The sequence below is a fragment of the Methanosarcina sp. Kolksee genome, from assembly GCF_000969945.1.
Classification (GTDB): domain Archaea; phylum Halobacteriota; class Methanosarcinia; order Methanosarcinales; family Methanosarcinaceae; genus Methanosarcina; species Methanosarcina vacuolata.
Genome location: NZ_CP009524.1, coordinates 2,479,873 through 2,941,245 on the forward strand (window position 1 = coordinate 2,479,873; position 461,373 = coordinate 2,941,245).

The window sequence follows — 461,373 nt, forward strand, 5'->3', positions numbered from 1 at the left end:
ACGACTCCACCAAGCACTCTTACGCCAACAACTGCTGGTTTACTCTGACGGAATATGCAACCTGGAAGGATTTTGAATTTTCCCGGACGGATTATTGTTTCAAAAATCTTCTTTTCAGCCTGTTCCTGCTGCTCTTTTACATATTTTTGGTAATCTTCAACCAGACGATAAATCACGTCACTCGTGAATACCTTCACAGTGCTTTCCTGCAGGAAATCTCTGGCGTCAGGGTGAACTTTGACATTGAAACCTATAACCACGGAATAGAGAGGATCTTCAACCGTCGAAGCCTCAATTGCATCCCGGTGTGAAATATCTCCTACTTCGGCTTTCCTGATAGGCACATCATCTTTCTGGAACTCATGGACAAGGGCTTCAAGGGAGCCAAGTGTATCGGCTTTGATCATAATCCCGACTGAACCAGTATCAATCCTGACCTCATCGATCTCGGATTTTACCTGGGCTGCAATCTCGTCAAGAGTCTCTTCGGTAGCAACCCTTATTGGAGAGCCTGCAAGTGCACCTTCAAGGCCGGGAGCCGAAATCTTTACTCCAGCCGCAGCAGTAACCTTATTCACCTGCTTGAACTTGCTCTCATAACGCATCTCAGAAAGTTCCCTTGGCTTTAAGAGAGCCCGGACCTTTGTCTGAATTGGTTTTCCCAGGCTTCCAATAACAACCGTATCGCCCTTTTTCAGAGTGCCGTCATAGAGAATAACATCAAGCGTTGCACCAAGTCCTTTTTCTTCCTTGACCTCAAGCACAGTGCCAACTCCAGGACCTTTTGCACTGTAATGCAGGTTTGCTTCAAGGAATTTCTGGGCCAGACCAAGAAGCACCATCAGGACATCAGGAATTCCTTCGCCTGTCATAGCACTTACAGGAACTACACCCAAGGTTTTCTGGAAATTTGTAACCCTGTCATACCGTTCTGCTGCAAAGCCCTGGTTGTATAATTCACCAATTACCTCGTAGAGCTTTGTTTCAAGCCGGGCCTGGACGTCTTCGGACTGTTTTTTGAAAGTGGCCGCAAAAGGCAGATCTTTTTGTGAGACCCAGCCGCCAATCCTGTCAATCTTATTCGCAACAACAACAAAAGGAGTTTTGAACCGCTTTAAGATCTGCAGGCTTTCGTAGGTCTGGGGTTTGAAGCCTTCGTTTATGTCCACTACAACGATTGCAAGATCTGCAAGAGCGCCTCCCCTGCTCCTAAGAGTTGTAAAGGCATGATGTCCAGGTGTATCGATAAAGAGCAGTCCTGGCACTATGAACCTATCCCGAAGCCTTGGGTCCCCAAGCTTGTTGATAATTACATCTATTGGGACTTCAGTTGCCCCGATATGCTGGGTGATGGCACCGGCTTCTCCACTGACAATTGCAGTACCCCTGATCTTGTCCAGGAGAGTCGTTTTCCCGTGGTCGACGTGCCCCATCACGCAGACTATAGGAGTCCTCAAATTTTTCTTGTCGGCCATATGCAAAACCTCTCTCATTCCCGCGTCTTATTTGCTGCAGGTCCAGAAGGGTCCGGGTTTACCCTGACGGACCCATATTGCAGGTCGGATGAACAAAGGCCTTGAATCGTGCCCTGAAGTTTCAGGAACGAGAAAAGGCTTTGATGCACCTGCTTTATTCGTACAAACAGACCTCGTCGATCCTGGAATAATTCCCGATTTCGGAGTCCTTAAAGTGAATTGCAATTTCCCTTGCAGCAGCTTCTGGGGAATCGGAAGCATGAACTACATTTCTGCCTACATCCAGAGCAAAATCCCCACGGATTGTACCGGGAGCCGCATCTACAGGATTTGTAGCCCCGTTTATAGCCCTCATGACCCGAATTGAATCTTTTCCTTCAACTACCATTGAAACTGAAGGTCCCGACGTTATGAATCCGACAAGGCCGGGGAAGAAAGGCTTGGCTGCATGTTCACTGTAATGCTCTTTTGCAGTAGCTTCACTGATAACGTTCATCCTGAGGGCAACGATCTTCAGACCTCGCTTCTCGATTCTGGAAATTATCTCTCCTACCAGCCCGCGCTGGACTCCGTCAGGCTTTACCATAACGTATGTCTGTTCCATATGAACACCTTAATTATCCGAACAAATAAACTGACAATTCTTATGCTTTCTTCAACTGGATTTTGCCTTTCTCAGTCCATTCGGTACGCCTTGGAAGCCTACCCAGGTTGAAGTTATTCATACACTTGGAAGAGTGCATGTAATAGGTAGAACCGTCTTTCTTGACGTAGAGCTTGCCGGTTCCGGGCTCCAGCATTTTCCCGCAGAAATAGCATTTTCTCTGTTCCATTATCTCACCGCTTTCTTATCTGGTGGTCAGTTTCTTTGCTTCTCTTGAGGTTTCAAGAAGCATCAGGATGTCACCTACGCGGACAGGGCCAACGCAGTTTCTTGTAATAACACGGCCCTTATCCCTGCCTTCCAGAACCCTACACTGGATCTGGCTGGCTTCACCATGCATACCTGTATTCCCGATAACGTCAATAACCTCAGCAGCAAAGCCGCCGGTTGTGCTTTCATCAGCCATAATTAGCACCTCATGTTATCAGGATTATTTAAGGGCTTCAAGTTTCTGGGCAATGTCCTGGATCATTTCACCTGCTTTTCCTGCATCTACGATTGCGACAGTTGCGCAGGACACACCAAGCCCACTGGCTGCACCAAGTTCTTTCTGGTTTTTGATGAAGATGTAAGGTGCTTTCTTTTCCTCGGAAAGTGGAGCGATGTGAGCAACAATTTCGGCAGGCTCGATATCTTCTGCGATCAGAACGAGCTTTGCATTTCCTCTTTCGATTGCTTTTGTGGCTTCATTGGTGCCCTTTTTAATCTTTCCAGTATCTCTGGCAAGCTCCAGAGCTTCAAGTGCTTTGTTTGTAAGTTCTTCTGGAACGTCGAATTTAGCTAATTGTGCCATATAATATTCTCCTTCGAAATTGCGAGTATCGCAATTTTTCATCAATCATAGGTTTTTAACACACATCTGTCAACATTGAAATCAAATCTTAAATCGAAACCGTATAGACTTCAATGCGGAGAGTAAATGAGTTGAAATATAGATACTGCTAGCTAAATGCTGCAGATCGAACCTTACAAGTACATGATCACCTATAAACTTTCTGCTTGAAAACATGAGTCATAGACCAAAAGCAGAAGTAGATCGATAAGAAATTCATATATATAAGGCTATTTTCAATTCCAGGATAAAAAATGAACTAATACGTCATGGTTATAAGGAATGTAAGAAATTTTGATCTCATGGACACAATTTACTATGAAGCTCATAAAAATCTCTATATTAATCTTACAAACCGCTGCAGTGCAGACTGCGTCTTTTGTATCCGTAATTTTGCAGACGGGGTTTACGGATATGACCTGAGGCTTTCAAGAGAACCGACAACAGAGGAAGTTATAGGAGCCCTTGAAGGACTGGACCTTTCAAAATACAGAGAAATCGTATTCACAGGCCTTGGAGAGCCAACAATCAGGTTTGATGTAGTGCTGGCAGTAACCCGCTGGCTGAAAAGCCGGAATATTCGAGTAAGGCTAGATACTAATGGACAGGCAGCCCTTATAAATCCGGGAAGATATGTGGTCTCAGAACTGAAAACCGCAGGTCTAGACTCTGTTTCCGTAAGTTTGAATGCCGAGTCCGAAGATAAGTATAACAAACTCTGCAGACCGATTCATAAAAATGCTTATTCTGCAGTACTTGATTTTGTTAAGGAAGCAAAGAAGGCAGGAATCAGTACAAGGGTTACAGTAGTTAATGTGCCCGAAGTTGACCTGGAAAAATGTAGAAAGCTTGCAGAGGAGCTGGATACAAGCTTCCACATAAGGACTTTATCCGAAGCTGCAAGCAAAGAAATCTGAAAACTGTTAAAAGTTAAAATACTTAAGAAATAACGACTTAAGAAGTATAACTTGAAAAGTATAACTTGAAAAGTATAACTTAAAAAGTATAACTTAAAAAGTATAACTTAAAAAGTCTGACTTAAAAAGTATAACTTGAAAAGTTTAACTTAAAAAGTATAACTTGAAAAGTATAACTTGAAAAGTTTAACTTAAAAAGTATAACTTGAAAAGTTTAACTTAAAAAGTCTAACTTAAAAAGTCTAACTTAAGAAGCCCAGATACTTAAGATTCGAGAAAGATTGATCCGCTCTATAGTTGAAAGTTGATAGATTTGGGAAATTACATAACTGAATTATAAAATTGAAATTAAATAACTGAAATTCATTTATGTTCGATTAATATACGAAATGTATAGTCACGAGGCTAAATAATGCAACTGCCCAATGAGGTACAATGAAGTTTTTTGTTGCAAAAATTACAGGCGTGACTATAAGTGATGTATTATTTTGTAGTGATTTATGTACTTAGAACCACGAAATCTACATCCTTTGTAAATTTGAGTAGCCATTTTGAAGTTAACCTCTTCTTTAACCGAACACAAAGAAAGAAGAACCTGAAACTATGAAGAGAATCTTGACATCTGAATCTGAAAGTTCCGTGTAGATACAAATTTGAGGGTATAGCATGGATAGAACAACAGGTAAAGAGCAAATCTTCCGCCTATTGCCCAAGTATGATATGGAGCACGCATTGAGGACAGCCTGGGATAAAAAGGCGTCAATCTTCAGCAAAGGATTGGTAAGTTTAATCTCGCGCCCTAAACCAGAAGAAATTAAAATCACGGATCAAAATTACTTATATGAGCCTTTCTGGCATATCAAATGCAATGTGCACTACGAGTATGATCGCACACGCGATTATAACTTTTCGATCCTCGATCCCGAAGTTAAGAGTGTGACGATCGATGGTAAGGATTACTCAGTAGCGACCACATCGCGACAGTTCACTATTATGGGGATTGAACACTGTATAACAGAAGGCAGTAAAGAAGTTATATTCGATGCTGTGAGCAGACAAGAAAAACAGGATTGGGAGAAATATTTGCTCTTTGAGAAAGAGTCAGTGAGTGATGTACCCGAGCTTTCCACTGATGGAAGCACCTATGTGTCGCCAGAAATGCTTCCAAAAGCTGCGGTACAGCAAGTATTCTCCTCTTTACCTCAACCAATCAGGCCTGATACAACTCCTGAAGAAAAAAAGGATGTCAGCATAGTGAATCTTTATTTTCGGCCAGTCTACGTCTTCGAATATAAGTGGGAGAGAAATGGCAAAACAGCAGTTGCTGAATTCGATGGCTTAACTGGGGAGATGACCTTCGTTGGGGACATTACATTGCGCCAGAAGATCGAGAAGGTAATGACCCGCGATCTTTTCTTTGATATAAGTACAGAAGCAGCTAACCTGGTTATCCCTGGTAGTGGTATTGCAGTTAGGGTTATTAAGGAAGTGGCAAAAAAATAATGAATAAAGGTTGTCTCAAAACTTTTCCTGGTTGTACATTTGGGTCATAAAAATCACCAATATTGATCTTCCTTAAACGTAGTATTACATAATACATAAGAACTAGTATCTATTCAGCGTAGGAAAAACAATCTCAATAGGCATCTTCTTAAATATAAAATGGACAAAATTCTATTGCCTAATTTTTCATAACTGTTGCTATTGATCGTGCTTTTCGGTTTTATACAGTTGGTAATTCTATGCTTATGAAACCTTAAAATCAATATCATTCGGCCTATTTTTTGTACGCTGAATAGATACAAGAACTATAGTTATAAAGAAAATCAATTACAGTGTTTCTTATGTTCAAAAAGAATGAGCCACTTCAGGAAAAACACTTTACGGCTCTTCTTTATTTTATAGAGGCAGTTTGAAATTTAACTTTCCTAATTTCAGATAAATCATTGTGATAATGAAATTATGGATAAATTCCTGAACTGCAAATTTGAAATTATATTTTTATCATTCCTAAATATATTTTTACGACGCTCTCACTATAAAGGAGTCATTTAAGGAGTTATCTGAGCAAGAATTTTTTACTGTTATGAAAATATTACCGCAATAATATATTAGAATATCAATATATTATTAAGAGAAAAAACATATTAAAATGTAATGTTTAATATTTTTAAACAGACAATAGTAAATAATTAATTAAGAACAGATTAACTGTTCGTGATGCATCCATCCAATCGGCTGGAGATCTAACCCTTCCAAAATTAAGTCCTGTTTTTTTCCTGCCCATTTGCCAGAATACTGATATATTTAAATCTAAGAAACCATGTACCATTATTATTCATACCAGTCTTCTCTTTTTTCATCCAATATTATTAAAATAAAACATATAAATATATAAATCAGCCGGTAAAGCCTCACTAAAATTGAAAGCCGGATGAAAAAACATCCAGTATCCGGAATAATTTCAGATTTAACGTTTGAGGATTTGGAATGAAATCGAATAAGATATGTATGAAGTTGCTAGTACAGAAACAATTATTCCTACAAATATATATATGATTGTAAAATAATAGCTCCGGGACATATTAATCAAAACATAGAAATATTCTTGACATAACATCAACATAACACGAAAAATAAATAAGTCGACATAAATCTAAAGGGAGTGGGAAATTAATGAGACAAATTACGGCATTAATCATGGCACTGGCATTATGTATTATTGCGATGCCTGCTATAGGGGGAGCAGCGTCCCTAGGAGATGATGACGACATCTGGATTGCTATCTCTCCTACGGAGAGCCATCCGGCTCTTGTTGACAGACCGGCAGCTGTATTACCGTCAATAGGTTCATACCGTATTAGGGTGGCAGTGTACAGCAATCCTTACCAGGAAGTTACATATGACGGCACTAATCCTTTCGATGTTACTTTACTAGATGAAGATACGGTGAGGCTTCAAATCCCAGGCGGTACAAGTGTAAAGCCTTATACAGTGCATAAGGAGAGCACCGAGAAATATACATACATATTCATGGTACGTGATTTCAAGGGAGCACTTAATTCAGACGTCACTAAACTGATCTTCACTGCAACAGAAATAGATGGAGTTACTACCCATCAGGGAAGTGGCGCAGTGAAAATAACTGATGCAGCAAAGGGCAACGGTGGCAATGGCGGCAACGGTGGTAATGGCGGTAACGGTGGTAATGGCGGCAACGGTGGTAGAAAATAAAATCCCTTTGTTTCTGGAATAATTCCGGAATGCCCCCATAAAAGGTTGCAAAACACTGAAGCATTTTAATATAAATTTTGAGCTAAAAAATAGAACCGAAAATATACAAAAAATGATTAATGTGAGATATATAAGGGGAATAACAGATCATAAAAATTTGCAGGTTATCCTTGAATATATTCCACTGTTTATATTTATATAATGTATGGAAATAAACTAACTGATAATCCTATTTTCGAAAAATGTCATTTAAAGTCGCAGACCTCATCTTAATATGGCAAAGATTTTTTCAGGCAGCTCATCACGGTTTTCCTCATTAACTATAAAAACCTCGAATTCTTTCCTTATCCTCTGAGCCAGCTGGTGACTGCTTGACCGATGCAGCACTGCAAGAACCGGTTTATCGGATTCCAGGACTATCTCAACTGCCGAAACGAAAGCTCCGGATTTTAGCTCCATCGGCCCGACCTCATCGATAACTATAAGGTCACATTCCAGGGCACTCCCGAGAGCATTTGCCCCGATATTTTCAAGGTCTTCCAGGTTGACGTGATATTTTCCAACTCTCGGCCCACTTCCTCTGACGCTGCCCAGAATTCCGGTTTTTCCTGTAGCAAGGTCCCTGATCGAAAAACCTTCTCTCTTTCCTTCTTTCCGGATTTCGGAAGTCTGGACGCCGCCTATTTTGAAGCCAGGCTGGTCGGCAAGTTTTTCAGCAGCTTTTGCCACAACTGTTGATTTTCCAATACCCGGACTGCCGGTTACTGCGATTCTCAACATGATATTTTTCGTCCCCCTTGTTATCCCATTATCCAGAAAAATAGAACTTGATTTTACTTAAATTAGCCAGCAGTGAGGTTTTACGTTGACTATAAAATGATTGCAGGATATACTGGAATATACATCAAAAACTTCAATTAAGCTAAATTTAGTAAATATATATGGAGTTGAAATTATGACCACAGACCAGGAGATTCTTGCCAGACTACAGGAGATAGAGAAGAGAATGGAAAAGATGGAAGCTTCACTCGAAAATATTAACAACATCCTGAAAAAGGTCGAGCAAAATACCTATTTTGGGTGCTATATGCCGGAGGAGAAGCCGGAGTGAAGAGATAAAGAGGAATAAATTTTTAGATTTTACGGATGATTTTACAGATGATTTTACAGATAATTTTACAGATGATTTTACATATTTTACTTTTTTCGACGCTCCTCTGTTAATCATTTGATGTTATTCTGAGGCAACAAAAAAGGCGTATCAAGGTTTATTGTTTCTCACCGAGGCGCGGCTGGAACTAATTGGCTTTGATCGAATGAAAACTGAAATCTCTCTCGCTATGAAAGAATTGAGGTAAAATCTCAATTTTTTAGCAGTTGGCGGCCTTTTTTTCGATTTTAGCATGAACTCATTTTTTCATTATGAGCTCTATTAATTCTACATTTTCGTAAAAAATACTTTTTTTTATATTTATAGTCACTTCTTTTATAGTCACTTCTGACAATAAAAACAAAACTATAAATTTGATAGTTTCTAATTTTTGTTACTGAGAAGGTGTTTTTTGTGGACTATTATTCCCTGGACCTGCGAGTATCAAAAGGACCTGAAGGTTCCTACAACAACCAGTATACAGCTTCAATTCTTGAAAATGGAGATACGAAAGCCACCCAGAACTTTGAACTCCGGCGCGATCTGAAACTTATTCAGATGCTGGACCAGATTGAAGAAAAAGTTATTATTCCCAAACCGCAGCCTGAAGAGACAACTCATATCGAATTTGGAAAAATGCTGTACGATACTGTATTTTCAGGTGAACTGGGAGAGTACTTCAACAAACGTCTTAACGAAGGCCAGGACAAAAATTGCGGACTCAGGATTTCAATGCAGTTTGCTGAAGATATTCCTGAAATTGCAGCTTTGCCCTGGGAATACCTGCACAACGGAGAAGACTTTTTAATCACCAGAAGGAGCATTTTGCTCTCAAGGCTTCCACCTGAAGTAAAGAAAAACGAATCTCAACCTCTTGATCCCATTCTCCGAATGCTGGTAGTAATCTCAAGTCCAGATGGTCCCGGAATTTCACCATTAAACACTGAAAAAGAGCAGGAAATTATTCTGGAAGCCCTGGACAAACTCCAGAAAGACCAAAAAATTAAGGTAGATTTTACAGAAGACGCCACTTTTGAAAACGTCCAGGGTTACCTGAATGAGCAAAACTATCACATTGTTCATTTCACAGGGCACGGAGTAAGCAGAAACGGCAAAGGACACCTTGTATTTGAATCCGAAGATCGAACAGCCAGACTCATAGATAATAAAATCCTTGCAGACCTTTTTACAGACATGGGCATAAAGCTTGTTGTGCTCAGCTCCTGTGAATCAGCCAAAGGCTCGAACAAAGAAGCTTTCGGTGACCTTGCCAGTATGCTTTCGAAGCAAAGAATCCCGGCTGTAGTAGCCATGCAGTATTCGGTACTTGATGACGTGGCAATCCAGTTTGCATACACTTTTTACAGGACGATTGCAATCGGAAAATCGGTTGATGTTGCACTCAAAGAAGCCAGAATTGCGATGAAGGATTCGGAAAAGAGCAATGGATTTGACTTCGCAACTCCTGTTCTGTATCTTTCAGACTGCAACTGCGTCCAGACAGGAAAAATAAAACCGGAACCTTCTGAATTTGAAGTCAAACCCACGAAACTGTCAGATTTGCTGGATTTACCTGTGATGAATAAAGGCTTCGTTGCCAGGAAAAAAGAGCTTCGAATTATGGAAAAAGGCTTTAGATCCGATGTAAAGCGTGCTGCTATTATTCATGGCTTTGGCGGCATGGGAAAAACCGTTCTTGCAACCCGACTTGCGCTAAAAATGAATGAATATTTTGACGGGACTTTTGGGATGAAATGCACTTCAACCACCCGCCCCGAAGATATCCTGAACAAAATTAATAGCTTCTTAATGATGAACGGAAGATCTGAATTTAACCAGGTTCTTAATCAGCCTGAACAACTTGAAGTTAAAACCTCCAGACTGGTAAACATACTCAACCAGTTTCGTTTCCTGATAATCCTTGATAATTTTGAAGATTGCCTGGACGAAGACAGAAAAGAAATTGAAAACCCAGAACTCAAAGCATTCATCCGGCATCTTCTGAACAACACGATTAGTAATACAAAATTCACCATAACAACCCGTTACGATTTTGATCCCCTCGAAGGCAGGCTTCCTGAAAGCATTGAACATATTTCCCTTCCTGAACTCCATTTTCCGCAGACCAACTGGTTGATGAATAACTATACGGAACTGGCAGACCTGGATATTCCGAAAAAAAGGCAGATATATGATATAATAGGGGGACATCCCTGGACGATAGGGAAGTTCGCAAAACTTTCTTTTGTTCAGGGCGTGGACAGCTTAATGCTGGACTTGAAGCCCTTGAAAAAGGAACTTATGGAGTTTACCCTGCTGGAGAAATCTTTCTCAAAACTTGACTCAGATGCTAAAAAACTTCTTCTTTATGCTTCTATTTACGGAGAAGCCGTTCCTGAAGAAGCATTATCGTGGATTATAGGAGACGAAAAAGACGAAAGCTCCTCTATCGTAGAGCCCCTGCAAAAACTAATCCAGTGGGGTTTGATCTCAAAAGAAAAATATGACCAGACTGTCTACATGGAACATACAATAGTCAGAAATTTCGCTCAAGATAAGCTGAAACAAGATAAGCTGAAACAAGATAAGCTGAAACAAGAAGGACTGGACAAAAAGAAGCTTCTCATCAGGGCTGCCAAATATTACGAAAATCTGGTATCTCAAACTGGAAGTCTCTGGGATTATCTGAAAGCACGAGACTACTACTTCGAAGCAGAAGATTGGAAAAGGGCAAACGAAATTGTAGAAAATGTCTCAGACCTTATGATCTGCTGGGGACACATTGAACTTGCAATGAATCTGTTAAATGATTCTATCAACACGACATCAGGAGAAACAAAAACAAATGCTGAGTATATTCTTGCGACGATTTACTACCGCCTCGGAGACCTAAATACAACATTAAAAATATATAATAACATAAAATATAAATAGGAGGAAAGGGGGGATAATAGGGGGGTTGCAGTTGTACTTCATGCAATTGGAATGATTCATTACCTTCAGGGCAACTACGAAGAAGCAGTGAAAAAGTATAACCAGTCCCTGAAAATGAAAGAAGAGCTGGGAAACAAAAGCGGAATTGCAATAACATTAGGGCAGATGGGAAGGGTACTCGAAGAAAAAGGAGAGTATGAACTTGCCCTAAAGGATTACTATACTGCGCTTGAAATATTCGAAGAACTCAAATCTCCGAACAGGGAACTTGTTCGAAAATGGATTGCAGGATTAGAGGGAAAAAGAGAGAAGAGGAGTTTAAAAACCATAATTGGAAAAATTTGGGGTAAAAGATGACTATTGAACTTATTAAATGCCCTCATTGCGGGTACAAATATAAGACTGATGTAGAAAAAGTTGTTAAAGATGGAGAAACAGTTGTAGTGCTCGTGGGGTTTTCTGATACAAAGGATAAACTCAGGAGAAAAACTGCTAAAAGCTTATTTATAGATCTCACTTGCCCCAATTGCAAGAAAGAATTTGAATGTGAAGTGAAAACATGAATAGTGAGGATTCCGGAGGAAAAGGTGCTGAAGAGGAAGCTCCTGTAAGGGAAGCGGAACCGAACCCTTTCTGGAAGCAGAATGCCGAAAAACTTGTTGGGGAATCCATTTCCAGCGTGGAAGACACTGCAAAACAGTTTGTTATCATTACAGGGCTGCTAGAAGGAATTTATTTCCATGCCATAACGTTTTCTGATGTAAAGAGCATGGAAGGAGGTTCAGTCCTGATGTACGCGGCTCCGCTTGTTTTGTGGCTCATAAGCCTGATTTTTGCGGTGATGGTGCTGGTCAGGAAAAAATATGGCATAAACATAAATTCAAGCCGGGATTCTAAGGAAAAATTTGAAAATATTTTGGAAGGGAAATATAAGCTTATACGGATATCCGGTTTGTTTTTGATCCTCAGCTTTGTAGCACTTACTATTGTTCTCCTGCATTACCTGGGGATTATTTCGTACCACACATTTTGAGATGTGGCAGAATTCTTCAGTGTAATTGTTCCATAAATAATTATTTCTTCTTTTAGGTTTGCGTCTTCTTAGTCTTTTTTCTCAGTCTTTTTTTCGGAAAAGCCGGTCGCTTGCGACCGGTGAGAGTCCGGGGTTAAGAAAAAGCAATGACCTGATGGCCCGCGAAAAGTAAATTCAGCAATTCTCAATTGTTTTTCCTGTTATGAGTAATTTCACAGCTTCCATTTCCTCTGACTGTGCAGTCCCTGACAAGCTTTTCTCCTGGGACAAGATTCAGTTTTTCCGGCATCCTGGCGGATCTTTTATTCTTCATCCATTTTACAGGCCCTGAGGAAATTTTCAGCTTTTTCGGAAAAATGGAGGTCCATCTTCTTCGCCTGCCGGGATTAACTTTTCAACATATATCGCTGGCTTTTCAAATAAGCTCCAAGTCACAACAATTCTGAAAACTGAAAAAGACTTTATCCTATAAATCCAGAATACGGAATGAATATTATTTCACGAATATTATAATAGTGGAGGGGGAGTAAAATGAGTAATATGAGTAAATCTGTAGAAGTTCCTTATATTGCATCAAATCTCGAAAGATGTATGTGTTCGCAGTGTCCTGTGCAATCTGAGAGTGCATGCGCATTGGAAAAAATGGGAAACTTCAAAAGTGAAGCGAAAAATTTAGGAGAAGGTAAATCTCCATCGCCGAAAAGTGTTCCTGGAGTCTACTGTTCGGCAGGTGAAGCTGCCTGTAAAGACTTAAATCCTAACAAAGACTGCATTTGTTATACCTGCGCTGTCTGGAAAGAGAACAATCTAGAGAATGCAAACGTAGTTAAGTATTACTGCAATAACGGGAGGGCCTGATTCCCTTATTTTATCTTTTTAGGACTTATGCAGCTGAACTGAAAAATCAATAGCTATTAAATCTTTTAACTATTTAAAACGCAAATTAAAACCATAGCGTTTACTGTAATTGATTTTAATGTGATTGATTTTAATGTGATTGATTTTAATGTGATTGATTTTAATGTGATTGATTTTAATGTGATTGATTTTAATGTGATTGATTTTACTGTAATTGATTTTACTGTAATTGATCTTGAACCCCGGTGCGTAATTTTTAACTGCATTAAATTCTTTAACTATTTATCTCGCTTATTTTTCGTACAGGATTTTTTCTACTGTGGCCACAAAATTTTCAAAGTTTTTCTGCCATTCCGTGTCATGTTCAAGCATTTCCAGGACAACTGTGCCCTTATCTTCCATTTCTGCGACTTTTGGTTCTATAGGAAGTCTGGCAAGGATAGGGATATTGAAATCTTTTGAAGCTTTTTCCACGCCTCCATTCCTGAACACTTCTATCGGCTTGCCGCAGTGTGGGCAGACCAACCCATGCATGTTGTCGACAATACCTATGATAGGGACATTGAGGTTTTTAGAAAAACCGATTGATTTACGGACGCTGACGAGAGCTACGTCCTGAGGAGTTGTTACAAGTATTGAACCGTCAATATTGGGGATCAACTGGGCCAGGCTCAAGGGTTCATCACCTGTGCCCGGAGGCAGATCTATAATCAGAAAGTCAAGTTCTCCCCATACGACGTCTTCCAGTAACTTTTCGATAATCCCCATTTTTAATGGTCCTCTCCATATGATGGGAGAGTCTTTATCTTCGAGTAGAAAACCTATAGACATCAACGAAAGATTGGGAAGAACCTCAACTGGCATTATGCCTTCTTCGCTAACTTCTGGCTTCATAGATTCCATGCCGAAAATCGTGGGAATGGTCGGGCCGTGAATATCGCAATCCAGAAGTCCCACTCTATATCCATGCAGAGCCAGTCCGATAGCCAGGTTTGCTGCAACTGTGCTTTTCCCAACTCCGCCTTTTCCACTCATAATCAGGATCTTACGCTTGATGCGTCTGAGGTTGACTATCATTTTGGGTTCAGTGGACTTTTTTGATAAGCTTACCAGTGGTTGAACCGGATCTGTCATTTTGATCTCCTGTTTAAATTTCCCCTTTTCCCGTTAGTTATCTCTTTAAAGGAAAGCATCTTCACTAATAAAGGAAAGCATCTTCACTAATAAAGGAAAGCATCTTCACTAATAAAGGAAAGCATCTTCACTAATAAAGGAAAGCATCTTCACTAATAAAGGAAAGCATCTTCACTAATAAAGGAAAGCGTCTTCACTAATAAAGAAAAGCGTCTTCACTAATTAGTTGAAAGAAATTCCATGCCAACTTTCATACCAACTTTCATGCCAAATAGTTACAATAAATGATATATTTCCAGTTTTGTATTGCATTAGTCAACATTTCTTATTGTTTTTCAGGTTTGGCGATATTATAAATTTTAAGATAGCATTTAAATTTAATAAATGATATATTTTTTTAAACTAAAGAAGATACTCAAGCTTGTGAGTGGTCGTAACAATATAGTAAAGTTAGGCCATCAAATAGAGGAGCTTGAGGGGGGATTATGGCAATAGACCTGGAGCTATTTCCGTCAACAAATCCGAATCCTGTACTCAGTGTGACAAATGATTGCACTGTCCTTTACTCAAATAAAGCTGGTGAGACCTTATTACATGAATGGGGTGTGGCAGTAGGAGAGAAACTGCCGTCCTATATCGAAGGTGTCGTAAAGAATGTAGTTTCCCTAAATAAACCTGAAAAAATAAAAGTTGAAACGGGAAAAGGAGTATATCTTGTTGGGTTTTACCCGGTACCTGAAGAAAAACGCGTAAACATTTATGGATTCGATATAAGTGACTGGAGAGAATTTGAAGAAAAACTTCCGGAAAGTGAAGCTGGTGAAGTGGCAAACCTTGATCTGACTGATATTATTGATGTTCCAGCGATCCAGGCTCTCATGGATAATTTCTATAGGCTTGTTCACATTCCCGTGGGCCTGATCGATCTGAAAGGCAATATTCTTGCAGGCGTCGCATGGCAGGATATCTGCACAAAATTTCATAGAATCAACCCCGAAACCTGCAAAAATTGTGTAGAAAGCGACATAAAGCTATCCGTGGGCGTTCCTCCTGGAAAGTTTAAGCTTTACATGTGCAAGAACAACATGTGGGATGTAGCGACCCCAGTCATGGTAGGCGGTAAGCACGTTGCCAATATTTTCTCAGGACAGTTCTTTTTTGAAGACGAACCTGTGGACTATGAACTTTTCAGATCCCAGGCTCGAAAATACGGTTTCAACGAGGAGGAATACATAGCAGCTTTTGAAAAAGTTCCACGGTTAAGTAAGGAATCTGTGAACAAAAAAATGGCATTCTTCGTGAAACTTGCCAGCATACTATCACAACTAAGCTACAGTAACTTCAAGCTTTCCCAGTCGCTTGCAAAAAGCGATATCCTTGTGGATAAGCTAGAGAAAAACAGGGCAGATTTCGATCGTGCTCAAGCCGTGGGAAATATCGGCAGCTGGCGTCTGGATGTGCGCAAAAACGAACTAACCTGGTCTGATGAAAATCACCACATATTCGGTGTCCAAAAAGGTATCCCTTTAACCTATGAAACTTTTCTTTCAAAAGTTCATCCGGATGACAGGGAATATGTTGATAGGAAATGGAAGATAGGATTAGAGGGCGAACCATACGACATTGAACACCGAATTATCGTAGACGGTAAGATCAAATGGGTGCGTGAAAAAGCATATATTGAATTTGACAAAGACGGGATGGTGACCGGCGGCTTTGGTATAACGCAGGATATAACTGAGCGCAAAAAAGCAGAAGAAGCCCTTAAAAGAGCACACGATAGTTTAGAAGCAAAAGTTAAAGAACGTACATCAGAGCTTGAAAAGGCTTATGAATCACTGATGGAGGAAGAGAGAAGACTATCTGAAGCCCAAAAATTATCTCATATTGGAAATTGGGATTGGAATCTTGCAACTGATGAAATGTACTGGTCTGATGAGATGTGTCGTATCTTTGGGTGCGTTCCCCAAAAGCTGTTTCATACATATCGTGAGCTCTTAAACTTTACACATCCCGAAGATCGAAGCTATGTGGATAATTCCATTAAGAGTGCTTTAACTGGAAAGTCCTTTAGCATTGATCACAGGATTATCTCAGTTGATGGAGAAGAACGTATAGTCCACGCGCAGGGCAAAGTTGTTTTTGATGAGACAGAAAGTCCAATTCGACTGAGGGGAACAATTCAGGACATTACAGATCGCAAGAAAGCAGAGGAGAAGATCAGAATATTAGCGGATGCTGTGGAATCATCAAATGATGCTATTGTAACAGAGTATTTTGATGGTACTATTACCAGCTGGAACAAAACGGCAGAACATATTTACGGTTATTCTGCTGAAGAAATTCTGGGTAAAAATGTCTCAATACTGGAACCGGATAATCTTAAAGGGGAAATAAAAAAGATAATTGAAAAAGTTAAACATGGAGAAAAAGTCCATCATTACAGAACTTTACGGCTAAAAAAAGATGGCACAATGACAAATGTTTCAATAACTTATTCTCCAGTTTTTGACGCTTCTGGAAAGTTGATTGCTATCTCAGCTATTGCAAGAGATATTACTGAGCAAATCAATGCGGAAAGACTACTTGTAAAAGCTGAAGAAGCCAGAAAAAAAGAAATCCATCACAGAATTAAAAATAATCTGCAAGTGATCTCTTCCCTTCTTGACCTGCAGGCTGAAAAGTTCAGAAGCCGAAAATATGCTAAGGATGTGGAAGTTCTTAACGCTTTCAAAGAGAGTCAGGACAGAGTAATGTCAATTGCCCTTATCCACAAAGAGCTCCATGAAGGCAAAAGAACAGATACATTAAACTTCTCGGCATACCTCGAAAGGCTTGTTGAAAATCTGTTCCAGACTTATAGAGTTGGAAATGTCAATACGAGCCTAAACATCGAGCTGGAAGAAAACATTTTCTTTGATATGGATGTCGCTGTTCCACTTGGAATAATCATTAATGAACTTGTTTCAAATTCCCTGAAGTACGCATTTTTAGGCAGAGATAATGGGAAAATTCAAATCAAACTTCGCAAAGAAAACTCTGTAAAGCACGCAGATAAAGAGCAGGGAAGAACAAAAGAAAATTATAACGTCACTGATTTTACTTTAATAGTCTCGGATAACGGGACTGGTATTTCTGAGGAGTTTAATATAGAAGATTCCAGTTCTCTTGGCTTGCAGTTAGTGGAAGTCCTGGTAGACCAGTTAGGGGGCAAAATTGAACTCAAAAGAGGTTCTGGGACTGAATTTGTTATAAGGTTCAAGGTGCCAGTGCAAAATTGAAAAAATAGTAAAATCGAATTCTCGTACAATGATCAGTTGACGAGAATTCATATTATTGTTTGTTCGCTATGCTATTGCATTTAAACATCAGAGGCAAGTAATATATAATTAACTTGGATTAAATTTCAATCGTGTAGATATATCAATTGAGATTGAATTTTTTAATGAGATTTATTATTTTAACCTCAAATAATCGAAGCAGTTAATTGCAAGCCGATCATCAAAGTGTAAGAGAAAAAGTATTTTGTAGATAGGCAGCCCCGGATTTTTGTGGAGCCGATAGAATAGCAGCAATATCGTCAGCACTGCAACAAGGCTATATTATACAGGCATACACAACCTATCTGCCCTTCACCCGGACCACCTGCAAGAGAAACAGGAATTACGGAGAATATCATGTCCGTTTGCTATATGTCTCCTTAGTTCTGGCTGTCTTTAAGTTCTGGTTGTCGCTCATGCTCCCTTCTTAAACACACATGATATTCTTCGAATAAATGTGTCGTACCTGTAAACTGAACTTCAAGAGGAGATACACAAGATGTTACATCAGCATCAAAAGTTGCTGCCGGTTTTCGGGTTAGTCTACAAGGTTGCATAAATAGATATCATTATCATCCGCACTATCAACATAGTTCTTGTCTATTCCCCATACAACAATGTTATCGTATATTTCTGGCGTCGTATAAACGTCTTCAGGATACTTATATACTAGTGTACTTTGTCCTGTTGATATGTTATACACATATACTCCAGGTTTGCCTTCATAATCATCAACGCATTTATTGTATACAATTTTCTCATCCTGTATGTCAATGTGTGTCCCTGTACTGGCACCGTATTCATTCCCAGATGGATCGGTGTCAAGTTGATGTGTGACATCTACGGTTTTCTTTGTTGAGATATCATACATCGCAATATATCCCTGGTGATTATATACGTCAGCCCAGATGACTTTATTACCCCATATACGTGGTATATTTGGATCTCCAGATGAAGTGACAGTTATTTTTTTCTTCGTATTAATATCATACATTCTAATAACCATATCCGCGTTTGGATCTTCCGAATAAGAATAATAAACCACTTTTGTATCGTAGATATCGGGATTACTACCGCTTCCGATTTTAGTCTGTTTGGATTTAGATATATCCCTCAGATACACACTTTCATTTGCACTCCAGACAACTCTGTTGCCGTAAATAGCAGGTTTGCTATATTGGTCTACATTCCGTGTGATGTAACTTTTTGTGGCTGTTGGTATATCGTACACAGCAAGTCTTGGTCTTCCACTGCTTTCATCACGCCACACTAATTTGTTGTCATAAATATCAGGACATGATGCTCCAGAAGAGCTAACCGTAGTGTCTGTTTTGTTGGTCAGATCGTATAGATGAATAACAACTCCATTTGTCCATACTACCTTGTTACCATAAACAGCAGGATCGTATCCAGTACCAATTTTCGTAACTTGAGCCGCTGAAGCTGCAGCTGAGATTAAAATCAAAAAAACAAAAATCAGGAATACTGAAGCTAAAGCTATTGAACATAGCCTCCCCTTATTTTTCATTTATTTTCCCCCAAATAGCTTTATTTTTAAAGTTAATGTACAGTTTGTAATTAAGATCTTTTCAGGTTATGTAATAATATCTGAATCATCTATTACTAAAGTCACATTAATCCAAACCTGGATTATTTACCCAGCCAATTATGTGATAAATCAGTAAAGAGACTAAGTAGATATTATATAATTTTACGAATAAAAGATTATCTAATCTTTATTGCATCAATTTTTTTATGAACTAATATGAGTTCAGACCTGAAAATTTCAGACCTTACTGTTTTAAGTTCTCAGTTCCATTGGAACATAAGGTTTAACAGCAACATGAGTTAATGAACTATTTATGGGGGATAGGGAAAAAAATGTAGGGTTTGCTGCGGCTTTGAACATACTCTTCACATTCATAGAACTGATTGGAGGATTCTTAACAAACAGCCTGGCACTGATAGCTGATGCATTGCATGATTTTGCGGACAGTTTTGCGTTAATAATAGCCTGGTACGCGGAAATAAAAGCAAAAAAACCTGCAACAAGTAAAATGACTTTTGGATATCGAAGGTTATCTCTCTTATCTGCAACGTTTACTATTATTGTACTTGTAGCCGGATCGTTGTTTGTACTTACTCAGGCCGTCCCGCGTCTGATCAGTCCGGAACCTGTAAACGCCGAAGGAATGGTTTTAATTGCAGTCATTGGAATTACCATAAATGGCCTGGGATATTTTCGATTAAAGAAAGGGATAAGCCAGAGTGAGAAAGTATTATCCTGGCATCTTCTGGAAGACATTTTGGGATGGATAGTCCTGCTTATCGGGTCGATAATTATACGGTTCTGGGACAAACCAGTTATTGATCCTATAATGACAATCGGATTCACTGTTTTTGTATTATGGGGAGTTTCTAAAAACGCAAAAGAAATATTTAACCTTCTTCTAGAAGGAGTCCCTGAGTATATCGACATTGATGAGATTAAGAAATCTATCTTATCGGTTGAAGGAGTGAAGATGGTTCATGATCTCCATATATGGTCTCTGGAAGGAGAAACCGTTCTTTTAACAGCTCATGTAGTTGTGGAAGACAAATATCTACAAACACCGGATAAAATGAGGCAATCTATTAAAAGCAATTTAGAGGGACATCACATAGAGCATTCAACCCTTGAACTGGAAGGTGAAGGACTTTGTTCTGCAACAGAATGTCTTTTTGAATCGAAGAAATAATGCACAAAGGATGGTAGCAAAAAGGAATGAAATTACATAGAAGATCTAACAAATTTTTAAAAATTTAAACGAATTGTCAAGCTCAATTAGACCAAAAAGAAGGAAAATATTCAGTATCAATTAGGGAATGCTGTCAAACTAAGTTCTAAACCAAAAAACGATATCATTCAATTTTCACCAGGCGCTATCATGAGCCATAATTACTTGAATATGTTCCAAAAACTTTAGCATGGAAAATATTAGTTTTTGTAAAAATACTGCCGAATGTGGGTATTATTAAAAAATAAGGAATTTTGAGGAATCTAGCAAATCATCAATCAATTCGTGAGTTTACTATATTCCTCAATTAATTCATGAGTTTACTATATTCCTCAATTAATTCGTGAGTTTACTATATTCCTCAATTAATTCATGAGTTTACTATATTCCTCAATTAATTCGTGAGTTTACTATATTCCTCAATTAATTCATGAGTTTACTATATTCCTCAATTAATTCGTGAGTTTACTATATTCCTCAATTAATTCGTGAGTTTACTGGTTTATTTACTGGACTTTAATATATCCGGAAATAGTTTTAGTGCTACTGCCTTTAGCATTCTTTACTGTTAAGCTTACAGTATATTTTCCGGCTTTACTGTATTTATGCGCAGGGTTCTTGGATGTTGAAGTTTTTCCATCTCCAAAGCTCCATTTCCATGAAGTTGGACTATTGGCGCTCTTGTCAGTAAACTGCACATTTAGCGGGGCTTTTCCGGAGGTCGGTTTTGCAGAAAAAGCGGCAACCGGAGCTTTCAGCGCGTTTACAACAATATAGTTCTTTATTGTTTTCGTACTGCTTCCTGCAGCATTCTTTACTGTTAAACTGACAGTATATTTTCCTGCTTTACTGTAGGTATATGTAGGACTCTTCGATGTTGAAGTTTTTCCATCTCCAAAATTCCATTTCCATGAAGTTGGACTATTGGCACTTTTGTCAGTGAATTTTACTTTCAGTGGTGCATATCCTGAAGTTGGGGATGCAGAGAATGCAGCAACAGGTTTTACAGGAGCTGTTTTTACAGTTATATAGTTCTTTATTGTTTTCGTGTTTGTTCCAGCTGCATTCTTTACTGTTAGACTGACAGTGTATTTTCCGGCTTTAGCGTACGTGTGTGCAGGATTCCTGGATGTTGAAGTTTTTCCATCTCCAAAATTCCATTTCCATGAGGTTGGTGACCCTGTGCTCTTATCAGAAAATTGAACCTTAAGGGGCAAATTTCCAGAAGTTGGAGATGCAGAAAAAGCAGCTACAGGGAGGTCTGAACCGAGAGTAGCCATGTAGATGTCGCCGGTTACATAACGGTCACTATATTGCCATACTATATTATTACCGTAAATAGCAGGATAGTATGCCGATTCTTTGGCGCTAATTTTCATTTCCTGTTTAGTGGAAATATCATACATGTAGATACCATGATTTGTATTACCATCATCTCCACTATCATCCTCCCACACTATCTTATTGCCATAGATAACAGGACACGCCTGAACACCTGAAATGTTAGTTATCTGAGTTTCTTTTTTAGTAGAAAGATCATACATGTAGATATCATCATACATGTTATCCGACCAATTGAAATCTGCACTATAAACTATCTTGCCGTCGTAAATTTCAGGCACACCAATCTGGCCTTTACCCCAGTAGGCTTTAGCGATTTGAGTTCGGGTTTTTGTGGAAAGGTCATACATGCAGATATAGTAGTCTCCACCGTTGAATGTGTCAAAGTCCAACCACACTATCTTATCACCATAAATGGAAGGACCGTTTGCTGATCTTAACGTTGGTATTTGAGTTTCCTTTTTTGTGGAAAGATCATACATGTAGAGGTCATACCAACTTTCCCTCTCATTAAAAGCCTGCTTGACATACACTATCTTGTTTCCATAGATGTCAGGCGTCGATGCTGCACCGCTTGTAGGAATCCGAGTTTGTTTTTTTGTAGAGAGGTCTTCCATATAAATGTCATGACCTCCGTTGCGCCCATCCTCCCAAACTACCAGATTTCCATAAATAGAAGGAGTTATCTGATCTGTTGTATTGGTAGTGTGAATTTCTTTTTTAGTTGAGAGATCAAATATATATATATCCCAGTTTCCATTGCGGTTATCCTGCCACACTATATTGTTTCCATAGATATCTGGATTGGCTGCCGTTCCATGGTTGGTTATCCGAGTTTCAGTGATTGCAGACGATGAAGCTGCTGATGCCGTAGATGGAATCAGAATTAAAAATAAAATCAGAACTGTTAATACTGAGGTTACTGAATATAATTTTTTGTTAATTTTCATTATCCTACTCCTTTTTTTTATAGATTTACCATATAAAAATGTTAATATTTTTAAGTTGTTTAGATTCTTAAACTTTTTTATTAAAATCCTAAATTTGTAAAAATCAGGTAATTGTAAAAAATTCTAGAAAGGTTTGTCAAGGAATAAGAATAGAAGAGAAACAAATCTGCAAAGAAATATCTGGCTGCACTGGTGCAAAGAAGTAGGAGGAGAATTTTGAAAATCTTAAACAAGCTGAAAATAAATTAATAAACTGGATTATGAGAGTTAGTTACTGAAAATTGTAAAAAAAGGTAATTCTCAAGTCTGACTAAAAGAATACTTTTGCTTTTTTAGTAAGACTTGCTCGATGACTCTCACTGTCCTTTATCCTTTACTTTTTTACTGTTTTTAATTTAGGGAATTCATTATTTACTGAACTTTAATATATCCAGAAATAGTTTTAGTATTACTGCCTTTAGTATTCTTTACTGTCAAACTAACGGTATACTTCCCTACATTTGAATAGTTATAAGCTGGACTTTTGGCTGTTGAGTTTGTCTCGTCTCCAAAAATCCATTACCATGAAGTTGGTAAACCTGTACTTCTGTCATAAAACTGTACCTTAAGTGGGGCTTTTCATGGATTTGGAGATTCCAAAAAAGCAGCAACAGAAAATATCGGGCCTTCGATTATCTTGTTTCCGCTGATTTCGGGGTTTTGAACATTTTTGACTGTGACTCCGGAGGATGAATTTGAGGTATTCACATTTTTTAAGATATTATTTTGTATTTTCACAGCACCATTTTTCAAGGAATTCCCATCGATATATATTCCTTCCCGGCCCAGGTTTTCAAAAGTGTTTTTAGAAATATCTGAGTTTGCCCCGTTTATTAGAAACTTCTGATACACTCCCTGATGAGATAGATTGCTAAAAGTGTTCTCATTTATTACTATATCCTTGAAACCTCCGTAAAATGGGAAAATAATTCCACGCGTCCCATTGTTTTGAATATTATTCCTTATTATAAGCGTCTCATCCGTTCCATTTCCTCCTTCATACATATTACCCAACATATCATTAAATGTGTTATTTTCGTAAACGTGTACTCCGTTACCTACAGCGCCGCGTGCAAATATCCCTCCATATCCGCCAAAAACTTCATTGTTAGAGAAAGTAGACTGTTGTGTGCCATCTGAAAATGCAAAATAGAATGAAAGCTCTTGCGGTGACCGGTATTCCAGAAATGTACAATAGTACAGGGTTTCAGATGTTATTTGCGGGTATATCTTGTTTCTAGTTACTACAAAATTAATAGTATCAGCGTGAGCATCAACAACATTAGAGCCGGTGATATTTGCTCCTATTAGAGTATTATCGGCAATAAAAACATCTCGATTTAAAGACTTGAGTTCAGCTGAATTGCCTGTTATAGCATGCCTGCAATTCTCTATGTGATTATGTTCGATATTGACAAAAGCCGTACCGCTAGCTACGTTTACACCGTATCCAGAATTAGGGAGAGTTGAATTGTAAATCTCATTGTTATTAACACTCACATTAAAACAGGAGTACAGACAAATAGCACCGAAACCACATTCATTAAACCAGGAGTCAGTGACAGAACTATCCTTGCAATATTGCATAGCCAGTCCATGATGAGACATAGCCTCACCTGTATCCTCTAGCCTTATATTTTTTATATGTATTTGAACAGGTCTGTACACCTCGACATTTACAGTCTCGGATAATTTGTAGTCTCTAAGAAGTGGTTGATTTAAAGTGACAACATTTCCTGTTACACTTTTAACAGCATAAATTTCTCCTGTCATTTGATCAGGATAATTATCAGGATAATTTGAAGGGCACCAAGGAACATTTTTCCAGATTTTAATTAAGTCATTCTTGCTAACCTTGGAAGCATCAGTTAAGACCACTTGAGATGAGTCTTTCCTGGCATCAGTACTCAGGGTTCCGCTTGTGATCTGTGATCCACCGAAATAAATATCGTTATATTCTGTATTAGAAGTTTGAATGTGAAGAGTTACGTTTCCTTCTCCTATTATATTCAGGTTTTTATTTTTTTGATATATTCCTTTTGTGATATAATAGTCCCCTTTGCGGATAGTTATTGTATCCCCACTTTTTGAGTAATCCAGTGCCGCTTGAATACAAGCTGCGTCGTTTGCATAATTAGGTGTATGAAAAAAACCTGGTTCAGCGGGTCCAGTTTCTTTGTCAATCACGCTATTTGCCGCCAAAGCTGCAGGGCTAATTAACACAAGACAAAAAAGAGTAAGGATAAATATTGTTGTAAAACCTTTAAAATTTTTCATTGAAGATTCCTCATAAACCTGTTTAACTTAGAACCTATTTGAAAAGTGTTGTGATCACTGACTTTTACAACTAGTATATCGAGTTTCAAATATATATATAATAAGGAAATAAATACAGTTTATGACGCAAATATTATTTTAAAGTCACATGGAATTTTGTAACAAGGAAAATGCAGCCGGTCGCATAGTGATTAGATCTGGATATTACAACCACGGAAAACACGGAAGAAACACGCCTTTACTACTGATTTCCGTTTCTTCCGTGCTTTAAGTGGTTTTCAAAAAATCCATTTCTGACATACTTTGGAATCGATGCACTAGCATATTCAGAACTGGAGTGTGCACTCAATATTAGAGGTCGGTTCTAACTTAATATGCCGGTGTTGGCCTTTCAGAAGACTCTAAGAGGATTTCAACAAGATAAGGTTAAAAAATTTCGTATCCTCTTTACATTTCGACCCTCTCTCAAAAAAAGGTGATTTTTGCAACAACTAAACAAACTTATTGAATCAGATATGGGCACATGCTCAACAAAATCAATGATTTCAACTTGAATCCAAAAGCATTCAAAAAACTTGATAAATGTTAGGAAAATCGGTGCAATTTGTCACGATTTCTCACTTAACCGAAGACGCATGAATTTTAGTTTACAGTTTTTAGTCTTCCTTCCTACCATATCCCCCGCCGCCTGGGGTTTCGATCACAAAAAGTTCTCCTGACTTCAGCTCAACTTCGGCCTGACCTCCAATGTCGAGAACACTACCGTCCCTGCGGACAATTGCGTTTCTTCCGCATTTTGCAGGCATTCCACCTTTGAGCCCGAAAGGCGGGAATTTCCTGTGGCTTGAAAGAATGGCAGCATTCATATCTTTCAGGAACCTGAGCTTTCGGACAACCCCGTTTCCACCTCTGAACTTGCCGTCTCCACCGCTTCCTTCCCGGATGGAAAATTCCTCAAGCAAAACAGGAAACCTTGTTTCAAGTATTTCAGGGTCGGTAATTCTGGAATTGGTCATGTGCGTATGCACAGCATCAGTTCCTGAAAAACCCGGACCTGCCCCGGAACCTCCACAAATGGTCTCATAGTACTGAAAATCATCATTCCCGAAGGTGAAATTATTCATTGTACCCTGGGAAGCCGCAAGCGTGCCAAGAGCTCCGAAAAGGGCATCAACAATGTACTGCGAGGTTTCAACGTTTCCTGCAACAACAGCAGCCGGCGGCTCGGGCCTTAGCAGGGAACCCTCAGGAATAATAATCTCAAGCGGCCTCAGGCAGCCTGCATTCAGGGGAATATCACTTTTTACAAGCGTCCTGAAGGCATAAAGTACAGCAGCTATGCAAACCGATGCGGGAGCATTGAAATTATTTGAGAGCTGGGGAGAAGTGCCTGTAAAATCAATTATAGCACCCCTACGCCTGCGGTCAATTGTGACCTTCACTTTAATTGCATTCCCGTCGTCAAGTGGATACGTGAATTTCCCGTTTGCAAGCCTGTCAATAACTCTTCTGACCTCTTCCTCGGCATTATCCTGAACATGGCCCATGTAAGCTTCAACTGTTTCAAGGGAAAATTCTTCGACCATCCTGAGCAGTTCGGAAAGTCCCTTTTCATTTGCTGCGATCTGAGCGCGGATATCGGCAATATTCTGGTCAGGGTTTCTTGCAGGGTATTTTCCCGAGCCCAGCCAGGCCTTTAGCCTTTCTTCACAGAAATGGCTCTGTTTTACGATTTTCATGCCCTCGCTCAGCACCCCTTCTTCGGCAATGGTCCTGCTACCCGGAGGCATAGACCCTGGGCTGATCCCTCCGACATCGGCATGATGGCCTCTGGAAGCCAGGTAGAAAAGAATTTCTCTAGAGTTTCCAAACATCGGGGTAACAACCGTGAAATCAGGAAGATGGGTTCCTCCGTGGTAAGGGGAGTTGATCAAATATATGTCTCCTGCATTCATTTCCTGCAATTGCGTCCTGATAAGTGCTTTTACACACTCCCCCATTGAACCCAGATGTACAGGGATATGAGGGGCATTTGCTACCAGGTTTCCCTGACTGTCAAAAAGTGCACAGGAAAAATCCAGCCTCTCCTTTATGTTTACCGAATGGGCCGTGTTCTGCAGGGTAAAACCCATCTGCTCGGCAACTGACATGAATCTGTTATTAAAAATCTCAAGCATCACAGGATCAACATTAGTTCCAATGGCTGTATGGGTTGGAAGCGGAATTTCTCGTTTAAGGAAAAGGTGGTTGCGTTCAGTAATCGTGCCTTCCCAGCCGGGTTCGAGCACAATGGTTGTGTTTTTCTCTATGAGCACTGCCGGGCCACTCACATGGGTTCCGGGATTGAGTTCATCCCTCTGAAAAACCGGGGTATCATGAAACTCACCATTGCTGTACATCAGCACTGTAGCGACAGGAGAGAAAACAGGATTCTCTTCCCTTTCCAGCACAGGGTCCAGGACCCTCTCATTAATTCCGATGGTCTCTACGGAAACTGCTTCAACAACCATGGCTTTGCCATCCATTACAAACCCGAAGCGCTTCCTGTGGGCGTCCTCAAAATCCTTCCGTAGACCAGCCGTATCCGCAAAATCGATGACAAGCTGAGTATCCGAACCTGCATAACGCATATGCACCTTATAAAGTGCAGTAATTTTTGCTTCCTGCACGCCCTGTTCGAGCATGAGCAGGCGACCTTCATTCTCAAGCTCGGAAAACACTGTTTTCAAACTCTCTACCAGCGTGTCCGAGAGCTCGCTGCCTATATAGCGCTCTTTAATAAGCCTCTGGTCTGCAAGTCCCATGCCATATGCCGAAAGCACACCTGCATACGGATGAATGAAAATGCTTTTGATCCCAAGGCTATCTGCAACCCTGCAGGCGTGCTGGGCAGCAGCTCCTCCGAAACAGCAGAGGGCATATTCTTTTATGTTGTATCCCCTCTGGACAGAGATTTTCTTGATAGCATTTGCCATATTCTCAACTGCAACCGAAAGGAAGCCTTCAGCTACCTGCTCAGGTGTCCGGATATTGCCGTCATTTTTGCCTTTGCTTGAAACCGTTTCTGCAAGTTCTTCGAATTTCCCGCGCACAAGCTCGGAGTCAAGGGGCTGGTCAGCATTGGGCCCAAAGATTCTGGGAAAAAACTCAGGCTGCAGTTTTCCAAGCATGACATTACAGTCAGTGACCGTAAGCGGCCCTCCTTTTCGATAACAAGCCGGCCCAGGGTCCGAACCTGCCGAATCCGGGCCTACCCTGAATCTTCCTCCCTCGTAGTGAAGTATGGAACCTCCGCCTGCTGCAACCGTATGAATACGCATCATAGGCGAACGCAGGCGTACTCCTGCAATCTCGGTTTCAAGACTGCGCTCGTATTCTCCGCTGTACTGAGCTACATCCGTAGATGTGCCACCCATATCGAAAGTGATTATTTTTCTTGCCCCTGCCATTTCCGAAGTTGCAACTGCTCCAACGATCCCGCCTGCAGGACCGGAAAGGATACAGTCCTTGCCCTGAAAAGTTTCCGCATCCGTAAGCCCTCCACTGGACTGCATGAACATGAGCCTGGGACTTCTCTTAACTTCGTTCTCTTTTCCGTCCCCGCTATTTTTTTCTGTCCCATCTTCACTTTTCGCGCTATCATTTTCTTCCCTCTCCCCGTTTTCTTTTTCTCCTTTTCCTTCTTCCCCTTTTTCTTCTTCCAGGGATTCCTGTACCATATTAACGTACCTGCGGAGCACAGGAGAGAGATACGCATCCACTACGGTTGTTTCCCCTCTACTTACGAGTTTAATTAACGGGCTTGCCTGATGGGAGAGGGACACCTGTGTAAAACCAATTTCTCTGGCAAGCCTGCCGAGTTTGAGTTCATGCTCAGGACACCTGTACGCATGCATAAGTACGATTGCAGCCGAACGAATCCCGGCTTCGAAAGCCGCTTCAAGTGATTTTTTTGCGTTTTCGAGGTCAAGGGGCAAAAGCTCTTTTCCATCGGCTCCGACCCTTCCGGAAACCTCAATGATCCTTTCGTAAAGCTGTTCCGGAAGTTCGATTTTCTGAGCAAAAATATCTGGACGGTTCTGGTACCCGATTCTTAAAGCGTCCCCAAACCCCCTGTTTATAACAAGTACAGTCCGTTCCCCTTTCCGTTCAAGAAGAGCATTTGTGCCGACTGTTGTTCCCATTTTCACGGATTCTATAATTTCAGCAGGTAGAGGTGCGTTTCCGGGAAGCCCGAGAATCTGCCGGATCCCGTACATAGCTGCATCTTTATAGTGACACGGATCGTCGGAAAGAAGCTTGTGCGTAATCAGTTTTCCATCAGGGCTGCGGGCTACGATATCAGTAAACGTGCCTCCGCGGTCTATCCAGAACTGCCATCCGGCTTTGGGGGACATGAAGAGAATAATGTAGAGGTGGTATTAATTATTATTCGGGATTGAGGTTAGAGCTTGATTTTCAAGGAGTCTGGAACTTGATCTTCAAAATGACTGGAGAATTTTGTTTTATGATAAAAATATTTGAATAAAAAGAAAAAGCTTTTAGAGTTAAAGTGTAAAGGAGAAGTAAAAAAATTGAAACTTTTTTATGGCTTATATGTAAATGAGGTAAATCAATGACAAATGAAAGGGTGATGCAGCTTATTAGAGAAGCTTATGAAAGAAACCTTACAGAACTTAACTTATCTGGGAACCAGCTGACACAACTGCCACCCGAAATTACAGAACTGAAAAACCTCACAAAACTTAACTTATCCTTTAACCATTTTACACAACTTCCTTTTGAAATTACGAAACTTGAAAACCTCACAACACTTGACTTATGTAAGAACCATTTTACACAACTTTCACCCAAAATTGCAAAACTGAAAAGCCTCACAACACTTGACTTATGTGAAAACTATCTCACACAACTACCATCAGAAATTATAGAACTGATAACTATCACAACACTTGACTTATCTTTTAACTATTTAACACAACTTCCCTCCGAAATTACAAAACTGAAAAACCTCACAGAACTTAATTTATCTGGGAACAAGCTGACACAACTGCTCCCTGAAGTTACAGAACTTAAAAACCTCACAACACTAGACTTATCTGAGAATTGTCTTACACAATTACCACCAGAAATTATAAAACTGAAAAACCTCACAGAACTTAATTTATCTGGGAACAAGCTGAAGCAACTGCCCCCAGAAATTGCAGAGCTTGAAAACCTCACAGAACTTAACTTATATGGAACACATCTAACACACCTGCCTTCAGAAATTACAAAACTAAAAAATCTCACAGAACTTAACTTAGCTAGGAACCAGTTGACAGAACTGCCTTCAGAAATTATAAAACTTAAAACACTTACAACACTTTACTTATTTGGGAACCAGCTGACACAATTGCCCCCAGAAATTGGAGAGCTTGAAAAACTAACGGAACTTGAATTATCTGAGAACCAGCTGACACAATTGCCCCCAGAAATTACAAAACTTAAAAACCTCACAAGACTTTACTTATCAAAAAATTCTCTAATTTCACCTCCCACAGAAATTGCTTCAATGGGAGTAAAAGCAATTTTCAACTATCTGAAACAACCAAAAAATTCCGGACATAATGAAGCTAAACTAATACTGGTTGGCGATGGGGAAGTTGGGAAAACATGTCTTGCTAACAGATTGATTAATGATATATTTTTGGAAGATCAAATCGACTCAGTACCAAAATCTAGTGATGAATGTAAAATTCAAAATCACTAGATTTTGTAATTGGTCACAATCCTTGTAATACAACTTAGGGATTGACGTCTTTAGATACCGAATATTGATTTTAGTGAAAACCGAATTTTTCTTGCTAATTCAGATTTTCAATCAAAAAATGCAAAAATCACTGGATTTTGGACCAGAGTCATCAAATCACCAAGGGAATAAAGAGATCTGAATGGAGTATTCCTGCTCCTGGATCTGGAAATAGTTCAATCAAGTTAAATATCTGGGATTTTGGAGGGCAGGAAATTTACCATGCAACTCATCAGTTTTTCCTGACAAAACGATCGGTTTATTTGCTTGTCTGGAATGCACGAAAAACAAAGGACTACGACAATATATACTATTGGTTGCACACGATTGAAGCTTTTGGAGAAGATAGTCCGATAATCCTTGTAATGAGCAAGATGAACGAAAATGATGATGATCTGGACTTAAAAGATCTAAAAAGCAAATTTCATATTGTTGATTATTTAAAAATTGATAGTAAAGATGGAAGAGGAATCCATAGGTTAAAAGAAAGTATTAGTGAAGCTGCATGGGATCTTCCGCTAATGAGGGTTAAGTGGGTGGATTCGTGGTATCAGGTGAGGAAAAGGCTGGACGAAATCAGGGAAAATAGTATTACATACAAAGAATTTTACGAGATATGTAAGTCTAAAGGGTTAGACGACGAAAATATCAATATACTGGACGGATATTTAAACGATATAGGGGTAACTCTTCATTTTAAAGACAGGATTGCGCTAAGGAATATAGTGATTTTAAAACCTGAGTGGGCTACTGGAGCATTTTACAAAATTTTGTCTGCAAAATCTGTCCTCCATAATGAAGGTGTGTTATTACAAAATGAATTAGACCAGATATGGGACAAAGAAACATATCCATCAGATGTTCATCCACAATTAATGGAGCTAATGAATAAATTCGAACTTTCGTATGAATTCCAAGATAAAAATAGCTATCTTATTCCCGAACTATTACCCAAAAGTTCTCCAGATTTTGATTGGAACGATGAAGAAAACTTGTATTTCTATTATTCTTACGACTCTTTTCTGCCTTCTTGTATAATTACCCGCTTTATTGTGCGTATGCATCAGGACATCGAGAAAAAAGAAAATGGCATGCCTCTCTGCTGGAGAGAAGGAGCAGTACTGGATCTTCAAAACTCTCGTGCTTTAGTAAAAATGAAGCCTGATGAGAAGCAAATCGAAATCAGTATAACAGGTGACAATAAAAGAGGAGCTCTTGGTGCAATATGTGACCAGCTAGATCAAATAAATGCTTCTATAAAAAAGATAAATGTCAGTAAACAAATACCCTGCAATTGTTCTAAAAATTGTCCTGAAAGATATTCATACGATAAGTTATTAAAAGCTGAAAAAAACAACATAGAAATTATCCAATGCCATGAGAGCTACGAGAGCATATCTATTTCATCATTATTAGATGGTTACAAAAAAAGAGAAGAAAGGCTTAGAAATCTAGGAGAAACTGATAATTTGTTTGAATATGATGTATTCATATGCCATTCTTCTAAAGATAAACCTATTGTTGACTCTCTAATTAAGGATTTGAAAAAGAAGAGTGTAACTTATTGGGTTGATAAAGAACAAATCAATTTTGGTGATCCAGTTACTCAAAAGATCGAAGAAGGTTTAAAAAACAGCAAGTATGTAGTTCCATGCCTGAGCAAGAATTTTACTATATCAGGTTGGACAAGAGCAGAGTATGGTTCAATTCTCAATAGAGAATTTAGCAGTAAATCCAAAAGAATCATTATACCATTAAAGTTAGATAATTGTGAAGATGATGATATACCAAATTTATTGTACGATAAGAAAAGAGTAACCTATTCGAATAAGACCGAATTTAATGAATTTATTGAATTTTTAAAGAATTGAAGGGTAGCGGTTTACTGACGATATTACTGGTTAAACATAAAAAATAAGTTAAATCGTCTTCTCGTAAAACTGGTGATCTAAAACTCAGAATACAACAAACTCATTAAATGAACCGAAAAAGGCATAGAACTTGCACAAAAGCTTGGCAGAACTTATAATAAATTTGCCCAATGGCTTGCAATGCCTCAGGTTCCAGACTTGTTCCTTGGAAAATAATTTTGGTTCTATTTTTACAGGTCAACATTAGAAACCTTCACCACAACTCGAAAGTCGTGACCCCGTAAACCTTTTCAAGGTTTATATCAGGCTCTTCCCGGCTGAGGCTTAGAGTCTTCTTTTCTCCCACAAATTTCAAAAACTAATAACTGTTTGACATCAGCTTATTGATGGTCAATTTGTATCCGATTGGTATTATATATTTTAACATCATATGTTTATATTATAAGAAAAAGAAGTCCAAAACCACAATTCTTTTACGTTGCTTGTCTGACCAAAACCTGCAAGATCTATAAAATTTATAATTATTGGCATAATAATTTTCTTATTCACTCCGGGCTAAATAATTAACTGGTGTCAAGAAAACTTAGTTATTGATTATCCAGTAAACTTTGAATCGTTGTATGCTGATGAGAAGGTACCAAGGATTATGCCCAATAATTAACTTGCCATAACAATAGGGTTTAACTTTACAGCTTAGCTTTAGAACATTGCCTCCTTAGAATATTGACTTTGCTTTGAATTTCCGTAGTTTGACTGATATCTAATGGATAACGGACAAAAGCCTTAACATCGTTAGTTCGACCTTATTACCAGAGTTTTACCAATTGATTTATAGTTTGAGAACTTAATTCGTAATCTAGAAACCAGTTTCAAACGGACAATTCAAGAAAAATCATAATGACAAATTGGTTATATGGGCGCTAGTGGGATGAAATTGGTTATATGGGCATGAGTGAAAAAAATTGGTTATACCGCCTTTAATCCATTAATTCCTGCAGGACAAGATATTCTATAAATAGCTTTAACAAAATTAGAGTAATAAGTTACAATTGAAATTGACGCTAAACACTCAGGTTATTCCTATTAAGTGTTTCATACAACTTAAAAGTCTTCAGTATACTTATTCTAGTATACTTTATCCTGTTCCATAAATGGCTCACGTAGATTCACATATGATCCACATATGATCCACATATTCTTCTCATCGAGGTTCAGGATTGCTTCAATTTAAAGCGAAGGAGTTCTCTGTATGGCTGATCATAATGAATTAAAACAGAAAATGTATGAATGGACTCAGAAATATGCAGACAAAGCAGGTTACAGGCTTAACCCTGATAAGGAAGCTCTTGACTATGTGCTTGATGGACTTACAGTTAAGCTTGAAAAATTTGGACGGCGTTATTGCCCCTGCAGAATAGTTACCGGAGATGAAAAGGAAGATCGAAAGATTGTATGTCCCTGTATATATCATAAAGAAGAAGTAGAACGGGACGGAAACTGTCACTGCGAACTTTTCTTCAAAGCGAATTAAATTGAATTCAGCGTATTCGGTTTGCCTGCAAAGAGGCTTCATCAATTTGTTTCCAGAAATTAGGAAAATTTATTTGTGAGATCTTCTAACCCCGAAGGTCCGGAAAGAAAAGCCTGCTTACCTAAGTGCATCAAACTCTTAAGGCTTTCCCGCAACCCTTTTTAAAAAAGGCTTGACCGCAACCCTTTTCAAAAAAGGCTTGACCGAAAACCCCAAGAACCGTGTGAGTTTGATAACCTTATCCCCAAACCCTATCGGCGTGATCAACCGGCGCAACGGTTGCAGCACAACCCGTTTTTAAAAAAGGCTTGATTGCAAACTTTTTGAGAAAATATTTGATAGAAAATGTCGCAATGACGTGATAAATCGGAGAAGCAGTTTACAAAAGCTTTTTTAAAAAAGCTTAAGTGAAGACAGTTTTTAAAAAAGCTTGAGTGAAGACAGTTTATAAGTGCTTGTGAAGAATTTTTACTTCAATTTAAAAGTAACACCGAAAACAAAAAAGCGAGAGTTTAAGGCAGAGTACTTAGATATATTTAATTAAAGGTTATTTAATATACATTTTCAGTGGCACGCTTAATCTTGCTTTTTAATTATACTTCTTAACTTTCATACTATTTAATTAAAAACTGACACAAAAAATTCGACTCAAGGGTGACCTGTAATGACAAATGCAATGGAACTCTATCAGATGCTTCCAAAGACTAACTGCAAAAAGTGCGGAAAAACCTCCTGTATGGCGTTTGCAGTAGCTCTCATGGCCCACGAGCTCACACCTGAGGATTGCCCGCCTCTTAAAGATGAACCCAAGTACAGAGAAAGCTATGAAAAGATAAGTGAAACCTTCAAACCTTCCGAAGGCGTAACCGAAACCGGGCTTATAGTGCATGAAGACTTGTGTTTTGGCTGTGGAAACTGTGTGGTTGCCTGTCCTCCTAACGTAGCCAATGATCCACACGGAGTAGGCTCGGGAAATGCCCCTACTAATCCTAATAAACTGGTCCTGAGCGTAGAAAACGGCATTGTAAAAGCCCAGAATTTAGAGGAATGTCGACGTTTCGGAAAGAACAAAATTCTATGTAATGGCTGTATAGTAACCTGCCCTGTAGAGGCAATCGAGTTTGTGTGAGGAAGCGGATATGGAGAAAAACTATCATGTATGCACAGGCTGCGGCCTCCTTTGTGACGACATTGAGGTTGAGTCCGAAAATAACACTGTAACTAAAGTTTATACAGCCTGCAGAGTAGGGGTTGCCCATATGAAGGAGGCAAGAAAGGGTGAAGCAGATTTTCTGGTTGACAATAAGCCTGTAGATGAATCTACTGCTATCAGTGAAGCTGCCTCGATCCTTAAAAATGCCAGAAATCCTCTGATCTTCGGGCTTGGGACTTCTACCAGTGAAACCCAAAAAATAGCAATCGAGCTTGCAAAGAAAATCAATGCTACTCTTGATGATACCTCCTCTTTCTGCCTGGGCCCTCTAGCTGAGGCTCTTATTCAGGATAAGCTTAAATCCTGTACTCTTGACGATGTAAGGAATAAAGCTGATGTCATTGTATACTGGGGAACAGATCCATCGGACTCTCATCCTCGCCAGCTTTCTAAGCATTCCTATTTTCCAAGAGGAATCGAAAAGCAGAGGGGCTGGGAAGAAGAAAGGACAGCCATCGCAATCGATGTCCGAAAGTCACATACTGCAAAAATCTGCGGGAATTATTTCTTCCAGATTCCCCAAAAAGGAGATGCAGAATTTATCGATGCTCTAATTGCAGGGATTTCAGGAAAGCTTCCCAAGACCTCCTACAATTACCCGCCTAAAAAAATCCTTGAGCTGGCAAATATCCTTAAAGGAGCAAAGTTCGGAGTGATTTTTGCAGGACGCGGGCTCATTTACTCGCTTGAAAACCTCGAACCCCTTTTCAAGCTTATGAAAATCCTGAATGAAAAAGCAAATTTCCACCTCATACCAATGATAAGCAGCTATAACACAATGGGCTTTAACGAAAACCTCTTTGCAGAAACCGGATACGTGAACAGTGTAAAGTTCGAAAACGGGGCTGTAAAGCATGGGCCTGAGTACTCAGTTGTTGAGTCTCTTAAGGCAAAAACTGTGGATGCAGCCCTTATAATAGGTTCGGACCCGCTTTTAATCCTTCCAGGATCTATTGCAAAGAACATGCTGGAGATTCCTGTTATCTCTATGGACCATTGTGAAACCCTGACTTCAAAGCATGCAAAGATCTACATGAATACCGCAATAAACGGAGTAGAAGCAGGGGGAAGTGCTACACGCATGGATAGGGTTAAAGTTAGCTTTGAGCCTGCTATTGAGACAAAGCACCCGTCTGAGGAAGTAATTCTCAAGAAAATAATGGAGGCACTCTGATGGATTTCGGATCTTTTCTTGCAGCTCCCGAAGTAAAAGTCAAAGTCATAACTTACAGGGACATCTTTCAGGATAAGGCTATGCTCGAAAACCGCTTTGGGAACGAATACAAAGACCTGTCGGCGGTAATAAAGCTGGACCATGCAGATCTCAAACAGCTGGATGTGAAAAAAGGCGATACAGTAATTTTAAAAAATTCCTTTGGAAGAGTTGTGGTAAAGGCTATGGAATCTGGATACGAAACTCCTCACAAAGGCATCGCATATATGCCTAAAAGCCCCTGGTCCAACATGCTGGTATCAGATGAAACCGGAGGTACAGGAGTACCCAAATTCAAGGATATATCCGTAACTGTTTCCAGTGCAAAAGGGGAAAAAGTAACTGAACTCATGCTTTAAGTGCTTTCCCTGGTAAGATTAACAAATCCCTCAAAAATTGCCGTAAAAGCGGCAAAATTATTTTCTATTCCTTTTTCATAACTTGGTTAGCTGCAGATTGGATGAAAGCATGGTTGATGTACTTTTAAAATTTACAAAAATCTTGAAAAACGGAACTACTTTTTATCACTTTGAAGGTTTTGAAAATGTGGACTCAAGGTGGGAACTGCCCTGTGAGTATCTTTCAGGCCCTCATTTTGCAGCCTGGAATGGCGTTTTTCTATATTCTGGCGGAAATAAGATAAAAACTCTCTGCCCAGGTAACTTGATTTCCTTGAGTGAGTATCAGGAATTGATGAAAATTATTCAAGTAGGAAAACAAAGGCTAAAAGAGATAAAACATAAAATGAATAATTAAAGATCAATTGATATTTATATTTTGTGGTTATTATAATTAAACTTCATATTTTTATATTACGAGAAAAAGAGATCAAAACCCACAATTTTTTTACGTTGCCTGTCCGAACAAAAACTGAAAGCTCTATGGTCTTATTAACCAGGGCAATATTACTGGTAATGGAATTTACATAAGTCGTGGGAAAAACCAGAGATATCTTACACCGGTGCGGTAAAATATTCAATGACCACACCGGCACTTTTTATCACGATCTTCGCAAAGATGAGCAAACTATTGATTTATCTCCAAAAATGTCTATGAAAGGCATGAGCATTGAAGCCATTGCCGATGTTTTAGAGGTATATCTGCCAGTGTAAAGCGATAGCTCGTGAAGCTGAACCCATGGTATCCCCTTCAAATTATATGGGTAAAAGTAAATTTCATGTATGTACTGAAATTGTAAAAATTTAACCAAATCTGAAAAACAACCTCAAGCGATGCATTAAAACTTTGTAACCGTATGATAAAATTGTTGCATATTTTTTGAGTTGGAAAATTCCCCATTGAATTTGAAGAGGATACAAAAAGAAATTACTTAAAGGTTTTATCCTTCTGTCTCTGGATTTCTGAAAGGATTTGCACCTTTATCTCAAGCGCAGGAGCGAAGCCAGGTTGCAATTCCAGGGCTCGATTACAGTTTTCAAGTGCTTCTTTCTGTTTACCCATTTCCAAAAGGACAAAACCCCTTATCGCCCAGAGGCGTGGCTCTTCAGGGGCGAGATGAAGCGCCTTATCGTAAACCTTCAGGGCCTCCTCGTACCTGCCTAGCCTGGAAAACAAACTTCCGGTCGAAGTAAGGGCCTCAAGGTATTCAGGCCTTATCTGAAGAGCTGAACTGTAAGCTTCAAGGGCTTCGTCTTCTCTGCCGAGGGCCGAAAGTATGGAGCCTTTTCCTGCCCAGGCTTCAGCATATTCTGGATATCTCCGAAGAATTTTATCGTAGGTTTCTAGGGCTTCTTCAAACCTGCCAAGCCTTGCAAGCACAACTCCTTTGTTGTCCCAGGCAATTTCAAAAGACGGTTCAAGCTCAATTGTCCTGTCATAAGCCGCAATTGCTTCTTCGAGCAGGCCCAGTTCCGAGAGAATGACGCCTTTGTTATACCAGACCCTGTGGTCTTCAGGAATAATTTTCAGCACCTTTGCGTTAAGCTGCAGGGCAGTTTCAAACCGCCTGGCCTTATACATGAGCACGGCCTTCTGAAAGAGAGCTGTAGCATCCTGGGGATCCTTCTCAAGCTGCTCAGCGCAGGCATCAAGTTCTTCGAAAAGGGGCAAGGAGCCATAAAGGTCTCTTACAGCCAGGAAAAGAGGCAGGATTTTATAGGTGTTTCCATGATAGGTAAGTTCCTTTGCTTCAGTGTTATATAGAAAAGAGGCCGATTTTCCTTGATCGAGATCTTCTTCCAATAAGCCTTGCTTTTTTTTGTTCCTGAAAGCCTTTTCAATTTCTGGACTATTTTCTATTTCTCCAGCTTTTTTTATTTCTTCATTATTTTCTATATCCTCAGATTTTTCTGTTCTGTCGGTATTCTCTATTCCTTCAGTATTCTCTATTCCTTCAGTATTCTCTATTCCTTCAGTATTCTCTATTCCTTCAGTTTTTCCTACTCCTTCTGTCTTCTCTTTCTCTATTCCTTTAATCGCTGCTTTCATCCCGGAAAATGCTGCTGGAGAAAGAGGGGAACTATTAGAGACTGAAATCACAGATCTGAGGTATTTCCCGAGTTTTCTATCATTTTTGTCCCATAAGACCATTGAAGCGCCCTGGCATTCGTGGAGGAATTTTTCCAGGCAGAGCCTCTGGGATGCATGACTCCCGGAATGCTCAAGCGCAGAAAAGGCTGAAATTGCTGCCCTGCAATGTTTCCGAAGTTCGTTCAGGGAAATATTTATTCTGGAAGAGTAAGCCTCCGTTTTAATCCCTCCTTTTCCTTGTTTAGCTACGGTCGGAAAAAGCGTCGCACAGTGAGGTTCGATCAAGTGGTAAAAGCTTGCCTTTTACCGCAACTACAAGTTTTACAGATGATCCTGCCGGAGACTGGGTTCCTGGTTTCGGTTCCTGCCTGAGGATCTCTCCTGCCGTAACCCCTATGGGAAGAATTCCTTTTTGCTCAACAATCTCTCCCGCGGTAAGCCCTGCTTCTTCCAGAACTTTAATAGCTTTTTCAAGGGGCTGTCTTATAACATTTGGAACTTCCACGTTTCCTATGACAGTTCCGGGCCCTGCCCTGGTTTCTGGCACTTCCGCACTTTCTTTTTCTTCGAGCACCTCTTCGAGCAAGTCAATTGCCCCGCTAATACGAAGGAGAGTCTCTTTCAGATTTTTTTTCCGGTCTTCAAGTTCTGAAAGCTTTAATTCGATGTCTTTGAGGATCTTCTGTCCGGATTCGTATTCTGCCCTGAGTTCAGTTAAACGCTGTTCAAGTTTTACTGCCATATTTCTGGATACCCCTTCTGGCTATTTATTTCAATTTTATTCGATCTTTTCCGCTTTATTCAAAATTATTCACTTTATTAAAAATATATTCTAATTAAAAATTTTCTTTATTATTTGGAACTTTCTTTCTATTTGGACTCGACCTATTTTACTTCAAAAAAGCCGCAATTGACTATTTTTACATTATTTTTTGTATTATAAATTATATTTTTGTATTTATTGTCTGATTTTACCTTTTTAGTTTTATTGATTGTTTTATTGATTGCTTTATTGATTGTTTTATTGATTGCTTTATTGATTGCTTTATTGATTGTTTTATTGATTGTTTTATTGTTTGTTTTATTATTATTTTCTTCTTTATATCAGATGCTTTTTAGCTCTCTGTACATTTCCAGCCCAATACATTTTAAGTTTTATATTTTTACACGCCATCGGATTGAAAAAGAACTATTGACCTGGATTCATATATCCTAAATTTGGAAGGTTAACGCAACTAGAGATATATATTTTCATATTCCTCTTCCATGAAACTCAATATTTTCCAGTGAATTTCTTCCATATTCAGTATTTCTGACTTTTTTTTCCCTTTTTCAGAGTTACAACTCACGTTTCAAAAATAGAATAAAAACGATATAAATAGACCGCACAATCACTAATTATGTCTAAAATTAGTCCTAATAATAACGATTATGGATAACTTATATCAATTGTTGAATTTTGATATTGATATTGATATTGATATTGATATGAGTAAAGCCCACACGACATACTAATACTTTGAAGTTGGTACTATGTTTCATGTTCAAGCCTATGGTATTTTTGTAATAATTTATCACATATTCTGGCAAATTAGTGAAGTTATCTACCACTAAATCCATAAAAATTCGGTCTTCGTTACCATTTCTAAAGATTCTCTTCTCTCTAGAGTCTTAAAGACAGTTTTTCAATGTGGGGATTGCTGCACCATTTCCAATAGTTTTCGGTTTTTTTAGCCGGGAATCTAACATCCCCACAAGCCGGTACTCAGTTAAAAATTATTGAATATCTTATATAGTTGCCGTTAAATAATATGCGAGCCATAGGATACTTATAGGAGTATTAAATTCATTGCTCCCCTTTCCGGACGAAATTGCAAGGGGCTATCCGGCAAGGGAAAAATTGAGGGGGTGCAATATTGAAATATGTAAACAAATACGGTAAGCTATTGCTCAGTGCATATATAATGAAGAAAATGAAGTCAGTCAAGTCTCCAGGGAAAAAAGGAATATTACGTAAATATGCTAAGCTGGCCCTTGGCGCATATCTTCTGAATAAACTCCGGTCAGAAAGGCTTGAAAAAGAAGTAGAAGCCGAATTTGAGCCGGAAGAAATAATGCTTAGTGAAGCAGAAAAAGCGGAAAAAGGTAAGGGGAGGCCTTCAATGAAAATGGGCAAAATAATTCTTGGTGTTCTGGCAGGTACAACACTCTTATACGCTGTTAAAAGGCATGCTGCTAAAAAAAGAAAGCATAGAATCGAAGTGGAATGAGCCTGGAGGAGGGTAGACCTGCACAAAATAAATAAATGGTGTAAAATCCTGATGGGGGTACTTGCAGGAGCTGCCATTATACATGCCGTTAAAAAACATATGTGCTGCAACAGAGTTATTCCAGGAGCTTTTAAATCTTTTTCCACTTCTTTCAAGCACAGACAAATTCCTCCAAAGGTAAAATCCATCTATCCTGACAGACAAACCTTTGCTTTCAGGCATGACCACCCTATCTGGGTCGAGTTCGATAAGCCTATGAACAATGCAACCATTACGAAAGAAACCGTAATAGTTAGAAGTTCTGCATCAAACGAGCCTGTGGACGGATTACTGGACATAGGGTCCAGAATGCTAATGTTCCGCCCTTATGGGGAATATCCTATGGACGAATCAGGTGCCAAAATAACAATTACTTTACTTGGGAGCGAAACCGGATCAGGATTCATAATGGATGAGCGTGGTATTGCTCTGGATGGAGATGAAGACGGAAAGCCTGGCGGAAACTATGAATATACTTACAAGATTATAAGATAAAATTGAGAGACTTTTTATTGTTTTCTGGTCTCTTCAGATTTCCACTTTAAATCGTGCAAAACAATAAAATTTTAATTTTATAAAAATAAATTATTTTTTATAATAAAAGGACCTAGATTCAGCAGGTCGCCATAAGGAATTTAAATCTATTTCTTGCTATCGTTTTAGAACATCTGATAAATTTGCATTATATTTAAGACTGGTTAACTTGTAGCTTAACTCCCATGAAATATATAAACACTGAACTGCATTCATTCCATAAATCTAACCTGAGAAATCAAGTATCTCTATAAAGTCCGGCTGTCAGACTGGGTTGAGTTAATCTTTCTTCTTGGATCAATAATTTTTACTGTTTTGAAATGGATTTCCCGAAACCAAAAACATAATGAAATCAGTATCAGTGCGATCAGTGTACCTATTGTGGATGACAGAAAAAAGCTATAGCGCACCTTAATCCTCAACCTCTCTGGTTAAGTTTCAAGCTAAAGATCGAATTGTCAGTACATCCTTTGGAATTATTTCCTTTTCATCGTCTTATTCAAGATATTATTGGATTCTAAGTTATATTTCTTTAGTTATTATATGTCAACAGTAATAATTTATTTATGACACCCAGAGGCTTTTTCCTGATTTATGAGTCTTTGCTTAATAACAGTAGGTGCCAGTGAAATCAATGTTATAGAAAGGGGGTAATTAAACACGCACGAAGGAATGATGGGGCAAAGTCATATGCATCATTGCGGCTCGATGCCTGAAATTTGGGAAATGCTAACTGATGAACAGAAAAAAGAAATTGTACTAATGAAGATGGATATGAAAATTCAATGGTTAGAAATGAAAATCAGCGAAATGGAAAATATGATTAAGTTAAAGAAAAAAGCCATCGAGAATATTAAAAAGTTCCAGCAAACGATGAGAAAATAAGATATAAGGATATCAAGAGCGTCAAATGCCGCGCTGCTTGCCCACGACGCTGCCATATGGTTTCGATCAACCGTTGCGCCGGTTGATCACGCCGTTCCTGGGGAAGAATTTCATCGCACCATTTTCGCTCAAGCTTTTTTGAAAAGGCTTGTGATCACGCCGACAGGGTTTGGGGATAAGGTTCTCAAACTCAAACGCTCATCGGGTTTTTGGTCAAGTTTTTTAAAAGGGTTGTTTGAAAAGGCTTGTGAGCAAGCAGTTTTTCAAAAAGCTTGTTGAAAAGGCCTTGTATTTTTAGTTATTTTCTCCTTTTAATCTCTTCAAGTATACTCTTTTGCGTTTCTGCAATCTCTTTTAACGTTGCATTGATTTCTACCATCAGTTCGGTTGTATTTTTTGTTATCCCGGTTTCCTGAGTTTCCTCGGGGGAACTGTCGTTTTGCTCCCGTTCTTCCTCCTGGAGTTCACGTAAGAGTTGTCCCATTGCTCCAAACTCACGGCTCTTGTCAGAGATAGCTATCGTTTTATCTTCCTGATCCATGGCTTTAACAATGCTGCAAAATGTAGAAATAATTTCCGATATGCTACGAAATCTATTTTTCCGGGTCGAATCATCCAGGATTTTCTGTCTGAACTTGAAACCTGAATATAAATTCAGATTCTCATTTCAATACGGATGATTTAGATAATATTGACCAGATATGACTAAAAAAATTCGTTCTTCGTTTTTAAGAGTCGAGTTTAAATAGAACTGTAACATTATATTAGATGGGCAGTGGGGAAAAATAGCGTATGTAACGGGATCTCTCTAAATTGGATAAAACCTCTATCATGAACCCCACACCCTACAGGTTATAAAAAAGATACTTTTTTGGAATATTTCTAAACGTTTCTAAATGTTTCTAAATGTTTCTATTCGTACTCTAGTTTTCGATATTTTCTGCGGGAGGCTTATGCTTTAATGAGCCAATAATCGATCAGGAGCAAGGCCACTGAGAGCAATATGTACCCAAAAAACCAGTCGACAAAAAGAGTTAAGATTGGTGATGAGGCAGCAGACGAGTAAAGTACGAGTTTCACAGTACCTCATGAATTTCTTATATCATACTATAAAAATATTAATATTGATTGGAAGATAAGCTAAACAATTCAAAGCTTATGCCACCGTTACAATTTTAACGTGAAAGAAACTTATTCATAATTGTTATCTTGTCGCGATCTGTTTTTCTGTTATATTAAATCGACAATTACAAAGACTCATAAAACAAAAACTTTATATGCAAATTTTACGTACTTCTTCCATGCAGCATTGTACATAGATGAACATCGCCTTTTCCGTGGCGTAAAATTGCAGTAAAACACTTTAAAATAGATTTTCAAATTCTCAAAATGACTTTAATAAATAGCTTGAGAATTCAAATTCTTTTCAACTTTAATTATTTCCTTCTAGATTTATCAAACTGTTAAAATATTACCCTGAATTCGAGATGAGTTTATTGACTGATAAAAAACTGTTAATGGGTAATGAAGCCATCGCACTTGGAGCCATAGAAGCCGGCGTCCAGGTGGTTACAGGGTATCCCGGGACTCCTTCGACCGAGGCTCTGGAAACGATTGCCCGGTATGCAAACAGGTGCGGAATCTATGCCGAGTGGTCCAGCAATGAAAAAGTTGCACTTGAAACAGCCGTTGGAGCAGCTTATTCCGGGGCAAAGGCACTTGTAACCATGAAGCAGGTAGGGCTAAACGTTGCATCCGATCCTCTTATGAGCCTGAGCTATATCGGGGTAAAAGGAGCTCTTGTCCTGCTCGTTGCCGACGATCCCGGGCCTCATTCTTCCCAGACTGAGCAGGATACTCGGGCTTTCGGGCATTTTGCAAATATCCCTGTCCTGGACCCTGCAACCCCTCAGGAAGCCTACGAACTGACAAAGCTTGCTTTTGAGCTTTCGCATGAATTCGAAATTCCCGTTATCCTGAGAACTACCACGCGGGTCTCCCACAGTTGCGGGGATGTAGAGGTCGAAGCTGCAGAACCTGCTCCGGTTGAAGCTATTGAGGGAGGCTTTGTAAAGGATAGGCGGTGGACGATCTTTCCGAAGCTTACTGCCGAACGGCACCCCTGGCTTGAAAGTGTGCAGGAAAAGCTTTCCGAACGCTTTTCCGAGCTTTCCTTCAATTCGGTATCGGGATCGGGAAAAATAGGGATTATTGCTTCAGGCGTCTCAGCCCTTTACGTAAAGGAGGCTATAGAAGCTGTAAGGGGTTTTAAAGAGCTGTTTACACTCTTCAGGGTCGGGACTGTATATCCGTTTCCGGAAAAGGCAGCCCTTTCTTTCCTGAAAGGCATTGACTGGCTGATCGTGGCCGAAGAGCTTGACCCTTACCTTGAAGAACAGGTGCTCCAGCTTATAGGAAAAGCCCATCTGCCTGTAGATGTTTATGGAAAGAAGAACGGCTTTTTCCCTGTGAGTGGGGAATACAATGTGGATATTGTCATTGACAGCATCAACCGCGCACTTGCAGCGTATGGGGAAAGTTTGCGCCTTTCTCGTGCTTCCCCTGCTGTTTCAAGAGAAAAGCTTCCTCCACTTCCGATCCGGGCCCCTACCCTCTGTGCCGGTTGCATGCACAGAAATGTTTTTTACGCTTTCAAACAGGCTGCAAAACAGCTTAAAAAAGAGTCTCAAACTGATACGATTTTCTCAGGAGACATTGGCTGCTACACCCTTGGAAACGCCTATCCCCTTAACATGGTAGATACCTGCCTCTGCATGGGTGCAGGGATAAGCCTTGCAGGAGGGCTTTCCCGTACTAACCCAAAGGCAAAAAATGTGGCCTTTATCGGGGATTCTACTTTTTTCCACTCAGGTATTCCTGCAGTGATAAACGCTGTCTATAACGGAGCTGACATTACCCTTGCAGTCCTTGACAACCGCACAACTGCGATGACAGGACACCAGCCCCATCCTGGTGTAGGCTTAACCGTACTTGGAAATACCTCAAAAGCCATTGAAATTGCAGACGTTGTTCGGAGCTGTGGGGTTGAATTTGTAAGGACAGTAAATACTGTAGAGCCGGACAGCCTGGAGAGTTGTATAAAAGCCGCAAAGGAAGCCATGAATTTCAATGGGCCGTCGGTTCTGGTCTTCAAAGGCAAGTGTGTAGGGATTACAAAACCCGACAAATACTACACAATAAAACCTGAAGTCTGCACAGGCTGTGGTTTCTGTATAAAAGAGCTCGGCTGCCCTGCGCTTAACCTTGCTGGGGATAAGCCTGTCATACAGGACAACTGCAGCGGCTGCGGGCTCTGTGCACAGATCTGCCCATCGGAAGCCATCTGCATAGGAGGCGTAAAGCTGTGAAATATGATATTCTTATTGCAGGCGTTGGTGGGCAGGGTGTTGTGCTTGCTTCCCGCTTGCTTGCACTTGCTGCGATGAAAGCCGGATTCCACGTAAGCACTGCCGAAACCATAGGCATGTCTCAGAGAGAAGGTTCGGTCAGCAGCCATATAAGGATAGGAGACGAAGTTTCCGGGTCACTTATTCCCATCGGACAGGCAGACCTGCTTTTAGGCCTGGAACCTGCAGAAACTGTACGAAACCTGCCTTTTCTCAAGGAGGGCGGAAAGGTTCTGGTAAATACCCATGCCATCCCGCCGGCATCAAGGCCGCCTGGAAGCCCTGAGTATGACCCTGCAGCTTTGATCTCATTTTTGTATGTATACTACCCTGATATTCTCTGCTCGGATTTCACAGAGCTTGCAGACAAGGTAGGGACATACAGAGCTGCAAACGTTGCAATGCTTGGAGCGGCCGCAGGCGCACGAGTACTACCTTTTCCGGAAGAAATTCTAAAGGCAGTACTGGACGCCGAAATCCCTGAAAAATACAGGGCTGTAAACGATGCCGCATTCGAACGCGCAAGGAAATGTATTAGATCTGTCTCCAGCACCTGAACTGAGGAGCAGAAGGTGAAATGATATGTATGAAGCACCCACTGAGGCTGAACTTGATCCCAATGTACAGCTTTACCATCCCAAAATCTCGGAAGAAGATACCTTTGCAAAATTGAAGGCACTGCTGAAGCGCGTAGTTGAAAATAGTCCTTTTTACCAGAAAAAGTTCAGGGAAGCAAATGTCGATATCGAGGATATAAGGTCGCTTGATGACATGAAACTTCTTCCCTTTACGAATAAAGAAGAACTCAGAGACGCTTACCCTCTTGGGTTACAGTCCGTGCCTGACTCAGAAGTCGTAAGGATCCACTCCTCGTCCGGGACTACAGGAAAACCCATAATTATTCCTTACACCCGAAAAGATGTGGATGTCTGGGCCGAGATGATGATGCGCTGCTACATGCTGGCAGGCCTTACCAATCAGGACAGGATCCAGATTACCCCGGGGTACGGGCTCTGGACTGCAGGAATAGGGTTCCAGCTTGGTGCTGAGCGCCTGGGGGCAATGGCCATACCTACAGGCCCGGGAAATACCGAAAAACAGCTTGAGATGTTTGTTGACCTGAAGTCCACAGCCCTTGCAAGCACTTCCTCTTATGCGCTTTTGCTTGCTGAAGAAATTGAAAAGCGCGGGCTTAAGTCCCAGATTCAGCTCAGAAAAGGCATTATAGGTTCGGAACGCTGGAGTGAAAAGATGCGCAGCCGAATCGAAAACGAGCTTGGGATAGAGACTTTTGATATTTACGGGCTGACCGAGATATACGGGCCAGGAATAGGCCTTGATTGTTCTCTTCATGAAGGCGTACATTACTGGTCTGACCACCTGCTCTTTGAAATAATTGACCCTATTACGGGTGAGCAGCTTCCTGACGGCACGCTTGGAGAACTTGTAATTACAACTCTCACAAAGGAAGGGGCTCCTCTCATCCGCTACAGGACAAGAGACCTGACCCGGATAATTCCTGGGCTCTGTAAATGTGGTTGTCCTTTTCCGAGAATTGACAGGATCCTTGGCAGGTCGGACGACCGCATAAAGTTCAAGGCTGTAAATATCTACCCTGGCCAGATCGAAGACCTTGTCCACAGGATTCCTGGCGTGAGCAGCGAATACCAGATCCTGCTTACCCGTAAGGACGGAAGGGACAGCATGATTTTCAGGGTCGAGATCGAAGATGCAGAAGACCCCGCAAAGAAAGCAAAAACCGAAAAAGCTCTCGGAAAAGCTTTCAAGGACTTTATAGGCGTAACCGTGGACGTTATGGGCGTAAAGATAGGGGAACTTCCTCGCAGTATGAAAAAGACAAAAAGAGTAATTGATGAAAGGGAGCTGTGAAATCCCCTTTTGCCCTTTCATCCTCAATTTTTTTATTCAATTCATTTTTACTTGATTTTCTCATCAACCGGCTAATTGCTTAATCGTCAATATCTTTTGCCCGGCATTTTACGCTATTCAACTATTTTACGGCCTATTCAACTTTATCTCCCTCTGTATGGGATAATTTTTCAGTTGCCTTCTTTTCTTTTCCAAGATCGGTTTTATACACAATAGTCCTGTAAGGGTAAGGAATTTCTATGCCTTCCTTATCAAAACGCTTTTTAATAGCTTCCCTGATTTCGCATCCTGAACTGTACGCAACACTCCTGTCTTTGAACCAGACATTCATGCGGAGATTTACGGAAGACTCCCCCAGTTCGACAACGTTTACTTTAACTCCTCCTCTCTCCCTGAAGTCCGGGTCTACGGGATGAAGCACCGGAGGGTCAATAAATCCCATTCTAAGTGTTTCGGACTTGAGTAAGCTGGGTTTTACAACGCTGTACTGAACTTCCTGCGGGGGCATTACATTTGGATGTTTCCGGGCTTCTTCGATCATGATTTTTCTCGCCTGGTCAATGTCGGCATCATAGCTTATTCCGACGTCTATTGGCCAGATTACTGCAGGGTCTTCTATAGTCCAGTTAATTATCGCTTCATTGCTGATCATGGAATTCGGGATTATAAGCCGCCTGTTATCCCAGGTTATGATGACAGTGTGCCTGAGATTAAGGTCAGTAACTTTTCCATATTCATTCATAATATCAAGCCGATCTCCAACCCTGAAAGGTTGAAAAACGGCAAGGGAAATACCTGCGATAATATTGCTCAGTGTGTTCTGGGCCGCAAAACCGATAACTATCCCTGCAATCCCTGCTCCGGTAAAGAGGGCAACCGAAAGGTTTCGAAGACTGGGAATGCTAAAAATAACAACAACAATCCCCATAAAATAAATTAATGCGACCACAATATGCCTGAACATCCGGAAGGATGTTGGGTCCATATGCAGCCTGCTACTTACTTTTACGAAATGGCGTTCCAGAAGACTGTTTACGTTCCTTGCGACAATGGCAGTGATCAGGCCAATAAAAAGTATGAATAAAAATGTACCAAAGTTATTTGAAAACCACGTAAATGCCTGCTCCAATACTGTGTCAAAATAAGACATATTCTCTGCAAAAGAAGTGTGGTTATCGGGGGTTTCCATGCCATGCTTGATTGGCAAGAAGCTTTAAATAAATATTGATTTAAAAAAGATTAAAACTGTATAAAAGTGGGAACTGTATAAAAGTGGGAACTGTATCAAATTATAATTAGGCAAAGAAAGTTGTTCCAGCCTGAATATTCAGGAAATTTAAGCGAAATGAATTCCAAAATATAGATTAGTAAACCGAAAAAAGTAGTTTCGTGAACGGAAAGTTCCTTCTCCGTGTTCTACAGGGTTTTTAGTTCCTTTATAGGATTTTTTAGTTTCTTTCTTCTTTACCTCTTTATATCTCATCCTATCCTTCTTTACCGATTTAACATCTCATCCTGTCCTTTTTTACCTCTTTACATCCCATTCTATCCTTCTTTACCTTTTTACATCTCATCCTATCTGGTTTTACCTTTCAGTCTCCTCAGACATGCAGGTTTTGTTGCAGGAAAGGTTATGTGAAAAATATACTCGATTAATCAGGACTGGTAAGAGTTGTCTTAAATAAATGAAAGAAAGGAATTACTTCCTTTCTTTGGCATATGCAACAATTGCGTCTTTAACTCCGTATTTAAATGCGATCACGACTGCAAGTCCCCATGCAAGTGGCCCTAAGAACAGATAGAGTATGCTCGTATTAACCAGCATAGTATCCAGAGCAAGCAAGATTACTATCAGATACAGGAAGCCTCTTAGAAGAGGGAAAAAGATGTTTACCTCTTCTATGTTAATGCCTTTAAAAGCACCGGAAATATAGTCCATGACCACATCAATGGAAAGGAATCCGAGTATCAGGATCAAGATACCTGTAAAAAGGCGTGGCAGGTACTGAGTAATATTTATAAATAACTGAGTAATCATGGTCAACTCTAAGATATTAGAGGCAATCGAGAGAAATACCAGGTACCCAAATAGCCTGATCAGTCCGGATACAATTCCTGATACTGTCAGTCCTCCAGATTTGACTGAGGCTCCAAAAGCTGTTTCTTCAAACTTTTCATCTACTCCTGTTGAAACAAGTACTTTTTTGGCCAGGTCACTAATGAAGTCAACTACCAGTAGACCAACAAGTAGCACTATGAAAGCGGAGACCATAAGTGGAATATAGAGTACGATCATGCTGACGAAATTATTCACCGCCTGGATATTCAGCAGGTCCAGAATGATCATAGCAAAGATGATGTAGATGAACCACCTGATTACGGCATCAAAAAAACCTACCGTACTCATCTGCGCTCGTTTTATCATTCCACCAATTATGGTTTTGTCGACAAGGTCATCGAGTCCGACTTTATCCAGAAACCTTGCTCCGAGCTTTCCAAGAAAAGTTCCTACTATTTTTCCTACGATAATCAATATGAGTATCGCCACTAAAGTAGGAATGAATGCAATAAACTGATCAATTATGTTGATAAAACTATTCGTAATTTCAGTTCCAACCAAATTAACCACTCCCTAGATCTTTGTCCTAAAAATGACAATTTTTCCAGTCCCCAATTCCTGGAAAAACGTTTATATAATTATTCTATTATTATATCCAACAAATAATACATATATTTATCTGAAATTTGCCTGCAAGCGTTTAAAATGCTTTTTTTTAAATGTAAGTCGTATATACTTTAAAACTACTCAAACTGTTTTGAAATTTCAAAATAACTATCTGGATAAAAAACGTGCGCAGGCTTAAATCAATGGAGCTTTAATTACTGAATAATCTATTTTTATTAGAAGCTGAGGTAGAGAAATAAGCATGGTGACTTCTGGAAGAAGAGGATCACAAATTGGACTTGCACCTGGAGCGCTTGTCCATGTAGGAGAAAAGAAGGTAGAAAAGGTCGTAATCCGGGTCCTTGCCTATAACAGTGATAAGCTTATAGAAAGAGAACTGGAGAAAGTTGAAGAGTGTCTGGAATTTAAAGACCAGTCCGACCTCAATTTTTGGATAAATGTGGATGGGCTGGATAGGGTAGATATTATAGAAAAACTCGGAGGCTATTTCAATATCCATCCCCTTACCCTTGAAGATGTACTCAATACACGGCAGCGGCCCAAGACTGAAGATTACGATTCATATATTTATTCGGTTTTAAAAATGATTCTCCTTGATACAAAAAAAGAGATCACTGTAGACCAGGTAAGCATCATCATCGGCTCCAATTATATTCTCTCTTTTCAGGAAAGGAAGGGGGACGTTTTTGACCCGGTGAGGGAAAGGTTTGAAAATCTGGCTTCTCGCCTGCGGAAAAGTGGGGTGGATTATCTTGCCTACAACCTTATTGATGCTGTGGTCGATAATTATTTTGTGATTCTTGAGCATTTTGGGGATGAAATCGAATACCTTGAAGAAGAGCTGGTAACACAGCCAAGGCCTGAAACCCTCAAGACTATTCAAAAGTATAAAAGAGATATGATCACCCTTCGTAAATCTGTCTGGCCTCTTCGAGAGCTGATAAATGGTTTGCAGAGGGTCGAGTCTGATTTAATTAAAGAGACTACCCGAATTTATCTGAGAGATATTTATGACCATACAATCCAGGTAGTAGATACTGTTGAAGATTTTCGGGATATTTTGTCTTCAATGGTTGATGTCTACCTCTCCAGTTTAAGCTACAGGATGAATGAAGTCATGAAGGTCCTGACAGTCATAGCAACGATTTTTATTCCTCTTACTTTCATAGCAGGTGTTTATGGGATGAATTTCGAATATATGCCTGAACTCAAATGGCGCTGGGGATATCCGACAGTAATGTTTGGAATGATCCTTCTAGCAGTCAGCATGTTTGTCTATTTTAAGAAAAGGAAATGGGTTTGACTTTCTTTTTTCCTTGAGACTTTTTTTGTCTCCTATTCCATTAAGCATTCCATTGAGCTTTTTATTCTTTTTTATCCGTGTTCATCCTTCATTTTGCTCCTCTTCTCCAACTTTCTTTTTGTCAGGTCTTCCACCAGCTCTCTTTTTGTCAGCTTTCCATCTTTCTTTTATGTTTTCTCTCCTTTGTCTTCTCTCCTTTTTCTTCTCTCCTAGCTTTTGATCTGTTTTTCTTTTGATTTAGAAAATGGATTCAAAAGCAAAATTTTTATAATGTAGTACATCTATATTAAGAAATTTAGACAATTCTTTAAAAAGTATTAGTTTTCGGGATATTATGTACGGCCGTTATAATCCCCCTTTTTCAGTTGAACAAGAAGGAATTGCCATTTCCGTGGAAAAAACCGGAGAGCAGTGGATATACAGAAGGACGCTAGGAACGGAAAATGTAGAGAAAATTATTCTTGGAGATGAAAAGTGCCTGATTATAAATCCAGTAGAGCCCTTAAACACTCCTAAAGAAATTACTCCAAACCTGCTTATAGAATTTGAGAAACACCTGCTGCTTTCGGGAGGAGCTAAAAGGAAGATTTTTCTGACTTTTCCTATAGAGATAGGTGTTTTTATCGCGGATAAAGAAGAAAAAAACCTTCAGCTTCTTGATGTGCTGAGCCTGGTGAAGCAGAAGTTTACCCTTTATGGAGAGGTTTCAAACGGAGTCATCTGTAAGCACTGGAAAAGCCAGATATATTCAATTTCTCCTTCCCCTAACCCTCTGCAGGAAGGGATTATTGAACTGACTCTTCGAAATACCTCCTCGGATTGGGCTTCGATCTCAAAAGTAGTTTTCAGTGCATATGGTATGAAACTTTACTATGCTGGCGATGTTTTCATGCGAGCGCGTATGGACATCCTCAACAGAAACACAGCTGAAACAGGTTTCGATCTGCAGCACCTTAGCGGGGAGCTAAAGAGCAGTTCTCTTAAAGATTTTAAATCCAGGAAAGAAGCTTTTGGGGTATATAGCCTTCAGAAGCTTGGCTTCGTACCTCTTAAATTTTACATGGGGTGGGGATTTTGATTGTAGATCTTGATTTCCTTGACACCAACCTGCCCATCTTTGATGGCACCGTGACTCTGGGATCTGTGATAAAGTTTATACTTATTCTTTCTTTTTCAACCTTCTTTGCTAAAATTCTTTCACTTTATATGCGCAGGTCTCTCAAAGATAAGGTCAGTAAGGATGCAGGGGAGACTATCATCAAAATCGTTTACTATGGCATACTTACTATCGTGTTTTTTTCTAATCTACGTCTTATAGGAATTAATCCTTCAGGGTTCCTGCTGGCAGGAGGGGTAGCAGGTATTGTCCTTGGTTTTGCAAGCCAGAACATTGTGGGAAATCTGGTTTCGGGTTTTTTCCTGATGGTCGAAAGGCCAATTAAAATAGGGGACCAGGTTCAAATCAGTGATGTGGCGGGTTATGTCATAGATATCCGAATTATTTCTACCCTTATACGGACTTATGATGGGCTCCTTGTTCGCATCCCTAACCAGCAGGTCTTTACAACAAATATTACAAATATTGTAGAGCATCCTGTCCGCAGGTTTGAGCATACAATCAGGATCCGTTATAGCGACGATGCCAATGCCGCAATCTGGCTTATCAAGGATCTTATCGACAAAGAACCATTTGCCCTCCTGAATCCTTCACCTTCGGTTTTCGTAAGCGACCTTGGGGACAGCTCGGTAAATATTACTGTAAGGATCTGGGCGCCTGTGAACGAGTGGTTCGGAATAAAAACCAGGATTCTGTGGGATATAAAACAGACCCTAGAAGAAAATGGCATCGAGATTCCTTTACCGCAGCGCGTAGTTCACATTCAGACCGATTCAAAAAAGGTTCCTGATAAACTGGAACCGGTGCCGGAAAAAGAAATCGAAAGCGTACTGAATTACGAAGAAAGAGTTTTAGCCTGAGTAAGCCTGTTACTGAATAAATCTGTTATTGAGTAAACCTGTTACTGAGTAAACCTGTTATTGAGTAAACCTGTTATTGAGTAAACCTGTTATTGAGTAAACCTGTTATTGAGTAAACCTATTAAACAGACATATTTGCTTAAATAGTCCCTGACTATCGAAATAAAAAGGATTTTTGACTAAAATAAAGCAACATATTATTATATTTGTTGGTATATAGTAATAGGTCTAAAACGAATAGCATTTTTACATAAATTAAGTGAAACTATGAGATCATAGTGAAATATGAAGTCAATGAGATTAATGATATTAATGAAACCAATGGTCCTTAGATCAACGTCAATGGAAAGATAATATAACAGATATATCACAGATGGATATTCTGATATTATACCAAGTTTGATATTATACCAGAGGATAGCGATCTTATGAAATTAAAATCGGTTAAAGGGCTTATAGCTTCAGGGATGTTCAAAGGCCCTCTAGCTCTCGGAGCATTACTGTCTCTTGCAGTTTTTCCGGAAGGCAGGGCTTCTGGAAAGCTGGAGAAATCTTTTGAAGGCACAGACAATAGTACAGACAATGAAAATGCAGGCAATGAAAATGCAGGCAATGAACATACTTCCGAGATACTTGATCCCGGTAAGGTTCCGACAGAATGGAATGATGCATATCTTTTCAGTAGCAGGGAAGATGCTTCGAAAGAGCTCGATAGACTAAAAAATGGGCCACAGGAAATAAACGAAACTTTTCGTCTGAAATTTGAAAAATTGTCAGGGCCTGTTATGCTTGAGTATCTGGAAACCGAAAAGGCTTACTCAAAATCGATTGATGTCCTGTATACTTATGCATATACTCAGCTCAGTAAAAACGTTAATGAATCGTTCCTTATTTCCCTGCTTGGAAGTGTTCAGGATCTGCTTACCGAATACAAGAAAGCCACAGCCTTTGCAACTGTAAAATTGACCTCGCTTGGGAAAGAGGAATGGAACAGGCTTTTTTCCGAAGAACCCGGACTTGAGGCTTACAGGGCCTATCTTGAAGCTAACTATATGAGATTTATAGAGCACAGGCCAAGGGATGAGGCCCAGGCTGCGTATCTTGCAGAGCTTGAAAACCGGCGCATGAAACTGGAAACTGAAGCTCTTTCCGAAATCACGAATAAGGTCACAAAGGCAGGAGAAATCACGCTTGAGAACGGAGAGAAATTTTCTGTCAATTCCCAGTCCTACGGTACTTTGCTATCAACAGACCCGAGTCGGGAAAACAGGAAAAACTGTTATGATAAGAGGTTCTACCACTTGATTAGTAAATCCGATTCCATGGCATCCCTCTATTCCAAAAAAGCCAAGCTTGATGACCTTGTTGCTAGAGAGTTGAATTATACGGATTTCTATGACTACAGCCTTTATAACCTCTATCTTACCCATGCCCAGGTTGAGGACATGAATGCCGTTTTCAAGCAGGGGAAAGAGGTGTTTGAGGCTTATAATGAGTTCAGAAAGAAAAAGCTCGGGCTTGACGAGCTCAAACCATATGACCTTATTCTGCAGTTGACGAACCAGCCTGGCAAGAAATACGCTTACATAGATGCTCTGCGAGAGATTCAGAAATCCTACTCAAGGATGGACCCCAATTTCAAAGAAATCTTTTTAAAAATGGTTACTGGCGGTTTCATAGATGTATACCCTGACCCTGAGCATGGAAAACAGCCAGGGGGTTATTGCACCGATTCCTGTGCGCTGAAAGCTCCGCCGTTGATCTTTATGAACTATGACGGCCTTATCAGAGACCAGAAAACTTTAACCCACGAGATGGGACATGCCATTAATTTCTACCTCATGGGCAATTCCGTAGACTATCTTTACTGTACAGGTACGATCTATGAAATGGAAATTCCTTCTACTTTCAATGAAGAGCTTTTTGTTGATTACGTTGTCGAGAATTCGGATAGGGATACCGCAGTTGCAGTCCTTTCCCAGCAGGTCGATGATTACCAGAACTTCTTTACCAGGCAGCCCTTGATTACAGAATTCGAATATAAAGCACACAGGCTCTGTGCAGAAAAAGAAGCGGTAAGCGGAGCGGAACTTAATGCTATCTGGACCGATCTTTCTAAAGAATACAGGAGCCGTTCAGTTGAGTATTACCCTGAAGATTCCGCAGAATGGACTTATATCAACCATATTTACCTGACAAGCAACTACTATACCTTCAACTACGCGGTTTCAAAGGCAATAACCCTTGCTCTCTTCAAACAGTACAGGAAAGATCCAGACGCTTTTAACAAAAACTATGTTGCGTATCTCTCGGCAGGCTCGACAATGCCTCCTGAAGAAAAACTCAAGGAATACTTCGGGATCAAAATCGACAGGCAGCTCTTTGAAGACGCGATGGACGTTGTTGAGTTAAGGATTCAGGAATTGTATAAACTGGCAAGGGGAGGAGAATTCTGAAAGGTGTTCGGGGGAGGTAAGTCTAGAAAAGAGAAGAACCTGGGTACGAGGAAGTTTACAGGAAGTGTATAAAGAAAAGTAAGAGAATGTAGGTTTTTACATGAAATGAACCCAAGCAAAAACAGCTTAGCCTATGATTTCAGGAGCCTTTCAGGTTCCTTGTGGATCTGGCGATTATCAGTCTAATTGAAAGTGGAGCTATAGAAAGCAAGAATTTCGTAAGGACAGAAAATTACAATCTGAGGCTATAAACCTACAGGAGCCAGAAAGATTGTTAATGAATTTTCCAATATGCTGAATAAAAAGGCAAGTTACCAGGGAAAAGAAAGCACCTGGAATTATGTTATCTTTTTGAATAAGAGAATTAGCTCATTATCTTACAAGCAAAAAGGAAAAACTGGATTTTGTTAAGCCTGAATATGAGATAGAGAGAATTGATTCTTATGACATAAGGCAAAAGATTCTCAATATTTTTTATGTTGATTGGAAGAAGTTAGGGTTTTCTAAAGGTACTTTGCATTACATGAAGCAGAATGCCAAGTCAGATAAACCGTTTACTCTTAACTCTCATGTTCTGGAAAGAGTGAATAAATGGGAGGCAGTGGTTTCAAGTCAAAAGTAAAAATGTGCATACTTTTTACTATAAAATGTAAAAATGTAAAAATTTACAGTAAAAATAGTAAAACATTATCAGAAGAAATTGTAAATTTTACAGGTAAAATAGTAAAAAGGAACCAATGGGAAGTGTAAATGGGAAGGTTGTGAAATTAATTTTTTACATCTCTTCATAATAGCCATATTTGGAGATAATTAGGGCACAGCGAACTGTTTTAGGGATTTCAATGTTAAAAAAGCAAGTAAATTGCTATTATAGCCCATATTCACGATTCTGATAAAACTAAATCCGTTATGTATGACATATGGTTATAGATCATTATAGGTATTTTCCATTCTTCATTTTTTAACTTATGTTTATTTAGTATGTTTATGAATCTTCTATCCTTAATACAGTTTTCTAAAGTCATGAGTCTAAGATAAGAGGGTGGGTGAAATTCGTCTATTTGATCACCCTTATAAAAAACTTCTATCATATATTGGATCGAATTTAAGAATCCTACTCCATAAAGAGGATTATTATAAAATATTTTATTTAATTCTTTTTCTATTAATGTGTCTCCATATGCTTTCATATTTCTGCATATATCAAATGCAACTATATCAGCAGCAACTTCAATAGCCCAATTATTAATAATGTCTTTTCGAACATCGTGACTGGAGCTGAATTTCAGCTTCTTGCAAAGATTTGAAGTTAGCGGCGTGCGTTTATCCAAAGTGGTATATAATGCCTTTTTAGCACGTGTAAATTGTTTCTCACGAAGTTTATCATCGTGCAATAATAATAAATGACCCATTTCATGAGCGCAAATAAAACATAAAGTTCCATAAAAAATTGGATCACTGGCAAAATACTCAATGTCACTTTGAGAACTTGAAATATCAATCGGTTCAGGGTATCTGTCTTCCGCCCATGAATTGAATATTTCTTTTATCTCAAGCTTAACTTTTTCTGGAAGTGAGTCGATGTTATAAGAGTTATTTCCCTTATAAATAAAATGGCGGGTGTTAAGTAGAGAACTAATAAACACAGGCACACACATATATAGATTTATTGTATCAAATTTTATTTCATATGTATCATCAAGGTTATGCCTTTTTTTAATATCATCTAAGTTAAATTTTACAGGGTCATCAGTTAGATAGTTATAATGATAAACAAATCTCTTTAAATGTTTATTAGAATCAAATATTATTGCAGTCTCCAGAAAAGCATTAAATATGGGCTCGAAGTTCACCTGGCAGTCAGAATTTAATTTTCCTCCCCCACATTTGCTAATTTTTTCAGCAGATTTAAACATCCAACGTACAGAAACTTTTAATGATTCTAAAACGCTTTTCGCATAATCATCATCTTTTTTTTGGAACCATTTAATAGCTTCTGTTTGATCCATTCTTATTTACCCCTTCTTTAAAGTTATTGATATCCCTGATTGCAATGCGGAACCTACTTCCCCTACACCTAAAAGCGATATATTCCCATTAGCACCTATACTGAGGTTAAATGTAATCCCATCAATATCGTACCCACAATTCGTATTAGGTAATGATGAGACTATAGGCAGAATCTCATCCAAAAATTTAAATAAGTTCTCCTGTAATAATTTCGCATTTACCTGAGTTATTTTGGTCATCAATTTTGGTTGTGATGGCATCATGCTAGGTTTTATATCAGTATATTCTACGGTCGTTATTGATATAGAATTTACTTGATCACCATTCACTTAGTAATTCCTCCATGCTAATAATGCTATTTTAGTATCTACTGTAATAGCTATATATCTATCTTTTTTTAAGGAAGTTTAACGGATAAGCAGCGTGAATTAATTACATTGGTGGTTCTAACAACTAACTAGACTTTAGACCAAGTCAGAGTACATGTGGATGTAAAATTAAACATGAGTGTAATTCCGATTATATGAACATTACTTTTTGAATCTAATTTCTTTAAGTCATTTCAAGCCTTATTTATCTGATTAAATCATAAAAATAAAGTTTATGCCGGTTAAGGCTACTTTTGAAAATAAAATGGTTGTGCATAACTCTTACACTTGCGTTGCGTTTTTTTGAGTTACCTATATCCCCAAAACTTAGTGTGAGGCATGGTATTCGAACCCATGAACTCCTTCGATACTAGACCTTAACATAAGGCAAGATAAAAAACTGAACGATGAAATAGGTGTGGTGAAGGTGTTGGTGGAAAACTTTACTCTTAATGCTTCTTTCGAATAAGATTAGAGAGTTATGACCTTTCATTAATAATATTTTTACAAATTTAAAGAAAAAAAATCAATCATTGAGCTTTCCCGCAAAATGAAGTGAAGCCGACACACAAAAAACAGCTTGTCGGCTTGAGCCCTGTTAATTCATTGCTAAGACTGTACTTCATTGTCTAATCCGAGGCAACAACCATCAAGTAATCGTATCAGAGCATTATATCCGCAGCAGAGCGAATCCTCCGGAGATAGCTCCTCTGGCTTTCCAGACCCTTTCCGGCTGCTGCCCGGGCCATAGGATCGGCATCTTTAGGTAAGCCGAATGATATGCCGGTCAGCGCTTCAACCTGCACTACCGGCACTTGCCAGGTCTTGAACTCATCGTCGAAGAACTTCCTGCTCTCCAAATAATTGAGATTGAACACATGACAGGCAACGAAGCCATTGAACTTGCCAGACTGGGAAAAAATGCGGTTGACAAATCGCACAAGTGGGGATGAGTAGTAGAGCAAAAAATTAAATTAAAAATGATTTGTATTCGGATGTGACCTGCTTGTTATGAGCAAGTCACCCCATATACGATATTAGATATTACTCTTCTTTGATTGCTGCTTTGATTTCTTTTTGAGTTTCTGGATCATTTAATTGTTCATCAGTAACAGATCATTTATTTGTTTTCTTCTGTAAAATGAAGAATGTATAACCATATTCATCTGGGTGTTCTCTGAAGATCTTTATCTCTTTTCTGTTAAAACTAAGTATCGTTTCTGCATCGGTGTTTCCTTTATAGTTATCACTGACGTCATCAACTCTTTTTTCCAGATGGGAGTAAAAATCGTACCAGGTAGAAGCTGGTAGTTTAAAGCGGTCAATGAGATCATATCCTGCTGCCATGATAACTTTTTCAGTGTCGGGTATGCTCTTGATATCAGGATAACAGTCCTGCCAGAATTGAAGCACTTCCGAAGAAGGTTCATCCGTGAACCATGTGCTTTCTGTCAGTGCTATATAACCCTCATCTTTCAGAAACTGTTTCCAGTAGCTAAGTCCTTTTTCAAAACCAATGACAAAGATAGAGCCCTCTGACCAGATGATGTCGAATTCTCCTGCTTCAAAAGGCAGGTCATCCATGGAAGCACAAACCGTGGTAATCCTGTCATCAAATCCTTCTTTAACTGCATTTTCCATCAGTTTATCCAGAAAAGGCTGGTAAATGTCAGTTGCAGTGATGTTTCCCGTAAGATTCAGGAAATTCTCAAATGCCTTCTCATCAAAATCGGTTTCGAAAACTGCTTTATCATTTTTCAATTCATCAAAGCGAATCCGACCCTCTTTCTGGAAAAACTCAATAATCTCATTGCGAGTAAGTTTCTGGGAATTTGCCCCATTACGAATAAAAAATCCTCTCGAACAGGCGTAAGGTTTGTCGTTGCCATCCGGCACGCCAACTACGATAAGATTATCTTTGACCTCAATTCCAACATCAAGATAAGGCTGCAATTGTCTAAGGGAGTCTTGAATTCTCGATCTAAAATTATTGTCTGTATTTATTCCCTTTATAACCCCTCTGTCGGAAACTCCGAGGATAACTTTACCTCCACTGGAATTGGCAAAAGCACAAACCTCCTCGATAAATGATTTATCAAGAGATTCTTTGAATTCGATGAGGTATCCTTCCCCAGCTTCAATAATCTCCTCTATCCATCTATTCATCTTCAAGCAGCCAGTGCCTCATTCAATTCTATATTCAAACTTTTCTCCCCACTTTTCGCCCATTCTACTCGAAATCCTTTTATTTATGCACAATAAATTTTATTAAATTGTAATGTAAGTTCTGAATAAAAAATTAATCTGATTGTTTAAGTTTCAAAATAAATCACTAATCCTTTTAGTACTTCAGGAAGAATTATTATGAAAAAGACACTGGGTAGTCATATTTTCGAGGATGCTCCGATCACGTCAATGGTTATTGTTTTGCTATTATTTGCCATTTTTCAATTGCAACACCGCTCAGTTTTTCCTGATGATTGGTTTCCTTCTCAATTTGCAGTTTCATCTTTCATGATTCTCTTTTGTGTGTGGATTTTAAGTGAAATTATAAACTTTCTTTTTAGCAGGAAGAATTCTCAGACGACAAATAAGGATAAGGGTTCTTGTTGGATCATTATAGCAATGGCCTGGTCAGTACTCTTTATTGCTTTTACGTTACGTGGTTCTGATATAGGAATATTCGGCGGAAATTTCCAATATGCAGGACTTGTTTTGATTGCGGTCGGTATTATACTCCGCGAATGGTCAATCTGGATTCTTGGAAAGTATTTTACCGGGCAGGTACAGGTTCGTGAAAAAGCAAAGCTCGTAACAAATGGACCGTACAGATATATTCGACACCCATCCTATACTGGAGGTATGCTGTCCCTGATAGGGATTACTCTAGCGATTGGAACCTGGTTCGGAGCGCTCGTTGCATTCCTTTTAAGCTTAATCGCATATCAGTACCGCATACGTGTTGAAGAAGAGGCATTGCAAGAAGCTTTTGGTTCAGAATATGAGGAGTACAAAAATAGAACATATAAGCTATTTCCAGGTTTTTGAAAAGAACCTGCGAAGTTACTTACTTTTGTTTTGTTACTTACTTTTGTTTTACGCCGCCAGAGCCTCATTTAGTTCTGTACTGAAACTTTTCTCCGAACCTTCGTTATCAATTTTGAAGTACTTTTAAGATGTCAGTTGATTAAATAATTGTCTACTTGTGTCTTTGTATGTAATCAAAACTTAGGCTCTGTAGAAAGCTTCTCTAAAATAGCTCCAAGAGGCTGAAAATAAACAAACAAAAATATATAATGTAGTTCATTCTAAATTAATGAATACTTCATATTTCAGAGGATTTCTACAAAACCCATTGAAATTGACCGGGGATGATTGGGATTGCGAATATTACTACTTATTCTAACAATCTTTATTATTTTTAGTGGATGCGTTGAAGAAAATAATCTCACTCAATCAAATGAGTCAGCATATCAAAGGCCAGGAAATACGACACCAGAAAATCTGTCCTCAACAACCCTGTCATCCGATGAAGATATCCCTGAAATCGAAGTAACGTCCTTCTCAAGCATTTATATGCATGATAATTCAGAAAATGTATTAAGTTACCTGTTTAGTTGGGATAATGTTCCCGGGAACGAAAGTAAAAAACTCAGTGATTACCTCAAAATGATCTGAAAATTGATTGGGTAAGTAATGCGCAGATAATTAAAACCAATGACAATAATACAATCCGTGTTTTCACACCCAACAATTCTCTGGAGTTAAAGCTTGCAGACGATAAAAATACGGTTTTAATAACTCCTAATAACATTCAATTAAAAGTAAAAGAGGAAAATGGTAAGCTTTGCATATACAGAGTTAAAGAATATGGCGGAGCGGACCCCGAAGAAAACAAACTTGGATATAATTTCAATGAAAGATATTACGCAGCATATGGGCTTTCAATAAAGAATAATGGTTCAAAAAATCTCGATTTTAAATTAAATGAACTTCATATACGTGATGGAGATCAGATATTTAATACCATAAATATGGATCCTTACGGTTTTTATGTTAGATCAAAACTGGAGGTACTTTCAACCCTAGAAAAAGAAAATAAAATTGAAAATACAACTCTATCTCCAGGACAAACTATAAACGGATCTGTGGTTTTTCAGGTTAATTCGTTGTATAACGAGTCATTTTTACTGATGTATAATGAAACTCCTATTTCCTCAGCATCTTTTGAAAAGAGTATAAAAGCTCTGAAAACAGCAGAACGTTACAATTACTCAGTAGTTTTTGGCATACCGCCTTATTTTAATGGTGATTTTGAAGCTTTTGAACCGAACCTTAGAGTGTATCCGTTCATATATCCCAACTGGGTAAACAGAAGTGTATTTGAATTCTTCAACAAGGTAGATTCTGATAGCGTTTTGATGTCCTCTCCCAATGACATGAATTTTACCAGAATTGTCTATGCATTAAAAGTCGTACCTGAAAAAAACATAACGATGCTTTCTGGAAAAACACGTATCAATGTTGTTGATGATGCTGGAGAGGAACTAATTAACACATCCGATTCTTATGGGGATGATAAAATAGCAATTCTCAGGAATAAAACCTATGAACTCTATTCAGGAGAGAGTATAGACATTCCACAGACAAATTTATCTAACGTTACAATCATTCAAACTTCATTTGAACGTTATGGAAATATGGATGTTGGCATTATTTGTTTTAATAATCAGGATATTATAATGGATGATTCTCAAAAGATAAATATAGCGATATCTAATAATTTAGGGGTTCATTTCCCTTAATAATCAGGATTTCATTTTTACGCTGCCAGAGCCTCATTCAATTCAGTGTTCAAACTTTTTACTGAACTTTTCACCGAACTTTTCATCGAACTTTTCTCTCAACTTACTTTCAAAAATTAAGTTCTCTATTTTCCTTATTAACTTCACAATATCCGCCTTTATCTGGACCTATTCTCTTTAAAAGCCCTTTGTCTTTAAGATTTGTTATCTGTTTCTCAACTGCATGCGAGCTAATTCCTAAGATTTCAGCTAATTCCTAGGCAGAAATATATTTATTTTCTGATTAAGTCCGAGTATTTTCTCCGAACCTTTCTCCGAACATTTTATTATCAATTTTGAAGTACTTTTAAGATGTCAGTTGATTAAATAATTGTCTACTTGTGTCTTTGGATGTAATCAAAACTTAGGCTCTATAGAAAGCTTCTCTAAAATAGCTCCAAGAGGCGGAAAATAAACAAACAAAAATATATAATGTAGTTCATTCTAAATTAATGAAGACTTTTTATTTCAGAGGATTTCTACAAAACCCATTGAAATTGACCGGGGATGATTGGGATTGCGAATATTACTACTTATTCTAACAATCTTTATTATTTTTAGTGGATGTGTTGAAGAAAATAATCTCACTCAATCAAATGAGTCAGCATATCAAAGGCCAGGAAATACAACACCAGAAAATATATCATCAACAACCCTGTCATCCGAAGAAGAAAATATCCCCGAAATCGAAGTAACATCTTTCTCAAGTATTTATATGCACGATAATTCAGAAAATGTATTAAGTTACCTGTTTAGCTGGGATAATGTCCCGGGTAACGAAAGTAATAATCTCAGCAAATACCTCAAGAATGATCTGGAAATTGATTGGATAAGTAACGCGCAGATCGTTAAAACCAATGACAATAATACAATCCGTGTTTTCACACCCGACAATTCTTTGGAGTTAAAGCTTGCAGACGATAAAAATATGGTTTTAATAACTCCTAATAACATTCAATTAAAAGTAAAAGAGGAAAATGGTAAGCTTTGCATATGCAGAGTTAAAGAATACCGTGGTTCAAGTGATCCCGCAGAAATCAAGCTCGGATATAATCTCAATGAAAAGTATTACGCGGTATATAACCTTTCAATAAAGAATAACGGTTCAAATGACCTCGATTTTAAATTAAACGAGCTTAATGTACATGATGGAAATCGTACATTTAATACTACAAATCTAGACCCTTACGGTTTTTATGAGAGATCACATCTGGAGGTGCTTTCAAGCCTCAAAGAAGAAAATAAAATTGAAAATATAACTCTGTCTCCCGAACAAACTATAAACGGATCTGTGGTTTTTCAGGTTAATTCGCTGTACAATGAATCATTTTTACTGATGTATAACGAAACTCCTGTTTCCTCAACCTCATTAGAAAAAAGTAGTGAAACTTTAAGAGTTGCCGAACGCTTCAATTACTCAACGGTGTTTGGCATACCGCCTTATTCTGAAGACCCTTATGAATTAAATAGTGAAGGGACTCCGTTATTTTGCAGCTGGGTAAACAGAAGTGTATTTGAATTTTTCAATAAGGCAGATCCAGAGAACGTGATGGAACCTTCTCCCTACTCTCCCGATGAAATAAGCTGGACCAAAATTGTCTATGCATTGGAAGTCAAACCTGAAAGAAACATAACAACGCTTCCAGTAAAAAATAGGGACTCACATACGTACAGTCTTCTTGTTGTTGATGATGCCGGAGAGGAACTAATTAACACACACGAGATTGAAAAAATAGCATTTCTAAGAAATGGAACCTATCAGCACTATTCCAGAAATTCTCAAGATGTCCCACAGATGAATTTAACTAACCACACATTCGTTAGAACTTCATTTGAACGTACTTATGGAACTCCTATGAATGTTTACGTTTCGATTAATAACCAGAATCTTATACTGGACGATGACCTGAATGCAATTCTGGTAAGATATAGTGACGGAGGTTATCATTTCGTTTAATACCAGGATTTTATACTGCATCATTTTTTATGGATGCGTTGAAGAAAATAATGGCACTCGATAAAATAAGTCAGTATATCAGTGACCAGTATTCTGTTCACTTTGTTTCAAAACAGTATCATGATGTTGCTTGTTAAACATCAGGAATGAAAAGCTGAGAAAAGCAGTAAAAGAAGAGAAACGATGTTTATACGCTTTAACTTTGATTAAAAGAGTGAATAAAGGGTTCACAAGGTTTAGTCTGCAACAATGAAGTTTATTGCTGGATCAGATTTTATTCTGTCCTGAATTTGCTTCATTTCAAGCTTATGCGTCAGTGAAGTAGATTTCGAGACCGGTTTTAAAGCCGTCTTGAATTTGCTCCATTTTAAGCTTACACATCACGAAGTCTATTACGGGATCAGGTTTCAGACTGTCCTGAATTTGCTTCATCTCGCAGTTTACGCCATAAATGAAGGATATTACTGGATCGGTTCTTAAGCCGTCCTGAATTTGCTCCACCTTATAGCTACGCGCCAATGAAGTCTAATACGGGATCAGGTTCAGACTGCCCTAAATTAGCTTCATTTTAAGCTTACGCATCAATGAAGTAGATTTCGAGATCGGTTTTCAAGCCGCCTTGAATTTGCTCCATTTTAAGCTTGCACGTCAATGAAGTTCATTGCGGGATCGAATTTTACTCTGTCCTGAATTTGCTTCATTTTACAGTTTAGTTTCTTGTGAACAATATATACTATGTAAGTTCCTGTATATAATACCAGCGGGATAATTACTTAGAGTAATACAAATAGTTTGTTTTTTTAGTAAGTTTGCCTGTAAATCATCAGTCATATACTCTGTCGATAAGTGTTTACATCAAATGCTTATTAATTTTGATATCCTTAAACAACGTCCTATGGTTCACATATATGACTAAAAATCCATTATATGCACTTCTTTTAAAAGGAAAATAAATAAAAAGAAGTTTAACTAGCTCGTTTCCAGGCTACGTTAAAACTTGTACCGCTGCTGCTGAGTGCAGAAGGCTGCGCTTTTACTTGCCCTTTATTATTTACCATAGTGATACTATTTACTGAAGATCCGTATGAAGAAATATTACCAGAAACACCATTAATTGCAGCAGAGCAAGTACTATCAATAAAGGTATAATCAGATCCAAAGGACGTAGTCCCAAAGTTTGCTAACGGCAGGATTCTATTGAACCAGGGAGCCTCAACAATCCATTCGGCAGATTTCTTTTCATAACCTGTATCGGCATGTTTTGCTGAGTATGACTGTCCAGTTGTTTTATCAGTAATATTTGCATAACATACTCCATCTTCAAACTTGATTTCTGCAGACATTAAATCTCCTGGCTTTACCTGTATCGTATCAATCTTGTAGCAGGGCTCAGGATAGAATTCAAACCAGGCGTAGTAGCTCGCAGTATTCTTAGAGGGATTGTCACTGCTAGTTCCTACCTGCTCAACAGTACTTGATGTATCACCATCAATACCAATCCAGTTCGCAGAATATGAATTTCCAACCTTTGAGTTAACTGCAGGTACAATCCATGACCCTTTCACACTGGTTACTTCACCCGTGGAAGTAACTACATCATAACCAGCCCAGTTGGTTGAATATGAATTTACCATTCCATTCTTTACAGTGGATGGTATACCAGCAGGAACTTTTGGATGTCCATGATAATCATTTTCTTGATGATCATTTGCTGCAAGCACAGGGCTTGACATAACAACAAGAAGTATCACTAAAGTCAATGTTTTTTTGAAAACGTTCATGAAAATACTCCTATATTTGTATTAGAATTTTATACATGTCATATTATAAAGAAAGTTTAATACAATATATATTTATTATAATTGTAAAGATAAACGAATCCATTGACATATAAAAATACATAGGTTTATGAACGGTCAAAGGGTGGTCAAAAAACGATCAAAAAACGATATTACTAAGGCTGTAACTACAGTTAACTTTGAAAAGTAATTCTTAATAAGATGAAGCAAAAATACTTGAGAATGATATCTCGGTTGGCAACATTGCTGGAGTTGAAAACTCTCCGAGAAACGGAAATGAACCTAAAACATATGAATATCTTCAGAAAGCAGGAAAATAGGCTTTAGATATTGCCTGTAAGATTAGTGTTCAAGTAGCTACTGAAGCATTAAAAAATTAACAAAATTAAAAAAAGTAGTAAGATTAAGAAATTAACAGGATTTTAATTAAATTTTAATACATAATTATGCTCGTGACCAAAACAAAGCAGTATAACCTCTTCTATACAGAGCTTGACAGCTTTAAGTTTACCTTCAGCAGTGACGAAATCTTTCTATCCCTTGCATTATTGATTTATAGCCTAAATCCAGGCATCAGGCAATATTCGGGCCGATTCCTATGTTAGATATTAAAAAGAGAATCGTCGGATATAACCCCTATATCTAATTAGATCAATAGAAAGCCAGACTTATTTCTCTGTCAAGAAACTTGCATACTTCGGTTTACTTAACTATACCTTCCCTCAAGCACATTCCTGATCGTCTTTACGGTCATGGCCCCAGGGGTTCCTTTCATATTATGGGGTGGCCATTCTCCTGACTTTATTTCTTCGGAATTTTCATCATGTTCGTCTTCGAGGAGCAGGATAACCTTTATGTCTTCAGGAATATCCTCGACCATTTTTGCTCCGCATCCCGTAAGTTCGCTAAAGGCTTCTCTTCCTTTTTCTTCATCAAAAGGTGCAGTACAACCTTTTACGATGTTTGTTCGAAAGCCCCTTTCAAGGAAACAAAGGCTATTAACGTAGATGCAGACTTCCTCAACCAGGCCCGTCATGAATACTTCATCGATTCCCAGCTCTGCAGCTTTCAGTTCGAGTTCGGGGTTCATAAAGGCATTTAGGTGATCTTTCGGAATCCTGATAACACTGACTGTTCCCCCTTTTACTACCTTTATTATTAGCCTGGCTATTTTGTCAACAATTGCCTTTGCCATAGGGGCTACAAGTTTTCCCTCATATAACGTTCCTTCATGTTCGTAGGTCTCATATACGAAATCGTTAGTCATATCTATAATAACCAGAGCTTTCAAAGTTTCACCACTCCTCTTTGATTCCGTACCACATTTATTTTTATCGATCTTAATTTTAATTTATTGAGCCTATCCCAAAAGATATTTTATTCTTAATCGTTAAGGGGTTTCAAAGATATTTTCATGATCTCGTGTTTGATTGAATAGTAGAAATTAAAGGCCCAAGAAGCAAATTTCAAGCTTTGGGATGAGCTCTAAATCAAGTTTTTGTGTACTATAGAGATAATTGATCTTCCTATACGGAATTGTATATGTGACAATTTCTTAACTATACTTGAGAACTTTTTAATTATAGTTGATAACTTTTTAATTATAGTTGATAACTTCTTGATAGTTGTGATTTTTCAGAAAAATTAGCACACTGTCGTTTTTCAATAATTAGTATTGCATGTAATATATTTATAATAATGAATTTTAAAAAAAGAAAGCTTTTTAATTAATTCTCTATTTTTATTATTTGTTGTATTCTGAAATGATTTCGCAGATTCAAAACCATTTGAAATTTCAACATTCAATACAGCAGCAGTCGAGCTGAAAAATTAAATGTTGAATATATTTAAGCTTCACTTTGGTAATGTGGAATGATTATGTAAAAGAAAAAAACTCGAAGTTGAAGCGAAATAGTATATCATCCGATACAATAGGTTATTGTAATAAAAAAATTAAAAAAGTGAACTGATTTTGGAATAAAACATTATTTTCATTATTACTTTTTATAAAGAGGACTAAAAAATGGAAGATTTTTCGTCAGTGGTAGATAAAAGTACTCTAACAACCCCATCAGATGTGAGTACAGTACCAATTTCATCAGAAGATAATACTATAGCAGATTCCCCAATATCTAGTACTCCTGTACCCCAGCAAAAACCTAAGTTTTCAAATATTTCCCGGAAATTTATTTATTTTTTTATAGGGTCAATATTTGTGTTTGCGGGGTTGAGTATGTTATCAGAAGGATTGTTTTTTTGGAGTTTAGTTTGCTTTTTAATTGCAATTACAACTTTTAAATTTGAAGTTGGTACTCTAATAGCTCCACCACAACCAAAGTTTTCACACATTGTCTTGTATATAGGTTATCTTATTGTAGCATCGGTTAGCTTTATCTTTGGGTTATTGACCATAGTAGGCACTCCGATATTGGGTATATTGTTTCTTTTGATGACAATTATATTTTTAAATTTTGCTTTTTTGTGGAATCCTGAAGAACAAATAAGCCGTTCAGAGGTCGCCTTGAAGAATTTTTTGAAAGGATTAGAAAAGGGGTTAGAAAAAGGGATAGAACAAAAAAGACCAAAAATAAACAGGTCAAGAGATCTAAATCCAGGATTAGATACGATAAATGTCTCCGGGATGAATTTTTTTAGCTGGTTGACAAAATGGTTAAAGCGAGAAAGACCAAAAATAAGCCGGCCAAGAGACCTAAATGCAACATTAACTAAAATAGATGTGATGGAAGGCGAGGATTTTGAAAACTTTTTGAAGTCTGTTTTTGAAAACTTAGGATATTCAGTAAAAGGGACCAGAAGAACAGGCGATCAAGGTGCAGATCTTATTCTATCAAAAGATGGGAAAAAAACTGCTGTTCAAGTTAAACGGTATTCAAGTAAAGTTTCAAATAAAGCAGTACAGGAAGTTGTAGCATCTAAAGCTTTATACAAATGTACTGAAGGTTTGGTAGTTACGAATAACTATTTTACAAATTCTGCAATTGAATTAGCTAAAGCGAATAGTATAGGTTTAATTGACAGAGACGAGCTTACAAAAATCATTAAGAAAGCATATATTTAAACAACGGTTGATATAAGGTGATGGATGTTAGTGCCATATCTATCACCGTTTGTTGTTATTACATAATACAACTACTTCTGACTTCTAATGCAAAATCGATAGCTTTCAGGCAAGAAAATTCCTTAACCGAGAATTCCTTAACCGAGAATTCCTTAACCGAGAATTCCTTAACCGAGAATTCCTTAACCGAGAATTCCTTAACCGAGAATTCCTTAACCGAGAATTCCTTAACCGAGAATTCCTTAACCGAGAATTCCTTAACCGAGAATTCCTTAACCGAGAATTCCTTAACCTAGAATTCCTTAACCGAGAATTCCTTAACCGAGAATTCAGTAACCGATGATTCCTTAACCTATGGTTTCTGAACCGATGATTCCTTAACCTATGGTTTCTGAACCGATGATTCCTTAACCTATGGTTTCTGAACCGATGATTCCTTAACTGATGACAAATGAATTCTTTTTTTGCCTTAGATTTTTACCGACCTTAGTCCACAGGCATATAGTTTGCCTCGATAACTTCACCCTCTTTCATTTCTCTTTGTCTTCCGAACAAATTCTTTGTGGTGAACACGATCCATCTCCAATGGAGTGCAATGTGGGCAACAAAGAAAACCAGCATCAGGATTCCAACTTTATCATGGATCAAACTCAAGATTTGGCCTGCTGCATGGTGGTTGAAGAACATTATAAGACCTGAATAACCAACCAAGGCAAATTGAACGAAAAATGCCAGGTCTACGAGATAGTTGAGTTTTACTTTTCTCGACTTTTTGATTTGTTTTTCTTTTCTGAAAAAGTTCTTTGTGGTGAACACGATCCATCTCCAATGGAGTGCAATGTGGGCAACAAAGAAAACCAGCATCAGGATTCCAACTTTATCATGGATCAATCTTAAGAGTGAACCTGCAGAATAGCGATTGAAATACATTATAAGACCTGAATAACCGACCAAGGCAAATTGAACAAAAAGTGCCAGGTCTACTAGATAGTTGAGCTTTATTTTTTTCATTTCCTCCCTCCTTTTTAATATTTACAGCGACATTTTTGTAAGATTATCAATTTCAGTCCATTTGATTGATTTTCGTTTTATTGATTTTTGCTTCACGAACCGTTTACATAGCGGTTCTGCTGTTCTCCAATGACTGCTGTGCGCTCCCTTAATTGGCAGAAAAAGAAATAAAGATACTTGCAAAAAATAGACATAAATAAGGGTTTACTTTCAATTTAAAAGTTAAAAAACTCATTTATTTTTAAATAAAGCTTAATTAGGAGATATTTTCCATAATTTAAAAATTTTTAACCTGTGTTTCTTAATTGTCTGTGTAATAAGAACCAGAAATTGAGAGGAAGGTAAAAAACTTTCCAGCAGATGAAATACTCCCAGAATTAAGGTAAAATCAGGTTAATTCTTGTTGGGCACTCATGAATATCCTCTTTCCTGAATGCAGGACTCCTTACTTTATTACCGTTGATAGGAATAGTAAACACAGAGTATTACTTAAATAAGCCTTCTCTGATTTTTTTCAGAAAAAAATTAGACCTAATGAGTAAAACTTGAATGTAAATAAAAAATTAATTATATGGGGAAGTTTGGGATTTCGTAGTGGTCGCTTTCACTATGTCTTCATATATATAACTTTTGCAAATACTTTTTAATGAGCTATTCCAGATTTAGCTATTCCATTTTTAACGACTCCATTTTTAGCTACTCCAGCTTTCAAGCATGTCCTGTTAGCTCGGGCATGTATCTAAAAAAATCAGATGAGTACTGGAAAATCCTTGCCTTTCAATCTCAGGTAAAATTCCGAAACTGGGGCAAAGTCCTGAAAAATAACACTCTAAACCCTAGTTTTGTCGAAGAAAACGGCTTCTATGAAAGGTCTGAAGATTTTTTGAGAAGACCCCCTAGCAAATAATACTTTACTGAGATTTAATTTTTTACTTAAAATGCAATTAAAGATTAAATTCAATAACTAACTCCTAGAAAAGCTTCATTGATAAATTAATTCCGTATATCTCCTATTTTTGCTAAGTATGCTTTTATTATTAAATGCAAATGAAGGAGATGACTGCCTTCTCCTAGAAACTGACAGGTAAGGTATCTGCATCTAGCAGATACCTTTAATCCTGTACGGCTCAATGGGAAAGAAGCAAATAGAAACAGGATACCTCGCCACTCTTAGCGACCATTAGATCAACACAAAAGTTCACCATTGAGAAGCGATAGAAGGGAGCAGTCAAACCTACACTCCAGAAAATGAGGCACTATGCAGCTTGCAGGTGCCTCAAAAACGAAGATCGATTTAAATCCTACTCCATAGATGAGGCACTGTGCAGCTCGCAGGTGCCTCAAAAACGCATACCACTAAACGCATATCACTATTATCCGTTACTAATCCTGTAATTCAAGAAGGACAGTTAAATAACAGTAAAACTTGAGTACAGTATAAAAAAGATAATTATGTGCCCTAAGATTCGATGATTCAGGCAGATATGAACAAAATCAAAATTAATCCGACAACTCTGAAGCATGAACATGGTTTAGAGGGTATGTATGACGCTTATCAAGATCATAGAGATATTTAAAAAGAAATTAAATACCTCAATTTTAAAGCCACTTGAGAAAGCAGCAGATTTCTACAGTGAATCGAAGAATGATTCCAATATAAATGGTCCAGGGGGGTTCAAGAAAAATAGCCCTTACGGCAGTCCAGCCCGTAATTTTGCTAAAAGTCCTGATTCAGGGAATGCCTCCAGGAACGTAGAGATTCCATTTATCAAACTGACCGATGTCTGGAAAATTTATCAGATGGGGGAAGTTGAGTTTGCGGCTCTTAAAGGAATAAACCTTGAGATTTATGAAGGGGAGCTCCTTGTAATCCTGGGCCCCAGTGGAAGTGGAAAAAGCACGCTTATGAATTTGCTGGGCTGTCTGGACATGCCATCAAAAGGTACTGTTTGCCTGAATTCTAAAGACATCTCAAAACTAAGTGAATCCGAACTCGCCGTCGTCCGAGGACAGATGATTGGCTTCATATTCCAGAGCTTTAACCTCCTTCCAACCCTGAATACGGAAGAAAACGTGCTTTTACCTATGGAATTCCAGGAAGAGGATCGAAAAACAGCCCGGCAAAAAGTCTCATATCTGCTTGAAATTGTCGGACTCTCAGATAAGAAAAAGAACCTTCCTTCCCAGCTTTCAGGCGGACAGAGGCAGAGAGTTGCAATAGCTCGCTCCCTCGGTGTAAACCCGCCCATAATCCTGGCAGATGAGCCCACAGGAAACCTGGACAGTAAAACAGGAGATTATATCCTGGATTTTCTGGACGGGCTGCAGAAACGTGAAGGTAAGACGATCATCATTGTAACACATGACCTTGAACTTGTAAAATATGCAACAAGAATTGTGTACATCCGAGACGGCGAGATTGAAAAAATAGAAACACATCCGAAAAACGAACAAAGTATGAAAAATGAACGAGGTACGAAAAATGAAATAAATCTAAATTGAGGAATTAAAATGAAGAAGTGCTCTTTACTAATATTTTTACTGCTGTTTTCAGCGTTCATATACCCTGGGGCTGGAACTGCGCTTGCCTCTAATGGGGATATAAAATCCGCATCTCTGGAAGTAAACCTGGCTAAACAGAACCCTGATGCTGCCCGTCCTGGAGAACCTGTTGAACTCACTATCAGCGTGCAAAATGTAGGAAATACTGACCTGAAAGACATTGCTGTCACAGTTAACCCTGAATATCCTTTCAGTAAGGTTTCCGGAGAAGACCTCACAAAAAAGGTCTCCTACCTGAATGCACGGCAGGATGATGACGATGCAGCAGTCCTTAAGTTCAAGCTTATGACAGATGCAAATGTATCGGAAGGCACATATGATATCGATATTACCACCACTGCTAAAGAAAGCGGGTCCTCATTAAACACGATTACTACTACAAAAACCGTCCAGCTTGAGGTAAGGGGTAAAGAGTACGCGCAGATTGTTACCATAAACAAAGCAAGCATTGACCTGGCACAGGAAGAACCTCTGGAATTCATAATAACAAATACCGGAAACTCACCTCTGAAAAACATGGTAGTTTCCTGGAAAGACCCAAAAGGGGTAATTCTGCCGGTATATTCGGATAATACAAAGTACATCAAGTACCTGGCTGCAGGTGACTCCGTAATCGTATATTACTCTGTAATGGCAGATATAAACGCAGACCCTGGACTCTATACTCTGGATGTAGACCTAAAATTTGAAGACTATGAATCGAATGAGAAAAGCATTGCTACCACAGCAGGGCTTTTCGTTGGTGGGAAAACTGATTTTGATGTTTCTTTTTCAGAAAGTGACCAGGGAGAAGTTTCCCTTTCAGTTGCAAATGTGGGCAACAACATGGCTTATTCCGTGAAAGTTTCAGTCCCTGATCAGGACGGTTACAGGGTATCAGGAAGCTCTTCAACGATTGTTGGAAACCTTGAGAAAGGGGACTATACAATTGCATCTTTCAATATTGTGAGCACACAGAGTCCTGGAGGAGCTGAAAGTGGAGGAACACCAGGGGTTGCAAGAGCAAGCGAGAAAGATAAAAATGTAACTTCCAGGGGTTCCAATCCCCTGAAAGTCCAGATAGAGTATACGGATGCAAAAGGGGAAAGAGTAACGGTTGATAAGGAAGTAGAACTCGAAATGACTGCCGGAAATGTGACTGCACAGGGACGAGGAAGGTCAGGAGCGGCAGGTAACAGCAGTGTATTCAGTTCATATCTGACTTATATTGTTTTAATAGCGGTCGCAATAGCAGGTTTATTCGTTTACCGCAGAAAAAAACAGGCCGAAAACGAGAAAAAATCCGGAAATAAAAAGTCTGAAGACCAGAAGCACGGCTCAGGAACAGGTTCAGGGACAATTAGAGATTGAAAAGAAAATCTCCATAGAAAATGGAGGGTGCAAGATGAAAAACACAAACCTTTTCAAAAAACTGCTTGTCTGCAAGCCTTTTTAAAAAAGGCTTAAGCGAAAATCCCAGCAACGAACGGAAAGATGCGAGATGAGAAACTCAACGTACCTGAAAATGGGTCTGAACATGCTTGTGCATAGCAAGCTCCGAAGCTGGCTGACCATTATTGGAATAGTTATAGGGATCGGATCTGTTGTTGGCATCCTTTCCCTTGGAGATGCTATGCAGGAACAGGTGCAGAGCAGGCTCGCCGAAATGGACCTGACGAAGATAACCATAAGTCCGGGGTATACCAAAGCGTCATCCAACATGCCTGGCCCTCCTGGGATGAGGGGTTCATCAACAGACGCTGAATTAACAGATGATGACATCGAGGCTCTCCATGGACTGGATGGAATACAGTACATAGCAGGAGATATTTCCGGCAGTGAATCAGTGATTTACGCAGCGCAAAATGCAACTCTCTCAATTACTGGTGTGGATCCTCAGGTCTGGAAGTACATGACTACCCTGAAAACACAATCCGGAAGATTGCTTGAACCGGCTGATAAATATGTTGCAGTTATAGGAAGCGGGGTTGCAAGTGGAATTTATGACCAGGAAATAGGGGTCAATCAGGTAATAACTGTAAACGGTAAAGCCGTACGCGTTGTCGGCATCCTGGAAGAAGAAGGTGGACGTGGAGACCGAAGCATTTACATGCCGATCGATGGGGCAGTAAACCTGCTTGATGACGCAGAAGAAGGTGTTTATGATAGCATCACGGTGAAAGCCAGGAGTGAAGATCTGGTTGATGAACTGATGGAAGATGTCGTGGATAAACTCATGGTTTCAAGACACATTATTCAGGAAGATGACAGGGATTTTTCAGTGACAGCTTCGAAATCGATGGCCGAGTCTGTTACCGAAATGACGAGTTCAATGACCCTGTTTCTTGGAGCTATTGCAGCCGTATCCCTGCTTGTAGGAGCCGTCGGGATTGCAAACACGATGTTTACCTCTGTCCTGGAAAAGACAAAGGAGATCGGGACCATGAAAGCCATTGGGGCAAAAAACATGGATATACTAATGATTTTCCTCTTTAATTCCGCAATGGTGGGTCTTGTTGGTGGTATCCTTGGAGATATTCTGGGAGCATTTGTTTCAACTCTCTTCCCTATGCTGGGTCTACAAATGATGAGAGGAGCAAGTTCAGGTTCTTCAGAAATTTATTTTGCTCCTGACCTGATGGCTTTCGGGCTTCTCCTGGCAGTTTTAATAGGAGTAATCTCAGGAATCGTCCCTGCATACAGGGCTTCAAAGTTAAAACCAGTAGATGCACTGAGATACGAATAAACGGAAAAGAAAAGGAATCACCTCTTTCTTAATTTCCTGCTTAATTTGAGACGAAGAAGAAAATGGAAGGTGTAGATTATCAGATATCGCAGTACCGGGAATCAAGAGTTTGACTGAGTTGCCGGACTCACTGACTTTCGGAGAAAAACTTTAGAAAAACTTTATATCAGTTAAAGAGTCACGGTTTAACCTCAATAAAACTTTGAAGATTTCTACATTTTTCGTCTCCTGCTTCCATTCCGAAATTCTTAATCTATATAGAAAATTTATGGAAAAAAATGCATTACAGTGAGAAAAATGTATGAATTTTATGAAGAAGTTTCAGAACCTGAGTTTCAGAACCTGAGTTTCAGAACCTGAGTTTCAGAACCTGAGTTTCAGAACTGGGCTTTTGACATGTTGAATCATGAACAGAAAAAATTAGTGTGAGAATATGAAGAAATTGCAAAACATACTGGTAGATGATTGAATGAGAAAAATGAATCTAATTTTGACAGTTGCCCTTATATTGGCTATATTTCTTTGTACTGGTGCGAGTGCTAGAAATGTAGAAATGGGAAGCAGTCCAGAATACAGGAATACTCTAGATTGGTTATCTGTTGAACCTCAGAATCTTGGGGTTCAGTGCTGCAGTTTCGTAGGTACTATTGAAAGTGGAGTACATGAGTTTCAAAACTTAAATTTGAGATTTTCTCTGTCTCCTGGAGAAAGAAACATAAATATGCCACAAAATTTCCAACCCACTTATAATAATGGAGGACCTCAACAGTTACCTCCGGCTGTCTCCAGAGAAGATCCTTCAAAAGGGATATCTCCTGACATGAGGTCCAGGAGTTTTCTGGACGAACAATACATAACGCAGCAAAACACTTCCTACTATCAATCCTGTGTTACCCCATATGCAGATGCTGTAACCTCTTACCTTGAGGAAAATGATCTTGACAATAAGTACGAGATATACCAAGCCGCTTTATCGTGGACCTGGGTATCCGATGAGACCCTGAACGGTGTAGATGAAAAATGGCTTACTCCAACAGAGTTTCTTGATGAAACCCCTGCATATTCCAGCAATCCGGATTATGGAGAGCCTGTCAGTGATTGTGAAGAACAGGCAAATACTCTTGCATCCCTGCTGATTGCTTCGGGAGAATATAATGAAAGTACCGTGCGTGTGGCTATAGGAAAAGTAGATTTTGGAAATGTCAGTGGTGGACACGCCTGGGTAGAAGTTTATGAAGACGGGGAATGGTTCCCACTTGACCCAACTGAAGGACCCTACTACGATGATGACAATTGCTCTATAGTGTCTGCGGATGTATCAGACATCGATTATGATGAGTACCTGGAAAGTACATATCCGGCTGTAAGAGTCTGGTATTATTACAATGACAAGTACTTTACGGAAGTAGGAAAGCAGAACGGAGATGTTCCAGCATTCTGGGACGAACAACCGGAAAGTTATCCTAACTGAACACCTGGCGGATAAGGTATTTCCAATCTTCGCAGAATTATCAAGTGTTTTAGATCCTTGAGAAATCGGTATTCGAAAAAAGAAGGGAAGGAACACCTCAGAGATTTTCGTTCTTTTCATTTAAGGGAAGCGAAAAACCAGAGGCACTTCCTTTCATGCTTCATTTTTGAGCCTCAGATTGTCTTGCCGGGATCGAAAAATTTCTTTTATTGGAAGCTATTTCTTCTTATTTTTTAATGATTAACAGATGTCCCATGTTTTACTTATTTAGAGTTAAACTTAATATATTTTCTCACCCCTTGACTCCTGAAAGGTGGGGGCATCTTTTAAAACTTTTATAGTATATATTTTTTTCGTAAGATGGACGTTTCAAAATTAGTCTTTTTAAATATAATCTGATTATTATTTTTTAGTATCTGAAAAAGGAAGTATGATCAGGAATACATGTAAATATAACTTATGAAAAATATATGCAATGGTAATGCTATAAGAGTGGGTTTACAGGTCGATTTCAGGCAAATAATGTGAAAATATATACAGATTTTCAAAGAGGTTTTTGGGTGTTATACAAGAAAATACCAATTCAAATGTATGAAAACTTTCACAATATATTCAGTGGAAGTAATCAAAATACTTTAAAAATCTGCAGGGAATGTGGTGGAGTGTGCGAGCATAATAAAATCGGAACTCTGTTGCCCGGGGAAGAGGAATATATGGCAAAAAAACTGGGTATAAGTGTTTCGGAATTCAAAATTCGCTACCTTGATGCTCTAAAAATGGATGACGAAACTTTGATACATGTATTAAAATTAGGGAAGTTGTGTCCATTTTTAAGTGAAGAAAATAAAGAATGTGGGTGCCGGAATTTTAAGCCTATATTCTGTAAAATCTATCCTGTAGTTTTGACGCTTGAAGATAACAAAATAAATTTTACAATAGATAAATGGTGCAAACTGTCAAGAAAAAAAGCTTGCAGGCTTTATTTTGAAACTGCCATCCCGCTTTTGTTAAGCCTTGCAATTCCGATAGAATGGTTAAGACATGTAATTAGCTATGATAATCTCTGCTTTGACTACGATCAATTGAAAAAATACAGGCGCGGAAAAAACAAGTATGCAATTTTTTCTCTGGAAGAATTGTTGAGTTTGCAGAAAGCCGAGATCAAAGCCACCAGTCTGCGTGTTGACTTCAGTCATGATTTTGGTCAGAAAGTGGAAGAACTTGTTTTTTAACTTTAAACTGGAATGGTCGAGTCCAAGCGCTTGCAGGAGTTGAGTTCGCGATCTGGCAAAATCAACTTTTTATTTTTCAGCTTTCCTATCTTTTTCAGCTTTTTTGTTTATCGGACTTACGGCACATGGAGTACAAAATCAAGCACTTTCGAAATTGTGACTTGTTTTGTGTTTCAGACAGTTGAAGGTTTAATGCTATTGATTTCTCAGTTCAACTGCGTAAGTCCTAATTTTTTTCAGCTTTTTTATCTTTTTCCGCCGTTTTATCTTTTAACTCTGTACTTTACCATCTAACCTGGCAGTCCCATCTTCGACTTTAATACCTTCTATCGGAATCACGAAAGCAAAGGTGCTCCCCTCTCCAGATTCGCTCTTGAACCATATATATCCGCCGTGCAACTGTACAATCTGCTTAACCAGAGAAAGACCAAGCCCAGTTCCCTGAAATTGCTTGGACAAAAATGAATCCACCTGGCTGAAAGGCTTGAAAAGTTTACTCTGATCCTCAGGTTTAATCCCGATCCCTGTATCCGTGACAGTTATTTCTACCATATCTCCCTTTTTTCTTGCCCATATTTTTACAAACCCGTTTTCATAGGAGAATTTTATGGCGTTATCCACAAGGTTGTACATTATCTGAACAAAACGGGCTTCGTCAGCATATATATTCGAAAGGCTGCTATCTATATCGATTTCAATTTGAATATTTTTCCGATCGGCGATAGGAGATAAAAGATTTTTTATTATGTAAAGCTTACTGGCAAGATCAAACTGTTTATAGCTTAGTTCCATTTTTCCAGCTTCTATTTTAGAGAGATCCAGGATGCCATTTATTAAATTCAGAAGGTGTTTTCCACTTTTCGAGATGTTCCCGACGGATTTTAGCTGTCTTTCATTCAGTTCGCCGTAGACCTGTTCATACAGAAGGTCAGAAAACCCTATAATAGAGTTAAGCGGGGTTCTCAGTTCATGGCTCATATTCGCCAGAAATTCGCTCTTGGTACGATTTGCGGCTTCTGCGATTTGCTTTTCCTGAAGGAGGGTTTCTGTGGCTTTACTTTCCGTAATGTCCCTACACATTTCGAGGACTCCTATAATCTTCCCACCCTCTTCAGTTACAGGAATTGCCTGAACAATCCAGACTCTGCCATCTTTCCCCGTAAATTCTCCTGATTTTTTATTACCTGTCATGAAAATCTGTTCAAGATCCAGGGAGTCGGATAATGGGATACTTATATCAGGGGTATTCTTAAGGCGTTGACCCATTGCTTTTTGAAGATCTATCTTCATAAATTCCAGTGCAGCTTTGTTCGCCCAGATAATATAAAGTTGAGGGTTTACGAAAATAGCCAGCTCATTTAGAGAGTCAAGCAGGACCTTCTTTTCTCGTTCCTGTGCCTTTAACTCCTGTTCGGCAAGCTCTATTTCATTTAACATTCTGTTTATTTCCTTTGAAAGACGGTAAAGTTCATCGTTGTTTTTAAGAGGCAATCTTCGGGAAAGATCCTTTTCCGACCGGACTTTGGTAACAAAATTATCAATTCCTATTAACCTTGAGATAAATAACTTATCAAACGCAAATTTAACCCCTACTCCGGTCATGAGACCGGTTAGCAAAAGGAAGAAATACATGTTATTCAGGGTTTTCTCACCGTACTTATAGAGTTCTCTTGGAAAATCCGCCCTTATAACAAGAGCGGGCTTGCCTGATACATCTAACAATTCAAAATAACCAGCTACTTTATTTTCGCTAAGGGGTTCGACAATAATTCTATCCTGGTTCTCTGAAAGGCTTTTTAATTTGGTCTGGAAATCAGGAGGCAAATCTTCATCAATTCTGTACATTGAAAGGGAAGAACGAGTAGAATCTTTGAAATTATTAAGGAGTACGTCGTCGAAATATCTCCCAAAAATCAAGGTGCCTTTCATAGGCCCATTATATTTTGTCGTAAGGATCGGATGGCAGGCAACAAACATAGGATCTTCATCGAGCAAAACGAAACCGCTCTTCTTGTCATTTTCGGATTTTGAAAGAAGAGTTCCGTCTTCAACCATTCTAAGAAGCTTTTTCGGAATTGGTTTTTCCTCTCCAGTATACATATCTACTGATTTTGCATAGACAACAGATCCGGATTTATTTACAAAAAGCATCACATTAACCTTAATTCCTGTAAGAGTTTGATTCTGAAGGTTTACTTCCGTATAATTCGGATTCTTGTCTTCAACAAAACTGCAAGTATCATCCCAGCAAGCCCAATCCTGTACTGTACGATTAAGATATCCCTGCTCGGTTGAAATGACATTTTGCACCCTTTCTACATTGTCCGCGGTGTCCACTTTTTCAAGCTCTAAAAAATTGGAAAGCTGCATATTATGGGTGAGTGTAAACGCAGCTGTGAGAACGCCAAAAATTAAGAAAGTTATTAGAAGAACCTTTTTACTAATATCTATTCCAGACACCCCAAAAACTTATTATAAGAACTAGTGTCTTGGCAATTTAATTGTTGAGCATAATCCTGGTAGCTTCTCATCAGAATACAATGATTTTGAACTCATTAGATAATTAATGAATTTATCCCAAAACTCAAAATTCGTTTTATATATTTTGTATTTCAAGTGACGACCCGAGCTTTTGATCGTGAAAATAATCGGAGTAGTCCTTATCGGAGTGATCCTGATAATTGAGAGCAAAAATGGGTTTTGGGATGAGCTCAATAACTAAATTTTCTGACACTAGCTTGAAAGTAATATATTATTGATATTAAAAAGGTGAGAAAGTATATAAATTTTAGTAGATGTTAGACAGAGTTTAAGATCAATTGAGGTTTGTTCTTCCTTTTTCATCAAGGGATTCTACCTAAAGAGATAAGATAAATGAATAGGCTTTCAATAAAAGCTTAAACCAGCTTCATTATTGTTTTTCAGTTGTAACGTCTCTAGCGTTCAGGTATGATTGTTCGGTAATTTTCGGATTTCCTCTTATGTTCACAACTTTCATATCAAAAGTACGGGCAAACTCTTTAACATTTGTATGGAACTCCGGACTATCTACAAGCCCGATATCGATTTTTGCAGCCAGGCAGTAGAGTGGATTTTTCAGATAATAGTTGTTGAAGTCCCGGTTCCCGTTTTTATTTTCCAGCTTCTTCCAGCTAGAAGCCCACATTGGGGTCAGGTAGATCGTGCCCATGCCCTGGAATCTGGTCATAGCCCTTGCATAAGCCTCGTTTCCTCCAAGCGCCAGACTGATGCAGTCCTCTATGATTTCTCCGTTTTGGTCTTTCAGGAAGAAAAGAGGACATTTCAGATCCGAGAAATCTTCTTTCAGTTTTCCAAGTGCATGCCCACAGATCCCATAAAAAACCAGGATTCTGTCGGAAAAGGATGCCATTTCATGGATATTTCTGTAAACTTCAGCCTTTAAAATCTCAAGATCGGCATGCAGGTCCAAGCTTAACAGGTTTACGACAACAATAACCTCTTCCCTGAGTTTCTTTTTCCTGCAAAATTTTTTGAGGATCGGGAAGCTTGAAAGAAGCCTTGCAGGAACTATGAAACCAGGGCTGGAGCGGCTCTTCAGGAGCATTGGTACCCTGTCCAAAAAAGCTGTTCTTGGGTTGCAATTTCTCAACCTGAGCTTACGGAGGAAACCTGAGCTTTCCCGGTTTTCCACAACGATTAGCTGCTGTAACTCACGGTCTTTTGATAATACATGTACAAGCTCGTCTTCGAGCATTCCACAAGCAACAATGCTCAGTACAGACATAATTCGGATGTCCTTCCTTGTAACTTTTTTCTGGAATCCTTTCTGGAAGTTTTATTTTCGTGATTTTTTCTGGTGAATCTTTGTTTCTAGGATTCTTTCATGTAATTTTATGTTTGAGATTTTTCTTTGTAGATCCCTATACCCAGATAATCTTCCATACCCAGATAAACTTCTATACCCGGATAAACTTCCATACCCGGATAAACTTCCATACCCGGATAAACTTCCATACCCAGATAATCTTGTATGGTAAAATCCAGGGCATTAACAAATTTGCCTATGAAATCAATCATAAAAAATTTATCTATATTTACAGATAAAATGCAATATTAATAAAAAAATTTTAGAAAACAAAAGAAAGTAAGTAGGAACAGGAAGAATAGATACCTGTTCCTTATTTCCTTCTACCGTTCTGTTTTTGTTTATTTTTTGAATTCACAGGGAGTTTTTTATCAGGAGTGACTCCGTAATATTTTGTCCTTGCGGCTCCCCAGATGCAGCCGTTTTTCCCGAAGATTTTCAACTCAATATTCTGGATAGCCTTGCAAATTTTGTTTCCTTCTCTTGCACCCTTGCAGACTATACAGTACTTTTCACAAAAAACAGGGGTATTTTCCTTATTTTCAACCATTTCTACACTCTCAGCCATAGTTTATTCTTCTTATCCAGGTACTTATGAGTGCTTATCCAGATATTATGCTGAAGATATGGTTAAATTTGATTAGAGTAATTTCTTTCCTGCGTCAGGGCCGGGAGCACACTGAAATACGTCGCTAATCCTTACTTCTATAAGGTTCTTTGCAGGAAGCCCGGGCTTTGCTGCATGCACGATTGCTTTCATTTTTTCAAATTTTTCTCCGAAACTGATAATTTCAGCCTTACCTTTTATCTGGAAGCAACCGCCGGTGTCTGGTCCCCATACATAGACTGCCACGTTTGGATTTTCCTTAAGGTTTGCCAGGGATTTGGCCATGAAGTTATCTGATATCCAGATTGTTTCATCATCTACAAGCTGGCAGAACCCTATGGGTATCACATTCGGAATTCCTTCATTTGAGGCCGTAGCTACGGGAAAGATCTTTACCTTCGAAAAAGCAGTTTTCATCTCTTCATTTAATTTTACCATGATATCACCATCAAGATGGTTGCAGTATAAATTTATATATTTAAGCGTCAGAATTGTGTATCGAAAGTCGGATTTATGTATTTTAATAACCTTCCTGGAAAAGGTTAAGTCGAGCTTTAAAATATAAAGGGGAAAACATTGAAGCTCAATGACAATAGAGAATCTTGGAGTAGACGTATTCAAAAAATACAGTTTAATAATATTTATTAAATCTTGATTACGTCAAAACCTGTTATCTCATAATGTTTTAACAAATTCTTAACATTGTATTTCCACCCTTTTGAAATTCATATGCTACCTTTATTTCCTTTACATCTCGATTTCTTGCCCTTAAAAAATTAATTATAGGCTCGACATATGGTGATCGGTCGGCGTTTACGTCCAGTAACGGAAATATTCTGACCTCATTTGAAACCCTGCACAATTCCTCTACCGATTTCAAATGAAACTCCAGTGACAGGTTTTTTGTATAGAGAAATAACAAATGCGAGCACAGTGCCAGATCAAACTCTTTATCACTAAAAGGCAGAAAAGGAAGTTCACCAGGTACATACCTATTTTGCACCACGCCTCCTGAAAAATCTTTCAGAAATTTCTCCATAGCTGACATTCTTATTCTTCCAAGTTCTTCAACTGAGCCAATTTCTTGCCAGATAAATTTATCCTGGTTTTTCTGGGTCTGGTCAATAATGTCATTATAGGTTTCATGAATTCTCTGTCTAATCTGATCAGCACTGAAAAAGTAGACAGGGTCAACTGATATGATATTTCCGCCTCGTTCTGTAAGTTCGGCATTGAAGCTCGCAGGTCCGTCTCCACAACCCAGGATCTTTCGCTCGAGATCGTCAGGTGTTAAGTTAAACATTCTGACGTATTCTTTGAGAGACCTTCCCCACGGCTTAATATTATGATACATAATTGTCATAAGCTGTACACTAGAGTACATATATATACAAAATATATAAATTAGTATTCCCCAATAACGAGCCAATCCAATAATTAACTTCATCCTGGAATTATAAAAGTTTCCGAACTGTTTTGAAACGTTGTCATTAATCATGGTTAGAAGAATAACCAGGTTTAGAGGCTTTCTCAGAATTCAAACTAAACAAATTATTAATTAAATGTTAGTCTCCAGCTCGGTGGGCACCAGCGTAAATGAGAATTTACTTTTCAGTGGCCTGGCTGTCTTTTTAACATAATTTTCCTGCAAATATAGATAAGATTATATCAAAAGAACATGTATTATGAAATGAAAATTTAATTATAAAGTATATCATTTAAATATATATTTGGGGGGAAAAAATATTAGAAAATCTGGAACTCTTGTAGTTTTACTTTTAGCAATAGTATTTATTTCCGGCTGTTCGGAAAATGCTCAGGAAAATAAGACCGAGAGTGAAGAAATGGTAACTCCGGTAGAAGGTGCTACCCCTGGTGTAACAGAACAAGTTACAGAATCGGCAGAGGGGAACACTGGAGAAGGGTTACTGTCTGGTAAGGAAGAAACTTCCCTGGATGAAGGGAAAGAAATCATAATCCCGGGTGAAGAGAACTCGAGCCAGGAAGTGTTGGATGAAGAAAACTCAGGCCAGGGCAATGAAACTTCTTCTGAAAACCAGGTCCTGGATAACAATCAGACAATTGTTCATACTGCAGAAGAGGCAGGATATACTACCTTTGCTTCACTTGCGAGGGATGCAGGACTTGAATATACTCTTAATGAAGGAGGGCCTTATACTGTTTTTGCTCCTACTGACCTAGCTTTTGAGAGCCTTCCAGAAGGCATGCTTGACGACCTTCGTAATGATAAAAATAAGCTGAACCGTGTGCTAACCTATCATGTGATCAATGGAGAATACAGGGTTGCAGATCTTAAAAATATTGATTCTTTGTCTTCCCTGGAGACCGAAAAGCTGGCTGTGAATACTACAACTAACGGAATGATAATGGTAGGAGATGCAACTGTAATAGAGCCTGACATCGTTGCAGCTAATGGAGTAATACATGGGATTGACAAAGTAGTGATTCCATTAGAAGTCTGAAATAGAAACCCGGAACAGAAGCAAAGCTTATGTTGATTTAAAAATCACGTTGATTTAAAGATCATATTGATTTAAAGATCATATTGATTTAAAGATCATATTGATTTAAAGATCATATTGATTTAAAGATCATATTGATTTAAAGATCATATTGATTTAAAAATCATATTGACTTCAGATAACTTTGATTTGCTTCTTTTATTCCTTTTTTACCTTACTTCTTAGATAGCTATCCTGTCAGTCAGCTTTCTGTCAGTCAGCTTTCTGTCAGTTAACTTTTGTTCAGTTTTGCTAGCCAATTATTATTCCATTAGTCAAGTTTTATTCAATCTCGTCGGCCAGGCTTTTATCGTCTGATTGCTCACAAACTTTAAGACAATTGCATAGAAGAGTTCAGGAGATATCAGAAGCATGAAAAGAAATCACATTAAGTACGAAGGGATTATTTTCAGCACTGGCTGTTCCCAAAAATTAAAATGCAGGTTTTATAGGTTCACCTGCTCCCTATACCCGAACTTAACGCTGTAATCAAGATAATAGATAACTTCTGGCTCGATTTTTATCATGATACTCTCCGGGTCAGGGGGCATGTCTGCAGCAACCGGAAATTTGGCTGCCATTATTTCCCCTACTTCTCGTAGTTCGTTTTCATTGGTAACGATTGATGCCTTTCCTTCAATCTGAAGGGCCTTCATCTCAAACCAGTCTGGATCATCCTCGTCGACAGTATATGCTACATAAGGATTTTGCATAATATTCTGGACTTTCCGGGTATTCTTATTGGTTGCCACGTATACAACAGCATCTTCGGATACATATGCCATTGTATGTGCCATTGGCCTGCCCTGCGGGCTTACGGTTGCAAGGTTCAGGTAGTAATGATTTGAAAGGTACTCGTAAATCTTATCTTTAAGCTTTTCTGCCATAGTCCCCACCAAAATGTTTATAACTCTCAGCTAAAACCCCAATTGATTGGATTTTTACCCCGGTTCTGCCATTAATACTATAAATTCGGCGTAGTCTTTCTAATCCCGTGATATGACTTCCAATCTTATGACTTCCAATCTTGAACAATTTCCGACTCTGTAATAGACTCTGTAGTAAGTATTAGGTCGTGTCCCTGAGTTATTGATCAATTCCGAAAAAGCGAGTACATCTCACGTATTTAATGAATATATTGAGAGATTCTTGCGCTTTCGGTTTTCAATGATTCAAACCCACTACCAAGTATTAGTCATGTAATAATTAAAAGTCCTTAAACAAACTTTTAGTCCTATAATACAAAAAAGGAAAAACGCGGTTCATTCTGTCTTTCCCCCATACAGTTTAGAGGGACAAAATTTATAAATTTTACTTATATCTTCAGTCGGTGGTAGTATCAAGGTTATAGCTTCATGATTTTTCCCAGAGTATATCAAAAAGATAGTGAAATGAGACTTACAGAGATAACGCAGGACTGAAAGAGTTAAAGAAAGGCCGAAGGAAGTTAAAATAAAGGCCAAAAGAAAATAAGAAATGACTGAAGAGAGTTAAAAAGGATTGAAAGAACAAAAAGAAGTCTTATTTAAGACTTTCTCTTCTTTCTGCATTCTTTTAACTTTTCTTCCAGGCGGATACGAGATATAAAGACTCCGAATTGCGTCGCAATGGTTTCAATGACAGTGCGCACGCTATCCGGAATCTCGAATTCAAGGCTCGAAGAAAGACAAAAAGCTGCAATAACCTTTTTTCTTGATTTTACGGGGATAACTGCGGTAGCCCTGAGATTTTCATGTCTGAGTGCATCATCTCTTGACGTGAGAAGCAGATCTATATGCTGTTTATAAACCGGCTGCCCTATCATAACAAGTTTAGTATTTGGGGAATTGGCGCTGTAGTGGGAGGCATACTCGACAAAATTAGGGGAAAAACCACGGTGAATGGCAAGCGTCATATCTCCTGTTTCTTCATCGATAAGATAAATTCCTCCAGCATTGATCTCATCTATCTGAAGGCAGGAATCCAGTAGTTTCTCAAGAGTCTCGTTCATAGAACTGGAAGTGCTGAGCGCGATTCCAAGGTCTCTCTGGATATAGAGCAGTTTTTCTTTCCTCTTCCGCTCAGTGATATCCAGGACTATCCCCTTAAGGTACTTTACAATTCCATTTTCATCGGCTTCAATGAAAGTCCTTTCTTCAACCCAGCGCACTTCGCCTGATTTTGTCAGGATGCGGTATTCCTGAGAGAAATCCACGTAATCTTCGTCTATCCTTCTTAAGAGTTCTCTTTCCACTCTCTCCAGGTCGTCAGGATGCACAATATTGCCATACATGACTTTTCCTGATGTAAACTCTTCTACGGTATACCCGAATTTCTTAATGTTTTCTGAGACAAACTCGGCAGGCCAGTACTTCTCCGGCCTCCAGAGGAAAACCGTAACAGGAACTTTATTTATTACCGAGATCAGCTCCTTTGCCATCTCAAGAGCATTACATAAAGCTAATTCATTCAGGTATTTACAGGCTTTCTGCCTACCATTCCCATTTTTAGCCGAGTTTGAAACCACTTTGAACATCTCATTCTCCGTAGATAAAAAATCTCTTACAGGAAGCTCTGAACACATTTCGGATATTTACGTTTTTTGCTTTGCAAGCATAGAAGTACACAATAAATTAAAAAGCTTGTGATTAGAGATTTCAAATGTATCAGGATGCAGAGACTTAAAAGTGAGGATCTATACAAAGATCTTACAAAAAAAAGCACATAGATATGATATAACATAAGAGAAAAATATATATATAACATCTGGATTAATAGCCAGTATAGTTAATAACTATTCTATTTATAGACCTATTTTCTTATCTCACGTTTGAATAGTGCACTTGCGATAAGTGAAGTAATTTGTCTATTTTGCCAATAAAACTCCTGAAAAGTTATTGATAAAAGCTGAAGAAGACATAAAGAAAGGCTTACTAATGCGTGAATGCTCTATCTGAAAACATCTTTTAGGTTTCAAGGAATTTGCCTATACGTCTTTGTCCTCTTAACTACTGGTTCCTGAAAAGAATATCCTGAAAAGAGCAAAAAAATATCTTATTTAAGACTTTGTCTTCTTTCTGCATTCTTTTAGTTTTTCTTCCAGGCGGATACGAGATATAAAAACTCCGAATTGCGTCGCAATAGTTTCGAGGGCAGTGCGGACGCTATCTGGAAACTCAAGTTCAAGGCTCGAAGCAAGATAAAAAGCTGCAATAACTTTTTTTCCTGATTTTACGGGGATAATTGCGGTAGCCCTGAGATTTTCATGTCTGAGTACGTCATCTCTCGAAGTGAGAAGAAGGTCTATGTGTTGTTTGTATACAGGCTGCCCTATCATAACAAGTTTCGTATTAGGGGAATTGGCACTGTAATGGGAGGCATACTCGACAAAATTAGGAGAAAAACCACGGTGAATGGCAAGCGTCATATCTCCTGTTTCTTCATCGATAAGATAAATTCCTCCAGCATTGATCTCATCTATCTGGAGGCAGGAATCCAGCAGTTTCTCAAGAGTCTCGTTCATGGAACTGGAAGTACTTAGTGCAATGCCCAGATCCCTCTGGATGTAGAGCAATTTTTCTTTTCTTTTCCGCTCAGTAACATCCATAACTATTCCCATAAGGTACTTTACAGTTCCATTTTTATCCGCTTCAATGAAAGTCCTTTCATCAACCCAACGTATCTCACCTGATTTCGTCAGGATACGATACTCCTGAGAATAGTCCACGTAACCTTCTTCTATTCTCCTTGAGAGTTCTCTTTCAACCATTCCCAGGTCATCAGGGTGTATGATATTGCCATAAAGAAGTTTTCCGGATGTAAATTCTTCGGCAGTATACTCGAATTTCTTTATGTTTTCTGAGACAAATTCAGCAGGCCAGTACTTCTCCGGCCTCCAGAGAAAAACCGTAACCGGAACTTTATTTATTACCGAGACCAGCTCTTTCGCCATCTCAAGAGCGTTACATAAAGCTACTTCATTCAGGTATTTACAGGCTTTCTGCCTGCCATTCCCATTCTTAGCCGAATTCGAAACCACTTTGGACATCCCGTTCTCCGTAGTTTAAAAATCTCTTACAGGAAGCTTTGAATAAATTTCGGATATTTACATTTTGTGCTTTGTAAATATAGAAGTACGCAATAAATTAAAAAGCTTGTTATTTGAGTTTTAGAATGCATCAGAAGGTAGAGACTTGAAAATTGGAATCTACATAATGATTTTATAGAAAAGAATAAACATATATGAGAAAACCTTTAAGAAAAATATATATCATATTAAGATTGACAACCAACTTAGTTACTACAATTTAGTACTAACTAATCTATTTTTAAAGGCACGAGGCTAAATAATGCAACTGCCCAATGAGGTACAATGAAGTTTTTTTGTTGCAACAATTACAGGCGTGACTATAGACCTGTTTATTATCTCACATTTGTAACGGTTCTTATTCTCTCTGCCTCAGGTACAATTCTATTTCTACATGATTTCCAAGGTCAATTTGATATATAACCGATGATATATTTTTAGATATATCTCTACGAAAGATAAAAAGAGGCGAGTTGAGAATATGGATGACCTTCAGGGAGTATTGAGAGGACAGAAGATTTCTTACTTTTCTATGGAAATAGGGCTCAGCAGTGAAATCCCTACTTATGCTGGAGGGTTGGGCGTACTTGCAGGGGATACTATTCGCTCGGCAGCGGACCTGAATATTCCGCTGGTAGCAGTAACACTGGTAAGCAATAAAGGCTATTTCAGACAAATTCTTGACTCTTCCGGAAACCAGATCGAGCACACCGAAGAATGGAATCCTGCTCATTTTATGACACATCTCACAGCAGAGGTAAGCGTAAAAATCCAAAACAGAGAAGTTAAAATCAGGGCCTGGCTGTATAATTGTAAAAGCCTTACAGGAGGCTGTGTACCTATTATCTTCCTTGATACTGATGTCGAGGGGAATGACCCGGAAGACCGCAAAATTACGGATTTTCTCTATGGGGGAGACCAGCGTTACAGGCTCAAGCAGGAAATAGTACTTGGGATCGGGGGGGTAAGAATGCTTGATGAACTGGGCTTCAAAATCCGGAAGTACCACATGAACGAAGGCCATTCAAGCCTGCTTGGCCTGGAACTCCTTAGGTGTAATGGCATTGACCCTATGAAAGTAAAGGAGCTCTGTATTTTTACAACACATACTCCTGTGGAAGCAGGACATGATAAATTTGATTATGGGCTTGTAGAAGACCTGATCCGGGACAAAAACTGTGTGGATGTCCTCAGGAGATTCGGAGGAGCCGAACGCTTTAACACAAGCCTTTTTGCCCTTAACCTATCGAACTATATCAATGGAGTCACAAAAAGACATAGCCTGATCTCGAGCGAACTCTTTCCGGGCTACAAAATTCAGGCGATCACAAACGGTGTCCATTCATATACCTGGACTTCTCCTTATTTCAGGAAATTGTATGACCGATACCTGCCTGGCTGGGCAAATGAACCTGAACTTCTGGTACGGATAGACGGAATTCCGGACACTGAGATATGGGAAGCCCACTGGAACGCAAAAAAAGCCCTTATCGATGAAGTAAACAAAAGGACAGGTGTGGGTATGGACTATGAGAGCCTGACAATCGGCTTTGCACGGCGCATGACTGCATACAAGAGGGCAACCCTGGTTCTATCCGACCTTGAAATGCTCAAAAAAATAAACAGGCGGGGTAAAATTCAACTTATTTTTGCAGGCAAATCCCACCCGAACGACGGAGCCGGAAAACAGCTTATCAGAGATATTTTTAAAAACATTGAAATTTTAAGGAAAGAAATCAAGATTGTTTTTCTGGAAAACTATGATATGGATCTTGCCGCGAAAATGGTCTCCGGGGTTGATCTATGGCTGAACACACCAACCCGCCCTTATGAAGCCTCCGGCACGAGCGGTATGAAAGCTGCCCATAACGGAGTTGTAAACTTCAGCGTGCTTGATGGATGGTGGATTGAAGGCTGGATTGAAGGTGTAACAGGATGGGCAATTGGCCCTCAGCCCGAAGAAAAACTTTCCGAAGAAGAAGCAAAAGCAGCAGAACTCAGCGACCTTTACAATAAGCTGTATTATATTATAGTTCCCATGTACTACGACCGCAAAGATGAATGGGTTAAGCTAATCAACAATTCCATAGGCATGATAGCTTATTATTTTAATAGCCACAGAATGATGAGGCGTTATGTCACACATGCTTATCTGTAATGTACTCTGATTTTTCAGAGGAATTTGTGAGCATAATTTCGGCTCCCTTATTTTGGGAATATATAGTCACGAAGCTAAATAACGCAACTGCAATGAGGCACAATGAAGTTTTTTGTTGCAATAATTACAGGCGTGACCATAGGTAAATTTTGGGAATACAGATGATTCAAATATTTGTAGACTACTTTTTGTAGACTACTGTAAAATTTTAGTAAACCCTTTTTGGTGGATGAGAACTGACCAGGCATTATTTCTTTGGTTACCGCCTTTCCTCAGAACTAATTTTTTGCAATTTTCATACTTAAATCAACATTTTTTGGCATTCTCTTCAAATTGAGTGTAACAATTATATTTTAAGATCTAAGAAGATGAAATATTGCGTAGGCAAATTATGAGTACTTTTGTCAGAAAGAACCAGAGTGTAGTTAACTACCGACAATTGGAAATATTTTTAAACAGTGTGTAGTATAATCTCTAATGCATCTTTACAAAAGTTGGAGTTAAATATCAAAAATTTAGTTAAGTTTTAGAGGGTTGGCCGGGTGGAAGATATCTCATTAATTTTACTTTTTTTATCAGTTTTAGGAGGTTACCTGCTTGGCATAATCTCAGGGCTCCTGCCTGGAGTGCATAACAATAATTTTGCACTTGCCCTTATAGCCCTTGCCCCTTTCCTGGCTGAAAAAGGGCTTTCACCTTTTTACATTGCCGTAATTATTCTCTCAAATGCTGTCTCCCAGACTTTTCATGACGTAATCCCTTCAGTGTTTCTAGGGGCACCGGATGGAGATACTGCGTTAATGGTCCTGCCAGGGCACAGGCTTCTGCTTGACGGAGCAGGAGCCGAAGCAGTCCGGCTTTCAGCACTGGGAAGCGCAGGCTCGGTAGTTGCGTCCCTGATTTTCGTACTTCCGTTTTCGCTTTTCTTTAAGGCCATTTATCCTTATGTTGAAGCGCATATGGCATTGATTCTTATTTTAATCGTCTTTCTAATGCTTGCAAGTGAAAAAGGTGAAAGCGTTGAAGATTCAAAGGAGAAAAGCCCATTTGCAAAATATAAATACAAAATTTTTGCTCTGGTTTTGTTTCTGATCACAGGCGTACTTGGACTCTTTGCTTTTGATAGGGAATCTCTTATGGTTCCAGTTGTCAATTTTGGAGAGCCGTCGATACTCCTACCTCTGCTTAGTGGGCTTTTTGGGTCTTCCCAACTAATAATAAGCCTTCTCACAAGCTCGAAAATTCCCGAGGAGTCTGTGTCGGCACTCAAGCTTTCTCGAAAAAGAATTTTCAGAGGAATCCTTACAGGCAGCGCAGCAGGCTCACTTGTTGCATGGCTGCCAGGTCTCTCTTCAGCGATTGCAGCACTACTTACAGGCCTTGTTGCAAAAGTTGATTTTGACAGGATTCCGCTTAAGAAAAAAATTTCAGAACCTGATTTAGGAAGGTTAAAAACCTCCCTTTATTCTGACCCTTATGCCAGTAACCCTTCAACGCTTGAGAGCTCTAAGGAATTCATAGTTTCAAACTCCGGAGTAAACACTTCGAATGCGATTTTCGGGCTGGTCGCTTTTGTAGTAATCGGGAGAACCCGAAGTGGAGCAATGGTTGCCATAGAAACTATTTTGGGGACAAATACGCTTAATTTACCTGTACTGCTGCTCTTTTTTGCCGCTATGGTATTAACTGCGCTTTTTTCCTACTTTTCTACGATCTGGATAGGAAACAATGCCCATCTCTTTCTAAAGAAAGTTAACTACAGTAAACTCTGTGCAGGTGTCCTTATCGGACTTGGAGTAATGGTTTATCTGTTCACAGGACTTTTCGGTTTTTTTATTTTTTTGATCTCAACCCCAATAGGAATGCTCTCCTCCTTTATGAATGTCAGAAAATCCCATGCAATGGGGGTCATCTTACTGCCTGTGATCCTGTACTTCTTGTAAAAAAGTAGCTTTTTTAATTGTATAAGTTCCAACTTCCGTCTTTTCAGTTTCAGATATGCTTTTTTTAGTTTCATAGATGCTTTTCCATTAGCCTATGAGGTCAGATAACTGCGATTTAAAAATTTTACATCATATATCTCAATTCCTCTTTTTCTATTTGGAACCTTTTTTAAAACTTGCCTTATCTTTTGAAAAACCATAGTTAGGACAACCTTACTACTCAAGGTAATGACGAGATCAATAGTCAAAAAAGAGTAGTTCAAAAGTACTTTAATTTCTTTGTGCCCGTTATTCAAAGAATATCATGTGCGTTTGGGAGAAAATCAAAGCAAAAATAGCGTTTCTTTGAAAGTTGAGCCAGAATTATTGATAATTCTGGAAATAGATTGATTTCCATCCTGAGATAATATATTGAAAACGGTATAAAAACTGTAAACACAAAAACTCCCTTTTTTCTAAAAAAGAAATGCAGGAGTTTTTCTAAATTGAGTAATAACTCTTATACATTTCTTTAAACTGTTATTATTTACTCCTTTCTTAAAAGAAATACCATTATCAATATCATTACGAGGCTTGCCGCTCCAAATCCAGGTGTATCAGGAATAGGAATGGTAACGGACTTATCCTCGGAAACGGGTGTTTCAGGGGTTGAATCTTCTACATGAATAGGAAGATCGAGCGTGTAATATTCTCCATCCTCTTTGTTACTTCCAAAATAATAAACTACTTTGCCTGTGACAGTAAAATCGCCAACCTGGTTGGCTGCAATTCTCACTTCAATATCCCTTCCCTTGCCGGGTTCAATATCATATGTAGTTGTGTACTGTCCCGCGCCGGACTCAACAAACTCGGAGGAAGAAACACTCATCCCGGACGGAGGGATAATAATCGCCTGGACATGCATAGTAGGTTTTGTGATAAAATTCACGGCTGAAAGCTTGAGCAGGATATCTTCTCCTTTAAGGACTGACGTTTTTTCGCCGTGAAGGTCAACACTTGCAGAAGATTTTTCCGAGTGGTCGGCTGATGTTTCTTCAGTTTCTTCTTGTGTATTTTCAGATTCTTCTTGTGTGTTTTCAGGTTCTTCTTGTGTATTTTCAGGTTCTTTACTATAATAATTGTTTACAGTAGTTGTTTGCGTGTTAGTTTGTGAATTATCATAAGTGTTTACAATAGTTGTATCATAATTGTTTACCGCACCTGTTTGTATGTTTTCAGGTTCTGTTGTCGAATCGTTTTCCTCTTCGTCCTCAGTTTCTTTTACATCCTCTTTGCTTTCATCAGAAACAGCCTTTCCTATGTACTTATTTACCAGATCGACTTCAACTCCACGCATGGAGATCTCTTCCCCTAACTCATTGAAGTATATGCTATCGAATCCTTTTGATGAGTCTGGATCTACATAATACAAGCTGAGCATCTGATTGCCATTTTTATCTTCCCATGTATCACAGTTCCATGTAGGCTGTTCATCTTTCACGGCATCAAATACTGTGTTAATATAGTTATCCGATACTGGTATACTAGCAATAAAATCAGTTATTTCTTCTTTTGTCGGGAGATCTTTGGGTTCAGTTGCTGCTACACACGATGTCAGCAGAGCGAAGATTAAGAAGATACCTATTATTTTTAGTGGTAGTTTCATTTTAACTCCTGTTTTCAATCTGTCCTGAATAATTTGTATAATCTGAATGATGGCATTATAACGAAGTACGAAAACATACACATGCCAGCTATGAAGTAACATGATCCAATGGTCAGGTTCTGTTGCAAAAATAATAATATCCTCAGTTTGATACTATAATTCACACTTTTGTGTATCATCTTCTCCGTGGTGAGATTGAGTAACTTTCCTAGTTGTGAAAATTTTCACTGATCTTGTAACAAAGCTGGATTTTTTGCAACGGAACTTAGATATTTATGCACATATCGTGGAAGAAGAACTTTTAGTTGTTACTAATGCAGTAGGTGAAAACATAATAAATAGTAATAGAAAGATGGCTGAAGCTAAAACAACCAGGCGTGATTTTTTTGTTTTCATTATATTTTCGTCCTTTATAGTATTTTTCAAAAAATATAGATTGAATAATTTAGTTGTTCAAAGAATCTATAAAACTTTCCATTTTATTCTGCTCCCCATAAAAATAGATGGTCCATCTTTATTCAATTGATGTTTTTAAAACACCTGGATGCCAGCAATTCCTTTAAAGTCCATATTGAGCCCACAATTCCTGCCCCTCTTACAGGTGTATTTTTGCACTCAATCCCTCTTTCATCTTTGTACCTTAATTCTCCATGACCTCTAAAGAAGTCAAAATACGTGCAATATGACCTCATTTGATATTCTAACCATTCTTTCGCTTTTGAAAACCCTATTGTTTTTCTTGAAACTCTGTTGTTGTCCTGCCTAAAAGTCAGTTTTTGTCTTTCGAGTAGAGTTGTTGAGATTTCGCTCTGTTCAAGGGCTTTTCCAAAGATAGTGGTCTTCTTGACTTTTTTAGGTACTCCATTTGTTCTTATTTTGACTACCTCAAAACTCCAAAATGTTTCAAAAGAGCTTCTCTATAAAAGTTCAACCCACCTGTGACAAAAAGAGGGATTTTATCAGAAAGATGTTTTGGCAGTGTCTCAAATTTGCTGTAAATTTAAAGTCAAGTTTTTGCGTACGAGGGGAAAAATTGATCTTCCGCTATGGAATTTTTTACTTACTAACTTTTGGAGATTTGTGGTTTTACAGAATAATTGACACCTTGTCGATGTTTTTTAACTGACTTAACTAACTTATCCGCAACATACTGTTTTCTGGGTCTTATTACAAGTCAAGTATTAGTCTATAACTTAGTACAAAAGCTATCCACATGCTTGAATTTCTGGGTCTTATTACAAGTCAAGTATTAGTCTATAACTTAGTACAAAAGCTATCCACATGCTTGAATTTCTGGGTGTCAGGATTTCTGTAATATCTACTGATTTTTCCACAAACTTTATAAATATTTAAATACATAAATTCAACAAGAAAACAATGTATAAAACATTGATATGTATAATTTTAAGGAATATTTCCTAGTTTCTAAGTATATTTTTGTTTAACTCCAGGGAGCGTTACTTAAAAAGCGAGTAAGCACACAAATACATTTAAATGAAAGGAACAGAATAATAATAGGTGGTAATATTGGGGGAAACCATTGAGTATTGTCATTATGGTCGTTATGTAAAAATGCCTGGAAAACTCCTTGAGCCTATAGATAGTATGGCTAAAATCGGTTTAAACAAAGACGAACAAAAAATTTTACAGGGGTTTGTGCACAACAAAGCTGAACAAAAAACCGGTTACTACGACAAGAAAATAGCCGAAATGAAGCAGAAATACGACATGGACTTTTCAACTTTTCAGAATATGATCTATTTAAGGAAAGCAGAGATAGATCTTGAAGAATGGAACGATTTCGTTCTATGGGGAAGTTACGTCAAAGCACACCGATATTGGGCACAGTTTTGCTGAGCGAAAACTGAACCCGTCACTTTATCATTCTCTTCAGGACTTCATGTGAAAAAAGAAACTCCATCAGCTTTGCAGACCTGACAAAGAGCATTTTGTAGGGAAGGTTAGTTTTTCAGTTATTAACTTTTGTAACATTATATATATAATTATTAAATTTTTAGTTGTCAATTTATTGCTATTAAATTTTATTAGAAGTCACGGAGGATTAAGGTACAAAGATGAAAGAAGAGTTGAATGCAAAAGTACACCTGCAAGATAAACAGGAATTCTGGACTCAATATGGGTTTAAAGGAACTGCTGACATTCAGGTGTTTTAAAACATCAATCGAATCTTTCGTGTCTTCCTTGGTTATAAAGTAAGTTCAAGTACTTAGATGGCCCACCTTTAACGGAAGAATTGTACCCTATTTCCTTTATTCTATGTTTTCCTCGCTTTCGGTGGTTAACCTTTCACTTGAGATTAGGAAAAAATATTGATCCTTAACTATAAAGTCGGCTGGAACAATGGTTCAGAGCCCTGAGCTCTTCCCATCCGGGGCAAAACAAGCTCAGAGCCTTGAACTTTTCCTTTTCGTTCAGAAACTTAGCTCAATATCATGAACTTTCTTTCTTTATTTCTTTTTAGCTCAAAAACTCGGCTCAGGTTCATCAACCTTAACTTCAGGTTCCAGAGCAGGAGCATCAAAGAAAGGAATTTCTGCGTTTTCATACCAGGCTTCAAGAAAACTTAACAGATGGTATTTAAGGAAAACGGAAAGAGGTACACCGAGGAAAAACAGAGTTCCCATAACCAAAATCAGTTCTATAACGATAAAGGGGATCAGGAGTAGCCAGAGAAGAAAGTCCGATAACAGGGACGAAAAGAGGAAGTACAGAGCTACGTCAAAAATAAGGAAAGCAATCCCTAAAACCAGTACCACCAGTACAAAAAGGAAAATTGCAAGAATTGTGATTCCTATATCGAGCAGTAGCCTGACAAACCAGTAAACTATAACTTCGCGCCAGCTTTTCCTGAAATTTCCGAGAACAAGCTTGAAAGCCGAAAGAATTCCTTTATTCCGGTAAATGGCAAGCGGAATTGCAAGGCTTAAAAGGGAATTTATTGCAACTGCAAGCATAACTAGCACAACAATTACACCGATAATCCAGAGAAATCCGCCAAGACTGGCAGGCAAGGAAAAGTCTGAAGGTACTTCACGAATAACGGGTATAAGAGGAAGAAAAGATAGTCCGAAGAGCGCGAGAAATACTATCCCGAAAACTAAACGTACAAGCAAGAGGCGGAATCCTTTTCCCATAAACTTTCTTGAATAAGCCCAGAATTTTACTTCATTTCGTACAAGAGATTCCACAAAAACAAACTCCATAATACTGGAAATGTACGAAAAAATCAAGACCAGGAGAATAAGGAAAATTATTAATGCGGCTACAGTTGCCATTTGTGGCACCTGATAAATATATCCGAAAGCAATACTGTGCGTGTCAAAAGGAAGATCAGGCATCTGACCAGGCTCAATATACGGAAAATTATTTTTTAAGTCTTCTGAACCTATATTATAGTTGCTCGTATTTCCATAACTCGAAACCCCGCCTAACAGAAAAATGATGATTGCGAGTTTTACCCATTTCCAGAAATCAAAAGGTTCAAGAAGAGCTTCTCTTGTTCTTGAGAGAGCTCTGTCTACTGCACCTATCGCGTACCAGCTCATAATATATAATTTTTGTAAAAAGATATATAATTATCTAAATAGTTAAATGTGAGATTTCCCAGACAAACTTAAAGATACTCAGGAAAACTTGAGATTTTTCAGACCTAAAAACTATTTTATTTAAAAATAGTTCCCCAAAATTTCACAAATAGCTTCCATTAATATGATGTCCTTCACTTATTTCATAAGCAGTTTCCTCATTTTGCCCATCACAAAACTCATTTTTCGAATTTATTATTTTATCTGAACCATTGCCGGTATTTTGCATTTTCACCTACGAGGTCCATGGGACCTGGACAGAGCTTCAAAACCTGAAACAACTTCAAACAACTCTTCATCAATGCCGCTCTGGCGCACACGGTAGTATTCTCCACTGAGATTATTAAGCAGCTCCTCAATGTTTTTATCGGCACGCTGCATTGCTGCAAGTCGACTAGAGTTTTCACTTGCAAGGGACTCAGCACATGCCCTAAAAAGCGAAACGAAAAGGTACTCGCGGATGAGTGCCCGTAAGGCCTCTGCGATATCGCCAATTACCTCAGGCAGCAAGTTTTTGGTTGGCCAGGAAAGTTTGGTCAGGTCATCTCTCCAGGTTTCATCAAATGGCAGCAACCGCTGGCTAACCGGCTCGTAGGTAACTCTGGTTTTGTGGCGGTTGTAATATAGATAGAGTTCGGCATCTTCATCCTGGCTGCGTAGTTTCTCATTTTCCACAAGAATTTGAGCTATAAGTAGGGTAATTGCCTTAACCGAGTTTGGCACATTAAAAAGTCCGATCGGCGCCAGGCCCTCGTCTGTCAGGCGCGAATAAACACGCTCTCCTACAGCCCAGACCTGAGCTTTACCCGGCAAAGCTTTCAGTTCCCTGACCGCATGACTGGTAATTATATCATTAAACTGACCCACAAGCCCCTGATCTGAACCGAAAACGACAGCCCCTATAAGGCGTGTATTCTTTTGTCCTTTTCCTTCTTGCGGAGCTGGCATGAGTGCAATTTTCCTGAAACATAAGCCCAAACCCATTTCTACTGTGTGATAATAGTCAGATAACGCAATAACTGATTTTTCATATTGCCCTATATTCGAAGCTGCCAGGGCTTTCATCGTGCGGACGACAGACTGAAGATCTTTTGCTCTATCAATCTTTGTGCGCAGGCTCTGAGTGTTTTCGGTCATGATTTATCCTTAGCCTCCGGCTCGGACTTGCTTTTAGTCTGGGCTTCTGACTTACTTAATTTTTCCTCAGTTTGGGTCCCTAACTCAGGATTTTCGTCGGTTTTAGTTTCTGGCCCGGGTTTACCCTTTTTTTGGGTTTTTGACTCATTTTTCTCTTCAGTTTTAGCTTCCGGCTTCGGTTTGGATTCAGGGTTTGGCTGGTACGGTTCCAGTGCTTTACGGGCAATATCAAGGATAATTTCGCGGTCCTTGTCGCTCAATTCTTTGTCGCCTTTGAACCGATCGCGCACGTCTGCAGGAATATCTGGTACTGCCTTGCGCAGGGAGCTTTCAGCCTCCACCATTTTGTCAAGTGGCACATTATCGAAGAGTTTTGAGTTCAATGCAACAAGGATAACAATCTGATCTGGCACGGGTACAGGAGAGTTCTGAGGCTGCTTCAGAAGGGCACGGATCCGTCTCCCATGCTCAATGAGCTTTCGTGTATTTTCATCTAGTCTTGCACCGAACCGGGTAAACGCTTCGAGTTCTTCAAATTGTGAATAAGCAAGCTTGAGGTCTCCAGCCACTGCTCTATAGGCAGCAAGCTGTGCTTTACCGCCGACTCGGGAAACGGATTTGCCAACATCAACTGCAGGCAGCACACCCAATTCAAAAAGCGAAGGTGAGAGGTAAATCTGCCCATCCGTAATTGAAATCAGATTAGTTGGAATATAGGCGGAAATATTCTGCGCTTCGGTTTCGATAATGGGGAGAGCAGTTAGTGATCCGCCACCAAGTTCTTTGAGCAGGTGCGTAGACCGCTCCAGCAGTCGTGAATGAATATAAAAGATATCGCCAGGATATGCTTCCCGTCCCGGAGGCCGACGAAGTAAAAGAGAAAGTTCTCGATAGGCGCGTGCGTGATTGGTTAAGTCATCGTAAACAATCAGCACGTCTCGACCTGCTTCCATAAAATACTCTGCAATGCTGGTCGCAGCGTAAGGAGCGATATAGATTAACCCTGACGGGTCATTGCCTTCAGTTACAACAACAATCGTGTAATCCATTGCGCCCCTTTCCCGTAAGTTTGCCACTGCTCTGGCAACTGCTGATGCACGCTGGCCAATGGCACAATAAACGCACAGGACGTTAAAATTGCGCTGGTTGAGAATAGTATCGATTGCAATTGCAGTTTTGCCAGTCTGGCGGTCCCCTAAAATCAATTCTCTCTGACCGCGTCCTATTGGGATTAACGCATCAATAACTTTAACACCGGTCTGGAGAGGCACGGTAACAGGAGCTCGATCCATAATTGCAGGACTGTGCCGTTCAATAGGCAAGCGTTTACTGGAAACTATTGGTCCTTTATTATCAAGTGGACGGCCTAGCGGGTCAATAACTCGTCCAAGCAATTCTTCGCCTACGGCAATATCCATAACCCGTCCAGTGCGTTCAACCTGATCTCCAGCATGCAGATGTGAGTATTCACCCAGTAAAACGGTACCGATTTCTTTTTCATCAACATTAAACGCGATCCCAAACAAATCCCCTGGAAACTTTATAAGTTCATCAAAACCCACAGTAGGGAGGCCAGATACATTTGCGATACCTGTTGAAACTGTCAAAATTCTGCCCACCTCCTGAGGGATGAGCGTAGGGGTCACTGATTCCCTGGCCTGATGTATTTCGGTAAAAACTTTGTCGAAAACGTCTTTAAGACTTTTAGGTTCCATGTTAACTGGCTCTTCATGTAGGCTCTGGTTTGGGATTAATCTCCTGCTTAGCCACAGATTCGGACTTAGTTCCAGATTGATGTTTAAACTCTGACTCTTGCTTAGCCTCAGACTTTTTTTGCATCAAGTTCTTGTTCAGTCTCTGACTCTTGTTTAAACTCTGAATCTTGTTTTGCATCAGGCTCTTGTTCAGTCTCTGACTCTTTTTCGATCCGGGCATTAGAATCAGTTTCAGGTCTGTTTTCAATTTTGGATTCAGTTTTCGATCTGGGTTTATTAGTCTCAGCTTCAGGCTCCTGTTCAGCCCCGGGTCCGTTTTCCGATCTGGGTTTGTTGTTTTTGGTTTGAGGCTCGGGTTTGGCTTTACTCTCAGGCTGTTATTTCAACAGTTCGTCTATACTTTTTTGCATCGATGTAAGATAATCCGCAATGCTCCACGCAACTTTTTGTCCGTCTGTGTTTAATTCGATACCACTGACAAGGTCTGGTTCAGTCTCAAACCTGGGTTGAATTTCTATACCAAGAGTTTCTTTAATCGCCTTTTTAATAGAATCACGCTGTGTTTGTGGAAGATCAAATGCAGTACGGATGAGCACCTGACCTGGTGATGTACTGAGCGCTGAAGCTAACTGCTTCTTTTCATTATCTTTCAGATTGCGCAGCCTTTGAACAAACACGTTAACTGTGCGTTCTTCCAGACTGGTTTCAGCCAGATCGGTCAGTACTTTTTGAGCTATGTCAAATACTTCCTGCTGGGTCCGGCGGCCGATTTCCTGACTTAAATTCTGTCCTTCGTTCCTTAATGCCTCCTGTTGTTTTGCTCTCAAATCGGAGGCTTCCTCCCTCACATCTTCGAAAAGCCGCTGACGTTCGGCCTGTGCTTCTTCCTTTGCCTTGTTCATGAGAGCATTGTGCTGCTGGTCGAACTCTTCGTTCTTACGCTTGAATTCTTCTTTCTCTTTTTGAGCTTCTGCTTCTTTTGCATCCGCATTCTTAAGTTCATCTGCGACCTTCTTCTCGCGTGCGTCGACTGCATTGAGTATCGGTTTGTAAAGAAAACGCTTCAACAACCACACCAGGATGAGGAAGTTGATCACCTGCGCAATGACGGTGAACCAATCGATCAGCATAGGCTATTTCCTCTTTATTTCAGGCAAGTGCACGGTTCCAGAACGGGTTGGCAAAAATGAGAATCATTGAGACAACGAAACAATAGATAGACAGAGACTCAATCATAGCAAGGCCAACGAACAGCGTCCTGGTAATGGTCGCCGAAGCGTCGGGTTGCTGTGCCAGTGAGCTCAGGGCCGTCGCAACAGCTCGCCCTTCGCCAATTGCGGGTCCGATAACCCCAATGCCTATTGTGATACCAGAAGTGGCGATTGATGCCACCGCGATTATGGTTGTATAGGTGTCCAAAGCCATAGTTTTTCCTTCCATTGTTAGAATTGCTATTCAGTTCTTATTGCCCAGTTTCACTTCTAGATTTGCTGGTCCTCGTGGCGGCAGTAATGTAAACCGTAGCCAGGATACTGAATATATAGGCCTGCACCATACCAACGAGCAGACCAAGTGCTATCATGAGATCCGGAAAGATGAACGGTGTGATGGTGAGCAAAATGGCAACGATCATCGAGCCGCTCATAATATTGCCGAACAGACGGATTGCAAGAGCTAACGTGCGGGAGATTTCACTTATAATATTAAATGGCAGCATGATTATTGTCGGCTCTGTGTACGTCTTAAGGTAGTTACCAACTCCCTGTTCTTCGATACCGAAAAGTGGCACGGCTACAAACACACATAATGCAAGAGCAGCCGTAGTAGAGAGAGATCCTGTTGGTGGTTCATAGCCTGGAATTATGATGCAGAGATTGGCTACGGCGATTAACAGGAAGACCGTGCCCAAAAAGCCTAGATATTTCCTCGGCTGGTCCAGGCCAACGTCCTCAATTTGTTCCAGGATGCCTGTGACAATAATTTCCAGAATATTTTGCCAGCGGGAACGTTCCAGACCAGTAGAGAGTTTGCTGGTAATAGCTTTTGAACCAATTACCATTACCAGCATAAGTCCCCAGGTGTATACAATCGTGGCATTGAGTTTGATAAAGCCGTACTGCCAGAAAATCAGCTCATCAGGGCTAAGTCGCATTACTGGCCTCCTTTGTCAATTGGTTTGAGTTTTCATCTGGCAGTCTGGTAAGCCTGACTATTATATGGCGCATAACAAAAAACCCAAACAGGCATGTTAGCAATCTCTCCCAATGGCTATCCGAGACGAAGTAGAGTCCAGCTATGACAATGCTGGTCCGTATCAACAGGCTGCCGAGGAACCAGAACGCGGGCTTTCTGGATGAAAGTCCCTTCCGAACCGTCCACCAGAGCCCGCCGAAGAAAACAGCTCCGAGCAGAAAACCAGCTATCAGAGACAAGACAAGATTCAATATTTCATTCATTGTAATCCTCCTGTTCCTCCTGCATTTTCTGACGCTCTTTGGTTACCCAGTGCCATGCATTCAAGCAGCCGATAAAAAGGCCGATGATTAGCATCGTGAGTGTCCAGGAAAAGCTTTCTGGATAGTGTTTATCTAACCAGAGCCCGATTGCAGCCCCAATTAAAGTTGGAATTGCTACCGACCAGCCTATGAGTCCCATCATGCCTAAACCAAGCCAGATAGTCCTGTCCACATGACGTTGTGCCCTGAGTTTGCGTTCAGCTTTTGTCCCAACCTGACGGGCCAGAGGTGATTCGTCCTCCAAAGGTTTCTCTGATAGTTTGTCAGACATTCCGAAACTCCGCTAAGCGGCGTATAAGCCCGGTTTCCAATTTTACCATTACCGAACGAATTTTTTGCTCGTTTTCATCTAAGGTCAAAAACTCTTTCTCTACAGCTTCTTGTAATTGGCTTAAGTCAGTCCCGAAAATGGCATCACGTACAGAGACAAGTACCTCCTGACCGGTCTTGATGAGTACGCCTTCATCGACTGCCACATAAATCTCGCCCTCGGATTCGGTTTCGTATGTTAGAATTCCAGGCTCCAGAGCCGCAACACAATCGAGTCGGTGTGGCAAGAGCCCAAATGAACCCTCGCGTCCCTCTGCGACTATGCGTGATACGCCTTTTTTTTCGGCAAAGACCTGGAAAGGCAGAAGAATCGTAAGATTCATGAGTCTTGAATTCAGGAGTCCTGCGTTCATGAGTTCTGAATTCATGAGTTCTGAATTCATGATTTTTCCCGGCTTGATTTTCTGGCTATTGCTTCGTCAATTGTTCCGATCATGTAAAGGTCGCCTTCAGGGTAGTCTTTGAATTCATCACGCAAAATACGTTCGCATCCGTCGAGAGCATCTGAAAGACTGACGGATTTGCCTTTAATACCTGTGAACTGCTCAGTGGTGAAAAACGGTTGCGTCAGAAAACGTTCCAGGCGGCGAGCGCGGGCTACCACATTGCGGTCCTCAGGCGATAGTTGCTCCAGGCCAAGCATTGAGATAATATCCTTGAGTTCTGAGTATTGCGCAAGCGTCTGCCTGATTTCCTGGGCCAGGCGATAATGCCTTTCACCAATAATGCCAGGTGTGGCCATTTTGGAGTTTGACTGCAAGGGGTCAATAGCCGGATAAAGCCCCTCGCTTGCCCTCTTGCGAGAAAGGACAATTGATGCCGAGAGATGTGAGAATGTATGCACAGCCGAAGGGTCAGTGAAATCGTCAGCAGGCACATACACCGCCTGAATCGACATTATGGCTCCGGCATCAGTAGTAGATATGCGCTCTTCTAGCTCGGATAATTCAGTTCCCAATGTCGGCTGATATCCCAGGCGTGAAGGCATCTGTCCCATCAGGCCGGATACTTCGGAACCAGCCTGAATAAACCTGAAAATATTATCTATAAGCAGCAGCACATCCCGGTGTTCGTCGTCCCTGAAGTACTCTGCCATTGTCAGCGCCGTATGACCTACCCGAAAACGGGCACCTGGTGGCTCGTTCATCTGGCCGAATACCATAACCGTATTCGGAAGCACACCAGCGTCTTTCATATCACGATAAAGTTCTTCCCCTTCTCGACAACGCTCGCCTATTCCACAAAATATGCTCACTCCCTGGTGTTGTTTGACTACGTTATGAATCATCTCGGTTAGCAATACTGTCTTTCCAACGCCCGCTCCTCCGAATAAGCCCGCTTTACCTCCGCGTTCAAGAGGTACCAGCACATCTATAGCTTTGATTCCAGTCTCGAAGATTTCAGACGTGGTGGATCGACGCATCAGCGGTGGCGGAGTCTGATGGATTGAGCGCCACTGGATATCAGACAGAGGTTGCCTGCGGTCTATGGTATTTCCAAACACATCAAACATTCGCGAAAGGATTTCCCTACCAACAGGCGCTTTCAAAGGCCCACCCGTATCTTCCACTTCCGTGCCTCGAGCAAGACCTTCGGTGGGGGTCAGAGCAATTCCGCGAACGCGATGTGCGTCAAGTTGGGTCAAAACCTCTATGGCAATCTGGCTTTCCTTTCCTGCACGTAGCAGCGTATATACAGGTGGCAGGTGCTTCTCGAACAATACATCTACAATGCTGCCGCGCACCGAGATGACCGTACCGAGATTCAAGGGCCTTCTATTTGCCAATTTAACCGCTCCCCCAAGCTTGCATCATATTCAGTTTTGGAGTTCCCTTTTCCTGAGACCTGGGTCATAAGAACTAAGAATGTAATGAAAACTCCGACTGCCTCATTCACAAAGTCCACAGTGATCAGGAAACGCTAAAGAAAACATGGAATTGAATCGATTTTCAATTATTGTTTTTATAATGAAATCATTACAGTGTCTTCATAGTGTCTTCATAGTGTCTTTACAGTGTCATTACAGTGCCTTATAAACCCCATTTTACCAGGAATTTTTTATTACTTTGTTTCCCCTTTTCCATAAGAAATATATCATTTCAATATATTAATTTGACTCTAATATCTTTTTTATATTTCTCGCGAAATATAAGATGGTCTCTCTTTATTCGATTGATGTTTTTGGCTCTTCGTCATTTCATAGGGGTAGTTTGAAATCTAACTTTCCTGATTTTAGATCAATCATAGTAACAAAATACTTAGTGTTTCGATACCCTCTTGCATTTCTTTTTATCAACTGTACAATACTGTTAATACTTTCCACAACTCCGTTAGTGACCCTGGAATCAAAGTAGTTTAGAATTCCAGCCCAATGACTTTTAATGGTTTTAGCAACCTCAATTATTGCCTTTAATCTGCTATGAGTTGCCCAAAAATACCATTTTTCGCGAGCCCATGGAACTTTTATTTGGAGAACTCCACAATTACTACAACTTATTCCTGGAATTATACAGTGTAAATATGCAGAATATCGAAAGTAGTTAATGTGCCGTAACACTTTTTCCTTAGTATCATAAGCTGAGCATTTTGGTTTCACACTTAGGACAGGGAAATTTGGGACCACGTTTAAAATCAAGCCAAATATTAAGTTTTTCAGATGTTAAATCAAATTCAGTATTGGTTATTTGCCAAGGTTCTTTGACATTCAAAAGTATTTCAAATGCTTTTTCAGAAATGGGATATCAAACTCATGCAGTTATCTGTACTAAATAATATGATACTTGTTTATATAATATCTTCAGTATAATAACTTGCATATATTAATCAACAAAGAGTCATTTTATCTTTATCTCCTTTTTTCTGTCTTTCTCTCTTTTTTTCTGCCTTCATTTCCTTTTTTCTGCCTTTATTTCCTTTTTTCTATATTTATCTCCTTTTTTCTGCCTTTATCATCTTTTTCCTTTCCTACTCGTTTTTCAGGCATAACCTCTCGGAAAAGGGTCTGTAAGCTCTAGAATTTAGGAATCTGTCTTATAGTTTCTTTAATTGATAAGATATCTCGGAAAAGCATTTATCTGACTTTACCTATAACTCTGTGTTCCAGGATACCAGATACAGACTTAAGTCAAGACATTCGAAGAAAGCCTGCTAAAGCAATATCTTGGATTATGTGTAGGAGAGTTTTCGACAAACTGGCCAAGATTATAGAAAAAGTTATAATCTCGGGATACACTTTAAATTTATGCCTACACTCTAGACTTATGTAATCCCCTGTCCAGAATTACGATATCCGGCTAAATTTAAATTTTCGGTGATTTAGGCTATATATCAATTTGGATAGAATAGGATTAAACGGAATTGGATGAAATGGTAAAGCAAAAATCTCAGTAAATGGTTACGGAACTATGGAATAAAATTTTTTTTGGAGACAGAAATTTCTGACCAACAGTTGATTTTTATCATTGGGCTGGCATTAACTTTTGCACATTAATAAGTATAAAAATAAATGAGTTAAATTATATTTAAAAAATTAGAAAATAATAGGATTAAAAAGGATTGGATAAAATGGTTAAAGCAAAAATCGCAGTAAATGGTTACGGGACCATAGGAAAAAGAGTTGCAGACGCCGTAAGAGCTCAGGACGATATGGAAGTTGTCGGAATTTCCAAAACAAAGCCGAACTATGAGGCTGCAGTGGCCCACCAGCTAGGATATGACATATATGCCCCAGCTGCAAATCTCGGAGCTTTTGAGAAAGCCGGGATGCCTGCAGCCGGCACAATTGAAGAAATGGTCGAAAAGGCTGACCTGGTTGTGGACTGTACGCCCGGAGGAATCGGTGAAGGAAACAAGCCTCTGTATGAAAAAGCCGGGGTAAAGGCAATCTGGCAGGGCGGCGAAGATCATTCACTTGCAGGTTTCTCATTTAACGCGATTTGCAATTACGAGCAGGCTGTGGGCCGCGACCTGGTCAGGGTAGTCTCATGCAATACTACAGCTCTTTGCAGGGCTATTTACCCGATAGACAAAGAACTGGGGGTAAAAAAGGCCAGGGTAGTTCTTGCAAGGAGGGCAACCGATCCTAATGATGTAAAGAAAGGGCCAATTAATGCAATCGTACCCGACCCAATCAAGCTTCCGTCCCACCACGGGCCTGATGTAAAAAGTGTGCTTCCACAGATTAATATTACAAGTGCAGCCCTGAAGGTCCCAACAACTCTGATGCACGTGCACACCGTGAATATGGAAGTTGAGAAGGACTGCACTGTAGATGATGTTAAAAACATCTTTGGTTCCCAGCCAAGAATCCGTTTCGTGGGACTGGGTATGTCGTCTACAGCAGAAATTATAGAATTTGCCAGGGATATGAAGCGCCCCAGAAATGATATGTGGGAGAACTGCATCTGGCCTGAATCAATAACTGTAGAGGACAAGGAGCTTTATTTCTTCCAGGCTGTCCATCAGGAATCTATTGTAGTTCCGGAAAACGTGGATGCTATAAGGGCCATGATGGAACTTGAAAGCGACGGTGCAAAGTCAATTGAAAAGACAAATAAGGCTATTGGCCTGAATAAAAAGTAATAAAAATAAGGTGCCGGAATCTAAGTTTATATAGACTCCGGCTTTGACTGTTTCTGGATATTCAACCTGAATATCTGGAACTGGATTTCTTGGACCCAGAAATTCCATACATAAATTATATATTTTGCATTGTATCTCTTACTACCTCAAAGACCGAAAATTCGAAATCCTTATCTTTTGAATGAAGAAAATAAGATTTGGAACTTTTAATTGGAAAAAATGGCTAAGACATGAATTCAACAAATTCAGGATTTTTGAAATTATCTCGAGAGGCTTTTAAAGCCGCATCAGATTCTATCTGTGATCTTGCAGGTACTGATGCTGCAGGCAGTTTTGTTTGTATGGGAGCCGACGGTACTCCAACTACTAAAATAGACCTTGCAGCAGAGGACGCTATCGTTGAAGTCCTTAAAGAAGACGGCAGATCCATGAGAATTATCAGTGAAGAGCTTGGCGAACTTATTTTAGGGGATTCGCCTGAGTTTTCTGTTGTTCTAGACCCGCTTGATGGGACATATAATTCCGCAGTAGGAATTCCATTTTATAGTGTTTCTCTAGCCGTTTCTTCTCATGACCTTTCAGACCTCAGGTTCGGGTATGTGAGTAACCTTGCATTACGCGAGGAATACTACGCAGAAGCTGGAAAAGGGGCTTACCTTAACGGAAAAAAAATAAAAGCTTCCGTTAACTCGGATCTGATGAAATTGTGCGTCAGTGTTTATGGCTACCGGCAAAATATAGAAAGAACCCGAAAGATATACAGTAGCGTCAGGAGGGTGAGGTTATTCGGGAGTGTAGCTCTCGAGTTGTGTTATGTAGCCTCAGGCAGGCTTGATGCTTTTGTTGATGTTCGAAATGCTTTGCGTGTGACTGACGTAGCCGCAGGGCAGTTGATTCTGGCCGAAGCGGGCGGGCTTGTTACAGACGGATACGGAAACTCTTTAAGACTTCCTGATAATGTTACTTCAAGAGTGGAAATGATTGCGTCCAACGGACACGTGCATGAAAAGCTTTTAGAATTACTCTTCGGAGGATAAGTTGGCGATAAAGAAAATAGGAATATCTGCTCGCTGCGACAGGCCTGAAGTAATTGAAAAGGTAAGGGAGATTCTTGCCCATTTCAGCTCAAAGGTCCAAATTTTTGTCGCCACTCCTACGGCTGAGGTACTCGGAATAGAAGGTACTCCGATTGAAAGAATGAGGGGAGAAGGAGTGGAACTTATTATTAGCGTAGGAGGGGACGGTACAGTCCTCCGGAATATTGCCAAAATGAAAGACCCTCTTCCTATACTCGGAATCAATATGGGTACTCTTGGTTTTCTTGTAGATGTTGAGCCAGAACATGCTCTTGAAACTATAGAGGAAGTGCTTTACGGTTTTTCCTACAGCGACAGAATGCGAGTCGATGTTTTTCTTAATGGGGAAATGCTTGAGACTGCAACGAATGAGATTGCAATAATGTCTGCAAAGCCTGCGAAGATCATTAAGTTTGAGGTTTATGTCGGAGATTGCCTTCTTGACTCTATGCGTGCGGATGGTGTGGTTTTTGCAACCCCTACAGGCTCTACTGCCTATGCGATGAGCGCAGGCGGCCCTATTATAAGTCCAAGGGTAAGCGCTATTGTGGTTGTCCCTGTAGCTCCTTTTAAACTCTCCTCAAGGCCCTGGGTTATCCCGTCAGACAGCGAAATCACTATAAGGTTGTCGGCTCCAAAAAAAGAGGCGGTTATTGCAATTGACGGGCAGAAGTCCTACAGGATCAAGCCCGATGATGTCGTCAAACTTAAGAAGTCCAGATTTCCTGCACGCTTTGTAAGGATTTCAGATACCTGTTTTTATGAAAGGGTCCAGAGAAAACTTACCTGAGAGCAAGCCTTTACTTAAGACCCTTTACTTGAGAGCGAGCTTTTGATTGAGAGCAAGCTTTTGATTGAGAACGAGCCTTTTTACTTATTACTCAAAGAGCAGGTCTGTACTTACGAGTCTGAGAAAACCTTTACTTGTTAACTTGAGAGAGCCTTGATTTAGTAAAATGGCTCTTCATCATTCCTTGTAGGTAAGATGATTTCCAATTCAAGACCACATTGGTTTTTATGAGAATATTATAAGGATATCCACACAAAACAACGAAGAGCCAGAAAAGTCTTTACATATTCCCAGAGGAAAACCTTTAATTATAGTTTAAGTTTTCCCATCATGTTGAGTACTTTTCTCTGACCTGTAAATCTCTCAATTTTTCCATGCGACTTTTAACTAAAAATCTACTGATATAACCTAACCTATAGTCCCGAGGCTAAATAATGCAACTGCCCAATGAGGTACAATGAAGTTTTTTGTTGCAACAATTACAGGTCGTGGGTTTGAATCATTGAAAACCGAAAGTGAGAGAATCTCCCAAGATATTCATCAAATACGAGAGATGTACTCGCTTTTTCGAAATTGATCTATAATTCAGGGACACGACCCAATTACAGGTATGACTATAATTTGCCAAACTTGAGCTCGTTTTTATCCTGTTTTTCGAGAAGCCGTTGCCGGAAATTCTATTCCTCCAAGGAAAACATTTATACATATGCAGGTAAAGCTATGCTTAATTTTTACGAGATACAGGATTTTCTGACTTTTAGGGACGTTTGAGTCCCAGTACCTCTTTATTCAGCCTTTGAGTTATTTATCAGATAAATCATCTATATGTCATTAAAAATAATTAAAAATATTCCTCACAGTAATTACAAATATTCCTCATAATAATTAAAAATCACAGGAAGTAGTAGTAATGCCAGAGAGCGAGCAGTATTCTAGAAACAAACTTATGGATTTTATCGAATATCGCCCCCTTGATATCGAAATCTGTGACGTGACCCTGCGCGATGGGGAACAGACTCCAGGTGTTGTGTTCACAAAGGAACAGAAGCTGGCAATGGCCAATGAGCTTGATTCTATTGGTGTAGAGGTTATAGAAGCCGGATTTCCGGTAGTTTCCGCAAACGAAAAGGAAACCGTTAAGGAAATTGCAAATCAGGGCTTTAATTCAAGGATATGCTGTCTCTCAAGAGCAGTAAAAGGGGACGTGGATGCTGCACTTGAATGTGATGTCGATATTGTGAGTATTTTTATTGCAATGTCGGATATGCACCTCAAATACAAGTACCATCGAAGCCTTGAGGAGATGCTTGGCTGTGCCAAGGAAACCATTGAATACGCTACCGATCACGGGTTAAAAGTACGTTTTGCAGCCGAAGACGCTAGCCGTACCCCTATCGACCGCTTAAAACAGGCTTTTAAGGAAGTAGAAAAAGAGTATAAAGTGCAATACGTAAGCCTTGCAGATACGATTGGTATCCTTAACCCTACAACGACACACTACCTTGTTAACGAAATTTTCAAGGAAGTTAATACCTCAATATGTATCCACTGTCATGACGACCTCGGAATGGCTACCGCAAATACCCTTGCAGCCGCCGAAGCTGGTGCAAAACAGCTCCATACCACAGTTAATGCAATCGGTGAAAGAGCAGGAAACGCTTCCCTTGAAGAAGTGATGGTCGCCCTCAGGGTACAGTACGGTATTGACCGCTATGACACCACAAAGCTGACCAACCTTTCTAAAATGGTCTCGGAATATGCAGGTATTACACCCTCGGTAAATAAAGCCGTTGTCGGGCAAAATGCCTTTACCCACGAGTCCGGAATCCACGTTGCCGCGATCCTTGAAGAGCCGCGCACCTACGAACTCTTCCTCCCGGAAATGGTCGGCGGGAAGCGCAACCTCGTCGTAGGAAAGCATACCGGCACAAAAGCCCTAAAAGGCATTATTAACAGCATAGGCTTATGCCTTGAGCGGGAAGAACTTTGCGCTCTGATCGAGAAAGTCAAGGTCTGCACCGAAGAAAAGCATAAAAGCATCTCACGGGACCAACTTGAAAGGCTGATTACTCAGGTCAGGCAGGAAAAAGAGACAACAGAAAAGGGAGAGGAAAAGTTTTCTATTTGAAAACTCTGAATCTTTCATATAGATTCATTTGCTTTTTTCCTCATTTTAATCTTGTTTCATTTATTTTTCGATTTTCATTTATTTTTCGGGTAAGTCGGGAGGATTACTCTTCCTTTTTTCCCCAGGAACCGTACTTGAAAGTTTCACTTCATACATCCTTATAATTCCACCCATTACAGGATTATGGAAGTGAGCTACCGGTCCAGGACCAAAAAAGCGATTAAATCGAAAAAATCAACGTGATCGGCGCCGTTCCCGACGCCTCCGCATAAGTTGAAAGAGCCGGAAAACTTCACAGCACAGCCGTTCCTCAGGAAACCGATTATCCTGTTTACAGTGTTTCGGAAGAAAATGGTTTGGTGACTGTTACGCTGAGCGATGTGAGAGATCAGTATGTTAAATACTGGGCTTATTTCAAAACGGTTTACAGGTTCGTTTTTGAGAAGGGGAGGGGGGAGTATGTGGCTTATGCGAGAGAGCAGGAGGGAAGGGAGGAGAGATTGGAGAAGAACTGGTTTGGGTAAAAAACTCTAATCTATAGGTCATCGTATATTCATATTCTTCTTTGTCTTTCATTTCTTAATAATTTCAGTTTTTCTTCTTTTAACTTCCGTTTGATTGCTTTGCCACATCTGTTACTTATTTCCAATTTGATTATTCTAACCACTCTGCATACTTACTTACTTGTTTCTTTAATTAAATTGGCTTGCTCGTAGTATTTATCTGCTTTCTTAACTTCTCCAAGTTGGTAGTAGGCAGAACCTAAGTTTCGAAGATTTTCTCTTTCTATAGACTTGTCACCTAGTTCTCTTGAAATATATAATGCTTGTAAGTAATATTCAATCGCTTTCTTTGGATCACCTAAGAGTGTGTAGATGAAACCAAAGTTTTCAAGGCTTTCTCCCTCGATTTTTCTGTCACATACTTCTTTCGAAATTAATATTGCTTGATTTCCGTATTCGATTGCTTTTTCTATGTTACGAGACATTACATAGGCAAAACATAATTTTTCAAGTAATCTTGCTTCCATATGTTTATTTTCAATTGTCTTTACAATTTGTAATGTCTTTTTATAATATATAATCGATTTTTTCTCTTCATTCAGATGAAGATAATTATCCCCAAGTTTTTCGAGCAGTTTCTCTATTTTTTCGTCACCTAAAAATTTTAAAATTACTACTAGTGCCTGTTCATAGTATTCAACTGCTTTTTTTACATCTCCAAAATCACTGTAAGCATTTCCTAGATTTATTAGTTGGTTCTCTTCAAGGCGTCTATCTTCAATTTTTCTTGCAATATATAGTGATTTTTTGTGATATTCAATTGCTTTTTCCACTTTTCCGAGACTTCTGTGAATACTTCCCATGTTTCCAAGTATAAGTCCTTCGGCAGGGACATCTCCTAATTCTTTTGCAATTAATATAGCCTGCTCGTTATATTTTTCTGCTTTTTTGAACTCTTTGAGAGAATAATATACATTACCAATATTTTCAAGCTGATGCTCTTCTATACGTCGATTCCCAATATCCCTTGCAATTCTTAGTGCTTGTTCATAAAATTCAATCGATTGTCTTAGTTTACCAATACATCTATAGGCACTTCCAAGATTTCCAAGTAAGTTTCCTTCTCCTTCTTTGTTCTTCAAGTCTTTTGCAATTTGTAATGCTTGCTCAAAATATTCAATTGACTTCTCAAATTTAGAAAGATCTCTGTAGGAAATCCCAAGATTGCAAAGGAGACTTCCTTCACTATTTCTATTCCCGATATTTCTTGAAAGTTCCAATGCGAATTCGTAATATTCAATCGCTTTTTTTGTCTCTCCTATCTGGTTATAAGCAATTCCAAGATTTCCAAGAACAAAAATATGACTTTCTATGTTTAATAGCGGCTTATCTTTGAGGGGATTGTTGGGTAATAGTTTTGTATAAAGTTCAATAAGTGTTCTAGGACTACCCCATAAATCCAATAAATGATGAAGATTACTATTAACAATAATTTCTATACACTGGTTATATTCTTCTGCCATACATGCATGATAATGGGCTTCAATTAAAGATTGTACGTCCTCTTTTTTTGCAGGTTTGGCTGGTAAGGAAAAGGAAAGGTAGTATTTGCAGGCAAGTTTGTGACACTCTAGTTTTTCTGATAGCTGGGTTCCTGCATACCTGCATATCAATGACTCTTCCCAATAATAACCATTTTCAGTTTTCTGTATAAGAGATTTATGAGCCAATTTCAATGCAACTTTCTTTATCCTGCGTTCGGTCCACTTCGGATGATTTGCTACTATTTCGATGGCCTTTGTGGGAGCAGGTTGTCGGAAAATAGATATATACTGCAGAAGTTCGCGTTCATCTTCAGATAGCCTTCTATAAATTTTAGCCAAAATATTCTCTGCTACTTCTCCCTCTTCACCAATCCATAGAGAACCATCATTCAAGAGAGTAGAAAGCGTATCTGCCTCTTCTCTCACAAGTTGAGCCAGAAGAATAAGAGCAAGTGGATGACCATCGGACAGTTTTATGGCTTTCTTTAACTCAGTTTCCGATTCATTAAGAAGTCCCTCGTGTCTTAATAGAAGAATTCCAGCCGACGTATCCAGTCCTCTAATTTGATATGAAAAAGGTCTGATTCCACGTTCGCTTGCAAGAGAATCCCAGCTTGTAAACAGAATCTTGCTTCTAATACAACTTTCCTTTGCTGATTCTATCAGCTCAGAGAAGCCGACTTTTGACTCCAAAGGTTTGTTCGTTTGGGGATCAAGTATAACCTCAAAATTATCCAGAACCAGAAGATAAGAAGCTTCGTTTAATTCATTAAATAGAAGGTTTATTTGATCTAAGATCTTGTAGCGTTCTAGGTCTTTCACAGGTTTGCCAATAACAGTAAAAAAGCTACCTATAATTTCACTTATATCAGTAGTTTCATCCACTTTTCGCCAATATATCCCAGCAAATTTTCCACTTTCTCCCATTCTGTCAACGAACATGCTTGCCAGAGTAGATTTGCCGGTTCCGCGAAGACCCGTAATAACGAGTGCACTATTATCTTCTAAATAATTCTCAATTTTCTCAAGCTCTGTTTCTCTTCCGAATACTCTTTTCGGATCAATAATAAGTCTGGCTCCTTGAGTGTAAATCCATGAATATCCCTGTTTAGTTGAGCCATCAGGATAGACAAAAGTACAGTTAGTATACTGTATCTGCGATATATTACTGCCTATGGCGCTTTGACCGGAGATATTCCCCTGTGTAAAATTTCCACCCACGTCTATTATTGGAACCGAAGGCTCATCTGCTTCCATGTGATAAACCTCTAATTAAAAGAATATTCTTATAAAGCCGTAATCAGAGCGTTATACCGAGTAAAGTAGCTGCTATCTTTATCGAGCCACAGATTTCTGATATGTTTTTTACTGTCTTCCCGGCGTCTTTAAGAGTTTCAATGATATTTTCAACCCTTGATTTGATATTTTGTAATTTTGGCTCTTCTTTTCCGGCTTCTTTGATAGCAGCACTCATATCACCTTTGATGATATCTTGGTCTTCGGAAGAAAGATCCAGATTAGAGAGTTCTTTCTGTAAATCAAGGAGACTTTTCTTAAGGTTCTCAATATCGGTAGGTGATGGAGATTGAACTTGGGATATATTTGTACCAATTGCAAATTGCCCACTAATATCACCAATATGTACATCCCCACCGGCATTTATTCCGTAGCCTTTATCCCCCACGTTCTTGGAACCATTTTCTTCGTACATTCAAAACCTCTCTTATATTTGAATGATTTATGCCGTCACAAGTTCGGGTATTTTTTTATGAACCACATTAATAAATAGTGTAGAAATTAGAACGTCTTTGATATAGAGATTTCGAATTAGTTTAAAAGTAGACATGTACGTATCCCTCAATTTATTATCATAGCTTCATAATTCTAATCTCCAAAAAAAACCAAGAATCATTTTGGAAATTTCGCACTTCGCCGCCTGCTTCGCAGTCGTATGGTACCCCGTTTTAAGATTCCTCGAAATTCTTCTAACCGGCCCTGAATTCAGAAATTCTTCAAAATTGTACTTACCGGCGTAGTTCACTCATAAAATCGATTCAAAAAACCCGCCCCGAAAAATAAGTCCGTCGCCCGGCTCCCCTTCGGAAAAAAAGCCCGCCGCCGGAAATTTTCATAAACGTTTTTACTCCTGTGGAATCTCATTGATTTTTGTCAGAAATAATTGGCCCTGAATAAAAAATCCGCAAAAAAACAGGTTGAGGAGTAGTAACTTTGACTGAAACTTCGAGTAAAACAGATGAACAGCTATAACAAAAAAATGGAAAGTGGGTGGCAAAATAATGCCATTTCATTACTCTACTATAACAAACCTTTGTTGCATAGGAGTAGGTTCCAATATATCCAGAGGCTGAGAGAACTTTACACTATGGAAAATAATTGGACCGTTCCCGCTTTCGACTGCAACAAACTTGAAATTGCTGGTTCCACCTTTTCCCGGTATAGTGGGCTCATCAGGTACATACGTTGACTCTACAAAGTAAACACAACTTGGCATCTCTGACAGTAAGCAGTTATAGCCGGTCGAAGAAGGATTCGAGGGGATTGAAATTTCGAATATTTCTCCAACTGCCGCATTTATCGGGGGTAATACTTCTAATTCTTGCATTCTTTAATTCCTCCTTTATATCAACTCCCTCACCATTTTTCAGGTAATATTGTGTGTGAAAATACTTTACACAATTTATCTAAAATGGTTGAGTTATAAGCTAAAATGTAGTTTAAGTATATACAACTTTTTAACATTATATATTAATATATAAGAAAAATTTTTTATTTCATCACAACAAATATACATAAATCCAGTATAGATGATAATTAATATGGATCTTACAGGATTTTTCTCCATTTATCTCTGTTCTTTCTATTGACTCAGCTCTTACAGAACCTGTTTTTAAGAATCAACAAAACTTAAATAGTCCCTGAACAACAAAAAAATCATAACATTAACCGGCAATCAGAAAACATTTACTCTTTTTAATCACTAAATTGCAGCTTAGAGTTTATTTATAAACACTTATAAAACGCCAGCGAGGTCTATATAAGTAAACTTTTAGATTCGCAGCATAAGGTTCTGAAGATAATGAATAAACACACCTTCCGGTACTCAATCCCTCAAAAAAATCGATTCAAAAAACCCGCCCCGAAAATAAGTCCGTCGCCCGGCTCCCCTCCGGAAAAAAGCCCGCCGCCGGAGTCAAGATTTTTTAGGGATTTCTTTCCGGCGGCAGTTTGAGTGAAGAATTATTTTTCTTCACCCGTATTCGTTATTCACTCTTTTTCAATTTCTTCTGCTTCATCCTCTTCTGCTTCATCCTCTTCTACTTCATCCTCTTCTACTTCATCCTCTTCTACTTCATCCTCTTCGGTTTCCCCGGTTTCTTCAGCTTCGTCGGCAGCTTCAAGGTCTTCCAATTCGTCAAACTCATCTAGACCTTCAGATTCGCCTTCCGGAGCTTCGGCTTCCTCTTCTGCTCCAGTTGCTTCTGCGGCTTCTTTATCATTAAAGGCTGTGAGTTTAAGGTTCTTTTCGGCTTTTCCGTTCTGGATCCTGGCTATACCTGCGACTGTGTCGCCGGGTTTTAGATTCATAATTCTTACACCCTGGGTGTTTCTGCCCTGGATCGAGATCTCTTTAGCAGGAATGCGGATAATGATGCCGTCGGCACTGGTGAAGATAAGTTCATCGTCATCGGCTACGGATCGGACTCTTGAGACAGGGCCATTCCTCTCGTTGGTAATGATTGTTATCACGCCTTTTCCACCGCGGCGGTGCGCAGGGTACTGGGAGTACTCGGTTCTCTTGCCAAAGCCGTTTTCTGTCACCGTCAGGAGGGTTGTTGTTTCGTCAACAAGGTCCAGGCTGACAACCTCGTCGTCCGGGCCTTCAAGAGTCATACCCCGGACACCTCTTGCAGTTCGGCCCATAGGGCGGACATCTTCTTCATAGAAGCGGATAGCTTTGCCTTTCTTTGAAACCATCAGGACTTCTTTTTTGCCATTGGTAAGGAGGACTCTTACAAGCTCGTCATCTTCGTCAAGGGTGACTGCAATTATGCCTGCTTTCCTCGGGTTCTTGAATTCCGAGAGAGGAGTCTTTTTAATGGTACCTGCCCTTGTTGCCATCAGCAGATAGTGATTTTTGTCAAATTCCTTGACCGGGATCATTGCATTGATTGTTTCGCCTTCCTTAAGCTCCAGAAGGTTTACTATGGCTTTGCCTCTGGACTGACGGGAGCCTTCAGGGATCTCATATACTTTTTCCCAGTAGAGCCTGCCAAGGTTTGTGAAGAAAAGGATATAGTTATGGGTTGAGGAAATGAAGAGATTTTCCACGAAGTCTTCTTCTTTCATTTCCATGCCGATTATACCCCTGCCTCCGCGGCGCTGCATAGTGTAAGTCTTGAGTGGGATGCGCTTTATGTAGCCTCCATTGGTAATCGTGACAACAACTTCCTCTTCATGAATCAGATCCTCATCTCTAACTTCAGAAGCAGCCTGCACGATCTTTGTCCTGCGAGCATCCCCATACTTATCCTTGAGCTCCAGAAGTTCATTCCTGATTATTTCGTACTTGAGCTCATCGTTCTCAAGGATTTTTCTGAGTTCACCTATCAGCTTTACAAGCCCTTCAAGCTCCTCAAGCACCTTCTGGGTTTCAAGTCCTGTCAGGCGCTGCAGGCGCATATCAAGGATAGCTTTGGACTGGACCTCGTCAAGGGAAAAATTCTCCATTAAACCCTGCTTTGCTTCATCAGCGTTTGCCGAGCCCTTAATTAGAGAGACAACCTCATCGATATTATCCAGGGCGATCTTGAGCCCGTCAAGGATATGAGCTCTCTCCTCGCTCTTCTTGAGGTCATAAAGGGTCCGCTTCTGGATAATTTCCACCCTGTATTCAAGATAGATCTCAAGAAGTTCCTTCAGGTTCAGCTCTTTTGGTTTTCCGCCAACAAGAGCCAGATTGATTACCCCGAAAGTAGTCTCCATTTGAGTATGCTTATAAAGCTGGTTTAAAACAACCTTTGGATTCGTGCCTCGAGAAAGCTCGATAACTACCCTGATTCCTTCCCTGTCAGACTCGTCACGAAGGTCGGAAATTCCCATGATTACCTTTTCCCGAACTAGCTGGGCAATATTTTCAATCATCCTGGCTTTGTTTACCTGGTAAGGAAGTTCGGTTACGATAATTTGCTGTCTGTCTTTTTTTAACTCCTGAATCTCGGCAACGGCCCTAATCTTTAAAGAACCCCTTCCGGTCATATAAGCCGATTTTATGCCTGCTGTCCCAAGAATATGAGCACTTGTAGGAAAATCCGGCCCTTTGATTACAGTCATGAGCTCAGGAATTGTGACGTCAGGATTTTCAATAAGCATGAAAATGCCGTCGATGACCTCTCCGATGTTATGAGGAGCCATGTTTGTTGCCATTCCTACTGCAATACCTGTGGACCCATTGACAAGAAGGTTCGGAAGTTTTGCAGGGAGGACTTCGGGCTCTTCTATTGACCCGTCGTAATTTGGCATGAAGGGGACTGTTTCCTTGTCGATGTCTACCAGCATCTCTTCTGCGATTTTGTCCATACGGACTTCAGTGTAACGCATGGCAGCAGCCGCGTCCCCATCTATTGACCCGAAATTTCCCTGCCCATCAATTAAAGGGTAACGAAGAGAGAAATCCTGGACCATACGCACAATAGTGTCGTAGACCGCAGTATCTCCGTGAGGGTGATATTTACCGAGCACGTCTCCTACCACACGGGCTGACTTCTTGTAAGGTTTGTCGTGCGTAATCCCTGCCTCTTTCATGGCAAAAAGGACCCTGCGGTGAACTGGCTTTAGGCCGTCTCGGGCATCGGGAAGTGCCCTTCCGACGATTACACTCATTGCATAGTTAATGTAAGAGCGTTTCATCTCATTTTCGATAAGGATGGTAGTAACCCCACTCCTTTCTGGCTCCAGACCTTCGTCTTCTGGATCATCTGAAGCAGGGTCGAATACGTTTAATTCCAGTTTTTTGCCTGGATCTTCTTGTGTAAGGGCGGCCGAACCGTCCTCATTTTCCGGCTCTCCATCTTTATCTTCGGGGATAATGGTAGACTGATAAGATTTTTTCAATTCATCTTCAGATTTATTCTCGTCTTCATATTTTGCCATTTTTAGCCACCTCAGATGTCCAGGTTTACGACCTCTTTTGCATGCGCTTCTATGAAGTTCCGGCGTGGCTCAACCTCATCTCCCATGAGGATTCTGAATATCTCATCAGCCCGAATCGCATCTTCCAGGGTCACCTGTAAAAGAGTCCGGCTCTCAGGTTTCATGGTGGTTTCCCAGAGCTGTTCAGGGTTCATTTCTCCAAGCCCTTTATAACGCTGGATTCCAAGTCCTTTTTCCCCGAGTTCTTTCTTCTTTGCTTCCAGTTCCCTGTCAGAGTGTATGTAGTACTCAGCTTTGCCTTTCTTTATGCGGTAGAGAGGAGGCTGGGCAATGTATACGTATCCCTCGTCAATAAGAGGCCTCATATAGCGGAAGAACAGTGTGAGAAGAAGAGTCCTGATGTGTTCTCCATCCACATCAGCATCAGTCATGATAATGACCTTATGGTAGCGGGCACTTTCCAGGTTGAAGTCCTCGCTGACTCCTGTTCCAATGGCAGTGATTAGGGAAATGATCTCCTCGTTTTTCAGGATCTTTGCAAGTCTGGATTTTTCTACGTTCAGGATCTTGCCTCTGAGAGGTAAAATAGCCTGAAAACTCCTGTCTCTACCCTGTTTTGCCGAACCGCCTGCCGAATTACCTTCCACAATGTAAATCTCACAGGCTGCAGGATTCTTTTCCGAGCAGTCCGCAAGTTTTCCTGGAAGAGTGCTTACTTCGAGAGCATTTTTTCTCCGGGTCAGTTCTCTTGCTTTTTTTGCAGCTTCTCTGGCTTTCTGGGCAAGAAGGGCTTTTTCAAGAATAACATTTGCAACCTTGGGATTTTCCTCGAAGTATTCCGCAAGCCCGTCAGTTACAAGGGAGTCCACAATTCCTTTGACATCACTATTTCCAAGCTTTGTCTTGGTCTGCCCCTCAAACTGGGGTTCCATTAGTTTGACACTGATGATTGCAGTCAGTCCTTCCCTTACATCATCGCCTGTAAGCTTTATGTCTTCTTTGGAAAGCTTGTTAGCTTTAATATAGTCATTTGCAACCCTTGTCAGTGCGGTCTTGAAACCGATTATGTGAGTTCCGCCTTCGTGGGTATTGATGTTGTTTGCAAAGGAGTACACGTTTTCTGTATAGCTGCTTGTGTACTGCATTGCAATTTCTACTACCATGTCGTCCCTTTGCCGCTCAAAATAAATCGGGTCGTGAAGAGACTGTTTCTTATTGTTCAGATACTTCACGAACTCCACTATTCCCCCTTCGTAGGTGAAAATCTCAGCCTGCCCTTCTGGGGTTCTTAAATCCTTGAGGCTGATAATAAGGCCCCGGTTCAGGAAAGCCAGTTCTCTTAAACGGTTTGAAAGGATCTCGTAATCGAAATCAAGTGTCTCAAAAATTTTCTCATCGGGTTTAAAAGTAGTTTTTGTGCCTGTAGTTTCTGAAGTTCCGATTTCCTGAACGTCAGCCTCAGGCTTTCCACGGGAATAGCGCTGGAAATACTTCTTGCCTTCTCTTGACACTTCAACTTCCAGCCATTCCGAAAGTGCATTTACAACAGAAACCCCTACTCCATGCAGTCCCCCTGAAACCTTATAGGTGTTCTTGTCGAACTTCCCTCCTGCATGCAGAACAGTCATTACAACTTCAAGAGCTGATTTTTTGTGAAATGGATGGAGGTCGATAGGTATACCTCTTCCATTATCCAGGACTGTCACACTCCCGTCCGGGTTGATTGTAACATTTACCCTGGTACAGAAGCCTGCAAGAGCTTCATCAATACTATTGTCTACTACTTCATAGACTAGGTGGTGGAGCCCGCGACCATCCGTGCTCCCTATATACATGCTGGGACGCTTCCGGACAGCCTCCAGGCCTTCCAGCACCTGGATGTGCGAAGCATCGTAAACCTGTTTATCACTCATCTTAGTTGATTCTCCATAAAAATCTAGTAGAGTTATCTAAATCACGTAACATTACATTTTTTTAAAAAATTCGCGGGGAAACTTTTGTCAAAATAGATCTTAGAATTCGTATCAATCCAATAAGACTACAGTTTTTATTTACTGCTTTTTATATATTAATATTATCTTTTCTACCACGAACCAAATTCAATATGCGCTCATACATTTTAAGCCTTTAGATTCCCTGAAAATTACACAAGATTTTTCAGTATCAATCCTCTCAAAACAGCTAATTTTTAGCATAATTTTATGCCCAAATATGCGCTTTTCATACTAATTTTTTAATACGTCTTTAGTTTAAATTAATATTTGCTGTTTCGCTCGCAAAAATTCTTGTCTCAAAAGGATTTAGAGTAAGAGTCGCGGCATTTACACTGTTAATCAGCAGATTTTTACATATATAGTTACAAAATCTTTTTAGGCATCACAATTAGTAATTTCCGGATAAAAAAGCCAACCCTGAATAAATCCGATTCTCGCGGCATACTTATTGAATCTCATGCTGTACAACAAACCCTATAGGATTTACTCACAGTTTACTTTAAATCCAAATATCTATACAGTAACTTAAAATGTATTTATATAAACTTAACCAGCTTCAGGTTCTATAACAACAGAAAATGACCACAAAAAAGCCAGAATAGCACAGCATAACTACTAGAGCGTGTCTTAAAATTAAATTTGAGTTTACAATTGGGATAGGACTTGCACACTTGAATTGAGAAGCATTAATATTAAGCCGTTAAATGTCTAAAATATAATTTTAATCAATAATGCTTATTGAATTTGGTTTTATACCTCTAGTGCGTAAGTCCGATAGGATTACAGATTATCTTTAGGTCAATCTGTACCTGAATTGCTGAAAAAATTTACGGTATAAATTTTAAAGTTAACATTGTCCATTATCCAAATGTATGAATGATTTGAATTTTAAGACAGCCTCTAAGTTATGTAGCCATCATCTTTCCTTTCACTATAAGCCAACCAGTCACGATCACTCATTTGATGAACCAAATAAAGTTCCTAGTCCACTGAATCTATCTTTTTTTTCAATGTTTATTTTGTATACTATTGGATGCGTATTGCGATCGTAAGATTTGCGTTCGGTAGTATCCCACTTAATATTGTAATCTTTTTTTATCCGCTCCCTAGCTCTTCTGGCTATATTGTTGAAAGATAAAAATATTAACGGTTCGTCTTTCGATTTTATTCTTCTACCAAAAAATTTGTTCAGCAACTCTACACTATCATGCGCAAAATTTTCTTTAGAGATAATGTATTTTACAACCTCGTTGACAGTTGGAAGAGTTGTGTTCATGTTTTCTTGCTTACAAGTCTTCGTTTCTGGCATATTGATATTTGTATCTGAGTTAATTTCCTTGACAAGCTGAGATTTGGAAATTTCCGCCAGTGATGAAAGAATCTTTGCGAGAAATTCAGGGTCGTCTTCTTCTAAATATATTGGTCCTAATCCTTCGAGATGTAACTTTACTTTTGTCATAATACGAAATTCCTTCGAGGTGTAATTTTACTTTTATCATAATCAGAAATAGGCGTTTTAACATCATACGTATTTCGTAAAATACGAGAAATTTGGTAATTAGTATTGGTTATGGTTGGATTGCAGCTGAGATTTGGAAATTTCCGCCAGCGATGAAAGAATCTTTGCGAGAGACTCAGGATTGTTTTCTTCTAAATATATTGGTCCTAATCCTTCGAGATGTAACTTTACTTTTGTCATAATACGAAATAGGCGTTTTCGTAATATAAATATTTCGCCAAATTCGAGAAATTTGGTATTGGTATGGTTATTGCTTGGATGTTATTAATCTCTCGTTTCGTGGATATATACAAAAATAGAACTTATTTATCAATTTGCTTAAGTCTTATCCCTAAGACTGTCTGAATATTCCTTTTCACTTGCTTAAAGATTTGATACGAGCCTTGCAGTATTATAACCGCGTACTCCTGGTGTTTCTGTGGTTTTAACCAACTAGCTATCTAAAATTGCTGCACTAAGCTCTGGTTCTCTCCCATTTGCAATTCTCAGTTCTGTTCTCAGTGCAACGTTTACACGCTATCAAATTCCATCAAGCCGCCAAAAACGGAAATAGCGGTAACAGTTTTCCAATGAAGAAATTCATGTGGTAACATTCACCATGCACAACCCGAACGTAGTAAATAAAAGATGGCGTTTAATATCTTTCGATAGGAATGAATGCGTTTTCTGTCTCTATTGGTTCTGCAACTCGGAATATGAGGCTTAATTTTTCTCATTTTTAATTGGAGAAATCACTAGGATAAGGAATTCTTTTATTTTGAGCTGGCACTAACGAACAATCTGGTTACAGAAATATTTAATTTTAAAACAGCCTCTTAGATCCACAACTGCGAAAGAACGAAAAAAAGGTATCTGTACCTTTACTCAGTATTTTTTCAAGCCGTAACAACTTATATCACTATCTTATAAACTAGTTCGCCTGACCACAACCTTTGCGCTGCAACTGTTGCGCCAGTTGATCACGCCGACCACGTTGCTGCTTGGTTTTTCGGTCAAGCCTTTTTTGAAACCTAAGTTCCGCATTTTTAGGCGCATAAATGTCTCCTGATATCGGAGTATGCGCTTAAATTTAAGCACCTGATCTTTGTAGCAAAATTTCAAAATCGAGATCTGGTAACTTCACATCTTCTCGTTACTACATCTATGCGCTTAATATTTGGGAACTAAGGTTGAAAAGGCTTGTGATCACGCCGATAGGGTTTGGGGATAAGTTCATCAAACTCAAACGTTACTAGGGTTTTCGCTCAAGCCTTTAAAAGAGGGTTGTAACCACGCCCGCTGCATGGTCCAAAACGAAATTCGGGTAAATCAGACGCCCTGAGCTCGTTGAGAATGTAGCCTTCCTGACCCCTAATTCAGCCCTCTTGAGCGAAGCGTAGCATAGCGAAAAGGGCACCGTCCTCCCGAGACGGAACTCGGGTGACGGAACTCGGGTGTTACAGCATACCCATATCTTTGAGCCTATTGGGCAGGTATACCTCGGTTACGAAATCAAGGCCTTTGCCTGCAAAAGCCTGCTGTTCGGCCTTTTTCCCTATATCGAGCTGGAGCTGGATTTGTTCTTTCCAGTAGTCGGACTCGAAACGCGGGTCGGAAAGTTCGCTACGCAGTGCATTTATATCCTGATCGGTAAGCTTGTCGGTCGAGAGTTCGTATTCAACTATATCCGAGGGCTGGAGGCCAAGGAACTTGGCTGCGGGGGTTGCCATAAATTCCGAGAGATGAGCACTTTTTATAGCCCCGTAGGCAACAGAGGCATAGATCCTGTAAGACCATGGATCGCCGTCCGTAAAAACGGCTACGGGGATGCCTAATTCCTCGTTCATGCGCTTGATAATCCTTCGGGTTGAACGGGCAGGCTGGCCTTTGAGGTGGACAAGGATCGCATTGTAGGCTTCATCAAACCCGTTTTCCATTAGACGTGCGTACATACCACCGGTTTCTATAGCAATAATCATGCTTGCATCATGGGCTTTGAATTCGATATTTTCCACATTGAAGGGAATCTGGTACCCTCCTTCCCCCACGTCCTTTTGGCAGTGAATATTCCGTTCTCCGCGATTTGTCTGCTCTGTAATTTCAATAGGCCCGAACATGGTAGCTCCGTCTTCTTCAGGGCGCATATGGAAATACTCTCTCTGAAGGCTTGTGAGAAGTTCAAGGTCTTCGATCAGACGGTCGCTCTCAGCCTGTTCTTTGAATTTCGCAGCTTCCCAGCCTTCCGAGATATAGTAAAGCTCTCGAAGCGTTGAACCGCGGTTCTGGGCAAGGTGCTCGTTTATAAGGAACTCGGTGGCGTAAGTAGTTTTCAGGAGCTGGAATGCCCCTTTTACGGTTTTTGCACTTCTCTCGCTTTCCCGGTCTCCGTAGACCCAGACATCGCTCTCGTCGGAATATTCCAGATTTGACTTTGTCCGGCTTGGAAGGCTGATGCTTGGGACAACCTCATCTTCAAACTGGTTATAAATCTTCTCTGCAAGCCCAAACAGCTTTTCTTTTGCCAGGATGTCTCGCTGAGCTTTTTTATTACTTATTTCTCTGGCCATTTTTACGCCCCCTTAAAGGCTTTTGCCCCGGTTACAAGCTCTTCTTCAAGCCCTTCCACAACAAGGTCCGGAAATTTCCCGAGTTCTTTGTCGATTGCAGATTCTATCCTGTAGCTTAGAACCTTTGAAGAACCAGTTGCTGCGGAGATATCCCATACATAATCGTAATCATTGCCCAGAGTCACAACCTTTGGTTCGGGCTTTGCTCCGAGTATTGTCCAGGGAAGCATTTCATGAACCCTGAAAGAGTATGTAGAGGCTCCGAAATTCTTGACCTTTATTATAACGTCTGCAGTCCCATCCTCATTTTTCTTCACTTTTCTGTGTACCAGCAGGTTTCCCATAATCTTTGCAACAACTGGATTAATGTCAGGGACATCTTTTTCCAGGATATTCGCAACTTTTACAGCCATCTTAGGGAGGACCTTTGTAATAATAATCTCTTTTTCCCGGCGCTTCTTGAGGTTGCTCTGCTTACTCATGTAGTGCTTGAGCTTTCTTGCAACGTCTTTGATCGCGAGGTCAATCTCGTCCTTAATCACAGGAATGTCAGCAATAGCATCTTTTGATTCTGAAGTGAAAGGCACGTTAATAGAAGCAATATGGATCAGGAGGATAGCCGGTCCTGCAGGAACTCCTCCTCCGGGCTGGTTTAAGCCATACTGTTTCCATTTAATGTCTTCTACGGCATGTGTTGTCACACAGCCTCCCTGCTGGTAAAGCAAAGGCACACGGTTAGCAAAACGCATTATACTGATCTTTTCTTCTTTTGGAAGTTTTCCCCCGTAAGCGAGTCCAACTTCCACCACAAAAGGATTTCCTGAATATACTGCGGGTTTTCGGGTGCTTGTGGCAATAAAATCCACATTCGTTTCTTTTTCAAGCCCCCTGTAAATCAGCTCTTCTCCTATTGGGGAAAGGCAGTCTGTAGGAGGAGCCATGATCTTTACCTTCTCAAAAGCCTCAATTAGCTTTCTTGCCTCGTGGCGGCCAAGGGCATGAGGGTCGATCTCAGGGTCAAGCCCTGAAGCTTTGCAGATTTCCTCGGCAGTCAACAGCCCAATTTTGCAAAAAGAGTAGCGGAGGAACGGGGCAAGTTTCTGGCGCTCAGTATAATGGAGCATCTTCATTAGAGTGCCAAGCTCTATACCTTCAGGATGGGGAAGGATTTCTTCGGCTGGCTCGGGCATCTTATCCGTGGCTCTTTCAAAAACTTCCTCATTGCCGTCAGGTTCTATAAGGGTAATTCTTGCATGGGGGTTCACGATTGCAGTAGCTTTGAGGTACTCGGAAATTGACTGTCTTCTTCCTTTTACGTAGGCAGCCTTCATTTCCAGCTCGATCTGAGTCCCGTGCGGACGGAACCAGTCTTTTATCTCGTCTTTCAGGATATCGGGCTCATTCGTGCTGGTATTGATCATAAGTTCGTAATAATGTGCAGGGTTACCGGAGCCGGTTTTGGAGAGGATTTTCGTCTGCCTGCCCGCAGTCATCTGGGAATAGAGCACGGCTGCGGAAATCCCTATTCCCTGCTGTCCCCTGCTTTGCTTGAGGGCATGGAACCTGGAACCATAGAGAAGCTTTGCAAAAACTTTGGGAATTTGCTCTTTTACAATTCCTGGCCCGTTATCTTCTATAATAACAGTTACGTAGTCCTGTCCGGTTCTTTCAATCTGGACAAGAATATCGGGCAGAATTCCTGCTTCTTCACAGGCATCAAGGGCATTGTCAACAGCTTCTTTTACGGTTGTTATGAGGCTTCGAGGAGCCGAATCAAAACCCAGGATCTGTCGGTTTTTTTCAAAAAATTCTGCAACGCTTATTGACTTTTGATTTTTGGCAAGTTCTTCTGCAATGGTGAATTCCATGAAAATTTACCTCAGGTTGAAAAATCAATGTAACTTTATACTACTTTAAATATTCTTTTACACACATATCTAAAGTAGGAATTTTTGCCTTAAAAGTAATGCGATTGTTAAGATTTTAGGGTTTTAGCGCTTTACTGTTCTAGTGCTTTACTATTTTTGCATTTTACTTTTCTAGTGATTCGATTCCAAAATCAATTCCTTATTTCCTGAAAAAAATATGTGATCGTCGGAGCTATTCAAAGGTCACGTTTTATGAATCTACTTCGGAATCACAGTACTATTGTTTGCGATTTTAGTATTTTACTTTTCCAGTGTTTTACGATTTTAGCGTTTACTGTTATCTAATGCTAATTGTTTTAGTATCAAGAAATTCAAAGTTTTGATTCATCTGTTTTGTAAAATCCCGATTCTCAAAGAGCATTGACTTATCATGTTTCATTGTTTAAGATTTACGCACTTGAAATATAAAATCAACCACAATAGATAGTGTAGTCAGAGATTCTTTTTAGACCGTTAAAGGTTTAACGCTATCGATTTCTCGTTTCAACCGCGTAAGTCCTAATTGTTATAAGAACAAGAATGAGGGCAGATCTAGGAACAAGAATGAGGGCAGATCTAGGAACAAGAATGAGGGCAGATCTGCAATTATGCACCATTATTCCATTGGCTACATAGCTCTCATTAATTTATCTGCATAAGGCTCTGTGTTTTAACCTCCCTCTTTTCCATGTAAAGAGTGATCAAAAGTATTGTAATGTAACCTCCTGATATAATCGCAGTCTTATTAATTTCTATGTTCAACAAGGTTGCAATTATTATTACAATAAGCCATAGGAAAAAACCCAGTAAATTACTTTTAAGCCCTATTATGTCTTCAATTCTCTTTTTTTCGTCAATTACTTTTCTTGAGACTATATAATGCCCCAGTATTATGAAGAAAATGGTAAGACCTATATTAACCCAAATAACTATTTGATTAGAAAAATGTAATACATCGCTCGTCTTAAAAGACAACCTGAACATAATAAAACTAAGTACAGCGCCTAACACTAAACCAAAAATCTCTTCAGATTTGAATTTTTGTACTTTCACAAAATATCACATTTTAAATTAAATTTTTGTAATCATCTTACCTCAAATTAATTAAGAATTACATATTTATGATACAAAATAAAGTACAATAGATATCATAGTTGAAATTTAAGTTTTGAAAGTTACGAGTTTAAGGCTGTTGGTTTTGTAGTTTAAATCGTGAATCCTATTATCTTATATTTGAAGAGCGAGAGAAAACAATTCTAAATATAAAAAGGCAAACTTCTATAAAGTTCGTCCTGGTATTGCATCATTGATGATGTACGTTTATGGATTTGATATACTTAAGACATTCCATAAAGTATAAGAAGTAATTCTAAAGTATCGAAGCACTGTTATTTTTCTACATCACTAATTGTTTCAAGCACGTGGATGTGTTTAAATATTTTTTAAAAGAAAAATACCCAACAGTTTCGATCTCAATAAAAGGTTAGGGTAGAAAGCCATGACCTGCTAAAAATATGTTGCTTCCGTTTTGTCGTTCCTTCTGTTTTATTCTGGCAGAATGCGCTAATTTTTAAGCAAGAGAATTAAAGTTCTGCTCCGATAATTGTCTTGGTGGTTATTACAGTTTCGCTTTCCCTGACTCTATCTACCACGTCGTTCAGGAGAGTCATGTCTTCAACATCTATTATTATTACAAAGTCATACTCCCCAAAGACATGGTAAACATCCTTAATCCCCTCGATGTTCTTCAATTCTCTGTATGCTGCCTTTTCATAACCTGGCAGCACATTTATCATTGTTATACCGAAAATGGAATCACAACCTTAAATTTATATTATGCTATTAATGAGTTAGAATGATGGGAAAACAGAGGTATTATTTTGAAAAGCTTGTTTGATAAATGGCTTGGAGCAGTTGCAAAGTCAGATAACACAAAAAGAAATTACTCGCATGCTATTAAAGCATTTTGTGAATTTGCAGGTAAAGATCCTGATCAACTCATCATTGAAGCCGAAAAAGAGATCAAAGAAGGTTTGCTAATGCGTGAAAGATCTGTTTCTGATTATGTACCAGACTTCATAGAGCATTTAGAAAGAAAGAACCTTGCTCCTAATACTATTCGTGGGTATATAATGCCTATTCAATCATTTTACAATTATTATGATATTCAATTTCCTAAACAAAGGAACCTTGAATCTACAGTATTAGAAAGTAACATTGAAATACCTTCAAAAAATGACATTCAAACGATATTAAAAGTATGTGATCCTTTGGAGAAAGCAATTGTTCTTGTTGGTGTTTCAGGTGGATTAAGCTCCAATGAGATTATTAATCTAAAAGTTGGTACTTTTAAGGATGGATATGATTCTACAACAGGAATAACAACTTTAAAAATACGTAGGGGCAAAACTAAGACAGATTTAATCACATTTCTCACTCCTGAAGCTAGTCAAGCAGTTAATGACTACTTAGAGTTCAGAGATAGAAAATCTGATTCAACCGATATCAGGAAACAAAGACAATTACAGAAGCAGCATGTTTATTCTGATAACGATTATCTTTTTATTGGTCGGACAATACCGAATGAATGGCTTGAGAAGAGAGATGAGAGACTAAGGAAGCTTGAAAGGAATTCCTTCCTCAAGCTATACCGGATGCTGAATGAAAAAGCCCGTAAGTCAACTCCTAAAGGGACATGGAATATCATCCGAAGTCACAACCTGAGAAAATACTATAACTCTGCTTTGTTAAATGCTGGTTGTGACTCCTTCTTTGTTGAATTTACAATGGGACATAAAATTGATAGAACTAAAGCCGCTTATTTTCGATCTGATCCAAACTCTTTAGCAAAGATATATGCAAAATATGTGCCTTATCTAGTAATCCAAAAAGAGGCAGATATCTCCGAGAGTCCTGAATACCTACGGATCAAACAGGAGAACCAAATCTTGCAGGCGGAAACTGCCCGGCATGTCGTTGAAAGATCAGAGCTGCAGGAACTCAAGGCAGAGGTAGAAAAAATGAAGGATACCGAATCTATCAAAGCTGACTATATGCAATTGGCGGACTTTGAAGAAATCAGGGAAATGAAGAATGCATTAAAACAAGAGCTTGAGGAAGTCTCCAAGCTGAAGGAGATGATGATTAAGAATGGGAAATAATTTCCTTAACCAAAATTTCACCTATTTTTAGTATCAGTATAAATAGAACAGGCTGGTAATCTCAGCTTTTTTATATTCAATTTTTAAAACTTCAGAGACTTTTTAATATATTCTGGGATCGTCAAAATTTGACATTGATCCGACATTCCGCAGATGTACACAGATGTAGAAATTAGTTGCCGATTTGCCCAATATTATTCGTTAAAAACAAGATGGATTTTAAGCTACTGCCCTACTGAGAAAATAGGTGGCATTTTTGTGTACATCTGCGGAAAGTGGGATTGATACCGCTGGCAGTTGACTACCATCGTTCTGAAAACCAGAAAATAATAAAAAGTCTCAAACTTCAAGCATATCTAATCTGTCGACCTGCGAGCTTGGGTTTTCAGGTGGAATCATCTACTTGGTAGGTAAAATAGTTTATGAATTCTCCACCTTTTTCCTCGAATTCTAGTTCGATTTCTTGGAGTTTGGGGTTTTCAACTGAAATCAATTTTTTCCCCCTCAGAAAATCAGGAGCAAAGTTACTTTTTTTATAATATTCATCTAATTGTTCAATTTGGCTATCTGAAACTTTATTTTTCATTTGTTTTACGCATTCTATCGCCTGTGATATATCTTTTCTCGAGTCTGCTGCTCTTTCCATTATATCAAAAGCGACACACGCTTTGAAAGCCATGTCAAAACCAAAATTATTTCCCTTAATAATGAAATGGTTGTCCGAATTCCCATTTATAACGAAAAATGTTGCATATGGATCTTCATCTGATATTTTGGCTAGGTCGTTAGAATTCCTAATGACAGCATACTCATCTCTAACACAGAATTTAAAAAACGACACTGATTGCTTCAATTTTTTTCTTAAATCTTCACGATATTCTTTAAGGAATATTTTTATTTCCTCAATTTCCGCATATTTTTCATTAGTCGAGTGGGAAATAGCTTTTATTAGCGCGTCCAAAACGATTTCTGAAGCCGACTCACTGTTTTGCAGGTTTTCGATTAAACTGGGGTATTCTTCCATGATTCTTCTCACGTTTTTTAGTTTTGTTACACCCCAACTATTGGTTAGACCATGTCTCCTATTTTTTCTAAATGATTGTTTTGGTTCTACCAATTCTATGAAACCATCTTCTCTCAATTTACGAAGGTGTTTATTTATAGTTGATTGATCTGATGTACTTCTCTCCGGGAGCTCGCTTAAATACTTTATAATTTCAGGCTCTCGGGCAGGCCCATTTCTTCCTAAAATATATTTAATAATATCTGATTTTCTCTCACTACGGTTTAAATGATCTCCTTTATTCCTTTTCTCCTTTTTTTGAACCTCTTGCATATGTCAAAACATGTGTTGAAAGTATATAAATATAGGGTATTATCTCTTTTTATCTGACTTTATTATAAGGTAGGCTATTATTGAAAAATTATACCCTAGGTTAAAACTCTATTCTTTTACCTTTTTCAAAATTATTAATACCGTCCTACACGTAATACATATTTGATGACGGAAGTAATTTTCAGCTTTAATAATATAAAAATTCAGAAAGTACGCAATTCGTTTTATGCTTGCTTACCTGTTAGTTGGGTAAAAAACGCAAAACTGGAAAAAGGCGATATTCTGAAAATTGAACTGTACGATGACTATAGCATTAGGATGACCCCAGTTTCGAGGAACCGCCAAGAACCACAGAAACTGGAGGCTAACACATCGAAATGATAGAAGGGATGAGTCAGCAATGATAGATGAAACTCAAAATTCTAATAATTTTTTGTCCTGGGCAAAACAAGTGAGCACTCAACACCCTGACATTTTGGAGCATATGAAGAAAAGCACTGATCCACTTGATAGGGTCATAGCAAAACGTATAATTCGGGTAGTAGGGGTGGAATAAGTGCCTAAAAACAAGATTGCGGAAGTCTGGAACCTTCCGCATATACAAAGAAAAATTACTGCAGGTAATAATTGGTCTTATCCATATATTAACTTTTCTGCCTATGTTGATAGTTCATGTAATGTTTTCCCAAGATTACCAGTGACTAATCTTAATTTGAAACTGGAAGAATCTGGACTTTCGTGGGAAGATATATCCAGGGTTTACTGGTCAGGGGTCGGTTTTTAATGCCTCCAAAAGAACTGTTCTCACTTGAACCGGATCTTTCAGAATACATAGACACGGATGCTTTAGAGAAATTCTGCAAGACCTGCAGACTTCGAAGGAGGGAAAGAATACAGCAAATTCACAAAGCTCAGACATTCCAGAGGAGGCGATAAAATTACCCTCCCTAAATTCCGGACTGTCATTCCTGAAAATATTCCTTTAGAACTTAAAGAAATGAAAATTTGGGCTGCCTGGAAAGCCGTTAAAAACTCGAATAAAAGCAAGCCAGCTAAACTCCCTATGTCTTATCAGGTTAATCCCAACACAGGAGAAACTGAAGTCCGACCTGCTTCCTGTAGCGACCCCACAACATGGATGACCTATGATGATGCTGTTAAGCTTCTCAAATCCTCCAAGAAATTTAAAGGCCTTCAGGTTGCATTGTCTTCTACTCCTCCTAAAGAAGGAGACAATGTGCTTGTTGCAGGAGATGTTGACAAAGCTTTCAGAAAAGATGGGGCTGTTGATCCAGAAAAGCTTGCCGATGTTCTAGCAATGGGAACATATGCTGAATATTCCCCTACTGAACCCTCTCCAGACCACAATGACGGTGGACTGAGATTCCTGTGTTACGGAAATTTCCCTGTAGATGCCGGTAAGCATGCTGGAGACATTGAGGTATACCAGAACAGCAAGTGGATTACAATTACTGGACACAAGCTTCTGGAAGCTCCTGCAACAGTTAACCATGCCCAAGATGCACTTGATACTTTCCGGAGCAAGTACTTTACTCCTTACGAAGAAATTGACACAAGTGATCTCCCTGTTACGAATGTAGATTTTACCGATGAGCAAATTATAAACAGGCTCGAACACGCCTTTAATGATGGTGTGAAGGAAGCTTTCAATCATCTCTTTTACAAAGGCGTAAGAGGAGCAGACCAGACCGTTGATGATCTTGCCCTATGCAACCTCATTAGGGGATGGACACAGAAGCCTGAGCAGATTGACTCCATATTCAGACAATCTAAGCTGATGAGACCAAAGTGGGACGAGGTACACTATGCTAACGGTGACACTTACGGTCAACACACAATTAAAGTCAGCCTTGGAAGCAGGACAAAAGACACCTGGGTTTACATGGAGCAAAGAGCTCCTGTGCTTCCTGAACAGATTGATTGGAGCACATTTGATGTTTGTGTAGGCAGCTACAGGGTGAATTCGTCAGGAATCTTTCTGGTAAAAGTGGATAAGGAAGGGGAAGAGATAGAAACACGTATTGCACGCAACCCTGGTGTACTTGTAGCCAGAGGGAAAAACCAGGACAACTCTCAAGAAAAATATTATAAAATTCTTATAAAAGTTAAAGGATCTGATGATGAGAGAACTGTTTGGAGATCCAGCAGCGGGCTTCTGACTAAAAGCGGTGTAATGGAGCTTATAAACATGGATCTTCAGTTTCCAGAAGCTAATTGCTCTCTCATGAACAGCTACTTCTTCACATTTTTAACCCTGTATGAAGATACCCTTCCTGTTGAGACTGTTGCTATGCGCTCTGGATGGAAGAATAATTACTCAGAGTTTGTAATTGGTAACAGGTCAATTTCAGCAAAAGGTGTGTCTGATATCACTCAGATAGACAACAGTGCTGTGGATATGTATGGTCAAGTAGGATCAGCAGAAGGATGGGCAGAAGGCGTAGACGACATAATGAAGTTTCCTCAGATCAGGTTCAAAGCTTATGCAGCCTGTGGATGTCTTGTGCTGAGGATTACAGATGTAGAGAACTACATTTTTGACCAATGCTGTGGAACTACCAGACTTAAAACTTTCTCAAACAAGCTTGTAGCCTCAATGTTTGGGCACCCTAAAACACTACAGATCTCCGCAAGATCTACAGCTTTAGGTATTGAGAAGACTGCGGCTGCATGTAATGATCTGCCTTTGTTCATGGATGAAACCTCAGAGAACGTCCAGTTTGTAATGGAACTTATCTACAGGTTTGCAAACTCCAACACAAGAGCCAAGAGTAACAATGCATCTGGACTTGAAATGTCTAAACAGTTCTGTTCCGGACTCTTGCTTACAGGGGAAGACTCAATCATCACAGAAAGCTCCAAAGGCGGACACCATGCAAGAAGGGTTCCTGAAACACACGGAGTCCCTGAGGATGCAAACGGAAATCCGATATTCATAACTGAGGATGTCAAATTAAAAGTAAAGAAAGCAATGAACAACAACTACGGAAACATAGTTGATCTGTTTGTTCAAGAGTTGATGACTGAAATCAACAACATTGGAGACCTTTATGTTGAAAATTTCCAGAAGCTTCCTGATACTGGAACAAACGCTCTTGCAGGCAGGCTCAAAGGGTATTACACTGTGATGCTTATTGCAGGACAGATCCTTGAAAGAGTGTTTGCAAGACTTGGCATGACTCCGTGTGATCCTCTGGAAATAGTCACTGGTTACTTCAATGAGAATGTTTCCTGTGGAGTAACTGTTCCGGATCACATTAAGATCCTGAGGGTCGCATATGACATGTACGTCTCTGAAAAGAGGCATTTCGGTGCAACTGCAGGAAGCACCTTCATTGTCAGCGACAGGGCTGATATGAACGCAAAATTCGGCTGGGTTGATATTAAAAACGGTGTGACTACCATAAACTTCCTGCCGCAGGCTCTTAAAGACCGTGTAGTAAAATCTCTTGGTAATGGTGATGGTGAGAACAGATACGAATCTGCTGTCAAACAGTGGGGATCACAGGGAATTCTGAATAAGACTGTTACAACAGATAATAAAACCGGAAAGTCGAAAGTCATCAACACAAGACAGATCAGAACAGATGAAGGTACAAGACCCTGGGTTCTCCAGATCCCTCTTGCAAACTTCTATAAGCATCTAGGAATGGAAGAGGATCCTGACTCTGAGACTGAAACTCCAGATGAAGCAGAAGTGTCTGCTCCTGTCAAAAAAATAATAGTAGAGGATTCGGACATAATTATTCCAGAGGAAAATACCAGTGTTTACGATGTGATTATGGGAGAAATGGGAGGTGCTCTTTAATGCCTCTCATTTATCTTGATATCGAAACTGACAACTCTGAAGGGTATAACGGTCTTGATGTCTTCAACGGAAGAATCGTTACTATACAAATGCTAATGCCTTCTGGCAAGGTTGTAATCCTGAAAGATCCGACACAAAAGCAGATGGATGAGATAAAGCCTGTCCTGGAAAATAATGTAATTGTGGGACATAACCTGAAATTTGACTGCAAATTCCTTAAGCAGCAGTTTGGAATTACTGTCAGGCATGTTTATGACACTTATATTGTAGAGATTATAATCTCAGGCGGAATGTATGCAAATGGGACTTACAGAGCCATTAATAAGATCGGTCTTGGACTGAAAGACCTTGCTTTCAAGTACTCTGGAGCTAAAATGGAAAAGGGAGAGCAGGTAGGATTCATGTATGGAGTCCCTCTTACTATGGCTCAGATAACATATGCAGCAAATGACCTGAGATACCTTCCTGTCATTATGAAGTGTCAGATGGATCAGATAAAGGCCCTCAAGCTTGAAAGGACAGTTGGAGTTGAAATGAGATGTCTTCCTGCAATGGTTTGGCTTGAGCTTTCTGGATTCAAAGTCAATATTGATAAAATCCGGAGTGTAGAAGTTGAGCTGAAACGCAGAGTTACAATCATTGAAAGAAAGCTTTTCCCTATCCTTGAAGAAGCTTACAAAGCTGCTATGAAGAAGGAAATTGCGGAAGCTGATGAAAATGCCACTGGCAAAAAGAAAAAATTCGATACGCAGTTTAGTCTCACCAGCAGCACAAAGACCCTGAAAGCTCTCAAACAGCTTGGTTACAACATTGAGAAGACAAATGAAGACTGTCTTGCTCCCTTCAAAAAGGACAAAGTAATAAAGCTGCTCCTACTGCACAGGGAAGCAACGCACTTCCTTACAACCTACGTCAATTCTGCCTTCGACAGGGAGGAAAATGGTCAGGTTATCAGAGGTTATGTACATCCTAATGGAAGGACTTACTCGAACTTTAAGCAGTATGGGACTGAAACTGGCAGGCTTTCTTGTGGAAATGAAAACCTTAAGAAACTTCCTGTAATGAGCCTTAATCTGCAAAATCAGCCTAGGAAGCTTGAATGGAGGAGCGTGTTTGTAGCTGAAGAAGGTTATGTCCTGCTGACATCTGATTACTCACAGATAGAGCCCAGGATTATGGCCCAAGTCAGTGGCGATCCTAAAATGATCGATGCTTATACTATTGGCAAAGACATTTACAGGATAACTGCAGAAGCTATCTTTGGAATTCCTTATGACAAAGTGGAAAAGGAAAGCAGGGAAAGGGAAATTGCAAAGCAGATTACCCTGGGACTTTGTTACGGACTTGGGACTCCAGGTTTGATAAAAAAGCTGAAAACTGACTCCGGAATTAATCTCACCCAAGACGAGGCAAAGCTGTATATTAATAAATTCAAGAAGAATTACCCTACTGTTACTAAATTCCTGGATGAAATCGGAAATAGAGCTGTAAAAACCCTAGCTGTAAGAAACATAAACGGTAGAATGAGAAGATTTTCCCCTGTAAAATATGATGAAGAATGGAAAATTGTTAATCAGGCTAAAAATGCCGTAATTCAATCCCTGAGTGCAGACATAACTAAAATAGCAATGGGAAATCTCTTCCTCCTGCTTGAATCTCGTGGAGTAAGGTTTGTCAATACCGTCCATGATGAAATCGTGCTTGAAAGCCCTGTTGAGATCGCTGATGAGGTCAGCAAGATCCTTGAAGATGAAATGGTAAAAGCGGGAAAATTGTTCCTGACAAAAGTTCCCTGCAAGTCAGAGGTCACTCCAAGCCAAGTATGGAAGAAATAAAACTCTCCTTTGTCTTACCTACCTTACTCTAAAAAGGGTAGGTAAGACAGTATTTTCAATAACGGTTAACGCTTATCCTGCCTGTCTTGCACGTCTTACCTATTTTTAAGAGAAAAACTTATTGTAAAAAAATAATTTTTCATCAAGAAATTAATATTAAATTTTTTTCTCTCACATAACGTATCTTAAAAATAAGCAAGACAGGTAAGACAAGTAAGACAAAAGCCTCATGATATTGATTTTATTGTCTTACCTACATTTCTTCAAGGTAAGACATGTAAGACAAGTCAAATAGATGATGATTTTAAACACAAGAGGTAGTATATATTATATTATTTTAAAAAGATTTATTATTATATGTATGCTGCAGCTTTTTCTGCTTGTTTTTTTCTTGACTTACCTGCCAAAGTCCAGAGATAAGACAAAGAAGCAGCCTGGACGAGAAGAACTCTTGATCCTGCCATTAATCCCGTGGACTACTCCATTATCCTGTGGACAATTGACCATTACCCTGTGGACATCTCTTCTGTGGGCGATTCTATTTATATATTTTACAAGGTATGTTGCGATCTGAAGGCTCACTTCATAACGTATTTTATCTCAAAATAGGGACTGTATAAAGTCGAAAAATGCCTTCAAAAACGCGAGACCATTCGTACCATTTTTACAAAATCGGAGTGTTATAAGGCTTCATTTTACAAGGCTCTTTATTATGGTTCTCAAATAATCCTTACCAGTATCCTTTATCACCCACGGTAATATTCTTATAGTAAAATATACATAATTCAATATAATCATGCCAAAAAAATGTAAATGTACCCCCGAAGTCATCGAACGGATGAAACAAAACGTGAAGCTTGGCTTTACATATTCAGCTCTGGCTTTATCTCTCGGAATCTCAGAAGACACCCTGTATTCATGGATCAGGAAAGGACGTGACGAACAAACGCAGCCCTACCTGAGCTTTTATGCTGGACTGAAGGAAGCCGAAAGCGATTTACTTGCAGAGTGTTTGAACCAGTTGAAACTTTCCATGAAAATGGGAAATGTGGACTCCGCAAAGTTCCTTTTAGAACGTAGGTTTAATGGTATGGGATACGGGAAATCGTCACAGATAGACATGAAAGCTCAAACTCAAAACCTTAATCTAAACATGAACACGGGAACGACAGCAGAAGACGCGGACAAGATCAGGAAAGAGATACTCAGCAGACTATCTCCGAAGCCCCTGCCGGAAGGATTCTAAGGACTTGCAGGAAAAGCCCTGCACACCCTTTCCTTTCAACCATACATTTATATACTTTTTATCCTGCCTGCCTTCCTGAAATTGCATAACAGGCGGAACAATTCGAAAAAAAACAATAAATATAAAACCCTTGCATACTATTTTACTGTGCTCATCGAAACCCCCTCCTAAGAACCCTGAACCAGATAAGGAGGGGACACCCACCGCTACCTTCCTTTACCCTTCCTTATTCCCCTCCATGATGTTCTTGACCTTTTCTTCGATCTGTTGACGAGATTCTCTTTTTTTATCTCCTCATGTATATAAAAACCTACTTCCTGATATTGCTTTTTCGTTCCTTAACGACGCGGAGCTCATCGAAGAACTAGAGAAGAGAGGATATATAGCAAAAAGGCTCTTAGATTGCAGGAGAAGACCAGGAGAGAAGAGAACAGGACATAAGACAGACACATAAGGGGAGTTATCAGGAAGGTTGAATCCTCCCTGTGATGATATTTTTAAAAAAGAGGAAGAAAACACCGACGCCGGAGGAATTGGAAGCAGAGAGATTGCAGGATGAGCGAGATTTGCAGCAGATCCAGGCAGATGTCTTGCTGATCCGGAAGGATGCCAGGATAAAGATATCTGATGTAAGCCTTCAATACCTGAAAAGGAAGAAGATCATTCAATCTATTGACATCAACCTTTATGCAATGGTTAACCCTGATCCGGATGAGAGAACCATTATTTAACACAGAGGAGTCATTGAAAGGCTTAATAGCAGGCTTCTCGACGTGTTCGCTTGATGATTATATAAACAACTTCTTATAAAAATGAATTTTTTGGTTCAAAAATTGTGAGCGGTTTTCACGACTCTTTAAAAAGTCTTTTACCGACTCCGGTTCGAGCTTAGAATATTATTTGATACGGTAAATATTATTACAGCCTGTCAGCGTAGAGCCTGATAGAAGACAGCACAGGGCAGGGAGACAAAGCTCTGATCTGAAAGATATGCAAGAATTGTAATTAGCCTTTAGATACTTCGAACCCCAGAAAAGAGACATGCATTGGTAAGTGCAGGTCTGCTTTTTCTAGAAGAAAAAAATAATAGAAAATTTGATTACAACGCCTATCGTGATTGAAGAACGTTTTCTCTATACGATTTATGTTCCGTAGTTTCTTTAAAAATTTCGGGATGCTTCTCTCTTAATGGTGTTTCGAGTTCAGGATTCAAGTTTGTTGCTCCATAAAGTGATTTTACTTTTGAAAGTTGGTCAGTTGTTAAGTTATGCTTATTGTGAACCCCAGGAAATAATGAACTATCGGTATAATCCTCTACAAAGTCAACCTCTGTAAAATCGGCTCCTTCAAGGTGAGCCCCTTCAAAGTTAGCTTCTTTAATGTTAGCTCCTTCAAAGTAAGCTCCTTTAAGGTTAGCTCCTTTAAGGTGAACTCCTTTAAGGTTAGCTCCTTCCAAGAAAAGATCAGGTACTCTATCAAGATAAGCTCCTCTAAGGTTGGCTTCACAAAGATAAGCTCCTGTAAAGTTAGCCCCTCGAAGGTTAGCTCCCTGAAGATTAGCTCCTTCAAAGTGAGCTTTTGTAAGATTAGCTTCACAAAGACAAGCTTCTGTAAGGTTGGCTCCTTCAAGGTGAGCCCCTTCAAAGTTAGCCTCTTTGATAATAGTATAATCAGTGAAGTCAATCTCTGTGAAATCGACTCCTTTAAGGTTAGCTCCTTCAAGGTGAGCTCCTGTAAAGTTAGCCCCTCGAAGGTTAGCTCCCTGAAGGTTAGCTCCTTCAAGGTGAGCTCCTTCAAAGTCAGCTCCTTCAAGGTGAGCACCTTCAAGGTCAGCTCCTTCAAGGTTAGCACCTGTTAGATCCACTCCTTCAAGGTCAGCTCCTTTAAGGTTTGCTTCATAAAGATCCGTTTCCCGTAGGTAAGTTTTCCGTAGATTGAGACGAATAGGTTTTCCAGCATTAATAGGATCGTTTCGTCTTCGAATAACAGTAAGAACTGCTTGAATATCTAAAGACACTTTTCTTACTTCTGAAACTTTTCTGGTTGTGCTTTCGTTAGCTTGAATATCCATGGCTAGAGGTGTAATTCTTTTGCTTTCAACTATTTCAGCACTCGAATTCTTCCTAACATAAACTGTTAGAATCTCCATAATTGGCCAGTAGTCTTTATCAGATTCCATTGAGATTCTTTCAAGGGCGTATATTCCCCCCAATCTAATTTCCAGTTCTTTACTACCGAATTGATCAACAGCTCTAGTGAAACGTTCAGTAATCTGGCCTTCTCTAGCAGTCGTAAGATTTCCCCAAGCAAAATAAACTCCAATCCCTACAGCAGTGCCACCCAATATTTGAGCTAATGTGGCACGGTAGCTATTTTCCATCTCAGCTAAGTCTTTTGGGTCGGCAATTCCAAACTGAGCTACTCGCCAATATGGAAGTGCAATTAATATGATTACGGCAACTATAATAAAAATTATGCAAATTAGACAAGTTAATGGACGTCGTTTTACCATCTTATAGAGCTGACCTGTCTCTTTTTTTGCATTCTCCCAAAATTGTTTCAATTCTTCACCATATTCCATAATCTCTTTCCTTTGCCAAAAACATTTATTTGTCCTTTATCAACTGTAAACTAAAATAAATATTACCTTTTATACGCAAATCGACAAGCAATTTGTGTATAAGCGATTTGACAATCTGATTTTTCAGCCTTCACAAACCAAGGAAAGAAAAGTGCTCTGACAAATGTAGGTCGGTATTATCCAGAAGAAAAAGAGGATAAAAAACTCATTTCTTTTTTCTAAGCATAGGTAAAATATATAAATTAATCACAAGAGCAGTTAAAACAAGGAACAAAGTGTGCTTTTGTCAAATAGTTTATTCTACATCATATATGAATACAGAAAACTCCACCGATCAGGCCACTATGAAATGAAAAATCAGTTTCAAAATCCACTTAGTGCCCGCAACGAAATAACCTATGCAACATACAATTATGTTTGAAATAAATAGTTGAGCTTGTTTGCGAAAATACTTGAGTACAGTATAAAAACGTGCCTAAGTTATTTTGCTGCGGGTACTTAGCTAAAGCTGGAAACAGGTACGTCAGTCTTTATCGCACCGATAACGTTTTAAGTGGAGGTATATGTTGCAGGACTTGCACAGGAAGTGTGATTATACCATAAATTTATATATATTAACTCAAAAAACCGACCATCTCTCTGGTAGAGAGGAGAACTTTGTGCAAAGGTTGTCGGCGCGACTTATGAAAATAGAGTAACTGGACGAAACATGAAGGGAAGATTGGCAGCATCCCATTCAGGATTACTCTAACACTACATTTTTCATAAGCAACTGTCTAAAAAATCTATTTTTTTATTTAAAAATTTCGACCAGATATCGCAGCAAAGAAAATATCAGAAATACCGAGTCCGATTTCGGTTTTTGGCCATTACCTTGTAGGAATCCTATCTCAGGTGACATCCATTCCTACAGTGACTTCCACTCCTACCTCTATTCCGGCAGAACGGTTCTCTCCCCTCAAAAGGTTCTCATCCTCTCGATTTCAGTCTGAAACCTTTTCCCACAGGAGAGTTCTCCTCCATCCACAGGTGTTCTCCATCTCGATTTCTGGTGACCATCGCTCCGCACAGATATCCTCTACTGCAACAGATGCTCCCCCTCTCGATTCCTTCCAATTTCCACTCCCATGCAGGTTCTCTTCGTCACGATTCCTACTAACTCCACTCCCGACAGGTACTCCGCATTTCCCACGTAGACCTCTTCTCCAACGGGTGCTCTCCATCCTGATTCAAGCCGGACTTGCACTTCCTGCAGGTGACCTCTCCTCCAACATGTGCTCTCTCCATTCTGTACAATATTATTTTCGGGCTTTCAGTTGAATTGTTCGGAAATAGATATCCACCAGGCACATTTGAAAATATCTCTAACGACTTAGAATAATTTTGTCTTTTAACGCGCTTCCTATTATTTAACGCATTAATCTATATAATTATACGCTAAACGAATAAGTTTAAATACTAATACGTATTAGTGCTATATACAGCAAAGTAAAAGGAGCGCAACAAAATGCAGTACACAAGAGAACTCGCAAGAATCAAAGCAACTCAATACAGGCAGAGAATTGCTCGATACGGAAGGCCGGCAGTGAGAATTCCTGAACCTGTGACCTTTGAAAGATGGTTCCTCCTGGGAATCCGGAGATATGAAAAGAAAGGAGCAGAATTCGAGTTTCTTGCACCCGGCTTAGTAAAAATTATCTGGCCTGGAAAACCTGCAGTTCTCCGGACAGTTGCAGATTTTGAAAGGGAATATCAAAACGATTACCTTTCAAGATTTTAATTACTTCTTTTCCCGAAAGTCTGATATGTTGCGCTCCTGTATTGGGATAAGACTGAGGTTAAAAGATGAGTTCAAGAGTTCCGAACAAGCCAAGTAAGACAGAGACATGGCCGTCAAATCATGGCAGGCTTACTCTCAACCTGAAATCTTCAGATAGAATCCTCTTTAGGAAGGTAACTGATAGAGGTCTCCCTGAATCCGTGGGAAGTGCTAATGTAGGCAAGAAATGCACAGTAATTACCGGGCACAAGGAAGTTGAAGGTCTGCAGGAATCCGAGGAGACCGGAAAAGTTGAGATGTTCACAGGGGAGAGTATAGAGGCATCAGAAGAGGATCAGATATTCACATGTATTGCAGATTCTAGGGGCTTATTGTCTTCCGTGGGGCTCCCTATGGCTGGAATGGATGTTACTATTATCCTTCATTTGCAGGAGCCTGAAGAGCCTAAGAAGAGCACAGAGCAGGAAGAGAAAATAAGGAATCTTAAAAATAAAATCAATAAAACACGGGCAGAATTAAATAAGCTTACAGAAGAACTAAAGGAGCTCGCAGATTGAGGAAGCTCACTTTAATTAACTGATAATTTTATGAATTTTAAGAGTTGGAATTACGGGTAAATAGTGTACTGTGACCCTAAAACACGAAAAAATTGAAGATATCCAGAAGGTCAAGGAATTCCTGTGTATGAAAGAGTACAAGGGGCTTTCAGTGGAGATATCTCCAGAAGATGAGGTATTTTCCATGCCAGATAAACTCAATTGGTGCTCCCTCTTCCGTGAGGATTGGGAATGCGGGAAAGGATGTTACTATTATAATTCATTAAAGTGAAAAAAGTAAATGGATATTTACTGAGTTTTACGGTCTTCGAGTATCTTTTTTGTCAATGTCTTTACTATCTCTGCATACTGCTCAAAAGAGTTAACTTCTCCGTAGTACCCATCTGCATCAATGGTATTACAATCTCCATTTACATCGATTTCCAAAACTTCTACGGCAACTGGCACGTCATCGAAATATGGAGTTGCCAGTACTTTATATTTTTCTGAGTACCATACTGCCAGTTCTCCTGCCATGTCTTCATCTTCGGTTAATCGAAAATTCATTCCATTTATTTCCATCATTGCCTTATCAAAGAATGGTTTTAAATCTTCCATAGTAAACATATGGTCTTATCTCCACATTCTTAGATTTATCATTTGACTTTAATTTAATAAGAGTAGAAAAGTAAGTTCTTTTAAATTTATGCTATTTTCTTCGCCGTCAGAGTCAGAAAACGTTCTCTTCTATTAGTTATAGGAGAAGAGCAACATATTCAATAGATTCAAATCTCAAAGGTTTATATAATTTCGCATGTTATCCTTCATACATTTCTAAGTGTGTCTTTTTAGGGGCTAATTTTAATGAAGAAAGAAGAAATAAAACCAAATGTAATAATTAGAGGTTCCATATTTCCAGAGCCAGTTCAGATAATCACCTGTATATCAGTCGGAGATTCAATAAAACTTATAGGAAAAGGGATTAGTACCGGGAAGGTTCATGAGCCAATCCTTAATGATGAGAAAATTGCCGAACTTGAAGCCAGCCCTGAGAAAGAAACTTTTGACGGTGATTCCTCCAGATTCCGGATTGGAGTAGAAGCTTTAAGGCTTGGGATAGCTTACGAATACGATCCTTATTTTTCCCTCTCAATTGCAAGAGTAGATCCCCTTCCACATCAACTTGAAGCCGTTTATGACTATTTTTTGCCTCTACCAAGAATACGTTTTCTTCTGGCAGATGACCCAGGAGCCGGAAAGACAATTATGGCCGGTTTACTTCTCAAGGAACTGAAAATTCGAGGACTTGTAAAGAGAACTCTAATCGTCACTCCTGCAAATCTAACCTTCCAGTGGCAAAGGGAACTGATTGATAAGTTCAGAGAGAAGTTCGAAATAATGAATGGAGATATTCTCCGAACAAACTATGGGTCTAACCCCTGGCAGGAAAAAGATCAAGTCATTACTTCAGTACATTGGATCTCAAAAATCGAAGATGCGAGGGAAAGCCTGCTTACTTCTCAGTGGGATCTTATCATTGTGGATGAAGCCCATAAGATGAGTGCATACAGCAGTGACAAAAAGACGCTCGCGTACCGCCTTGGGGAAAAACTGTCGGATATGACCGATAATTTCCTTTTAATGACAGCCACGCCACACAAAGGAGATCCTAAAAATTTCTGTCTCTTCTTAGAATTGCTGGATAAAGATGTATACGGAGATGTGGCAAGCCTTGAAGAAGCAATGAAAAGAAACGAAGCTCCATTTTACCTGAGGCGGACAAAAGAAGCTCTTGTAACGTTTCCGGATCCTGTTAACGGGAAGTGCAAGAAGCTTTTTACAGACAGGAATGTACAAACTATAGAGTTCCAGATCGATGATGAAGAATTCGATTTCTATGATGAATTGACCCACTATGTGGATGAACAGTCTGCTAAAGCCTCGGCCGATGTTTCCCCTAGAGGACGGGCTGTAGGGTTTATTATGGCGATGCTTCAGAGGAGGTTTGCTTCGAGCATCTATGCTGTGAGAAAGAGTCTTGAGAGGATGCGGGACAAGCGCGAGAAAATCCTCAAAGACCCTGAAGCATACCGCAGGAGCCAAATTAACAAGCGTCTACCAGATGATTTTGAAGAATACACAGACGAAGAACAGCAGGAGATCATTACAGAACTGGAAAGCACTGTGCTTACTATTGATCCCACTGCCCTTAAAGAGGATATCCAGGCAATCTCTCGCCTGATAGATCACGCCAAAACGTTGGAGAAAAGGGAAGTCGAATCAAAGCTTACAAAGCTCAAAGAGGTGATCAACAAACAGGGGGTTTTTGATGATCCCAAGATGAAACTTCTGCTGTTCACGGAACATAAAGAGACTCTGGACTTTCTTGTTGAAAAACTTGAGAGCTGGGGACTTACAGTCACCCAAATCCACGGTGGCATGAAAATAGGAAGCCTCAATGAGCCCGGAACCCGGATTTATGCGGAAAAAGCATTCCGGGAAAATGCCCAGGTAATGGTCGCAACCGAGGCTGCAGGTGAAGGCATTAACCTTCAGTTTTGCTGGTTTATGATCAACTACGATATTCCATGGAATCCTATCCGGCTGGAGCAGCGCATGGGAAGAATCCACCGTTACGGGCAGGAAAAGGACTGTTTAATCTTCAATTTCGTGTCGATCAATACGAGGGAAGGCCGGGTACTGCAAAAGCTCTTCGAAAGGATCTCGCAAATAGAAAATGACCTCGACCCAACACATAGCGGAAAAATCTTCAACGTACTCGGGGATGTTTTCCCTTCAAACCAGCTTGAGAAAATGCTTAGGGAAATGTATTCCCAGAACCTGACCGAAGACGCAATCAAAAAACGTATTGTTGAACAGGTAGATGTCGAGAGATTCCGCCAGATAACAAATTCCGCCCTTGAAGGGCTTGCAAAACGAGAACTCAATCTCACACCCCTGATAGGTAAATCTTCGGAAGCAAAGGAAAAGCGTCTGGTTCCGGAAGTGATTGAAGATTTCTTCATCCGGGCAAGCCCGATAGTCGGGATTTCTCCCACACCCATGAAGAAAAAAGATCATGTATACCGGATCGGAAAAGTGCCAAGAACCCTCTGGTCTAAAGGAGATGCTCTTGAAGCCAGATTCGGAAAACTGGCTCATGAATACAAACATGTGATCTTTGATAAAGAGCTACTGACCGATGATCCCACATTCGAATGGGTTACACCTGGCCACCCTCTCTTTGAATCCGTAAGGGTTGATGCCCTTGACCAAGTACAGAAAGATATGAAGGCTGGTACTGTTTTCTTTGACTTGAATAGGGAATCTCCATCCCTTCTGGACGTTTTTTCAGCCGCAATTTTGGACGGCATGGGGCATGTGCTGCATAGAAGACTTTTCGTTATAGAAACATTAGAAGGAAGCAGCATGGAAGTCCGTCAACCAACTATTTTTGCAGAACTACTGGCGGCTTCCAAAGAAACTGAAGTACCTGAAGGCATCAAACTTCCAGAAAACACATCAGTTGAAGCATTCCTGATAGAAAATGCCCTCTACCCCTTCCTTGGAGATATCTCAGCCCAGAGAGAGAAGGAAATAACCACAATAGCTAGGCACGTGGATATTAGCCTTAATACGATTATCGACAGAGCCCAGATAAGCTTCGCAGAACTCCTTGATAAAAAAGAATCAGGCTTTCCCGAACAGGGTATCGAAGGCCGCCTCCAGCAGCTCGAAGATAAACTCTCCGAGCTGAACAATCGCCGGGACAATCGCTTGGAAGAGCTGGAGCGGGAAAAGCAATGTACCATAGCCGAAATCCAGCACCATGGCCGTGCCCTTATCCTCCCACATCCTGACCGAAAATCTCCAGACATTGCTCCTATGGTAAGGGATGAAGAAATTGAGCGGATAGCCGTCGAATACGCCATGAATTGGGAAAGAGCCAGAGGCTGGGTTCCTGAAAGCGTTGAGAACGAAAATCGTGGCTTTGATCTCATCTCAAGGCGCCCCCACCCGGTAGATCCGAAAACATCCATAGATGTCCGTTTTATTGAAGTAAAAGGCAGAAATACTGTAGGGGAAGTGGTTCTCTCAACTAATGAGTATAATACTGCAGAAAGACTGAAAGAAGATTACTGGCTCTATGTTGTGTATAACTGTTCGAGCAAACCGGAACTGCACCCAATACAGAACCCTGCAAAATTGGGGTGGAAACCCCTCGCGAAAATTGAGCACTATCATTTAGGGGCTGATGAGATATTGGGAAAGAAAAAGTGAGTAAAAAAGGATGTTTCTAAAGTTTCACTGGAAAAATAGTAGATTAAATGTACTATAATTTCATTAGGACTTACGCACTTGAGGAATGAAATCAAGCACATGCGGCCTTATCAATAGTATTGTGATTTATACAGTTAAGTGTTTTCCGTATTTGTTTTTTAGTTCAACTGCGTAAGTCCTATTCATTTTGAAATAAGACTATAAAAAGAAGACATAGCAATCGCATCTGACAAGGTTATAATTGTAGAATACAATTCAAGGTTATAACATGACCCAATACCCAAAAAGATTAATTGAAGTAGACCTCCCTATCAAAAAAATCAGTGAACATGCCCGCCGCGAAAAAAGTATTCGTCACGGACATATTTCAACCCTTCATATATGGTGGGCAAGACGTCCCCTTGCTGCCTGCAGGGCTGTTTTATGTGCATCTTTATGGCCTGATCCTGCAGATCCACTTTGTCCTGAAGAGTTCCGAAAACAGGCTTCAAGCATCATGAAAGCACTTTTTGATCCAATGGACGTTGAGAGTAAAAATTTTAACGATCCTTTAGTTCTTCGGAAAGCTCTTCTCGATTTTATTGCTGATTTTTCAGCTTGGGATAATTCAAATAAAATAGAGTATCTTAATGCAAGCCATTCCCTTACACAAATATCGCACGAAGTTTTTGGGGGTTTATCAGAAACACAACCGCTTGTAGTAGATCCCTTTGCGGGAGGTGGATCTATTCCTCTTGAAACTTTACGTGTAGGCGGTAATTCTTTTGCTAGTGACTTGAATCCAATTCCTGTACTTATTAATAAAGTTTTACTAGAATATGTCCCTAAGTATGGCAAATGCCTAGTGGAAGAAGTCCGTAAATGGGGGATGTGGGTAGAAGAACAAGCAGAAAGAGAGTTAGAAGAAATATATCCTAGAGATCCCGACGGTTCTATCCCAATAGCATACATATGGTCTCGTACAATAAAATGCGAAGGGCCTAATTGTGGTGCAGAGGTACCACTTCTCCGTTCTATGTGGCTTTCGAAAAAAGGAAAATCAAAAAAAGGAAGAAGTACTGTAGCAATAAAAATAATACCAGATAAAGAAAAAAAATGTCTTGAATTCGAGATTTTAAGGGACTGTAAACCTGACAATGTAGACTCAGGAACAATAAAAAGAGGGGCAGCTACTTGCCCAATTTGTGGCCACACAACCCCCGTAACTTCTGTGAAAAAGCAACTGAATAGTAGGCAAGGAGGAGCTAATGACGCTAAACTACTTGTCGTTGTAACCATCAGAAATAATCAACAGGGTAGATTTTACAGATTGGCAAATGAAAACGATATTACAGTTTCACTTAAAGCAAAAGAAAAAATTAAGGATCTTAATAAAGATAGAAACGGTTCTTTAAGTCTAGTTCCTGACGAAAATTTGCCTCCAAAAGGAACACTGGGCTTTAGAATTCAGCCTTACGGGATGAAGCAGTGGGGGGATCTTTTCACATATCGACAATCTTTAGCGATAATTACGTTGGTAAAATTTGTTAGAGAGGCTGGTAAGAAAATTGTTGCCGAAAAAGACATTCCTTTTGCTACAGCAGTTCAAACTATATTGTCTTTGGCTGTCGATAGTTGTGCAGACCATAATTCAAGTTTATGTACATGGAGACCAAACACTATTGACGTAAGTCATGTTTTTGGAAGACAAGCCTTACCTATGACATGGGACTTTGCAGAAACAAATCCAATAGGAAAAAGTACCGGATCATTTGAAGGTGCTATCGAAAAAATTAGTAGAGTACTAGAGAGAGAAGAAGTTGCATTAATAAAGAATGCACAAATAGAAAATAAGTCTGCTTGTTTCCCTCTATTACCGGACGATTTTGCTCAATGTGTTTTTACAGATCCTCCATATTATGATTCGGTTCCTTATGCCGACCTATCGGACTTTTTTATAGTTTGGCTCAAGAGAAGTGTGGGGGACTTATATTTAGATTTGTTTTCAGAGGGTCTTTCTCCAAAAGAAGAAGAGTGTATAGTAAATAAAGCAGAGGGCAAGGACAAAGTGTATTTTGAAAACACAATGAGAAAAGCAATGTCTGAGGCCCGTAGAGTTTTAGCACCTGAGGGAATATGTGTTGTCGTCTTTGCGCATAAAAGTACTGACGGATGGGAAGCGCAACTTCAAGCCATGATTGATGCTGGCTGGATGATAACTGGTTCATGGCCAATAGATACAGAATTGGCGACAAGACTACGTGGGATGAATTCTGCTGCTTTAGTATCATCAGTTCATTTAGTTTGTAGGCCTCGAAAAGATATAGATAATCCAATCGATAGTGTAGGAGATTGGCGCGACATCTTATACGAACTTCCACACCGTATCCATGAGTGGATGTCAAAATTAAGGGAAGAGGGTGTAGTTGGCGCAGATTCTATATTCTCCTGCATTGGCCCGGCCCTTGAAGTTTATTCTCGATATTCAATAGTTGAGAAAGCCAGTGGAGAAAAAGTCACGCTCAGAGAGTATCTTGAACATGTGTGGGGTGCGGTGTCCAAAGAAGCTATGAATATGATCTTTGAGGGCGCAGATGCTACTGGTTTTGAAGAAGACGCAAGGCTTACTGCCATGTGGCTCTGGACTCTCAAGACTGGAACTAGTGAGCATATGAGCTCAAAAGATGAACACGAAGATGAAGAAGATGAAGAAGATGAAGACGAGTCTTCATCCAAAAAATCCAAGAAATCTAAGCCATTCACGCTTGATTACGATACTGCCCGAAAAATCGCACAGGGACTTGGAGCCCATATGGAACAGATGCCTTGGCTTGTGGAAATTAATAAGGGATCCGCTAGGATTTTGATGGTAGAAGAAAGGACGAAATATCTTTTCCAGAATGATATAAAAAATATTCCTGATAACAGAATGAAAGGTAAAGGCAAACAAGCTACTCTCTTCAATGAATTTGAGGGCTTCGTTGATCAGTATGTAGATCCAGAGAAGGTTAAGGTAATTTCTACCGGGAAAACCACACTTGATAGGATCCACCAGGCAATGCTTCTCTTTGCTGCAGGGCGTGGTAATGCGCTAAAGAAACTTCTTGTAGAAGAAGGAGCTGGAAGAGACGAGCGATTCTGGAGGTTGGCACAGGCACTTTCTGCACTCTATCCAGCAGGTTCAAATGAAAAGCGCTGGGTTGATGGGGTGCTTGCCCGGAAGAAAGGACTGGGGTTCTGAAGATGGAAACGCCTGGAGAGCGTTGGAAGGCTGCATTTATGGATATTGTGCATCACCATGAGAACGCTCTCCCTCTTAGGGATGCTTCCTTAAATGGAAATCTCAGAAAATGGACAACGGAATTGACATCTATAGTAAGCTCAAGCTGTAGAGCCCTTAGCTGGGAAGTTGCTGCTCTTGGGCATAAGCTGGAAAAGCTGCCTGTAAGCCGAGAAGAATATTTGTCCCTTGATGTAACGGCTTTTGAAAAGAAATGGGAAAATGAATCTGGAGGGAAAAGATGGCCCTTCCCTATGGCCGTCTTTGAACTTGAGAACAGCAAAGCGGATGAAAAAATTGCCTACTCCCTCTGGAAGGTTCTTTGCGTCAGGGCTGACTTGAGGGTTGTATTCTGCTACAGGAAAGAAGCTGAAAAAGCTCCTGACCTTATTAGATATCTAAGAGATGAAGTAATAAATTCAATGAGTATTGAAGAAAGGGATGAACTTAAAGGAGAAATATTAATCGTCATCGGAAGCCGAAACGATTCTGAAACATTTCCCTACGGTTTCTTCAAATGGTGGTCGCTTAATCAAAAAACTGGAAGATTCGAAATTAAATAATGTGGTGTGTAAATTGGCTCTTAAACCCTGGTATAAACTTGTAACTCCAAGAGAAGATTTGAGAGAAGGAAGACCTCTGGATGCTTCAGAATTTGCCGTACACCTGGATCAGATCCGGGAAGGCAGAGCTCCTGACGATTACCAGAATCCGGTACGCTTCCTGGATCGTACGTACTTAACAGAAAACCTTGAAAAAACAGCTGCTGAAGTTGTGCGCCGGCTTTCTGGTGTAAAAACGGAAACTTCTGCAGTCTTTAACCTTTCCACCCAGTTTGGAGGAGGAAAGACACATTTCCTGGCCCTGCTCTATCACCTTGCTACAAGTGGGCCTGTGCTCATGGGGCGGATGGATGTGGCCAGCATTCTGTCAGTAGCAAACGTACAGAGGATCCCGGAAACTGCAACTGCTATCTTTGTAGGAACCGAATTTGAATCAAGAGGAGGCGAAAATGGAGAACCTCTCCGAAAGACTCCTTGGGGAGAAATTGCCTGGCAGCTTGGCGGAGCTGAAGCATTCAAGCTAATCGAAGAAAGCGATGCTGAAATGAGAGCCCCTGGGAGCGAACTCATAAGAAAAGTCCTGCCAAAAGACAAAGCTTGCTTGATCCTGATGGATGAAATTATGAATTACATCAGCAGGTTCAGGAAAGCTGGTATGGCTACTCAATTTTATAACTTCCTCCAGAACCTGAGCGAAGAGGCTAGGGGGCAGGACAGAGTAGTGCTTGTAGTTTCAATTCCCGCCTCAGAACTTGAGATGACTGCCGACGATCAGTCGGACTATTCCCGTCTCAAAAAACTTCTGGACAGACTTGGGAAAGCTGTCGTTATGTCCTCAAAAGAAGAAACTTCGGAAATCATTCGCAGAAGGCTCTTTGAATGGCAAGGGGTGCCAAAAGAAGCAAAAGATGTGATAATTAAGGCTTATGCTGAATGGGCTGTTGAGCATCGCAATCTTATAGGAGATTTCCCCGTTGACCATGCTAAAGAAGCGTTTATGGCTTCTTATCCTTTCCATCCTACCCTCATATCAGTTTTCGAACGTAAATGGCAGTCTCTGCCCCGTTTCCAGCAGACGAGGGGAATTCTCCGCCTGCTCGCACTCTGGATTTCTAATGTTTACCGCGAAGGCTATAGAAAAGCAGGTGGGGATCTTCTCATATGTATAGGAAGTGCACCCCTCGATGACTCTTTGTTTAAGTCTGCAATGTTCGAGCAGCTTGGGGAATCCAAACTAGATATTGCCATGACCACAGATATCTGCTGCAAAAACAATTCCCATGCTACAATGCTGGATAAAGAAGCAATGCCCGATATTAAAAAGGCAAATTTACATCAGAAGGTTGCTACAACAATATTCTTTGAATCCAATGGCGGCCAGACGGCAAACGCTCTGGCTACTATTCCAGAAATTCGTGCTGCGGTATGCGGGCCTGAAATAGATATCGGAAATATCGATACTGTATTGGAAAATCTCAGCAGCGCATGTTACTATCTCAGGGTTGATCGGAACAGGTACCGCTTCAGTCATAAGCCCGAACTGAATAAACTTCTAGCGGATAGGAAAGCAACTATTCAGGAATCCATGATTAAAGATAAGGTATATGCTACTGTCCAAAAATACATTCCTTCAATAAAGGAGATTGATAGGGTTCCGTTCCCAGAAAAAAGCTCTCAAATTTCAGACAGGGCTTCCCTTACTCTTGTAATCCTACCTCCAGATCCAGCATATGATGACGAGAAAAAAAGAATGGAAACTGTGGAAGCTTTCACTAAAGAATCCGGAACATCTACCAGGACTTTTAAAAATGCCCTCATCTGGGCAGCTCCTGAATCATCTGCATCTCTCTATGAGGAGGCTCGTAAGCTCTTATCCTGGGAAGAAATCAAAGCAGAAGAAGACGAACTGCAGCTTGACGATGTTCAAAAAAAGCAGTTGAGTGAAAATATCAAAAAGGGAACCCTGGAATTAAAGGAAGCGGTTTGGAAGACCTATAAAAATCTCATGCTTCTTGGAAAGGACAATAAAATCAGAACAATCGATTTTGGGCTCATCCATTCTAGTGCTTCAGATTCAATTGTGACTTTATATATTGACCGTTTGAAAAAGGATGGGGATATTGAAAGTAGCATCAGTCCTAATTTCCTCACACGTAACTGGCCGCCGGCGTTCAAAAATGAATGGAGCACAAAGTCAGTAAGAGACATGTTTTTTGCGTCCCCTCTTTTCCCTAGGCTCATAGATCCTGAAGTTATAAAGGAAACTATTTCCAGGGGTGTTTCTAACGGAATTTTTGCATACGGAGGAAAGACTGATTCTGGAGGGTATAATCCTTTAATATTCAAAGCGGCCCTTAACAAAAACGACGTTGAGGTCTCCGAAGATATGTATATAATCAGTAATGATGCTGTCACTGAGTACCTAAATTCGATTTCAAATCCCCCTATTCCAGTTCCCCCGACAACTGTTATTCCTGGGCCATCTGCAGGCGGATCTCCTGAAGATAGCTCATCGGATAAAGAACCAGAAGAAGGTTATCGTCCAACTACCGATCCCGAGGATTCCAGTGAAGTAATTGAAGGTGGAGACGATGGATTTAAACATACATCCAAGGAGTCAAAAGCAAAAAAATTAGTATGGGATAATGAAATTCCGCCTCAGAAATGGACAAACTTCTATACTAAAGTCCTTACGAAATTTGCAGGTAAAGGACTTAAATTGAGCCTTAAAGTTGAAGTTGAACCCGCTGATGGGATTTCGAAGCAGAAGATTGAGGAGATGAAGATAGCTTTAAGGGAACTTGGTATGGATGACGAACTGATAATAGAATGAATCCATTTTAGGATTTAACTGAAAGAGCTAATCCAACGGCCATTTTATGTTTTACTCACTAACAACTTGTATAATTGTTTTTGTGAGCTTGAATCTGATCATTATTCGGAATATAAGATTCGAGAAGTAAAATTTGAGTTTTGGATGAGCTCAATAACAGAAAGTATCTTAGTGCCTATCCGAAAAGTCAGTAATGCATGCTGGAAAGCCATAATAGGTCTATGATATCAGAGTATCAGTTGCGGTTTTGCATATTACCTAATGTAAAAGTTATAGCAGGTAACCACTTTTCGGATAGGCTCTTATTCAGTAAATCCCTTTCATAATTTTTTGCAACGGGACTCTCATTAACTCAGCTACCTTTATCTCAAGGTTAGAAGGCAATAAGGATCTTCCGCTAGATAGTTTCCACTCACGGCTTGTGCGTGGGCACGACAACCGCCGCATATATCCTTTTCCGGGCAAATTCCACAAGCTCCGGTTCGATGCGAGCGATCAAGGATGTCCTTAACGGCGTTTTTGAATAGATCAACCAAATCGTCTCGAAGAACATTGCCAATAGTAAGATCCAACAGAGGACAGGGCGAAATATCACCTGTCGGCATAACGCCAAACCAAACTAAGGCTGCACCGCATCCTTTAATAGAAGTGATGGTTTTTTCATTAGGCCAATTTGGATTTTTTGTATGACGCAGATAGGCGTAGACCATAGGATCATCCGTGCATGCAAAAGCTGGCCCGTAATCTCCGAAGGAAGAGTATTCCAACATTATGTCTTTGTACTCCAGAAGAGAAAGATTGAGTTGCGAAGCGTTGCCTTTGCCGCGCCCTTGCGGACGAAATCTCTTGACGTTAAGGTAGGTCGCTCCAGCTTCCTTCACAACTTCCTTGAGTTTTGTCATATTCGTTTTATTGGCGGCTGTAGCCGTATAATCCGCCCAAACAGTAATTCCCTCGCTACTCATGATTCGAATGGCCTGTATGGCCTTGTCATAAGCTCCTTTGCACTGACGAAAAGTGTCATGTGTTTGGGCATCAGCGCCATCCACGCTAATACTTGCAAAGCCAAGGCCAGCCTCTTTAAATTTCGAAGTGATTTCTGGAGTAACACGCAAGCCATTGGTACATATACCAGGAAGCATGCCTGCGTTCGAGACCGAAGCTACAAGATCGACAATGTGAGGCAAAAGAAGAACTTCTCCACCAGACAGGATAACGCACTTGACGCCTGCTTCAGCAAATCGACGGACAATCTCAAAATGCTCTTCTTGTGACAATTCGCTCTTCAGCTCGGCCTTATTTAATATATTAGCTTCTGGGTAGCAATGCGGGCATTTCAGGTTACATTGTCTAGTAATGATCCAGCTAGCGACAGGTGGAACAGATCCCGATTTAATATCGGAGAACATATCCTCAATCTCGCTTCGTTGAGACGTTGAAGTTGCTTGAAGCTTTGCGTTTCTATCCAAACTGTGTTGTATGACCATATCTACCCTCCTTCAATTCCAAAAGTGACGAAGATTATTCAAAAAGCAGAATGCTAGTTGTGTTGTCATCACGCGACCGAAGTCTCCCGTGTAGGTTTCGGTCTCTTTCCAAATAGCAGATGGTGCGCAGGCAAGTAAGATAAAGGAATATCAAGCCAAATAACATCTGACCTAAGATTTTTCAGTTTGTTAAAAAAAATAGTGTTATCAACCTCACCAAAACGATCCTGATATCCTATAAGAAAGGCGTCACTGTCGTTGACAAGATGTATAACCTTTTCGCGCAAGCTGAGCGGAGATTCACTTAAAGACCATAAAGCAATAAAAAGATTAGAGGAAGATGCCGTCTTGACAGAAGCCAAAAGAGATGGATCATAGAAGCAATGAACGCTATCTTTTGTTGGGCTCCCTAATGTTCCGTATTCGACCGGAAAACCAAGAGATGATAAGTAAAATGTTTGTAGAGATGACATTTCTTGAAGATCGAAAATATTATAGTGCCCCTTTGCTCCCAACCGCCTCATAAGACGGCAAAAACTACCATAACCACCACCAAACTCGAATACAGAGTTAAAGTCTGACAAACGATGTCCTAGAAAATCCTCGAACTTCGCTGCCACGAATGCGTGGTGAAGAAGATTCGCGCTAGATTTGCGGTCTTCGATAAAAGGGACAGGATCTCCAACATCGTCTTCAACGACCAAATCTTTCCAGCGGCTATTCCAATCGCAACGGTTGCGCAACTCAGCATATTCTATGGATACGAATTGAGCATAAGCCACCGCCATACTCTTTTGTAATACGCGCCAACGCAAAAAATGGCGTGGATCAGTAGTAAGTGCCAATTTCCGAAGCTCTGCTGCAATCCCTCTCCATTCTTTCTCCGAAGCATTTTCTGCTATGATTTCAGAACTAATGGATTCTAGCATATTTCTGAAACAAACGACATGAGGATCCAATTCCGGCGGAGTAGGAAACGCCCTTTTCCTTTTCAAAAGAGTTATCATAGCCAACTTATAATAAACTCTAAACCATAAAGGATTTTTATAGGTATCTGAAAGCATGTATGTCCTCCTCAAGCCTGAAAGCCACAGCAAACCAAATCGAATAATTTATTACAATTTCCTCGCACTGGTTTTCCCCACAAAGTTTTGCAGTTTAACGTTTTCAGATCAGTTGTGAGAAAGATTATTTTATCTGAAGCCATACATTGTTGGGCTGCAGCCATCCAACCATCGGTTCCTTTAATCAGGGCATATGTACAATTAAAGCTTTCAACTGAATTGCGGATAAAATCTGCGAACCTGACATCCTTTTTTAAAGACTTCAGCACCTCCAATGTTGGTAATAACGCTTCGGTAGAACAGACTCTGTCGATGGGAGCCGCTGGCTGAAAGCGAATCGAAGATATTCCCTGTTCTTGCCACCAAGATAATTGACTTTCTATACGGTTCTCGCGTCCTGCAAAAAGATCGTGGAGCACAACCTTTAACTCAGTTTTAAATCCTGCTTTTGCCGCACGGTGAATAAACTTTAAGGGAAGAATGCCATGGCGCAATTCGGCCTGAAAATCTTCGAATAATTCGGAGGAGACATGAATATTAGGCCGCAGTTGATTTGCCGCACAAAATTCTAAAAAGTGCATGCCACGAGGGTTAAGACCATGAGTGTGTAATGTGAATGGCAACTGGTTGTCTTCAAGATGCTTCGCAAAACCACACAAGTCTGGATAAAGTGTGGGCTCGCCGCCAGTGACAAGAATATCAACCACATCCTTCTCTTTGCAAAGCTCTACAATCTCCGGCCAGCGCCTTTTGTCCAGAAAGACATCGTTTTCACTTTCCGAAAGTCTGTCGTAAGGTCTTTGTGTCGAGCCGCGGCAATAGACGCATTTGCGGTCGCAAATCTTTGTAACGGACAGTATCATCAGACGATGACGATCTAAAAAATTACGCCTAAGCCTGTTTAGGCTCTCTTGGCTTAAGTCTTCGTTTTTCATGATAGCTCCTGACAAACATGTGCGTGCGTTTTTCTTATCGTTCTTAAATTTCCCCATAACGGCTGCCACTCATAGGGGCACAAGAGGGCAGCATCGGTGATTTGAGCGCGAGGATCATATTTACCGATATCATGCCACAAAACATCTTTATGCTCGCCAGCATGAAGCGCTAACGCCGGGCATCCTTCTCCATCGCTGAAAAGATGCTTGCCTCGCGTTTCTATTATTTCTTTAAGGGAGGTCGTTTGCAGGCTTCCCAAGATCGGCCCATTTGGTGCAAACGGACGAGCTGCGCTCATGAGAAGACCGCAGGGAATGACCACACCATCTGATCTCACGTCAAGGGTGTCGGCGATGGCAGAACGACACATAGATTTCACTACGCCAGCAAAGTTTTCTTTGTGATCGTAACAACGCTCCCATATTACGCCGAAAGCAGGATTGTTGGTTTTGCACCAAGAAAATATTTTGTCCCGGATGGTCAGCCATTCATCTGCGTTCAAAATATCTTTTAATAAGCTCTTGCCGCGCCCGGCCGGAGATAGCAGATAAAAGGAAATATTTGCCACTCGCAAATCAGCGCACAGCTTAAGCAGATCCTCCACATGGCCGCTGTTGAATCTGGCTAAAGCAGAATTGACCCCAACGCTTTTTCCGGCAGCGACAGCCTCTTTAATTCGATCAAGGCTGATCTCATAATGCCCAGAAAAATTTCTCACAAAATCATGCTGTTCCTTTGTCGCGCCATGTAAGTCAATAGAAACGCGAGAAACCGGTGTCCTAAGGAGTTCGGTAAATTTCCCTTCAAGGACACCGTTTGTCGTAATGCCCACCGACAGACCAAGAGACGACGCATGATCGATTATTGGAAGAATATCAGGGTGAAGAAGGGGCTCTCCCCCAAAAAGATTCAATGTCCCTCCATCACCCATCAATTCAGCAAACTGTTCTATCCATCCCCTCAATACAGGAAAACGGAACCCTTCGATTGCAATTTCTCCACTTTCATAAAGACAGTGACGGCAGCGAAGATTGCACTCGTTGTTGAGATGAAGATTTACAGCAGTCAGTTTCACGGACAAGGTGCCTCCCATTTCTTGTTGGCAGGAAATGGGGAAGTCCGGTGCTTGTCAAGATACGCCAAGTAGTCCCGATACCTTTCGTTGCGGATAATGCAAGGATGTTCCCCGAAGTTCTCGAAGTAGGCGTCACGGAATGCTTGGGATTTCTTAATCAGTTCCGGCAGGGATGCGCTCATGACGTGTCCTACGACGTATTTAGTTTCGACTGCATGCGTGTCGACCATGACTTCGCCTTCGTACCCAACAGCAAAACCATAGTAGAACAGAGCACAGCCATGTTTTCCACACGCAGTCTTGGTGTCGACCATCGGTGTGCATGCAGCATGGCTTGCGCGACGACAACGCTCAAAGATTTCTTTCGATCCATAGATTGCGGGGTTCTGCACTGCTGCTCCGACGGGAGCGACATAATCACAATCAAAGTAAATGTCATCGCCGCAGAACTTCTTAACGTCGTCGATTTGATCCATGTTGCGGGTTGTAACAGTCATGTGGATGCCTAGGCGCATGACACGACGCCCATTCTTAGTGTAAATTGCAGGAGCAAAGAGTTTTCGTGCATATTCCAAGTTCTTCATAAGAACTTCGAAGTTGGCTGCGCCTTTAAACATGTCGCGATAAAGCTCGGGAGACATTGTGTCGAGGCTGACAACCGGGGTCACGTCGTGCTCGTATAGAAATTGAGCACTGCCCTTACTCAGCAAACTCCCGTTTGTCGCAAGGACAGTCGTCATGCCTTCCTTGTGAGCCGACTCGATGATCCGGCGCAAATCTTGTTTTTCTTTGAGCCTGTCCAGATACAAAAGCGGCTCACCTTCACCGATGATATTCATGACTTTAGCCCCTAATGCTCTTCCTTCCTTGACAAGCGTCACCATTTGGTCAGTAGTCAGAGCATCGTCCACATTGCGCGCGCGAGCCAAAGTAAAGCATTTGTCGCAAGCATAATTGCAGGCAGGGGGAACATTAAGCGAAATATAGTCAATAGTGCTTTTGCCAAGCTGAATACCTTCAGCATCCTCCAAATGACCCGGCATCCCTTTTAAGACATTTTGCATCGTTACTCCTCCATAGTTCTGTGTGTTAGCTTCCTCTTATTCTTGTACTCCCTTTCTCGTTATCTTCTCTTCTCTCACTCTACCAACTGTTTTGTAGAGAGAAAAACCTTTTCTCTTTGTTCCGGCTGATGGCTGGGTTAGTTTCCCGCAATAGTGATGAGCCACTTTTGTAAAGTCTTGAATTTGTATTGCCCGTAGACATAAAAGGGATTAGAATGTGAATAACAAGAAATTGATGGAGCTATGACAAAAGCACCCTTGGATGGATCTGGAACAGGATCTAATCCTACTGATCGTGGTAAAAAAGGTACAAAAGGCGTCTTTTAACAGACGCAATAGGCATACCACTTTCTGTTTACAGGACGGAGCTAATCGTCATGATAAAATGCTTGTAAAAGGGAGACTCTTGATGCCATAATAATGCAGAGCCCTTCATCACATAAAATGATTCAGAACATATGTATGGATAAAACTTATGATTTTCCTGATATCAGAGAATTGGTTAATAATTATAACTATACTGCTTATCCTACATTCGGCAGCAAGCACATCCTAAAATCTAAATATTATTGATTGTTATTTTTTGTAGGTTAATTTAAAAATCAGTTTCATGCGAACTATATGTGTAATAAAATGTTCCATTTCTCTCATTTATTATAAATATATATTAATGATGCCATGGTTAACATTTTGCATAATTTGATTTGAATTTAATTTCAGAAGTTCTGAAAAAAACGATATCAATAGAAAAATAGAATGGATTTTTATGTCGACCTGCCGAAAGTAGGTGCTTATATTCGGAGACGTGTAGAAGAAAATATAAGAATAAAAGAGATGCCAGGTTATAGAACGAGAAGATGGGTCGTGGAAAGAACACATTCCTGGTTGAATAGATTCAGGAGACTGCTTATTAGATGGGAAAAGAAAGTTAATCCTGCTTTCGGCAGGTAACTTGTTTTTTTAGTAACATTTTTCCCGATCGCGTTTTTGCTGGGAAACACATTATCCCTGATACAAAACATTATTGCAAAAATGGTTGATTGTTTATATATGTCGTGAGATTTTGGTTATATGTTAACCAATTTCAGACACATTACATATTTCTGTAATGTTCGAAAAACACTACCATTAAAAATCCTCATAATTTAATGTCGACCTGCCGAATATAGGTTAATGTCTTTAAAGATACTTACTCCAAGCTATAGCAGATTAGGATGTTTTAATATTGGTAGATGCAAGTGCCAGAGAATAACTTAAACTTCAAGAAAAAACAACGTATGAATTTAAATATTAATTAATCATCATCACAATATGCCTATGCTTTAAGCTATATTTTTTCAATACTTATAATTACTTACTGATATATTCCGTAAGTTTTATTAAGTTGTGCTGCCTTATACATATTTACTATTACCATTGTGATCCCTATTACCATATATATAAGGTAACGGCTGCAAGTTATTTATCTTTTTTCCGAAAAACAAAAAAGCTGATAGAACTGATTTTGGTCCGCGACTCTTTAATTTATTACATCAGGGCGCGGTGGGTCACGAATACCCCTTTCTCTAGAGGCTGTCCGACAATTCAATTTCAGAACAAAAATAATAACAGGAAAAATGTTATTTTTTTCAAGACATCTGCAGAAGGTCGGTTTCAAAATGATAACGAAAAAAATAGTCGATGAGCTCATCACAAGACTAATTTCATTCCCAAATCTATTATAATATTTTCATATTAGAAATTAGAGCGATCATTCAAAATTCAAGGTTTTGGGATAGGCTCGACAACAATTTCGTAAAGTATAAACATTCATTTGTTATCTAGACATTTATGCCTAATTCTAATAATAGTTCTAATTCTAATGAAGACATTAAAAAACCTACTAAGGCAATTCAACCTGCAACTGATGCAGCTAAAGCACTTGCTGATTCAATTCAACCTGCAACTGATGCAGCTAAAGCACTTGCTGATTCAATTCAACCTGCAACTGATGCAGCTAAAGCACTTGCTGATTCAATTCAACCTGCAACTGATGCAGCTAAAGCACTTGCTGATTCAATTCAACCTGCAACTGATACAGCTAAAGCACTTGCTGATTCATTTCAACCTACAACTAAAGCACTTATTGAAGCATTTACACCCATGCTTGGGGTAAGCAAAGCATTTAACGATTTTGGAAATTCTCAGATGAAATTATTTAATGATACTCTTCAGTCTATAAATGATCGTAATACTAAATTAATTAGAGACATGCTTCAGTCTATAAGTAATGATAATGCTAAATTAATTAGTGATGCATTTAAGCCCATTCGAGAGTCTTTAGAGATTCTACAAATTGATCCAGATTATTCTCCTAAAAAGATAGATCCAAAAAAACAATTAGAAAATTTAAGAAAGTCATACAGAAAAGGAAAACTTGTTTTGGTATTGGGTTCAGGTATATCACAACCATATCATTTACCTGATTGGGAAACTCTATCTAAAAAACTGCTAAGTAAACAATTAGCCAAATCTGTAGAATCTAATTACATAGATAATATTGCAGACCTTCTTATATCATATAACTCAAATTTTACTGTTTTAGTACGAAACATTTATCAGAACTTCAAGAATAATTCTGAGGATCAGAGTTTTGAAGAATTTGTCAGAGATGTTATTTACGAAAAATTTGATGATACTAAAGGATATGACTCTTTTGAAGAGATAAAAAATATGATGAATAATTTAGATTCAATTATCACGTATAATTTTGATGATATATTAGATGAATATCTGGAAAAAAATGGAAGTAGAAAAATTAAAACAATTTATGATACTGGTACGCAACCTGAAGCAGGGCAATTACCTATTTATCATGTTCATGGCTTTTTACCAAGAGAAGGCAAACTTAATTCAAAATATAAAATAACTCTGAGCGAAGAATTATATCACCAACTCTATACTGACGTTTATTGTTGGAACAATATTATACAAATTAATAAATTTACAAATAATACATGTCTTTTCATAGGTACTTCTTTGACTGATCCTAATTTAAGGCGCCTCTTAGATGTAGCAAAAGGACTGAGAGAAGAAAAATCAATCCCTCATTTCATGCTCGTAAAGCATAAAGATGAACAAAGGCTTGAAGGTAAGGCAAAGTTTATAGATAAAACATCTAAATCATGCGAAGAAAATGGAATTTTGGAAAAAGAACAACAAAATAGGATACTAGAAACTTATAAAGATCTTTTTATTACTAAACTAGAGATGCTTGAAGAACAAGATGCCCATTCTTTGGGGATACAATCTATATGGATAGATAGGTATGATGAAATTTCCACAGCTTTAAAAGAAATTAGAGATCCTTAATCACTCAGCCTACACTCATAATAAGTACAAAAATACTGCCACCTACTTCCATAAGGCTTTTGGTCTCTGAGTACATAAAGATTAAAATCATAAAAAGGTAAGAACAGCAATGTCATATTCAATTAATCAGAGTTATCACCGCTATACTCTGGAGGTATAGTAATCTTATATAAACCTAAATAAAATTAAAGATAAATTGAAGAAGGTGCTTTATTTTACATTCTATAATGCCTTTACTTTTCTACTAATTTATCATCGAATTCAATAATTGGTCGTGTCCCTGAATTATTGATCAATTACGAAAAATCGAGTGCATCCCACTTATTAGATGAATATATTAAGAGATTCTTTCGCTTTCGATTTTCAATGATTCAGACCCACGACCCAATAATTCATCCTTATGAAAATATCTAAACATCTTTTTTCTGAAGTTAGCGATTATTTTAATATTATCAGTGTGTAATACCAACGCATGCCCTCAGAGTCTCACAGGGACGAAGACCTTTTCGAGTCCCAGTATATTGAAAAATACCTGAGCGAGTACGCGAGTATTTCGTCAATAGTACGTGAGGCGTTGCCCTTTGAACTTATTGCTACTGTTGGGGGAGTAGTTGCAGGAATTATACTTTCGGGAATGACAGATGAACTTGGAATGATCCCGGGACTGCTTGTGATTTATCCCGGGGTGCTCGGGCTCAGGGGAAATATTTCCTCGACCCTTGGTTCAAGGCTTGGCAGTGCAATTCATCTGGGGCTGATTACAGATCTCGACAGGCATAATCCCGAACTAATGAATAATATCTCCGGTTCCCTGATCCTGAGTGTTATTACCGCTTTTATTCTCGGAATCCTCGGTCACTTTGTAACTCTTGCTCTGGGCTTTGAAAGTGCCGGAGTCTTAAAACTTACCCTTATCTGTGTGATTTCAGCCTTTACATCTGGGGTAATTCTCTCTTTTGTTGCAGCTCTACTGGCTGTAGGAATGTTCAGATTTGGTTTTGATCCTGATAATGTTGTTACGCCTTCGATTGCAACTATCGGGGATATTGTCTCTATGCTCATGCTTTTCCTCTCTGCCAAATTGGTGGTGATGTTTTGAGGAAAAGAGGGCATCATACTCCTTACTACACAATCAATGGTATCATTCAGCGAGGGCTACCAGTACTTATAATCACATGTGTAATGGGAATCCTTGTAGGGCAGCTTCTTAACTCAAGAGAAAAAAGCCTTATATCTATGCCAGCGATACTGATTCTAATTCCTTCCCTTATCAAAATCGGAGGGGATACAGGCAGCATGCTTGGAGCCCGGCTTTCATCGGCTTTCCACATGGGGCTCGGAGATAATCTCAGGAGTAACCCGGTCGTACACAATAGTGTTATTGCAGCTGCAATCGTAGGATTTGTTTCTTCAATTTCTGTCAGCATACTGGTCTATCTGGCAAGCAGTTTCCTGGGGTTCGGGATGCCTTATCTCACCCTTCTGGAAATCAGCCTCATAGCCGTTATCATAGAGCTTGCCGTTGTGTATTCTGCAACTGTCGCCATAGCTTTTATTTCCCACAGGTTCGGGATAGACCCTGATGATACGGTCATTCCTTTCATAGCAAGCCTTGGAGACCTGGTAGGGGTTACGGGAATTTTTATAGCTCTTTACTTTTTAAAAATATTATAAAAACACTTTATTACTTCAATAAAATACTTCAATAAAATACTTCAATAAAATACTGCAATTAAATATCAGTTATAATATTATTAATTCATTATATTTTAACCAGGTTCTTAAAGCCTGAATAATCAAAAAGTAATAATTAATAATTAATAATTAATAATTACTATTAGTATATACTCATACACACCAGCACAAGGTAGAGTTGATCTAGAGACCATGTTCCCTAAAGAATTCAGATACAGTCCAAAGAATCTCAAGGATCTTTTGACTGAGATGAAGGACACTTCCGAACTCATGGTAGACCTTGCATACTCTGCAATGATTTACGATGATGAGGACGTTGCTGAAGAGGTACTTAATCTTGAAGATAAGATGGATACCCTCGATTATCACATTAAAATGGCCGCGATGTTAAGCACACGCAGGGTTGACGAAGCCGAAGGCCTCCTGGGAGTTTTACAGGTTGCTGCGTGTTCGGAAAATATCGCTAATGCCGCAGGCGATATTGCCAAGATAGTTCTCATGAATATGGGAATTCCGATGGAACTGAAAATAGCCCTCAGGGATGCGGAAGAGACCATAGTCAGGGCAACAGTCGCCGCAGAATCTTCAATGGCAGGACGCACTCTTGGCGACCTCGAGCTTGATATCGAGACAGGCATGTGGATTATTGCCATCAGGAGAAACGAAGACTGGATTTATGACCCTGACAAGGAAACTCGTCTTCGGCAAGGCGATGTTTTGATTGCCAGAGGGCATGATGAAGGAGTCACGCTATTTTTCGAGATGGCCACAACAAAAAAATTCGTACCTAAGGAGATCGAGCACAATAAGCTTTTAAAAGACCTTGAGCATGCAGTGGATATTATAGTAGATATGAAGAACATGTCCGAACTCTCAGTAGGACTTGCATACTCTGCTATTCTTTTTGACAACGAAGATATAGCGTATGAGGTTAGTGCCCTGGAGTCCGAAATGGACTCTATGAAATACGAACTTCAGCACTGGGTGCTTGAAACTGCAAAGCATTTTGATGATGTGAACATGCTCCGGGGAATCCTCCACCTTGCAAGTGCCTCTGAAGCAATTTCCGATGCCGCCTACGGAATTGCGGATACCGTGCTCAGGGACATAGAACTCCACCCCATTATCACCCTCGCAGTCCGGAATTCCGAAGAAGTTATAACCAGGCTCCAGGTAGAGAAATGCTCTCCTATAGTCGGAAAGACTTTTTTTGAATTGAAGCTTGAAACCGAGACCGGGCTGCATGTAATGGCAATAAAAAGGGCTGACCGATGGGTCTATGCTCCGAAAGGCAATACGGTTGTTCAGGCAGGAGATATGCTTATTGCACGCGGATCAAGGATTGGAGAAGGGGCGCTTATAGAAATGTGTGAGTGTAAACTGAACCAGTAATCCCTTTACTTGGCAATTTTCACTTTTTCCTGCTGCTGAAGTAGGCTCATTCATAGGAAGTATAACCTGGAATGAAAGTTTCGGAATAGTTTCACAAATTTTTTATTTTATCATTTTTGATTTGTAACTTTTTTGTAACTTCTTGGAAGCTTACTAGTGTCGAGTCAAACGTGAAACGTCGTATAAAACCGATTGTAATTATTCGGAATTATTGAATCCTTGATGGTTGACTCGACACTAGCCTCCTGTTTTTATATATCTGGCTATATTTTTATATTTCTGGCTACATATTACTATGTGGGAGTTTTGAGTATGGCAGTTATTGGGCTTTCAAGAAACAAAGATACTCTGGAATCCATAAGAGTGGCAGTAGAGCTTGCAGGAGGGCTTGGGATTAAAAAAGGGTCTACTGTACTGATCAGACCAAATGCAAACACCGCAGACCCGCCTCCGGGTTCGACAAATCCCGAGATCCTGAAGGGAGCTATACGGGAAGCAAGAAAATGCAATCCCATAAAAATTATTGTTGCTGAGAAATCAATGACCACGCTGGATACTGAAATGGTGCTAAGGAAGCTTGGGCTCTGGCAGGCTGCGGAAGCAGAAGGAGCAAACGAAATCCTTACTTTTGACCACATGAAGCGCTATCATATGAAGCCTGATGGTGCTTCTTCCTAGCCTGTAGGTTTTTATGTTCCCGAATTTCTTGATTCGGTGAATTATATGATTGCGCTTCCTGTAATCAAAACTCACTGGACTGCAACCTTTACCATGGGCTTGAAATCACAAATAAGCATAACTGCAGACACGGACAGGAGACAGCTTCCTCATGGCCTGCACATGGACGCACTTTTCGGGAATATGATTGCCGAATCAAATCTCATTTATAAGCCTGATTTCTATATTTCGGATGCAACAAAATGCTTTGTTACCGGAGGCCCTGATCTTGGAACTCTTAGAGAGCCTGGTATTGTGCTGGCAAGCTCGGATGTGGTCGCAAATGATGTTACGGGTCTTGCTCTCCTGAAAACTCTTGGCACGGGTCCGAAAATCCAGGATCATTCAGTCTGGTCCCAGCCCCAGATCAAAAGGGCGGTAGAACTTGGGCTAGGGTACGCGGCAGGGAAGAAATAACTGTAAAAAGCTCAGGGGTTAAGGAAATCGAAGAGATTCTTTCCAATCTTGCTTGATTGCGGTCTGGAAACATTTGGTGGAGATGGCCCAGGATAGGAAAATCAGGCATGTATGCCTCTCTGTATGCTTCAATAAATCGAATAATCGAATTTCCTGCCACTTGAATTTAAAAGGCGGCTCTTCGCTATTCCGTATGGATAAGATGATTTTCAACTCAAGCCCGCATTGGTTTTTATGAGAAAATTATGAGGATATCCACACAAAACAACGAAGAGCCAAAATTATTTAACAGCCTTATAGTTAACAGCCTTATAGTTAACAGCCTTATAGTTAACAGCCTTATAGTTAACAGCCTTGTGGTAATTTTGAAGTAACTCTAAAGTAATTTTATTTTATCTTGATTCCGATTTCCCTTTTTTGCCTCTGATTTATCCTGACTGTACAAATATGCTCACACGTTACCATAATTTATTTATTTTCTACGTTCCCATAGATTATGGGGGAATTTTTATGAAATGCGAAAGCTGTGGAGCAGAGAGTGAAGGAAGATACTGCAAGAAATGTGGCGAAATAATGGATGAAGTTGTAAGGCAGGTAGGAGAAGCACGCTGGGCTGCAATGGACGATTGCTCATTTATCTATCCACTTGTCCAGCGCGTAGCTAAAGGAGAACTTACAGTCCACGATATTATTCAATCCCTTGATGTGGAAGACTAAACTGCTTATCTCAGGGCTTTATCATTAGTTCCTGAAGACGACTGCAGGGCTTTTCTTCTGAGATTTAATGTAAGGCTTTACGACGAGGTTAGCGGAGGAACTAACCTTGTATGCTAGATCTCTTGCTTGGAATAATTACTGAAGGAGTATACACTTCAAATCAGGTCTCTAACTATGCTGAAACCGATATTTTGAGATTACTTATAGCCCAGCCTTAGCTTTAAGCCTTAAAGTTATATCTCTTTAGCTTTAATATTTCAGTGTTGAGCAGTTTTCCTGCTGTCAGGAGCTGGTGCCATCTATGAACAGAAAGACCGGTACAGTTGTTCTGATATTCTTGTTTGCAGCAATGGTTTTCATTTCGGGATGTGTCCAGAATGAGAAAACCCAGACACCTGTAAATAAGGAGTCTCCCGAAACCGGTAAAGGGGATGAGAGCATGAACATTCAAAGTATAAAGGTTTCTAGCAGCGCATTTGTATCTAACGGCAGTATTCCAGAAAAATACACATGTGATGGGCAAAACATAAATCCACCACTGGAATTCGAAGGAATTCCTGAAAAGGCTGAGAGTTTAGTACTCATAGTAGACGATCCTGATGCTCCCGAAAAGACATTTACACACTGGATTGTCTGGAACATAGAGCCTGTGGCGAAAATAGAAGAAGATAGTATACCTGGGGTTGAGGGTTTAAACGATTTCAAGGAAATTGGATACGGAGGGCCATGTCCACCCTCAGGTACTCACAGGTATTTCTTCCGGGTCTATGCTCTGGACAAGAATCTGGATCTTAAAGCAGGAGCAGTAAGAAAAAGCCTTGAAAATGAAATGATAGGGCATATTATTGCTGAAGGGGAGTTGATGGGAAAATACAGAAAAAAATAATTTTGGCTCTTCGCTATTCCCTATGGATAAGTTGATTTTCAATTCAAGACCGTCCTTGGTTTTTATGAGGACATTATGAGGATAGCCGCACAAAACAACAAAGAGCCATAATTTTCTTACGGGGGAAAAAGAGTGGAAGAAAAGCAAAAAGCTGAATTGAATCCTGATTATTTCGAAAATCCCGGAAGCGGCCTGGAAAAAGCAACCTTTGCTGCAGGCTGTTTCTGGGGCATTGAAGAGGCTTTCAGGCAGGTTAAAGGTGTAGTTGCAACTGCGGTTGGCTTCAGCGGCGGCCATTTTGAACGCCCTACTTATGAACAGGTCTGTACCCTTGATACCGGGCATGCCGAAGCAGTTCGTGTGATTTTCGACCCGAAAGTGGTGTCTTATGAAACCTTACTTGATGTCTTCTGGAAAATCCATGACCCCACTACAAAGGACAGACAGGGCCCTGATGTTGGAAAACAATACCGATCAGTTATCTTTTACCATGACGAAAAGCAAAAAGCTGCGGCGTTAGCTTCAAAAGAAAAGCTCGAAAAATCAGGGGTTTTCAAAAATTCGATAGTCACTGAGATTGTGCCGATTTCCGAGTTTTATATGGCTGAAGATTATCATCAGCAGTATTTTGAAAAAAAGGGTTTTCTGCAGAATGTACTCCGAGGTTTGAAGAAATAAACCCCAAAAAGAAAAACGCCACTTAACAATTTAAATCAAAAAAATAACCTTTAAAATAGCCATTTAGCTGAATAGCGCTTAACTTGTGTTCCTGTTACTTCATAGAATATTTTTTGTTTTTCTAACTCTTTTTGTGTTGTTACATAATTTGATAAACATTCTAGCAAATACATATAGTAACTCATTAATTTTTAAGTCAATGTTATTTTAAGTCAATGTTATTTTGAGGCAATGTTATTTTGAGGCAATGTTATTTTGAGGCAATGTTATTTTGAGGCAATGTTATGCGTTTTAAAATTCTAGCCGCTGCAATGTTAATTTTGTTGGGGATTGTCGTTTTTTCTGTTTATTCTGGCTCTAGCAATGAAGACATCTCGGACGACAATGATATCATTCAAAAAATAGAGGTTAACAACAGCAGTTTTCTTGAGTTCTCGAAAGATTTGGATGATTTTGAAACAGTAACCCTAGATATTGATAAACTCAGGAAGGCCGCAGACAGTGGACATGTATTTCTTAGATTAATGGAAGAAGAATATGAAATTCGAATCCAGGAGGCGTCCAGATACACTGAAGATGAATACTTTTATGCGGGGCCTGTTGTAGGGTATAATGAGAGTAGAGCTGACTTATATTTACAAAAAAACAGTTTTTGTGGGTCTGTTGGGCTGGGTAAACCCAGGAATGTGACATATAACATTAGACCTGCCGATGAGAAATATAATGGCAAAACAGTTTACATTGTATTTATGCAAGATTGGGAAAAAGAAAAGGAAAAGATGGAAAAGATGGAAATTGATCCTTTACAATTTTTCCTCATAAACAGTGATTTCAAAAAGCATGTAATGTCTATTGAGATTTTTGATTTTAATAATAAGTCCGTGTTCAAAGAAAACTACACAATAGACCCTGAGGAAAAGATTTCCTCACCGAAAATAAATGCCGAGATGGGACAATACAGGTATGAAATGATTCTGGACAATAAATTTACTTTTGAACAGAAAATACAGGCAGATTACGCAGCTGATGTTAGTTCTTCAGAAACACTAGACATCTACATTTCTGATGATCCAGAAAACCCTGTTACGTTCGGAATTACAGTTGCCTGAGTAAATTTTTGTAACTCGTATGAAGGGTAATATGAAGCTCGTATAAAGGGTAATATGAAGCTATAAAAGTAAAGCTGCATATTCTCTTTATATATATTACTTTATATAAGCTAAAGTATTAATCCATTTTCTAAGTTTTTTGATTATATAGGTTATAAAGTCAAGATTTCAGTTGATTTCATACTTTATAGACTAAGTTAGATATATCTCGTAATACTACTTACTTTTTGAGGAAAAGTTATGCGTGTTATAATTATAATTACTGCAGCTCTAATCTTGTTGGGAATTGTAATTTTTTCGGTTCCTTCTGATTCAAACAGCGGGGTCATTTCTGATAATAAAAATCTGATTCTAAAAATAGAGAATAATAGCAGTTTTCTTGAGTCTCCTATAGAGTGGGGCGGTTTTAAAATAGCAACAGCAGATATCGACAAAATCAGGGAAACCTCTGTTAGTGAAAATTCAAAGAAGAATTTGTCGGAAACTGATGAGAACGCTATATTTAAAGAAATAAAATTTGACAGGAATTCAATTGTGGCTCCTGAATCATGTGATAGTTTTGAAACTGTAATAGTGAACCCTGCGAAGTTCAGGGAGTTAGCCTCGAACGGAACTGTAAACCTGGACCTCATGGGAGAGGACTATGAACTTAAACTTCAAGAAAGAGAGATTCAAAAGCCAAATGTAAATTCTTATATGGGATACATTGCAGGAAAGCCGCAAAGTAGTGTTTTTTTCACAGTAAAAGACGAGTCAATTGACGGTTGTATCAATGTGGATTTTTTCAATCAATCATATGGGATTGCTTCAACTGACGAGAAGTATGATGGGAAAATCGTCCATCTTCTGTGGGAGTATTATAATGAAGGAGGAGAGGAAGAAATTAAGAAAAATCACTCGTTAGATCCATTAGAATTTTCTCTGAAAAATAATGATAAGAAGAGCCATGAAATCCATATTGAGCTTTTGGATTTCTATAATAAATCTGTATTCAAAGAAAACTACACAATGAATCCTGAGGATGAAATCTTTTCGCCTGAAATAACTGTCGAACCGGGATACTACAGGTATAAAATTATTTTAGATAATAAACTTACTTTTGAACAAAGAGTAACGGCAAGTTACGCTGCTAATTTAGGTGGTTCAGAAAAAATTCATTTCAATATCCGTGACGATCCGGATAACCCTATTGAATTCGTAAGTGAAATTTCCTGAGTAAATTTTTTTTCTTTTTCTTTTTCTTTTCTTGCTGCAGTTGAAAAGAACTTTATTCCTAATGCAAGATTTCCTTTATTCAAGGATCGAGATAATTATTTACCTTCCCTTATCCTATTTTTCCTCATGATTTTTGACCCTATCACTATCTGCACCCTGGAACTTCAGAACCGATTTGTAAGGTCCGCAACTCACGAATTTCTGGCTGAAGAAGACGGAACGCCCACTTCCCGGCTCGGAGACCTTTATGAAGAGCTTGCAAAAAATGAGGTCGGGCTGATCATAACCGGCTATTCCTATGTCCTTCCGGGCGGGCAGAGTGATATCTACCAGCAGGGCATCTATAATGACCGTTTTATCGAACCCTATCGGAAGATAACCGAAAGGGTGCACAGGTACAAAAGCAAAATTGCGCTCCAGATCGTTCACGGAGGGCGGCAGGCAAGTGTTTCGGATGAATATCCGGTCCCAATGGCTCCTTCGGAAGTAAAAGACAGCCATTCGGCAGTCGTGCCAAGAGAAATGGCCGAACAGGAAATCCTGGAAGTAATCGAAGCTTTTACAAAGGCGGCGGTCAGGGCGAAAAAAGCGGGTTTTGATGGGGTACAGCTTCACTGTGCCCATGGCTTTCTCCTAAGTAATTTCATATCTCCCTATACGAACAGGCGGACTGACCGCTGGGGAGGCTCGGTAGAAAACCGGTCAAGGATAGTCACGGAAATTGTCAGGCGCATAAAAGAAGAGGCTGGAGATTCTTTTCCCGTTCTGGTCAAACTGAATGCAACCGATGGCTTCCATCCCTGTTGTTCAAAGGCTGAACTGGGACTTGATATTTTCCAGGCAGTAGAAATTGCAAAGCTTCTGGAAAAGGCTGGAGTCTGTGCAATTGAGGTAAGCGGAGGAATCGGTGAAGCTGGGGGGGTAACTATAAGGACTGCAATCAATAACCCTGCAAAAGAAGCATATTTCAAGGATTGCTCTAAAGCAATAAAAAGTGCAGTAAACATTCCGGTTATTCTTGTTGGCGGCATCAGGTCGCTTTCGGTTATTAATGACCTGCTTGAAAACGGGTCTGCAGACCTGATTTCAATGAGCAGAGCCTTTATCAGTGAACCTGACATTGTTCCGAAATTCAAATCAGGGAAGGTTAAAAAAGCAAGGTGCGTATCATGCAACCTTTGTTTTGATCCTGAGGGCATAAGCTGCAATTTCCAGTTTGAGTAAAGATTGGAGTGAACTACTCCTCCCGGAACCCTTCACCTAATGGCTCAGGTTCCAGGGAAGAGTGTTCATCAAGACCTGGAATCCAATTCTCCAGGTTTAACTGAAGAAACATTCTGTCACGCCCTTGTCCATATTCGTTCTTTCGATATTCTGCAAATTTAAATCCAAATTTGTCACAATAAATATGCCGGGCTCGTAAATTGTTTGGATCAACAGTTAAGAAAACAATAGATAATCCGTTCTTTTTTAGGTGAATTAGAGATTGTAGTAAGAGATAACATCCATATCCTTTTTCCTGGCTTTCTTTCTCTACTGCTATCTCTAATAGATAAGCAAATCTGGGACTATCCCATTCTTTCATAAATATAGCAAAACCTTTCAAGGAGTTACACGCAAAGAGACCGAAAGCGTGTCCATATCTTAGATAAGGTACCAAAGACCAGTTACTAAGTATATTCTCATCAAAAGCATCATAATCAATTTCAAGCATTCTCTCAATATTTTCTTCATCTTTCTTAATTAATCGAACATTAATTTTTTGCTCGTTTACCTTATTAATAAGCTCAACTCCTCAAAAATACTATTTACGTACAGTTCGTTTTTGGTCTTTGCCTATTTTAAGTAATGTTCTTGAATTTTTGTTGTTATTCTTCATATCATGTTTTGCTCTTTACATCTTGTTTTACTCTTTACACCTTGTTTTGCTCTTTACATCTTGTTTTACTCTTTACATCTTGTTTCAGACAGTGTATAGTTAATCTGGATTTTATACTTTCTATGCACACGTATGTTTCATTCTAAATATTTAAGACAATTTTTTTTAAGTTATCTGGATTAAAGCAACTTGCCTTGAATAATAAAAGTTGCGGTGGCACACTCCACAGCAAGCTAGCGGGGCATTCGACTGAAATAAATATCTCTTACTCTCAATTACCCTTACAACCAATGTTTCATTTGTTCACATTAGAGCTTCAGAGATACAAAACTTTTAAACATTAGTTTTATGACGATGTCCAGAATTAGTTCTCATAACACCTTCACACAATTTAATAAATCATATTTGGACCTCGATAATATATCTTTGTTTATATAAATAGCATTAGAGAGCTATTATGTTATATTCGATATATGAAGGCAAAAACATATTCAGGATATATAAAGCAAAAATAGATATCATTCAAAAAATTACTGGTTTTCAAGAGTTACTTTTGATCAGTCCGGTTTACTTTTCCTTTATTATAGTTCCAGGCCGAACTTAATAGTTTAGCGTGATCTTTATCATCGCGATTTTATAATAAGGGCAGCCATTAAAGATATTTTTTTATAATAGATGGATACAAAAGAGATAAGCCTTCCAGGCAATTAACAGGACTCTGGTTTATATTTTTGCCGGGTCTGCTACCTTAAAATATTTGTGAGGAAAGTAAGAATGTCAGAAGAGAACCGTGTCGGTAGTAAGATACGCCAGCTTAGAGAAGTCAGGGAAATGACCGTTGAAGAATTGGCTGAAGCCAGTCAGAGCAGCGAGGAGTTAATCCAGCAGCTAGAAAACGGAGCCCTGGTCCCTTCCTTAACACCTCTTTTAAAGATTGCCCGGGCTTTAGGCGTCCGCCTCGGTACTTTTCTGGACGATATGCCCCAGAGCGGACCTGTAATTGTCAGGGCAGGGCTGTCAGAGAATGTAGTCCGTTTTTCGGGGAAGACTGAGAAACCCAGGAAAAGTGCTCTTGAGTTTTATTCCCTTGCCTCCGATAAAGCAGACCGCAATATGGAGCCCTTCATCATTGATATTCATCCGTCTCCCGAGGAAAGTCACCAGCCCTCTTCTCACGAAGGAGAGGAGTTCATTTATATCCTTTCCGGAGAAATCGAGATCTTCTACGGAAAGGACGTCCACAGGCTAAGCGCCGGAGACAGTATTTATTATGACTCAATTATCCCGCATGATGTCCACGCAGCAGGAAAAGAGGACGCAAAAATTCTAGCTGTGATCTATGCTCCTCTGTAAAGCCGCAGTCAGGTAGAGGAGAAAGTGGGCACTTACTTTTAACTGGCTGGAAACTCCAGATTTGAGAAATTAAACGCAAGTATTTAGAGTTAAGGAATCAAAAATGTTCAGTACAATTGTTAGTCCGCGCTTTGGGGACATAGACGGGCTTGGGCATGTGAATAACACTGTCCTCCCGGTCTGGTTCGAAATTGGAAGAAACTCAGTATTCCGGCTTTTTTCACCGGACCTTGATCTTAGCCCTGATGTATGGCACCTGATTCTTGTCAGGACCGAGTTTGATTTTCTGCACCAGATGTATTTCAGGTCGGACGTGGAGATAAGAACTTTCATTACAAAGATAGGAAACAGCTCATTTACTGTCGGGCATGAGGCGTGGCAGGAGGGCGAGCTCAAGGTGAAAGGTCAGGCAGTCCTGGTTTATTATGACTTCAAGCTCCAGAAAGCAATGCCCCTTCCTGATCCAATCCGCGAAATTCTGACCACGCATATGTTTCCTGCGATGGATAATGCTGAAACGGACATGGATTCCCCTTGCTCAATTTGAATTTATTTAACTGACTGCCTGCAAACCGAACTTTAGAGCACATGAGACTTCTCTGTTCGCAAACCAACGTCTCTAAAAAAATTGATAATGCAAGTGAGAGGCTAATACAATGAATCTTATAGAAGAGTCCCTCGGTAATTACTTTGAAAAACAGGTGGCTGTAGACCCTGACCACGAGTTTATAATTTATCCTGACCGCAACCTTCGTTTTACTTATGGGCAGTTCAATGAAAGGGTTAATAACCTTGCAAAAGGGCTGTTAGCTATAGGGATAACAAAAGGGGATCATGTAGGAATCTGGGCAAAAAATGTTCCTGATTGGCTTACCTTCATGTTTGCTACGTCAAAGATCGGAGCAGTACTTGTTACTGTAAATACTGCCTACAAGAGCCATGAGGTCGAATATGTGTTAAAACAGTCCGACATGAAGGCCCTGGCTATGATTGATAGCTATAGAGACGTTGATTATCTAGAAATAATTAATGAACTGGTCCCTGAGCTAAAAACCTCTGAGAGAGGGAGATTAAAAAGCAAAAACTTTCCCTATCTTAAGAGTATAATCTACGTAGGACAGGAAAAACACCGTGGTATGTATAACACAAGTGAGCTTCTGCTTCTTGGCAGCCATTATCCCGATGACAATCTCCGCGAGATTATGGCCAGTGTTGACTGTGACGATGTTGTCAATATGCAGTATACATCAGGTACGACAGGTTTTCCTAAAGGAGTCATGCTGACCCATAAAAATATCCTGAATAATGGGCTTTCGATCGGAGACCGCCAGAGGTTCACCTATGTAGACAAACTCTGTTTTCCGGTGCCACTTTTCCATTGTTTTGGGATAGTACTCGGAGTTATGGCGGTTCTGACTCACAGAGCAACGCTTGTTATGCTCGAGATTTTTGACCCTCTATTGGTGCTTGCTGCGGTACACAAAGAGAAATGTACGGCTCTTTACGGCGTGCCTACAATGTTTATTGCCGAATATACGCATCCGATGTTTGACATGTTCGACCTATCTTCTCTCAGGACAGGGATTATGGCAGGTTCGACCTGTCCCGTGGAAGCCATGAAAAAGGTCGTAAATGATATGCACTGCTATCAGATTACCAGTGTTTACGGGCTTACGGAAGCTTCTCCCGGTATGACTCAAACTGCTGTGGATGATCCTCTAGAACTCAGGGTCGAAACTGTTGGTAAGCATTTCCCGGGCGTAGAGGTAAGGGTTGTTGACCCCGATACCAATGAGCCTGTGCCTTCAAACACTGTAGGAGAAATATGCTGTCGCGGGTATAATATAATGAAAGGTTACTATAAGATGCCTGAAGAAACGAAAAAAGTTATCGATGAAGGCGGCTGGCTTCATAGTGGAGACCTTGGAACCTGTGACGAAAATGGTTATTACAGGATTACAGGCAGGATTAAGGATATGATTATCCGGGGAGGAGAAAATATCTATCCAAGGGAGATTGAGGAACTCCTGCTTACCATGCCAGGAATTACAGATGTCCAGGTTGTTGGCATCCCCGACAAAAAATACGGGGAAATTGTAGGTGCCTTTGTGATTCTCAAGAAAGGGGCAGACCTTACAGAAGCCGATATCAGGGATTATGCTTTAAGCAAGATCGCCCGCTATAAGGTTCCAAAGCATGTATTCATTGTAGACGAATTCCCATTGACAGCAAGCGGTAAGATTCAAAAGTATAGGTTAAGGGAACTGGCCGTAGAACTTCTTGATAAACAGGAGAAAGATAGCAATTGATTAAAGGCAGTAGCTATTGACAGTTATTGACAACTTTTGAGATCACATCATAAAAAGTTAATCAGTTATTATTAACCACACAGGTTGTTTTATCGGCCATTCAGGTCAATTTTCTTTTTTAATTTTATTTCAATTCGTTATTCTTTTTTCAATTCGTTGATTCTTTTTTTAATTCATTGATTCTTTTTTCAACTCGTTAATTCTTTTTTCAATTCGTTAATTCTTTTTTCAATTCGTTAATTCTTTTTTCAATCCGTTGATTCTTTTGCTCTAAAATTTCAAAGCCATTAAAAAATAAGATGTTATCAAATTTTAAATATTGATTACATTTTTGAAGGGCATTTTAATTTGTTCTCATATCAAAAAGTGTATGATAATACAAAAACGATAGGCAATTGAATATTTGACGTAATTTATTATATATACGATTTCAGCATTAGAAGGTGTAGTTGTAAGAGAAGCGCAATAGTGCACCTTTGTGCATAGCGTATGGGGAATTTTTCTGTAGGGGTTTCATCGATTGAGAGCTCAGGGATCAAAAGGAGCTCTCAATCAATCACCACAACCAATTAATGTCTGCACTGTGTTCTCTTGCAACTAGATGAAGAATATGAGGGAGTATTCTTCAAGGGGGTTTCACCGATTGAGAGCCCAGGGGTCATCAAAAGAGGGCTCTCAATCAATGACCAACTTTTAACTTAATTTGAAGTTTAACTTAAACTATTTTTTACTAATAATTTTTAACTAAACTCTTCGCACAAACTATTTTTAACTAAACTCTTCGCACAATTTATTAATTTTCATAAATCGTACAAATAGTTTAATTTTTCTCCCAATTTCCCCCTGTTGAAGTTCAGCTTTTGAGTTTTTACTATTTCCCAACCCTCACCTTTTCAAATCTTTCAAACAATCAATAACTATCCTATTCTATTTAAGTCCTTTGATGAGTCACTTTTATTTGTGTCTGCACTAACAAATATTGGTCATTTTGTGATCATAATTTTTATTTGAAAATATTTTATAATAATATTAGCAATATAGGGCAATTAGAAAACTCCTAACTAAAATATAAATTTTAACTAAAGTTCTTAATTAAGATTCTTAACTTTTCCAAAAATCGATGTACTGAGAAACATTGCAGGAATTAAACGAAACATTTCGACTAGAGGATCAGTTTTTTTAAAATTTGGCAAAGGCACCAAATCAGATTTTGATTCAACAGTAGAACAAATACTCAGTCTCAACCCTCAAAGTCGGAAACCTGGTCTCTAGAAAGTTCAAAGATATTAAATGCCTCTAATGAGAATAAAAGTCCGATATTTAACTTATAACCGCTGATGGGACTTGAAAAAACAGCTAGCCCACGATACATCAAGTGAGTTTTTTCCTTTTTTTCTTGGGGTAAAAGTTGAATAGCCTTCTTATCTGATAGAGTCGGTTTATATTACGAAGCATAAAATCCCTCCTGAATCTTGAAATCAGGAAATATAAGCTTCAACTTTTTCTGTGACTTACCAGGTCTTAAAATCAGGCAAATAAGCCACATACATGGGATATTTTCAAAAAAGGGGCAGAATCTGTATAAAAGCGGCGAATCCAGAAAGAAAAGTGAGAATTTTTGAGAAGGACGGGATATTTCGACTTCCCCCATTTTTGGAGGATAATTTATATCAGTCCTGTAAGCACTACGCCGATTCCCATAAGCGCCACACAGCCCACGGCCGCAAAGTCCACCTTATTCCAGGCAAGCCTGTTGTCCACACTGTGTCTGTCCCTGTATCCCCTCATATCCATCGTCAGGCCGAGGACCTGGGTCCTTCCAAGAGAATTTGCCACCAGGGGCACAAGAAGCGGCTTTATACTCCTTACCTTTCCACGAAGCCCTTTTCCTGGGTTATAGCCCCTTGCAAGCTGGGCTTCATGAATACGCTGACCTTCGACCTGCAGGCTCGGGATGAAGCGAAGGGCAATTACAAACATAAGCACATAATCCACAGGGATGTGGATTTCCAGAAGGGCTTTCATGAGGTCACTGGGCCTTGTGGTGACCACAAGAAGCTGAAAGGCGAAGAGCATTGCAAAGAATCGGAGGGAAAGGACCACTCCAAAATCCAGAGCTCCGGTAGTGACTGGAAAAATCCCGTTGGTAGTAAGAGTTCCTGCCGGGATAAGAAAACCCAGGGTTACTCCGCTTTTCATGGTAAAGACCGTTAGCAGAATCAGGCTTACACTCAGAAAAACAAGGAGCTTGAGCTGTCTGAGAAGTTCATGATGGAGTCGGGCTTTGATGGACACCAGAAAGATTCCCAGTACTATAAGGGCCAGGCACATGGAATTCGTTGTAAAAACACTCAGAACTATAATTCCTGCGACAGCCGTAATTTTGGAGAGTGGATTCATTCTATGTAAAAAGCTGTCACTGTTAATGTACTGCATTATCTCCTTCATGCACAAATGCCTCCATGCTCTCTGCTCACCTGTTCACTGTTCATCTGTTCTCTACCTGCAGTTCCCCTGCGAGTATCTTCAACGATTTTTCCGGCCTCCATGCGAATAATCCTCTCAGCGTGGTCTTTTACTATCTGCATGTTATGGGTCACCATGACTATTGTGTGCCCTTCCTGCTGAAGTTTTCTCATGAGCTGCATCATATTGTCCGATTCTTCGGCGTCCAGGCCTGTTGTAGGTTCATCGAGCACAATCAGTTCGGGCTTCATGGCAATTACGCAGGCAACCGCCAGCCTCTGCCTTTCTCCCCTGCTCAAGTTGCGGGGAAAAACCTTTAGTTTTTCGCCAAGATTTACAAGTTCAAGGGAATCGGATATTGCTTTTTCAGCCTCAAGCCCTTTTATATTAATGTTATTTAATCCGAAAGCAATTTCTGCTTCGACGGTATCCTCAAAAAGCATATTGTCCGGGTTCTGAAAAACCAGCCCGGTGTGTTTGACAAGCTCGTTTACAGGAGTTTTTGAAGTTTCAAGGTCTTTTATAATTACACTTCCGGAATAAGGATGTAATAGACCATTAAAATGCTTTACAAGGGTTGTTTTGCCTGAACCGTTCTCACCCAGCACAGCAACGAGCTCACCGGGATAAATTTCCAGGTCTATGCTGTCGAGCGCCAGGACTTCTCCGTAACGCTGTGTAAGATTTCTTACAGAAATAATGGGCTGTATTTCCTTTCCCTTATTCTGAGAAATATAATGGGCCTGTCGATCAGTTTCAGAAATTTCCTGTTCAGAAGCAAGAGAAGACTCCGTAAGAGAAGATGCTGTAAGAGAAGATGCTGAAAAATCAGCCGGACTTTTTATAGCTTTTATTCTGCCCTTTTCAAGCAGCACGACCCGATCCCCGATTTCAAGGAAATCGTCTATGTTGTGGTCTATGATTATGATAGTCTTTCCGGCTTCTTTCAGCCGTTTCAGTATTGAAAAGATTCTTCTTACGGCCTTTGTATCCAGTTCGGCTGTAGCTTCGTCAAGGATAAGGACTTCGGTATCGAGGGCAAGGGTTGCTGCAAGTGCGGCTTTTTGCTTCTGCCCACCAGAAAGAGTATGTGGTGCTCGGGTTTTCAGGTGGCTGATTTCGCATAATTCCATTACTTCTTCCAGTCTGTTCATCAATTCCTTTTTGGAATATCCTCGATTTTCAAGTCCCGAACGGATTTCCTCTTCGACACTTGTGAAGATCAACTGTGATTCCGCATCGTCAAAAACCATCCCGATATGCCGGCTCAGTTCCTTCATGCCGTTAAAACTTTTCACGTTCCGGTTTTTAAAAATGATTTCTCCTTCGGTCTTGCCCCCGATTTCATGGTGCAGGATGCCTGCCATAGCAAGGGCAAGCGTTGTCTTTCCGGCTGCACTGTGCCCGGTAACCAGAAGCAGTTCTCCCTGTCGGACCTCAAGGTTAATTTTATTCAGGACAGGGGTTTCAGCTGTTCTGTAGGTATATGAAAAATCTTTCAGTACTATCATGCTCTCCCCCGGGCAAGCACCCTTGAGGCAGGCAGGTAAAGTATCTGCACAATGATGGCATTGGCGACCGCAGTTAATCCCACAATCGGGATTATAGCAGCTACAAAAGCTCCCATGGTTGCGAACTTTGACAGGATCGCAGGAGCGACCAGAATCATCGCAACGACTACAAATGTTGATCCGCTAATCAAAGTTCCTACCAGCGTTGAAGGGGCAGGAGAAAGTGAAAACTTATTCCTGAGACTTTTGTACGTGACCAGGCAGGCAACGGCCCCCACAGGCTCACTGATAAGGTTTGCAGGTGGAAATATTGAGTGACTGAGAAGTGCGCAAACTATGCCTGCTACAATCCCGATACCTATGACTTCTGTGAATGTGGGCATCACAAGGATAATAGCAAGGCAGTAAAACGCTATTACAAGATTTGAAACGATAGGGCCCGGAATTACAAGGGATAAATAGCGCACTATTGCGCCGACTGCAAGCAAGATTCCAACAATGGCAATATCCTGAGATTTCATAAAAAACCACACATCCTGTGAATCCTCTTCGGGAAATTCTCCTGTAAGCTGAATTACTGTGATTATAAACTCGACAATTCGATTAAACTCGACAATTCGATTAAACTCGACAATTCGATTAAACTCAACAATTCGATTAAACTCGACAATTCAATTAAACTCGATAATTCAATGCCACAACTTAGTACTACAGAGCATAATAATGTACATTAATATATAAACTTTATGTTTTAGTAGCCTACGTTATACTTTTTAGTAGCCTATAGTATACTTAGATCTGTATCCTCTTCAAATTCAAGGGAGAATTTTCCAATCAGAAAAATATGTAATAATTTTTTTATGTGACCGTTTTATTACAGTTATGAAGTTGAATGTGTCTTCTGAGCGTGTTTTTAAACCTGGTTTAAGTTTTAACTTTACCATAAATATGTGAAATTTACTTTTATACATGCAATTTGAAGAAGATACTTATATTCCATTTTCACCGAATCCTGACCTTGAAGGTTGTAGGGTTGAAGAGCAAGTCGGAAGCCGCTTTCGATAGGAAAACTAATCAGGAGTAAGAACAATAGGATTAACAAGGACTATTGTGGGGTTTGATACATCGTCGGTGGATGTAAACGAGCTGGATGAAGTCCGGGCTATTGAAGAAGGATTCAAAAAAGCGTATAGTGGGGACTTGAAAGGAACAGTAGAAGCTGTCGACAAACTCAAGGGCTTCGCACTCCAGTTGATTCCCCTGGATGCCGATGCTGAAAACGAACTGGATATAAAAGCACTGGTAATCTCTATAGGGGACATAGCAAGGGTATCTGCCGAAATGAAAATGGAGCAAGCATGCTCAGTTTCAGGTCGTGTTCTTGGAGATATATCACTTGAGGCTGCCGGCCAAAAAAGGGAGACGATTGCTATAAAGGCCCTATCTATTGTAGGGAGCCTTGCCCTGGAGTTTGCTGGAAAAGGCCTGGATGCAGCAGCCATAAGTGCAGCCGAATCACTCGGAACTTGCGGAAAGGGCTACTCAAGAATGAAAATGGAAACGCTGATAAGCTTTGCTGAGGCATACCTTCTGCAGATATCACTGCTATCCATAGAAAAAAGCCTTAATAAGACCGGAATTGCCGCTATAAGCTACCTTGGGGAGATAGGAGTCGCTTCGGCCAAACAGGCAATAGAAACCAGCACTCTGGAAGCTTCGGTCATTCTTGAAGATCTGGGTAATGCCGCTGTAAGAGAAAATAACGAGTCCTGCACAAAAGCAGTAATTGAGGCACTCGAAAACCTGGGCACCGAAGTATCTCAGGGAGGAATGAAAAATATACTTGTCCAGATCGCATGGTCTCTGGAAATGATCCGGTTACTCGCTCTGGAGCGAGGCATGAAAGGAGCTTGCTTTGCCGCAAAGGCTGCGCTTGAATCCATCAACACGGCAGGCCTGCTTGACGCAGAACAGAACCTGGAAAAAATCAGGGAAATAAAGGAATTCCATTCTTTTATCCTGAAAAAGAGTTAAAGAAGCAGTTGGGGAAAGTTAGAGTTAGGGAAAGTTAGAGTTAGGGAAGCAAAATAGGGAGTTAAAATAGGGAAGTTGAACAATAAAGAAACTTAACACGCCGGAAGTAGAGCCTGAAAAATTTATTCTTCCACATTTAAGTATAAAATGATTCTAAAATAATATAAATAGTTAGTGGAAAATCATAAATCACTGTAGAAAAATCACCATAGAAAAGAAATTCGATGTAAGAAATTAAATATGGTGCTCCGGCCGGGATTCGAACCCGAGTCTTCGGCTCGAAAGGCCGGAATGATTGGCCGGACTACACTACCGGAGCACATTGCATCTCACAGCGAGACCTTCAATAGACTTAAGTAATATATAAATCTGTCCCTTGATGGCCCTTTCTGGTGTAATCTATTAACAAGATAACCTTTTATGTGATGACTGTTAAAATTAATTTTTGTTACGTTATATAGGTAAGACGCAACTCTTCGAAAAAGATCCTCTAAAATTCTGAAATCTCAAAATATTTTTAAAATAGTGTATAATTTGGATCTGGACAAACCGATCATACGTCGTGAACTTTCACGCAATGCTTATAAAAAAGAATATGGTGCTCCGGCCGGGATTCGAACCCGAGTCTTCGGCTCGAAAGGCCGGAATGATTGGCCGGACTACACTACCGGAGCTTTTATTGTATCTTATTTTTCCCCTTATTGAAGGGGGTTCTTCAATAAGGGTTTTTTCTATAAATAGTTAGCGGCTGCCGATACCTTTCAAAATATTATTAGCTGTTGAATTAGGCGATATCACAAGCCTTTTTAAAAAAAGCTTGACCGAAAACTGTCTTTAAGAATGATATTGGCTGTTGAGTCCAAAAATTCTTTTTTCACATTTCTTCTTCAGCTTTGTCCTCTTCAGCTTCGTCCTCATCTTCGACATCGGCTTTTATTTCATCTGTCTCTTCCGATTTTTTATCTTCTTGCACGAGGTTGCCAATCCATTCGCTGAGTCTCCCACAGTATTCTGGTTGACAGTCGCCAGTGCAGCCTGTACAGGACGAAAACAATTCTCCTGCAAGCAGAAGGTCATATTTTTCCTTAACCTCTTCCTTCGCTTTCAGTAGGTATGTTCTTGCTCCGTTTGAGACTCCAACCTCTCGTATAATAAGGTCTTTATCCAGAAGTTTTTTTATGATTCTGGAGCATTTTCTGCTGTCGATATTCAACTCTTTCCAGATGACGTTCTGGAAAACGCCTTCTTTATGTCTTTTTATTATATTATAGGCTTCTTCTTCAAGATCCATGATTTCACACTAATAGAGTTCCTTATGAAGTTTTATTCTTCTACAGGAGTGATCAGTATAATGTTATTACCGCGAAGTACTACTGAACCAAGGGAACGAACTTTTTCTCCTTTTACGATCTCCATGGTGTCCACGAGATGGAGGTTCATATAGTCGTCCACGCTCTTAAGAGTGCCTTCGAGCAGATTAAGATCGCCTTTCATTTCTACCTGGATTCTTGATCCAACAATTTTCTGAACTTTTTTATTTGGGAACAAATTTAAACCCTCGCTGATTTATTCTGAATTCTCCCCGTACTCACTTATGTTTTTTACGTCCCAAGCCAGTGAGGAGCAAGTCGCATCAGAACCGCATCCACACCTGCGGTTTACTTGTTGCCTGTATCAGACGCCTCATGCCAGCGACTGAAAAATTTCTTTATATTGTCACTCCACCGGCTTTTAAGAAAACTGAAAACTACATACCCTTTACAGAGATATATAACCATCGATCTCCAAGAGCTCTCAAATGCCCCCTGGATCAAATAGCTCCTTCCATAAACTGCAGTTCAAATTTTTCTGTTTACCAGCAACCGTTGCGCCGGTTGATCACGCCGATAGGGTTTGGGGATAAGGTTATCAGACTCAAACGGTTCTTGGGGTTTTCGGTCAAGCCTTTTTTGAAAAGGGTTGCGTTCAAGCCTTTTTTAAAAAGGCTTGTGATCACGCTGGTGGGGTTTGGGGATAAGGGGTCTTTAAAACTTGAACATAATGGGTCAGATGTAACCCTGGAGGTCCGTACTTTCGTCAACAAGCTTTGCAGAGGACTCCTTTTTTGGTCTCGGGATTGCTCTTGCAATGGGACCAAAAACGGATTCGTATTCATTTATATGCTGGGTAAGCCAGCGGGAAAGCTCAAGTGCAGCTACCGGAGAAAGTATCACTTCGGTTTCTACACGCCTCTGGATTACTCTTGATTCAGAAGAATCACCAAACAATTTAGGAGTGTCATTATAAAAACCGATCCTGAAATCATAGGGGCTGTGCCCACCTGCAGCTCCTATAGCATATATCTGCCTGAAGTTCTCAGGCTTCATAAATTCGATTGTAATACCTTTCTTAATCTTTTTAGAAGCTGCGCTTTCAATATTTTCCCTGGATTCAACATCCTCGGTCATGAAATTACCTCAATTTTTACTCTCACGTATCTTATAAGATTTTTATCTCATATCTCATTATACTGATGACCGACCCTTAAAAAACCGGCCAATCTTCTCAATATAAACAAAGCATTCCCACACAAGCAGGAACATTTTAACTCATTATACAATGTTATCTGCAAAAACGTTTTTGATCTTTTAACCCTGGACTTTCTTTTTAAGTTTTTTTGCTTCCTCTGCAACTCCCTTTTTAGAGTGTACTTTTGCTATAAGTTCCACGGCGTCAAGGTTCCTGACTGCGTTGTCCAGGTACCCGAAAACATCACCCTGATAGGCTGAGATGCCGTATTTATTTTCAAGTTTATTTACTATCTGTGCAGGCTCAAGCGCTTCTGTACGTAGCTTGATTATTTTTTCCGAAAACTTCTGTTCTGCGCATCCGCAGTAAGGCGAATCTTTGCATTTACAGGTTAAAAAGTCCGAAGCAAAGTTTAACAGGAGTTCCTGGAGTTTTGCATCAAGCTGGGAAAGAGACTCCCCGTCAAAAATTATATCAAGGGTAGCTCCCTGAAAAATCCTTGAAGGCATATTCACATGCAGGGAGCTTCCTATCTGGTTTGCATACTTGAAATATGCTGCATCAAAAAACTCCAGGTTCGTTGCGATCTTCAGGGGTTCATTATCTCCAAGCACTGCATCTCGAATCAGAAAAGCTTTCGATACCGGAAGGAAATGTGCTGCAGTAATTTTTCCAAACCGCGTAAGCGTTATTCGGTTTCCTTTTTTTTCCACAAAACGGTAGCTCTGAAGACGCAGAACCAACTTATCCAGGTCATAGTCTCCAAACATCTGGTTGTGGATCATTCTGAGGTCCTGCACCGAGGAGGTAACTGCAACCGATGCAAGCACTTCCTCGAACTGTTCGGCTTCTCCGTAATGTACGCCTGCTGAGATCATTTCTCCCTGGAGCAGTTTAATTGCAACCTCTTCTTCGGTATCGGACTGTGAACCTGAATATGATTTTCCAGGCACGGGCATAAGCACAACAACTCCCCTATCATGATAGTCAGGTCTCCCTGCCCTTCCGCTCATCTGCAGAAAATCCTGGACTGATATCCAGTCAATTCCCATTGCCAGGGATTCAAAGATCACCTGGGAAGCCGGAAAATCAACCCCAGCCGCAAGAGCAGCCGTGGTCACAATTACCGGAATCTCTCCTTTTGCAAAACGAGTTTCAACTTTCTTTCTCTCGTACTGTGAAAGCCCGGCATGATAGGGAGCCGCCTGAATAGAAAGAGCTCCTGCAAGCTTGTGACAGTTTCGACGGGAATTTGTAAAGACAATTGTCTGTCCTCTGTGCTTTTTGGAAGAGAACACTGAATATTCTTCTTTCGCGAGCTGGGAAATCAACTTTGCTTTTTCGTTTTCCTGGCAGAAAAGAAGATGCCTGTCAATAGGAACCGGCCTGTGCTCGTAACGGACAAGCTGAGCTCCAAGTTTCTTCGCATAGCCTGCGGGATTTGCAACAGTTGCAGAGAGATAGATGAACTGAGCTTCGGGTGCCACATATCTCAACCTTCCGATAAGCCCATCCAGCCTGTGGCCCCTCTCCTGGTCTTCGAGAGTATGGACTTCATCCACTACCACAGTTCCGATTTTGCCCAGAAAATCGGCATTTCCCGACCGAAGCATGTGGTCTATACCCTCGTAGGTCCCTACAATAATATCCGCACCCGGACTGGTCTGCATCTTCACGCGCTGAGAAGTTTTTATAAGAATTGCTCCGATCTTTATGGAGGTTGTGAACCCGAGTTTTGAATATCGTTCTTTGAACTGTTCATACTTCTGGTTTGCAAGTGCAACCAGGGGGACGAGGTAGAGCATTTTTCCTTTTTTGTTGAAGAGGTTCTGGATTCCTGCCATCTCCCCTATGAGGGTCTTTCCAGTTGCTGTTGCCGAGACTACAAACTGGTTTTTCCCTTCCAGAAGCCCGGCTTCTATCGATAATGTCTGGACGGGCAGCAGGGTCTCGGATTTTTCGAGCAGCATTTCCTTAAATTTCTTTTGCAGAGGCAGGCTTTTTACCCTAACTGTAGCACTGGCAGGATTTGTTCTTATAGTGTCATAGCGTGTGAATTCAGGGTCAAGCCTTTCAGGGCTCAGCATCCGGATAGTCCTGTCAAGGTCTCGGGTTTTTGAAAGCACCTGCTCCAGGAAATCTATGGATTTTTCCCCATACTGCACACCAGCCGAACGGACTGCACGCAATAGTTCTTCTTTTGCACATTCCAGGCAGATGAGTTCATTATTGTACTTGATGGATTTACTGTTTACAAAGTTGAAACGTTTATTAATCCAGCAATGTTTACAGATTTTTACTTTGTCCGCATCAAGTTGAAAACCTTTAAGCATTTCCAGAAAAGCAGCCTCATTTGAAGGATCTCCTCCTTCTGCGAACATTATTCGGTTTGCACTGCGCAGGAGCTCTATAAACTGCTGAGGAGGAATGAATTCTTCTTTTTTCTTGTCGGTGAGGCGCCTGATTTTGAGAGGGCGAGGCCCTTTGTAACTATCTTTTATAACGAGCTCGGCCATATAAAGCGGTTGTTTCATCCGGTCCTTTATAGCCATGACTCTTATCTTCGATTTTTCAGCATAACCTAGGACCCAGAGCATGATTTTTTATCCTGATATATAAGTGGTATAAGTAAGATTCCCTTAAAACCTGTAAATTTCCCTTCAAAGTTTAAATTTTGAAGTTTGAAAAAACCAACATCCTGCTGTCTTCTTAATTTCTGGCAGCATAATTTGCGTTTACAGGTGAAAATCTATTTAAATATTGTTTATACTTTCAGCGTTGTTTGGGGAGTACTATATATTCTCCCTTAGCACACCTTTCGGACTTCTACTTTTCCATCTCACTTGCAACCTCACTTTATAGGTAACTATTATATAAATATTTTATTACTCAATAATTATATTATTAAATTTGCTGGAAAATTTCCTCGAATAGCAATAGTATTGAATTCATCAATTAAAAAATTATTTTAATGAGTTAGTTGGAGGAATATATAAAATAACTATTTAAAGAAATTGTTTAGGAGAAGCAATTAGAGAAACTACCTCTCGAAAATACTAGAATAAAACTCTCTACATAGAAGCTACTTGCATATTGCTTCTTAAAGTACTGTTTTATAAACAGGCTCCTTCCTTAGCAAATCTGCACCTGCAGTTTCGAGTTTCCGGAATCTTTTTTATTGTATCCGAAATAATCTCAAAGATTGCATCCTGAGCTTTTCCCACAACTTCGGTAACTTCGTCAGCAGTTAGTTTCTGTGTGGTCATTCCGCAGGCCTGATTTGTGATAATGGCAAGAGAAGCATAACAGAGGCTGAGTTCTTTTGCAAGGCCCACTTCAGGTACACCCGTCATGCCCACAACATCGGCAAATTGGCTCATCATGCGGATTTCGGCCCTGGTCTCAAAACGTGGGCCCTCCGTGCAGGCATAAATTCCTTCGGTATAAGGTAGTCCCTGTTTTTCCAGAGCGTCTCTAAGGGCTACCCTGATCTCAGGGCAGTAAGGTTCAGATACATCGACGTGTACGGTTTTGTCATCATAAAAGGTAGAAGGCCGGTTCCGGGTAAAATCTATAAAATCGTTAAGTACTACAAAACTACCCACCGGATGCCCTCGCATTGACCCAACGGAATTTGTGGAGATTACACGTTTTGCCCCGATACAATCTACAGCCCAGATATTGGCCCTGTAGTTAATCCTGTGAGGAGGAATATGGTTTTCTCCTGCATGCCTGGGGATTACTGCAACTTTTTTCCCTCTTATGGTAGTAAGATAAACTGTAACTTCTCCATATGGGGTGTTTACTAACTTGCTTTCAAATTCCTGGTAAGAGTTAAAACCGACACCACCGAGCACTGCAATTTCAACGTTTTCAGGTATTTTTTCCATTTTATGATCTTCCTGACGGTTTTTACTATTACCCCCCATTTTCGATTTTTAACCCCGTCGAGCTTCAAAATTTATGACAGGTCGCCTGCAGTCAGGCGAGTTTTTTTCTTCTTTTATCTCTTCCTCTTTCTTCATTTTCAGAGGCCTGATTCGATACGCTGTATTTTATTCCTGCAAGGGCAATGAGAACCGCAACTGCGACCGAATACACAAAGTACTGGAGGGCAAGGGACGCATCACTGGTAATGCCTTCCGAAAGGGAAGCCGTCGCTAAAATGTATGTACTTGCACCCCAGAATAGCAGCCCTGTTGCAATCACGAATAAAGAGATTGCGACGTTTTTATAAATGGGCTTATTTTCCATCCTTAAATCGAAGATTTTACCAAGGTCGGCAAGCAGCATCGCTCCTGCATACCACCAGACTGAAGCATTGATGAATACTGAGACAAGCGTAAGGATCCCTTGATACCAGACCCCATCTGCCGAGTAAAGCTTCCATACTTCCATAGCTCCGTATGCAGTTGCTACAAGCATTGTAAGCAGGGAAGCCGTATAGCTGATAAAAACCATCCTCTGTTCCAGAAAAGCGTCCCAGAGCTTTTCTTTTTCAAGAGCGACAAGATCGTCCAGCCCAAAACCCCTGTACAACATGTAAAGCCCCACAGCTGCAAGAATTCCCACAATTGCACCTTCGGGATAGCGGGCAAGCAAAAATATTGCATAAATGAGAAAAGCAAGCCCTAAAGGTACAAAGAAAGTCTGGGAGATTTTCGGGTCGCTAAAGACGTGTTTCAGGATATAGTAAGTACTTTCAAGATTCTGGCTCTGCATTATTACAATTCTTTTCACGGAGTCAATTCTCATACGGGACTGGACAATAGGCACAAGCGTTTCGTCCTCTGCCCCATCCGAGACGAATATCGCCCTCTGCACGTCGTACATATTGAGAAATGTTTCAAGCTGCTCGGAAATTTTCTGGTCTGAGATCACTCCAACGTTTTTATCTCCTGCAAAAGAAACTATCTCAGCATCAGTTCCTTTTGCTCGTAATTCATCAAGAATCCTGATTCCACCGAAGATAGTGTTGGTATCAGAATCCTCCGGGTCTGCGATCCCAAGTGCAACGGCAGCCTGAACATTTGCCTCCCGTCCGACTATTGGGGTTTCGAGTTTTGCTTTTTCGCCCAGATCGTTATCTCTGTCTATGCATATAACTAAGGTCTGCATATATCCTCTATAGCTTTCAATGGCTTACTCTATCGCAGAGAGTTTTTTTATGAATACGATATCCTGATTTGGCTCTTATATATTTCCTGCCGGAGTTTTGCATAAACTCTTTTAATCAGTTAAATCGCTTTACTTTTTACAAGCATACTATTTTAATTTATACTTTATTAAGCTTGTAGCGCAACAGAATTTACTTTCAAAAATAAATTTTCACTTCTAAAGATACTCTTATAATTTCGGAAACCAATAAGTAAATGTCTATAAAAACAGGCTCTCTTTCTGAGAGAAATTAATTATCTTTTATCAAAAGTAAAAAGGGGTTTATATGGCACAACCAATGGAAAGCGAAAGTAAAGAAGCCGAAGCTGGAAAAAAGAGCAGAATACAGGAGAAAGTTGGAAAGCTTGGGAGCGACATTGATACTCTTGCAAAGAAAACAGGAGACGAAGCCTCAAAACTTGCAAAGAATATAAATACCGAAATAAAGTCTATCTCAGGGGAAATAAAATCAATTGATGTGAAGGATGAGGTAAAGAGCATCACTGCAAGGGTTGAAAAACTGGTTGATACAACCGGCGACAGCGCAAAAAAACTTGCCTCCGATATCAAGAACGATGTAAAGAAACTGGTGGATAAGATAGAAATCCCTATTTCAAAGAAAAAATAATAATAGCAAAGTAATAAAAGTGACAAAGTAACAGAGAAGAAGGTAATAATCTCCCCTGAGAGGAGAAAATACCTTCTTAACCTTCTCTTTATTATCGGATCTGCTTTTCAATGCATATTCATTGAATCGGTTTGGATTCAATATTCCAATGCTTTCAACATTTTTCTCTTTTATATTTTAATTATAGAGTTAACTTTATTATTCAACACCGCATCTGTATAAATAAGATGAGAAAGATTTTGATGCAACCATACTCTGGCATTTCCAGGAGGCTTATAGCTTCAATAATCGACATTTTCGTAATTATTTCCCTTTTTATGTTTTTAGAACTAATCACAGAAACCATAGATGAGGCCCTCTTCTATATTCTGTTCTTTCTCGCAATGTGGGCTTATTTTGTCTTTCAGGAGAGTTCTACCCTGAAGTCAACAGTGGGCAAGCAAGCTGTGAACATCATTGTTACTGACCTCAACGGAAACAGAATCTCCTTTATACAGGCAACAAAGCGATTTATTCTGAAAATTTTCGCTGTAATTCCCTTTTTTGCAGGGTTTCTGCTGATCCTTTTTACTTCAAAAAAGCAGGCTTTTCACGATATTATTGCAAAGACGTTGGTATTTATTCAGGAGGACTGATCTTAATACTATTCTTCTCTTCTAAACTTCATAGGTCATATCAAACTTCATAGATCATATCAATTTTTTTACTATGAGTACTTTTTTTTATTATGGTGTCTTAATGATTAATGGGAAGTCATTTGCTACTAGAGCAATCAAGGGAAGTTTATTATGTCTATTTCCTTCAATAATCACAATTTTATCCAGAACAGACCTGTAAGCTTTCAGAGCTCTCTCTCAAGCCACTTACATGATACCTCTTTTTCTTCCGGGACCGTGGAAGGAATAAAACTCTTCCTTGATATGGATGGAGTCCTTACGGATTTCACCTCAGCCTGTGAGAGGCTCAGTGGCAATATGATGTTCTGGTACAGTAACGACAGAGAACTCTTCTGGAAAAAGATTACATCTGCAGGAATTGAGTTCTGGTCCGAAATGTCCTGGATGCCAGGCGGGCAGGAATTGCATGTTTTCCTTAGAAGCTCGGGCCTTTGTCCGACAATCCTTTCTGCGCTTCCCGGACCTGAGAGGAAAAAAGCCTTAACCAATGCGAGAGAGGGAAAAATCAAATGGCTCAGGAAAGAACTCGGGCCCTCTTATGCAGAGGCTGCAATTCTCTGTTACCGCCCGGAAAAAGCCTTACAATCAGGGTTTGCAAGGGTTCTTATTGATGATAACTCCGATAATATCCGCGAATGGGAAGAAGCAGGAGGTATCGGAATCCTGCATAAGAATACCAATCGGACGATCCGGTGTTTCACCAGGGTTCTTAAAGTTGAGCATAAGTTCTGATAAGCTAACCTTTACAGGCTAAACTTTACAGGCTAAACTTTACAGGCTAAACTTTACAGGGAGACCAAAAAGGCTTATGCTTCTTGATTACAGGCTACGATAAGAGCCACAAAGTTTTGCCTGTGGTTTTTGATATATTCTCCTTCCACATCTTTTAACCACTTTTTTCCTCCGTGAATTGCGTGATCCCCGCAGATAAAGAAAATCGTTCCTTTTTCCGCATTTCTGTAAATCTCACCCAGGTTTTCATCCACAGCCATTGCAGCCTTTTTCAGTTCTTCCCAGCTTTCTGCCCTGTGGGAAAAACGGTCAAGGGTCCTGAGGTGAACTGCCAGGATATCGGGCTTTTCTTTGAGGGCATGTAATGCATAATTCGTAATTTGGAGGTCATAATCCAGGATATCCTCGGAATTCGGGACTCCATAAAAGTCTTTTATCCTTCCCCTGAAACTTTCCGCACCTTCGGACTCTATGACTGCTGACGCTTTCATGCCTGCCCTGCAAGCCCATTCCATAAGGCTTTTTAGTTTCGGGTTTTCCGAGTCTTTTGTCCTTTCGGTATAAATGTCCGCGGTAGAGTAGATATTATGCTCTTCTGGCAGATATCCTGTAAAGATTGATGCAATAGCAGGAGAGGTTATTGTTGCTGGGGATTTGCACCTGAAGAGAAGCCCTTTTTCGGCGATTTTGCTCAAGTTCTTCATTATCGGAGAAAAATAGTTATAAAGAGAATAACCCAGACTGTCAACCACAATAATTACTGCTCTTTTGCAGCCTCGTTCCTTTGCGTAGCTCTCTACTTCCTGAATTGGCCTGCCAGTTGGCGGAACCATAGGGATTTTCAGTAATCTCGAGATCGTAGGGGCAATATCAATGGTGTTGCATTCTAAAATTTTCATATGCTCTCTATTTACATTATCTAACAAGCCGGCTTATATGTGTTTCCTGTATTGCTATTGTAGGCTTAGATAACTGTAAATAATTATGTCGGATCAGGTACGAATGTCCAATGGACAGAATATGAGTATCCGGGGGTAGAATAACACAAAAAATGAAGAGTTACCTGAAGTAGAGTTACCTGAAGTAGAGTTACCTGAAATAGAGTTACCTGAAGTAGAATCCCTTGAAGAAGGGAAGGGTTTTCAGAATTAATTAGGTATCCCTGATGTCACCTCTTAGGGCTTCTGTCAGGCATTTTACGGGACTCTCATAACTGCCGCAAAGCCCTTTGAGATGGTGGTTTGTTCTAACGCTCATGCTGGCAAGCCTCTTTGTAATCAAACTTGTTCCTTTCGAACTGCCTGGAGCCCGAACTCCCGGGTTTAGCCCCATAACCCAGATTTTTACAGCCCTTGAAACCACTGCTGCAAACCTTTGCCGGGTATCGCCGCTTGTTGAGTGGGTAAATGAAAAGTACCGCTGACTTTTCATGAAATTAAGCAGTACATGACAATAATTATATATCTTTATGCCAAAGTACATATGTAGCCTAAACACTACATATGATGTGATAACAGGAATTTACAGCTAATTACAGGTTACAAATAAAAGAAAAGGCTCTTCGTTGTTTTGTGTGGATATTCTCATAATACTCTCATAAAAACCAATGCGGTCTTGAATTGAAAATCATCTTATCCATAGGAAATGACGAAGAGCCAAAGAAAAATATGCGTAAAGGTGTAAAAATGAGAAAAGCAATTATAGCAATTCTTCTGGGAATACTGTTTATAGGGGTTTCCGGAGCAGCGGTAGTCAGTGCAGTTGCTTCAGATAATGCAGGAACAAACTATGGCTCTGGATCAATGCACAGGTGGGCTGCAAGGAACATGGATTCTGGCTCACGTTACGGAAACTTTTCCGACTGTCCTTATTTCAACTCAAATAATACTTCGGAACTTGAGGTCAAGACCATAGATGAAGCACTCGAAATCGCAAAAACAAAAATAGACAGCAACGTTTCCAAAGAGGACATTTCTCAGATGCGTCGCTGGTGGATTGTTTCCTACAAGGACGAGGACGGAGTTTACAAACAGGCAAGAATTGATGCCGTCAGCGGTGAAGTGTTTACCGATTATCCTGTTTGTACAGGAGCACAGACAGGCAGCAGATACGGCAGGGGCCAGGGCTACTGCAAGGCATCTGCCTTTTGAGCAACAGTACTTCAATATTAATTGAGTATTGAAGCCATCACCTAACACTATCCTTTTTATTTATTTTCTCAGATTAATTTTTCAAGTTACTGGTTAATTCTTCAAGTTACTGGTTAATTCTTCAAGTTACTGGTTAATTCTTCAAGTTACTGGTTAATTCTTCAAGTTGCGGGTTAATTCTTAAAGTTACAGGTTAATTCTTCAATTCATTGCCCTTTTATCTATCTCGGCTCTTCGTTGTTTTGTGTGGATATCCTCAAATATCCCCATAAAAACCAATGCGATCTTGAATTGAAAATCATCTTAACATAATGGATGGCAAAAAGCCAAAATCTCTAATGGATTTTTATATTTGCATACCTTTTTCCGGATATTCTTTTATATTTATGGTAGCAATATCTGAGAAAAAAGTCGGTGGAATAAGAAAAACCGATGATCTTAAGAATATCTGTTATTTTCGAGGTGGAAAGCTTGAATGGCATGGGATATGGCATAACTAGTTCCTTTTGGGGATTTCTCCTGAATCTTTTAATCATTCTCCTTATAGTAGGTGCAACGGTAGTGCTGCTGAATAGGTCCGGGTACACAGCTCCAAGGGATAACGAGCGAATCATCAAAATGGAAAAAGATATCGAAGAAATCAAAAAAACAGTAGAAGATATAAAATCCAAGCTAGAAGAAATCTAAAGCTTTATATCTGCTGCAGGCTCTGGAAATCTTCCAGTCCAGGTGCAACCAAAAGTATGCGAGGACATTCCGAATGGTAAAATCACTTCAACAAATAGTAGATATTGGTGAGGCGCTCTCTCATCCCATAAGGCTTAAACTGCTTTACCTACTGGCCGAAAGGGAAAGGTATGTATACGAACTCGCCAAGGACCTGAATCTCTCAAGACAGGTAGTAAACCTGCATTTAAAACGCCTGGAGAAAGCCGGATTTGTTGAAAGTGATCTCAGACTTGAAGATGATGACCTCAGGGCCAAGAAGTTTTATCGGTTAAAGGAATTTGATGTTTCTCTCGGGATGGAAGATCTAAAACGGATTTTCGAATGAAGTCTGGATTCTACCAGATTTCTATATTTTTCATGTTAGTCAGTATTTTTACTGCCAGAATAATTATATAAGCCTCAGCCTTCTGAGTTTCAGGTTCGGATAAATTCTCAACAGGAATATATTCAGGCGCACCATAATACTCTTTGGGAATTGGTATGGTTGGTGCGATTGGTAAGAGTCTGGAGCTTTCAGAGTTTGTTCTCAAAGAAATACTCGATCTGTATAAGGACATAAGAGAACTCTCTGATGAAGCGATTTTATCCGGCTCTTCGGACAAGCCCAAAAAATTGTTTATGAAGCTGGATGCTCTAATTACCCGGGACCTGGGAAATGATGTAGTTTCTATTCTCCTGAATAAACAGGAGCTAGAAGCAATTTTCTTTCACCTGAACCGATTCAGGAATTTATATACGGTAAGGCTGGAAACCGGATATGCAAAAGAAATTTTTGCGAGTCACTCACCCTGGGACATCCTTGAGAAATTCCCCTTTTACAAAAATTACCTCCGGCTGGTACGAACAGAATACGAGGGTTTCGGACTAAAAGCCGGGGACAGAATTTTTTTTCTCGGGAGTGGACCTCTTCCCCTTACGCTCATTGTTTTCTTCAAATATTATGGGGTAAAAGGCACAGGGATAGAGCAGAACTCTGAAAGGGCAAGGCTTTCAATGGAAGTGCTTGATAAGCTTGGGCTTTCTAAAGACATCACCATAGTTAATGGGAGCCATTTCTCCATGAACCCGATTGATTTTCTAGATACTGATACAGGGGTAAAGGCTCTCATGATAGCTGCCCAGGCTGAACCTAAAAAAGAAATTCTTGAATATTTACTAAAAGTAATACCGGCAGGCTGCAGGATTTCTTACAGAATTTATGAAAAAGGCTTAATGAAACTGCTAAACCGGGACTTTCTGCTTGATTTGCCCGAGGGTTACAGGGAATATAAGAGAATCCGGCCCGACCCTCCTGCATATAACACGGTTGTATTTCTGGAAAAAAAGAGTAATTGCTCCGGAATTCCGGAGTAGTTACAGACTATTCTTAACGGGTTGCTTATAATGTATTCCCCATGACCTTTGATACCCGCATAAGTGACACATAACAAAACCAAATCAACGGGTTAAGAACTCTGCTTTAAATACATTTCCAAATCACAAAGAGGCACGATGTCTATATCTTTATAAGATTCAATATCTTCTTTTATCAACATTACTATCAAGCCTTTAACTTTTCTATGATTTTTAAATCCGAATTCTTTTTGTTTTTCTTGGAAGTATGTCACCCTATCTATGTGTTTATTGTCAATTTCGTCCTTAATCCCCATTAGTAGATATTCGATCTTGTCGATCAGATTTGAAAATATATCCTGGCTTAAATGAGTTTCTTTTACATTCGACTACGAATAACAATTCATTGTTATATGATATCAAATCTATTTGACGCCTAGATTTTTTCCTTCTTTTTCGAACTTGATTTCTTGCCTAACTAGTTCACATTTTTTATGCGCTGGACGTTTCAAATTAAAACCATTTGATTCAAAAATTGTTTTAACATCATTTTCAAAATCATCACCTAATAAATATTAATCAGATTTGTAGCTTTTTCTGTCTACACGCGCGTGAATCCTATAAGAAAAGTCGACTCTAATTTTTACACTGTTGATTTTCGTGTCACTCGATATCAATGAATTTTTTAAGTTTATATAGAGGTCTATATATCCAGGTCAAATTTCAGTTTAGACAGTTCATCAGTTCATTAAGACTGGACTTTTTTTCTGTGACCCTACCCTCACACTCGAGAATCTTGGATGTAGTCACAGGCAATCATTTTAAGAATGAAATTACAGTACCAATATCGCTAAAGAGATAATGTCATATTATTTTCTGGAGAAAAACAACGGTTCTAATAAAAAAGTCAACTAAATTTGATTTTTTAATCTCGTATGGAACTCTCTCTATTTTACTTAAATTTCTTTCTTCTATCATCTTGAGGTACATTTTTAAGTCTTGTACAATTTTATTTTTATCATCTGGACTGTTCATGTTATTGATTTCAGCACACATTTCATCCATTTTTTTATACAAGCCATTTGTTCTGAATAGAACGTCTTCTCGCGCTGCCTGGCTTAAGTGCCCAGCCAACAACACATGACAGATATTAGTAAAATCGGGCATTTCTTTTCCATCCTCTACTTTAATAAAATAATTTAATGCAAGACTTATTAGCTCGGTGATTTCATTTTTTTTGTACTGTCTCTGCACGAAATTCCCTGAGAAATCGAATGATTCTAATTTCTCTATTGCACTCTTTATAAATGATATTGGTACGTCTGATGCATCTACCATTACCATTTTCCCATGATACTTCACCACAGGAAACATACACTTGATAAGATACATCATAATATATAACAAAAGAATTACTAACAGAAAAAGCTCGATAGAAGTAATAACTATTGTAAAAACAAGAGAAAGGATTAAATCAAGAACATCCATGTTAATATTGTTTGCATAGTTAAGAAGGATTTTGTTTTCCCATAAATTATATCCGAATATGCGGTGATTAATAGAGGAACCCAATAGAAAATAGAAAAAGATAATTAACGCAGCTCCAGATACTTTAAACAAAACATCGGATATTTCACCCGTGTAATTCATCAATTTAAAAAACGACGTGCAAAAGTTATTTAAAACTGTTACTGTTAGTGCTAATTGCTTATAATATCCTATTTTCCACCCTTTGAATGTTAAATAATCTATCCATTCATTTTTTAAATTAAATTGCAGTTTATTAAATATAATAGACGTTGCCTTTTTATATACTACGAAAATAATTGCAATCAATAATAATATTACTAAGGCTCCCGTTTCTGTATTAGGTACAATTTGCCTAGGTATTGAATACATTGAATTTGGAATCCATTCCGTGAAAAGGTATATTGGAGCTATTATGTACATTATAACGTACACTAAGAATTTTAGAAGTATAACGTGTATTCGTGGGTGACAATTGTCTCTAGGCCAAGTTCTCAATTTTCATCACACTGTTCGTTAAGGAACTAATCTAGATAGGTTTTTCTATTTTACTCAACATCTATAGGAAAAATTTTCATTTTTAAAGTAAAAATTTTATACATAAAAAATAATTATGTTAATATGTTTAAGCCAAATCCTAATTTTAAAATTGAAATAAATCAAAAAGCTCTAAGTAATTTTCACTCAGAAGCGTTGGAGAAAATTGTTTATGAAAATGGATGCACTTTATGCGAAGGAAAAAACCTAACCGTATATGTAAATGAATCCACGGGTACTTACGTTGATGGATATGCATATTGCCACGATTGTAATGAGAAATTTCCTGTCCATTTGGACATTGACATAGCGGAGGGGATGAAAAAAATGGAAGATGAACTGAAAAAAATGTTTAAACGGTAAAATTATGGAAGATAATCCTTTCTTTAATGGTTTAATAACACTCGCTGTAGGAATTGTCTTAGCTGTGTTTAAGCGTAAATATGATCAGATAAGTGAGGAAAAAGAAAAAATAAAGCTTGCTAAGAAAGAAAATAAACGGAAAATTATTGAGAGGCTTAAGGAAATAGAACTTACGCTCGAGAAAGATATATCTGCCGACCATCCAAAATATAAAAAAATACAAAATGAATGCTTGATTTTTTCAAATCAATTAACAAGTAGCTTAAGTCAAATTACAGGAAACCTTCCAGATAACGTGATTTTGGATTTAAAAAGATTAAGTTCAGACTTGATAAGTCTGGGAAACTTTCCTATATATCAAGGCTACAATTTTATAGAAGATTGTAAATCAATTATTGAATCTGTAAAAAGAATAATAAGAGAGATGGATAACTATTCAAATAATTGATCTTTATTTAGCATAAAAGTACTTGAAATCACTTTCATTTGTTTGCGCCGGTATTCGAAGAATACCATGTCATTTGTTGTTTTGCCATGTCTCTTGCGCTTCCTGCAACCAAGCATGAATAGTCGTGAAATCATTATTGTTATTTCATTATATATAAATACAATATGTTTATATGAAATTAATTCTTCTAAATTTAATAATAATTTTACTGAGAACGGTTTATATGTTCGACATAATTGATTTTCTGAATACAAACAAAGACGGGTTGTTTAGTGGAGCTGGTACTGAAGTCATTGTAGGAATTTTTACTGTTATTGGTGGAATTATTTATTGGCTACTTAAAAAAGGTAACGCTGAACCAAATCTGATACAACAATCTATCGGAAATAATAGTTCAGATAACAATCAAGCAGGGCACGATATAAAAATTAATGAGTCTGATATTGGTGAAAAAAGGAATGTTTAATAGAGAACACACAACACAATCTATTGGAAGCAATAGTTCAGGTAACAATCAAGCACAAGGCGATATAATTATTTATAATGGTTTGTCTTATGGAGATGTAAAAACAATATGTATGGAAGTATTTAAACAGAATTTCTATGAACTTTCCATTGTAGCAAAAGAGATAGCGACCCAAAGGGTTGAAGAATTAATCAACAAGTTTTTGCACCAACTCATGTCTGAGAATCAAGAAGGTCTAAACCAAGTTGTTGATCCTGATTTTCAGTATGCTCTCTATATCGCACAAAGAGACTATGCTAGATGTGGGGATCCAGCATTATTTGATATGTTAATACGTCTTTTAATTGAAAGGACGAAGGAAACAGAAAGATCATTACTGCAAATCGTGTTGAACGAATCGATAGCTGTTGTTTCAAAATTAACTAAAGAAGAACTTGACACTTTAACCGCTCTGTTTGTTATAGAATATCACAGTAAAGATTATAAGTTTGATAATATACCTGGTTTCGTAAATTACATTAATACTTATATTTTACCGTTTTGGAAATCTATTAAAAAAGAAAATTCTTTGTTTGCTCATCTGCAATATGCCGGATGCGGCGTTTACACATGGGTTGGAACAACAGGTTTAGAGAGGTTTTTAGACTCAAGATATAAAGGTCCTGTAGAAAATAGAACTAATGTAAGAACATGTGATATAAGATTTTTTATAGAAAAAGAAGATTCTAGAATCAGCTCCTTATTTGATAAGTTTGACATGTCCATATTAAATCACATGTACTTAACGAGTGTAGGTATTGCAATAGGGCATGCAAATTTATTCCGCAGAGTCACTGGTGAGGAATTTAATCTTTCTAAGTGGCTTTAATGCAATCTTACACTTTTTAAAATACTCTATCCTTCGCAGACTACACAGAGCCCATTCTCATATAACCCCAGGAAACCGTTACCGAGAACCTACATAGGAACATCGTTTTTTATATTTTCATTCCCATCGGTTAACTGACTTGAATGTCTTATTGATTTGTGACCATGGCCTGAATTGTCCTTGAATTATTTGGTGGGTCACAGATAGAAAAGAAAGAAGATAAATAATAAGCTGTACGTGATTTATTGGGATTAAAATGAACAACATGAACCGTTTTTTTAAATATATAAGTCTTGCAGAGTATTATGACAAGGACTATAACTGTAAAAATTATGCATTGAGGAATTTAGCTCAAAATCAGCTATATTTTAACAATCCGAATAATTTTAATGATCCTTTTGATTGTAGAATTCGTGTGGATTTTGCAGGTACAAAAGAACAATGGATCAATTTATTATGTGAGAAATATGAATGTAGTCCTAAACAAGCAGAAGAAAAAGTAAACGGTTTTAAGAAAGAAGACAACGGTTTAGTTTGTCCTCACAATGCTTCATCGTATCTAAAAGTTCCAATAGTTTGTTGTTTTAGCAGCAAATGTGATAATATTCTAATGTGGAGCCACTATGCAGACTCTCACCGAGGTATTTGTCTAGGTTTTGAAGCTAGTGGTGAAAATGATTACTATTCTATGCCTCTATATGAATCAGATACTGATGAATCACCGTTCTCAGGCGAATTTAAACAAGTAATCTATGATTCCAGTAATGATCTATGTATTGTGAAAATGTTTGACGATCAATACAAGAATGCCAATATAGTGGAAGATCGGATATTCACAAAATTACATGCATGGGAGTATGAATGTGAATACAGAATGATACTTCCTGAATCACATATCTGCGAACCAAGAGTTCTAAAATATGACAAAAGCTGTTTAAAAAGAGTTATTTTTGGATTAAAGATAGATAAACGAGACGTTATCAGGGTATACAATATCATTAATGAAAATTACTTAAAAGAAGGATTTGAAGTCGAATTTTTCGAAGCTAGGGGAAAAATCGGCAAATATGAACTAAAAATCGAAAAAATAATGGATATAGAAAATTATATCGCTAGCCTTCGATAAAAAATGGTTTACATTGTTTCTGATTTTTAATGCTGAGGAATTCCTTTTCATCCTTTTACTAGTGCTGGTCGTCCACCAATATCCGATTGATGTTTTGATGATAAGTCAAACACTGCTTCCAATTGCATTTATTTACTTACACTGCGATAGTATTATGAAAAGACAAATGGATGGAAAAGTGAATCAAAAGGCTTTATTTCATTATTTAGGAATAATATCAATCAACAAATGATAAACGACCCTAGTGCTTCGATTCCGAAATTAACTCTTCATTTCCTAAAGAATCTGTAGTCTTTTGATATATTGAAAGTCAAGTTTTATGAATCTACTTTAGAATTGTAGCACTATTACGCTTTTAGAAAACAGTATCCTTTTAGAAAAAAGAATTGCTCCAGTTCTCTGGAGCAAGGAATAAATTACTTTTCCCTTACCGGGACCTGAATTTCAGTCATAAGCTCTTCTTCAGGAACTTCTTCAGGACTATTGAAATATAGTTCTCTGTCAGGGCTCAGAGTTTCCAGATCGTTCTCTCTGGCATACGAGAAAATCTGGTTATAACCGGCTTCGACTCCATGATAAGGACCCCGGTAGACCACTGAGATAGCTCTTATGGCAGGCAGGGTTTTTATTTCCATTTTCGGGTCTTCGATTGAGATCCTTCCCGATACCGGCAGGGCTATTTCGATATCAGCCCCGGTTTCTTTGTATTCATCGTCATGGCAGAGGAACATAACAGGACCTGTAACTTTTACACGGTTTCGCTGGTTTTCAGGGCTGCCGACGCTTGTGCAGATTTCACCTATAAGTTTTCCAATAGTTGCCACGAAGTCTCCTTTTTCGCGCTTGCTTACTACTCGCATCTCGGGTATTTCCTTTATAACTGGTTCTGTAACAGACATTTTGAATAACTCCATAACTTTTCCATTTTGTTTGCAGGCGCCCTGCAAGATCCCTTCGATCCTTTGCAGCTGTCCGATTTCCAATCGGGTTTGATCAAGTTTCTTCCTGAAGCCTGTTCCTATGTACTCAAAGTCTCCTTTGCTTTCCGCATCCAGAAACAGGGAGATTTCTTCCAGGGAGAATCCGAGGAAGCATAGGGTTTTAATTTTCATCCCCTGCTCCAGCTGGGAAACGGTATAGTACCTGTATCCCGTAAAAGGGTCCTTTGCTTCCGGAACAAGCAACCCTTTCCGGTCATAGAGCCTGAGTGCTTTTTGCGAGAGGCGGGTCATGAAAGAAAACTTACCGATTGGAATCTGATCTACTGACATCTTGCTCAATCCAGTAATTGTCCTGAAATTAGATAAACAACCTTACTTTTCCCCGGGGGAGACTTCCGCGTTAAGGTGGTAGAAGGTATATGTATTTCCTCCTGGGAAAATCCAAGGAAGCACGGGGTTTTGATTTTCATTACCTGTTCCACCGTCATGAGTTTATTCCAAAAATTGTTTTACTAGAAATCATAGGAGTTTTCAGGATCATTTTCCATGATCAGATACTCGATTTACTGTTCCAAATACGAGATTTATGTATCCTCTTCAAATTAAATGGACCTATAACAGAATAAAAATATAATAATTTTTCATATGTGTTCTGTTAAGTGAGAAATCGTGACAAATTGCGTCCATTTTTTAAAATCACCATCAACAAAAATTATCAAAAAGGAAATGTCGACCTGCAGAATTAAGATTAAATACATCGAAGATATTTTTCCAAACTTTAGATACAGATTAACCTTATAGTCAAATACAACATCTCAATTGTAGAATCAAGTTTACTCTTGAGGCGGCCTGTAAAGTGGGTATCAAATTAGATTAGAAATTTTAAAAGCTAATTTGAGATCCTCTCAAGAATCGGCTTTGTTTTTAAGATAGTTTATATATGTCCATTTTATAAACTACGCATATGGAAGAGGGCAAAATGAAAAATACAATCACGAGAAGTTTTGAGCTTCAGGACTACAGGATAGAAGGAACCGAACTTTCCGGCTTCTGGGCAGACTTAACAAGCAAAGAAGAACTGATAGTTGAGGTAAATTACGTCCCTGAAAAGAAAAAAGTCTTCAGTACCGCAGAAATCGAAAAGCTTGTCATAGAAATCCGTAATAAATGTGGCAGCTTTGAGGCTCAACTTCCTGAAAATATAAAATGCGAAGTCACCTTCAAAAATCTTGGAGAGAAAACTTACAAAACCAGCCAGCCTGATTTTGAACTAGAACCCAGGGAACTGGAAGAAGTTCAGGTTGCTTACCGCTTCTACGTTGAGTACTACATATAACCCGTATTACGCTTAATGCAGCAGTTTAAAGTCTGCAGTTTAAAGTCTGCAGTTTAAAGTCTGCAGTTTAAAGTCTGCAGTTTAAAGTCTGCAGTTTAAAGTCTGCAGTTTAAAATCCATAGTTTAAAATCCAGATTTAAGGAAGAGTTGATCGGTTCGCGGATAAATAATAAAGTTCAGATTCGTGAATACTTTAGAATCGAAGAACTAAAACCCGTGGGCTTAAAGCTTCTTATAATTTATTAGGTTCAGGTTAAACAGCATTAAAAAATATGGGTAAGGTTCCGGTTTAGAAACTGGTTTAGAAACTGGTTTAGAAACTGTTAGAAACTGTTTAGAAACTATAAATATGGATGTCATTTCATTTGTGTGAATTAACATGAAGAAGAGATCTTCTCGATTATTGCTTCTCATTTTCTTTTTAATTTTTTTCATTCCTATGATATTATTATCGAGAGAACTTGATTTCTGAATTATTCAATGTCATTTTTTGGATCATTAATAGGATCTCTGATTTTGTATTTCGTTATAACCCTGATTATAAATATATACAATAGATTACAGTCTTTGATTTTTCCTGGTTATTCTTCAGTTCAAAAACTATAGAAGTCTACCAGAGTTAATTAATCAGTTTACTCAGATTGGAAAGTCCTGGACATATTAATAAGTTGAAACGTTCAAATGAGTAAACAAAACTATCTCCCTGTAGCAATAATGACTCATAAAGAAGGGATGAATCTATGACTGAAGATCTGAAAAAAGCCCTCCTGCAGAAATGTAAAAGTATGGACATACCCATGGTTGGAGTTGCCAGTGTTGAGAGATGGAATAAACCTCCTTTTTTGCCGTGGATGCCTGAAGAATTCTATCCTCAATCCATATATCCTGAAGCAAAATCAGTGATAGTTATCGGACTTCCGGTACCTTTACCAGTACTGGAAACAGCCCCTTCTTTATATTACCACGAACTGTACAATACGATAAACACCTTATTGGACCAATACACATATAGGCTTGCCAACTTCCTGACCGAGAGAGGATACCCATCTATTTTCGTACCTAGAGACGGGTATGGAAGCGTTCAGGTACTCATTGAAAATCCTACTGCATTCTTTTCTCACAGGCATGCTGCTTTACTCGCTGGATTAGGAATTTTTGGAGTAAATAATACGCTCCTTACACCAGAATATGGCCCCAGGGTCCGTTTCGGTTCAATTCTGTCCACAGCCGAGCTTCCTCCAGATCCGATGCTAGAAACTGAACTTTGCACCCGCTGTATGCGTTGTGTAAAAATGTGCCCATCGAATGCTCTTAATAAGGAAGATTACCCCAGCGGACTTACAGATAAGAAAACCTGTTCCTCTTATAGTGCTGAATTAAACAAGCGTCACATTTCGCCGTGTGGCATATGTATCAAGGTCTGTCCAGTAGGAAAGGATAGAGTGGTATATAATAGGGATAATGATGCGATATATGTAGATAAGGACCTTTTTGCCAATTACCATAAAGCCTGGAAGCACGTTAGATCTTATGGCGGAAAAAATCCGTAATTACCTGACCTTCTTCGGTGAAGTGGTTCGAATTTGCTGTAAATCCGAAGCCAAAATTTTAAGGATTATTGTAACGAATTCAAAGTGGAAATAGGAACTAATAACAGCGATTGAAAACTTTTGTGTTAACATACAGATAGTGAACCTACACCTTCACTAGCAAAATTGCCTGTGAAAAATTCTTGTGAAAAATTCCTGTGAAAAATTCCTGTGAAAAATTTCTGTGAAAAATTCATTTTAATCGTTGAGATGAGCTAGTATATCGACTCCATTTCGAGCTAGGTATCGACTCCATTTTCAAGTTAGTGTATTGATTTCATCTCAAGTTAGTGTATTGATTCCATTAGATATCATAGAATGTTTTACTATTTGACTTTAAGATAAACATAGGCTTAACGATAAAATGACGGATCTCGAAAAAACAATCACCTTAAAGAGAGGTATAGGGCTTGCGATCTGCATGCTCATAGGTACAGGAATCCTCGCACTGCCCGGCCTGGCTCTTAGCGTGGGAAATGTCCATGAAGCAATCCTCGGATGGCTCCTTATAACCTTCGTTACCATCCCGAGAGTTCAGATCTGTTCCAGGCTTGGCCTGAGATTCCCTTCAACAGCCGGGCTTGCCGGCTACGCAGAAAAAGCAGTAGGCCTCTGGGGAAGATATTCGGTTTCTTATCTTGTAAGCGGTTCATATCTTTTTGGGCTTCCGGCTATTGCTTTTATCGGCAGTGAATATATGCGGCAGTTTTTTAATCTCTCCGAGTTGGGAGGAACCTTTTGTGCAATCCTTCTTGTAAGCCTTATGTTTATTTCAAACCTGTTTGGGATAAGAGCTATCACTCTAATCAACTACTTAGCCCTGACTGTACTTTTTCTGCTCATAGGGCTGATTGTTGTATTTAACTTCGATTTTATCGGTTCCGGGCTGGGGATTGCTGGAGAAGCTCTGAGCGGCCACGGAAACGTGGATCCAAACATAGTGTGGAATGTTACAGCTTTGCTTTTCTGGGCCTTTTTGGGCTGGGAAAATCTTTCTTTTTCCCTTGGAGAGATGAAAGACCCCGAAAAAAACGTTCCCCGCCTGTACTGGTTAAGCTTTGTTCTGGTCGCTGCCATCTATGTTTTACTTGCCCTGATAAGTGTAGGAGCCAGTGCTACAGGAGTTTCCCTCAAGGGAGCTGCCGGTCTCTCCAGCCTGGCTCTTTTCATTCCAGGCGGAAATTTTCTGATATGGCTTATAATTGTAGTGCTTGCAGCAAACGCATGTTCCTGGAACTTTACTGCGAGCCGTCTAATCTATGCAGCTGGCAAAACAGGTGTTTTTCCTGCAGTATTCGGAAAGCTCTCAAAAAGAAATATTCCCCTAGCCAGCCTTGTGACTCTATATGCAATGTCGGTTTCTCTGATTACAGGGTGCTATCTTCTCAAAGTTCCCATTACGGCTATGATGATGCTCGTAAACCAGAACTTTATTTTCCTCTGCGGCTTCATCATAATTGCTTACTGGAAAACAGAAATCGGCTGGCAGAAATGGATCTTTTCTGTTCTTTCACTTCTGTCTTTGAGCTTTCTGGCATCAGGGTTTACCTGGAAGGTCATATATCCGCTCTTTCTGATAGGGCTTGGCTACTTCAGGTTTACCGTAAAAAAGGAAGATATATTATCGCAGGCAGTAGACTCGAATCCAGACAGGAACTCGCACTGCTTGAAGACTCCCCGGAACCCTCCCAATCTATGAAACAATAAGAACAGTCTAATCTGACCTGATTAAGAACCGTCTACCCGTAGAAACATTATTACAATATTTACTTTAGTAAATCTCATATTCCGATTTCTGAGATTTTTGTACAATTAAAAATCATAAAATAATAATTATGATAGTCACCTATTAACAAAATAGCCAACGTCAAGTGATTGTTATCCCAAATTGGCAGGGGTTTGTAATGTGCATATAATTACGTTTACCTGCCAATCCAGGATATAATTAATTACTAATTGAGTTACAGTCTATTACTAATTGAGTTACAGACTATTTCTAATTGAATTACAGTCTATTACTAATTGAGTTACAGTCTATTACTAATTGAGTTACAGACTATTTCTAATTGAATTACAGTCTATTACTAATTGAATTACAGTCTATTACTAATTGAGTTACAGTCTATTACTAATTGAGTTACAGACTATTACTAATTGAGTTACAGACTATACCACTTGTGCTCCATAGTTTTATTTTCACCTATAGCGAAAACATCGATACGCTGTGAATCCCATGAGACTGCTGCAGGTGCAGAGTACAATGCTCCGCCTCTACACATCCATTCATGCCAGGAACCGTCATACCATTTATGCTTCAGTGTATTATAATCACTTCCAACTGCGAAACAATCCAACCGATAGGATGCCCAGGAGGAGGCAGCTACACCGTCATTAAATTCTCCACCTAGACTTTCCCAATCATACCAGGTGTCATTAAACGACTTATGCTGCATAGATTTGTCTTTGCCTAAAGCGAAAACGTCGATACGACGTGAATCAGACGAGACAGCTGCAGGTGCAGAGTACAGTTCACCGCCCAGGTCTTCCCAGCCATGCCAGGAGCCATCAAACACCTGATGCTGTAGTGTCCGATCAGCTCCAACTGCGAAACAGTCCAACCGACCGGGTGCCCAGGAGGAAACAGCTACACCTTCAGTAAGGTCGCCACCCAGATCTTCCCACTCATGCCAGGAGCCATCAAACACCTTATGCTGCATAGTTTTATTTTTACCTATCGCGAAAACATCAATACGATTTGAATCCCATGAGACGGCTGCAGGTGCAGAATACAGTTCACCGCCCAGATCTTCCCAGTCATGCCAGGAACCATCATACCACTTGTGCTGCAGTGTCCGATTAGGTCCAACTGAGAAACAATCCAACCGACCGGGTGCCCAGGAGGAGACAGCTACACCTTCAGTAAGGTCGCCGCCCAGATCTTCCCACTTACTCCAAACTGGAGAAATGTTTTGTGACGCAACGTTGTCGGTAGTTGAAACGGAGTCGGCACCTGCTACTGCACCTGATAGTGTCAATGCAAATAAGATTGCAAGCAAAATAGCCAGTGTATTTTTGATTTTTCTTTTCATTCTATGCATTCCCGAATTTATGGTTCAATCTTACAAAATTTGACAGTATCACGAATTCGCTGTAAATTTTGAATTAAGTTTTCGTACACGGACGACGGAATTAACTTTAAGATATAGAATTTTGACTCCTTACCTTTTTAAATGTATGATTTTACAGAAAAATCTGCACACTGCCAAAATTCCAGGGTATATATTCAGTATTTTTTAGAAGTAACTTCGTATATTGTATTAAAACATGAATATTAATAATTTGTTATATATCTTTCTAAATTTATGCCAATATGTATTCCTGAAGGTTATGGTACAAAAAATCTGGCCTTGTTTCAAAATCAGTGTAAACCTTTACAATTAGGAAATTTAACTCTTCTCATAACCGGGAAACTGGCACACAAAGACAAAAATACTAGTATCAAACTGCGAAAATATCATTTTTGCACTAAAGCCCTTCATCTAGCCGTCTCCTAAATGTTCAATAGAGAGCCGGAGAATATCCCATTTTTTGATATAAGATTGCGAAACGAAAAGGCAAAAGTTCTCCAGAAATTCTATGGAAAATATACAAAAAAAGTGTTAGAGATAAAGAGTGTTAGAGTGAAAGGGTGTTAGAGAGAAAGAGTGTTGGAGATAAAGAGTGTTAGAGAGAAAGGATGTTAGAGAGAAAGAGTGTTAGAGAGAAAGGATGTTAGAGAGAAAGGATGTTAGAGAGAAAGGATGTTAGAGTGAAAGGGTGTTAGAGAAAAAGGATGTTAGAGAGAAAGGTCTTATCCACTCAAGCTACTTTCCTCTCAGGATATTTTTCTCCTCAAGTCACTTTCCTTTCAGACTACTTTTATCTCTTTCTCCAGCTTCTTTATTAATTCCCTTACCTGGATTGCCCGTTCGAAGTCCAGCCTGTCAGCAGCTTCCCTCATTTCAGTATCCAGTTCGATAATCATATTGGGAATATCGGTTTTCGGGATGTGTTTGGTGTCGGTGATATCCACGACCTTTTCCCTGATGGGTTTCCTGATAGTTTCCGGGACGATGCCGTGTTCCTTATTATAGGCAATCTGCATGGAGCGGCGGCGTTCTGTCTCTGTAACGGCACTTTTGATAGAATCCGTCATATTGTCGGCATACAGGACAACCTTCGAGCTGGCGTTCCGGGCTGCGCGGCCTATGATCTGGATAAGGCTTTTTGAGTTTCTAAGGAAGCCTTCTTTATCCGCATCCAGGATGCCAATGAAACCCACTTCCGGAATATCAAGTCCCTCCCTGAGCAGGTTGATCCCGACAAGGACATCGAATTTGCCAAGGCGGAGCTCGCGGATAATCTCAGTTCTTTCCATCGTTTTAATGTCCGAGTGCAGGTAACGAGCTTTGATTTCATTCCTGGCAAGGTACTCAGTCAGTTCTTCTGCAAGCTTCTTTGTCAGGGTAGTTACAAGAGCACGGTCTCCCCTTTCCACAATCTTCCGTACTTCCTGCATAACGTCCCTTACCTGACCTTCAAGAGGACGAATTTCCACTTCAGGGTCAACAAGTCCTGTAGGACGGATAATCTGCTCCACGATCTGAGCTGAATGCTCATGTTCATAGTCTGAGGGAGTCGCCGAAACAAAAATCACGTTTTTCATGTACTCCTCAAATTCATCGAACTTTAGAGGCCTGTTATCGTAGGCACTCGGAAGCCTGAACCCATAGTCAACAAGGTTCTTCTTCCTTGAGCGGTCTCCGTTGTACATCCCGTGAAGCTGAGGTATGGTCTGGTGACTCTCATCGATTACCATCAGGAAATCCTCAGGGAAATAGTCAAGCAGGCAGAAAGGCTGTTCTCCCGGCTGTCTGTGGTCAAAATGTCTTGAGTAGTTTTCAATACCCTTACAACTGCCGGTTTCCTGAATCATTTCCATATCATAAATCGTGCGCTGCTTCAACCTGTGCGACTCAAGAAGACCAAGCTCAGGAAGATGTTCTTCAAGCTCTTCGAGGATGGACTGAATTGCACTTTTCTGCTCTTCCTCAGGAATTACATAGTGCCTTGCAGGATAAACAAAGAAATAGTCCATTTCTTCCGTTCGCTGACCGGTCTGCTTGTCCACTTCAGAAATCCGGTCGACCTCATCTCCGAAGAGCTCAATCCGGATAATATTGTCAAAGTATCCGGGAATAATATCAATGGTATCTCCTTTTACCCTGAAGCGCCCTGGCATAAGTTCAAGGTCGTTTCGCTCAAACTGGATTTCAACGAGCTTTTGCAGGATTTCTTTTCTAGGAACCTTATCTCCAACCTTTAATTCAAACCCCATTTTCTGGAAATTCTCAGGATTGCCAAGCCCGTAGATACAGGATACGGATGCAACTACAATAACATCCTGGCGTGACATCAGAGAAGCAGTAGCAGCAAGCCGCATTTGCTCTATCTTCGGGTTAATCTGAGCATCCTTTTCAATATACTGGTCCCTGGCAGGAAGATAGGACTCAGGCTGATAATAGTCGTAATAGGAAACAAAATACTCCACCCGGTTTTCAGGGAAGAACTCCCTGAACTCATTATAAAGCTGGGCGGCAAGGGTTTTATTGTGAGCAATAACAAGGGTCGGTTTCCTTACCTGGTTTATAACGTTTGCAATGGTATAGGTCTTCCCTGACCCTGTTACCCCAAGCAGGGTCTGGTATCGCTCTCCTTCTTTCAGCCCCTCCACAAGTTTTTCGATTGCCTGTGGCTGGGAACCCTTCGGCTCAAAATCGGAAACCAGCTTGAACTGCGGGCTGTCCCAATATCGGGCATCTCGTAGTGTTTCGGATATTTTATTAGATACAGCTTGGGATGTCTTATCTGAAGATTTCATAGAACCAAAACCTTAAAATTCCGGAGATTTAAATGACGGACATATATACCAACAGTAGCAGTAACTAATTAATGATTATAGCATGAAAATGCTGCCATCTGCAAGCATTTTCATTGGTTGTGCATGTTATTCAAAGAATATCATGTTCGTTTTCAGGAATCAATCATTTTTAGGAATCATAGATTTTTGTCTCAACAGACGGTTGTAGGTAATTGCAAACCTGTGGGCTTCGTCCCGGATCTCCTGGACAAAAAGAGAGGCTTTCTCGTCTTTTTTGATGGGAAGAGGAGACTTGATTCCAGGCACATAGATTTCTTCTTCCCGCTTGGCTATCGAGATAAGAGGAACCCTGATTTTGAGCTTTCTAAGTTCCTGAAAAGCTGAGGAGAGCTGTCCTTTTCCCCCATCTATAATAATAAGATCAGGCAGGTCATGCTTGTCCTCAAGCAGGCGGGAATAACGCCTTCGTACGACCTCGGCAATAGAAGCGAAATCATCAATTCCTTCAACACTCTCGATCTTGAAGCGGCGATAATTGTGTTTATCAGGTCTGCCTCCCCGGAACTGGACCATTGAACCGACCGTAGCCGTGCCTGAGAGATGGGAGATGTCGAAACATTCTATGACATTCGGAAGTTTCGGAAGGGATAACTTACTTTGCAAGGCTTCGAGCTTTTTCCGGTCTCCAAAGAAACCGATCTCAACGTTTTTCAGGGCAAGGTCGAGAAGTTCCTTTTTCTCTCCCTGCTTCGGAACCGTAACTTTCACTTTTGTTCCTTTTACATGAGAGAAGAAATCGACAAGCGACTCTTCTAGAGGTTCGGGCAGGATCAGTTCTTCAGGCGGCTCATTCTCGGAATAATACTGCACCAGGAATTCTTCCAGAAAATTTTCTCCGAAGGCAAAAACAAAGTCCTGCTTGTCCTCAAGCGTACCTTTGTAGACCTTGAAGAGCATGAGATAAACAGTATCATCCCTGACAATGTAGTTCAGGATATCCTCGTTGTGCTTTTTCTGCCTCTCCATGTTTTGTTTTTCGTGAAGGTACTCAAGGGCTGCAATCTCATCCCTGAGAGCTATGGCCTGCTCGAATTGCTGCCTCGATGCCAATTCCCGCATTTCTGCTTCCATGGATTCTATAAGCTCTTTGATATTGCCTTTAAGAACAGAAGCAGCTTTCTTTACTTTCTCTGCATAGTCTTCCGCAAAAATTGCACCTATGCAGGGACCGCTACATGCCGCTATATGGTATCTGAGGCAGGCCCGTTTCGGCATCTGTTTGCAGGTTCTGAGCTGGAAGGTCTTTCTTACAACCTCAAAAATATAATCTCTTTCCTTCGCCGAGACAAAGGGCCCAAAAAAACTTCCACTATCAGCCCTTTTTCGGGCAAGCCTGATCCTTGGAAACTTTTCATCAGTTAAATGAATGCAGGCATACCGTTTTGAGTCCTTAAGAGCAATATTATACCTTGGCCAGTGTTTTTTGATCAGGGTGTTCTCCAGAAGAAAAGCCTCTACTTCAGTGTTCGTGACAATAAAATCAAGGCTCATTACAGCCTCTATAAGGCTCGCGGTTTTTGGGTCGTGGTCTCGTTTCTGGAAATAGCTGCTCACCCGCTTTTTAAGGTCCTTTGCCTTACCTACGTAAATCACAGTCCCTTCTTCGTTCTTGAAAAGATAACAGCCAGGCAGGTGAGGAAGAGCTTCCAGGTCAATCATTTTTAAACCTCTTATTCAAGTTATGAAATCTTTGCAGAGAGCTTAAATCAGCTTAAATTACCCAGATCAACTTTAAGCAGTTTAAATCAACTTTAAGCCGGTTAAAATCAACTTTAAGCCAGTTTAAATCAACTTTAAGCCAGTTTAAATCAACTGCTCCTGAAACGTGTTATTGGCCTTGTGTTTACTGTGCTTGAAACCTCTGGAACCTTTGGAATCTTCCTCCGAGCCTTCTTCAAAGTCTTCGGAATCTTCCTCATTCTGATCGTCATTAAGATCTTCACAATCGACCTCAAACTCTCCTCCTTCTTCAAAAACGGCCTCAAATTCATCTCCTTCTTCGAAAACGGCCTCATAAGGCTCTTCTCCCGACATATCAAGATAGGACTGTGACAGTTTAGGAGCAAGGAAGCGTGCAGTATAGCTTCCCTGAACTGTGGACACTTCTTCCGGGGTTCCTTCGGCAACAATTTCTCCGCCTGCATTCCCGCCTTCGGGACCCAGGTCGATTATATAGTCTGCTGATTTGATTACATCCAGGTTATGTTCTATTACAACTACTGTGTTTCCTTTTTCCACAAGCCTGTTGAGAACCGTAATGAGTTTTTTGACGTCATGGAAGTGAAGACCGGTTGTAGGTTCATCAAGTAGGTAAATCGTTTTTCCGGTACACATTTTAGAGAGTTCTTTTGTCAGCTTGATCCTCTGGGCTTCCCCTCCGGAAAGCGTTGTTGAGCTCTGGCCGAGTTTGATGTAGCCCAGTCCAACTCTTATTAAAGTATCAAGTTTGCGTTTGATTGCAGGGATGTTTGCAAAGTGTTCGGCAGCCTCTTCCACAGTCATATCAAGGACTTCTGCAATCGACTTGCCCCTGTACTTTACTTCGAGAGTTTCCTGGTTGTAGCGTGTGCCCTTGCATTCCTCACATTCTATATATACATCGGGCAGGAAGTTCATTTCGATTTTTATCAACCCGTCTCCCTGGCAGGCTTCACAGCGTCCTCCTTTTACGTTGAAAGAAAAACGCCCACTTTTATAACCCCGGATTTTTGCTTCCTTGGTTTCGGCAAAGGTCTGTCTTATGGTATCAAAGACCTTGATATAGGTGGCAGGGTTTGAGCGAGGAGTCCTGCCAATGGGGCTCTGATCAATAACGATTACCTTATCGATCTCGGAATCAAAAACCAGCTCATCATAATCTCCTGGCGTTACATTTGATTTATTAATCTTCTTTGTCAAGGCCTTGTACAGGGTATCATAAATTAACGTAGACTTTCCGGAGCCAGAAACACCTGTAACCACGGTCAGGACCCCTATGGGAATATTTACATCTATGCCCTTGAGGTTGTTTGCCCTGCATCCTTTAAGCCTGATGAATGCATCGCTGTGCCGGCGAAGAGCAGGCGGTTTTATCTGTTTTTCTCCTGAGAGGTACTGGCCTGTCAGAGATTCCGGGTTCTGTTCAATTTCTTCAGGTGTGCCTTCGGCTACTACATAACCTCCATGAACGCCTGCACCTGGCCCGATATCAAACACATAGTCTGCAGCCCGAATAGTATCTTCATCATGTTCAACGACTATCAGAGTATTTCCCAAATCTCGCAAGGTCTGGAGGGTCTGGATTAGTCGCTCGTTATCTCTCTGATGCAACCCTATTGAAGGCTCGTCGAGCACATAGAGCACGCCCATGAGGTTTGAGCCAATCTGAGTAGCCAGCCGGATTCGCTGTGCTTCTCCGCCTGAGAGAGTGCCTGCACCTCGCGAAAGGGTAAGATAGCCGAGCCCCACATGCTCTAAAAAACCGAGTCTGGAACGGATTTCCTTTAAGACTTGCTTTGCGATTTCTTTTTCCTTTTCCGAGAGCTCCACGTTTTCGAAAAACCTGATGCACTCCAGAATCGAGAGGTTGGCTATATCTACAATAGATTTCCCGCCGAATTTCACTGCAAGCACTTTTTCCTTCAGTCGCTTGCCTTCACATTTTGGGCAGGGCTTAACCTGCATGAATTTCTCAAGTTCCTTTCGGCGGTACTCGGATTTTGTCTGTCTGTAAAGCCTCTCTGCCTGTGGGAGCAGCCCTTCCCAGGTGCCTTTGTGAGACCAGTAGGCATCACCATTTTTCATGCTCATGCTGAACTGCATGAGCTCGTCCGAACCGTACATGAGAACATTATACTGTTCATCTGTGAGACCTTCAATAGGAGTAAATATGTCAAAACCAAAGTGTTTTGCCACGGCTGTCAGATACTGACTTCGGTAACCATCCAGGAAATTCCTGTATATGGCAACCGCACCGTCTGCAATACAGAGAGTTTTATTCGGAATAATGAGGTCAGGGTCAAACTCCATCTTAAACCCTAGCCCATTGCAGGCTTCACAGGCCCCAAAAGGACTGTTGAAGGAAAACATCCTGGGCTGGAGTTCTTCAAAAGCCATGCCGCAGACCGGACAGGCCATATTAGAGGAATAAAGGTGGTCTTTTCCTTCAGAATCAACTGCAATTAAGAGTCCTTCGGCTTTCTTGAGAGCGATTTCGCAGGCTTCGACAAGCCTTGAGCGGTCTTCTGAAGGGTCCAGCCGGTCAACCACGACTTCAATATCATGTTTTTTGTATCGGTCAAGAGTAATCTCGTCGTCAGTCCTGTGAATCTCGCCGTTTACCCTCATCCGCGCAAAGCCTTCACTGTTCAGTTCTCTGAAGAGCTGCTGGTATGTCCCTTTTTTCTGGCGGACTATAGGAGCAAGAATGGTAACCATGCCCTCACATTCCTTGCGAAGGTTGTCCGCAATTTTTTCAGGCGACTGGGCCTCAATTTTTATGTTGTGGGCCGGGCAGTGAGGCGTACCGACTCTTGCAAAAAGCAGCCTCAAGTAATCGTAAATTTCAGTGACTGTCCCTACAGTACTTCGGGGGTTTTTCGAGGTCGTTTTCTGTTCAATGGATATTGCCGGAGATAAGCCTTCGATGCTGTCCACATCCGGCTTGTTCATAAGCCCGAGGAACTGCCGCGCATAAGCCGAGAGGGACTCCACATAGCGCCGCTGCCCTTCGGCATAAACCGTGTCAAAAGCCAGGGTGGATTTCCCTGAGCCTGATACCCCTGTAATAACAATTAATTTGTCCCGCGGGAGTTCCAACGTGATGTTTTTCAGGTTGTGTTCCCGTGCCCCTTTAATAATAATATTTTTCATTTTCCTTCTCTCGGGTTTTTGTCCAGTTGAATCGGTTAGATGAGAATTTAAGGTTAGAGTAAATTCCGGATTCTTACATTAGAGTAAATTCCGGATTTTTACATCAGAGTAAATTCTGGATTTTATTAGAGCAAAGCCTGGATTTTTAAGTTAGATATCTAAAAATCCAGAAATGATATGAATTTATGAATTTTAAGAAACTTTTTTGAAAAACCTGAAGTTTATATTCACTTATCAAGCAGTTTTTTTCAGGCAGATAATTCCATGTATTATTATAAATAAGTAGTGATAATTACATGAAGTTGATTTCACTCCTCATATATGTGACAATTTTCGGGTTCATGCTACCCCGTTTTTCGATACATACAGCAGAATGCAGACTTTTTATTAATAGAGTAATATAGCGGAGTGAAAGTATTCCGCGGTAAACAACCGGTTTTTTGAATTTAGACTTGGTAGATTGCATTCATCGATATGGAATTGTATAGTGTTCTTATCTTCAATTTTTAATCTGTTTGCCTTCAATACTTTCAGTCCAGAATGATCATTTTCTCTAAAACAAGAGTGGGTAAACTCGTCAAGCCAGGAACTGATTTCCAAAAAAGAAGGAGAAAAAACATCGGTAGACTGTAAAAAGAGCGAGTTTGAACTTTTAATTATATAACAGATGGCTAGACTACGCCGATTACAAATAATTATCTACTTTAGAATATTTTAGTAGATTTATATTAAATTTACACAAGAGTACTAATATGAGAAGTACCCTGGTGATAGTACTTTAATATTTTCTGTCTTCAAAAAGGGAAGGGTATTTATCTTTAAGTAAGTTAGGAAATTCTTTGCCTATTTTTGTATTTTGAGAATATTTTAACTCTCAAGAAGTGATAGTAGTTAATTAGTTAACTTTGTTTTTCCTGAGAGTAAGTCTTATAAACAGATTAAAACAGTTCATTAAAATCAGAAAACGAAGGTTCAGAATTAAAAACGTATTCATAGCTTCACATAGTAACTTGCCAAACATTTAACTATTATTAAATGAGTTAAATGAAATAAAAAAGTAACGATAATAAAAGGAGGTGAAGAAATGCTTGAGGACAGAGAAAAATTGATACTAGCTATTTTGCTGGCAATAGGCATTGTATTAATAATAACAAATACGGCATCAGCTTATTATAGCCTTCCTGGTCCACCAGTTACTTGGAACGACAGTGTATGTATGATCTAATAATGTAAAACATGAAAACAGTTCTAAAAACGGTTTTTTTTCTTTTTAGGAATCTTAACTTATTTTCTCAGGGCAAATATCATTTAATAACCCACATTTTATATATTAGATTTTCAAAGATCAAACATGATAGCAATTTTTTGCCTTAAAAAGTTTATTGAGGCATAGTGCACAGGATTTTTTCGGCTAAACAAAAAGCGTGAAACAAAAAACTAAGCACATCGGAAGGTCAAATTTTCCGGAATTTTTTATAAGTTTCACGTGAAATCCTGCTCGGCTTCAAGGAAAACTTGAATCGCCTCTTTTATTCTCTCCATGGCTTGCTCAACATTTTTTCTCTGAGTGTAACAACTCTATATGTCAGGAATTTTGCAGTATATAACCCCCATCCTGATATTTGAAAAGTAGAAAAAATGACAAAACAAGTCTTTGAAAATTCATAATTTTTTAGTTTTTAAAATATTATTTCTCTAAACTATTACTTTTTACAATAAAAAGACACCCATATTTAAAACACATAACTTTTTGAAAATTTTGAAAACCGTTGACTATAGTTATATATAACTGAAGTCTTGTTAATTTCGATGCTTCTTTTTGGACATATTGGGGTTACATTGGGAATATTTTTCGGACTTGGGTTTTTCATACCTCGGCTAAAGACTATTATAGATCCAAGATACTTAGCCATTGGAGCTCTCTTGCCCGACTTAATAGACAAACCTTTAGGAATGATTATCTTTGCTTCTACCTTTGAAAACGGACGCATTATAAGTCATACTCTATTATTCGTTCTTTCATTATTCCTGATGGCTTTATATCTATACGAAAAGAAAAAAGATATCAAGGTTCTTAGCCTTGCTTCAGGTTCTTTCTTCCACCTTATGGAAGATCAGATGTGGGCAACTCCTAAAACTCTACTCTGGCCACTCCTGGGATGGAATTTCCCAAAAAGTCAGACGGATTTCAATGGGATTGAATACTTAACAAAACTGTTTGAAAAGTCGTTTACATTTCACATCTCGTTTTCTTCCGTTCCTGAAATCCTGGGGATGGGAATAATAGTTATTTTGGCTTTACACTGGTTAATAAAAGAATTTGGACAAAATAAATTTTAACAACAAAAACAGGCTCTTAAATTGAAAACAGAAAGGAATCTTCAACTCATCCTGGACTAAGGTGTACGGGATGAAGAAGATTCAGAAATACATTAAAATTTAATTTTTTAATTTTATTAGAAACTCGCCAGGATAGCCATCACTTTCCATAAAATGCTGCTTTTCTAACTTTCAGGTTTGGTTCTTGAATCTTTTAAGATCTGAAAATTGATTATAGCAACCTTTCGGGAAGTCCTTTTACAAAACACCCTATAAATTATTTTCTCCAGTGAATTGATTTTTTAACAGAAATCCAAAAATGGAGAAAATTTATTGAGAATTCAAACGACTCAGTCCCAAAATCTAGTGATAAAAGTAAGTGTAACATCACTACACAAAATTATAATTCTATAATTATGTAATGATGTTACGGCAAAAACAATGGTAACTATAAACCTTACTCTTAATAACTTTTCGGAGCTCCCTGCTCTCTTAGATGTTTTTGGTTGTTTTGGAAACGATTATGAATATACTACACGAGGAATTTTTCGTAGAAAAATTCCTCCAGTCTGCTCAATTTGTAGTACTCCAATGGTTCATAATGGCTATAATCCCCATACTAAAGAAGGTCTTGGAGAAATCAACATTGGTCGATATAAATGCTCAAATTGTGGTAGTACACACGAAGAAGATCATAGTTTTTGGGAAGATCTGAAGACTTTACTTTTTAATTCATTCAATGATTTCTTCCAGTTACTCAGATACCATAACGTTTCATACGATGGAATTTCTGATATAATGGACTTCATCTATCCAAGATCAAAAAGCACTATTTTAAGAGCATTCTACGAAGAAATGGAACAGAAAACTGTTCCATTTTCAGAAAATATACATATGGTGCACTATGACGAACAACATCCAAAAGAAGGAAGATGTCAGAAATACCGTTTAACCTTACTGGATGCAAAAACTCAAAGAACGATAGCAGATGAACTTTTTGAAGATAAGAGTTCAGAAACCATCAAGGGATTTTTACAGAAAAATCTGGATGCATCAGAGCCTGTGTTTATCGTTACGGATTTTGATAAGAGATACCCTGATATATTAAAGGAAATTTTTGGTGATAAGTTAGTCCATCAATATTGTTTGATGCACTTTAAACAAGCTTATTGTTAGTGATTTCCCAAAAAAATACAATTGAACAGGAACTATTGAAGTACAGGTTATTGAATATATTTTACAATCGAGAGAATGAGAATTAAATTCTGGAAGAACTTCTATCTAAAGAACCGAACCTAGTTAATAAAGAAGAAAAACATCAGGAATGGAGTAAAAAAGCAAAAAAGAAATTTTACAAGTATAGAAATGAATTAAAGCTTGAAAGAAGACGAAAAAAGGAAAATCTTCCACTTAATAGTCTTGAAAAAGCAAAATATAATTTCAATAAATTAATGGAAAATATAAGAACATATGATGAATTGGTTCAAAAACGATTGTGGATGATCAATAAACACTGGCTAAATCTTACTTTGTTCCATTATCTTCCAGGAGCGCCAGCGACAAATAATCCTATTGAAAGCTATTATTCAAAAAGTCTAAAAACGGATAACAAGAAGCAGTTCAGGACTGATAAAGGAATTGAGAATCAGATTAAACTTACTCAAATGAGAAGATTAAATTTGCTCAAGAAACCACAAAAGTCATTTCTGGAATTGTTCAGATTATTTACTCCATTTAAGCTTTAGTAAAAGATATTTTTGAGAGCTGAGTTAAGGATTAAGTAGCGAAGCGTATCGATTTTAGTCAAAAAATTCAGTGAAAAAATTAAAGGAGTAAAATAATTCTTTGGCATTCCTGCCAAAGAAATCATTTCTCAAGGATTATTACAGTTTATTTGAGCAGTTAGCAGAGAAAAGTGAAGTTTTAAGGACGGAAAAAATGAGAAATCACTAAATTATGAAACTGAGTCATTCAAACATTATAACATATAAATAATGAAATATATAAACGATTTAATATATAAATGGGTGAATATACAAATAATTTAACATATAAACAATTTAACATATAAATATTTTAAAATACTAAGATATCTAAAAATTTGTACTTTCAGAACTCGACACTTTTGGTACAAATTAAAAATTATGAAATTGTAGTTAAGCGGTTCAGTCACTCAAGTCCTAATTATATAAAAGCTGTAGCAAGGAAATATAAGAACCGGTTTTTAGACTCAAATTTTAATGCTTAAAGAGGGATAGATATTGTTAAAAAAGTACAATTGTTTGACAAATAAGCCCAATAGGCACCTTGCCTTTTATTTATGCCTGGTGATACTTGTCTCTCTAGCCTCACTTGGCTGCCTGGAGGCTTCAGGGCCTGAAAAGGGTACACTAGAAGATACGCAGGAAAATACGTCAGAAAATACACTAAAAGTCCAGATCCTGGCCATTAATGACCTCCACGGTCAGATTGAACCGTCCACCGGCAAAGTGGTTACGGGTTATAATGAGACCGGAGCTCCCATATGCGTTGATTCCGGAGGCATGGAGTATCTGGCCACTCACATAAAGGAACTCAGCTCTGAGAACCCCAATACATTTGTGGTATCGGCAGGCGATTCTATGGGTGCCAGCCCGCTTTTCTCAGCCCTGTTCCAGGATGAACCGACAATAAAAGCTCTCAATATGATGGGGCTCGACTTTTCAGCCGTAGGCAACCATGATCTGGACGAAGGACTGGGCGAGCTCATGCGCATTCAGAATGGCAGCTGCCAGCCGACAGATGGCAACCTGAGTAACTCCTCCTTTGAAGGAGCACATTTCCAGTTTCTGGCTGCAAATATAGTCAATGAGAGCACCAACGCCACAATATTCCCTGCCTATAACATTACCTACGTCCAGGGAGTTCCAATAGGGTTCATTGGAATTGCCCTAAAAGACACGCCATACATAGTGACTGCCTCCAAAGTGAAAGGGCTCAGGTTCCTGGACGAAGCCACGACCATTAATGAACAGGTCAAAAAGCTGAAGAGTATGGGCGTAAAAACCATAGTGGTGATCATCCATGATGGCGGTTCCCAGGAGGGACTATATAACGAGAGCCTGAACATGAGCGGCCCTATTTTAGATGTCATTAATGCCACCGACGATGAAGTAGATGTTTTCATCACTGGCCATACCCATCAAGCTTACAATGCCGTTATTGACGGTCGTCTGGTAACAGAAGCCGGTTCAGCAGGTAATTTACTCACGGATATCGATCTGGTGATAAGCAACGAGACCTGTGATGTAATCGAGGAAAGGTCCAGAAATGTCATAGTTTCCAGAGACGTTCCTGAAGACTCCGAAATAAGCGAGCTGATAGAGGAATATGAATCTCAGGTTGCACCCCTTGCGGATCGGGTGATCTGTAACATCACAGAGAATATTACAAGTACAGCCAGTGATTCAGGTGAATCTGCTCTGGGCGACGTCATAGCCGATGCTCAGTTATATGCTACTTCTAACTCAAGCAATGGCGGTGCTGTTATAGCTTTCACGAACCCAGGCGGTATTCGTACAGACCTGGTATATGACCAAATTAGCGGTGAGGAACTGTCCGGTCAGGTTACTTATGGAGAAGCCTTCAGTGTCCAGCCTTTTGGAAACGACCTGGTCACAATGACCTTAAACGGCACTCAGATCGACGCCTTGCTGGAACAGCAGTTTGACAACCCATCCCCTGGCAGTAAGCGAATATTGCAGGTCTCAAAAGGCTTTAGTTATACCTGGAACGAAAGCGCCCCCAAGGGCGAGAAGGTCGAGATATCCAGTATAAAAATCAATGGAACTTCTATCGATCCAAGCAGTCCTTACCGCGTAACAATGAATGGATTCCTGGCTGACGGAGGAGATAATTTCTCTGTAATGAAAGAAGGTACCTATAGGATAGTAGGATCTCCAGACTTAGATGCCTTTGTCAATTACCTGGAGACCTTTTCTCCTCTGGCTCCCGGATCTGAGAACCGCATAGTTCTGGAAAAATAAGAAGATAGGGAAGAATATAGAAAAATATAGAGAAGAAGATAGGGAAGAAGATAGGGAAGAAGATAGGGAAGAAGATAGGGAAGAAGATAGAAAAATATAGGGAAGAATATAGAGAAGTGAGCTACCAATCCGGCAGTTTTCCCTGCCGGGATATTTTTTACTGACAACTTCCTTCCCCCCCTGAATAGACTGTTCGACAACAACTGGCAATCAAAGTTGGGGTGGTGCATCCCGATACCAGGCAAGGAAGTATTAGACTGAAATAGATCTAGCAACGGAACTGAACTGGGTAACCTATCTTTTGCCTGATTTTCAAAGGTTCACCGCATAACCCAAAGCAGTGTGAGCTGCTAACAGGTACTGTCTTGTAGAATCAAATGTAGTTTTGAGACAGGTTGTTGTAACAGCTTTTTACATTTTTTACTTTATGAAACCATGTTTCTTCAAAAGTTACTTTACAATACATGGTGCTATATTCATACCCTTTGATTCCTTATGCATTCTTGTCCACCATGCCCTAATTTATTGCTTCTATACATGCGTATTTTATTCTATCTTTCTCGTTCAAAGTTTCAAAAACTCTCTCTTTTTTGTTCGAGTTCTTCTGGATAATTTTGACCATTTTCAGGTAAATGGAAACATTGTACGTTTTATATAGCTGGAGAGTATATTTTGTTCGAATAATTTAAGGTTCAATAGCCTTTGTGCTGTGAAGCTTTAGGTAGCGGATTCCTTGATTTTCAAAGTGTGGAGGAGTGTGGCAATGAATATCACATTAATTGGCATGGCCGGAGCGGGGAAAAGTACTATCGGGAGAGCCCTTGCAAAGCGCCTTGGCTATACTTTTATCGATGTGGATCACCTGATAAGGGAAAGCACCGGAATGCCCCTCCAGAATCTTATTGATAAAGAGGGAGATTCGGCTTTTATCAGGTTTGAAGAAGAAGCCATTCTAAAGCTTGGGCAGGTGGACAGGAGCGTTATTTCTCCTGGCGGGAGTGTAATTTATTCCGAAAAAGCCATGACTCATTTAAAAAAAATCTCAAAAATAATCTTCCTGGACGCTGCTTTTAGGAGCATTGCCAGAAGGCTTCCCAATGCAAGAAAAAGAGGTATAGTAGGACTCAGGGATAGGAGCCTGAAAGAGCTTTTTGAAGAAAGGAAGGTCTTTTATCAGAAATATGCTGATTTTTCAATAAAGCTCAAAGGGAGAGAAAATATTCAGGAAATTGCTGAAAAGATTGTCGAGTTATGTTTTGAAGAGAGTACCTGAAATTGTGGCTTAAACTGGTTTATTAAGGTTTACAGTTGTGTTTTAATATAATTGCTTTTTCGAGGTAGAGATTTTTAGAGTTCTCCATTTTAAATTTTCTCTCAGAGTCTCTAACTTTAAGAATAGCTTCTTTTAAGGACATTTTCATTCAGGAACGGTTTTATTTAAGAACAATCGGCTTTATGGATGACATACTTTAAGGACAGTTTACTTTAAAGCAGTTCAGATATATGGTTTACCTCATTAATAGCCTGTTAGAACAGCTTACTTAAAACAATAATAGCCTGTTAGAACGGCTTACTTAAAGCAATAATAGCCTGTCAGAACAGCTTACTTAAAACAATAATAGCCTGTTAGAACGGCTTACTTAAAACAATAATAGCCTGTCAGAACGGCTTACTTAAAACAATAGTTTACTTTATTAGCAATCAGGTCTTCAATCTGAGCAAAATCTCTCAGTTTATAACGTTTAAGCATCGGCCTGCAGGAAAAAAGGTCCGAGCAGCAGGAGACATAAAATGGCATCAAGTCGTTTCATAATTACGGTTATAGGCAGCGACCGGGTAGGAATTGTTGCCAGGATCACTACTGTGATGGCAAGTTTCAATGTAAATATTGTTGACATTACTCAGACTATCATGCAGGATATATTTACCATGATTATGCTTGCAGAAGCTCCACAGGAGAATTTCGACCTTGCAGCTTTCCAGGAGGCTATGAGTGCCGAGGGAAAGAGCCTTGGAGTCGAGGTCAAGGTACAGCACGAAGACGCATTCCGTTTCATGCACAGGATCTGATCTGGAGACTATCTGAAAATGATCTGGAAAATGATCTGGAAAATTAATCTGTCTGGAATGAGAGGTAATTTTTCATGTATATAAACCCAAAAGAAATTCTGGAAACAATCCAGATGGTCAGGATGGAACATCTCGACATCAGAACCGTAACAATGGGTATCAGCCTGAGGGACTGCAGCCATCCTGATATTGAGGTTTTCAATGAGAATATCTACGAAAAGATAACCACCCGTGCAAAAGAACTTGTGGGTACAACGAATGAAATCCAGAGCCTCTATGGAATTCCAATAATCAATAAGCGAATCTCAGTAACTCCAATAGCTGTGGCAGCCGAAAGTTGCAGGTCTCCTGATTTCGTTTCCATTGCAAAAACCATGGACGAAGCTGCAAAAGACGCACAGGTAGACTTTATAGGAGGTTTCAGTGCCCTTGTCCACAAAGGCGCAACCGTTGGGGATCTAAAGCTTATCAATTCCATTCCTGAAGCTCTTAAAAGCACGGAAAAGGTATGCTCGTCGGTAAATGTTGCCACTACAAAAACCGGGATCAATATGGATGCAGTTGGCCTGATGGGCAGCATCATTAAAAAGACTGCGGATTTGACTGCGGATAGGGATGGGATAGGCTGTGCCAAGCTTGTGGTTTTTGCAAATGCCCCTGAAGATAATCCCTTTATGGCAGGAGCCTTTCACGGAATCGGTGAACCTGAATGCGTTATCAACGTTGGGGTCAGTGGGCCTGGCGTTGTGAATGCTGCAATCCGCGAGCTTGAAAAACCGAATCTTACAGAAATTTCGGAGACAATCAAAAAGACAGCCTTTAAAATAACCCGCATGGGAGAAATGGTAGGTCGGGAGGTTTCTCGAAGGCTTGGAGTCGAATTCGGGATTCTTGACCTTTCCCTGGCTCCGACGCCTGCAATTGGGGACAGCGTTGCTGCGATTCTTGAAGCAATGGGACTTGAACGCTGTGGGGCTCACGGAACGACTGCAGCCCTTGCCCTGCTGAATGATGCCGTAAAAAAAGGCGGAGCAATGGCTTCCTCCTCAGTAGGAGGCCTGAGTGGGGCTTTTATCCCTGTCAGTGAGGATGCGGGAATGATCGAAGCCGTCAGGGCCGGAGCCCTCAGCCTGGAAAAACTTGAAGCCATGACCAGCGTCTGCTCGGTCGGCCTTGATATGATTGCAGTTCCTGGTGATACTCCTGCTTCCACCCTTTCGGCTATTATCGCTGACGAGATGGCCATAGGAGTAATAAATAGAAAAACAACGGCAGTCAGAGTTATCCCGGCTCCTGGAAAAGGGGTTGGAGATTCCGTAGAATTCGGCGGCCTGCTTGGAAATGCTCCTATTATGCCGGTAAGTGATTTCAGTTCCGAAGTTTTCGTAAAACGGGGGGGAAGAATCCCGGCTCCTATACAGTCACTTACAAACTGAAGGGTGAACCAGCCGGTAAATCCGGCACCTTATTTTTTGTTTTTCGGAAGCGGGTCGACAATCCATCAAGTATTTTTCAATATGGAGCTACTGATTTTTGTCATGGAATAATATCTACAGGGCATTTTTTTGAAACTGTTTTGGCTTAAATGTTTTGGCTTATAATTTTTTGGCTTATAATTTTTTGTCCGGAAATAATATTTGCTTGAAAGCAATTTTTTGTATAATTAATTTAAAATAATTTACGCTACTCGTATATCCTGGAGTAAGGGATAAATGGGGTATCAAATGGGGTATCATCGAATAAATGAATATCCTGAGGCCGCTGATCCTTCTCTTCGAATAAACATGTTTGGGGGAACATAATATTTCGGAGAGGCTGTATTGGGGGATGCAGTAAGTGGATTCAGCGCCTCAAGTGGATTCAGCGTTTCATATTCAGCGTTTCAAGTGGATTCAGCGCCTTTGGACTTCTTCCTGCTGTTCTTTTGATTTGTTTTTGATTTGTTTATACTTTTAATTGAAGAATTCAGGATGCAAAGCTCCGAGTTCCGCTTGAAAGCCGGTATCTGGACCTTAAGGAGGCATAGCAACGAGTAGAACTGCACCGAAAACGTATATCACATCCGGACACAGTGCCTGTCCGGGTTGCTGTGATGCTTTTGCTGCAAAATTTACACTCATGGGAGCAGGTCCTGACAGTATTGTTGTCAACCCTACTGGATGCCTGGAAGTTACAAGTACGCCTTTTCCGCGTTCTTCATGGCAGGTTCCCTGGATCCACTCCCTTTTTGAAAATGGAGCTTCAGTGGCTTCAGGTATTGAAGCTGGCTTAAAAGCCCTTGGTAAAAAGAAAGATACTAAAATTATAGTTATTGCAGGCGACGGTGCCACGATGGATATAGGCTTCGGGGCTATTTCAGGTGCGTTTGAGCGGGGCCACGACTTTACCTATGTCTGTATGGACAACGAAGCCTATATGAACACCGGAGTCCAGCGCAGCAGTGGAACGCCCTATGGTGCAAGCACAACGACCACTCCAGCCGGAAAATTCTCCTTTGGAAACCCTTTTCCTAAAAAGAATATGCCTGCAATTATAGCAGCTCATGGATCTCCATATGTGGCTACGACCTCCATAGGTTTCCCAAGAGACATGATTCGTAAGGTCAAAAAGGCAACTGAAGTCATGGGCCCTACATATATCCATGCTCATGCTCCGTGTACAACAGGCTGGGGTTTTGATACCTCAAAGACTCTGGAGATCGCCAAACTCGCAGTTGAAACCTGCCTCTGGCCCATGTATGAGATGGAAAACGGAGAAATTATCCAGGTCAGGAAAATTAAGAACCCAAGGCCGGTCGAAGAATATCTGAAAGTCCAGAAAAGGTTCAAACATCTCTTCACCATGGAAGGCGGTGAAGAAGAAATAAAGAAGATTCAGGCCATGGCGGACTGGAATATAAAACATTTCGGGCTTCAGTGAAAAATGAAGTTCTTGTATCATGAATTTTTATTTCGAATTTACCCAGAGCGCCCTCATCGTTTCCCTTATTGCTTCGATATTTTTTATATTATCTTCATCATTTATGATATCAAGTTCATTAAAGGATTCAAGAGCTATCTTAGCTGCAATTGAGGCATCGTTCAGATACTTGCTCCCTGCATAGCTCACAATGGTCTGGAGGGCAGAAGATGCCTGGAAAACCGCACTTTCCATGTTTTCGTCCTCAGCTTTTTTCCCAACTTCTTCAATAGAACCTGCTATACTTCTCACCGTGTCCTGAAGGTTTTCTTGCATGGCTTCAGCAGCCATCTCCTGAAGCATAAGCTCTACTCCCACTGCAGCCTCCTCAAGGTTTTTCTGGGCAGTAAGTTTTCCAATATCCCCAAGGCATGAGATACATATTGCCGTATTTTCCGAAAGATTTGGAAACTTCACTCTGGTAACTGCTTTTCCGATTTCTCCAAGCCCGATTATAACTGCCATGGTTTCTCTTTCATTATTGAGAAGAGCTGCCGTATTTCCGCTTTTCCCGAGTACTGAAGCTGCGAGTTTGGCTACCGTTTCCATCTGCTGTTCAGCAGCTATTTTTCCTATAGCTCCAAATGAAAGTAGCACCTGGATAGTTGTGTCCTGCGTATTCTGCTCTATGGAGCACTGCAACAGCTTTTCAAGGGCGCGGATGGCATTAACTGCGGCATTCTCCATGCCCTGGAGAGTGGCAGCTTTTCCGATTTCCTTTATGGAAACTACAGTTTTTTCAGCTTCTGGTTCTTTTCTCTCATTCAGATAATCTGTGCCGATTTCGGTCAGAAAATTAAGGGCTTTACTAACTCCTTCGTCAAACCCTTCATTAATGGAATTAAAACCCATACTTACCATTTTGTCTTCTTCCTTTGAAAACATGGCATAAGACTCCTTTTCAGCTGTTAGGCCTTCTCATAAAAGACTTGCGAGAAGAGCTTCAGTACACGTTTTTCTTAAAAAATCTGTTATTCTCGTCAATTAATACTCCGCTTTATTTTTCTACTTATTTTCCAGATAATCTTGATTTATGTTTTCCTTTATTCAAATATTTTCAGGTAATGGTGAGCTTTCAGACGAGTTAATAAGTCATTAAATTGATAAACTCATTAGATAAAATTATTAAACTGGCTAGAAAAGGACTTTATTTCTCCTTATTAGGTATCCGCCAATTCGCATTACCCGCAGTATTAAAACATGCATTAAGAAGGCGATTTATCTGACGCAGGAAAGAAAAATTCAGTCTCAACAATCCCGGTGCCGGGCAGAAAAGGACTCATTCAGGTGTGAGCTTATAAGCTTTAATGAAGTCTTACGGCTTTCCAGAATTCTTGCCCGAAAAATCAAGGCTTCTGGCTATATGCCTGATCTGATTGTTGCCATCGGGAGAGGAGGTTATGTGCCTGGAAGGTTGGTTTCCGATTTTTTACTCTTCAATGACCTTACCTCAATGAAGATTGAACATTACTCAAGAGCTGCGGACATGCGGGAAGAAGCAAGGATAAAATTCCCTATTCCTGTGGAGATAACAGGAAAAAAAATCTTGATCCTCGACGACGTAACCGATACGGGCGAGACGCTTAATCTTGCAGTAAATTACGTTTTAAACCTGAATCCTGCGTCTGTCAGGACTGCAGTGCTCCAGCATAAAATCTCCTCTAATTTCACGCCTGATTTTTATGCCCAGAAGATTATCAAGTGGCGCTGGATCATTTACCCCTGGGCCAGGTATGAGGACCTGGCAGGGTTTGCAGAAAAAATTATTCAGAACTGGACTCTCGATATATCTCAAATTATAGCCGAGTTTAAGCACAGGTATGAGCTGGATCTCAAGGAAACTGAACTTTTAGAAATTCTTGATGATCTTGCTGAAAGGGGTGAGCTTGAAAGCACAGAACTGGACAACAGAAAGTTATGGAGCCTCAAGCAATAGACACTTCAGGAAAAAAGTTCTAATCAAAAAATCAGATCTGTCGAATTAACGTATCAATCGAATTAACGTATCAGTCGAATTAATGTATCAATCGAATTAATGTATCAATCGAATTAATGTATCAATCGAATTAACATATCAATCGAATTAACATATCAATCGAATTAACATATCAATCGAATTAACATATCAATCGAATTAACGGACCTGTAGAAGTGACAGCTCCCGCCAATGAATTGATGGGCATCTACGGAATTTCAACCGATGCCAGACAGATGCGCATTCATCCTACATTTGAAAACGCGGGGATTCTGCTTCGATGTTGTAATAAACAGTACGAAATTTGTATTTATGAGGATATGATAAACATACCTCATTTAGAGCTTCAAAATTCCCAGATCAAGGCTCAGGGACACCACTATTGCAACAATTGAAAGCACTGAAATGATAAGGTAATTTGCACGTTCTTTTGATACCGAAAGGCTGCACAGCAGATATTCCAGTCCTTCCAGGTCTTTATCCGAAAGTTTCTGTCGATTCCTGACTTTTTCTAGCAGGTCCAGGTTTTTGACAACGACAAACCTTCTTTTTGCAATATGGTATCTGTGTGTGAAGAACCAGAGGTAACCCACTACTCCAATATACCAGATTGCTTTTCCCCAGAATGCGCTGTAATGATCAGCTATAATTATACTTCTTAACAGGATGGCAGAAATCAACCCTACGTAAAAGTATAAATTGATTACAGGCATCCCATATCTATGGGGGACTTCAAATGTTGGAGTTTCATATTTTAACTCGTTCATGGTTCTTCTACCTGATTACTAAAGTTGTTAATAAATAACTGTAAATAAAGAAAAAGGAGATGCAGTTTAAAGAGCATCTCCGTCTCTTTCTCCAGTTCTTATTCTGACTACGGTTTCTATAGAGGTAACAAATATCTTCCCGTCTCCAATTTCTCCAGTATACGCTGACCTCTGAATAATTTTCACAATATCTTCAATTTTTTCTTCAGGTGCTGCGATCTCTATTTTGGTTTTGGGGAGAAGATCCACACAATATTTCTTACCTCTCCACTGCTGCACAATTCCTTTCTGCTGTCCACGTCCTTTGACATCAGTTACTGTCAGGCTAGGATACCCGGCTTCTTCAAGGGCATCTTTTACCTCATGCAGTTTCATGGGCTTTATTATTGCTTCGATTTTACACATTTTAGTCATGTTAGTCCTCCCTCATCAGGTATTCGGGATACGCTCTGATTCCGTGTTCACTGATATCAAGGCCCATGATTTCTTCTTCTTCTGACACTCTAAGCCCTATTAAGGCATCGAGGATTTTGAAGATTATATACGAGATCCCAAATCCCCAGACCATGGTTACCAGTACGGATATAAGCTGGATGAGTAGCAAGCTGATTCCTCCACCGTAGAAGAGTCCAGGTGCTCCAGCAGCATATGTGGCATCTGCAAGAATTCCGTTTCCTATCCCTATAGAAAAGAGCCCTACAGAGATAAGTCCCCAGCTTCCACAATATCCATGCACTGCAATTGCACCTACAGGATCATCCAGTTTCAGTTTGTTTTCATTAAACATGACACCTACATAAATTATTATCCCGGCAACAAGACCGATAACCAGGGCTGCCCAGTTTGATATCGAGCCACAGGGTGCGGTAACTGCTACAAGCCCGCCAAGAAGCCCGTTTGCAGTGAGGGAGGGGTCCGGCTTTCCGGTCTTTATCCAGGTAATAATCATGACCGTAAGAGCTCCTGCAGCGGCTGCAAGGAAGGTGTTGACGACTACCAGGTTCATATAAGGATCATTTGCATTGAGGGTGCTGCCTCCGTTGAATCCCAACCACCCGAGAGCCAGGATAAGAGTTCCCAGGAAGGTAATAGTCAGGTTGTGACCTGGAATAGGTACGGGTTTTCCGTTTTTGAATCTCCCTATCCTTGCGCCCACAAGAATCACACCAGCAAGGGCAGAATATCCTCCTATTGAGTGTACAACTCCAGAACCGGCAAAGTCATGACTCGCCACTCCTATTGCTTTTACTAGTGGGCTATCGGCACCACTTAAGAGAGCCATATCCGCTCCGCTCCAGATCCAGTGGCCGTATACAGGATAAATTACGGCTACCATCATGACGCAGTAGACAAGATAAGCCTTAAAATTGGTTCTCTCAGCCATTGCCCCTGAAACTATAGTAGCACCGGTAGCCGCGAAAACCATCTGGAAGAACCACGAGTTCCAGGTTGCATTGTCCGCGCCTGCCAGGAAGAACTGATTGGTTCCTATTAAACCTGCGGCATCAGCTCCATACATTATGCCCCAGCCAACAGCCCAGTAGACGAGAATGCCCAGGACAACAGTCATGAAGTTTTTCATCAGGATGTTGGCGGTATTTTTACTTCTCGTAAGCCCCGTTTCCACGAGCGAGAAACCTGCATGCATAAAGAATACCAGTCCACTTGCCAGTAACAACCACATAAACGTTAGTGTAGTCTTTATTTCCTCAATCGAGGCTGCATTTTGGTCAGACGTTACTGCAAAGGCTGGTGAAACCAGTGCTATAAGTAGAACAAACGTAACTATTGATAATTTTTTTATTCTTTCCATCTTTTTCACCATATTTTTCTTTTGCCTCCATTTCTTCACCGGAAACCAGTAACCGGTTGACTACTCTATATTATATATACTTTTCGATTGCTTGCAATGAGTATTACAATGTATATAGAAAAATTAATGAATAAGTTATCTGCCACGCATATCCAGAAATAAGTAAAAGACGTAATTTGTTATGGAAACTAACTCTTAGTTTTGTAGAAAAAACTTTCCGAATCAGCTACAAAAGGCTGAACCATAGAAACTTAAATCGCATGCGCCTGCGCAAGCCTTAAAGATTGGACATGCTGCCGGAACTCCTGCTCGATTTCTTAAAAATATTCAAATCTCCTTTTGCTAGATTCCCTTAATATGAAGACTGAAACTCCAGTTTGGATACATTTTTTAGCGATTTATTGAATATTTCCTCAAGTGCTAGTGGAATATTTAAAAAGAGTAAATGTACGAAAGAGATAAAAAAGCACGTAAGACTTCGTTTTATTCCCGACATGCTGGACGGTTTTTTCAACTTTTTGTCTCTCAGAGTAATTAAAAAGGAAAAAGGAAAAGGAAAAGGAGAAAAGAAAAAGGAATCCGAAAAGGAAAAAAGGAAAAAAGACCGAAATTTTAAAATGTGTAAGGTCCTTTACATTACTGTTTCAGTGACCAGTTCCCGATCTCCTTTTGAAAAGACTCTGGATACCCGGACTTTCCAGTCTCCATCGGGATTCTCTTTGTCGGCCTGGATGAGGTTATAACATTGCTTTGTCTTTCCTCTTGTTTTGGAAGAACAAAACGTACCTGCGTTTACCACAAGCATATTATTGAGGTTCCAGACCCAGGGAATGTGGCAGTGCCCGCAGAGAACAAGATTCACCTTGCAGCGGTTAAGAAGTTCGAGTACATCGCCTGCATCCACAAGGACAGTATTTTCCCTGCCTGCCAGAGGTATAGGTACAAGGTGATGGTGCATGGCAAAAACCTTGAAATTTTCCCCTGAAAAAGCTTCTTTGATCCAGCCATAGTTTTCCCTGCCCAGATGACCTTCATCAAGATCGGGCTGTGAAGAATCGGCCCCGACAACCGTAACATTCTCAAAATTCCGTGAAAAATACCGGTCTGTGAAGAGGTCTTCAAAGTGCACATATCCTGCATTTTTCGAATCATGGTTTCCCGGGACAAGAATTTTATTTTTACATTCAATCCTGTCAATAAACCGCTTTACTCCATCATATTCTGCTGAAAACCCATTCTCGGTCAGGTCACCTGTAATCACGACAAGGTTCGGTTCCAGCCGGTTTATACCATCAACCATAGACTCTGCAATCTCCGGAACAAAGTACGCATCTGAATAATGGATGTCTGAAAGGTGTACAATCTGTATAATTTCTTCTTCCTCTTATTTTCTTAATTTTGTAACATATATTGAATCTCTTATATTCAGAGCACAGGATTTCTTTACCATTATATATAGGTATCTCTTAAATCTACATATTTGGAAGTATCTAATTATAATTCGTTAAAAAAAGATTGTTGGATATTAAAACCTCATTTGAGTACTATAAATATGTACCTAATTATTATTCATGGACAATGTCTATAAAAATTACAAACCTAAATTCTCCGATATGCCCCCAGCTCATTTCAGCCTATTTTCTACCAGTAGTCGGGCGCGCGGCAGACTTCGGCCCATCAATTTGTCAAAAAATACCAAAACGGATCGGGCAGCAGGACCAGAACTTTTTAAATTAGACGGCTTTCAAAAGTATTGACCCGAAACCGTTGCGCCGGTTTATCACAAACCGTTGCGCCGGTTTATCACGCCGATAGGGTTCGGGGATAAGGTTATCAGACTCAAACGGTTCTTGGGGTTTTCGGTCAAGCCTTTTTTCAAAAGGGTTGCGGTCAAGCCTTTTTTCAAAAGGGTTGCGGTCAAGCCTTTTTTCAAAAGGGTTGCGGTCAAGCCTTTTTTTCAAAAGGGTTTGCGTTAAGCCTGTTAACGGTTCGGTTATATTAGGCAAATCAGCCTTCCTGAGCAAGTTAAAAACGTAACTTTTCTTGCCCTTTAAGTAGCCTTATTGGTCCATTTTAGTTTCACTAGCCCATACTTCAGCCCTCTTGAGCGAACGAAGTGAGCGAAAAGGGCCCCGTCCTCCCGAGACGGGACTCGGGCAACAAATAAATTAATAATGAGTTATGACTATTCACCTACGTTTCAGCTTCATCATTACATTTTTCATTTAATTTACCCCACAATTAAGGTGAATTTATGTCATTAGCAAAACTTAGAACACATTATACAGCCGATGTTAAACCCGAAAAAGTTGACAACGGTCAGAAAATTACTTTGGCAGGCTGGGTCCATGAGGTAAGAGACCTCGGAGGGATCTGTTTTGTAGTGCTTCGAGACCGGGAAGGAAAAGCTCAGGTTACTCTCGTAAAGAAAAAGATCGATAAAGAGCTGTTTGATGCTGCAAGAAGGCTTGTACGCGAGTCAGTAATTTCAGTAACCGGCTCTGTTAAATTCGAAGAGAAAGCTCCGAACGGATACGAGCTACTTCCTGAGGAGATCACTGTCCTGAATGTTGCAAATTCTCCATTGCCAATGGATACTACTGGCAAGGTGGCGGCTGAACTGGATACCAGGCTGGACTCGCGGTTCATTGACCTCAGGCGGGCCGAGACTACTGCGGTTTTTAAGATCAGGCACCAGGCTCTCCAGGCTATCAGGGAATACTTTGTAGAAAACGGATTTATCGAAACTGCAACCCCAAAGGTCGTAGCAACTGCAACCGAAGGAGGTACTGCACTTTTCCCGATTACTTACTTTGATAGAGAAGCTTTTTTGAACCAGAGTCCTCAGCTTTTCAAACAAATCCTCATGAGCGGGGGTTTTGACAGGGTCTTTGAGATTGGCCCCATTTTCAGGGCTGAAGAGCACGATACTCGCAGGCACCTGAACGAAGCTACTTCTATTGATGTCGAGGTCAGCTTTGCAGACCACTTCGATGTAATGGAAATCCTCGAAAACCTTGTGGCGTACGTATATGCCCAGGTTATTGAGAAGTGTAAGTCTTCCCTTGAAACACTTGAGGTTGAGCTCAAAGTTCCGAAAACTCCTTTCCTTAAGCTTACCTATGACGAAGTAATCGAGATCATAAACGCCCGCTCTGAAGAGAAAATGCACTGGGGAGATGACCTCGGCACATTTGGAGAGCATATTGTGGGCAATTACGTCTACGAGACCACAGGAGAATCTCACTATTTCATTATTGACTGGCCTACTGAGATTAAGCCTTTCTATGCCATGCCTTATGAAGACAGGCCTGAGTTCAGCAAGTCATTTGACATGATGCACCGTACAATGGAACTCTCCTCAGGAGCTCAGCGTATCCATATTCCGGATTTACTTAAGAGCCGGATAGAATCACAGGGCCTTAACCCTGAGGGCTTTGAGTTCTACCTTAAAGCTTTCGAATACGGAATGCCTCCACATGCAGGCTGGGGTATGGGCTGCGAACGTTTCATCATGACCATGCTCGGAACCGAGAACATCAGGGACACTGTACTCTTCCCCAGGGACAGGAGAAGACTTTCTCCCTGAAATCCCTTCTTTTTGGAGTTTAAACGTTTCCAGCTTAAACACTTCCAGTTTAAAAATTTCCAGTTTGAACACTTCCAGTTTAAAAATTTCCAGTTTAATCTCCAGTTTAGGAATTTCATAATTTTTTCAGGATTCGAACCGGAAGGGAACATAGTATGACAGAAAGAAATATATCTACCGATTCCCCGGAAAAACGTGCAGCTGGCATCGCTGCATCTCGGATGGTAGAATCGGGAATGGTTGTGGGGCTTGGAACGGGCTCAACAGTTGCATATACAATTAAAGAACTCGGCAGGCGGGTCAGGGAAGAGGGGCTCGAAATCCTGGGCGTTGTTACCTCATACCAGTCTGAAACACTTGCCATAGAAGCCGGTATTCCTCTGGCCACCCTTGCCCAGCATCCGGAACTGGACATCGCCATTGATGGGGCAGACCAGATCGATTCAAAGCTGTACGCAATCAAAGGCGGGGGAGCGGCCCATACTCGGGAAAAAATAGTATCGATATCTGCAAAGCATTTTCTGGTCGTAGCTGACGAATCAAAAACGAGCGCCCAGCTTGATAAGCCTGTGCCGGTTGAAGTCCTTCCCTTTGCAAAAACCCTTGTGATTAAAAAAATAAAGGAGCTGGGAGGAAAACCGGAGCTGAGGTTAGCTCTGAGAAAAGACGGGCCTGTGATAACCGACAATGGAAACTTTGTACTTGATGTAAATTTCGGCGTAATAAACGATCCTGAAGGTCTGGCCCTTCGACTATCTTCAATTCCGGGAGTTGTTGAGCATGGAATTTTTTCCAATGTGGATGAACTCTATATCGGGAAAAAAGATGGATCAGTAGAGATAGTCAGAAAGTGAAAGTAATCAGGAAACATAAACGTTTCACCTTCTTGAATCGGAATATACCCGGTATGTTTTTATAGAAGTATTATCAGTTATTTTCTGATCAAATACTGCTTCATACAAGGCAACTGATGAAATCATATTTTCAGGCTGATCTGGGGCTAAAAGCGACTATAGCCAGGACAACTTCAAATTATCAAGTAAAAAAGCTTCGATACACTTCGATACATATACTTCATTTTAAGGAGGTTTTGGTTTAGATGGAAAAAGGTGGCCAGCCAATCATAATAGTAGATCCTAGAAAAGAGCAGACAAAGGGAAAAGAAGCGCTCAGCATGAACATTGCGGCTGCAAAGGCAGTGGCCAGTATAGTCAAGAGCACACTCGGACCGAGAGGAATGGACAAGATGCTTGTCAATCCTATAGGGGATATTACAATCACAAATGACGGTGCAACCATTTTACATGATATGTCCATTGAGCACCCGGCAGCCAAGATGGTAGCCGAAGTTGCAGAGTCACTTGAAAGCTCGGCTGGGGACGGGACTACAAGTGCTGTCGTATTCACAGGCAGCCTGCTGGAAAAGGCAGAAACCCTTATTGAGAATGGAGTCCACCCGACAGTTGTTGTCAAGGGATACAGGCTTGCAGCCGAGAAGGCTGTTGAGATTCTCGAGAACCTTGCAATCTCAACTGCCGAGAACGAAAAGGAAAAGCTTTTAGAAGTTGCCAGAACCTCTATCACGGGCAAAGCTTCCGAAAAGTACGGCCGTTTGATTGCGAAACTCTGCGTGGATGCTGCGCTCTCGATTCGTGAAAGGGGAGTCGTTAACCTTAAAGACGTTATTCTTTCAAAAGATGTCGGCGGCAAGATCGAAGATACCGAGTTTGTTGAAGGCATTGTAATAGACAAAGTTGCCCTGGACAAAGAATTTCCTCTTAAAATTGTGAATCCTGCAATCGCTCTGATCGATACCTCCATGGAGATTGCCAAGACCACAAACAAAGCAAAACTTCAGATAAATGCATATGGCGATCTTGAGGGTTTTGTAAAGCAGGAAGAGGCAGCTCTATTCGAGATGGCAGACTATGTCATCAGGGCAGGGGCAAATGCGGTTTTCTGTTCAAAAGGCATGGATGACAAAATCGCAGCCTACCTGCAAAACCGGGGAATTTATGCAACCCGCAGGGTTAAAAACGATGATATGCAGCACCTCGTAGATGCCACAGGCGGCAGGCCTATCCGCAATCTCAAAGAACTGACAAAGAAAGAACTCGGACATGCCGGTCTCCTTGAACAGGACCGGGACGGCGACCAGGGTAAGACCTACCTCAGAGACTGCAAGGGTGCAAAATCCGTATCAATTGTCATCAGGGGCGGTACCGAACACATAGTTGACAACCTTGAGCGCGCAATTGACGATGCCCTCAGGGTAGTAAAATGCGCCATAGAAGACGGCAGGATAGTTGCAGGCGGCGGTGCTTCCGAAATCGAAGTCGCACTCGAGCTTCGTGCATATGCCGCCAGCATAGGCGGGCGTGAACAGATGGCAATCAGGGCTTTTGCAGACGCCATTGAAGAAATCCCGAGGACAATTGCCAGAAACGCAGGCCTGGACACTATCAACACAATAGTGAACCTCAGGGCAAAGCACGCCGAAAACAAAAACGCAGGCCTGAACATCAATACCGGTGCTGCCGAAGATATGCTTGAAAAAGGCATTGTTGACCCTCTCAGGGTTAAGGTCAACTCTGTCAAAGCAGGTTCCGAAGCCGCAGTGATGGTGCTCCGTGTGGACGATATTCTTCGAGCCCAGAGCTCCGACATGCAGGACGTAAAACCCGAGCACAGGGCAAGCACTTACGACGGAATGGCAGCTCCTGCACTTAACATGCGCAGGTAAAAAACAGAACTTTATTACAGCTACTAAAGCACGGTAAGCACAGAAACTTCTGTGCCCGTCTTTATTTTTGTCTATTTTTTCAGTATTTTGTGTAGTTAATATTATCTTGTGAACTTTTCTTGTGCCCATCTTTAAGTAAAAAAATTATATGTATTCTAGAGCCTGCTCTAATTGCTAGCTGCGACAGAGTAAGTCATATTGAAAAGTCACATTTCTCCGTAAAACCGCAGGTAATCTTCCATTGCCTTTTTTGCCTGAGCAGGATACTCTTTTTTCATATATTCAATGAATTCGTCCCTTGATTGAATTTCCTTCAAAACTTCAAGCATGTGGGCGGCAAATTTTCTTGATTCCATACTTCCTTTTCGGAGTTCAAAAGAAAGGCAGAGAGCCTCTTTAGGAAAATACTTTCTTCTAACCCAGGGAGATACCGAACCAAGGAGCACTCCTTCTTTTAGAATGCTGTAAGCAGGCACTCCTATAAGTTCGAGCCTGTTCTTTCCGGCCAGCTTTTCAATATTTTCACCGGAATAGGAATGAAGCTCAATGTAAATTTCGGGTTTTAATTCTTCAATCGCCTTGACGATCTTTTTTCCTATTTCGGGATAGTAATCCGGGTTCAGGGTTGAAATATACTTTCCGCAGTCTACAAGTGGGATCAGGGCCAGAGAACCGGTTTTCGGAGGCTTGATTCTCTTCAGGAGTCCAGTTGTATCTTTCCATTCATCTCCGTGAAGGCCTGCAACAAAGAGCCTAACTGGTTTTCCGCGACCGTATATCCTCATCCCGAAATCTGGACACGAATCTGGCCACGTTTCTATGCTCTCGTGCTTGCCGAAAAAAGAATACTCGGAATTCTCTTTTCCGTTGGAGGTTTCCTTTCCTTTAGAATTCTCTATTGCTTCAGAATTCTCTATTGCTTCAGAATTCTCTATTGCTTCAGAATTCTCTATTGCTTCAGAATTCTCTATTGCTTCAGAATTCTCTATTCTGCCTGAATTCTCTATTCCACCTGAATTCTCTATTGCTTCAGATTTCTCTATTCTGCCTGAATTCTCTATTCCACCTGAATTCTCTATTCTGTCAGTATTCATCTGTTTTGAGGCCTCAAAACTCATTTTTTTCGGGCTGATCTTCTGTGAGCAACTCTTTATCTTCGGGCAGAGGCTTTCTCGCGACCACATAAATTTCCTGCTTTTTAGGATTGATAACCTGTTGAATTTCAAGCCCAAGGTTCTCGATTTTACTAAGTATCGGTTTTGGGTTTTTCTTTTTCGGAATTTTGATGACCTGAAGCAGCTTTCCTCCGGGTTTCAGCAGAGGCAGCACTCTCGAAAGAGCCTTGATTGAGTCCTCAGGTTCCAGGGTCATATCCGAAAGAATCACGTCCACGGGCTCTTCTGAGAGCAAATTCAGAGATATGGTGAAGACATCCCCGAATATTACCTCAACATTTTCCTTTTCATATGCAATTTTACCAAGTTCGCTCCTGAAGTCCTTGCTGAATTCTATGCCTTTTATATGGCCTACGATTTCGGAAGCAAAAAGAAGAAAGCCGCCTGCGCTGGAGCCAAGGTCAAGAACTTTATCTCCAGGCTTAAGAATTCCACTTTCCTCCTGAATAAGCTTGAGTTTGAAATAGCCCTGAGGCTGGTCAAGGCCCTCAGTAACTTCGATTATATCATCAGTAGACACGTCTCTGGAGGCTTTTGTTATTGCCGTGCCGTTTACCTTAACATTTCCGGCAAGGATAGCCGTCTTGGCTCTTCCCCTTGATTTAAAATAGCCCATATCTACAAGGTATGCATCCAGTCTCATGGGGCATTGTATCGTCAGAGCCTGTATATATAGATAGTATAGATAGCAAATCGGTGAGTGTTGGAATATTCGATTCTGGGGAATCCTGACAATTGTTCTGATTTTTAAAAATGAAAAAGTCATTTATGTGTTTGATTATATACAATGTTCAAGAGTAGGGCACATACAGAGCTTCGAAATTATTTGCAGTTTCAGTATATATTGTAAAGAAATAGATATATTTTTAAACAATAATTTTTTACTTATTTTGTAATTGAGGCTTATATTCAGGTCTTTATTTCAATACAAGGTATTTTTTCAAAAAAGATACTTTTTAAAACGAGGTACTTTTTAAAACGAGGTACTTTTTAAAACGAGGTACTTTTCAAAAAAGGCACTTTTCAACACAAGATATTTCTAACAAATTAAGTGTGTGCATAATGTGCTGTTTATAACATAATAACATATTATTTGTATGAGTTTATTTTATTGAACTTACTTAACTAACCTCTAATGCTTATGCTTCAGGCATGCATCTCCATCCTGCAAATCTGGTGAGATAGTGTATCAAAAAATACTTCAAAAATTTACGTCTCTGTTTCCCCTCTGGGCGGTTCTCTTATCGGCCGTTGCATATGTTTATCCTGAGCACTTTGCTCCCCATCAGGGACTTATCGTACCTTTTCTAAGCCTTATTATGCTTGGGATGGGAATCACCCTCTCGGTGGACAGCTTCCTTGCAGTATTGAAGAGACCTTCAGCAGTCATCCTGGGCACCTTGATGCAGTACACAGTTATGCCACTTGCAGCCTGGATCGTTTGCCTGGTTCTGAAGCTTCCGCCTGATCTGGCTGCGGGCGTGATCCTGCTGGGCTGCTGTCCTGGCGGTACGGCTTCGAATGTGATCTCTTATCTGGCAAAAGCCGATGTAGCTCTTTCAATAGTCCTCACATCGGTCTCCACACTACTGGCTTTTCTGGCAACGCCATTCCTTACCTGGGTCCTTATAGGTCAGACCGTGGAAGTCGATGTCATGGGTATGCTTGTGAGCGTTGTAAAGGTAGTAATCGTGCCTGTTGTGCTCGGGCTTGCAATCAACTACTTCTTTGAAAAAAAGATAAATGCGGTGAAGGATGTCTTTCCGGCAATCTCAGCCGCAGCCATAGTAATTATCATCGCGGTGATTATAGGGACAAACAGTGCGAATCTTGGAAAGAGCGGCCCGTTGGTACTGCTTGCAGTGATCCTGCATAATGGGCTTGGCCTTGCAGGCGGTTATGGGGTTTCAAAGGCCCTGGGGTTCAGCGAGACCGAAGCAAGGACTATTGCAATCGAGGTCGGGATGCAGAATTCCGGCTTGAGCGTCGCTCTTGCGATAAAACATTTCACAGCAACAGCCGCGCTTCCGGGTGCGATATTTAGTATCTGGCACAACCTGTCCGGAGCTTTCCTTGCAGGACACTGGTCAAAACATAGTGTATCCGTTCCTGATGAAAGTAAGGTGCCTTCCAAAAAGGGCATCCATAGTAAGAAATTGGGGTGAAATCTGGAGATTTCACAAAAAAGATGTTGGAAAGCAGGAAAAATCTGGAAAATCTATAGAGATCACCGGATTTTTCCTGTATTCATTTAATTATCTCATTTTTATCTATTTTCATGGTTTATTTTCTTCTTCTGAATTTCTTTTTTCTCTTTCTTTTTTCTCTTTCTCTTTTCCCTTTCTTTTTCTCTGCCAATTTATCATATTGAACAATTTTATATTCCTGTTTTATCCTGAAATTATGTTTTCAGCCTTCCAGTTTTCCAGGCCACTAAATATGGAAAAGTTTCAAAATTTTAGAAATAAGTTGACTTTTTGTTTCCTATTCAGTTGCAAGCCAGTTGGACGTAGGATTAAAAATCACCATCTTTAGGACTATGGTTAGTTTTACTTTACTTTCAAAGAAGTGCGATTTTTGCCTGAATTTCTCCTCAAAACCACTATCAGATGCCTTTTCATTTCTCTTTAATTTGTTGATCCTAACTAATAAATTCACTTTAAAAAGTCTATTGATAATGATTTACTTAGAAAAGTATATATAAAGGTTGATCCTAATTAAAGAGTATGGTATTTTTGAGAAAGAAACTTATCAAAGGCAAACCTTACTGGTACATTGTAGAAGCTGCCAGGGTTAACGGAAAGGTAAAGACTGTTTTTCAGATTTATCTGGGTAGTGCAGAAAAAATACTTGAAATGAAAAAACAATGTGAATCGATGCCTTATGATAAACTTAAGTCTTTTGAGTACGGCAAGCTTGCCGCACTCCTTCATGTAAATGAAGAACTTGGATTCATTGACATAGTAAACAAGCATACTGACAAAAAATTAATAGATGGATTGAGTGTTGGAGAATACCTTTTACTCGATATAATTGGGAAAAGTCACGGCATTTTAAGTGAAAACGGGATCGAAGACTGGTTCAAAAAATCCCCAATATCTTTCATGTGGAAGTTTCCTCACAAACTAAATTGCCAGAATTTCCTGAACCAAATGAGTTACATTGATTCAGATACGATGAAAAAGATTGAAGACGACCTTTGTCGGATTCTTGTTGAGAAGGGGTTAACTCCATCAATAATGTTTGTTGATGAATCAAACTGGTTTACCCATGCAACCAATTATGACGAAAAAAGTGAACTGCTTCATAAAGGATATAACAAAAAGCATCGTAAAGACAAAAATCAAATTTGTGTATCACTGGCTGTAAATGAAAACAATATACCCTTTATTCACGAAACTTATCCTGGAAATGTTCCTGATTCGGAAGAATTTTCGGGCATTGTAGACAAAATCATAAATCGACTGACTGAATTAAATATCTGTTCTGAAGATCTTGTTCTTGTTTTCGATAAAGGTAACAACTCTAAGGATAACATTGAAAAGGTAATCTCAAAAATGAGTTTTGTAGGAGCCGCAAAAGCAAATCAGGCTGAGGAACTCCTTGATGTTCCACTTTCAAGGTATAATTACTTGTATAAAAACACAAAAGGTAACGAGATTTTTGGATATAGGACAAAACATCAGTTCTACGGAACAGAATTCATAACCGTAATTACCTATAATGAAGGGACTTACAAACTTCAAAAAAGCACTTATGAAACAAACAAATCAAAAATAATTGATCAACTCCAAGACCTGCAGAGAAGATTAGAAAGCAGTAAAGGAAAAGAGAGAAACAGAAGCAGTGTCGAAAATGAAGTTTCAGAAATTATTCTGAAAAAATTCAGGACTGTCATAAAATACGAAATAATTGAAGCTCCTGAAGGTAAGAAAAAACCTCAGTTGAAGTTCTGGGTTGATGAGGAAAACGAAAAAAGGTGTGAAAAAACGTTTGGTAAGAATATTCTGTTTACGGATAAGCAGGAGTGGCATACTAAAAAGATAGTGAAAACATATAACAGTAAAAATCTTGTTGAAGACGATTTTAAGCTGTTGAACGATCATTTACTTGTCCCTGTAGGACCAGTGTATCACCACAAGGATGAAAATATAAGGGTTCATGTATTTTTGGCTATGATTGGCCTGCTTTTCTACAGATATTTGGCCTGGGAAGCAAAGATATATGGGTTTTCTATGAAACAACTGATTGAAAAACTGTCTGAAATTAAGATTGCAGTAGTTCAGGAAAAAGAATCCAAAAAAAGCAAAATTATTGTGGAAGAAATGGACACTAAACAAGCATCGTTATTTTCTTTTCTGAATATGGAGAAATATCTGCCATCGTAATGGAATCGTTGTTGGTAGGATTATTCTTTTGTTAGGCATACACAGATAAAGCCGCAGGATAACGTAAAATCACTCATCTTTGAAAGCAAAGTTTTAGTATCAGTAGTTTAAAATAATTATGGGAATAATTATGTTCTATAACGGGAGCAATAGGACTTGTGGACAGCTTGTGGTATGGCAAGATTACAGTTAAAAAGCAGTATCTAAACAGAATTTTGTAGTTAACTTGATCACAACGTCTATTCTGTGTGATTTTGTACTCCAATATGTATCCTATACTTATGTATCCGATACTGCAAGATTAAAGATTTATACAGAGTTTAAATATAGGAGTTGAGGGGGCATGGAAAAGAAGAGAGTAATAGGTCTGTTCGCTTTTGTCATCGTACTGGTTAACGCTTTAATCCTTGTGGCTTTTGGTTCTTCTGAAACCTTGAGGAGTAACATGAGCACTTCAGAAAAGGAAAAAGCTTTCGACCCCGAAAGTATGAATCTCTCAGTAAAACCTGGAGACGACTTCTATGAATATGCTGAGGGAGACTGGATCAAAAACCACCCTGTGCCCCCGGATAAGTCCCGATACGGAGAGTTTGCAATAGTAGAGGACAGGACTTATGACCGTGTCAAAGGAATTTTGGAGAGTGCAGCCAGCAATACCTCAGCTCCTTATGGAAGCCTCGAGCAGAAGATCGGCGAGTTCTACAATATGGGAATGGATAATGCCACTCTGGAAAAGCAGCATCTTGACCCAATCAAAGGCGAGCTGAAGATGATAGACAATATCTCCAGTGATTCCGATCTTCAGTCAGTCTCAACACAAATGATGGAGTACGGCCTGGATCCTTTCTTTTCAATATATGCTGCACCTGACAAGAAGAACAGCAAGATCATGATTGCTACCCTTACTCAGGGAGGGCTAGGCCTTCCGGATAGAGATTTCTATTTCAGACAGGACAATGAATCTATTAAAATCAGAGAACAGTATTTGACTCATGTTACCAGGATGTTTGCCTTCCTCGGCGATAGTCCAGAGGTTGCTGAAAATAATGCCAGGACTGTGATGAGGATAGAGACCAGGCTGGCCAATGCATCCTTTACCAATGTTGAAGACCACGATGAGGTCAAAACGTATAACAAGATGAGCATTGAGGAGCTTCAGGCCTTTGCACCAGGCATTAACTGGTCCTGCCTTTTTAGCTCTCTGGGTTATCCGGATGTAACCGAGGTCAACGTCAGAAATCCTTCTTTTTTTAAAGAGCTAAGCAGCGCCCTTCAGGACGAGAGCATAGCCGATTGGAAGACTTTCCTGCGCTGGAAGCTGATTTTAGGTACGTCTCCTTACCTGAGCCCCGAAGTAGAGGAGGAGCACTTTGATTTTTATGGACGAAAACTCAATGGCCAGCAGGAGATGAAGCCCCGCTGGAAGAGAGTTATTGAAGCGGAAAATGAGGCTATGGGCGAGGCCGTAGGCCGTGTCTATGTAGATAGATATTTTGACCCAGGTTCCAGGGCCAGGATGCAGGAGATGGTATTCAACCTGAAGAAGGCCTTCGGAGAGAGAATTCAAAACCTGGCATGGATGAAGCCTGAAACCAAAAAAGAAGCCCTCAAAAAGCTTGAAGTTCTGGATGTGCAGATAGGCTACCCAGATGAATGGCTGAACTATTCAGAGCTTGAAGTTAAAAACGATTCATATGCCATGAATGTGCTCAGGACTTCTAAATTCAAGTTCTATCACGGTCCAGGCGGTCTGGATAGAATAGGCCAGCCTGTAAATCGCAAGTTGTGGGAGATGAATCCCCAGGAGACTAACGCCTATGCGGACTACAATAAAATAATTATAGTCTTCCCGGCAGGCATTCTTCAGCCTCCTTTCTTCAATAAGGACGCTGATGACGCTGTTAATTACGGTGCCATAGGTGCTATTATAGGACACGAGATGACTCACCATTTCGACAGCCAGGGAAGAAAGTTCGATGCAAGTGGAAATTTGACGGATTGGTGGACACCAGAAGATGCCAATAACTTCAACAAAAGCACGGAGGTTCTGGTGGACGAGTATAACAGGTTCGAGGTTTTGCCTGGCCTGTACGTCAATGGGGACCTGACCCTGCCTGAGAACGTAGCAGATTTTGGCGGATTGACTGTAGCCTATCACGCTTATAAGCTCTCATTGAAGGAAGATCCGGAAATGATTGATGGATTCACTGGAGACCAGAGGTTCTTTTTAAGCTTCACCCAGGTATGGAGAGAATCGGACACAAACGAATCACTTAGGACGTTAGCACTGACTGATACCCATTCACCAGCCAGGTTCAGGGTCAATGGAGTTGTTTTCAACGTGCCTGAGTTTTACAGGGCGTTCCCGAGCGTAAAGCACTCGGATAAACTCTACAGACCAGAAAGTGAGAGGCCGGTGATATGGTAAAATTATCGCTGGAAGCCGTTTCGTTTCTGAAGGCGAAATACAGCACCTATGAAAAGTCATGAACCCTGAACGATAGTACCTGTTGGCAGCTCTACTCTGCTTTGAGGTTATGCAGTGAACCTGTGGGGACCCGGCAAAAGATAGGCCACCCCGTTCAGTTATAGTGCTACGATTCCCACATAAATCCATTATTTTGTGAGGATTGTGAGGAATTTGTTCATCGTAGACGGATTTTGAAGTTTGGGTTTATGGATGTAGTCTAGAATCGATGCACCAGAAAGTAATTAAAGTAGTATCGGGAAGAAGAGCAGATCATGGACAAAAAAGTCATAATCCTATCGATTGCTTTTGCGACCATAGCCTGTATTCAGCACTTAATTACAAAAGGCAATATTAATAGGGAAACACTCACGATTGCTATATTAAGTTCAATAATTCTCGCATTTTACTTTACATGGTTTATGCCTGAGCTCAACCTCAGAAAAAGGGACACGTACTTTCTGACATGCATAACGCTGTTTGTTGTCGCGAGCCTTAACAACTTCATTGAGGCATACTTCTTCACAGATGTATTCAATACAACTTTTACTCTGGTAGCCGCCGTCACAGTTTCGTTATTTACCACTTTAATCCAAACGGCTCTTGCAATCTATATTCTGAAACCTGAAGGCAACATGACTCTGATAAATGCCATCCGTGAACACGTGAGAGCAAATGAACATTATGTACTGCGTATTATAGCCGCATCCCTTGTCTATTTTCCGGTGTACCTAACATTCGGTCTCATCATATCACCTTTCGTGATCCCCATATACACAAACCCTCAAAACGGCCTTTCAGTCCCCTCTTTCTCACTTATGTTCCCGCTTGAGCTAGTGAGAGGTGCAATATATGCCATTGTCCTTGCAGCAGTTTTTGCCAGCCTGAAAAAGCAGAAGAACCTGAATTTCAAAGTGGCTGCAACTCTACTATTTATTCCAGGCGCCTTCATACCGCTCCTTTCAAGTCTTACACAGGCAAATGCATTCAGCCAGGTCGCTCCATACCACATATTCGAAATTCTCGGTGATTCCATAGTTTATGGTTATATAGTATCCCGAATTTTTCATAAAGTTTAATCTCAGAAATTTGTAATTTCAGAAATTTGTAATCTCAGAAATTTGTAATCTCAGAAATTTGTAATCTCAGAAATTTGTAATCTCAGAAATTTGTAATCTCAGAAATTTGTAATCTCAGAAATTTACAATTTCAGCCTTGTCTCTACAAGTAAATGATTATGAACATGATTCTGAGCATGAAATTGCTGGCTGTATTTTTGAGATATTAGAAACTCTGGCAACCAGCGTTTAGAAAAACATTTAATTTTGAGTTTTTGAACCGCAGATGTGTATAGATTTTTGGACCCCCGAGTACTCAACGACCGCGAAGCGGGCGGCCTTTCAGAAAAAAAGGAAAAAAAAGATTAAATCCGAAAAAGCAGCAATATTATCGTTTTTTCTCACCTTCCCCCCACTTCTTCTTAATCCTCTCAAGCAAAACCTTCGCTGTCTCATAATCCCTGCCTTCTCTTTTTGCAATCTCAGCTTCTGTCTCTAGTCCCCTGAAAATAACTTTATTCAAGCATCAGGATTAAATAGAATCTCGAAGGACCAACGCTCTCTCCTCATTCTCTCCTTTTCGAAATTGACATTTTAACTACGTGAATTCTTATTGGACCTAAAACTTAATGTTACCGTAGAAATCTATAATTCTGTCAGAATTACATTTAATAAATTGATTAATTAAAAAAATCATCTAGTCAAAATTCACAAAAATTTGCTAATTCAAAAAGTTATATAAAAATCAAATGAAAATTCTATTAATATAAACAAGCAAGATATCTGGTAATTTAATGAAAAATCTAAATCATAAACAAAGGGCTCTTCTTTACACTATAGACAGACTCCACGAGAGAGACTTATCTTCCAGGTTAATGATAACGAAGAGTCTTTTTTTGTCATCCCACGTAGAAAAAATAGACAAATTAATGAAATTCTATCATTTTTTTCCTCATCATTACGGACCTTTTTCCAATGTTTGCTATACAGATATCTCCACACTACAAAAAGAGGGCTATATCATAGAAAAGGAAAAGAAAATTGAATTAACCGAAAAAGGGAAAGTAGCCTTGAAAGGAATTGACCAGAAAGCAACATTGAAAATAAATCGGGTTGTTAGAAAATTCGACTCAGAAAAAGAAATTATGGAATACGTATATCGAAAATTTCCTGATTATACCATAAGAAGCAAACTTCTTCCCCCTCAAAAAAATGTAAAATATGATCCTGGCCTTTTCACTATCGGTTACGAAGGAAGAGATATTGACCTTTTCCTTGATATCTTAATTCAGAATGCCATAGATGTTCTTGTTGATGTCAGGAAAAATCCTTTCAGCATGAAATTCGATTTCACAAAAAATAGCCTTAAAAATTATCTCGAAAACTCGGAGATTCGATACCTCCACATCCCCGAACTTGGTATAGAAGGGGAAAAAAGAAAAGACCTTCTCACACTCAAAGATTACGAAAAACTCTTTGAGTACTACGAAAAAACAACAATAAAAGACAATCCCGAACTTTTAGATAATATTGTGGAATTAGGCCGAAGCCACCGTGTAGCTCTAATGTGCTTCGAAGCCGATGTAAATATGTGCCATCGTGGAGTTATTGCAAGAAACATAGTTCAGAAAGAAAATGTAAAAGTTTTAAATATCTGAAACACATAAAAGATGTAAAACTATTATTTTATTTTTTGGAGGTTTCTCCTGATTGAAACAGGAAACCGAGAAAATCTTAGTTCTGGTGAGGGCTACACCAGAAGAAAGTAGAAAGCATGGATATCTTGTATGTGTTGCCGGAATAAATGAGAAGGGAGAATTCAGGAGAGTTTATCCTTTTGAATTTAGCTATGGGGAAAAGTTAATTGATTTTAAGAAGAAAGACCGGATAGAAGTTGTCCTGACGGAACCGGATAACGATCAAAGAAGAGAAAGCAGAAAGCAAATCAGCTATAAGAATCTGCATTTCCCTGTTGAGGACGAAGAGCTAAGAAATTTACTCAAGTCAAAAGTGAGTTCAATTGAAAAATTAAAAGAAGAAAACGCAAGTCTTGGAGTAGTTAAGCCTGAACTTTTAGACGTAAAGATCGAAATAAATAGCACTGAAATATACGACCGGCAGCAGTATTTCAATTTGATGGGCGATTATCTGGTCGAGAAAAGAGAAAAAGTCAAAATGCCTGTCGAATTAAGATATCATTTCAGATGCAAAAATGATCCCACCTGCAAAGGACACCAGATCATTCTCCTTGACTGGGAACTTAATGAACTTGCAAGAAACGTCATGCGGACAGACATAGATCCGGCATCCGTAGAAGAAAAAATCAGGTATAAATTTTTTGATTCCATGCAGGAAAGAGACCTTTATTTTGTAATGGGAACTCACTTCCGTTTTAAAACCTGGATGATTATAGGAATTTTCTACTTTAAGAAGAAAGACGAAAAGCAAAAGAACCTTTTTGATTTTTGAAAGTTAAGGGTTTTTCCATTTCTAATAGTAACTTTAGGAACCACATATACGCATTTTTCTTATTCAAATCAGGAACGGATGATTTTTTATATTGTGTACCGACGCTCTCACCGGCTGCCAGGCAGCCAGCCTTTTCCTTAATGCAAAAAGAAAGAGACTGAACTTCAAAAAGCAGCACTGTTATTTTTTCTTATCTTTTATCCCTTTCTCTGCTTTTATCCTCTCAAGCAAAACCTCCGCCGTCTCATAATCCCTGCCTTCTCTTCTTGCAATCTCAGCCTCTGTCTCAACAAGTTGACCGGAAAATGCTTTTGCAAGAATGGACTGCCTTAGTTTTTCCGTTTTTTCCCTAGCCGCTGTAACTTTAGCTTCAATTGAGTCGGCAAAGGCAAAGAGGGCATCAACACGCCAAATCATTTCTTGTTTTGTTCGTCTGTCATTAAGAAAAGCCGCTTCGCTTCGCGAGCGGGACAAGAACGACCAGGATGCAACAGTAAGGTTATACTTTTTCAAATTCAAAGTTGTTTTTTCAAACGTACACTTTTATATAATCCTGAACTTACCTTCTGCCATGAGCAACGGTACTGTCAGAGCAAACATTAAAGAAGGGATGAATGTCGGAATTGTCCTGAAAGCAGACCAGAGGACCGGAAAAATTACCCAGGGCATTGTAAAAAGAATTTTAACCAACTCTTCAACGCATCCACACGGAATAAAAGTTCAGTTAACGGATGGCCAGGTTGGAAGAGTCAAGGAAATTTATTGAAAGCTACAGGACAAATTATAGGGATAAATTAAAGACAGCTCTTTTTAAAAATTGATAACAGTGTGAGTTGTTGATGCAGACTTTTCTGGGGATATAAAATCTGAAAATATTGAGGTTGAAATTGTTCCATATTCTTTGGACTCCACTGATTTGGATGATGAAAATACGGGCGTAACTGAAACCATTGAAATTCCTGAGCGAACATGTGAAGAGAATAAACAGTCCTATTCAGGTGAAAAAATTGCTGAATTAAGGGAGAAAAGTGTTCTAGAGAGGAGTTCCCGGTAAAGCTGAAATAAGTCCCGAGTACTCTTCGAAAGTTTCTCACTTCTTTGAAACCATAAGTTTTAAATAAATTACTAAAGTTTTACTCTAAAGCAAATTATTGCTTCCTTGATAAGTGCTTGAGGTTTCAAAGTGAAATGTTATAAGAGCCATTTAGATTTAGACTGCATTTAGCATACAACACAATTGTTCAGGTAGGAGGAAGGTAAGGAGTAGAACCCTTCCCCCTACCTCGGAGGTTGACTTACTCACGCAGGGAAATATGCCAGAAATCCGGCGTGAGTTTTTTACTCAGATGATATATATTATGCATGAAATGTATTTAACTCTTTCTATTTTGTAGCTATGTCTATAACTCAGATCAGTTTTTATTTTAATCCCAATTTTAATCTCAATTTTAATTTCAGTTTAAATTTCAGTTTTAATCTCAGTTTTTACCAGGTAAACATATAAATAAAGTATAATTTTAAATAGTAATCTTAAAGTTCCCTACATATTTTGAAAATTATAGGAAGACTAATATCTGAGTAAACCTATATAAATACTTAAATTTTTAAAATCCAATAATTTTTAACGAATTTTACTGGAAAGGGGTTTTAATATGTTCTCACTGAACGAACAAAAGGCTATTGAACTTGGAGAATCTGGAGAACGAGCAATAAGAGAAAAGAATGAATATGATGCGCTCCAATATGCTGAGTACCTCCGGGAATTCGGGCAAGAGTTGCTCGAAGGGAATTTAGAGAAAGATTTAAAGCGAGTCGCGATCTCACTCCGGAATATTGGTAATAAAGCAATCCAGAAAAAGATCGAGAACGTTGCGTCCACGGCTCTTAGTGACCTTAACTCTCTTTCTGAAACCGCACTTGACAAGGGCTTTTCCAATGCAATGTGGTCTTTTTCAAAAGCTGTACAGGAAATAGGAAAAGGAGCGGTACAGTTCCAGATGCTTGAATCTGCAAAAATTGCACTCGATACGCTTAAAATGATAGGGATGGGTGCGGTAGAAAAGAAAATGGAAGTTGTAACCCTCTGGACGACCATGTCAATTGAGGAAATGGCTTATCTTGCAAACCGGCAGCAGCTTGAAGATTTAACCAAGGACGCAAAAGAAGCAAGAGAAGAAATTATAGAATACTCCGAAGCCTCGGGGTTTGTTACAAGGGAACAGATTGAAAAATATCCACAGCTTATCGCCCAGACCGTAAGTCAATTCTCAGAGCTTCAGAACCTTCAACCTGCAGGTTATGCGGCAAAGCCCAATGAGGAATTCACAGAAGAGGAATTCTTTGAGGAAGAGGAAGAAGGAGAGGAGCAGGAGCCTGAAACTGAGGCTGCTAAAAAGGAAATGTGAGCCTGGTAATCAGGAAAAATTAGCCTGAGAATCAGAAAAATGATACTGGTAATCAGGAAAAATTAGCCTGAGAATCAGAAAAATGATACTGGTAATCAGGAAAAAATTTCCGGGAAAATTTCTGGCTGCTTACACAGCCGGATGTTTTTTATTATAATTTTTGGAAATTTCCAGAAAACTTTCTATTATTTTCAGCCCATTGGGAGTAAGCACGGATTCGGGGTGGAACTGCAGGCCATAGATTGGATACTTTACATGTTCAACTGCCATAATGCTCCCGTCCTCAGCCCTGGCGGTAACTTTTATCCCGGGCGCAGGCTCCCCAATCTCAAGTGAATGATAACGGCCTGCTTCGAATGGGCCATCAAAGGCTGAAAATAATGCAGAGTCCTCATGCAGAATCTTCGAACTTTTTCCATGCACCGGGCCGACCTTGCTTCTTCGGACGACTCCGCCAAAAGCCACATTGATTGCCTGATGTCCAAGGCAGACTCCAAGAAGGGGAATTTCCCTGCCCATTTCCCTGATTATGTCCAGGCAATTTCCTATGTCCCTGGGGTCTGAAGGATTCCCTGGGCCCGGCGAAATAACCAGAGCATCAGGTTTAATATCCCTGAGTTCCTCAAGGGAAACCGTATTGGGAAGTACCAGAGTATCTTTTTCGAAATAAGAGATATAATCTACAAGATTCCATACAAAGGAATCCTTGTTGTTTATGAAAACCACTTTCATCTGAAAACACCTCCTGAACTTATCATTTTTAGTTCATTTTCTCCTCGTATCTCTCCTTTAACCTCCCCTTTCATGAAAAGCCCGTTTCCTTGAGTTTTTTTCGGTAAAACGTCCCTATCTGAACTTCTTTTCATAAATTTCACCCCAGAATCACTTAACAAATTGTTTTAAACTTCTCCTTCGATTGCCGCAAGCATTGCTCCCATCTTACGTTCGGTTTCCCTGAATTCATAACCAGGATCAGAATCAGCTACGATTCCAGCTCCGGCCTGCACTGATGCTTTCTTACCCTGTACAATAATGGTCCGAATTACGATTGCAAAATCGGCGTCTCCGTTCCAGCTATAATATCCGACTCCTCCCCCGTATATCCCTCGCGGGGAAGTTTCAAGTTCGGAAATAATTTCCATGGCGCGGATTTTCGGAGCTCCTGAGAGCGTTCCTGCCGGAAATATTGCCCTGAAAGCATCGAACTGGTCACATTCCGGTCTCAGAGTGCCTATAACCTTACTTTCAATATGCTGGACATGGGAATACTTCAGGACTTTCATGAATTCGGAAACCTTCACCGAGCCGCTTTCCGTAACCATTCTTACATCGTTTCTCCCAAGGTCGACAAGCATCACGTGTTCAGCCCTTTCTTTTTCATCATGCATCATGTGTGCAGCAAAGGCCTCATCTTCGGCTTCGGTTTTTCCACGGGGGCAGGTGCCTGCAATCGGGTTTGTGATTAGAGTCCTTTCATGGACAGTCAGCAGAGTTTCAGGGCTTGCCCCGACAATTGCCAGGTCTCCGAACTCAAAAATGTACATGTAAGGGCTTGGATTAATTGCCCGAAGCTGCATATAAAGTTCAAAAGGCGACTGTTCGAGCGTAAACTCGCATTTTCTGGAAAGGACTGCCTGAAAGATATCTCCTGCAAAAATATGCTCTTTCGCCTGGACTACCGAGTCCTCAAACTTCTGTTTTCCGGCATTGCAGTCCGAAACAGGTAAGCCTGGAAAGATTGATCCGCCTGGTATTGCAACTTCTGCTGAGTTTCCTGAGAGTGCAGCTTCTTTGAGTATGGCATAGAGTTTTTCGGCTTCCAGAAGAGCTTCTTCATAGATTTCTCCGGCATCCAAACCCGTATTTACGAAAGGAGTGACCACGATAGATATCTCTTCAGTTATATGGTCGAAAACAAACGTTTTTGAAACCATCAGGTACTGAAGTTCCGGAATTTCGGACTCAAAGCCTTTTTTGACCCCTAACCAGCTATCATAAATAGCATCATAAGCCGTATATCCTATGGCCCCGCCCAGGAAAGTCTGCCTGTCAAAACGTTTTGCGTTCAGGAGTCCCATCCCATTTCCAGGAGGAAAAACCAGGCGAAGGGCATCGAAACCATCTTTTCCCTCAGGAATTGGAGCCGTGAATTTTAAGTTTCTCAGTTCTGAGTTTTCTTTCTCCGGATTCTCCTCTATGGTTTCACACCCACAGGTATCTTTGATTTTCGACCGAGCTTCTTCAAAAAAAGGAGACGCATTTGGGTTAAGGAGTTCAAGGGAAATTTTCCTGTCACTTATCCTAACTACGGCATCAGGATCATTTCCAACAAAAGAGTACCTTGCCTTAGTTTCCTGTTTTTCCACTGATTCCAGCAGGTACGAATAACCTGAGGTCCCTGAGGCCCGCAGGGCGCGGTAAAGTTCAAGAGGAGAACATGTAACATTATCGATTCTTGCAAGGAGCTGGATAAAGCCTGGCTGGCTTACTCCTGATGCAAGCTCTTTGAATTCTTCTTTTCCAAAGTCAAAGGAAAGCATTGGCACACCTCACTTCTTCAATAAAACTTTTGATTTTTACGGCATCTTTTTTCCCGCAGGTCTCAACCCCAGATGCCGTGTCTACAGCATAAGGCGAAACAGCCCTGATTGCTTCCCGTACGTTTTCAGGCTTGAGCCCGCCTGCAAGGATAAGGGGAAGCCGCGTTTCTTCTAAGATTCGCCGGCTCAGAGTCCAGTCGTGCACACAACCTGTGCCTCCGGGCTTTTCGGACTTTGCCGTATCAAGCAGAATGGAATCTACAATGTCGGCTTCTTCCAGAAGACTGACCTCTTCAAGCAGGCTTGAGACAGAAGTCGGATTTCCGGAACCTTCGTTTGATGCCTCTCCCTGTGCAGGTACGGACAGAGTTTTTATAATAGGGATGCCCGTTTTTTCTTTTATTATTTCAAGTTCGAGAAGTGGCAGCCTGGAGTGGATCTGCACGATATCGGGTTTTATTTTTTTAATCAGACCTACGGCAGTATCCGCGTTTTCAGGCATTATAACCAGTACGGAACTCATGGTTTCAGGGACTCTGGATACGAGGTAGGCAGCAGTATCGGAATCGAGCTTTCTTGGGCTCTCGACAGGAACTTCTGTAATAAACCCAACTGCATCGGCTCCGTAAAAGGCTGCGAGTTCGATTTCTTCAGGGCTGCGGATCCCACAGATCTTTATTCTCGTTTTCACTTTCGCTGTCATGCCCTCTCTCCCGAGGCCGGGCTTAATATGGACGTTTTTGAGCGCATTGACATGCTTTTTCCCGAAAGACTTCCCTTACTTTTCTGTCTAAACCCCGAAGTAAAAGTCTTGAACTGGTTGAATTTAACCATGACCTTTCCACTGTCAATGGCATCCTCGGCAATAGGAATTGCTTGCCGGATAGAACCTACTATCCCGCCTACATAAAGGGCGGCAGCCGCATTCAGGACTACAATGTCTCTTTTAGGCCCTTTCTGACCTTTAAAGATGCACAGCAGGTCTCTTGCATTTTCTTTTGGAGTACCACCCTTTATATCCTCGGGATTTGCCTGCAACATGCCAAGATCTTCCGGGATCAGCGTATAGGTTGAAACCTTGCCGTCTTTTAACTCCGCAACATAGGTTTCACCCGTGTTTGTGATCTCATCCATTCCGTTTCCGTGCACAACAAGAGCATGCTCGGTCCCGAGTTCCGCAAGAGCACAGGCTATTGGTTCACAGAGTTTTTTATCAAAGACCCCTATCACCTGCCCTTTAGCACCTGCCGGGTTGGTCAGGGGCCCAAGAATGTTGAAAACCGTGCGGACTCCGAGTTTTTTCCTTATCCCTGCAACCCTCTTCATAGCCGGATGAAAAACCGGAGCAAACATGAACCCTATTCCTATCTCTTCGATTGTTTGCCTGACAGCTTCGGGCTCCAGGTCAATTTTAATTCCCAGGGCTTCAAGTACATCCGAACTCCCTGACATTGAAGTGGCAGCCCGGTTTCCATGCTTGGCTACAGGAACACCTGCTGCAGCAGTAACAATTGCGGCTGCTGTCGAGATATTGATTGTATTAAGGCCGTCTCCTCCTGTCCCGCAGGTATCAACAAGCCTGAAAGATGTTTTAGGCCGGATAGTGTTTCCGGCTTTTTTCATTCCCCTTACAAAGCCTGCGATTTCTTCGGGCTTTTCACCCTTTGCCCTCAGAGCAAGCAGAAATCTTCCGATTTCCTCATCCTGTGCTGTACTCAGAATTTTATCTATTGCAGCTTCAGCTTCTTCGGGGCTCAGATCGTGCCCTTCTTCCAGCTTTTGAATGTATTTTTGCATTACTCCTCACTCCTTTGAACTCCTGATTTCTTCTTTTCCAATGTAATTCAATATTCAAAATCTTCTCAACTGTTGATGTTCTTGATTTTTCGGATTATTTCTCTTTAACTGGCTCTTCTGATTCCGGACCATTTCCTTTAACTGGCTCTTCTGATTCCGGATTTGAGTTCCTTTGCAAGAGCTTCCAGCCTTTCGTTTACGTCTTTTCCTTCCTCTATAATCTTGACAAAAGCCGAGCCGACTATAACTGCATCTGCTCCGGCGTCTCTAACTTCTGCAGCCTGTTTTCCTGTTGAGATCCCGAATCCCACAGCCTTAGGAAGCCCGGTTTCTACTCTGGAAAGCAGCTCTCTGGTGGAGGATGAGACATCTTCCCTGGCTCCAGTGACCCCAAGCCTCGAAACAAGGTAAAGGAAACCTGATCCTCTTTCCAGGATTTTCTGGATTCTTCCCTCGGTTGTTGTAGGCGCAATTAGAAAGATCAGGTCAAGCCCGTGCTTTTCGCAGCTATTTTTCAGGTCAGCCGCTTCTTCTACAGGGATATCGGGTACTATCAGTCCGCTTATTCCGGCATCTGCAGCCTTTTCCACAAATTTTTCCACTCCATACCTGAATACAGGGTTGTAATAGGTCATGCAGACAAGTGGAATCCCAACATCCAGGGTTTTAATGAGCTCAAAATAACGCTGTGTGTCCATGCCTGCTGCAAGTGACCTCTGTCCTGCCACCTGGATTGTCGGGCCGTCCGCTACAGGGTCTGAAAAGGGAAAACCGAGTTCTATGATATCCGCACCTCCGTTCACCAGAGCTTTTACAATCTCCCCGGTTTTTTCTGAGGACGGGTCTCCTGCCATTACGTAACAGATCAGAGCACCTTCCTTTTTCTCCCTGAGTTCTGAGAATTTTTCGGAAATTTTTTGCCTTTCCATTTTAGATCCCTCCTCTCAGGCTAAGGACGGTTTCCAGATCCTTATCGCCTCTTCCAGACAGGTTTACAACCACTACATCTCCCAGTTCTCCGGCTTCTGAGGCTTTCTTCAGGTAAGCAAGGGCATGGGAAGATTCCAGTGCAGGAATTATTCCTTCATGCCTGCTCAGTTCATGGAAAGCTCCAAGTGCTTCATCATCAGTTGCATATCTGGCTGTAACCCGGCCGATTTCGGACAGGTAAGCCAGTTCAGGCCCTACCCCTGAGTAGTCAAGCCCTGCGGAAACGGATTCGGATTCAAGGATCTGCCCGTTTTTATCCTGCAGTACTTTTGTTCTTGCACCGTGCAGGATACCTTCTTCTCCTGCACAGAGAGAGGCTGAGTGAAGGGCGGCTTTTTCCGTACATTTAAGGGCTTTTCCTCCGGCTTCGACAGCAATCAGTTTGACATCCTTATCCTCAATAAAGGGGTAGAAGATCCCCATTGCATTACTTCCGCCGCCTGCACAGGCAATAATGGAATCAGGCATACACCCTTCTTTTTGCAAAATCTGTTCCTTTACTTCACGACCTATAACGCTCTGGAAATCCCTTACTATTACAGGATAGGGATGAGGCCCTACAACCGATCCTATGAGGTAATGCGTGTTTTCTATGTTCGTGACCCAGTCCCTGAAAGCCTCGTTAATAGCATCCTTAAGGGTTTTTGAACCGGATTCCACGGGTACTACTTCAGTGCCCATGAGTTCCATGCGGTAGGCGTTCATCTGCTGACGTTTGACATCCCTGGCCCCCATGTAGACAACAGTTTCAAATCCGAGATTTGCCCCTGCCATAGCTGTTGCAGTCCCATGCTGTCCTGCACCGGTTTCGGCAATCAGCCTGGTTTTTCCCATGTATTTTGCAAGCAGGGCCTGTCCTATTGCATTATTTAATTTGTGGGCCCCTCCATGCACAAGGTCTTCCCTTTTGAGGTAGATCTTTGACCCGTACTTTTTGCTCAGGTTCCTGGCAAAATAAAGAGGTGTTTCCCTGCCTGCAAAATCCCGCAGGTAATGGTCAAGTTCGGCAAGGAATTCAGGGTCATTTTTATACCGTTCGTATCCCTCTTCCAGCTCTTCTAAGGCCGGCATGAGGACTTCTGGTACGTACTGCCCCCCATATTTTCCGTATTTTCCTTTTACCTGGCCTGTCTGCCCGTTTTTCAAATTCTTCTGCGAACCTGCGAGTTTATTTAAGTATGAGTCCTTTGCAGGAAATTCTGAAACTTTAGTTTCTGTCAATTCAATTACTCCCTTGTCTTTTTGATGAATCCTGTAACATAATTTTGATATCGCGTTTGTAAGCGTAGTTTTTGAATAAACTTTGAATGAATTTTAAATGAATTTTGAATGAATATTGAATGAATTAGAGTGGATTTTCCAACCTGTCCAGTCAGGCTAAAAGCTCCGAAAAGTCTGGAAAAACAGTTAATAACGCCAACCAGCGCCCTGGACGAATTCTTTCGTTTTATCAAAAACAGAATCACTTTCCATAAGTGCGGAACCTATCAGCACGGCATCCGCGCCTGCCTGAATTACCCGTCTGACATCCTGTACGCTGTTCATCCCGCTTTCGCTTATTATAAGGTGCCTGGTTCCGTGATCAAGGTCACATTCCCGGATAATGGGAGCCAGCTCTTCTGTGGTTCCGAGGTTGATTTTAAGGGTCTCTAAGTCCCGGTTATTAATTCCTATAACTCTTGCATCGGTTTCCAGAGCTAAATCGAGTTCTTTCCTATTGTGGACCTCTACCAGAGGCTCCACCCCTTTTTTAAGGGCAAGCTCAACAAAAGTCCCGAGTTCTTCTCCAAGGATACCTGCAATCAGGAGTACAAGATCACTTTGAGCTTCTTCAAGCTGCACCCTGTCAATAATGAAATCTTTCCTCAGGACAGGCAAGCAGACCTTACTTCTAACTGAGTCCAGGTTTTCAAGTGATCCCCTGAACACCCCAGGCTCGGTCAGGACTGAAACTGCAACAGCTCCGGCTTCTTCCATCTCCCATGCAAGCTCGGCAGCCGTTGCAGGTGGAATATCCCTGAAAGTCCGCCCTGGCGATGCGGGCTTGACCTCTGCAATTACAGGCACCCTACCATCGGCTTTTGCGTCTGCCACAGCCGAAATAAAGTCCCTTTTCTCAAATCCCATCTCCTGGCTTTCACTGGAGGTCTGCGGCCCAAGGGCCTGTATACGGGTTTTTGTTGTGTTGAGGATGTGAAGAATTGAAGCGTGCATTATTTATCACTAAAGTATATTTTTGTACATCAACGTCTAATGAAGTACTTTGTATAAAAAGGTTTTGGATAAGCACAATATGAACTGAGATTCTTATTTCGTAAAAGCCGGAAATCCTTGTGCTCAGTTTAACATATTTTGGATTTCAAGAATAGAGTCTATTCCTTGCTCATTTCCAACACTGCACTACTTCTCACTTATTCAGAACAGGAAGAGAAAATCGCAAAAATGATTCTGTTTTGAAGGAACTGCTAACGTGTTTGATTTTCGTTTTTTACTCCATTGAGTAAGGAAAGTTAGGAATTATTCAAGTATAATATCAAGGTATTTGTTGCCAAAAATCATTATTGAGATACTGAAATTACGGATCAATTTCTGAACTGCAAATTTGAAGTTATATTTTTTATCATTCCTTCAAATTTAAATAAAAAACTTTATAAATTAGAATAGTTGTAAATTACTAACATTTTTTTATATAAATATGAAGCGAAATATAAAGGAGGAACTTAAAATAGAATATCGACACGCTAACAAATTTAGGATAACGTTACTATTTTTTATTATCCTTTTTCTGGGATTAATGAGTGCATCAGTTACGCACGCTGAAAGTTATAAGTTTGTTACCAAATGGGGTTCTTATGGTGATGGTGCTGGACAATTAAATCATCCACGTGCCATTGTTGCAACTTCATCTGGATATATTTATGTTGCCGATACAGACAATCATCGGGTTCAGGAATTTAATAACAATGGCAAATTCATTAACCAATGGGGCTCTACTAATGATATATCACTGGGGTATGTAATCGGTGTTGCTGTAGATTCTTCAGGTAACGTTTATGTTACTGATACTAACAATCGCATTGTGAAGTTTGACAAAAATGGTAATTTCATTACAAAATTTGGTTCTTATGGAAGTGGCAATGGACAGTTCAAAGATGTTCATGACTTTTGTTTAGATTCATCTGGCAATATTTATGTTGTCGATACGGGCAATAATCGAATTCAGAAGCTCGATAACAATGGAAATTACTTGATCCAGTGGGGTTCTTATGGCAGCAGTAATGGGCAATTCAAGAATCCCATTGATGTTGCCTTAGATTCTTCGGATAATGTTTATGTTGCTGACAAAGATAACCATTGCATTAAAAAGTTTGACAGTAGCGGCAATTATCTAATGCAATTCGGTAATTCTGGCAATGGCGATGGACAGTTTAATAACATTATAAGTGTTTTTGTTGATTCTTCTGGCGATATTTATGTTTTGGACATAGGGAATACTCGCATTCAGAAGTTTGACAGTGACGGCAATTATCTAACACAGTGGGGTTCCTATGGGACAAATGATGGGCAATTCAGAAACCCTGAAGATGTTGCTGTAGATTCTTCAGGCAATGTTTATGTTGCTGATGCTGACAACAATCGCATTCAGAAGTTTGCTCCAGTATATCCACCAGTAACTAATTTTGTCAGCAATGTTACCACAGGCTATGCTCCCCTGACAGTAAAGTTTACTGACACAAGTACAGGAACACCATTTTCCTGGAAATGGAACTTTGGAGATGGGGCTTCTTCAACGGTAAAGAATCCGATACATACATATTCCAAAGCAGGAAAATACACCGTAAAACTTACTGCAACCAATGAAGGGGGCAACAGTACTGCAACAAAAACAAATTATATAACTGTCAAAACGACTACTGTAAAACCGGTTGCAGCTTTCTCTGCATCTCCAACCTCCGGGAAAGCGCCATTAACAGTAAAATTCACAGATAAAAGTACAGGAACGCCGACTAAATGGAAATGGACTTTTGGTGACGGAGCAACTTCAAGCAAGCAGAATCCAACTTATAAGTATTCAAAAGCAGGAAAGTATACAGTGACACTTACGGTTACCAACGCAGCAGGCAGTAACACGGCAACAAAAACGAATTATATAACAGTAGTATCAAAACCTGTTGCTGCATTTTCTGCGTCACCAACCTCCGGAAAAGTTCCATTAAACGTTAAGTTTACTGACAAAAGTACAGGAACGCCGACTAAATGGAAATGGACTTTTGGTGACGGAGCAACTTCAACAAAACAGAATCCAACTTATAAATATTCAAAAGCAGGGAGTTATACTGTTAAGTTAACAGTAACGAATGCTGCTGGAACTAACACTAAAACTATTTCTAAGTATATTACAGTGAAAAGTAAATAATATTGTTGACGAGTAACCAATGAAAATAAGCAAGGTATAAAAGGCATTCAAATTCTATTGAATATAATCCTTTTAACCTTGCTTTAAATTTTTGAGAGATATATAAACTTTCTGTTTTATTCGTTAATCTCCAAGTCATATCTTGAAAAAACTGGCTCTTCGCCATTCCCTATGGATAAGATGATTTTCAATTCAAGGTCGCATTGGTTTTTATGGGGACATTATGAGGATATCCACACAAAAAAAAGAAGAGCTAAAGAACTACAAGAATTTCAAGGAAATCCTAACTTATCCTCTTCAAATTGTATGAATAAGTAAATTTCATGTATTTGTTGAAAATTTAAGAACTTAACTAAGTCTAAGAAACGTATACACACCTGGGTATAAAAACAACAGCAGTAAGCTAACAATGTCCTAAACTCAAAATTTTACATATAATGCTTAATGCATGTGATTTTACCTCAGGAGTGCAGAAGTCCAAAAACATACTGAGGTATATAAATGAAAAAAATTAAATTTGATAAAACATGCAGAAGACATTTCCTCATTAAAGCTTTGGGAATTACGGCACTTACACTTTTAATGTTGGTGAGTATCACAGGCGCAGCACCATTTGCATATATTGTTAATAGTGCTGGACCTGCTGGCGACGGGGGAAGTTTTTCGGTAATTGATACCGCTACAAATACTATTACAGCTACCGTATCTGGAAATCTAGATGGTCCAGGAGTTGCAGTAAATCCAGCAGGAACAAAGGTATATGTTACAAACTCAGGTTCCTACAATGATCCGGGAAATACTGTCTCTGTAATTGACACCACGAAAAATAAGGTTACAGCCGCGGTAAAAGTAGGAAATGGTCCTTATGGAATTGCAGTAAGTCCTAATGGAAAAAAGGTATATGTTACAAACTCAGGTACCTATAATGATCCTGGAAATACGGTCTCTGTAATTGATACTGCAACAAATAAGGTTACAGCTACGGTAAAAGTAGGAAATGGTCCTTATGGAGTTGCATTAAGTCCTAATGGAAAAAAGGTATATGTTACAAACTCAGGTACCTATAATGATCCGGAAAATACTGTCTCTGTAATTGATACTGCAACAAATAAGGTTACAGCTACGGTAAAAGTAGGAAATCGTCCTCATGGAATTGCAGTAAGACCTGATGGAAAAAAGGTATATGTTACAAACTCAGGCACCTATGATAATCCCAGCTATGCTGTCTCTGTAATTGACACAGCAACAAACAAGGTTACAGCCACGGTAAAGGTGGGCCTTGCTCCTGAAGGAGTTGCGGTCAACCCGGCCGGAACAAAGGTATATGTAGTGAACTCCGGCGACCCTGCAGAAGGTTGCTTTGTCTATGCTATTGACACAGCAACAAATAAGGTTACAGCCACCGTATCTGCTGGAATCTTTAATAACGGGGGAATTGAAGTCACTCCAGATGGAAAAAAAATATATGTGATAAATTGGGGAGAGACTGATGTTGGATATGGTATCACTGTAATTGACACAGCGACAAACAAGGTTACAGACTTTGTGGAGAATGGATTTCATCCTTATGCTTTCGGACAGTTTATAGGTCCTTCAGTAACACCTCCAAAAAAACCGGTTGCAGCTTTCTCTGCATCTCCAACCTCCGGAAAAGCACCATTAAACGTTAAGTTTACTGACAAAAGTACAGGAACGCCGACTAAATGGAAATGGACTTTTGGTGACGGAGCAACTTCAACAAAACAGAATCCAACTTATAAGTATTCAAAAGCAGGAAAGTATACAGTGACACTTACAGCAATAAATGCTAAAGGCAGTAACACGGCAACAAAAACGAATTATATAACAGTAGTAGCAAAACCTGTTGCTGCATTTTCTGCGTCACCAACCTCCGGAAAAGTTCCATTAAACGTTAAGTTTACTGACAAAAGTACAGGAACGCCGACTAAATGGAAATGGACTTTTGGTGACGGAGCAACTTCAAGCAAGCAGAATCCAACTTATAAATATTCAAAAGCAGGGAGTTATACTGTTAAGTTAACAGTAACGAATTCTGCTGGAAGTAACACTAAAACTATTTCTAAGTATATTACAGTGAAAAGTAAATAATATTGTTGACGAGTAACCAATGAAAATAAGCAAGGTATAAAAGGCATTCAAATTCAATTGACTATATTCCTTTTAACCTTGCTTTAAATTTTTGAGAACCTTTTTAACTTTCGATTTTAACACCTATTATTCGTTTCTCTCAAGCAACACTAAGCCCACACTGTCTGAAGTCCTAAAAGCAAACTTATTTTGCAGGGTCAAGTGCTCATATCTGTCTGGAGAAAAAATTAATGAATTAATGTACCACAAAGACAAACCTGAATTATTGCAGTTTTTCTCTGGGGTTCAGTTCGAAAGATGTTGTTCTTACTGTAACATTTCAATATGCATTACTGAGTTTTTGGATATAATATAAGTATCAGATAAATCCTGCGGAGTTTCACTCTTATGTGGGTAGAAGGTCATTTGAAACTCTCTGATAACCCTCAGCATAATTAATTTAGTAAAAATAATTACAGAATTCTTTACATAAGATCAATGAATGGTGCCGCAGCACACAAGAGGATTTTCCTTGAGTGCCATGGCGAACATTATATATATCTTAACCTGATGTATGCTCCAGATTGAGGTGCAGCCGTGGAAACAAAGACTGTTAAAATTAGTGCCGAGCTCTACGAGGCGCTTGATTTTTGTAGAGACAGAAATAGTGACAGTGCCTGGGAGTCAAGGAGCACGATAATTAGAAAACTATTAGCTCGATACGATGACACCTGCCAGCTTATACACGAAAACGGTAGCTACTGGTTCGTCATTAATGGCAGGAAACGAAGTTTCCCGGAGCTCTCGCATACTACGGAGAATGTGAGAATCACGCAGGGCCTTCATGACAGGCTCAATGAAGCGAAAATCCACCCTGATGAAACAATAAATACTGTTTTGCAACGTTTGTTGTTTTCGTACTATGGCAACAAACTGGTTTACCGTATTAACATAAAATCCAGCAATAACAAGGACAGCCAGGATTTAATATTTTTCATGCACGAAGTACTTCTTACAGAACCAAAATTTAATAACGCATTGTTTGTCGAAGTTGTAAATGTAGAAAATTACCCGGAAATAAAAAGCAGATACGAAAAAAGCACGTTACCTCTATCGATATTGTACGATTTTGAAGACCATGAGGTATGGCGCATGGAAGGAAAGCACGATTTATATGAGGTAAGAAGAAATTTAGAGTCCTTTATCGATTCATTAGAAGAGTTTATTGATTGACGTGCGGCTGGAGCTTGCAAACAGGCGATTCTCCGCACCTCATTTCAGAAAGCTTTTGAATATATTTTCCTTTTTATGTGATAGCAGTGGACTAACATATTATATGGTCCAATACAGACATTTTAACCATAACAACCCGTAGTTGAACCTTAACTTTTTTTTCTTTTCAGGATTTGTTCTTTTCAGGATTTGTTCTTTTCAGGATTTGTTCTTTTCAGGATTTATCCTTTTAAGAAGTTTCCAATTGCCACTGGAGCCACTGAGTTTTCCATTTAATCTATTCAAATATAAATAGGCTCTAGCCGTGCCGAGAAAAAAAACGTATGCTAAAAACATCGGCCAGTTCAGCCGGAAATAATACCATCAAGTTTCCTGCGAACCGCTAAAAAAGAAAATTAATTTGCCGACAAGAAATCGGCTTAAAGTAATTAAATTATAAACCTGTATCTCTGACCTGAATATCTGGCAATGTGAATATTTGCTAAAAATTTGCTTGTTGAGCTTGCAAATTTAGTAAGATCCTCTGATTTTAGTATCGCATTCTCAGTCAAAGAGCTCTGTCATTGCTTTTACACTTTTGAACATCTCGACAATCATAGGTGTAGTACTATTAGGTTCTCCAAGGGTCGAGTTAGCAGCTTCGATCATGCCGTCAGGATATCCGAAGCTTGAATTAAGACGTTCCATATTTTCGTTTAAGGAAACCAGGGAATTTTCCATCTCACTCAAATTTTCAGGGTCTGATTCCAGTACACCGAGTATGGAATTCGTTGTTGCTATGCCTGCTTGTGTCCCTTCGATTGTAGGCTGCAGAAACGGATATTCCTCAACGCGGGCGTTCAGGGTTCCGTTTATGAGGTTAAGGTTGAGGTCAAGCATCTGAAGCATGGATGTGAGAAAACGGAAGTTCAGACCTATTTCCTGATCCATCAGTTCATTTTCGTTATACGTTGATGCGAAATTTGTTTCATTGTTTTCATCTTCAAAATTAGTCTCCGCTACGTCAGTTCCTGCTAATGAAATTGGAAGCGTTAACAAAATAACCAGGAAGCATGTAGCTATCCTCAGGTAAAAAACCTTGGTTCTGTTCATAAAAATTTCCCCCACTATTACCTGTCCAGTTTAGTAAAATTACTCCCTGTCTAAAAATACACCTAATAGTCTATAAAAACGCAACGATTTATTTAAAATAATGTAGAAAGTAGAAAACCTTCATAAAGAGAAATTTAAAGAGTTATGTCAAAAATTACTGTCCTGTAGCTATATTTTTATTGGAGTGAACTGTAAACTATAGGAGAAAGTAATGTAAAAAATCACAGTTTATCTAAATGTAAAGAAAGACAGGACTATATAATGTACTCATAATATAATGTACTCATAATATAATGTACTCATAATATAATGTACTCATAATATAATGTACTCATAATATAATGTACTCATAATATAATGTACTCATAATATAATGTACTCATAACTGGAACTTCACCAATTTTTCAGATAAGCAGTAGCCCGTTTTGCCAATCATTGATTATTCTGGTAGCAGTCCGTGTTTCGTCCACTTCACCTTTTTTTTGCAGGAAATTGCACTGTTTGCCTATCAGTTCAAGCACATCATAGGAAGTCTCATCTTTGATCATGACACTATAGAAGGATTCAAGGACCGTTTTATTTTCGGCAAGCATTTTTTCAATTATCTCCAGAGCGACACCGATTTTGTCCTTAAGATGAGTTGCATCCTTTATTCCGAGCAGGCCCTGCAGGTACTCGTCTTTTTCATCAAAAGGAATCACTCCAGGTGTATCGATAAACATGATGCGTGAGCCTGCATCCACATGCTGGACACCTTTTGTGTGGCCGGATATGGGAGACGTGCTTGCCCGGTGCCGACCTGTAACGCCGTTGATTACTGAAGATTTGCCAACATTGGGATAGCCCAGGGTGCCGACAAGAACATCCTGCCCTTTTATATCGGCTTTCACAGCGGCCGACGCAAGGATCTGGTGCCTCAGCATCGTTGTTCCGGACCGATCCTTGCTGGAAACAAAAACTACAGGTGCAATTTTTGAGAGAGGGGCTTTGGTTTTTTCAAGTTTTTCTCTTGATACAAGGTCGGATTTATTGAGTACTATAATGAAAGGTTTGTTCAAGCGGATTATCTCGCGCTCAACTTCACTGTTTCGGGTCTCTTCAGGAAACCTGGCATCTATTACTTCAAGAAGGACATCAGCTTTTTTGATAACATCTTTTACAAGGGCTTTGTAGCTCGCCATATGCTCTGGCTATGGCACAAGCTGGTATATAAGATAGTGAGTCAGGTTCAAAAGAGAGAAGATCGAGGGTTCGGCTTGTGAACACGGGCATGGGCATGTGTAAGTTCATGAATATTGAGTTTTGAGTAAAGCTGCAGTTTGCGGCTTTATTTTTCTTATTTTTTCTTTTTAATATCTCATTTTACTCTGCAAGCTTCGCTGCGTATTCTGCAGCGTAAAAGGCAAATATGTCAAAGTCTCTCAGGTTTTCAGCAAGCAGTTTTCTTAATATGTCAAGATCTACCTCTTCATAAACATGGACCAGGATATTTCTAACCTTAACTCTGCCATCAATAGGGAATAACTTCTCCAAATGAATTGTACTCCACTCACGTTTTTACCTTTTCATTTCAAAATAATATTTATTATATAATACTCAGTTTCTTTTGATTCTGTTTGGCCTTTTAACTTTCGTCTCTTTTGATATCGAAAATCATGATAACATTAAACCAATAAATTTAAATATAAAGTTATACCCTATAGGGTATAATGGATGAATGGGTAAATAACTGGTTAATTAAGCAACGTGAGCTTGGTGAGAAGGGTTTTGAAATAAAAAAATTCAGTAATGGGTACTACGTATATCGATCTACCACTTACTGGGACAAAGAGCTAAAGAAGCGGAGGAAAAAATCGACTTACATTGGAAGACTGGACAAAATCAAAGGTCTAATTGAAAGTCAGAAAACAGTGATCTCAAGCAAAAGAGTTCGCTCTATCTGGGAATATGGAAATGCTGCCTTACTTAACTACGCAATTCAGGATCTAAAACCTCTTCTTCAGACAGCTTTTGGTGAAATCTGGGAAGAGATATATGCTCTTGCATTAATACGTATTGCTGGCTATGTTCCTTTGAAAAGAGCAAGTCTAGCGTGGGAGAAACTCTACCCAATAGCAGAGATCACTCCTTCGATGAACACAAGATCATTATCTAAAGTATTAAAAGAGGTTGGAGTTAATCGTAAAGGACAGAATCACGTTTTCAAAGGATTAAACAGTGAAGATAAGCAACTTGTTTATGATCTAAGTGCTATTTTTACTCGTTCAGAAGCTATAAACTTCGCTGAAAAGGGTTATAACAAAGAGCATTTCCACATTCCACAAGTAAACTTTGCACTTTTCTGTACAGCTAATGAGAATTTGCCAACAATGGTAAGAGTTCTTCCCGGATCTCTAAGAGATATTAAGTCACTTGCGCTTTCAGTCCAAGAGATTGGAGTTGAAAATAAGACTCTGATACTTGATAGGGGTTTTTACTCCCAGGGTTCTATTAAAACCCTGAATGAACACAAGTTATCTTTTGTTATCCCAACAAAAAGAAACAGTACACTGTACAACGAACAAATTAACCTCTCTGAACATTTCTTCTACCATGAAAGACTCATAAAATGTGGAAAGAAAGAGTATGGAGAGAATATCCTGTATCTTTTTGAGGATAATGAAATGAAAAAAGAAGAGGAATACACCCTCTATAAGCAACATGATGAAAATAGAATCACCAGTAATGCGTTCAATAAGGGTTTGGAAAAAGCTGGAAAAATCTTGCTTGTATCAAATGTAGATTTGGCACCTGAAGATGTTTTTCTTATGTACAAAAAAAGAGATACAGTGGAAAAACATTATGATACTTACAAGAGTATTTTGGAAGCAGATAAGCTTTATCTACAGGATAACGAGTCGCTTTTCGGTCATCTTTTTATCTCATTTTTGTCTCTTTATGGATACGCAAAAATTCAAAACTGTATAAGAAAGGCTGATCTAACAAGTAAATATTCTCCGAGAGACCTTATAGAGCAATTCCGCAAAGTATACATGCTGGATTTAGATAGTCAGATGATTTTAACGGAAGTACCTAAGAAGATTGGTGAAATAGAAAAAAAGTTAAACTTGAACTTATTCCCTAAATGAGCAGAGTTAAGGTTATAAATCCAGCAGAAAAAGCAAATTTTTCTGCGAACTCTTTAGGAATTATTTCGTGTCTGCCAAGAATCCGAAACACACTCCTATAATCTTCAGGCCTTTCAAGCCCCTCTTTTGAGATGATGATTTCTCCTATGTCAATAGCACATTCAATTGCAAGTTGAAAATTTCTCTACTGCGGAACGCTTTTCATAGTTGCTTTCAAGGTTCAGGCCTTCGGGATCTATTGATTTAAGGTAGTCTACGCAACGCTGCATAAAGCTCAATTTTCTATATGGATTAAAAGTCAGCACTGCCATTAATCCAATTATAAGGAGTTTGAGGTTTTCAGACAGCTTCTGTGTCAAGATGATAAAAACGCTTATATTGTAAAAAAGTAATAAGCCATACACTGCAAGTTAATTTCAATAGTTTTGACAGACTCATAAAAGACAAAGAAACAACAGAAACGGAGGACGTAAAATGAGTGGAGACGAAATGGATAAAAAGCGTAAGAAGATCGCAAATAAAATAATTAGCGATATGACGATAGACGGTGCTTCCAAAGAGGACCTAAAAATCCAAAAGAAAACAAATAAGGAATTATTAGGACATGAAGGCGAAGTGGAACTTTAATATGTTTTCTTTGTAACTGACATGCAATTGTCGAGTTACTATCTGATATTTTTTGTATTTAGTCAAATACCCCGAAGTTGCTGTGGGGTAAATCAACGCATCTTTGATTTAATCTTTCTTTCATTACTTATTTCATTTTTTAATATTTTACATTTACTTTGCGAATCTTGCTACGGCTGCGAATTTTACAGCATAAAAAGCAAATTTATTAAAGTCTTTCAGGCTTTCAATAAGTAATTTTCTTATAGCCGTACAAAATGAGTAATTATATTTGCCGGATGTTGTCAAAAGGATGTTGTCAAAATGAATTTTGAATTGAGAAAGTGGAAAAAAACCGATGATGAAAGCTTTTTCAAGTATTCCAACAATACAAAAATTGCAAAAAATATGAGAGATTCTTTTCCCTCCACTTTAGATGACTGCAGAAAAACTGTAGAAAGCTTTAGCTGTAACGATGAAACACAGCAGTGCTGCAGGGCAATTATTGTGAACGGAGAAGTTGCAGGGAGCATTGCATTATTCCTTAAAAATGATGTTTATTGTAAGAGTGCAGAGATTGCATACTGGCTTGGCGAACCTTTTTGGGGCAGGGGAATAATGAGCGAAGCAATAAAACAGCTTTGCTGGGCAGCTTTTGAACAGTATGATATTGTCCGGATATTTGCAGAGCCTTATGCACAAAATATCGGCTCAAGAAAAGCTCTTGAAAAAGCCGGATTTGTTTTAGAGGGCATAATGAAGAAAGGGGTCTATAAAAATGGTAATTTCTTTGATTATTGCATGTATGCTCTTGTGAAATAACTTGTGAAATAACTTCTGCCTTGTCACTGGTACCAATATTCTCAAATCCGAATTTTAGAGAAACTTTAATTTCTAATTGATCAACAACTCAAGCGACCTTCGAAGGAATTGAGTATGCTCATAATTCACGGTTATGCTTTTTTTCATTTCCTAATCGAATGGTCCGTACGATGAAGAATATTAATGTGCCAAATATGATTATCAAAAAAATAGGTAAAAAAATGACTGACAAAGGCTGTACAGTTACAGTATGATAATTCAGGTAAAAGAATATAGCTAAGATCTCGACTTTCATGAATATAATTAGATTCCTTGTACTGAGGTACACAGCTTCTTTGTTTTCCTCGGTTATTTGAACAGGAACATTCCACATCTGTGGGAAAAAAGATACTACAGTAATGAAAGTATAAAGCAAAATACCTATGGCTGGTAAAATAAGGGTTTGATATTTACTTCCCCATCTATCGATTTCACCCAGCGCATTATAGTGCATAGGAACTTGTTGAGGAATTTGGTCCCACTGAGTGTAAATAAAAACGATCATCCCGACTAAAAATAGAAGTCCTATAATTTCCAAAACAAGTTGGAGTTTAGTATACTTCAATTTCATAGTGAGATTCTCCCTAATAAACAAAACACAAGCTTCTATTGCTCGTATTATCTGTCTTTGGCACATGCCTTATTTTATAACATGCCCTATTTTATACCCTATTTTATAGTAAAAGGGGACAAACTCTTCAATTGTACAAAATATATAGGCAGTATATAGCGCTAATGTACTTATAACTTATTTCTACAAGAAGCTAAAAATGGAAGGGGAGATCGTTTTAGATCTCCTATTCAATAGTCCCTTCTTAAGTATCTTCACTGTGATCTCTTAAATTGATCTCTTAAATTGATCTCTTAAATTGATCTCTTAAATTGATCTCTTAAATTGATCTCTTAAATACGTGACCATCTTGCAAAGTACGGCATTCCTTCTTCATACACACCAGTGATATTTTCTGTGGTAACATTTTTTGTATCAAAAGATGTGTCTATGAACTGATTATTTCCTATGTATATTCCCACATGAGTGGCAAGCCAGTATATTCTGCCGTTTTGGGGAACGTCCTTTTGCCAGAAGATCACATCTCCCGGAGCTGGAGAGCTTGTATTTACATAATCTGTATTATTTTTCATATCAGGTACTTTCTGGAAAAATATGTCTTTGGCGCCTACCTGGCTGTATACTTGATATACTAAGTGAGAACAGTCAATGGCAGTTGTATTATTGCCCCCATGTACGGATTTAACTCCAAGCCAGTTGTTTGCGGCTTCTAATGTTGCGTTTTCTGAGGTTCCAACAGGAGCTGCTGCTCCAAGGGGTATGAATGCTATTAAAATAGCCAGAAGGAATGTGACTATTAATCTTTCTTTACTTATCTTCATTTTTTCTCATCAATATCCGTGTTTTTACCAGTGTCGAGTAATCATCAAGGATTCAATAATTCCAAATAATTGCAATTGATTTTATACGAGATTTTGTTGTTGACTCGACGCTGGCCTAATTATTGTTAAGGCTTGTTTATTATACATCAGAATAAATTTATATTTATAATTACCACTACTTAACGACGTTAACATATATACATAACGGCAGGAGTCCATTTTGGTATGAAAGGAGAGACTCTGAAATAAGGATTAACTGAAAGTTTCAGGTTTGATTTGCTGATGCCTGTAGTACCAGATTATATAAACTGGGGATACATACTTTCTGAATACAGGAATCTGAGGGGGAAATAATGGCAAAAAGGTTAAAGGTCGCAAATCCGGCCCGTTGCATAGGCTGCTACTCCTGTATGATGGCCTGCGCAAGAACCTGGTATGATACTATATCTTTGAAAAACAGCCGAATTGATATACAGACCCGCGGGGGGATCGAAACTCCTTATTCTCAAATCGTCTGCCATGCCTGCATAGACCCTCCTTGCATGAGGGCATGCCCGCTGGGCGCGCTTACCAAAAGGAAGGGGGGAGGAGTGAATCTCAATAAAGAGATCTGCGATGGCTGCGGAAACTGTATAGAAGCCTGCCTGGTGGGAGCTATCCATCTGGACGCGGAGAAAAAAGCCGTAATCTGCAAACACTGCGGCGTATGCTCGAAGTTCTGTCCCCATGATGTGCTGGAAATGATTGAAGTCGAAGACAGCGGAGAAGTAAAGCTTACTGACACGGGCCCTGCTCCGGATACAAGCCCGGTTAGTCCTACTGCGTCTCATAAAGACCTCTACGGAGGAAAAGAACCAGGGGAGGGAAAATGACAACCGAGCAATACGCTATTGAGGGGCTTAAGAATATACTCTATATTGACCTGAGCAGCCATAGCTATCATATTAAGGAAAGGCGCGACCTCTATGAGAAATATCTGGGTGGTGTGGGAGTTGCCACAAACCTCATGCTTGAAGAGTACAGAGAAGGCACAGGGCCACTTGATCCGGAGATGCCAATAATCCTCAGCACAGGGCCGCTCTCGGGAGTATATCCTACATGCACCAAGACAGTTGCATTGTTCCGTTCCCCTCTCAATGGAGAATTGGGAGAATCCTATGCAGGTGGCCATCTTGCTATGTCCATGCGCTATTCAGGGTACGAAACAATTGTTATCAAAGGGGCCTCCCGATACCCTGTGTATGTGGCAATCCACAACGACAAAGTTACCTTCAGGGACGCCTCTTCCATATGGCATCTCTCTTCAGCAATTGATGTTGGAAAAATCCTGCGCGAAATAGAACCCGGTGCAGGCAGGCGCAGTATTATCAGAATTGGGCCTGCAGGAGAATGTGGGATCACATATGCCGATGTCAATGTCGATACCTACCGCCATTTCGGGCGCCTCGGGCTCGGAACGGTCTTTGGGGCAAAAAAACTTAAAGCTATGCTTATTTCCGGAAACAGGGAGCTGAAAAGCCCTGAACACAATGCTTACCGAAAGACTGTCAGTATGCTCTATGACACTATTGTGAAAACCGGGCTCACTGAGAAGTACCATAACCTAGGCACAAGCGAAAATATTCTGGTTTTAAACGAACTTAAAGGCCTGCCTACCCGAAACCTGCAGGCAGCTTCTTTTGAAGGAGCTGAAACGATTTCAGGAGAGTTTTTTGCCGAGAAATATCTTCTCAGGCGGGTCTCCTGTGCAGGCTGCCCAATTGGATGTATCCACGTAGCCATGCTAAAGCGAGCCTTTTCAAAAGCCCATGAATATGAAGCATTGAATATTTCTTATGATTTTGAATTGATCTATGCTCTGGGATCGAACCTTGGCGTAGCTGATCCTGAAGCCGTGCTTGAGCTTATTGATGCCTGTGAAAAAACAGGGGTTGATATAATCAGCATGGGAGTTGTACTCGCCTGGGCAACAGAGATGCAGCAACGCGGGAAGATTTCTACTGACGAGACTCTGGGGCTTAAATTTTCCTGGGGAGATAAAGCTACATATCTGAGAGCAATAGACCTTGTAGTCCAGGCGCCAAATGAATTTTACTCAGACCTTGGAAAAGGGGTGGAATATGCCTCCAAAAAATACGGAGGAGAGGAATTCGCAATTCGACTTGGAGGACTGGAAATTCCGGGCTATCACACAGGGCTTGGAAACGTGCTTGGACTCACTGTGGGCGCCAGGCACTCCCATCTTGACAGCGCAGGTTATTCCGCAGATCAGAAAGCATTTAATCAGCCAATATCAGATGAGCAGATTGTTGATTATATAATTGATGAAGAAAACCGACGCAATGTCCTGAACTGCATGATTTCCTGCCTTTTTGCCAGAAACGTCTACACATACGAAAACGTGATTCTGGCCCTTAAGGGTCTGGGAATAGAAAGAACCGAAGAGGAATTAAAAGCACTGGGAAAGGATATTTTCAGGAAAAAGTATGCATTAAAAGAGAAATTCGGATTCAGGTTCGAAGACCTTCGAATCCCCAAAAGATTTTTTGAAACTCCTTCCACCACAGGGATAATTGAAGAAGAAAGAGTTAAAAGAGCAATTGAGCTTTATAGAAAGAAAAGAGGAGTATGATCGACGATAGAGTAGAACCTGAAAGATAAAGCAGGCCCTCTTACTTCGCAAACCCCCAGGATTATAAAGATTACTTTTTAACAGCTTTCATAAGGTAGATGGGATGAGCATAGTCAAGCTTATCCAGCAAATTCCCTTTTTTCCTGGCAGAACGGCATAGGGAATTCATACGCTCAATATTTATATTCTCAAAACCCGCATCATTTAAGAACCTGGATACCTGGTCAGGTTTTAAACTATAAAGAGGAAGGTCTTTTTTTATCGGGTTATAGTGTTGATTAAAGGGGTTATGAAAGTTTCTTTCCTTTATGGAACGTATGCCATCCGATATGGTACGGATCGATTTAAGGAATATACCCGAACTGAACCAGTCTCCATCGATGGCAATGATCATACCGTCTTTCTTAAGAACCCGTTTCCATTCAGACAGAGCCTTCTGCGGATCAGGAAGTGTCCACAGGAGAAATTTGCTGGATACCACATCAAATTGCATGTCCGGAAGCTGCAGATCCTCGGCATCCCCACGGATGAAGTTTATGTCCAGAGACCTCTTCAAGGCGTTTTTTCTGGCTTTGTCAAGCATCCTGGTCGACAGGTCAACAGCAGTCACATGATGACCCAGCTCTGCAAACATCAGGGCAAGTTGACCTGGCCCTGTACCGACATCGAGTATTTCAAGATGTTCTCTTCTATCCACTGTTGACGAAAGCATGTTTTTCCAGGTAGCCCATTCCTCCTCGGATTGTTCCACAATGCCAGTATTATAAGTCTCACTGCGATAATCCCAGTAGTTTCTTATCACTTCTTTAGCTTCCATGTGTTCACTCCATAAAGATGAATTAGGGAACTGATTTTATGAATGATAAATAAATGATGATTTAGAGAATAAATATTTTATTGATTGTAACACTATATTGAATAAAAATATAAAATATTATCGTTTTTTAACACAAGTTTTAGTTAGTATAATAATTATCGGAAGACAGAGTAAACGAAAAAAAGCCCAGTTATATAATGTAAAGTTTCAGGAAATTTAGATGTAAAATAAGGCACGATAAACACTGAGGTAAGATGAGCGTTTTAGACAATTGAAGGTTTAAAGCTACTGGTTTCTCAGTCAACCGCTTAAGTGCCACCAATTTCTAAGAAATCCAATCCATAACTTCTTAAAAATAAGGGAGACTCAGAAATTGTCTGCTTTGAAGGTAACTGCATAAGTCATATGAGATAAGATCTCTTTTTTATATTTTTGAAATTTCTGAGAAAATACTCCAATATGTTATTATTTTCACACTCGTGATGGTTTCGAAAGTTTTATAATGGTTATGTTTTTTAAATATTTCAGCATAAAAATTCGTAGAATATTATTATTAAATTCCATTAAATTTTATATTTATCTGACAAAATTTTTAAAAAGGTAAGAAAAGACGAAAAATCGTGTATGTGAAAAAGGCTGCAATAAGTGCAGGATTGTTGTTCTACATGCAAATTAATACTGAAATAATTTGCAAAGAAGCTGTGCTGGAAAAAACACAGATCAAAATTCGAACCTCTTAGACAACTTTGTTGGATACCATATGGTTTCAAGAGTGTTCCTCTGAAAAAAGGGTGATTTTAAGTTGAACTTCCTCACAATTTCTAATTTATATGTGACTTTTCCTACTGAAGATGGTCTGGTCAAGGCAGTAAACGGCGTAGATCTTTCTATTGATGAAAGCGAAATTGTAGGCTTAATAGGTGAATCGGGTTCCGGCAAAAGTGTCCTTGGGCTCTCTATCATGAGACTGCTACAGGATGACGTGATCTTTAAAGGAGACATTCTCTACCGTGGAAAAAACCTGTATTCGATTGAAAAAGAGGATATGAGAAAACTAAGGGGTAAAGAAATCGGTATGATTCTCCAAAATCCAGGAAGTTCTCTCAATCCGGTACTGACCGTGGGTTTTCAGATAGCTGAGCCTCTCATGCTGCATAAGCACGTAAAAGGCAGCCTGGCTATCGAGATGGCACAGGAACTTCTGGGACGCGTAAAGATCAAAGAACCTTCTAAAAGAGTAAAGGAATACCCTCACCAGTACAGCGGAGGAATGAAAGAAAGAGCAATAATCGCCATGGGTATCGCCAGTGAACCGCGCTTTATAATCGCTGACGAACCAACAAAAGGCCTTGATGTGACTGTAAAAAGGAACATAGTGAAACTGTTAAAAGAAATATCTGATAAAAAAACGATGCTAATCATCACTCATGACCTTGGAGTTGCAGAGGAATTATGCGACAGGATTGCTGTGATGTATGCCGGAGAATTAGTTGAAATCGCTCCAGTAACCTCGATATTTGAAAGCCAGCTACACCCATATACTCAGGGTTTTTTTAACTCCCTTCCTGCCAGGGGGCTCAAACCTGTAAAAGGCAACAGCCCTTCTTTGATCGATCTTCCTGATGGATGTAGGTTCCATCCACGCTGTACCCATTGCACAGAAAGATGTCGAAAAGAACATCCTCCGATGGTTGAAAAAAACAGAAGGCTTGTGAGGTGCTTCCTCTATGCTTGAAGTGACGGGTTTAAAGAAAACGTTTACTTCCGGTATAATATCCAGAACTGTGACCAGAGCAGTAGATGACGTATCTTTTTTTATAGAGAAAGGAGAGACCCTGGGCCTGGTTGGGCAAAGCGGGTGCGGGAAATCTACTCTCGGACAATGTGTACTGAGGCTTATTGAACCAACAGCAGGAAAGATCGTGTTCAATGGCACAGATATCACTGCCCTTGATAACAGAGCTCTGAACAGCATCCGGCCTTCAATGCAGATGATATTCCAGAACCCTGACTCTTCTCTTGACCCTAAAATGACGATTGGGCAGAGCATAGCAGAACCGCTAAAACTTAAAGGAAATAACAGGGAAAAGACCGAAAGCAAGGTTGTTGAGCTTATAAAGCAAGTGGGGCTGAGTCCTGAACATATCCACCGTTTTCCTCACCAGCTCAGCGGGGGCCAGAATCAGAGGGCAGTTATTGCAAGAGTGCTTGCCCTTGAACCTATTTTTATTGTTGCCGATGAGCCTACAGCCTCCCTTGACATCTCGGTACAGGCCCAGATTTTGAACCTGCTAAAGGACCTCAAAGAAGAATATGACCTTACCATGCTGTTCATTTCTCATGACCTTGAGCTGATGAAACACATGTGCGAGAGGGTAGCTGTGATGTACAGGGGAAAGATTGTGGAAACTGGAAAGATCGAAGATATCTTTCAGCATCCTCTGCACCCTTACACAAAATTGCTGTTGACAGGGGATTCTGATTTCGAAATCAGTACAGTGGACTATAAGGGAGCCAAAAATCAGGGAACTAAGAATCCGGTATGTTCGTATTATTTTGAATGTCCTTTGAGATCAAAAGCATGCTTAACAGAAACACCCGAGTTGAAGAAAGCTTCAAACAATCAACTCGTGGCATGTCATCATATATTGAAAAACGTGTCCGGCAATACAATCCGGATGGAGAATAAGTGAAACAAATATTGTTTAGACAGCGTGAGTCTGACATTGTTTCTGGACTTCAAGAAAGTAAAAATTTAGAAAATTGAGAAAGGAAAGTGAAAATTTAGGAAATTGGGAAAGGAAAGTGAAAATTTAGGAAATTGGGAAAGGAAAGTGAAAATTTAGGAAATTGGGAAAGGAAAGTGAAAATTTAGGAAATTGGGAAAGGAAAGTGAGAATTTAGGAATAGGTAAAGGAAAGTAAAAATTTAGGAAATTGGGAAAGTGTAGATCAGGAGTTTATAAACTTGAGTAAAAAATACAAAATTACAGTTCTTGTCATGCTGTTAGTCATGGCAACAGTTCTTGGGTCGCTATGTATCGACCAGAAAAGTGATGAAAAAACTGCTACTGCCAACCAGTCAGGCGTACAAAGCCAGGGAGGCGCACTAAGATATGCAACTGCTTTTTATCCCGAAGACACTCTTGACCCGGCAGTAAAATGGACTGGCTGGTACATGCGAGAAGCCGGAGTCTATGAGACGCTTTTCAGTTATGACGAGAATATGAACTTACGGCCTGAACTTGCTAGCAAATATGAGAAAATATCAGATACTGAATGGAGGATCTACCTTAGAGACGGAGTAAAGTTTCATGATGGGACTCCCATGAATGCAGACGCTGTGGTGAATTCACTCAATAGGGTGCTGGATGATAATAATTCAAGAAAAGTAGAATACAATTTCATCCAATCCATAAGCAAATACTCTGACGATGCAGTCACAATAAAAACAAATTCTACATACGCTCCTACAATAGCAAGCCTTACGGACCCTATAACTTCCATAGTCAGCCCCAGTTCAAAAGACCTTAATACCACAGCAATAGGAACAGGTCCATTTAAAGTTAAAAGTTACACCAAGGATGTAAATCTCGTTCTGGAGAAGAATGAAAACTACTGGAACGGTACACCTAAACTGGACAATGTCACTATCTATTTTGTCAAAGACGACATGACCAGGCTCTTCAAGCTGGAAAGCAATGAAGTGGACATTGCTGACGGCATTCCTCAATCAGAAGTTGCAGAACTGAAAAACAATTCTGACTACACCTTATACAGTAATGCGACTTTGAGAACATATTTCCTGTATGTAAATATGAATAAAGAGCCTCTGAATAATGTAAAAGTAAGGCAGGCCCTGAACTGTGCTCTTGATCGCCAGCAGATTGTGGATACGGCTCTTGAGGGTGTTGGAGGAACTCCTGCAAAGAGCTTTTTCCCGTCTGTTATGAACTGGTCAATAAACAATAAAATCGATATGGTTTCTCAGGATGAACAAAAAGCCAGGAGTCTTCTGACCGAAGCTGGCTTAAACGACACTAACGGGGACGGCTGGCTGGAATACAATGGTAAACCTTTCGAATTGAACATAAAGACCTATACTGGCCGCCCTCAGCTTAAACCCGCTGCCGAGGTAATTGCAACCCAGTTTGAGTCAATCGGGATAAAGACAAGTGTCACTGTCCTGGAAAGTGGTGCATTAACGGATGATATGAACAAAGGAGACTACGATCTTGCCCTCTATGCCTGGACAGTAGCCACTACCGGGGACCCTGACTACTTTGTTTCAAAGCATTTTGAGTCTACAGGAGCTGAAGCACAGAAGACAGGTTACTCAAATCCCCAGGTAGATGAATGGATAAAGGCAGGTGAACAGACCATGAACCAGACTCAGAGAAAGGAATATTACGACAAAGTTCAGGAACAGGTACTGGAAGACTGTCCGGAGATATTCGTATTCTATCAGAACTCCATAGTTGGAGCAAACAAGAACGTTGGAGGGATTAAACAGTTCCCGAATGAGATCTCTTTCCTTACCAAGGACATCTACATCAAACAGTGAATTCGATAGAGTCCAATGAACTCGATAAGATCCAGTGAACTCGATAAAGTCCAGTAAACTCGATAAGGTCCTGGAGTTTTTTCCGGGGCCTTACAAAAAAATTGGGAACTAAACTGGACACAAAAAAGTCATTTAAAACTTATGGGTTATCGAAGAAAACTACTGGATTATCGAAGCAGTAGTTAGATTAATGGAGTCATTAACACTCAGGAGAAGACTATGGAAGTTTATACTTACATCAGTTATAGAAGAGAAGTAAAATTAAAAATAAAGCAAACTTTGCAACATAATAGAGAGGACTGATAAGTGATAGAGTTTATAACTCGAAGGCTTTTGCTCCTTCTTCCTGTCCTTTTACTGGTATCTGTAATCAGTTTTTCTATAATCTATATCTCTCCAGGAGATACGGCAGAAAATGCTCTAACGAATCCCGGAGGAGGGGTAGACCAGAGAGCCGTAGAAGAGTTCAGGGTTAAAACGGGGCTTGATGACCCAATACATATCCAGTACATTCACTGGATTGGTAGAATCATCCACGGAGACCTTGGAAAATCATACATGACAGGTGAAGATGTCTCGAAGGCAATTTTCAGATGCTTCAAAGTCACCCTGAAGCTTGCCGTAATCAGTATGCTGGTGTCTCTAATCATTGCGATCCCACTTGGTATCATCTCAGCTCTGAAAAAAGGAACAGCTATAGACGATGTCTGCAGATTCTTTGCCCTTGCAGGAGTCTCAATGCCCAATTTCTGGCAGGCATATCTCCTGATCATAGTCTTCGCGCTTACCTTGAAGGTCTTGCCTTCTTCAGGATATGGAGACGGAGGCATTGCTGATATCCTACTGCCTGCCATCACCCTTGGAACGGGCTATGCCGCTGTAACTATGAGATTGATGAGAGCAAGCATGCTTGACGTGATGCAGCAGGATTATATCCGGGCAGCCAGAGCCAAAGGAGTTCCTGAATACATGATTGTTCTCAAGCATGCTTTGAAGAACTCCCTCATTCCCGTGGTAACGGTTGCAGGGCTGAATTTCGGATATCTCTTGAATGGTTCTGTTATAGTTGAGACGATCTTCTCGTGGCCGGGCATAGGAAACCTGATTGTTTCATCCATACTCAGCAAGGATTACCCCATGATACAGGGCTGTGTGCTGTTCATTGCTGTGATATTTGTACTGATCAATTTTGCAGTGGATATATCATACTCTTACCTTAACCCAAAGATCAGATATGAAACTAAGAATTAAAAACAAAAATCCGGGATTGTTCCTTAGTGCAGGAATTCTTATTTTTTTCATGCTTTCAGCGCTTTTCGCAGGGTATATAGCGCCCCACAATCCCGAGAAAGCGAATCTTGAACTTCGACTTAAAGAGCCCTGTCATGAGTATCCGTTCGGAACCGACCATTTAGGACGCTGCATATTAAGCCGGATAATTTTTGGCGCAAGAGTATCTTTATCAGTTGGACTTCTGGTAGTAAGCTCCTCCCTGATTTTAGGTCTTACCATTGGCACTCTATCCGGATATTATGGAGGATGGCTGGATGAGATAGTTATGCGGGTAGTTGACGCTTTTCTGGCCTTTCCCAGCCTGTTACTGGCTCTTGGAATAGCCGGGCTTTTCGGTGCAGGATTCATGAATCTGGTCATGGCCCTGATAATAGTGGACTGGGCTGGTTATGCCCGCCTGGCCAGAAGCTCTGTCATGGCTGTAAAAGAACAGGACTATATTAAGGCTGCAAAAGGGCTTGGAACAGGGGATTTACATGTTATTTTACACCACGTAATCCCAAACGTGATGTCTCCACTCATAGTAATGGCAACAATAGGAATGGGATATGTCATACTGTCTGCAGCAGGACTCAGTTTTCTGGGTTTTGGAGTGCAGCCGCCTACTCCGGAATGGGGCTCCATGCTGAATGAAGGAAAAATATACATCCGATCTGCTCCCTACATCATGATCTTTCCCGGACTTGCTATCATGCTTACGGTCCTGGCGTTCAACTATCTTGGAGACGAATTAAGAGACCTGCTTGACCCGAGAGAAACGAAGGACATCGACTGAAATTAACCCTCAAAGAAGGGCATCGACTGAGCTTAACCTTTGAAAAAAGAAGGGTATCGACTGAGCTTAACCTTTGAAAAAAGAAGGGTATCGACTGAGCTTAACCTTTGAAAAAAGAAGGGCATCGACTGAAACTGTATATTCGATATTTCTTCAGAGCAACTACCATGAAAAAATACTCATCATTTAACAGCAAGTTTATTTTAAACGCAACCATCAGTGTTGTTGCCGGATACAGGGAAAAATTAAATTGTTTCAGTCGAAATGCGTGCCTGTTCTTAGGATATATTTTCCTCATCTCTTTAAGCCTGGGAATCTACGAGGTAATCTTCAATCTGTACATCTTAAGGCTAGGGTTCAGGGAGGACTTCCTGGGACTCATGCTCTCACTGGTTTCCATATCCACCGGCCTGTTTGCAATCCCTGCGGCCATGTTCTGCGACAGGGTAGGCAGAAAGAGCACATTGTTATTGTCCTGCCTTCTTCTCCTGTTTTCCTTTGCAGTCCTGTACACCACTACCTCGACATTACTGCTGGTTTTATTCAGCATTCTCTATGGGGTATCCTCATCACTTAAAATAGTTACAGCATCTACGTTCATGGTTGAAAACTCCACGAGTTATGAAAGGATGCATCTGTTTTCGATGTACTACCTGTTATACACCATAGGCGTCATGATAGGAAACTTTGCGGGCGGCATTCTACCGCAGACCTTCACCAGCTCACTCAATATTGACCCAGCAGACCCAACGGGTTACCAGCTCTCACTATATGCATCTTTAACTGCTGTGTTAATTTCCCTGCTGCCCCTGATATTCATAAAAAACAAAAAACCCGCTCTGCCAGGAAAGTCAGATCTGTTTTCTACCCTTTCTTCGACTTTAAGGTCAAAAACGATCCAAAAATTAGTTCTGGTAAATGGGCTTATAGGTATGGGATGGGGGCTGGCTCTTCCCTATTTTAATGTTTATTTTGACATTGTCCTTGGAGCAAGTTCCAGGCAGATAGGTTTCATCTTTTCCCTTTCCCAGGTGGTCATGATGTTCACCTTATTATTTGTCCCTATACTTACCGAATGGTTAGGGAAAGTGAAGATCGTAGCCCTGGTTCAGCTCTCCTCAATCCCATTTCTTCTGCTTTTTACATCTACATCCCTACTTACAATAGCTGCTTTCGGATACATCATGAGGTCAGCTATAATGAATATGTCAAATCCTATATTGAGCAGTTTCAATATGGAGGTGGTCAGCGAAGACCAGAGGGCAACTGTTAACAGCCTGATATGGATGAGCTGCTATACCTGTGTTGGACTGAGCACCTATGCAGGTGGTTTGATGATGGCTCACAATTACTATAGCCTTCCTTTCCTTCTGACCTGCATATTATACGTAGTTGCTACTGTACTTTATTACTTGTTCTTTGAGAAGATGGAAAAAGAGCAAAGAAACTTAGAGGTTGTCTGAATATTATAGTTTTCTTATTTTATAATTATTTTTATTTTGTAATTATTTTTATTTTGTAATTATTTTTATGTTGCAATTATTTTTATTTTGTAATTATTTTTATTTTGTAATTATCTTTATTATGTAATTATCTTTATTATGTAATTATCTTTATTATGTAATTATTTTTATTTTGTAATTATTTTTATTATATTTATAGATTTGAGAACCGATACAGTAGCATTATTTAATTTTAAGACTGCCTCTAAGGAATTTAATAAAGAAAAATTAAATAGACTTAAAGATTCAAATTCTTAAAAAGGGGAAGTGAATATGGATATTGAAGAAATTCAAGCAATCTTCAAATTTTCAGCCCTTGAAAAGCACATGATTTCCAGTTTTGGAATTCAAGAAGATCTATTTCTTCCTTTTCTGCTTTCATTAAAATCAGGAGGCTCCTGGAGTTATGCCTCCGAAGAAACAAAAAGCATGGCAGTAAAAGACGTGATAACTTACTATAGTGAGGAGAGCAAGACCGGTTATACTCTGGAAAAGATATACTTCTTTATCGAACCCGAAGTCATAGCTGAAGAAGGGGTCATCCAGAGGCTGGAAAAATGCGGAACAAAAGAAGAAAGAGAACTGGTTGAAAGGCCCTATATAATAACCCTGCATGCAAAAAAAATCATATTTGCAGAGGTAAACCCTGATCTCAGGAAAATAACAGTCAGGGAGTTAAAGAAAAAACACATAAAACTGAAGGGTACGCCGGCATATAGCGCAGCTCATGAGATGGAACATCTTGAAAAAGGAGAAGTAGGAGGAATTCCGCTCTGGACTTTTGAGTACATTAAAAGTCAGTAAAAATGTTTAGAAAAATAAAAATATGTTAAACAACTGAACATTGTATGAGAAGTCGATTTTACTATTTTTCAATTTTGTACTGGTACTGTAAATCTGATACAGAATTCAGTCCCGAAAGATCTTTTTAACTCAATTTTGCCCCCTAACTGGTCTACCAGGGTTTCCACTAACTGTAAGCCAAGAGAATTGGAGTCTTCTAAATAAAATTCATCAGGAATACCAATCCCATTATCCGAGACTATTAAAACAAAATCAGTGACATTAAAACTTTCTTTTGTGTTTTCCTGCTCTTTGTTTGCGTATTCTGCAGAGTCTTCTTTGTATAGTTTGATTTGAATTTTCCCGTTATCTCTGCCTAAAAATGCGTACTTAAGGGAATTTGAAACAAGTTCGTTAATGATTATTCCCAATGGGACGGCTATATCCATATCAAAGAAAATGTTTTCTTCCAGTTCGATGTTCAGGATCGTGTTGACATTTCCAAGTTTATAGGTCTGAAAAAGATTTTCAACAAGCCTTTTAATATACGAAGAGAAGTTTATTGTATCGTTTCCTCTGCCTTCATGCAGTTCTTCGTGGATAAGAGCAATTGACATTACCCTGTCCTGGCTTTCTATGAAAGCATTAAGAACTTCTTCATTCTCAGCATGTTTTCTGTTTCTGAACTTTTCAGCCTGTAAGTCAAGAAGGGAAGAGATCACTTGCAGATTATTTTTAATTCTATGATGGATTTCTTTTTTTCGGGCATCTTCGGCTTTTGCCAGAAGTCTTTCCGCATTGACTTGCTCAGTAATGTCTCTGCTAATAGCTGAGACAGCCTTCAGCTTTCCAGAAGCGTCAAAAACTGGAGAATAAGTTATTGACACATTTATTAGTCTACCATCTTTTTTTAGCCGTAAAGTTTTGTGATGCTGGACTATTTCTCCCCGTTTAACCATTTCAACAAATTTTCTTATTTCACCTTTAAGATTATCTGGTTCAAAGATTGAAACATTTTTACCCAGAATCTCTTCAGCCGAATAACCATAAATCTGCTCTGCGGCTTTATTCCAGCTTGCAATAATACCATCTAGAGTCTCAGTTATAATAGCATCATTTGATGATTCCACGACATCGGCTAATGTCCTGATCTTCTCTTCTGTTTTCATGATATCTGTAATATCCTGAATTGTTCCTCTCAGGAGAATTGGGCGTTTTTTCTCATCAAAAACAACTTCACCATGTGAGTGGACTACGCGATCTGACTCATCAGATGAGATAATCCTGTGATCAATGCTAAAGAACTTCCCATGTAAAGCACTATTAACAGTGTTATATACGTAACTTCGATCTTCGGGATGTATAAAGTTAAAAAGTTCACTGTACTTGTGAAACACTTTTTGGGGAACACACCCAAAAATACGACACATCTCATCAGACCAGTACATTTCATTAGTTGCAAGATTCCAGTCCCAATTTCCAATATGAGCTATTTTTTGGGCTTCAGAAAGTCTTCTCTTTTCTTCCATCAATGATTCATAAGCCTTTTCAAGCTCATCTGTACGTTCTTTAACTTTTGCTTCTAAACCATCGTGTGCTCTTTTAAGCGCCTCTTCTGCTTTTTTGCGCTCCGTTATATCCTGCGTTATTCCGAAGCCGCCAACAATCTCTCCATTTGTGTCAAATTCAAAATATGCCTTCTTACGAACCCATTTGACATTTCCATCTACGATAATCCGGTGTTCTATACTATATGGTTCACCCTTTAATTTTGCTATCCATTCTTTCTGGACATATTTTCTGTCATCCGGATGGACTTTAGAAAGGAAGGTCTCATAGGTCAAATGAGTGCCTTTTGGGATACCAAAGATACGGTAATTTTCATCAGACCACGTTAATTCTTTTTTACGCGCGTCCATACGCCAGCTTCCTAAATTACCAACCTCCTGAGCGCGATCGAGATCTCCTTTGTTTTTCTTTAGCTCATCCACAAGGATATCGCATTCCTCCAATGCTTGAGAAAGCTTGAAGTTACTGTGACTTAGTTGTGAGATCATGTTGGCAAGTTTCATAAGGAAGGACATATTTTTGTTCACAGTTTCTCTGCTTAACCGCGGAACTTTTTCGAGCGCCTTTATATATTCCTCTTCATTGAAGCCATATTTTCTAGCCTGGGATCGGAAAAGTTCATAGTCCAAAGTCTCATCTTCAAAAAAGAAATGTCCTGAGAAGATATTGGCGATATGTTGTCCTTCCACGATCAGACCCGTCACAAAATTCCACATATTATTCTTACACTTATAAAGCTTAAATTCTCCAGGAGCAACGCCCAGTGATAGCTGTGTATCGCTTTCTATGCAGTGCCTGCAGGTCTCTGGATGGACTCTGTGGAATCTTGTACATATATCCGGCCATCCAATACTCATAAGGACATTGCCTTTGAGATCAATAATAGATATGGTGATGTAAGTAAGTTGAGATAAGTCATTCATAAGAGACTTGAGCGCTGGAACATCAAGAATATCAACTAATTCAAGGCTCGCAGCACTGAGCGCAGGATTCGAGTTTGTTGTCTTTAATTGCTCCAGGTCTATTTTCATAATTCCTTCAGACTCCTCTCTTTGACGTCGACATACTTAACTTTAGTATACTACTGTGACCACTCACAAGCGAGAGTACATCTTTAATTTAAAAAAATATTTAATGTATAAAATTTAACTGATTTCTCAGGTATAATATTACTAAATTTAAAAAAATAGTAGATAAAGATATTTATTTTGTGTGTGAAGCTCACATGACAATATCAAGAACTCAAGGAACCTGACTTTGATAACACCCTTTTTGAAGTTTACCTCACCCTTTTTGAAGTTTACCTCACCATTTTGAAGTTTACCTCACCCTTTTGACGTTCACCTCGCCCTTTTTTGACTATTGATCTTGTCATTACCTTATGTAGGAAGGTTGTCCTAACGATGTTTTTTCAAACCATCGCTAAACTAATCAGTGAATTGTCATAGAAGGCTTAAATTTGATAGGGTGCAGAAAATTAAAAAGAGCATTGTGAGCCATTTTTGTTTCGTACTTTCATGCTAATCAATGTACTGTGCGCCAGATCGTAAGAAGAATTATGTTCAGAATTTAGCAGTAATTATTATAAAATCTCAATGTTAATTATAACGCACTTAATATAAAATGCATTAATTAAGTGGAGGGAAAATATGAAAAAAGCACTTATCATATTGATAGTGTTATTCGGTGTATTCCTGGCCATAGGATGTGCTGGTCAGCAAGATGGAGCTCCAAATGAAACGGGAACTCCGGTCCAGGCTGTGACTGAAGTTGTAAAAGAGACTCCTGTTACAGAAGTAACTCCAGCCACAGGAGTGAACAAGACTACCTTACAGGACAATAATACTACTGCAAACAGGACCGTTATATATGGTAACAACACTACTGCAGCTAGAACCACCATAAAAAGCAACAATACTACTGCAAAAAGGACCGTTATATATGGTAACAATACTACTGCAGCTAGGACCACCATAAAAGGCAACAATACAACTATAACCAGTACCACTATAGTCAAAAAAACTCCTGGAAACGATTAATAAGTCGTTTAGTGTCTACCAGGTACTGAATTTTTAATGTAGGACTTACGCTGTTGGACTGAGAAATCGATAGCATTAAACCTTCAATTGTCTAAAACACTAAACAAGTCACAATGTCGAAAGTGCTTGATTTTGTACTTCAAGTGCGTAAGTCCTATAATGATAAATCTGAACTCTATACTTTTCATTGGGGATCGGTTAAGGAATTTTCTTGCCAAAAAGCTATCAATTTTGCATTAGAAACCGGCCTTAAATTTTCGCATCTTTAAATGAAATCGATAACCTGTTCCATGTTATAACTCATTAGAATATTTAACAAATGTTGTAGAAATGTACGCAGTTTGTCACAATCCCTTACTTAACCGAAGACGCATGAATTCAGATTTTCAATCAAGAAATGCAAAAATCGCTAGATTTTGGAACAGAGGCATCTTGATATTTTAGTGAAATAAATCAAGCATATCCGAAAACGTATCGAGTCTGAAGTCGAAGCACTGATCCTTTTCTTCTCCGGGTCTCCAGTCTCCATAAGAAGCGTAAGCGGTTCTCAATCCAAGTTTGCGAGCAGGGACCATATCCCTTTTGATGTTGTCTCCCACTACCAGAGTTTCTCCGGGTTTTATCCCGAGCTCCTTAAGCGCGAAAAGAAAATGTGCCGGATCTGGTTTTTTTGTGCCTGTCGTATCCGCAGCCACGATAAGATCGAAGTAATTAAGAAGCCCGACCCTTGTAAGCCTTGCCAGGGCATGATAACTATCGGCATCCGTTATAATCACGAGCTTTAAGCCCAGCTTTTTAAGCTTATCAAGGGTATCCGTTACAGCTGGATAGAGTTCGAGATTTTGCAGTTTTTCCCGTTCATAGATCTCACAGCACTTCCTGTAGCCCTGAGCTGTAAAAACATTTCTCTCCTGCATGTAGTCTCGAATATTTTCGTGATCTTCAAAACCGTAAACTCCTCTCAGGAAGTATCTGAAAAGTACAGAAGGTTCTTCCGTAATATCTCCCTTCCAGATAAAAGAGAGAATCTCCCTGCAAGCTTCCAGTTTTGCAGCTACGAAATCAAAAAGAGTGTTATCCATATCAAAAAGCACGGCTTTCAGAACTCCGGGATAAACTCGCTCCAGATCTTTCTGAATTATATTCATGTTCTTCTCAACTTCTTCCATTTTCTTCGTGCCTGCTGCTTTTTCTAAACCATGTAAATTTGCTTTTTCTTTCTCTGCTTTTTCTTTCTTTACTCTTCGTCTATGCTCTTCTTTCCGGAACTATTTTCAGAGCTTTTCGGGGAGAGGCTATAAAAGCCATAAAGGACAGATGTATAAATCATAAACGAACAACGGATTTAAGTAAATACCGAACGCGGACATTTTAGAATCCGCAGGGTCTACTATAAAAGGCAGAGCAGGAAATTTTGATATGAGCTCCGACGAACCAAAAGATGAAACCTTCAGGAAAGAAGGCAGTGAAGAAAAAACTGAAGAAGAGACGGTTTCCGAAGAAATGTTTGTTCTAAGCGATTCGGGGGATACATGTAAGCAGGAAATCAGCGATAAAGTCATTGCGGCCAAGCTTAATGAATACGGACTTGATTTTCTCAGCTGTGGCAACTTTAATGAGGCAATGGAGGCTTTTGATAAAGCAATCGAGCTTGATCCAGATAATATAGACCTATTAAACAATAAGGCTCAAGCTCTTGAAACCGTTGGAAAATACGGCGAGGCTCTTGAGTTTTATGAAAAAGCTATCAAAATCAATTCCGAGGACCCAGATCTCTGGAATAATATGGCTTTCTCCTTGTCCCAGGTTGGTAAGTATGAAGAAGCTGTTAAAGCCTATGAAAAAGCCCTTGAGCTCAGACCGGACTATCCCAATGCATGGTACGGAAAGGCCCTGAACCTGAGCCAGGCAGGAGACTATAAAGCAGCTATCGAAGCCTATGAAAAAGTCCTTGAGGAAAATTCCGATTATAAAGAAGCATGGGTAGGAAAAGGCATAGCTCTGGGTCAAATGGGTAAGTACGACGAAGCAATTATCGCATACGACAAGGCAATTGAACTTGATCCTAACTTTACCGAAGCCTGGCATTATAAAGGCGTGGACCTGGACAGCCTTGGAAGTTACAGGCCGGCCTTAAAAGCATATCAAAAAGCTGTGGAGCTTGATCCTGAGAACGATGATGCCTGGAATAATATGGGGATAGACCTCGAAAACCTTGAAAACTATGACGAGGCAATTAAAGCCTTTGACAAAGCAATCGAAATCAACGCCGAAAATGCCGATGTCTGGTATAATAAAGGCTTTACCCTCAGCCAGATGCAGAGATTCGAGGAAGCAGCAGAGGCATACAGGAAAGCTACACAACTTGACCCTGAGTATTTAGAAGCTTATTCCAGTCTGGGTTTTGTGCTTGCTCAACTCAGACACTTTGAAGAAGCTCTGGAGACTTATGAGCAGGCACTCAAGCTTGATCCTGAGGCTGCAGACTCATGGTTCGGAAAAGCTGTCTGTCTGAGTTTCCTCGGGCAGGAAGAAGAAGCAGAAGAAGCATACAGGAAAGCTGTAGAAATTGATCCCAGATATGCCGAAGTAGGGGGAAATACCCAGTAATCGAATTTTTTACATACCAGCCTATTTTAATTCGATAGCCTATTATTATCCAACGTTTACTTTTTTCAAGATTTTTAAATTTTTATTTTTTCGGTCATACATACTATAGCGCCTTACTGTTTTATGTTATGGGCAGAATTCGGATTATTACTAATTGTACTAATTGTTACTCGATAATTCGGCCTTTGCTCAGAATTACCAGGTCTTTGCTCAGAATTACCAAGTCTTTGCTCAGAATTACCAGGCCTTTGCTCAGAATTACCAACTACTCTGCCCATATTTCATTTTTTATAAGTTTTTCAGGCCTGAGCCGTTATTTGCCCTTGCTAGGTGTTACGTGGATTACTCCTGTGTCCCCGGTAGTACCTGTAACATTTTTGGCTGGAGTTTGTACTTTGGTTGGAGTTTCCAATTCAATTGGAGTCTCCTGTTCATGTTTCTTTGTTATGGTTATGTTTGTCGGTTCGGTTACATTTTCTACTCCAGTTACATTTTCTACTTCAGTAACTGCTTCAGCCGGAGTTACTTTTGTAACAGGAGTTTCTTTTACAGCCTCAGTTACGGTTACTGCTTCCCGAACCGGTGTTACAGCTTCAGCTCCGGTTACTGCTTCAGCCTCAGTTACAGCTTGGACTGGAGTTCCCGTTTCATTTGGAGCTTTCTGACCAGCGCATCCGATGGCCAGGAATACACCGAACAATACTATCAATATAACAAACGCTTTTCTCATGTTTTCCCCCATTCAAATCATGTGTTTTATAATAAATGCTTTATAATTGATATTGAGGTTTTATAATAATTACTGCTAGATTCTGAACATAATTCTCGATGGTCAATTTGTATCTGATTGGTATTAATATTTGAATAACGTATGTTTAATTATGGGAAAAAGAGGTCCAAAACCACAATTCTTTGACGTTGCCTGTCCGAACAAAAACTGCAAACTCTATGGTCTGACTAACCAGGGCAATATTACTGGGAATGGAACTTACATAAGTCGTGGAAAGAAAACAAGAAGATATGTTTGCCACAATTGCGGTAAAGTATTCAATGATAACACAGGCACTTTTTATCATGATCTTCGCAAAGATGAGCAAACTATTGATCTAGCTCTAAAAATGTCTATGAAAGGAATGAGCATTGAAGGTATTGCCGATGTTTTAGAGGTACAATCTGCCAGTGTAAAGCGATGGTTAGCTCGTGCAGATGAACAATGTGATAAAGTAAATGAAGTATGATGAAAGACCGGGATGTACCCAGATAGAAATGGACGAACTATGGGTAATAATTGAGAGTTTGCCAAAATTAACGAAAAGGCGTTAAAAGCAAAAAAGTCCGATAAGAACACATATATTCTTATTAGAAATTGTAGGGAAAGCTCTCTGTTTTGTGATGTCCATTATATCGAATAGCACAAAACAAAGAGCACTTATTTGATATGAAAGTGCTCTCAAACACTTTCATTTTTTGGACATGTTATTCGAAGAATATCATGTATGTTTTTATTTAACTGTCAACGTCAGGATTTGTTCCTTATCCACCGCCCTTCACAGGATAAGATTTAAAAAAGTCATATCCTGAAATACACCTAGAAGATGGCGAAAGAATTAACAGATTAATCCACAATTTTTTTGCTCAGGATGTACAGGATCATATCCGAATTCAATTTACTTTCCCTGGAAAGCTTTTCAGCAATAACCTCATTGGTAAAGCGGTCGGCTTTTAATTCCTGAATTTTCTCCAGAACATTCTGAGAGACATTATAATATTCGTTTATGTCTTTCCTGTGTCCCCATACATCGCCTTCCAGAAGATTTATCTTCTGCATCTCCAGGAACATTTCAATTGACTTGGAAACCGTCCTTCTGTAAGATTTAGGAAGCTGTATAGCTTCAATTTTCGGACATGTTTCCGCAAGCATGAATACATCCTTGTTAGATGGCCTGAAAGCAAGATGGATAACCTTTTCGTTCGGGTTCAGGGTAGGAATTTCCTCCCGTGAACTAACTACTCTTATTTTCATACTATCCCCACTCCTTATTTAATAATTAGATTTTCATTTATTTAAAAATCAAATTTTGTTTACGCATTTACATTTTAAATACATATCGATTAGCCGATATATTATTTAGAGGGTTTATACCCAAAACGAGTTCTAATAGAATCAGCATGTGCCTGTAGACCCTCTTCCTCGGCTAATGCGATTACAGTTTCTTTCAGACTTTCAAGCCCACTCTTGCTGATTCTCTGAATACTTGAGTATTTAATAAAATGGTTTATATTCAGACCAGAATAAACTCTGGCATATCCGGATGTGGGAAGCACGTGATTTGTCCCTGAGGCATAATCCCCAACAGGAACCGGAGAATAGTTTCCTATAAAAATCGATCCTGCGTTTTTAATCTTCTCAAGTACGAAATCCGGGTCCGATACCATAATCTCAAGGTGTTCGGGAGCAAACTTATTGCTAAAACCAATACATTGTTCCAGGGAATCTGCAATAAGAATTGCGGCATTTTTAAGAGAAGCCTTTATAATACAGCTTCTTGCAGCCTGTTCCGCCTGAACCAGAACTTCTCTTTTTACAGCTTCTGCCAGCGTATCCGAACCTGTGACGAGTATTGAAACTGAATTTGGATCGTGTTCGGACTGTGCGAGAATATCCGAGGCGACCATAACGGCATCTGCCGACTCATCTGCAATAATGAGCACCTCGCTTGGGCCGGCTGGAAAATCAATTTCTGCAACGTCCCTGATCTGCATTTTGGCAGATGTGACAAAAATATTTCCAGGTCCTACGATTTTATCCATCTTAGGAACGGTTTCAGTCCCGTAAGCCATTGCCCCTATAGCCTGCACGCCTCCGAGCTTGAACACCTTGTCCGCTCCTGCAACCTTTGCAGCGGCAAGAGTAAGCGGGTGTACGGAACCGTCCGGCCTCGGAGGGGTACAAACAATGACCTGCTCCACGCCTGCAACCCTGGCAGGGATTACAGTCATGAGCACGGTTGAAGGATAGGAAGCACGCCCTCCAGGAGCATAAGCACCCACACTTTCCAGAGGCGTTGCCTTTTGACCCAGCACAATCCCTGGCTTTAATTCCATAAACCAGGTAGCTTTCGGAAGCTGAGCTTCATGGAAAGCCCGTATGTTTGCAGCTGCAGACTTAAGGTGATCCAGAAGTTCGGGACTTATGCCGGAAAGAGCCTTTTGAAATTCCTCCTCACTTACCTCAAAGTTTGCAAGTTCGACTTTATCGAATTTAGCCGTATATTCCCTGAGCGCGGAATCTCCTCTGGTACGCACATCGGAAAGCACAGCTGAAACGGTATTCGCTACGTCCTCAAGCCCGGAGCCCCGGGAGATTAATTTTTGCATTTCAGCTTCCGAAACATCAGACAATTTTTTGAATAACATCATGACCATCTCTAAAAGAACCTGACATAACCTACAGGTTGAAATCCGAAATTTGATCTCGAAATTTGATATAAACTGACTACTCAAATCTGATATAAAATAACTCTACTACAAATTAGTTATCGGCAATCTGAGAATTGAATAAGAGGATAATTGGTTAACTCGATAATCCGATTCAATTAAATCCCTGCTCTCATTTAATATTTTATCCCTTACTGAGCCCATTAACAGAGATAAAACCACGTAAGAATTCCCAATTTATAAAAATAAAAGAAAATCAGGCAGGTATAATCAATAATCATTAATTGTTTTTTGCCCTGAATACGGACTTTTCTCAGAAGATTCAGGCCCAGTAGGAGGCTCAGACTCAGTAATTCCAGACAATGTCCCTCTGTTCCTGATCTGCTTGAAAATCCGGTCTGCAATTTTTGGCCCAAGAAGAGCAGCCACTTTCTCAGGATCAACTCCCGCAAGCTCTGCTGAGGATCTGAAGCCTGCTTCATAGAGCTTCCTTGCCCTCACGCGCCCTATGCCTCTGATATCGAGCAGATCCATAAGTTCAGGGGCTGCTCCGTAATGAATCCGCTTTTCAAGTTCTGCGGCTTCTTTTGCACCTTTGAGATCAAGGAGCCCGGCAAGCTGAGCGGTGACGTGCATTATCCATTCCGCAATATCCGCAATTGAATGAATGTCACCTTCCCCGGTGCCGAACTTTAAGCAAATCTCGTTTTCAGATTTTTCATGGACCCAGTCAAGCAGAAGGAGGGAAGTCTTGACTTCCCCAAGGAACCATTCATATTCCGTAGTATCAAAGGGACTGGGCACCTTTACAAATTCGCTCGCATGAGCCATTACATAATCATTGATGTCCTGATAATCGTGGCTCCGCATGTAAAGCAGGCGCATGTCAGGTGTGCTGCACACCAGATGAAGCAGGGTAAGCTCGCTCAGGCTCTTTGCTTCTTTCAGGCCCTTTGCAATCCGGGCGGCTGACAGGGGGTCGATATAAAGCCTTGAGACAAGCTTTCCGAAGCTTGTAGGAATAAGGGCATCGGTTTTCTCAATCATCCCTTCCTGACGCAAAAAGGTAAGGCATTCGTTCACAACCGTAGAAAGCCCGAAGTTCGAGTACTGGAAAGCGAAAAATGTTGCCTCAAGAAAATCCATGAGTTCATCATATGTCCGCGCAAAACCGTTAGAGATCGTAGAGAGCACATGGGTCCTGAGAGCATTTTCGGTTCCGAGTTTGGACCAGATATCTTCGGCATTGGCTTCTATATAATTTTCAAAAAGGAAAACAAACTCCTTATATGATTTTGCAACAAGCACGGCTTCTCCATACGGGTCAAGCCTTGGCCTACCTGCCCTGCCTGCCATCTGTTTGTACTCGAGCACAGGAATAGGTTGCATTCCGTCTTCAGAGGAATAGCGCCGATAATTTCGGATAATTACGCGTCGAGCAGGCAGGTTGAGCCCGGCTGCAAGGGTAGGCGTGCTCGAAATCAACTTTATCTTTCCAGCCCTGAAACCGTCCTCCACAAGTTCTCTTAAAGGCGTTGTAAGGCCTGCGTGGTGAAAAGCCGTGCCTGAACGAATACAGGCTGCAAGGTTCGTTGAAGTATCGGTTTCACTGTTTTCAAGGATCTCGTCTGCAATTCCTGCAAGGACTTTCCTGTCTTCTGCGGAAAGGGTCTTATTAACAGTTGAAGCCGCCTTTTTTGCAAAGGCCATGCAGTTTTTTCTGCTGCTTTCGAAAACCAGGCACTGCCCATCTTTTTTGAGGGTATCCAGTGCAAGGTTCACAGCTTCGTCTTTTGTGGACTGCTCAACAGTTTTTTCCCTATCTTTGCAATAGAAGGTCCCATTAAAGAATACTCCCTCAAGAAGCTCAGTAGGCCTCCATTCACTTACTACAAGCTCGGCTTCCAGCCAGGTTGCGAGTTCGTCGGCATTCCCGACGGTTGCAGACAGTGCAAGGATCTGGCATGAAGAGTTCATTTTCCGAAGCTTTGCAAGGGTAACCTCAAGCGTTGGGCCCCTATCCGGCGAGTCTATAAGATGCACCTCGTCTGCCACAACAACCGAAATTTCCTGCATCCAGGCAGTCTCATTCCTGAGCAGGGAATCGGTTTTCTCGGAGGTCGCAACAATAATGTCGTTCACTCCGAGTCCCTCGTCCCGCATGTCATAGTCCCCTGTAGAGATCCCGACCCTAATTCCAAGTTCCGAAAATTCCCTAAACCGCCTGAATTTCTCGGAAGCAAGAGCTCTGAGAGGCACAATATAGAGTGCCTTTCCTCCTGCCAGGATGGACTTCAACATTGCAAGCTCGGCAAGGAGAGTCTTCCCTGAAGCTGTAGGGATTGCAGCAAGCAGATTTCTTCCTTCAAGCAGCCCTTTTTCCACAGCTTCAGCCTGAGGGGGATAAAGTTCCAGAATCCCGGAATCGAGATAAAACCGCTTTACTTCGTCGGGCAGATCGAGACTTTCTATCTTCATTGAAAATCAGAAACTCACACATTAGATAAAAAACTATTTTGGGATTGAACGCTAGTATCGAAAAAGTTAGTATCTGCAGAAACCCCTTCAAAAATCTCTGCAAAAACCTTATTCTCTATTCAGAGAAACTCAACTTTTTGTATTTTTCCAACTTTTACGATTTTTTGAACATAGCTTACTCAGCACCAATTATCAAATATCGGTAACCGATTCCGAATTTAATCGCCTGCTGAGTAATAGTAATTTCCACTCTCTTTTTGCTCCCGGTCAAGCCTTGAACCCATATTATTCACGCGCGGACGCCTTGTTTCCTCATCCCTGCGGAAGGTTATGCCCAGGTTTTTTAAGAATCTGTTCATACCATCTTCCATGCTGAACGGACCATGCGCTTCACCGTATACCGAAGGCTTGCCTTCAAAAACCACGAGTCTCTGGCTCAGCATATCTATCATGTAGATATCGTGGTCTACGACAAGAGCTGTCTTGTTGTTGTTTTCGGCAAAGCGGTTGAGGACTTTTGTGACCATTGAACGCTGTTCAACATCCAGGTGGGCACTGGGTTCGTCCAGGATATAGAGGTCGGCTTCCTGAGTAAGGCAGGCTGCAATCGCAACTCTTTGCAGTTCTCCACCGCTAAGTTCTGTAAGCAGGCTGTCATAGATCTTATCAAGTTGTAGTGGGTTTGAAATCTCTACCTCATAATAGCTGGTCCCAAAATGCTTTGAGATCCCGCGCAGGAAGTCCTGTACGCGCACAGGGATGTCGGCTTTAATATACTGAGGCTTGTAAGATATTTTGACGTCTATGCCTGGATCGCCCTCATCAGGTTTGATTTCCCCTGCGAGCACTTTTACGAAAGTCGACTTTCCTATCCCATTGGGACCCACTACTCCGAGCACCTCTCCCTCACGAAGGCTGCCACCTGTGGCTTTCAGGGAGAACCCATCTCCGAATTTCTTTGAAAAACCATTAAAGGTAACCATAGACCTTAACTGGTGGTCTTCTCTTGGAGGATGGACTTCAAACTTAATGGCCTCAGGTCGGATCCTTATATTTTCTTCATGGAGATAGCCTTTGAGATACTGGTTGATCCCCACACGTACACTCTTTGGAAGAGTAACCACACCGAAACCTGCAGGCTCTCCGTAGGCAATGTGAATGACGTCTGTGAGCATGTCCAGGATTGCAAGGTCATGCTCTACTACAAGTACAGCCCTGTCCTTTGAAATCTCCTGGATCAGGCGGGCGACGTTAATCCTCTGGTAAATGTCAAGATAAGGGCTAATTTCGTCAAAGAAGTAGAACTGAGCGTCCTTTGCCGCACATGCTGCTATTGCCACACGCTGCAGTTCTCCACCGCTTAATTCCGAGATTTTTCTGTCAACTATGCTTTTTAAATCGAGATAGTCGATAAGCTCATCAAGGACTCCTCGTTCATCGGTTTTTTCGAGCAGTTCGGAGGTTTTTCCTTTGAAAGCTTTAGGGATGAGGTCTACATACTGCGGTTTCTGGGAAACCCGGACTTTCCCGTCCACGACATCTTTAAAGTAATCATAAAGTGCAGTTCCGGCATAGTGTTCAAGCACAGTATCCCAATCGCCTGTTTTCTGTCCGAAGTTAGGGATCAAAGTTCCTGAAAGAATCTGGACGGACGTACTTTTTCCTATCCCGTTAGGGCCGAGAATCCCTGTTACTTTTCCTACTCTGGGCACAGGCAGCCCGAAGAGGGCAAAGCCGTTTACTCCATACCTGTGAGTGGGTTCCTTCAGAGCTTCAGGAAGCCCTATGATCATAATGGCTTTAAAAGGGCATTTATTAACGCAAATTCCACAGCCTACACAGAGTTCCTCGGAAATGACGGGTTTTCCGTCCTCCTCAAAAACAATAGTTTCATCCCCTGTCCGGACCCTCGGGCAATATTTCTCGCACTCCTTACTGCACCGTCTGGGCTGACACCTATCTTTATTAAGTATAGCTATTCTCATGATAGTCCCCGAAAATTACGTTTTTCGTTAATTTGTTAAGTAGTGTTAGATAAAGCACCTGCTGTGAGTTCAAGCGTAACTGGAGCGTAGTAATATAAGTTCCATAAGTTCCTGCTATAGCAGAGAACAGTTATCACGGCAAGGCAGTTGATAATGTAATGTCCAGTATTAATGTTAAGAGGATATTGCATGTATACAGCAGTTATCTGAGAGGTATTTCGGTATACAGTTGTTGTATACAGTAGTTATCGGTTATGAAATGCCTGCTCTGGTATATGAACCGTTGGACTAACTGCATACATAAAATACCAGTCATACAGGAGTTTAATGAAATAAACGGCCAGGTAATACAGAAGCTGAGGAAATCAAAAAGGTAAAAACCTGTGATAAAAAACTGTATAAAAGACCCTTAAATGTAGAGAGCCTTTTTGCAATTCAGGAAATTAAATCTTAATTCAGGAGGAGAGTCCAGACTATAAGGAAAAAATCAATGACTATAAACTCTACGTAGAACCAGTCCTTGAATTTGAACTCCTTTGTACTGATCTGAAGTTGAGGATAAAGAAACTTCTGTATGAAATACGTAATTCCAATGACGATTGTAAGTACAGCATACCAGATCCTGTCTTCTCCGGTCCCGTACACGTGGAAACATAAAACTCCTGCGATTGTGCCGAGTAATGCGGCTACTACTGTCTTTACAATTCCGTCCCTATGCTCCTTTTGCTTTTCCTCAGGCGTCCTTTCCTTGATAAAAGTCTTCTTCTCTGGAGTCTCAATCTTTGCTGCAGGAACTGCTGAAGTAGCCTCTGCTATTTTTGCAGGTTCCTTTCTGGACTTTGACTTCGGATTTTGCTTACTCAACCTGTATACTCTCCTGAACGGCAATTAACATTCCCTGGATGTAATCGTAGTCAGAACCTAATCTCGGTTAAAAAATTAGACCTGAATTGTAAGATTTTAATTTGCGATAAGATATTGATTTGTACATAAGATATTGATTTGCGGATAAGATATTGATTTGTACATAAGATATTGATTTGCATATTTGAGATCTCAGATTAAAATCATTGTATTTAAAATTATTAGAATCAAATTATATATCAGGTAATTATAATTTTTTGCTGAAATAAGATTCTTGAATTACAATACGGAATTAAATCCTTGGAGTTTAGTTTTTGATACAAGATTCTCGAAATTGAATTGTTGAAGTTACTATTAAGACTGGATTTCACAGCTTTAAATAAATTCATTACTTAAAACATTACCGATCTGATCTATAGATATCGAATCAATTCCTATCGAATTTAAATGTTTTGAAAATTTTGAAGGTCTATTCCCTCCTGGGTGATAGACAAGAGTGACTTCAGGAGAAAGTTTCCGGACCATATCTTCAAGCCCGCAAGCATCAAGATGGTCGCTTATCCTGATTGTTGGGTAAGGATAATCCATGCGGCAACTTAAGACGTATTTTTTCATGTTCCAGGGCAACTTGTCAAGGTCCCAGGGAGCAACTATAAAAACCCCGTCATCTTCTCCGGAGTCAAGCCCTACCAGTTCCCCGGCATCCTCAAGCATGCTGCGGGTAAGAGCCCTTGTCCTTGCCTCCATGCAGATAGCGCCATCATATCCAAAACCTCTTATTAGTTCAACTGCGCGCTGGGCCTTTCCGAATTCATATGCTCCAAAGGCTACAGGCCCTTTTTCGAAAAGCGCAGATTTCATACCTTCAAGGTCATCTGCAAAATGGCAGGAAGGGTCGGCAGGGTCGCCATAGTTAGCTTCAGTGATAAGGACGTCACAGGGAGGAAGGCTGCTTGCATCTTTGACGTCGCCTGTAACCAGAATCCTTGTCCCTACATCGTTTTCCCAGTAAAAAGCACTCGCTCCTGCGGTATGTTCCGTAGGAAATGTCTTTACCGTTGTTCCTTCGATGTCGATTCCATCCCCAAGCCTGCACATGCTGCCCGCATATTTTCTGTCGTGCCTGATTTCAAGCGCCACAGCAGTTTTTTCCGTACACACGGCATTGGGAGAGAGCATAGCCGATTTTCCGTTGTGGTCGGAATGGGCATGGGTGATCAGATAGGCATCGGGCTGAGGATGCTTTCCAACCGTCCTGGTAGTATCAATGGAAAAGGTGCGCAAGTCTCCGGCTTTGTCCCTGAACCGGAGTGAGATATGCGGTTTAAAAGTCCCGCGAGAATTACGCTGTCTGAGCGCCAACACACCAAGATCAATCAGTTTTTTAGAAATCACGCAAATCCTTGAGGAAATAATACTTAAGGTATTTAAGGTTAGGGAAATCACATAGATTGGTAATGTACTGGTTTATAAAAATTTGAGAATACCTCGGAATTTAAGTCTTTTTTGTATTTTGCCTTAAAGCGCCGGAGAATGAGGTAAAGCGGGAGTTTTCTGCTGAAACTCTTTATTTAGTAAACCTTGCTCAGGAATCTTATAAAACTAAAAGAAACTGTTTTAAGTATTAAGTTTTACTAAAATTCACGATGTTGGGCAGTTAATTACTGACTGTTGATAGTAGAGGTAATGAAAGGTTTAGGGCCTCCTTTGACCTTGTTTCTTCATTTTCCCATTAAACTCAAATAACTCAGAGATCACTCGGAAAAAATGTCACAAACGAAATTATTGTGAGTTACGCCGCTGAAGAAATCGTGAAACTTGTTTTCCAGTTAGTATTGACAGCAACTTCCACAGCAACTCTGGGAGTCCCAATTACTCCACAGATTATAAATCTCTTAAAAAAGTAACAAAAAAAGTTAATAAATAAGAAATCCTCTTAAAAAGCGGATCTCAATTATGTTTTCAGGGTTTCCTACTTTCTCCAGGCATAAGCCTTCTCCAGTAGAAGATTTAAGCCGGAAATCAGATCGCGAGAACGCGAAAGATTCAACGCCTTTGCGGTTTAATCTCCAGTGAAACGCCTTGTAGCGTATTTTATCCAGTTCAAATTCAGGCAGGGGATTCCTTGGTTATGATATAAGCAACCATTTCAGGGTTAAGCATATTTTCCCTTGAAATCTTTGCTTCGATATCCTCAGTGGATATACCTTCAGATCTCATTTCCTTTATTTTTTCAGTCACTGAGGACGGAATCGTGTAATACTCGTTTATATCTTTCCTGTGGCCCCAGACGTCGCCTTCAATGAGTTGGATTCTCTGCATCTCAAGGAACATTTCTATGGATTTTGAAACTGTAGCCATATAGGATTTCGGCAACTGAATTACCTCAATTTTTGGGCAGGTCTCAACCAGGCCCAAAACGTCCTTGTTCGATGGCCTGAAGGCCAGGTGAACAACGCGCTCATTCGGATTAAGTGTAAAGATTTCTTCTCTGGAACTAACCACTCGGATCTTCATGTTTTTTCTCATCTCACTTTAAATTTTTTTACGTTTTTACATTGATATAATTAAGATATACTGACTATAAATATTTATCCCATTGAACTAACATTATTTAGATAGTATTAGAGATTTTTGATTCAAGAAACATTTCTTTAATCAAAATACTCTAGTTTACTCATATAATTATTTTGTATTAACTTATTAAATTATTATGATATTTACAGAATTTCATAATTTTTCAAACAAAAATCTCAGAGACTCACTTCCCGCAGCAAAATTCGGTACATGCATAGTTTCACTGCTATTGTTTTTGATTTAATATGAACCTGCGGGGATTATATGAAAAAGTTAAGAACAGATACATGGTTTTAATTTAAAAACCAAAAAATGAGAACATTAAATCCTATCAATTTTCCACCCACATACTATAATATTAGGATGAGTTTTAAAGTACTATTAATAAATATGCTCAGTTTTAAAACAAATACTAAAGAATAACGGCAACAAGACTTATTCTATTTTAGGGATATAGAAAAAGCTCAAATCAAAGTTGCGCTGGCGCGCCTCGCTGCAGGAAACGGGGTATGTTCGCGCCCTCGCTCCAAATTCGACTGAAATAAACAGATAAAAAGGATATGGAAAAAGATAGCCCCAGGTTTCTGGAACCCCGGGCGGTCTTTGTCAGAAAAACTGAGGGTCAGAGGATCTTATCGAGTTCCGACGCCAGTACACTACCCTGGGTAACTCCCATGAAGCGCTTTACCTCAATCCCATCTTTCTGGATAATCAGCGTTGGGACAGCATGTATGCCATATTTGGAGGCCATTTCCTGGTTTTCATCCACATCTACAACTTTGAACTCAACCTTATCCCCGTACTTTTTCTCAAGCTCTTCAAGAATAGGTTTTTGCATCCTGCAAGGTCCACACCATGTTGCGGAAAAGTCCAATAACATTGGTTTCATAAAATCACCTTTATATTTTGAAACGTCTGGGAATTTCTCTATTTTGTTTAATCCATTCCGGGAAGCGTACAGAAGAGTCGTACATACACTGTCTAAAGGCCTGTACGACAAAGCTGCCGGAAACCCAATCCTGATGATAGGCGACATGAAAGCTGGATTTACCAAATACAGGGTCGGGACTCAATAATTGTATATTATCTTCGATGATGAGAAATAATTCCAAATATCCAATTATTTATTCCTGCTTCATTCTCTCTACCGATAATAAATCCACAGGCCCTACCCTGGAATCCCCAGGTAAATTATTTCCATATCGAAGTGGAATAGTCTTATATTGATCGCTGCATTTATATTTCTATCGTGTAAGATCCCAAAAAGGATCAAATCAATACTATCCGTTAGAAACCAAATTCTAATTGAGATAGTAGCAAATATGTACACGATTGGGATAATGGCTTAAAAGTGCCAATTTGCAAGTATTTTTTCCAATACCAGAGAGCTCTATATTCCAATCGGGAGATAAAGCTGCTCATGAAGCATCACTTATTGCCTACGTAAGTTTGTGGTTTTCTTCGGATTATTCATAATACTGTGTTTATTTGTAGAGCTCATCCCAAAATCAATTTTATTCCCACATCAATAAGAGTTTCAGAATTATTTTTTAGGACCAGAAGTTCTTATTGATAATCCAGAATACAACATTAAGAGAAGCAATTTTGCGTTTTGGGATCAGCTCGTATAATACTGAATTTATATACTGCGTTTCTATAGCTAGTGTCATGAAAATGTAATTATTGAGCAAACCTTTGATAGCTTTCCATCAACAGATAGCGATTCAGAGTTAACATGTGACCAATAACTAAATTTTCAAGATACTAGCTTATTGGATAGGAATTAAAGCTATTAAGGTGTTAATACAAAACTGAACCTATTTTTTAGCTAGTAAGCTGAACCTATTTTTTAGCTATTAAGTACAAATTCCCCAAAGTTATTATTAATAAGGAATAGATATTCTATTACTATTATATAATATATAATTATATTTATACTTGTACTCATGTCAATTAAAGTTGAACATTTTATCCCAAATAAAAAGGAGAAAAATGAATCATTTCTAAAAATAACTGCCACGGGTACATTACAGGATTGGGGAGGTTGATGAGGAATTTAATCAGATTGTATCCTGATTTTAAAAATCATCTCCTCCAGTATGCAGAACGAGTATTAAGAATATGAAGCAAAAAAATATAGAAAGAATATCGTAAAATCATGGAGGTAAATACAATGGGTGGAGGATTTGGAGTATTTGGAAGAGGAAGAGGATTTGATGGTTGCGGCGGCGGTTTTGGAGGCTTTGGAGGCTGTGGTGGATTTGACGGTTGCGGTTTTGGTGGCCGCTTTGACTGTGATGATGGATTCAGAAGGCGTCGCGGCGGCCGCAGAAGAGGATGTGGTCGTGACTTCGACTGGGACTGCTAATAATAACGACCGAGTCTGAAAAAATTACTAAGTATGAAGGGAAAAAGCATAATAGCTATCTTTTCACGGCATGACGGACAAGTCCCTGAAACTCGTCTTTTCTTGAATCGGTGACTGTTTACTTTTCCTTTCATTTAACACACTTTTTTAAAATAGTGGCAAGTTCTTGCAGGCTCTCCAATGGGAGTTCCGAAGGAATAATTTTCTGAAGGAATAAGACCTGGACTTGGCACTCTATTTATTATAGATAATTCCTGCAAGAAGACCAGCTAACTCTAAAAAACTTTCAGTTTATTGAAGAGCAGTTAGAAAGAAAAACCCGCTTTTATCAGGGAACCAGTTAAGGAATCATACATTTTTCTCGCAGTTTTTATCCTCGAGCCGACCTTTTATTATATTGCCGAAATACATACAGCCTTCCATTGGGATCGTTGGCATATCAGGTGACTCATTTATCATACTTACCGGAGCACCACGGATAAGCACGCATGGCACTCTTTCCCCAGCTTCTCCCATCAGGAGTTCGGCAGCCGAGACAAGGTTATCTGCTACAGCCTTGTATGTAATACGGAGAGGTTTCCCGTATATATCGTCAGTTCCCCGCGCATCTTCCACAGGCACAAAGCCTGAAACTCCAAGCGCAATTCCCGAGCAACCAAGCCTGAGAGGTTGAGTCCTGCTGTCTCCTATAATTACCCCTAGTCTGCATGAGTAACGCTGCTCAAGCCGGCCTCTGATAATCTCGGAACTTTTTCGCGGGTCTTCTGGGAGCAAGATCACATATCCTTCAGGGGCATTTGAAGCATCAATCCCTGCATTAGGAGCCAGAACGCCTTTTGTAATTGTAAGGGCAGCTCCAGGTACACCTCCAAAAATCTCATCGCATTCCTGAAGCACGAGTTCCATTTCCCTGGGATCGATCCCGTACTGTTCCCCAAGCACTTTTGCCTTTTCACCTGGATTCACACTTGCAAGCCTGACGGCTCTTCTTTCCGCAGTGCCAACTGCAGATTCTGCAAGTACGAAAACATCCCCATCAATAGGGACAAGCCCTGCTTCCTCCAGAGCCTTATCTATAATCTGTACGATATCATCCCCTTCCCTTATAATAGGGGTCTTAATCCCAAACATCTGGATGGAAGTATTTTCTGAACTCATACTCTGCTGCCCTTAGGAGTTAATGACTAAATTGGTTTGCTGAATCTAAAATAAATGCGAAATCAAATCGTAAAATGCCGGAGGATATTGATAAATGTATCCGACGGCTCCCAAAAAGATGTAAGAAGAAATTCAAAAAGATGTAAGAGGATATTCAAAAAGATGTAAGAAGATATTCAAAAAGATGTGAGAAAAGATCTAAAAAAATATAAGAAATTGCCAAAAAAATATTATGAAGTATTCAAAAAGATGTGAAGAAAAATCTAAAAAGATGTGAGAAAAAATCTAAAAAGATGCGAGGTAAAATCTAAAAAAATATAAAAAATGGCCTAAAAATATGAAAGGATACCCAGATAAAATAATCAATGAGAATAAAAGCCTGAAGAAGAGAATACAGAAAGTAAAAATCTTACCGCTGAAAAAGAGGAAAAAGAGTCTTCCGGTATAGAGAGTGATTTTTACCTGTAAGAAAATTATTTCCCGGAAATTCCAGCCATCGAAAGTAGTCTTGCAGTATTTTTATGAGATCCTATAGGCATAATATGAACCCCTCGTGAGAGTTTCATAAGCTCCTTTATAGTCTCTGAAGCTATTGAAAGACCTTCTTCGACAGGATCAGGTGCATCTTTTATACGAAGCATGATTTCTTCAGGCACATGAATTCCCGAAATGTTCCTGTTCATGAATTCAGCCATACCCAGAGATTTTAGAGGAATCAGGCCTGCAATTACAGGTACTTCAAGGTGGCTTATAGCCTCCATAAACTCCTCAAACATGCCCACATCATAGACCGCCTGAGTCTGGATAAAATCAGCTCCACAGCTGACTTTCTTTTCAAGCTTTATAAGTTGCAAAGGTTTTTCAGGGTCTATACCAGAAACCGCACCTGCACAGAAAGAGGTGCCTCCGTCCAGCTTGTTTCCTGCAAAATTAATGCTTGAGTCAAGCTTCCGAACAAGTTGAAGGAGCTGTACGGAATCAAGGTCGTATACGGGCTTTGAACCTGGGTGATCTCCACACGAAGGAAAATCTCCTGTCATCACACAGATGTTCCGGATACCCAGAGCATACGCTCCAAGAAGATCGGACTGAAGTCCTATCCTGTTCCTGTCCCGACAGGTGAGCTGCATAATAGGTTCATGTCCCTCATCAAGCAAAAGCTTGCTAAAAGCCAGGGAGCTCATGTGCATAATTGAGCACTGATTATCCGTAACGTTTATAGCATCTGCAATACCTTTGAGCTGGTGAGCATCTTCAAGGGGAACTGAGAATCTTGTGCCCTTAGGAGGGGAGACTTCAGCAGTGACCAGAAATTTGCTGGAATTCAGTTTTTCACGAAAATTAAAGAGCATTGAGTAAGAATATTAGGGATGAAATTATTTAAACCATGCTCCTGAATCGTGCACCATCAGTCGGTTAATATTATTTTCAAAAACCTTTGTGCCGCATTATCCCTTTTTGCAGATCAGACAAGTTACTTTTTGCAAATCAGAGAGGTTACTTTTTGCAAATCAGAGAGGTTACTTTTTGCAAATCAGAGAGGTTACTTTTTGCAAATCAGAGAGGTTACTTTTTGCAAATCAGAGAGGTTACCTTTTGCGGATCAGAGAGGTTATAGCAGACTTACACTGATGCGTCAAAGACATGTATTTCAAGCACGGGAAAAAATATGATTTAAAAATTAAATAAAAAATGTGAATGAATTTAATCAACTCTATGCTCCTGAGGGGCATGAACTGTGTAAAGGAGATCAAGCCTATTGATTTTTTTCAACCTATTATAAATCAAAGTCCATACGCAATCGTTCTCTCTGTTGACTTCACACATCCCGTCAATAGCTCCCCCACAGGGCCCATTTAGAAGTCCTTTAGGGCATCGTGATTTAGGACAGATACCTCCAAATTCACCAATTGTGCATTTTCCACACATTATACACTGGCCTGAAAGCAGCTTACCTTCGCTTGAACCTCCCAGGGAAAGCGTATCATTTGAGCCGAATACAGGAACCTCCGTAACACCGGAAACCGTTGAAACTCCACTACCGCAGCCCATAACCAGAATACAGCGTGCTTCAGTTATTTTTTCATTCTTTTGAACCAGGGAATCAAAAGACCGGACACTGCAGGCTGCTGTGGGGAGAGCCCAGCCTACTACACGCTTTCCGCTTTTCTCAAGCTGTCTGATCATCTCAAGCACTTCGGGTTCTCCACCGGTCTTCAGTTTTGCAGCACAGACATTGCATCCGATAATAAATATGTCATCTTCGTCCTGTAACAGGGCCAGGATTTCTTCAAGGGGTTTTGCTGAAGTTATAATCATAACTACCTCAAATATCGATATTCCAGATCTCTCCGCTTTGCAATACATTCGCGGATCATTTCGGCAATAAGTGGTAGGGAGCGCGCCTGCCCTTCAAGTTTCCTGGCAAGACGTCCAAGCTGAAGCAGAGTACCCATTACAAGCACATCAGTCATCTCTGTTTCGTGGGAAACTGCATTCCTTGTCAGTGCTGCATCCCCTCCTCGAGAGAGTATCTCCTGTTTTATTATCAAAGCCTCTGTGGTCGTAAGATTACGAATTTTCAGCATAAGATGGATACTTTTATTCTGCATTACCTTTGAGCCTGTCGTGGTAACTCCAAGTTTCCGCATTGCAATGGCTGCATCCTGTGGTGTCTTTACCTCAACCACAGAGACCTCATACCTGCCATCTTTTACTATACTTGGACTACTCCTGATAGCTCCTGAAAGCTTTACGACGTCAGCGGTCTCAGGTACATCATGCGTACGGACAATATGAGCACCTTTGTAAACTGCAATAGCTGCTGCAGCCAGGCTGCCATAGAGCCTCTCAGTTGCAGGTTTTCCAAGTACATCTCCTATGAATGATTTTCTTGAGAGAGCTGCTAACAAAGGCTTTTCAAAAATTTGAAGGCGTTCAAAATCGTCAAGAGTTTCAAAGTCATAAATGGAAAGTTTTTCTTCGATCCACCTGCCGGATGCAGGATCAAGTATGAGTTTTTCTGGGTTTATGCCACCTGCTTCAGCAGCCTGTATAATAGAATCAAGGGATTGTATAACGGCATCCATTCCGAGGGGATCACCCGGAACTTTATTTGAGGCCATGACAACAGCAGGACATCCGTAGTCTGCCACTACTTCAATCATTCTGGGGTCTGCAGTAAAACCGGAGACGTCATTTATGATATCAGCTCCCCTTTTGAGAGCTTCTTCTGCGATTTCAGGAAACATCGTATCCACGGAAATCACAGCATCCACATTGCCTTTCAGTGCTTCAAGCACTGGCAAAATACGTTCAAGTTCCTGTTTCCTGCTAATAGGCTCGGCATGTAACCAGGTTGAACGGGCTCCAAGGTCCAGAAAGGTTGCTCCTTCCTCAACCATTTTTAGAGCTGTCTCAAGCGCAGAATCAGGGTTTACGACCGAATTTCCGTAAAAGGACTCAGGACTAAAGTTAATAATACCCATTACATGTGCAGGGTATCGATCTCCTATTTTTATACCACATATTTCAGTATCAACAACCATTTTTGACAACCAGGATCTATAAATTTCAATTAAAATAACGCTAGCTTACGCTTAATAAACATTGGTAAATAGGCTGGGGGAAGCCGGCTTTACAGAGCTTTCTCACTGTCGGAGATTTCAACGATATGCCTTTAAATCGCGAAAATATAGTTTATTCCGCTTTACTACATTCCGTGAAAAATCTTTCTATTGCGTCCGCAGAGGCTTCCAGACAGAGGGAATTTTATTTATCAATTATTATCAGGATTAAACAAATAATCACTATAATCATATATTAATTAATACATATAAACTGACTTTATCAGGTATACTTGTTTAAGGAATTTTTAAGATACATTAAAGCAGGTTTCAAGCCTTGCTGTAGGCCTCATTTTGCCGACCGAACATTATATATTAATAGGATTATGTGTAAAACCAAATAATTATTTTGAATATTATTAACAGTAAACGCTATTATAGTATTATAAGCTCCAATAATACATAAAAATATTGATGTGTAGAATTGATATGGTACAATTAGGAAAGCAGCGTTTTATGGTTTTAAGAATTATGATTCGTCATTGTTTTGTGTGGATATCCTCGTAATGTCTTCATAAAAACCAACGCGGTCTCGAATTGAAAATCGTCTTATCCACAGGGAATAACGAAGAGCCGAAATTATCTGTAAAAACAATTACTAATATTGTAAACTGGTAAGAGCGAAAGAATAAGGTTCTTTCCCTAATCTGGTACAATTGGGAAAAACAACTTTTCTTGCTCTAGTATAAATGATTTTTACCAAATCTAGTGTATTGATTCCAAAGTATGTTCAAAATTGATTTTTTGAAAACCAAAGAATACACGGAAAACACGAAAATGAGTGATAAAGACCTGGTTCTTCCGTGCTTTCCATGTTTTTCGTGGTTGTAACATCCAGATTGGATCACTCTTTCGAATCACTCTTTCGAATCACTCTTTCGAATCACTCTTCGGAAGATTGCGTTTTCCGTGTAACAAAATTACATATGACTTTAAAATAATATTTGAGTTATAAGCTGTAATTATTTTTTTAGTATGTATTTATTTGATAATCGATGCATTACCTTATGAAACCTTATGACTGACATTCCGACCCCTGTCACATTGAGACAACAATCAATTGATGTTAGCCATTTTGTTAATGGATTACTATAATAATTATCCTTTTATGATTTGAATTATATAAAAGTATCAAAAATCGGGATGTGCACTACGAAACATTTTTATATTTTTTATATTTATTAATATTTTATAATCAAATTATATAGATTTGAAATATAAAAGTATTTTTTAGCTTTTTAGTTCTGCTTTTCCCATATACTTCTTTTTCAGTATTCTCAATATAACAGGACAAAATCGAGGAGTACACAAGAAAAATATTTAAATAAAGTAGTGTAACTTCTTTTATTGATACTTTAGTAAGTTTTGGGTCGGGGGATCTATATGAGAATACGAGTTATCAGTTCAAGAAATGAAATTCTGTCACTGAATCCGAATGAAAAGGTAGTTCACTTCGCATTCAGGCCGTCAAATAAAGATATTTTTCTGCTTGTTGAGACCTGTCCGAAACTGGAAGTAATCCAGCTTCCAAGATCATACATAAGGACAGTTTCAAGAGCCATAGAGATGTTTATGGAAATGCAAAAAGTTCAGCTCATAGAAGGGGATGTCTGGGGCCACAGAAAAGACATTAATGAGTATTATACTGTCCCCTCATCCGTAATTTCAAAAATGAGATGCATGAAAGCTGAAGGCATTCCCAGTGAAAAAATTGCGGAGAAATTAGCGCATGAGAGCAAACTTAGTCCTGAAATGATTTCTTACATTCTGAACAAAAAAGATTTGGAGTAAGAAAAAAATCTCTGCCCTTGTCCAGCTAGCCTTTTCAAAAAAGGCTTGAGAAAAAAACCCAGCAATGACATGGTCGGAGTGATCAACCGGCGAAACGGTTGTAGAACAACCCTTTTCAAAAAAGGCTTGACCGAAAACTATTGCTAAACCTAAAACGTCATGAAAGCGTGATCAAAAGGGGCAACGGTTGCAGGTAAATGGTTTCTGTGCAACATTTGTGCTCAAGACGACGAGTTCAAATTCATAATCAAGCAACACATCTTTAAAAAAGACTATAAATAATCAAAAAAGCAAAAATATTTAAAAAGAATGAAACTTTTAAAGGTGTTTTGGATTATACACGAAAACGTCTTTCTATATAAAGTTATATGAGCAAATATGATATTGGAATCTAAATATTAAATTTTTAAACTCTTAAACATCCTTGAGACCAAATAATCCTGAAGTATTTTGACCAACTTGAAATTTCATGGAGTGTTCCTGGTTCTCTTGGCTACATCTGTACAGATGCGGTTTTTATAATGTCTTTCTATTCTCTGTAGCATTATTGCAGAAGGAGTAGAGGAGTGTGGGTTTCCTGATTGCCAGGATGCCTTTAAGGCATCCTGTTGAGTTATATCCTGAATTTTGTCTTTTTCAGTTGTTTTTCAGGCGAGTTCCTTGTTGAAATATTTATCATAGGAACTCATGTCGAAATGTCCGTGTCCACTGAGGTTAAATAGAATTGTTTTTTCTTCTCCGGTTTGCTTGCATTTGAGAGCTTCGTCGATTGCACAGCGGATAGCGTGGGAGGATTCAGGAGCAGGGACTATGCCTTCAGTCCGTGCGAACTGCACAGCGGCATCAAACACCGGGTACTGATCATATGAAACAGCTTCAATAAACCCTTCAGCGCAGAGTTTACTTATGATTGGAGAGTCACCGTGATAACGGAGTCCGCCTGCGTGGATGGCAGGAGGCACATGTTTGTGGCCGAGGGTATACATTTTAAGAAGCGGGGTCATTTCCGCAGTATCTCCAAAGTCGTACCTGTATTCTCCTTTGGTCAAGGACGGGCAAGCTGAAGGTTCGACTGCAATTACTCTTGGATATCTTTTTCCTTCAATCCGGTCTTTAATGAACTCAAGAGATATTCCCGCGAGGTTGCTTCCTCCTCCACAGCAGCCTATAACTATATCAGGATAGGTTTCAACCTTTTCAAGTTGCTTCTTGCATTCGGCCCCGATTACTGTCTGGTGGAGCATAACATGGTTGAGGACACTTCCCAAGGAGTACTTAGTGTTATCGTGTGCGATTGCATCCTCCACGGCTTCACTGATTGCTATCCCCAGGCTTCCCGGTGTTTCCGGCTGCTCTTTCAGAATCTTTCTTCCGAATTCGGTATCTTCGCTTGGAGAGGGCACAACATTTCCTCCCCAGACTGTCATCAGGGATTTTCGATAAGGTTTCTGGTAAAAACTGGAACGGACCATATAGACTTTACATTCGAGGTCAAAGTAATTGCAGGCAAGAGCTAATGCACTTCCCCATTGTCCTGCCCCTGTTTCAGTTGTGATCCTCTCGGTTCCTTCTTTCATATTATAATAAGCCTGAGCAAGTGAAGTATTTGTCTTATGGCTGCCTGCAGGGCTTACCCCTTCATTTTTATAGTATATCTTTGCAGGAGTTTTGAGAAGTTTTTCCAGCCTGTGAGCCCTGTAAAGAGGACTGGGCCTCCAGAGCTTGTAAATTTCAAGTATCTCTTCAGGGATATCAATAAACCTTTCACTGCTCATTTCCTGCTTAATAAGACCTTTCGGAAAAATAGGTTCAAGAGCTTCAGGAGTTATAGGCTCCCAGGTCCTCGGATCAAGAGGAGGCTCGATAGGAGAGGATAAGTCTGAAAGGACGTTATACCACTGATTAGGCATTTCATTCTCGTCAAGGATAATTTTGGTCTGTTCCATAGGTTTTCTCCGTAGTCGTTTAGGTACAGATTCGTACTTCGACGTATATAAGTGTTATTTATTTTACATTTAAGGTGTTCGCATCCCATTTATGTACTTTTGGGAAACAGGTGTTTGAAGAAAAGCTACTTATTAAAACTAGAGCTTGAAAAAAAGAAAGACTGTCAGAAGTTGGAATTGAAAGAAGGAAAAACAGTTAGAAGCAAAAACCGGAAAAAAAGTAAATTGGACAGAAATAGGAACCGAATAAAACAAAAAAGGTCAGAATCTCTCAATTATATAAACGTTTGATTCTACAAATATTCACTTGATATTCTGAGAGGTTCGCTTGATATTCTGAGAGGTTCGCTTGATATTCTGAGAGGTTCGCTTGATATTCTGAGAGGTTCGCTTGATATTCTGAAAATTTCACTTGTTTAGCATGAAAATGCTGCCATCCGCAAGCATCTTCATTGGTTGTGCATGTTATTCAAAGAATATCATGTTTGTTTAAGATGGCTTGTAGATAACTGAAATTATTGATTCTTAACCGGATTTTTACTGTATCTGTTCTGCAAGCTCCACAGCAAGTTTTGCCACTTCAGTGGCACATCTCCCGAGCAGGCGTATCATTGGTTCTTTTCCCTGACCCCCTTTATCATAGATGACTTTCGGCACGCTTCCGTATTTTTTGATTGCTTCGGCTGTACCCCAGTCCATAGTACTGGAGTTTTCCGGTTCTTCGGTCCTGTCAAAAGAGGAAATTCCAAGTTCCATATCTCTGCAGGCTGAAAGTGCCTCCCTGGAGTATTTTACGTTAATTGCTGCCCTTATTTCAGGATCATAACGAAGGGACGCAAGAATAATACTTGCTACATGTCGGCTGGCCCCAAAATCCACACAGCCCACAGGAACTGCCCGTCCCATGTACCTTACTATCCTGCCTTCAACGGCAGCAACGTCTTCGTAGCTGTTGGCTTCGGGAATAGCCATTCCGATGTTGCAGCCTACTTCGGGAATCAGTTTTGAAAAATCAGGGCTGCCTTCAAGGATCGAAACTGCTTTTTTTACATTTCTTAAAACCAGGTAGCGCTCTTTTTCCTCCAGAATCGCTCCAAGCTGGTTTACAGGACTTACTCCCCTGCCTGCAGGCCGGCTCTTGAGAATTGCCTTTTCAACGAATTTCTTTGCTTTCCTTGCAGCTCCTTCCAAGTTATCTCCAGAGGCTAAGAAGGCAGTCACTGCTGCAGAGTAAGTGCAGCCCGTGCCGTGTGTTCCTCCTTTAACAAAAGTGCCCGGAATACGGGTAAAAGTCTCAGAATCAGCTTCATAAATCAGGTCAGTGGCATCCAGATGCCCTCCTGTAATAATGACAGCTTCAACACCCAGGTCCGTGATTTTTCGGGCTGCAATTTTCGCGTCCTCAGGAGTTTTTACAGACATGCCAGCCAGTACACCTGCTTCGGATGCATTGGGCGTCGTAACCTTGCATAAGGGCAGCAGTTCTTCAGTAAGGACAGAGATAGCTTCTTTTCGTAGCAGGTTCCCTCCTGCTTCAGCAGCTATAACAGGGTCCAGCACAAGGGAAAGCTCATATTTCCTTACTTCTTTTGCAACTTCCCTTACGATCTCCGATGAGGCAAGCATACCACTTTTTGCCCACCTGGCCTCCATATCGGTGCAGACAGCTTCAATCTGGCTGGCGACAGTTTCAGGAGTGAGGTCAAAGGTTTTCAGCACTCCAGTAGTATTCTGTGCAGTAACCGATGTAATAGCGCAGGTTCCGTGCACTCCAAGAGCGGCAAAAGTCTTCAGATCCGCAGCAATTCCTGCTCCTCCGCCTGAATCCGAACCTGCTATAGTCAGAACAATTGGGGTTTTTATTTTCAAGGGTTTTTCGGTCATGGATGTCTCTCTTTCTTTCATTCGTTTTCCTGCTACTTTATAGAGCTCTTTCTTCTGGAAATATGAAATTAATTTAATATTGTGCCTTTCAGGAAGATTTTTATAAGTTTTAATAGAATTATTTGTAAAAAATCTTCTCAACAGGATTAGGTGATCCTTTGTTTTTTCTGAAGGGTTATCTTTGTCCTGAAGGAATTCCCGTTCATTTCGCATTTATATCAGGGTATTTTGTAGAGAATTCCCGTTCATAGCAGTTTTTTTTCTGTATGATAACTTAAAAAGTGATATATTGCTTCGATACATTTATATATTGTATTTGCGACTTTGATGCAAATAATCAAATTTAAGACGCGGCGATCAATTTAAATCTGGATTAACTATTTATATTGATATAGATAATGACTTGATTTATAATGTTTTAAGGGGACTGTAAGGATGGCAAACCGACCTCTGGATATTTTGAACAACGCATTGGACACACCTGTAATCGTTAGATTGAAAGGCGCACGCGAGTTTAGAGGTGAGCTGAAAGGATACGATATTCACATGAACCTCGTGCTTGACAATGCTGAAGAGCTAAGAGAAGGAGAAATTGTAAGTAAGTTCAGCAGTGTCGTTATTCGCGGTGACAACGTGGTATACGTATCTCCGTAATCTATATCAAGCACTTCATCTATTATCGTAAAACCTCAATGACCAGGACTTATTGTGACTGGCCGCAGAGAGTAAATTCAGATGAATAGAATCGCTTCAGATTATCGAATACTGCTCTAACAAATTAATTTTATCAGGAGATTTAGGAATGAGTAAAGGTACGGCATCAATGGGAAAAAGGCAGAAACGCACACATGCTAAATGCAGGCGCTGTGGGAGTGTTTCTTTCAACGTGCATACAAAACAGTGTACTTCATGTGGTTTTGGAAAAACATCTCGAATAAGAGCTTACAAGTGGCAGGCAAAGTGCAAGTATTAAACCTGTCTGTTCCACTTTCTCTATTTTTTACCTTCACCGGAGGTCGAAATTGAAAGAAGAATGTGGCGTTGCAGGCATAATTCTACCAGGCGACAGGCCTCAATCCAATACTGTCGCATTCAAGCTGTATTACGCCTTGTATGCCCTCCAGCATAGGGGACAGGAATCCACTGGCATAATGGTATATGACGGTACATCCTCTCATTCCATTAAAGGCATGGGTCTTGTTCCTGATGTATATAACAAAGATTCTCTGGGGCACCTGATCGGAAATGTAGGAGTAGGGCATGTCCGCTACTCAACTACCGGAGGATCAAAAATAGAAAACTGCCAGCCCTTTATCCTGAATTTCAAAGGAGGAGCAGTTGCAATTGCCCATAATGGGAACCTTGTTAATGCCAGAAAGCTCAAGGATGAACTTGAGTGTGAAGGCCGTATTTTTATCAGTGATTCCGATACCGAAGTTATCGGCCACCTTCTTGTAAAAGAACTGATAAAACACGACCCCATAGAATCTATCCGGAATGTCATGCGCAAGCTTGTCGGTTCCTATTCTCTGGTTATCCATATTGGCGGTGCTCTGTATGCTGTGCGGGATCCTCTCGGTCTTAAGCCGCTTTGCTTCGGAAAAGTCGATGGCGGATACGCAGTTTTCTCGGAAAGCGTAGCCCTTGATACCCTTAACGGCACCCTTATCAGAGATGTGCGGCCAGGTGAGGTAATAGTCTTTACGGGCGACGGCTTTGAGAGCTGCCAGATAGGAAACGAGCCTCATCCTGCTCATTGTGTGTTTGAGTTCATTTATTTCGCAAGGCCTGATTCCATTATTGATGGAAAACTGGTCTACAAAGTGCGGGAAAATATTGGAAGGGAACTCGCCAGAGAGCATCCGGTAGAGGCTGACATTGTTTCTCCTGTTCCGGACTCTGGGATTACTTCGGCAATTGGTTATGCCAGGGAATCAGGTACTAAATACCTCGAAGGCCTGATGAAGAACCGTTACATAGGGCGTACATTTATCCTGCCTGGCCAGGAATTGCGTGAAACCGCAGTCCGGCTTAAAATGAATGCTATCCAGGATAATGTCAAAGGCAAACGTGTCGTTCTGGTTGATGACAGCATTGTCCGGGGTACAACCTCCAGGCGGATTATAGATATGGTCCGCAGGGCAGGTGCGTCAGAAATTCATTCAAGAGTAGGAAGTCCCGCAATTATTGCTCCCTGCTATCTGGGCATAGATATGGCTACCCGGCAGGAACTTATCGCCTCTTATAAAACCGTAAAAGAGGTTGAAAGCCTAATTAATGCGGATTCCCTCGGATATCTGAGTATTGACGGACTTATGAGGGCTCTTGAGTGCGATAAGAGTGACATGTGCCTTGGTTGTCTCACAGGAGAGTATCCTGTAGAAATCCCTGGAGAAAATTGCACAAGGAAACAGACACGTCTGGATGATTTTGATAATAAACCGGAAAGTTCCTGAACGGCTCTTCCCAGTCAATTCATAAGGAACTTTCTTCACTATTCTTTTTGATTTATCACTGTATTTTTAAATTCTTTCACTATCTATTTGATTTACCCCTACTCTTTTTGAATTATCACTATCTATTTGATTTTCCACTACTCTTTTTGAATTATCACTATCTATTATGTTGTTTTTCAAAAACTCACACACGACATCTACGATATTACTAAAATATATTTTTTCAAGCTGTCTCAAAACTACACATAATTTTACAAATAGGATAATGTACTATAATTCGAGGCAAATAAATATCTGAATTTCAGAATAATTTTCGATCTGAATTTAAAGTCAACAATTTCAATTATCCAATTGTAGAAATGGGTCGAGTTTTGAGACAACCGGTTTTAGAGATTTTTTATAATTAAAGGAAACAATTAAATGCAAAATTGAGCAAAAATACAAAGAGGGTTGATTTATGGAAAAGAAGCTGGTATCAGGTCTTATTTTATTTATAATACTTTTTATTGTACTGCCCTATTCAGCAGTAGCTGCCGATGAGAACTTTCTTAAACATACAAGCTCAGGAAATGCCTTTGGGGGTGGTGAGGACCTTCAGATCAACCAGGACATTCAGGGAGACCTGGTGCTTGCAGGGTCTCAAATCGAAGTAAACGGGAACACAGGAGGTAATTTCCTGGGTGCAAGCGGGGATATAATTGTTAATGGAAATGTTTCAGGAAACATTCTCGCACTAGGAGGCTCCATACGGATAAACGGAAATGTAGGTGGAGATGTAGCAGCACTCGGCGGTCAGATCATTCTTTCCCGGGACAGCGTGGTTGAAGGGGATATTCTACTTGGCGGAGGGGAAGTAACGCTTGACGGGATAGTTAACGGAAATGGGGAAGTCTCAACGAGCACCCTCAAAACCGGAGACGACTTCGAGCTTAAAGGAAATCTTGCACTTCAAGCCGATAATTATCCACCCAATCTGAACGATAAGGTTGGTGGAAACCTGAATATTACGCAGGTAAATGCAAAGGAAGAAAGTTATGAAAGTGTTACCAAAGGATTTAGCATTTTCTCCTTCATCCTGAGATTGCTCGCGTCCCTGGCTCTGGGCCTGATCCTTATCCACCTTTTCCCGGGTTTCGTAGGCGGGCTTGCGGAACTAGTAAAAGATTCACCTCTTAAGGCAGGATTACTGGGTTTTCTAACTCTAATTTTCCTTCCAGTGCTCTCAATAATCCTGCTTATTACTTTCTTTGGGTGGAGCCTTTCGATCCTGATTATCCTGCTTCTGGCACTTGCACTCCTTATCGCGACAGTGCCGGTGAAACTGCTTGCAGGCGAGATAATCTATAATAAAATATTAAAAAAGGAAGCGGGAAAACTGATGTACTATCTTGTTGGGGCAGTCCTATTTGCAATTATATACGAAATTCCTTTCCTGGGAGGGCTTATACGTTTTATTGCCCTCATTATTGGGTTAGGGGCAATAGTAGTTTGGCTTGCGACTCGCGCCAGACCAACTGATTAAACTGGCGGACTTTTCAAGTGAGTGAAATTTCAATTTTCTCGTGCAGGTGATTTCAGTCAGATTTTCAAAAAACTTGAGAAAAACAGAAAATTTGGAGGGAATCAAAAAATTTGGAGGGAATCAAAAAATTTGGAGGGAATCAAAAAATTTGGAGAAAATAGAGGAATTTGAAGGAACTTTGGCATATCTTTCATCTTTAATTTCATCAGGATTGATGTCCAGTGAAGCCAGCACTTTTTTTAAAGCTTCAAGTTCCATTTTTTACTCCAAGATATGAGAAGAGGAAATGGAAATATTATTATATTTTTTCTGTGGTTGGAAACCCATTTAATTTGAAGAGAATACATATAGTCACGCCTGTAATTGTTGCAACAAAAACCTTCATTGCACCTCATTGAATATTTGCATTATTTAGCCTTGTGACTATAGTTGCCGTTATATGTGTCACAACACTATTATATAATTATAAAACTATAAATTTATATAGTGATGTTACACTAACTTTTATCACCAAATTTTGGAACTTAGTCGAATGAATGCGAATTAAATTTATTTTTTGCTCAGAGATGGGTGAGAGAATGGAAAAAAGGCATTTTTATATCTCAAATAATAAAATTCATATTCCTGCCATCCTGTGGGGAAAGCAGAGTGAAAAGCTGTTGATTGAAGTTCATGGCAACCTTTCTAATAAAGAAGACACCGTAATTTCCATGATGGCACAAAAAGCCGTTGAAAAAGGTTACCAGGCATTAAGCTTTGACCTGCCCATGCATGGTGAACGTGCAAATGAGGAATATGCCTGTATTCCTGAAAATTGCGTAAGTGATCTGACTGCTGTTTATGAATATGCAAAGTCACTTGCATCTGAAATTTCTTTGTTTGCGTGCAGCATGGGAGCTTATTTCAGTCTGCTTGCCTATCATGACCTTAACATAAAGCAAAGTTTGTTTCTCTCGCCCGTCGTCAATATGGAATGCATCATACGCAATATGATGAAAGGCTTCCAAGTAAGTGAAGAAAGACTAAAAGCAGAGCATGAAATCCGGTTGCCAATCGGACAGACATTGGAATGGAATTATTATTGCTACGTAAAAGAAAACCCTATTTGTTTTGAATGGAAAGTACCTACTGCCATTTTGTATGGTTCTAACGATAATCTGTCTGACTGGGACGAGATTTCAGCATTTGCAGCGAGGTATCACTCAACAATTAAAGTCCTGGACCACGGGGAGCATTACTTCCATACGGAAGAGCAATTGAAGATATTTGATAGATGGGTAGATGAAAATCTGCTGTAAAACTCAGGAATGACAAAAATATAAATTCAAATATTTTGGTAGTCCATCGTTTGTTGATTGATATTAATCCAAAATAATCGAAATACAGTGTACAGCTATTCCTTTCCTACATTTTTAGCACTGCTGTGGCCGGTCTGCTGTGTGAATACATAAACGCAAGCAAAGCCATGTTTGAGACTATGCCATGAAAACATCAATCAGGTATTGGTGGACGACCAAAAGCTTACGTATATCTTTTATACCTCTTGCGTAAATATAGTGCCCATGCGCGATATTGTTATTATAGGGCATAAAGCAAACACAAGCGGCGACTTTACATTAAATGACCTTCCAGGTTCTGCAGGAAGAATGGATATCCTTTGCCGCTGCGTGAGTTCTGCCCTTTTTCTCTCTTTCGGAATGCGCAGGGATGTAAATGTGCACCTGCTCCTTCTGGGAGAACCCAATCCCGGAAAAATCCTCAGGTTTGAAGGACTACACCTGAGATACCTTAACCCGGACGAGCGAAGCAGCGGTTCGCTTATCCAGAAAGCCCTTCAAAAAGACGCAAGCGAACAGGATATCCGTTCCACTCCAGGCGTCTGGGTTCGCAAAGGAGATCTCGATTCCCTGCTCTCGGAATTTGAAGGACGCCCCCTGCTCTATCTGAGAGAAGATGGAGAGGATATCAGGGCAATTGCAAGTGAAATCCGCGACCCAGTCTTCATCCTGGGAGACCATTTAGGAGTTACCGAAGAAGAGGAAGCACAGCTCCTTAAGGCAGGGGTGAAAATTATCTCGGTAGGTCCTCTTTCTCTCCATTCTAATCACTGCATAACCCTTATACACAATGAACTTGACAGAGCTGAAGCTGAAAGAGGAGAGATCCCCGGAGAAGCTGACAGCAGGGTTGAAGATTGAGTGGTGACAGATTTAATGATGACCAGAAATATTAAGTGATAAGGAGCTTTCATCTCATACTTATCCCTTAATTTTGTCACTCATTCCCAGGTCAATTTCCCGAAAAAAGCTTAAAGAAAGTGAAAGAAAATGGACGTACTCGATATTTCAAAAAAGATTTTGCATGAAGGCCCGATATGTGACAACTGTCTGGGCCGTCAGTTTGCAAAATTATCCACAGGCCTGAGCAATAGAGAACGTGGGCAAGCCTTGAAACTCGCCCTTGTCCTGGAAGGGGACCGGATCTATAAAGCTGAAAACGATGATTCTCTTCTCAAAGAACTTGCTCCTTGCAGTGTATTTGCGAGAAAGGCTCTAGGAACAGAAAGCGAAGATGAACAGTGCTGGGTCTGCCTTGACCAGTTTAAAAAGCTGGATGAATGGGCCGATGAAGCTGCAAAAGCCCTTGAAGGGCTTGAATATTCTACCTTTCTTGTAGGCACAAAGGTCAGCGGGCTTCTTAGTGAAAACGAGGAGCTGCTCTGGGCTGAGGCTGGAACTGCATATGCCGAACAGCTTAAGACCGAGCTTAATAGGGAAGTTGGCAAGCGGATAGCAGAGAAAGTCCATAAAGACGTGGATTTCGAAAACCCTGATATTACAATCACCCTTGACCTTGGAAAAAACGAGCTTGATCTCCAGCTCCGCTCGGTATATATTCTAGGGCGCTACCGCAAACTTATCAGGGGAATTCCTCAGACACGCTGGCCTTGCAGGAAATGCAAGGGAAAAGGATGTGAGCGCTGTAATTTTACAGGGAAACAGTATCAGGAATCCGTAGATGAGCTCATAAAAGGGCCTGTAGTTGAGGCTTTCCAGGCCAATGATACGGCTTTTCATGGCTCGGGCAGGGAAGATATCGATGCCCTGATGCTGGGAAGTGGCAGGCCTTTTGTAGTAGAAGCAAAATCTCCTGTAAAGCGAAGCACAGACCTTGAAGAACTTATGCGAAATATTAATGAGAAAGCTTCCGGAAAAGTTGAGGTAAGAGAGTTTTCTTTCACTGGAAAGGATATGATTGAGACCTTGAAAAGCTCAAAGGCGGATAAAACTTATAAGCTTAAAGTTACATTTAAAGAGCCTGTTTCGGAGGAAAAGCTTAAATCCAGCCTTGAGGCTTTGAGTGACATAGAGATCTCACAGCAGACTCCAACGCGGGTAGTTCACAGGCGGGCTGACCTTGTCAGAAAAAGGCATGTGCACCGTATCAAGCTTGACGAACTGACAGACGACGGTTACGCTTACATAACAGTAAACTGCGAAGGCGGGCTGTATGTAAAAGAGCTTGTTTCCGGAGATGAGGGCAGGACAAACCCGAGCCTGAGCGGACTTTTAGGGATTCCTGCGCTTGTAGAAGATCTTGATGTGGTCAACGTTGATATTTAAACTCAATCTGAATCGGCGTTATTTAATATATAGAGTCAGGAAAATACTGCCTGACTGAACGTCTTATTTAAATAATATCCATCTTATCTAGAGAAAAACTGTATATACTATAGACTAATTAATCGAGCATTCTAAGGAGGAACATGCGATGACAAATTCCCACGGCGAAAAACGCTGCACAAGGTATAAACTACAGAAGACAGTTCGTGAAAGAGGGATTTCCCCTGTAAGCAAGGCAATTCAGGAATTCGAAGAAGGACAAATGGTCCACATTGACATTGATCCGAGTGTTCAGAAAGGTATGCCCAATCCGAAGTTCCAGGGTTCTACCGGAAAGATACTCGGACAGCGCGGTCGTTCTTACATTCTTGAAGTCCGCAACGGAAATGCGATGAAGGAAGTTATTTCCCTCCCTCAGCACCTTAAACCGCAGAAGTATTAATTCCCATTCCAGGCAGTTAGGTTGTAAAACCTAACCCATTTTATCTGAGTTTACAGTATGCAGGCATTTACCGTAGGATCGGGCTCCTGCCAGGGGTTTTCAGTAATTTGTAAGGGCTGGGTCTGTAATTAAATGTAAGAAACTCAATGACTCCTGGATAACTGCTTAAAGGGAGAGGGGACTTAAAGAAAACTGATTTTAAAAACTTGTCTCTTATCCCTATATGATGGTTTATTATCTCAAGATGGTGATCCCTTATCACGAAATGGTGATCTCTTATCCTGAGATGATGGTCTCTTATCCCGATATGGATCTCTCTTATCTCGAGATGGGACTATCTATAATTATATATCGGTTGTCAGACATATACCGATCCAGATAAGGAAAAGATTATTCGGAACAATTTCAGATTATTATTAAATACGATCGAATTTCGTGCATAACGGCAATCTGAAGAAGGCCTATACATGAAAAGAGTTAAGCAATCTATCTCAAGGCCAGTTCAGATTTCCGGATGCTGACAGGCAGAAATTTACTTGCCAGGAACTCCTGGAGAATTGAAGAGTGACCGGAAGAGATTACTCAGCAGGGAATGGCAAATTGTTACAACTTTTAAGTCGAAAAGAGTGTATTCCAATGATAGTTAAGGAAGTCCTCAGTGAAGAATTATTGACTTTAGCCGAAGTCAGAGATCTACTTAACAGGATCGCCGAAGAGCGCAGAGAGAAGGGGCTTGAAGTCGGATATGGATTTAGAAAAGCTCTGCACCATGCTGAACAATTCTCAAAGATCAGTGGAGAAAAATCAAGGGAACTGGTTAACAAGCTGTTAGAACTCGAAAAAATGAAGCCTTCAATTGCGATCAGGATCGCAGATATTCTGCCTCAATCCAGGGATGAAATCCGATCAATCTACGCTAAAGAAAAATATACCCTGAGCAATGAGGAACTAGATCAAATTCTCGATTATGTATTGGAAGCTATTGAATAAAACTGAGACGCAAAGGGAATAACCTATATAGAAGTTTTCATCTTCTTATTTATAAGGGAAGTATCCAAAACTTAGAGTACTTTAAAGTGTCAGGAAGTGCCTGACCCGAATTCAAACATAGTGGACTCGTTGGGTTGTTGAAGATATAGAGTCCGGGGATGTCGGTTACAGGGTAGTCTAAAGTTTTACGGGACATATAGAACACCAGAAATTTGTGAATTGTCGGCAGTTCCGATTAATGAATAGATTTCAAACCGGATGGAACCGAGTTAAGCATATCAGGATAAGATATATCTTGAATATCCTGAACACAGATTTCCATGGGATTTCAGATTAATTGATAGGATGGGTGCTGATGAGAGTAGAGAAGTCGCAATCAGGTAGACCGTACGCTGGCAGATCAGCTGCTGAAAAACCTTCTTATGGCGGCAGGCGTCCGACAGGCAAACCGCAATCCGAGAGACAATCAGAAAGAGCTCCGCGCTCATCCAGAAAGTCCCAGGAAAGCTCACAGGACAGGGAGGAATATGCATGGGTTCTCGACTATCTTCCCTATGGGAAATCAGTTGACGGCACTGCCGCATACCAAAAAAAGCCTCTTGTTCAGGCTGTGGGAGATAAAAAATTTACTCTTATGGAGCTTGTTCCCAAAAACGGTGTGGTTCCTCAGATCCAATCAAGAGTTTATATAGGATCGGGAGACAGGGATGAAATCGACCACGTAAAGCAGAGAATAGGCTATTTAGATCTTACGACAGGAGCGAACCTCGAACTGCCTTTTATCCTTGAGGCGTGTGTAAGGTATCAGGAGGTGCGCTTTGTAAAGTTTTTCAACGAGGCTCATTCTATAACTACCCGCCTGCACATGCTTGATCTCCTTCCCGGAATAGGCAAAAAACTCATGTGGTCTATAATCGATGAGCGCAAAAAGGGAGACTTCAAGAGTTTTCAGGATATCCGGGAGAGAATCCCAAGCCTGCATGACCCGGCTAAAGTCCTTGCCCACAGGATTGAAGAGGAACTCAAGGATGATTTCATCAAGTACAGGCTATTCACAGCTCCACCGCGCCGACAGTAAGCCGAGAGAGATGAACTCTCTCGGTTCTATTTTTACCAGTAAGGCTCTCAAGGTTAACTTTTTCAGTTTTTGATTTTTGTCATTCAAATTATAGTAATTCCGTATTGGCTAAAGATTCCATTATTGACCAAAGGTTCCATTATTGACCAAAGGTTCCATTATTGACCAAAGGTTCCATTATTGACCAAAGGTTCCATTATTGACCAAAGGTTCCATTATTGACCAAAGGTTCCATTATTGACCAAAGGTTCCGTATTAGATCAAAGTACTCAATTTACTCAGGAGGTTTCAGTCTGGTTCGTTCTCTTCTTAAAAAATATAATATAAAAGGCGGCACTTTTGATCAGCATTTTCTGGTCGATGCAGGCTATCTGGACAGAATAGTGGCTGCTGCTGAGCTTGGGCCTGAGGATGTAGTTCTTGAAATCGGTGCAGGTATCGGAAACCTGACTGAAAGGCTTGCAAAAAAGGCAAAAAAAGTAATCGCAGTTGAACTTGACCCTGTCCTTGTAAGAGTTCTCCATGACCGTTTCGATAAAATCGAAAATATTGAGATTATTGCAGGAGATGCACTGAAAATCAAGCTCCCAGAATTTGATAAGGTCGTCTCTAACCTTCCCTATTCCATCTCTTCAGAGATAACTTTCAAGCTCCTTCACCATAAATTCAAACTTGGCATTCTCATGTACCAGTATGAGTTTGCAGCCCGGATGGTTTCCTCGCCCAATTGCAAGGATTACTCGCGCCTTACGGTTGATACCTGTTATTTTGCTGATGCCTCTATTTTGATGAAAGTCCCAAAAAACGCTTTCCAGCCGGCACCTGAGGTTGATTCTGCAGTTATCAAACTTGTTCCCCGCCCTGCACCATTCGAAGTCAAAGACCAGGCTTTTTTCATGGATTTTGTGGCCGCAGTCTTCAGCCAGCGCCGGAAAAAACTGAGAAATGCGATTCTGAACATGAACCATGTACTCAAGATTCCCAGTATTAAAGAGGTAATTGCCCAGCTCCCAGAGGATATGATGAGCAAACGTGCTGAAAACTTGACTCCTGAAGAGCTTGCAAAAGTTGCAAATCAAATAATTGATTTAAAGACATCACTTCTTGCGAACGAGTTAAAAGGACAGTAAAAAACCAAGAACACTGAAAAACTAAGAACAGTAAGAAATCAAGAATAATAAAGAACTCGAAAATTATGGTTGAAATTGAATACAGAAAAGCCCGGATAAAGCTCGGGGACACGGACCTTGTCTATGAGCCTGCAGAAGATTCTTTTTTACTTGCCGATGCCGCTCTTAAAGAAGCAAAACCAGGAATGCGGATTCTTGAAATTGGAACAGGTTCGGGTTTTGTATCTTCTGTACTTCTTGCAAACCTGAAAGAGATTCGTCTGGTCGCTACGGAAATCAACCCCCATGCCGCCCGCTGTGCAAAAATGAACGGCATAGAGGTTATTCGTACTGATCTTTTCAGGGGGATAAAGTCCAAAAATCCTGAAACTCTTTTTGACCTTATTCTATTTAATCCGCCCTACCTTCCGACTTCTGAAGAAGAAAAAGTTCCAGGCTGGCTAAATTATGCTTTTGACGGCGGGATTAGCGGAAGAGACACTCTGGAAAAGTTTCTGGACGAAGTAAGAGATTATCTCAAGCCTGGAGGAGAAATTCTTGTTCTTATCTCTTCCATTACTGGGTTGGATGCCGTTAAGGAGAAAATGGAGACGCTGGGGTTTGCAGTTGAAGTTGTAGCGAGGAAAAAGGTTTCTTTTGAAGAGCTGATCGTTGTTAAAGGTAAACTTTTGTGACCAAGTCTACCTCAAAACTAATATTAGTTTAAAATTATAAATATTATAGTTTTTTATTCCGTTTTACATTTTGGAGACTTTTTGAGATTCTTTGAGGCCATTTAAGTTCTTTTAAAACATTTTGATACTTTTTGAAACTTTTTATTACTTTTTGAGACATTTTAGGACATTTTGAGACTTTTTGAGACTTGTTGGGACTTTTTATTACTTTCTGATCTCCAGATTTTCTCTCTAAATTGTGCAAAACAATAAAATTTTAATTATATTGAGATAATTTTTGATTTATGGAAAAAGGAAACATCGCAATAGATAAGTCAATGGTAAAAACGGTTGTGGATTCCAAAATAATAATTCTTTTACCAAGGGTTTTGGTTGCCCTATAAATTAGGAAAAGTTATTGAAATAATTTTTAAAAGTTAATTTAAATTTTGGTTGCCCCAGAATAAATTAAAAAGTGTCTAACATTTTAAACCTTAAACGATGACCAATGAAGAGATATTTAAAAACAAGGAAGTAGTTAATATATAAATTATTAATTTCATCTGTATATTAACAAATGATCTTCATTAAAATCAATAACTGTTGGCTTAATTTTATCTTACTTTAAGCCGGAGTGACTATGTAAAGTTTATGGGGGTTTAGTTCTGGGAATCGCGCTTATCGAAGATTATCATAACAGATGGAGGTTCAGTGCTGCATTTGTTACCATCTTATTTCTATATTCAGCAGGTGTTGGAAGTGCAGAGGTTATTTATGTAGAACCCGGCAATTCAATCCAGGCTGCAGTAAATAACTCTACATCCGGAGATCTACTCATTGTGAAAGATGGGGAATACCAGGAGAATATTATTGTCAATGTTTCAGGGATAAAGATCAGTTCGGAGTTTGAGACCCCTGAAAATGTGCTTATAAGGGCCAGAAATGAAAATTCCAGCGTGTTTCAGATTAAAGCCGATAACGTAACTGTCAGCGGCTTCAATATAACTGGTTCAGATGAGGCTTCCAACATTTCTGTTTCCAGCATCTCCAATATTTCAGGTTCTGCAAATTTTTCCGAAATGGGCGGTAATTCCAATAACTCCAATAACTCCAATAACTCCAATAATTCCAATAACTCCAATAATTCCAATAACTCCAATAATTCCAATAACTCCAATAACTCCAATAACTCCAATAACTCCAATAACTCCAATAATTCCAATAATTCCAATAGTTCCAATGATTCAGAGAGTACCAATCCTGGGAAGGCTTCCGGTTCAGGGCCAGATAAGCCTGTTTACCAATGGGATGGATTAGGTTGTCCTGCAGCAGGGATTTGCCTTGAGCAGGTTAACAACTGCACAATTGAGAATAACACGTTTTTCGGAAACCAGTACGGGGTTTATTTGCAGGACTCCAAGAACAGTACAGTCTTGAAGAATACTTTTTTCCGCAACGGCATCTGGCTTGATGAAGGGTGCGGCAAAAACCTGCTGATAAATAATTCTATTGAAGAGAGTAAATTCATTATTGGGGCTAACTGCTGGGACAATATAATGTTCCAGAATCGGGTTTCAAACGGTGAAGGAATAAGTATTGCCTGCTGTGGCGGAAACAATCTCGTCTCAAGGAATGAAATCGTAAACTGCAGTAATGGAATTGACATCTATGACGTTCAGGCAAGGACCGTTCTACGTGACAACATTATTATAGGCTGCGAGAAAGGGATTTATCTAACTTTTGTCTTCGATTCCAGAGTTTATAATAATACTATCTCAAACGGGACCACAGGCATTTTTCTAAGAGAGGACTGCCACGATAATGAGCTGTCTAACAATACAATAACAGCGAGTAACGAATCTGGCATTTACTTGCTGGACTACAGTGCAGATAACCGCATTTATAACAACTACTTCAATAATAGCATAAATGTTAAAGCCGAGAATACTAAAGGAAATATCTGGAATACGACACAGTCGCCAGGGACAAACATCGTAGGAGGACCAAACCTGGGAGGAAATTTCTGGGCAGATCCGGAAGGAACCGGCTTCTCTCAGGTCTCAAATGATTCAAACTCGGATGGTATCTGCGATTTGCCATTCCAGATTAATGGAAGCGATTTTGATTATCTTCCACTTGCCAGACCTCCTTTCGTAACCGGCGTGGATCTTGAAGTCACAATCAGAATTCCTGAACCAAAATAATGCCACGGACATTTCCATTGAAATTTACAGAGAGACCCCTAATTTAGGAACCATGATCTTCAGGCGGTCAACAGACAGTAGTTCCGAATAACCAAAGTTCTGAATAACCAAAGTTCTGAATAACCAAAGTTCTGAATAACCAAAGTTCAGAATAACCAAAGTTCCAAATAACCAAAGTTCCGAAGCTCGCAGGTGTCATTCCGGATAGAGACCGTCTTTGTACCCATGTATCTGTGCATATACACAGAAATAAAGTTTTATCGCTTGCCTATGTTCAAGCAATTCCCCTTACCCCTCTTTTCTGTATAATAAACCATGCTGCAAACACCAGAGCTCCGCAGCCTACAGCAGTGGTTCCGAGCACAGGGATCTTATCCGCCCATTCCAGAGAGATGAACCACATACTCACAGCTCCAAAGGTGAAATACGTGAAAATCAGCAGGGAAGAAGCTGAACCTATATCCCGGTCAACCTGTTCCAGCACAAGGTTATTGCTGGGAGGACGGCTTAAACCCAGGGAAAACGAAACCATAAACATGGGAAGAGCAAAGCTCCAGGGACCATGTTGTCCCATAAAAAGCAGGAAAATACCACCCAGGAAAACTCCCGCAAATGCGATTGTCATCAAGTGCTTTGAATTCACCCTTCTTGTTAACCGAAGGCAAGAGAAGGCCCCACTCATAATGGCAAGGGCATTGAAGGCAAAAAAGTAGCTGTATTTTTGCTCGCTAAGGCCAAACTCGTTAATATAGATGGCAGAAGAACCTGCAATGAAACTAAACAATGGGAAAAAACTGACTGACATGACTAGAACCATGATCATATACGAGGGATTGAGCAGCAATCTGCCGTAGGTATTCATGACCTGAGATAAAGGAGCTTCAGATTCTTCTGGCAGTGTTTCAGGAAAACGGAGAACGCCAAACATTGCGATAATTCCCATGAATGCCTCCATTAAGAATATCCAGTGCCAGGAAAGATACAGAAGGATCCACCCGCCAATGATCGGAGCAAGCATGGGAGCAAGGCCCATGATTACAGCAATATATGCAAGAATTCTTTCCCTTTCCGGACCTACGAAAATGTCTTTAGTCATTGCCATGGATATAGAGGAACCGGCAGCAGCTCCTGCAGCTTGCAGTATACGAGTACCTATCAGCATGGGTGCACCGGACACAAAAGCACCTAGTAGGCTTGTAACTATGTACACTGCAAGCCCTACAAGGAGAGGACGTCGACGTCCATAACGGTCAGAAATCGGGCCGTAGAAGAGAAGGAAAAGCCCATAGGTCACAAAGAAAAAAACCAGGTTCAGATTAATTAGCGATAGAGAGACGTTCCAGCTTTTGGCCAGAGAGGGAAGGGCCGGTAAAATCATGTCTGTGGTAAGAGGAGGAAAGGCAGACAGAAGTGCCAGAAGCGGCACTGTCACTTTCAAATTTTTTTGTATTTTCTCTTTAGAAGCGTTTGTTTTTTGTTTGAAAGCCATAGCTAAATCCTTTATCATTATTGACATTAGAAGGTTATTAATGGAAGTTATTAATGGAAGTTATTAATGGAAGTTATTAATTCAAAATATGGTTACATATGCAACTATGTCGTGTGAATACCGAAGGAATATAATTGTATATAACAATTACGATAGTAAAAATGAAGCCCGGCAAATTTGACACCCTTTTATAATAAAGTCAAAAAACAGAACTGGATACTATAATGAAAAATTATATAAACATGAATAAGTTGAGAAAATACGGAAAACCACCTTTTGGTCTTGCTGTAATCCATGGCGGCCCGGGAGCTCCGGGGGAAATGGCACCTGTTGCAAGAGAACTCTCCGATTTTGGAGGCGTACTTGAACCGCTTCAAACCGCAGTAACCGTTGAAGGGCAGGTCAGGGAGCTCAAGGAAGTTCTGGAAGGTCACAGCGACCTGCCGGTTACATTAATTGGTTTTTCCTGGGGTGCAATGCTCAGCTTTATTTTTACTGCCCGGCATCCCCACCTGGTAAAAAAGCTAATACTTATCGGGAGCGGCCCATACGAAGAAAAATATACTGAGTGCGTAGCGAAGACCCGGATAAACCGGCTCGGAAAAGAAGACCTGGAGAACTTCATTCGCCTGACCGAAACCCTGAACGATCCTTCAGCTAAAAACCGGAATGAAGCCCTGTGTAATTTTGGGAAGTTAATCTCGAAAGCCGATACTTATGATCCGCTTCCCCATAAAGATGAGGTGCTTGAGTGCAACTACGAGAGCTTCAAAGGCGTATGGGAAGAAGTAAGTGAACTGAGAAGCCAAGGAAAACTGCTCGAAATCGGAAAAGAAATTCGCTGCCAGGTAGTTGCAATTCATGGTGACTATGACCCCCATCCTTTTGAAGGAGTTAGAGACCCTCTTTCCGGGGTTTTGAAGGATTTCAGGTTCATTTTGCTGGAAAAATGCGGGCACAAACCCTGGATCGAAAGGGAAGCAAAGGAAAGGTTTTACAGTTTACTGAGGAACGAAATTTAAGTAAAAAAGAAAAGCGGGAATAAGGAAAAGTGGAAAAGAGAAAAACAAAAAAGGAACAGTGAGAATCTTGATAGAACAGTCTCAGTTAATATATTTTATTGCAGCCTCTGCGGCACTTACGCTTCTTCCGGGCCCTGATATTCTATTCGTAATTACCCAGAGCATTTCGCAGGGCAAGAAAGCAGGAATTGCAACAGCCTCCGGCCTCTGTACAGGCGTACTCGCCCATACTACGGCAGCCGCACTCGGAGTTTCCGCCCTTGTATATAAGTCTGCTCTTGCTTTTGAAATTGTAAAATACGCTGGTGCAGCTTATCTGCTCTACCTTGCCTGGCACGCCTTAAAAGAAAGTGAAGAGCTAATATCTTCGGCTCCTGTTAGGGAAACCAATACCTTTACCCTTTACAAGCGCGGGATCTTTATGAACGTTTTAAACCCAAAGGTTGCCCTCTTCTTCCTCGCCTTCCTGCCCCAGTTTGTAAACATAGATTCGGGAAACGTCCCGATGCAGATGATATTTCTGGGAGTCATTTTCATGGTTCAGGCCTGGCTGATCTTTTCCGCTGTATCGGTTTTTGCCGGAACCGTTGGTGAGAGAATAATAGAGAAGCCGGGAGTTGGCAGGTATATCAACTGGGGAAAAGCAGGAATTTTCACGTTTATTGGGATAAAACTTGCATTGACTCATAAATGAACCGGAAATCAATGAAAACACACATGAAATCCTTCTAATCACAGGAATAAAAAATGAAAGTACTTGAAAGAACTTTCATGCTAAATCATGAAAATTAATAGTGAAAGCTGGTCGTCGTTAAAAAAATTAACATTGACGTCTTTTAATTGCGGCTGGCTTTCTGGCAGAAACAAAGTTAGAACTGAATATCATTAAGAGAATCTACAAAAATACAGTTAGAACTGAAAACATTGAGTTTCACTATTCAAGCTCAACTACTCAAAAATTTCAACAATCATATATGGTTTTCATTTTTTTAAGTAAAGAATATCCATACTTTATTGAGAATTATCTGGCCTGCTCAATCTTTCAATCTGGTATACTGTGGAATTTTTAAAATCTTCGGCCTCTATGACAGGAAACACATCAATCTGGCATAAATCAGTAAATGGCAAATTATAAGCCAGATAATCTTTAACAGTTTCTACATCAAATAGAGTTATTACACGTCCTCCTCCTGCATCAAACCACTGGTTAATAATCTTCAACCCATCTGGAAAAACCGTATTTTCGACCTGTTCCCATCGTTTAAATAGCTCTATAGTATTCTTAGGGTCAAAGGTTGTTATGTCTAATAATAACATATTTTTATTTCCTGATCTGGTCTTGTAATCTATATGTACAATATAGCGCATTTAACTTATAAATATTTTGTAAACAGATAAATGATTATATTAAAGAGAGAGTCGCAAAAGTCCAAAATTAACTAAAATCCTGCTTTCGGCAGGTGCGACATAAAAATCCATTCAATTTTTCTAGTGATATCGTTTTTTAGAACTTTTGAGATTCATTTTAAATCAAAAATTACCAAATATTAACCATAACATTCTTAATATATATTAATAATAAGTGAAATAAAAGACCGCCACTGCCAGATATATAATTCGCATGATACTGGTTTTTAAGTGAACCTGTAAAAAATAACAATTAAAAATATTTGAATATTATGACGTGCTTGCTGCCGAATGTAGATAAAATTCAGCCGACCATATCATAGCAAATAAATTTCATAATTTTATATAATGCCGATTTATGAAATTGAAGTTCGATGACTGTATGTAATTAATTAGAATCTCTAGACTTTTACAACGCTCTCACTACATATATAAAACTCAGATTTCTTCCAAAATATTAAATAAAACTACATATAAGATTAATAATAACCCAATCAGACTTTTGATAGAAAGGTTTTAATATCTATACGGCATATTAACTGTATATATAATATGGGGGTGATGATGGTGGCACAATCAAATAAACTTATGAAATATTTAGTCCTCGGTGTTTTCGTAGGGATGTTACTGGTTTATCTTAAGTTTAAGAGAGTAAATATTGAAAAATAAGTCCCAAAGGACTTTATCTATACATTTTTTAAACTGAAAAACTTTATTTTCTTAAAATATTTTAACTCATAACGAGCGGATCCCAAAACGCAAAATTGCTTCTCTGAATATCGTATTCTGGATTATTAATAAGAGCTTCTGATCCTGAAAAAATAATTCTAAAACTCTTATTAATGTGGCAATAAAATTAGTTTTGGGATGAGCTCAACAAGTAATGTCACTGAAAAATAACTAAGCAAGATGTGTAGCTTTGAAAAAGCTATCCTCTCAGACTACGACTCAGTTCCAAAATCAAGTGATAAAAGTAAGTGTAACATCACTATATAAATCCGCCCTTCCGCAGGTGCGACAAGAAGCTATACTATGAATTACGTTACACTACGAGTTACTATTCTCTTTAAGGAATGATTCAAGTATAACATCAAGGTATTTGTTGCCAAGAATCATTATTTAGATACTGAAATTACGGATCAATTCCTGAACTGCAAATTTGAAGTTATCTTTTTATTATTCCTAAATTACAACTATCTATCAGCCTTAAAACCTCAAGCCATCATCGGTTATTGTGATATCGTAGTTTCCAACAAAAAAGGTATCATGCACATTTACACCGTTTATGGTTTGCCTGGGAGTATCGTTTATTTCCACAGTACGGTCAGTTATATGAATTTTCTTTCCTCCTACATAGAAAACTCCGCTCACTGCTACATATCCGTCTTCTGTGATTTTAGCATTGAAAATAACATCACCGTTTTCCCTTTTTGTTAACGTGATCCCATTTTCGGTCTCGATTTCTCCCTGCACATCAAAGTTTTTGTTAATTTGAGTGAGCTTGTTCCTGTCGATTTTTGCTATGAGTTCTGAGTTTTCATCCCTGATCTCGGTTGTCAGAGTAAGGTTGCCATCGGAGTTTTCCAGAGTAAACAGGTATGTTCTGTCTCCGGTTTTTATATCTGTCTGATATGACACCATGTATGCCTGGTCTGCATAGACGTTTGATCCCAGAATTAGCATATAATCGTCGTGAGTCATGTGATTTTCGCCTGTGATTTTATGTATCTATTTACTAATATGATTATATAAAACGCTTCTTAATCAACTTTTATTGTGGAAAACGGAACATCTTAACAAAAAGATATTCATGTGTCTTCGATTAAGTGAGAAATCATGACAAATTGCGTCAATTTTCATAACATTTATTGAATATGGTAATAGACTGGGAAATGGAATATGGTATTGATTTAATGTAAATATTCCAAAATTTAAGGCCGGCTTCTAATGCAAAATCGATAGTTTTCAGGCAAGAAAATTCCTTAACCGATGACCAATGGGCCCTATTTGTTCCCTTTAAGAGGTAGGAACTTCGGAAGGAGCAACAATGGCAAAGAGTGTAAAAGATTCAGTGAAAAGCGAATTTCAATCTGCAAAGGATTGAATAGTGGTTCAAACTTTGCCCTGATCCAAAAGAATGCTAACTTACTGATGGTGTTTTCTTGTGTGAACCGAAGCAAACTCACGAATGTAAGGTACTCAAAGACACTGATAGGTGAGAGGCTTACAGACAGTAATGTCAGTTGGCTGTCATCAAGAATCACAAAATCAATTATGCAAATAGCTGATGCCTGATACAGAAAAGGTTTGAAAACACTCAAACCGTATGAAAGGAAACTTTCAAGTACGGTTCCTGGGGGAGAAATGAGGAGTAATCCTCCCGATTTACCCGACAAATAATTTAAGTACTTCAATAAACTCTCATAATATATCAGTATAAACTCAATTTTATATATTAATAAGTATTATATTTAGTTGGGCATCTGTGTACTCTTCATTTAAACACCCTCCATCTATCTCCGTTCCTCCTCTCTAAAGACGGATGCCCTCTTTCTTCTAAAACTTTCTGAATTCTTTGCAGAGAAATATATGCATGAAAAACAAACTCAGCCCCTTTAACTTTTGTTTTACTCTTTTGATTTTTTCTCTTTTCTTCGGACCTTCTCCTTTTGACCTATTTCTCCTTCCTTCTTACTCCTTTTGACCTTCTTTTGGCTCTTCGTTGTGGCTCTTCGTTGTTTATGCGGATATCCTCGTAATGTCTTCAGAAAAACCAATGCGGTCTTGAATTGAAAATCGTCTTATCCCCAGGGAATGACGGAGAGCCCATATAAAAGACTAGCAGCGAAATTTTTAACTGTGTGGGGAAATTGGGGGGACTTAAGCCTATTAGATCTCTCATTGTGGACATACTTAAAGTGACCAAAAAACGTCCAATATGGAAAATTTACACCGATATACGATGGGTTCTGTAAAAGTATTGTTCTTTAGCTGTATTTTTGACAGGAAAAATTACTGCGTTCTTTATTAGTGATAAAAAGGATTAGAACACTTGGTTGAGAGCTAAGAAAAAAAGCACCATAAAATAAAAGTAAATGAAAGTGCCCAAAATTAAATTGTTTGAGTTCTTATGTAATTAGTTTTTCAACTGAATTATTAGTTCTGGATGAATAAAATGAGACTGGGCTTATTCGTTAGTCCTTTCTTATGAGTGACGGTTAATTGCAGGAAAACCTTTCAATACGTTTCAGGGTTCTGATGCAATCAAGGTTCTCCTGCTTAGATATCCCGGCGGAGGATTGTACAAATGAGCCCACAATCGGTTTTTATGTCTTTATAGATATTTATTTAACCTGTGGTTAAATTGTCAGCATTCAGCTATTGGCCTAGCGATTGCTTTTAGCAGTCGCCCCACCAGCCGTCACCACAGCCGCCGCCTTTAATCTTACAGGCACGAACTGCTGTTATGCAGCAAGCCTCTTTCTCCTTTTTGCATCCACAACCACAGCCGCCCCAGCCGCCACCAAAGCCGCCAAAGCCGCCAAAGCCGCCCCAACCGCAGCCGCCGCATCCACAACCATCGAACTTTTTAAAGAATGGAAATCCTCCCATATAACTACCTCCAGATTTTATATTTTATTGTTTTATGCTTTTTAGTTAATTTATACAACTTTTTACATATCGGAGCAAATATATTTTTTAGACTGAAGTATATTTCTCCAATCAAATTATATATCGACTCGCCAACTCTACTGTTATTCCTGACAACCGTATTTTGGTCTGTCTTCGCGTAAAGAGATGCAGATTTAATTTCAGTTGTCAGAAAATACAATTTATAATATAATTGTAGATTATATAAGCATAATAGAATAATATGTCCTTAATATTAAATAGTCATTGAAAAAGCTGGGAAATCATGCTCGGTAAAATGCGTTTAATTTTACGTTTAATTTACGAATTTTAGTTCCTTTAATTTATATAAAATCAGGATTTCAAGCTTCCAATTAAGGATTTATTCAAAAATATAGTCTCTATGGCATAAAGAAATTATATTATCTAATTATAACCTTTTTAGAGGTTTAATACATGTGTATTTAGCAGACGAAAATACTATTACTTATCTGATTTTTGAACTTTAATACTCTAATGTGTTTATAAAAAAGTAAATAATTGAGAAAGTTGACTGTTTCTTCTAAACACTTAATTTTCGATTAAATTATTTCTAAAACTGAACTAAAAAACTACTCTGAAGCTGTAATCTAAAGCTGTAATCTGAAGCTGTAATTAGGAAAACAAGATGAGACTCTATTGTTGAGTCGTGTTGAGTCAACCGCAAAATGTCGTATAAAACCGGTTTCAATTATTCGAAATTAATGAATCCTTGATGATTGACTCAACAGTATTTAACACTATTATATGATTAGCAAGTAGGTAATATGAAAAGTCAGGATAGCTTGTGAAAAAGCAAATTAAATGCAGATCCAAAAACAGATCTGCAAAAATGCTCAGAATTATATTGTTTAAACTCTTATGCGACTGGTTTTTCAATTAAACTGCGTTAATGCTGATGAATAAAGAGAGATGGGCTCATTCATTAATCCATTTTAAAGGATACCGATTAGTTGCAGAAGAGGTCTTTGAATACATCTATAACTCTGATGCAATCAAGATTTCCCTGCTGCTATATCTGGAAAAGGGCTGTATGAATGAGCCACCACTGGTTTTATGTTTTATATTTGTCTATTCAATCCATGGTTCGATTAGTCAGCATTCAGCTAGTGAAATCGCTAGAATCGCTAGTGAAGCAATTGCTCTTTACCACCAGCCGTCAAAGCCGCCGCCTTTAATCTTACAGGCACGGACTGCTGTTACGCAGCAAGCCTCACGCTCCCTTCCGCAGCCGCAGCCGCCGCCCCAGCCGCCCCAGCCGCCCCAGCCGCCGCCGCCGCAGCCTCCGCCACAGCCGCCGCAACCATCAAATCTTCCTTTTCCAAATAATCCAAATCCTCCACCCATAATATTTACCTCCATATTTACTATATTTTTATAGATTTTTTATTATTTTCTTTCTAGTTTTTCGTATAATGTTTTATATATTAGGGAAGATATAATTTTAGATTCGAGTACATGTTTCTCCAACCAAATTTTATATCGACTCCCCAACTCTATAATTACTCCTGACAATCACGTTGTAACCTATCTTCACTTAAAAAGAAGCAGATTTAACTTTAATTGCCAGAAAGTACAATCGATAATATAATTGTAAATTATATAAATCAAATAGAATAATAAGTTCTTAACACTAAATAGTCATTGAAAAAGCTGGGAAACCATGCGCTGATGAATCATGTTTAGTTTTATATTTAATTTATGGAATTTGAGTTTTTAAATCTCTCGAGAAATCAGGACTTATAGTCTGAAATTTAATATTTATGCAAAAATAAAACCTGGATGGTATAGATACGCCATATTCTCTAATTATAATCAATTTGGAGGCTCAAAGCGTATGCATTTAGTAAAAGAAAATAGTACTACTCATTCTGTTTTTTAACTTCTCCACTTTTGAAGATTAAGACTAAAGTAAAATATTCCTAAAATAAATTATTCTTACAAAATAGTGAACTTTTGATTTAATTAGCCTGAATAGAAATCCGCTTTCAAACACATGAAGCTTGTAGTTGCTAACTTGCAGTTAATAAAATGCATAGCTATCAATTCAAGACAATTAATAAGAAGTTATCTTTCTATCTTGAATTGACAGCTATTTTTATTCATCCATACTTAACATTTCACGGGCTCAACGATTGACCTGGCGATTATTCTTAACACCAATCGCCCCAGCCGCCGCCCCAGCCGCCGCAGCGGCGCCAGCTACGACGCCAGCCCCAGCCGCCGCCCCAGCCGCAGCCACCAAACCATCCACACATTATATTTACCTCCAGGATTTTGCTATGTTATTTTATACTTTTCAGATACTATACAGGTAGGCTTTTAGATTAGAGAATTACACGCTCTAATCAAACTTTTTCACCCACCCCCAATCATACTTTCATGGCAACTTTTTAGAAATTATTAGAGTACTCATTTCCTTTTAGAGAGAAACAGTTCTCCCATGTTCTCCCATGAAAGTACAATTAAACATATAATTAGAAATTATATAAAAGATCTAGAATAACTGTTTCTGAATATAAATAATCTATATAAAATTGAAGAAACCCTCTATCAATTAAACAAGCTTACTTTTGAATTTACTCTACAATCTCTAGTTCTATAAAAACTCTCAATAAATCAGGAATAAAAATCTGTAATTGAATATTCAGCCAAAAAATATTACCTCAATAATCTCTATCAGCTCTATTTCCTGGCTAAATCCAATTTAAAGCCTGAAAATAACTGAATTTTGTTGAAAAAGTAGTATAACTCTTTTTAGTATTTAACTTTATAACTTTAGTCTTTTTATTTTATGCAAAATATCAATATAAAGGGCGACCATTAAATAGGATAATTTTTTTGATTCAGCTTATGAATAAAAAAAATATAATTTGTCAATTTATTGTCTTTATACTAGTTTCAGTAAGTGAATTGGCACTTTCAGTTAAAGTGTTTTCTTTTTAAAAATCTCAGATCCCTATCAGTTTCTTTGCCCATTTCAATTTCTTTTTCTTAATCGGGTTTACATTGTTATCTTCAAAATCAAAACCTGCTAGTCTGATTTTATTAGCTCCAAATTCCCTGGCTACAAAAAAACATCGGTCTCCATCACTGAAGCCGCCAAAATTATAGATATCATCAAAAGGCTTTGCCTGGGTAGTTGCAATAAATCGTTTAAAGCGGGGAACATATTTCTCAAGCTTATCGATATTATCCCCATGCGCATGAATAAGGACTATTGAGCCCTTTTCACAGGCAAGGATCTCTTTTTCGATATCAGCTTCGGAATTGCCGTCAAGGTCGGTACAGATGACCTCAGGCACTATGCCCATATCCATTAGTACAGCAGCGGCTCCATCGGCTGCAATTACCGTAAAAGCAGAAAAATTGATTTCCAAAAGGTCACTCCTGAGCCCTGGAGCATTTCCACAGACCAGGACAGGCTTTCCGGAAATTACTGCTTTGAGTTCAGACAGGCTGACCGTGTTTTCTTCTGTTAGCTTGTGGGAAAGGAAGAGAGCTGCCTTTTCATCGCCTTTTCGGTCGAACCCGAAATCCTCAAGGATTCTTTCGTAAATCGGTTCCCAGGTAGCAAAATCCATATGAATCAGTTTCCTTTCCGTTTTATAGGTTGAATTCAAAATTTCTTTAGTTTTCAACTCTTTTTAAGAGTTTATTTTTTTGCAATTCCCATCTTCATGGCAATGCCTTCGACATCCCAATCCTTTACAAGGGCTCCGGAAACGTCGATATCACTGCCAAGGTCAAGGATATCGGCTCTTACTTCTTCTGCAATCAGGTCTTTGAGGGTTTCAACAAGTTTCAGGACTCTTTCATCTTTGATCTGGACTGAGGCACGGATGTTTTCATCCACTACAAGGTCAAGTTCTTTCCGCATGTCCTGAAGCCTGCGAATTACTTCCCTTGCATACCCTTCAGCTTCCAGTTCCGGAGTAAGGTTTGCGTCCACATAGACAAGACCGGCATCAGACTCTGCACTTGCTGTACCTTCTGGCAGAGTTTCTTTGAAGTTTGCCATACCCGGAGTAACTGTAACTGTTGTTCCGTCTGCAAGGGAGAGTTCAAACTCACCCGCCTCGGCAAAGGCTTTCTTCAAAGCAAAACCGTCAATTTTCTGCAGGGCAGGAATGACTTTTCCTGCATCCTTCTTAAACACAGGACCTATTTTGCTCGGGTCAGGGATTACTTCAAGCCCAAGTTCATCCCAGCTCTCACCAACTGGCGTCAGGACAATTGCCTTGGAATTTGTCTGATCCATAAGGACTGAGTGCAGTTTCTCGACAGCCTTTGCTGAATCCTCATTTTCAGGGGAAACAACTATTCGGGAAACAGGCCACCTGAGCTTTCTTCCTGCTTTCTGGCGGGCGTTTGAAGCAGCTTCCACAATAGAACGTGCAGTATTCATGGCCGCTTCGAGTTCAGGGTCAAGATAGGCTTCATTGACTTTTGGCCAGTCGCACATATGAACCGATTCCAGTGCATTCGGGTCTACATTTCTCATAAGGTTCTGATACATCTCTTCGGCCAGGTAAGGCATAAAAGGAGAGATCAATTTTGTAAGGGTTACGTAGACTTCATAAAGCACGCAGTAAGCTGCAAGCTTGTCAGGGTCATCAGCTTCAGTCCAGGTTCTCGGGCGGATAAGCTGAATATACCAGCGGGAGAGGTCCTCCAGAGTAAATTCAAGAATCTCACGCACTGCCTTATGCAAAAAGTACCCACTCATTGCTTCATCTACGGCCTTAACAACGGACTGAACTCTTGAGAGAATCCACCTATCCTCTTCTCTGAGAGCGTCTTTTACGGAATCAAGGCTAACCTTAAGCGGATCAAAATTATCAAGTGCCATATAAGGCAGCGGGAACCTGAAGACATTCCAGAGGATATTGATTGAACGATTAACGGTTTCTACTTCTTCCAGGTTAAATTTAAGGTCATCCCAGGGCGCACTTGAAGAGAGCACATAGGCACGCAGGGTGTCAGCTCCATATCTGTCGATGATCTCAAGCGGGGAAACAATGTTTCCAAGGCTTTTGGACATTTTCTTTCCGCCGGCATCAAGCGTAAAACCATGCATGAGTACACTCTTGTAAGGAGCTTTTCCGAAACCCACCATGCTTGCTCCGAGCTGGGAGTAGAACCAACCGCGAGTCTGGTCATGTCCCTCAGTGATAAAGTCAGCAGGCCACCATTTATCGAACTCCTCCCTGGTCTGAGGGAACTTCAGGGTAGCCCAGGAAGCAACAGCCGAATCAAACCAGACATCGAAAACGTCTTCAACACGTTTTTTCTCTCCGCCGCACTCACAGGGGATAGTTAGTTTGTCCACATAGGGGCGGTGAAGTTCAACATCGCCGACTATTCCGGATTTTTCCAGCAGCTCGGCTTTAGTTCCTACTACCTCAAGTTTTCCGCATTTTTTGCACTTCCAGACCGGAATCGGAATTCCCCAGTAACGCTGCCTGGAAATGCACCAGTCTCGGGCACCTTCTACCCAGGTCCTGAATCTGGCTGAACCTGCCCAGTCAGGGTACCAGTCTACGGCATCAATTGCCTCAAGCATTTTGTCCTTTATCTCTGTAACCTTGAGGAACCACTGCTCGGTTGCAAGGTAGATTATAGGCGTTTTGCAGCGCCAGCAGTGCCCGTACCTGTGAGTAACCGTTCCTTCTGCAAGCAGCCTGTTGCGTTTTCTCAGGTCTTCAATAACGATCGGGTTTGCCTCTCTGACGTTCTTGCCCGCATATTCCCCGGCTTCTTCAGTATAGGCACCGTTCGGGCCCACAGGGCAGAGGATTGGAAGGTTATACTTCACGCCAACGTTAAAGTCATCCATACCATGCCCTGGGGCAATATGTACACAGCCTGTGTTTTCTGCAGTTACGTAATCGGCAAGATAAATGCCATGCTTTATCTCATTCTGCACAGGCACCAGGTCCCCAACAGGGCTTTCATACTCAAGTTTCGTCAGGTCTTCCCCGAGCATTGTCTCAAGCACTTCGTAGTCAACATACCTGCCCTGTTTAAGGACGTTCTCGATCAGGTCGGTAGCTGCAATCAAGATCTCATCAGAGCCGTCCTGCCTGATTGCCCTGAATTTCGAATATTCAAAACCAGGATGTACGGCTACAGCTACGTTTGCGGGAATTGTCCAGGGGGTTGTTGTCCAGATGACTATGAAAGTATTTTCTTCACCTTTGATCTTAAACTTCACATAGATTGAAGGGTCTGTCCTCTCAGCATATTCGACCTCGGAGTCTGCAATTGCAGTCTCACAGCGAGGGCACCAGTTGACTGAACGTTTGCCCACATCCAGGAGGTCTTTCTCACTGGCCTGCTTGAGGGTCCACCAGGCAGCTTCAATGTAATCGTCTTTTAAGGTCATGTAGGGGGCATCCCATTGCATCCAGACCCCTAACCTCTGGAACTGTTCAGTCATTTCCTGCTTCTGGTTAATGGCAAATTCCTTACATTTCTCAATAAAATTCTCTACCCCGAAGCTCTCAATGTCCTTTTTGGACTTGAAGCCGAGCACGCCTTCAACTTTGACCTCAATCGGCAGGCCGTGCATATCCCAGCCAGGACGCTCGAGAATATTACGGTTATTCATGGAGTAATAGCGAAGAATGGAATCTTTAATGATCTTATTCCAGGCAGTTCCCAGGTGGATATGTCCGGTCGTATACGGAGGACCGTCAACAAAAAAAAGTCTTTTTCCAGTCTTGCGGTGCTCTCGGGTCTTTCGATAAGCATCGCTATCTTTCCAGAGCTGCGTTATCTTTTTTTCGATTTGCTCTGCGTTGTACTTGGCAGTGATTTCTTTTATCATAGAAGGACACCAAATGTGACATCTTTTATAGGATATAGTTTATATATCTAAACATGGGGAATGAATTGATCTTTAATGAATACTTGCAACGGTTAGAGGATGATGGATTAAGTAAACGAACATTGGATAATAACATATTCATATTAAAACCTTTTATCAAATGGCTTGATGGACAAGAGATTACAGACAAAACTGTTTTGGCTTACCTCAGATCACTAAAGCCCAAAAACTATAGTGATAGTACATTGTACCAATACAAAGCTGTCTTAAAAAAGTTTCTATCCACTATATCACCCGAAGAGGCGCGTAGTATAAAACTCAAAGTAAAAAGAAGAGAACCGCCCGTTATTTTATCACAGAAGGAAATAGAACAGCTTATAGAAGCATGCAGGAATCCAAGGGATAGAGCACTAATATCTTTTTTGTATGAATCAGGTTGTCGCAAGGGTGAAATGGTATCAATCAAAATTGAAAATGTGACCTTCACTGATTATGGGGCGACGGTCATAATTCCAAAAGGGAAGACGGGAAGTCGTACAATACCTATTGTATATTCAGCATCTTATCTTAGACAATGGTTAGAAAGTCATCCGACTAAAGGACAGAGTGACCCATTGTTCTGTTCTCTTCAAATGCCCTTTAACCAGATCTCATTCTCAGGGCTTGAGCATTTATTCAGATCTTTAAAGGAAAGGACAGGCATCAAGAAGAAAATATACTGTCATCTGTTCAGACATACTCGTGCGACACATATGGCGACCAAATACACCGAACAAGAAATGAAGAACTTGTTAGGATGGAAGCCAGGATCCGAGATGGCTGCAACCTACGTACACCTCTCACAAAGGGACACCATAGACGCAGTACTAAGAGAACATGGATTGCAAGTGACCAATCCAGATAAAGACACTTTTAAAGTAGGTAAATGCCCCAGGTGCAAAGAGATTAATCCTGAGAAGTCTCTTTATTGCGGAAAATGTGGTCTACCTTTAAATAAGGAATTTGAATATAAAACTGATGCAGATTTTAAGGATGCTTCTGCAAAATTAATAGATTTCAATGATCCTGACGTAAAAGCTCAGTTAATGAAATTCCTAATGGAAAATCAGTAAACTGAGGATACGAAAAAAGAAAAACAGGTTAACTTATTTTTGCATTTAAATCTCGTAGAAATTATCTGTTTTATATCTAGATACAGTCTAAAAAGCTTAATATACTATTACTGCTTTAAAATTTTTATTAACTACCGAATTGCTAATTTTATTAAAATAAAAGGAAATAAAAATATGAGAAAATTAAGCAGTAATTGTTCAGAAATTTTTAATAAAGGAATCGACGGCTTCATCAATGAATTAGCGTCAGACACAAAATCCGCATATAAAGAGATCCTACGTAAAGATATCAGTGACAAATTAAACTTAAAATCAAATGCGGTACGTTCTTCTTTAAAAATTCTAACTGGTTTAATAGATGATGCTTATAAAGATTTAAGCAGGTTGGAAGTAAGTTCAGAAATTATAAGCATGTTGTACGAGTTTAATATATTATACCAACGTCTGGATTGTCTACTTAACGTGCTCACGTTTATTAAACTGGCTGGATTAGACAAGTTAAAAATAGTTCTTTGTGGGACTCGGAAAATATCAGCGAGAAGCGATTCCTATTTTAAATGCGTTTTAGGTTATTATAGGGGTAAGTATCGGCGGATAATTACAGCTAGTGATATGAGTTTTATTAATGCCTCTTCTGTCTGCGGAGGCGAAGCTTAATGCAGGCAACCTCTAATTTTAAACCTGAAACTGTCGATGCCTTCAGGCAGATTTACGAAGATCATAAGGAAAGTATCTGTTTTAAAGCTAAATTCGGGAATGCTGTAGAGAAGGCTTTCGCGAAGACTATTTTAGTAGTTGCAGGGGTTGATAACCCTTGACTACGCGAGCAGTTGACATAACCCCTGATCCTTGTGACATAATAATATACTTCACGAGAGGATCTATTTTTGGAGATTCCTATAGCCAGTTTAACCACTCTTACTTGGCCTATATAGAATAATGCGGAAACCGTGTCGGAGGGGTTATTCTGTCTGTTTCCGCTAGTTTGGATTATCTTAAGAATCCTGCTGGTTTACTTGACAAACTCAAAAGCTCAAGTGCAAATATCAGTGGATCTACATGGAAGTTAAAAGATCTTGTTTCAGGTACATGTAATAAGCGTAAACTGGAATTCAAAAGGAAAAAACCTGAAGCTCCTTTTAAAGAAATAGAGTTTGGAAAAGATCTTAAAGAAATTCCTAAGTGCTACCTGCTTTTAGTCCTTAGCTTCGTTGGATATCTTGCAGGTACTTCTACATGTAATTTCAAGATTGAAGGTAGGAAAGTCTCAACAGGTGAGCTTACTACTAAATTCAAGCCCTATATTCATAGGTGGACTGAGGTTTATCGTAAGAGCATTATAGCCAAATTATACCAGTTGGAGGAAAATATAGGTAAAGAACAAAATAATGTAACTATGATTACATTAACAGTTTATCAGCGCGGTATGGATCCTATTACGTGCCTTCTTAATCTTATGCGGGCTTACCGTTGCTTAATGGATGTAATGCGTAAGAAGTATGGCAAAGTAGATTATTTTTGGATGCTGGAGCCGCATAAAACCGGATATGCACATATGCATTTAGTCTATTGGCGTATCCTTTCAGAAGGCGAACAGGATCATATACGTAAGATTTGGGAACGTAAGTATCAGGCAGGTAGAGAGGGTATTGGGATAGGCTTCTCTCTTCCTAAAGCGTCTGAAGACGGGATTTTTGAAGACGGCTCCATTGCTAAAGTCCGTTCATATCTACTCAAATATCTTTCAAAAGGTCTCTATAAGGAATGGAGCCCTGCTGAACTGCTTTTCAATGCTGTTTTATGGAAGACAAAAACAAGAATGTGGGGCTGCTCTCGAAATTTCTCAAAAATAATGAAGCCTGAAATACAAGAGCGTGAAGATTGGGAATGCTCTGAAGTCTGGCTATGTGATACTGACGAAGATGAAGAGCCTGACCTGGTATGGAGTAAAGAGCGTAAGGAATCCGGCTTGCTTGGATCTGGCAAGAATTCAAAGTCTCTGGTTGACTGTGATAAAGAAACTTCTCACCATAGCGTTTATACTCAGCCTAGATGTGTTTCTATGAAAGAATATGATAATTGGTTATTAAACGAGATATTTAAACAAGAAAGAGCCGAATTGTTAGGAATATACGTTCCTTTCTGGAAGCGTCACAGAAGAGTGACTATTGAGGAGAATCGCCAGAAATTATCACGTTTGTTGAATTCTGCATAAATCCATTGAGATTTTCAGGGGTACTGAGAAATTAATGTTTAAGAGAGAGTTGAATTAGTAAGTTAAGCCCTAATTCTACCGAACGTATCATTTTCCCTCTTTCATTCCCCCTTTCGCATTCAGCCGGAACATGGGGAGCGGGCTTTTCATGCTTGCGAGGTGAAACCGTCCCGAAGGGCGCAAGCTTGAAATTGCCCGCACCCTATCCGGCTTGTGCGGAAGTGGGAAAGTGAAATTCTGAATGTCTCAAGCGAGTAGTAGCTGAAGAATTCTATCGGCGATATAATATCCCTAGGCGCATCTGTTAGAGGATTATTCCCTCACACAGCGTTACCTATTTCTCTATATCATATTTAATTGGAACTAAATCCGAAGTTTAATATATGTCATGATAATTTTAGAGAAGTAATGGAAGACCATGAATTAAAAAAATCAGAATTAATTGAATTTGCTATTAAATTTAACGGCGAAGCCGTAGAATCAAACGAAATGAATGCTAATGAACTTGCAACCTCTTTGTTGGGGTTGTCTAATACAATAGAAGAAGCAAATTCGATTATTAATGGCTCTGATTCTAAGATATTCGTAAAAGTACATGGTTCTTTTAGACCTGGGTCTTTTATTGTTGATATCGCATCTTTTCTTAGTCCAAATATCATTCAAACTGTTTTTGATTCAGGCACTATTGCTACGACTGCAAATGTTACTCAAATCTTGGGTTTTGTGGGTACTTTCGCATGTGGTGCCAGTGTTGTCGCACATCGAACACTTATTCGGCTATATAAACAAACAAAAGGTAAAAAAATCCTTACGAAAAAATCACTGGATGCAGATAATTGTGAAATCACAGTGGAAGGTGGCGACGGTCCGATAACAGTAAATGTTAATATAGTTAAATTATATGAAAGCAAAAAAATACAACAAGCATTAGAAAATGTAGTTTCACCACTTGAGAATGAGGATATGTCAGATATCACTTTTTTAATGGATGGAAAGGAGCAGGAACAAATTTTAAGAGAGGAAAGAAGCTATTTCCATCATACAGACACAGATATTATTGAAGAAAAAGAATATACTGACTATTTTTTAATAACACAATGTAATTTTGAGGGTAAACAAACGGGATGGCGTTTAAGTTTTGGTGATTCTTCACAATCAAAAAATAAATCCTATGACTTTCCAGTAAAAATATTGGATGAAAACTTTCTGCATAAGGTTTTGCGAAGAGAAATAATCATCAGCAATGAGGGAACAGTAGTAATAGAAGCAAGATACCGGAAAATAACACACCGAGCTGAGAAATTAACTGTAAGTTGGGAAATATTAGAGGTTTTGAATACTGATCCACCTAAACATGAAAATAAAAAATTGGATCAATTCTAATTTTAAAATTTAAAAGCCAATGACCTTGACCAAGCTTGTTATTTATTTTTTATAATCTCAGCAAGCTGAACTCCAAAACAGTCTCGGTTAAATCATACCTTTAAGGTTAACTCCCTCTTAACTTTATATCCCGCAAAGCACTCCTATTTATTTTTAATCGAAAAGCCTTAACTCTATAAGTTAATTTAAGGATCTAATATCGTTAGGCCAAAAGATATTCTCAGAAATAAAACAATCCCGTATAAATTTCTTGATACTTTTTATTTCCTCTTAGATAAACACTATGCCCTGTCGCCTTAGGCATGTACCTGTTCTCAATAACGGGTTAACGATAGGGCTGTTATACATGATCTAAGGTACAAATCGGGGTTCTAGAGTTTGAGAACGTATGGCTTGGGCTGGCGGGTAGTGTCTCAATGATGGGTATAAGGGTTTCCTAATACCTACGTATGGCTCGCGGTGGTATCAGTGGGCAGTTGGTATTAGGTGCGGGTGCTAAGGGTCTAAGACCTGCCGCATGGCTTGGGCGGTGCATGTGGGTAGGCTGGTCTTGTTCTTTGCGTGTAAAGACTGGATGAAACTTTAGGTATATCTCTATAGGTTTTCCTAAAGCTGGATTCTTTGTCCGGTCTTTCCCTGCGGGCAGGGTAGCAAAAAGAGGTATTTTTCTTAATCCTTTCTAGATTTGGTACAGATTGATTGCCTAAATTGGTAAAAGAGGAAGTTAAGCCGGAGCGGGAGGGAAGGCTTGCCTTCCCTCCTTTCAAAATTTAGTTTATTTGTATCTTTCTAGTGAGAAAAAGAGTGCTGTTGACTATTCTTTGTACATCAACAAAGTTAGTTTGTAGAAACTTTAGTAATCGGGAGTAATTGGAAAGTAGTAGCAACTTCCATATTATCAGTTTAACTGCTTTAATTTAACATATATATTGTTAACTGATCATAGATCGCAAACTTCAAATTAATTGCTTTATAATGTCTTCTCTGTCTTTTAGTGATAAATAACCTTTAATTTTATTAGCTAATCTATTTGGAAGCTCGCATAATTTGTTAACATGTTTCCCTTTTATTATTTGCAAATCTTCTTTAAGTTCCGCATAAGAAATTTCCTGCAAAGGAATTGTTGTTATAACCTTTGCACCTGTTCCTGAAATCTCAATTCCTGAAGAAATTTCAATTTCTTGTTTTATGCTAGGCTTAAAAGAGATCGCCAGAGTCTCAACTTTTTCATTAATTTCATGCACTTCTTTTGCAAGTCCTGAAATTGCCTGTTTAACATGAAGATTAGGAATTAGTGGAATTATACTACACAAAATAGCATACTGCTTTACCAAAATTTTTTCGTTTCTAATTTGTTCAATTTTATCAAAAACAAATTTATTTTCTGGCTCTTTTGGAATATTTGATTCCAAAGTAAAAATTAGTTGATTGACATACCAACTCATTTCTTCCTGATTACCTATTTCCCACTCCTGAATTTCTCTATTAATAGTGCATGCAATTTCTTCTGTAGCAGTACCTTTCGATTCTTTACACGCAATCCTTGCTTTCTTTTGAATTTCTTCAAGAAGCTCTTTTAAATTTCTATCTAAAATGGGTAATCCTTTCCTCAAAACTTCTGTAGCAAATGGTGCTTTTTCGTCAGTGTGTTTCATTAGTTCTGCAGTATGATCACAGTATTTCCTATAGAAATTAAGCTCATCTTTCATCCCAGACAAGTCTAGATTTTCCAAATTCTGGACTTCTTTTAGAGCATTTACAAGATTTTCAACAGCTTCAAAAAGCAGTTCTTTGCTCTCTGAGCTTTCAATTGCAGCTTTAGCTTCTTCCAGATATTTCTCTATTTCTTCTCTAGCTTCTTGTTTTTTGAAAATTATTGTATGAAATGAGCGATAAAAAGGAAGACAAAATTGAGACGGATTATCCCATTCAGATTCCTGTGCTGCTTTTTCAAAAAACTCAATTGCTGCTTCCAGCTCTCTTTTGTAGTCTTCTTCTTTTCCTGCCTGAGAAGCCTTGAATATGGAAACTTTTCCAAGGGAGTGATGTGAGAAGGTTCTCACATCACTGTCTTCATCTTTGGTCAGTCTATGTAAATCATTCCATGCCTGTTGTTTATCTGGCAATTGAGAAAATGAAGAACCAAGAGCTGAGGCAGCACCAGACCTCACGTTTATGTCTTCATCTTTGGTCAGTCTATGTATGTCTCCCCATGCCTGTTGTTTATCTGGCAATTGAGAAAATGAAGAACCAAGAGCTGAGGCAGCCCTAGATCTCACATAACTGTTTTCATCTTTGGTCAGTCTATGTATGTCTTCCCATGCCTGTTGTTTATCTGGCAATTGAGAAAATACAGAAGCAAGAGCATAGGCAGCAACAGACCTCACAATCCACTCTTCATCACTGGTCAGTCGATGTAAATCATTCCATGCCTGTTGTTTATCTGGCAATTGAGAAAATGAAGAACCAAGAGCTGAGGCAGCCCTAGATCTCACAGCTATGTATTCATCTTTGGTCAGTCTATGTATGTCTTCCCATGCCTGTTGTTTATCTGGCAATTGAGAAAATGAAGAACCAAGAGCATAGGTAGCAACAGACCTCACAATCCTCTCTTCATCACTGGTCAGTCTATGTATGTCTCCCCATGCTTGTTGTTTATCTGGCACATGGGAAAATGCATGACCAAGAGCATAGGCAGCATGAAACCTCACATCACTGTCTTCATCATTAGTCAGTCTATGTATGTCTTCCCATGCCTGTTGTTTATCTGGCACATGGGAAAATGCATGACCAAGAGCATAGGCAGCATGAAACCTCACATCACTGTCTTCATCATTAGTCAGTCTATGTATGTCTTCCCATGCCTGTTGTTTATCTGGCAATTGAGAAAATGAAGAACCAAGAGCTGAGGCAGCCCTAAATCTCACAGAACTGTCTTCATCACTGGTCAATCTATGTAAATCATTCCATGCCTGTTGCTTATCTGGCACATGGGAAAATGCAGAATCAAGAGCATAGGCAGCACCATACCTCACGTTTATGTATTCATCTTTGATCAGTCTGATTAAGTCGTTCCATGCCTGTTGTTTATCTGGCACATGGGAAAATGCATGACCAAGAGCATAGGCAGCATGAAACCTCACAGAACTGTCTTCATCATTAGTCAGTCTGATTAAGTCGTTCCATGCCTGTTGTTTATCTGGCACATGGGAAAATGCATGACCAAGAGATGAGGAAGCACTAGACCTCACAGAACTGTCTTCATCATTGGTCAGTCTAATTAAGTCACTCCATGCCTGTTGTTTATCTGGTATGGATGAGAAGAAATTCTTTAATTCATCTAAAGCATGTATACGCTCTTTTGAATCTTCGCTTAGACACTGATTGTGAATTTTCTTCTGGTCGACCAACTGCCAAACACCATAAAATCATATCACGTTGGTGTTTAAAGATTTTCCTTTTCAATTTTCGCGAAGGAAAGTAATATTATCTTCTTCAAAAGAAAAGTAAAAGATTTCAGGTTCAACTATCCTCTATCATATAGGGTCTCCCTGAAGAAGATTAGCTAAAGTGAAAGTGCGGTCAGTGCAGTCCCGTCCTGAAGATGTCCTGCAGCTGTCCGATAAGTATTGACAATAAATTTCTAACCGGTGGACTGTTGGAAAACTTTACTACCGGCCGCTTATATATTAAACTTCAAATAAGTATTTAACGAACACAATATCAGTATTCGGGAAAGAATGCCTTTACCTGTTGAAGGAAACGGACCTTCCACGCGTCAATCAATTTATTCAGTAATTACTGTACTTGATTTAAGCTTTGTTATACTGCAAGCCTTTAAAAAAATTGCTTGCTCATAAGCCTTTTCAAAAAAAGCCTTAGAGAAAAACCCTTCGGAGCGGCGTGATCACAACCCTTTTCAAAAAAGGCTTGACCGCAACCCTTTTGAAAAAAGGCTTGACCGAAAACCCTTTTGAAAAAAGGCTTGACCGAAAACCCTGACCATTTGAGTTTGAGAGCCTTATCCCCAAACCCTATCGGCGTGATCAACCGGCGCAACGGTTGTGGGACAACCCTTTTCAAAAAAGGCTTGACCGAAAACTTCAGCAACGTGGTCGGCGTGATCAAACAGCGCACAATGGTTGCGGGTCAACGATGCGATCAAAAGGAGCAGAAGCAGGTTAATTTAAGAAAAAGAAAAAGGAAAGGAAAAAGAAAAAATAGAGTTTAAATATAAATTATATTTAATATAAATTTTATTTATCTGGAGATCTTAAAACCGGTTTTTTTCTGACAAACGTCCTTTTACCAAAGGCTGTCCTGTCCCGGAAAAGCAGTTTTTTCATGGAAAATGAATCATCAAGGCTTATTACAATTGCTCCAGCAAGGATGAAAACGCAGCCGATAAGCATCCCACTGTGAATCGGGCTTCCAAGTACCGTATAATCGAAGAATATGCAGGAAACCGGCTCAAGCAGAGTAAGGAGACTGCCTGTAATAGCATTCACGCCTGCTACACCCCTTATATAAAATACTGCACCGATTCCTGTGATTAATACCCCAAAGAGCACCAGGACTGGAAGGTTTGTGGTAAGTGTATCCCGTGGAACGGAAACTGCAAACGGTGAAAGAAAGAAAAGGCTAATTGCACTCTGCCAGAAGAGCTGAGTAAGCCCGTTATATTCATCTCTGAGATAACGAACCGAGATTATTACGCCACTGCTGAAAAGACCTCCAATAAGCCCGAAAAGCACTCCCTTAAGATAACTACTGCCAAACTCAAGCTGTTCAAAACCTCCTTCAGGCCTTGTTATATAAAAGATCCCTATCAAACCAAGGAAGAGGGCAAGAATAGTTTTTCCCGTGTTCTTTTCTCCCAGAAGCAGAGGGGAAAGAATAGTCAGATAAATCGGGTCCGTATAGAGAAGAAGAACGGCTGAAGAAGCCCCTAGATACCGAATTGCCGAATAATAGGAAAACATTTGCGAAACATAGAAAACTCCCAGGAGAAGCAGGTACTTCTTCTTTCTTTTTAGAGCGAGCTGGCCTAAATTACCGGTAATTGCAAGATAGAATAAAAGAGCTGTTAGTCCAAAGAGTATTCTGTAGAAAATAATTGAGCCTATGGACATATCCTCAAGCTGTTGCATGTAGATCCCAACGGTGCCGTAAATGACGCATGCGACTAGCAATTCAAGGTGATGTTTAGAAGTATCAGTCATAGATTATTTAGAGTGATCAAATGTATATATATTTTTAGTAAGATATCACTTTTTAATATTTATTACACTGTTTAAAATTATAATTCTTTGCAGGTCCCAAACTCAGTTTTGAGATCACAAACGTTTTTTACAGGCTACAACCTTTGTATTTTTTACAGGCAGGACGGCTTTAATTTTTAAATTTTTGGAGGCTGAGCACCACATGCTGTCTGCTTCCAGTTCTATAGATAGTAAGCCCCTTCAAACCCTGTTTCCAGGCATAAACCAAAGCCTGTTTGATATCCTCTTTTCCTGCAGAACCAGGCATGTTTATAGTTTTCGAAATACCGGCATGGCAGTGTCGTTGAAACGCAGCCTGCATATCAATATGGGCCTTCCAGTCAATGTCAAGAGCTGACCTGAAAAGCTGCTTTTCCTCTTTACTTACAAGTTCTGGACTTTCCACATCCTGCAACGTACCGTATTTATAGACATGATCCAGAAGCCAGTTATAGTCAGCTTCCGAAAGTTTTGATTTGAAATGAGCCTTGAAAAACGGATGCACAAGCATAAATTCTCTGCCTACGGTTTGAGTTCGCCTGTAGACCCAGCTGAAAACAGGTTCAATTCCTGCCGAACAACCGGCAAGAATGCTGATCGTGCCTGTCGGAGCGACTGCGGTTAATGCAGCATTCCTCATAGGAAGTTCCCATGTGGAATTCTCATATTCCGGAAAACTTCCTTTTTCCATAGCAAGCTTCCTTGATTCCCTGATAGAAGCCCAGGTAATCTGTCCCATAAGCTTTTCCGCAAGCTTGAGAGCCTCCTGTGAATCGTAGGGCAGCCCGAGCTTTAAAAGCATGTCGTGAAGCCCCATTACTCCAAGCCCTATTTTCCTGGTCCTTTTCGTTGCAGCCTCGATCTCCAGAGCAGAATATGCGTTCCTATCAATTTCGTTATCCAGGAAACGGATAGCTTTTCCAGCTACTTCTCTGAGAAAGTCCCAGTTTACTTTCTCGTCCATAACGAAAAGGGAAAGGTTTATGCTGCCCAGGTTGCAGGCCTCAAAAGGCAGAAGTGGTTCTTCCCCGCAGGGGTTTGTGGCCGAGATATCACCAAGTGCAGGCGTGAAGTTATCCCTATTTATTCGGTCATAAAAAAGAATACCCGGTTCGCCGTTTCTCCAGATCCCTTCTACAATCTCGGAAAATATGCGCCCAACTGTTACACCGGTTTGCCCGTTCCAAACTTCGTCAGCCTTATCTGCTTCAACAAGTTCCATGAAAACATCAGGTACCATAACCGAGATATTGAAGTTGCTCAACTCGCCTTCGACATGCTTTGCCCTGATGAAAGAAAGAATATCGTTGTGGGAAATATCAAGGATGCCCATGTTGGCACCCCGTCGCCTTCCAAATTGTTTTACGATCTCAGTTGCTTCATTAAAAAGTTTCATGACAGCTACAGGACTGCTCGTCGTGTCATTGTCATATGTGCTGGAAGACCCTTCAGGGCGTATTTTTGAGAAATCAAAACCTGTGCCTCCTCCGGTTTTCTGGATCAGGGCTGCAGTTTTTATCGAATCGAAGATTTCCTCAACCCTGTCCTCCACAGGAATTACAAAACAAGCTGCAAGCTGTCCGAGTTCAGTGCCCGCGTTCATGAGCGTGGGTGAGCTCGGAAGAAAAATCTTTCTGACCATGAGATCTTTAAAATCAAGATACTCTTCCTCAGTTGCTGCTACTGCCTTTGCAACTCTCTCACATACCTCCTCCCAATCCTTTTCTCCCTCACGCAGATACCTGGCTTTAAGTGTTTCACTTGCCAGAAAATCCAGTCCCTTTTCTGTTTCCCACACAAAAATCTCCTCTCCTGTGAGCATTCAACAGGCTTAGTCTCCGATAAAAGAAGTTACTCTTATTAGGCGGGCTTTTTTATCATTGTATCCGAAAATATGATCATAAATTGTGATCAGAAATAATGGTCAAAAATTGTGATCAGAAATAATGGCCAAAAACTAACTTTCTCATAAAAACCAATGCGGTCCTTGGATTAAAAATCATTTTATCCATAGAGAATGACGAATAGCCAAAATGATGGTAAAAAATAGAAATAAAAAGCAGAATGTATAAAAATAGAAAGCTGGAAAGATAGGAAATATAAAAAGCGGGGGTTGCCCCTAAGTATAAGAAGTTTTAGACCAGCTCAGCTTTTATAATTTTTACTTCGGTTTTCGGGCGGTCCTGACGGTCAGTTTTCACTTTTCCTATAGAATCCACAACATCCATGCCCCCCACTACCTTTCCGAAGACAGGGTGCATCTTGTCGAGATAATTATTGTTCACAAGGTTGATAAAGAACTGGCTGCCGCCGGTGTTCGGGCCTGCATTTGCCATGGATAGAGTGCCCCTATCATTGCGGTTATGGCTTGTGAATTCATCCGGGATCTCATAACCTGGACCTCCCATGCCCGTACCTGTTGGGTCTCCGCCCTGGATCATGAATTTGTCGATTACCCTGTGGAAAATAACTCCGTCATAGAAACCTTTTTCCACCAGTTTTGCGAAATTTCCTACCGTAATCGGCATGTCTTCAAAGAGCTCGATTGTTAAATCACCCATAGTGGTATGTAGAACCACTTTCTTTCCTTTCCATACAGCCATTGCTTTTCCTCAGCTAGTCATCCAGTTTTATTTTTATTTTTATTTTCGCCTGTCTTTTTGTCGGCTTTTCGTGCACTTTATGTTCACCTTACATGTAAATGCTTCGCTGCCCGAGTCCCGTCTCGGGAGGACGGGGCCCTTTTCGCTCACTTCGTTCGCTCAAGAGGGCTGAATTCGGGGGGGTAAAAAATCCACATTTTCAAAGAATTCAGGTTGATTTACCTAATTTCTTGTTGGGCCTGTGGAGGGAGTGATTACAACCCTTTTTAATAAAGGATTTACTGCAACCCTTTTCAAAAAAGGCTTGACCGAAAACCTCAGCACCATTTGAATTTGATGAACTTGCCCCAAACCCTATCGGCGTGATAAACCGGCGCAACGGTTTGTGATCAAACGGCGCAACGGTTGCAGCCCAACAGAAAACCGATTACATAAAAATTATGGCAGAGTGAAGTTTTACTGAGGAAAATTGGTTTAAGAATGAAATAAGTGTAAGAGATTGAAAGCGTACTTCTACCTTACCACAGTCCTATCAATTTTAGAGAATACAAAAACATAATCCCTGACAGGATATTGAGTGCTACAAGTTGACCTTTCCTTTTCCTCCATCTTTTTGCCATGACATGATTCATCCAGTAGGCCATCGAAGTCGCCAGCATCCCGACCACGAAAGCAACACAAACATCAGGGAACCCAAAAATTCGACTGAGAATAAATCCGATTCCTCCAACTACACATACTGGGCAAACCATAGCTATCCTCTTGCTCTTCGATTCTATTCGAAACCTTAATTTTACCTTAAGCTTTAGTTTTTAAGCTCTAGTCTTTAGGCTTTAGTTTTCGATTTAGATATGGACATTGTGATTAAATTTATAAGTCAACGTTTCGTTTCATTTGCATCTGTTTTTTCTTGTTGAACAAGGGCAAGATCCAGAACTTTTTTAAACATTTCTTCGTCAGTATCATTTCGTCCAACAAACCTGGCCTTATATCTGTCTGCGCTGAGATTTCCATTCTCCTGCATATAGACATATGTTCCATTTTCAATGCCCACAATCACAAAAGAGTCAGGAATAAACTCTACTTCAAAATATTCTGCAAGTTCGGGGTTTTTGTCTGCATCTATGGCAGCAATAGTCGCTTTTCCCTGGTATTCTACTGCTAAGTTATCAAGAACAGGTTTTAAAGACCGACACTCTGGACACCATCTAGATCCTATCTTCACAAAGACGGGAGTTTTTTGAAGGGATGTGTTTACTTGCTCCAGTTGGGTTATAGCCACAACACTTTTCTCCGTGTTTGCTTCTGAGCTTGTTGAGTTTTTTGGATTTTTTTCATCACATCCAGCCGTAAAGAGTACTAATACAAGCAAGATCAGTAATATAACTGATTTCTTCATGTTTGGTCTTCCATTATTTTCAATATTAGATGATTGATTTTTTAAAATCTGTAAGTGTTAAACATCTCGTAACAGTTTCAATAATTAATTTATAAAGTCATCTGGACTACACATTCATATTATTGAAATAATGAGCCAAAATTTACTCCACTTAAGAGCATAAATGTATATAACTAGATAATAAATAAAAACAGCCGAACAATTTATCCTTATTATTAAAAACTTTAAAAAATAGGTAACTATTCAGCCTATCAAAATATGTCTATTGATATTGATTTTAGTGAAAGCAAGAAATCAAAGAAATAACCTATAGAAGAAGACGAAATGCAGTCATTTGCCAACAGTTCCATAAAATCAATTTGCAGAAATTTGTCTATTGAATTTTTGCAAAGATGGCTATTGATTCTGTATTATATAGGCTGAGTAGTTACAAAAATAGATATCTTTTTATGAATCAGGCTATAGTGGGTCTGCGGACATTATTGCAAATGGACAAATGATTATCGAGTCTCATGGGAGATAAATATGAAAATAAATATCTCTAGTTGCGTTAACCTGCCGAATCTAGGATCTACTCATCGAGATTCACATTTTGAGGTTTACAGAAATAGCAAAATAATGCATTTTTGATGGATCGTATCTTAACCGAATCCAAATGGATATTTGCGTAGTTTTCAAACTGAATTCGGATTTACAATGCAGGTCTGATTAAAAAGATCTTTTTCAAAAAAGATAAGTACTGTGAAAAAACGTATAACTATTAACAGTATAACCATGTTTTTATATATATTCTTGCATATTTATAAGTGAGGCATCTGAGAAAAACCGATTTTTATTGTAAACCTCAACCAATATTTTTCCCCCCAAACCCCACTCCCAATACTCAGATGCCCTCTCCCCAATACCATTTTTTCTAATACCCCGGCATGAAATTACGCGAGAATAATGCTTTTCGCATACTCTCTCCATCTTTTTTCCCATAATTTCAATTATTCCACTAATATTGTTATTTGTTCATCAACTGAAAATGTTTCAGTTTCAGAAATTTTCCTCAATAGAAGAGACTTCAAGGTAATGCCTGGATAGCTCTATCTCATATTTTAATTTACTATTCTTCACTCAATTTCTCATCCTTCGCCAAATTTTCCATACTCTCAAGTTGTGATCTTGTCAACCGACGGCTCTTCCATAATATCAGCTTTCCCCTGTTCCGGGATCTTTTCAGCCTCAAGGATCTCCCTCAGGTATTCGAGTATGTCTTCTCGGAGGTTTTCGTTTTGAAGAGCAAAGTCCACTATTGATTTTACGTACCCTAACCTGTCGCCTGTATCGAACCTTTTTCCTTTGAACCTGCAGGCATAGATAATCTGAGACCTGTTAAGAACACGAATCCCGTCAGTCAGCTGGATTTCATTTCCCACCCCGGTACCGGCTTCTTTTATGCAGTCAAAGATTTCAGGGGTGAAAACATAGCGTCCTATTGCTCCCAGATTGGAAGGAGCATTTTCAGGTGACGGCTTTTCGACGATATCCTCAAGCATATAGAGGGAGTCGCAGAGTGGCTTTCCTTTTATAATTCCATAGCTGCTCAGTTTTTCATAAGGAACTTCTTCCACTGCGAGCGTGGATCTCCCATACTTTTCAAAATTTTCAATGAGTTGAGCCGTGCAGGGTTTGTCATTCACAATAATATCGTCTCCAAGAAGCACGGCGAAAGGTTCGTCTCCAATATGGTTTTCTGCCCTGAGGACCGCATCCCCTAGTCCGTTAGGTTCTTTCTGACGGATATAGTGAATATCCACAAGGGAAGAGACATCCCTAACAAGTTTAAGAAGTTCGGTATTGTGCTTTTTCGCAAGATGCATTTCGAGTTCGGGAGAATCATCGAAATAGTCTTCAATTGCCCGTTTACCCCTCCCCGTGATAATGATTATATCCTCAATTCCCGATGCAATGGCTTCCTCTACAACGTAGTGGATTACGGGCGTGTCAATTATAGGGAGCATTTCTTTAGGCATGGACTTGGTGGCAGGCAGGAAACGGGTCCCAAGGCCTGCTGCAGGGATAAGTGCTTTTTTGACAGTCAAGAAGGACACTCCAAAAAGAGTTTGAAGTAAGAATACAAAATTTTAAATTAAATCTTGTTAAATTATACTTACCTTATAATTAATTATTCTCTGCCGTGATACCAAAGAATCAAAGTGAAGAATAATTGTAACCTAAGATATTACTTTTCTCAGTAAACTAAGCCATCAACAGATATCTAGTTTTGTCTGGCTCCTATACTGCTTTTATCTAAAAATAGTGACCGAGCAATCTGATGCCTGTGAAACCTTTATGGGTAGTTACTGGGAAAATCAATACAGAAGGGAAAGAAAGTGTTGCGAAAAGGATTATTTTTGGCAGGTTCAAAGCTATTAATGTTCAAATTGCTGGACAAAAAAGCCAAAAAATCCAAAAAAGCCAGAAAAGCCAGAAAAGCCAGAAAAGCCAGAAAAGCCAGAAAAGCCAGAAAAGCCAAAAAAGCCAGAAAAGCCAGATTTTACCGAAAAGACAGGATAGTATTTAAAAGGAAAGACGAGAGCCTCAAATCTCTTTCTGGCAAGAATTATATGCATGCACTGAAAGGCTATCGGAGTCAATATCTTTTTGGGTTTTAACGGCACATTCAATGCAAAGTTTTTGCCCTTTGATCTTTGTTAAGTTCTCAACTTCTTTTCCGCAACTTTCACATTTTCCCATTTATTCACCTTCAAATGGTTTTTGAGTCCATATGTAAATATAGTCACCCATGTAATTGTTGCAACAAAAAACTTCATTGTACCAATGGGCAGTTGCATTATTTAGCTTCGTGACTATAGATGCCTTCACAGTATAATTTAATTCAAGATAAGAAATAATTTTGCTACCACAATAAATTTTGAAAGTGGTTTCAGCAGTAGAACCTGACTTTGATAGTTAAATAAAAATAATGTGTCCTCTTCAAATTGTATGGTAAAAGTAAATTTCATGTATTTGCTGAAAATTTAAGAATTTGGTCATCCTTTATTATTTGGTTGATATTGTTTCCAAAACTTACACAAGAGTATAATCAGCTATCGGGGGATTTTTGGTTCTTACATTTGGGGAGAATAAAAAGAGGATGTCGACTTTGATATTCTTACAGAATTTTCTATAGAGCCTGACCTCCTCGAATTCATTGGCTAAAAAAGGAGCTTTCAGAAATCTTAAACGTAGAAGTGGATCTTGTCATGAAAACTGCTTTAAAAATGAAGGCAGGGAAGAAGATTCTCGAAAAAGTATTGAAGGTATGGATATTGTATGAAAAAACTTAAAACGTGTTCTCCTTTGGATCTCTATAATTTTATGACTTACGCAGTTGAACTGAAGAATAAATAGTATCGGACCGTTAATTCTCTAAAACGTGACTTTAATTCACAGTCTTTGTTATAATTGATTTTGTTCCTCAAGTACATAAACTCTAAATTTTATTCCTTTTCTCTTGCCGGGCATAAGGTATCGTCAGTAAACCAGAAACACCTCTCACATCCCAGGCAAGTATTTACAGGCTCTCCATTTATCACATGATTGGCAAAATTAGGGTCAGCCAACATGCCCCTGCCAACAGCAGCAAAGTCCACATAATTATTTTCAATTAAGAACCGTACCTGTTCTTCAGTGCGGACCTCATTGACTGCGATAACTGGAATCTTTACTTCTTTTTTGATCTTACAGCCGCTATAGGTTATGGGACTGCATATAAAACCGTCGGGAACCGGATTTGCTGGGGGCTGCATGCCAAATGAAATGTGCAGTAAATCAATACCAGCTTTCTCAAAGGCTTTGGCTGCTTCAATGCCGTCCTTGCTTTCCGGCAGATACTCACCCATGCGCACACTGATGATAAAATTATAATGAGTGTTGTTTCGAATCTCCGGCAGAATTTGTGTTAAAACTCTTGCCCTGTATAGAGCGTCGCCACCGTACTTATCGGTTCGGCGATTGTAAGAAGCATCAAGAAACTTACATAAGGTAAATCCGTGGGCAAAATGAAATTCAACGCCGTCAAACCCCATTTCACAGGCACGAATAGCTGCACGCTTCATATTTTTTTGCATTGAATGAATCTCTTCGGTTGACAACTCATTAATATCCATATTGCCGCAATGAAGCTGCATCATTACTGTTGCACCATATTCATGGCAGTTGCTCGCAATTTGCTTTAAAGCTGAGATATCACCTGGCGACCACATGCCTGTTGAATCTATAGCCCCAAAAACGCTGGTCGCCTGCACGATGATAAGGCCGGCACCGCCTTTTGCACGTTTCGTATAATGTTCAATGTGCTGCTTGCCATAATAAGATCCATTATCTCCGTGAAAAGAAAAAGTAACCATAGGAGGCATCACAATTCGATTTTTAATGTGATTGCCACGAATTACTAATTCGTCTGTTATCTCAGTCATTTTATTTTCCTGCTAATTTCTTTCTTCTAGGATTAGTGAATTTTAATGAATTTCCTTGATTTCTTTCTATATGGTTTTTGCCGCAGAAATTTGGGGAATGAAAAAAGCAAGACCACATTTTTGCAGAATTCCTGATTATCTACTAACAAAGTATCCAATTATCTGTCAAAATATATAATTTTCTGTTAAAATATATAAAAATTTATCAAAATATTAGATTGTCTGTTAAAATATCCAATTATCTGTTAAAATATATAATTATCCGTTATAATATATAATTATTTATCAAAGTATTTAATTATCTACCAAAATATTTAATTGTCTATCAAAATATTTAACAAACATGTTAAAAAAGTAAAGAAAAATTCACATAAGTAATCGGGAAACTTGAATTGAGCCATTTAGGTATTTACCTGGATTTTAAATCTATATAAATGGTTAATGACTTGCAAAAGTCTAGAAACCAATTATAATTTCACATTCAAGTTAGTTTGGCTCGGCAATTATTCTAATTATACTTAACATCCCTGGATCAAAAGGGTTTACCATAAAGCCCATGGCACCTATTTTTGGGGATTCAGTTATGAGGATCTGCTGGCCAAGAGAGGAAAACATTGCCATTTTTGCTTCCTGGTCTATAATAAGAAACTTGTTCAGCAAATTTTTCCAATTCACATTATCTGGCACGCTATCCGGCATCGTTATATCCATTAACACGAGGTCTGGTTTTACCTCCAGATATTTTTCAAGGGCTTCATCGTCGTCAGCCACTTCAGCAACTACTTCATGCCCATGTTTAAAAAGTGTATCCCGGATTGCCATTCGCATAAACTCGGCATCTTCTACGATCATAACTCGTGCCATTTACTATTCCTTCTTTTTATTTTTATTAAGATAACTATGTTATTCCATGTTTATCAGTCATACATTTTTTAGTCGAGTACTCCTCAGCTTACCTGTAAATGAAAACTTACTCGAAAATATTAAGAACTAAATGATGTTTAACTTTATTAATTTTTTCATTCAGCTTTGCTAAAGAGTACGTCCGATCTTCCCGTAACTGTGTCACTATTTTGAACTACTGGTTTCTGGAAAAAGTATTTTTATAAACACAATCCGATTCCACACATTCACATCTGTGAATCCCAATCAAAAATTCAACATTAACAACGCTTGGCAAAAGAAAGCTATCGGAACCAGTGATCGGCATAGAATCAAGGCGGATATAAATTCAGGGAAAGCAACCTTTGTCCGGCGAAGAATGATTATTTGAGTTGATCCCAAAACTCTAATTACTTTTTTAGATCTCTTGTAAGTAACTAATCGAGCTTTTGGATATTGGGTTCCAGTTGTTAATTTTACACACAACAAATTCCAAACGTTACAATTTCTAAACACCAATATAAGTTGTATTACCAAAGTCTCTAACAATTAACACTTTAGTTGACTTAATTGAAAATTGATTATTGAGGGTAAGCAGCGTACTGGAAAAATCAGACTTTGAAGTTGTAATGTCAGCAGCAATCGGAATTAAATCAAGTTTTTAGATGAGCTCTTCAGGTAGCGGAAAATAATGTAAACTTGTTCTATCATTTTGTGTTGCACCTGACCTTTCGCAGATGTCTTCAAAATGATAACATTTTTTTCTGCTATCGTTTTTGGAAAATTATTTGGAAATCTGCAGTTATTGTCTCAACTGAAGCTTCGGGAAATAGGTGCTGGAAGTTTTCAATGAAGGCAAAAGGCAGAAAATTGTGGGATGTTTCAAAAACATATGGTTGAGTAGACAGGACGGTTTTCAGAAAAAACGATAACAGGAAAAATTGTGAAAATTGAACGGGCATCTGCGGAAAGTAAGATAAGTTCAGAAAAATGAGACTATAAAGAAACGTTTTTAAAAAACGTGCGTATCGGATGGATTAATCATTATGAACCAGAAAGGCTTCAGCCGGAAAAGTTCCCTTTTAAAGGAAATTGACTTCTATCTTGTAACGGATTCCGGACTTTCAAAGAAAGGGACTTTATCCAATGTCAGAGAAGCAGTCGAGTCAGGCTGCAGGATTGTTCAGTACCGGGAAAAGAATAAAAGTACGAAATAAATTATTGGCCAGGAAGATATGCCTGTTGAAACGGCAAGAAAGCTCCTTGGTGAGGATAAAATAATCGGCCTTCACGACTCTTACAATGGTTTAATTTACGATGGTTCAATTTATGATGGTTCAATTTACGATGGTTTAATTTATAATGGTTCAATTTACGTTCCCCATGCAGACCTTACCCTAGCAAGTTATCTGAAATGGACTTATCGGTATGATAAACCGGTGCAACGGTTTTTTTGAGAGAGTTCAATCAATTACTCTCAACTGCCCATTCTCAAGCAATCCGCATCGGTCTGACATGAAACGGATAACAGCTTCATCATGGGAGATCAGGAGATATCCTATACTCTTCTCGGCCTGAACTTTTTTAAGCATGTGCAGGACCTGGGCCTGGACCGAGACATCCAGGGCTGAAGTTGGCTCGTCAAGTACGATATATTCGGGTTCTAAAAGAAGGATTCGTCCGAGGGCAAGGCGCTGTAGCTGTCCTCCTGAGAGCTGTGAAGGATAGCGAGAAAGAACTTCTTCTGGAAGGCCAATCGTCATAAGCATCTCTTTTGTTTTTGAGGCATGTTCTATAAGGGGAATTTTGAGGAGTTTCAGGACATCGAAAACTGAGTTTCCTATTTTTTTCCTCGGGTTAAAAGCGCCCGTAGGGTCTTGAAACATTATCTGGACCTTGCGGCGAAAAGCCATATGTTCGGTTTTTTTCATATTGGGAAGTGGAGAACTCTCATAGTACACAGTACCGTATGTGGGCTTCTCAATCCCGGCAATAACTCTCCCCAGCGTGCTTTTTCCTTCCCCGGAAGGTCCCATCAATCCAAAGGTCTCTCCTGACCTGATTTCAAAAGAAACTTCTCGGAAAATACATCTTCCCTGGCTTAACAGGCCTTTTCCGTATTTCTTTGATATGCTGTCTGCTCTCAGGGATATAGAAAACACCTCACAGCCCTTTGACCAATTTCTTTGATTTCGGGATGGATTTGAATGCAGCGCTTTTCCCTCAAAGGGCATCTCGGATGGAACCTGCATCCTGAAGGAAGGCTATTAAGAGGCGGAGAAAAACCGGGTATGGGAATAAAGCCTTTCTCAGGCAGACTGTACAGTAGACCTCTGGTGTAAGGGTGTAAAGGGTTCTCAAAAAGGCTTGATGGGTCGGCGAGTTCAACAATCTCTCCTGCATACATCACGGCAATTCTGTCTGCAAGCCTTTGCACAAATCCAAGGTCATGGCTTATTAGAAGCAGGGCACTCTTCCTTTCAATTTTCAGATTTCTGAGTTCAGCTTCCAGTTCAGCTATGCATTTTTTGTCAAGTCCTTTGCTGGGTTCGTCTGCTATAAGGAGTGCAGGATTAAGTATAGTTGACGCAGTAATCAAAAAGCGCTGGTTCATCCCACCTGAACACCATGAGGGATAGTAGTTCATGCATTCAGAAAAGTTCGCAAAACCCATACGTTTCAGGGCTAATGCAGCTCTGGAAAGTGCCATCTTTTTCTTTTCCTTCTGGTGTACACACAGGGGTTCTGCAAGCTGGTGACCTATGGAATACACAGGGTTGAGGGCAAGGGAAGGGTTCTGAAAAATAATAGCAATTTCTTTTCCTCTTATCTTTGCCATTTCTTTTTCGTTCATTCCGAGCAGGCTTTTTCCCCTTAATTCGATACTTCCTTCCACCCTTGACTCAGGGGGCAGGAGGTTCATAACTGCATGTGCGACGACAGATTTCCCACATCCGGTCTCTCCTACAAGAGCCAGAGTTTCATTTTCTTTAATCGAAAAAGAAATTCCCGAAAGTACGTTTACGGTTTCTATTCCCTGAAATGAGACATCAAGGTCCCTTACTTTAAGCAATACGTCCCTTTCAAGCAATGTGTTCCTTTCAAGCAATATGCTCCTGGAATGGGCTTTCATAGCGTGTCTACACCTTCTCTGGAGTGTTCTTCCTTTGCTTCAAGCCCGAAACCTATCAGTGCGATAGACAGTACACAGAGGGTGATACAGATCCCTGGAGGCATATACCACCACCACATGTCCCGAATAAAACCACCTTGAGAAAAAGCAAAAGAAAGCATCATTCCCCAGCTTTTCATGCTTACGTCGCCAAGTCCCAGGAAAGAAAGGGATGCCTCAGAAATCATTGCCGAAGCAGTTGCCAGCATGAATTTGGGAAACAGGACGTGGATAATGTTTGGGAATATATCTGATTTCATGATGTGGTAAGAGGAAAAACCCATACACTGAGCACTTTTTACGTAACCTGCTTCCCTGAGCTGTAAAGTCTTTGAACGGGTGACTCTGGCAGTGGATTCCCAGGAAAGAAGCCCCAGTATAGCTATCAGGATCCAGATGCTCGGCTTCAGAAATGCTCCAAGGACTATAATAAGGGGAATTTTGGGGATAACAAGGACAACATCAGTAAAACCCATTAACAGCTCATCAATGATTCCTCTGAAATAGCCTGCACAGATACCTAACGTAGTCCCGATGAGAGTTGAGATCAGAGCTGCCATAAAACCTACTGTCATTGAGATCCTTGCCCCAAACACCAGTTCTGAAAGGACATCATTTCCTATGTCATTTGTCCCAAGCAAGTGTTCTTCAGACGGGGCTTCGTAGGGTATGAAACGCTCTTCTGGGGCATAAGGGGCAAAAATTGAAGGAAAAAGCGCCATAAAAATGAAAAGTACAAAAAGGAGAACGCCTATCCAGTTGGATACTCCCTGGAAATCTTTCTGTTTCTGAAAAATCCAGGAAGAAGGTTCTCCAGGAAATTCGAAGCTGGAAGCTTCGGATTTTTTCTCAGAAAAACCTTCAATGCCTGCTTCTTTCATACAGGGAATATCAGTACAGTCAGATTGATTCATCCAGGCCTCCTCTTACTCTGGGGTCAATTAAGGCATAGAGCAGGTCAGCAAACATATTTGCTAGCAGAACGGTAAGAGCGATTACCAGAAATGCCCCTTGAAGCAGAGGGTAGTCTTTTCCCATTATTGCATTGTATATCATGACCCCCATCCCGTTTAAGGAAAAGATGATTTCTATAAACAGCGCTCCGCTGAAGAGAAAACCGAAATCCAGGGCAAGCAGGGTAATTATCGGGAGGGAGGCGTTTTTTATGATATGCCTGAAAAGTATATCGGTATTGTACAGGCCTTTTGCTCTGGCATACAGTGCATAAAGCTGCTCTTTTTCCTGAATTACGCTTCCTCGCATGACCAGAAAGTTTCTGGACGCTGAAAAGACAGACATTACGCAGATAGGTAAGAAAAGGTGATGCAGCACACTTCCGATTTCAGGAGTATCATAAAAGCCTTTGGAGGGAAAGAATCCCAGTTTAAAAGAAAAGATATAGAGGGTCAGGAGGGCAAGAAAGTAAGGTGGGATACAGGATAGCACCACAAAAATGAAACCTGTAAAATGGCTCATTTTTCTTTCCGGTTTCCAGCCTGCAAGGGCACCGAGAAAACATCCAAGCAAGGCCCCGATAACCACTGATACCCCCACAAAAATCAGTGTCCAGCTCATCTTATTAAGAAGAATTTCTGCTACGGGGGCATGGAGGTGATAGGAATACCCCAGGTCAAGGCGCAGGAGATTGGAAAGATAGGAAGTGAACTGCTCGGAAAGGGGCAGATTAAGCCCCAGTCCTGCCCTCAGTTCTTCCATCACTTCTTCTGAAACATAAGCGTCTTCACCAATCAGGTTTTTTACCGGGTCTCCAGGCATGAACCTCGGGAGGGTAAAGTTGATGACGATTATCAGCATCAACGAGGCAAAATACCTGGTTATTTTTCTTGCTATTTCTGACATTGCTCTATTTCTGACGTCGCTCTTTTTACTCTGTTCTTGCTATCTCTGATATCGCTCTTTTTAGTCTGTTCTCGCCGTCTTTGATATCGCTCTTTTTAGTCTGTTCTTGCTATCTCTGATATCGCTCTGATTACCCGTTTTCTTCAATCGGATTTCTTCTTCCGAGACTAAGTTTTACGCCTCCACTTTCGTTACATTTGTAAAAGTATCCAAGTTATATATCCCGTAAAGTGGATCCGCGTACCAGCCTTCGAAGTGCCTGTTAAATGGAGTAACCGTCTTGCTCCAGTAGAGGGGAATTGCAGGCAGATTTTCTGCATAGTAGTCCTGAAGCTCGTATGCATACTTCTGAAGTTCTGCAGAGTCCGTGGTTGCAAGTATGTTATCGCAGAGTTGCAGGAACACAGGGTCTTCTACATTATGCATAACTCCCTGGCCTGTCCGCCTGGAATCAAAATAGCCGCTTCCCCAACTTGAGTGCATAAGCATACCCCAGGGAGTGGAACGCGTTACTGTCAGGTCATAATTGTAACTGTCTTTAAGAGTAATCCAGGTATCTGAATCCACAGTTTTGAGGTCTGCAGAAAGCCCAATATTTTCAAAATATTCATCGAGAAGTTCGCCTGTTCTGGCGTAATCAGGTCGGATGAGGATTTCAAGTTTTATGTCTTTTCCATCTTTTCCTTCAAGTATTCCATTCCCGTTGCTGTCCGAATATCCGGCTTTTTCCAGGATTTCTCTGGCTTTTTCGGGGCTGTACTCCAGTTTTTCGGTTTCCTTATAATTTTCCATGGATGATGGCACAAAACCACGATTCGGAACTTCTCCATACCCCAGGGTTTCAAGACTTGCGAGCTCTTCATAATTTATGGCATAGGCCAGAGCCTCCCGGAATTCCTCATCTGAAAACGGTGCTTTTTTCAAATTGGGAGCAAGGAAAACAAGCCCGATACTGGTCTTTTCCATGAAGTCAAAATTTCCAGTTTTATTAAGTTCTTCTATACTTGAGTAAGGGTATGATCCCGCATATTTATAGTAAGTGTCAGCTTCTCCATTTTTAAGAGCTAGAGTGGCAACATCCACATTTGAGTAAAAATGGATCTCGACAGTTTTGAATTCAGGAGCCTTTCCTTTCCAGTAAGGGTTTTTCTCAAAAACCAGTTTTCCGGCATTGAGGTCTATCAGTTTTAGGTAGTAGGGGCCGCAGCCGACATAAGGACCGTTGTTTGTGTATTCTACCGGGTCCTCGATATTTTTCCACACATGAGCAGGGAGGATATCATAGGTTGCAAACTCCATACTGACCCGGGTGTAAGGCTTGTTAAATTTGAAGGTCACTGAATTGTTGGCATCCGAAACTGTTGAGTTTTCCAGGGTATCATTAATCCAGCTTGCCCAGGGGGTTTTTTCACCGTAGTAGCGGATTGAGAACTCAACATCTTCTGGTGTTACTTTTTCTCCGTCACTCCAGTAGAGGTCGTCTCTGAGGTAGAAGGTCCAGAGCGTGTTATTTTCCGATACACTGTAATTCTCTGCAAGCTGCCCTACAATATGTCCTTCCGAATCCATTTTCATGAGTGGCGGGTTTGAAAGATGGGCAAAAACCCCCAGACCTGTATCTCCAACCAGAGACGCAGAGTCTATTACGTCTGGAGTTGCAATTCTCAGGACTGCTTCTTCAGAATCTGCTGACTGTTGAATGTCTGCAGAGCCGGTTTTGGAAATTTCTCCTGCGCTCTGCAGTTCTTCTTCTCCTGAGAACAGGCTTTTTACATATGTGATAAACCGGTCAAAAAATCCTTCTTCTGAGACTGGTTGATTGTTTTCAGAATCTTCCTGCCCTGCCGCTCCTGAAGAAAATATAGTTGAGCAAAAGGTAAGAACAAGTATTGTAAGGATAATCGTTCGCTTTAATTTTACTTTTAAGTCCAATCCCATTAAGTGTCTTATTTGTTTCATCTACTGATTTCCCCTTTTTGAGCTCTTATCATCCAGATTTCAAAAACATTTTTACAGACTGCAAATAGTCCTACAGACTGCAAATAGTCCTACAGACTGCAAATAGTCCTACAGACTGCAAATAGTCCTACAGATCCCAATTACTTCTTGAGTAACATTTTTAATCTTCGAATCGGGAACTTTTTCCATCATAGTAATAATTAACAATAATATCACATATCGTAGTTAAAAATAATACAAACTATTCATTTTTTATGCTAAATACTCTAAACAATTTCATAATATAAACTTTTTGATATTTTACTATCCAAAAAATAGACTGGGGAAAGCCCTTTTATGCAGGCTGATTCGAGTCATTACAAAAACTGAAAAAACCGCACTTTTAATTTTGTTTCTCGATTTCAATCTGCCTTTCAATATCTTTTGCCAGATTTTCTGCCGAATGAATGTAGACTGATGCAGGAAGCCCCGTGTTTGAGATCATATAAAACAGGTTCATGGTTGTCCTGTTGAGGCCAGGAAAACTGCTCAATAGGGTGCTTCTGGAGATTTTGACCATTGTATCAAGAGATTTTATCCCGGTAAGGTAGCCTTCTATGTCCCTGTTTTTCTGGCTTTTTTCAAAAATAAGATCTATCCAGGTATTCATTTCGTCGATCAAAAGCTCTCTGGTAAGGTCTTCGGGAACAATATAACTTTTTCCCTGCGTTACGTTTTTGAAAAATTCATTGAAATTATCTCCTTTTGCAAGAGTGTATACTTTACCGATTCTTCCTGTATGAGTATCGGTTGTCGCGGCAATACCTTTGCCAAGGTTCTCTGCAAGAGCAATTGTAAGTTCGTTTTTCTGCTTGAGTTCGTGCATATTGTACTCCAGTACAGGGAAAAGTTTTGCCAGCCTGGGGACTGAAGACGGATTCGGTACACTGTGAAACTCAAACCAGAATGGATGGTTATAAATAAAAGGAAGCTTGTGCCGCCTGAGGTATTTGATAAAGCTCCTCAGGTCATGTTCGATTTCCGCAATTTCCATGAGCTCAAAGAACTCATCCCTGTCAAGCTCGAAAATATTAATATGAAGCGAATGCCCTGCAAACTCCGGGTCATATACACTTATTTCAACCCCGGGGATAAGCTTTTCACGGTTCCACCCGAGAATTTCATATGCCTCAATGGTATCGTGGTCTGTAAATGTCACGTAATCCATTCCCATCTTTAGAGCCTTCTTATAAAGGCTCTCTGGGTGCAGGTCTCTTACAGGAAGCACGTCAAAAGAACAGGTTGTATGAACGTGCAGGTCTGCTCGCCTCCAGCCCTCTTCTATAAGCTCAACTGCTTGTTCCGGAGTTATCAGTTTCTCCTCGTAATTTCCCGGCCTTCTCCCCATAGGCGTAAAACCTTGCATTTTAATTTGATTTTGATTATTATTAGTAAGTGTTTAATTTATCCCCAATATAGTATATCCTTTTTTTAGATTAAGGTTTTCCGGAAGAATTCCTGGAAAAATTACAGGCTCACAAATGAAAAATTACAGGCCCACAAATGAAATATTACAGGTTCACAAATGAAATTTTTTGTGTTGAATGCAAATTCAGATCCAGGCCCTTCAAAGGTAAACTCCAGTGGTCATCACCCAAACAGCTTGGAAGATACAGAGTCTTGCAAAAGACAACATTATCCCGTTCTATGATGTGGTAGAACTCGGCGGTAAAGCCAGAAAACATAAAAGAGTGCTCGGAATTTCCCTAAAAGAAGCAAAGTCTCCTGCACTTTCTATGGAGATTATTGAGAAATTGGAACGCCGCTCAAAAAAGAAATTCTTCTGGAAAGAGAGACAGAAGGAGATACGCAGCCATAGAAGCAATTAAGTTAGGTCATGCTCGATTTATAAAATCAAATGCATTAAGCGTCATGGCTAAAATGACGAATCTGATGGCCTCTTAAACATTTTCAGCTAGAAATCAGATAACTAAACATCTTCCTGATGTTGAGACCATAAAAATTTAATAGAACTTAAAAGAACCTTAAATGTGATACTTAAATAATTGAACTAAAAAACAAAAGTTGCTATACGTTGTTGTTTTAATTTGTATTTTAGGTAGTTAATGTTTAGTGCTACTTTTTCATCAGTTCAACTGCTAAAGTCCTAGCTAAAGAAGTTTTTGTGTAGAATGTCCTAAAAGGAGGTTATATATGGATAGTTCTTCTTTGAAGCCCGGTCTAGCTTACGAATTCAAGTTCAAAATACCAGAGAATAAGACTGTTCCTTTCCTTTATCCAGAATCACCTGAATTTCAGGTTATGCCAAAGGTTTTTGCCACTGAGTTCATGGCTGGATTATTTGAATGGACCTGTATTCAAGCAATAAATCCCTATCTAGACTTCCCCGCTGAGCAGACTGTAGGCACCGATGTTAAATTAAGCCATTCGGCGGCTACTCCACCCGGTTTGACCGTTACGGTAAAGACAAAATTGGAAAAAATAGAGGGACGGAAGCTCACTTTTTCAATTATGGCTGATGATGGCGTTGACAAGATTTCTGAGGGCACAGATGAGAAATTTATAATCGACGCTGCCAAATTTAACTCCAAGGCAGAAGCCAAAGCTAAAAGTGCCAGTAATTGAAGGGATAATCATGCCTCATATAATGGAAATAATGGGAAAAACAAGGGTAGTAGTAAAGGATGGTAAAGTAATAGAAGTTGGAGAGGCTGAACTTGAGTGGTGTCCTCTCATTGACAAGCTAAGCGGTGTACAGAAAATTACCTCTGAAGAAGTCAAAAAGAATGTGGAGTTTAAGATAAAAGAATACGGAATGTTCACAGCCAAGCGACATCTCCTTGGACATGATACTTTCGTAGCTTTTGGAGCCTCAGAAATAATGATGTCTGGCTTGCGAAGCGGTTTTCTTGATACAACTGTAACCGCCTGTGATGGAGCAGGTACTGTTATATCCAATAATCCAGAGCTTGTTCAGGGTATAGGAGGCAGGATGTCAGGTCTGGTCGAAACTGAACCTATTGAGGATGTCATAAATGGAATTCAAAAACTCGGTGGAATTGTCCTCGATACTAAAACTGCATCTATAGACCCCGTTGGCGGAGTTAAAAAAGCTGCGGAACTTGGTTACAAAAAAATCGCAGTCACCACTGCTGATTCAAAAACTGCAAAAAATCTGAGGGAAATTGAGACTGAACTTGGGCTTGGTCTTATAGTAATTGCGGTACATGTTACAGGAGTCAGCAAGGAAGAAGCTCAAGGTCTTCTGGAAAATTCAGACCTGGTGATCAGTTGTGCTTCTAAGTATATAAGGGAGCTTGCAAAACCCATAGTTCAAGTAGCTGCTGCAATTCCACTATTTGCCCTTACTAAGAAAGGAAAAAAATTAGTGATTGAGAGGGAAAGAGATATTGAAAGCCCAATTTTGATAACTACTACAGAACTGCCAGTTGTGCCTAAACATAAGCAGCCGCGGGATTTGAAGTAAAGGGTTATGTGCGGTATGTGGGAGCCTTGAGTATTTTTCAGTTTGCTTAGAGCCTATCAATGTTTCAGCTCCAGAAAGCACACAACACACTTATTTTTCGGATAGCTTCTAATAGCCTTAAATACCCCCATTGCAACCGGAACAGTTATCGCACGATTTTGCTTTCATATAGTTGCCGCGCATGATCAGGAATGTGCATTCAGCTATCTTGTAGACGACCTCTTTGGTATCGTCACCAACGCTTACAGTATTATCATCAAAGACTAACTTAATCGGCACAGTTTCAAACTCAGTTGTCAGGCCCGGCCTTAACGTTGGAAAAATTATTTCCTTTTCGCCATTTTTTTTCCGGACTGTAATGATGTCAAAAGTAGTGAGAGAAGTTAATCTTCCTCTTTCGTCAAAGCACACGGAATTTTTATCCGCATCAATTCCAAGTGCATCTGCATCATATGCATTTATCGAGCCAATAGGGGTTTCAATAGTGAATGGTTCTGCAGGTTCTACAGATTGTATGCTCCCATCTTCAAAAAGCTTAAACCCTATTCGAACTGGCATTTTTCCTGCAGGTGTGTCAATTATAATTCGTTCATTCGGCCACAAAATCAGGCTTCTAACTTTTCCGTCCGGATAAAACCGCAAACCTATTATTTTTGCATAAAAGTCCCCAAATGGGAATGAAAAATGGAATTTTTGTGCAAGTTCGCCTTCTTCTTCCTCTGACCAGAAACCACTGATCTGGCCGTTTAGAGGGAACAAACTATTGATTGATCCATCCTCAAAAAAAGTAACCAGTTCTGCTGGAAATGTTCCTGTTGGTGTGCTTATTTCAGTCTGCTGTTCTAGAGAAATGCTTTTAATTTTCCCACTTTTATAGAAAGACAATACTGCTAACTGCTTTTTTCGAAATCCTGGGTCGCCATATTGTGGAACAAGATCTCCGTACTTTGTGTGAATCAAATTATACTCTTCAAGCTTACAGTCCTTCAGTTCACCACCATCATATGTGGTAAAGCTCGTTATTCCTTTGAGTCCACTTGTTTCAACAGTTAACATTATGTACCATCCTGGGTTAAAAACTAATTAAGTTCTTAGCTTTATATATTTGAAACAAATTCTACATATTTTTGTATTTTTAGTCATTTTAATATAATTAAAATAAGATTATATATATTAACTAAAAACATACTAAATAAAAACATACTAAATAAAAACATGCTAAACAAAAACCTTAACGACCTTTGATTTCTTCAGAGATTTTTCATTAGAAATACTCGCGTTGATTCACTACTTTGATTAATTTGTATGACTGATTTTGATTAATTTGTATGACTGATTTTGATTAATTTGTATGACTGATTTTGATTAATTTGTATGACTGATTTTGATTAATTTGTATGACTGATTTTGACTAATTTATCTGACTGATTTTGATTAATTTGTATGACTGATTTTGATTAATTTGTATGACTGATTGTGATTAATTTGTATGACTGATTGTGATTAATTTGTCTGATTGATTTGGTCATTCGTCACGTTATTATCAAGATATACTTTTGAATAAAATGTTTTTACCTCTTTGTTCAGGTCAATTTTCACTTTATCCGGATAAAGCATTTTTGCGGCCCACAGAAGCCCCATCAGTGATTGTGTCCGGTCAAGCATCTCGTATTTTGTAGATGCGTAAACACGCTTATTCTTTACGGCAGCAATATCTTTCCAGGCGTCTTTCGAGAGAATTTCATCACGACCTTTCGCAGTTTTGGTAATAATAACATCTGGATTCCACTGATAGATTTGTTCCAGTGAAACCTGGATTTCTTCACTTGTATTGGCCGATTCCATTTGCGGATTTGCTTCCATGAAGCTTATGCCCCCCGCCAAACTGATGATAGACGCCATAATGGTTCTGGACCCAACCGTCTTGGTGACATCTGGTTGCGCATAATACACTTTGAGCTTATCACTTTCATTAATTTTCGAGGTTTGATCGGTAACCTTTTTGATGGTTTCATCCCAGTAATCCCCAAGCTCGTTTCCTTCTTTTTCATTTCCAACAATTTTACCGATTAACCTCCATGAATCTGCAATCTCTTCAAGTGTATCTTTTGATGCAGCAACGAATGGAATGCCAACTTTTTTTTGTTCTGATTCGATTTTCGTATCCTTTGTTAACGTTATTACTACCTGAGGACTGACTGCTAAAAGATCTTCTACGTTCATGTCGCTGTGGAATTCTCCATTAGTCGGAAGAGCCAGCAGCCTTTTTTCTTCATCATCTGGCATAAATTCTAGCCGTTCAGTAAACTGCTTGTCCACACTCGCAAGTTTTTCCGGCGCCAGCCTCCATACCATTTGGCACGGTATAGGATGTAACACTGAAATCATGGTAATATCAGCAGGCAATGTAATTTTTCTGCCTGCCAAATCGGTAATTTCCCAAGTATCTGACAGTGCAGTGTCCGATATTGTTGTTTCTTGCTCAATATTTGTTGCAGCAGTTATCTCAGCTTTGGGATTTGATGTCGTATCCATAAAATCGCTTGTTTTCTGTGAACATCCACTTACAAGCAGTATAGGTAGTGTTATTAAAAGACACAGCACGATAAACAAACTTAGTGGACTTTTCTTTGTTCTCATCTTGATAGCCCTTCAATATTTTTTGAGTCCATCCCAAAACTTACGATTTTACTTCTTTGGATACAGCTTTAAAATTTTATACTACATTGGTATGCGATATGTACTATTTGACATAACAAAAAGTATATTTTACTAATACAGAAATCAATTACCTACTATCTAATATATATAGTTATTCTATGAACTGATTTTTCAAGTTTTCAGTTGAAATATGTGATTCAAAAGGAAACTACGACGCTCAATCACAAAAAAGGGATAAAGGCAAAATTAAAATCAAAAAAAGAGATTGCGGCCGGATTAAAAAAGAGCATACCTTTCCAACTGAGGTGCTTCTATTAACTCCTTTTTATTCGCTCGAAGGCACGGTAAGAAGGCGAGTTCGTAGGAAATTATTTATACTAGCATCTAGGAAATTGATTACTGGTATTTTAACATATATAATTTGTTATGTATGAATAAACATAACGCCTATGAAACATTCAAAGAAACACTCAAATTGAGAAATAAATAGTACAGGAGGAATTAAAGTGCAACATACAAAATTCACATATTAACGCAGAAAACCAGTAGTTGAAGCCTCAAACCAACTACAATATGAGCTCGATGAGCGTACTTGAAAAAGATACTCCAAAAGAAACTATGGATAATTTGTAAACCTTTGGTGTGAAAGAATAATGAACAGGCAAATAAATTGGGAAACCATTCAAAATATATCTTTAACAACCGCGTTGATTGTACTCCCAATACTTTTGTTCTTTGGATCTTTTATGATTGGCAGATATCCAGTATCTCCCATGGATGTAATACTGTCTATTGTATCGGTTTTTGTGCCGATCACCACAAATTTGGATTCAACCATTTATACAGTAGTTTGGGATATACGTCTGCCCCGTATAATAGCTGCGATGATTGTGGGTGCAGCTCTCTCAATCTCAGGTGCTTCTTTTCAGGGGACTTTCCAGAACCCACTGGTTTCTCCAGATATCCTGGGTGTTTCATCAGGTGCAGGTTTCGGAGCTGCAATAGCTATTTTGTTCAGTTTTTCCGCAGTAATGATTCAGGCTACAGCCTTTTTATTCGGCCTTGTTGCAGTTATCCTTACTTACTCTCTCAGCAAAAGACTTAGGGGTAATAGTATTTTGGTGATGGTACTGGGAGGGATAGCTATCGCAGCACTCTTTTCTGCTCTCATTTCGTGTATCAAGTACCTTGCAGATCCTGACAGCAAACTGCCAGAAATAGTATACTGGCTTATGGGTAGCCTCTCTGCAGTTAACAGTAACAGTGTCTTGATGATAGTAGGGCCTGTTCTGTTCGGATTCACAGCACTATTGCTTGTTGGATGGAGAATTAACGTTCTTTCAATGGGGGATGATGAAGCGCGTTCACTGGGCGTAAACACAGAAAAAATGAGGTTGCTGGTAATTTTTTGCTGTACGTTCTTAACAGCTTCCGCTGTAAGCATAAGTGGCATCATTGGCTGGGTGGGCCTTGTAGTACCTCACGCAGCCAGGATGATCGTGGGCCCGGATCACAGAAAGCTTTTGCCTGCAAGCATTTCACTGGGGGCTACTTTCCTTCTGCTGGTTGATGATGTGTGCAGAACAGCCACATCCATTGAAATTCCTCTGGGAATACTAACAGCCATAATAGGAGCACCCGTTTTCATATACTTACTCCAAAAAGGCTACGAGGGATGGTCATGAGCAATATTATGGATATTAAGAATGCAGAGTTCTCTTACAATGGAAAGAAAAGCGTCTTCAAAAACGTGAATCTCTCAATAGAGGAGGGAGACGTCTTATGTATTCTGGGGCCTAATGGAACCGGAAAATCTACTTTAATTAAATGTATGAACAGCCTGCTTAAACTGAAAAGCGGCGAGATATTACTGAAAAATAAGAGTATTTATTCAATGAAAGAAACCGAACTTGCAAAAATCATCGGATATATCCCACAATCAAATAGTTCGATTTTTGCGTTTTCGGTTTTCGATATAGTTCTGATGGGCAGAACTCCCCATTTGAGTTTAACGTCTGTTCCCGGAACGAAAGATTATAAAATTGCTGAAGAGGCCCTGAAAGGTCTTGGAATCTTGCATCTAAAGAATAAAATCTACACTGAAATCAGTGGCGGTGAAAGACAGCTTGTTTTAATGGCAAGAGCAATAGCTCAACAGCCCGAAATCCTTCTCCTCGACGAACCAACATCCCATCTGGATTTTGGAAACCAGATACGAACTCTCAAAGTCATAAAGGAACTGTCCAAAACTGGACTATCGGTTGTAATGACTTCACATTTTCCAGACCACGCCTTCTTATCCTGTAATAAAGTAGCCATCATGAATCAGGGGACAATTATGGAAACAGGAAAACCGGAAATTGTTGTCACTGAACATAATATGAAACAGGCCTATGGAATAGATGTTAAAATTCTGGATGTAAATGAGCATAGAAGAGCATGTATTCCTATGCAAATACAAGAATCACACATGAATATAGGCTGTTCCTGATCTGAGGTATAATAGCAAGAAAATTTGAGGTGGTTGAATGGATAAAAGGGGTGTAATGGCAGTTGTTGTGGTTATTTCAATCCTTGCAATAGTATCTGCTGCTATACATGTAGGTCATAGTAACACAAAGTCTGATCAAAGTAGTGATATCGGGTCGGAGAAATACGTTCAGATAACAGATCAGGAAGGAAGAGTCGTAACTATACCGGCAAATGTGACTCGTGTGGCTGCTATTTCGGGTCAGGCATACGAAAAATTGATATTGTTGAATCAAACCGACAAGATCGCAGTGACGATGTCTGCGTGGACCAATTTGCCCTGGTCATCTAGGATAGCTCCGCAGCTGAAAGGTATCCCTATAGAAGACGATCCAAATGTTGAAGATCTGATGAGCAAAAAAGTACAGGTAGTATTTTGTCGGTCATATGATGGTACTAAGGAGAAACTGAACTCAACCAATATAGCTGCTGTAGTCACTCAGAAAAACTCAGGAAATCCTGATAACGTAGACTCATTCGTGAAATATGTGAAGCAGGAAATCGCGCTTTATGGTGAAGTAATGGGCCCTGATGCAAAAAAGACTGCTGATAAATGGGGTGCATACTTTGATCAGAAAGTGAATTATGTGACATCAAGAACTGCGAACCTTACAGATAGTCAGCGACCAACAGTGTACTATGCCAGAGATGCGACGACAACACAGGGTAAAAACTCTTATCCGCAGTTTTACGTGGAAATGGCTGGCGGTAAATATCTTTCTGGAGATACGGAAGGAATTGAAACAATTACACCGGAGCAGCTACTTGTATGGGATCCTGACGTAATCTTTGTAGGTCGAGTTAACAGTACGGATATAATTATGAATGATTCTAAATTTAGCAATCTGGAAGCTGTGCAAAATAACAAAGTATACCTCTGCCCACTGGGGATCGTCTACTGGGACTATGGCGCTGAAGGGGTGTTGCTTATGGAGTATTTTGCCAAAACCCTGCATCCAGACTTATTTGAAGACCTGAACATGACCAATGAAGTCAAAGATTACTATTCGAGGTTCTACCACTACAACCTGACCGATGATGAGGCAAACAGGATACTGCAGCATTTGCCGCCTGCCAGCACTTAACATGACAAATAGAGGAAAGTTTGTCAGATTTACAGTTTAAAAATAGGATAAGGAACTGGAAAGGTAACTAAAAAGAACAACAAGAGGAGTGAAATATTGTGGAAAATAGGTATTCTTTAGATTTCTCCACAGAAAGAGATGACTATATGTGTGAAACCGAACTGTGCAGCGGTGAACTTTCGCCTGGAGAATTTGATTTTATGGGGAGAATTCCGGTTCCATTAAAATACACTTTCAAGGATGGTTTGGAGGCGGTATTAAAGAAGCACAGGATTGAAAAAAGAATCCGGCTTAATTGCTATTTTCCTATGGGGGGAGGAAGCGGTTATTTCCCTTTTGAAAACATTCACAACGTGGATAGCATTGACGATTTTCCTAATATGGTGTTGTCTCCATCATTTGATAACCTATTTGAGAAGCACTTTTTCGAAAAATTTATTGATAAAGGTTATTTCCAGGCGTGTCAACCCAAGCCTTTACATCAAATATACGCTGACTGTGGTATAGAGGATCCTGAAAAACAATTTACTATTTTTGCAATAGTTCCATTTGTTTTTCTTGTAGACCACCGGAAGCTGGATGGGCTGCCCGTCCCCAGACGTTGGATTGATATTCTTGATCCGATTTACCATAATAAAATAATAATTGGCGGCTGGCGGAAAGATGAAAATAGCCCGTATTCTGAGTTTAACTCTTTCTTATTTTTGGATCTATATAAGGAGCATGGAATTCAGAGTTTAAAATATCTGGCATACAATACAAAAAACATGCTGCATTATGTTCATATGTCGAGAATCGCAGGTTCTAATAGTGAGCTTGGCGCAGCCATATATATTATCCCCTGGTTTCTGGCTGATATTTGTCCAAGGCGTGAAAATACTTCTATAATATGGCCGGAAGATGGCGCTCTGGCATTCCCTATTTATTTTCTAGCCAAGAAATCAAAACTGGATAAACTGAATGTATTAATTAAATACGTCACGGGTAAAGGGTTAGGACAGTGTTTAGTTGATAATTGTTATCCTTCTCTAAATCCCGAAGTCAACTACAGATATCCGACTAATGCTAAACTGAAATGGCTGGGGTGGGATTATGTGCGCTCTAATGATACCATGGAATTAATCCGGCTAACGTCAAAGGTATTTTTTGAGGTCTGGCAGAGCACTCCTTTTACAAAAACTTGATACTTACGAGAAAAGCAGGATACTGAAATTTGAAGGAGATACGTGAGATGAGATTAATTACAGTGGCAGGGCCGCCTTCAGTAGGTAAGACTTCAGTCATACTGAAAACGGTTGAACACCTGAAAAAAGAAGGTAAAAAAATAGGCATTATCAAGTTTGATGCACTTTCTACAAAAGATGACCTTGCCTATGAAAAGATGGGGTTGCCGGTTATGGTTGGACTCTCTGGAAATTTATGCCCTGACCATTTCTTTGTGAGTAATATTGATGAATGCCTTACCTGGGGAAAAGAAAACAAGCTGGATATGCTTATTACCGAGAGTGCCGGATTATGCAACAGATGCTCCCCCCATATAAAAGAAGTGTTAGGGGTATGTGTTATTGATAATCTTTCAGGGGTTCATACACCGAAAAAAATCGGCCCGATGCTGAGATTAGCGGACGTTGTCGTCATTACAAAGAGCGATATCGTATCTCAAGCAGAAAGGGAGGTTTTTGCCTTCAATGTAAGATTGGCAAATCCTAAAGCCCATATTATGTCTGTCAATGGGATTACTGGCCAGGGAGCTTTTGATTTAAGCTATTACTTGCGCAGTGCAACCGAAGTGGACAAGCTTGAAGGTAGAAAATTACGTTTTTCCATGCCGTCAGCTGTATGCCCTTATTGTGTAGGAGAAACTGTGATCAGTAAAGATTACCAACGTGGAAATGCAAAAAAAATGGTTTTTAAGGGGATATAAAAGTGGATGATCATCTGTTAACTTCATCGATTAAGGAGATCTTGAATTTTTATCCCTTTGTTGCAGATTTTTTTGCATCAATTGGATTAAAAGAACTACCTCAGTCCTTAACTTTGCAGGAATGGCTTGCAGAATTGACAGATGAATTCCTGAGAGACTCAGGAATGGACCAAAAACAGATGTTAAACCACATAGAAGCAATAATCCAAATAAATATTATTTCAGAAAATCAACATCAAATAAGCTCCCTTACGGTAATTGGGGGAAAAGACAAGTTCGGGAATACAGAGGATGCAAGCATTACCTTGAAACCTGGAGAGATAGTTTGCATCGTTGGCCCTACTGGTTCCGGAAAAAGTCGGCTGCTGGCTGACATCGAATGTATGGCACAAAAAGATACGCCGACAGGGAGGCAGGTTCTAATAAACGGGCTTGTACCTGAAGCAAAGAAACGCTTTTCAATGGACCAAAAGCTAGTGTCACAGTTGTCTCAAAACATGAATTTTGTTGTAGACCTCACAGTAAAAGAATTCATTACTATGCATGCTGAGTGCCGTATGATTTCCAAAAAGGATGAAACGGTTAATAAAATAATTTGTACTGCAAATGAACTCACAGGAGAGAAATTTAGTGACGAGGTTTCAATTACTCAACTCAGTGGGGGTCAGGCACGTTCACTAATGATTGCCGATACGGCTTTGTTAAGTACATCTCCTGTTATTTTGATTGATGAGATTGAGAATGCAGGAGTTAACAGGAGAAAAGCGCTGGAACTCCTGGTTAATAAAGAAAAAATAGTGCTCATATCTACCCACGATCCACTACTGGCTTTAATGGGTGATCGCCGGATAGTGATCAGGAATGGTGCAATGTCCAGTATTATTGAGACGAGTCCTCAGGAAAAAAACAATTTGAGGTATATGGAACATCTGGATTGCAAAATTATTGAACTGCGTGATATGTTGAGAAATGGAGAGAGAATTGATACCGAACTCAATTGGTGTTTGGGATAATGGATTATGAAAGAAAAGATTTCTAAATTTTAGATATCTACTTTGTGAATAAATACAGTTTTTACTCGTTCATTTAACCAAATAAAAACCAAATAAATGAAATTCAAGTTAAACTGGTAGTGGGAGAGGAATTTAACTGAAGGAAAACATCAAAATTTCAATTGTAGATAATACAATAAATGAGATACTGCGCCTGGGTTTTCATAGTCCTGCCGATTTTAAGATTATTCTGTCTGTTTTGAAGAAGTATTCGCTGGACGTGGCAGATGTCTCGCTGAACAATTTAGAGAAAAATATGTTCAAATTCGAGACTGTTGACTTTTTAGAAAGTTTAAGGTGCAGAGTCGGATGTACCAGGCAAGAGATATTCAAGGCTAAAGAACTTGGTTTTTCTAAAATCGTAATCAATACTTCTCTTGATCCGCTTGTTTCCATGCCTGATATACTTAAATCAATTGAATCATTGCAATCTGTATTGCAAACAGTTTGTAGTAACGATCAGGAAATTTATCTAAGCATTGATAATGCACTGGAATTCCCGGTAGAAGAAGTAAATATGGTAGATATATTATATCCCTTCATTGCTGAGTACGGGATAAAAAGGTTGATACTGGGCGACGTAAATGGGAAAATGGACCCCTTCATTACTTATAATAAATTTAATCTTTTCATGAATATGGCTCAATGTCCTGTTGAGTACATGGGATGCAATAATTATGGGATGGCTACGGCCAATACGCTTTCAGCATTAAGGGCAGGCGTTGAGTATGTCGCAACGGCAGTTGGCGGTATTGGGATTCCAGGAGTAGCAGCCATGGAAGAGGTCTTAATGGCAGCAAGGCATTTGTGGAAAAATGAACAGGTACCGAATGGTTATACGATTGCGGCAGATTGTGAGAACATTTTACGCAGGGCTGGTATTATATTGCCCGGAGAAAAAGCCATTATAGGAAAAAATGTATTTGCACACGAATCCGGCATCCATGTCGACGGTGTTATCAAAAATCCAAATTTATATGAAGCGATCAGACCCGAAGAGGTTGGTCTAAGCAGGTTTTTAGTGATCGGAAAACACTCAGGAACAGCATCCTTAACACAAAAACTTCGGCAACTGGACCTGTCCTTGAGCTCGCAGGAAGCAGCTACACTGCTTGATAAAGTAAGGCATACCGCGGTTCTGCAAAAAAAACCGGTGACAGATGCTCAACTTAAAACTCTTTATAATTTACATATGGAATCGATAAAAGAATCTAATGTCCACTTACCAATTGAAGGAGAAATCTCCTGTGATTAAAAATGAAGGCTTTGAAATCATTGACACCACATTGCGTGATGGGGAACAGTCTGCAGGTGTTGTGTTTTCGGTTGAAGAAAGGATGAATATCATTTCGGCTCTGGATAAAGCAAAAGTGAAATGGATTGAGGCTGGCATTCCTGCTATGGGCAAACAGGAATGCGAAGACCTGAAACTAATGCTCGACCTGCCGATAAAATCGAACCTCATCGCATGGAACAGAGCAAATTTAGAGGATTTAAAGGCGTCTATTGAATGCGGATTTAAATTTATTCATGTATCTCTGCCGGTATCTGATCTGCATATAGAATACAAGCTTCAAAAAAACAGGGTATGGGTGTTAGATAGGTTGAAAAAATGCCTGGAGTATCTCAAAAACTACGACGTAACGGTTATTGTAGGAGCTGAAGATGCATCAAGGGCAGACCCAGAGTTTTTGCTTCAATATGCAGATATTGCAGCTTCTTACGGTGCAATAAGAATCAGATATTCGGATACCGTAGGATGCCTGGACCATTTCACTACATATAGCAAAATCAAAGAAATTGCAGATCATAGTCTTCTTCCTGTTGAAATTCATGCGCATAATGATTTCGGCCTGGCCGTAGCAAATACCCTGGCAGCATATAAAGCGGGAGCAAAGTTTGCAAGTGTAACTGTAACAGGGCTTGGAGAACGTGCTGGAAATGCCTCAATGGAAGAGACCGCAGTTTCATTAAAACATTTTTATAACTACGATTGCGGAATTGAGCTTGAAACTTTGCCGTCTCTGGCTGAAATGGTCTCAAAAGCCAGCGAAAGGGCATTGTTTCCATATAAACCATTAGTGGGGTCGTTAGCGTCTAATCTGTTTTAGGTACAATATAATTTAGAGTCTTTCGATTAATTTCACATACTTTTTTAAAATTAAAATATTACAATATAATTTAGAGTCTTTCAATTAACTTCACACACTTTTTTAAAATTAATATATTATAAGTTTATATTTTTGCTCGCGCTTTGCTTTTTTCGATGGGCTACAAGTCCACCATCATTAAGTATCTCAAGCAGGAAATCCGGCAATTTGTTCCCTTTAAATATGTCTCTATCTGAAACCGTAACTTCACCTTTGGCCAGATCAACTTTAACTTTATCTCCTTCCTGGCACTCAATATCAACCTCTATGAGAGGTAGCCCGATATTGATCGCATTTCTGAAAAAGATTCTGGCAAAAGACTTTGCTATAACACATGATACTCCTGCATATTTCAAAGCAAGAGGAGCCTGCTCTCTTGAAGACCCACAGCCGAAGTTAGTGCCTGCAACAACGATATCTCCAATCCTGAACTTTTTTGTAAATTCCTGATCAATTCCTTCCATTGCATGAGCTGCAAAGATCTGTACATCTTTGCTCCGCAAATACTTGCCCGGGATTATTTCATCAGTATTAACGTTGTCTCCGAATTTCCAGACCCGGCCTATAATAAGACTCACAGTCACACCTCACCTGAAAAGTAATTTTCGTTAATGTTTCAATAATTTAGTAGCTGTCCACTTATTTACTGTAACTGTCCACCTGTTTACTTATTCTGAGGTCTTGAACACAAAGCTAAGAGGCTGAGTTGTTTAATGTATCTCAACCTTACAAAACAACCTGATACCTCTAAAGGACCAAAGTTTTCACTAAAGTTTCTATTAATCTGGAGCCTGTGCATTCAAAATTTTTTGAACATCCTCATCTGTAAGCTCGTAATCAAAAAAGGTCTTGTAGAACCACTTTGTTTCATTATTTATATCAATGGATTGAAACATATCCGGATTGATGGTTTTTGCAGCCCATTGAATCTGAAGCGCTTCTTCTGCTCCGGCTCGACTCCATATAAATGCTCCCTCCGGATTAAGATATACCCTGTTATTTTGAACTGCTTTAACCTTCTTCCAGGACTCGCTATTCATTATCTTCTCTTTTTCTTCAGATTTGGCGTTCACACCAAGAATAATCACATCAGGATTCCACTTCAAGATTTGTTCCATTGAAACTTCCTGCATAATACCGCCTTTTACTTCTTCAGCAGCATTGATGCCTCCTGCAGCTTCAATCCAATCACTTATGATATTTCCGCCGCCATCTACGCATAAAGGTGATAGTGATACGAGATGGAGAACTTTTGGTCTTTCGTCGTAAGGTATTCTGGATGAAATATTTCTTACCGATTCCAATTTGCTATCAAGGTATGCATTATATTTTAGTGAACGTTCTAAAGCCTCTTCGTCTCCCAAAACATTCGCGGTATCGGAAAAACATTTTTTCATAGAATCGAAGTCTGTAAAACTTACTTCTACAACAGGAACTCCAAGAGCAGATACTTTCTCTATATTTTTATCTCTGCTTGGCATGAAAACAACATCTGGCCTGGTAGCAAGCAAAGCTTCCACATCATATGTTGGGCTGAGTGTTATAGCATTATAATAGGCCGGACAAACTTTATACGCCCATGGTCTTGTTTTGGGACTGAACATTGTTGCAACAATCCTGTCATCAGCTCCAAGCATAGCCAGCACCTCATTGTGTCCCATCCAGGTATCTGCAACTCTTTCCACTTTTAAAGGAACTGTTACCTGTCTGCCTGCCGAATCAGTAACAATTCTAGTTTCCCCGCTTTTATCGTTTGAAGTGGATACGTTTGTTGCATTTTCCACATTTTTATCGTTTGAAGTGGATACATTTGTTGCATTTTCCACATTTATATCGTTTGAAGTGGATACCCCTGTAGTATTATCCTGTGCCACCTGACTGATTTTTTCTCCCGTACAGCCGGTGAAAACTAATACTGCCGTGATTGCAACAAATAGAATAACTATTGTTTTATTGTTCATCCAGGTACCTCTTTTTATTTTTAGAATACAGCAATAATTTTCCAGTCAAATATCAGTGGCAAAGGTACTCTTGACATAGCATCCGCTATCATCAAAAGGATACCTCTTAATATGGCAGCTTATTACTGTCTGGAATCAGGAAAAATTATTGACTTAAGATAATGCTGTAGAATGTAGGCTAATTTTTTTCATTTGTTTTTGCTTTCTCATGGTTTGCAAATACTTTAATCCCCTCTCAACGGTGTAACAATATTCAACGCACTCGATTCCGAATTCCCCAAGCTTTTTTTGTGCACCCAGGCCTATTTTCATCGAAAGCACAGCATCACAATCAGAAATAGTTTCTATTGCTTCTTTTTTCCCACGATATCCATTGTTAAGCTTGTTACCTCCATTGCAGTACTTCTTTGTCGAGCGTGTTTCGAGAAACTTATAGTCCTCACCATTAATCTCAAAAATCATAAAATCGGTTGCTTGCCCAAAGTGCTGGTCAACAAGTATTCCACTTGTTGAAGTAACTGCCACCTTGAATTTTTCAGAGCTCTGTTTTTCTACCTCATTTAAAGTTGTACATTCAATGTCCATATTACAAGCTCCATTTTTTAGCTAGTTACAAATACTCTTCCCAGTTAATGTGCTTTGAACGCAGAGCCATTTCCCAATCGTTTGCAACATTTTCCAAAAAGTTCAGCATGCCTTCATATCCGAAATATGCCCTGTTCAGGTAATTCTGCCGGTTTGTCGGGTTAAAAACGTCAAACACAAACTTTATCCCCAGTTCTTCAGCCAGATAATACTCCCAAGAAGAGCCGAATACAGCATCTACACAGTTCTCCGACAGCGATTGTTTTATCTGATATCCATCCGCCGAAAAGACAACCTTCGGGGAAATTCCCATATCGATAAGCTCATTTTCCAGCAACAACTGAGAGTCAGAAACAGGTGACCTGAACAGCAACAGCTCCGGAATCATTTCCAGCTCTTCAAATAACATTCTGGTCAGGCCTATTCCCATAGTTGCATCCGCAGAAATGGCTACTCTGCAGTTACGGTATCTGGGAATCATCATCAATCCCCTGCGTCTCAGCACGTCGATGGCCATATCTTCTCCGTCTTTTATTATTGCCTCAACCTTTTCTTCAACGCCAAAGTAATTTCCCACTGCACGAAGCCATCTTGCAGTATTTTTAAGTCCTATCGGGAGTGGAATGTCCGATAGTATAAGCGGTATACCGTGTACTTCCTGCATTTTTAACCCAAACTTATACCCCGCATCGTGGCTGAGAAGTATATTTGCCGATGCTAGCCCAGCATTATCCAGTTCTTCCAGAGACGTATCGTGAGGAAGTACAGCCTGAACTTTAATTCCTATTTTTTCAAGGGTTTCACGTACCCATTTCAAATCTGCCCACCATGTAGGGTTCAGGTTTGCCTGAGGCGCTATTAGGTTCACGCTATCCGGAATTTTTTCTTCCTGTCTTCGTATAAATGGAAATAATGCATTCAGTCCCAGTTCAATACCATCATAGAGGTTTCCTCGAAACCCTCCTGCCATCAAGGGAATAAGCTTCGCATTAATTTGCGGCTGGATATTTCTGCATAAACCCTCGATATCCTCACCAATGATATCAGCTGCACATGTACCGACTACGAATATCGCCCTGGTTTTAAATTTTGAATCGGCTTCTTCGATTAATTTTTTCAACTTGCTTGAAGCGCCCATAACCACATCAGTTTCAAAAAGCCTGGTGCATGCAACTTTTCTTTTCGTAAAATCAATTTCATGGACGTCATAGGCTGCCGAAACCGTTGAAGAACAGCCTTGCGGGGAATGTATGACAATACTAATGTCTTTGATGCCAGCCAGCACTCCGGTGGCACCTTCAAGAGCACATCCGACCATAGGGTCTTTGCTATGGTTGCAGTTATCGAATTTTAACTCATCATACATTTGCCTCTCTCCCTTCCTGCATAAACCGTGCAATCCGGCAAATCCTGAGCTAGCTTCGGTGTAAGGGACTGGGCTGAACATAGCCCGGAATTTCCAGGGAATACCATTTTTTTCGTTACCCAGCTACGCGGTCTGAATGAGTACTCAAGAGCAGTGCAGATACATTTAGCTACCTTTAAGGCTCCTCTATAACCAAATCTGGGGCGGTTCAGTATGGCATTTAAATCAACTACTGGAATATTCGGAAAGCTCATGGATGATCCAAAATACACGGTAGTCTCAGGATTCAGATCTCCCAGATATTCCATAAGCTCATTTTCAGTCTGAACCATTGCCTCATATTTTCCAAAGGCAAGTGTACCTTTTGTGATCAGTATTTCCGGATCAAGCCCGGTCTCTAAGAGGTAATCAATACTTGTTTCTCTTGCCTGCGTACTCCATGGATGAAAATTGTATATAACCGCCCTCATACCAAAATCGCGTTCGAGCATATGAGCAATTGACAGCGATTTTATCGCATCATGCCCTTCAACAATTGCCAGCTTGCCTGCAAGGTATTTTTTTGCCTCTTCAAACTCTATGCGGATGGCTCCATATTCTCTTTTGATCAGTTCTTCCGCTTCATTTTCCAGATGTAAATGCTTTGCTGCTTCTCTCAGCCACCTCTCAGTTGCGCTTATACCATACGGAAGAATAGTGGAGTTCAAAGGAGTATTAAACTGGTCAAGCATCTCTCTTCCTATCGCATACCCCAGATCAAGGCAAAGGGTACAATTTACAGCTACACTGGGAGCCTGTTTTATTTCTTCCAGTGAACAATTGCCTGCTATTACGGCATTTACACTTGCGCCCATGCTTTCGATTAACCGCCTCAACTCTTTAACATCAGTTTCAATCTCAGTCCTCTCGGGCCCCATTTTGCCCCCTACGATGTTGACGGAGTTGGCAAGCCTTGATCTGCTTTCCGAATCAGGCTTATCCATAAGCTGAACAATCTGCCTGAAAACCAGGTCAAACCCACTCCTGTACTCTCCCGCAAAGCCTTCGCAGTGAATGGCCATGATTTCGGCATTAATTTTGGGCTTGATTTTATTCACTATGGCGTCTACATAATCTCCAATTATTCCGGTGGCACAGCTTGTTGCTACGAAAATAACGTCAGGCTTATACTTTTTATCCACCTCCAGTATGGCGCCTTTCAGTTCCTTTTCGCCACCGTATACAATGGCTTTTTCATCAATATTCGTAGTAATAATGGATTCGTATGGAGAACCACTATTTCTACAATTTGTTAGTTTGTAAGCCTGTTTTACTCCAAATGCGCAGCCACTTGGTCCATGAGCAATAACGATAGTATTTTTAATGCCGCTTAAGATTTTCATTGCCGTCCAGAATTTGCAGGGACGAGTATGGCTGCCCTGTAGTTTAGTTTCAATTTTCCCTTCTTTAGCCAATTGATAAAGCTCGCTTAAATGCCCAAAAAACACTACACTTTCGTTAGCAATGCCTACCATATTCCCCTCTATTTTTCTAGTTCATGAAACTGGTTTCAACCAAAAAATAAAAAATTTGTTGATCGCGTTAGCTACAACTTTACGCCATCAAACAGGATATCCAGGCAATTACTGCTCCGAAAACCGCCACAGAGGATAGCGTAGTTATATTTAGATCGTGCTTTTTACTCAGTTTTCCTTTATCGATTGCAGTTCCATAATTCTCGGAAATGATCGTGACCAACAGGTTTCCTACGACATAAAGGATAACACCAGCACTAAGCGCCATAAGCGGTTTTGTGATGCTTTCAGGGATGGGCATAACCGCACCGACTGGAATTAACAATGCGATCAAAGCTGCAATTGCAAACCTGGTTTTGTCCTCTAATTCGTCCAGTAATGAAAAGGAGACCATTCCTTCTGGGAGTTTGTGCAGAACCGCTCCGACTGCTAAAATCGGAGAAATCGGTCCGAACTCAGTGGTTATAATCACGCCTTCTGCAATGTTGTGAATCGCTAGTCCTAAAACGGCTGAATACTTTCCGACACTTTTTGTGTAGAATCCTGCAGCAAACATTGCAATGAACCCGATCGCGACCAGCCAGTATCCTGCTGAAAAATCTTCGGTAGCATCCGGGATGATATCCAGAAGGACAACTGCAATGGCAAAGCCAAGTCCAAGACAGGTCAATAACGTCCTTTTCACAGAATCTTCTGTTTTAAAATAAATTAAAGCTCCCAGCAATTCCGCTATGACAAATGCTGCAACTACCAGATAATTCTCCATTTTTTGCCTCCTTTCATTTACCAGACATTAATTATCCATTCTCTGTCATGCTTACTTTCCATGGATGCAAAAATTGTATTGGCAATTGTTTCAGCTAACCATTCTGCTCCTTTGTATCCGATTACTGGATATTTCCACAGCCCTGCTCTGTCAAAAGTTGGGAAGCCTACTCTGACCATGGGGATATCATTGTCTATAGCAATGTAGCGTCCTTTTGAATGCCCCAAAATCAAATCAACGTCTATGGATTTGTTCTTGATACGGCTTTCCAGTTCCCATAAATCAGCGTTCCAGATAGTTTTTATATCGCAGTTTGCTTTCTCTTCAAGTGCTTTGAGCCTTGGGTCACTTTTATACAGCGTATTATCATCACCTAAAAGCAAAAGCACAGGCTCAAGTTCACATTCCAGACAAAACTGCGCAAGACCGAAGACAAGATCCGGATTGCCGAAAATGGCTACTTTCTTATTCGCGAAAAACATATGGGCAAGGTCTACAATCGCATCTATCGCTTTTCCGCGTTCGATAACCAGTGATTCGGGTATTGGATTGCCGGTAAGCTTGCTGATATTTTCAAGAAAGATATCGGTGTTGCTTATGCCTATAGGAGTTGGCGTAACAATTGAAGGCACGCCGAATTTGTCTTTTAAATATGTTGCAGCATTTGCTCCCTCATAACGGCTTAATGCAATTGACCCGAGAGCATTGGCAGAGTCGGCTATTTCCTCAATGGTTGTATTTCCATATGCGAATGCCGATTTGTCAGGCATAACAGGAGCATCAAAGGTCTCGGTGTCCAGAAGTATATTTCCGTCAACCTGCATCTCAGATAATATATGCTTAATTTCAGAAACATCTCCCGGATTGACCCAACCAGTGAATATATTCAGCTTTCCGGAAGGCTCATCTTTTTTTGCAAGAGCTTTTACAACCGAGCTAATGGCCGTATCGTAACCTGTCACCTGGCTACCGCTGTAGCTTGGCGTATGCACAGCTATAAGCTTCACATCTCTGTCAGGATGCTTTTCTTTAATTATCGTATTTACTTTCCGGATTATACCTTCAATGTCGTCTCCAATTGTTTCGGTAGAGCAAGTAGTTATTATAGGTATAATCCTCAGCTGAGGGTACCTCGCAATAAGCGTTTCAACCGCTTCTTCTACCCTTATCGAGCCCCCGAAAACGGCGGCGCTTTCATGTAGAGACGAAGACGCAATGTCAAAATTTTCTTTAAAATGCTGAGCGAACAATAACCTGACAAACATGCTGCAGCCCTGACCGCCATGTACAAGCGGAATGCAATCCTTTATACCAATTCCCACAAATTGGGCACCTGCAGGCTGACAGGTATACATCGGATTAATGATTCCTGTTCGCTCTTTCAACATCAGCTCACACGACATCTTTTTTACCGCCTTTTATTTAGTAATTTGACAAGTTCAGTTCGCAGTTACGTGACTTTTTTACAGTAATATAGAGCAATCTTTTTTTGACGCCTTCAATTAATTCCAGTACTCCTGATTTGTCAAGTTCGGAGATCCAGGGGATCTTTTTCTGAAGATCAGCAGCAAGGATTTTTGCATCGGAGTAAAACGCTTTATCTGCCGGCGTTACAAGATTTATTTTATCTCCGTTCAGAATTTTACCGGTCATTGTCATAATACCTTCAATGTTTTCCTCTCTGTCCCAGCTTCTTGAAAAGAACTGCCACAAACACTGTTCCTGGATAAGAGCCGTGACTTCCTCTATTTTTTCATTCATGACTCTTGCACCACACTAGGATCTTTTTCAGCTAAACTCCACATAGGAGAATCCACCACTCTTGGATCCTTTCCAGCTAAACCCCACATCGGAGAATAAATCGCGTTATACATATCTCTCGCCATGTTTACTGCGCCTTCAAAGCCCATGTATGGGCCGTTGTGATATGCATGTCCGTTAATGTATGGAATGTGCAGTTTTTTGACCAGGTCTCCAACTCTGGGCCCGGTTAAAATCAGGTCTGCATGGATACTCTCCAGTACTTCGAAAAACTCAAGCTCATTTCCATCATCAATATAAATCGTACCGACCCGTCCCCTGGCAATAACCTTTTCAAAGTCCTCCTGATGACCAAATTTAGATGACATGGCGACAACTTCCATGCCCAGGTCGTCTTCAAGAGCTTTTGTCCAGTGCCACAGTCTTGGCCCCCCAGTCCAGATACAGATCTGTTTTCCTTTGAGCCGTTCCTTATACCAGTTAAGTTTTCCTTCGTATTTTGCAACCTCTTCTGCAATTACTTCTTCAGCTTTATCTTCCAGTCCAAAAAAAGATCCTATCTTTCTCAGTGCTACCTTAATGTACTCAAAACCCCAGGTATCGACATCCATTCTTGGAATGTCATATACTCTCTTAAGTTCGTTGGCTATATATCCTGCAGAACGCGCACAGTTGACCACATTCAGCTTTGCTCTATGCATGCAGCGCAATTGATCATAGGTTACGTTTCCGGTAAAATGTGCAATGACCTGTATGCCCATTTTATCAAGATACTTTTGCAGTACGTAGGTATCACCCTGAATATTGTAGTCACCGATGACATTAATTGTATATTGACTTGTAATTTCAGGTTCCAGCGTTCCGACTTTATCCCTCATCCAGCCGATATTCAGTTCATGATGTCCTTTTGACTGGCTGACACCAGCAAATCCCGGACATTCTACAACGAATATATCGACATCTCCAAGTTCTTCCTCAATCTCACGACATACTGCTTTGGGGTTGTCTCCTATCAATGCGGTTGTACAGGTAGTGTAAACAAACATTCTCTTTATTTCTGGAAATTCTTTGAAAGCTTCCTTGATTGCTTTTTTGAGCTGTTTTTCAGCCCCGAAAACAATATGTTTTTCTTTTGTGTCTGAAGACCAGATATATTTTAATTGAAAGTTGTCATTGTCGCTGGGATACCTTTTCGTGTGCCAGGTATCATATGCACATCCTACCGGTCCATGTATCATTTGAATACAGTCTTTAATTACTCCACCAATAACGAGTTTTGCTCCGCAATAGCTGCAACCCCTTTCTGATAATGATCCGGGTATTGTTTCTATATTTGAGAGTGGGAGAAACTGAGTTGTGTCTTCTCCTTCTTCTTTTATGTAAACATGGTTCTGGCGCTCCGGTATGCATTCATCGCAACAGAATAGTTTTAACGGCATTTTACAGGCCTCGTATCTGTTTATTTTAAAGCTAGTTCTCCTTTTTCGCCAGTCCTGATCCGAATAACATCGTCAATGGACTCGACAAAAATCCTTCCGTCACCAATCTGGGCAGTCTGATTGACTTCAATAATGGTTTTAATCACCAAATCCACATCTTCGTCACTTACAACTACGCTCAGAAGTCTTTTGGGTATGTATTTCATACCGGTACTGTACCTTTTCGCAAGCAGCTTTGGTTGTATTCCAAAATTGAGCTCTCCCGAGATGCCTCTTTGCTTGCCTTTTCCTAAAACTGGAATTGCCGTCATTGCAGGAAAGCCGATTTTATCCAAAGCGTCTTTCGTAGCAGACATCTTGTTAGGTCTGACAATCGCAGTAACTTCTTTCATACGGAACCCTCCAGGTGTTCAAAATTTCCGGCTTTCAGAATTACTACTCATAATCCCTTTTCACCCGAGCTAATTGTGTATGCATCTTCAACCGTACTCACAAAGATTTTTCCATCCCCCATGTTGCCGGTATATGCTTTTCCGGAAATTATTTTTATTACCTCATCAACTGCCTCATCTTCTACTGCCATCATGATCATTGTTTTTGCGAGCTCATCGTAATGTACATCCCCGACAGTGATCCCTTTTTGTTTTCCTCTTCCAAAGACATTTATTTTCGTAAGGGAGTAATAACCGGCTTCTGCAAGTCCGTCGGTTACTTCTTCAGTCCATTCAGGACGTACTATGGCACGGACCATTTTCATTTCTCATTTCTCCTTGAATTAATCCATTAGACCATATCTTGCGACCATTTTCTCCAGCTGGTCAATACTCAAGGGTTTTGGAATCACAAACATGTCATTCTCTAAGATTTTCCTGGCGAGTTCCTTGTATTCAAGCGCCTGGTTGCATTTCGGGTCGTACTCTATAACCGTCTTTTTATTGAACTCCGCTTTTTGGACAATATTGTCACGCGGTACAAAATGTATGAGCTGCGTTCCCAGTGCAGAGACAAACTCTTCCATCATTTCCAGCTCATTATCCACCTTACGACTGTTACAAATAATTCCTCCCAGCCTCACCCCGCTTTGTTCGGCATACTTCAACAGGCCCTTACAGATGTTATTTGCAGCATAAGTCGCCATCATCTCTCCAGAAGCAACTATGTATACTTCCTGGGCTTTTCCTTCTCGAATAGGCATTGCAAAACCGCCGCAGACAACATCGCCCAATACGTCAAAGTGAATAAAATCAAGATCTTCAGAATAGGCTCCCATTTCCTCCATGAGATTAATTGCAGTAATAACTCCCCGGCCAGCACAGCCAACACCGGGCTCTGGGCCGCCGGACTCAACGCATTTTATTCCATCAAAACCTGCATTGATGACATTTTCAGCTGTCACAGCATCCTCGCCAAGCTCCCTTAGAGTATCCATTATCGTAGTTTGAGCTACTCCACCGAGCACAAGACGAGTACAGTCCGCTTTGGGGTCACACCCGTGAATAAAAACTTTTTTGCTATGATAATATGCCATAGCAGCTGCAGTATTTTGTTGAGTGGTGGACTTTCCGATTCCACCCTTTCCATAGAAAGCAATTTTTCTTGTCATTTTACACTCCTTCAGTATTTACGCAAACATTGCCCAGAAACTCATTTGCTTCTTTGAACTTAGTATCTTGAGCATCCATTTAAATTTTTAAACAAAGTTGTCGGATCTTTTATGTTGCCTGCCCAAATTTATACATAATAAATTATTTTTATATGAAATGTGTTTATTTTCACACAACGCCTCTTTTTTGCCTGTGTTCTTGTATTGTGTACTCCACCATATAAAATTTAAATTATTTTTTGCAGTTGATATGTTTAGATAAACATAACATCCATTTATTAAGCGGAATACAGCTTCTTATTTCCTATCTAATTATATATATACATTTTCATTGACTTTATTATTGGGATGTTTATTAAAAAATCCATATATATTAAGATTATATAAATAGTTGTTACTACAAAAACGATATCTATTGCCAGATATCCCCCCACAATTAAAGAACAAATTCCAGCTTAAAGATAAAATTAAGGTTATATTTATGAACGTTAAATATTGTTTTATGACTGAGAACTCCAATTGTAAGAAGCAACTTATAAGGATCTAAAATCTCGAACCGTTATGTATAAATATGCATAACGGTCAAACCATTAAATTATAGTAATGCGGTATTTTGACACAAAAATAGAAGGACCATTACAATGTTGAATCCTGGTACATACCGTCTTGATAGAATATAGTATCAATATGCAAGAATAGACATAACGCTTAGAACTTAAAAAATGAATAATGATGGTGTTTTAAACATAAAAAAGGTTAAAGCAACAAGTTGTAAAAAAACAAACACAGTTTTTCCGGAAAGGAATGTTAATTCAAAAACGCCCAAGTTAGGAAAACTTCAAATTATACGCGAAACTGGAAAACGAAAAGATATTTCCTGCCATATAGTTCAGGATGGCTCCGGCTTCATTGTGGTATTATTTGAGGGAGGTTAAATGCAATGCAATGTATGCGAAGTCAGGTGCGAAATCGATAAGCATAGTATGGGCAGATGTGGCACTTATGTAAGCACTGGCAATACTGTAATCCAGTACCCTGATATGGGATATCTGGGAGCACTTCCGGTTTCAATAGAAGCAGTTCCTTTACTTCATTTCTATCCATCAGGCAAGTTCCTGCAAGTTTTCAGTACAGGATGTAATTTTCAGTGCCCTGGTTGTATGGCACGGATGCCAGCATCAAGTAGACCTTCGGTCCAGCAAGCCTCACTCAGGCCGTCCAAGATAGTAGAAAAGGCCTTACAACAGGAGTGTCTGGGCGTAATTTCAGCAATAAATGATCCTGTTGCTAATTACTATCTTTTCAGGGACCTTGCAGTACAGGCACAGGAAAAAAGTTTACTTGTAGGTTGTTCAACCAATTGTTATTTCACAAGTGAGACTTTAGAAGAGTTTGGACAGCTCGTTAACTTTGTAAACGTGGGAATTAAAGGTTATTCTGACAGAAGTTATAAAAATTGTGGAGTTAATTCATCAGCTCCTGTTTTTCGCAACATCTCCAGACTTTTTGACATGGGAGTACATGTTGAAACTTCAGTCGTTTATTCAAAGGGAAATGAGGATGATGTTATAAAAGTCGCAGAGGCAGTGTCTGAGATTTCTTCTAATATTCCGTTGCATGTCATGAGATTCCTTCCCTTTGGCTATGCTCCAATAGAACTGGAACCATCAGTGGGAGACGCGGAAAAAATATGTTCCGACTTGCGCAGATATCTGGATTTTGTCTACCTCTTTAATTCGCCAGGCACGGAACTATTAAACACATACTGTCCCGAATGTGGCAGGCTCCTGATAGAGCGGGAATTTCACAGGCCTTTTGGCTCCAGGCTTGTGAAACCCTGGGTGAGTCACACATGTAGCTGCGGTGGCAGCATTCCAGTTCAGGGAAAAGCTTCCACTGAAGGTTTCAATGAAACAGGTTTCATGGACAGTTACAGTATAAGTCAGGATTTCAGTATGGTTCATGCAGTACTTACATGTCTGGGAGTACGGGATGATTATAAATTAATGGATGTCTGGGGTGAGGATAAATTAATGGATGTCTGGAGTAAGGTCTCAGACTCCAAAACCCTTACGCAAATACATAATATGATACGTCAGCCATATTCTTATCTTGAGTTCATCAGGTTTATTGCTGAAATAGCTAATATGCCGGAAAAAGGAGAAGAACTTGTTTCTTTCATTCATAAGCGATTGAAAATTGTCCAGAACCTTTCAGCAGGAAAAAGCAGTTATAATGTGTATTATTGCATGGGATCTCCGCTCTTTGCCCTGAATGCCGGCAGAATGGAAAATAACCTTGTGACATTTTCCGGTGGTGTGAGTATCAATAAGCAGCTTCAAAAGGAAGGTAAACTGGGTGTAAATGTTTCCCCTTTCTTCATCAATAAGCACAATCCCGGGGTTATTTTTGTCTCCGGTTTTCTTTCTCGCCCTCTCGATGAGTTCTATTCTCTGTGCCAGAAATATGGAATACATGCCGATGCTGTGACACAGCATCGTGTCTATGAAATTCCGCCTTCCTGGGATTTCGGAAGCCCTCGCTGGATATTGGGATTATTGTATATAGCAGACAAGCTGCATCCCGGAAAACTTGGAGTTGACCTGAGAAAGGAAGCAGATGATTTTTATTTGCAGTTTTATGGTATGCGGTTTAAGGAAGCAAGACCTAACAGGTCTTTCCACAGGCCTTCCTCTGGCATTTGGCCACACACGCAAACACTGTATAATGACCTCAAAATAGAGATTCCAAAGCAGGGCTCTACTAAAAATTTCGGCAATGAGATTATTCAACCTTTTAACATCCTGCCAGCTTCTAAAATCAAGCTCAAAGGATGACTAAGTAATCGAACGAGTTTCTAATAATGAAATAATAGCTCCAAAGCTTTATGAGTTTGGAGGAAAAAATTGTACTCGAGCACTAATAGGTAGCGTTTCTGTAATTTAGGTTCGATCCTCTATCTGCACTCAAGAAGGAGAGGGGAATATGGTTTTGGGTATAAAATTTAATTAAATTTCATGCGTCTTCGGTTAAGTTAGGAATCGTAATAAATTGCGCCAATTCCCTCAACATTTATTAAATATTTAAATAAATTATGAGCTGGAACAGGATATCGATTTCATGTAAATAGGCCAAAATTTAAGGCCGGTTTCTAATGCAAAATCGATATTTTCAGGCAAGAAAATCCCTTAGCCGATGAACGGACTCAGTACCAAAATCCAGTGATAAACGTGAAATTGAAAATCACTAGATTTTATAATTGGTTATAATCCATTAAATACGTCCTCTCGATGGAAGTCTTTCGATATCAAATATTAAGTTGATTGAAGAACGAATTCTTCCTGCAAGTTCATGATTTCAATCGAAAAATACAAAAATCACTAGATTTTGGACCAGAGTCGATGAACGATGAATTAAATTTAACTTTTTTCGTTCTGGAGAGCTAGATCCAGAACATTTTCGTATACTTCTTTACCCTCTATTTTTAAAATCCTGGCCGTTGACCTTTCAGTGGTAACGTTCCCATCTTGCTGCATATAAACATATGTCCCGTTTTCAATGCCCACGATTACAGAAGAGTCAGGGATTACATATATTCCAAAATAATCAGCAAGTGTCGGACTCTTGTCTATATCTACAGTCACGACTGTGGCTCTGCCTGCATAATCTGTTGCAACCTGAGCCAAAACAGGATTTAACTCCTGACACTCTTCACACCACTCAGCTCCGAGTTTCAAAAGAACTGGCCCTTTTTCGAGAGATGTGTTTATCTGATCCAGTTGGGTAATCTCTAAAACAGTACTGTTTTCCTGAGAATTTGTAGAATTTTCCTGTGCTTCCTGAGGACTCGTGACATTTGCCTTGCTATTAATACAGCCAGCTGTTAAGATTACAGCCGCAAGGAGAATCAATAGTATAACTGATTTATTCATATTTGTCGTCTACTATTACTGATTTTTTTTAAGCCCATAAAGGTTTTAAGACCTTAAAGGTGATACAGGTATAATATTCACACTGTTATATATATTGTATTTACATCAATTCTTTATTTAAACTATTTGGGTTACCATCTATCTATCTGTGTGTACTAAAATATGCCTCAAGGCACTAACAGCAGCACTTGTTTTCCTGGACATAAAAACGTTTGGTCTTTTGCTTAATTCTTTGGATTTCAGGTTTGAAAAAAAAGTAGTAGGTAAATCGCTAAAATCAACGACAAAACGGCTAGCTTTTGAACCTAAACGAGTCTTGACAACTTATTGTGTATTTCAAAAAACTAAAATTTAGCCCATAGTCCGAGGGATTAAATGACTACAGGAAAGTACTGAAATCATCTCTCCAAAAACACTTGAAGTAGAAAATAATTAAAAAAATAATGGAGAAAAAAGCTCTCCAAACACGTAATACTTCTAAACATAATCAGACAACTTAGTCAACTATCCCGCCTGTGTTTGCGGAATGGACTGAGCGCTGGTACCTGGCAAGGTAACCTGTGATCTCGGTTTTCGGAGGCACAAAGGCAGCTTTCCTCTGCTTAAGTTCTTCGTCTGAAATTTTCAGGTTCAGTGCTCTTTCAGGAATATTGATTTCGATCATGTCCCCATCTTTTACAAGAGCAATTGACCCTCCTTCAATAGCCTCAGGGGAGACATGCCCTATGCAGGGCCCACGAGTACCTCCGGAAAAGCGTCCGTCAGTTATCAGAGCCACAGATTCCAGCAGTCCCATACCTCCAAGTGCGGCTGTAGCTGCAAGCATTTCCCGCATTCCAGGGCCGCCTTTCGGACCTTCGTATCGTATGATAACAACGTCTCCAGGTTTCACATTGCCTGCAAGGATATTTTCCATAGCAGCTTTTTCACCGTCATAAACCCGCGCAGGGCCTGTATGAACATGCATCCCTGGATCAACTGCAGCCTGTTTTACAACCGAGCCTCCAGGGGCAAGACTGCCTTTCAGGACTGCAATTCCTCCCTGAGCATGAATTGGATTTTCAAGAGTTCCAATAATTTCTTTATTAAGCTTCGGATTAACAATGTCCAGTTCTTTCAGATTCTCCCCGATAGTCTTGCCGTTAACAGTACGTTGTTCCAGATGCAGCTTAGGGGAAAGCCTCTGCATAATTGCCTGAACTCCACCTGCTCTGTCAAAGTGCAACATGAAGTTTGACCCTCCAGGACGAAGTGAGATCAGATGAGGAGTTGCCCGGCTAAGTTCATCAAATTTCTCAAGAGGGAGATTCAGCCCGAATTCATGGGCAAGGGCAGGAAGGTGCAGAGTGGTATTTGTGCTCCCTCCGACTGCCATGTCTACCATTATCGCGTTTTCAAAAGATTTAAAAGTGACAAGCTTTCTGGGAGTCAGGTTCTCTTTAACCATTTCGACGATACGTTCACCTGATTCCTTGGCAATTCGGACCTTTTTTGCATCCACTGCATGGGCAGTTGCACAGCCTGGAAGGCTCAGGCCAAGCGCTTCAGTCATACACGCCATAGTATTTGCTGTAAACATCCCTGCACAGGACCCCGCTCCATTACATGCAAAATTTTCAAGCCTTTTAAGGTCGTCGTCTGAAATCTTGCCTACTCTATGAGCCCCGACTCCTTCGGAGACTGAGATGAAATCTTTGTGACCGTCATCTATGTATCCGGGGAGCATAGGCCCTCCGGTTACAACAATTGCAGGGATATCAAGCCTGCCTGCTGCCATAAGGTGGCCTGGCACAATCTTGTCACATGTGGGAATGAGGACCATACCGTCAAACTGATGAGCTTTAACCATCAGTTCAATTGTATCCTCAATAATTTCTCTGCTAGGAAGGGAATATTTCATACCCTCGTGTCCCATTGCGATTCCATCGCAGACTCCTATGGTATGGAACTCAAAAGGAACTCCCCCCGCATTTCTGATTCCGGCTTTTACAGCCTCAGCAAGTTTTTTCAAGTGCATATGGCCAGGAATTATATCATTCCAGGAATTGACAACTGCGATAAACGGCTTTCTCATCTCGGAATCTGTGACTCCGGTCGCTTTTAAAAGTGAGCGATTGGGGGCTCTTTCCGGTCCTTCTTTGATGATATCGCTTCTCATGTTAAATCTCCATATAATTTCGTGGTGAGGATAAAAGTTATAATGTATATACTACTTACGCGCTTGAGGTAAGTTAGAAGATTACATTCTCGAGAGAATAGATCATCCAAATATTAGGATTATTTGTACAGACCTCTAACCTATTAAATTAGAAGATAGGTTTATTAACCGTCAACAGTTATTGGGACTGGAAATCACTTATAGAGAATAGCCACCTCTGAGATGATATCAATGGATTCAATGGAAAAAATATTTGGAAAAACCGCACAGATGACAGTTCTTAAGAACTTGATAGAAAACCAGGACGAGCCAACCTATCTTTCAGGGATAGCTGAAGAAACTGGCCTGTCTCATTCCAGCGTATCAAGGGTTATCACACCTCTGGTTCTTTCAGGCATTGTTCAGGAAAAACCCCTGGGTAAGCAAATCCGAACTTTTCAGCTGAATATGGACAATGAGGCAACTAGTGTTATTATAGATTTTTACAGCAAAATTAATCAGATGCTGAACTAAGTACCCGCAACGAAATAACCTATGCAACTTATAATTTATTGAAACTTTGATTGGCGACCTTAATAGTGAAAATCAAAACGTCCAATTGGAAATCTGCATAGGTTATTCTGAGACGAGGCCTAAGTGCCCGCAACGAAATAACCTATGCAACTTATAATTTATTGTAACTTTGATTGGTGACCTTGGTAGTGAAAATCAAAATGCCCAACCGGGAATATGCATAGGTTATTCTGTGACGGGGCCTAAGTATGAGTAACAAGAAGCAAGGGAAGTTAAAACTTCCTACCGTTATTTTTTGTTTTTTGTCGCCTTTGTTTTTTGTATCCTTTATATTTTGTTTCCTTTGTATTTTGTTTCCTTTGTATTTTGTCTCCTTTGTTTTTTGTATCCTTTGTTTTTTGTATCCTTTGTTTTTTGTCTCCTTTGTTTTTTGTATCCTTAAAACTCACACAAAACCTCTGTAATTGACTTAAATTGCCTCTCACGTAGTTTTATCGCTTGGTAGACAAAACTCCAGCAACAAGGTTTATTTTCAGTGAAACTTGATCTGATGTAGTCATCTATAACTTTTTAAAGTATGACTTGTTGCCCCAGAGGCCAGCAAAATATTTAGATTTTTAAAGTAAGTTTAAATTTTTAGAGTAATATTTGGATTTTAAAATGATTTTTGAATCTTATAGGAAGTTTTGAGTTTTAGAGGGGAGCCGGAAAATGACCAGTTCAATGGTATTTAGTGAACCTATGAGCATTCAGTACTTTATCAAAATCTCTATTTTTAGCACTTAGCCAGCCGGTAGCCAAAACAAACTGAAACCCATAAGATTAAATATGTTTTATCCTTATTTCCCTTGAAATCGGCGCTGGTAAGGCGAGTTAAAAACCAGCTAACGCCCAAAAATAAACAAAAGACATATTCGGGAAACCTACACTATAGTTCTCGCCAAAAAATAAATCAAACCCCTTATAATTATTATAGTGCAAACTGAAATTTACCTATTTATTTAATCCCGCATTCGAGTCCCGAAAAGCGGGGACATTCAGTTAATTTCAAAATTTAAAATTGAGGCTTATAAATGCAGTACCAGGCAACAGTTAGAATAGAACAGAAAGCAGGTATGCTTGACCCTGAAGGCACTACCGCAAAAAGGGCTCTCGGACAACTTGGCTATCAGGTCAGCAGCGTAAAGACCGCAAAGCTGTATGAAATCGTGCTTGAGGCCGAGTCTGCCGAGATTGCAAACCAGAAAGTTGATGAGATGTGCCAGAAACTAATTGCAAACCCAATTATCCATAATTATACAATCGAGCTCAAGGAACTTAACTGAGGCGTGTGGATAAGCGATTGAGGCATAAGAAAAAGCCAAAGCTTTGAAAATTGAGGGAAAAAAATGAAAATTGCCATACTTCAGTTCGGAGGCACAAACTGCGACCAGGACGTCCTGCATGTCCTTAAAGACGTTGTGGGTGTGGACGCCGAGACTGTCTGGTACAAACAGGAAGATCTGACAGGTTTTGACGGAGTCGTCGTCCCTGGAGGCTTCTCCTATGGGGACTATCTCAGGGCAGGAGCAATTGCAGCCCGCACTCCAATAATGAACTCAGTAAAAAAACTTGCAGCCGACGGCAAGCCTGTGCTTGGAATCTGCAACGGCTTCCAGATTCTTACCGAAGCCCGGGTGCTTGAAGGAGCTCTGACAACTAACGAGTACCCGAAATTCCGTTGCCACTGGACTAACCTCAGGGTAGAGACCGTTGATACGCCTTTCACCTCGAAGTTCAGGAAAGGCGAGGTTATCAGAATGCCTATTGCCCATATGGAAGGTCAGTTCTATGCCGAAGAGAAAACTCTGGCCGAGCTTGACGAAAACGAGCAGGTTGTCTTCCGCTATGTGGATGAAAACGGAAAAGTAACGGATGCAGCTAATCCTAATGGTTCCCTAGAAAATATTGCAGGAATTGTAAACACTTCAAGAAATATCTTAGGTCTCATGCCCCATCCAGAGAGAGCCTCCGAGTCAATCCTGGGCTCAGACGATGGCCTGCGGGTTTTCGAGTCCATGGTGGATTATATTACTGAGAACTTCTGAGAACTTCTTAAAATTTATACAAATTTATAAAAGTTTGGGATATTCCAATTTTATTTTCCTATATTTCCGCATTTTTCTTTACTTTTATTTTTCTGGACTTCTTTGTTTTTAACATAATTTATCCCGTTTTACGAATTTGCTCTTTTACACTCCTATGTTACTCTCTTATATCTGTCTTGAATTCCTTTTCATGACCTCTATTTTTTTCTTAGACAATCATGCTGGACTCAAAATTTAATATTTTTGGCATTGTATTCAATTTTCGATGCCAAGTGGACCTATTGATCATACAGGCAAAAACAAATTCAGGTTCATTTTTCAGAAAATATGTTTCAAAATCATTTTATTATTAGAGATTATTATTCATACAAATTATTATAAAAACAAAAATTGTATTTCTATATATATAATTTAAAATTAAGGGGAGTATTAGTTCATGAAAGGGAAATCAATCCAAAACATCTGTATAATCTTTCTTCTTGTGCTAGGTGCAACAGCTACCCAGGCAAGTGCTGCGGCTTTTACCGTAGGAATTAATGGGGGAGAAAATTATACTTCGATTCAAGAGGCTGTCAATAATTCACAGAACGGGGATACGATTGTTGTAAGCCCTGGCATATACATAGAAAATGTAAATGTAACTAAAGAACTTGCAATTGTCTCAAAAACTGATGTTTCGGGCGACAGAGCGAACCGTACCTATGTAATAGGCGCAATCCCGGCAAATGACGTCTTCAGTATTAAATCAAATAATGTGAAAATAACCGGTTTCCATATTATGGGAGGTCCTTCAGGAATTGATGCTTATAAGGAAGTAGGGATTTACCTTGAAGGCGTTCAGGGCTGTTCCTTAAGTAACAATACTCTGATGTTAAATGATGTCGGCATTGGCCTCGAAAATTCTCAAGGCAATTTCCTTGACAACAATCAGATATGTCTTGGCTCGACAGGCATCATTCTTTCCAGATCGAACGAAAACAAGTTGTCAAACAACCTGGTAGAGACAAATGACGAGGGAATCCTGCTGGATAACTCTACTAACAATACTCTCATGAATAACACTGCAAAATCAAACGATATAGGACTCCTGCTTGGCACTTCAAGAACTAACATGCTTGAAAACAATTCCATTTCAAAAAACAGTTATGGAGTAGTACTTGAAAATATGGCAGAATCTAATACTCTGACTAATAACAGCCTTTCCATGAATGGCCTTGGAATATATCTTAGAGGGGCTACCAGTAATATGATTTTCCTCAATAAATTCTTCAACTTCATCAATGCAGTGGATGAAGGAACGAATTCCTGGAACAGCAGTTCAGCAGGCAATAAGTGGAAAGATTATAACGGAACAGATGCTGACGGAAACGGTATAGGTGACACTCCTTATGTTGTTAACCAGACAACTGGAAGCATAGACTACATGCCTCTGGCAAATAACGTTTCCTCAAATAATCAATGAAATATGAGATCTAAGTAATGAAATATAAGTAGCAATTACACTGGAATGTCGTAAAGAGTACTAAATAAAGAAATCTGCTAAACTTTTGCTGGTGAGAGCTCAAAAACAAAAACAGCTTGATTTCTTTTTAATTTTTTCTTTTTTTCAGCTCTCCTTTTTTAGTTTCCCGAATACTCACTTCAGTTCGGCTTTTTTCAGTTCTTCCCTTATATTTTCTACAGTCTGCCAGGACTGCCTGACTATTTCAGGGAACTCCCCGGAGTGATCTTTTCCCCAGTTCAACAGGAATTCTTTTGTCTTCGGGTCTGAGGGGTAACCGCTGCCGAAGTCGAGGCCCCATTCTTTCTTAAGCTCTTCGATAAGCTCATCCCTGCGCACCTTTGCAATAATAGAGGCTGCCGAGACAACAGGATAAATAGCATCGGCCTGATGCATGGAAATTATATCTATTTCCTTTGCGTGGTCAGGGCTGGTTTTTGCGTACTGCCTGCGGAGGTTGGCTCCAAAACGCTCTGCATTGACATCAGCAGCATCGGCATATAGGAGGTCAGGTTTTAGCTGTTCAAGCACTTTTGAAAAACAGACCACCATGATTTCATTCATTGTCATGATCTTGCGGAGTTCGTCAATCTGGGAAGGGCTGACCTCAAGAACAAAAAAGCCATCTGCGTGTTTTTTAATCTGAGTTGCGAGCTGCTCCCTTTTTTTTGGTGTCAGTTTCTTGGAATCTGCGACTCCCAGGACTTTAAGGATATGGGCTCTGGACTCTTCAATTTTTACGCCTCCTATGCACATGGGCCCGATTACAGGGCCTTTTCCGGCTTCATCAATTCCTGCGATCATCATTTTCCGGCTGCCTCCTGATTTGAAGAAAGAGAGCTTCTTATTATTTATAAAAGTAGGTAAAGGTATAGTTTACAAAGTATTAATATGGAGCTCTATTAGAATCCTATGAAAACAAACCTTCATTAATTTGAACTTAATAGCTTGATGCAGTTTCACTTCTCATTTTCAGTTTCTCACAGATAATTAGCAGGTTTTTTATGAAACAAATATTATAAAGTTTCAACTATATATAATGCGATATTTATATTTTTACTTTTAAATAAATATTAGGTGAAATAGAAAAACTTAACTGTTAAATATCTTAAAGGAAACTTACTTTATTATTTTAAAAGAAGACTGTGGAAGTTAAAGAGCCGAGGCAGATTTCAAGGTGTTTAAAGAATTAGGAAGCTTTTCCAATATAGTGACATTTCTTTCTTAGTTGGAATCCTGAATATCTTCTTATGTACATCCTTAAAAAATGATATTTTATCTTCCATATTTAACTTTTCACTCATGATATTTATATTAATTATATGGCCTGCCTCTGTATCATAAGAAGCAAAGTCGAGGTACAAAAAAGAGCACAGTGAAATAACTATGTACTATGCCCACTCTACAGACAGACAAGATAAGTCTGATTGGCAACCCCTAAAAGTTCATCTGGAAAATGTAGCAGATATTGCCTCAGGATTTTCTAGAGAATTCAATGCAGAACAATTTGGATATGCTTCGGGTTTACTGCATGATATTGGTAAATATTCCCCCGAATTTCAGAGACGTTTAGACGGAGTCAAGATCAGAGTCGATCATTCTACTGCAGGCGCACAAGAAGCTAGAAAACTCTACGGAATATTTCAAAGTCGTATTCTGGAATATATCATAACCGGGCATCATGGAGGCCTTCTCAATTATGGGACTAAAGAGTGTGGACTCGATGAACGCTTATCAAGGCCTATTTTATCTGATTACTCTGCATATAAAAGTGAAATTTTAGTTCCAGATCTGAACAAAGTTCGTCCCAGTCTTACACCTATCAACAATAAGATAGGATTTGCAATTTCGTTTTATACCCGTATGCTCTTCTCATGCCTGGTTGATGCTGATTTTCTTGATACAGAACGATTTATTTCACCTGACAAATCCTATTTCAGAGGACAGCATGAGTCGTTCGATAAGCTTTTCACAAAATTTGATAACTACATGAAAACCAAACTTTCAACAGCTGCAGAAAATTCGATTAATAGATATCGAAGAGAAATCTATGAACAATGTATAGAGAAAGCCGAATTACCTCCACAGATGTTTTCTTTGACTGTTCCTACAGGTGGAGGGAAAACTCTCTCATCAATGGCATTTGCCCTGAACCATTTGAAAAAGCATAATTTGAACAGAATTCTCTATGTTATACCATATACAAGCATTATAGAACAGAACGCAGATATATTCCGCGAAATTTTTGGAAACCAAAACGTGCTTGAACACCATAGCAACTACGATCCGAAAAATGAAAAATCTGAAAATACTGATGTTGCACAGGAGAAATTGAAACTTTCATCTGAAAACTGGGATATTCCTATTATCGTTACAACCAATGTCCAGTTTTTTGAATCTCTTTTTTCCAATAGAGTTTCTCGATGTCGTAAGCTGCATAATCTTGCAAAGAGTGTAATAATTCTTGATGAAGCCCAAATGCTACCTACGAGCTTTTTAAAACCGTGTCTTGCAGCTCTTTCTGAACTGGTAGTCAATTACGGATCAACAGTCGTTATATGTACGGCTACCCAGCCTAATCTCAATGAGCTTCTGGACCAGCGTGTAAAGCCTGTTGAGATTATACACTCACCTCAGGAGCTGTACGAAGCTTTCAGGCGAGTTCATGTAGCAGATTTGGGAAATATATCCGACAGTGACCTTTCAGCCAGGCTAAAAGCACATAACCAAGTTTTGTGTATTGTTAATACTCGTAAACACGCACAAAATCTGTATGAGCAACTTTCTAAATCAGATAACTGTTATCACCTGAGTGCAAGAATGTGTCCGGTTCAGAGGAGAAAGAAACTGAAAGAGATCAAAGATTTACTGAGAAAAGGGGCTGAATGCCGGGTTGTTTCCACCCAACTGATAGAAGCTGGAGTTGATATTGATTTTCCCGCTGTGTATCGGGCAATGTCTGGAATTGATTCTGTCTGTCAGGCTTCTGGGAGATGTAACCGCGAAGGAAAATTGGCTTCTGGAGAAGTTTATGTTTTTCGATCTACTGAAGATTATGGAAAGGCAACGCACTGGCAGAGCCGGGTTGCTGAGATTGGAAGCATGGTCTTTGATGAATGGGATGACCCGTTATCGCTCCCGGCTGTGGATGGATATTTTGAGAAACTTTATTCATATGAAGGCGACGGACTTGATAAAAAGAGAGTTCTGCCCGCTTTTGAAGAGAGACTGAAGGATGTTGCATTTCCGTTTGAGGATGTAGCCAATGTATTCAACCTTATTGAGAATGATACGCGAGATATCATTATTCCTTATGATGAGAAAGCCAGATCCATTATCAAACAGATTCAACAGACTGGATTGCCTGGGAAGTACATTCGAAATCTACAGGGATATACAGTAAGCATTTATGTAGAAGAGTTCAAGGCACTCGAAAAAAGCAATGCGATCTCTTCGATAGATGATAGATTTTTTGTTTTGAAGAAATTGGATGACTATTATTCTGAAGATACTGGACTTTTAAACCGAAAAGATAATGATGAAGACTTGTTGCTGATTGCTTAAGGAGGTGATTGGAATGGGATTTGGAATCAAATTGAAAGTATGGGGAGATTATGCCTGCTTTACACGACCTGAAATGAAAGTTGAACGTGTAAGTTATGATGTCATAACTCCCTCAGCAGCGCGAGGTATTCTTGAAGCAATTTACTGGAAGCCTGCGATTTTCTGGAAAATTGATAGAATTCACGTTTTGAACCCGATAAAGTTTGACAACATCCGCAGAAACGAAAGGCCGGGAAAAATACTTGCAGGTAACGTGAAAGCTGCATTCAAAGGAAATGATGTTGTCCTTTATCAGGACTCCACCGAGGATACTGTTCAAAGGGCTTCCCTTGTTTTGCGTGACGTTTGCTATGTTATTGAGGCTCATTTTGAGATGACAGACCATGCAGGTCCCGACGATACAGTCGAAAAACACTACAATATCGCACTTAGACGGATGCGAAAAGGACAATGTTTTCATCACCCTTATTTTGGCTGTCGTGAGTTTCCGGTTCAGTTTGAGTTAATTGAGAATGAAGTTCCTGTGTCTTATTATTTTGGAAAAAAAGAAGGAGAAAAAGATCTTGGGTTCATGCTTTATGATATTGACTTTTCTGACAAGATGAAAGCCGTCTTTTTCCGCGCCTGTATGGTGGACGGAGTTATTGATGTTCAGAAATGTCTGTCTAGCGGGGGAGTCTCATGATCATCCAATCACTCTGCCGCTATTATGATATTCTTGCTAAAGACGAGAACGCAAATATTCCAAAGCTAGGATATAGCAGCGCTAAAGTCTCATTTTCCCTTGTCATTTCTCCTGATGGCATTCTTTCGCATATTATAGATCTTAGAAGTGATGACAAGAAGCCAAAACCCAAAGATATGGAAGTGCCTATACAGAAGTCACGCTCTAGTGGCGTATTTCCATATTTTGTCTGTGAAAATGCAAAGTATGTTTTTGGTGTTGAAAAAGTAAAAAAAAGTGAATTTGAGAAGAAATTTAGTTTGAATTCAAAGAACAGTACTGATTACTATAAAATACTTGAGGAAAATGATAAAGAAGTCACTCTTGTCCATCAGCGTTCCAGAGAGTGCTTTGAGGCTTTCAAAACACTTCACCATAGTATATTGGATGGTCTTAATGATCAAGAAGTCCGCGGATTCCTTTCTTTTCTAGATGGATGGAATCCAGAAGAGTTCCTCGAAAATCCAAAGACCAGAGAGTACAAAGATGATATTCTTGCTGGCGGAAACTGTGTTTTTGAGTGTAACGGGAATTTTTTGCATGAAAAAAGTGCGGTTAGAAACGCCTGGGAAACTTACTCTCAGAATGAAACTGGCAGCACGTTTGCCCAGTGCCTGATAAGTGGAAAAGTAGAGCCGGTAGCCAAGATACATCAAAAGATAAAAGGTGTTGTCGGGGCTCAATCGGCAGGAGCTTCCATTGTCAGTTTCAATAACGATGCTTTCTGTTCTTATGGAAAAGAACAGAGTTTTAATTCTCCAATCAGCGAATCAGCGATGTTTAAGTATACAACTGCCCTGAATCACCTTCTTTCAAGTCCCAGTAACAGGATAAGGATTGCGGATACTACAGTTGTTTTCTGGGCTGAGACAAGTAAAAAATCCTGTGAAAAATCCTGTGAAGAACTTGTTAAATTCTTTTTTGACCCTCCAGAACCAGAGAAAAAAGAAGAAAAAAATGTAGAGGGCTCTCGAGTACAGGACATAACCACAGTCAAAGAAATAGAGGAAATTCTCAATAAGGTCAGAATCGGCAAGAAAGTAAATCAAGAGGACATTGGGGCAGATCCAGAGACGAATTTCTACATTCTTGGTTTGTCTCCCAATAATGCACGGCTTGCTGTACGTTTCTGGTATGTTGCCAGTATTGGGAGTTTGATTGAAAAAGTGGCTCGTCACCATCTGGACATGGAAGTTATCAGAGATGATTATGGTCCAAGATATGTCTCAGTATATCGCCTGTTGAATGAGACAGTCCCTCAGAGTTCTGACAAAAAAACAGTTTCTCCACTTCTTGGTGGTCTTATTTTGCGCTCGATTCTTACCGACACAGGCTACCCTATCTCATTATATAGTGCAATCCTGAGCCGTGTTAAAGTAGATGGCTCAATAAATTTTGTCAGAGCTGGTTTTATCAAAGCATATTTACTCAGATTGAGCAGAGTTGGATTATCGAATTTAAGTCAGGATTTGATTACCATGAGTTTAAACGAGGAAAGTTCTAGTGTGCCATATCGTTTAGGAAGGTTGTTTGCCGCTCTTGAAAAGGCACAGAATGATACGAACAGAGAGATGAAGAGCACCATTAACAGTAAGTACTTTAGCAGCGCCTCGTCAACACCCGCTGTTGTATTTCCTGTGCTGTTAAAACTTGCACAACACCACATTGCCAAATCAGAATGGGGTTTCAGGTCTAATCAGTTGATTGAACAAATTCTGGATGGTGTGGATGAGTTTCCTGCGTACCTGAATCTTGAAGATCAGGGTATGTTCATGCTTGGTTACTATCACCAACGTAAGGCTTTTTTCACGAAAAAAGAGGTTCCATCAAATAAGGAGGTGCCATTATGAGCGAAATAATCAAGAATCGATATGAATTTGTGCTGTTGTTTGATGTAGAGAATGGAAACCCTAACGGCGATCCTGATATGGGAAATATGCCCAGGGTTGATCCACAGACAGGTAATGGAATTGTTACCGATGTTTGTCTCAAGAGAAAGGTCAGAGATTATGTTGATCTTGTGAAAAGTGGAAACGCAGGATATGAGATCTATGTTAAATCCGGTGCTGTCCTCAATAGTCAGCACAAGAAGGCCTATGATTACCTTGGAATAAACCCAGATTCCAAAAAACCCAAAGATGACGAACTGACAAAATTCATGTGTCAGAATTTTTTTGACATTCGGACATTCGGTGCTGTAATGACAACAGAGATTAACTGTGGTCAGGTTAGAGGGCCTGTACAGTTCAGTTTTGCACGCAGCATTGATCCAGTTTTCCAGCAAGAAGTAACAGTTACTCGTTGTGCCGTCACCAATGAGAAAGATGCTGAAAAAGGTCAGACTATGGGCAAAAAACAGATTGTGCCGTATGGGTTGTATCGCGCAGAAGGATATGTCTCCGCTCATCTGGCTAAAAAGACCGAATTTACAGAAGATGATCTTGAACTTCTCTGGGACAGCCTGGTCAATATGTTTGAGCATGATCATTCGGCAGCAAGGGGAAAAATGTCTGCAAGAAAACTTATTGTTTTCAAGCATAACAGTGAACTTGGCTGCTGTCAGTCTCATGTCCTTTTCGATAAAGTGAAGGTGGACAGGCTTTCCTGTGATATGCCTTCTCGTTCTTTTGCAGATTATAAAGTAACAATTGCAGATGACATGCCGAATGGTATTGAATTAATTGAGAAATTATGATCGAAAAGAAATATGCCGAAGATGAGTTGCTCTCGTTGTCAGGCATACAACATTTCCATTTTTGTAAGCGTCAATGGGCTTTAATTCATATTGAGCGCCAGTGGGAAGAAAATCTTCAGACAACCGAGGGCCGCTTTCTCCATGAGCGTGTGGACAATCCATTCCTTAAAGAAAGCAGAGGCGACATTATGCTGTCAAGAGCATTCCCACTGGTTTCATATCAACTTGGACTTTATGGGGTTGCAGATGTCATTGAGTATGTCCGATCTGAAAATGGTATTTCTCTTCCGGGTTATGAAGGTTTGTGGAAAATGCATCCCGTAGAGTATAAAAGAGGCAAACCGAAAATTGACGAGCGAGATGAAGTGCAGCTCTGTGCGCAGGCGATGTGCCTTGAAGAGATGTTTAATGTAACTATAAACTCTGCTGATTTTTATTATAACGAAATTCGGAGAAGAATTCAGCTTGAAATAACCGAAGAGTTAAGAAATCTTGTGATTTCTTTGTCCGATGAAATGCATTGTCTCTTTAAGAAAGAGCTTACACCATCTGCGGAAAAATCCCGAAACTGCAAATATTGTTCTCTTGTAGATGTCTGTGTTCCGAAATTAACGAAAAAGTTTGTTTCTGCCCGTAAATATGTCAGGAGTCATATGGATGAAGCCTGTAATGGCGATCTCTGAATTAATCAAAATTTCTGGAAGTATATCTTTATAAATATAATTTATCCAAACTTCAAGTTAGTAGAGGGGTTCTATATCCATGAGAAAATTGCTGAATACATTATATGTCACAACTCCAGAATCCTATCTTCTTAGAGACGGGGAGAATGTCGTTGTTAAGGTAAAAAATGTTGAAACATTTCGTATTCCGGTACATAATCTTGAGGGTATAGTTTGTTTTGCATACATGGGTGCCAGTCCCCAGCTGATGCAACTCTGTACTGACAATAAAGTTGGACTCTCTTTTTTGACCCCGAATGGAAAATTTCTGGCGCGTGTTAGTGGAAAAGTTAGAGGGAATGTGCTTCTACGGCGTACACAATATCGAAAAGCAGACAATGAAGAGGATTCTCTGGATCTTGCTAAGTGCTTTATCATAGGAAAAATCGTTAACTGCAGAACTGTTCTTGGAAGAGGTATCCGTGACCACGGAGATGTAATAAATACCGGCAAAATCCGTTCAGTTGATGATTTGTTGATAGATAACCTCAAGAGCATTGAGTCATGTTTAAATTCGGATTCTCTTCGCGGCATTGAAGGAAATTGTGCCAAATTTTATTTTGACGCATTGGATGAACTCATTCTTAAGCAAAAGGACAACTTCTTCATATTTAACAGAAACAGGAGGCCTCCTCTTGATAATATGAATTCATTACTGTCTTTTTTGTATACACTGCTTGCTCATGACGTTGAATCCGCCTTGGAAACCGTTGGACTTGATCCATATGTTGGCTTTTTCCATACAGACCGTCCTGGAAGGCCCAGTCTTGCGCTTGATTTGATGGAGGAACTCCGGCCTTTCATGGCTGATCGCCTTGCATTGAATATGGTTAACCTCAAGCAGGTCGATGGAAAAGACTTTATCAAAAAGGAAAACGGGGCTGTCCTCATGACTGAGGACGGAAGGAAAGGAATACTGGCAGCCTGGCAAAAGAGGAAACAGGATCAAATTACCCATCCATATTTAAATGAAAAGATTTCTGTCGGATTAATTCCGTATGTGCAAGCAATGTTATTGGCTCGCTATTTAAGGGGAGATATTGATGGATATCCACCATTTTTTATGAATTGAGGTGTTTTTAGTGATGGTACTGGTAACTTATGATGTGAATACAGAATCAGAAGGTGGAAAAAGCAGGCTAAGAAAAGTGGCAAAAGAATGCGAAAATTATGGACAGAGGGTTCAGAACTCTGTATTTGAGTGCCTTGTAGATCCTGCTCAGTTTGCACAGCTAAAACATTCATTATGTGATATAATGGATGAGGAGCGAGATAGCCTTAGATTTTATTACTTGGGCAAAAATTGGAAAAATCGAGTAGAGCATTTTGGTGCAAAAAAAGGATACGATCCAGAAGGTTTATTAATTACATAATCTCTGCGAACCTGTAGTGAACATTGATTTACTGGAAGGTTCGCAGGAAAAATCCATTCATAATATTTATTTTTTGTGATAGTTTATAAATAAATTCAATAACTTAAATATTTCCAAAAAATTAAAAAGCCAACTGGCTAATGTATAGTTTGAATAAATTTACAGTCGCACCCTTCGCGGGTGTGTGGATTGAAATAATATCGTGCAGGGTTTGCCCTGGGGAATATCACGTCGCACCCTTCGCGGGTGTGTGGATTGAAATGTCTTCACTAGAAATATATGGAGGGATAGGATCGTGTCGCACCCTTCGCGGGTGTGTGGATTGAAATCAGTATGCAATAGGCAATGCAGGCCACTAGTTTGGTCGCACCCTTCGCGGGTGTGTGGATTGAAATTGGTACGAGGCTAAAAAGAACGCAAATTGGAAATGGTCGCACCCTTCGCGGGTGTGTGGATTGAAATTAGTACTACCTGTATGTATTAGGGGTTGCGCCAAGTCGCACCCTTCGCGGGTGTGTGGATTGAAATTCCAAGAAGTTAGGAACGTTTTGAATCAGAAATGGTCGCACCCTTCGCGGGTGTGTGGATTGAAATCAAGTGTTCCTACTGTTAACCTGTTAGATAATGTCGCACCCTTCGCGGGTGTGTGGATTGAAATAGAGAGTAGATGTTAATGGTAATTCGTTTACCCCGCCGTCGCACCCTTCGCGGGTGTGTGGATTGAAATTAGTTAGTTGAAGTCCCCTAAAGTCTTCACACGCTGTCGCACCCTTCGCGGGTGTGTGGATTGAAATTAGCAGCCAAGCGGGGCGAACCCGTGTATATCGTGCGTCGCACCCTTCGCGGGTGTGTGGATTGAAATAATTTTAACGGGAGCGTCTAAGGACATGGCATGGTCGCACCCTTCGCGGGTGTGTGGATTGAAATCAAATCACAGTCATGTTTTTTCATAACTTTAAACGTCGCACCCTTCGCGGGTGTGTGGATTGAAATCGACGTAAACATTGCCAGACTTATGGACATGTCTGTCGCACCCTTCGCGGGTGTGTGGATTGAAATTCCCCATATGTTGTATGCTTTTTGGCCGGCTTGTCGCACCCTTCGCGGGTGTGTGGATTGAAATCTGGATAAAGAGTAATAGTACTGATATCCCCATATGTCGCACCCTTCGCGGGTGTGTGGATTGAAATCAACACACTTTATACACAGTTTATCGACGTGTATGTCGCACCCTTCGCGGGTGTGTGGATTGAAATCTTCGAGCGATACCCCCCCATAAATATTCGATAGTCGCACCCTTCGCGGGTGTGTGGATTGAAATTAAAAAAACTGTTTACCTGGTACTCAATATCTTTGTCGCACCCTTCGCGGGTGTGTGGATTGAAATTAAATCATCATATGCCATTTTATCACCTAATGTTATAGTCGCACCCTTCGCGGGTGTGTGGATTGAAATTTAGGAAATCAACTTTTAAAAACGCAATCAGCTTTGTCGCACCCTTCGCGGGTGTGTGGATTGAAATTGAATAAATGAAACTTACTACAGGAGAAATACTTGTCGCACCCTTCGCGGGTGTGTGGATTGAAATGTCGAGAACAACTTTTTCGTGCTCAATATACTCAAAGTCGCACCCTTCGCGGGTGTGTGGATTGAAATCTCTTCGCATTCTTCACATGTGCGATATTCCCCGGTCGCACCCTTCGCGGGTGTGTGGATTGAAATTTTTTTATCTGGGGGTAGTGCAGCGTATATGTCAGGTCGCACCCTTCGCGGGTGTGTGGATTGAAATTCAGAATCGAATGGCACTGTAGATCGAACTTACCGTCGCACCCTTCGCGGGTGTGTGGATTGAAATCTTACTGTTTGTCCGTCCACATCAATCCATGAAATGGTCGCACCCTTCGCGGGTGTGTGGATTGAAATAATTATCGTAACCCTTGTTTCAGATTTTCCGATTTGTCGCACCCTTCGCGGGTGTGTGGATTGAAATCTCTTGTTGTCGGGTCTTTTGTTATGTATGGTGGTCGCACCCTTCGCGGGTGTGTGGATTGAAATTTAGACAATTATCAGGCCAACGTTCAAACAAAACGTCGCACCCTTCGCGGGTGTGTGGATTGAAATAAGGCGGTTCGCTTGTGTTTCTGAGAGAATTTTAGTCGCACCCTTCGCGGGTGTGTGGATTGAAATTTTTCATTATCGTTGTATAGGGAAAATGGTATTGTCGCACCCTTCGCGGGTGTGTGGATTGAAATCTACAAACTGGATTGCAGATAAAACCGTAGTGGTGTCGCACCCTTCGCGGGTGTGTGGATTGAAATTAGGCGGCGCACAGGATGAAGACTACTGGAAACGTCGCACCCTTCGCGGGTGTGTGGATTGAAATATTTCAGAAGAAACTAGATGGTTATCAACAAATAGTCGCACCCTTCGCGGGTGTGTGGATTGAAATATGAGAGAAATAGCCCATTTGGACATCAGTTTCCAGTCGCACCCTTCGCGGGTGTGTGGATTGAAATACTATACAAGTTGGATTCGAGAACATGCTCCAAGTCGCACCCTTCGCGGGTGTGTGGATTGAAATCCTTTGAAAAAGAAAACGAGGTACTAAGAGCTTATCCGAAAAGTCAGCAACGCATGTTGAAAAGTTACAATGGGTCTAAATATCCGGGCATCCGTTCTGGTTTTGCATATTGCATATTGTAAAAGTTATAGTAGATAACCACTTTTCGGATAGGCTCTAAATAGTAGGGCGCACAAACTTTTCTTACAAGTATCAAAAGCATCTCCATGACAAATAAAAGTCGCAAAGAAAATGACACTCATTCGTGAATATTTTCAAAGAACTTTCTTATATTGAAAAGGTCCTCGGTTTTTCCCAAAATAACGCAGGCGTCTTTTGCCTGGAGGAGGGAGTTTCCATCAGGAACATAGATCATTTTCGAATACCTACGAATAGAAAGGACTGTCACTCCATATTTTTTCCTTAATTCCAGATCTGCCAGGGTTTTTCCATCGAAACTGGAGCCTTCTCCTACTTTAACCACCTGAATATCGACTCCTGGAAGCCCATTCTTTAAACTGAATCCGCTGTTAAAGTCTGTACCCGTATCGACAGACAGTTTTCGCATCATTAAGTAACCGTTAGCTCGCAAGTCGTTAACCAACTTTTCAATATCTTCCTGTGGAACCAGATACTTTCTCAGTACGCGGAAAAAGATCTCTACTGAGGTTTCGTATTCTTCGGGGATAATTTCATCTGCACCGAGGTCATTGAGATATTTCATTTCCTTTAAGTCCCGTACCCTGGTAATAATGCAGACGTTAGGGTTCAACTCTTTTGCCTTCTCGACTATTCTCCTTGTAGCAGCCTCGTCCGAGATCCCGATTACAAGAACTCTTGCATTCTTTATTCCCGCATGTTCCAGTACAGCTCCAAATACAGCATCTCCATATTGTATACTTTCCCCTTTCATTTTTTCCTGCTTGACTGTATCAGGATCGGATTCTACGATAACATATGGGATACCTGCAGTTTTTGCGGCCTTTGAAATTGCCTTTCCGGAAAAACCGAAGCCTACGACTATAATGTGGTCTTTTATGTCAGGCTCGACATCTGTTTCCTCTTGAAGAGAACTTGAGCAGAAGCCACTTACAAGTTTCATGCCAAAAGCCGTCTCTGAGGCCTTTCTGACAATGAAGTCAGCAGGCTTGTAAGAAGCATTAATCAAAAAGGGCGTAGCGCCCATAGTAAGGATTGAAACCGCCAGAAATGCCTGGTAAGTCTCTTCTGTCAGGAGTGAATATTCTACTCCTAAGCTGGAAAGGACAAAAGAGAATTCTCCTACCTGTGAAAGTGCAAGTCCTGTCAATATAGTTGTACGGAGAGGAGCCCCCAGAAGGAAATTTACAACAACTCCAGCTATTGATTTTACGAGGATCAGGGCGATTGTTGCAAGCACAAGAATTGGGAGGTTATCAAGCAAATAATTAATGTCCAGAAGCATGCCTACAGACACGAAAAAGAAACACATAAACGCATCTTTCAAGGGTAAAATATTACCCATTGCCTGCTTACTGTACTGGGAGCCAGACATAATGACCCCGGCTAAAAGAGCTCCTAGGGCTGTTGACAGCCCAATACTTGATGTAAAGACCGCTGCTGACAAACAGATAAATACAACACTGGCTAGAAACAATTGTTTGCTCCCGGTCTTACCTACATGGTAAAATATCCAGGGAAACAGAAATTTGTCGCTCAGAATAAAAACCAGGATAATGAGCAAGCCTTTGAACAACATACTCGGAAGGGCTCCGTCAAAACTCACGGAGTTTCCTGCAAGTATCGGAGTGATCAACATCAGAGGTACGATAGCAAGATCCTGAAATATCAAAATTGCAAGCGATGTTTTCCCATGAGAAGTATTGACTTCATTTCTGTCCTGAAAAACTTTGATTACTATCGCGGTACTGCTAAGTGAAATTAACAAGCCGAGAAAGGCAGATGTCGCCGGACTAAAGCCTAAAACGGAACATAACCCAAAAATGAATGCTGTTGTAAAGAGCAGATGGAGAGCTCCCCCGACCATTACATTCCGTTTCATTTTCCAGAGTTCCCCTAAGGAAAGGTCAACTCCTATTGTAAAAAGAAGAAAGATTACACCTAGATCGGAGTTTAAGTCCACAATCTCTCCTCCACTTAGAATGCCGAGCCCATAGGGTCCTATCAGCATACCGGTTACAAGATAACCCAGCACCGGAGGGAAATCAAATCTGTAGAAAAGAGTCAGAATTAAAATGCCAAAACCAAGAAGTACGTCAACATGTGCCAGTAAAGATGTTACCATTTATTATACTCCTCTGGAGCTAGAGCAGAGGTATTTAAGTGTCCGGACATTTTAAGTAAGAATATTAAACCTGAACATAGACATGAAGTATTCATTAATTATCCTCAGTAAAATTTTTGACTATAAACTTATCCCAAAACTCAAAATCACTTTTCAAAATCTCGGATTCCGAATAATTAATCGATTTCTGACCATGTAAATCGTTCTGAAACGTTATAATTTGGGAATAAAATTGGTTTTGGGATAGGCTCTATAACTAAACAAATATTTATTAATATAGTATTTTGAATAAATTTGGATTTATTATTTAAATATATTTCCTGCCTCAACGAATTACACTTTTAATTTGAGACTGTGGCACAAACTCGCTCCCAGGGATGTGTTTTTCCCAGGCTTTCTGCCTGCAGACTTCCAGAGCTTCAAATCCGCGTTGAGGTTCTTCAAACACCCTCCGAAACAAAAACATTAAATCTGAAGTTGAGTATGTTTTGGGTTAAGTTAGCGAGCAAAAGACGAGATGAATCACCTATGCCAGTAATTACCTTACAGTACGACGACCTTGAAAAACTCACAGGAACCGATAAGGAAACCATCATAAAAAGAGCGCCCATGATAGGGGCCGATATCGAAAGAGTTGAAGAGGAATCTATAGATATCGAGTTCTTCCCTGACAGGCCCGACCTTTACAGTGTGGAAGGAGCAGCCAGGGCAATGCGGGGTTTTCTGGACCTTGAGACCGGACTGTCCGAATATGAGATAAAGCCGCCCAGGGTTTCGATCTCGGTCAGTGAGGAGATCCTTAGAATCAGACCTTTTCTTGGGTGTGCGGTTGTAAGGGGCATAAAATTCACATCCTCGTCCATAAAATCCCTTATGGACCTTCAGGAAGACCTGCACTGGGGGCTTGGAAGAAACAGGAAAAAAGTGTCTATAGGCGTACATGACCTATCAAACGTTAAGCCGCCTTTCAGGTATATGGCTGTAGACCCTGGTTTTGAGTTCGTGCCACTGGACTACACCGAAAAAATGAGCATGACCGAAATCCTGGAAAAGCACCCAAAAGGCACGAGATTTGCACATCTTGTCAGGGGCTTTGAGAAATACCCAATAATCCTGGACTCAAACGATAACGTGCTTTCCTTCCCGCCTATCATTAACGGGACACTTACAAGTGTCACCGAGCGTACAACCGACCTCTTTATCGATGTCACTGGACTTGGAGAAGCCGTTTATACCGCCCTGAATATCGTTGTTACCGCCCTTGCGGAAAGGGGTGGCCAGATCGAATTCGTAAAGGTTATCAGGCCCGACTCCGGAGAACTTATCCTGCCTGACCTTGAACCGAAGACCAGGTTCATTACAAAGACTGAAGTAAAAGACCTTCTGGGCATGGAACTCTCCTTAGAAGAAATCGTTAAACAGCTTGAGAGAATGCGCTTTGGAGCAAAAGCCATTAACGAAGAAACCATCGAAGTAAAAGTCCCGGCTTACAGGGCCGATATTCTTCATAACTACGACCTTGTAGAAGATATTGCCAAGGGTTATGGATATGAAAACATCAAAGTAAGTATCCCTGAAACCTATACTCCAGGAAAGTCTCACCCAATTTCCCTGCTTCGCGCTCCCGTAAATGAGATAATGGTAGGGCTCGGCTACTATGAGGTCATGCCGTTTACACTCACCAGCGAAAAAATTAACTTCGATAACATGCGCAGGCCAAAAACGGATGATGTTACCTATGTGCTTCACCCGATCAGCGAAGACCAGACAATGATCAGGACAACCCTGCTTCCGAACCTCCTTGAGATTCTTGCCTTAAACCAGCACAGGGAATTGCCTCAGAAGATTTTCGAGTTCGGCGAGGTCGTAAATAACGAAATAACCGGCCAGCACGTAGCTGCAGTCTCGATTCACCCGCAGGCCAACTTTACAGAAATCTATGAGGTTGTGGATGCCCTGATGAGGGAAATGATGCTTCCCTACGAGGTAAAAGAGTCCGAAGATCCAGCATTCCTCGAAGGCAGGCGGGCTGATGTTTACGTCAGAGGCAAAAAACTCGGAGTCTTTGGAGAATTCCATCCTGAGGTCATAAACAATTTTGCCCTTGGATACGCAGTTGTCGGGTTTGAACTTGACCTCAATGACCTTATTGGTTAATATTGGTTAAAAATTAGATTTTAAGTTGAGAAGAGATTCTTCTCTCTTATTTCCTTCACTTTTATTTCAGCACATTTTTATTTCAGCACACTTTTATTTCCTTCATTTTTATTTCAGCACATTTTTATTTCAGCATTTTCTCCATTTCGGCTGCGATTTTTTGGACTTCTAATCTTTCTTCAGTATCAGCTAGCCTGTAAGTAAGTTCAAGCAGCCTTTCTTTCAGGGAGCCAAGTTCATCAAGGGTACAGTTAAGCTCTTCAAGAAGGACCCCCAGGGTTTTTATCTCAGTTGTCTCTGAAAATTTTTCAGGGCCTGCTTCTATAAGGAAAAGTGTCTCAGGAGAACTGAGGTCAACATCATATTCTTCCTCGAAATCTCCCTTCTGGATCGTTTTAGACCAACTCACACTCCTGATATGCCTGACAAAATCACTTATCTGCCGATACTCATAATCTCCGGTAACTTTTCCAATCAGCATCTCGTTCCTGGTTTTTAGTGGGACCGCCACAAGGTCTCCTTTCTTTATTTTTGTGATAAAAGAGTAAATCTCTCCTGCCCAGGCAGAACTACGCTCGTCCTGCATCCCGGGATATTTCTCAAGAATTAGTTTCTTTACCTGTCCTTCGTCTTTAATACTGGACAAATCCGGAAGTTCAGCCCACCCGATTGTAATTATGCTGTTTTCCAGAATCAGCTCTTCATCTTCCAGGGTGCCTGCAGCTTTAAGTAACCAGAATTTCATGACTTTCCCCCTTTTCGTTTTAATTTTGCATTTTTCTAGAAATTCTACTTATATTCCCAATTTACCATTTTCCAGGTTCTTATAATTGGTTGTCAATCAACCGTTGCGCCGAGTTGATCACAAACCGTTGCGCCGGTTTATCACGCCGGATAGGGTTTGGGGATAAGGTTCTCGAATCCATCACGCCGATAGGGTTTGGAGATAAGGTTTTCAAACCCAAATGCTGCCCCGTCGTTTTCGCTCAAGCCTTTATTGAAAAGGCTTGTGGGAAAGCAGTTTTTTTCAAAAAGGTTTTTGAAAAGGCTTGAATGACATACTTGATGCGCTTGCGGTGGGCAGTTACTACAAAAATAGGATTAAAGTACGGATTTCGGTATGTGCCCGGCAAGGATAAGAAAAAATCTGAGGGACTGAATCTCCATTTTTTTCTATATTCCAATGTAAACTACTATTCCTGGTTCTTCACAGACTTGAATTATGAGAGTGGAGTTTCCTTAGATTACATCCGTTATCTGTTACCGGATATCTAAATCAGTACAAACGGAGCCTTAATCAGGTGCTACTGAAGGAAAGATTTCTCATTTAGAGGTTCGGCTGCTTCCATATAGTACTTGAAGAGTTCTTTTCCCCAGCATAGGGCTCTTTCCCCAAAAGATAGGATTAGCTGGTCTCTTAACTTTCCATTGTTTTCAAAGAGTTTAAATGCAACGACCTTATCCGTTACAATCAGAGATGGGATTGTTGTTGACCTTCGTGATATAAAAAGCCTGGAGTTCATGGATCTGGACAGTTTCTCTGCTTCTATACGATTATTTAAAAATAAACGCTGTGCAACACTTTCGGTCATACAGAGTGCGATTTCAGCTCCACTCTCCGCAAGCTCTGTATAAAGTGAAGGAGCTTGAGGGTGAAAATAAGCTGCAAAGGTCAGTATATCCCTTGAGCTTAGAATACTATCCCGGAGTATTTGTGGGGTTTCAAAAATGTGTCCGGCGTCAGGTTCCAGTAGCTCACAGTGCCCGAGTTCGCCTATTCTCTCCAGCAGGAACTCAGGAATCAAACTTAAGTCGTGGCTCAGCCAGTATTCAGTATTTTCTCCTAAAAGCTCAGCCGTACTGAGCATAGGCTGCATATTTTCAACTATTATCTTCCCGATATCGGACAAACTGTAGATTTTATTTTTTTGGGTTATCAGGCCGGAATCTTTCATTTTTTTCAAATGGAGCTGGATTGAACTGGAGGTCACGTTAAGTGATTCTTTTATCTCACCGAAGTCTCTTGGTTTTTCATTTAAGAGTAGTAAAATATCTTTTCTTCTACCCGAAAAAAGAATCAGGTTAAGAAGGCAGTGTTTCATTTTTGCTCACTTCCGGTCTCTACCTTTGCCTCTATACCAATATCATAAAAACTTTTTGATTATAAGCCCACTGTATTTAACTATTTTATTGTATTTTATGTTCTATGTAGGGTTTGATTTGTCCAGTTTTATTGATTTAAGAGGTGGCAACAACAAAAAAGATAAACCTTGAAGTATATTTTCGGTTTTTAGAGTATATTTTTGGTTATTAAATTAATGTGGTGAGAACACTGATTCCTGAAAAAAAATTCTCTTTACATTGCAAAGGTTCTGAAGAAATTGAACCTCTTAAATCTGGCTGTTTGGTTAATGGTTCAATCAGTAATTCAATCCACAGTTATGGCATTTCGGTGAATAACCCAATAGACAATGTAGTCCACAACTCAATGAGAGACTCAATAAATAACTTGGTCAATGACCCAATAATCTCGATAAATAACTCAATGAATAACTCAATGAATAACTCAATGAATAACTCAATGAATAACTCAATGAATAACTCAATGAATAACTCAATGAATAACTCAATGAATAACTCAATGAATAACTCAATGAATAACTCAATGAATAACTCAATGAATAACTCAATGAATAACTCAATGAATAACTCAATGAATAACTCAATGAATAACTCAATGAATAACTCAATGAATAACTCAATGAATAACTCAATGAATAACTCAATGAATAACTCAATGAATAACTCAATGAATAACTCAATGAATAACTCAATGAATAACTCAATGAATAACTCAATGAATAATTTGTCCGGTAGCTCAATAATTAACTCTATTGGAATGGAATTTGTCCTGATTCCTGCTGGAGAATTTAACATGGGTTCTCCAATGCGTGAAAAACGAAGGAAGCTCTGGGAAAGCCCTGTGCATAAAGTAACAATCGAAAAGCCTTTTTACCTTGGCAGGTACCCGGTCACACAGGAGCAATGGCAAAAAGTCATGTGGGACAATCCTGCGTACTTCAAGGGCGAAAAGCACCCGGTTGAAAACGTTTCCTGGAATGAAATTCAGGTCTTTTTCCGAAAACTCAATGCTCTGGAAAATGCAGATGGAATTTCCAGAATCTACCGCCTTCCAACTGAAGCCGAATGGGAATACGCAGCCAGGGCAGGAACCGAAACCGCTTATTTTTTTGGAGATAATGAATCGAAACTTACAGAATATGCCTGGTTTCTGGAGAATTCAGGGTTTGAAACTCATCCGGTCGGCCTGAAAAAACCAAGTCCCTGGGGACTTTACGATATTTATGGAAATGCAGGGGAATGGGTACAGGACGAGTACCATATAAGTTACAAAGGAGCCCCAACAGACGGGAGGGCCTGGGAAAATCCTTTTCCAAGCGTATCCACTCCAGTAAGGATAAGGAGAGGCGGAGGCTGGAATGGAAACGCAGGCTGCTGCCGGTCGGCTGAAAGACTTTTTGCGGCCCAGGATAAAAAGTTAAATAGCCTGGGATTCAGGGTGGTTAAGGAAGTTTAATTCCAGTGAAATCGCATCCTGCATCCTGCATCGGAGTTCGCAAGCACAACTTTAATTTAAAAAAACCCAGAAGAAACTCTTGTTTTCGGCCAGGCGCAGGCGTAAGGACTTTTGGCCAACACCCCACGTCGTTTTTGCTATTTACCATTTCAAAAGTAGCCTTTTTGAAGATCTCATCACTTAAAGTGTACGAGTCGTTTGTTCATCAGGTAGAAGTGAAAGTTTTTTCTTTCTTTTCCCGGACTATTCATTTAGTTTCATAGATTTATTTCTGGCAGAGATCTTTGAGAGTCATAGTGTTGTTGCCATTCAGACAATAGCTTTCCAAGTACTCGACGACCAGCTAAGGAAGGACTTCAGATACTGACGCTCCACGTCATAGAGACGCTTAAATCCGTAATCAACTTTGGAGGTCCTCTTTTTCAAAAAAAATAAGTTTGCTGAGGTGCAAATTTTCAGCAAATGTGGACCATACCGTCATCAGATGGGCAAGGTTTTTTTGTTTCGGATTTTCTACCATTTTCAAAAAACTGACATGCATTTTCAATATCGTTAACAAGAATTGCTGCCATGTCCGAAGTGAAGTTTTCTCTTACGACAATGCGCATTATCTCAATATCAGCCGCATTTTCCGGAAGACAGTATGCGGGAACTATCCAGCCCTTCTCTCTCAGCTTATACGAAAGCTGCTGCAGGGAATAACCAGTTTCCTCTTTTTGTCTGAAAGCAATTATAGGAAGCCTTTCTCCTTTGTTCAAAATTTCGAAACGGCCCAGTCTATCAACCCTCTCGGCAAGATCCTGGGAAACCTCAAGGATATTTTTCATTATCCCAGTATAGCCAGCTCTTCCGAATCTTAAAATATTGTAATATTGGGCCACGACCATTGCACTGCCTCCTGAAAAGTTCAGGGTGTACGAATCTTCCATTTCTCCGAGGTAGTTCACATGGAAAATCAGGTCTTCGGGAAGGTCACTTTCGTCACGGAAAATCAGCCAGCCAAGACCCGGATAAGTTAATCCGTATTTATGTCCTGAAACGTTTATCGATTTTACTCTTTCCAGTCTGAAGTCCCACTCAAAATCAGGTTCGGTAAATGGCAATATGAAGCCGCCACTTGCAGCATCTATGTGGATGGGTATGTCCCAGTCTTTTTCTTTCTTGTATCCCAAAAGCAAATCATTAATATCCTTTACAGGATCGATTTCTCCTGTAAAAGTTGTTCCCAGAACGCAACCAACACAGATTGTGTTCTCATCAATCTGCTCTGAGACAGCATCTGCCGTAATTGTACGTACATCTTTGTCTATAGGAATTTTTCTAGCTTCAACGTCAAAATATTTGGCAAACTTATCCCAGCAAACGTGAGCGTCATTTCCAAAAATTATGTTTGGCTTGCCTGTGCCTCGCCCTGAGTTTTTCCAGCTCCATTTGTGAGCCAGCAGACCCAGCATTATAGCTTCTGAAGAGCCAGCTGTTGCCGTACCCATGAATTCGGTATGATGCCCATTAAAAAAGCGCCCAAGCATATTCACAATATTCCTGTGAATAACTTTGTCAGTTTGAGGATATTCGAAAATATCTATGATGTTTTTATTTATGTTTTCCATGACAAGCTGGTCTGCTTCCGGTTCCATCCATGTGTTGACAAAACTTGCCAGGTTCAGGAAAGGATTGCCGTCGAGGCTCTGTTCATCATGTACCAGTTGATAAGCAGCTCTTGGACTCATTCCCTTTTCAGGGAATTCATACTTTGGAATTCCTTTTTCTTTGACCTTTGGGATATATCTGGCACTGTATGCTCCAACACGATACTTTTTAGACTCGTCTAAAGTTTCCAGATTTACTTTCTTTGAAATCATGACTTCAACTCCTAAAAACACAATTGCAAAATACTTTGCCTTTTACAGCTTACTTTGAAAAATAACGAAAAAATGAGAAACAATTGAATGCAGAGTTTATGCTTCCAATTATTGTATTATTCACTTTTTATGCTTCCAATTATTGTATTATTCACTTTTCTTAAAAAGTTCCTGAATAAGATTTGTTACTGCCTTGTAAAAAGTTTCCACTGTGTCTGCCTTAAGGCGTTCGCCCCCGGTATGAGGGTTCATTATAGTAGGCCCTATAGAAATGCAGTCTATAGAGTCACCGTATTTTTCCACAATATAGCTGCATTCAAGGCCTGCATGGATTACGGTTTCCTTGTGGCCTTCAGGGTATATTTGCTTGTACACTCCATCTGCTTTATGAAGTAAGTCCGAATCGTCATTTGGTTTCCACGCCGGATAAGAATCACTTACTTCTACCGTGTGCTTGAAGAGTTCCCCTATTGATTTTTGTATTTGGATAAGGGAAGTCATGGAATCCATATCCGAACTGCGGTTTGAAGCCTTGATTAGCACGTTTTGCAGGATAATATTTGCCAGGTTACTTGAAGTTTCCACCAGATCAGGTTTTTCCGGGATCATGCGGATGGCTCCATGGGGTATCCGCTGAAGCAGGCACAGAAGTGCATCTGTCGATGCTTCATCAAAAGAATTTTGAGTTACCTCTTCAATCTCATAAATTAAATTCTCCTCTGGTTGAGACTGTACCTTTAAAGCTTCACAGTAAGCCTTAAAATCATTTACAAATTTTTCCTTATCGCCGCTAGGAATGGTAATTATGGCGCTGGCACAGCTTGGAATTTTGTTTGAGATAGGATCTTCATCTCTTTGCAATGAAATAAGACGAAGATCATAACTTTTAATGCCCTCGCCATCAATATCAATATTTGTTAGCCGCTTATTGAACCTGATGAGGATTTCGGTGAGAACTTTGATGGCATTAAGCCTTCCACTATTGATGTTGATTCCGGAATGCCCTCCAAGAAGACCTGAGATTGATAATTTCAGGTTGATAAAACCGCCTGGAATACTTGATAAAGTAAAATTTCCTTCGTACTGGACACTACACCCTCCTGCACTGCCATAAATAATAGTATCCACAACTTCAGCGTCAAGATTTATGTACCTTCTACCGATCAAGAGACTTTTATCAAAATTTGCAGCCCCTCCCATATCGGTCTCTTCCTGAACCGTGAAAAAACACTCAAGTGGATAGTCTTTGAGTTTCTCATCCTCCAGAAGGGTAAGGATGCTGGCTACCCCAATTCCGTCGTCTGCACCCAGGGTGGTACCTTTTTCTGGATTATCAATGCTGTCAGTATGCCCTGCTTTTATCCATTTTGCACCTTCGTTATCAAGATAACCAAAGACATTTAATGGAAAAATTTTCTTATCAGGGGAACATACCATATCCATATGAGCCTGTAGAGTGACATAAGGCTCACTGGCATAATCCCCTGAGCCCTTTCTACGAAGGACGATTACTCTTTCTCCGGGATCTTTAGCTCCTGGATCATAATGAATGACTTCTACACCTTCTATTTTTTTGGCACACTCTATAACATACTCACGAACCTGGTTCTCCTCACCAGATGGGTGATATTTTGTTGTTAGTTTCATAAAATGGTCATGCACTGCCTTTGGCTCAAAAGAGTCATCTAATATTTCTGACATTTACACCTTACTCCTGAATATTTATCGCATAAGCTCTTTCGCTGTATTGATCATTCAGAAGTACATCTCAAAGAAACCAGCATTTGATCTTCTTTTATCTGGACAGAAAAATAGTTCAGAATTATTACAAAGTTGTTTATGGATAATGATTCCCCTGACATGTTATCCAATTGAACAAACAGCATTGTTTTAGTTTATTTTCGAGAACATCTTCATTACTACCGTTTTTATTTTGATATATTTCTATAATTTTGTAATAAGAATCCCGGAGGAATTGTTTAATGTTTGATAATACTTGCGCGCCTGAAACCCAAAATAAAGCAAAACTGTGTTTATTTGAAAATGCACGTTTTAGATATTTTTAACGTTTTACCGGGTGACTTATGCTCAACCGTGTAAGTATTATTAAAAATGTGTGACCGTGTATAAAATACTTTCCGCTTTTTATTAATCATTAATAACTTCACTCCAAAATGAGAAATTTAGTAGGACTTACGCACTTGAGGAACAAAATAAATAATAGCAAAGATTGTGGATTAAAGTCACGTATTAAACCGTTTACTGCCTGATGCTATTGATTTTTCAGTTAAACTGCGTAAGTCCGAATTTAGGAAAGGAAGTTTAATCAAACAAGCTTTAATTAGACTTTGAAGAGTTTTAACCTCTGGTTTCAGTTCAAGTATATAGAAGTAGAATTTAAGACAACCAGTCACTAAGACAACCAGTCACGGAAAAAATGTAAAGTGGTATAGTTTCAGATTAATTCATACTTAGATAATTGAAGATTTATATATGAAAAAACATAAATAACGCGTCATCAAAAAGAATACTTGAATTTAAATACTTCTATCTTATAGAAGAGTGTGTAAGAATATAGTTCACGGCTTACAGTGGGGTAAAACACCTTAAATCTGATTTCTTATTCTTTATTCAGCACCCTGCCCCTGTCTGTTTTACTCCGCAGGCAGGGGGCAAAAGAGATTCTGGTGCTTTCAACAATCTAGGAGGCGATTTAGATCGTGTCTATTCAGAGAGACACTTAGTTATGCTACTCGTGTCTGTTTGGTAGAGACACTTAATTATACTACAAACCAGTATTTAATACTTTTGATTTCTTTTTTACTACTTTGTATTACATATTATAATTATTGTTTTACTCAAGCTGAAGAAAATTCTTTACGGAATTATTTCCAAATAATTTTGAGAGCGTCGCAAAAGTACAGAACTGTTAAATTTATAATCAAATGTTGCACTTTTCTTTTCTTTTTTATCACAAATCAAATGACTTATATACTGTTAACACTTTTATCACATAAAATACATACTTTTTTAGTGATAATATGTTTTCTCCCAGAAAAGGAAAGCAGACTACGTTCGTTTATGGACCTGAAATTTATGAGAAACTCGTATCTAGAGATCATCTTCTATACAAGATCAATGAGTCAATAGATTTCACTTTCATCAATGAAGAATGCCGTAATCTTTACTCAGAAAAGATGGGGAGACCTGTAACGAACACTCCTGAAATCATGTTTAGATCAGCTATTATTCAGTCTCTCTATGACTACTCAGATCGAGAAATGGAGTCCGAAGCACGCTATAATATAATGGTAAAATGGTTCATTGGTTTGAACCTTGACGATTCTTCCTATGATCATAGTGCACTTGGACGTTTCAGGGATCTTCTGGGGGAAGAAAGATGGAAAGAAATATTCTTCAGCCTATTAAAGCAAATAGAAAATGCTGGATTCGTTAAAGGTAAAGAGTACGTGGATGCTACTCATGTAATAGCAAACATTGCAATTCCAGGTACGATAGACCTGTTAAGACAGGGAATAAAGGATGTAATGAAAGCCATTCAGGAGATAGATCCAGACCTTTATGAGGAACTTGGTGGAGAAAAAACTGCTAATGATGACAAAAAGGTATACAAGTTAAGCCCTGAAGAAAGAGACAGCAAGCTTGTTGAACTGGTAAAAAAGCCAGAGAGATAAACCAAAAATCCGAATATATTGAGAAGAGTAAGTGAAAAAACTAGGCAACTAAGACGGATTCTTAATGAAAATATAGAAGAAAATGATGATAATATGTAAAAAAAAAGATAAGACTAAAGATAGACTCGTGAGCATTGTTGACAAAGATGCAAGACATGGTGCTAAATCAGATGACAAGAAGTTCACGGGATACAAAGTGAACTCAATAATGTCTGAAGATGGATTCATAAAAAACATCAATGCAACTCCAGGCAATTCCTATGATGGAGATATACTTATTCCTCTAATTGATGAAATGATAGAACAAGGGTTTACTGCAAGTGAAGTGGTCGGAGATACTGCTTATGGAGAAGTTGACAACAGGAATAAACTGATGTTGAAAGGGATAACTGTAATAGCTCCATTTAAAAAGGAAACTAACAAAAATGAGCTTTTCCCACAAAGTAAATTCAGAATCGAGAAACATGGAGTGATATGTCCTGCAGAATGCAGGACGATGGTATGGAATCACAATAAGAAGACTGAACAAATCACGTTCTTTTTTAATAAAAAGGATTGTGAAAGCTGTAAATTGAAACAAAAATGTACTGTTCAGAAAAGAAGGACAATTACCATCAGTGAACATTATGAGCTACTAAAAAGAGCAAGAGAATACAATAAAACTGACGATTTTAAGGAAGACATGAAACAAAGAGCTCATATCGAACCAAAGCAAGGAGAAATGAAAAGATATCATGGATTGCAGAGGGCAAAATATTGGGGACTTCAGAAAATAAATATACAGGCAACAATAAGTGCAATTGTGGTCAATGTAAAAAGACTTGTTACATTGAATAGCTGTGGCTATCAATAGAGCTCATAAAAATATGTAAAAAGAATGAAAAATTGAAAGAAAAGGATGAAAAGAATGAATCGTCTTGATGAAAATTCCTCCAAAAATTGGAGAATATTTGTAAAGTGCAAAATTTTGCGCTGAAATTTTTATGATGGCTAATCATTAGCTACTTTTACGACTCTATCAATTTTAGATGAACTTTTGATAATATGCGGTTGACAGAAAATTGCGTGACCGGAAATTTATCAACCGGTAACAAGTTTCGGGAAATATTCAAAGAGCATAGATATGCCCTGCTTTTCAAGCTCAGGTATTCTGTGCAGGCTGTGTGAAAAATGCAGTGTGAAAACGGAGATCTTCCTCCATTCAAATCTGACAGTATCATCCCGTTAACTGTCTAAAACGTGACTTTAATCCACAGTCTCTGACGTAATTGATTTTGGTTCTCAAGTGAATAAGTCCTAAATATTTAGAACTCGGACAAAAAAGTTTTTAAACATTATTTTCTTCAATAGATTAGGGTGTTGTACAATTGACAGATTCTAAAACTAATATTCAATGTAGCAAAAATAGTTCTAAATTTCTTTTTTTAAACAAAAAGACTATTATCAGGCTTTATATCGTTATAATCTGGTTCACAACTGCGCAAATCTTATTGATTATGACTGAGATGGCATCTTATGAAGACATCAAATATTTCTTCTGGATAGAATCAGTCTTAGTGCCATTATTTTTTGTGCTGTATATAAAGGGAGTACCAGATCACCTATCCAGAGAACAAGAAAAAGAACAGAAAAAGGCAATCTTTGTGCTTGTCTTTTCTTTTGCATGTATGTTAATGGTGCTTTTTATGGCTATGTTAAATGGGTAATAAAATTTATTCAAATGATGGCATCTGTGTACTTAATTCTTCAAATTAAGATGCCTACCATTAAGTGGCTCTGTTAATTTCCATTAAATACATAAGTTGTGCCTACAGTATTGAGCAGGAACTGTTCTGGCATTGCTTCTTCAAGCCTGTTTATGGCTTTCCAGCCTGTACAGTGCATGGGTACGACATAATCAGGTTTTATCCTTCGCATCTCATCAATTGTAGGCTGAATTATCGGGTCAAACGTCCTGCCTGTCAGATGAAAACCTCCGAGCACTGCATGAACCTTATCCATTCCTGCAAGTTTTTTTGCGTATTCAACTGTATTGATAATTCCGGCATGTGCGCAGCCGCTGATTACCACAAGCCCCTTGCCCTTAAGTTTTATCACAAGTCCCTGATCGTCCCGGAAAGGGTCAGTTATCCATTTACCATTGATTTTTGCTTCAGCCCACGAAAACCCTTTTTCAAAAGCTGTTGTGCGTTCAACTTCTCCGGTTGTATAAATGAGGTCGTCTGCAACCGAGACAGGTTTTTCAGATTTTATTAAAATGACTCCTGCTGCTTTCAGGGTGCTTTCATCGAGCGAAGGCACTGTGACCGGGCTCCCGATTGCGGGAACATTGAGACGCCTTTCAAGAAAGACATCGGGATGAAGAAAAAGCGGAATTTTAGTCTTTCCCTTTTCATTTAGAAACTTTAGGATTTCTTCGAGCCCGAAAAAATGGTCCGGATGTCCGTGACTGAGAATAATGGCTTCAAGCTCGCTCAGGTCGGCTTTCAAAAACCTTGCGTTACTAAAAAGGCAGGCTGGAGTTACTGCCGCATCCATCAGCAAGGTATGTTTCTCATCCCCGGCAAAGACTTTAATTAAACAAGAAAACCCGTGTTCTGCAAGAAGTGTATGAGGAATAGGTAAATGCGGCCTTTTGCATATGTCAGTACTTTCTGCTACCAGCATATCCGTATAATTATCTACTAGGATTGTTACTTCCAGCCGGTCAGCTTCCCGTATATTCAGCTTGTTCATATCGGTGTTATTCATATTAAACATCAGTAACTTTTAGTTTCTCTAACCGTTTTTGTAATACTACAGGATTTATACAGGGGATATAGGATTTATATGGGAATATAAAATTTATAGAGGGGATATAAAATTTAGAGAGGAGATATAAAATTTATACATGTGAAGGGGTGAGAATCTATACATTTATGTGTTCTTCTCCATACTCATTGTACTTTCCTTGCAGCTATCGCTATCCAGTCCCCGCCTTTACGGTATAACTCTCCTGAGAGACTGTTCCATGCCTGTTCAACTTTAAACCCATTTTTTTCAAGAATCCGACTTATAATTTCAAGGGAATAGTCATGCAGCCATAGCCTGTAAACCTTTACAGTCCCATCTTCATCCGCGATTATATACTGATTTAGCCAGGTATCATTTTCAGGATAATCAAATCCTTCTTCCAGCACAAAGTGCCTGCCCGGTCTCCAGAACCCGCCTTCGGAGAAATACCACCTGTTTTTGAGCCCTTCCCGCATGCGTAGCTCTCTTGTGGACACGTCAAAGATGAAAATTCCGTCGTCCTTAAGTGCTCTGCGAACGAGGCTCAGGAGCATGTCGCGTTTTTCATCGGAAAAGGTACAGATTTCCCCATAGACCTGAAGAACGGCATCAAAAATCCCTTCATAATCGATATTGAAAAAGTCTGCACAAATATAATCGATATCATGTCCATCTCTTTCAGCCTGAGCCCGCGCATAATCTATAGACCGTCTGGAAATATCAATGCCAGTTACTTTCATGCCTTCTAAACACAGCCTGCTGCTGTACAGCCCTGGCCCGCAGCCAAGATCAAGTACCCGATCTCCGGTTTTCAGGAATCCTGAGGTTATGAGATTGCAAACTGTTTTTTCGATCTCAGCATTTTTTCGACTAGCTCCGTCATGGGTCTGGTTAAGATGAGCTTCGAGCATGCTTTTCGAGATATATGGATCGTCCCAGAAACGAGGCTCACCGGGTTCGAAAAGAGGGGGTTTTAAAGGTTGAGAGAAAATAGAGAAAAGATTGTGGGGCATTTAAATAAATTATTTGAGGTTCTTATATATAAAGTAAATAGGACTTACGCAGTTGAACTGAAGAATCAACATTGTGTTATTCGATCAAACGAACATCACAAAACAGAGAGCATGACCTACAATTCCTAATATATGTCTTTCTATTGGAACACTGCCTGCCTTCAATTCTACCATGAAAAGCTTCATTTCTGTGATATTTTTAGCAAGCATAAAAGCAAAGGTCTTAATCTCAATAGTTTACCATTGGTCATCGATTAAGGAATTTTCTTTCCTAAAAGCTATCGATTTTGCATTAGAAGCCGACCTTAAATTCTGGCCTATATACATGAAATCGATATTCTGTTCCAGCCCATAACGGATTGAAATTTTTGATAAGTGTTGTGGAAATTGACGCAATTTGTTACGATTCCTCATTTAATCGATGATCAAATGAATAAAAATTAAAATGGGTATTATCCAATTGTACAAATCAAAATAGTGTACAAATCAAAATGGTGTACTTGACGGGGGGGTTAAAAACCGCTCGCCCCCAAATTAGCGGTATCTTTTACTCCTTTTTCTACAGAGAGAGAAGAGAATTATTTCTTTTTCTCTTTTCCTATAGTTATGCTTTTGTCAGGCTCGCCGGTTTTTTACTCTTTCTTTGTTCGTAAGTTCTTCCTGCTAATTTTTCTTATTTTCTCTTTTTCCTGACCCAGACTTTCCTTTATAATCTCACTTGTTGGCTTTTTTCTTGTCCATACACTTTTCTTCATTTTCGGCTTTTCTTCTTCCGTTCTTTCTTCTTCGTCTTCATCGAGAGCTATTCCGAGCTTAGAATTTACGGAAAACAGGGCTTTTTTAGCCTCGATATGGTCTGGATTGAGCCGGAGGGTCCTTTCAAGAGCTCCGAGAGCTTCTTCATTTTTATCAAGACCTGAAAGGGACATGCCTTTGCAGTACCAGGCATCGGAAGAATCAGGTTTGATTGAAATCGCTTTACTGCAGGCTGCAAGAGCTCTTTTGAATTTGCCGAGCTTGAGGTGGACAAGGCCTTTCCCTATCCAGGTCTTTGCATTATCAGGGTTTATTTTGAGGGCAGCGTCATAAGCTATCATGGCTTCCACAGGCCTGTCCAGGTTGTATAGAGCAAAACCTTTACCCACAAGGGTTCTTGCAAGGTTCGGGTTAAGATTAAGCGCGGCGTCATAAGCTTCTATGGATTCTTCATATCGGCCCAGATCCGCAAGCACAGAACCTTTTGCATGCCATGCTCCTGCAAGCTTCGGGTTTGCAGAAAGGGCTTTTTCAGAATCCGCAAGAGCTTTTTCGTGCTGCTTTAGCCTGCAAAGTACTGAAGTTTTTAGATTCCAGGATTTATCGCTGTCAGGTTTTATTTCGAGTAACCTGTCAAAGACCTGTAACGCATCTCCTTCCCTGTTGAGCTGCAGGAGCACAAAAGCTTTTTCGTAAAGGTAGTGAGGGTTTTCAGGCTCGATTTCAAGAGCTTTTTTAATCGCCTTTAAGGATTCACTATACCTTCTGTGCTTTAGAAACACTGCTGCCTTGCCAGCCCAGGCTGCGGCATCTTCAGGGTTTACCTTAAGGGCCTTTTCGTGTGCTTCAAGGGCTTTGTTCAGGCGGTCATAAGCTGTCACAGTAGTTCTATCGGTTCTGCCTGTTCTCTTGCCTGTTTTGCCTGTTCCACCCGTTCTACCACTTTTACCTGTTTTGCCTGTCCCATCTGTTTTGCCTGTTTTGTTTGTTCTGCCCGGTTTTCCTGTTCGTCTGCTTCTATTTTCTTTAAAATCATTTGCCATAATATCAGTTCCATATGATTCGGTTTAGAGTGATGATACGGTTTAGAGTAATGATTCGGTTTAGAGTGATGATACGGTTTAGAGTAATGATACGGTTTAGAGTAATGATACGGTTTAGAGTGATGATTCTTTGCAAAGGGAAGTCAGTAGAATCCTGTACACACCCCACCTCTCCTTATGAGTAGTAAATTTTTCGGGAAATTTTATTCCAAACTCCGTTTTCTTATTTCAAGCTGATCCTGTTAATATTAAATCCAGGGTAATAGATTGTCTTGCAGAAAGGGAGAACTCACCCTTGAGCGCAAATTTATCTATTCAAGCTGTCTCAAAACTACATTTGATTCTACAAGTAAGATAATATGCTATGCTTCAAGGCAAATACATATCTGAATTTCAGAATAATTCTCGATCTGAATGTAAAGTCAACAATTCCAATATATCCAATTGTAGAAATGGGTAGAATTTTGAGACAACCTGTTTTGACCGTACTTTTTGAACATAGGAAACACTGAAATTAATTTTCTTTACAAGTATACTTTTTATGTGATATATACATTTAAGGAAGATAAATATTGTGATTTTTATGACTCAAATGTACAACGAAGAGTTGTTTTGAGACAGCCTGGATAAAGCAGTTTTATGGTGTGGAAAAATATCAGGCAAGAATGGAAGAGTCACAAAGAGTACATATAATGTTCTCATTAAGAGCTTTTCTTAGACTGGAATTACAAAGAATCAAAAGTGGAATATCCTGGTTTGAAGGTGTTATAAAAATTAGAAGAGTTACTAAAAGAGTTACTGAGGAAGAATAATCAAAGAGTTCCCAATACACGGTAAATTAATTCAAATATTTGAAGTTTGGAACAAACAATATGCTAGAAGTCAACTGCATAACTCCTAAAATCATATCATTTTACAATTATTTTTAAATTTGACATTGAATAACATCATTTTATCTTCTTGTTTTCATTTTATTCCACGGCAGTATACACATCATCTAAAAAATCATAAATCTAAAAGAATTATCCCAAACGCTTGAGACTAAAATATAAAATTGAGAAATATAATGGCTTATTGAGAAATATAATGGCTTGTTTTTTATAAATGATACAATCTAAAAGACAAATTTTATATTTAGTCATGATGTTTGTGTATAAAATATTATATTTGAATATTTAATTATTTATTTTATAATAAATACTCAAATATTCTATCCTATACCTACTTAATCAAATATAATTACAAAATTAATGCTAAATATCAGGAGATCTGGTATGAAAATCCCAAACATTGTTTCTGGAGTTAAAGTTATAGGATTTTTAGCCGTTATTGCTTTAGTTGTTTCTTCCCTGGGATGTGTGAACTCAGACATAAATAAGGATAATTCAAGTTCTGATGTAAATGCAAGAGTGGCCCCAATATCTGAAGCAACTACAAATAACACATCTGCTGAAAAGTGGTTTGAAACAGGAAATGACCTTTTTAAAGCAAACAAATATAATGAGTCAGTTGAAGCTTATGATAAAGCAATAGAGATAGACTCTCAGTTTGTTGATGCATGGATTAACAAAGGTTATGCATTTTATAACATGGGTAAATATAATGAATCACTCCAAAGTTATGATAAAGCAATAGAGATAAACTCCCAGTCAACCGACGCTTGGAATAATAAAGGAAATGTTCTGTTTGTACTAGGTAGTTATGAAGATGCAATAAAATCATATGACAAAGCAATTGAACTTGACCCTCAAAATTCACTTGCCTTGCATAATAAAGGATTAGTTCTGTCTATTTTAGGCAATTATCAAGAGGCAGTTAAAACTTACGATAGAATAATTGAAATTAACTCTACTGATCCAAACGGTTGGACTAATAAAGGGAACGTTCTATACAATTTAGGCAAATATGAAGAAGCAATAGAAGCTTGCGATAAGGCAATTGAACTTGATCCTCAGGATTCATCTGCCTGGTGCAATAAAGGATTAGCGCTGTCTGGTTTAGGAAAATATGAAGAAGCAGTAAAAGCATATGATAAAGCAATTGAAATAAATCCTCAAAACTCACTTGCTTGGGACAATAGAGAAATTGCTTTCGGTCATTTAAGTAACTATGAGGAAGTATTAAAAGCTCATAATAGAGTAGTTGTAAGTGATTCTGATGATCCAGAAGTTTCATGGAATGAGAAAGGATTAGCTCTTTACTATTCAGGTAATTACGAGGAATCAGTAGAAGCCTATGATAAGGCAATTGAAATTGATCCAGAATATGCAGATGCCTGGTTCAATAAAGGAAATTCTCTTTCTAGTTTGAATAATTACGAGGAAGCAGTAAAAGCATATGATAAAGCAATTGAATTTAAACCCCAAAATTCACTCGCCTGGAATAATAAGGGTTTAGCTCTCAACAACTCAAGCTATTACACAGAAGCATTGGAGTCGTACGATAAAGCAATTGAAATCAATCCTCAGGACTCAGTTGCTTGGAATAATAAAGGGAACACTCTTTCTAGTTTATATAATTATGAAGAAGCAGTTAATGCCTACAACAAAGCAGTTGAAATTAATCCTAAATACTCAGATGCCTGGTACAATAAAGGGAATACTCTTTGTAGCTTAGGCCGTTACGAAGAAGCAGTAACTGCTTTTGAGAACGCAATTGAACTTGATCCTCAAGACTCATTTGCTTGGTGTAATAAAGGAATAGCTCTGTCTTATCTTGGTAATTACGATGAAGCGATGAAAGCTTTTGACAAAGCGCTTGAACTTGACTCTCAAAACTCACTGATCTGGTCTAACAAAGGACTAGCTCTTTTCGAATTAGGTAAATTTGAGGAGGCAATAAAGGCTTATGATAAGACAATTGAGATTAATCCGAATGATACCGAAGCCTGGAATAATAGGGGATCAGCATTTTTCTGGATAGGTAACTATGAAGAAGCAATGAAAAATTATAATAAAACAATTGAACTTGACCCTAACTTTTCACTTGCTTGGTATAATCGTGCATGCGTTTATTCACTTCTTAACAACACAGAACAGTCAATGTATGATTTTAAGCATGCTATTGAAATCAATCCAGGATATATAGAAATGGCAAAAGCAGATAGTAAATTTAAAAATTTGTGGGATAATGAAGAATTTAAAAAATTATTAAACACTACTGAGTAATATATAAGGTATCAACGAGTATCGAGATTGTAAATCTCAATACTTTGATATAAGAAAACTAAGAGAACTGTAGAGTTTAAGCAGTTGAAATAAAAAATTGACAAGTTGGTATTGTATTTCTTTTAAAGAAAAATCATAAGCATCAAAAGTTTCTGGAGCGAAAAAGCGCTTCAGAATAACCTATTTTTTACAGTAAGTAAAATTTAACTTCTAATTTGCAGTTAATTCGCAAGTTACCTATAAGCTTTAAGCATCTAATTATTAAAGTACCACTCTGAATTTAACGTCTATTTCTCAGCGTAACTCAATTTTCCGGGATAAAACAAATTACTTCTGGCAGCGGTGTATGCTGTGAAGTAACTGATTAGATTTTGTTGATCTAGCAGACTTTTGATTTTTAAGAATATGAAAGGACAAAAACACAGAATAAGACGAGTGCGCTTAAGAAGTAAGATTTATAGTTTTCCAGATTATATGTTTCACGCAATCCTGAAAAAAGTCTAACCCAGTATACTGCCAATATGGGCCATAGTATAACTACTATAGAAAAAAGTAACCAGGTAAATGACCACCTATGTATATAGTCTATCAGTATGGGATTAAAAAAATCTAAAAATTCCTGCATATCTCTTGTTTTAAATATAAAAGATAAGATGTTGCTCGATAGTGCATACATTATAAACAGAAGTAATTGGAATAAATGGGCTAAAGGATAAAAGAAAAGAAATAGTAAAACACTTTTCTCTTCACTGGAGTGGACAGCCATCCAACGTCTCAGAGTATTTGGAGGATGGGTTATTTGAGCAAGAAGCAATTTTTTAAGCGACTTCTCTTTTTTTAGTTTCCCCATTACATTTAATGAATTCTTAGTAGTATCCATTTTTGATGTTAGCATAAATCTATCTGCGTTAAGCTCTGCAGACCAGACCCCTGCAATAGGAAGAGTAAAGAAGGATAAAGTTTGGAAGAGAATAATTATTGGGTCTGTTAATGAGTATAAAAAGAACATTATGACTACATGTATATTATGAAAGGAAGATTCGGTCAGATCAAAAAAAACTAGAACCATTTGAATCAGGATAAAAAAGGCGATAATACCTATAGAGTGCTTAACTACAAATTCAAAAAGACTCCCTGCTCCGAGAATTAAAGCATCTCCATTTCGATAGTGTCCAATCTCATGGAGAAGTATTTCTTGAGCGCTTTCTTTGTCCGAGCGCCAGGACTTAATAAATTTTCCAAATATTGCTATGCCGGTCTTACGATAACCTATAGGATAAATAAATACTTCTTCACTTTGGCTGAGAAGATTGGTTTTGATTTTTAGATTCGGGGCGTACAATTTAAGAAAATCTTCAATTTCTATTATTGCAGGAATTCTTGTATAATTTTCAGTCAATTTATATTTTTTTTCAACGTAATACGTTCGTATAAAAGGAAACAAAACGCTTAAAACACCTATATACAAAAATATACTGGGAATCCAGGCGGGTGCGTTTACCAATTTAAATCTGCTAACAAGGGTCCAGTTAGCGTATGTCGGGTCTGTAGAATATAAGAAAGAGCTAATATTCTCTTTAAGCAATTCTATTTGAGCAGGCAATAAACGTATGTAAAAAACAAACCATATCCACAACCAAGGAGGAAGGGACTGGCACTTTCCGTTTTCAGACATATTATCACTTTGATGCAGCAACTCTTTCTACAAATTCTAAAGAAACCGATGAATTTTTTCGTAGTGTAACAAGAACATTTGCAATTAACCTCTCACGTTGCTCTTCGGGAAGTCCAGAAGCTTCAAGTTCTGATACAAATGTCTCAAAGAGATTCGTAAGAGGTTTCACGTACTTTTCCGGAAGTTGATTAGCTTGTTCTTTTGTTTCCTTACCAAATAGGCCTAGAAAATGGCTTATGCCCAGAAAATGATATGTTTCTTCGAGGTAGCGGTCATCCATTGATAGAAAGTGAGACATAAAAGGAGCTGTAACAGCTATCCCTTTTAAGATCCAGGGAAATAGTAAAACACCATCGGTAAGTCCAAAAGCCCCAAGTCCTGAGCTTTCCTGTTTTATAAAAAGAGACTCTCTTTCCTTTCCTCCCCGAACGAAAGCTTCAGTCATAAGAGGTGCTAGATCAATTTCATCAGGAACTACAGCCTCTGCAATTTTTATGGATAAATCGGTCATAATGTCCATGTATATCCCCTATTAGGTAGATGCTTCGTAAAAACGAAAACAAATCATTATTGTTTTGAATACATTATTGTTTTCGAAAAGTATCTCCTATGATGTTCATTTTTATCGTAAACATTAGATATATACTTATTGTAATGATATATTATTTTATAAACTATCTTTTATTATCCAATGTTTAATATATATCATCAAAGTTTAATATATTAAAACTTAAGGATTTTAGAGTTTGTGTTAAAGTCAAAATAAACCTAAAAATTATATAAAATTCAATAAGAAATGCGTTAAGGAAAAAGGTTATCAAAACTGCGGGTAATGTTCGCAATTCTATCCAGAAGAAGCATCATAAAATGTATAGAATAGTAGTAACTTAATTTCTTTAAATCCCAACTTATAAAATAGTAGTTACTTAATCTCTTTAAATCCCGGCTCATTAGACTAAACTATTTCTTGACAAACATAATCAGAAATAAAAAACATTGAAACAGTTAAGTCTGCAGGCGATAAACAAAAAAATTGATGTAACCACTTGAAATTTTCAGTATTATTCTTAACTCATTTTTACCTGAGCTTTTCAAGCGGTAATGTATTGCTCGTCAAGTAGCGTAAAATTTTCTTCATCTAATTTTGCGTTATGAAGAGTTTTTACTTTAGAGAGCTGGTCAAATGATAAGTTTTTCACTTTATTTAGATTAGCTCCTTGAAGATTTGCTTCATGAAGGTTAGCTTCTTGAAGGTTTGCTTCTTGAAGGTCAGACTTTTGAAGGTCAGCTACATAAAGATCAGCTGCCTGGAGGTCAGCCCCGCGCAGGTCGGCTCCATAAAGACTAGCTCCCTGGAAGTTAGTTCCTTGAAGATTAGCTCCTTGAAGGTTAGCCAGATGGAGATTGGATAGCTGGAGGTTTGCTCCTTGAAGGTTAGCCCCCTTAAGGTTTGCCCTTGTAAAGTTAACCCCTTGAAGATTAGCTCCTTGAAGATTAGCTCCTTGAAGATTAGTGCCTACACCCTCTAAAAGGTAAGAATTTGAGAGGTCGGCTCCTTGCATGTTTGCATCCTGGAGGTTTGCCTCCTGGAAGTTAGCCCCGCGCAGGTCAGCCCCGCGCAGGTCAGCTCTATAAAGGTTAGCCCCTTGAAAATCAGCCTGTGTAAGGTTAGCTTTTATGAGATAAGCTTCCTGAAGGTTAGCTTCTTGAAAGTTAGCCCATATAAGGTTCTTTTTTTCAAGATGAGCGCCTGGAAGGTTAACTCCTCTATAGTTTTTTCTCTCTATAATGTTCATATGTAATAATTGGTGTTCCATAAAAATAAATATTACTATTCTAGGAAGATACCATCCGTTCTCCGAGGTTCATTCATCCGGAGCGAAATTTACAGGCTAACTGTGTTCAAAAAAAGGGAAATCTGGCTCTTCGTCATTCCCTGTGGATAAAACAATTTTCAATTCAAGACCACGTTGGTTTTTATGAGAATATAATGAGGATATCACACAAAACAACGAAGAGCCTTTGTCCAGAGTCAGGCTTTCTGCAGGCTTTAATTCGATCTTTCTGCAGGTTTATAATTTTATATTTATGCAGGTTTATAATTCAATCTGCTTTTCAACGCCTCCGATTATTACTTTAAAACTGCCTGCCGGTATAGACTTAGTATTATATTCATAGTTGAGATTTCCTTCTGAATCTACTTCCACCTCTTGCACAGCTGTGATCTTGAGTTTGACAGTAGAACCACTTGCCTTTCCATCGATCCTGATATTATATGTCCCTGGAGGAACACCCGTCTGGGAAACAGTAGCAATACCGTTTTGTGCCTTTGCGCTTTTTGTTAACCACAGGATAATCTTTGCTCTCACATTAAGGTCATCAGCTCCTGTTGCCTGCACAGTAAAACTGTTGTCGAACCCGGAGGGAATTATTATATTTTCAAGCATGTACTCGTATTCTCCATCCTGTACCGTCACATCTTTTTCGAAGGACACCTGAACTTTCGCAGTATCTCCCACAAAGCCGGTTCCTTTTATCTCTACTACATCTCCAGCGGAATTCTCAGGAATAAGTTCCCAACTGCCAGCTCCATCTGCTCCAGAAGACAGGTTTGAATTGTTGTAATTGATACGAATTGGGCCCGCGAAGGAATTGAAAATCAGATCATTATTTTCCAGATACTCCAGCAATGCATATGCCCCGTTTCCGAAGTTCGCATCGCCAAAAATCGTTTGATGGACAGTTTCACCGGTATCCCAGTCAAGTCCGAGCACTTCCCAGCCATCTGGCAACCTGTAGCCATTGATGAGGGCCATATTACCCGACTGGCTGTAAATCGGAACCATGCTTGTCGACGAAACATCTGATCTTGCCCATACTGAAGACCATTCATTTGTTGATGTGTTCCATTGGAAGCGCTCGGCACCATATGCAGTATCATATGCCGGGCCCATGAGCGAGACCTGAAGAATCTTGTTCTGGCCTATAAGGTCAGAGCTGACATTTTCCGGAATGTTATTCACAACAAAGGCTCCGTATCCAGATACGACTACGGACTGCTCCGTCTGTATCCACTCGGGAAGGGTTGTAAAATTGCAAGTTACCGGAATCTGCCCTGCGATGCGTTCGGATCCCTCAGGGATTTCGTCGCGCCAGAATGCCACCAGGTTCATCTGTTTGGCACCATCGGTTATGACCACCAGCTTATCCTCATCGTCGCCGAATCCCATGAGCGTTGGAGTGGACCCTGTGCCATTGCCTACCTTGATCATAGGAGGTTGTTCCGAATTGGTATATGGGCTTGACCATGCACCATCAGCTTCATTGTCGGAAAGATTCTTGCCGTTCCAGACGAGCTTGTGCATGACACTATCGCTTGCCAGATATATGCCATTGTTTTCATCTACAGCAACTGAGTTGCTAACGTACTCACCACTCCCAAGCTTGTAAAAAGATGTAGAGGTTGTGTTGAGGTCGCGATTGATAACTGCCACCCCATTGCTAAAAGTGATAATAAGGTAGCCATCGTATGTCATGGAAAGGCCAAATAATCTTGCGTACGGCGGGTGGTCGTCGCCCTGGATCGCAGTGACCACATCTTCTAGCATGTAGAGTTTCTTTATGCCTGCAGATGGGTTGTTCGGATCGTTTAATGCAAACGCGTAGAGGTTATCTCCATAATTTGTATACAGCACGTTTTCGTTATCGACTACCGAGTACAGTCCATTCCCAAAGCGGTCTGCGTAATTTTCACCGAAAAGGCTTTTCAAGGAACTATTCATCGAGCTTGTGTTCATTCCCACCGCAGACGACTCGCCGAAGGTACTGAAATTTTCATCCGGAACAGCCGGGAATGAGTTGTTTGACGCATCTGCAAGTGCCTCATATTTTGCCACCGCAGTCCAATTGTTGTCGGTCGCATTAACGTAGCTTACGTGATCGCTTCCAACTGCCCACATGTAATTCTTATTAGTGGATGCAAGAGTTATGATGTTTATCGGGCCGCCAGAGACAGTTGGTTGAGTCGTTGGGTCTACAGTGAAGTTACCGCGAGGAGGCCCGTAGGGTGTAGAGTCGCTCTGCGAAGAGTCAAAATGTGTGATGGCATAAAGTGAGGATGCCAGGTAGGGATTAACAGCGGGTCCGTTGACCACTTCGGACGTGGTATTTGCTGATTCCTCGGCATAGGCGTTTGGGATGACACAGAAAAGCATGATCGCGCACACCGAGATTGCAACCGTTAATATTAATCTTCTATTTGATTTCAGAGGATCTTCTATAGTCTTCATGAGTTGCACCTTTTGAGTTATTTACATTTGCATAAAGTTTACGTATTTGAAGTATAAAATGTATCTTATTCAAGTTATAGGATATAAAGTAAATTTTTCATATATGATGAAAACTTAAAAATATGGTTAAGTTTGAAAAACAGAATCTTAAGGCATATTCTATGTTAATGTGAATTTAAATTATGATGTTTCATGTACTTGATTTTATACATTGAGTGCGTAAGTCTTTGGAATTAAGTACTATTTTTAAGGTCATTGTGTACATGAATTTCGGAATAATTTATGATCGTTCTAGAAAGTTAACCTTATCAAGTATCCAATCCAGTTTCCACAGGTATACACAGATATGCTATATATTTTCCCGACCTGTCAGTAATTCAAAAATATACTTCCCGTTTATGTGCCCCCGGTTAAGGCAAAAATCTTTCCTGACAGTGAATTTTTAGTGACATGTCTCAGTGTACGGTTGTAAGTTTAATAAAAAAGTTAGGACTTAATAGTTTGAAGATGGTGTGGACATAAATACGAAAAAGGATTGAATGAGACGAAAAGAGTTCCTCAGCCGATGATCTATGAAAAAGAATGCATTGCTTTTGAAGAATAGAGAATACAGGCAAAAGGCAGGCAAAAGGCAGGCAAAAGGCAGTAAAAGATAGTAAAAGACAGTAAAAGACAGTAAAAGACAGTAAAAGACAGTAAAAGACAGTAAAAGACAGGTAAAAAACAGTAAAAGGCAGTAAAAGACTGTAAAAAACAGGTAAAAATAAGTTAGCGGGCCCGCCGCGATTCGAACACGAGTCAATGGGTATCTTCGTAATTATCTTACTTCGAAGCCCATTAGGATATCCTGGCTACCCTACGAGCCCTTGGTGCAGCACTATTGATAGAAGCTATCCATATTAAACTTTTCTCTCAAAATTAAGGCTGCAGGGAATACAGGTAGCGAGAATTAGGCCAGGAGTAGGATTGTATGTCTCTCAAACTATTTTGAATTTTAAATATCCTGTCTGGGAAAAAAACATTTCTGAAAATTCAGTACAAAATGTTCAAATTGGATAAGGATGGCAGAGGAGTAAATAAAAATATATAGTAAGTGAAACAGAATTAGCAGTACAAACTGAGTTAAAAAAATAAAGTAGATGATTTTCATGGAAGATGATTTTCATGAAATTACTGTAAAGCTAATGAAAAATAGTAAACCTTTCTCTATTTATAAACAGCTTCTAAATCTCAGGGTCATTTAGAGACTGTTCTAAGCCTTTAAGTTAAGAATCTTATATCTATTCACAGTCCGGGAAGCTATAAGGGTAAAGTACAGAAAGAGTGAGGATTTGCAAAAATGGAAAGGGTTTCAACAGGCATAGAGGAGCTGGACAGGAAGTTGAGTGGGGGTTATCCTGCAAATAAAGTAACCCTTATAACCGGCATAGCAGGAAGCGGGAAAACAATCTTTGGAATCCATTTTATTTATAAAAATTGTCTTGAAGGCAAAAAATGTATGATTATCGCAACTGAGGAAAGTCCTGAAGATATTCTTTATCAAGCAAGCCTGCTAGGGCGCGACCTCACATCGTACTATGAGAGTGGACAGCTTATTATACAAAATATCTTCGAAAGCCGTTCGGAAATAATAGGACAGACCAGATACGGTTTTAAGCCTGAAAGCCTGAACCTCGAAATCCCGAATCTTATAGAATTAATACATGAAGGAACGGAATGCCTCGTAATAGATAATATAGGTACCTTTGCTCTCAGGATTTCCATAAAAAAGCTAAGAGACCAGTTTGACGCGCTAAACTACATGGTAAGGAAGAAAGGCTGTACAGCTCTTTTAATCATGGATGAGTCCGCACACAACATGACCTACCAGCTTGCTGAATATTCGGTTTATGGATCTATTCACCTTTTAGTAAGGGAAAATTCTTATCTTGGAAAAATGGAGCGCTACCTGAGCATACCCAAGATGCGCAGTACCCCTATTTCCCCTGAAATGTCTGTTTTCGAAATTACATCTGAAGGGATTGTAGTTCGTGAGTCTAGGGGATGAAACCTTGCAGAATGAAGATAGCAAACCTAAAATTCTGATTGTCGATGATGTGCTTGAGAACATAGAGCTTATAGAGGCCTACCTTTCGGTGGAGCCATATGATCTTATTACTGCCAACAGTGGAAAGGAAGCTATCCAGAAATTAAAGGAAGAAAAGCTCGATATGATCTTGCTGGATATCATGATGCCTGAAATAAGCGGCTATGAGGTATGCAAAATTGTCAAAAAAGACCCCGAAACTCAATTCATTCCGGTTTTGATGCTCACCGCTCTTTCTGAAATTGAAGACCGAATAAAAGGAATTGAGGCCGGAGCTGATGATTTTCTTACGAAACCTATAAACAGGCTTGAGCTTAAGACCCGGGTAAAATCCTTACTCAGGGTAAAATGCATGCATGACCGACTGGTAGCTGACCGCAACAGCCTTGAGGTAAAAAACCGGGTACAGAGTATTCTTACCGCAATTATTCCCACTCTTCTAAGGGTTATTTCTAATGAGGAAAAAAAGGTCATAATTAACCAGATGACAGGCATGGTCGAAAAAATGCTGTTCGACACATATCACCTTGAGAACAGGAAACTGGACTTCGCCTATGCAGGTGAGGTCTGTGCCGAGATAATGAATCAGCTGGGTGGAAGCTTTTCCTCTGAAAAGGGTGAAAAAGAAAGTTCATGGATAGTCAGGGGAACAAAGTGCCCCTGGAAAGGAGAAGAAGCCCGTAAAAATCCTATTTTATGCACCTTGACCCGGAAAATTTTTTCGGACATAACTTTGAAAGTGGACTCTGATTTCAGTGTAGAGGCGCTGAAGACTATAGGGAACAGGAACGATTGCTGTGAATTCCTTATAAAGGTAGTATGAAATTTCGTTTTCGTGAAGTCAGTTTTTTACTAAATTTCATGTTCAGGGAATGGCCATAGCCCGAAAGTTGCCATTTCATATTTTCAGTATTTAGATTTTCTACCTTGACTCCGACTTTTTGTAGGGAATATATTGAGATCAATATTTTTTCATGAGTTTTTTTCAGTCTTTATGACTTTTCTTTCAAAAAAATGCGATTTTGACCATGATCTACAATAAATAAAAATAGCCTGTGATATCTTTATAGCTTGTGATATCTTCATAGCTTGTGATATCTTTATAAAATTATTTTTGTATTGACTATTTTTCATATTCCAATTAAACGTATCCTGGAAATGTCCTGATTCGGAAGAATTTTCATGCATTGTAGACGAAATCATAAATCGGCTGACTGAATTAAATATCTGTTCTGAAGATCTTTCGTTTTTTTCTTTTGTCATTCTTCTTTTCTGGTTATGACTTTTTGTTTTACTAATCTTAACAACACACGAACCTCAAAAATTTTATATAGTCTTGGGCCTGATTCTGTAGTACAAAATTAAGGGGGTAATGGTTAATTGAATAAGTTACGTCAGGCAGATCCCGAAGTCAGGGAGGATTTGCAGGGAAGAATCGAGGTTTTCGATCAGAGCATAAGAAGTTTTGAAAAACGACTCCGGGCAGTCGAGAGACGCCTTTCTATGGGAGCTTCTCCTGAACTGCAAACTGGCAGAGTTTTCTCAGGAAATTTTACAGGACTTTATCCGGGGGAAAATGCAGGAAGCATCGCTTCACACTCCTCAATTTATCCACAGGTACCGTCGGTTTCTCCTGAAGCTTCTATTCACGGAAATTCTTTTTTTTCGGATTTAGTCCCTTCAGTTTCGGAAGGAAATATTTCAAATTTTGAATTCAGTGCAGTACTTCCTTCGAGCGAGCCTTCGAATTTTTCTACATTTTCCGGGGAAAATTCCTCCGAAATGTCCGGAGCCAATTCTAAAATCAAGAGCATAAATGAGGTTTTTTCAAGCCTATCCGAAAGTCTTCGTTCCCTTCATGCTGCTCTATCCGAACTTTCGAATTTTACTTATAACAACCTCAAACCCGAAATCGAAAAACTGGATATGGAGTTCCGTAATCTCAAGGTTCAGCAAGATGAAAAAAGTGAGTATATAAAGGAACTTGAGTCCCGTGTAGAAATCCTTGAAAACCAGAACAGGTTTACCCTCGGCTCTATGAAAATTCCTTTTGAGATTTCAGGAATTGCCGGGTCTTCAGCGCTTTTCCTTACCGGCTTCCTTGTCTGGTCAGGTAGATGGGATGTCATAAAATCTCCATATTTCTCTGCCGGGCTTGCCGTACTGATGGCAGGAGCCGTTTTTATGAAGTTTTACACGGCCAACCGCAGGAAGAAAGTATTGACAGACAAGTTGTGAAAAACAGACAAGTTATGATATAGACTCTACTGTAAAAATATACTTCAATATTTACTTCAATATTTACCTCATTTTTGAGAGAAACCAGAAGGAGACCCAGAGAGAAGATCCAGAGAGAAGATCCAGAGAGAAGATCCAGAGAGAAGATCCAGAGAGAAGATCCAGAGAGAAGATCCAGAGAGAAGATCCAGAGAGAAGATCCAGAGAGAAGATCCAGAGAGAAGATCCAGAGAGAAGACCCAGAGAGAAGACCCAGAGAGAAGACCCAAAAATATATCGTTCCCAATTATTTGGTTGATTGTATTTCCAGAGTACCTTAATGCTGTTCCCAGCTTTGTATCCCGTTTCTGTGAAGTTAAGCGTATCTTAACACCGTGAACCAAAAAATAATGAAACTATTCAGTCCTCTGGTAAGACCGCATCAATAACTTCCTTCATTCAGATTTAACTGGTAAATTTCATTGAGATTGTCATTTTTAATTATTATCAAATGATCCTACTTTTTCTTTTTTCATCATTAGTTACCTGGCATATCTATTACTTCAAAATCAATAGAACCTAACTAATTTTAGATGATTTTTAGATGATTAATAGTTACCAAAAAGATATAAATACTATATTACCTACCGATATATCACTTGCCGATATATCGGAGTGCGAACTATGGAAGAAAGCATCGAGAATAATAAAATGTGTACAGAAATCAGGCGGGCTTTTCTCAAGTATATCGTGCTGAAAATTATTAAAGAGAAACCTACTCATGGTTATGACATCATCAAGACGGTCGAGCTCCGCTCAAACGGGCGATGGACTCCGAGCGCAGGCTCGATCTACCCAATCCTGGAGAAACTTGAGTCAAAAGGATTCATCCAGAGCGAGGGGATCGAACGCAGAAAAGTATACACGATCACTCCCAAGGGAGTGAAAGGACTGGACCGCATGACACAGGAAAAACTGGAGCTCCTGAACGAAATGTCCCGGATCGTCAACAATGTGATTGAAGGTGACGATAACAGTGATGCAAAAGAGGAGATCGACGATACCCAGGATGTTATGCAGCAGTCCAAGGCGGCGCAAGACTGTGATTTCCAGAATCAAGAAGATGAAAACAATAAAAACGGAAGGTAATAAATTGAGTGAAAATCACAATGGGAAAAGTATTGCATACAAATGGGTTGCACTGTTTAATGTGACCCTTGCATCACTGATGGGTTCTATTAACGGCAGCATTATCCTGATCTCCCTTCCCGCAATATTCAAGGGAATCCATATGAACCCAATGGCTCCGGGTGCATTTCAGTACCTGCTGTGGCTCCTGATGGGTTTTGGCCTGGTAACGGCTACACTGCTCCTCACTATTGGCCGGCTGGCAGACATGTATGGTCGGGTAAAATTGTTCCGGTTTGGATTCCTGATATTCGCTATCGGTTCAACCCTGCTCTATCTAACGCCTGGCACAGGCAATGCTGGTGCTCTTGAGTTAGTTATTTTCAGGCTTATACAGGCTGTAGGCAGTGCATTCACTATAGCAAACGGCTCAGCAATTATTACAGATGCATTTCCGGTCAGCGAGAGGGGAAAGGCACTCGGCATAAATATGGTTGCCTTCATGTCCGGCCAGTTCATTGGCTTGCTGCTCGGTGGTGTACTGGCAACGTACAACTGGCGCTATGTTTTCCTGGTCAACATTCCCTTTGCGGTTCTTGGAACAGTGTGGTCCTACTGGAAGATGAAAGATATTTCGTTCCGGGCATCCAGAACCAGCCTCGATATTGTGGGAAACTTACTTTTTGTCGGCGGGCTGACCTCGCTTCTGATAGGTGTCACTTATGCCCTGATGCCTTACGAGCATGATGGTATAACCGATGCAATGGGCTGGAACAACCCCTGGGTAATGGCAGCGTTAGGTATCGGGATCTTATTGCTGATCGCTTTCCCGTTTGTCGAGAGCAAGGTGAAGAACCCTATGTTCAAGCTGGAGTTCTTCAAGATCAGGGCTTTTGCCTACGGGTGTCTCGCCAGTTTTACTGCAGCTATTGCACGAGGTGGTGCAATGTTCATGCTTATTCTTCTGCTGCAAGGGATCTGGCTGCCACTTCATGGTTACAGCTTTGAGGACACACCGTTATGGGCAGGTATCTATATGTTACCTATGACTCTCGGCTTTATGGTCATGGGCCCGATTTCCGGGATGCTCTCGGACAAGTATGGTCCTCGATGGATCGCCACTACAGGGATGGCTATCGTTACATTTGTCTTCGTCGGGCTCTCGCTGCTTCCCTATAACTTTGACTACTGGGAGCTAGGAATACTGATTTTCTTCATGGGTATTGGTAACGGTATGTTTGCCTCTCCTAACAGCTCATCGATAATGAATTCTGTGCCGCCTCAAAACAGGGGTGTCGCGTCGGGCATGTTGTCCACGTTAGCGAACTCAGCCAGTACCCTGAGCATGTCCGTATTCTTCACCGTCGTGATTGTGGGAATTCAAAAAGCTTTCCCAGGTGCAGTTAAGGCTTCGTTAGCCAGCTTTGGGTCTGAACAGATTATCCCTGCTGTGCAACAGCTCGCCAGTTATCTAGCCAGTATGTCACCGACCAACGCTTTGTTCTCTGCTTTCCTGGGCTACAACCCTATGGATTCAGTTCTGAAATCTATGGATTCGAGTATTGTTAGCTCAATACCGCAACAAATCGTGACCACACTGACAAGTAACTACTGGTTCCCGCAGACATTACAGCAGGCATTCATGCCAGCACTACGGATTTCGTTCATAATCGGAGCTTTACTCTGTGGTATAGCTGCCGTGCTGTCGGCAATGAGGGGACAAAGGTATGTGTACGAGGCTCACAACTCGGTTAGCAATATTGGTGATCTTGCAGCAGTAGAGGAAACGCATACCTAATGCATTGATTCCAAAGTATGTCAGGAATGAATTTTTTGAAAACCACTGAAAGCACAGAAAACACAGAAATAAGTAGTAAAGGCGTGTTTCTTCCGTGCTTTCCGTGTTTTCCGTGGTTGTAATATCCAGATAGAATCACTCTGCGACCGGCTGTGTTTTCCGTGTTACAGAATACCATGTGACTTGAAAATAATATTTGAGTCGTAAGCCGTAATTATTTCCTTATTATGTACTTGGCAGGAATTATCGCAATGTAACAAGAATGAAAAAACAGGAAGTACGGAGAACAGAAAATAAGGAGAACAGAAAATACGGAGAAATGAAAGTACGGAGAAATGATGCAGAAACAAGATCCAGTATTCTTTCTGCTTCAGATTCTTCCAGCATAAATATATCCAGAGTAATTCAACTCCGAATCACCTTCTGAAAATAATCGCTGGTGAAATCTCTGTATCCTTCTCTCATTACTTTTATCTTAATGTATCCTTCAGCTTTTCCCGGAGGCAGTTCGGGATTAGAAATTTTCAATATTACATTTCCTTCGAGATCTGTAACCCCTGAATAGGCTTTTTTTCTATCCGGGCTCCAGGCAATCACGTTTGCACCCTTTATACCACGATTCTCGCTGTCAAACACTTTTACAGGCAAGCTCAGGTTTGTTTCCGTATTACTGCCTCCTTCAGTGGAAGGTAAGTTAAGTACACTCATATTTGCTGTAGCATACATAGGTTTTGGAGGAGTAGGGGCATTGCTCAGGGCTGTAAGAATCGTGCAAAATCCTATAAGACCCACAACCGTAAGCACGACAATCCTTATTGGAAGCCCCAGAGTTCCTGCTTCGTCGTGTTTGAATTTATCACGCAGCATGTACGGCTCCTCCTTTCAATTTTACTTTTGGAGATGCACAATCACCTGGTCTTGATGATCATTACAGCATCTTTTTTCTCGTAGTCATAAAAACCGTCAGCCACAATTTTCAGGTCCATTGTTCCCTCATTCTGGTTAGGGTCAAGCCTGACCTCTGCATTATCCGGTGTTGTCAGGGTAGTGAACCCATTAGCATCCGTAGTATTTGATGCTGCTCCACCAAGCCCTCTCAGAATAACGTTTGCATTTCTTACAGGATTTCCGTCGCTGTCAGTTGTCTTTACAACTACGGTTATTGCAAAAGGGTTTTCTGCGGTATTTTCATCTACTATTATTGAGTTCCCTTTCTCAAGGGTGCCTCCTCTAAGCCCTGCATTTTCCACAAATACCGACATATCCTTTGTCGGGGTCGGCATGATCGAAATGAGTGTTGCAAGGGCAACCATCCCGACAACGAGCATAACCACAATATTGATCGGGAGTTCCATAGCTTTCTCGTCATGTCTAATAAATTTAAATTTCTTCATGTTATATCCCCCAAAAACTTTGCTAAATTATTAACACTAGACTCTATTAATATTTTGCTACAGCGGGGTTGTTACCTCTTAAAGCTCTAAAAAAATGCAGATAGGAAGCCTGTAGAAAAGCAAGGTTGTAACTCGGATCTTGAGAGGCCTGACCTGGCTGTATTTCTGAGTTTGAAGAACAAGACGAGCTCATAGAATGTACTTAGAGACTGTAAGATGGTATTAGCTGTAGGCCTCAGGAGAAAACTGATCCACCAAATTGATTTTATGTTTCTCTCATGAAGACATAGGAGAGAGCAGGAAGACATAGGAGAGAGCAGGAAGACATAGGAGAGAGCAGGAAGCAGTTTGAAAAGAAGTTTCCTAAAAGTTACTGTGCTTCCTGGAGATTTCTGCTCAGGAAAATTGTAGAAAGTTTGAAGCATCTCCTAATATCAAAACGTTAAATTGTTTTTTAATAAATGGAAAAATAGTCGATAAGAGATGCACTATTTTGGCAAAATCTGAGAGTGCATATAAAGAATTTACTGAATTGAACAAAAGTTACATGGAAAGAATGGATCCAGGTAGTAAGACCGCCGAAGAGTAGCAGTTCATCGATTTGTAGAGTACCAAAAACTGAGAATGAACGCATCTGCCTGGATTCATTTTCATGTGCTATTTCTGGAGACTTTCTAACCTTCGTGTAAAAAATTGTTTTATTTCCTCAAAAAACGTTATAACATGATTAATATTAAATTTCATTAATATTTTAATAATATGGATTTACTCGTTTATTTTTAGCCATGTATATCTCCCCATAGCAGAACTCCTTTATATTTTCCTAAAAAAACTATGTATTTATATAGTTCTTTTAACCATAATTTATTTACTGTTGTAGAATAACCTTAACAATCAGAAACGAGGAGAAACAGTTTTTTGGCTCAGGAATGCTCTGATGACTCAGACGAATCGGATCGTAACCGTAGTTTCTTGTGTTTTTTAGGACTGCATGAATGGAAGCGGAAAAGCGGTGCATTGTGCTTTTTGCCAACAGTGCTCGAAAAACGCTATGAATGTATACATTGTGGCAAATACAAGGTGACTTTTGAAAGGGAAAATAGCTCTTACAGCCTTCCTGCTGGGAGGTCTTAACTGCAAAAGATTTTACAATCCCTTTATATTTTGTCTAATTTTTTCGTTTCATTTTTATCTTTCTTTTAATTGGTTTCCTTCTGTCCTTCAATTATCTTCGTGCTGTACTTTTCGTTACGCGTAAAGTTAATCTATCTTAACTTAGTTTGTTAGAGCTATGAAAAGAATTGTGATTCTCGATTACGGGCTTGGAAACCTCCGCAGTGTTCAAAAAGGGCTTGAACAAGTCGGATCAAGTCCCGCAATCTCAGGGGATCCTGAGGAGATTCTTGCCGCAGACGGTTTAATTCTCCCGGGCGTCGGCGCTTTTGTGGACGCGATGAAGTGCCTTGACCCCATCAAAGGGACTATAGAAGAATACGCACAGTCAGGCAAGCCGATGCTCGGGATCTGTCTTGGACAACAGGTTCTCATGAGTTCTTCGGAGGAAGGAAAGCTTACTGATGGGCTTAACCTTATTTCCGGAAAGGTGCTGCGCTTTCCAAAGTCCGAGCTAAAGGTGCCTCATATTGGCTGGAATAACATTAAAATCGAGCAGGACCACCCTCTGTTTAAAGGAATTCCTGACAACTCTTTCGTATACTTCGTCCATTCCTACTATGTGGACACAGCGTCTGAAAACACCCTTGCATCCTGCAATTATGGGCTGGACTTTTCAGCGTCTGTCGTAAATTCCAAAGGTAATGTTATGGGTACCCAGTTCCACCCTGAAAAAAGTGGAACTATCGGATTGAAGATTCTGAAAAACTTTGTAGACATGT

382 protein-coding genes, 3 tRNA genes, 12 pseudogenes and 1 CRISPR repeat array (2 of these 398 cut by a window edge) are annotated in these 461,373 nt (G+C 39.9%); of the genes and pseudogenes, 203 read left to right on the plus strand and 194 right to left on the minus strand.

The genetic code is table 11. From position 1 onward, the window contains the following. The 5 genes from infB to rpl7ae form a co-directional block, all read right to left on the minus strand. On the minus strand, positions 1–1,475 hold the 5' portion of the coding sequence (gene infB, locus MSKOL_RS10290) for a translation initiation factor IF-2 (RefSeq protein WP_048120728.1). It extends 301 nt beyond the left edge of the window; the window shows 1,475 of its 1,776 coding nt (coding positions 1–1,475); its start codon is at positions 1,473–1,475; the stop codon falls past the left edge of the window. A 154-nt stretch (positions 1,476–1,629) separates the two neighbouring features. Beyond that, positions 1,630–2,079 carry a nucleoside-diphosphate kinase gene (gene ndk / locus MSKOL_RS10295; protein WP_048120730.1) on the minus strand — a complete coding sequence of 150 codons (450 nt, stop codon included), beginning with the start codon at positions 2,077–2,079 and terminating at the stop codon, positions 1,630–1,632. A gap of 40 nt (positions 2,080–2,119) precedes the next feature. Next, positions 2,120–2,308 (minus strand): 50S ribosomal protein L24e, encoded by a 189-nt coding sequence (locus tag MSKOL_RS10300; RefSeq protein WP_048107264.1) that lies wholly within the window; start codon positions 2,306–2,308, stop codon positions 2,120–2,122. Between the two features lie 15 nt (positions 2,309–2,323). After that, complete coding sequence (locus MSKOL_RS10305; RefSeq protein ID WP_048107265.1) at positions 2,324–2,545, minus strand: 30S ribosomal protein S28e; 222 nt, start codon at positions 2,543–2,545, stop codon at positions 2,324–2,326. Positions 2,546–2,569: 24 nt separating this feature from the next. After that, entirely contained in the window at positions 2,570–2,932 is a 363-nt protein-coding gene (rpl7ae, locus tag MSKOL_RS10310) for a 50S ribosomal protein L7Ae (protein WP_048120732.1), read from the minus strand. Positions 2,933–3,240: 308 nt separating this feature from the next. On the opposite strand from rpl7ae, the gene MSKOL_RS10315 reads away from it, so the two are divergent. From MSKOL_RS10315 to MSKOL_RS10325, 3 genes are all read left to right on the plus strand, one after another. Beyond that, positions 3,241–3,888, plus strand: coding sequence for a TatD family nuclease-associated radical SAM protein (locus MSKOL_RS10315; protein WP_048120734.1), 648 nt, complete (start codon positions 3,241–3,243; stop codon positions 3,886–3,888). Between the two features lie 720 nt (positions 3,889–4,608). Further along, positions 4,609–5,391 (plus strand): hypothetical protein, encoded by a 783-nt coding sequence (locus MSKOL_RS10320; protein WP_156151040.1) that lies wholly within the window; start codon positions 4,609–4,611, stop codon positions 5,389–5,391. Between the two features lie 1,362 nt (positions 5,392–6,753). After that, on the plus strand, positions 6,754–7,122 hold the full coding sequence (locus MSKOL_RS10325; protein ID WP_156151041.1) for a hypothetical protein: 369 nt from the start codon (positions 6,754–6,756) through the stop codon (positions 7,120–7,122). A 264-nt stretch (positions 7,123–7,386) separates the two neighbouring features. Here MSKOL_RS10325 and MSKOL_RS10330 read toward each other — a convergent pair whose 3' ends face one another. Further along, positions 7,387–7,902 (minus strand): NTPase, encoded by a 516-nt coding sequence (locus tag MSKOL_RS10330; RefSeq protein ID WP_048155910.1) that lies wholly within the window; start codon positions 7,900–7,902, stop codon positions 7,387–7,389. A gap of 175 nt (positions 7,903–8,077) precedes the next feature. On the opposite strand from MSKOL_RS10330, the gene MSKOL_RS20155 reads away from it, so the two are divergent. The 6 genes and pseudogenes from MSKOL_RS20155 (at position 8,078) to MSKOL_RS10350 (ending at position 12,239) form a co-directional block, all read left to right on the plus strand. Then, positions 8,078–8,233: a hypothetical protein gene (locus MSKOL_RS20155; protein WP_156151042.1), complete on the plus strand. Its 156-nt coding sequence runs from the start codon at positions 8,078–8,080 to the stop codon at positions 8,231–8,233. A 453-nt stretch (positions 8,234–8,686) separates the two neighbouring features. After that, complete coding sequence (locus MSKOL_RS10335) at positions 8,687–11,206, plus strand: CHAT domain-containing protein (protein WP_048155913.1); 2,520 nt, start codon at positions 8,687–8,689, stop codon at positions 11,204–11,206. Between the two features lie 18 nt (positions 11,207–11,224). Next, positions 11,225–11,329 (plus strand): annotated as a pseudogene (locus tag MSKOL_RS21370) (tetratricopeptide repeat protein); the annotation flags it as partial. 42 nt (positions 11,330–11,371) lie between these two features. Then, on the plus strand, positions 11,372–11,563 hold the full coding sequence (locus MSKOL_RS10340; protein ID WP_255352001.1) for a tetratricopeptide repeat protein: 192 nt from the start codon (positions 11,372–11,374) through the stop codon (positions 11,561–11,563). After that, on the plus strand, positions 11,560–11,769 hold the full coding sequence (locus tag MSKOL_RS10345) for a hypothetical protein (RefSeq protein WP_048155918.1): 210 nt from the start codon (positions 11,560–11,562) through the stop codon (positions 11,767–11,769). Before MSKOL_RS10340 ends, MSKOL_RS10345 begins: the two co-directional genes overlap by 4 nt. Next, positions 11,766–12,239, plus strand: a complete 474-nt coding sequence (locus tag MSKOL_RS10350; protein WP_048155921.1) for a hypothetical protein — start codon at positions 11,766–11,768, stop codon at positions 12,237–12,239. The genes MSKOL_RS10345 and MSKOL_RS10350 overlap by 4 nt, the downstream gene beginning before the upstream one ends. 184 nt (positions 12,240–12,423) lie before the next feature. Here the strand turns inward: MSKOL_RS10350 and MSKOL_RS21375 are convergent, their stop codons facing one another. Then, complete coding sequence (locus MSKOL_RS21375) at positions 12,424–12,552, minus strand: hypothetical protein (RefSeq protein WP_255351923.1); 129 nt, start codon at positions 12,550–12,552, stop codon at positions 12,424–12,426. Between the two features lie 218 nt (positions 12,553–12,770). Between MSKOL_RS21375 and MSKOL_RS10355 the strand changes: the two genes are divergently transcribed. After that, on the plus strand, positions 12,771–13,097 hold the full coding sequence (locus MSKOL_RS10355; protein ID WP_048120749.1) for a DUF2769 domain-containing protein: 327 nt from the start codon (positions 12,771–12,773) through the stop codon (positions 13,095–13,097). A gap of 291 nt (positions 13,098–13,388) precedes the next feature. Here MSKOL_RS10355 and MSKOL_RS10360 read toward each other — a convergent pair whose 3' ends face one another. Further along, positions 13,389–14,231, minus strand: a complete 843-nt coding sequence (locus MSKOL_RS10360; RefSeq protein WP_197078754.1) for an Mrp/NBP35 family ATP-binding protein — start codon at positions 14,229–14,231, stop codon at positions 13,389–13,391. Between the two features lie 485 nt (positions 14,232–14,716). On the opposite strand from MSKOL_RS10360, the gene MSKOL_RS10365 reads away from it, so the two are divergent. Next, complete coding sequence (locus MSKOL_RS10365; protein ID WP_048155928.1) at positions 14,717–17,512, plus strand: PocR ligand-binding domain-containing protein; 2,796 nt, start codon at positions 14,717–14,719, stop codon at positions 17,510–17,512. Positions 17,513–18,089: 577 nt separating this feature from the next. Here MSKOL_RS10365 and MSKOL_RS10370 read toward each other — a convergent pair. Continuing rightward, positions 18,090–19,079: a hypothetical protein gene (locus MSKOL_RS10370; protein WP_048155932.1), complete on the minus strand. Its 990-nt coding sequence runs from the start codon at positions 19,077–19,079 to the stop codon at positions 18,090–18,092. 334 nt (positions 19,080–19,413) lie between these two features. Between MSKOL_RS10370 and MSKOL_RS10375 the strand changes: the two genes are divergently transcribed. Further along, a complete protein-coding gene (locus MSKOL_RS10375; protein WP_048120757.1) occupies positions 19,414–20,289 on the plus strand; it encodes a cation diffusion facilitator family transporter in 876 nt (291 codons plus the stop codon). A 545-nt stretch (positions 20,290–20,834) separates the two neighbouring features. Here the strand turns inward: MSKOL_RS10375 and MSKOL_RS18795 are convergent. From MSKOL_RS18795 to MSKOL_RS10385, 3 genes are all read right to left on the minus strand, one after another. After that, the gene (locus tag MSKOL_RS18795) at positions 20,835–22,619 is read right to left on the minus strand and encodes a PKD domain-containing protein (RefSeq protein WP_052725413.1); all 1,785 of its coding nucleotides are present in this window, start codon (positions 22,617–22,619) and stop codon (positions 20,835–20,837) included. A gap of 411 nt (positions 22,620–23,030) precedes the next feature. Next, positions 23,031–23,174 (minus strand): PKD domain-containing protein, encoded by a 144-nt coding sequence (locus tag MSKOL_RS21080; protein ID WP_231592640.1) that lies wholly within the window; start codon positions 23,172–23,174, stop codon positions 23,031–23,033. A 63-nt stretch (positions 23,175–23,237) separates the two neighbouring features. Next, positions 23,238–24,935 carry a right-handed parallel beta-helix repeat-containing protein gene (locus MSKOL_RS10385; RefSeq protein ID WP_048155935.1) on the minus strand — a complete coding sequence of 566 codons (1,698 nt, stop codon included), beginning with the start codon at positions 24,933–24,935 and terminating at the stop codon, positions 23,238–23,240. A 148-nt stretch (positions 24,936–25,083) separates the two neighbouring features. Here MSKOL_RS10385 and MSKOL_RS21380 point away from each other — a divergent pair, with 148 nt between their 5' ends. Continuing rightward, a complete protein-coding gene (locus MSKOL_RS21380) occupies positions 25,084–25,206 on the plus strand; it encodes a hypothetical protein (RefSeq protein ID WP_255351924.1) in 123 nt (40 codons plus the stop codon). 385 nt (positions 25,207–25,591) lie between these two features. Here MSKOL_RS21380 and MSKOL_RS10390 read toward each other — a convergent pair whose 3' ends face one another. Then, on the minus strand, positions 25,592–29,332 hold the full coding sequence (locus MSKOL_RS10390; RefSeq protein ID WP_048155938.1) for a hydantoinase B/oxoprolinase family protein: 3,741 nt from the start codon (positions 29,330–29,332) through the stop codon (positions 25,592–25,594). A gap of 218 nt (positions 29,333–29,550) precedes the next feature. Here MSKOL_RS10390 and MSKOL_RS10395 point away from each other — a divergent pair, with 218 nt between their 5' ends. The 9 genes and pseudogenes from MSKOL_RS10395 to MSKOL_RS20170 all read left to right on the plus strand — a co-directional run. After that, positions 29,551–30,687 carry a leucine-rich repeat domain-containing protein gene (locus MSKOL_RS10395; protein WP_052725414.1) on the plus strand — a complete coding sequence of 379 codons (1,137 nt, stop codon included), beginning with the start codon at positions 29,551–29,553 and terminating at the stop codon, positions 30,685–30,687. Positions 30,688–30,824: 137 nt separating this feature from the next. Next, a complete protein-coding gene (locus MSKOL_RS10400; protein WP_048155941.1) occupies positions 30,825–32,597 on the plus strand; it encodes a COR domain-containing protein in 1,773 nt (590 codons plus the stop codon). 1,249 nt (positions 32,598–33,846) lie between these two features. Next, positions 33,847–34,128, plus strand: coding sequence for a ferredoxin-thioredoxin reductase catalytic domain-containing protein (locus tag MSKOL_RS10405; RefSeq protein WP_048120764.1), 282 nt, complete (start codon positions 33,847–33,849; stop codon positions 34,126–34,128). Positions 34,129–34,300: 172 nt separating this feature from the next. Further along, positions 34,301–34,429 (plus strand): hypothetical protein, encoded by a 129-nt coding sequence (locus MSKOL_RS21385; protein WP_255351925.1) that lies wholly within the window; start codon positions 34,301–34,303, stop codon positions 34,427–34,429. A 363-nt stretch (positions 34,430–34,792) separates the two neighbouring features. Further along, positions 34,793–35,257: a (Fe-S)-binding protein gene (locus tag MSKOL_RS10410; RefSeq protein ID WP_048120766.1), complete on the plus strand. Its 465-nt coding sequence runs from the start codon at positions 34,793–34,795 to the stop codon at positions 35,255–35,257. 10 nt (positions 35,258–35,267) lie between these two features. Further along, entirely contained in the window at positions 35,268–36,515 is a 1,248-nt protein-coding gene (locus MSKOL_RS10415; RefSeq protein WP_048158292.1) for a formylmethanofuran dehydrogenase subunit B, read from the plus strand. After that, positions 36,515–36,913 carry a molybdopterin dinucleotide binding domain-containing protein gene (locus tag MSKOL_RS10420; protein WP_048120768.1) on the plus strand — a complete coding sequence of 133 codons (399 nt, stop codon included), beginning with the start codon at positions 36,515–36,517 and terminating at the stop codon, positions 36,911–36,913. Before MSKOL_RS10415 ends, MSKOL_RS10420 begins: the two co-directional genes overlap by 1 nt. A gap of 109 nt (positions 36,914–37,022) precedes the next feature. Then, a complete protein-coding gene (locus MSKOL_RS10425) occupies positions 37,023–37,310 on the plus strand; it encodes a hypothetical protein (RefSeq protein WP_048155944.1) in 288 nt (95 codons plus the stop codon). Between the two features lie 55 nt (positions 37,311–37,365). Then, positions 37,366–37,651: pseudogene (locus tag MSKOL_RS20170) on the plus strand (IS1 family transposase); the annotation flags it as partial. Positions 37,652–37,880: 229 nt separating this feature from the next. Here MSKOL_RS20170 and MSKOL_RS10430 read toward each other — a convergent pair. After that, complete coding sequence (locus MSKOL_RS10430) at positions 37,881–39,329, minus strand: tetratricopeptide repeat protein (RefSeq protein WP_231592183.1); 1,449 nt, start codon at positions 39,327–39,329, stop codon at positions 37,881–37,883. Next, on the minus strand, positions 39,286–39,786 hold the full coding sequence (locus tag MSKOL_RS10435; protein WP_048155947.1) for a PASTA domain-containing protein: 501 nt from the start codon (positions 39,784–39,786) through the stop codon (positions 39,286–39,288). Before MSKOL_RS10435 ends, MSKOL_RS10430 begins: the two co-directional genes overlap by 44 nt. Positions 39,787–40,960: 1,174 nt before the next feature. Here MSKOL_RS10435 and MSKOL_RS10440 point away from each other — a divergent pair. The 3 genes from MSKOL_RS10440 to MSKOL_RS10450 all read left to right on the plus strand — a co-directional run bounded on the left by MSKOL_RS10440 (position 40,961) and on the right by MSKOL_RS10450 (position 42,772). Next, on the plus strand, positions 40,961–41,314 hold the full coding sequence (locus tag MSKOL_RS10440; RefSeq protein ID WP_048155948.1) for a hypothetical protein: 354 nt from the start codon (positions 40,961–40,963) through the stop codon (positions 41,312–41,314). 51 nt (positions 41,315–41,365) lie between these two features. Further along, positions 41,366–41,848: an Ig-like domain-containing protein gene (locus MSKOL_RS10445; protein ID WP_048155952.1), complete on the plus strand. Its 483-nt coding sequence runs from the start codon at positions 41,366–41,368 to the stop codon at positions 41,846–41,848. A 747-nt stretch (positions 41,849–42,595) separates the two neighbouring features. Beyond that, the gene (locus MSKOL_RS10450; protein ID WP_231592184.1) at positions 42,596–42,772 is read left to right on the plus strand and encodes a hypothetical protein; all 177 of its coding nucleotides are present in this window, start codon (positions 42,596–42,598) and stop codon (positions 42,770–42,772) included. A gap of 298 nt (positions 42,773–43,070) precedes the next feature. On the opposite strand, the gene MSKOL_RS10455 is transcribed toward MSKOL_RS10450, so the two are convergent. Continuing rightward, positions 43,071–43,313, minus strand: coding sequence for a hypothetical protein (locus MSKOL_RS10455; protein WP_048155955.1), 243 nt, complete (start codon positions 43,311–43,313; stop codon positions 43,071–43,073). Between the two features lie 946 nt (positions 43,314–44,259). On the opposite strand from MSKOL_RS10455, the gene iorA reads away from it, so the two are divergent. The 3 genes from iorA to MSKOL_RS10470 are packed head-to-tail and all read left to right on the plus strand — an operon-like array spanning position 44,260 to position 48,069. Next, the gene (gene iorA / locus MSKOL_RS10460) at positions 44,260–46,140 is read left to right on the plus strand and encodes an indolepyruvate ferredoxin oxidoreductase subunit alpha (protein ID WP_231592185.1); all 1,881 of its coding nucleotides are present in this window, start codon (positions 44,260–44,262) and stop codon (positions 46,138–46,140) included. Continuing rightward, positions 46,137–46,736, plus strand: coding sequence for an indolepyruvate oxidoreductase subunit beta (locus tag MSKOL_RS10465; protein ID WP_048120785.1), 600 nt, complete (start codon positions 46,137–46,139; stop codon positions 46,734–46,736). Before iorA ends, MSKOL_RS10465 begins: the two co-directional genes overlap by 4 nt. A 25-nt stretch (positions 46,737–46,761) precedes the next feature. Next, positions 46,762–48,069 carry a phenylacetate--CoA ligase family protein gene (locus MSKOL_RS10470; RefSeq protein WP_048155961.1) on the plus strand — a complete coding sequence of 436 codons (1,308 nt, stop codon included), beginning with the start codon at positions 46,762–46,764 and terminating at the stop codon, positions 48,067–48,069. A 133-nt stretch (positions 48,070–48,202) separates the two neighbouring features. Here MSKOL_RS10470 and MSKOL_RS10475 read toward each other — a convergent pair whose 3' ends face one another. After that, the gene (locus MSKOL_RS10475) at positions 48,203–49,258 is read right to left on the minus strand and encodes a mechanosensitive ion channel family protein (protein WP_048155964.1); all 1,056 of its coding nucleotides are present in this window, start codon (positions 49,256–49,258) and stop codon (positions 48,203–48,205) included. Positions 49,259–49,768: 510 nt separating this feature from the next. Next, on the minus strand, positions 49,769–50,689 hold the full coding sequence (locus MSKOL_RS10480) for a hypothetical protein (RefSeq protein ID WP_048155967.1): 921 nt from the start codon (positions 50,687–50,689) through the stop codon (positions 49,769–49,771). A gap of 307 nt (positions 50,690–50,996) precedes the next feature. Between MSKOL_RS10480 and corA the strand changes: the two genes are divergently transcribed. The 4 genes from corA to MSKOL_RS10500 all read left to right on the plus strand — a co-directional run bounded on the left by corA (position 50,997) and on the right by MSKOL_RS10500 (position 56,491). Continuing rightward, positions 50,997–52,058 (plus strand): magnesium/cobalt transporter CorA, encoded by a 1,062-nt coding sequence (corA, locus tag MSKOL_RS10485; RefSeq protein ID WP_048155971.1) that lies wholly within the window; start codon positions 50,997–50,999, stop codon positions 52,056–52,058. A gap of 334 nt (positions 52,059–52,392) precedes the next feature. Further along, positions 52,393–53,136, plus strand: a complete 744-nt coding sequence (locus MSKOL_RS10490; RefSeq protein WP_048120795.1) for a DUF432 domain-containing protein — start codon at positions 52,393–52,395, stop codon at positions 53,134–53,136. Next, the gene (locus MSKOL_RS10495; protein WP_156151045.1) at positions 53,124–54,035 is read left to right on the plus strand and encodes a mechanosensitive ion channel family protein; all 912 of its coding nucleotides are present in this window, start codon (positions 53,124–53,126) and stop codon (positions 54,033–54,035) included. The genes MSKOL_RS10490 and MSKOL_RS10495 overlap by 13 nt, the downstream gene beginning before the upstream one ends. A 428-nt stretch (positions 54,036–54,463) precedes the next feature. Beyond that, complete coding sequence (locus MSKOL_RS10500; RefSeq protein WP_231592186.1) at positions 54,464–56,491, plus strand: M3 family oligoendopeptidase; 2,028 nt, start codon at positions 54,464–54,466, stop codon at positions 56,489–56,491. Positions 56,492–57,372: 881 nt separating this feature from the next. On the opposite strand, the gene MSKOL_RS10505 is transcribed toward MSKOL_RS10500, so the two are convergent. From MSKOL_RS10505 to MSKOL_RS19315, 3 genes are all read right to left on the minus strand, one after another. Next, positions 57,373–58,500 (minus strand): hypothetical protein, encoded by a 1,128-nt coding sequence (locus MSKOL_RS10505; protein ID WP_048155974.1) that lies wholly within the window; start codon positions 58,498–58,500, stop codon positions 57,373–57,375. Positions 58,501–58,506: 6 nt separating this feature from the next. Further along, positions 58,507–58,830: a hypothetical protein gene (locus tag MSKOL_RS10510; RefSeq protein ID WP_048155977.1), complete on the minus strand. Its 324-nt coding sequence runs from the start codon at positions 58,828–58,830 to the stop codon at positions 58,507–58,509. Positions 58,831–59,531: 701 nt separating this feature from the next. Then, positions 59,532–59,684, minus strand: a complete 153-nt coding sequence (locus MSKOL_RS19315; RefSeq protein WP_231592187.1) for a hypothetical protein — start codon at positions 59,682–59,684, stop codon at positions 59,532–59,534. Between MSKOL_RS19315 and MSKOL_RS20730 the strand changes: the two genes are divergently transcribed. Beyond that, positions 59,685–59,822 (plus strand): hypothetical protein, encoded by a 138-nt coding sequence (locus tag MSKOL_RS20730; protein WP_197078895.1) that lies wholly within the window; start codon positions 59,685–59,687, stop codon positions 59,820–59,822. Positions 59,823–59,985: 163 nt separating this feature from the next. Here MSKOL_RS20730 and MSKOL_RS21085 read toward each other — a convergent pair whose 3' ends face one another. Next, positions 59,986–61,035: an RNA-binding domain-containing protein gene (locus MSKOL_RS21085; RefSeq protein WP_231592642.1), complete on the minus strand. Its 1,050-nt coding sequence runs from the start codon at positions 61,033–61,035 to the stop codon at positions 59,986–59,988. A gap of 348 nt (positions 61,036–61,383) precedes the next feature. Here MSKOL_RS21085 and MSKOL_RS20745 point away from each other — a divergent pair, with 348 nt between their 5' ends. The 4 genes from MSKOL_RS20745 to MSKOL_RS10540 all read left to right on the plus strand — a co-directional run bounded on the left by MSKOL_RS20745 (position 61,384) and on the right by MSKOL_RS10540 (position 65,670). Beyond that, on the plus strand, positions 61,384–61,917 hold the full coding sequence (locus MSKOL_RS20745; RefSeq protein WP_255352002.1) for an isoprenylcysteine carboxylmethyltransferase family protein: 534 nt from the start codon (positions 61,384–61,386) through the stop codon (positions 61,915–61,917). A 333-nt stretch (positions 61,918–62,250) separates the two neighbouring features. Next, on the plus strand, positions 62,251–62,547 hold the full coding sequence (locus tag MSKOL_RS10530) for a hypothetical protein (protein ID WP_048155979.1): 297 nt from the start codon (positions 62,251–62,253) through the stop codon (positions 62,545–62,547). A gap of 356 nt (positions 62,548–62,903) precedes the next feature. Next, positions 62,904–63,674: a hypothetical protein gene (locus MSKOL_RS10535; RefSeq protein WP_048155983.1), complete on the plus strand. Its 771-nt coding sequence runs from the start codon at positions 62,904–62,906 to the stop codon at positions 63,672–63,674. Between the two features lie 556 nt (positions 63,675–64,230). Then, positions 64,231–65,670 (plus strand): hypothetical protein, encoded by a 1,440-nt coding sequence (locus tag MSKOL_RS10540; RefSeq protein ID WP_048155985.1) that lies wholly within the window; start codon positions 64,231–64,233, stop codon positions 65,668–65,670. Between the two features lie 306 nt (positions 65,671–65,976). On the opposite strand, the gene MSKOL_RS10545 is transcribed toward MSKOL_RS10540, so the two are convergent. From MSKOL_RS10545 to MSKOL_RS10555, 3 genes are all read right to left on the minus strand, one after another. Next, the gene (locus MSKOL_RS10545) at positions 65,977–66,171 is read right to left on the minus strand and encodes a hypothetical protein (RefSeq protein ID WP_048155987.1); all 195 of its coding nucleotides are present in this window, start codon (positions 66,169–66,171) and stop codon (positions 65,977–65,979) included. A gap of 464 nt (positions 66,172–66,635) precedes the next feature. Next, a complete protein-coding gene (locus tag MSKOL_RS10550; RefSeq protein WP_052725417.1) occupies positions 66,636–67,451 on the minus strand; it encodes a G1 family glutamic endopeptidase in 816 nt (271 codons plus the stop codon). 724 nt (positions 67,452–68,175) lie between these two features. Beyond that, positions 68,176–68,760 (minus strand): cysteine hydrolase family protein, encoded by a 585-nt coding sequence (locus MSKOL_RS10555; protein ID WP_231592188.1) that lies wholly within the window; start codon positions 68,758–68,760, stop codon positions 68,176–68,178. Between the two features lie 732 nt (positions 68,761–69,492). Between MSKOL_RS10555 and MSKOL_RS21090 the strand changes: the two genes are divergently transcribed. Next, positions 69,493–70,548: a restriction endonuclease gene (locus MSKOL_RS21090; RefSeq protein ID WP_231592189.1), complete on the plus strand. Its 1,056-nt coding sequence runs from the start codon at positions 69,493–69,495 to the stop codon at positions 70,546–70,548. Positions 70,549–70,653: 105 nt separating this feature from the next. On the opposite strand, the gene MSKOL_RS21635 is transcribed toward MSKOL_RS21090, so the two are convergent. Both MSKOL_RS21635 and MSKOL_RS18805 read right to left on the minus strand, forming a co-directional pair. After that, positions 70,654–71,001, minus strand: coding sequence for a pentapeptide repeat-containing protein (locus tag MSKOL_RS21635; RefSeq protein WP_082091239.1), 348 nt, complete (start codon positions 70,999–71,001; stop codon positions 70,654–70,656). Between the two features lie 33 nt (positions 71,002–71,034). Continuing rightward, positions 71,035–71,559 carry a DUF4405 domain-containing protein gene (locus tag MSKOL_RS18805; protein ID WP_052725418.1) on the minus strand — a complete coding sequence of 175 codons (525 nt, stop codon included), beginning with the start codon at positions 71,557–71,559 and terminating at the stop codon, positions 71,035–71,037. A gap of 1,545 nt (positions 71,560–73,104) precedes the next feature. On the opposite strand from MSKOL_RS18805, the gene MSKOL_RS10570 reads away from it, so the two are divergent. From MSKOL_RS10570 to MSKOL_RS10590, 5 genes are all read left to right on the plus strand, one after another. After that, positions 73,105–74,061: an ABC transporter ATP-binding protein gene (locus MSKOL_RS10570; RefSeq protein ID WP_304413714.1), complete on the plus strand. Its 957-nt coding sequence runs from the start codon at positions 73,105–73,107 to the stop codon at positions 74,059–74,061. A 9-nt stretch (positions 74,062–74,070) separates the two neighbouring features. Beyond that, positions 74,071–75,471 (plus strand): COG1361 S-layer family protein, encoded by a 1,401-nt coding sequence (locus MSKOL_RS10575; protein ID WP_048155990.1) that lies wholly within the window; start codon positions 74,071–74,073, stop codon positions 75,469–75,471. A gap of 130 nt (positions 75,472–75,601) precedes the next feature. Further along, positions 75,602–76,846: an ABC transporter permease gene (locus MSKOL_RS10580; protein WP_048155992.1), complete on the plus strand. Its 1,245-nt coding sequence runs from the start codon at positions 75,602–75,604 to the stop codon at positions 76,844–76,846. Positions 76,847–77,399: 553 nt separating this feature from the next. Next, positions 77,400–78,317: a transglutaminase domain-containing protein gene (locus MSKOL_RS10585; RefSeq protein ID WP_231592190.1), complete on the plus strand. Its 918-nt coding sequence runs from the start codon at positions 77,400–77,402 to the stop codon at positions 78,315–78,317. A gap of 587 nt (positions 78,318–78,904) precedes the next feature. Continuing rightward, entirely contained in the window at positions 78,905–79,549 is a 645-nt protein-coding gene (locus tag MSKOL_RS10590; protein ID WP_231592191.1) for a YkgJ family cysteine cluster protein, read from the plus strand. A gap of 270 nt (positions 79,550–79,819) precedes the next feature. Here MSKOL_RS10590 and MSKOL_RS10595 read toward each other — a convergent pair whose 3' ends face one another. The 6 genes from MSKOL_RS10595 to MSKOL_RS10620 form a co-directional block, all read right to left on the minus strand. After that, the gene (locus tag MSKOL_RS10595) at positions 79,820–82,009 is read right to left on the minus strand and encodes a CHASE4 domain-containing protein (protein WP_048155997.1); all 2,190 of its coding nucleotides are present in this window, start codon (positions 82,007–82,009) and stop codon (positions 79,820–79,822) included. 451 nt (positions 82,010–82,460) lie between these two features. Then, a complete protein-coding gene (locus MSKOL_RS10600; RefSeq protein WP_048156000.1) occupies positions 82,461–83,315 on the minus strand; it encodes a DUF1638 domain-containing protein in 855 nt (284 codons plus the stop codon). Between the two features lie 107 nt (positions 83,316–83,422). Further along, the gene (locus tag MSKOL_RS10605; RefSeq protein ID WP_048156003.1) at positions 83,423–83,608 is read right to left on the minus strand and encodes a hypothetical protein; all 186 of its coding nucleotides are present in this window, start codon (positions 83,606–83,608) and stop codon (positions 83,423–83,425) included. Positions 83,609–83,709: 101 nt separating this feature from the next. Then, the gene (locus MSKOL_RS10610) at positions 83,710–83,946 is read right to left on the minus strand and encodes a hypothetical protein (protein ID WP_048158302.1); all 237 of its coding nucleotides are present in this window, start codon (positions 83,944–83,946) and stop codon (positions 83,710–83,712) included. A 90-nt stretch (positions 83,947–84,036) separates the two neighbouring features. After that, positions 84,037–84,441: a pyridoxamine 5'-phosphate oxidase family protein gene (locus MSKOL_RS10615; RefSeq protein ID WP_048156008.1), complete on the minus strand. Its 405-nt coding sequence runs from the start codon at positions 84,439–84,441 to the stop codon at positions 84,037–84,039. Positions 84,442–84,688: 247 nt separating this feature from the next. After that, positions 84,689–85,366 carry a hypothetical protein gene (locus MSKOL_RS10620; protein WP_048158303.1) on the minus strand — a complete coding sequence of 226 codons (678 nt, stop codon included), beginning with the start codon at positions 85,364–85,366 and terminating at the stop codon, positions 84,689–84,691. Positions 85,367–85,733: 367 nt separating this feature from the next. Between MSKOL_RS10620 and MSKOL_RS20175 the strand changes: the two genes are divergently transcribed. Continuing rightward, positions 85,734–86,486, plus strand: coding sequence for a fasciclin domain-containing protein (locus tag MSKOL_RS20175; RefSeq protein WP_231592193.1), 753 nt, complete (start codon positions 85,734–85,736; stop codon positions 86,484–86,486). A gap of 485 nt (positions 86,487–86,971) precedes the next feature. On the opposite strand, the gene MSKOL_RS10630 is transcribed toward MSKOL_RS20175, so the two are convergent. The 3 genes from MSKOL_RS10630 to MSKOL_RS10640 all read right to left on the minus strand — a co-directional run bounded on the left by MSKOL_RS10630 (position 86,972) and on the right by MSKOL_RS10640 (position 90,552). After that, complete coding sequence (locus MSKOL_RS10630; RefSeq protein WP_048156011.1) at positions 86,972–87,412, minus strand: pyridoxamine 5'-phosphate oxidase family protein; 441 nt, start codon at positions 87,410–87,412, stop codon at positions 86,972–86,974. 638 nt (positions 87,413–88,050) lie between these two features. After that, entirely contained in the window at positions 88,051–89,040 is a 990-nt protein-coding gene (locus tag MSKOL_RS10635) for a GAF domain-containing protein (protein WP_048156014.1), read from the minus strand. A gap of 522 nt (positions 89,041–89,562) precedes the next feature. Then, the gene (locus MSKOL_RS10640) at positions 89,563–90,552 is read right to left on the minus strand and encodes a GAF domain-containing protein (protein ID WP_048156015.1); all 990 of its coding nucleotides are present in this window, start codon (positions 90,550–90,552) and stop codon (positions 89,563–89,565) included. A 520-nt stretch (positions 90,553–91,072) separates the two neighbouring features. Between MSKOL_RS10640 and glgP the strand changes: the two genes are divergently transcribed. Further along, positions 91,073–92,749 carry an alpha-glucan family phosphorylase gene (gene glgP, locus MSKOL_RS10645; RefSeq protein WP_048120821.1) on the plus strand — a complete coding sequence of 559 codons (1,677 nt, stop codon included), beginning with the start codon at positions 91,073–91,075 and terminating at the stop codon, positions 92,747–92,749. Positions 92,750–93,291: 542 nt separating this feature from the next. Further along, a complete protein-coding gene (locus MSKOL_RS10650) occupies positions 93,292–94,692 on the plus strand; it encodes a tripartite tricarboxylate transporter permease (protein WP_048156018.1) in 1,401 nt (466 codons plus the stop codon). A gap of 526 nt (positions 94,693–95,218) precedes the next feature. Here the strand turns inward: MSKOL_RS10650 and MSKOL_RS10655 are convergent. Then, the gene (locus tag MSKOL_RS10655) at positions 95,219–96,337 is read right to left on the minus strand and encodes a hypothetical protein (RefSeq protein WP_048156022.1); all 1,119 of its coding nucleotides are present in this window, start codon (positions 96,335–96,337) and stop codon (positions 95,219–95,221) included. Between the two features lie 286 nt (positions 96,338–96,623). Here MSKOL_RS10655 and MSKOL_RS10660 point away from each other — a divergent pair, with 286 nt between their 5' ends. Continuing rightward, entirely contained in the window at positions 96,624–96,863 is a 240-nt protein-coding gene (locus tag MSKOL_RS10660; RefSeq protein ID WP_156151048.1) for a hypothetical protein, read from the plus strand. On the opposite strand, the pseudogene MSKOL_RS19335 reads toward MSKOL_RS10660, so the two are convergent. Next, positions 96,856–97,322 (minus strand): annotated as a pseudogene (locus tag MSKOL_RS19335) (IS1 family transposase); the annotation flags it as partial. The gene MSKOL_RS10660 and the pseudogene MSKOL_RS19335 sit on opposite strands and share 8 nt — an antisense overlap. Positions 97,323–97,855: 533 nt before the next feature. Between MSKOL_RS19335 and MSKOL_RS10665 the strand changes: the two are divergent. Further along, a complete protein-coding gene (locus MSKOL_RS10665; protein WP_231592194.1) occupies positions 97,856–98,194 on the plus strand; it encodes a hypothetical protein in 339 nt (112 codons plus the stop codon). A 626-nt stretch (positions 98,195–98,820) separates the two neighbouring features. Here MSKOL_RS10665 and MSKOL_RS10670 read toward each other — a convergent pair. The 11 genes and pseudogenes from MSKOL_RS10670 to MSKOL_RS10720 all read right to left on the minus strand — a co-directional run bounded on the left by MSKOL_RS10670 (position 98,821) and on the right by MSKOL_RS10720 (position 108,375). After that, positions 98,821–99,903, minus strand: coding sequence for a hypothetical protein (locus MSKOL_RS10670; RefSeq protein WP_048156029.1), 1,083 nt, complete (start codon positions 99,901–99,903; stop codon positions 98,821–98,823). 270 nt (positions 99,904–100,173) lie between these two features. Beyond that, entirely contained in the window at positions 100,174–101,079 is a 906-nt protein-coding gene (locus tag MSKOL_RS10675; protein ID WP_048156031.1) for a F0F1 ATP synthase subunit gamma, read from the minus strand. After that, entirely contained in the window at positions 101,076–102,794 is a 1,719-nt protein-coding gene (locus MSKOL_RS10680) for an alternate F1F0 ATPase, F1 subunit alpha (protein ID WP_048156035.1), read from the minus strand. Before MSKOL_RS10680 ends, MSKOL_RS10675 begins: the two co-directional genes overlap by 4 nt. A gap of 377 nt (positions 102,795–103,171) precedes the next feature. Next, positions 103,172–103,924, minus strand: a complete 753-nt coding sequence (locus tag MSKOL_RS10685; protein ID WP_156151049.1) for a F0F1 ATP synthase subunit B — start codon at positions 103,922–103,924, stop codon at positions 103,172–103,174. A 19-nt stretch (positions 103,925–103,943) separates the two neighbouring features. Beyond that, positions 103,944–104,219 carry a F0F1 ATP synthase subunit C gene (locus tag MSKOL_RS10690; protein WP_197078757.1) on the minus strand — a complete coding sequence of 92 codons (276 nt, stop codon included), beginning with the start codon at positions 104,217–104,219 and terminating at the stop codon, positions 103,944–103,946. A gap of 37 nt (positions 104,220–104,256) precedes the next feature. Next, positions 104,257–104,946 (minus strand): F0F1 ATP synthase subunit A, encoded by a 690-nt coding sequence (locus MSKOL_RS10695; protein ID WP_048156038.1) that lies wholly within the window; start codon positions 104,944–104,946, stop codon positions 104,257–104,259. Continuing rightward, entirely contained in the window at positions 104,936–105,250 is a 315-nt protein-coding gene (locus MSKOL_RS10700) for an ATP synthase subunit I (protein WP_048156040.1), read from the minus strand. Before MSKOL_RS10700 ends, MSKOL_RS10695 begins: the two co-directional genes overlap by 11 nt. Next, positions 105,243–105,581: an AtpZ/AtpI family protein gene (locus tag MSKOL_RS10705; protein WP_048120843.1), complete on the minus strand. Its 339-nt coding sequence runs from the start codon at positions 105,579–105,581 to the stop codon at positions 105,243–105,245. Before MSKOL_RS10705 ends, MSKOL_RS10700 begins: the two co-directional genes overlap by 8 nt. Then, complete coding sequence (locus MSKOL_RS10710; protein ID WP_231592195.1) at positions 105,574–106,023, minus strand: F0F1 ATP synthase subunit epsilon; 450 nt, start codon at positions 106,021–106,023, stop codon at positions 105,574–105,576. The genes MSKOL_RS10705 and MSKOL_RS10710 overlap by 8 nt, the downstream gene beginning before the upstream one ends. Next, positions 106,020–107,426, minus strand: coding sequence for a F0F1 ATP synthase subunit beta (gene atpD, locus MSKOL_RS10715; protein WP_048156043.1), 1,407 nt, complete (start codon positions 107,424–107,426; stop codon positions 106,020–106,022). Before atpD ends, MSKOL_RS10710 begins: the two co-directional genes overlap by 4 nt. Before the next feature lie 411 nt (positions 107,427–107,837). Then, positions 107,838–108,375: pseudogene (locus MSKOL_RS10720) on the minus strand (transposase). Positions 108,376–109,204: 829 nt separating this feature from the next. On the opposite strand from MSKOL_RS10720, the gene MSKOL_RS10725 reads away from it, so the two are divergent. From MSKOL_RS10725 to MSKOL_RS20750, 5 genes are all read left to right on the plus strand, one after another. Continuing rightward, positions 109,205–110,221, plus strand: coding sequence for a type II glyceraldehyde-3-phosphate dehydrogenase (locus MSKOL_RS10725; protein WP_048156045.1), 1,017 nt, complete (start codon positions 109,205–109,207; stop codon positions 110,219–110,221). Positions 110,222–110,451: 230 nt separating this feature from the next. Next, positions 110,452–111,258, plus strand: coding sequence for a bifunctional fructose-bisphosphatase/inositol-phosphate phosphatase (locus MSKOL_RS10730; protein WP_048156053.1), 807 nt, complete (start codon positions 110,452–110,454; stop codon positions 111,256–111,258). A 1-nt stretch (position 111,259) separates the two neighbouring features. Then, positions 111,260–112,087: an NAD(+)/NADH kinase gene (locus MSKOL_RS10735; protein ID WP_048156057.1), complete on the plus strand. Its 828-nt coding sequence runs from the start codon at positions 111,260–111,262 to the stop codon at positions 112,085–112,087. Between the two features lie 910 nt (positions 112,088–112,997). Then, positions 112,998–114,215, plus strand: coding sequence for a homocitrate synthase family protein (locus tag MSKOL_RS10740; protein WP_048156062.1), 1,218 nt, complete (start codon positions 112,998–113,000; stop codon positions 114,213–114,215). A gap of 356 nt (positions 114,216–114,571) precedes the next feature. Continuing rightward, a complete protein-coding gene (locus MSKOL_RS20750; RefSeq protein ID WP_197078758.1) occupies positions 114,572–114,739 on the plus strand; it encodes a hypothetical protein in 168 nt (55 codons plus the stop codon). A 152-nt stretch (positions 114,740–114,891) separates the two neighbouring features. Here MSKOL_RS20750 and MSKOL_RS18810 read toward each other — a convergent pair whose 3' ends face one another. The 12 genes and pseudogenes from MSKOL_RS18810 to MSKOL_RS10795 all read right to left on the minus strand — a co-directional run bounded on the left by MSKOL_RS18810 (position 114,892) and on the right by MSKOL_RS10795 (position 132,195). After that, on the minus strand, positions 114,892–117,519 hold the full coding sequence (locus MSKOL_RS18810; RefSeq protein ID WP_052725421.1) for a tetratricopeptide repeat protein: 2,628 nt from the start codon (positions 117,517–117,519) through the stop codon (positions 114,892–114,894). A gap of 43 nt (positions 117,520–117,562) precedes the next feature. Continuing rightward, on the minus strand, positions 117,563–117,973 hold the full coding sequence (locus MSKOL_RS10755; RefSeq protein WP_048120855.1) for a hypothetical protein: 411 nt from the start codon (positions 117,971–117,973) through the stop codon (positions 117,563–117,565). A gap of 597 nt (positions 117,974–118,570) precedes the next feature. Further along, entirely contained in the window at positions 118,571–118,885 is a 315-nt protein-coding gene (locus tag MSKOL_RS10760) for a protease inhibitor I42 family protein (RefSeq protein ID WP_048120859.1), read from the minus strand. A 662-nt stretch (positions 118,886–119,547) separates the two neighbouring features. Next, positions 119,548–122,433, minus strand: a complete 2,886-nt coding sequence (gene gyrA / locus MSKOL_RS10765; protein WP_048156067.1) for a DNA gyrase subunit A — start codon at positions 122,431–122,433, stop codon at positions 119,548–119,550. Between the two features lie 11 nt (positions 122,434–122,444). Further along, on the minus strand, positions 122,445–124,346 hold the full coding sequence (gene gyrB / locus MSKOL_RS10770) for a DNA topoisomerase (ATP-hydrolyzing) subunit B (protein ID WP_048156071.1): 1,902 nt from the start codon (positions 124,344–124,346) through the stop codon (positions 122,445–122,447). Between the two features lie 1,033 nt (positions 124,347–125,379). Next, positions 125,380–125,886, minus strand: coding sequence for a hypothetical protein (locus MSKOL_RS10775; RefSeq protein WP_048120866.1), 507 nt, complete (start codon positions 125,884–125,886; stop codon positions 125,380–125,382). A gap of 495 nt (positions 125,887–126,381) precedes the next feature. Then, positions 126,382–126,715 (minus strand): annotated as a pseudogene (locus tag MSKOL_RS21095) (transposase); the annotation flags it as partial. 667 nt (positions 126,716–127,382) lie between these two features. Then, on the minus strand, positions 127,383–128,492 hold the full coding sequence (locus MSKOL_RS10780; RefSeq protein ID WP_048120869.1) for a DNA topoisomerase IV subunit A: 1,110 nt from the start codon (positions 128,490–128,492) through the stop codon (positions 127,383–127,385). A 2-nt stretch (positions 128,493–128,494) separates the two neighbouring features. Then, positions 128,495–130,360, minus strand: a complete 1,866-nt coding sequence (locus MSKOL_RS10785; RefSeq protein WP_048156073.1) for a DNA topoisomerase VI subunit B — start codon at positions 130,358–130,360, stop codon at positions 128,495–128,497. 527 nt (positions 130,361–130,887) lie between these two features. Then, entirely contained in the window at positions 130,888–131,046 is a 159-nt protein-coding gene (locus MSKOL_RS21640) for a hypothetical protein (protein WP_082091103.1), read from the minus strand. Further along, entirely contained in the window at positions 131,042–131,452 is a 411-nt protein-coding gene (locus tag MSKOL_RS10790) for a hypothetical protein (RefSeq protein ID WP_048156076.1), read from the minus strand. Before MSKOL_RS10790 ends, MSKOL_RS21640 begins: the two co-directional genes overlap by 5 nt. A gap of 530 nt (positions 131,453–131,982) precedes the next feature. After that, positions 131,983–132,195, minus strand: coding sequence for an Lrp/AsnC ligand binding domain-containing protein (locus MSKOL_RS10795; RefSeq protein WP_048156079.1), 213 nt, complete (start codon positions 132,193–132,195; stop codon positions 131,983–131,985). 84 nt (positions 132,196–132,279) lie between these two features. Here MSKOL_RS10795 and MSKOL_RS10800 point away from each other — a divergent pair, with 84 nt between their 5' ends. Next, positions 132,280–133,560, plus strand: a complete 1,281-nt coding sequence (locus MSKOL_RS10800) for a tyrosine-type recombinase/integrase (RefSeq protein WP_048156083.1) — start codon at positions 132,280–132,282, stop codon at positions 133,558–133,560. 385 nt (positions 133,561–133,945) lie between these two features. Here MSKOL_RS10800 and MSKOL_RS10805 read toward each other — a convergent pair whose 3' ends face one another. Next, a complete protein-coding gene (locus MSKOL_RS10805; protein ID WP_048156087.1) occupies positions 133,946–134,896 on the minus strand; it encodes a hypothetical protein in 951 nt (316 codons plus the stop codon). 556 nt (positions 134,897–135,452) lie between these two features. On the opposite strand from MSKOL_RS10805, the gene MSKOL_RS10810 reads away from it, so the two are divergent. The 4 genes from MSKOL_RS10810 (at position 135,453) to MSKOL_RS10820 (ending at position 140,560) form a co-directional block, all read left to right on the plus strand. Continuing rightward, entirely contained in the window at positions 135,453–135,680 is a 228-nt protein-coding gene (locus tag MSKOL_RS10810) for a hypothetical protein (RefSeq protein WP_048156089.1), read from the plus strand. Then, the gene (locus tag MSKOL_RS20185) at positions 135,680–135,832 is read left to right on the plus strand and encodes a hypothetical protein (RefSeq protein WP_156151050.1); all 153 of its coding nucleotides are present in this window, start codon (positions 135,680–135,682) and stop codon (positions 135,830–135,832) included. Before MSKOL_RS10810 ends, MSKOL_RS20185 begins: the two co-directional genes overlap by 1 nt. 61 nt (positions 135,833–135,893) lie before the next feature. After that, positions 135,894–138,725 carry a DUF927 domain-containing protein gene (locus MSKOL_RS10815; RefSeq protein WP_048156093.1) on the plus strand — a complete coding sequence of 944 codons (2,832 nt, stop codon included), beginning with the start codon at positions 135,894–135,896 and terminating at the stop codon, positions 138,723–138,725. Continuing rightward, complete coding sequence (locus MSKOL_RS10820) at positions 138,725–140,560, plus strand: DNA polymerase (RefSeq protein ID WP_048156096.1); 1,836 nt, start codon at positions 138,725–138,727, stop codon at positions 140,558–140,560. The genes MSKOL_RS10815 and MSKOL_RS10820 overlap by 1 nt, the downstream gene beginning before the upstream one ends. A 396-nt stretch (positions 140,561–140,956) precedes the next feature. On the opposite strand, the gene MSKOL_RS20190 is transcribed toward MSKOL_RS10820, so the two are convergent. Then, positions 140,957–141,142 (minus strand): hypothetical protein, encoded by a 186-nt coding sequence (locus tag MSKOL_RS20190; protein ID WP_156151051.1) that lies wholly within the window; start codon positions 141,140–141,142, stop codon positions 140,957–140,959. Positions 141,143–141,356: 214 nt separating this feature from the next. Between MSKOL_RS20190 and MSKOL_RS10825 the strand changes: the two genes are divergently transcribed. Beyond that, positions 141,357–141,806, plus strand: coding sequence for a transposase (locus MSKOL_RS10825; RefSeq protein ID WP_156151052.1), 450 nt, complete (start codon positions 141,357–141,359; stop codon positions 141,804–141,806). Positions 141,807–142,339: 533 nt separating this feature from the next. Next, on the plus strand, positions 142,340–142,537 hold the full coding sequence (locus MSKOL_RS10830) for a hypothetical protein (protein ID WP_156151053.1): 198 nt from the start codon (positions 142,340–142,342) through the stop codon (positions 142,535–142,537). Positions 142,538–142,914: 377 nt separating this feature from the next. Here MSKOL_RS10830 and MSKOL_RS18815 read toward each other — a convergent pair whose 3' ends face one another. Beyond that, positions 142,915–144,318 carry a pentapeptide repeat-containing protein gene (locus tag MSKOL_RS18815; protein ID WP_231592196.1) on the minus strand — a complete coding sequence of 468 codons (1,404 nt, stop codon included), beginning with the start codon at positions 144,316–144,318 and terminating at the stop codon, positions 142,915–142,917. Between the two features lie 1,052 nt (positions 144,319–145,370). Continuing rightward, positions 145,371–145,610 carry a hypothetical protein gene (locus MSKOL_RS10840; protein ID WP_048156107.1) on the minus strand — a complete coding sequence of 80 codons (240 nt, stop codon included), beginning with the start codon at positions 145,608–145,610 and terminating at the stop codon, positions 145,371–145,373. A gap of 284 nt (positions 145,611–145,894) precedes the next feature. Between MSKOL_RS10840 and MSKOL_RS10845 the strand changes: the two genes are divergently transcribed. From MSKOL_RS10845 to MSKOL_RS10855, 3 genes are all read left to right on the plus strand, one after another. Further along, the gene (locus tag MSKOL_RS10845) at positions 145,895–146,167 is read left to right on the plus strand and encodes a hypothetical protein (protein WP_048156110.1); all 273 of its coding nucleotides are present in this window, start codon (positions 145,895–145,897) and stop codon (positions 146,165–146,167) included. A 65-nt stretch (positions 146,168–146,232) separates the two neighbouring features. Next, positions 146,233–146,724, plus strand: coding sequence for a hypothetical protein (locus MSKOL_RS10850; RefSeq protein ID WP_048156112.1), 492 nt, complete (start codon positions 146,233–146,235; stop codon positions 146,722–146,724). Between the two features lie 70 nt (positions 146,725–146,794). Continuing rightward, positions 146,795–146,995 carry a hypothetical protein gene (locus MSKOL_RS10855; protein WP_048156114.1) on the plus strand — a complete coding sequence of 67 codons (201 nt, stop codon included), beginning with the start codon at positions 146,795–146,797 and terminating at the stop codon, positions 146,993–146,995. A 17-nt stretch (positions 146,996–147,012) separates the two neighbouring features. Here MSKOL_RS10855 and MSKOL_RS10860 read toward each other — a convergent pair whose 3' ends face one another. Then, on the minus strand, positions 147,013–147,330 hold the full coding sequence (locus MSKOL_RS10860) for a hypothetical protein (RefSeq protein ID WP_048156117.1): 318 nt from the start codon (positions 147,328–147,330) through the stop codon (positions 147,013–147,015). Positions 147,331–147,567: 237 nt separating this feature from the next. Here MSKOL_RS10860 and MSKOL_RS10865 point away from each other — a divergent pair, with 237 nt between their 5' ends. The 5 genes and pseudogenes from MSKOL_RS10865 to MSKOL_RS10880 all read left to right on the plus strand — a co-directional run bounded on the left by MSKOL_RS10865 (position 147,568) and on the right by MSKOL_RS10880 (position 157,639). Next, positions 147,568–150,984, plus strand: coding sequence for a protein NO VEIN domain-containing protein (locus MSKOL_RS10865; RefSeq protein WP_048156120.1), 3,417 nt, complete (start codon positions 147,568–147,570; stop codon positions 150,982–150,984). A 268-nt stretch (positions 150,985–151,252) separates the two neighbouring features. Continuing rightward, a pseudogene (locus tag MSKOL_RS21645) lies at positions 151,253–151,399 on the plus strand (DUF1156 domain-containing protein); the annotation flags it as partial. 81 nt (positions 151,400–151,480) lie between these two features. Next, the gene (locus MSKOL_RS10870) at positions 151,481–154,204 is read left to right on the plus strand and encodes a DUF1156 domain-containing protein (RefSeq protein WP_255351928.1); all 2,724 of its coding nucleotides are present in this window, start codon (positions 151,481–151,483) and stop codon (positions 154,202–154,204) included. A 2-nt stretch (positions 154,205–154,206) separates the two neighbouring features. Beyond that, positions 154,207–154,806: a hypothetical protein gene (locus MSKOL_RS10875; protein ID WP_048156128.1), complete on the plus strand. Its 600-nt coding sequence runs from the start codon at positions 154,207–154,209 to the stop codon at positions 154,804–154,806. A gap of 1 nt (position 154,807) precedes the next feature. Continuing rightward, the gene (locus MSKOL_RS10880; protein ID WP_197078759.1) at positions 154,808–157,639 is read left to right on the plus strand and encodes an ATP-binding protein; all 2,832 of its coding nucleotides are present in this window, start codon (positions 154,808–154,810) and stop codon (positions 157,637–157,639) included. Positions 157,640–158,001: 362 nt separating this feature from the next. On the opposite strand, the gene MSKOL_RS10885 is transcribed toward MSKOL_RS10880, so the two are convergent. The 5 genes from MSKOL_RS10885 to MSKOL_RS10905 all read right to left on the minus strand — a co-directional run bounded on the left by MSKOL_RS10885 (position 158,002) and on the right by MSKOL_RS10905 (position 163,265). After that, entirely contained in the window at positions 158,002–159,126 is a 1,125-nt protein-coding gene (locus tag MSKOL_RS10885) for a radical SAM/SPASM domain-containing protein (RefSeq protein WP_048156133.1), read from the minus strand. A gap of 68 nt (positions 159,127–159,194) precedes the next feature. Then, positions 159,195–160,190 (minus strand): hypothetical protein, encoded by a 996-nt coding sequence (locus MSKOL_RS10890; protein WP_048156136.1) that lies wholly within the window; start codon positions 160,188–160,190, stop codon positions 159,195–159,197. 11 nt (positions 160,191–160,201) lie between these two features. Continuing rightward, positions 160,202–161,125, minus strand: a complete 924-nt coding sequence (locus tag MSKOL_RS10895) for a radical SAM protein (RefSeq protein ID WP_048156138.1) — start codon at positions 161,123–161,125, stop codon at positions 160,202–160,204. Further along, positions 161,122–162,201, minus strand: a complete 1,080-nt coding sequence (locus tag MSKOL_RS10900; RefSeq protein WP_197078760.1) for a radical SAM protein — start codon at positions 162,199–162,201, stop codon at positions 161,122–161,124. Before MSKOL_RS10900 ends, MSKOL_RS10895 begins: the two co-directional genes overlap by 4 nt. After that, positions 162,198–163,265, minus strand: a complete 1,068-nt coding sequence (locus MSKOL_RS10905; protein WP_048156143.1) for a radical SAM protein — start codon at positions 163,263–163,265, stop codon at positions 162,198–162,200. The genes MSKOL_RS10900 and MSKOL_RS10905 overlap by 4 nt, the downstream gene beginning before the upstream one ends. A gap of 225 nt (positions 163,266–163,490) precedes the next feature. Between MSKOL_RS10905 and MSKOL_RS10910 the strand changes: the two are divergent. The 12 genes and pseudogenes from MSKOL_RS10910 to MSKOL_RS10970 form a co-directional block, all read left to right on the plus strand. Next, positions 163,491–163,793: pseudogene (locus MSKOL_RS10910) on the plus strand (IS5/IS1182 family transposase); the annotation flags it as partial. Between the two features lie 1,302 nt (positions 163,794–165,095). After that, positions 165,096–166,616: an SIR2 family protein gene (locus MSKOL_RS18820; RefSeq protein ID WP_052725423.1), complete on the plus strand. Its 1,521-nt coding sequence runs from the start codon at positions 165,096–165,098 to the stop codon at positions 166,614–166,616. A gap of 472 nt (positions 166,617–167,088) precedes the next feature. Beyond that, positions 167,089–167,715 (plus strand): magnesium transporter, encoded by a 627-nt coding sequence (locus MSKOL_RS10925; protein WP_048156148.1) that lies wholly within the window; start codon positions 167,089–167,091, stop codon positions 167,713–167,715. Between the two features lie 83 nt (positions 167,716–167,798). Further along, positions 167,799–168,290, plus strand: coding sequence for a magnesium transporter (locus MSKOL_RS10930; protein WP_048158310.1), 492 nt, complete (start codon positions 167,799–167,801; stop codon positions 168,288–168,290). A gap of 213 nt (positions 168,291–168,503) precedes the next feature. Further along, a complete protein-coding gene (locus MSKOL_RS10935; protein WP_048156150.1) occupies positions 168,504–169,703 on the plus strand; it encodes a potassium channel family protein in 1,200 nt (399 codons plus the stop codon). 312 nt (positions 169,704–170,015) lie between these two features. After that, positions 170,016–170,837: pseudogene (locus MSKOL_RS10940) on the plus strand (DUF362 domain-containing protein). A 510-nt stretch (positions 170,838–171,347) separates the two neighbouring features. Next, positions 171,348–171,554, plus strand: a complete 207-nt coding sequence (locus tag MSKOL_RS10945; RefSeq protein ID WP_048156152.1) for a hypothetical protein — start codon at positions 171,348–171,350, stop codon at positions 171,552–171,554. A gap of 301 nt (positions 171,555–171,855) precedes the next feature. Next, positions 171,856–172,440 carry a YbhB/YbcL family Raf kinase inhibitor-like protein gene (locus MSKOL_RS10950; protein WP_048156155.1) on the plus strand — a complete coding sequence of 195 codons (585 nt, stop codon included), beginning with the start codon at positions 171,856–171,858 and terminating at the stop codon, positions 172,438–172,440. A gap of 132 nt (positions 172,441–172,572) precedes the next feature. Further along, positions 172,573–173,118 (plus strand): peptide-methionine (S)-S-oxide reductase MsrA, encoded by a 546-nt coding sequence (msrA, locus tag MSKOL_RS10955; protein ID WP_197078762.1) that lies wholly within the window; start codon positions 172,573–172,575, stop codon positions 173,116–173,118. Positions 173,119–173,402: 284 nt separating this feature from the next. Continuing rightward, on the plus strand, positions 173,403–174,227 hold the full coding sequence (locus MSKOL_RS10960; protein ID WP_048156157.1) for a hypothetical protein: 825 nt from the start codon (positions 173,403–173,405) through the stop codon (positions 174,225–174,227). A gap of 240 nt (positions 174,228–174,467) precedes the next feature. Continuing rightward, the gene (locus MSKOL_RS10965) at positions 174,468–175,442 is read left to right on the plus strand and encodes a hypothetical protein (RefSeq protein ID WP_048156158.1); all 975 of its coding nucleotides are present in this window, start codon (positions 174,468–174,470) and stop codon (positions 175,440–175,442) included. A gap of 126 nt (positions 175,443–175,568) precedes the next feature. Next, entirely contained in the window at positions 175,569–176,666 is a 1,098-nt protein-coding gene (locus MSKOL_RS10970) for an NADH:flavin oxidoreductase (RefSeq protein ID WP_048156160.1), read from the plus strand. Positions 176,667–176,679: 13 nt separating this feature from the next. On the opposite strand, the gene MSKOL_RS10975 is transcribed toward MSKOL_RS10970, so the two are convergent. Continuing rightward, positions 176,680–177,156, minus strand: a complete 477-nt coding sequence (locus tag MSKOL_RS10975; RefSeq protein ID WP_048156163.1) for an N-acetyltransferase — start codon at positions 177,154–177,156, stop codon at positions 176,680–176,682. Positions 177,157–178,095: 939 nt separating this feature from the next. Between MSKOL_RS10975 and MSKOL_RS10980 the strand changes: the two genes are divergently transcribed. The 3 genes from MSKOL_RS10980 to MSKOL_RS10990 all read left to right on the plus strand — a co-directional run bounded on the left by MSKOL_RS10980 (position 178,096) and on the right by MSKOL_RS10990 (position 180,983). Next, a complete protein-coding gene (locus MSKOL_RS10980; protein ID WP_048156165.1) occupies positions 178,096–178,674 on the plus strand; it encodes a helix-turn-helix domain-containing protein in 579 nt (192 codons plus the stop codon). Between the two features lie 103 nt (positions 178,675–178,777). Beyond that, positions 178,778–179,221, plus strand: coding sequence for a thioesterase family protein (locus MSKOL_RS10985; RefSeq protein WP_048156169.1), 444 nt, complete (start codon positions 178,778–178,780; stop codon positions 179,219–179,221). A 109-nt stretch (positions 179,222–179,330) separates the two neighbouring features. Then, the gene (locus tag MSKOL_RS10990; RefSeq protein WP_048156172.1) at positions 179,331–180,983 is read left to right on the plus strand and encodes an AMP-binding protein; all 1,653 of its coding nucleotides are present in this window, start codon (positions 179,331–179,333) and stop codon (positions 180,981–180,983) included. A 1,665-nt stretch (positions 180,984–182,648) separates the two neighbouring features. Here the strand turns inward: MSKOL_RS10990 and MSKOL_RS10995 are convergent. The 3 genes from MSKOL_RS10995 to MSKOL_RS20755 are packed head-to-tail and all read right to left on the minus strand — an operon-like array spanning position 182,649 to position 185,481. Further along, the gene (locus tag MSKOL_RS10995; RefSeq protein WP_048120907.1) at positions 182,649–183,431 is read right to left on the minus strand and encodes an energy-coupling factor transporter transmembrane protein EcfT; all 783 of its coding nucleotides are present in this window, start codon (positions 183,429–183,431) and stop codon (positions 182,649–182,651) included. Further along, on the minus strand, positions 183,428–184,960 hold the full coding sequence (locus MSKOL_RS11000; RefSeq protein WP_048156176.1) for an ABC transporter ATP-binding protein: 1,533 nt from the start codon (positions 184,958–184,960) through the stop codon (positions 183,428–183,430). Before MSKOL_RS11000 ends, MSKOL_RS10995 begins: the two co-directional genes overlap by 4 nt. After that, positions 184,957–185,481: a tryptophan transporter gene (locus tag MSKOL_RS20755; protein ID WP_048120912.1), complete on the minus strand. Its 525-nt coding sequence runs from the start codon at positions 185,479–185,481 to the stop codon at positions 184,957–184,959. Before MSKOL_RS20755 ends, MSKOL_RS11000 begins: the two co-directional genes overlap by 4 nt. A gap of 589 nt (positions 185,482–186,070) precedes the next feature. On the opposite strand from MSKOL_RS20755, the gene MSKOL_RS11010 reads away from it, so the two are divergent. Then, entirely contained in the window at positions 186,071–186,994 is a 924-nt protein-coding gene (locus tag MSKOL_RS11010; protein WP_231592197.1) for a hypothetical protein, read from the plus strand. A 241-nt stretch (positions 186,995–187,235) separates the two neighbouring features. On the opposite strand, the gene MSKOL_RS11015 is transcribed toward MSKOL_RS11010, so the two are convergent. The 9 genes from MSKOL_RS11015 to MSKOL_RS11050 all read right to left on the minus strand — a co-directional run bounded on the left by MSKOL_RS11015 (position 187,236) and on the right by MSKOL_RS11050 (position 194,620). Then, a tRNA-Glu gene (locus MSKOL_RS11015) sits at positions 187,236–187,313 on the minus strand. Between the two features lie 277 nt (positions 187,314–187,590). After that, positions 187,591–187,668 (minus strand) — tRNA-Glu (locus MSKOL_RS11020). Positions 187,669–187,868: 200 nt separating this feature from the next. Then, complete coding sequence (locus tag MSKOL_RS11025) at positions 187,869–188,285, minus strand: AsnC family transcriptional regulator (protein WP_048120916.1); 417 nt, start codon at positions 188,283–188,285, stop codon at positions 187,869–187,871. Positions 188,286–188,317: 32 nt separating this feature from the next. Continuing rightward, entirely contained in the window at positions 188,318–188,542 is a 225-nt protein-coding gene (locus MSKOL_RS11030) for an LSM domain-containing protein (protein WP_048107204.1), read from the minus strand. A gap of 304 nt (positions 188,543–188,846) precedes the next feature. Then, positions 188,847–189,077: a hypothetical protein gene (locus MSKOL_RS20195; RefSeq protein ID WP_156151054.1), complete on the minus strand. Its 231-nt coding sequence runs from the start codon at positions 189,075–189,077 to the stop codon at positions 188,847–188,849. Further along, positions 189,040–189,441 (minus strand): DUF3467 domain-containing protein, encoded by a 402-nt coding sequence (locus MSKOL_RS11035; RefSeq protein WP_048120920.1) that lies wholly within the window; start codon positions 189,439–189,441, stop codon positions 189,040–189,042. Before MSKOL_RS11035 ends, MSKOL_RS20195 begins: the two co-directional genes overlap by 38 nt. Before the next feature lie 180 nt (positions 189,442–189,621). Further along, positions 189,622–192,102, minus strand: coding sequence for a DUF5814 domain-containing protein (locus MSKOL_RS11040; RefSeq protein WP_048156178.1), 2,481 nt, complete (start codon positions 192,100–192,102; stop codon positions 189,622–189,624). A gap of 513 nt (positions 192,103–192,615) precedes the next feature. Further along, entirely contained in the window at positions 192,616–193,392 is a 777-nt protein-coding gene (mtnP, locus tag MSKOL_RS11045) for an S-methyl-5'-thioadenosine phosphorylase (RefSeq protein ID WP_048120924.1), read from the minus strand. A gap of 91 nt (positions 193,393–193,483) precedes the next feature. Then, positions 193,484–194,620 carry a DUF373 family protein gene (locus tag MSKOL_RS11050; RefSeq protein ID WP_048156181.1) on the minus strand — a complete coding sequence of 379 codons (1,137 nt, stop codon included), beginning with the start codon at positions 194,618–194,620 and terminating at the stop codon, positions 193,484–193,486. Between the two features lie 325 nt (positions 194,621–194,945). On the opposite strand from MSKOL_RS11050, the gene MSKOL_RS11055 reads away from it, so the two are divergent. The 3 genes from MSKOL_RS11055 to MSKOL_RS11065 all read left to right on the plus strand — a co-directional run bounded on the left by MSKOL_RS11055 (position 194,946) and on the right by MSKOL_RS11065 (position 196,696). Further along, positions 194,946–195,287, plus strand: coding sequence for a hypothetical protein (locus MSKOL_RS11055; protein WP_048120928.1), 342 nt, complete (start codon positions 194,946–194,948; stop codon positions 195,285–195,287). A 242-nt stretch (positions 195,288–195,529) separates the two neighbouring features. Further along, the gene (locus MSKOL_RS11060) at positions 195,530–195,922 is read left to right on the plus strand and encodes an RDD family protein (protein WP_048120930.1); all 393 of its coding nucleotides are present in this window, start codon (positions 195,530–195,532) and stop codon (positions 195,920–195,922) included. Between the two features lie 153 nt (positions 195,923–196,075). After that, positions 196,076–196,696, plus strand: coding sequence for a hypothetical protein (locus tag MSKOL_RS11065; RefSeq protein ID WP_048120932.1), 621 nt, complete (start codon positions 196,076–196,078; stop codon positions 196,694–196,696). Between the two features lie 74 nt (positions 196,697–196,770). Here MSKOL_RS11065 and MSKOL_RS11070 read toward each other — a convergent pair whose 3' ends face one another. Both MSKOL_RS11070 and MSKOL_RS20200 read right to left on the minus strand, forming a co-directional pair. After that, positions 196,771–197,595: an alkaline phosphatase family protein gene (locus MSKOL_RS11070; RefSeq protein ID WP_048156184.1), complete on the minus strand. Its 825-nt coding sequence runs from the start codon at positions 197,593–197,595 to the stop codon at positions 196,771–196,773. A 253-nt stretch (positions 197,596–197,848) separates the two neighbouring features. Next, entirely contained in the window at positions 197,849–198,127 is a 279-nt protein-coding gene (locus MSKOL_RS20200; protein ID WP_156151055.1) for a hypothetical protein, read from the minus strand. 188 nt (positions 198,128–198,315) lie between these two features. Here MSKOL_RS20200 and MSKOL_RS11075 point away from each other — a divergent pair, with 188 nt between their 5' ends. The 4 genes from MSKOL_RS11075 (at position 198,316) to MSKOL_RS11090 (ending at position 200,928) form a co-directional block, all read left to right on the plus strand. Continuing rightward, positions 198,316–198,846: a hypothetical protein gene (locus tag MSKOL_RS11075; protein WP_231592198.1), complete on the plus strand. Its 531-nt coding sequence runs from the start codon at positions 198,316–198,318 to the stop codon at positions 198,844–198,846. Between the two features lie 432 nt (positions 198,847–199,278). Then, a complete protein-coding gene (locus tag MSKOL_RS11080) occupies positions 199,279–199,533 on the plus strand; it encodes a hypothetical protein (protein WP_332310015.1) in 255 nt (84 codons plus the stop codon). A gap of 73 nt (positions 199,534–199,606) precedes the next feature. Beyond that, positions 199,607–199,900, plus strand: coding sequence for an ArsR family transcriptional regulator (locus MSKOL_RS11085; RefSeq protein ID WP_048120939.1), 294 nt, complete (start codon positions 199,607–199,609; stop codon positions 199,898–199,900). A 155-nt stretch (positions 199,901–200,055) separates the two neighbouring features. Continuing rightward, entirely contained in the window at positions 200,056–200,928 is an 873-nt protein-coding gene (locus MSKOL_RS11090) for a nicotianamine synthase family protein (protein WP_048158313.1), read from the plus strand. Between the two features lie 92 nt (positions 200,929–201,020). Here the strand turns inward: MSKOL_RS11090 and MSKOL_RS11095 are convergent, their stop codons facing one another. Together MSKOL_RS11095 and MSKOL_RS11100 are read right to left on the minus strand one after the other, a co-directional pair. Then, positions 201,021–201,224: a hypothetical protein gene (locus MSKOL_RS11095; protein ID WP_048156186.1), complete on the minus strand. Its 204-nt coding sequence runs from the start codon at positions 201,222–201,224 to the stop codon at positions 201,021–201,023. A gap of 547 nt (positions 201,225–201,771) precedes the next feature. Further along, the gene (locus tag MSKOL_RS11100; protein ID WP_156151056.1) at positions 201,772–202,857 is read right to left on the minus strand and encodes a hypothetical protein; all 1,086 of its coding nucleotides are present in this window, start codon (positions 202,855–202,857) and stop codon (positions 201,772–201,774) included. 198 nt (positions 202,858–203,055) lie between these two features. Between MSKOL_RS11100 and MSKOL_RS11105 the strand changes: the two genes are divergently transcribed. From MSKOL_RS11105 to MSKOL_RS11125, 5 genes are all read left to right on the plus strand, one after another. Then, the gene (locus MSKOL_RS11105; protein WP_048156192.1) at positions 203,056–203,334 is read left to right on the plus strand and encodes a hypothetical protein; all 279 of its coding nucleotides are present in this window, start codon (positions 203,056–203,058) and stop codon (positions 203,332–203,334) included. Positions 203,335–203,338: 4 nt separating this feature from the next. Further along, complete coding sequence (locus tag MSKOL_RS11110) at positions 203,339–203,782, plus strand: DUF349 domain-containing protein (RefSeq protein ID WP_048156196.1); 444 nt, start codon at positions 203,339–203,341, stop codon at positions 203,780–203,782. A gap of 223 nt (positions 203,783–204,005) precedes the next feature. Beyond that, on the plus strand, positions 204,006–204,248 hold the full coding sequence (locus MSKOL_RS11115) for a hypothetical protein (RefSeq protein WP_048156200.1): 243 nt from the start codon (positions 204,006–204,008) through the stop codon (positions 204,246–204,248). Then, positions 204,241–205,116: an LPO_1073/Vpar_1526 family protein gene (locus tag MSKOL_RS11120; RefSeq protein WP_052725424.1), complete on the plus strand. Its 876-nt coding sequence runs from the start codon at positions 204,241–204,243 to the stop codon at positions 205,114–205,116. Before MSKOL_RS11115 ends, MSKOL_RS11120 begins: the two co-directional genes overlap by 8 nt. A gap of 256 nt (positions 205,117–205,372) precedes the next feature. Continuing rightward, positions 205,373–206,242, plus strand: coding sequence for a DUF2971 domain-containing protein (locus MSKOL_RS11125; protein ID WP_048156202.1), 870 nt, complete (start codon positions 205,373–205,375; stop codon positions 206,240–206,242). A 416-nt stretch (positions 206,243–206,658) separates the two neighbouring features. Here the strand turns inward: MSKOL_RS11125 and MSKOL_RS11135 are convergent, their stop codons facing one another. Beyond that, the gene (locus MSKOL_RS11135; RefSeq protein ID WP_048156208.1) at positions 206,659–207,513 is read right to left on the minus strand and encodes a MerR family transcriptional regulator; all 855 of its coding nucleotides are present in this window, start codon (positions 207,511–207,513) and stop codon (positions 206,659–206,661) included. Between the two features lie 649 nt (positions 207,514–208,162). Here MSKOL_RS11135 and MSKOL_RS11145 point away from each other — a divergent pair. The 3 genes from MSKOL_RS11145 to MSKOL_RS11160 all read left to right on the plus strand — a co-directional run bounded on the left by MSKOL_RS11145 (position 208,163) and on the right by MSKOL_RS11160 (position 211,807). Beyond that, positions 208,163–208,519 carry a hypothetical protein gene (locus MSKOL_RS11145; RefSeq protein ID WP_231592199.1) on the plus strand — a complete coding sequence of 119 codons (357 nt, stop codon included), beginning with the start codon at positions 208,163–208,165 and terminating at the stop codon, positions 208,517–208,519. A 740-nt stretch (positions 208,520–209,259) separates the two neighbouring features. Next, positions 209,260–210,069 (plus strand): epoxyqueuosine reductase, encoded by an 810-nt coding sequence (locus MSKOL_RS11155; protein ID WP_048156219.1) that lies wholly within the window; start codon positions 209,260–209,262, stop codon positions 210,067–210,069. Positions 210,070–210,472: 403 nt separating this feature from the next. After that, positions 210,473–211,807: an APC family permease gene (locus MSKOL_RS11160; RefSeq protein WP_082091107.1), complete on the plus strand. Its 1,335-nt coding sequence runs from the start codon at positions 210,473–210,475 to the stop codon at positions 211,805–211,807. A 460-nt stretch (positions 211,808–212,267) separates the two neighbouring features. Here MSKOL_RS11160 and MSKOL_RS11165 read toward each other — a convergent pair whose 3' ends face one another. The 4 genes from MSKOL_RS11165 to uvrA all read right to left on the minus strand — a co-directional run bounded on the left by MSKOL_RS11165 (position 212,268) and on the right by uvrA (position 220,939). Beyond that, entirely contained in the window at positions 212,268–213,206 is a 939-nt protein-coding gene (locus MSKOL_RS11165; RefSeq protein WP_197078763.1) for a hypothetical protein, read from the minus strand. 809 nt (positions 213,207–214,015) lie between these two features. Next, the gene (uvrB, locus tag MSKOL_RS11170) at positions 214,016–216,028 is read right to left on the minus strand and encodes an excinuclease ABC subunit UvrB (RefSeq protein ID WP_048156222.1); all 2,013 of its coding nucleotides are present in this window, start codon (positions 216,026–216,028) and stop codon (positions 214,016–214,018) included. A gap of 159 nt (positions 216,029–216,187) precedes the next feature. Continuing rightward, on the minus strand, positions 216,188–217,747 hold the full coding sequence (gene uvrC / locus MSKOL_RS11175; RefSeq protein WP_048156225.1) for an excinuclease ABC subunit UvrC: 1,560 nt from the start codon (positions 217,745–217,747) through the stop codon (positions 216,188–216,190). 144 nt (positions 217,748–217,891) lie between these two features. Further along, entirely contained in the window at positions 217,892–220,939 is a 3,048-nt protein-coding gene (gene uvrA / locus MSKOL_RS11180) for an excinuclease ABC subunit UvrA (RefSeq protein ID WP_048156227.1), read from the minus strand. A gap of 1,084 nt (positions 220,940–222,023) precedes the next feature. Between uvrA and MSKOL_RS20205 the strand changes: the two genes are divergently transcribed. The 8 genes and pseudogenes from MSKOL_RS20205 (at position 222,024) to MSKOL_RS11215 (ending at position 232,272) form a co-directional block, all read left to right on the plus strand. Continuing rightward, positions 222,024–222,164, plus strand: coding sequence for a hypothetical protein (locus MSKOL_RS20205; RefSeq protein ID WP_156151057.1), 141 nt, complete (start codon positions 222,024–222,026; stop codon positions 222,162–222,164). A gap of 572 nt (positions 222,165–222,736) precedes the next feature. Beyond that, positions 222,737–223,279 (plus strand): metal-dependent hydrolase, encoded by a 543-nt coding sequence (locus MSKOL_RS11185; RefSeq protein ID WP_231592200.1) that lies wholly within the window; start codon positions 222,737–222,739, stop codon positions 223,277–223,279. A 420-nt stretch (positions 223,280–223,699) separates the two neighbouring features. Continuing rightward, positions 223,700–225,003: pseudogene (locus MSKOL_RS11190) on the plus strand (ISNCY family transposase). A 516-nt stretch (positions 225,004–225,519) separates the two neighbouring features. Next, positions 225,520–227,283, plus strand: coding sequence for a bifunctional UDP-sugar hydrolase/5'-nucleotidase (locus tag MSKOL_RS11195; protein ID WP_197078764.1), 1,764 nt, complete (start codon positions 225,520–225,522; stop codon positions 227,281–227,283). A gap of 763 nt (positions 227,284–228,046) precedes the next feature. After that, entirely contained in the window at positions 228,047–228,556 is a 510-nt protein-coding gene (locus tag MSKOL_RS11200; RefSeq protein WP_048120969.1) for a shikimate kinase, read from the plus strand. Between the two features lie 518 nt (positions 228,557–229,074). Next, positions 229,075–229,353 carry an ACT domain-containing protein gene (locus tag MSKOL_RS11205; RefSeq protein ID WP_048156237.1) on the plus strand — a complete coding sequence of 93 codons (279 nt, stop codon included), beginning with the start codon at positions 229,075–229,077 and terminating at the stop codon, positions 229,351–229,353. Positions 229,354–229,427: 74 nt separating this feature from the next. Next, positions 229,428–230,789 (plus strand): PFL family protein, encoded by a 1,362-nt coding sequence (locus tag MSKOL_RS11210; protein ID WP_048120973.1) that lies wholly within the window; start codon positions 229,428–229,430, stop codon positions 230,787–230,789. A gap of 682 nt (positions 230,790–231,471) precedes the next feature. Further along, positions 231,472–232,272 (plus strand): thiamine pyrophosphate-dependent enzyme, encoded by an 801-nt coding sequence (locus MSKOL_RS11215; protein WP_231592201.1) that lies wholly within the window; start codon positions 231,472–231,474, stop codon positions 232,270–232,272. A gap of 27 nt (positions 232,273–232,299) precedes the next feature. Here the strand turns inward: MSKOL_RS11215 and MSKOL_RS11220 are convergent, their stop codons facing one another. Beyond that, positions 232,300–233,196: a hypothetical protein gene (locus tag MSKOL_RS11220; RefSeq protein ID WP_048156244.1), complete on the minus strand. Its 897-nt coding sequence runs from the start codon at positions 233,194–233,196 to the stop codon at positions 232,300–232,302. Positions 233,197–233,641: 445 nt separating this feature from the next. Here MSKOL_RS11220 and MSKOL_RS19355 point away from each other — a divergent pair, with 445 nt between their 5' ends. Then, on the plus strand, positions 233,642–234,247 hold the full coding sequence (locus MSKOL_RS19355) for a phosphoribosyltransferase (RefSeq protein WP_255352003.1): 606 nt from the start codon (positions 233,642–233,644) through the stop codon (positions 234,245–234,247). Between the two features lie 377 nt (positions 234,248–234,624). Here MSKOL_RS19355 and MSKOL_RS11230 read toward each other — a convergent pair whose 3' ends face one another. From MSKOL_RS11230 to MSKOL_RS11250, 5 genes are all read right to left on the minus strand, one after another. Beyond that, positions 234,625–235,053 carry a hypothetical protein gene (locus tag MSKOL_RS11230; RefSeq protein ID WP_048120981.1) on the minus strand — a complete coding sequence of 143 codons (429 nt, stop codon included), beginning with the start codon at positions 235,051–235,053 and terminating at the stop codon, positions 234,625–234,627. 66 nt (positions 235,054–235,119) lie between these two features. Then, a complete protein-coding gene (locus MSKOL_RS11235) occupies positions 235,120–235,458 on the minus strand; it encodes a P-II family nitrogen regulator (protein WP_231592645.1) in 339 nt (112 codons plus the stop codon). A 10-nt stretch (positions 235,459–235,468) separates the two neighbouring features. Continuing rightward, positions 235,469–236,878, minus strand: a complete 1,410-nt coding sequence (locus MSKOL_RS11240) for an ammonium transporter (protein WP_052725426.1) — start codon at positions 236,876–236,878, stop codon at positions 235,469–235,471. A gap of 619 nt (positions 236,879–237,497) precedes the next feature. Further along, positions 237,498–238,235 (minus strand): metallophosphoesterase, encoded by a 738-nt coding sequence (locus tag MSKOL_RS11245; protein WP_082091109.1) that lies wholly within the window; start codon positions 238,233–238,235, stop codon positions 237,498–237,500. Between the two features lie 364 nt (positions 238,236–238,599). Further along, complete coding sequence (locus MSKOL_RS11250; RefSeq protein ID WP_048156254.1) at positions 238,600–238,872, minus strand: hypothetical protein; 273 nt, start codon at positions 238,870–238,872, stop codon at positions 238,600–238,602. Positions 238,873–239,120: 248 nt separating this feature from the next. Between MSKOL_RS11250 and aspS the strand changes: the two genes are divergently transcribed. From aspS to thsA, 3 genes are all read left to right on the plus strand, one after another. Continuing rightward, the gene (aspS, locus tag MSKOL_RS11255) at positions 239,121–240,455 is read left to right on the plus strand and encodes an aspartate--tRNA(Asn) ligase (protein WP_048156257.1); all 1,335 of its coding nucleotides are present in this window, start codon (positions 239,121–239,123) and stop codon (positions 240,453–240,455) included. A gap of 155 nt (positions 240,456–240,610) precedes the next feature. Beyond that, the gene (gene rpiA, locus MSKOL_RS11260; protein ID WP_048156258.1) at positions 240,611–241,309 is read left to right on the plus strand and encodes a ribose 5-phosphate isomerase A; all 699 of its coding nucleotides are present in this window, start codon (positions 240,611–240,613) and stop codon (positions 241,307–241,309) included. 245 nt (positions 241,310–241,554) lie between these two features. Beyond that, entirely contained in the window at positions 241,555–243,198 is a 1,644-nt protein-coding gene (thsA, locus tag MSKOL_RS11265; RefSeq protein WP_048156262.1) for a thermosome subunit alpha, read from the plus strand. A 206-nt stretch (positions 243,199–243,404) separates the two neighbouring features. Here thsA and MSKOL_RS21650 read toward each other — a convergent pair whose 3' ends face one another. Both MSKOL_RS21650 and MSKOL_RS11275 read right to left on the minus strand, forming a co-directional pair. After that, positions 243,405–244,382 (minus strand): DUF2119 domain-containing protein, encoded by a 978-nt coding sequence (locus MSKOL_RS21650; protein ID WP_369799524.1) that lies wholly within the window; start codon positions 244,380–244,382, stop codon positions 243,405–243,407. Further along, positions 244,306–245,016, minus strand: a complete 711-nt coding sequence (locus MSKOL_RS11275) for a S4 domain-containing protein (RefSeq protein WP_048156264.1) — start codon at positions 245,014–245,016, stop codon at positions 244,306–244,308. The genes MSKOL_RS21650 and MSKOL_RS11275 overlap by 77 nt, the downstream gene beginning before the upstream one ends. Positions 245,017–245,557: 541 nt before the next feature. Here MSKOL_RS11275 and MSKOL_RS11280 point away from each other — a divergent pair. The 4 genes from MSKOL_RS11280 (at position 245,558) to MSKOL_RS11295 (ending at position 252,307) form a co-directional block, all read left to right on the plus strand. Further along, positions 245,558–246,538: a bile acid:sodium symporter family protein gene (locus MSKOL_RS11280; protein WP_304413715.1), complete on the plus strand. Its 981-nt coding sequence runs from the start codon at positions 245,558–245,560 to the stop codon at positions 246,536–246,538. Positions 246,539–247,099: 561 nt separating this feature from the next. After that, complete coding sequence (locus MSKOL_RS11285) at positions 247,100–248,761, plus strand: IS1634 family transposase (protein ID WP_082091110.1); 1,662 nt, start codon at positions 247,100–247,102, stop codon at positions 248,759–248,761. A 343-nt stretch (positions 248,762–249,104) separates the two neighbouring features. Next, entirely contained in the window at positions 249,105–251,189 is a 2,085-nt protein-coding gene (locus MSKOL_RS11290; protein ID WP_048156271.1) for a M13 family metallopeptidase, read from the plus strand. A 314-nt stretch (positions 251,190–251,503) separates the two neighbouring features. Then, entirely contained in the window at positions 251,504–252,307 is an 804-nt protein-coding gene (locus tag MSKOL_RS11295; RefSeq protein ID WP_048156275.1) for a hypothetical protein, read from the plus strand. Positions 252,308–252,674: 367 nt separating this feature from the next. Here MSKOL_RS11295 and MSKOL_RS21395 read toward each other — a convergent pair whose 3' ends face one another. Beyond that, positions 252,675–252,809 carry a hypothetical protein gene (locus MSKOL_RS21395; protein ID WP_255351929.1) on the minus strand — a complete coding sequence of 45 codons (135 nt, stop codon included), beginning with the start codon at positions 252,807–252,809 and terminating at the stop codon, positions 252,675–252,677. Positions 252,810–253,182: 373 nt separating this feature from the next. Between MSKOL_RS21395 and MSKOL_RS11300 the strand changes: the two genes are divergently transcribed. After that, entirely contained in the window at positions 253,183–253,944 is a 762-nt protein-coding gene (locus MSKOL_RS11300; protein ID WP_231592204.1) for a DUF488 family protein, read from the plus strand. Positions 253,945–253,996: 52 nt separating this feature from the next. Further along, on the plus strand, positions 253,997–254,755 hold the full coding sequence (locus tag MSKOL_RS11305) for a hypothetical protein (protein WP_048156281.1): 759 nt from the start codon (positions 253,997–253,999) through the stop codon (positions 254,753–254,755). 180 nt (positions 254,756–254,935) lie between these two features. Here MSKOL_RS11305 and MSKOL_RS11310 read toward each other — a convergent pair whose 3' ends face one another. Beyond that, positions 254,936–255,229: a hypothetical protein gene (locus tag MSKOL_RS11310; RefSeq protein ID WP_048158322.1), complete on the minus strand. Its 294-nt coding sequence runs from the start codon at positions 255,227–255,229 to the stop codon at positions 254,936–254,938. Between the two features lie 97 nt (positions 255,230–255,326). Between MSKOL_RS11310 and MSKOL_RS11315 the strand changes: the two genes are divergently transcribed. The 3 genes from MSKOL_RS11315 to MSKOL_RS11320 all read left to right on the plus strand — a co-directional run bounded on the left by MSKOL_RS11315 (position 255,327) and on the right by MSKOL_RS11320 (position 257,160). Then, positions 255,327–255,521 carry a YwbE family protein gene (locus MSKOL_RS11315; RefSeq protein ID WP_048121009.1) on the plus strand — a complete coding sequence of 65 codons (195 nt, stop codon included), beginning with the start codon at positions 255,327–255,329 and terminating at the stop codon, positions 255,519–255,521. A 150-nt stretch (positions 255,522–255,671) separates the two neighbouring features. Further along, positions 255,672–255,809, plus strand: a complete 138-nt coding sequence (locus MSKOL_RS20210; protein WP_156151058.1) for a hypothetical protein — start codon at positions 255,672–255,674, stop codon at positions 255,807–255,809. A gap of 598 nt (positions 255,810–256,407) precedes the next feature. Beyond that, positions 256,408–257,160, plus strand: coding sequence for a hypothetical protein (locus MSKOL_RS11320; RefSeq protein ID WP_048156283.1), 753 nt, complete (start codon positions 256,408–256,410; stop codon positions 257,158–257,160). A gap of 129 nt (positions 257,161–257,289) precedes the next feature. Here the strand turns inward: MSKOL_RS11320 and MSKOL_RS11325 are convergent, their stop codons facing one another. The 8 genes from MSKOL_RS11325 to MSKOL_RS11355 form a co-directional block, all read right to left on the minus strand. Continuing rightward, positions 257,290–257,892 carry an aminodeoxychorismate/anthranilate synthase component II gene (locus tag MSKOL_RS11325; protein ID WP_048156288.1) on the minus strand — a complete coding sequence of 201 codons (603 nt, stop codon included), beginning with the start codon at positions 257,890–257,892 and terminating at the stop codon, positions 257,290–257,292. Continuing rightward, positions 257,889–258,026 (minus strand): hypothetical protein, encoded by a 138-nt coding sequence (locus tag MSKOL_RS20215; protein ID WP_156151059.1) that lies wholly within the window; start codon positions 258,024–258,026, stop codon positions 257,889–257,891. Before MSKOL_RS20215 ends, MSKOL_RS11325 begins: the two co-directional genes overlap by 4 nt. A 33-nt stretch (positions 258,027–258,059) precedes the next feature. Next, positions 258,060–259,700 carry an anthranilate synthase component I gene (gene trpE / locus MSKOL_RS11330; RefSeq protein ID WP_048156291.1) on the minus strand — a complete coding sequence of 547 codons (1,641 nt, stop codon included), beginning with the start codon at positions 259,698–259,700 and terminating at the stop codon, positions 258,060–258,062. Then, positions 259,687–260,403, minus strand: a complete 717-nt coding sequence (locus MSKOL_RS11335) for a phosphoribosylanthranilate isomerase (RefSeq protein ID WP_048156295.1) — start codon at positions 260,401–260,403, stop codon at positions 259,687–259,689. Before MSKOL_RS11335 ends, trpE begins: the two co-directional genes overlap by 14 nt. Then, positions 260,400–261,497, minus strand: a complete 1,098-nt coding sequence (gene trpD, locus MSKOL_RS11340; protein ID WP_048156298.1) for an anthranilate phosphoribosyltransferase — start codon at positions 261,495–261,497, stop codon at positions 260,400–260,402. The genes MSKOL_RS11335 and trpD overlap by 4 nt, the downstream gene beginning before the upstream one ends. 137 nt (positions 261,498–261,634) lie before the next feature. After that, on the minus strand, positions 261,635–262,426 hold the full coding sequence (gene trpA / locus MSKOL_RS11345) for a tryptophan synthase subunit alpha (RefSeq protein WP_048121019.1): 792 nt from the start codon (positions 262,424–262,426) through the stop codon (positions 261,635–261,637). A 1-nt stretch (position 262,427) separates the two neighbouring features. Continuing rightward, complete coding sequence (gene trpB / locus MSKOL_RS11350; RefSeq protein WP_048123928.1) at positions 262,428–263,633, minus strand: tryptophan synthase subunit beta; 1,206 nt, start codon at positions 263,631–263,633, stop codon at positions 262,428–262,430. 261 nt (positions 263,634–263,894) lie between these two features. Further along, positions 263,895–264,701 (minus strand): indole-3-glycerol-phosphate synthase, encoded by an 807-nt coding sequence (locus MSKOL_RS11355; protein ID WP_048121022.1) that lies wholly within the window; start codon positions 264,699–264,701, stop codon positions 263,895–263,897. Positions 264,702–265,281: 580 nt separating this feature from the next. On the opposite strand from MSKOL_RS11355, the gene MSKOL_RS19360 reads away from it, so the two are divergent. The 3 genes from MSKOL_RS19360 to MSKOL_RS11375 all read left to right on the plus strand — a co-directional run bounded on the left by MSKOL_RS19360 (position 265,282) and on the right by MSKOL_RS11375 (position 270,225). Next, positions 265,282–266,904: a PKD domain-containing protein gene (locus tag MSKOL_RS19360; RefSeq protein WP_082091111.1), complete on the plus strand. Its 1,623-nt coding sequence runs from the start codon at positions 265,282–265,284 to the stop codon at positions 266,902–266,904. A gap of 501 nt (positions 266,905–267,405) precedes the next feature. Continuing rightward, positions 267,406–269,013 (plus strand): PKD domain-containing protein, encoded by a 1,608-nt coding sequence (locus MSKOL_RS11370; RefSeq protein ID WP_052725428.1) that lies wholly within the window; start codon positions 267,406–267,408, stop codon positions 269,011–269,013. Between the two features lie 576 nt (positions 269,014–269,589). Continuing rightward, entirely contained in the window at positions 269,590–270,225 is a 636-nt protein-coding gene (locus tag MSKOL_RS11375; protein WP_048121023.1) for a hypothetical protein, read from the plus strand. A gap of 543 nt (positions 270,226–270,768) precedes the next feature. On the opposite strand, the gene MSKOL_RS11380 is transcribed toward MSKOL_RS11375, so the two are convergent. The 3 genes from MSKOL_RS11380 to MSKOL_RS19365 all read right to left on the minus strand — a co-directional run bounded on the left by MSKOL_RS11380 (position 270,769) and on the right by MSKOL_RS19365 (position 272,850). Further along, complete coding sequence (locus tag MSKOL_RS11380; protein WP_048156301.1) at positions 270,769–271,317, minus strand: hypothetical protein; 549 nt, start codon at positions 271,315–271,317, stop codon at positions 270,769–270,771. A 404-nt stretch (positions 271,318–271,721) separates the two neighbouring features. After that, positions 271,722–272,498 carry a GTPase gene (locus MSKOL_RS11385; protein ID WP_048156304.1) on the minus strand — a complete coding sequence of 259 codons (777 nt, stop codon included), beginning with the start codon at positions 272,496–272,498 and terminating at the stop codon, positions 271,722–271,724. Between the two features lie 181 nt (positions 272,499–272,679). Next, positions 272,680–272,850, minus strand: coding sequence for a HepT-like ribonuclease domain-containing protein (locus tag MSKOL_RS19365; RefSeq protein ID WP_197078765.1), 171 nt, complete (start codon positions 272,848–272,850; stop codon positions 272,680–272,682). A gap of 176 nt (positions 272,851–273,026) precedes the next feature. On the opposite strand from MSKOL_RS19365, the gene MSKOL_RS11395 reads away from it, so the two are divergent. Then, the gene (locus MSKOL_RS11395) at positions 273,027–274,445 is read left to right on the plus strand and encodes a transposase (RefSeq protein ID WP_048156309.1); all 1,419 of its coding nucleotides are present in this window, start codon (positions 273,027–273,029) and stop codon (positions 274,443–274,445) included. Here the strand turns inward: MSKOL_RS11395 and MSKOL_RS21100 are convergent. Next, positions 274,438–274,611, minus strand: coding sequence for a DUF86 domain-containing protein (locus tag MSKOL_RS21100; protein WP_369799545.1), 174 nt, complete (start codon positions 274,609–274,611; stop codon positions 274,438–274,440). The genes MSKOL_RS11395 and MSKOL_RS21100 overlap by 8 nt on opposite strands. 308 nt (positions 274,612–274,919) lie before the next feature. Between MSKOL_RS21100 and MSKOL_RS20220 the strand changes: the two genes are divergently transcribed. Together MSKOL_RS20220 and MSKOL_RS11400 are read left to right on the plus strand one after the other, a co-directional pair. After that, positions 274,920–275,072 (plus strand): hypothetical protein, encoded by a 153-nt coding sequence (locus tag MSKOL_RS20220; protein WP_156151061.1) that lies wholly within the window; start codon positions 274,920–274,922, stop codon positions 275,070–275,072. A 303-nt stretch (positions 275,073–275,375) separates the two neighbouring features. Next, positions 275,376–275,873, plus strand: a complete 498-nt coding sequence (locus MSKOL_RS11400) for a GNAT family N-acetyltransferase (protein ID WP_048156312.1) — start codon at positions 275,376–275,378, stop codon at positions 275,871–275,873. Positions 275,874–275,991: 118 nt separating this feature from the next. Here MSKOL_RS11400 and MSKOL_RS11405 read toward each other — a convergent pair whose 3' ends face one another. Beyond that, positions 275,992–276,483 (minus strand): DUF1648 domain-containing protein, encoded by a 492-nt coding sequence (locus MSKOL_RS11405; protein ID WP_048121032.1) that lies wholly within the window; start codon positions 276,481–276,483, stop codon positions 275,992–275,994. 332 nt (positions 276,484–276,815) lie between these two features. After that, on the minus strand, positions 276,816–277,304 hold the full coding sequence (locus MSKOL_RS11410; RefSeq protein ID WP_048121034.1) for a C40 family peptidase: 489 nt from the start codon (positions 277,302–277,304) through the stop codon (positions 276,816–276,818). 353 nt (positions 277,305–277,657) lie between these two features. Between MSKOL_RS11410 and MSKOL_RS11415 the strand changes: the two genes are divergently transcribed. Together MSKOL_RS11415 and MSKOL_RS11420 are read left to right on the plus strand one after the other, a co-directional pair. Continuing rightward, complete coding sequence (locus tag MSKOL_RS11415; RefSeq protein WP_048156315.1) at positions 277,658–278,176, plus strand: (Fe-S)-binding protein; 519 nt, start codon at positions 277,658–277,660, stop codon at positions 278,174–278,176. Continuing rightward, positions 278,173–279,936, plus strand: a complete 1,764-nt coding sequence (locus MSKOL_RS11420) for an aldehyde ferredoxin oxidoreductase family protein (protein ID WP_048156317.1) — start codon at positions 278,173–278,175, stop codon at positions 279,934–279,936. Before MSKOL_RS11415 ends, MSKOL_RS11420 begins: the two co-directional genes overlap by 4 nt. Before the next feature lie 70 nt (positions 279,937–280,006). Here the strand turns inward: MSKOL_RS11420 and MSKOL_RS11425 are convergent, their stop codons facing one another. Then, positions 280,007–280,753, minus strand: a complete 747-nt coding sequence (locus MSKOL_RS11425; protein ID WP_048156320.1) for a class I SAM-dependent methyltransferase — start codon at positions 280,751–280,753, stop codon at positions 280,007–280,009. Positions 280,754–281,555: 802 nt separating this feature from the next. On the opposite strand from MSKOL_RS11425, the gene MSKOL_RS11430 reads away from it, so the two are divergent. From MSKOL_RS11430 to MSKOL_RS11460, 7 genes are all read left to right on the plus strand, one after another. After that, complete coding sequence (locus tag MSKOL_RS11430; protein WP_048156323.1) at positions 281,556–282,488, plus strand: ABC transporter ATP-binding protein; 933 nt, start codon at positions 281,556–281,558, stop codon at positions 282,486–282,488. Beyond that, positions 282,481–283,446, plus strand: a complete 966-nt coding sequence (locus tag MSKOL_RS11435; RefSeq protein WP_048156327.1) for an ABC transporter ATP-binding protein — start codon at positions 282,481–282,483, stop codon at positions 283,444–283,446. The genes MSKOL_RS11430 and MSKOL_RS11435 overlap by 8 nt, the downstream gene beginning before the upstream one ends. A gap of 274 nt (positions 283,447–283,720) precedes the next feature. Beyond that, the gene (locus MSKOL_RS11440) at positions 283,721–285,316 is read left to right on the plus strand and encodes an ABC transporter substrate-binding protein (RefSeq protein ID WP_156151062.1); all 1,596 of its coding nucleotides are present in this window, start codon (positions 283,721–283,723) and stop codon (positions 285,314–285,316) included. Between the two features lie 306 nt (positions 285,317–285,622). Next, positions 285,623–286,567, plus strand: a complete 945-nt coding sequence (gene nikB, locus MSKOL_RS11445) for a nickel ABC transporter permease (protein ID WP_048156331.1) — start codon at positions 285,623–285,625, stop codon at positions 286,565–286,567. Further along, a complete protein-coding gene (gene nikC / locus MSKOL_RS11450) occupies positions 286,551–287,384 on the plus strand; it encodes a nickel transporter permease (RefSeq protein ID WP_048156334.1) in 834 nt (277 codons plus the stop codon). Before nikB ends, nikC begins: the two co-directional genes overlap by 17 nt. Before the next feature lie 167 nt (positions 287,385–287,551). Next, positions 287,552–288,847 carry an MFS transporter gene (locus tag MSKOL_RS11455; RefSeq protein ID WP_048156338.1) on the plus strand — a complete coding sequence of 432 codons (1,296 nt, stop codon included), beginning with the start codon at positions 287,552–287,554 and terminating at the stop codon, positions 288,845–288,847. A gap of 312 nt (positions 288,848–289,159) precedes the next feature. After that, positions 289,160–289,690, plus strand: coding sequence for a RimK/LysX family protein (locus tag MSKOL_RS11460; RefSeq protein ID WP_048156339.1), 531 nt, complete (start codon positions 289,160–289,162; stop codon positions 289,688–289,690). Between the two features lie 68 nt (positions 289,691–289,758). On the opposite strand, the gene MSKOL_RS11465 is transcribed toward MSKOL_RS11460, so the two are convergent. Continuing rightward, positions 289,759–292,269 carry a PocR ligand-binding domain-containing protein gene (locus MSKOL_RS11465; RefSeq protein WP_082091114.1) on the minus strand — a complete coding sequence of 837 codons (2,511 nt, stop codon included), beginning with the start codon at positions 292,267–292,269 and terminating at the stop codon, positions 289,759–289,761. Between the two features lie 618 nt (positions 292,270–292,887). Here MSKOL_RS11465 and MSKOL_RS18825 point away from each other — a divergent pair. Continuing rightward, the gene (locus MSKOL_RS18825; RefSeq protein WP_052725430.1) at positions 292,888–293,277 is read left to right on the plus strand and encodes a hypothetical protein; all 390 of its coding nucleotides are present in this window, start codon (positions 292,888–292,890) and stop codon (positions 293,275–293,277) included. A gap of 440 nt (positions 293,278–293,717) precedes the next feature. Here the strand turns inward: MSKOL_RS18825 and MSKOL_RS11475 are convergent, their stop codons facing one another. After that, positions 293,718–294,446, minus strand: coding sequence for an HAD family hydrolase (locus tag MSKOL_RS11475; RefSeq protein ID WP_048121062.1), 729 nt, complete (start codon positions 294,444–294,446; stop codon positions 293,718–293,720). A 250-nt stretch (positions 294,447–294,696) separates the two neighbouring features. Here MSKOL_RS11475 and MSKOL_RS11480 point away from each other — a divergent pair, with 250 nt between their 5' ends. Then, a complete protein-coding gene (locus MSKOL_RS11480; protein ID WP_048156348.1) occupies positions 294,697–295,887 on the plus strand; it encodes a tetratricopeptide repeat protein in 1,191 nt (396 codons plus the stop codon). 313 nt (positions 295,888–296,200) lie between these two features. Here MSKOL_RS11480 and MSKOL_RS11485 read toward each other — a convergent pair whose 3' ends face one another. Beyond that, positions 296,201–296,617: a hypothetical protein gene (locus MSKOL_RS11485; protein WP_048156351.1), complete on the minus strand. Its 417-nt coding sequence runs from the start codon at positions 296,615–296,617 to the stop codon at positions 296,201–296,203. A gap of 151 nt (positions 296,618–296,768) precedes the next feature. Between MSKOL_RS11485 and MSKOL_RS11490 the strand changes: the two are divergent. After that, positions 296,769–297,180 (plus strand): annotated as a pseudogene (locus tag MSKOL_RS11490) (IS1 family transposase); the annotation flags it as partial. A gap of 322 nt (positions 297,181–297,502) precedes the next feature. Here MSKOL_RS11490 and MSKOL_RS11495 read toward each other — a convergent pair. The 8 genes from MSKOL_RS11495 to trxA all read right to left on the minus strand — a co-directional run bounded on the left by MSKOL_RS11495 (position 297,503) and on the right by trxA (position 308,118). Further along, positions 297,503–297,910 carry a DUF1699 family protein gene (locus tag MSKOL_RS11495; protein ID WP_048118606.1) on the minus strand — a complete coding sequence of 136 codons (408 nt, stop codon included), beginning with the start codon at positions 297,908–297,910 and terminating at the stop codon, positions 297,503–297,505. A gap of 101 nt (positions 297,911–298,011) precedes the next feature. Further along, positions 298,012–299,313: a histidinol dehydrogenase gene (gene hisD, locus MSKOL_RS11500; protein ID WP_048156354.1), complete on the minus strand. Its 1,302-nt coding sequence runs from the start codon at positions 299,311–299,313 to the stop codon at positions 298,012–298,014. Positions 299,314–299,595: 282 nt separating this feature from the next. Further along, positions 299,596–301,803, minus strand: coding sequence for an ATP-dependent DNA helicase (locus MSKOL_RS11505; protein WP_048156357.1), 2,208 nt, complete (start codon positions 301,801–301,803; stop codon positions 299,596–299,598). 218 nt (positions 301,804–302,021) lie between these two features. Beyond that, positions 302,022–303,788, minus strand: a complete 1,767-nt coding sequence (locus MSKOL_RS11510) for a ribosome biogenesis/translation initiation ATPase RLI (protein ID WP_048121071.1) — start codon at positions 303,786–303,788, stop codon at positions 302,022–302,024. Between the two features lie 450 nt (positions 303,789–304,238). Beyond that, complete coding sequence (locus tag MSKOL_RS11515; protein WP_231592205.1) at positions 304,239–304,652, minus strand: hypothetical protein; 414 nt, start codon at positions 304,650–304,652, stop codon at positions 304,239–304,241. 375 nt (positions 304,653–305,027) lie between these two features. Continuing rightward, a complete protein-coding gene (locus MSKOL_RS11520) occupies positions 305,028–306,047 on the minus strand; it encodes an MBL fold metallo-hydrolase (protein ID WP_048156360.1) in 1,020 nt (339 codons plus the stop codon). Positions 306,048–306,761: 714 nt separating this feature from the next. Next, complete coding sequence (locus tag MSKOL_RS11525; protein ID WP_048121083.1) at positions 306,762–307,169, minus strand: DUF1699 family protein; 408 nt, start codon at positions 307,167–307,169, stop codon at positions 306,762–306,764. 682 nt (positions 307,170–307,851) lie between these two features. Further along, positions 307,852–308,118 (minus strand): thioredoxin, encoded by a 267-nt coding sequence (trxA, locus tag MSKOL_RS11530; protein ID WP_048123938.1) that lies wholly within the window; start codon positions 308,116–308,118, stop codon positions 307,852–307,854. Between the two features lie 43 nt (positions 308,119–308,161). On the opposite strand from trxA, the gene MSKOL_RS20225 reads away from it, so the two are divergent. Further along, a complete protein-coding gene (locus MSKOL_RS20225; protein WP_156151063.1) occupies positions 308,162–308,305 on the plus strand; it encodes a hypothetical protein in 144 nt (47 codons plus the stop codon). A gap of 1,097 nt (positions 308,306–309,402) precedes the next feature. After that, on the plus strand, positions 309,403–309,597 hold the full coding sequence (locus MSKOL_RS11535; protein WP_156151064.1) for a hypothetical protein: 195 nt from the start codon (positions 309,403–309,405) through the stop codon (positions 309,595–309,597). A gap of 348 nt (positions 309,598–309,945) precedes the next feature. On the opposite strand, the gene cofE is transcribed toward MSKOL_RS11535, so the two are convergent. The 4 genes from cofE to folP all read right to left on the minus strand — a co-directional run bounded on the left by cofE (position 309,946) and on the right by folP (position 314,303). Beyond that, the gene (gene cofE, locus MSKOL_RS11540; RefSeq protein WP_048156363.1) at positions 309,946–310,755 is read right to left on the minus strand and encodes a coenzyme F420-0:L-glutamate ligase; all 810 of its coding nucleotides are present in this window, start codon (positions 310,753–310,755) and stop codon (positions 309,946–309,948) included. A gap of 473 nt (positions 310,756–311,228) precedes the next feature. Then, positions 311,229–312,107 carry a methylenetetrahydrofolate reductase gene (locus tag MSKOL_RS11545; RefSeq protein ID WP_048156367.1) on the minus strand — a complete coding sequence of 293 codons (879 nt, stop codon included), beginning with the start codon at positions 312,105–312,107 and terminating at the stop codon, positions 311,229–311,231. A 352-nt stretch (positions 312,108–312,459) separates the two neighbouring features. Further along, the gene (locus tag MSKOL_RS11550; protein ID WP_048121091.1) at positions 312,460–313,074 is read right to left on the minus strand and encodes a methylenetetrahydrofolate reductase C-terminal domain-containing protein; all 615 of its coding nucleotides are present in this window, start codon (positions 313,072–313,074) and stop codon (positions 312,460–312,462) included. A 2-nt stretch (positions 313,075–313,076) separates the two neighbouring features. Then, positions 313,077–314,303: a dihydropteroate synthase gene (gene folP / locus MSKOL_RS11555; RefSeq protein ID WP_048156370.1), complete on the minus strand. Its 1,227-nt coding sequence runs from the start codon at positions 314,301–314,303 to the stop codon at positions 313,077–313,079. Between the two features lie 1,461 nt (positions 314,304–315,764). Between folP and MSKOL_RS11560 the strand changes: the two genes are divergently transcribed. Beyond that, the gene (locus tag MSKOL_RS11560; RefSeq protein ID WP_048156373.1) at positions 315,765–316,172 is read left to right on the plus strand and encodes a DUF1699 family protein; all 408 of its coding nucleotides are present in this window, start codon (positions 315,765–315,767) and stop codon (positions 316,170–316,172) included. A gap of 647 nt (positions 316,173–316,819) precedes the next feature. Here the strand turns inward: MSKOL_RS11560 and MSKOL_RS11565 are convergent. Continuing rightward, positions 316,820–318,118, minus strand: coding sequence for a TrpB-like pyridoxal phosphate-dependent enzyme (locus tag MSKOL_RS11565; RefSeq protein WP_048121096.1), 1,299 nt, complete (start codon positions 318,116–318,118; stop codon positions 316,820–316,822). 537 nt (positions 318,119–318,655) lie between these two features. Further along, entirely contained in the window at positions 318,656–320,002 is a 1,347-nt protein-coding gene (gene thiD / locus MSKOL_RS11570) for a bifunctional hydroxymethylpyrimidine kinase/phosphomethylpyrimidine kinase (RefSeq protein WP_048158328.1), read from the minus strand. Between the two features lie 435 nt (positions 320,003–320,437). Here thiD and MSKOL_RS11575 point away from each other — a divergent pair, with 435 nt between their 5' ends. From MSKOL_RS11575 to purF, 3 genes are all read left to right on the plus strand, one after another. After that, the gene (locus tag MSKOL_RS11575) at positions 320,438–320,656 is read left to right on the plus strand and encodes an LSm family protein (RefSeq protein WP_048121098.1); all 219 of its coding nucleotides are present in this window, start codon (positions 320,438–320,440) and stop codon (positions 320,654–320,656) included. A gap of 148 nt (positions 320,657–320,804) precedes the next feature. Further along, positions 320,805–320,975 (plus strand): 50S ribosomal protein L37e, encoded by a 171-nt coding sequence (locus tag MSKOL_RS19375; protein ID WP_080942245.1) that lies wholly within the window; start codon positions 320,805–320,807, stop codon positions 320,973–320,975. Positions 320,976–321,024: 49 nt separating this feature from the next. Further along, positions 321,025–322,458 (plus strand): amidophosphoribosyltransferase, encoded by a 1,434-nt coding sequence (purF, locus tag MSKOL_RS11580; protein WP_048121099.1) that lies wholly within the window; start codon positions 321,025–321,027, stop codon positions 322,456–322,458. Positions 322,459–322,524: 66 nt separating this feature from the next. On the opposite strand, the gene MSKOL_RS20230 is transcribed toward purF, so the two are convergent. Further along, positions 322,525–322,695, minus strand: a complete 171-nt coding sequence (locus MSKOL_RS20230) for a hypothetical protein (protein ID WP_156151065.1) — start codon at positions 322,693–322,695, stop codon at positions 322,525–322,527. 220 nt (positions 322,696–322,915) lie between these two features. Between MSKOL_RS20230 and MSKOL_RS11585 the strand changes: the two genes are divergently transcribed. Then, complete coding sequence (locus MSKOL_RS11585; protein ID WP_048121101.1) at positions 322,916–323,980, plus strand: hypothetical protein; 1,065 nt, start codon at positions 322,916–322,918, stop codon at positions 323,978–323,980. A 120-nt stretch (positions 323,981–324,100) separates the two neighbouring features. Here MSKOL_RS11585 and MSKOL_RS20235 read toward each other — a convergent pair whose 3' ends face one another. Further along, positions 324,101–324,238 carry a hypothetical protein gene (locus MSKOL_RS20235; protein ID WP_156151066.1) on the minus strand — a complete coding sequence of 46 codons (138 nt, stop codon included), beginning with the start codon at positions 324,236–324,238 and terminating at the stop codon, positions 324,101–324,103. A 320-nt stretch (positions 324,239–324,558) separates the two neighbouring features. Between MSKOL_RS20235 and MSKOL_RS11590 the strand changes: the two genes are divergently transcribed. The 9 genes from MSKOL_RS11590 to MSKOL_RS11630 all read left to right on the plus strand — a co-directional run bounded on the left by MSKOL_RS11590 (position 324,559) and on the right by MSKOL_RS11630 (position 334,100). Then, positions 324,559–325,278 (plus strand): carboxylesterase, encoded by a 720-nt coding sequence (locus MSKOL_RS11590; protein ID WP_048121102.1) that lies wholly within the window; start codon positions 324,559–324,561, stop codon positions 325,276–325,278. 264 nt (positions 325,279–325,542) lie between these two features. Beyond that, positions 325,543–326,178 (plus strand): tRNA (pseudouridine(54)-N(1))-methyltransferase TrmY, encoded by a 636-nt coding sequence (trmY, locus tag MSKOL_RS11595; RefSeq protein WP_048123942.1) that lies wholly within the window; start codon positions 325,543–325,545, stop codon positions 326,176–326,178. 129 nt (positions 326,179–326,307) lie between these two features. Then, positions 326,308–327,603 (plus strand): tRNA pseudouridine(54/55) synthase Pus10, encoded by a 1,296-nt coding sequence (locus MSKOL_RS11600; RefSeq protein WP_048156378.1) that lies wholly within the window; start codon positions 326,308–326,310, stop codon positions 327,601–327,603. A gap of 148 nt (positions 327,604–327,751) precedes the next feature. Further along, the gene (locus MSKOL_RS11605) at positions 327,752–328,045 is read left to right on the plus strand and encodes a 50S ribosomal protein L21e (RefSeq protein WP_048106216.1); all 294 of its coding nucleotides are present in this window, start codon (positions 327,752–327,754) and stop codon (positions 328,043–328,045) included. 636 nt (positions 328,046–328,681) lie between these two features. Further along, positions 328,682–329,035, plus strand: coding sequence for an RNA polymerase Rpb4 family protein (locus tag MSKOL_RS11610; RefSeq protein WP_048121107.1), 354 nt, complete (start codon positions 328,682–328,684; stop codon positions 329,033–329,035). 355 nt (positions 329,036–329,390) lie between these two features. Then, a complete protein-coding gene (locus MSKOL_RS11615; protein ID WP_048156383.1) occupies positions 329,391–330,113 on the plus strand; it encodes a DUF655 domain-containing protein in 723 nt (240 codons plus the stop codon). A 293-nt stretch (positions 330,114–330,406) separates the two neighbouring features. Then, positions 330,407–331,243: a 16S rRNA (adenine(1518)-N(6)/adenine(1519)-N(6))-dimethyltransferase RsmA gene (gene rsmA / locus MSKOL_RS11620; RefSeq protein WP_082091244.1), complete on the plus strand. Its 837-nt coding sequence runs from the start codon at positions 330,407–330,409 to the stop codon at positions 331,241–331,243. Positions 331,244–331,308: 65 nt separating this feature from the next. Further along, entirely contained in the window at positions 331,309–331,917 is a 609-nt protein-coding gene (locus tag MSKOL_RS11625; RefSeq protein WP_048156386.1) for a HemK2/MTQ2 family protein methyltransferase, read from the plus strand. Between the two features lie 818 nt (positions 331,918–332,735). After that, positions 332,736–334,100 (plus strand): nitrous oxide reductase family maturation protein NosD, encoded by a 1,365-nt coding sequence (locus MSKOL_RS11630; protein ID WP_231592206.1) that lies wholly within the window; start codon positions 332,736–332,738, stop codon positions 334,098–334,100. A 274-nt stretch (positions 334,101–334,374) separates the two neighbouring features. Here the strand turns inward: MSKOL_RS11630 and MSKOL_RS11635 are convergent, their stop codons facing one another. Further along, a complete protein-coding gene (locus MSKOL_RS11635) occupies positions 334,375–335,616 on the minus strand; it encodes a multidrug effflux MFS transporter (RefSeq protein WP_231592207.1) in 1,242 nt (413 codons plus the stop codon). A gap of 215 nt (positions 335,617–335,831) precedes the next feature. On the opposite strand from MSKOL_RS11635, the gene MSKOL_RS11640 reads away from it, so the two are divergent. Together MSKOL_RS11640 and MSKOL_RS11645 are read left to right on the plus strand one after the other, a co-directional pair. Continuing rightward, positions 335,832–336,611 carry an alpha/beta fold hydrolase gene (locus MSKOL_RS11640; RefSeq protein ID WP_048158330.1) on the plus strand — a complete coding sequence of 260 codons (780 nt, stop codon included), beginning with the start codon at positions 335,832–335,834 and terminating at the stop codon, positions 336,609–336,611. A gap of 58 nt (positions 336,612–336,669) precedes the next feature. After that, positions 336,670–337,305: a LysE family translocator gene (locus MSKOL_RS11645; RefSeq protein ID WP_048156394.1), complete on the plus strand. Its 636-nt coding sequence runs from the start codon at positions 336,670–336,672 to the stop codon at positions 337,303–337,305. 317 nt (positions 337,306–337,622) lie between these two features. Here the strand turns inward: MSKOL_RS11645 and MSKOL_RS11650 are convergent, their stop codons facing one another. After that, entirely contained in the window at positions 337,623–337,979 is a 357-nt protein-coding gene (locus MSKOL_RS11650; protein WP_082091117.1) for a DUF3303 domain-containing protein, read from the minus strand. A gap of 1,245 nt (positions 337,980–339,224) precedes the next feature. Continuing rightward, positions 339,225–339,719 (minus strand): hypothetical protein, encoded by a 495-nt coding sequence (locus MSKOL_RS11655; protein ID WP_048156400.1) that lies wholly within the window; start codon positions 339,717–339,719, stop codon positions 339,225–339,227. A gap of 1,128 nt (positions 339,720–340,847) precedes the next feature. Between MSKOL_RS11655 and MSKOL_RS20240 the strand changes: the two are divergent. Continuing rightward, positions 340,848–341,085 (plus strand): annotated as a pseudogene (locus MSKOL_RS20240) (IS5/IS1182 family transposase); the annotation flags it as partial. Positions 341,086–341,417: 332 nt separating this feature from the next. Here the strand turns inward: MSKOL_RS20240 and MSKOL_RS11660 are convergent. The 4 genes from MSKOL_RS11660 to ileS all read right to left on the minus strand — a co-directional run bounded on the left by MSKOL_RS11660 (position 341,418) and on the right by ileS (position 348,519). After that, positions 341,418–341,630: a hypothetical protein gene (locus MSKOL_RS11660; protein ID WP_048156404.1), complete on the minus strand. Its 213-nt coding sequence runs from the start codon at positions 341,628–341,630 to the stop codon at positions 341,418–341,420. 1,203 nt (positions 341,631–342,833) lie between these two features. Further along, entirely contained in the window at positions 342,834–343,034 is a 201-nt protein-coding gene (locus tag MSKOL_RS20760) for a hypothetical protein (RefSeq protein ID WP_052725432.1), read from the minus strand. A 1,604-nt stretch (positions 343,035–344,638) separates the two neighbouring features. Further along, entirely contained in the window at positions 344,639–345,271 is a 633-nt protein-coding gene (locus MSKOL_RS11670; RefSeq protein WP_048123948.1) for a 6-hydroxymethylpterin diphosphokinase MptE-like protein, read from the minus strand. Between the two features lie 71 nt (positions 345,272–345,342). Then, on the minus strand, positions 345,343–348,519 hold the full coding sequence (gene ileS, locus MSKOL_RS11675; RefSeq protein ID WP_048156409.1) for an isoleucine--tRNA ligase: 3,177 nt from the start codon (positions 348,517–348,519) through the stop codon (positions 345,343–345,345). 53 nt (positions 348,520–348,572) lie between these two features. Here ileS and MSKOL_RS11680 point away from each other — a divergent pair, with 53 nt between their 5' ends. The 5 genes from MSKOL_RS11680 to MSKOL_RS11695 all read left to right on the plus strand — a co-directional run bounded on the left by MSKOL_RS11680 (position 348,573) and on the right by MSKOL_RS11695 (position 353,229). Further along, positions 348,573–349,631 (plus strand): site-specific integrase, encoded by a 1,059-nt coding sequence (locus tag MSKOL_RS11680; RefSeq protein WP_082091118.1) that lies wholly within the window; start codon positions 348,573–348,575, stop codon positions 349,629–349,631. A 174-nt stretch (positions 349,632–349,805) separates the two neighbouring features. Next, a complete protein-coding gene (locus tag MSKOL_RS11685; RefSeq protein ID WP_048156415.1) occupies positions 349,806–350,288 on the plus strand; it encodes a hypothetical protein in 483 nt (160 codons plus the stop codon). Next, complete coding sequence (locus MSKOL_RS20250) at positions 350,288–350,449, plus strand: hypothetical protein (protein ID WP_156151069.1); 162 nt, start codon at positions 350,288–350,290, stop codon at positions 350,447–350,449. Before MSKOL_RS11685 ends, MSKOL_RS20250 begins: the two co-directional genes overlap by 1 nt. A 167-nt stretch (positions 350,450–350,616) precedes the next feature. Beyond that, positions 350,617–351,846 carry a hypothetical protein gene (locus MSKOL_RS11690; RefSeq protein WP_048156418.1) on the plus strand — a complete coding sequence of 410 codons (1,230 nt, stop codon included), beginning with the start codon at positions 350,617–350,619 and terminating at the stop codon, positions 351,844–351,846. A 408-nt stretch (positions 351,847–352,254) separates the two neighbouring features. Further along, positions 352,255–353,229, plus strand: coding sequence for a hypothetical protein (locus MSKOL_RS11695; protein WP_048156421.1), 975 nt, complete (start codon positions 352,255–352,257; stop codon positions 353,227–353,229). Positions 353,230–354,185: 956 nt separating this feature from the next. Here the strand turns inward: MSKOL_RS11695 and MSKOL_RS11700 are convergent. Next, positions 354,186–356,639: a HEAT repeat domain-containing protein gene (locus MSKOL_RS11700; RefSeq protein ID WP_052725434.1), complete on the minus strand. Its 2,454-nt coding sequence runs from the start codon at positions 356,637–356,639 to the stop codon at positions 354,186–354,188. 575 nt (positions 356,640–357,214) lie between these two features. On the opposite strand from MSKOL_RS11700, the gene MSKOL_RS20255 reads away from it, so the two are divergent. Then, positions 357,215–357,460 (plus strand): hypothetical protein, encoded by a 246-nt coding sequence (locus MSKOL_RS20255; RefSeq protein WP_156151070.1) that lies wholly within the window; start codon positions 357,215–357,217, stop codon positions 357,458–357,460. A gap of 25 nt (positions 357,461–357,485) precedes the next feature. On the opposite strand, the gene MSKOL_RS11710 is transcribed toward MSKOL_RS20255, so the two are convergent. The 7 genes from MSKOL_RS11710 to galU all read right to left on the minus strand — a co-directional run bounded on the left by MSKOL_RS11710 (position 357,486) and on the right by galU (position 364,579). Continuing rightward, positions 357,486–358,451 (minus strand): DMT family transporter, encoded by a 966-nt coding sequence (locus MSKOL_RS11710; RefSeq protein ID WP_048156428.1) that lies wholly within the window; start codon positions 358,449–358,451, stop codon positions 357,486–357,488. Between the two features lie 169 nt (positions 358,452–358,620). Next, positions 358,621–360,288: an adenosylcobalamin-dependent ribonucleoside-diphosphate reductase gene (locus MSKOL_RS11715; RefSeq protein ID WP_048158332.1), complete on the minus strand. Its 1,668-nt coding sequence runs from the start codon at positions 360,286–360,288 to the stop codon at positions 358,621–358,623. A gap of 337 nt (positions 360,289–360,625) precedes the next feature. Then, complete coding sequence (locus tag MSKOL_RS11720) at positions 360,626–361,093, minus strand: peptidylprolyl isomerase (RefSeq protein WP_048121151.1); 468 nt, start codon at positions 361,091–361,093, stop codon at positions 360,626–360,628. 518 nt (positions 361,094–361,611) lie between these two features. Then, positions 361,612–361,845: a hypothetical protein gene (locus MSKOL_RS11725; protein ID WP_048121153.1), complete on the minus strand. Its 234-nt coding sequence runs from the start codon at positions 361,843–361,845 to the stop codon at positions 361,612–361,614. A 125-nt stretch (positions 361,846–361,970) separates the two neighbouring features. Next, complete coding sequence (locus MSKOL_RS11730; RefSeq protein ID WP_048121155.1) at positions 361,971–362,492, minus strand: co-chaperone YbbN; 522 nt, start codon at positions 362,490–362,492, stop codon at positions 361,971–361,973. Between the two features lie 780 nt (positions 362,493–363,272). Next, complete coding sequence (locus MSKOL_RS11735) at positions 363,273–363,473, minus strand: hypothetical protein (RefSeq protein WP_048121157.1); 201 nt, start codon at positions 363,471–363,473, stop codon at positions 363,273–363,275. Positions 363,474–363,646: 173 nt separating this feature from the next. Further along, positions 363,647–364,579 carry a UTP--glucose-1-phosphate uridylyltransferase GalU gene (galU, locus tag MSKOL_RS11740; RefSeq protein WP_156151071.1) on the minus strand — a complete coding sequence of 311 codons (933 nt, stop codon included), beginning with the start codon at positions 364,577–364,579 and terminating at the stop codon, positions 363,647–363,649. Positions 364,580–364,912: 333 nt separating this feature from the next. Here galU and MSKOL_RS20260 point away from each other — a divergent pair, with 333 nt between their 5' ends. Next, positions 364,913–365,152, plus strand: a complete 240-nt coding sequence (locus MSKOL_RS20260) for a hypothetical protein (RefSeq protein WP_048156436.1) — start codon at positions 364,913–364,915, stop codon at positions 365,150–365,152. 828 nt (positions 365,153–365,980) lie between these two features. Here MSKOL_RS20260 and MSKOL_RS11750 read toward each other — a convergent pair. Together MSKOL_RS11750 and MSKOL_RS11755 are read right to left on the minus strand one after the other, a co-directional pair. Then, the gene (locus tag MSKOL_RS11750; protein ID WP_048156441.1) at positions 365,981–366,958 is read right to left on the minus strand and encodes an NADH:flavin oxidoreductase; all 978 of its coding nucleotides are present in this window, start codon (positions 366,956–366,958) and stop codon (positions 365,981–365,983) included. Positions 366,959–367,444: 486 nt separating this feature from the next. Next, a complete protein-coding gene (locus MSKOL_RS11755; protein WP_048121166.1) occupies positions 367,445–367,822 on the minus strand; it encodes a response regulator in 378 nt (125 codons plus the stop codon). Between the two features lie 1,064 nt (positions 367,823–368,886). On the opposite strand from MSKOL_RS11755, the pseudogene MSKOL_RS21105 reads away from it, so the two are divergent. Next, positions 368,887–369,129, plus strand: a pseudogene (locus tag MSKOL_RS21105) (thiamine phosphate synthase); the annotation flags it as partial. Positions 369,130–369,303: 174 nt separating this feature from the next. Here MSKOL_RS21105 and MSKOL_RS11765 read toward each other — a convergent pair. From MSKOL_RS11765 to MSKOL_RS11790, 6 genes are all read right to left on the minus strand, one after another. After that, complete coding sequence (locus MSKOL_RS11765; protein WP_048156444.1) at positions 369,304–370,002, minus strand: ABC transporter ATP-binding protein; 699 nt, start codon at positions 370,000–370,002, stop codon at positions 369,304–369,306. After that, positions 369,984–370,973, minus strand: coding sequence for an ABC transporter ATP-binding protein (locus MSKOL_RS11770; protein WP_048156447.1), 990 nt, complete (start codon positions 370,971–370,973; stop codon positions 369,984–369,986). The genes MSKOL_RS11765 and MSKOL_RS11770 overlap by 19 nt, the downstream gene beginning before the upstream one ends. Continuing rightward, a complete protein-coding gene (locus tag MSKOL_RS11775) occupies positions 370,970–371,926 on the minus strand; it encodes an ABC transporter permease (RefSeq protein WP_048156452.1) in 957 nt (318 codons plus the stop codon). The genes MSKOL_RS11770 and MSKOL_RS11775 overlap by 4 nt, the downstream gene beginning before the upstream one ends. Then, on the minus strand, positions 371,913–372,872 hold the full coding sequence (locus MSKOL_RS11780) for an ABC transporter permease (protein ID WP_048156455.1): 960 nt from the start codon (positions 372,870–372,872) through the stop codon (positions 371,913–371,915). Before MSKOL_RS11780 ends, MSKOL_RS11775 begins: the two co-directional genes overlap by 14 nt. 174 nt (positions 372,873–373,046) lie before the next feature. Beyond that, on the minus strand, positions 373,047–374,831 hold the full coding sequence (locus MSKOL_RS11785) for an ABC transporter substrate-binding protein (RefSeq protein ID WP_048156458.1): 1,785 nt from the start codon (positions 374,829–374,831) through the stop codon (positions 373,047–373,049). 382 nt (positions 374,832–375,213) lie between these two features. Then, positions 375,214–376,236: a PHP domain-containing protein gene (locus MSKOL_RS11790; protein WP_231592209.1), complete on the minus strand. Its 1,023-nt coding sequence runs from the start codon at positions 376,234–376,236 to the stop codon at positions 375,214–375,216. 217 nt (positions 376,237–376,453) lie between these two features. Between MSKOL_RS11790 and MSKOL_RS11795 the strand changes: the two genes are divergently transcribed. The 3 genes from MSKOL_RS11795 to MSKOL_RS11805 all read left to right on the plus strand — a co-directional run bounded on the left by MSKOL_RS11795 (position 376,454) and on the right by MSKOL_RS11805 (position 378,318). After that, positions 376,454–376,699, plus strand: a complete 246-nt coding sequence (locus MSKOL_RS11795; RefSeq protein ID WP_052725441.1) for a hypothetical protein — start codon at positions 376,454–376,456, stop codon at positions 376,697–376,699. 325 nt (positions 376,700–377,024) lie between these two features. Continuing rightward, positions 377,025–377,456, plus strand: a complete 432-nt coding sequence (locus MSKOL_RS11800) for a thioesterase family protein (RefSeq protein WP_048156459.1) — start codon at positions 377,025–377,027, stop codon at positions 377,454–377,456. Positions 377,457–377,466: 10 nt separating this feature from the next. Further along, entirely contained in the window at positions 377,467–378,318 is an 852-nt protein-coding gene (locus MSKOL_RS11805) for a methanogenesis marker 8 protein (RefSeq protein ID WP_048158334.1), read from the plus strand. A 117-nt stretch (positions 378,319–378,435) separates the two neighbouring features. Here MSKOL_RS11805 and MSKOL_RS11810 read toward each other — a convergent pair whose 3' ends face one another. Both MSKOL_RS11810 and MSKOL_RS11815 read right to left on the minus strand, forming a co-directional pair. Next, entirely contained in the window at positions 378,436–379,374 is a 939-nt protein-coding gene (locus MSKOL_RS11810) for a hypothetical protein (RefSeq protein ID WP_048121177.1), read from the minus strand. 447 nt (positions 379,375–379,821) lie between these two features. Next, complete coding sequence (locus MSKOL_RS11815; RefSeq protein WP_048156462.1) at positions 379,822–380,958, minus strand: ABC transporter substrate-binding protein; 1,137 nt, start codon at positions 380,956–380,958, stop codon at positions 379,822–379,824. A 674-nt stretch (positions 380,959–381,632) separates the two neighbouring features. Here MSKOL_RS11815 and MSKOL_RS11820 point away from each other — a divergent pair. From MSKOL_RS11820 to MSKOL_RS11855, 8 genes are all read left to right on the plus strand, one after another. Next, entirely contained in the window at positions 381,633–382,664 is a 1,032-nt protein-coding gene (locus MSKOL_RS11820) for an iron ABC transporter permease (protein WP_048156463.1), read from the plus strand. Continuing rightward, entirely contained in the window at positions 382,661–383,470 is an 810-nt protein-coding gene (locus MSKOL_RS11825) for an ABC transporter ATP-binding protein (RefSeq protein WP_048121183.1), read from the plus strand. The genes MSKOL_RS11820 and MSKOL_RS11825 overlap by 4 nt, the downstream gene beginning before the upstream one ends. 37 nt (positions 383,471–383,507) lie before the next feature. Further along, complete coding sequence (locus MSKOL_RS11830) at positions 383,508–384,593, plus strand: ABC transporter substrate-binding protein (RefSeq protein WP_048156466.1); 1,086 nt, start codon at positions 383,508–383,510, stop codon at positions 384,591–384,593. Positions 384,594–384,691: 98 nt separating this feature from the next. Then, positions 384,692–385,777, plus strand: coding sequence for an ABC transporter substrate-binding protein (locus tag MSKOL_RS11835; protein WP_048156468.1), 1,086 nt, complete (start codon positions 384,692–384,694; stop codon positions 385,775–385,777). 47 nt (positions 385,778–385,824) lie between these two features. Continuing rightward, positions 385,825–386,517, plus strand: a complete 693-nt coding sequence (locus tag MSKOL_RS11840; protein ID WP_048156470.1) for a GTP-binding protein — start codon at positions 385,825–385,827, stop codon at positions 386,515–386,517. A 2-nt stretch (positions 386,518–386,519) separates the two neighbouring features. Next, positions 386,520–387,530: an ATP-binding cassette domain-containing protein gene (locus tag MSKOL_RS11845; RefSeq protein WP_048156474.1), complete on the plus strand. Its 1,011-nt coding sequence runs from the start codon at positions 386,520–386,522 to the stop codon at positions 387,528–387,530. Positions 387,531–387,768: 238 nt separating this feature from the next. Beyond that, complete coding sequence (locus MSKOL_RS11850) at positions 387,769–388,824, plus strand: homocitrate synthase (RefSeq protein ID WP_052725443.1); 1,056 nt, start codon at positions 387,769–387,771, stop codon at positions 388,822–388,824. Next, positions 388,817–389,680 carry a homocitrate synthase gene (locus tag MSKOL_RS11855; protein ID WP_197078766.1) on the plus strand — a complete coding sequence of 288 codons (864 nt, stop codon included), beginning with the start codon at positions 388,817–388,819 and terminating at the stop codon, positions 389,678–389,680. Before MSKOL_RS11850 ends, MSKOL_RS11855 begins: the two co-directional genes overlap by 8 nt. Positions 389,681–389,796: 116 nt before the next feature. Here the strand turns inward: MSKOL_RS11855 and MSKOL_RS11860 are convergent, their stop codons facing one another. The 12 genes from MSKOL_RS11860 to nifH form a co-directional block, all read right to left on the minus strand. Then, entirely contained in the window at positions 389,797–390,297 is a 501-nt protein-coding gene (locus MSKOL_RS11860; RefSeq protein WP_048121190.1) for a 3-isopropylmalate dehydratase, read from the minus strand. 201 nt (positions 390,298–390,498) lie between these two features. Beyond that, complete coding sequence (locus tag MSKOL_RS11865; RefSeq protein ID WP_052725445.1) at positions 390,499–391,680, minus strand: ABC transporter substrate-binding protein; 1,182 nt, start codon at positions 391,678–391,680, stop codon at positions 390,499–390,501. Between the two features lie 153 nt (positions 391,681–391,833). Beyond that, positions 391,834–392,265, minus strand: coding sequence for a NifB/NifX family molybdenum-iron cluster-binding protein (locus MSKOL_RS11870; protein WP_048156484.1), 432 nt, complete (start codon positions 392,263–392,265; stop codon positions 391,834–391,836). A gap of 25 nt (positions 392,266–392,290) precedes the next feature. Continuing rightward, complete coding sequence (locus tag MSKOL_RS11875; RefSeq protein WP_048156487.1) at positions 392,291–393,631, minus strand: nitrogenase component 1; 1,341 nt, start codon at positions 393,629–393,631, stop codon at positions 392,291–392,293. Beyond that, entirely contained in the window at positions 393,616–395,145 is a 1,530-nt protein-coding gene (locus MSKOL_RS11880; protein WP_048156490.1) for a nitrogenase component 1, read from the minus strand. The genes MSKOL_RS11875 and MSKOL_RS11880 overlap by 16 nt, the downstream gene beginning before the upstream one ends. Positions 395,146–395,224: 79 nt before the next feature. Continuing rightward, positions 395,225–395,911, minus strand: a complete 687-nt coding sequence (locus MSKOL_RS11885; protein ID WP_048156493.1) for a hypothetical protein — start codon at positions 395,909–395,911, stop codon at positions 395,225–395,227. A 17-nt stretch (positions 395,912–395,928) separates the two neighbouring features. Continuing rightward, positions 395,929–397,314: a V-containing nitrogenase subunit beta gene (vnfK, locus tag MSKOL_RS11890; RefSeq protein ID WP_048156496.1), complete on the minus strand. Its 1,386-nt coding sequence runs from the start codon at positions 397,312–397,314 to the stop codon at positions 395,929–395,931. A gap of 19 nt (positions 397,315–397,333) precedes the next feature. Next, the gene (gene vnfG, locus MSKOL_RS11895) at positions 397,334–397,672 is read right to left on the minus strand and encodes a V-containing nitrogenase subunit delta (RefSeq protein WP_048156499.1); all 339 of its coding nucleotides are present in this window, start codon (positions 397,670–397,672) and stop codon (positions 397,334–397,336) included. Then, a complete protein-coding gene (vnfD, locus tag MSKOL_RS11900) occupies positions 397,669–399,111 on the minus strand; it encodes a nitrogenase vanadium-iron protein, alpha chain (RefSeq protein ID WP_048121205.1) in 1,443 nt (480 codons plus the stop codon). The genes vnfG and vnfD overlap by 4 nt, the downstream gene beginning before the upstream one ends. Positions 399,112–399,131: 20 nt before the next feature. Beyond that, positions 399,132–399,503: a P-II family nitrogen regulator gene (locus tag MSKOL_RS11905; RefSeq protein WP_048121207.1), complete on the minus strand. Its 372-nt coding sequence runs from the start codon at positions 399,501–399,503 to the stop codon at positions 399,132–399,134. Positions 399,504–399,550: 47 nt separating this feature from the next. Further along, positions 399,551–399,868, minus strand: a complete 318-nt coding sequence (locus MSKOL_RS11910) for a P-II family nitrogen regulator (RefSeq protein WP_048121209.1) — start codon at positions 399,866–399,868, stop codon at positions 399,551–399,553. An 18-nt stretch (positions 399,869–399,886) separates the two neighbouring features. Then, positions 399,887–400,714: a nitrogenase iron protein gene (gene nifH, locus MSKOL_RS11915; RefSeq protein WP_048121211.1), complete on the minus strand. Its 828-nt coding sequence runs from the start codon at positions 400,712–400,714 to the stop codon at positions 399,887–399,889. Between the two features lie 722 nt (positions 400,715–401,436). On the opposite strand from nifH, the gene MSKOL_RS11920 reads away from it, so the two are divergent. After that, the gene (locus tag MSKOL_RS11920; protein WP_048121213.1) at positions 401,437–401,649 is read left to right on the plus strand and encodes a hypothetical protein; all 213 of its coding nucleotides are present in this window, start codon (positions 401,437–401,439) and stop codon (positions 401,647–401,649) included. Continuing rightward, on the plus strand, positions 401,650–403,551 hold the full coding sequence (locus tag MSKOL_RS11925; protein ID WP_048156502.1) for a radical SAM protein: 1,902 nt from the start codon (positions 401,650–401,652) through the stop codon (positions 403,549–403,551). It abuts the gene before it with no gap. A 582-nt stretch (positions 403,552–404,133) separates the two neighbouring features. On the opposite strand, the gene MSKOL_RS11930 is transcribed toward MSKOL_RS11925, so the two are convergent. Continuing rightward, the gene (locus MSKOL_RS11930) at positions 404,134–404,646 is read right to left on the minus strand and encodes a co-chaperone YbbN (protein WP_048121217.1); all 513 of its coding nucleotides are present in this window, start codon (positions 404,644–404,646) and stop codon (positions 404,134–404,136) included. 496 nt (positions 404,647–405,142) lie between these two features. Next, positions 405,143–406,804 (minus strand): dihydroxy-acid dehydratase, encoded by a 1,662-nt coding sequence (gene ilvD / locus MSKOL_RS11935; protein WP_048121220.1) that lies wholly within the window; start codon positions 406,802–406,804, stop codon positions 405,143–405,145. 231 nt (positions 406,805–407,035) lie between these two features. Between ilvD and MSKOL_RS11940 the strand changes: the two genes are divergently transcribed. Next, complete coding sequence (locus MSKOL_RS11940; protein ID WP_048121222.1) at positions 407,036–407,317, plus strand: MarR family transcriptional regulator; 282 nt, start codon at positions 407,036–407,038, stop codon at positions 407,315–407,317. Positions 407,318–407,589: 272 nt separating this feature from the next. Here the strand turns inward: MSKOL_RS11940 and MSKOL_RS20265 are convergent, their stop codons facing one another. Then, on the minus strand, positions 407,590–407,766 hold the full coding sequence (locus tag MSKOL_RS20265; RefSeq protein ID WP_156151072.1) for a hypothetical protein: 177 nt from the start codon (positions 407,764–407,766) through the stop codon (positions 407,590–407,592). A 624-nt stretch (positions 407,767–408,390) separates the two neighbouring features. Between MSKOL_RS20265 and purS the strand changes: the two genes are divergently transcribed. From purS to MSKOL_RS11955, 3 genes are all read left to right on the plus strand, one after another. Further along, positions 408,391–408,642, plus strand: coding sequence for a phosphoribosylformylglycinamidine synthase subunit PurS (gene purS, locus MSKOL_RS11945; protein ID WP_048118445.1), 252 nt, complete (start codon positions 408,391–408,393; stop codon positions 408,640–408,642). Between the two features lie 63 nt (positions 408,643–408,705). Continuing rightward, positions 408,706–409,404: a phosphoribosylformylglycinamidine synthase subunit PurQ gene (gene purQ, locus MSKOL_RS11950; RefSeq protein WP_048156505.1), complete on the plus strand. Its 699-nt coding sequence runs from the start codon at positions 408,706–408,708 to the stop codon at positions 409,402–409,404. Between the two features lie 436 nt (positions 409,405–409,840). Beyond that, a complete protein-coding gene (locus MSKOL_RS11955; protein ID WP_048156509.1) occupies positions 409,841–410,866 on the plus strand; it encodes a nitrous oxide reductase family maturation protein NosD in 1,026 nt (341 codons plus the stop codon). A 174-nt stretch (positions 410,867–411,040) separates the two neighbouring features. Here MSKOL_RS11955 and rnhB read toward each other — a convergent pair whose 3' ends face one another. Next, complete coding sequence (gene rnhB / locus MSKOL_RS11960; protein WP_048156512.1) at positions 411,041–411,712, minus strand: ribonuclease HII; 672 nt, start codon at positions 411,710–411,712, stop codon at positions 411,041–411,043. Between the two features lie 579 nt (positions 411,713–412,291). Between rnhB and MSKOL_RS11965 the strand changes: the two genes are divergently transcribed. The 7 genes from MSKOL_RS11965 (at position 412,292) to cas2 (ending at position 419,983) form a co-directional block, all read left to right on the plus strand. Continuing rightward, the gene (locus MSKOL_RS11965; protein ID WP_048156515.1) at positions 412,292–414,469 is read left to right on the plus strand and encodes a CRISPR-associated helicase/endonuclease Cas3; all 2,178 of its coding nucleotides are present in this window, start codon (positions 412,292–412,294) and stop codon (positions 414,467–414,469) included. 13 nt (positions 414,470–414,482) lie between these two features. Beyond that, positions 414,483–415,154 (plus strand): type I-C CRISPR-associated protein Cas5c, encoded by a 672-nt coding sequence (cas5c, locus tag MSKOL_RS11970; RefSeq protein WP_048156519.1) that lies wholly within the window; start codon positions 414,483–414,485, stop codon positions 415,152–415,154. Beyond that, positions 415,151–417,043: a type I-C CRISPR-associated protein Cas8c/Csd1 gene (cas8c, locus tag MSKOL_RS11975; RefSeq protein WP_048156522.1), complete on the plus strand. Its 1,893-nt coding sequence runs from the start codon at positions 415,151–415,153 to the stop codon at positions 417,041–417,043. Before cas5c ends, cas8c begins: the two co-directional genes overlap by 4 nt. Beyond that, the gene (cas7c, locus tag MSKOL_RS11980; RefSeq protein ID WP_048156527.1) at positions 417,040–417,888 is read left to right on the plus strand and encodes a type I-C CRISPR-associated protein Cas7/Csd2; all 849 of its coding nucleotides are present in this window, start codon (positions 417,040–417,042) and stop codon (positions 417,886–417,888) included. Before cas8c ends, cas7c begins: the two co-directional genes overlap by 4 nt. Beyond that, positions 417,885–418,571: a CRISPR-associated protein Cas4 gene (cas4, locus tag MSKOL_RS11985; protein ID WP_048156530.1), complete on the plus strand. Its 687-nt coding sequence runs from the start codon at positions 417,885–417,887 to the stop codon at positions 418,569–418,571. Before cas7c ends, cas4 begins: the two co-directional genes overlap by 4 nt. Before the next feature lie 79 nt (positions 418,572–418,650). Then, on the plus strand, positions 418,651–419,682 hold the full coding sequence (cas1c, locus tag MSKOL_RS11990; RefSeq protein WP_048156533.1) for a type I-C CRISPR-associated endonuclease Cas1c: 1,032 nt from the start codon (positions 418,651–418,653) through the stop codon (positions 419,680–419,682). Between the two features lie 13 nt (positions 419,683–419,695). Beyond that, positions 419,696–419,983 (plus strand): CRISPR-associated endonuclease Cas2, encoded by a 288-nt coding sequence (gene cas2 / locus MSKOL_RS11995; protein WP_197078767.1) that lies wholly within the window; start codon positions 419,696–419,698, stop codon positions 419,981–419,983. A 164-nt stretch (positions 419,984–420,147) separates the two neighbouring features. Then, positions 420,148–422,565: a CRISPR direct-repeat array (repeat unit 32 nt; unit sequence GTCGCACCCTTCGCGGGTGTGTGGATTGAAAT). Between the two features lie 238 nt (positions 422,566–422,803). On the opposite strand, the gene MSKOL_RS12000 is transcribed toward cas2, so the two are convergent. Then, complete coding sequence (locus MSKOL_RS12000; RefSeq protein WP_048156539.1) at positions 422,804–424,828, minus strand: cation:proton antiporter; 2,025 nt, start codon at positions 424,826–424,828, stop codon at positions 422,804–422,806. 528 nt (positions 424,829–425,356) lie between these two features. On the opposite strand from MSKOL_RS12000, the gene pheT reads away from it, so the two are divergent. Then, complete coding sequence (gene pheT, locus MSKOL_RS12005) at positions 425,357–426,985, plus strand: phenylalanine--tRNA ligase subunit beta (protein WP_048156541.1); 1,629 nt, start codon at positions 425,357–425,359, stop codon at positions 426,983–426,985. A 124-nt stretch (positions 426,986–427,109) separates the two neighbouring features. On the opposite strand, the gene MSKOL_RS12010 is transcribed toward pheT, so the two are convergent. Together MSKOL_RS12010 and MSKOL_RS12020 are read right to left on the minus strand one after the other, a co-directional pair. Next, entirely contained in the window at positions 427,110–427,730 is a 621-nt protein-coding gene (locus tag MSKOL_RS12010) for a restriction endonuclease (RefSeq protein ID WP_048156543.1), read from the minus strand. 559 nt (positions 427,731–428,289) lie between these two features. After that, entirely contained in the window at positions 428,290–429,087 is a 798-nt protein-coding gene (locus MSKOL_RS12020; protein ID WP_048156548.1) for a winged helix-turn-helix domain-containing protein, read from the minus strand. 302 nt (positions 429,088–429,389) lie between these two features. Between MSKOL_RS12020 and MSKOL_RS12025 the strand changes: the two genes are divergently transcribed. Continuing rightward, complete coding sequence (locus tag MSKOL_RS12025) at positions 429,390–430,583, plus strand: formylglycine-generating enzyme family protein (RefSeq protein ID WP_231592211.1); 1,194 nt, start codon at positions 429,390–429,392, stop codon at positions 430,581–430,583. 455 nt (positions 430,584–431,038) lie between these two features. Here the strand turns inward: MSKOL_RS12025 and MSKOL_RS12030 are convergent, their stop codons facing one another. Beyond that, a complete protein-coding gene (locus MSKOL_RS12030) occupies positions 431,039–432,445 on the minus strand; it encodes a glutamate decarboxylase (RefSeq protein WP_082091121.1) in 1,407 nt (468 codons plus the stop codon). Positions 432,446–432,592: 147 nt separating this feature from the next. Continuing rightward, positions 432,593–434,146 (minus strand): M20/M25/M40 family metallo-hydrolase, encoded by a 1,554-nt coding sequence (locus tag MSKOL_RS12035; protein WP_048121254.1) that lies wholly within the window; start codon positions 434,144–434,146, stop codon positions 432,593–432,595. 1,340 nt (positions 434,147–435,486) lie between these two features. Here MSKOL_RS12035 and MSKOL_RS12040 point away from each other — a divergent pair. The 3 genes from MSKOL_RS12040 to MSKOL_RS20270 all read left to right on the plus strand — a co-directional run bounded on the left by MSKOL_RS12040 (position 435,487) and on the right by MSKOL_RS20270 (position 437,846). Continuing rightward, a complete protein-coding gene (locus tag MSKOL_RS12040) occupies positions 435,487–436,140 on the plus strand; it encodes a transposase (RefSeq protein ID WP_048156551.1) in 654 nt (217 codons plus the stop codon). An 82-nt stretch (positions 436,141–436,222) separates the two neighbouring features. Continuing rightward, positions 436,223–436,993: a transposase gene (locus tag MSKOL_RS12045; RefSeq protein ID WP_082091122.1), complete on the plus strand. Its 771-nt coding sequence runs from the start codon at positions 436,223–436,225 to the stop codon at positions 436,991–436,993. A 643-nt stretch (positions 436,994–437,636) separates the two neighbouring features. After that, positions 437,637–437,846: a hypothetical protein gene (locus tag MSKOL_RS20270; RefSeq protein WP_156151073.1), complete on the plus strand. Its 210-nt coding sequence runs from the start codon at positions 437,637–437,639 to the stop codon at positions 437,844–437,846. Between the two features lie 73 nt (positions 437,847–437,919). On the opposite strand, the gene MSKOL_RS12055 is transcribed toward MSKOL_RS20270, so the two are convergent. The 4 genes from MSKOL_RS12055 to MSKOL_RS21110 form a co-directional block, all read right to left on the minus strand. Then, positions 437,920–438,891: an MBL fold metallo-hydrolase gene (locus MSKOL_RS12055; protein ID WP_231592213.1), complete on the minus strand. Its 972-nt coding sequence runs from the start codon at positions 438,889–438,891 to the stop codon at positions 437,920–437,922. Between the two features lie 185 nt (positions 438,892–439,076). Beyond that, positions 439,077–439,925: a class I SAM-dependent methyltransferase gene (locus MSKOL_RS12060; RefSeq protein WP_052725447.1), complete on the minus strand. Its 849-nt coding sequence runs from the start codon at positions 439,923–439,925 to the stop codon at positions 439,077–439,079. A 632-nt stretch (positions 439,926–440,557) separates the two neighbouring features. Further along, the gene (locus MSKOL_RS12065; protein ID WP_231592214.1) at positions 440,558–441,562 is read right to left on the minus strand and encodes a tetratricopeptide repeat protein; all 1,005 of its coding nucleotides are present in this window, start codon (positions 441,560–441,562) and stop codon (positions 440,558–440,560) included. Beyond that, positions 441,559–441,717, minus strand: coding sequence for a hypothetical protein (locus MSKOL_RS21110; protein ID WP_231592215.1), 159 nt, complete (start codon positions 441,715–441,717; stop codon positions 441,559–441,561). The genes MSKOL_RS12065 and MSKOL_RS21110 overlap by 4 nt, the downstream gene beginning before the upstream one ends. Before the next feature lie 651 nt (positions 441,718–442,368). Here MSKOL_RS21110 and MSKOL_RS20275 point away from each other — a divergent pair. Together MSKOL_RS20275 and MSKOL_RS12070 are read left to right on the plus strand one after the other, a co-directional pair. Next, a complete protein-coding gene (locus MSKOL_RS20275) occupies positions 442,369–442,536 on the plus strand; it encodes a hypothetical protein (RefSeq protein ID WP_156151074.1) in 168 nt (55 codons plus the stop codon). Positions 442,537–442,998: 462 nt separating this feature from the next. Then, positions 442,999–444,891, plus strand: a complete 1,893-nt coding sequence (locus MSKOL_RS12070) for a tetratricopeptide repeat protein (RefSeq protein ID WP_052725449.1) — start codon at positions 442,999–443,001, stop codon at positions 444,889–444,891. A gap of 397 nt (positions 444,892–445,288) precedes the next feature. On the opposite strand, the gene MSKOL_RS12075 is transcribed toward MSKOL_RS12070, so the two are convergent. From MSKOL_RS12075 to MSKOL_RS12095, 5 genes are all read right to left on the minus strand, one after another. Next, positions 445,289–446,566: a M48 family metalloprotease gene (locus MSKOL_RS12075; RefSeq protein ID WP_048156563.1), complete on the minus strand. Its 1,278-nt coding sequence runs from the start codon at positions 446,564–446,566 to the stop codon at positions 445,289–445,291. Between the two features lie 4 nt (positions 446,567–446,570). Continuing rightward, positions 446,571–447,086 carry a hypothetical protein gene (locus MSKOL_RS12080; RefSeq protein WP_048156567.1) on the minus strand — a complete coding sequence of 172 codons (516 nt, stop codon included), beginning with the start codon at positions 447,084–447,086 and terminating at the stop codon, positions 446,571–446,573. 571 nt (positions 447,087–447,657) lie between these two features. After that, on the minus strand, positions 447,658–448,362 hold the full coding sequence (locus tag MSKOL_RS12085) for a pentapeptide repeat-containing protein (protein WP_052725451.1): 705 nt from the start codon (positions 448,360–448,362) through the stop codon (positions 447,658–447,660). Positions 448,363–448,662: 300 nt separating this feature from the next. Further along, entirely contained in the window at positions 448,663–450,855 is a 2,193-nt protein-coding gene (locus MSKOL_RS12090; protein WP_052725453.1) for a hypothetical protein, read from the minus strand. A gap of 772 nt (positions 450,856–451,627) precedes the next feature. Beyond that, a tRNA-Arg gene (locus tag MSKOL_RS12095) sits at positions 451,628–451,721 on the minus strand. Positions 451,722–452,194: 473 nt separating this feature from the next. Between MSKOL_RS12095 and MSKOL_RS12100 the strand changes: the two genes are divergently transcribed. From MSKOL_RS12100 to MSKOL_RS12130, 6 genes are all read left to right on the plus strand, one after another. Next, entirely contained in the window at positions 452,195–452,902 is a 708-nt protein-coding gene (locus MSKOL_RS12100; protein ID WP_048156570.1) for an ATPase domain-containing protein, read from the plus strand. Between the two features lie 4 nt (positions 452,903–452,906). Further along, entirely contained in the window at positions 452,907–453,764 is an 858-nt protein-coding gene (locus MSKOL_RS12105) for a methanogen output domain 1-containing protein (RefSeq protein ID WP_082091124.1), read from the plus strand. Positions 453,765–454,321: 557 nt separating this feature from the next. Then, entirely contained in the window at positions 454,322–455,179 is an 858-nt protein-coding gene (locus MSKOL_RS12115; protein WP_048156575.1) for a hypothetical protein, read from the plus strand. A 74-nt stretch (positions 455,180–455,253) separates the two neighbouring features. Beyond that, positions 455,254–455,499, plus strand: coding sequence for a hypothetical protein (locus MSKOL_RS20280; protein ID WP_156151075.1), 246 nt, complete (start codon positions 455,254–455,256; stop codon positions 455,497–455,499). 343 nt (positions 455,500–455,842) lie between these two features. Next, positions 455,843–456,307: a PadR family transcriptional regulator gene (locus MSKOL_RS12125; RefSeq protein WP_082091125.1), complete on the plus strand. Its 465-nt coding sequence runs from the start codon at positions 455,843–455,845 to the stop codon at positions 456,305–456,307. Beyond that, the gene (locus MSKOL_RS12130; protein WP_231592216.1) at positions 456,198–458,084 is read left to right on the plus strand and encodes an MFS transporter; all 1,887 of its coding nucleotides are present in this window, start codon (positions 456,198–456,200) and stop codon (positions 458,082–458,084) included. Before MSKOL_RS12125 ends, MSKOL_RS12130 begins: the two co-directional genes overlap by 110 nt. A 405-nt stretch (positions 458,085–458,489) precedes the next feature. Here the strand turns inward: MSKOL_RS12130 and MSKOL_RS12135 are convergent, their stop codons facing one another. Then, on the minus strand, positions 458,490–458,951 hold the full coding sequence (locus tag MSKOL_RS12135; protein ID WP_048156584.1) for a carboxypeptidase-like regulatory domain-containing protein: 462 nt from the start codon (positions 458,949–458,951) through the stop codon (positions 458,490–458,492). Positions 458,952–458,992: 41 nt separating this feature from the next. Further along, complete coding sequence (locus MSKOL_RS12140; protein ID WP_048156587.1) at positions 458,993–459,478, minus strand: Ig-like domain-containing protein; 486 nt, start codon at positions 459,476–459,478, stop codon at positions 458,993–458,995. A 1,291-nt stretch (positions 459,479–460,769) separates the two neighbouring features. Between MSKOL_RS12140 and hisH the strand changes: the two genes are divergently transcribed. Next, on the plus strand, positions 460,770–461,373 hold the 5' portion of the coding sequence (gene hisH / locus MSKOL_RS12150; RefSeq protein WP_048121280.1) for an imidazole glycerol phosphate synthase subunit HisH. The gene runs 5 nt beyond the window's last position; the window shows 604 of its 609 coding nt (coding positions 1–604); its start codon is at positions 460,770–460,772; the stop codon falls past the right edge of the window.

Bases quoted from the DNA above. Each gene is read 5' to 3' on its own strand.
- MSKOL_RS11785 (WP_048156458.1), bottom strand. From the start codon at position 374,831: ATGAAACAAATAAGACACTTAATGGGATTGGACTTAAAAGTAAAATTA.
- MSKOL_RS11080 (WP_332310015.1), top strand. From the start codon at position 199,279: ATGATCTTAAGAATATCTGTTATTTTCGAGGTGGAAAGCTTGAATGGC.
- ilvD (WP_048121220.1), bottom strand. From the start codon at position 406,804: ATGAGAAGCGATATCATCAAAGAAGGACCGGAAAGAGCCCCCAATCGC.
- mtnP (WP_048120924.1), bottom strand. From the start codon at position 193,392: ATGGAAAAAATACCTGAAAACGTTGAAATTGCAGTGCTCGGTGGTGTC.
- MSKOL_RS12135 (WP_048156584.1), bottom strand. From the start codon at position 458,951: ATGCTGCGTGATAAATTCAAACACGACGAAGCAGGAACTCTGGGGCTT.
- MSKOL_RS10690 (WP_197078757.1), bottom strand. From the start codon at position 104,219: ATGGCTTTGGACACCTATACAACCATAATCGCGGTGGCATCAATCGCC.
- MSKOL_RS10365 (WP_048155928.1), top strand. From the start codon at position 14,717: ATGGCAATAGACCTGGAGCTATTTCCGTCAACAAATCCGAATCCTGTA.
- MSKOL_RS10615 (WP_048156008.1), bottom strand. From the start codon at position 84,441: ATGGTAAAATTAAATGAAGAGATGAAAACTGCTTTTTCGAAGGTAAAG.
- MSKOL_RS10605 (WP_048156003.1), bottom strand. From the start codon at position 83,608: ATGATTGATTTCATAGGCAAATTTGTTAATGCCCTGGATTTTACCATA.
- MSKOL_RS10550 (WP_052725417.1), bottom strand. From the start codon at position 67,451: ATGAACGTTTTCAAAAAAACATTGACTTTAGTGATACTTCTTGTTGTT.
- MSKOL_RS20760 (WP_052725432.1), bottom strand. From the start codon at position 343,034: ATGGGTGGAGGATTTGGATTATTTGGAAAAGGAAGATTTGATGGTTGC.
- MSKOL_RS20250 (WP_156151069.1), top strand. From the start codon at position 350,288: ATGCAGGCAACCTCTAATTTTAAACCTGAAACTGTCGATGCCTTCAGG.
- MSKOL_RS10970 (WP_048156160.1), top strand. From the start codon at position 175,569: ATGATTTTTGACCCTATCACTATCTGCACCCTGGAACTTCAGAACCGA.
- MSKOL_RS10945 (WP_048156152.1), top strand. From the start codon at position 171,348: ATGAAATGCGAAAGCTGTGGAGCAGAGAGTGAAGGAAGATACTGCAAG.
- ndk (WP_048120730.1), bottom strand. From the start codon at position 2,079: ATGGAACAGACATACGTTATGGTAAAGCCTGACGGAGTCCAGCGCGGG.
- MSKOL_RS10405 (WP_048120764.1), top strand. From the start codon at position 33,847: ATGGCTGATCATAATGAATTAAAACAGAAAATGTATGAATGGACTCAG.
- trpA (WP_048121019.1), bottom strand. From the start codon at position 262,426: ATGGAAAGGCAAAAAATTTCCGAAAAATTCTCAGAACTCAGGGAGAAA.
- MSKOL_RS11155 (WP_048156219.1), top strand. From the start codon at position 209,260: ATGACTGAAGATCTGAAAAAAGCCCTCCTGCAGAAATGTAAAAGTATG.
- MSKOL_RS11400 (WP_048156312.1), top strand. From the start codon at position 275,376: ATGAATTTTGAATTGAGAAAGTGGAAAAAAACCGATGATGAAAGCTTT.
- MSKOL_RS10610 (WP_048158302.1), bottom strand. From the start codon at position 83,946: ATGGTTGAAAATAAGGAAAATACCCCTGTTTTTTGTGAAAAGTACTGT.
- MSKOL_RS10600 (WP_048156000.1), bottom strand. From the start codon at position 83,315: ATGTCTGTACTGAGCATTGTTGCTTGTGGAATGCTCGAAGACGAGCTT.
- MSKOL_RS11120 (WP_052725424.1), top strand. From the start codon at position 204,241: ATGTTTAATAGAGAACACACAACACAATCTATTGGAAGCAATAGTTCA.
- cas4 (WP_048156530.1), top strand. From the start codon at position 417,885: ATGATCGAAAAGAAATATGCCGAAGATGAGTTGCTCTCGTTGTCAGGC.
- MSKOL_RS11475 (WP_048121062.1), bottom strand. From the start codon at position 294,446: ATGGAAGAAGTTGAGAAGAACATGAATATAATTCAGAAAGATCTGGAG.
- MSKOL_RS19360 (WP_082091111.1), top strand. From the start codon at position 265,282: ATGAGTGCATCAGTTACGCACGCTGAAAGTTATAAGTTTGTTACCAAA.
- cas8c (WP_048156522.1), top strand. From the start codon at position 415,151: ATGATCATCCAATCACTCTGCCGCTATTATGATATTCTTGCTAAAGAC.
- MSKOL_RS11000 (WP_048156176.1), bottom strand. From the start codon at position 184,960: ATGATAGTACTGAAAGATTTTTCATATACCTACAGAACAGCTGAAACC.
- MSKOL_RS11285 (WP_082091110.1), top strand. From the start codon at position 247,100: ATGGTATTTTTGAGAAAGAAACTTATCAAAGGCAAACCTTACTGGTAC.
- MSKOL_RS11550 (WP_048121091.1), bottom strand. From the start codon at position 313,074: ATGATTATAACTTCAGCAAAACCCCTTGAAGAAATCCTGGCCCTGTTA.
- MSKOL_RS10755 (WP_048120855.1), bottom strand. From the start codon at position 117,973: ATGTACGAAGAAAATGGTTCCAAGAACGTGGGGGATAAAGGCTACGGA.
- MSKOL_RS11105 (WP_048156192.1), top strand. From the start codon at position 203,056: ATGTTTAAGCCAAATCCTAATTTTAAAATTGAAATAAATCAAAAAGCT.
- MSKOL_RS10580 (WP_048155992.1), top strand. From the start codon at position 75,602: ATGAGAAACTCAACGTACCTGAAAATGGGTCTGAACATGCTTGTGCAT.
- MSKOL_RS11735 (WP_048121157.1), bottom strand. From the start codon at position 363,473: ATGGGAAAAAAGATGGAGAGAGTATGCGAAAAGCATTATTCTCGCGTA.
- MSKOL_RS11880 (WP_048156490.1), bottom strand. From the start codon at position 395,145: ATGGTAGGCATTGCTAACGAAAGTGTAGTGTTTTTTGGGCATTTAAGC.
- MSKOL_RS11865 (WP_052725445.1), bottom strand. From the start codon at position 391,680: ATGAACAATAAAACAATAGTTATTCTATTTGTTGCAATCACGGCAGTA.
- MSKOL_RS10300 (WP_048107264.1), bottom strand. From the start codon at position 2,308: ATGGAACAGAGAAAATGCTATTTCTGCGGGAAAATGCTGGAGCCCGGA.
- MSKOL_RS10890 (WP_048156136.1), bottom strand. From the start codon at position 160,190: ATGCTTTCAGATACCTATAAAAATCCTTTATGGTTTAGAGTTTATTAT.
- MSKOL_RS21375 (WP_255351923.1), bottom strand. From the start codon at position 12,552: ATGAAGAATAAAAGATCCGCCAGGATGCCGGAAAAACTGAATCTTGTC.
- MSKOL_RS10985 (WP_048156169.1), top strand. From the start codon at position 178,778: ATGTTCAGTACAATTGTTAGTCCGCGCTTTGGGGACATAGACGGGCTT.
- MSKOL_RS10730 (WP_048156053.1), top strand. From the start codon at position 110,452: ATGAATTCAACAAATTCAGGATTTTTGAAATTATCTCGAGAGGCTTTT.
- MSKOL_RS11940 (WP_048121222.1), top strand. From the start codon at position 407,036: ATGGATTCAATGGAAAAAATATTTGGAAAAACCGCACAGATGACAGTT.
- MSKOL_RS12060 (WP_052725447.1), bottom strand. From the start codon at position 439,925: ATGCCCCACAATCTTTTCTCTATTTTCTCTCAACCTTTAAAACCCCCT.
- purS (WP_048118445.1), top strand. From the start codon at position 408,391: ATGCAGTACCAGGCAACAGTTAGAATAGAACAGAAAGCAGGTATGCTT.
- MSKOL_RS11920 (WP_048121213.1), top strand. From the start codon at position 401,437: ATGAATAATGATGGTGTTTTAAACATAAAAAAGGTTAAAGCAACAAGT.
- MSKOL_RS11065 (WP_048120932.1), top strand. From the start codon at position 196,076: ATGTCTATTTCCTTCAATAATCACAATTTTATCCAGAACAGACCTGTA.
- MSKOL_RS11275 (WP_048156264.1), bottom strand. From the start codon at position 245,016: ATGAGACTGGATGCATACCTTGTAGATATGGGCTATTTTAAATCAAGG.
- MSKOL_RS11780 (WP_048156455.1), bottom strand. From the start codon at position 372,872: ATGTCAGAAATAGCAAGAAAAATAACCAGGTATTTTGCCTCGTTGATG.
- MSKOL_RS20235 (WP_156151066.1), bottom strand. From the start codon at position 324,238: ATGGAACTTGAAGCTTTAAAAAAAGTGCTGGCTTCACTGGACATCAAT.
- MSKOL_RS10475 (WP_048155964.1), bottom strand. From the start codon at position 49,258: ATGGAAACCCCCGATAACCACACTTCTTTTGCAGAGAATATGTCTTAT.
- MSKOL_RS11650 (WP_082091117.1), bottom strand. From the start codon at position 337,979: ATGCGCTATATTGTACATATAGATTACAAGACCAGATCAGGAAATAAA.
- MSKOL_RS10655 (WP_048156022.1), bottom strand. From the start codon at position 96,337: ATGAAACTACCACTAAAAATAATAGGTATCTTCTTAATCTTCGCTCTG.
- MSKOL_RS11025 (WP_048120916.1), bottom strand. From the start codon at position 188,285: ATGGATCTTGAAGAAGAAGCCTATAATATAATAAAAAGACATAAAGAA.
- MSKOL_RS11405 (WP_048121032.1), bottom strand. From the start codon at position 276,483: ATGAAATTGAAGTATACTAAACTCCAACTTGTTTTGGAAATTATAGGA.
- MSKOL_RS10740 (WP_048156062.1), top strand. From the start codon at position 112,998: ATGCCAGAGAGCGAGCAGTATTCTAGAAACAAACTTATGGATTTTATC.
- MSKOL_RS10870 (WP_255351928.1), top strand. From the start codon at position 151,481: ATGAAAGCACTTTTTGATCCAATGGACGTTGAGAGTAAAAATTTTAAC.
- MSKOL_RS11110 (WP_048156196.1), top strand. From the start codon at position 203,339: ATGGAAGATAATCCTTTCTTTAATGGTTTAATAACACTCGCTGTAGGA.
- MSKOL_RS11115 (WP_048156200.1), top strand. From the start codon at position 204,006: ATGTTCGACATAATTGATTTTCTGAATACAAACAAAGACGGGTTGTTT.
- MSKOL_RS10960 (WP_048156157.1), top strand. From the start codon at position 173,403: ATGCGTTTTAAAATTCTAGCCGCTGCAATGTTAATTTTGTTGGGGATT.
- MSKOL_RS12090 (WP_052725453.1), bottom strand. From the start codon at position 450,855: ATGAAGACTATAGAAGATCCTCTGAAATCAAATAGAAGATTAATATTA.
- MSKOL_RS20270 (WP_156151073.1), top strand. From the start codon at position 437,637: ATGACTGAGATGGCATCTTATGAAGACATCAAATATTTCTTCTGGATA.
- MSKOL_RS11125 (WP_048156202.1), top strand. From the start codon at position 205,373: ATGAACAACATGAACCGTTTTTTTAAATATATAAGTCTTGCAGAGTAT.
- MSKOL_RS11680 (WP_082091118.1), top strand. From the start codon at position 348,573: ATGGGGAATGAATTGATCTTTAATGAATACTTGCAACGGTTAGAGGAT.
- MSKOL_RS20185 (WP_156151050.1), top strand. From the start codon at position 135,680: ATGCCTCCAAAAGAACTGTTCTCACTTGAACCGGATCTTTCAGAATAC.
- MSKOL_RS11240 (WP_052725426.1), bottom strand. From the start codon at position 236,878: ATGGTGAAAAAGATGGAAAGAATAAAAAAATTATCAATAGTTACGTTT.
- MSKOL_RS11435 (WP_048156327.1), top strand. From the start codon at position 282,481: ATGCTTGAAGTGACGGGTTTAAAGAAAACGTTTACTTCCGGTATAATA.
- MSKOL_RS21380 (WP_255351924.1), top strand. From the start codon at position 25,084: ATGGAATTTTGTAACAAGGAAAATGCAGCCGGTCGCATAGTGATTAGA.
- MSKOL_RS10585 (WP_231592190.1), top strand. From the start codon at position 77,400: ATGGGAAGCAGTCCAGAATACAGGAATACTCTAGATTGGTTATCTGTT.
- MSKOL_RS18805 (WP_052725418.1), bottom strand. From the start codon at position 71,559: ATGAAAAAAATAAAGCTCAACTATCTAGTAGACCTGGCACTTTTTGTT.
- MSKOL_RS11145 (WP_231592199.1), top strand. From the start codon at position 208,163: ATGAAAAATACAATCACGAGAAGTTTTGAGCTTCAGGACTACAGGATA.
- MSKOL_RS10825 (WP_156151052.1), top strand. From the start codon at position 141,357: ATGCCAAAAAAATGTAAATGTACCCCCGAAGTCATCGAACGGATGAAA.
- MSKOL_RS10420 (WP_048120768.1), top strand. From the start codon at position 36,515: ATGGATTTCGGATCTTTTCTTGCAGCTCCCGAAGTAAAAGTCAAAGTC.
- MSKOL_RS11210 (WP_048120973.1), top strand. From the start codon at position 229,428: ATGTATATAAACCCAAAAGAAATTCTGGAAACAATCCAGATGGTCAGG.
- MSKOL_RS10570 (WP_304413714.1), top strand. From the start codon at position 73,105: ATGACGCTTATCAAGATCATAGAGATATTTAAAAAGAAATTAAATACC.
- MSKOL_RS11775 (WP_048156452.1), bottom strand. From the start codon at position 371,926: ATGAATCAATCTGACTGTACTGATATTCCCTGTATGAAAGAAGCAGGC.
- MSKOL_RS10640 (WP_048156015.1), bottom strand. From the start codon at position 90,552: ATGTCCAAAGTGGTTTCGAATTCGGCTAAGAATGGGAATGGCAGGCAG.
- MSKOL_RS10775 (WP_048120866.1), bottom strand. From the start codon at position 125,886: ATGACAAAAGTAAAGTTACATCTCGAAGGATTAGGACCAATATATTTA.
- MSKOL_RS11615 (WP_048156383.1), top strand. From the start codon at position 329,391: ATGAGAGTAGAGAAGTCGCAATCAGGTAGACCGTACGCTGGCAGATCA.
- MSKOL_RS11465 (WP_082091114.1), bottom strand. From the start codon at position 292,269: ATGAAAATAGACCTGGAGCAATTAAAGACAACAAACTCGAATCCTGCG.
- MSKOL_RS11295 (WP_048156275.1), top strand. From the start codon at position 251,504: ATGGACAAAAAAGTCATAATCCTATCGATTGCTTTTGCGACCATAGCC.
- MSKOL_RS11325 (WP_048156288.1), bottom strand. From the start codon at position 257,892: ATGAAAGTGGTTTTCATAAACAACAAGGATTCCTTTGTATGGAATCTT.
- folP (WP_048156370.1), bottom strand. From the start codon at position 314,303: ATGGTTGTTGATACTGAAATATGTGGTATAAAAATAGGAGATCGATAC.
- MSKOL_RS10795 (WP_048156079.1), bottom strand. From the start codon at position 132,195: ATGATAAATGTGCTGCCAGGTTATGAAAAGGCAGCATACAGAGAATTG.
- MSKOL_RS20745 (WP_255352002.1), top strand. From the start codon at position 61,384: ATGATTCTCTTTTGTGTGTGGATTTTAAGTGAAATTATAAACTTTCTT.
- MSKOL_RS10950 (WP_048156155.1), top strand. From the start codon at position 171,856: ATGAACAGAAAGACCGGTACAGTTGTTCTGATATTCTTGTTTGCAGCA.
- rpl7ae (WP_048120732.1), bottom strand. From the start codon at position 2,932: ATGGCACAATTAGCTAAATTCGACGTTCCAGAAGAACTTACAAACAAA.
- MSKOL_RS10935 (WP_048156150.1), top strand. From the start codon at position 168,504: ATGTTCCCTAAAGAATTCAGATACAGTCCAAAGAATCTCAAGGATCTT.
- MSKOL_RS11820 (WP_048156463.1), top strand. From the start codon at position 381,633: ATGAACAGGCAAATAAATTGGGAAACCATTCAAAATATATCTTTAACA.
- MSKOL_RS11315 (WP_048121009.1), top strand. From the start codon at position 255,327: ATGAGCAACGGTACTGTCAGAGCAAACATTAAAGAAGGGATGAATGTC.
- MSKOL_RS20215 (WP_156151059.1), bottom strand. From the start codon at position 258,026: ATGAAAAGAAGTTCAGATAGGGACGTTTTACCGAAAAAAACTCAAGGA.
- MSKOL_RS10905 (WP_048156143.1), bottom strand. From the start codon at position 163,265: ATGCAAAATGTCTTAAAAGGGATGCCGGGTCATTTGGAGGATGCTGAA.
- MSKOL_RS10785 (WP_048156073.1), bottom strand. From the start codon at position 130,360: ATGGAATTCACCATTGCAGAAGAACTTGCCAAAAATCAAAAGTCAATA.
- MSKOL_RS11815 (WP_048156462.1), bottom strand. From the start codon at position 380,958: ATGAGAACAAAGAAAAGTCCACTAAGTTTGTTTATCGTGCTGTGTCTT.
- trpD (WP_048156298.1), bottom strand. From the start codon at position 261,497: ATGCAAAAATACATTCAAAAGCTGGAAGAAGGGCACGATCTGAGCCCC.
- MSKOL_RS10590 (WP_231592191.1), top strand. From the start codon at position 78,905: ATGTATGAAAACTTTCACAATATATTCAGTGGAAGTAATCAAAATACT.
- MSKOL_RS12100 (WP_048156570.1), top strand. From the start codon at position 452,195: ATGGAAAGGGTTTCAACAGGCATAGAGGAGCTGGACAGGAAGTTGAGT.
- vnfG (WP_048156499.1), bottom strand. From the start codon at position 397,672: ATGAATGAAAAAATAGAGGAAGTCACGGCTCTTATCCAGGAACAGTGT.
- MSKOL_RS11165 (WP_197078763.1), bottom strand. From the start codon at position 213,206: ATGCATAGAATGAAAAGAAAAATCAAAAATACACTGGCTATTTTGCTT.
- MSKOL_RS11505 (WP_048156357.1), bottom strand. From the start codon at position 301,803: ATGAAGATAGAAAGTCTCGATCTGCCCGACGAAGTAAAGCGGTTTTAT.
- MSKOL_RS11510 (WP_048121071.1), bottom strand. From the start codon at position 303,788: ATGAGAATAGCTATACTTAATAAAGATAGGTGTCAGCCCAGACGGTGC.
- cas2 (WP_197078767.1), top strand. From the start codon at position 419,696: ATGGTACTGGTAACTTATGATGTGAATACAGAATCAGAAGGTGGAAAA.
- MSKOL_RS11790 (WP_231592209.1), bottom strand. From the start codon at position 376,236: ATGCAAGGTTTTACGCCTATGGGGAGAAGGCCGGGAAATTACGAGGAG.
- MSKOL_RS11235 (WP_231592645.1), bottom strand. From the start codon at position 235,458: ATGTGTAAAATCGAAGCAATAATAAAGCCCATGAAACTGCATGAGGTA.
- MSKOL_RS11480 (WP_048156348.1), top strand. From the start codon at position 294,697: ATGAGCTCCGACGAACCAAAAGATGAAACCTTCAGGAAAGAAGGCAGT.
- gyrA (WP_048156067.1), bottom strand. From the start codon at position 122,433: ATGGCAAAATATGAAGACGAGAATAAATCTGAAGATGAATTGAAAAAA.
- MSKOL_RS12140 (WP_048156587.1), bottom strand. From the start codon at position 459,478: ATGAAGAAATTTAAATTTATTAGACATGACGAGAAAGCTATGGAACTC.
- MSKOL_RS11640 (WP_048158330.1), top strand. From the start codon at position 335,832: ATGAATAAGTTGAGAAAATACGGAAAACCACCTTTTGGTCTTGCTGTA.
- MSKOL_RS10670 (WP_048156029.1), bottom strand. From the start codon at position 99,903: ATGAGCTGGTACGCGATAGGTGCAGTAGACAGAGCTCTCTCAAGAACA.
- MSKOL_RS20200 (WP_156151055.1), bottom strand. From the start codon at position 198,127: ATGAAAAGTCAGCGGTACTTTTCATTTACCCACTCAACAAGCGGCGAT.
- MSKOL_RS11605 (WP_048106216.1), top strand. From the start codon at position 327,752: ATGACAAATTCCCACGGCGAAAAACGCTGCACAAGGTATAAACTACAG.
- MSKOL_RS11560 (WP_048156373.1), top strand. From the start codon at position 315,765: ATGAGAATACGAGTTATCAGTTCAAGAAATGAAATTCTGTCACTGAAT.
- MSKOL_RS12130 (WP_231592216.1), top strand. From the start codon at position 456,198: ATGCAAAAGAGGAGATCGACGATACCCAGGATGTTATGCAGCAGTCCA.
- MSKOL_RS11825 (WP_048121183.1), top strand. From the start codon at position 382,661: ATGAGCAATATTATGGATATTAAGAATGCAGAGTTCTCTTACAATGGA.
- MSKOL_RS11215 (WP_231592201.1), top strand. From the start codon at position 231,472: ATGGGAGCAGGTCCTGACAGTATTGTTGTCAACCCTACTGGATGCCTG.
- MSKOL_RS11320 (WP_048156283.1), top strand. From the start codon at position 256,408: ATGTTCTCACTGAACGAACAAAAGGCTATTGAACTTGGAGAATCTGGA.
- MSKOL_RS10695 (WP_048156038.1), bottom strand. From the start codon at position 104,946: ATGCGACTTAGCCCTGATGAGCTGATTTTCTGGCAGTACGGCTTTATC.
- MSKOL_RS10305 (WP_048107265.1), bottom strand. From the start codon at position 2,545: ATGGCTGATGAAAGCACAACCGGCGGCTTTGCTGCTGAGGTTATTGAC.
- MSKOL_RS11805 (WP_048158334.1), top strand. From the start codon at position 377,467: ATGCCTCATATAATGGAAATAATGGGAAAAACAAGGGTAGTAGTAAAG.
- MSKOL_RS10840 (WP_048156107.1), bottom strand. From the start codon at position 145,610: ATGGAGAGCACCCGTTGGAGAAGAGGTCTACGTGGGAAATGCGGAGTA.
- MSKOL_RS11545 (WP_048156367.1), bottom strand. From the start codon at position 312,107: ATGCTCTTTAATTTTCGTGAAAAACTGAATTCCAGCAAATTTCTGGTC.
- hisD (WP_048156354.1), bottom strand. From the start codon at position 299,313: ATGGTCATGATGTTATTCAAAAAATTGTCTGATGTTTCGGAAGCTGAA.
- MSKOL_RS10505 (WP_048155974.1), bottom strand. From the start codon at position 58,500: ATGGATCAAACAGAAGCTATTAAATGGTTCCAAAAAAAAGATGATGAT.
- trpE (WP_048156291.1), bottom strand. From the start codon at position 259,700: ATGCTTTCCTTTGACTTTGGAAAAGAAGAATTCAAAGAGCTTGCATCA.
- MSKOL_RS10370 (WP_048155932.1), bottom strand. From the start codon at position 19,079: ATGAAAAATAAGGGGAGGCTATGTTCAATAGCTTTAGCTTCAGTATTC.
- MSKOL_RS11410 (WP_048121034.1), bottom strand. From the start codon at position 277,304: ATGAAGATAAGTAAAGAAAGATTAATAGTCACATTCCTTCTGGCTATT.
- MSKOL_RS10845 (WP_048156110.1), top strand. From the start codon at position 145,895: ATGCAGTACACAAGAGAACTCGCAAGAATCAAAGCAACTCAATACAGG.
- MSKOL_RS20755 (WP_048120912.1), bottom strand. From the start codon at position 185,481: ATGAAATCTCAGGATATTGCCATTGTTGGAATCTTGCTTGCAGTCGGC.
- MSKOL_RS10925 (WP_048156148.1), top strand. From the start codon at position 167,089: ATGCCCTCAGAGTCTCACAGGGACGAAGACCTTTTCGAGTCCCAGTAT.
- MSKOL_RS11830 (WP_048156466.1), top strand. From the start codon at position 383,508: ATGGATAAAAGGGGTGTAATGGCAGTTGTTGTGGTTATTTCAATCCTT.
- MSKOL_RS10620 (WP_048158303.1), bottom strand. From the start codon at position 85,366: ATGACAATTATGTATCATAATATTAAGCCGTGGGGAAGGTCTCTCAAA.
- MSKOL_RS10385 (WP_048155935.1), bottom strand. From the start codon at position 24,935: ATGAAAAATTTTAAAGGTTTTACAACAATATTTATCCTTACTCTTTTT.
- cas7c (WP_048156527.1), top strand. From the start codon at position 417,040: ATGAGCGAAATAATCAAGAATCGATATGAATTTGTGCTGTTGTTTGAT.
- cofE (WP_048156363.1), bottom strand. From the start codon at position 310,755: ATGAGTTCAGAAAATACTTCCATCCAGATGTTTGGGATTAAGACCCCT.
- MSKOL_RS11875 (WP_048156487.1), bottom strand. From the start codon at position 393,631: ATGTATGATGAGTTAAAATTCGATAACTGCAACCATAGCAAAGACCCT.
- MSKOL_RS11710 (WP_048156428.1), bottom strand. From the start codon at position 358,451: ATGACTGATACTTCTAAACATCACCTTGAATTGCTAGTCGCATGCGTC.
- MSKOL_RS11810 (WP_048121177.1), bottom strand. From the start codon at position 379,374: ATGTTAACTGTTGAAACAAGTGGACTCAAAGGAATAACGAGCTTTACC.
- MSKOL_RS10350 (WP_048155921.1), top strand. From the start codon at position 11,766: ATGAATAGTGAGGATTCCGGAGGAAAAGGTGCTGAAGAGGAAGCTCCT.
- MSKOL_RS10980 (WP_048156165.1), top strand. From the start codon at position 178,096: ATGTCAGAAGAGAACCGTGTCGGTAGTAAGATACGCCAGCTTAGAGAA.
- MSKOL_RS10450 (WP_231592184.1), top strand. From the start codon at position 42,596: ATGCCTGAAATTTGGGAAATGCTAACTGATGAACAGAAAAAAGAAATT.
- MSKOL_RS12020 (WP_048156548.1), bottom strand. From the start codon at position 429,087: ATGAAACACTGCCTTCTTAACCTGATTCTTTTTTCGGGTAGAAGAAAA.
- MSKOL_RS11930 (WP_048121217.1), bottom strand. From the start codon at position 404,646: ATGAATAAATCAGTTATACTATTGATTCTCCTTGCGGCTGTAATCTTA.
- MSKOL_RS10705 (WP_048120843.1), bottom strand. From the start codon at position 105,581: ATGTCTGACAAACTATCAGAGAAACCTTTGGAGGACGAATCACCTCTG.
- MSKOL_RS11230 (WP_048120981.1), bottom strand. From the start codon at position 235,053: ATGAACGAGTTAAAATATGAAACTCCAACATTTGAAGTCCCCCATAGA.
- MSKOL_RS12040 (WP_048156551.1), top strand. From the start codon at position 435,487: ATGTTTTCTCCCAGAAAAGGAAAGCAGACTACGTTCGTTTATGGACCT.
- MSKOL_RS20220 (WP_156151061.1), top strand. From the start codon at position 274,920: ATGAGTGGAGACGAAATGGATAAAAAGCGTAAGAAGATCGCAAATAAA.
- MSKOL_RS11600 (WP_048156378.1), top strand. From the start codon at position 326,308: ATGGACGTACTCGATATTTCAAAAAAGATTTTGCATGAAGGCCCGATA.
- MSKOL_RS11070 (WP_048156184.1), bottom strand. From the start codon at position 197,595: ATGAAAATTTTAGAATGCAACACCATTGATATTGCCCCTACGATCTCG.
- MSKOL_RS21090 (WP_231592189.1), top strand. From the start codon at position 69,493: ATGGAAGATTTTTCGTCAGTGGTAGATAAAAGTACTCTAACAACCCCA.
- MSKOL_RS19375 (WP_080942245.1), top strand. From the start codon at position 320,805: ATGAGTAAAGGTACGGCATCAATGGGAAAAAGGCAGAAACGCACACAT.
- MSKOL_RS11355 (WP_048121022.1), bottom strand. From the start codon at position 264,701: ATGCACGCTTCAATTCTTCACATCCTCAACACAACAAAAACCCGTATA.
- MSKOL_RS10445 (WP_048155952.1), top strand. From the start codon at position 41,366: ATGGGGGTACTTGCAGGAGCTGCCATTATACATGCCGTTAAAAAACAT.
- MSKOL_RS10410 (WP_048120766.1), top strand. From the start codon at position 34,793: ATGACAAATGCAATGGAACTCTATCAGATGCTTCCAAAGACTAACTGC.
- MSKOL_RS10500 (WP_231592186.1), top strand. From the start codon at position 54,464: ATGAAATTAAAATCGGTTAAAGGGCTTATAGCTTCAGGGATGTTCAAA.
- MSKOL_RS11725 (WP_048121153.1), bottom strand. From the start codon at position 361,845: ATGGTTTGCCCAGTATGTGTAGTTGGAGGAATCGGATTTATTCTCAGT.
- MSKOL_RS11670 (WP_048123948.1), bottom strand. From the start codon at position 345,271: ATGGATTTTGCTACCTGGGAACCGATTTACGAAAGAATCCTTGAGGAT.
- nikC (WP_048156334.1), top strand. From the start codon at position 286,551: ATGAAACTAAGAATTAAAAACAAAAATCCGGGATTGTTCCTTAGTGCA.
- MSKOL_RS11575 (WP_048121098.1), top strand. From the start codon at position 320,438: ATGGCAAACCGACCTCTGGATATTTTGAACAACGCATTGGACACACCT.
- MSKOL_RS11050 (WP_048156181.1), bottom strand. From the start codon at position 194,620: ATGCAGACCTTAGTTATATGCATAGACAGAGATAACGATCTGGGCGAA.
- MSKOL_RS10415 (WP_048158292.1), top strand. From the start codon at position 35,268: ATGGAGAAAAACTATCATGTATGCACAGGCTGCGGCCTCCTTTGTGAC.
- MSKOL_RS11335 (WP_048156295.1), bottom strand. From the start codon at position 260,403: ATGACAGCGAAAGTGAAAACGAGAATAAAGATCTGTGGGATCCGCAGC.
- MSKOL_RS11100 (WP_156151056.1), bottom strand. From the start codon at position 202,857: ATGTACATAATAGCTCCAATATACCTTTTCACGGAATGGATTCCAAAT.
- MSKOL_RS10345 (WP_048155918.1), top strand. From the start codon at position 11,560: ATGACTATTGAACTTATTAAATGCCCTCATTGCGGGTACAAATATAAG.
- MSKOL_RS10990 (WP_048156172.1), top strand. From the start codon at position 179,331: ATGAATCTTATAGAAGAGTCCCTCGGTAATTACTTTGAAAAACAGGTG.
- purQ (WP_048156505.1), top strand. From the start codon at position 408,706: ATGAAAATTGCCATACTTCAGTTCGGAGGCACAAACTGCGACCAGGAC.
- MSKOL_RS21110 (WP_231592215.1), bottom strand. From the start codon at position 441,717: ATGATTTTAAAGAAAATAGAAGCAGACGAACAGGAAAACCGGGCAGAA.
- MSKOL_RS10490 (WP_048120795.1), top strand. From the start codon at position 52,393: ATGTACGGCCGTTATAATCCCCCTTTTTCAGTTGAACAAGAAGGAATT.
- MSKOL_RS11660 (WP_048156404.1), bottom strand. From the start codon at position 341,630: ATGGGAGGATTTCCATTCTTTAAAAAGTTCGATGGTTGTGGATGCGGC.
- MSKOL_RS11460 (WP_048156339.1), top strand. From the start codon at position 289,160: ATGGATATTGAAGAAATTCAAGCAATCTTCAAATTTTCAGCCCTTGAA.
- MSKOL_RS11800 (WP_048156459.1), top strand. From the start codon at position 377,025: ATGGATAGTTCTTCTTTGAAGCCCGGTCTAGCTTACGAATTCAAGTTC.
- MSKOL_RS11870 (WP_048156484.1), bottom strand. From the start codon at position 392,265: ATGGACATTGAATGTACAACTTTAAATGAGGTAGAAAAACAGAGCTCT.
- MSKOL_RS11485 (WP_048156351.1), bottom strand. From the start codon at position 296,617: ATGAGAAAAGCGTTTGTTATATTGATAGTATTGTTCGGTGTATTCCTG.
- MSKOL_RS12045 (WP_082091122.1), top strand. From the start codon at position 436,223: ATGATGATAATATGTAAAAAAAAAGATAAGACTAAAGATAGACTCGTG.
- MSKOL_RS11885 (WP_048156493.1), bottom strand. From the start codon at position 395,911: ATGGAGAATTATCTGGTAGTTGCAGCATTTGTCATAGCGGAATTGCTG.
- MSKOL_RS18825 (WP_052725430.1), top strand. From the start codon at position 292,888: ATGAAAAAAGCACTTATCATATTGATAGTGTTATTCGGTGTATTCCTG.
- MSKOL_RS10930 (WP_048158310.1), top strand. From the start codon at position 167,799: ATGGGAATCCTTGTAGGGCAGCTTCTTAACTCAAGAGAAAAAAGCCTT.
- MSKOL_RS10360 (WP_197078754.1), bottom strand. From the start codon at position 14,231: ATGACAGATCCGGTTCAACCACTGGTAAGCTTATCAAAAAAGTCCACT.
- MSKOL_RS10850 (WP_048156112.1), top strand. From the start codon at position 146,233: ATGAGTTCAAGAGTTCCGAACAAGCCAAGTAAGACAGAGACATGGCCG.
- vnfK (WP_048156496.1), bottom strand. From the start codon at position 397,314: ATGTCGTGTGAGCTGATGTTGAAAGAGCGAACAGGAATCATTAATCCG.
- MSKOL_RS10425 (WP_048155944.1), top strand. From the start codon at position 37,023: ATGGTTGATGTACTTTTAAAATTTACAAAAATCTTGAAAAACGGAACT.
- uvrB (WP_048156222.1), bottom strand. From the start codon at position 216,028: ATGAAATCTTCAGATAAGACATCCCAAGCTGTATCTAATAAAATATCC.
- MSKOL_RS11655 (WP_048156400.1), bottom strand. From the start codon at position 339,719: ATGACTCACGACGATTATATGCTAATTCTGGGATCAAACGTCTATGCA.
- MSKOL_RS18815 (WP_231592196.1), bottom strand. From the start codon at position 144,318: ATGGTAAAACGACGTCCATTAACTTGTCTAATTTGCATAATTTTTATT.
- MSKOL_RS11635 (WP_231592207.1), bottom strand. From the start codon at position 335,616: ATGTCAATAATGATAAAGGATTTAGCTATGGCTTTCAAACAAAAAACA.
- MSKOL_RS11060 (WP_048120930.1), top strand. From the start codon at position 195,530: ATGCAACCATACTCTGGCATTTCCAGGAGGCTTATAGCTTCAATAATC.
- MSKOL_RS10435 (WP_048155947.1), bottom strand. From the start codon at position 39,786: ATGGCAGTAAAACTTGAACAGCGTTTAACTGAACTCAGGGCAGAATAC.
- MSKOL_RS10885 (WP_048156133.1), bottom strand. From the start codon at position 159,126: ATGGTCATACAACACAGTTTGGATAGAAACGCAAAGCTTCAAGCAACT.
- MSKOL_RS11925 (WP_048156502.1), top strand. From the start codon at position 401,650: ATGCAATGCAATGTATGCGAAGTCAGGTGCGAAATCGATAAGCATAGT.
- MSKOL_RS10805 (WP_048156087.1), bottom strand. From the start codon at position 134,896: ATGCAAGAGGTTCAAAAAAAGGAGAAAAGGAATAAAGGAGATCATTTA.
- MSKOL_RS11625 (WP_048156386.1), top strand. From the start codon at position 331,309: ATGGTTGAAATTGAATACAGAAAAGCCCGGATAAAGCTCGGGGACACG.
- MSKOL_RS18795 (WP_052725413.1), bottom strand. From the start codon at position 22,619: ATGAAAATTAACAAAAAATTATATTCAGTAACCTCAGTATTAACAGTT.
- MSKOL_RS11385 (WP_048156304.1), bottom strand. From the start codon at position 272,498: ATGGCGAGCTACAAAGCCCTTGTAAAAGATGTTATCAAAAAAGCTGAT.
- MSKOL_RS10680 (WP_048156035.1), bottom strand. From the start codon at position 102,794: ATGGAACCTAAAAGTCTTAAAGACGTTTTCGACAAAGTTTTTACCGAA.
- MSKOL_RS11525 (WP_048121083.1), bottom strand. From the start codon at position 307,169: ATGAAGATCCGAGTGGTTAGTTCCAGAGAAGAAATCTTTACACTTAAT.
- MSKOL_RS11495 (WP_048118606.1), bottom strand. From the start codon at position 297,910: ATGAAAATAAGAGTAGTTAGTTCACGGGAGGAAATTCCTACCCTGAAC.
- MSKOL_RS10995 (WP_048120907.1), bottom strand. From the start codon at position 183,431: ATGAAGGAGATAATGCAGTACATTAACAGTGACAGCTTTTTACATAGA.
- MSKOL_RS10875 (WP_048156128.1), top strand. From the start codon at position 154,207: ATGGAAACGCCTGGAGAGCGTTGGAAGGCTGCATTTATGGATATTGTG.
- thiD (WP_048158328.1), bottom strand. From the start codon at position 320,002: ATGACCGAAAAACCCTTGAAAATAAAAACCCCAATTGTTCTGACTATA.
- nifH (WP_048121211.1), bottom strand. From the start codon at position 400,714: ATGACAAGAAAAATTGCTTTCTATGGAAAGGGTGGAATCGGAAAGTCC.
- MSKOL_RS20155 (WP_156151042.1), top strand. From the start codon at position 8,078: ATGACCACAGACCAGGAGATTCTTGCCAGACTACAGGAGATAGAGAAG.
- MSKOL_RS10675 (WP_048156031.1), bottom strand. From the start codon at position 101,079: ATGACCGAAAACACTCAGAGCCTGCGCACAAAGATTGATAGAGCAAAA.
- MSKOL_RS10895 (WP_048156138.1), bottom strand. From the start codon at position 161,125: ATGAAAAACGAAGACTTAAGCCAAGAGAGCCTAAACAGGCTTAGGCGT.
- MSKOL_RS10320 (WP_156151040.1), top strand. From the start codon at position 4,609: ATGGAGCACGCATTGAGGACAGCCTGGGATAAAAAGGCGTCAATCTTC.
- MSKOL_RS11035 (WP_048120920.1), bottom strand. From the start codon at position 189,441: ATGACCGAGGATGTTGAATCCAGGGAAAATATTGAAAGCGCAGCTTCT.
- MSKOL_RS10635 (WP_048156014.1), bottom strand. From the start codon at position 89,040: ATGTTCAAAGTGGTTTCAAACTCGGCTAAAAATGGGAATGGTAGGCAG.
- MSKOL_RS11955 (WP_048156509.1), top strand. From the start codon at position 409,841: ATGAAAGGGAAATCAATCCAAAACATCTGTATAATCTTTCTTCTTGTG.
- MSKOL_RS10865 (WP_048156120.1), top strand. From the start codon at position 147,568: ATGAAGAAAGAAGAAATAAAACCAAATGTAATAATTAGAGGTTCCATA.
- MSKOL_RS10700 (WP_048156040.1), bottom strand. From the start codon at position 105,250: ATGAATGAAATATTGAATCTTGTCTTGTCTCTGATAGCTGGTTTTCTG.
- MSKOL_RS11220 (WP_048156244.1), bottom strand. From the start codon at position 233,196: ATGTTTTCAAAGGAAGAAGACAAAATGGTAAGTATGGGTTTTAATTCC.
- MSKOL_RS11205 (WP_048156237.1), top strand. From the start codon at position 229,075: ATGGCATCAAGTCGTTTCATAATTACGGTTATAGGCAGCGACCGGGTA.
- MSKOL_RS12075 (WP_048156563.1), bottom strand. From the start codon at position 446,566: ATGTCTGAAAACGGAAAGTGCCAGTCCCTTCCTCCTTGGTTGTGGATA.
- MSKOL_RS10390 (WP_048155938.1), bottom strand. From the start codon at position 29,332: ATGTCCCCCAAAGCCGGATGGCAGTTCTGGATAGACCGCGGAGGCACG.
- MSKOL_RS10535 (WP_048155983.1), top strand. From the start codon at position 62,904: ATGGATCCTTACGGTTTTTATGTTAGATCAAAACTGGAGGTACTTTCA.
- pheT (WP_048156541.1), top strand. From the start codon at position 425,357: ATGCCAGTAATTACCTTACAGTACGACGACCTTGAAAAACTCACAGGA.
- thsA (WP_048156262.1), top strand. From the start codon at position 241,555: ATGGAAAAAGGTGGCCAGCCAATCATAATAGTAGATCCTAGAAAAGAG.
- MSKOL_RS10780 (WP_048120869.1), bottom strand. From the start codon at position 128,492: ATGGCCAGAGAAATAAGTAATAAAAAAGCTCAGCGAGACATCCTGGCA.
- MSKOL_RS12010 (WP_048156543.1), bottom strand. From the start codon at position 427,730: ATGAAATTCTGGTTACTTAAAGCTGCAGGCACCCTGGAAGATGAAGAG.
- corA (WP_048155971.1), top strand. From the start codon at position 50,997: ATGGTGACTTCTGGAAGAAGAGGATCACAAATTGGACTTGCACCTGGA.
- MSKOL_RS20205 (WP_156151057.1), top strand. From the start codon at position 222,024: ATGCTTGAGGACAGAGAAAAATTGATACTAGCTATTTTGCTGGCAATA.
- MSKOL_RS10395 (WP_052725414.1), top strand. From the start codon at position 29,551: ATGACAAATGAAAGGGTGATGCAGCTTATTAGAGAAGCTTATGAAAGA.
- MSKOL_RS12055 (WP_231592213.1), bottom strand. From the start codon at position 438,891: ATGAATAACACCGATATGAACAAGCTGAATATACGGGAAGCTGACCGG.
- cas5c (WP_048156519.1), top strand. From the start codon at position 414,483: ATGGGATTTGGAATCAAATTGAAAGTATGGGGAGATTATGCCTGCTTT.
- glgP (WP_048120821.1), top strand. From the start codon at position 91,073: ATGGATGACCTTCAGGGAGTATTGAGAGGACAGAAGATTTCTTACTTT.
- MSKOL_RS20260 (WP_048156436.1), top strand. From the start codon at position 364,913: ATGTTCAAATTGCTGGACAAAAAAGCCAAAAAATCCAAAAAAGCCAGA.
- MSKOL_RS12085 (WP_052725451.1), bottom strand. From the start codon at position 448,362: ATGAACATTATAGAGAGAAAAAACTATAGAGGAGTTAACCTTCCAGGC.
- MSKOL_RS11695 (WP_048156421.1), top strand. From the start codon at position 352,255: ATGGAAGACCATGAATTAAAAAAATCAGAATTAATTGAATTTGCTATT.
- ileS (WP_048156409.1), bottom strand. From the start codon at position 348,519: ATGATAAAAGAAATCACTGCCAAGTACAACGCAGAGCAAATCGAAAAA.
- MSKOL_RS11290 (WP_048156271.1), top strand. From the start codon at position 249,105: ATGGAAAAGAAGAGAGTAATAGGTCTGTTCGCTTTTGTCATCGTACTG.
- cas1c (WP_048156533.1), top strand. From the start codon at position 418,651: ATGAGAAAATTGCTGAATACATTATATGTCACAACTCCAGAATCCTAT.
- MSKOL_RS11095 (WP_048156186.1), bottom strand. From the start codon at position 201,224: ATGGGGATTAAGGACGAAATTGACAATAAACACATAGATAGGGTGACA.
- MSKOL_RS11565 (WP_048121096.1), bottom strand. From the start codon at position 318,118: ATGGAACAGACCAAAATTATCCTTGACGAGAATGAAATGCCTAATCAG.
- MSKOL_RS11610 (WP_048121107.1), top strand. From the start codon at position 328,682: ATGATAGTTAAGGAAGTCCTCAGTGAAGAATTATTGACTTTAGCCGAA.
- MSKOL_RS12125 (WP_082091125.1), top strand. From the start codon at position 455,843: ATGGAAGAAAGCATCGAGAATAATAAAATGTGTACAGAAATCAGGCGG.
- vnfD (WP_048121205.1), bottom strand. From the start codon at position 399,111: ATGCCGTTAAAACTATTCTGTTGCGATGAATGCATACCGGAGCGCCAG.
- MSKOL_RS12080 (WP_048156567.1), bottom strand. From the start codon at position 447,086: ATGGACATTATGACCGATTTATCCATAAAAATTGCAGAGGCTGTAGTT.
- MSKOL_RS11455 (WP_048156338.1), top strand. From the start codon at position 287,552: ATGAAAAAATACTCATCATTTAACAGCAAGTTTATTTTAAACGCAACC.
- MSKOL_RS10860 (WP_048156117.1), bottom strand. From the start codon at position 147,330: ATGTTTACTATGGAAGATTTAAAACCATTCTTTGATAAGGCAATGATG.
- MSKOL_RS10820 (WP_048156096.1), top strand. From the start codon at position 138,725: ATGCCTCTCATTTATCTTGATATCGAAACTGACAACTCTGAAGGGTAT.
- MSKOL_RS11750 (WP_048156441.1), bottom strand. From the start codon at position 366,958: ATGACTGAGATAACAGACGAATTAGTAATTCGTGGCAATCACATTAAA.
- MSKOL_RS10330 (WP_048155910.1), bottom strand. From the start codon at position 7,902: ATGTTGAGAATCGCAGTAACCGGCAGTCCGGGTATTGGAAAATCAACA.
- MSKOL_RS12035 (WP_048121254.1), bottom strand. From the start codon at position 434,146: ATGTCAGAAATATTAGATGACTCTTTTGAGCCAAAGGCAGTGCATGAC.
- MSKOL_RS11425 (WP_048156320.1), bottom strand. From the start codon at position 280,753: ATGGAAGCTAAAGAAGTGATAAGAAACTACTGGGATTATCGCAGTGAG.
- MSKOL_RS10725 (WP_048156045.1), top strand. From the start codon at position 109,205: ATGGTTAAAGCAAAAATCGCAGTAAATGGTTACGGGACCATAGGAAAA.
- MSKOL_RS10710 (WP_231592195.1), bottom strand. From the start codon at position 106,023: ATGAATTCAGAACTCATGAATTCAGAACTCATGAACGCAGGACTCCTG.
- MSKOL_RS11380 (WP_048156301.1), bottom strand. From the start codon at position 271,317: ATGAACAGAACCAAGGTTTTTTACCTGAGGATAGCTACATGCTTCCTG.
- MSKOL_RS11590 (WP_048121102.1), top strand. From the start codon at position 324,559: ATGGAAAAAAGGCATTTTTATATCTCAAATAATAAAATTCATATTCCT.
- MSKOL_RS11685 (WP_048156415.1), top strand. From the start codon at position 349,806: ATGAGAAAATTAAGCAGTAATTGTTCAGAAATTTTTAATAAAGGAATC.
- MSKOL_RS11055 (WP_048120928.1), top strand. From the start codon at position 194,946: ATGGCACAACCAATGGAAAGCGAAAGTAAAGAAGCCGAAGCTGGAAAA.
- MSKOL_RS12070 (WP_052725449.1), top strand. From the start codon at position 442,999: ATGAAAATCCCAAACATTGTTTCTGGAGTTAAAGTTATAGGATTTTTA.
- aspS (WP_048156257.1), top strand. From the start codon at position 239,121: ATGTCATTAGCAAAACTTAGAACACATTATACAGCCGATGTTAAACCC.
- MSKOL_RS10685 (WP_156151049.1), bottom strand. From the start codon at position 103,924: ATGCTGATCGATTGGTTCACCGTCATTGCGCAGGTGATCAACTTCCTC.
- MSKOL_RS11840 (WP_048156470.1), top strand. From the start codon at position 385,825: ATGAGATTAATTACAGTGGCAGGGCCGCCTTCAGTAGGTAAGACTTCA.
- MSKOL_RS11720 (WP_048121151.1), bottom strand. From the start codon at position 361,093: ATGGCTGTATGGAAAGGAAAGAAAGTGGTTCTACATACCACTATGGGT.
- MSKOL_RS11585 (WP_048121101.1), top strand. From the start codon at position 322,916: ATGGAAAAGAAGCTGGTATCAGGTCTTATTTTATTTATAATACTTTTT.
- MSKOL_RS21085 (WP_231592642.1), bottom strand. From the start codon at position 61,035: ATGAATAGATGGATAGAGGAGATTATTGAAGCTGGGGAAGGATACCTC.
- MSKOL_RS21650 (WP_369799524.1), bottom strand. From the start codon at position 244,382: ATGTGGTCGCGAGAAAGCCTCTGCCCGAAGATAAAGAGTTGCTCACAG.
- trmY (WP_048123942.1), top strand. From the start codon at position 325,543: ATGCGCGATATTGTTATTATAGGGCATAAAGCAAACACAAGCGGCGAC.
- MSKOL_RS11090 (WP_048158313.1), top strand. From the start codon at position 200,056: ATGGTTGGTGCGATTGGTAAGAGTCTGGAGCTTTCAGAGTTTGTTCTC.
- MSKOL_RS11535 (WP_156151064.1), top strand. From the start codon at position 309,403: ATGGGTGGAGGATTTGGAGTATTTGGAAGAGGAAGAGGATTTGATGGT.
- uvrA (WP_048156227.1), bottom strand. From the start codon at position 220,939: ATGAAAAATATTATTATTAAAGGGGCACGGGAACACAACCTGAAAAAC.
- trxA (WP_048123938.1), bottom strand. From the start codon at position 308,118: ATGAAACCAATGTTATTGGACTTTTCCGCAACATGGTGTGGACCTTGC.
- gyrB (WP_048156071.1), bottom strand. From the start codon at position 124,346: ATGAGTGATAAACAGGTTTACGATGCTTCGCACATCCAGGTGCTGGAA.
- MSKOL_RS11135 (WP_048156208.1), bottom strand. From the start codon at position 207,513: ATGTCAGTAGATCAGATTCCAATCGGTAAGTTTTCTTTCATGACCCGC.
- MSKOL_RS10375 (WP_048120757.1), top strand. From the start codon at position 19,414: ATGGGGGATAGGGAAAAAAATGTAGGGTTTGCTGCGGCTTTGAACATA.
- iorA (WP_231592185.1), top strand. From the start codon at position 44,260: ATGAGTTTATTGACTGATAAAAAACTGTTAATGGGTAATGAAGCCATC.
- rnhB (WP_048156512.1), bottom strand. From the start codon at position 411,712: ATGATGATCGCAGGAATTGATGAAGCCGGAAAAGGCCCTGTAATCGGG.
- MSKOL_RS18820 (WP_052725423.1), top strand. From the start codon at position 165,096: ATGCCTAATTCTAATAATAGTTCTAATTCTAATGAAGACATTAAAAAA.
- rpiA (WP_048156258.1), top strand. From the start codon at position 240,611: ATGACAGAAAGAAATATATCTACCGATTCCCCGGAAAAACGTGCAGCT.
- MSKOL_RS11905 (WP_048121207.1), bottom strand. From the start codon at position 399,503: ATGAAAGAAGTTACTGCGATTGTCAGACCTAACAAGATGTCTGCTACG.
- MSKOL_RS11910 (WP_048121209.1), bottom strand. From the start codon at position 399,868: ATGAAAATGGTCCGTGCCATAGTACGTCCTGAATGGACTGAAGAAGTA.
- MSKOL_RS10470 (WP_048155961.1), top strand. From the start codon at position 46,762: ATGTATGAAGCACCCACTGAGGCTGAACTTGATCCCAATGTACAGCTT.
- MSKOL_RS11160 (WP_082091107.1), top strand. From the start codon at position 210,473: ATGACGGATCTCGAAAAAACAATCACCTTAAAGAGAGGTATAGGGCTT.
- MSKOL_RS11770 (WP_048156447.1), bottom strand. From the start codon at position 370,973: ATGAAAGCCCATTCCAGGAGCATATTGCTTGAAAGGAACACATTGCTT.
- MSKOL_RS10355 (WP_048120749.1), top strand. From the start codon at position 12,771: ATGAGTAATATGAGTAAATCTGTAGAAGTTCCTTATATTGCATCAAAT.
- MSKOL_RS11085 (WP_048120939.1), top strand. From the start codon at position 199,607: ATGGTAAAATCACTTCAACAAATAGTAGATATTGGTGAGGCGCTCTCT.
- MSKOL_RS10975 (WP_048156163.1), bottom strand. From the start codon at position 177,156: ATGCTTGAAATTGATTATGATGCTTTTGATGAGAATATACTTAGTAAC.
- MSKOL_RS11730 (WP_048121155.1), bottom strand. From the start codon at position 362,492: ATGAAGAAATCAGTTATATTACTGATCTTGCTTGTATTAGTACTCTTT.
- MSKOL_RS10575 (WP_048155990.1), top strand. From the start codon at position 74,071: ATGAAGAAGTGCTCTTTACTAATATTTTTACTGCTGTTTTCAGCGTTC.
- MSKOL_RS11965 (WP_048156515.1), top strand. From the start codon at position 412,292: ATGTACTATGCCCACTCTACAGACAGACAAGATAAGTCTGATTGGCAA.
- MSKOL_RS10340 (WP_255352001.1), top strand. From the start codon at position 11,372: ATGGGAAGGGTACTCGAAGAAAAAGGAGAGTATGAACTTGCCCTAAAG.
- MSKOL_RS11420 (WP_048156317.1), top strand. From the start codon at position 278,173: ATGACAACCGAGCAATACGCTATTGAGGGGCTTAAGAATATACTCTAT.
- MSKOL_RS10815 (WP_048156093.1), top strand. From the start codon at position 135,894: ATGAAAATTTGGGCTGCCTGGAAAGCCGTTAAAAACTCGAATAAAAGC.
- MSKOL_RS11370 (WP_052725428.1), top strand. From the start codon at position 267,406: ATGAAAAAAATTAAATTTGATAAAACATGCAGAAGACATTTCCTCATT.
- MSKOL_RS12030 (WP_082091121.1), bottom strand. From the start codon at position 432,445: ATGATTTCAAAGAAAGTAAATCTGGAAACTTTAGACGAGTCTAAAAAG.
- MSKOL_RS12000 (WP_048156539.1), bottom strand. From the start codon at position 424,828: ATGGTAACATCTTTACTGGCACATGTTGACGTACTTCTTGGTTTTGGC.
- MSKOL_RS10315 (WP_048120734.1), top strand. From the start codon at position 3,241: ATGGTTATAAGGAATGTAAGAAATTTTGATCTCATGGACACAATTTAC.
- MSKOL_RS11200 (WP_048120969.1), top strand. From the start codon at position 228,047: ATGAATATCACATTAATTGGCATGGCCGGAGCGGGGAAAAGTACTATC.
- MSKOL_RS10455 (WP_048155955.1), bottom strand. From the start codon at position 43,313: ATGGATCAGGAAGATAAAACGATAGCTATCTCTGACAAGAGCCGTGAG.
- MSKOL_RS10630 (WP_048156011.1), bottom strand. From the start codon at position 87,412: ATGGCAGAAAAGCTTAAAGATAAGATTTACGAGTACCTTTCAAATCAT.
- MSKOL_RS10965 (WP_048156158.1), top strand. From the start codon at position 174,468: ATGCGTGTTATAATTATAATTACTGCAGCTCTAATCTTGTTGGGAATT.
- MSKOL_RS11395 (WP_048156309.1), top strand. From the start codon at position 273,027: ATGGATGAATGGGTAAATAACTGGTTAATTAAGCAACGTGAGCTTGGT.
- MSKOL_RS11415 (WP_048156315.1), top strand. From the start codon at position 277,658: ATGGCAAAAAGGTTAAAGGTCGCAAATCCGGCCCGTTGCATAGGCTGC.
- uvrC (WP_048156225.1), bottom strand. From the start codon at position 217,747: ATGATTGACCTGGAAGCTCTTCCTCACCTGCCTGGCTGTTATCTTTTC.
- MSKOL_RS10760 (WP_048120859.1), bottom strand. From the start codon at position 118,885: ATGCAAGAATTAGAAGTATTACCCCCGATAAATGCGGCAGTTGGAGAA.
- MSKOL_RS18810 (WP_052725421.1), bottom strand. From the start codon at position 117,519: ATGGAAGCAGATGAGCCTTCGGTTCCAATAATAGACGTGGGTGGAAAT.
- MSKOL_RS11755 (WP_048121166.1), bottom strand. From the start codon at position 367,822: ATGGCACGAGTTATGATCGTAGAAGATGCCGAGTTTATGCGAATGGCA.